The sequence below is a fragment of the Geobacillus sp. YHL genome (genome assembly GCF_022341265.1).
Lineage (GTDB): Bacteria > Bacillota > Bacilli > Bacillales > Anoxybacillaceae > Geobacillus > Geobacillus thermoleovorans.
This window is the reverse complement of the sequence record NZ_JAEIGB010000002.1, coordinates 1-374,532: the sequence shown is the minus strand read 5'-3', so window position 1 is coordinate 374,532 and position 374,532 is coordinate 1. Positions and strand designations below refer to the sequence as shown.

Annotated in this window: 362 protein-coding genes, 11 tRNA genes, 1 rRNA gene, 1 other RNA gene, 10 pseudogenes and 2 riboswitches; of the genes and pseudogenes, 228 read left to right on the top strand and 157 right to left on the bottom strand. The window is 51.6% G+C overall.

All coding sequences use genetic code 11. From position 1 onward, the window contains the following. Nucleotides 1-95: 95 nt before the first annotated feature. The 9 genes and pseudogenes from JCR24_RS04300 to JCR24_RS04260 form a co-directional block, all read left to right on the top strand. A pseudogene (locus JCR24_RS04300) lies at nt 96-800 on the top strand (ABC transporter permease subunit); the annotation flags it as partial. A gap of 302 nt (nt 801-1,102) precedes the next feature. After that, complete coding sequence (locus JCR24_RS04295) at nt 1,103-2,197, top strand: GntR family transcriptional regulator (RefSeq protein WP_238980144.1); 1,095 nt, start codon at nt 1,103-1,105, stop codon at nt 2,195-2,197. A 94-nt stretch (nt 2,198-2,291) separates the two neighbouring features. Then, a complete protein-coding gene (araD, locus tag JCR24_RS04290) occupies nt 2,292-2,978 on the top strand; it encodes an L-ribulose-5-phosphate 4-epimerase (RefSeq protein ID WP_044731465.1) in 687 nt (228 codons plus the stop codon). Nucleotides 2,979-2,994: 16 nt separating this feature from the next. Beyond that, nucleotides 2,995-4,689: a ribulokinase gene (locus JCR24_RS04285; RefSeq protein ID WP_013145166.1), complete on the top strand. Its 1,695-nt coding sequence runs from the start codon at nt 2,995-2,997 to the stop codon at nt 4,687-4,689. 16 nt (nt 4,690-4,705) lie between these two features. Next, nucleotides 4,706-6,196: an L-arabinose isomerase gene (gene araA / locus JCR24_RS04280; protein WP_238980143.1), complete on the top strand. Its 1,491-nt coding sequence runs from the start codon at nt 4,706-4,708 to the stop codon at nt 6,194-6,196. 306 nt (nt 6,197-6,502) lie between these two features. Next, nucleotides 6,503-7,825, top strand: a complete 1,323-nt coding sequence (locus JCR24_RS04275; protein ID WP_015374995.1) for an ABC transporter substrate-binding protein — start codon at nt 6,503-6,505, stop codon at nt 7,823-7,825. Nucleotides 7,826-7,947: 122 nt separating this feature from the next. Beyond that, nucleotides 7,948-8,826, top strand: a complete 879-nt coding sequence (locus JCR24_RS04270) for a carbohydrate ABC transporter permease (RefSeq protein WP_041470711.1) — start codon at nt 7,948-7,950, stop codon at nt 8,824-8,826. A gap of 78 nt (nt 8,827-8,904) precedes the next feature. Beyond that, the gene (locus JCR24_RS04265) at nt 8,905-9,666 is read left to right on the top strand and encodes a carbohydrate ABC transporter permease (RefSeq protein ID WP_236612562.1); all 762 of its coding nucleotides are present in this window, start codon (nt 8,905-8,907) and stop codon (nt 9,664-9,666) included. Between the two features lie 36 nt (nt 9,667-9,702). Next, entirely contained in the window at nt 9,703-11,634 is a 1,932-nt protein-coding gene (locus JCR24_RS04260) for a glycoside hydrolase family 127 protein (protein WP_015374992.1), read from the top strand. 300 nt (nt 11,635-11,934) lie between these two features. Here JCR24_RS04260 and JCR24_RS04255 read toward each other — a convergent pair. Next, nucleotides 11,935-12,791 (bottom strand): annotated as a pseudogene (locus JCR24_RS04255) (transposase); the annotation flags it as partial. Nucleotides 12,792-13,208: 417 nt separating this feature from the next. Here JCR24_RS04255 and arfA point away from each other — a divergent pair. The 27 genes from arfA to JCR24_RS04120 all read left to right on the top strand — a co-directional run bounded on the left by arfA (nt 13,209) and on the right by JCR24_RS04120 (nt 46,178). Next, nucleotides 13,209-14,714 (top strand): arabinosylfuranosidase ArfA, encoded by a 1,506-nt coding sequence (gene arfA / locus JCR24_RS04250; RefSeq protein ID WP_238980142.1) that lies wholly within the window; start codon nt 13,209-13,211, stop codon nt 14,712-14,714. Between the two features lie 65 nt (nt 14,715-14,779). Next, the gene (locus JCR24_RS04245) at nt 14,780-15,775 is read left to right on the top strand and encodes a Gfo/Idh/MocA family protein (protein ID WP_238980141.1); all 996 of its coding nucleotides are present in this window, start codon (nt 14,780-14,782) and stop codon (nt 15,773-15,775) included. Nucleotides 15,776-15,791: 16 nt separating this feature from the next. Beyond that, the gene (locus JCR24_RS04240; protein WP_063192711.1) at nt 15,792-16,844 is read left to right on the top strand and encodes an aldose epimerase family protein; all 1,053 of its coding nucleotides are present in this window, start codon (nt 15,792-15,794) and stop codon (nt 16,842-16,844) included. A 4-nt stretch (nt 16,845-16,848) separates the two neighbouring features. Continuing rightward, entirely contained in the window at nt 16,849-17,670 is an 822-nt protein-coding gene (locus tag JCR24_RS04235) for an HAD-IIA family hydrolase (protein ID WP_238980140.1), read from the top strand. After that, the gene (locus tag JCR24_RS04230) at nt 17,667-18,881 is read left to right on the top strand and encodes a sn-glycerol-1-phosphate dehydrogenase (protein ID WP_238980139.1); all 1,215 of its coding nucleotides are present in this window, start codon (nt 17,667-17,669) and stop codon (nt 18,879-18,881) included. Before JCR24_RS04235 ends, JCR24_RS04230 begins: the two co-directional genes overlap by 4 nt. Next, nucleotides 18,878-20,818, top strand: coding sequence for a glycoside hydrolase family 127 protein (locus JCR24_RS04225; RefSeq protein ID WP_238980138.1), 1,941 nt, complete (start codon nt 18,878-18,880; stop codon nt 20,816-20,818). The genes JCR24_RS04230 and JCR24_RS04225 overlap by 4 nt, the downstream gene beginning before the upstream one ends. 382 nt (nt 20,819-21,200) lie before the next feature. After that, entirely contained in the window at nt 21,201-22,922 is a 1,722-nt protein-coding gene (locus JCR24_RS04220; protein WP_238980156.1) for a sensor histidine kinase, read from the top strand. Next, nucleotides 22,922-23,701 (top strand): response regulator transcription factor, encoded by a 780-nt coding sequence (locus JCR24_RS04215; protein WP_238980155.1) that lies wholly within the window; start codon nt 22,922-22,924, stop codon nt 23,699-23,701. The genes JCR24_RS04220 and JCR24_RS04215 overlap by 1 nt, the downstream gene beginning before the upstream one ends. Before the next feature lie 104 nt (nt 23,702-23,805). Next, nucleotides 23,806-25,131 carry an extracellular solute-binding protein gene (locus tag JCR24_RS04210; RefSeq protein ID WP_013145179.1) on the top strand — a complete coding sequence of 442 codons (1,326 nt, stop codon included), beginning with the start codon at nt 23,806-23,808 and terminating at the stop codon, nt 25,129-25,131. Nucleotides 25,132-25,193: 62 nt separating this feature from the next. Then, nucleotides 25,194-26,063 (top strand): carbohydrate ABC transporter permease, encoded by an 870-nt coding sequence (locus JCR24_RS04205; RefSeq protein WP_013145180.1) that lies wholly within the window; start codon nt 25,194-25,196, stop codon nt 26,061-26,063. A gap of 14 nt (nt 26,064-26,077) precedes the next feature. Further along, nucleotides 26,078-26,944 (top strand): carbohydrate ABC transporter permease, encoded by an 867-nt coding sequence (locus tag JCR24_RS04200; protein ID WP_238980137.1) that lies wholly within the window; start codon nt 26,078-26,080, stop codon nt 26,942-26,944. Between the two features lie 115 nt (nt 26,945-27,059). Beyond that, the gene (locus tag JCR24_RS04195) at nt 27,060-28,106 is read left to right on the top strand and encodes an aldose epimerase family protein (protein WP_238980136.1); all 1,047 of its coding nucleotides are present in this window, start codon (nt 27,060-27,062) and stop codon (nt 28,104-28,106) included. Nucleotides 28,107-28,129: 23 nt separating this feature from the next. Then, a complete protein-coding gene (locus JCR24_RS04190; RefSeq protein ID WP_020279013.1) occupies nt 28,130-28,744 on the top strand; it encodes a polysaccharide deacetylase family protein in 615 nt (204 codons plus the stop codon). Between the two features lie 72 nt (nt 28,745-28,816). Next, complete coding sequence (locus tag JCR24_RS04185; protein ID WP_238980135.1) at nt 28,817-30,934, top strand: glycoside hydrolase family 52 protein; 2,118 nt, start codon at nt 28,817-28,819, stop codon at nt 30,932-30,934. Nucleotides 30,935-30,936: 2 nt separating this feature from the next. After that, nucleotides 30,937-31,932 (top strand): endo-1,4-beta-xylanase, encoded by a 996-nt coding sequence (locus JCR24_RS04180; protein WP_238980154.1) that lies wholly within the window; start codon nt 30,937-30,939, stop codon nt 31,930-31,932. Between the two features lie 470 nt (nt 31,933-32,402). Then, entirely contained in the window at nt 32,403-34,052 is a 1,650-nt protein-coding gene (locus JCR24_RS04175; RefSeq protein WP_238980134.1) for an extracellular solute-binding protein, read from the top strand. 109 nt (nt 34,053-34,161) lie between these two features. Further along, nucleotides 34,162-35,109, top strand: coding sequence for an ABC transporter permease (locus tag JCR24_RS04170; RefSeq protein ID WP_033025522.1), 948 nt, complete (start codon nt 34,162-34,164; stop codon nt 35,107-35,109). A gap of 14 nt (nt 35,110-35,123) precedes the next feature. Then, nucleotides 35,124-36,014 carry a carbohydrate ABC transporter permease gene (locus tag JCR24_RS04165; protein ID WP_033025521.1) on the top strand — a complete coding sequence of 297 codons (891 nt, stop codon included), beginning with the start codon at nt 35,124-35,126 and terminating at the stop codon, nt 36,012-36,014. 17 nt (nt 36,015-36,031) lie between these two features. Continuing rightward, nucleotides 36,032-38,071, top strand: a complete 2,040-nt coding sequence (locus tag JCR24_RS04160; protein WP_238980133.1) for an alpha-glucuronidase family glycosyl hydrolase — start codon at nt 36,032-36,034, stop codon at nt 38,069-38,071. 15 nt (nt 38,072-38,086) lie between these two features. Beyond that, entirely contained in the window at nt 38,087-39,598 is a 1,512-nt protein-coding gene (locus JCR24_RS04155; RefSeq protein ID WP_033008787.1) for a GH39 family glycosyl hydrolase, read from the top strand. A 31-nt stretch (nt 39,599-39,629) separates the two neighbouring features. After that, nucleotides 39,630-40,583, top strand: a complete 954-nt coding sequence (locus JCR24_RS04150) for a sugar kinase (protein ID WP_238980132.1) — start codon at nt 39,630-39,632, stop codon at nt 40,581-40,583. A gap of 15 nt (nt 40,584-40,598) precedes the next feature. Then, entirely contained in the window at nt 40,599-41,249 is a 651-nt protein-coding gene (locus tag JCR24_RS04145) for a bifunctional 4-hydroxy-2-oxoglutarate aldolase/2-dehydro-3-deoxy-phosphogluconate aldolase (RefSeq protein WP_023633598.1), read from the top strand. A 115-nt stretch (nt 41,250-41,364) separates the two neighbouring features. Continuing rightward, nucleotides 41,365-42,063 (top strand): GntR family transcriptional regulator, encoded by a 699-nt coding sequence (locus tag JCR24_RS04140; RefSeq protein ID WP_013145193.1) that lies wholly within the window; start codon nt 41,365-41,367, stop codon nt 42,061-42,063. 36 nt (nt 42,064-42,099) lie between these two features. Further along, nucleotides 42,100-43,515, top strand: a complete 1,416-nt coding sequence (gene uxaC / locus JCR24_RS04135) for a glucuronate isomerase (RefSeq protein ID WP_238980131.1) — start codon at nt 42,100-42,102, stop codon at nt 43,513-43,515. A gap of 7 nt (nt 43,516-43,522) precedes the next feature. Then, complete coding sequence (uxuA, locus tag JCR24_RS04130; RefSeq protein WP_138187180.1) at nt 43,523-44,638, top strand: mannonate dehydratase; 1,116 nt, start codon at nt 43,523-43,525, stop codon at nt 44,636-44,638. Then, the gene (locus JCR24_RS04125) at nt 44,614-45,459 is read left to right on the top strand and encodes an SDR family oxidoreductase (protein ID WP_015374970.1); all 846 of its coding nucleotides are present in this window, start codon (nt 44,614-44,616) and stop codon (nt 45,457-45,459) included. The genes uxuA and JCR24_RS04125 overlap by 25 nt, the downstream gene beginning before the upstream one ends. A 77-nt stretch (nt 45,460-45,536) precedes the next feature. Continuing rightward, nucleotides 45,537-46,178 carry a YesL family protein gene (locus JCR24_RS04120; RefSeq protein WP_020755817.1) on the top strand — a complete coding sequence of 214 codons (642 nt, stop codon included), beginning with the start codon at nt 45,537-45,539 and terminating at the stop codon, nt 46,176-46,178. 248 nt (nt 46,179-46,426) lie between these two features. On the opposite strand, the gene JCR24_RS04115 is transcribed toward JCR24_RS04120, so the two are convergent. Further along, nucleotides 46,427-47,650 (bottom strand): endo-1,4-beta-xylanase, encoded by a 1,224-nt coding sequence (locus JCR24_RS04115; protein ID WP_238980130.1) that lies wholly within the window; start codon nt 47,648-47,650, stop codon nt 46,427-46,429. 569 nt (nt 47,651-48,219) lie between these two features. Here JCR24_RS04115 and JCR24_RS04110 point away from each other — a divergent pair. The 12 genes from JCR24_RS04110 (at nt 48,220) to JCR24_RS04055 (ending at nt 63,725) form a co-directional block, all read left to right on the top strand. Further along, nucleotides 48,220-49,014, top strand: coding sequence for a Nif3-like dinuclear metal center hexameric protein (locus JCR24_RS04110; RefSeq protein WP_238980129.1), 795 nt, complete (start codon nt 48,220-48,222; stop codon nt 49,012-49,014). 21 nt (nt 49,015-49,035) lie between these two features. Then, on the top strand, nt 49,036-49,689 hold the full coding sequence (locus JCR24_RS04105; RefSeq protein WP_238980128.1) for an SGNH/GDSL hydrolase family protein: 654 nt from the start codon (nt 49,036-49,038) through the stop codon (nt 49,687-49,689). An 83-nt stretch (nt 49,690-49,772) separates the two neighbouring features. After that, nucleotides 49,773-51,317: a response regulator transcription factor gene (locus JCR24_RS04100; RefSeq protein WP_238980127.1), complete on the top strand. Its 1,545-nt coding sequence runs from the start codon at nt 49,773-49,775 to the stop codon at nt 51,315-51,317. Continuing rightward, nucleotides 51,223-53,028, top strand: coding sequence for a cache domain-containing sensor histidine kinase (locus JCR24_RS04095; protein ID WP_238980126.1), 1,806 nt, complete (start codon nt 51,223-51,225; stop codon nt 53,026-53,028). The genes JCR24_RS04100 and JCR24_RS04095 overlap by 95 nt, the downstream gene beginning before the upstream one ends. Nucleotides 53,029-53,196: 168 nt before the next feature. Then, a complete protein-coding gene (locus JCR24_RS04090; protein ID WP_128723152.1) occupies nt 53,197-54,909 on the top strand; it encodes an ABC transporter substrate-binding protein in 1,713 nt (570 codons plus the stop codon). Nucleotides 54,910-55,146: 237 nt separating this feature from the next. Beyond that, nucleotides 55,147-56,127 (top strand): ABC transporter permease, encoded by a 981-nt coding sequence (locus JCR24_RS04085; RefSeq protein WP_370643303.1) that lies wholly within the window; start codon nt 55,147-55,149, stop codon nt 56,125-56,127. 56 nt (nt 56,128-56,183) lie between these two features. Continuing rightward, nucleotides 56,184-57,086, top strand: coding sequence for a carbohydrate ABC transporter permease (locus tag JCR24_RS04080; protein ID WP_238980152.1), 903 nt, complete (start codon nt 56,184-56,186; stop codon nt 57,084-57,086). 331 nt (nt 57,087-57,417) lie between these two features. Further along, nucleotides 57,418-59,025 (top strand): glycoside hydrolase family 43 protein, encoded by a 1,608-nt coding sequence (locus JCR24_RS04075; RefSeq protein WP_370643302.1) that lies wholly within the window; start codon nt 57,418-57,420, stop codon nt 59,023-59,025. A gap of 92 nt (nt 59,026-59,117) precedes the next feature. Then, nucleotides 59,118-60,455: a xylose isomerase gene (gene xylA, locus JCR24_RS04070; RefSeq protein ID WP_238980124.1), complete on the top strand. Its 1,338-nt coding sequence runs from the start codon at nt 59,118-59,120 to the stop codon at nt 60,453-60,455. Between the two features lie 13 nt (nt 60,456-60,468). Continuing rightward, nucleotides 60,469-61,968: a xylulokinase gene (gene xylB / locus JCR24_RS04065; protein ID WP_238980123.1), complete on the top strand. Its 1,500-nt coding sequence runs from the start codon at nt 60,469-60,471 to the stop codon at nt 61,966-61,968. 115 nt (nt 61,969-62,083) lie between these two features. Then, nucleotides 62,084-62,386 carry a hypothetical protein gene (locus JCR24_RS04060; protein ID WP_069304274.1) on the top strand — a complete coding sequence of 101 codons (303 nt, stop codon included), beginning with the start codon at nt 62,084-62,086 and terminating at the stop codon, nt 62,384-62,386. Between the two features lie 304 nt (nt 62,387-62,690). After that, nucleotides 62,691-63,725: an NAD(P)H-dependent flavin oxidoreductase gene (locus JCR24_RS04055; RefSeq protein ID WP_238980122.1), complete on the top strand. Its 1,035-nt coding sequence runs from the start codon at nt 62,691-62,693 to the stop codon at nt 63,723-63,725. A gap of 22 nt (nt 63,726-63,747) precedes the next feature. Here the strand turns inward: JCR24_RS04055 and JCR24_RS04050 are convergent, their stop codons facing one another. Continuing rightward, complete coding sequence (locus tag JCR24_RS04050; protein ID WP_081823183.1) at nt 63,748-65,448, bottom strand: sigma-54 interaction domain-containing protein; 1,701 nt, start codon at nt 65,446-65,448, stop codon at nt 63,748-63,750. 394 nt (nt 65,449-65,842) lie between these two features. Between JCR24_RS04050 and ahlS the strand changes: the two genes are divergently transcribed. The 10 genes and pseudogenes from ahlS to JCR24_RS04000 all read left to right on the top strand — a co-directional run bounded on the left by ahlS (nt 65,843) and on the right by JCR24_RS04000 (nt 77,090). Then, nucleotides 65,843-66,691 carry an AhlS family quorum-quenching N-acyl homoserine lactonase gene (gene ahlS, locus JCR24_RS04045; RefSeq protein WP_033025506.1) on the top strand — a complete coding sequence of 283 codons (849 nt, stop codon included), beginning with the start codon at nt 65,843-65,845 and terminating at the stop codon, nt 66,689-66,691. Nucleotides 66,692-66,709: 18 nt separating this feature from the next. Beyond that, on the top strand, nt 66,710-67,897 hold the full coding sequence (locus JCR24_RS04040) for an iron-containing alcohol dehydrogenase (protein WP_238980121.1): 1,188 nt from the start codon (nt 66,710-66,712) through the stop codon (nt 67,895-67,897). A gap of 221 nt (nt 67,898-68,118) precedes the next feature. Further along, entirely contained in the window at nt 68,119-68,520 is a 402-nt protein-coding gene (locus tag JCR24_RS04035) for an acyl-CoA thioesterase (protein WP_011231360.1), read from the top strand. A gap of 17 nt (nt 68,521-68,537) precedes the next feature. Further along, a complete protein-coding gene (locus JCR24_RS04030; protein ID WP_013145213.1) occupies nt 68,538-68,942 on the top strand; it encodes a DnaA N-terminal domain-containing protein in 405 nt (134 codons plus the stop codon). A gap of 358 nt (nt 68,943-69,300) precedes the next feature. After that, a pseudogene (gene nirB / locus JCR24_RS04025) lies at nt 69,301-71,727 on the top strand (nitrite reductase large subunit NirB). Nucleotides 71,728-71,948: 221 nt separating this feature from the next. After that, on the top strand, nt 71,949-72,251 hold the full coding sequence (gene nirD, locus JCR24_RS04020; protein ID WP_033008815.1) for a nitrite reductase small subunit NirD: 303 nt from the start codon (nt 71,949-71,951) through the stop codon (nt 72,249-72,251). A gap of 11 nt (nt 72,252-72,262) precedes the next feature. Beyond that, entirely contained in the window at nt 72,263-74,410 is a 2,148-nt protein-coding gene (gene nasC, locus JCR24_RS04015) for an assimilatory nitrate reductase catalytic subunit NasC (protein WP_305054813.1), read from the top strand. 235 nt (nt 74,411-74,645) lie between these two features. Then, entirely contained in the window at nt 74,646-75,848 is a 1,203-nt protein-coding gene (locus JCR24_RS04010; protein WP_238980120.1) for a nitrate/nitrite transporter, read from the top strand. Nucleotides 75,849-76,123: 275 nt separating this feature from the next. Beyond that, complete coding sequence (locus tag JCR24_RS04005) at nt 76,124-76,597, top strand: MarR family winged helix-turn-helix transcriptional regulator (protein ID WP_068895131.1); 474 nt, start codon at nt 76,124-76,126, stop codon at nt 76,595-76,597. A gap of 73 nt (nt 76,598-76,670) precedes the next feature. Next, nucleotides 76,671-77,090, top strand: a complete 420-nt coding sequence (locus tag JCR24_RS04000) for an organic hydroperoxide resistance protein (RefSeq protein ID WP_238980119.1) — start codon at nt 76,671-76,673, stop codon at nt 77,088-77,090. A gap of 52 nt (nt 77,091-77,142) precedes the next feature. Here JCR24_RS04000 and JCR24_RS03995 read toward each other — a convergent pair whose 3' ends face one another. Both JCR24_RS03995 and JCR24_RS03990 read right to left on the bottom strand, forming a co-directional pair. Continuing rightward, nucleotides 77,143-77,280, bottom strand: a complete 138-nt coding sequence (locus JCR24_RS03995; RefSeq protein ID WP_011231352.1) for a hypothetical protein — start codon at nt 77,278-77,280, stop codon at nt 77,143-77,145. Then, on the bottom strand, nt 77,240-77,455 hold the full coding sequence (locus JCR24_RS03990; RefSeq protein ID WP_025950740.1) for a Fur-regulated basic protein FbpA: 216 nt from the start codon (nt 77,453-77,455) through the stop codon (nt 77,240-77,242). Before JCR24_RS03990 ends, JCR24_RS03995 begins: the two co-directional genes overlap by 41 nt. A gap of 180 nt (nt 77,456-77,635) precedes the next feature. Here JCR24_RS03990 and JCR24_RS03985 point away from each other — a divergent pair, with 180 nt between their 5' ends. From JCR24_RS03985 to JCR24_RS03940, 10 genes are all read left to right on the top strand, one after another. Next, nucleotides 77,636-77,941 (top strand): MerR family transcriptional regulator, encoded by a 306-nt coding sequence (locus JCR24_RS03985; RefSeq protein WP_031409288.1) that lies wholly within the window; start codon nt 77,636-77,638, stop codon nt 77,939-77,941. Between the two features lie 298 nt (nt 77,942-78,239). Beyond that, nucleotides 78,240-78,551, top strand: coding sequence for a PTS sugar transporter subunit IIB (locus tag JCR24_RS03980; RefSeq protein ID WP_013145220.1), 312 nt, complete (start codon nt 78,240-78,242; stop codon nt 78,549-78,551). 1 nt (nt 78,552) lies between these two features. Next, entirely contained in the window at nt 78,553-78,885 is a 333-nt protein-coding gene (locus JCR24_RS03975; protein ID WP_020279317.1) for a PTS sugar transporter subunit IIA, read from the top strand. Nucleotides 78,886-78,900: 15 nt separating this feature from the next. After that, nucleotides 78,901-80,220 carry a PTS cellobiose transporter subunit IIC gene (celB, locus tag JCR24_RS03970; protein WP_021321473.1) on the top strand — a complete coding sequence of 440 codons (1,320 nt, stop codon included), beginning with the start codon at nt 78,901-78,903 and terminating at the stop codon, nt 80,218-80,220. A 26-nt stretch (nt 80,221-80,246) separates the two neighbouring features. Further along, nucleotides 80,247-81,659 carry a glycoside hydrolase family 1 protein gene (locus JCR24_RS03965; protein ID WP_020279319.1) on the top strand — a complete coding sequence of 471 codons (1,413 nt, stop codon included), beginning with the start codon at nt 80,247-80,249 and terminating at the stop codon, nt 81,657-81,659. Nucleotides 81,660-81,817: 158 nt separating this feature from the next. Beyond that, nucleotides 81,818-82,531, top strand: a complete 714-nt coding sequence (locus JCR24_RS03960) for a GntR family transcriptional regulator (protein WP_023634484.1) — start codon at nt 81,818-81,820, stop codon at nt 82,529-82,531. 445 nt (nt 82,532-82,976) lie between these two features. Continuing rightward, nucleotides 82,977-83,552, top strand: coding sequence for a YkoP family protein (locus JCR24_RS03955; protein WP_020279320.1), 576 nt, complete (start codon nt 82,977-82,979; stop codon nt 83,550-83,552). Between the two features lie 60 nt (nt 83,553-83,612). Further along, on the top strand, nt 83,613-84,461 hold the full coding sequence (locus tag JCR24_RS03950; protein WP_238980118.1) for a metallophosphoesterase: 849 nt from the start codon (nt 83,613-83,615) through the stop codon (nt 84,459-84,461). Between the two features lie 174 nt (nt 84,462-84,635). Further along, nucleotides 84,636-86,141 (top strand): Na+/H+ antiporter NhaC family protein, encoded by a 1,506-nt coding sequence (locus JCR24_RS03945; RefSeq protein ID WP_021321477.1) that lies wholly within the window; start codon nt 84,636-84,638, stop codon nt 86,139-86,141. A 63-nt stretch (nt 86,142-86,204) separates the two neighbouring features. Further along, entirely contained in the window at nt 86,205-87,131 is a 927-nt protein-coding gene (locus JCR24_RS03940) for an endonuclease I family protein (protein WP_069304267.1), read from the top strand. A 138-nt stretch (nt 87,132-87,269) separates the two neighbouring features. Here the strand turns inward: JCR24_RS03940 and JCR24_RS03935 are convergent, their stop codons facing one another. Then, complete coding sequence (locus JCR24_RS03935) at nt 87,270-88,226, bottom strand: bile acid:sodium symporter family protein (protein ID WP_020279325.1); 957 nt, start codon at nt 88,224-88,226, stop codon at nt 87,270-87,272. A gap of 226 nt (nt 88,227-88,452) precedes the next feature. Between JCR24_RS03935 and JCR24_RS03930 the strand changes: the two genes are divergently transcribed. Genes JCR24_RS03930 through JCR24_RS03920 form a run of 3 tightly spaced genes read left to right on the top strand, consistent with a single transcriptional unit; the run spans nt 88,453 to nt 90,830 of the window. Further along, complete coding sequence (locus JCR24_RS03930; protein ID WP_069304266.1) at nt 88,453-88,674, top strand: FeoA family protein; 222 nt, start codon at nt 88,453-88,455, stop codon at nt 88,672-88,674. Further along, nucleotides 88,674-90,668 carry a ferrous iron transport protein B gene (feoB, locus tag JCR24_RS03925; protein WP_083227511.1) on the top strand — a complete coding sequence of 665 codons (1,995 nt, stop codon included), beginning with the start codon at nt 88,674-88,676 and terminating at the stop codon, nt 90,666-90,668. The genes JCR24_RS03930 and feoB overlap by 1 nt, the downstream gene beginning before the upstream one ends. A gap of 15 nt (nt 90,669-90,683) precedes the next feature. Next, the gene (locus JCR24_RS03920; protein ID WP_014195950.1) at nt 90,684-90,830 is read left to right on the top strand and encodes a FeoB-associated Cys-rich membrane protein; all 147 of its coding nucleotides are present in this window, start codon (nt 90,684-90,686) and stop codon (nt 90,828-90,830) included. 489 nt (nt 90,831-91,319) lie between these two features. Here JCR24_RS03920 and JCR24_RS03915 read toward each other — a convergent pair whose 3' ends face one another. Continuing rightward, entirely contained in the window at nt 91,320-91,742 is a 423-nt protein-coding gene (locus JCR24_RS03915; RefSeq protein WP_014195947.1) for a type II toxin-antitoxin system death-on-curing family toxin, read from the bottom strand. A 20-nt stretch (nt 91,743-91,762) separates the two neighbouring features. Then, complete coding sequence (locus JCR24_RS03910; RefSeq protein WP_014195946.1) at nt 91,763-92,044, bottom strand: AbrB/MazE/SpoVT family DNA-binding domain-containing protein; 282 nt, start codon at nt 92,042-92,044, stop codon at nt 91,763-91,765. Nucleotides 92,045-92,829: 785 nt separating this feature from the next. Between JCR24_RS03910 and JCR24_RS03905 the strand changes: the two genes are divergently transcribed. The 7 genes and pseudogenes from JCR24_RS03905 (at nt 92,830) to JCR24_RS03875 (ending at nt 101,208) form a co-directional block, all read left to right on the top strand. Then, nucleotides 92,830-93,426 carry a DUF5317 domain-containing protein gene (locus JCR24_RS03905; protein ID WP_015374932.1) on the top strand — a complete coding sequence of 199 codons (597 nt, stop codon included), beginning with the start codon at nt 92,830-92,832 and terminating at the stop codon, nt 93,424-93,426. A gap of 257 nt (nt 93,427-93,683) precedes the next feature. After that, nucleotides 93,684-95,450: a bifunctional diguanylate cyclase/phosphohydrolase gene (locus tag JCR24_RS03900; protein WP_370643306.1), complete on the top strand. Its 1,767-nt coding sequence runs from the start codon at nt 93,684-93,686 to the stop codon at nt 95,448-95,450. A 335-nt stretch (nt 95,451-95,785) separates the two neighbouring features. Beyond that, a complete protein-coding gene (locus tag JCR24_RS03895; RefSeq protein ID WP_069304263.1) occupies nt 95,786-96,538 on the top strand; it encodes a DeoR/GlpR family DNA-binding transcription regulator in 753 nt (250 codons plus the stop codon). Beyond that, on the top strand, nt 96,535-97,446 hold the full coding sequence (gene pfkB, locus JCR24_RS03890; RefSeq protein WP_014195938.1) for a 1-phosphofructokinase: 912 nt from the start codon (nt 96,535-96,537) through the stop codon (nt 97,444-97,446). The genes JCR24_RS03895 and pfkB overlap by 4 nt, the downstream gene beginning before the upstream one ends. 26 nt (nt 97,447-97,472) lie before the next feature. Beyond that, a pseudogene (locus JCR24_RS03885) lies at nt 97,473-99,345 on the top strand (PTS fructose transporter subunit IIABC). A gap of 132 nt (nt 99,346-99,477) precedes the next feature. Further along, the gene (locus JCR24_RS03880; RefSeq protein WP_238980116.1) at nt 99,478-100,344 is read left to right on the top strand and encodes a permease; all 867 of its coding nucleotides are present in this window, start codon (nt 99,478-99,480) and stop codon (nt 100,342-100,344) included. 15 nt (nt 100,345-100,359) lie between these two features. Beyond that, nucleotides 100,360-101,208, top strand: coding sequence for a TIGR03943 family putative permease subunit (locus JCR24_RS03875; protein ID WP_068895112.1), 849 nt, complete (start codon nt 100,360-100,362; stop codon nt 101,206-101,208). 43 nt (nt 101,209-101,251) lie between these two features. Here the strand turns inward: JCR24_RS03875 and JCR24_RS03870 are convergent, their stop codons facing one another. Further along, a complete protein-coding gene (locus JCR24_RS03870) occupies nt 101,252-102,259 on the bottom strand; it encodes an MBL fold metallo-hydrolase (RefSeq protein WP_238980115.1) in 1,008 nt (335 codons plus the stop codon). 90 nt (nt 102,260-102,349) lie between these two features. Here JCR24_RS03870 and JCR24_RS03865 point away from each other — a divergent pair, with 90 nt between their 5' ends. Beyond that, nucleotides 102,350-102,751, top strand: a complete 402-nt coding sequence (locus JCR24_RS03865; RefSeq protein ID WP_014195933.1) for a secondary thiamine-phosphate synthase enzyme YjbQ — start codon at nt 102,350-102,352, stop codon at nt 102,749-102,751. 126 nt (nt 102,752-102,877) lie between these two features. Here JCR24_RS03865 and map read toward each other — a convergent pair whose 3' ends face one another. Together map and JCR24_RS03855 are read right to left on the bottom strand one after the other, a co-directional pair. Beyond that, nucleotides 102,878-103,627, bottom strand: coding sequence for a type I methionyl aminopeptidase (gene map, locus JCR24_RS03860; protein WP_014195932.1), 750 nt, complete (start codon nt 103,625-103,627; stop codon nt 102,878-102,880). Nucleotides 103,628-103,890: 263 nt separating this feature from the next. Next, nucleotides 103,891-105,195, bottom strand: a complete 1,305-nt coding sequence (locus tag JCR24_RS03855) for an ATP-binding protein (RefSeq protein WP_014195931.1) — start codon at nt 105,193-105,195, stop codon at nt 103,891-103,893. Nucleotides 105,196-105,464: 269 nt separating this feature from the next. Here JCR24_RS03855 and JCR24_RS03850 point away from each other — a divergent pair, with 269 nt between their 5' ends. The 5 genes and pseudogenes from JCR24_RS03850 (at nt 105,465) to JCR24_RS03830 (ending at nt 110,150) form a co-directional block, all read left to right on the top strand. Further along, complete coding sequence (locus JCR24_RS03850) at nt 105,465-107,831, top strand: immune inhibitor A domain-containing protein (RefSeq protein WP_238980114.1); 2,367 nt, start codon at nt 105,465-105,467, stop codon at nt 107,829-107,831. A 159-nt stretch (nt 107,832-107,990) separates the two neighbouring features. Next, a complete protein-coding gene (locus tag JCR24_RS03845) occupies nt 107,991-108,236 on the top strand; it encodes a hypothetical protein (RefSeq protein WP_013145247.1) in 246 nt (81 codons plus the stop codon). Between the two features lie 208 nt (nt 108,237-108,444). Further along, on the top strand, nt 108,445-109,239 hold the full coding sequence (locus JCR24_RS03840; RefSeq protein ID WP_238980113.1) for a uroporphyrinogen-III synthase: 795 nt from the start codon (nt 108,445-108,447) through the stop codon (nt 109,237-109,239). 171 nt (nt 109,240-109,410) lie between these two features. Beyond that, nucleotides 109,411-109,512: pseudogene (locus JCR24_RS03835) on the top strand (pyruvate synthase alpha chain); the annotation flags it as partial. Between the two features lie 110 nt (nt 109,513-109,622). Next, nucleotides 109,623-110,150, top strand: coding sequence for a hemerythrin domain-containing protein (locus JCR24_RS03830; protein WP_020278823.1), 528 nt, complete (start codon nt 109,623-109,625; stop codon nt 110,148-110,150). Between the two features lie 219 nt (nt 110,151-110,369). Here JCR24_RS03830 and narI read toward each other — a convergent pair whose 3' ends face one another. From narI to JCR24_RS03810, 4 genes are read right to left on the bottom strand one after another with little or no spacing between them, the layout of a single operon-like run. Further along, nucleotides 110,370-111,074, bottom strand: coding sequence for a respiratory nitrate reductase subunit gamma (gene narI, locus JCR24_RS03825; RefSeq protein ID WP_023634577.1), 705 nt, complete (start codon nt 111,072-111,074; stop codon nt 110,370-110,372). Continuing rightward, on the bottom strand, nt 111,050-111,625 hold the full coding sequence (gene narJ / locus JCR24_RS03820; protein WP_014195921.1) for a nitrate reductase molybdenum cofactor assembly chaperone: 576 nt from the start codon (nt 111,623-111,625) through the stop codon (nt 111,050-111,052). The genes narI and narJ overlap by 25 nt, the downstream gene beginning before the upstream one ends. A gap of 54 nt (nt 111,626-111,679) precedes the next feature. Next, nucleotides 111,680-113,149, bottom strand: coding sequence for a nitrate reductase subunit beta (gene narH / locus JCR24_RS03815; protein WP_033006307.1), 1,470 nt, complete (start codon nt 113,147-113,149; stop codon nt 111,680-111,682). Next, nucleotides 113,139-116,825 (bottom strand): nitrate reductase subunit alpha, encoded by a 3,687-nt coding sequence (locus JCR24_RS03810; RefSeq protein ID WP_238980112.1) that lies wholly within the window; start codon nt 116,823-116,825, stop codon nt 113,139-113,141. The genes narH and JCR24_RS03810 overlap by 11 nt, the downstream gene beginning before the upstream one ends. 171 nt (nt 116,826-116,996) lie before the next feature. Here JCR24_RS03810 and JCR24_RS03805 point away from each other — a divergent pair, with 171 nt between their 5' ends. The 7 genes from JCR24_RS03805 (at nt 116,997) to JCR24_RS03775 (ending at nt 126,051) form a co-directional block, all read left to right on the top strand. Beyond that, nucleotides 116,997-117,500, top strand: a complete 504-nt coding sequence (locus JCR24_RS03805) for a metal-dependent hydrolase (protein WP_238980111.1) — start codon at nt 116,997-116,999, stop codon at nt 117,498-117,500. An 86-nt stretch (nt 117,501-117,586) separates the two neighbouring features. Further along, nucleotides 117,587-118,339: an alpha/beta hydrolase gene (locus tag JCR24_RS03800; protein WP_238980110.1), complete on the top strand. Its 753-nt coding sequence runs from the start codon at nt 117,587-117,589 to the stop codon at nt 118,337-118,339. A gap of 143 nt (nt 118,340-118,482) precedes the next feature. Continuing rightward, complete coding sequence (locus JCR24_RS03795) at nt 118,483-122,640, top strand: bacteriocin-processing peptidase family protein (protein WP_238980109.1); 4,158 nt, start codon at nt 118,483-118,485, stop codon at nt 122,638-122,640. An 81-nt stretch (nt 122,641-122,721) separates the two neighbouring features. Continuing rightward, the gene (locus tag JCR24_RS03790; RefSeq protein WP_015374914.1) at nt 122,722-122,991 is read left to right on the top strand and encodes a hypothetical protein; all 270 of its coding nucleotides are present in this window, start codon (nt 122,722-122,724) and stop codon (nt 122,989-122,991) included. A 42-nt stretch (nt 122,992-123,033) separates the two neighbouring features. Next, on the top strand, nt 123,034-123,783 hold the full coding sequence (gene yidC / locus JCR24_RS03785) for a membrane protein insertase YidC (protein WP_238980108.1): 750 nt from the start codon (nt 123,034-123,036) through the stop codon (nt 123,781-123,783). A 166-nt stretch (nt 123,784-123,949) separates the two neighbouring features. Further along, on the top strand, nt 123,950-124,501 hold the full coding sequence (locus tag JCR24_RS03780; protein WP_015374912.1) for a cysteine hydrolase family protein: 552 nt from the start codon (nt 123,950-123,952) through the stop codon (nt 124,499-124,501). A gap of 80 nt (nt 124,502-124,581) precedes the next feature. Further along, nucleotides 124,582-126,051 carry a nicotinate phosphoribosyltransferase gene (locus JCR24_RS03775; RefSeq protein WP_238980107.1) on the top strand — a complete coding sequence of 490 codons (1,470 nt, stop codon included), beginning with the start codon at nt 124,582-124,584 and terminating at the stop codon, nt 126,049-126,051. A 143-nt stretch (nt 126,052-126,194) separates the two neighbouring features. Here the strand turns inward: JCR24_RS03775 and pepF are convergent, their stop codons facing one another. Continuing rightward, entirely contained in the window at nt 126,195-128,051 is a 1,857-nt protein-coding gene (gene pepF, locus JCR24_RS03770; RefSeq protein ID WP_238980106.1) for an oligoendopeptidase F, read from the bottom strand. Between the two features lie 93 nt (nt 128,052-128,144). On the opposite strand from pepF, the gene JCR24_RS03765 reads away from it, so the two are divergent. Both JCR24_RS03765 and JCR24_RS03760 read left to right on the top strand, forming a co-directional pair. Further along, a complete protein-coding gene (locus tag JCR24_RS03765; RefSeq protein ID WP_021322603.1) occupies nt 128,145-129,035 on the top strand; it encodes an aldo/keto reductase in 891 nt (296 codons plus the stop codon). A gap of 12 nt (nt 129,036-129,047) precedes the next feature. Then, the gene (locus JCR24_RS03760) at nt 129,048-131,204 is read left to right on the top strand and encodes a DNA topoisomerase III (RefSeq protein ID WP_238980105.1); all 2,157 of its coding nucleotides are present in this window, start codon (nt 129,048-129,050) and stop codon (nt 131,202-131,204) included. Between the two features lie 75 nt (nt 131,205-131,279). On the opposite strand, the gene JCR24_RS03755 is transcribed toward JCR24_RS03760, so the two are convergent. Further along, the gene (locus JCR24_RS03755; RefSeq protein ID WP_014195907.1) at nt 131,280-131,723 is read right to left on the bottom strand and encodes a GNAT family N-acetyltransferase; all 444 of its coding nucleotides are present in this window, start codon (nt 131,721-131,723) and stop codon (nt 131,280-131,282) included. 122 nt (nt 131,724-131,845) lie between these two features. Continuing rightward, nucleotides 131,846-132,727 (bottom strand): glycerophosphodiester phosphodiesterase family protein, encoded by an 882-nt coding sequence (locus JCR24_RS03750; RefSeq protein WP_025039122.1) that lies wholly within the window; start codon nt 132,725-132,727, stop codon nt 131,846-131,848. A gap of 176 nt (nt 132,728-132,903) precedes the next feature. Between JCR24_RS03750 and JCR24_RS03745 the strand changes: the two genes are divergently transcribed. The 21 genes and pseudogenes from JCR24_RS03745 to cobO all read left to right on the top strand — a co-directional run bounded on the left by JCR24_RS03745 (nt 132,904) and on the right by cobO (nt 150,724). Further along, nucleotides 132,904-132,975: transfer RNA gene (locus tag JCR24_RS03745), tRNA-Gln, on the top strand. Nucleotides 132,976-133,232: 257 nt separating this feature from the next. After that, on the top strand, nt 133,233-133,718 hold the full coding sequence (gene rraA / locus JCR24_RS03740; protein WP_008880144.1) for a ribonuclease E activity regulator RraA: 486 nt from the start codon (nt 133,233-133,235) through the stop codon (nt 133,716-133,718). Between the two features lie 51 nt (nt 133,719-133,769). After that, the gene (locus JCR24_RS03735; protein ID WP_008880145.1) at nt 133,770-134,024 is read left to right on the top strand and encodes a hypothetical protein; all 255 of its coding nucleotides are present in this window, start codon (nt 133,770-133,772) and stop codon (nt 134,022-134,024) included. Further along, entirely contained in the window at nt 134,014-134,394 is a 381-nt protein-coding gene (locus tag JCR24_RS03730; RefSeq protein WP_008880146.1) for a retropepsin-like aspartic protease, read from the top strand. Before JCR24_RS03735 ends, JCR24_RS03730 begins: the two co-directional genes overlap by 11 nt. Before the next feature lie 17 nt (nt 134,395-134,411). Further along, a pseudogene (locus JCR24_RS03725) lies at nt 134,412-134,552 on the top strand (RraA family protein); the annotation flags it as partial. A gap of 60 nt (nt 134,553-134,612) precedes the next feature. Beyond that, a riboswitch (cobalamin riboswitch) is annotated at nt 134,613-134,806 on the top strand. A gap of 181 nt (nt 134,807-134,987) precedes the next feature. Then, the gene (locus JCR24_RS03720) at nt 134,988-135,362 is read left to right on the top strand and encodes a (2Fe-2S) ferredoxin domain-containing protein (RefSeq protein ID WP_025039121.1); all 375 of its coding nucleotides are present in this window, start codon (nt 134,988-134,990) and stop codon (nt 135,360-135,362) included. Between the two features lie 2 nt (nt 135,363-135,364). Beyond that, nucleotides 135,365-136,072: a HoxN/HupN/NixA family nickel/cobalt transporter gene (locus JCR24_RS03715; protein ID WP_236612559.1), complete on the top strand. Its 708-nt coding sequence runs from the start codon at nt 135,365-135,367 to the stop codon at nt 136,070-136,072. A gap of 1 nt (nt 136,073) precedes the next feature. Beyond that, a complete protein-coding gene (cobJ, locus tag JCR24_RS03710) occupies nt 136,074-137,861 on the top strand; it encodes a precorrin-3B C(17)-methyltransferase (protein ID WP_238980104.1) in 1,788 nt (595 codons plus the stop codon). A 39-nt stretch (nt 137,862-137,900) separates the two neighbouring features. Beyond that, a complete protein-coding gene (locus tag JCR24_RS03705; protein ID WP_238980103.1) occupies nt 137,901-138,728 on the top strand; it encodes a sirohydrochlorin chelatase in 828 nt (275 codons plus the stop codon). A 15-nt stretch (nt 138,729-138,743) separates the two neighbouring features. Then, nucleotides 138,744-139,520 (top strand): precorrin-6A reductase, encoded by a 777-nt coding sequence (gene cobK / locus JCR24_RS03700; RefSeq protein ID WP_008880155.1) that lies wholly within the window; start codon nt 138,744-138,746, stop codon nt 139,518-139,520. Nucleotides 139,521-139,578: 58 nt separating this feature from the next. Next, complete coding sequence (locus JCR24_RS03695) at nt 139,579-140,226, top strand: precorrin-8X methylmutase (RefSeq protein ID WP_014195898.1); 648 nt, start codon at nt 139,579-139,581, stop codon at nt 140,224-140,226. A gap of 6 nt (nt 140,227-140,232) precedes the next feature. Continuing rightward, nucleotides 140,233-141,351: a cobalt-precorrin-5B (C(1))-methyltransferase gene (locus tag JCR24_RS03690; protein WP_014195897.1), complete on the top strand. Its 1,119-nt coding sequence runs from the start codon at nt 140,233-140,235 to the stop codon at nt 141,349-141,351. Continuing rightward, nucleotides 141,317-142,522 (top strand): precorrin-6y C5,15-methyltransferase (decarboxylating) subunit CbiE, encoded by a 1,206-nt coding sequence (gene cbiE, locus JCR24_RS03685; RefSeq protein ID WP_238980102.1) that lies wholly within the window; start codon nt 141,317-141,319, stop codon nt 142,520-142,522. Before JCR24_RS03690 ends, cbiE begins: the two co-directional genes overlap by 35 nt. Further along, entirely contained in the window at nt 142,519-143,220 is a 702-nt protein-coding gene (gene cobI, locus JCR24_RS03680) for a precorrin-2 C(20)-methyltransferase (protein WP_008880159.1), read from the top strand. The genes cbiE and cobI overlap by 4 nt, the downstream gene beginning before the upstream one ends. Further along, nucleotides 143,217-143,990, top strand: a complete 774-nt coding sequence (gene cobM, locus JCR24_RS03675; RefSeq protein WP_011231288.1) for a precorrin-4 C(11)-methyltransferase — start codon at nt 143,217-143,219, stop codon at nt 143,988-143,990. The genes cobI and cobM overlap by 4 nt, the downstream gene beginning before the upstream one ends. Nucleotide 143,991: 1 nt before the next feature. Then, complete coding sequence (locus JCR24_RS03670; protein WP_238980101.1) at nt 143,992-145,191, top strand: cobalt-precorrin 5A hydrolase; 1,200 nt, start codon at nt 143,992-143,994, stop codon at nt 145,189-145,191. Then, entirely contained in the window at nt 145,137-146,501 is a 1,365-nt protein-coding gene (locus JCR24_RS03665; protein WP_238980100.1) for a cobyrinic acid a,c-diamide synthase CobB, read from the top strand. Before JCR24_RS03670 ends, JCR24_RS03665 begins: the two co-directional genes overlap by 55 nt. After that, nucleotides 146,494-148,005, top strand: a complete 1,512-nt coding sequence (locus JCR24_RS03660; protein WP_015374897.1) for a cobyric acid synthase — start codon at nt 146,494-146,496, stop codon at nt 148,003-148,005. Before JCR24_RS03665 ends, JCR24_RS03660 begins: the two co-directional genes overlap by 8 nt. A 367-nt stretch (nt 148,006-148,372) precedes the next feature. Next, on the top strand, nt 148,373-149,431 hold the full coding sequence (gene cobT / locus JCR24_RS03655; RefSeq protein WP_238980099.1) for a nicotinate-nucleotide--dimethylbenzimidazole phosphoribosyltransferase: 1,059 nt from the start codon (nt 148,373-148,375) through the stop codon (nt 149,429-149,431). Then, entirely contained in the window at nt 149,428-150,198 is a 771-nt protein-coding gene (gene cobA / locus JCR24_RS03650) for a uroporphyrinogen-III C-methyltransferase (RefSeq protein ID WP_020755871.1), read from the top strand. The genes cobT and cobA overlap by 4 nt, the downstream gene beginning before the upstream one ends. After that, nucleotides 150,179-150,724, top strand: a complete 546-nt coding sequence (cobO, locus tag JCR24_RS03645) for a cob(I)yrinic acid a,c-diamide adenosyltransferase (RefSeq protein WP_049624523.1) — start codon at nt 150,179-150,181, stop codon at nt 150,722-150,724. The genes cobA and cobO overlap by 20 nt, the downstream gene beginning before the upstream one ends. Nucleotides 150,725-150,764: 40 nt before the next feature. Here cobO and JCR24_RS03640 read toward each other — a convergent pair whose 3' ends face one another. From JCR24_RS03640 to metA, 3 genes are all read right to left on the bottom strand, one after another. Continuing rightward, the gene (locus tag JCR24_RS03640; protein ID WP_187298889.1) at nt 150,765-150,914 is read right to left on the bottom strand and encodes a hypothetical protein; all 150 of its coding nucleotides are present in this window, start codon (nt 150,912-150,914) and stop codon (nt 150,765-150,767) included. Between the two features lie 185 nt (nt 150,915-151,099). Further along, entirely contained in the window at nt 151,100-151,198 is a 99-nt protein-coding gene (locus JCR24_RS03635; protein ID WP_011231280.1) for a YjcZ family sporulation protein, read from the bottom strand. Between the two features lie 172 nt (nt 151,199-151,370). Then, nucleotides 151,371-152,279, bottom strand: coding sequence for a homoserine O-acetyltransferase MetA (metA, locus tag JCR24_RS03630; RefSeq protein WP_238980098.1), 909 nt, complete (start codon nt 152,277-152,279; stop codon nt 151,371-151,373). Between the two features lie 118 nt (nt 152,280-152,397). Here metA and JCR24_RS03625 point away from each other — a divergent pair, with 118 nt between their 5' ends. From JCR24_RS03625 to JCR24_RS03615, 3 genes are read left to right on the top strand one after another with little or no spacing between them, the layout of a single operon-like run. Further along, a complete protein-coding gene (locus tag JCR24_RS03625; RefSeq protein ID WP_014195889.1) occupies nt 152,398-152,913 on the top strand; it encodes a hypothetical protein in 516 nt (171 codons plus the stop codon). A 60-nt stretch (nt 152,914-152,973) separates the two neighbouring features. After that, the gene (locus JCR24_RS03620) at nt 152,974-153,450 is read left to right on the top strand and encodes a glutathione peroxidase (protein ID WP_014195888.1); all 477 of its coding nucleotides are present in this window, start codon (nt 152,974-152,976) and stop codon (nt 153,448-153,450) included. 18 nt (nt 153,451-153,468) lie between these two features. After that, nucleotides 153,469-154,614 carry a conserved virulence factor C family protein gene (locus tag JCR24_RS03615; RefSeq protein ID WP_238980097.1) on the top strand — a complete coding sequence of 382 codons (1,146 nt, stop codon included), beginning with the start codon at nt 153,469-153,471 and terminating at the stop codon, nt 154,612-154,614. 53 nt (nt 154,615-154,667) lie between these two features. On the opposite strand, the gene JCR24_RS03610 is transcribed toward JCR24_RS03615, so the two are convergent. Then, nucleotides 154,668-155,051, bottom strand: a complete 384-nt coding sequence (locus tag JCR24_RS03610; RefSeq protein ID WP_238980096.1) for a DUF4183 domain-containing protein — start codon at nt 155,049-155,051, stop codon at nt 154,668-154,670. Between the two features lie 441 nt (nt 155,052-155,492). On the opposite strand from JCR24_RS03610, the gene JCR24_RS03605 reads away from it, so the two are divergent. Further along, nucleotides 155,493-155,876, top strand: a complete 384-nt coding sequence (locus tag JCR24_RS03605; RefSeq protein ID WP_015374894.1) for a DUF4183 domain-containing protein — start codon at nt 155,493-155,495, stop codon at nt 155,874-155,876. A gap of 92 nt (nt 155,877-155,968) precedes the next feature. Here the strand turns inward: JCR24_RS03605 and JCR24_RS03600 are convergent, their stop codons facing one another. Further along, entirely contained in the window at nt 155,969-156,415 is a 447-nt protein-coding gene (locus JCR24_RS03600; protein WP_011231274.1) for an NUDIX hydrolase, read from the bottom strand. A 250-nt stretch (nt 156,416-156,665) separates the two neighbouring features. On the opposite strand from JCR24_RS03600, the gene JCR24_RS03595 reads away from it, so the two are divergent. From JCR24_RS03595 to JCR24_RS03525, 15 genes are all read left to right on the top strand, one after another. Further along, nucleotides 156,666-157,103: a BrxA/BrxB family bacilliredoxin gene (locus JCR24_RS03595; protein ID WP_011231273.1), complete on the top strand. Its 438-nt coding sequence runs from the start codon at nt 156,666-156,668 to the stop codon at nt 157,101-157,103. A 98-nt stretch (nt 157,104-157,201) separates the two neighbouring features. Then, nucleotides 157,202-157,333: a YuzL family protein gene (locus JCR24_RS03590; protein WP_011231272.1), complete on the top strand. Its 132-nt coding sequence runs from the start codon at nt 157,202-157,204 to the stop codon at nt 157,331-157,333. A 647-nt stretch (nt 157,334-157,980) separates the two neighbouring features. After that, the gene (locus JCR24_RS03585; protein WP_238980095.1) at nt 157,981-159,165 is read left to right on the top strand and encodes an LL-diaminopimelate aminotransferase; all 1,185 of its coding nucleotides are present in this window, start codon (nt 157,981-157,983) and stop codon (nt 159,163-159,165) included. A gap of 21 nt (nt 159,166-159,186) precedes the next feature. Then, nucleotides 159,187-159,765 (top strand): YpjP family protein, encoded by a 579-nt coding sequence (locus JCR24_RS03580; protein WP_025039120.1) that lies wholly within the window; start codon nt 159,187-159,189, stop codon nt 159,763-159,765. Between the two features lie 91 nt (nt 159,766-159,856). After that, on the top strand, nt 159,857-160,561 hold the full coding sequence (locus JCR24_RS03575) for an anthrax toxin lethal factor-related metalloendopeptidase (protein WP_011231269.1): 705 nt from the start codon (nt 159,857-159,859) through the stop codon (nt 160,559-160,561). Nucleotides 160,562-160,634: 73 nt separating this feature from the next. Then, nucleotides 160,635-161,429 carry a thymidylate synthase gene (gene thyA, locus JCR24_RS03570; RefSeq protein ID WP_060788083.1) on the top strand — a complete coding sequence of 265 codons (795 nt, stop codon included), beginning with the start codon at nt 160,635-160,637 and terminating at the stop codon, nt 161,427-161,429. 13 nt (nt 161,430-161,442) lie between these two features. Next, complete coding sequence (locus tag JCR24_RS03565; RefSeq protein WP_033006160.1) at nt 161,443-161,937, top strand: dihydrofolate reductase; 495 nt, start codon at nt 161,443-161,445, stop codon at nt 161,935-161,937. A gap of 179 nt (nt 161,938-162,116) precedes the next feature. After that, the gene (locus JCR24_RS03560; protein ID WP_020755891.1) at nt 162,117-162,560 is read left to right on the top strand and encodes a YndM family protein; all 444 of its coding nucleotides are present in this window, start codon (nt 162,117-162,119) and stop codon (nt 162,558-162,560) included. Between the two features lie 315 nt (nt 162,561-162,875). Beyond that, the gene (ilvA, locus tag JCR24_RS03555) at nt 162,876-164,147 is read left to right on the top strand and encodes a threonine ammonia-lyase IlvA (protein WP_013145299.1); all 1,272 of its coding nucleotides are present in this window, start codon (nt 162,876-162,878) and stop codon (nt 164,145-164,147) included. A 96-nt stretch (nt 164,148-164,243) separates the two neighbouring features. Then, nucleotides 164,244-164,495, top strand: coding sequence for a YpmP family protein (locus JCR24_RS03550; RefSeq protein ID WP_015374891.1), 252 nt, complete (start codon nt 164,244-164,246; stop codon nt 164,493-164,495). Between the two features lie 175 nt (nt 164,496-164,670). Continuing rightward, nucleotides 164,671-164,769 (top strand): DegV family protein, encoded by a 99-nt coding sequence (locus JCR24_RS03545; RefSeq protein ID WP_023634460.1) that lies wholly within the window; start codon nt 164,671-164,673, stop codon nt 164,767-164,769. A gap of 4 nt (nt 164,770-164,773) precedes the next feature. Further along, complete coding sequence (locus tag JCR24_RS03540) at nt 164,774-165,073, top strand: DegV family protein (protein ID WP_370643305.1); 300 nt, start codon at nt 164,774-164,776, stop codon at nt 165,071-165,073. A gap of 53 nt (nt 165,074-165,126) precedes the next feature. Beyond that, nucleotides 165,127-165,699, top strand: a complete 573-nt coding sequence (locus tag JCR24_RS03535) for an SCO family protein (protein ID WP_011231262.1) — start codon at nt 165,127-165,129, stop codon at nt 165,697-165,699. A gap of 74 nt (nt 165,700-165,773) precedes the next feature. After that, nucleotides 165,774-166,556 carry an SGNH/GDSL hydrolase family protein gene (locus JCR24_RS03530; protein WP_011231261.1) on the top strand — a complete coding sequence of 261 codons (783 nt, stop codon included), beginning with the start codon at nt 165,774-165,776 and terminating at the stop codon, nt 166,554-166,556. Further along, nucleotides 166,553-167,128, top strand: a complete 576-nt coding sequence (locus JCR24_RS03525; RefSeq protein ID WP_011231260.1) for a YpmS family protein — start codon at nt 166,553-166,555, stop codon at nt 167,126-167,128. Before JCR24_RS03530 ends, JCR24_RS03525 begins: the two co-directional genes overlap by 4 nt. Before the next feature lie 88 nt (nt 167,129-167,216). Here the strand turns inward: JCR24_RS03525 and JCR24_RS03520 are convergent, their stop codons facing one another. Both JCR24_RS03520 and plsY read right to left on the bottom strand, forming a co-directional pair. Beyond that, entirely contained in the window at nt 167,217-168,581 is a 1,365-nt protein-coding gene (locus JCR24_RS03520) for an RsmF rRNA methyltransferase first C-terminal domain-containing protein (protein ID WP_011231259.1), read from the bottom strand. A 28-nt stretch (nt 168,582-168,609) separates the two neighbouring features. Next, the gene (gene plsY, locus JCR24_RS03515; protein ID WP_094238708.1) at nt 168,610-169,203 is read right to left on the bottom strand and encodes a glycerol-3-phosphate 1-O-acyltransferase PlsY; all 594 of its coding nucleotides are present in this window, start codon (nt 169,201-169,203) and stop codon (nt 168,610-168,612) included. 175 nt (nt 169,204-169,378) lie between these two features. On the opposite strand from plsY, the gene JCR24_RS03510 reads away from it, so the two are divergent. From JCR24_RS03510 to JCR24_RS03500, 3 genes are all read left to right on the top strand, one after another. After that, nucleotides 169,379-169,804: an OsmC family protein gene (locus JCR24_RS03510; protein WP_021322616.1), complete on the top strand. Its 426-nt coding sequence runs from the start codon at nt 169,379-169,381 to the stop codon at nt 169,802-169,804. Between the two features lie 211 nt (nt 169,805-170,015). Then, nucleotides 170,016-170,342: a hypothetical protein gene (locus JCR24_RS03505; RefSeq protein ID WP_370643296.1), complete on the top strand. Its 327-nt coding sequence runs from the start codon at nt 170,016-170,018 to the stop codon at nt 170,340-170,342. Nucleotides 170,343-170,612: 270 nt separating this feature from the next. Further along, a complete protein-coding gene (locus JCR24_RS03500) occupies nt 170,613-172,235 on the top strand; it encodes a bifunctional metallophosphatase/5'-nucleotidase (RefSeq protein WP_238980094.1) in 1,623 nt (540 codons plus the stop codon). Nucleotides 172,236-172,403: 168 nt separating this feature from the next. Here the strand turns inward: JCR24_RS03500 and pepT are convergent, their stop codons facing one another. Next, a complete protein-coding gene (pepT, locus tag JCR24_RS03495) occupies nt 172,404-173,639 on the bottom strand; it encodes a peptidase T (RefSeq protein ID WP_238980093.1) in 1,236 nt (411 codons plus the stop codon). A gap of 37 nt (nt 173,640-173,676) precedes the next feature. Between pepT and JCR24_RS03490 the strand changes: the two genes are divergently transcribed. From JCR24_RS03490 to JCR24_RS03480, 3 genes are all read left to right on the top strand, one after another. After that, complete coding sequence (locus tag JCR24_RS03490; protein WP_238980092.1) at nt 173,677-173,943, top strand: hypothetical protein; 267 nt, start codon at nt 173,677-173,679, stop codon at nt 173,941-173,943. Between the two features lie 338 nt (nt 173,944-174,281). Then, nucleotides 174,282-175,496, top strand: coding sequence for a threonine synthase (locus JCR24_RS03485; protein ID WP_238980091.1), 1,215 nt, complete (start codon nt 174,282-174,284; stop codon nt 175,494-175,496). 87 nt (nt 175,497-175,583) lie between these two features. Next, nucleotides 175,584-175,715, top strand: a riboswitch (FMN riboswitch). Between the two features lie 154 nt (nt 175,716-175,869). After that, nucleotides 175,870-176,454, top strand: a complete 585-nt coding sequence (locus tag JCR24_RS03480; protein ID WP_238980090.1) for an ECF transporter S component — start codon at nt 175,870-175,872, stop codon at nt 176,452-176,454. Nucleotides 176,455-176,529: 75 nt separating this feature from the next. Here the strand turns inward: JCR24_RS03480 and JCR24_RS03475 are convergent, their stop codons facing one another. Continuing rightward, the gene (locus tag JCR24_RS03475) at nt 176,530-177,147 is read right to left on the bottom strand and encodes a sulfite oxidase-like oxidoreductase (protein WP_238980089.1); all 618 of its coding nucleotides are present in this window, start codon (nt 177,145-177,147) and stop codon (nt 176,530-176,532) included. A 344-nt stretch (nt 177,148-177,491) separates the two neighbouring features. On the opposite strand from JCR24_RS03475, the gene JCR24_RS03470 reads away from it, so the two are divergent. The 22 genes and pseudogenes from JCR24_RS03470 to JCR24_RS03365 all read left to right on the top strand — a co-directional run bounded on the left by JCR24_RS03470 (nt 177,492) and on the right by JCR24_RS03365 (nt 205,195). Further along, entirely contained in the window at nt 177,492-178,178 is a 687-nt protein-coding gene (locus JCR24_RS03470; RefSeq protein WP_238980088.1) for a DUF969 domain-containing protein, read from the top strand. Beyond that, the gene (locus JCR24_RS03465; protein WP_238980087.1) at nt 178,179-179,141 is read left to right on the top strand and encodes a DUF979 domain-containing protein; all 963 of its coding nucleotides are present in this window, start codon (nt 178,179-178,181) and stop codon (nt 179,139-179,141) included. A 29-nt stretch (nt 179,142-179,170) separates the two neighbouring features. Beyond that, entirely contained in the window at nt 179,171-179,818 is a 648-nt protein-coding gene (gene pcp / locus JCR24_RS03460; RefSeq protein WP_238980086.1) for a pyroglutamyl-peptidase I, read from the top strand. 52 nt (nt 179,819-179,870) lie between these two features. Further along, nucleotides 179,871-180,065: pseudogene (locus JCR24_RS03455) on the top strand (transporter, sodium/bile acid symporter family protein); the annotation flags it as partial. Between the two features lie 456 nt (nt 180,066-180,521). Then, nucleotides 180,522-181,313: a DeoR/GlpR family DNA-binding transcription regulator gene (locus JCR24_RS03450; protein ID WP_238980085.1), complete on the top strand. Its 792-nt coding sequence runs from the start codon at nt 180,522-180,524 to the stop codon at nt 181,311-181,313. A 149-nt stretch (nt 181,314-181,462) separates the two neighbouring features. Next, entirely contained in the window at nt 181,463-183,127 is a 1,665-nt protein-coding gene (locus tag JCR24_RS03445; RefSeq protein ID WP_025950645.1) for a ribulokinase, read from the top strand. Nucleotides 183,128-183,140: 13 nt separating this feature from the next. Beyond that, complete coding sequence (gene rpe / locus JCR24_RS03440) at nt 183,141-183,839, top strand: ribulose-phosphate 3-epimerase (protein ID WP_128577987.1); 699 nt, start codon at nt 183,141-183,143, stop codon at nt 183,837-183,839. A gap of 4 nt (nt 183,840-183,843) precedes the next feature. Further along, nucleotides 183,844-184,821 (top strand): ribokinase, encoded by a 978-nt coding sequence (gene rbsK, locus JCR24_RS03435; protein WP_063192641.1) that lies wholly within the window; start codon nt 183,844-183,846, stop codon nt 184,819-184,821. A 20-nt stretch (nt 184,822-184,841) separates the two neighbouring features. Continuing rightward, entirely contained in the window at nt 184,842-186,401 is a 1,560-nt protein-coding gene (locus tag JCR24_RS03430) for a sugar ABC transporter ATP-binding protein (protein WP_063192640.1), read from the top strand. Then, the gene (locus JCR24_RS03425; protein WP_025950641.1) at nt 186,398-187,381 is read left to right on the top strand and encodes an ABC transporter permease; all 984 of its coding nucleotides are present in this window, start codon (nt 186,398-186,400) and stop codon (nt 187,379-187,381) included. Before JCR24_RS03430 ends, JCR24_RS03425 begins: the two co-directional genes overlap by 4 nt. 15 nt (nt 187,382-187,396) lie before the next feature. After that, nucleotides 187,397-188,353, top strand: a complete 957-nt coding sequence (locus JCR24_RS03420) for an ABC transporter permease (RefSeq protein WP_238980084.1) — start codon at nt 187,397-187,399, stop codon at nt 188,351-188,353. Nucleotides 188,354-188,429: 76 nt separating this feature from the next. After that, nucleotides 188,430-189,473: an autoinducer 2 ABC transporter substrate-binding protein gene (locus JCR24_RS03415; protein ID WP_238980083.1), complete on the top strand. Its 1,044-nt coding sequence runs from the start codon at nt 188,430-188,432 to the stop codon at nt 189,471-189,473. A 214-nt stretch (nt 189,474-189,687) separates the two neighbouring features. Beyond that, nucleotides 189,688-191,757 (top strand): bifunctional aldolase/short-chain dehydrogenase, encoded by a 2,070-nt coding sequence (locus tag JCR24_RS03410; RefSeq protein ID WP_238980082.1) that lies wholly within the window; start codon nt 189,688-189,690, stop codon nt 191,755-191,757. Nucleotides 191,758-191,832: 75 nt separating this feature from the next. Next, nucleotides 191,833-193,245 carry a rhamnulokinase gene (gene rhaB / locus JCR24_RS03405; protein ID WP_063192634.1) on the top strand — a complete coding sequence of 471 codons (1,413 nt, stop codon included), beginning with the start codon at nt 191,833-191,835 and terminating at the stop codon, nt 193,243-193,245. A 4-nt stretch (nt 193,246-193,249) separates the two neighbouring features. Beyond that, complete coding sequence (gene rhaA / locus JCR24_RS03400) at nt 193,250-194,500, top strand: L-rhamnose isomerase (protein ID WP_025950636.1); 1,251 nt, start codon at nt 193,250-193,252, stop codon at nt 194,498-194,500. Nucleotides 194,501-194,606: 106 nt separating this feature from the next. Beyond that, a complete protein-coding gene (locus JCR24_RS03395) occupies nt 194,607-196,292 on the top strand; it encodes a cache domain-containing sensor histidine kinase (RefSeq protein ID WP_238980081.1) in 1,686 nt (561 codons plus the stop codon). Further along, on the top strand, nt 196,286-197,779 hold the full coding sequence (locus JCR24_RS03390; RefSeq protein WP_238980080.1) for a response regulator: 1,494 nt from the start codon (nt 196,286-196,288) through the stop codon (nt 197,777-197,779). The genes JCR24_RS03395 and JCR24_RS03390 overlap by 7 nt, the downstream gene beginning before the upstream one ends. 249 nt (nt 197,780-198,028) lie before the next feature. Continuing rightward, entirely contained in the window at nt 198,029-199,348 is a 1,320-nt protein-coding gene (locus JCR24_RS03385) for an ABC transporter substrate-binding protein (protein WP_238980079.1), read from the top strand. Nucleotides 199,349-199,437: 89 nt separating this feature from the next. After that, nucleotides 199,438-200,304 carry a carbohydrate ABC transporter permease gene (locus tag JCR24_RS03380; RefSeq protein WP_063192630.1) on the top strand — a complete coding sequence of 289 codons (867 nt, stop codon included), beginning with the start codon at nt 199,438-199,440 and terminating at the stop codon, nt 200,302-200,304. Nucleotides 200,305-200,387: 83 nt separating this feature from the next. After that, nucleotides 200,388-201,194 (top strand): carbohydrate ABC transporter permease, encoded by an 807-nt coding sequence (locus tag JCR24_RS03375; protein WP_063193819.1) that lies wholly within the window; start codon nt 200,388-200,390, stop codon nt 201,192-201,194. Between the two features lie 37 nt (nt 201,195-201,231). Further along, nucleotides 201,232-202,128 (top strand): ROK family protein, encoded by an 897-nt coding sequence (locus JCR24_RS03370; protein WP_025950630.1) that lies wholly within the window; start codon nt 201,232-201,234, stop codon nt 202,126-202,128. A 133-nt stretch (nt 202,129-202,261) separates the two neighbouring features. After that, entirely contained in the window at nt 202,262-205,195 is a 2,934-nt protein-coding gene (locus JCR24_RS03365) for an alpha-L-rhamnosidase (protein WP_063192629.1), read from the top strand. Nucleotides 205,196-205,366: 171 nt separating this feature from the next. Here the strand turns inward: JCR24_RS03365 and JCR24_RS03360 are convergent, their stop codons facing one another. Next, on the bottom strand, nt 205,367-206,158 hold the full coding sequence (locus JCR24_RS03360) for a DeoR/GlpR family DNA-binding transcription regulator (RefSeq protein ID WP_025950628.1): 792 nt from the start codon (nt 206,156-206,158) through the stop codon (nt 205,367-205,369). Nucleotides 206,159-206,378: 220 nt separating this feature from the next. Between JCR24_RS03360 and JCR24_RS03355 the strand changes: the two genes are divergently transcribed. After that, complete coding sequence (locus JCR24_RS03355) at nt 206,379-208,049, top strand: DUF6044 family protein (protein WP_238980078.1); 1,671 nt, start codon at nt 206,379-206,381, stop codon at nt 208,047-208,049. Nucleotides 208,050-208,096: 47 nt separating this feature from the next. On the opposite strand, the gene JCR24_RS03350 is transcribed toward JCR24_RS03355, so the two are convergent. Further along, the gene (locus JCR24_RS03350) at nt 208,097-208,729 is read right to left on the bottom strand and encodes a DUF2238 domain-containing protein (RefSeq protein ID WP_238980077.1); all 633 of its coding nucleotides are present in this window, start codon (nt 208,727-208,729) and stop codon (nt 208,097-208,099) included. 265 nt (nt 208,730-208,994) lie between these two features. Between JCR24_RS03350 and JCR24_RS03345 the strand changes: the two genes are divergently transcribed. The 10 genes from JCR24_RS03345 (at nt 208,995) to JCR24_RS03300 (ending at nt 210,793) form a co-directional block, all read left to right on the top strand. Continuing rightward, nucleotides 208,995-209,084 carry a putative holin-like toxin gene (locus JCR24_RS03345; protein WP_020959884.1) on the top strand — a complete coding sequence of 30 codons (90 nt, stop codon included), beginning with the start codon at nt 208,995-208,997 and terminating at the stop codon, nt 209,082-209,084. Between the two features lie 339 nt (nt 209,085-209,423). After that, a 5S ribosomal RNA gene (rrf, locus tag JCR24_RS03340) occupies nt 209,424-209,540 on the top strand. A gap of 8 nt (nt 209,541-209,548) precedes the next feature. Next, a tRNA-Val gene (locus JCR24_RS03335) sits at nt 209,549-209,623 on the top strand. A gap of 4 nt (nt 209,624-209,627) precedes the next feature. Continuing rightward, nucleotides 209,628-209,699, top strand: a tRNA-Ala gene (locus JCR24_RS03330). Nucleotides 209,700-209,706: 7 nt separating this feature from the next. Then, nucleotides 209,707-209,789: transfer RNA gene (locus JCR24_RS03325), tRNA-Leu, on the top strand. Nucleotides 209,790-209,806: 17 nt separating this feature from the next. Next, nucleotides 209,807-209,899 (top strand) — tRNA-Ser (locus JCR24_RS03320). 294 nt (nt 209,900-210,193) lie between these two features. Further along, a tRNA-Thr gene (locus JCR24_RS03315) sits at nt 210,194-210,266 on the top strand. Between the two features lie 12 nt (nt 210,267-210,278). After that, nucleotides 210,279-210,360, top strand: a tRNA-Tyr gene (locus JCR24_RS03310). A 9-nt stretch (nt 210,361-210,369) separates the two neighbouring features. Then, nucleotides 210,370-210,443: transfer RNA gene (locus JCR24_RS03305), tRNA-Ile, on the top strand. Between the two features lie 143 nt (nt 210,444-210,586). Further along, nucleotides 210,587-210,793, top strand: coding sequence for a heavy-metal-associated domain-containing protein (locus JCR24_RS03300; protein WP_020756836.1), 207 nt, complete (start codon nt 210,587-210,589; stop codon nt 210,791-210,793). A 136-nt stretch (nt 210,794-210,929) separates the two neighbouring features. On the opposite strand, the gene JCR24_RS03295 is transcribed toward JCR24_RS03300, so the two are convergent. Continuing rightward, nucleotides 210,930-211,778, bottom strand: coding sequence for an MBL fold metallo-hydrolase (locus tag JCR24_RS03295; RefSeq protein WP_238980076.1), 849 nt, complete (start codon nt 211,776-211,778; stop codon nt 210,930-210,932). Between the two features lie 148 nt (nt 211,779-211,926). Here JCR24_RS03295 and JCR24_RS03290 point away from each other — a divergent pair, with 148 nt between their 5' ends. The 7 genes from JCR24_RS03290 (at nt 211,927) to JCR24_RS03260 (ending at nt 220,442) form a co-directional block, all read left to right on the top strand. Next, on the top strand, nt 211,927-212,226 hold the full coding sequence (locus tag JCR24_RS03290; RefSeq protein ID WP_025950623.1) for a phasin family protein: 300 nt from the start codon (nt 211,927-211,929) through the stop codon (nt 212,224-212,226). A 51-nt stretch (nt 212,227-212,277) separates the two neighbouring features. Continuing rightward, nucleotides 212,278-213,954 (top strand): ABC1 kinase family protein, encoded by a 1,677-nt coding sequence (locus tag JCR24_RS03285; RefSeq protein ID WP_060788518.1) that lies wholly within the window; start codon nt 212,278-212,280, stop codon nt 213,952-213,954. 270 nt (nt 213,955-214,224) lie between these two features. Continuing rightward, nucleotides 214,225-214,812, top strand: coding sequence for a CBO0543 family protein (locus JCR24_RS03280; RefSeq protein ID WP_370643304.1), 588 nt, complete (start codon nt 214,225-214,227; stop codon nt 214,810-214,812). 252 nt (nt 214,813-215,064) lie between these two features. Next, nucleotides 215,065-215,484, top strand: coding sequence for a CoA-binding protein (locus JCR24_RS03275; RefSeq protein ID WP_238980074.1), 420 nt, complete (start codon nt 215,065-215,067; stop codon nt 215,482-215,484). Between the two features lie 175 nt (nt 215,485-215,659). After that, nucleotides 215,660-217,597 carry a DNA topoisomerase IV subunit B gene (gene parE / locus JCR24_RS03270; RefSeq protein WP_238980073.1) on the top strand — a complete coding sequence of 646 codons (1,938 nt, stop codon included), beginning with the start codon at nt 215,660-215,662 and terminating at the stop codon, nt 217,595-217,597. A 59-nt stretch (nt 217,598-217,656) separates the two neighbouring features. Continuing rightward, on the top strand, nt 217,657-220,101 hold the full coding sequence (gene parC / locus JCR24_RS03265) for a DNA topoisomerase IV subunit A (protein ID WP_015374876.1): 2,445 nt from the start codon (nt 217,657-217,659) through the stop codon (nt 220,099-220,101). Further along, the gene (locus JCR24_RS03260) at nt 220,098-220,442 is read left to right on the top strand and encodes a PilZ domain-containing protein (RefSeq protein ID WP_238980072.1); all 345 of its coding nucleotides are present in this window, start codon (nt 220,098-220,100) and stop codon (nt 220,440-220,442) included. Before parC ends, JCR24_RS03260 begins: the two co-directional genes overlap by 4 nt. Nucleotides 220,443-220,546: 104 nt before the next feature. Here the strand turns inward: JCR24_RS03260 and JCR24_RS03255 are convergent, their stop codons facing one another. Further along, nucleotides 220,547-221,278 carry a MerR family transcriptional regulator gene (locus tag JCR24_RS03255; RefSeq protein ID WP_014195851.1) on the bottom strand — a complete coding sequence of 244 codons (732 nt, stop codon included), beginning with the start codon at nt 221,276-221,278 and terminating at the stop codon, nt 220,547-220,549. A 295-nt stretch (nt 221,279-221,573) separates the two neighbouring features. Between JCR24_RS03255 and treP the strand changes: the two genes are divergently transcribed. From treP to JCR24_RS03220, 7 genes are all read left to right on the top strand, one after another. Next, entirely contained in the window at nt 221,574-222,992 is a 1,419-nt protein-coding gene (treP, locus tag JCR24_RS03250) for a PTS system trehalose-specific EIIBC component (protein ID WP_060788520.1), read from the top strand. Nucleotides 222,993-223,104: 112 nt separating this feature from the next. Further along, a complete protein-coding gene (gene treC, locus JCR24_RS03245; RefSeq protein ID WP_129447578.1) occupies nt 223,105-224,796 on the top strand; it encodes an alpha,alpha-phosphotrehalase in 1,692 nt (563 codons plus the stop codon). 22 nt (nt 224,797-224,818) lie between these two features. Continuing rightward, entirely contained in the window at nt 224,819-225,532 is a 714-nt protein-coding gene (gene treR, locus JCR24_RS03240; RefSeq protein ID WP_013523771.1) for a trehalose operon repressor, read from the top strand. Between the two features lie 214 nt (nt 225,533-225,746). After that, nucleotides 225,747-227,159 carry a Na+/H+ antiporter NhaC family protein gene (locus JCR24_RS03235; RefSeq protein ID WP_020755386.1) on the top strand — a complete coding sequence of 471 codons (1,413 nt, stop codon included), beginning with the start codon at nt 225,747-225,749 and terminating at the stop codon, nt 227,157-227,159. Between the two features lie 428 nt (nt 227,160-227,587). Beyond that, nucleotides 227,588-228,037 (top strand): acyl-CoA thioesterase, encoded by a 450-nt coding sequence (locus JCR24_RS03230; RefSeq protein ID WP_015374873.1) that lies wholly within the window; start codon nt 227,588-227,590, stop codon nt 228,035-228,037. Between the two features lie 117 nt (nt 228,038-228,154). Next, on the top strand, nt 228,155-229,654 hold the full coding sequence (locus tag JCR24_RS03225; RefSeq protein ID WP_015374872.1) for an aminotransferase class V-fold PLP-dependent enzyme: 1,500 nt from the start codon (nt 228,155-228,157) through the stop codon (nt 229,652-229,654). 104 nt (nt 229,655-229,758) lie between these two features. Then, nucleotides 229,759-230,937 carry an acyl-CoA dehydrogenase family protein gene (locus JCR24_RS03220; RefSeq protein WP_015374871.1) on the top strand — a complete coding sequence of 393 codons (1,179 nt, stop codon included), beginning with the start codon at nt 229,759-229,761 and terminating at the stop codon, nt 230,935-230,937. A gap of 73 nt (nt 230,938-231,010) precedes the next feature. On the opposite strand, the gene speE is transcribed toward JCR24_RS03220, so the two are convergent. Continuing rightward, on the bottom strand, nt 231,011-231,886 hold the full coding sequence (speE, locus tag JCR24_RS03215; RefSeq protein WP_238980071.1) for a polyamine aminopropyltransferase: 876 nt from the start codon (nt 231,884-231,886) through the stop codon (nt 231,011-231,013). Between the two features lie 296 nt (nt 231,887-232,182). Further along, nucleotides 232,183-232,626, bottom strand: a complete 444-nt coding sequence (gene nsrR, locus JCR24_RS03210; RefSeq protein ID WP_011231230.1) for a nitric oxide-sensing transcriptional repressor NsrR — start codon at nt 232,624-232,626, stop codon at nt 232,183-232,185. A gap of 171 nt (nt 232,627-232,797) precedes the next feature. On the opposite strand from nsrR, the gene hmpA reads away from it, so the two are divergent. The 8 genes from hmpA (at nt 232,798) to JCR24_RS03170 (ending at nt 241,201) form a co-directional block, all read left to right on the top strand. After that, nucleotides 232,798-234,033 carry an NO-inducible flavohemoprotein gene (gene hmpA / locus JCR24_RS03205; protein WP_011231229.1) on the top strand — a complete coding sequence of 412 codons (1,236 nt, stop codon included), beginning with the start codon at nt 232,798-232,800 and terminating at the stop codon, nt 234,031-234,033. A 223-nt stretch (nt 234,034-234,256) separates the two neighbouring features. After that, complete coding sequence (purU, locus tag JCR24_RS03200) at nt 234,257-235,159, top strand: formyltetrahydrofolate deformylase (RefSeq protein ID WP_013523764.1); 903 nt, start codon at nt 234,257-234,259, stop codon at nt 235,157-235,159. 109 nt (nt 235,160-235,268) lie between these two features. Next, a complete protein-coding gene (locus JCR24_RS03195) occupies nt 235,269-235,643 on the top strand; it encodes a replication termination protein (protein ID WP_011231227.1) in 375 nt (124 codons plus the stop codon). Between the two features lie 159 nt (nt 235,644-235,802). Further along, on the top strand, nt 235,803-236,645 hold the full coding sequence (locus JCR24_RS03190; RefSeq protein WP_369792898.1) for an ATP-binding protein: 843 nt from the start codon (nt 235,803-235,805) through the stop codon (nt 236,643-236,645). A gap of 10 nt (nt 236,646-236,655) precedes the next feature. Further along, nucleotides 236,656-238,560, top strand: a complete 1,905-nt coding sequence (locus JCR24_RS03185) for a nitric oxide reductase activation protein NorD (RefSeq protein ID WP_238980070.1) — start codon at nt 236,656-236,658, stop codon at nt 238,558-238,560. 17 nt (nt 238,561-238,577) lie between these two features. Then, complete coding sequence (locus JCR24_RS03180; protein WP_020279471.1) at nt 238,578-239,819, top strand: DHH family phosphoesterase; 1,242 nt, start codon at nt 238,578-238,580, stop codon at nt 239,817-239,819. Between the two features lie 258 nt (nt 239,820-240,077). After that, on the top strand, nt 240,078-240,272 hold the full coding sequence (locus JCR24_RS03175) for a hypothetical protein (RefSeq protein WP_011231223.1): 195 nt from the start codon (nt 240,078-240,080) through the stop codon (nt 240,270-240,272). Between the two features lie 380 nt (nt 240,273-240,652). Next, entirely contained in the window at nt 240,653-241,201 is a 549-nt protein-coding gene (locus JCR24_RS03170; protein WP_370643294.1) for a tyrosine-type recombinase/integrase, read from the top strand. Between the two features lie 233 nt (nt 241,202-241,434). Here JCR24_RS03170 and JCR24_RS03165 read toward each other — a convergent pair. From JCR24_RS03165 to katG, 8 genes and pseudogenes are all read right to left on the bottom strand, one after another. Beyond that, nucleotides 241,435-241,926, bottom strand: a pseudogene (locus JCR24_RS03165) (GNAT family N-acetyltransferase). 70 nt (nt 241,927-241,996) lie between these two features. Then, nucleotides 241,997-242,152 carry a hypothetical protein gene (locus JCR24_RS03160; RefSeq protein WP_157806981.1) on the bottom strand — a complete coding sequence of 52 codons (156 nt, stop codon included), beginning with the start codon at nt 242,150-242,152 and terminating at the stop codon, nt 241,997-241,999. A 13-nt stretch (nt 242,153-242,165) separates the two neighbouring features. Continuing rightward, nucleotides 242,166-243,032: a permease gene (locus JCR24_RS03155; RefSeq protein ID WP_061579765.1), complete on the bottom strand. Its 867-nt coding sequence runs from the start codon at nt 243,030-243,032 to the stop codon at nt 242,166-242,168. Between the two features lie 75 nt (nt 243,033-243,107). Next, nucleotides 243,108-243,554 carry a MarR family winged helix-turn-helix transcriptional regulator gene (locus JCR24_RS03150; RefSeq protein WP_238980069.1) on the bottom strand — a complete coding sequence of 149 codons (447 nt, stop codon included), beginning with the start codon at nt 243,552-243,554 and terminating at the stop codon, nt 243,108-243,110. Nucleotides 243,555-243,719: 165 nt separating this feature from the next. Continuing rightward, nucleotides 243,720-243,914 (bottom strand): annotated as a pseudogene (locus JCR24_RS03145) (low molecular weight phosphatase family protein); the annotation flags it as partial. Beyond that, the gene (locus JCR24_RS03140; RefSeq protein WP_238980148.1) at nt 243,866-244,075 is read right to left on the bottom strand and encodes a hypothetical protein; all 210 of its coding nucleotides are present in this window, start codon (nt 244,073-244,075) and stop codon (nt 243,866-243,868) included. The gene JCR24_RS03140 and the pseudogene JCR24_RS03145, both read right to left, overlap by 49 nt. 59 nt (nt 244,076-244,134) lie before the next feature. Continuing rightward, entirely contained in the window at nt 244,135-244,665 is a 531-nt protein-coding gene (locus JCR24_RS03135; RefSeq protein ID WP_015375203.1) for a helix-turn-helix domain-containing protein, read from the bottom strand. Between the two features lie 201 nt (nt 244,666-244,866). Continuing rightward, nucleotides 244,867-247,077, bottom strand: coding sequence for a catalase/peroxidase HPI (katG, locus tag JCR24_RS03130; protein WP_238980068.1), 2,211 nt, complete (start codon nt 247,075-247,077; stop codon nt 244,867-244,869). Nucleotides 247,078-247,404: 327 nt separating this feature from the next. Here katG and JCR24_RS03125 point away from each other — a divergent pair, with 327 nt between their 5' ends. After that, nucleotides 247,405-247,536, top strand: coding sequence for an iron-containing alcohol dehydrogenase (locus JCR24_RS03125; RefSeq protein WP_023634322.1), 132 nt, complete (start codon nt 247,405-247,407; stop codon nt 247,534-247,536). Between the two features lie 203 nt (nt 247,537-247,739). On the opposite strand, the gene JCR24_RS03120 is transcribed toward JCR24_RS03125, so the two are convergent. The 7 genes from JCR24_RS03120 to JCR24_RS03090 form a co-directional block, all read right to left on the bottom strand. Beyond that, entirely contained in the window at nt 247,740-248,009 is a 270-nt protein-coding gene (locus JCR24_RS03120; protein WP_014195798.1) for a hypothetical protein, read from the bottom strand. A 24-nt stretch (nt 248,010-248,033) separates the two neighbouring features. Beyond that, on the bottom strand, nt 248,034-248,534 hold the full coding sequence (locus tag JCR24_RS03115; protein ID WP_014195797.1) for a hypothetical protein: 501 nt from the start codon (nt 248,532-248,534) through the stop codon (nt 248,034-248,036). 311 nt (nt 248,535-248,845) lie between these two features. Then, complete coding sequence (locus JCR24_RS03110; protein ID WP_023634321.1) at nt 248,846-249,034, bottom strand: hypothetical protein; 189 nt, start codon at nt 249,032-249,034, stop codon at nt 248,846-248,848. After that, nucleotides 249,031-249,690, bottom strand: a complete 660-nt coding sequence (locus tag JCR24_RS03105) for a DinB/UmuC family translesion DNA polymerase (RefSeq protein WP_238980067.1) — start codon at nt 249,688-249,690, stop codon at nt 249,031-249,033. The genes JCR24_RS03110 and JCR24_RS03105 overlap by 4 nt, the downstream gene beginning before the upstream one ends. 1 nt (nt 249,691) lies before the next feature. Continuing rightward, nucleotides 249,692-250,054, bottom strand: coding sequence for a LysE/ArgO family amino acid transporter (locus JCR24_RS03100; protein WP_014195795.1), 363 nt, complete (start codon nt 250,052-250,054; stop codon nt 249,692-249,694). Beyond that, on the bottom strand, nt 250,051-251,493 hold the full coding sequence (locus JCR24_RS03095; protein WP_370643293.1) for a PH domain-containing protein: 1,443 nt from the start codon (nt 251,491-251,493) through the stop codon (nt 250,051-250,053). Before JCR24_RS03095 ends, JCR24_RS03100 begins: the two co-directional genes overlap by 4 nt. Continuing rightward, nucleotides 251,483-251,965, bottom strand: coding sequence for a PH domain-containing protein (locus tag JCR24_RS03090; protein WP_238980065.1), 483 nt, complete (start codon nt 251,963-251,965; stop codon nt 251,483-251,485). Before JCR24_RS03090 ends, JCR24_RS03095 begins: the two co-directional genes overlap by 11 nt. A gap of 197 nt (nt 251,966-252,162) precedes the next feature. On the opposite strand from JCR24_RS03090, the gene JCR24_RS03085 reads away from it, so the two are divergent. Next, nucleotides 252,163-253,527 (top strand): amino acid permease, encoded by a 1,365-nt coding sequence (locus tag JCR24_RS03085; protein ID WP_238980064.1) that lies wholly within the window; start codon nt 252,163-252,165, stop codon nt 253,525-253,527. A gap of 51 nt (nt 253,528-253,578) precedes the next feature. On the opposite strand, the gene JCR24_RS03080 is transcribed toward JCR24_RS03085, so the two are convergent. From JCR24_RS03080 to JCR24_RS03060, 5 genes are all read right to left on the bottom strand, one after another. Next, nucleotides 253,579-253,791, bottom strand: a complete 213-nt coding sequence (locus tag JCR24_RS03080) for a hypothetical protein (RefSeq protein WP_011231188.1) — start codon at nt 253,789-253,791, stop codon at nt 253,579-253,581. A 204-nt stretch (nt 253,792-253,995) separates the two neighbouring features. Further along, entirely contained in the window at nt 253,996-254,562 is a 567-nt protein-coding gene (locus JCR24_RS03075; protein ID WP_238980063.1) for a YdhK family protein, read from the bottom strand. 282 nt (nt 254,563-254,844) lie between these two features. After that, complete coding sequence (locus tag JCR24_RS03070; protein ID WP_238980062.1) at nt 254,845-255,402, bottom strand: TVP38/TMEM64 family protein; 558 nt, start codon at nt 255,400-255,402, stop codon at nt 254,845-254,847. Between the two features lie 31 nt (nt 255,403-255,433). Further along, nucleotides 255,434-256,114 carry a response regulator transcription factor gene (locus tag JCR24_RS03065; RefSeq protein ID WP_014195790.1) on the bottom strand — a complete coding sequence of 227 codons (681 nt, stop codon included), beginning with the start codon at nt 256,112-256,114 and terminating at the stop codon, nt 255,434-255,436. Nucleotides 256,115-256,116: 2 nt separating this feature from the next. Next, nucleotides 256,117-257,490, bottom strand: a complete 1,374-nt coding sequence (locus JCR24_RS03060; protein ID WP_021321388.1) for a sensor histidine kinase — start codon at nt 257,488-257,490, stop codon at nt 256,117-256,119. A gap of 216 nt (nt 257,491-257,706) precedes the next feature. Here JCR24_RS03060 and JCR24_RS03055 point away from each other — a divergent pair, with 216 nt between their 5' ends. The 3 genes from JCR24_RS03055 to JCR24_RS03045 all read left to right on the top strand — a co-directional run bounded on the left by JCR24_RS03055 (nt 257,707) and on the right by JCR24_RS03045 (nt 260,945). After that, nucleotides 257,707-259,800 carry a DNA topoisomerase III gene (locus JCR24_RS03055; protein WP_238980061.1) on the top strand — a complete coding sequence of 698 codons (2,094 nt, stop codon included), beginning with the start codon at nt 257,707-257,709 and terminating at the stop codon, nt 259,798-259,800. Nucleotides 259,801-259,920: 120 nt separating this feature from the next. Next, nucleotides 259,921-260,118, top strand: coding sequence for a hypothetical protein (locus JCR24_RS03050; RefSeq protein ID WP_011231182.1), 198 nt, complete (start codon nt 259,921-259,923; stop codon nt 260,116-260,118). Further along, a complete protein-coding gene (locus tag JCR24_RS03045) occupies nt 260,118-260,945 on the top strand; it encodes a serine/threonine protein kinase (RefSeq protein WP_238980060.1) in 828 nt (275 codons plus the stop codon). Before JCR24_RS03050 ends, JCR24_RS03045 begins: the two co-directional genes overlap by 1 nt. 149 nt (nt 260,946-261,094) lie before the next feature. On the opposite strand, the gene JCR24_RS03040 is transcribed toward JCR24_RS03045, so the two are convergent. From JCR24_RS03040 to JCR24_RS03020, 5 genes are all read right to left on the bottom strand, one after another. Then, nucleotides 261,095-261,874, bottom strand: coding sequence for an enoyl-CoA hydratase/isomerase family protein (locus tag JCR24_RS03040; protein ID WP_033025370.1), 780 nt, complete (start codon nt 261,872-261,874; stop codon nt 261,095-261,097). Between the two features lie 39 nt (nt 261,875-261,913). Next, a complete protein-coding gene (locus JCR24_RS03035; protein WP_033025368.1) occupies nt 261,914-262,684 on the bottom strand; it encodes an SDR family NAD(P)-dependent oxidoreductase in 771 nt (256 codons plus the stop codon). Between the two features lie 74 nt (nt 262,685-262,758). Then, a complete protein-coding gene (locus JCR24_RS03030; protein ID WP_033025365.1) occupies nt 262,759-263,511 on the bottom strand; it encodes an SDR family NAD(P)-dependent oxidoreductase in 753 nt (250 codons plus the stop codon). Nucleotides 263,512-263,818: 307 nt separating this feature from the next. Continuing rightward, complete coding sequence (locus JCR24_RS03025; RefSeq protein ID WP_011231177.1) at nt 263,819-264,082, bottom strand: hypothetical protein; 264 nt, start codon at nt 264,080-264,082, stop codon at nt 263,819-263,821. A 30-nt stretch (nt 264,083-264,112) separates the two neighbouring features. Next, complete coding sequence (locus tag JCR24_RS03020; RefSeq protein WP_025950582.1) at nt 264,113-264,379, bottom strand: hypothetical protein; 267 nt, start codon at nt 264,377-264,379, stop codon at nt 264,113-264,115. A gap of 153 nt (nt 264,380-264,532) precedes the next feature. Here JCR24_RS03020 and JCR24_RS03015 point away from each other — a divergent pair, with 153 nt between their 5' ends. Continuing rightward, nucleotides 264,533-264,739, top strand: coding sequence for a hypothetical protein (locus JCR24_RS03015; protein ID WP_238980059.1), 207 nt, complete (start codon nt 264,533-264,535; stop codon nt 264,737-264,739). A gap of 154 nt (nt 264,740-264,893) precedes the next feature. Further along, entirely contained in the window at nt 264,894-266,144 is a 1,251-nt protein-coding gene (locus JCR24_RS03010; protein WP_238980058.1) for an alpha,alpha-trehalase, read from the top strand. Between the two features lie 35 nt (nt 266,145-266,179). Here JCR24_RS03010 and JCR24_RS03005 read toward each other — a convergent pair whose 3' ends face one another. The 4 genes from JCR24_RS03005 to JCR24_RS02990 form a co-directional block, all read right to left on the bottom strand. After that, nucleotides 266,180-266,965, bottom strand: a complete 786-nt coding sequence (locus JCR24_RS03005) for an ABC transporter ATP-binding protein (protein WP_014195781.1) — start codon at nt 266,963-266,965, stop codon at nt 266,180-266,182. Next, entirely contained in the window at nt 266,962-268,089 is a 1,128-nt protein-coding gene (locus JCR24_RS03000) for a nitric oxide synthase oxygenase (RefSeq protein WP_277813380.1), read from the bottom strand. The genes JCR24_RS03005 and JCR24_RS03000 overlap by 4 nt, the downstream gene beginning before the upstream one ends. Nucleotides 268,090-268,791: 702 nt before the next feature. Then, entirely contained in the window at nt 268,792-270,909 is a 2,118-nt protein-coding gene (locus tag JCR24_RS02995; protein WP_033025355.1) for a YhgE/Pip domain-containing protein, read from the bottom strand. An 87-nt stretch (nt 270,910-270,996) separates the two neighbouring features. Then, a complete protein-coding gene (locus JCR24_RS02990; protein ID WP_033025354.1) occupies nt 270,997-271,431 on the bottom strand; it encodes a DMT family transporter in 435 nt (144 codons plus the stop codon). Nucleotides 271,432-271,566: 135 nt separating this feature from the next. On the opposite strand from JCR24_RS02990, the gene JCR24_RS02985 reads away from it, so the two are divergent. Beyond that, nucleotides 271,567-271,884 carry a hypothetical protein gene (locus JCR24_RS02985; RefSeq protein ID WP_164832294.1) on the top strand — a complete coding sequence of 106 codons (318 nt, stop codon included), beginning with the start codon at nt 271,567-271,569 and terminating at the stop codon, nt 271,882-271,884. A gap of 5 nt (nt 271,885-271,889) precedes the next feature. Here JCR24_RS02985 and chrA read toward each other — a convergent pair whose 3' ends face one another. Further along, nucleotides 271,890-273,098, bottom strand: a complete 1,209-nt coding sequence (gene chrA, locus JCR24_RS02980) for a chromate efflux transporter (protein ID WP_238980057.1) — start codon at nt 273,096-273,098, stop codon at nt 271,890-271,892. Between the two features lie 74 nt (nt 273,099-273,172). Here chrA and JCR24_RS02975 point away from each other — a divergent pair, with 74 nt between their 5' ends. After that, nucleotides 273,173-273,679 carry a QueT transporter family protein gene (locus JCR24_RS02975; RefSeq protein WP_013145361.1) on the top strand — a complete coding sequence of 169 codons (507 nt, stop codon included), beginning with the start codon at nt 273,173-273,175 and terminating at the stop codon, nt 273,677-273,679. A 10-nt stretch (nt 273,680-273,689) separates the two neighbouring features. Here the strand turns inward: JCR24_RS02975 and JCR24_RS02970 are convergent, their stop codons facing one another. The 21 genes from JCR24_RS02970 to JCR24_RS02870 form a co-directional block, all read right to left on the bottom strand. Next, nucleotides 273,690-273,947 carry a hypothetical protein gene (locus tag JCR24_RS02970; RefSeq protein WP_013145362.1) on the bottom strand — a complete coding sequence of 86 codons (258 nt, stop codon included), beginning with the start codon at nt 273,945-273,947 and terminating at the stop codon, nt 273,690-273,692. After that, nucleotides 273,944-274,945, bottom strand: coding sequence for a DMT family transporter (locus tag JCR24_RS02965; RefSeq protein WP_238980056.1), 1,002 nt, complete (start codon nt 274,943-274,945; stop codon nt 273,944-273,946). The genes JCR24_RS02970 and JCR24_RS02965 overlap by 4 nt, the downstream gene beginning before the upstream one ends. Before the next feature lie 397 nt (nt 274,946-275,342). Continuing rightward, nucleotides 275,343-276,557: an ABC transporter substrate-binding protein gene (locus JCR24_RS02960; protein WP_025039057.1), complete on the bottom strand. Its 1,215-nt coding sequence runs from the start codon at nt 276,555-276,557 to the stop codon at nt 275,343-275,345. 126 nt (nt 276,558-276,683) lie between these two features. Further along, a complete protein-coding gene (locus JCR24_RS02955) occupies nt 276,684-277,391 on the bottom strand; it encodes an ABC transporter ATP-binding protein (protein WP_238980055.1) in 708 nt (235 codons plus the stop codon). Continuing rightward, nucleotides 277,384-278,148 carry an ABC transporter ATP-binding protein gene (locus JCR24_RS02950; RefSeq protein ID WP_011231157.1) on the bottom strand — a complete coding sequence of 255 codons (765 nt, stop codon included), beginning with the start codon at nt 278,146-278,148 and terminating at the stop codon, nt 277,384-277,386. Before JCR24_RS02950 ends, JCR24_RS02955 begins: the two co-directional genes overlap by 8 nt. A 2-nt stretch (nt 278,149-278,150) precedes the next feature. After that, nucleotides 278,151-279,188, bottom strand: coding sequence for a branched-chain amino acid ABC transporter permease (locus tag JCR24_RS02945; RefSeq protein ID WP_011231156.1), 1,038 nt, complete (start codon nt 279,186-279,188; stop codon nt 278,151-278,153). Continuing rightward, nucleotides 279,188-280,051: a branched-chain amino acid ABC transporter permease gene (locus tag JCR24_RS02940; RefSeq protein ID WP_011231155.1), complete on the bottom strand. Its 864-nt coding sequence runs from the start codon at nt 280,049-280,051 to the stop codon at nt 279,188-279,190. Before JCR24_RS02940 ends, JCR24_RS02945 begins: the two co-directional genes overlap by 1 nt. A gap of 60 nt (nt 280,052-280,111) precedes the next feature. Then, the gene (locus JCR24_RS02935; protein ID WP_238980054.1) at nt 280,112-280,738 is read right to left on the bottom strand and encodes a TetR/AcrR family transcriptional regulator; all 627 of its coding nucleotides are present in this window, start codon (nt 280,736-280,738) and stop codon (nt 280,112-280,114) included. Nucleotides 280,739-280,758: 20 nt separating this feature from the next. Then, nucleotides 280,759-281,928: a thiolase family protein gene (locus JCR24_RS02930; RefSeq protein WP_238980053.1), complete on the bottom strand. Its 1,170-nt coding sequence runs from the start codon at nt 281,926-281,928 to the stop codon at nt 280,759-280,761. Between the two features lie 80 nt (nt 281,929-282,008). Further along, entirely contained in the window at nt 282,009-282,413 is a 405-nt protein-coding gene (locus JCR24_RS02925) for a MaoC family dehydratase (protein ID WP_079936478.1), read from the bottom strand. After that, nucleotides 282,410-282,859 (bottom strand): MaoC family dehydratase N-terminal domain-containing protein, encoded by a 450-nt coding sequence (locus tag JCR24_RS02920; protein WP_238980052.1) that lies wholly within the window; start codon nt 282,857-282,859, stop codon nt 282,410-282,412. The genes JCR24_RS02925 and JCR24_RS02920 overlap by 4 nt, the downstream gene beginning before the upstream one ends. Before the next feature lie 18 nt (nt 282,860-282,877). After that, a complete protein-coding gene (locus JCR24_RS02915; protein WP_013523726.1) occupies nt 282,878-283,642 on the bottom strand; it encodes a beta-ketoacyl-ACP reductase in 765 nt (254 codons plus the stop codon). Between the two features lie 36 nt (nt 283,643-283,678). Further along, entirely contained in the window at nt 283,679-284,857 is a 1,179-nt protein-coding gene (locus JCR24_RS02910) for an acyl-CoA dehydrogenase family protein (protein ID WP_013523725.1), read from the bottom strand. 179 nt (nt 284,858-285,036) lie between these two features. Beyond that, the gene (locus tag JCR24_RS02905) at nt 285,037-285,780 is read right to left on the bottom strand and encodes an NAD-dependent protein deacylase (protein WP_238980051.1); all 744 of its coding nucleotides are present in this window, start codon (nt 285,778-285,780) and stop codon (nt 285,037-285,039) included. Between the two features lie 189 nt (nt 285,781-285,969). Next, on the bottom strand, nt 285,970-286,719 hold the full coding sequence (gene nfsA / locus JCR24_RS02900; protein ID WP_238980050.1) for an oxygen-insensitive NADPH nitroreductase: 750 nt from the start codon (nt 286,717-286,719) through the stop codon (nt 285,970-285,972). A 94-nt stretch (nt 286,720-286,813) separates the two neighbouring features. Further along, the gene (locus JCR24_RS02895) at nt 286,814-287,647 is read right to left on the bottom strand and encodes a pirin family protein (RefSeq protein WP_011231146.1); all 834 of its coding nucleotides are present in this window, start codon (nt 287,645-287,647) and stop codon (nt 286,814-286,816) included. A gap of 452 nt (nt 287,648-288,099) precedes the next feature. Continuing rightward, entirely contained in the window at nt 288,100-288,429 is a 330-nt protein-coding gene (locus JCR24_RS02890; protein WP_011231143.1) for a type II toxin-antitoxin system PemK/MazF family toxin, read from the bottom strand. Continuing rightward, the gene (locus tag JCR24_RS02885) at nt 288,429-288,698 is read right to left on the bottom strand and encodes an AbrB/MazE/SpoVT family DNA-binding domain-containing protein (RefSeq protein WP_023634676.1); all 270 of its coding nucleotides are present in this window, start codon (nt 288,696-288,698) and stop codon (nt 288,429-288,431) included. Before JCR24_RS02885 ends, JCR24_RS02890 begins: the two co-directional genes overlap by 1 nt. Nucleotides 288,699-288,935: 237 nt before the next feature. Further along, nucleotides 288,936-289,025 (bottom strand) — tRNA-Ser (locus JCR24_RS02880). Between the two features lie 9 nt (nt 289,026-289,034). Further along, a tRNA-Ala gene (locus tag JCR24_RS02875) sits at nt 289,035-289,107 on the bottom strand. Nucleotides 289,108-289,117: 10 nt separating this feature from the next. After that, nucleotides 289,118-289,194 (bottom strand) — tRNA-Pro (locus JCR24_RS02870). 190 nt (nt 289,195-289,384) lie between these two features. On the opposite strand from JCR24_RS02870, the gene JCR24_RS02865 reads away from it, so the two are divergent. Both JCR24_RS02865 and JCR24_RS02860 read left to right on the top strand, forming a co-directional pair. Continuing rightward, nucleotides 289,385-290,149 (top strand): hypothetical protein, encoded by a 765-nt coding sequence (locus tag JCR24_RS02865; protein ID WP_011231140.1) that lies wholly within the window; start codon nt 289,385-289,387, stop codon nt 290,147-290,149. 13 nt (nt 290,150-290,162) lie between these two features. After that, nucleotides 290,163-290,630: a hypothetical protein gene (locus JCR24_RS02860; RefSeq protein ID WP_238980049.1), complete on the top strand. Its 468-nt coding sequence runs from the start codon at nt 290,163-290,165 to the stop codon at nt 290,628-290,630. Nucleotides 290,631-290,698: 68 nt separating this feature from the next. On the opposite strand, the gene JCR24_RS02855 is transcribed toward JCR24_RS02860, so the two are convergent. From JCR24_RS02855 to JCR24_RS02815, 9 genes are all read right to left on the bottom strand, one after another. Then, the gene (locus JCR24_RS02855; protein ID WP_011231139.1) at nt 290,699-291,679 is read right to left on the bottom strand and encodes an ABC transporter permease; all 981 of its coding nucleotides are present in this window, start codon (nt 291,677-291,679) and stop codon (nt 290,699-290,701) included. Further along, nucleotides 291,672-292,586, bottom strand: coding sequence for an ABC transporter ATP-binding protein (locus JCR24_RS02850; RefSeq protein ID WP_011231138.1), 915 nt, complete (start codon nt 292,584-292,586; stop codon nt 291,672-291,674). The genes JCR24_RS02855 and JCR24_RS02850 overlap by 8 nt, the downstream gene beginning before the upstream one ends. Continuing rightward, nucleotides 292,583-293,380, bottom strand: coding sequence for an SGNH/GDSL hydrolase family protein (locus tag JCR24_RS02845; protein ID WP_011231137.1), 798 nt, complete (start codon nt 293,378-293,380; stop codon nt 292,583-292,585). Before JCR24_RS02845 ends, JCR24_RS02850 begins: the two co-directional genes overlap by 4 nt. A gap of 9 nt (nt 293,381-293,389) precedes the next feature. Beyond that, nucleotides 293,390-293,710: a transporter suffix domain-containing protein gene (locus tag JCR24_RS02840; protein ID WP_238980048.1), complete on the bottom strand. Its 321-nt coding sequence runs from the start codon at nt 293,708-293,710 to the stop codon at nt 293,390-293,392. 203 nt (nt 293,711-293,913) lie between these two features. Beyond that, nucleotides 293,914-294,870, bottom strand: coding sequence for an MBL fold metallo-hydrolase (locus JCR24_RS02835; RefSeq protein ID WP_238980047.1), 957 nt, complete (start codon nt 294,868-294,870; stop codon nt 293,914-293,916). A gap of 287 nt (nt 294,871-295,157) precedes the next feature. Continuing rightward, nucleotides 295,158-296,045, bottom strand: a complete 888-nt coding sequence (locus tag JCR24_RS02830; protein WP_011231133.1) for a sulfite exporter TauE/SafE family protein — start codon at nt 296,043-296,045, stop codon at nt 295,158-295,160. 266 nt (nt 296,046-296,311) lie between these two features. After that, a complete protein-coding gene (gene glnA, locus JCR24_RS02825; RefSeq protein ID WP_013523716.1) occupies nt 296,312-297,670 on the bottom strand; it encodes a type I glutamate--ammonia ligase in 1,359 nt (452 codons plus the stop codon). Between the two features lie 214 nt (nt 297,671-297,884). Then, entirely contained in the window at nt 297,885-298,274 is a 390-nt protein-coding gene (locus JCR24_RS02820; RefSeq protein WP_238980046.1) for a gamma-glutamylcyclotransferase family protein, read from the bottom strand. A gap of 258 nt (nt 298,275-298,532) precedes the next feature. Beyond that, nucleotides 298,533-299,096, bottom strand: a complete 564-nt coding sequence (locus JCR24_RS02815) for a thioredoxin family protein (protein WP_021322406.1) — start codon at nt 299,094-299,096, stop codon at nt 298,533-298,535. Between the two features lie 137 nt (nt 299,097-299,233). On the opposite strand from JCR24_RS02815, the gene JCR24_RS02810 reads away from it, so the two are divergent. From JCR24_RS02810 to JCR24_RS02800, 3 genes are all read left to right on the top strand, one after another. Then, nucleotides 299,234-300,220, top strand: coding sequence for a coiled-coil domain-containing protein (locus JCR24_RS02810; protein WP_370643292.1), 987 nt, complete (start codon nt 299,234-299,236; stop codon nt 300,218-300,220). Between the two features lie 261 nt (nt 300,221-300,481). Next, a complete protein-coding gene (locus JCR24_RS02805; RefSeq protein WP_238980045.1) occupies nt 300,482-301,486 on the top strand; it encodes an LLM class flavin-dependent oxidoreductase in 1,005 nt (334 codons plus the stop codon). A 5-nt stretch (nt 301,487-301,491) separates the two neighbouring features. Further along, nucleotides 301,492-302,139 (top strand): MOSC domain-containing protein, encoded by a 648-nt coding sequence (locus JCR24_RS02800; protein WP_238980044.1) that lies wholly within the window; start codon nt 301,492-301,494, stop codon nt 302,137-302,139. A gap of 159 nt (nt 302,140-302,298) precedes the next feature. On the opposite strand, the gene JCR24_RS02795 is transcribed toward JCR24_RS02800, so the two are convergent. From JCR24_RS02795 to JCR24_RS02760, 8 genes are all read right to left on the bottom strand, one after another. After that, nucleotides 302,299-304,104 carry an ABC transporter ATP-binding protein gene (locus tag JCR24_RS02795; RefSeq protein WP_238980043.1) on the bottom strand — a complete coding sequence of 602 codons (1,806 nt, stop codon included), beginning with the start codon at nt 304,102-304,104 and terminating at the stop codon, nt 302,299-302,301. Then, nucleotides 304,088-305,824, bottom strand: coding sequence for an ABC transporter ATP-binding protein (locus JCR24_RS02790; protein ID WP_238980042.1), 1,737 nt, complete (start codon nt 305,822-305,824; stop codon nt 304,088-304,090). Before JCR24_RS02790 ends, JCR24_RS02795 begins: the two co-directional genes overlap by 17 nt. A 433-nt stretch (nt 305,825-306,257) precedes the next feature. Next, nucleotides 306,258-306,683 (bottom strand): STAS domain-containing protein, encoded by a 426-nt coding sequence (locus JCR24_RS02785; protein WP_013145392.1) that lies wholly within the window; start codon nt 306,681-306,683, stop codon nt 306,258-306,260. A gap of 93 nt (nt 306,684-306,776) precedes the next feature. Then, the gene (locus tag JCR24_RS02780) at nt 306,777-307,202 is read right to left on the bottom strand and encodes an ATP-binding protein (protein WP_047818327.1); all 426 of its coding nucleotides are present in this window, start codon (nt 307,200-307,202) and stop codon (nt 306,777-306,779) included. Between the two features lie 12 nt (nt 307,203-307,214). Then, the gene (locus JCR24_RS02775; RefSeq protein ID WP_238980041.1) at nt 307,215-308,660 is read right to left on the bottom strand and encodes a SpoIIE family protein phosphatase; all 1,446 of its coding nucleotides are present in this window, start codon (nt 308,658-308,660) and stop codon (nt 307,215-307,217) included. Between the two features lie 228 nt (nt 308,661-308,888). Beyond that, entirely contained in the window at nt 308,889-309,992 is a 1,104-nt protein-coding gene (locus JCR24_RS02770; protein ID WP_238980040.1) for a GerAB/ArcD/ProY family transporter, read from the bottom strand. 53 nt (nt 309,993-310,045) lie between these two features. Continuing rightward, nucleotides 310,046-311,248 carry a Ger(x)C family spore germination protein gene (locus JCR24_RS02765; protein WP_238980039.1) on the bottom strand — a complete coding sequence of 401 codons (1,203 nt, stop codon included), beginning with the start codon at nt 311,246-311,248 and terminating at the stop codon, nt 310,046-310,048. Beyond that, the gene (locus JCR24_RS02760; protein ID WP_238980038.1) at nt 311,245-312,870 is read right to left on the bottom strand and encodes a spore germination protein; all 1,626 of its coding nucleotides are present in this window, start codon (nt 312,868-312,870) and stop codon (nt 311,245-311,247) included. Before JCR24_RS02760 ends, JCR24_RS02765 begins: the two co-directional genes overlap by 4 nt. Nucleotides 312,871-312,995: 125 nt before the next feature. On the opposite strand from JCR24_RS02760, the gene JCR24_RS02755 reads away from it, so the two are divergent. After that, entirely contained in the window at nt 312,996-313,223 is a 228-nt protein-coding gene (locus tag JCR24_RS02755) for a YczF family membrane protein (RefSeq protein WP_238980037.1), read from the top strand. 69 nt (nt 313,224-313,292) lie between these two features. Here the strand turns inward: JCR24_RS02755 and JCR24_RS02750 are convergent, their stop codons facing one another. From JCR24_RS02750 to JCR24_RS02735, 4 genes are all read right to left on the bottom strand, one after another. Next, a complete protein-coding gene (locus JCR24_RS02750) occupies nt 313,293-314,999 on the bottom strand; it encodes an ABC transporter permease (protein WP_238980036.1) in 1,707 nt (568 codons plus the stop codon). Then, nucleotides 314,974-315,873, bottom strand: coding sequence for an ABC transporter ATP-binding protein (locus tag JCR24_RS02745; RefSeq protein WP_238980035.1), 900 nt, complete (start codon nt 315,871-315,873; stop codon nt 314,974-314,976). Before JCR24_RS02745 ends, JCR24_RS02750 begins: the two co-directional genes overlap by 26 nt. Next, on the bottom strand, nt 315,839-316,246 hold the full coding sequence (locus JCR24_RS02740; RefSeq protein WP_238980034.1) for a GntR family transcriptional regulator: 408 nt from the start codon (nt 316,244-316,246) through the stop codon (nt 315,839-315,841). Before JCR24_RS02740 ends, JCR24_RS02745 begins: the two co-directional genes overlap by 35 nt. A 120-nt stretch (nt 316,247-316,366) precedes the next feature. Next, on the bottom strand, nt 316,367-316,645 hold the full coding sequence (locus JCR24_RS02735; RefSeq protein ID WP_238980033.1) for a YetF domain-containing protein: 279 nt from the start codon (nt 316,643-316,645) through the stop codon (nt 316,367-316,369). Between the two features lie 169 nt (nt 316,646-316,814). Between JCR24_RS02735 and JCR24_RS02730 the strand changes: the two genes are divergently transcribed. The 5 genes and pseudogenes from JCR24_RS02730 to JCR24_RS02710 all read left to right on the top strand — a co-directional run bounded on the left by JCR24_RS02730 (nt 316,815) and on the right by JCR24_RS02710 (nt 322,414). Continuing rightward, nucleotides 316,815-317,906, top strand: coding sequence for a GerAB/ArcD/ProY family transporter (locus JCR24_RS02730; protein ID WP_238980032.1), 1,092 nt, complete (start codon nt 316,815-316,817; stop codon nt 317,904-317,906). Then, nucleotides 317,906-319,438: a spore germination protein gene (locus tag JCR24_RS02725; RefSeq protein WP_238980146.1), complete on the top strand. Its 1,533-nt coding sequence runs from the start codon at nt 317,906-317,908 to the stop codon at nt 319,436-319,438. The genes JCR24_RS02730 and JCR24_RS02725 overlap by 1 nt, the downstream gene beginning before the upstream one ends. After that, entirely contained in the window at nt 319,435-320,583 is a 1,149-nt protein-coding gene (locus tag JCR24_RS02720; protein ID WP_238980031.1) for a Ger(x)C family spore germination protein, read from the top strand. The genes JCR24_RS02725 and JCR24_RS02720 overlap by 4 nt, the downstream gene beginning before the upstream one ends. A gap of 60 nt (nt 320,584-320,643) precedes the next feature. Beyond that, nucleotides 320,644-320,853, top strand: a pseudogene (locus JCR24_RS02715) (hypothetical protein); the annotation flags it as partial. Nucleotides 320,854-321,121: 268 nt separating this feature from the next. Further along, complete coding sequence (locus JCR24_RS02710) at nt 321,122-322,414, top strand: sensor histidine kinase (protein WP_238980030.1); 1,293 nt, start codon at nt 321,122-321,124, stop codon at nt 322,412-322,414. A gap of 56 nt (nt 322,415-322,470) precedes the next feature. Here the strand turns inward: JCR24_RS02710 and JCR24_RS02705 are convergent, their stop codons facing one another. Further along, nucleotides 322,471-322,677, bottom strand: a complete 207-nt coding sequence (locus tag JCR24_RS02705) for a DUF6501 family protein (RefSeq protein WP_238980029.1) — start codon at nt 322,675-322,677, stop codon at nt 322,471-322,473. 198 nt (nt 322,678-322,875) lie between these two features. Between JCR24_RS02705 and JCR24_RS02700 the strand changes: the two genes are divergently transcribed. Together JCR24_RS02700 and JCR24_RS02695 are read left to right on the top strand one after the other, a co-directional pair. After that, nucleotides 322,876-323,649 (top strand): SDR family NAD(P)-dependent oxidoreductase, encoded by a 774-nt coding sequence (locus JCR24_RS02700; RefSeq protein ID WP_020754836.1) that lies wholly within the window; start codon nt 322,876-322,878, stop codon nt 323,647-323,649. 66 nt (nt 323,650-323,715) lie between these two features. Next, nucleotides 323,716-323,892 carry a hypothetical protein gene (locus JCR24_RS02695; RefSeq protein WP_168157883.1) on the top strand — a complete coding sequence of 59 codons (177 nt, stop codon included), beginning with the start codon at nt 323,716-323,718 and terminating at the stop codon, nt 323,890-323,892. Nucleotides 323,893-324,097: 205 nt separating this feature from the next. On the opposite strand, the gene JCR24_RS02690 is transcribed toward JCR24_RS02695, so the two are convergent. The 15 genes from JCR24_RS02690 to JCR24_RS02620 form a co-directional block, all read right to left on the bottom strand. Next, nucleotides 324,098-324,292: an NETI motif-containing protein gene (locus JCR24_RS02690; RefSeq protein ID WP_063165988.1), complete on the bottom strand. Its 195-nt coding sequence runs from the start codon at nt 324,290-324,292 to the stop codon at nt 324,098-324,100. Nucleotides 324,293-324,396: 104 nt separating this feature from the next. Next, the gene (locus tag JCR24_RS02685; RefSeq protein ID WP_071880193.1) at nt 324,397-324,546 is read right to left on the bottom strand and encodes a DUF2639 domain-containing protein; all 150 of its coding nucleotides are present in this window, start codon (nt 324,544-324,546) and stop codon (nt 324,397-324,399) included. Between the two features lie 79 nt (nt 324,547-324,625). Further along, complete coding sequence (locus JCR24_RS02680) at nt 324,626-326,683, bottom strand: transglycosylase domain-containing protein (protein WP_238980028.1); 2,058 nt, start codon at nt 326,681-326,683, stop codon at nt 324,626-324,628. A gap of 117 nt (nt 326,684-326,800) precedes the next feature. Then, a complete protein-coding gene (locus JCR24_RS02675; RefSeq protein WP_238980027.1) occupies nt 326,801-328,513 on the bottom strand; it encodes a DHA2 family efflux MFS transporter permease subunit in 1,713 nt (570 codons plus the stop codon). Between the two features lie 10 nt (nt 328,514-328,523). Further along, the gene (locus JCR24_RS02670) at nt 328,524-329,162 is read right to left on the bottom strand and encodes an HlyD family secretion protein (protein WP_238980026.1); all 639 of its coding nucleotides are present in this window, start codon (nt 329,160-329,162) and stop codon (nt 328,524-328,526) included. 3 nt (nt 329,163-329,165) lie between these two features. Further along, the gene (locus JCR24_RS02665) at nt 329,166-329,606 is read right to left on the bottom strand and encodes a MarR family winged helix-turn-helix transcriptional regulator (protein ID WP_033025304.1); all 441 of its coding nucleotides are present in this window, start codon (nt 329,604-329,606) and stop codon (nt 329,166-329,168) included. Nucleotides 329,607-329,808: 202 nt separating this feature from the next. Then, a non-coding RNA gene (ssrS, locus tag JCR24_RS02660) (6S RNA) lies at nt 329,809-329,997 on the bottom strand. Nucleotides 329,998-330,060: 63 nt separating this feature from the next. Next, a complete protein-coding gene (locus JCR24_RS02655; protein WP_238980025.1) occupies nt 330,061-331,614 on the bottom strand; it encodes an acyl-CoA carboxylase subunit beta in 1,554 nt (517 codons plus the stop codon). Between the two features lie 169 nt (nt 331,615-331,783). Next, the gene (locus tag JCR24_RS02650) at nt 331,784-332,566 is read right to left on the bottom strand and encodes an enoyl-CoA hydratase (protein WP_171698389.1); all 783 of its coding nucleotides are present in this window, start codon (nt 332,564-332,566) and stop codon (nt 331,784-331,786) included. Nucleotides 332,567-332,585: 19 nt separating this feature from the next. Further along, a complete protein-coding gene (locus JCR24_RS02645; protein ID WP_238980024.1) occupies nt 332,586-333,479 on the bottom strand; it encodes a hydroxymethylglutaryl-CoA lyase in 894 nt (297 codons plus the stop codon). Nucleotides 333,480-333,493: 14 nt separating this feature from the next. Then, a complete protein-coding gene (locus tag JCR24_RS02640; RefSeq protein ID WP_025950283.1) occupies nt 333,494-333,706 on the bottom strand; it encodes an acetyl-CoA carboxylase biotin carboxyl carrier protein subunit in 213 nt (70 codons plus the stop codon). A gap of 26 nt (nt 333,707-333,732) precedes the next feature. Continuing rightward, nucleotides 333,733-335,085 carry an acetyl-CoA carboxylase biotin carboxylase subunit gene (gene accC, locus JCR24_RS02635; protein ID WP_238980023.1) on the bottom strand — a complete coding sequence of 451 codons (1,353 nt, stop codon included), beginning with the start codon at nt 335,083-335,085 and terminating at the stop codon, nt 333,733-333,735. Nucleotides 335,086-335,156: 71 nt separating this feature from the next. After that, nucleotides 335,157-336,791 carry an AMP-binding protein gene (locus JCR24_RS02630; RefSeq protein ID WP_238980022.1) on the bottom strand — a complete coding sequence of 545 codons (1,635 nt, stop codon included), beginning with the start codon at nt 336,789-336,791 and terminating at the stop codon, nt 335,157-335,159. Between the two features lie 59 nt (nt 336,792-336,850). Continuing rightward, entirely contained in the window at nt 336,851-337,993 is a 1,143-nt protein-coding gene (locus tag JCR24_RS02625; protein WP_238980021.1) for an acyl-CoA dehydrogenase, read from the bottom strand. Between the two features lie 139 nt (nt 337,994-338,132). Then, nucleotides 338,133-338,759 carry a TetR/AcrR family transcriptional regulator gene (locus JCR24_RS02620; protein WP_013145419.1) on the bottom strand — a complete coding sequence of 209 codons (627 nt, stop codon included), beginning with the start codon at nt 338,757-338,759 and terminating at the stop codon, nt 338,133-338,135. A gap of 192 nt (nt 338,760-338,951) precedes the next feature. Between JCR24_RS02620 and JCR24_RS02615 the strand changes: the two genes are divergently transcribed. Beyond that, nucleotides 338,952-339,200 carry a hypothetical protein gene (locus JCR24_RS02615; protein ID WP_013145420.1) on the top strand — a complete coding sequence of 83 codons (249 nt, stop codon included), beginning with the start codon at nt 338,952-338,954 and terminating at the stop codon, nt 339,198-339,200. A gap of 6 nt (nt 339,201-339,206) precedes the next feature. Further along, the gene (locus tag JCR24_RS17465) at nt 339,207-339,341 is read left to right on the top strand and encodes a hypothetical protein (RefSeq protein WP_020755515.1); all 135 of its coding nucleotides are present in this window, start codon (nt 339,207-339,209) and stop codon (nt 339,339-339,341) included. Between the two features lie 49 nt (nt 339,342-339,390). Here the strand turns inward: JCR24_RS17465 and JCR24_RS02610 are convergent, their stop codons facing one another. Further along, the gene (locus JCR24_RS02610; protein WP_033005911.1) at nt 339,391-340,179 is read right to left on the bottom strand and encodes a GNAT family N-acetyltransferase; all 789 of its coding nucleotides are present in this window, start codon (nt 340,177-340,179) and stop codon (nt 339,391-339,393) included. 167 nt (nt 340,180-340,346) lie between these two features. Between JCR24_RS02610 and JCR24_RS02605 the strand changes: the two genes are divergently transcribed. Beyond that, nucleotides 340,347-340,604, top strand: coding sequence for a DUF6154 family protein (locus tag JCR24_RS02605; RefSeq protein ID WP_023634448.1), 258 nt, complete (start codon nt 340,347-340,349; stop codon nt 340,602-340,604). Between the two features lie 166 nt (nt 340,605-340,770). Here JCR24_RS02605 and ilvA (JCR24_RS02600) read toward each other — a convergent pair whose 3' ends face one another. Next, the gene (ilvA, locus tag JCR24_RS02600) at nt 340,771-341,979 is read right to left on the bottom strand and encodes a threonine ammonia-lyase (RefSeq protein ID WP_063193813.1); all 1,209 of its coding nucleotides are present in this window, start codon (nt 341,977-341,979) and stop codon (nt 340,771-340,773) included. 412 nt (nt 341,980-342,391) lie between these two features. Here ilvA (JCR24_RS02600) and JCR24_RS02595 point away from each other — a divergent pair, with 412 nt between their 5' ends. From JCR24_RS02595 to JCR24_RS02585, 3 genes are all read left to right on the top strand, one after another. Continuing rightward, nucleotides 342,392-343,561, top strand: a complete 1,170-nt coding sequence (locus tag JCR24_RS02595; protein ID WP_020756909.1) for an alanyl-tRNA editing protein — start codon at nt 342,392-342,394, stop codon at nt 343,559-343,561. A gap of 136 nt (nt 343,562-343,697) precedes the next feature. Further along, nucleotides 343,698-344,960, top strand: a complete 1,263-nt coding sequence (locus JCR24_RS02590; RefSeq protein WP_238980020.1) for a two-component system sensor histidine kinase NtrB — start codon at nt 343,698-343,700, stop codon at nt 344,958-344,960. 96 nt (nt 344,961-345,056) lie between these two features. Next, entirely contained in the window at nt 345,057-346,424 is a 1,368-nt protein-coding gene (locus JCR24_RS02585; RefSeq protein ID WP_081130593.1) for an MATE family efflux transporter, read from the top strand. A gap of 98 nt (nt 346,425-346,522) precedes the next feature. Here JCR24_RS02585 and JCR24_RS02580 read toward each other — a convergent pair whose 3' ends face one another. From JCR24_RS02580 to JCR24_RS02550, 7 genes are all read right to left on the bottom strand, one after another. Further along, nucleotides 346,523-347,416 carry a DUF1028 domain-containing protein gene (locus tag JCR24_RS02580; RefSeq protein WP_238980019.1) on the bottom strand — a complete coding sequence of 298 codons (894 nt, stop codon included), beginning with the start codon at nt 347,414-347,416 and terminating at the stop codon, nt 346,523-346,525. Nucleotides 347,417-347,555: 139 nt separating this feature from the next. Next, on the bottom strand, nt 347,556-347,696 hold the full coding sequence (locus JCR24_RS02575) for a YjcZ family sporulation protein (protein ID WP_011231082.1): 141 nt from the start codon (nt 347,694-347,696) through the stop codon (nt 347,556-347,558). A 33-nt stretch (nt 347,697-347,729) separates the two neighbouring features. Next, the gene (locus tag JCR24_RS02570) at nt 347,730-347,828 is read right to left on the bottom strand and encodes a YjcZ family sporulation protein (protein ID WP_011231081.1); all 99 of its coding nucleotides are present in this window, start codon (nt 347,826-347,828) and stop codon (nt 347,730-347,732) included. Nucleotides 347,829-347,954: 126 nt separating this feature from the next. Continuing rightward, the gene (gene rarD, locus JCR24_RS02565) at nt 347,955-348,884 is read right to left on the bottom strand and encodes an EamA family transporter RarD (protein WP_011231080.1); all 930 of its coding nucleotides are present in this window, start codon (nt 348,882-348,884) and stop codon (nt 347,955-347,957) included. A 185-nt stretch (nt 348,885-349,069) separates the two neighbouring features. Further along, nucleotides 349,070-349,174 (bottom strand): YjcZ family sporulation protein, encoded by a 105-nt coding sequence (locus JCR24_RS02560; protein ID WP_013145431.1) that lies wholly within the window; start codon nt 349,172-349,174, stop codon nt 349,070-349,072. A gap of 197 nt (nt 349,175-349,371) precedes the next feature. After that, complete coding sequence (gene corA / locus JCR24_RS02555) at nt 349,372-350,328, bottom strand: magnesium/cobalt transporter CorA (protein ID WP_023634444.1); 957 nt, start codon at nt 350,326-350,328, stop codon at nt 349,372-349,374. Nucleotides 350,329-350,565: 237 nt separating this feature from the next. Continuing rightward, the gene (locus JCR24_RS02550; protein ID WP_238980018.1) at nt 350,566-351,453 is read right to left on the bottom strand and encodes a cation diffusion facilitator family transporter; all 888 of its coding nucleotides are present in this window, start codon (nt 351,451-351,453) and stop codon (nt 350,566-350,568) included. 168 nt (nt 351,454-351,621) lie between these two features. Here JCR24_RS02550 and JCR24_RS02545 point away from each other — a divergent pair, with 168 nt between their 5' ends. Further along, nucleotides 351,622-352,320, top strand: a complete 699-nt coding sequence (locus JCR24_RS02545; RefSeq protein WP_011231077.1) for a class I SAM-dependent methyltransferase — start codon at nt 351,622-351,624, stop codon at nt 352,318-352,320. A gap of 38 nt (nt 352,321-352,358) precedes the next feature. Here the strand turns inward: JCR24_RS02545 and JCR24_RS02540 are convergent, their stop codons facing one another. The 3 genes from JCR24_RS02540 to JCR24_RS02530 all read right to left on the bottom strand — a co-directional run bounded on the left by JCR24_RS02540 (nt 352,359) and on the right by JCR24_RS02530 (nt 354,860). Next, nucleotides 352,359-353,177: a M15 family metallopeptidase gene (locus JCR24_RS02540; RefSeq protein WP_238980017.1), complete on the bottom strand. Its 819-nt coding sequence runs from the start codon at nt 353,175-353,177 to the stop codon at nt 352,359-352,361. A gap of 49 nt (nt 353,178-353,226) precedes the next feature. Further along, nucleotides 353,227-353,937, bottom strand: a complete 711-nt coding sequence (gene deoD / locus JCR24_RS02535) for a purine-nucleoside phosphorylase (protein ID WP_011231075.1) — start codon at nt 353,935-353,937, stop codon at nt 353,227-353,229. A gap of 515 nt (nt 353,938-354,452) precedes the next feature. Beyond that, entirely contained in the window at nt 354,453-354,860 is a 408-nt protein-coding gene (locus tag JCR24_RS02530) for a hypothetical protein (RefSeq protein WP_011231073.1), read from the bottom strand. 126 nt (nt 354,861-354,986) lie between these two features. Between JCR24_RS02530 and JCR24_RS02525 the strand changes: the two genes are divergently transcribed. After that, complete coding sequence (locus JCR24_RS02525) at nt 354,987-355,145, top strand: hypothetical protein (RefSeq protein WP_008879283.1); 159 nt, start codon at nt 354,987-354,989, stop codon at nt 355,143-355,145. Between the two features lie 35 nt (nt 355,146-355,180). On the opposite strand, the gene JCR24_RS02520 is transcribed toward JCR24_RS02525, so the two are convergent. Then, nucleotides 355,181-355,345, bottom strand: coding sequence for a hypothetical protein (locus tag JCR24_RS02520; protein ID WP_011231072.1), 165 nt, complete (start codon nt 355,343-355,345; stop codon nt 355,181-355,183). 105 nt (nt 355,346-355,450) lie between these two features. Then, a complete protein-coding gene (locus JCR24_RS02515; RefSeq protein WP_013145439.1) occupies nt 355,451-355,768 on the bottom strand; it encodes a hypothetical protein in 318 nt (105 codons plus the stop codon). Between the two features lie 222 nt (nt 355,769-355,990). Between JCR24_RS02515 and JCR24_RS02510 the strand changes: the two genes are divergently transcribed. Further along, on the top strand, nt 355,991-357,112 hold the full coding sequence (locus JCR24_RS02510; RefSeq protein ID WP_238980016.1) for a DUF2515 domain-containing protein: 1,122 nt from the start codon (nt 355,991-355,993) through the stop codon (nt 357,110-357,112). 11 nt (nt 357,113-357,123) lie between these two features. Here JCR24_RS02510 and JCR24_RS02505 read toward each other — a convergent pair whose 3' ends face one another. Continuing rightward, a complete protein-coding gene (locus JCR24_RS02505) occupies nt 357,124-357,303 on the bottom strand; it encodes a YozD family protein (protein ID WP_011231069.1) in 180 nt (59 codons plus the stop codon). Between the two features lie 130 nt (nt 357,304-357,433). Between JCR24_RS02505 and JCR24_RS17460 the strand changes: the two genes are divergently transcribed. Beyond that, a complete protein-coding gene (locus JCR24_RS17460) occupies nt 357,434-357,556 on the top strand; it encodes a hypothetical protein (RefSeq protein ID WP_013145441.1) in 123 nt (40 codons plus the stop codon). Here the strand turns inward: JCR24_RS17460 and JCR24_RS02500 are convergent. The 4 genes from JCR24_RS02500 to JCR24_RS02485 all read right to left on the bottom strand — a co-directional run bounded on the left by JCR24_RS02500 (nt 357,538) and on the right by JCR24_RS02485 (nt 361,477). Then, nucleotides 357,538-358,182 carry a hypothetical protein gene (locus tag JCR24_RS02500; protein WP_011231068.1) on the bottom strand — a complete coding sequence of 215 codons (645 nt, stop codon included), beginning with the start codon at nt 358,180-358,182 and terminating at the stop codon, nt 357,538-357,540. The two genes, JCR24_RS17460 and JCR24_RS02500, sit on opposite strands and share 19 nt — an antisense overlap. Nucleotides 358,183-358,313: 131 nt before the next feature. After that, nucleotides 358,314-358,532 carry a YozE family protein gene (locus tag JCR24_RS02495; protein WP_011231067.1) on the bottom strand — a complete coding sequence of 73 codons (219 nt, stop codon included), beginning with the start codon at nt 358,530-358,532 and terminating at the stop codon, nt 358,314-358,316. 346 nt (nt 358,533-358,878) lie between these two features. Then, complete coding sequence (gene bioB / locus JCR24_RS02490; protein ID WP_238980015.1) at nt 358,879-359,880, bottom strand: biotin synthase BioB; 1,002 nt, start codon at nt 359,878-359,880, stop codon at nt 358,879-358,881. Nucleotides 359,881-360,037: 157 nt separating this feature from the next. Continuing rightward, nucleotides 360,038-361,477 (bottom strand): NAD(P)/FAD-dependent oxidoreductase, encoded by a 1,440-nt coding sequence (locus tag JCR24_RS02485; protein WP_119877454.1) that lies wholly within the window; start codon nt 361,475-361,477, stop codon nt 360,038-360,040. A 179-nt stretch (nt 361,478-361,656) separates the two neighbouring features. Here JCR24_RS02485 and JCR24_RS02480 point away from each other — a divergent pair, with 179 nt between their 5' ends. Further along, nucleotides 361,657-362,250 carry a DUF502 domain-containing protein gene (locus JCR24_RS02480; RefSeq protein WP_238980014.1) on the top strand — a complete coding sequence of 198 codons (594 nt, stop codon included), beginning with the start codon at nt 361,657-361,659 and terminating at the stop codon, nt 362,248-362,250. Nucleotides 362,251-362,292: 42 nt separating this feature from the next. Here the strand turns inward: JCR24_RS02480 and JCR24_RS02475 are convergent, their stop codons facing one another. Beyond that, on the bottom strand, nt 362,293-363,231 hold the full coding sequence (locus JCR24_RS02475) for a magnesium transporter CorA family protein (RefSeq protein WP_014195699.1): 939 nt from the start codon (nt 363,229-363,231) through the stop codon (nt 362,293-362,295). A gap of 314 nt (nt 363,232-363,545) precedes the next feature. Next, nucleotides 363,546-363,692, bottom strand: a complete 147-nt coding sequence (locus tag JCR24_RS02470; protein ID WP_011231062.1) for a hypothetical protein — start codon at nt 363,690-363,692, stop codon at nt 363,546-363,548. Between the two features lie 181 nt (nt 363,693-363,873). On the opposite strand from JCR24_RS02470, the gene JCR24_RS02465 reads away from it, so the two are divergent. Beyond that, nucleotides 363,874-364,164 carry a HesB/YadR/YfhF family protein gene (locus JCR24_RS02465; RefSeq protein WP_238980013.1) on the top strand — a complete coding sequence of 97 codons (291 nt, stop codon included), beginning with the start codon at nt 363,874-363,876 and terminating at the stop codon, nt 364,162-364,164. Between the two features lie 25 nt (nt 364,165-364,189). On the opposite strand, the gene JCR24_RS02460 is transcribed toward JCR24_RS02465, so the two are convergent. From JCR24_RS02460 to JCR24_RS02390, 15 genes are all read right to left on the bottom strand, one after another. Continuing rightward, entirely contained in the window at nt 364,190-364,597 is a 408-nt protein-coding gene (locus JCR24_RS02460) for a PaaI family thioesterase (protein WP_238980145.1), read from the bottom strand. After that, nucleotides 364,597-364,911: a hypothetical protein gene (locus tag JCR24_RS02455; RefSeq protein WP_011231059.1), complete on the bottom strand. Its 315-nt coding sequence runs from the start codon at nt 364,909-364,911 to the stop codon at nt 364,597-364,599. Before JCR24_RS02455 ends, JCR24_RS02460 begins: the two co-directional genes overlap by 1 nt. Before the next feature lie 14 nt (nt 364,912-364,925). Next, entirely contained in the window at nt 364,926-365,342 is a 417-nt protein-coding gene (locus tag JCR24_RS02450) for an acyl-CoA thioesterase (RefSeq protein WP_011231058.1), read from the bottom strand. 117 nt (nt 365,343-365,459) lie between these two features. Further along, nucleotides 365,460-365,687: a small acid-soluble spore protein Tlp gene (tlp, locus tag JCR24_RS02445; protein WP_013145449.1), complete on the bottom strand. Its 228-nt coding sequence runs from the start codon at nt 365,685-365,687 to the stop codon at nt 365,460-365,462. Between the two features lie 30 nt (nt 365,688-365,717). Next, a complete protein-coding gene (locus tag JCR24_RS02440) occupies nt 365,718-365,861 on the bottom strand; it encodes an acid-soluble spore protein N (RefSeq protein ID WP_011231056.1) in 144 nt (47 codons plus the stop codon). 55 nt (nt 365,862-365,916) lie between these two features. Beyond that, a complete protein-coding gene (locus JCR24_RS02435; protein WP_011231055.1) occupies nt 365,917-366,048 on the bottom strand; it encodes an FbpB family small basic protein in 132 nt (43 codons plus the stop codon). A gap of 121 nt (nt 366,049-366,169) precedes the next feature. Continuing rightward, nucleotides 366,170-366,691, bottom strand: a complete 522-nt coding sequence (locus JCR24_RS02430; RefSeq protein ID WP_238980012.1) for a TlpA family protein disulfide reductase — start codon at nt 366,689-366,691, stop codon at nt 366,170-366,172. A gap of 112 nt (nt 366,692-366,803) precedes the next feature. Next, entirely contained in the window at nt 366,804-366,953 is a 150-nt protein-coding gene (locus tag JCR24_RS02425; RefSeq protein ID WP_167372779.1) for a hypothetical protein, read from the bottom strand. 249 nt (nt 366,954-367,202) lie between these two features. After that, nucleotides 367,203-368,051: a sulfurtransferase gene (locus JCR24_RS02420; RefSeq protein WP_238980011.1), complete on the bottom strand. Its 849-nt coding sequence runs from the start codon at nt 368,049-368,051 to the stop codon at nt 367,203-367,205. A 120-nt stretch (nt 368,052-368,171) separates the two neighbouring features. Beyond that, entirely contained in the window at nt 368,172-368,447 is a 276-nt protein-coding gene (locus JCR24_RS02415) for a YpbS family protein (RefSeq protein WP_020279120.1), read from the bottom strand. Continuing rightward, on the bottom strand, nt 368,444-368,632 hold the full coding sequence (locus JCR24_RS02410; protein WP_013145453.1) for a hypothetical protein: 189 nt from the start codon (nt 368,630-368,632) through the stop codon (nt 368,444-368,446). The genes JCR24_RS02415 and JCR24_RS02410 overlap by 4 nt, the downstream gene beginning before the upstream one ends. Next, complete coding sequence (locus JCR24_RS02405) at nt 368,632-372,381, bottom strand: dynamin family protein (protein ID WP_238980010.1); 3,750 nt, start codon at nt 372,379-372,381, stop codon at nt 368,632-368,634. Before JCR24_RS02405 ends, JCR24_RS02410 begins: the two co-directional genes overlap by 1 nt. 178 nt (nt 372,382-372,559) lie before the next feature. Beyond that, a complete protein-coding gene (locus JCR24_RS02400) occupies nt 372,560-373,183 on the bottom strand; it encodes an isoprenylcysteine carboxyl methyltransferase family protein (RefSeq protein WP_025039382.1) in 624 nt (207 codons plus the stop codon). Further along, nucleotides 373,180-374,247, bottom strand: a complete 1,068-nt coding sequence (locus JCR24_RS02395) for a type III polyketide synthase (RefSeq protein WP_238980009.1) — start codon at nt 374,245-374,247, stop codon at nt 373,180-373,182. Before JCR24_RS02395 ends, JCR24_RS02400 begins: the two co-directional genes overlap by 4 nt. A 24-nt stretch (nt 374,248-374,271) precedes the next feature. Beyond that, nucleotides 374,272-374,532, bottom strand: a 261-nt coding sequence (locus JCR24_RS02390; protein ID WP_238980008.1) for a hypothetical protein, incomplete at its 5' end; no start/stop codon positions are given.

The window sequence follows — 374,532 nt, the reverse complement described above, 5'->3', positions numbered from 1 at the left end:
CTCTCGATTGGAAATCCGGGATGGCCGCTGCTTTGTTTGAGTATGCCCAAATTTATGGAAGGCGTATGTATAATTTTGGATAATCAACACTCGTGTTCCAAAATATGAGTTCTGGGTTTCTTCCTGACGTATTTCATGGAGGAGAGATCCATCTGTTCACCATTGTGATCGGCTTCGCCGCTTCTCTCTTATTTGTTGTACTGGAATGGAGAAAACGAAACAGCCAGAAAAAGTATGGGTTTGCGGTCACCCCTGCGGCGATGTTTGCCTTGAAGCTGGCTGTGATTGCCGCTGTAATCATGATTTTCACTTATATTTTAGCGACGTACGAAGGAATTCCGACGATTCTAGTGATTTTGGCTGCGTTGATCATGGCTTATTCCTTTGTGGCGAATCGGACGATCGTCGGCCGCCATATTTATGCGATTGGTGGTAATGAGAAGGCTGCGCAATTGTCCGGGATTAAAACGAAACGTGTCACGTTTTGGGTGTTTGTCAACATGGGTGTGCTGGCTGCTTTGTCCGGATTGATTTTTGCCGCTCGCCTCAATGCGGCGACGCCAAAAGCTGGGAACTTGTTTGAACTCGATGCCATTGCGGCGTGCTTTATTGGAGGCGCATCCGCTTATGGAGGAATCGGCACGATTAGCGGAGCGATTATTGGCGGTCTAGTCATGGGTGTCATGAACAACGGGATGTCCTTGTTGGGGCTCGGGATTGATTGGCAACAGGCCATTAAAGGGCTTGTATTGCTTATTGCTGTGGCTTTTGATATTTACAACAAAAATAAAGCTGCTTAATGCGAAAGCGAAGGGCCAAGCGCATTGCTTGGCTTTTTTGTCAAATGGTCAAAAAATGGACACAGGGCTTTTATGCTCGAAAAGAGTTCGATCGGTTCATATGATCCGTATGCCGAGTCGCATTTCAAGTGGTTTTGGAGGTTGAAGCGTTTTCTCCCACTGTTCTCTTTCGCTTGAAAAAGGGCGTGTGCAGGCGCCTCATATATTTTCCGCCGTCTGCTCTTAGCGCAATGATACGGACAAATAAAAACTGCTATAATAAAATTAATTTGTATCTCATTATTTTATCGTTGAGGTGGACTATGAAGGAGAAAACGCTGCCGAAATATCTGCAATTAAAACAAGAAATTTTATCTTGGATCATTTCCGGACAAATGAAGCCGGATGAGAAAATTCCGACCGAGCATGAGATCGCCAACCAGTTTCAACTAAGCCGACATACCGTTCGGCAAGCGCTGGGAGAACTCGAGAAGGAAGGATGGCTGTACAAAATCCAAGGGAGCGGCACATTTGTGTCCCGACCGAAGCCGAAAGAACAGGTGGATACGAAAACGATCGGAATCGTAACGACCTATATTTCCGATTATATTTTTCCCCATATCGTCCGAGGAGCGGAGGAGACGCTGCGGGAAAAAGGATACCGTCTTTTGCTTGCCAGCACGAATAACGATAAACAGAGAGAGAAAGAGCAGCTTGAGGAGATGATCCGGGAGCCGTTGAGCGGACTGATCATCGAGCCGACTAAAAGCGCGCAAGGGAATCCGAACCTTGGCTATTACTTGTCGCTCAACAACCTTCACATCCCGTATGTCATGATTAACGCCCGTTATTTGGAAGTGAGCTGTCCATGCGTGAAAATGGACGATGAGCAGGGAGGATTTTTATTGACTGATCATCTCATTCGTTTAGGGCATCGCCGAATTGCCGGTTTCTTTAAAACTGACGATTTGCAAGGGGTGGATCGTTTGCGCGGCTTTATTCGCGCCCATCAGCAACACGAGGTGCCTGTGGCCACGGAGTATCTTCTTTCCTACGCAACAGAGGAGAAATGGACAAAGCCGCTTGAGGTGGCGCGGGAGTTTTTGCAGCGGCCGAAAGAGGAGCGCCCGACAGCCTTTGTGTGCTACAACGATGAGCTGGCGATTTTGCTTCTTGAAGTCATTCGCCAACAAGGGCTGTCAGTTCCCGATGATCTTTCGATTGTAGGGTTTGATGACTCGACGTTTGCGACAGCGACGGAGGTGAAATTGACGACGATTCGCCATCCGAAAACAGAAATGGGCGTTCAAGCGGCTGAGATGCTCATTCAAATGATCGAACAACGATCAGTCGATAAAATGGGCGATATCATTTATCGACCAGAGCTAATTGTCCGTAACTCAACAAAGGAAATTTAAAAAATGTACGAGGCATCAAAAAAGTTATAGAAAAATTGTACGTACAATAATATAATGGAGGTGAGGAGTTTTTTTATAGAGGGAGTGGAGGCTGATGCTTGAGGAATTGAAACGAGCCGTATTAGAGGCCAACCTGCAGCTCCCGCAATACCGCCTCGTGACGTTTACGTGGGGAAATGTGAGCGGGATTGATCGGGAGCGCGGGTTGGTTGTCATTAAGCCAAGCGGGGTGGCGTATGACAAGTTGACCATTGATGATATGGTGGTCGTGGATTTAACTGGAAATGTGGTGGAAGGGGACTTAAAACCGTCGTCGGACACCCCTACCCATCTTTGGTTGTATAAGCAATTTCCGGGGATCGGAGGAATTGTTCATACCCATTCGACTTGGGCGACTGTTTGGGCGCAGGCCGGAAAAGGAATTCCGGCATTAGGAACGACACACGCAGACTATTTCTATGGGGAAATTCCGTGCACCCGTCCAATGACCAATGAAGAAATTCAAGGAGCCTATGAACTAGAGACTGGAAAGGTCATTACGGAAACGTTCCGCTTTCTCGACCCGTTGCAAATGCCAGGTGTTTTGGTGCACGGCCATGGCCCGTTTGCTTGGGGCAAAGATCCAGCGAACGCCGTTCATAATGCCGTTGTCTTGGAAGAAGTGGCGAAAATGGCGGCAAGAACGTACATGCTCAATCCAAATGCAAAGCCGATCAGCCAAACGTTGCTTGATCGCCACTATTTGCGCAAGCATGGCGCAAACGCTTACTATGGGCAGTAAAGGGAGGGAGACCGAGATGGGGAAAAAGTATGTCATTGGCATTGACTATGGCACCGAATCGGGACGAGCCGTTCTCGTTGATCTAGAAGGAAACGAAATTGCGGACCATGTCACTCCGTACCCCCACGGAGTTATTGATGAAGTATTGCCAGAATCGAACGTACAACTCGAGCCAGACTGGGCGCTGCAACACCCGGCTGATTATATTGAAGTATTGGCGACCGCTGTCCCGACGGTATTGCAAAAGTCAGGGGTCAACCCAGCCGATGTGATCGGGGTCGGCATTGATTTTACTTCATGCACGATGCTGCCGGTCGATGCTTCTGGCGAGCCGCTTTGTCTAAAGCCAGAATTCAGGAACCGTCCGCACAGTTGGGTGAAATTGTGGAAGCACCATGCCGCTCAAGATGAGGCGAACTTGCTCAATGAAATTGCGGCCAAACGAGGCGAAGCATTTTTGCCGAGATACGGCGGAAAAATTTCATCCGAATGGATGATTGCGAAAATTTGGCAGATTCTAAACGAAGATCCGGAGATTTACGAACAAACTGATCTTTTCCTCGAGGCGACTGATTGGGTCATTTTCAAAATGACCGGCAATATCGTCCGGAATAGCTGTGCGGCGGGCTATAAGTCCATTTGGCATAAACAGGACGGCTATCCAAGCAAGGAGTTTTTTCGGTCGCTTGATCCGCGGCTGGAACACTTAACAGAAACGAAACTGCGCGGCCCGATCGTTCCGCTTGGTACGAGAGCAGGCGTGCTGACGAACGAAATGGCCGCTATGATGGGCCTCCTTCCGGGAACAGCTGTCGCCGTCGGAAATGTCGATGCCCATGCGGCCGTACCAGGCGTCGGAGTCGTCGAGCCAGGCAAACTGGTGATGGCGATGGGAACCTCGATTTGCCATATGCTGCTGGGCACAGAAGAAAAATACGTCGAAGGCATGTGCGGCGTTGTGGAAGACGGCATCATTCCCGGATATTTCGGTTACGAAGCCGGCCAGTCGGCGGTGGGGGACATTTTTGCTTGGTATGTCGAACAAGGCGTTCCGGCTTATGTGAAAGAAGCGGCAGAAAAAGAAGGAGTCAGCGTTCATGAGTGGCTGGAAAAACGAGCTGCTGCCTACCGACCGGGAGAAACTGGTTTGCTTGCGTTGGACTGGTGGAACGGCAACCGCTCCGTGTTGGTCGATACCGATTTAACAGGGCTCATCATTGGCTATACGTTGCTAACGAAACCAGAAGAGATTTACCGTGCGCTGCTTGAAGCAACGGCCTTTGGCACGCGCAAAATTATTGATGCGTTTGTTGAAAACGGTGTCAACGTTGACGAGTTGTACGCATGCGGCGGATTGCCGCAAAAAAATAAGCTGCTCATGCAAATTTATGCCGATGTGACCAACCGCGAGATCAAAATCGCGGCGTCGAAGCAAACCCCGGCAGTGGGGGCTGCCATGTTCGCGGCGGTCGCGGCCGGCAAAGAGAACGGCGGTTATGAATCAATCGTTGAGGCGGCGCGAAACATGGGAAAAGTGCGTGAAGAGACGTTCAAACCGATTCCGGAGAATGTCGCGATGTACGAGCAGTTGTACCAAGAATATACGAAGTTGCATGACTACTTCGGCCGTGGGGAAAACGATGTCATGAAACGGCTTAAACATTGGAAAGAAACCGCACGAGCGGCGAAAGAATCTATGACTTTATCGTGAACGGGGAGGAGCAATGATGCTGTCATTACGTCCTTATGAATTTTGGTTTGTAACGGGAAGCCAGCACTTGTACGGAGAAGAAGCATTAAAGCAAGTTGAAGAGCATTCAATGATGATTGTCAATGAGCTGAATCAAGATTCAGTGTTCCCGTTCCCACTTGTTTTCAAATCAGTTGTCACAACGCCAGAGGAAATTCGGCGCGTTTGCCTTGAGGCGAATGCGAGCGAACAATGCGCTGGGGTCATCACTTGGATGCATACATTCTCGCCAGCGAAGATGTGGATTGGCGGCCTTTTGGAGCTGCGAAAACCGTTATTGCATCTTCACACTCAATTTAACCGTGATATTCCGTGGGACAGCATCGATATGGACTTTATGAACTTAAACCAATCGGCTCACGGTGACCGGGAATACGGATTTATCGGCGCGAGAATGGGCGTGGCCCGGAAAGTGGTGGTCGGGCACTGGGAAGACCCAGAAGTCCGCGAGCGGCTGGCGAAATGGATGCGGACGGCTGTCGCGTTTGCGGAAAGCCGCAACCTAAAAGTGGCTCGTTTTGGCGACAACATGCGTGAAGTGGCTGTGACGGAAGGGGACAAAGTCGGAGCGCAAATTCAATTCGGCTGGTCGGTCAACGGCTATGGCATCGGGGATTTGGTGCAATACATCCGCGATGTTTCTGAACAAAAAGTGAACGAGTTGCTCGATGAATACGAGGAGCTGTACGACATTGTACCCGCCGGCCGCCAAGAAGGGCCCGTTCGCGAATCAATTCGTGAACAGGCGCGGATTGAACTCGGGCTGAAAGCCTTTTTGCAGGATGGGAACTTTACCGCTTTCACGACGACGTTCGAGGACTTGCATGGGATGAAGCAGCTCCCGGGACTTGCCGTTCAGCGACTCATGGCGGAAGGCTACGGCTTTGGCGGCGAAGGCGACTGGAAAACAGCCGCCCTCGTCCGGTTGATGAAAGTCATGGCCGACGGCAAAGGGACGTCGTTCATGGAAGATTACACGTATCACTTCGAGCCGGGCAACGAACTGATTCTCGGCGCTCATATGCTCGAAGTATGTCCGACGATCGCGGCAACGCGGCCGCGCATCGAAGTTCATCCGCTTTCGATTGGCGGAAAAGAAGATCCAGCCCGCCTGGTGTTTGATGGCGGCGAGGGCGCAGCGGTCAATGCATCGTTGATTGATTTAGGACACCGCTTCCGTCTCATTGTCAATGAAGTCGATGCGGTGAAACCGGAACACGACATGCCGAAATTGCCGGTCGCCCGTATTTTATGGAAACCACGCCCATCGTTGCGCGATTCGGCTGAAGCATGGATTTTAGCCGGCGGCGCGCATCATACGTGCTTCTCATTTGCGGTTACAACAGAACAATTGCAAGACTTTGCAGAAATGACCGGCATTGAATGCGTCGTGATCAATGAACAGACGTCTGTCTCATCGTTCAAAAATGAATTGAGATGGAATGAAGTGTTTTGGCGGGGGAGATAAGAATTTAGAAAATCGAATGATTTGGCATCCTAGGGCACGGGCTGAGAGCTCGTGTCCCTTCTTGAACCTACACATAACTATATGTTCGTACAATTGTTAAAAATAAATGAATTAAAATTCAAAAAAATATTGACATGTACGAACAAAAAGCGATAATATAAAAACTAGAATACGCTTTCAAGAATAGTTTAATTTCCAAAGCAATCATTATGGGGGTGGTTTTGTACGTACATATAAATTGTTAGTTAGAATTTTTTGTTGTTACTACTGATCTCTGTAATAACTCATGGAAAGGGAGGTTTATTCGTGAGAAAAAAACAGTCAATCATAATGATAATATTACTCACAACATTTTTAATAGTATTAGGAGGATGCAGTTCTAATAATAAAACTGCCCAGGGGGAAGGTGAATCAAAAACTGTAACTCTAAAGTTCATGGGATGGGAGGCTAGCCCATTAGAGACTGAAGCTGTTAAGAAAGGACTCCAAAAGTTTATGGAGGAAAACCCTAACATAAGAGTTCAGTACACACCAATTCCTCAATCTCAATATAGCTCAAAATTATTAACCATGTTGGCAGGCAACGCTGCTCCTGATGTATTTTTTCTAGGCTCTGAGGATTACCGGACCTTTCAGAAAAAAGGAGTTCTTCTAGACCTAACCCCTTACTTTAAAGAAGAGTATTCTATTGATGACTTTATACCTTCAGCGGCAAGTATTATGCAGATTGACGGGAAGATTTTTGGTGTAAGTAGCTGTACAGTATCACCCGTCCTTTTTTACAATAAGAAGTTATTCGACGAAGCAGGAATTCCTTATCCTTCTAGCGATCCCCAAAAGGCTTGGACATGGAAGCAATTTGTAGAGGTTGCTAAAAAACTTACTAAAAAGAACGGAGATAAGGTTGAACAGTTTGGAGTGTTTGGACTCGAAAATAACTACATGACGGTGGCTGAATATTTCTCCAATGGTGGGAGTCCATACAATAACAGTTTTACGAAATCAACCTTTAATACCCCGGAGGTAAAACAAGTTTTACAATCTGTTTTAGATTTAAGAGTTAAGTATGGAGTAGCTCCAGAAACGAGTGTATTAGAAAAAATAGGAATGAGACCAACACAAATGTTACAAACAGGTAAAATTGGTATGCTTATTGATGGTTCTTGGTCATTACAGGAACTGGCGTCCATGAAGTTTCCTGTCGGGGTGGCTCCATTACCAAAATTTAAGGAGGCAGTTACTCACGGTCAAGCTCACGTACATGCTGTTTCAGCTAAAACTAAGTATCCTAAAGAAGCCTGGAAGTTGGTTAGTTTTCTTTCCTCTGAAGAGTATCAAATCCAGCTAGTCAAGGAAGGTCTATGGATGCCTAATCGCAAAGCCCTGTATACAAATGAAGGGATCAAAAAATGGTATAATAAGGAAGTGCATCCAGAAGGCTTTGAAAAGATGGTGACATATTTTGAGAATGCTAAGCCTTATCCTAATGCCTTCCTCTCTAATAACAAGATTACCTCCATTATTACTGAGGAATTAGACAAATTCTATTACAACGGTGAGTCGCTAGACAAGGTGGTTGAGAGGATCGATAATCGTTCAAACGAAGAGCTTAGAAAACAAAGAGATTGAATACGAGCGATAGGGCCCTAGTTTTCTCCTAGGGCCTTTCTAAGAAGAGGGGGGTCAAAATGGATACGCAAAATGATATTCAATTATCTATAAAATTAAGGGCATGGAGTAAAAAAAGTATAATTCTGGGGTTATTTCGCAAAGATATTACATGGGCAATTGTTTTATTGTTTCCTAATTTACTTGGTTTTCTATTATTTACATTTTGGCCTATCATAGCTTCCTTTCTACTCAGCTTTACTGAATGGGATTTACTACAGCCGATCAAGTTTGTGGGCTTACAGAACTATATTAACCTATTTCACGATGAAACTTTTAAAAAAGTTTTTTGGAATACACTTTATTTCACCATTGTATCTGTGCCAGTAGGCATTGTTCTATCTTTATTATTAGCAGTAGCTCTCAATCAAGGACTTAGAGGGATAAAATTTTATAGAACTGCTTATTTTCTCCCTGTTATTTCGTCTATGGTGGCCGTAGCCGTAATATGGCAGTGGATCTATAATCCAGAATATGGTGTTTTAAATTATTTTTTGGGTCTATTCGGTATAGAAGGACCAAGTTGGTTAACAAGTACAAAGTGGGCAATGCCTGCAGTTATCATGACTAGTGTATGGAAAAATTTGGGGTTCAATATGTTAGTTTTTTTGGCTGGATTACAGTCTATTCCGGAGAGTTATTATGAAGCTGCGGATATCGATGGAGCAACTTGGTTTAAGAAGTTTTGGAATATAACAGTCCCCCTCCTTTCTCCAACTACTTTCTTTGTATCAGTGATGTCTGTTATAGGGTCTTTTCAGGTGTTCGATTCAGTATTCCTTATGACCCAGGGAGGGCCTGCAAGGTCAACATCCGTTATGGTTCACTATATTTATGAAAATGCATTTCAATTCTTCAAAATGGGTTATGCTAGTGCAATGTCGTATGTTTTATTCTTTATGATCTCAATTGTTACGCTAGTGCAGTTTTGGCATCAGAAGAAGAAATCTGAAATTTATTAAAAAGGTGCGAGAGTTATGAGAAAAAGTATAACTCAAAGGGTATTGGCACATGTGTGTCTTAGTTTAGGGGCAATTTTTATGATCTTCCCGTTTTTGTGGATGTTGAGTACTTCATTTAAGGATATGAGTGAGGTATTTATATTTCCCCCTAAACCATTTGGGAAAGAAATACATTGGGAAAACTATCTTAGAATTTTTGATCGCTTTCCTTTTGATCTATTTTTTCTAAACAGTCTTAAGATAACAGTTATTGTAGTTATCGGTCAACTGATTACGAGTTCAATGGCTGGGTATGTATTTGCACGTCTTAAGTTTCGTTATCGCGATATAATATTTGGGTTATATCTTGCAACTATGATGGTTCCAAGTCAAGTTACTATGATTCCCACGTTCATCTTGATGCGCTACTATGGATTGGTCGATACTCATGCCTCATTGATTTTACCGGGGCTTGTTTCGGCTTTTGGAACTTTTCTAATGCGCCAATTTTTCCTTACTATTCCATCAGCCTTGGAAGATGCTGCTAAGATAGACGGTTGCACACCATTTGGGATATATTGGAGGATATTCTTGCCGCTATCTAAACCTGCTCTTGCTACTTTAGGAGTCTTTGTCTTTATGGGAACATGGAATGATTTTCTTGGGCCTCTTGTTTTTATTAATTCTTTGGAGAAAATGACATTACCGTTAGGCTTGGCATCTATGCAAGGGATGTATTCTACTGACTGGCCTGTATTAATGGCTGGGACTGTGCTTAGTTTATTACCCGTTATAGTGATTTTTCTATTGGCCCAAGACTTCTTTATTCGCGGTATAACGTTATCAGGATTGAAAGACTAATTTGATTTTAATAATAAAAAATGGAGGATGAGGGGCATGAAACAAAAGGTGAATAATAACATTAACATTAAAATTACTGAAGGGTTTTGGAGTAGATATGTAGATGTTGTTAGAAAAGAAGTTGTACCGTATCAGTGGGAGGCATTGAATGATCTTATCCCTAGTGCTGAACCAAGCCATGCGATTGAGAACTTTCGCATTGCCGCAGGGGAATCGGATGGAGAGTTTTACGGGATGGTTTTTCAAGACAGCGATGTAGGGAAATGGCTCGAAGCGGTCGCGTATTTACTCGAGGAAAAGCGTGACCCGGAATTGGAAGCACTCGCCGATGACGTGATTGAGCTGCTCAGCCGCGCCCAGCAGCCGGACGGTTATCTCAACACGTATTATACGGTTAAGGAGCCTGGAAAGCGATGGACAAACTTGCGGGACAATCATGAACTGTATTGTGCCGGTCATTTGATTGAAGCAGCGGTCGCTTATTTCCGGGCCACAGGCAAACGGCGCTTTTTGGATATCATGTGCAAGTATGCCGATTATATCGGCACGGTATTCGGCCGGGGAGAGGGTCAAATTCCGGGATATGACGGACATCAGGAGATTGAGTTGGCGCTGTTGAAACTGTATGAAGTGACGGGAAATGAGAGCTATCTTAAACTGAGTCAATATTTTATTGACCAGCGCGGACAGCAGCCTCACTACTTTGATTGGGAGAAAAAAGCAAGAGGAGAAACCAAACCGTTTTGGTTTCATGATGATTACCGCTACCACCAAGCTCACATTCCAGTCAGGGAACAAAAACAAGCCGTTGGGCATGCGGTGCGGGCGCTCTATATGTATACCGCCATGGCGGGACTGGCGGCGAAAACGGGAGACGAATCGTTGAAGCAAGCATGCCAAACGTTGTGGGAAAACGTAACGAAACGGCAAATGTATATCACGGGCGGCGTCGGCTCGAGCGCGTTTGGTGAATCGTTCACATTTGATTTTGACTTGCCGAATGACACGGCCTATGCGGAGACGTGCGCATCGATCGCCTTAGTATTTTGGGCGCGCCGCATGCTCGAGTTGGAGACGGATGGGAAATACGCGGATGTAATGGAACGGGCATTATACAATGGAACCATTAGCGGCATGGATTTGGACGGCAAGAAGTTTTTTTACGTCAATCCACTCGAAGTGTGGCCGAAGGCATGCGAACGCCATGACAAGCGCCATGTGAAACCGGTGCGGCAAAAATGGTTCAGTTGTGCGTGCTGCCCGCCGAACTTGGCCCGTCTCATCGCGTCGATTGGCCATTATATTTATTCGCAAACATCAGACGCCTTGTTCGTCCACCTTTATGTCGGCAGCGACATTCGGACGGAACTCGGTGGACGGTCGGTCGAAATCGTGCAAGAGACGAACTATCCTTGGGATGGAACGGTTCGATTGACGGTTTTGCCGGAATCCGCTGGGGAATTTACGATTGGCTTGCGCATTCCAGGATGGTGTCGGGGAGCAACATTAACGATCAATGGAGAAAAAGTAGACATGGTTCCACTGATCCAAAAAGGGTATGCTTATATCAAACGGATATGGAAAAAAGGGGATCAAGTGGAGCTTGTTTTCCCGATGCCAGTTGAACGGATCAAGGCTCATCCTCAAGTGCGCGCCAATGCCGGGAAAGTCGCGTTGCAGCGCGGGCCGATTGTGTATTGCCTGGAAGAAGTTGATAATGGGCCAAATTTAGCGAATCTGTTCCTCCCGCGCGATGCCCATCTGGAAGCGCACTTTGAGCCGGACTTGCTAGAAGGGGTTGTAGTGATCACCGGAACCGCCGAGCGAATGGATGAATCAGCATGGAATGATGAGTTGTATCGGCCGATTGACCCCCAAACCTATCAAGTTCCGTTCCGTGCGATTCCTTATTATGCCTGGTGCAACCGAGGAGAAGGGGAGATGACGGTGTGGGTGAATGAGAAGTAAATTCCGTTGATGAAAGAGGGCTGGCTCAAAACGTGAGTGTGTTTTGACTCAGCCCTTGATCCGCTACAAATGATAGGCGTCCTAGTACATGGACGTGGGCTGTTTTTTGAGAGAAATCCAACTTTTGGGGGAGTTGACCAAAATGGCGGCAATAACATTCATGCCCAGTCCGGATGCAAAGATGATCGGTCGGTCGTTGCTTGATAGTCGCTATTTACGTAAGCGTGGGGCCAATGTTTATTGTTAGGTAATAAAGGGGACAGAGAATGTAGATGGGGAAAAGCCACGAGTGTTGATTATCTAAAACTTAGACATGGTCCTTCCATACATTTGAGCATACTCAAATAAAGCAATGGTGCCCTTGGATATTTCCAATCGAGCGGAATTTGCTTGAAGGAAAATGGAAAATGGAAGAAGTGGAGGAAAGATGGTGCTTCGTTCGTTTGCTTGTTTGACCATAAAGCCGTCTCAACAACAGATATGTGATGAAAATGTCAAACAATTGATTATATACTACGTTTTCGGTTGTACCAAATAATGTTGGGACATTGAGATATTGCTTCATACAACGAAAAAAACACCTCAACGATCCAACTCCCTTGATCCGTATCGGTAATGATTTCGGCAGATAAGTTCAAAATGTTCATCACAACACGAATGTCATGACCACTTGCATCTTGAAAGATCACGTACCCGATGACGCTTGACAGAACGGCATTGTTTCGTTCCTAGCTAACAAGTGAAATCATCTTGAATCGGTAATGATATGCATGGAAGGTGTTTCAGGCTTTTCTTTAACGGATCTCTACATTGTCCTTCACACGAATGAAAAACAGTTGGCGCCGCCCGATAAATTCGCCGATGCATTCTGAAATACGTCCGGCCTTCTACTAGTACCTGTTGGGGGTTCGTCAGTTGTTCCCCCATAGGAACATCGTGGCATAACTCAATCGTTTCCACAACGTCCGTCGGAGATGATGATTCTGGTGAATAAGCCACGTACAGCTTTGTTCCGGTGCGTTCATCGTGATACAGGGTTTATGGAAGGAGTCTTTCCCCAGCCATCATTTCGGGCGAATCCGCCACACACAGCGGCTAGGGAAACAAAGTGAACGGCGGGTTTGGCAGATATACTTGGAAACAATCAGAGCGAATAAAAGTTCGTGATGCCTTAGGGGACTTCTTTGGTTTTTTGGGTACGGCCCATACTTGATGAAAATGAAACAGTTTTGTTTTAGCCAATCTACGGTGAGGATCAAGGCAGCTAAAAACATGAAAAAACGGTGCCGGGGCTGCGAAGGGAGTACGGTTGTTACACAGAAAATGATGGCTAAACTTGTTGAACAAATTGATCCTTCAGCTTTTCGTTCCTGATGATGTTTATGAGAAAAGGGTCAGTATATGCATAAATTGTCCTTCTCTTCAGTACGGCACGACATGTGCTCATAGCGGGTATCTTGTCCACTATCAGGCAAAGTGGAAACAAGGAGTGTTGCCCGTTTCCGGCAAAGCCGAAATGGGGAAGAGAAAAATAGATTGGGAGTATAATAAAAAACAGAAAGGAAGAATCGCAGATGACCGCAAAAAAAGCAACCATGATCATCGAAAAAGACTTCAAAATTGCTGAAATCGACAAACGCATTTATGGCTCATTTATCGAGCACCTCGGCCGTGCGGTATACGGAGGGATTTATGAGCCGGGACATCCGCAGGCGGATGAAAATGGATTCCGCCAAGATGTGATTGAACTGGTGAAAGAACTGCAAGTGCCGATCATCCGCTATCCGGGCGGGAATTTTGTGTCCGGTTACAACTGGGAGGATGGCGTTGGGCCGAAAGAAAAGCGGCCACGGCGGTTGGATTTGGCATGGCGGTCGGTGGAAACGAATGAAATCGGGTTGAATGAATTTATGGACTGGGCCAAGATGGTCGGGGCCGAAGTAAATATGGCTGTCAACTTAGGGACACGAGGCATTGATGCAGCTCGCAACTTAGTCGAATACTGCAACCACCCATCGGGCTCGTATTACAGCGATTTGCGTATTTCCCACGGCTATAAAGAGCCCCATAAAATTAAAACGTGGTGCCTAGGCAATGAGATGGACGGTCCGTGGCAAATTGGCCACAAGACCGCGGTGGAGTATGGGCGGATTGCCTGCGAAGCCGCAAAAGTGATGAAGTGGGTCGACCCGACCATTGAACTTGTTGCGTGCGGAAGTTCAGGCAGAAATATGCCGACGTTTGCGGAATGGGAAGCGACGGTTCTTGATCACACGTATGAGCATGTCGATTATATTTCCCTCCATCAATACTTTGGAAATCGAGATAATGACACGGCGAATTATTTGGCGCTGTCGCTGGAAATGGATGATTTTATCCGTTCGGTTGTGGCCATTGCCGATTACGTGAAGGCGAAAAAACGAAGCAAGAAGACGATTCATCTGTCGTTTGACGAATGGAACGTATGGTACCACTCGAATGAGGCGGATAAGCAAATTGAACCGTGGACCGTCGCGCCGCCTTTGTTGGAGGATATTTATAACTTTGAAGATGCGCTACTTGTCGGCTGCATGCTCATTACGCTCATGAAACATGCCGATCGGGTGAAAATTGCCTGCTTGGCTCAGTTAGTGAATGTCATTGCACCGATCATGACGGAACCGAACGGGCCGGCATGGAAGCAAACCATTTACTATCCGTTTATGCATGCCTCGGTTTACGGCAGAGGGGTGGCGTTGCACCCAGTTATTTCAAGCCCGAAATACGACAGCAAAGACTTCACCGATGTGCCATACTTAGAATCGATTGCGGTTTACAATGAAGAAAAAGAAGAAGTGACGATTTTTGCCGTCAACCGTGATATGGACGATGCGTTGCTGCTCGAATGCGATGTTCGCAGTTTTGAAGACTATCGCGTCATTGAGCATATCGTTTTGGAGCATGAAAACGTGAAACAAACGAATTCGGCGCAGTCGTCCCCGGTTGTTCCGCATCGCAACGGCGACGCTCAGATGTCCGATGGAAAAGTATCGGCGACGTTGCCGAAGTTGTCGTGGAACGTCATCCGTTTAGGAAAATGATAAGGAAATGAAGGCTGGTCTGATGGCCAGCCTCTCCCTTTGAAAACGGGAAGGAGAGACGAAACATGGGGCGTAAAGTTCGCTTTGGTATTATGAGTACAGCGGCCATTGCCAAATACGTGATGATTCCCGCCATTCGTCGGGCGGATTACGCTGAAGTCGTGGCCATTGCGAGTGAGAGCGGGAAAGCTAAACAAGCGGCGAAGGAGCTCGGTATTCCGAAAGCGTATGACAGCTATGACCAGCTGCTTGATGACCCGGACGTCGACGCAGTGTACATCCCGCTTCCAAACAGCCTGCACGCTGAATGGACGATCAAAGCGGCGAAGAAGAAAAAGCACGTGCTTTGTGAAAAACCTGCCGCTTTATGCGCAGAAGATGTCCGGCGCATGATCGAGGTGTGCGAGGAAAATGGCGTTTTATTTATGGAAGCGTTCATGTACCAATTCCACCCGCAGCACGAGCGGGTGAAGCAACTTCTAGCTGCTGGCGAGATCGGCGATGTCAAGTACATGCGCACCCATTTCTCGTTTTACCTGGAAGACCGGGAGACGAATATTCGCATGAACGATGAGCTTGGCGGGGGAAGTCTGTTCGATGTCGGCTGTTATTGTGTGCACTCGACAAGACACATCCTTGGCGCCGAACCTATTGAACTATTTGTTCAGTCCCATTTTGATTCACACCATTCGGTCGATTTGACGACGAACGGTTGGATGAGGATGGAAAACGGTGTTCTTGCGCAGTTCACGTGCAGCTTCGATATGTTCTTCAAAAATGAGTACGAAATCATCGGCACGAAAGGAAACATTGTTGTTTCTCGGGCGTATCGACCGGATGTGGATGATGGAGAGGGACGGATTACGGTCGCAACGGCTGATGGGAACGTACGCGAGGAAACGGTGTCAGGCGATCAATACGCGCTGCAAATCGAGCACTTTTCACGCGCCGTTCTCGAAGGAACGCCGCTGTTTTATTCCCCGGAGCGCATGATCCAACAAGCACGGGCGCTTGATGCTTGCCGCACATCGATGAAAACGGGAGCGATTGTACGGTTATGAAGGAAGGAGAATCGAGATGAACATTACATACGAAAAGTGGTCCGAATGGAATGGAAACGACGTGTTCTTATTCACCTTGACAAACGACCGCGGCATGGGACTGTCGGCGACAAACTACGGCTGCATCGTGACGGACCTCCGCGTTCCCGACCGGAACGGCAACATCGAAAACGTCGTGCTCGGGTTTGGACGATTTGAACCGTATGTTGAGAACGCCCCTTATTTCGGCGCCGTGATCGGCCGGGTGGCGGGGCGCATTCGTGGAGCGAGCTTTGAGCTTGAGGGCGTCACGTACCGGTTGGCGAAAAACGAACACAACAACCACTTGCACGGCGGACCGAACGGATTCCATCGTGTGCTTTGGCAGGCCGAGCCCGTCCAACGCGACGATGCGGTTGGCGTTGTCTTTTCGTACACGAGTCCGGACGGGGAGGAAGGGTACCCGGGAACGGTTCATGTTCAAGTGGAATATTGGCTGAACAATGACAACGAATGGATCGTCACACACCGGGCTCGTTCGGACAAAACGACGCTCGTCAATTTAACGAACCATACGTATTTCAACCTAAGCGGCAACGGCAAGCGCGATATATTGGATCACACGCTGACGATCCAAAGCTCGCGTGTGCTGGAATTGAATGAGGAGCTGATTCCGACGGGCCGCGTCTTGGATGTCGCTGGCACGCCGTTTGACTTGCGGCAAGGAAAGGCGATCCGGGAGGCGGTCGAATCGGGGCATCCGCAAATTGAACTCGTCGGCGGGGGCTATGACCATCCGTTTTGGCTCGATCGGCATCATGACAAAGAGATTGTGCTTTCCGACCCGGAGAGCGGGCGGGTGCTGACGGTGGAGACGGACGAAGTCGGCGTGGTGGTGTATACATCGAACCAGTTGCCGGAAGGGTTAGATCTAGGCGGCGTGCCGTCGCGGAAACATCTCGGCATTTGCTTAGAAACGCAAGGGTTGCCGGGTGCGGTTCACCATCCGCAGTTTCCCTCGATCGTATTGCCGGCTGGCAAAGAGCGAGCATCAACGACGGTCTATCGGTTTGGCGGGCGGACATCATAGGCGGATGGGAGGGGGATGGCTCTTGATAGAGGAAATTGAAGGGGTGTTGATTGATCTTGATGGGACGATATGGAAGGGAAATGAACTCATTTCGCATGCAGATAAGGCGGTTGCCTACCTCCGTTCGCTTGGAAAACGAATCGTGTTCGTCAGCAACCGTGGCAATTGGTCGCGCCGCATGTGTCATGAACGGCTTGGACGGTTTGGAATTGCGGCGGGGGAGGAAGACATCATTTTATCCTCAACGGTAACAGCCCAATTTTTTCGGAAACATTATCCGCTATGCCAAGTTTGGACGTTAGGCGACGAAGGATTGCGTGAAGAGCTGCAGCATCACCAGGTGCCATTGGCACCGGCTCCCGAAGACGCGGATTTTCTCATCATCACGCTGCATGAAACGATGACGTACCGCGATTTGGATTTGGCATTTCGTGCGGTCCATCATGGGGCGCGAATCATTGCGACCAACATCGATAAAACATTTCCGAGTGAACATGGGAATGCCATTGATGTCGCCGGGATGGTAGGAGCGATTGAAGCGGCGGCGAGCCGAAAAGTGGAACTTGTGTTAGGGAAGCCTTCTTGTTTTATGGTCGAAGCGGCTTTGCGCCAGCTGAAGGTGCCCCCTAACCGCTGTCTCGTCATTGGTGACAGCGTGGAATCCGATATTCGCATGGGGAGAATGTACGGCATGAAAACCGCTCTTGTGCTGACAGGAAATACGAAGCGCAACGAATTGAAGGCATTGAGGGAAAAAGAACGGCCGGATTATGTGATGGATTCCATTTATGACATCGTGGGGCTTGGAAAGGAGATCGTGCAGTGAACCCAATAATAGAAGAGATCGTGCCATTGGTGAAGCAATGCGATTGTGGCCATCTTCATTATGACATTCCAATTGAACAGATGACGGTGGGATGCGACGCGTTTGAGCAGCTCGTTGCTTATTTGCGCCATAAGCGGTATGAGAAGGTGGCCGTGGTGGCCGATGAGCGGACGTTTGCGGCAGCAGGGGAGTCATTGTGTGATGAACTGGAAAACCAATCAATCCGCTATACAATATGCCTCGTGCAACCGGACGAAAATGGAGATGTCATCGCCGATGAGCGTTCGATTGTGCAAGTGCTGTTGGAAACGCCGAACGATGTTGATGTTTTCGTTGCCGTAGGGGCGGGGACGATTCACGACATTACTCGTTTTAGTAGCCATAAAATGAAGGTTCCATTCATTTCGGTTCCTACTGCTCCATCGGTGGACGGATTTACGTCAATGGGAGCTCCGCTCATCATTCGCGGGGTGAAACAAACGATCCAAGCGCAGGCGCCGATCGCCGTATTTGCCCATACGAATGTGTTGTCCCAAGCTCCAAAAGAGATGATCGCCGCCGGATTTGGCGATATGGTGGCGAAGTATACGTCATTGGTCGACTGGCAGTTTGCCCACTGGATGGCCGATGAGCCCTATTGTCCATTTGTTCACCAGCTTACCGAACAATCTCTCAAAGCATGTGTCGACCATATTGATGACATTGCCGATGGCGGTGAACAAGGGATTCGTGTATTAATGAATGCGTTGCTGCAGTCGGGCATTGCGATGTTGCTCATGGGGCAATCGTACTCGGCATCGGGAGCGGAACACCATCTGTCCCACTACTGGGAAATGGAATTTTTGCGTCGGAACAAACGGCAAGTGCTGCACGGGGCGAAGGTTGGCGTAGCGACTCCGATGATCATTGAACACTATCAACGCGTCTTTTTGCCGTTATGGAACAAACTAGAAGAACGGCCGAAATCAATAGACGAAACTGCAAGGAAACGACTCAAAGCCAATGCGGCTTCTATTCAGAAACTGCTTGAATCCTTGCCCTCTCCAGGGCGCGTTCGAACTATGTTAGAGAAAGTAGGAGGGGCCGCTCTCCCGGAACAACTCGGCATCGATCTTCCGTTGGTTGAACGGAGTCTGCGGGAGGCTCATCGATTGCGTCCGAACCGCTTTACGATTCTCTACTTTTTAAATGAATGGGTTTTAGGAACATGATAGGGGGAATCAAAGTGGAAAAAGCTACAATAAGGGCAAATGTCAAGGATCGGTTTTGGAAACGATATATCGATGTCGTCCGGAACGAAGTCGTTCCTTACCAGTGGGAAGCGCTTAATGACCGCATCCTAGGCGCTGAACCAAGCCATGCAATCGAAAATTTCCGCATCGCCGCTGGCGAATCAGATGGAGAATTTTATGGGATGGTCTTTCAAGACAGCGATGTAGCGAAATGGCTCGAAGCGGTGGCGTATTTACTCGAGGAAAAGCGCGACTCGGAATTGGAAGCACTCGCGGATGACGTGATTGAGCTGCTTGGCCGCGCTCAGCAGCCGGACGGCTATCTCAACACGTATTATACGGTCAAGGAGCCTGGAAAACGATGGACAAACTTACGGGACAATCATGAACTGTATTGCGCCGGCCATTTGATCGAAGCGGCAGTTGCTTATTTCCAGGCTACAGGCAAACGGCGCTTTTTAGACATTATGTGCAAATATGCCGACTATATCGGTACGGTATTCGGCCGCGGGGAAGGCCAAATTCCTGGATACGACGGACATCAGGAAATTGAGTTGGCGCTGTTGAAATTGTATGAGGCGACTGGAAACGAGAACTATTTAAAATTGAGCCAATATTTTATTGACCAGCGCGGGCAACAGCCGCACTATTTTGATCAGGAAAAAGAAGCAAGAGGGGAAACGGGGGCATTTTGGTATGACGGCGGGTATCGGTACCATCAGGCGCACATTCCGGTCAGGGAGCAGAAACAAGCTGTCGGGCATGCGGTGCGGGCGCTCTATATGTATACCGCCATGGCTGGGCTGGCGGCGAAAACGGGAGACGAGTCGTTGAAACAAGCATGCCAAACGTTGTGGGAAAACGTGACAAAACGTCAGATGTATATCACGGGCGGCGTCGGCTCGAGCGCTTTTGGCGAATCGTTTACGTTTGATTTTGATTTGCCGAATGATACGGTCTATGCCGAGACGTGCGCGGCAATTGCGTTAGTGTTTTGGGCCCGTCGCATGCTGGAACTGGAGATGGATGGGAAGTACGTGGATGTGATGGAACGGGCGCTATACAACGGAACGATCAGCGGCATGGACTTGGACGGCAAGAGATTCTTTTACGTCAACCCGCTCGAAGTGTGGCCGAAGGCGTGCGAACGCCATGACAAACGCCATGTGAAACCGGTGCGGCAAAAATGGTTCAGCTGCGCGTGCTGCCCGCCGAACTTGGCCCGTCTCATCGCCTCGATCGGCCATTACATTTATTCGCAAACATCAGATGCGTTGTTCGTCCACCTTTATGTCGGCAGCAACATTCAAACGGAAATAGGCGGTCGGTCAGTCGAGATCGTGCAGGAGACGAATTATCCTTGGGATGGAACGGTTCGATTGACGATTTCGCCGGAATCAGCCCAGGAATTTACACTTGGATTGCGCATTCCTGGATGGTGCCGGGGAGCGGAGGTAACGATCAATGGGGAAAACGTAGACATTGCGCCGCTGACCAAAAAAGGGTACGCTTATATCCGTCGAGTGTGGCGGCAAGGGGATGAAATGGTCCTTCACTTCTCGATGCCGGTCGAGCGGATTAAGGCGCATCCCCAAGTGCGTGCCAACGCTGGCAAGGTTGCGTTGCAGCGCGGGCCGATTGTGTATTGTTTGGAAGAAGTCGATAACGGACCGAATTTGGCAAATTTGTTCCTTCCGCGCGATGCCAAGCTTGAGGCGCACTTTGAGCCGGACTTACTGGAAGGGGTCGTGGTAATCACAGGCACCGCCGAGCGGGTCGATGAGTCGGCATGGAATGATGAGTTGTATCGGCCGATTGAACCCCGAACCTATCAAGTTCCGTTCCGAGCGATTCCTTATTACGCTTGGTGCAACCGTGGGGAAGGGGAGATGACGGTGTGGGTGAATGAGAAATAGACGTATCGATGTTGCTGGTCACCACATAGAATGCTGTGGAAATCAAGACGAATATGAAGTTGAATGAGCTGGTCGGATGGTTGATGAACCGTGCACGACCAGCTTTTTTGTTTTGACAATCTTTGTTTGTGTTCTATACAAATTATTTGGAAGCCACTATACTAGTAATTAAAGAGATTGGCTCTTCACCACAAAGTGTACTTGACAAAGAAAGACGATTATGATAAAGAAAATCAAAACAGCATTTTTCCTTTTTATACCACACATCTCTTTGAGCAACATTGCTATCATGTTTGTCTTTAAAAGTCAAGTACATCTTTTGGTGATGAACCAAGAGATTTGTCTTTCACATACTCTTTTTCCATTAGGAAGGGACATCGCCATGCTTAGCTACTTAAAAAAATGGAACACGTTGCGAAATCAGATATTGGTCGTATTCCTATTTGTCATGGTGATTGTGCTGTCTCTCGTCAGCATGATCACGCTCAAGCAAGTGTCCCTGTTGATTCGGAACAACGCTGAAAACCAAATCAAGCAGACAGCTATTGAAGCGAGCGGTCGGATTGATTCATTGTTTGAACAGTTGAATACAGCGACAAAGTTTGTGATGACCAATCAAGAAGTCCAGCGATTATTCGAACGAATCCATGCGGGAGAGAAAGTGACGTTTCCAGAATTGCAAAGGTTAAAAAGTGTGGTTAATAATATCCAAGCCAACTCTGAGGGCATTTACTCTGTCGAGCTCTATACAGAAGATTTAAAGCAAGTGTTTCCCCTAGACAGTTCTATGAAGATGTTTCAACGTCTCAACGTGAAATGGATTTATGAAGCGGATCGCGCGAAAGGCAGACTTGTATGGATCGGAGAAGATCCGCGAAACCCGCAATTTTATTTAGCGATACGGCGCATTACGTTGATGGAGCGTCATTTTGCCAACGGGGGATACTTGCTTGTGCGAATTTACAAGCCGTATTTCGCGATTACTGAGGTGAACACGGGGCAATACGTATTGGTTTCCGATCCGGAAGGAAAGGTTATTTTTTCAAATAATTCCAGCTTAACTGATGTATCTTCATTAAATCAACGGTCAGCAACGGTAATAAATCAAACCGAATACATGGTAACAAAGCAGTCTTCCAACAAAGGGTTCACCGTTTTCATATTAACGCCTGTCAGTGCCCTGACCAAGGGAGTGAACAGCATTCGGTTTGGGATCATTTTCGCTGGCATTATCGGGATGCTTGTTTACTTTTTATGTTCGCTGCTTCTCTCGACCATCATTACACGGCCGATTGTTCAATTAACGAAAACGATGCGGCTGGCGAATGAGCGGTTATTAACAGTTGATCCGAAGATGGTTACGGTCAATGAGATCAGGGAGCTGAATAGCACCTATAACCAATTGGTGAGAGAAACGAATCATTTGATCAAAATGGTGTATCAAAAAGAGATTGTTCGCAGCCAAAGTGAATTGAAAGCGCTTCAAGCGCAAATCAACCCTCATTTCTTGTACAACACGTTGGAGTCGCTGCGGTGGTCGTTAGAAGAAAAGGGAGAAGAAGAGTTGGCAGATGTCGTTGTGTCCATGTCAGAGCTGTTTCGCTACACCATCAGCCGAAATGTGAACGATGATTGGGTTACATTGAAAGAAGAATTTCGCCATATCGAAAATTATATGGACATTATCAAATTTCGGTTTGGCGATCGCATCAAGTGGCATTTGTCGCTGCCTGAGGAATGGGAAAATGTCAAAATCCCAAAACTGTTGATTCAACCGTTAGTCGAAAACGCGGTCGTGCATGGTTCGGAAAACCGGTCAGCCCCTTGTACCATTATCGTGGCTGTCAAGCCAGTTTCGGATCGTCATCTGGAGATCATGGTGGAAGATGATGGAGTTGGAATGGATGAAGAAAGGCTCGAGGCGGTGAAACAGGCTATGCATACAGGAGAAGCGAAAGGAAAAGGAATGGCATTGTATAATGTGAAAAAACGTCTCCAACTTTATTACAAGAAAGAAACGAGCGATGGCATAACGATTGACAGCCATAAAAACAAAGGCACAAAAGTCACGATTCGAATTCCCGTTAACGGAGGTGAAAAATGATGCATGAGAAGACCATTTTAGTTGTGGATGATGAGCCGAGGGCGAGGGAAGGGATGAAGCGGTTGTTGGAAAAATGGGCCTCCGGCAAACACCGAATCATAACGGCTGCCAACGGCCAAGAAGCGCTTGACATTTTGCGGCAAGAGCGGGTGCACGTGTTATTGACAGATATTCGGATGCCGGAAATTACCGGGCTTGATGTGTTAGAGGAAATGAGAGAAAAAGACGATTCTCCGGCAGTGATCCTCATTTCTGCTTACCCTGATTTCGATTATGCGCAAAAAGCCATCAGCCTTGGTGTATTAAACTATTTGTTGAAGCCGGTGAAAAAAAGCGAATTATTCGAAGCGGTAGAAAGAGCGATCCACGTTTCCGAGCAAAAGGAAAGGGAACGAGTGATGAAACAATTGATTGACGATAAACTCATCGATGCCCTTGACCGTCACCCCCAAACTCGTGAACCGATTCGCGAGGCCATCCAGTTTATTGATCGGCATCTAAAAGATGATATATCACTAAAAGAAGTGGCGGAGCACGTCCATTTGAATCCAAGCTATTTTAGCACGCTGTTTAAAGAACAAATGAAACTCACATTCAGCGAATATCTCACAAGAAGAAGAATGCAGCGAGCTAAAGAACTGTTGATGACGACTGATATGGCTGTATCAGAGATTGCGGAAGAGTGCGGTTACAAAACAGCGAAATATTTTATTCATTTGTTTAAGGAAATGGAGGGAAAGACTCCGAGCAGCTATCGAAAAAGTCAAAAAGAAAAGTAATCTAAAAATACTGGTACTTTTCCTAATGGTTGTTGCCTTTTTCCCCCTTCATGATGATGGTAGACTGTATTTGCAAGCAAAGAATAGAGAAGGGGGTAAAGTTTATGAAAAAGAAAGCGTTCACATGGTTGGTTTTGCTAATGTTGATGGCGGGGATTGTGCTGTCTGGTTGTTCTTCTTCGTCGAGCGATTCTGCGAGCGAGGGGAAATCCGGAGACGGGAAAATTCATTTGAAGTTTATGCACGACTGGCCAAAAGGCAGTTCAACCGCTTACTACAATCTTGTAGAGGAGATTATTAAAGACTATGAAGCGAAGCATCCGAATGTTCAGATTGATGTAGAGGTATTAAATCCGGATCAATATCGGGATAAATTAAAAGTGTTGGCCGCTTCGAATGAATTGCCTGACGTAGGGTTGACGTGGTCGAACGGTTTTGCCGAACCATACGCCACTGGAGGACAATTTGCGCCGCTAAATGATATTATCGAAAAAGAATTTAAAGACCAGTTTGTACCTGGAACGGTAGAAGCGTATACCTTTAACGGCAAATCGTATGCGCTTCCAATGGAGATGAACATCACGTATATTTTCTACAACAAAGAGATTTTCAAAAAATATGGTCTTCAGGAACCGAAAACCTTTGAAGATTTGAAAAACATTGGGAAAACGTTGATCAAGCATGGGGTGATTCCAGCCACAGTCGGTTCAAAAGACGGATGGCCGGCATCGATGTGGTTTATGTACCTCGCTGACCGGATTGGCGGCCCGACGATTTTGACCGATGTCATTCAAGGAAAAGTGAAAATGTCTGACCCAGCTATTGTCAAAGCGGCAAAAGAAGTTCAAAATCTTGTGGATATGGGGTTCTTTGTCAAAGGGAACACTGCCTTCTCGAATGATGATGCTAAAGGTTATTTCCTAAACGAAAAGGCAGCCATGTTCTTAACGGCCACATGGGAGTTGCCGAACTTTACAACCAGCCCGGATGTGCCGCAAGAGTTTAAAGAGAAGGTTGGTTACTTTAAATTCCCACTGTATGAAGGCGGCAAAGGAACGGACATCAACAGTTATGTTGGCGGTCCTGGGTTAGGCGCGTTTGTCGCGGAAAATTCAAAGCATAAAGAACAAGCGAAAGACTTCGCGGCGTACCTTGTCAAAGAATGGGGCAAACGGTCAGTGGAAGGTGCAGGCATTTTACCAGCTACAAAGGTGAATACAGAAGGGTTGAACGTACCGAAGATGTACCTGGATGTCTTGCATGACATCAATAACGCGACAAACATTACGACTTGGTTTGACACCCAAGCAAGCCCGAATGTTTCTGAGCTGCACCATGACTTAATGACGGCCCTGTTTGGGAAACAAATCACGCCAGAAGAATTTGCGAAACAACATGATGACGCGTTGGCGGAGGAAGCCAACAAATAAGAATTTTGGGGGCATCTGGAACAACACATGCCCCCTTATTTGTAAAGAAGGAGTTATCAGCGATGAAAAATGTTATGTCCAATAAAACAGCCATCATTCTTTATGTCCTGCCGTCGCTTCTCCTTGTCTTGTTTTTGATTTATATCCCGATTGCGCTGACGGGATATTATGGATTGATGGATTGGAGCGGGGTAGGCCAGATGAAGTTCATCGGCTTGGAAAATTATAAAAAGCTTATTCATGACAAGCTGTTTTGGGAGAGCACCTGGCACTCCGTCTTGTTGGCGTTGTTCTCCGTTCTCAGTTTGATCGGCTATTTAATCGTTTCTTTAATATTAGCGAGCAAAATTAAGGGAGGAAATTTGTTTAGAAAAATTTATATTATTCCCATGCTTATGTCGTCTGTCGCCATCGCTCAACTTTGGATTAAGATTTTTGATCCGATGAATGGGCTGATTAACAGTTTATTGTCTATGTTTGGGATAAAAGAGACTCCACTTTGGTTGGCGGATCCGGATATGGCGCTATATTCGGTTTTCATCCCGATCGTTTGGCAGTATGCGGGGTTTTACATCATTATTATGTATGCGGCTTTGATCAATGTACCCCAAGAATTGATTGAAGCTGCAAGAATCGATGGTGCCAATGCCTTTCAAATTGCCTACAAAATTAAGGTGCCCCTTATTTCTGGGGTGTTAAAAGTATTGGTGATTCTAGCCGTTGTCGGGTCTTTGAAATATTTTGATTTGATTTACGTCATGACCGGAGGCGGTCCGGGGCATGCCACGGAAGTGATTGCTTCTTATATGTATAAAGAAGCGTTTGGGAAATTCAACTTCGGGTATGGAAGTGCCATTGGTTTTGGGTTGCTCATCCTTAGCATGGGAGCGACCTGGATGATTCAAAAAATGTTGAGAGTCAATCAAGAATAAAAGGAGAATTGACCATGAAAGAAAAGAAAATCTTAGATTCCAAGCTTCGTTCTCCTTTACGACGAATCGCAATGGGAATTCTTTACTTTATCTTGGTTGTTGTAGCGCTTCTTCAATTGTATCCGTTAGTATGGTTATTCTTATTGTCGTTGAAGACGAATCAGGAAGTGTTTGGGATGTCTCCATTCGCTTTGCCGAAATCTCCGCGATGGGAAAATTATATAAATGCTTGGTTTGATGGAGGGATCAACCAATACTTTTTCAATAGTGTCTGGTATACGATCGTCGCTGTTGTATTGACTTTGATTTTAGCCAGTTTTGTCACGTTCGCCTTGACCAGAATGGAGTGGAAATTCAAAGGTGTTGTATTGGCCCTGTTTATGATCGCTTACATGATCCCGCTTCATTCGACGCTCATTCCGTTGTTTAATATTTATAATAAAATGAACTTGATTGATAACCCCGTTTCGATCATCCTTTCGTATACGACCTTTAACTTGCCGATTACGATTATGATTTTGCTAGGATTTTATCAGTCGTTGCCGCGCGAAATCGAAGAAGCGGCGGTAATGGACGGGTGCTCTGTTCATCGCATTTTTTTCCGCATCACATTGCCGATGACAGCGCCTGTTCTTGCGACTACAGCTATTATCAACATGATTTACAATTGGAATGAGTTTGTGTTTGTCAACACGTTCATTAGTTCGGAAAAATGGAAAACGATCACAGTCGGAGTCAATAATTTTGTCGGCCAATATCTCACCGACTGGGGGGCGATCGGCGCGACTTTGGTGATCAGCATTTTGCCGATTTTGATTGTGTACTTATTCTTGAGCGATCGAATTATTGAAGGATTGGTTGCCGGTTCGGTAAAAGGATGATGTCATATGTGATTGTGGTTAAGTTTGTTTGTGTTATATACAAACTAAATGAAATATAGTATGATGAAAATGATCAAATCGTTGCTTTTTCCATCGTTGGAGAGGGGGAGAGAGGTTGCGGATTAGGAAAGAAACATGGTCTTGTTTCAACGAAAAAGATGTTCTTTTATTTACGTTGACAAATGAACACGGCATGGAACTGTCCACGACAAACTACGGTTGCATCGTGACGGACCTCCGCGTTCCCGACCGGAACGGCAACATCGAAAACGTCGTGCTCGGGTTTGGACGATTTGAACCGTATGTTGAGAACGCCCCTTATTTCGGCGCCGTAATCGGCCGGGTGGCGGGGCGCATTCGAGGGGCGAGCTTCGAACTTGATGGAATCACATATCAACTGGCGAAAAACGAAAACAACAACCACTTGCACGGCGGTCCGAACGGATTCCACCGCGTGCTTTGGCAGGCCGAGCCCGTCCAGCGCGACGGTGCGGTGGGGGTCGTCTTTTCGTACACGAGCCCGGACGGGGAGGAAGGGTACCCGGGAACGGTTCATGTTCAAGTGGAATATTGGCTGAACAATGACAACGAATGGATCGTCACACACCGAGCTCGTTCGGACAAAACGACGCTCGTCAATTTGACGAACCATACGTATTTTAACCTAAGCGGCAACGGCAAGCGCGATATATTGGACCACACGTTGACAATCCAAAGCTCGCGTGTGCTCGAGTTGAATGAGGAGCTGATTCCGACGGGCCGCATCTTGGATGTCGCTGGCACGCCGTTTGACTTGCGGCAAGGAAAGGTGATCCGGGAGGCGGTCGAATCCGGGCATCCGCAAATTGAACTCGTCGGCGGGGGTTATGACCATCCGTTTTGGCTCGATCGGCATCATGACAAAGAGATTGTGCTTTCCGACCCGGAGAGCGGGCGGGTGCTGACGGTGGAGACGGATGAGGTCGGCGTGGTGGTGTATACATCGAACCAGCTGCCGGAAGGGTTGGATCTAGGCGGCGTGTCGTCGCGGAAATATTTAGGCATCTGCCTGGAAACGCAAGGGCTGCCGGATGCGATCCATCATCCGCAGTTTCCGTCGATCGTATTGCCGGCTGGCCAAGAGCGAGCATCAACGACGGTCTATCGATTTGGCATCATTTGAATCAATGGAGGAAAGATAGAGGAATGATTGAACATGTAGAGACGCCGCACAAATTGGTCGCCCTGACGTTTGATGATGGACCGAATCCGGTTTATACATTGAACGTATTGGAGATATTGGAGAAAGTATCTGGAAAAGCGACCTTTTTTATGATCGGAAGCCAGATGGAGAAGCATCCGGAAGTTGTAAAGGCGGTCAAGGCGCAAGGGCATGAAATTGGCAATCATACGTATTCTCACGCTAACCTCACTTCTCTAACGGAAGATGAGGCTTTGAGAGAAATGGAGTGGACGGATGCCATCATTACCGAGATGACTGGAGCGAAGCCCACGATTTTCCGTCCTCCTTATCTTGACTACAATGCAACTGTTGTTTCGATGTGCAACCATTTCGGCTACCAAATGATTGGTGCGCTCAATACGGATGCCCGAGACTGGGAACAACCAGGAGTTGATTATATTGTTCGGAAGAGTCGCCCCCATATAAAAAACGGGAGCATCTTGCTCTTTCATGACGGATTCGGAGATCGTTCACAAACGATCGAGGCTGTCAATATACTCGTATCCGAATTGTATTCGCAAGGTTACAAATTGGTCACGGTCAGCGAATTGTTGGAGCTGCAAGCTGGAAGCAGATGAAAAAGTAGCAGTTCTCTGATGCTCTGATGATTGATCGCATGCATAGTAAGAAAAGGGGAGAGTGAGCTATTCATGCCAACCAATGTATTTTTCAACGCCCATCACTCGCCGGTTGGGGCGTTTGCCAGCTTTACGCTAGGATTCCCAGGAAAAAGCGGAGGACTAGATTTGGAACTTGCCCGACCGCCACGGCAAAATGTCTTTATTGGCGTTGAGTCGCCGCATGAGCCGGGGCTGTATCATATCCTTCCATTCGCGGAAACAGCAGGCGAGGATGAAAGCAAACGATATGACATTGAAAATCCTGATCCGAATCCGCAAAAACCAAACATCCTGATTCCATTTGCGAAAGAGCGGATCGAACGCGAATTTCGCGTTGCCACGGATACATGGAAAGCCGGGGACTTGACGTTGACGATTTATTCACCGGTGAAGGCCGTACCAGACCCGGAAACGGCATCCGAGGAAGAGCTTAAGCTGGCGTTGGTCCCAGCTGTCATTGTCGAGATGACGATCGATAACACGAACGGAACAAGAACACGACGGGCGTTTTTCGGATTCGAAGGCACCGACCCGTATACTTCCATGCGGCGTATCGATGATACATGCCCGCAGCTGCGCGGGGTCGGTCAAGGGCGGATTTTGAGCATTGCATCCAAGGATGAGGGTGTTCGCTCAGCGCTGCATTTTAGCATGGAGGATATCTTAACGGCGACTCTCGAAGAAAACTGGACGTTTGGGCTCGGGAAAGTCGGTGCATTAATTGCGGATGTGCCGGCGGGAGAAAAGAAAACGTATCAATTTGCTGTTTGCTTCTATCGTGGGGGTTGTGTGACGGCGGGAATGGATGCCTCTTATTTTTACACCCGTTTCTTCCATAATATCGAAGAAGTCGGTCTTTATGCGTTAGAGCAGGCCGAGGTGTTAAAGCAGCAGGCGTTCCGTTCGAATGAACTCATTGAAAAAGAATGGCTCTCCGATGATCAAAAGTTTATGATGGCGCACGCGATCCGCAGCTACTATGGCAATACACAACTGCTTGAGCATGAAGGAAAGCCGATTTGGGTCGTCAATGAAGGCGAGTACCGGATGATGAATACGTTTGATCTCACCGTCGACCAGCTCTTTTTTGAATTGAAAATGAATCCGTGGACGGTGAAAAATGTGCTTGACTTCTATGTCGAGCGCTACAGCTATGAGGATCGTGTCCGTTTCCCAGGAGATGAGACGGAATATCCCGGCGGCATCAGCTTCACTCATGATATGGGAGTCGCTAACACGTTCTCGCGTCCGCATTACTCGTCATATGAGCTATACGGGATCAGCGGCTGCTTTTCGCATATGACGCACGAACAGCTCGTCAACTGGGTGCTTTGCGCGGCGGTATACATCGAACAAACGAAAGACTGGGCATGGCGCGACCGGCGGCTTACGATCTTGGAACAATGTCTCGAAAGCATGGTGCGCCGCGATCATCCGGATCCAGAAAAGCGGAACGGCGTGATGGGGCTTGACAGCACCCGCACGATGGGTGGAGCGGAAATCACAACGTATGATAGTTTGGATGTTTCCCTCGGCCAGGCGCGCAACAATTTATATTTGGCAGGAAAATGTTGGGCTGCCTATGTGGCGCTCGAAAAGTTGTTCCGCGATGTCGGCAAAGAAGAACTGGCTGCATTGGCAAGGGAGCAGGCGGAAAAATGCGCCGCGACGATTGTCAGTCACGTGACGGAGGACGGGTATATCCCAGCCGTGATGGGAGAAGGAAATGACTCGAAAATCATTCCGGCTATTGAGGGGCTTGTGTTTCCTTACTTTACGAACTGCCATGAGGCGTTAAGAGAAGACGGACGTTTTGGAGACTATATTCGTGCACTGCGACAACATTTGCAATATGTGTTGCGGGAAGGAATTTGCCTATTCCCGGACGGGGGATGGAAAATTTCCTCGACAAGCAACAACTCGTGGTTGAGCAAAATTTACTTATGCCAGTTTATTGCCCGCCGCATTTTAGGGTGGGAATGGGATGAACAAGGAAAACGAGCTGATGCGGCTCATGTTGCGTGGCTCACGCATCCGACGCTCTCCATTTGGAGTTGGAGCGACCAAATTATCGCTGGCGAAATCAGCGGCAGCAAATACTACCCGCGCGGCGTGACGAGCATTTTATGGTTGGAGGAGGGGGAATGAAGATGAACAGCTCCCTCCCCTCCCTCCGCGATGTATTCGCGAATGATTTCCGCATCGGGGCGGCGGTCAATCCTGTGACGATCGAGATGCAAAAACAGTTGTTGATCGATCATGTCAACAGTATTACGGCAGAGAACCATATGAAGTTTGAGCATCTTCAGCCGGAAGAAGGGAAATTTACCTTTCAGGAAGCGGATCGGATTGTGGATTTTGCTTGTTCGCACCGAATGGCGGTTCGAGGGCACACACTTGTATGGCACAACCAGACTCCGGATTGGGTGTTTCAAGATGGTCAAGGCCATTTCATCAGTCGGGATGTGTTGCTTGAGCGGATGAAATGTCACATTTCAACTGTTGTACGGCGATACAAGGGAAAAATATATTGTTGGGATGTCATCAACGAAGCGGTAGCCGACGAAGGAGACGAATTGTTGAGGCCGTCGAAGTGGCGACAAATCATCGGGGACGATTTTATGGAACAAGCATTTCTCTACGCTTATGAAGCTGACCCAGATGCACTGCTTTTTTACAATGACTATAATGAATGTTTTCCGGAAAAGAGAGAAAAAATTTTTGCACTTGTCAAATCGCTGCGTGATAAAGGCATTCCGATTCATGGCATCGGGATGCAAGCGCATTGGAGTTTGACTCGCCCGTCGCTTGATGAAATTCGTGCGGCCATTGAACGATATGCGTCCCTTGGTGTTGTTCTTCATATTACGGAACTCGATGTATCCATGTTTGAATTTCACGATCGTCGAACCGATTTGGCAGCTCCAACGTCAGAAATGATCGAACGGCAGGCAGAGCGGTATGGGCAAATTTTTGCTTTGTTTAAGGAGTATCGCGATGTTATTCAAAGTGTCACATTTTGGGGAATTGCTGATGACCATACATGGCTCGATAACTTTCCAGTGCAGGGGAGAAAAAACTGGCCGCTTTTGTTCGATGAACAGCATAAACCGAAACCAGCTTTTTGGCGGGCAGTGAGTGTCTGATGATATTGCTTCACGTCGCGGCGAAGAGGGGAACAGCAAATAAGGGTTCCTCTCTTTGTGAATAATTAAAAGATTTCAGAAAATCATTGAATGTAAGTGGACTTTCCATTATAATAGGAAGCAGAACTAGTATACTAGTCATACTAGTAGTAGAAAAGCAAACGGCAAATCATGAAGCTGATTGACATTTTGACTATATGAACAGGGATGTCAATCGAGAATTCATTCTTCTGTTTGTCTGGAATCATGAGGGCGGCATTACAGCCATTTTGTAGGATGCGTCGTTTCAAACTAGTATACTAGAATGTTTGTAGAGCGGTGAGGAGTTGGGGTGCAATGATCTGAAATCGCTTTCCCAATAAAACCTTGAAAGGGGGGATTGAGACGGGGAATCGTTATGTTTTCTTTATCAAAAAGAATGTGATCGCAGCCAAGGGGGATTTTGAGACAATGGGATTGGAGGGAGAAATATGCTAAAAAAAGCGTTTGCGGCTTTAACCGCAACTGCACTGGCGGTTGGAATGCTTGCGGGATGTACGGACAGTCAATCTTCTTCGTCCAGTGGGTCTGGAGATTCAAAAGAGAAAAATGGCGTTGTAACCATTACAACTGTCCGCACATTAAAGGATGATACGAAATTTCGAGAGGGAGAGGATTTGAACAACAATCCTATCACACGATGGTCGGAAAAAGAATTGGGGATTAAATGGAAAACATTGTGGACAGCTCCAAACGATGAACAGTATCACAATAAAATTCGCTTAGCTTTATCATCCGGACAGAAACTGCCTGACGTATTTAAAGTGTCAGACGGGCAGTTGATCAATGATTTAATTCGTTCCGGAAAAGTGATGCCGGTCGACGAAGCGATTGAGAAATATGCGTCACCGAGATTGAAAAAGATTTATGAGCAATTTCCGGAAGCGTTTTATCCGGCGACTGTCGATGGAAAGCGCTACGGAATTCCGCGGTTCTCTGGAGGCAATGGTTCTGACTCCTTGCTTTGGATTCGCAAAGATTGGCTTGATAAGTTAGGTCTTCAGCCGCCTAAAACAATCGAAGATCTAGAGAAAATCATGGACGCGTTTGTCAACAAAGACCCTGACGGCAATGGGAAAAAGGATACGATTGGCTTGACGCTGGCCAGCAAAAACGGATTGGCGACTTGGTTGGCCGACGGAAGCTTTATTTTCGGTGCTTATGGCAACTATGAACCTGGTTCATGGTCAAAAGGCGAAGATGGGAAACTTGTCTATGGATCGGTACAGCCGTCTATGAAAAAAGCGTTGGCTAAGCTGAATGAATGGTATCAAAAAGGATACTTGGACAAAGAAGTTGGCATTTTGGACGAACAGACGGCGATCAAAAGCTTTGTCGCTGGAAAATCGGGAATCATTTCTGCTCCTCCTTGGGCTGCTGGATGGCCAATCGCAGATGCGTTGAAAAATAATCCAGGAGCCGTTGTGGAACCATACCCACTGCCGAGTGGTCCGGATGGCAAAATCGGCCGGCGTGGCGAGGGATTGGTTACAGGCATGTTTTTGTTCAGCAAAGACTTTAAACATATGGATAAATTCTTCCAATACCTAGATGAAGCATACGCCTATGTGTATAATGACTCGAAATATTTTAAATACGGGTTGGCGGAAGGTTATGACTATGTGATGAAGAACGGCAAGCCCGTTTATGATGACAAGGAAATTCCAGGAGGAAGATTGGATCCAGGGGCTTATTTCATTACGGAAGCCATTCCGACCGTTCCGTACATGCTGTATGATCTAGTCGAGGAGTTGTATACAACGAAGCGTCAGCCGAAAAACGCCTATGAGTATACACGAATTGTATCTTTAGGTGAGTCGTTTATGAAAGCGGCTACAATCGTCAACCAACAAAATCAATACCGCATTGAAAACGAGTTTACAGGTCCGCCCACTAAAACGATGCAAAAACGCGGAGAGTTTTTGACGAAAATGGAACGTGAAACATTTGCCAACATCATTTACGGACGGGCGCCGCTCAGTGCATTTGATGACTTTGTGAAAAAATGGGAAGAATCTGGGGGCAAAGAAATTACAAAAGAAGTGAATGAATGGTATCAATCGGTAAAAGGAGCAAAGTAACGTTTCAACGATGATAGGGTGCGGACAGGGGGCGAGCTGTGAAAGAGAATTCTCATCGATGTCCGCACCTGTTTTTTTCAAGAGATGACGCCGGAAGGAGGAAACGGGTATGCAGTCGGCCGTCGATGTCAAAGGACAAACAACAGCGGTGGAAGCAAAGAGAGTTCAGAAAAGAAGAGGAACGTGGCAGTTGCATGTTATGTTGCTTCCTGCCCTCATCATTGTGTTGATTTTTCAATATGTTCCGATGCTAGGACTAGTCATGGCTTTTCAAGATTATGAGCCTTGGCTTGGCTTTTTCCATTCTCCTTGGGTTGGTCTCGAGCATTTTAGAACGATGTTTGAATATGAAGACGCTCGTCAAGTCATATGGAATACATTGGTCATTTCAACATTAAAAATCATCTTTAACCTCGGTGTGCCTTTGGCGTTTGCGTTGCTTCTCAACGAAGTATACGTGATGAAGTTTAAGCGGACGGTTCAAACGATCGTGTATTTGCCGCACTTTTTGTCATGGGTGATTCTGGGCGGGATCTTGATTGACATGCTTTCTCCTGAAGGGGGGATTGTTAACCGTTTTTTATCAATATTCGGTGTTAAGCCTATTTTCTTTCTTGGAGACAACGATTGGTTTCGTACCGTTGTTGTCGTTACAGATGTGTGGAAAGAATGCGGATTTAACACGATTGTATTTTTAGCTGCCCTTACTTCCATTAACCCATCGTTGTATGAAGCGGCTATCGTGGATGGAGCCAACAGGTGGCAACAAACTATTTACATTACGTTGCCTTCCATGTTGCCGATCATCATTGTGGTTGGAACGTTGTCGCTCGGAAACATTTTAAATGCCGGATTTGATCAAATTTTAAACTTGTACAATCCGCTTGTTTACAAAACGGGTGATATCATCGATACGTATGTTTACCGTGTCGGTCTCTTGAACGGGGATTTCAGTTATGCGACAGCCGTTGGATTGTTTAAATCCGTCATCAGTTTTATTCTCGTGGTCACAGGGTATCGTCTCGCTTATAAGTATGCCAACTATAAAATCTTCTAAGGGAGGGGAGGTCTATGCATCATCACTACCAAAAAAGCTTGTCTTATAAACTATTCACGGTGTTTAACTATACTCTTTTAACGATCATTGCCGTTCTTTGCCTTTTGCCTCTCATCCATATTTTAGCCGTCTCATTCAGCGGCAGTGCAGCGGCGACCGCTAATCTGGTCGGACTGTGGCCCGTTGACTTTACGTTGGACGCTTATGAGAAAACGATTGGGAATGAAAATTTTTTGCGTTCCCTTTGGAATTCGTTTTTGCGTGTTGTATTGGGAACAGTCATTTCCATGGGAGTCATGTTATGCGCTGCCTATCCGCTGTCCAAAAGCGATGACGCCTTTCGCGGTCGGAAGCTCTACATGTGGTTTTTCGTGTTTACGATGTTGTTCCATGGCGGTCTCGTTCCGACTTATATGGTGGTGACGAAGCTCGGGTTGACAGATACGATTTGGGCGTTGATTTTACCGCCAGCTGTCAGCGCCTTTAACTTAATTTTGCTGGTGAACTTTTTCCGCACTTCGGTGCCGAAATCGCTTGAAGAGGCCGCTTTAATGGATGGCGCAAATCATTTTACGATTTTTTGGAAAATTTATTTGCCGATTTCGGTGCCTGCCATTGCGACGATTTCGCTCTTTACGATGGTTTTTCATTGGAACTCATGGTTTGACGGGTTGATTTATATGTCCGATGTGAAACATTACCCGTTATCTACGTTCTTACAAACGATTATTGTTCAACAGGATTTTACGAAAATGAGCGTCGATGCAGAAACATTGAAAAACTTATCTGAACGGACAGTGAAGGCGGCACAAATCTTCATCGCAGCTTTGCCGATGCTGATTGTTTATCCGTTTGTGCAAAAGTTTTTTGTGAAAGGGATTGTGTTGGGGGCGGAAAAAGAGTAACAGGAGGAGAAATTGACATGACGGCGGGATACGAACCTTGTTGGCTGCGGTATGAGCGGAAGGATCAATATAGTCGATTGCGGTTTGAGGAGATTGTAGCGAAAAGAACATCCCCCATTTTTCAAGCAGCCGTGGAAGAACTCCAAAAAGGGCTTCGTTCGATGATGGAGATTGAGCCGCAAGTGGTGCAGGAAGTAAATGAAACAGCTAATTCGATTTGGCTTGGGACGCTTGAAGATGAAGAGTTCAAGCGGCCATTAGAGGGAACACTTGTTCATCCGGAAGGGTATGTGATTCGATCGGATGTCGACGATGGACCGTTCCGTATCTACATTATTGGGAAAACAGATGCTGGTGTGTTGTATGGTGTCTTTCATTTCCTCCGATTATTGCAAATGGGTGAGAACATCGCCCAACTGTCCATCATCGAGCAGCCAAAAAACCGGTTGCGCATGATCAATCATTGGGACAATATGGATGGCAGCATTGAGCGCGGATATGCTGGACGGTCGATTTTCTTTGCCGGTGGCCAGTTTGTGAAGCAAAACCAACGGATAAAAGATTATGCACGATTGCTGGCTTCTGTGGGCATTAACGCCATCTCCATCAACAATGTCAACGTACACAAAACCGAAACGAAACTCATCACCGATCACTTTTTGCCTGACGTGGCGGAAGTGGCGGATATCTTCCGAACCTACGGAATCAAAACGTTTTTGAGCATCAACTACGCAAGCCCCATTGAGGTAGGAGGGCTTCCAACAGCAGATCCGCTTGATCCCGGGGTGCGAAGGTGGTGGAAGGAAACGGCGAAACGCATTTATCAATATATTCCTGATTTTGGCGGCTTTGTAGTCAAAGCGGATTCCGAGTTTCGTCCTGGCCCCTTTACGTATGGGCGCGATCACGCGGAAGGGGCAAATATGTTGGCGGAAGCGTTAGCGCCGTTTGGGGGGCTCGTCATTTGGAGATGCTTTGTCTATAACTGCCAGCAAGATTGGCGTGATCGGACGACCGATCGGGCAAAGGCAGCATATGATCACTTTAAGCCATTGGATGGACAGTTTCGTGAGAATGTCATCTTGCAAATTAAAAACGGCCCAATGGATTTTCAAGTAAGGGAGCCGGTTTCTCCGTTATTTGGCGCTATGCCGAAAACCAATCAAATGATGGAGGTTCAAATCACTCAGGAATATACGGGACAGCAAAAACATTTATGCTTCTTGATTCCACAGTGGAAAGAGGTGCTTGATTTTGATACGTATGCCAAGGGAAAAGGGTCGGAAGTAAAAAAGGTAATTGATGGATCGCTATTTGACTATCGATACAGCGGGATCGCAGGGGTATCTAATATTGGCAGTGACCCAAACTGGACTGGGCATACGTTGGCCCAAGCAAACTTGTATGGATTTGGGCGGCTCGCTTGGAATCCGGATTTGTCTGCCGAAGAAATTGCTAACGAATGGGTTGTGCAAACGTTTGGGGACGATTCACAAGTCGTCGAGACGATCAGTTGGATGCTTCTATCTTCGTGGAGAATTTATGAAAACTACACCTCTCCGCTTGGCGTCGGCTGGATGGTGAACCCAGGGCACCATTATGGTCCTAATGTGGATGGCTATGAATATTCGCATTGGGGGACGTACCATTATGCCGACCGCGACGGGATCGGTGTTGACCGGACGGTTGCTACGGGAACAGGATATACGGCGCAATACTTTCCGGAAAATGCAGCGATGTATGAGTCGCTCGACACTTGTCCGGATGAGCTGCTCTTGTTTTTCCATCACGTTCCGTACACTCATCGGCTGCATTCAGGGGAAACGGTCATTCAACATATTTACAATACTCATTTTGAAGGGGTTGAGCAGGCGAAACAGCTGCGGAAACGATGGGAACAACTGAAAGGGAAAATCGACGAAAAACGGTATCATGATGTATTGGAACGATTGACGATCCAAGTGGAACATGCTAAAGAATGGCGAGATGTCATCAATACGTACTTTTACCGGAAGTCAGGAATAGACGACCAATACGGGCGGAAAATTTATCGGTGAATAGGGGAGAGGAGCATGAAGGTTGTAAACGTGCCAAGCAACGGGAGGGAGAAGTTTAAAAAGAATTGGAAATTTTGCGTTGGCACCGGGCGGCTCGGCCTTGCTTTGCAAAAGGAGTATTTGGATCACTTGAAACTCGTGCAAGAGAAAATAGGGTTTCGATACATCCGCGGTCATGGCTTGCTTTCCGATGATGTCGGAATTTATCGAGAAGTCGAAATCGATGGGGAAATGAAGCCGTTTTATAACTTTACGTACATCGACCGGATTGTTGATTCGTATTTAGCGTTGAATATCCGGCCGTTTATTGAATTTGGATTTATGCCAAAAGCGCTTGCTTCGGGAGACCAAACAGTTTTTTATTGGAAAGGCAACGTTACACCCCCGAAAGATTATAACAAGTGGCGTGATCTCATCGTAGCGGTCGTTTCCCATTTCATTGAGCGATACGGGATTGAGGAAGTGCGGACATGGCTGTTTGAAGTATGGAATGAACCTAATTTAGTGAACTTCTGGAAAGATGCCAACAAACAGGAGTATTTTAAGCTGTACGAGGTGACAGCCCGAGCGGTAAAAAGCGTTGATCCTCATTTGCAAGTTGGGGGACCGGCCATTTGCGGAGGAAGCGATGAATGGATTACGGATTTTCTCCACTTTTGCGCCGAACGGAGGGTGCCTGTTGATTTTGTCAGCCGCCATGCCTATACATCGAAGGCGCCGCATAAGAAAACGTTTGAATATTACTATCAAGAGCTTGAGCCGCCAGAAGATATGTTGGAGCAATTCAAAACGGTGCGCGCCTTGATTCGCCAGTCTCCGTTTCCGCATTTGCCATTGCATATTACCGAATATAATACATCGTACAGCCCCATCAACCCGGTTCATGATACGGCGCTCAATGCAGCATACATTGCCCGTATTTTAAGTGAGGGGGGAGATTACGTCGACTCGTTTTCATATTGGACGTTCAGTGATGTGTTTGAAGAAATGGACGTTCCGAAGGCGTTGTTTCACGGTGGGTTCGGTCTAGTTGCGCTTCACTCGATTCCCAAACCGACATTTCATGCGTTTACATTCTTTAATGCTCTAGGCGACGAACTGTTGTATCGTGACGGAGAGATGATTGTGACAAGGCGGAAAGATGGATCGATTGCCGCAGTGCTTTGGAATTTAGTGATGGAAAAAGGAGAAGGATTGACAAAAGAAGTGCAGCTGGTGATTCCAGTTTCATTTTCCGCTGTTTTTATCAAGCGGCAAATCGTCAATGAGCAGTACGGGAACGCGTGGAGAGTTTGGAAACAGATGGGGCGTCCCCGTTTTCCAAGCCGTCAAGCGGTGGAAACGTTGCGTCAAGTGGCGCAGCCTCATGTGATGACGGAGCAGAGACGGGCAACGGACGGTGTGATTCATTTATCTATTGTCCTATCAAAAAACGAGGTGACATTAATCGAGATTGAGCAAATTCGAGATGAGACAAGCACATATGTCGGCTTAGATGATGGTGAAATAACATCGTATTCTTCATGAAAGATTATCAAAATGGTTTTGGAGGGACGAGATGGACGTAGTCACCATTGGCGAATCGATGGCCGTATTTACACCAACAAGCGTCGGCTTGATGAGACAGGCGACCACCTTTACTATGCGGATTGGCGGAGCGGAATCCAATGTCGCTGTCGGCCTTGCTCGATTAGGCCATCGTGTAGGATGGATCAGCAAGGTCGGAAGCGATGAGTTTGGAAAGGCGATTTTGTCTTTCCTGAAAGGTGAGGGAGTGGATGTCAGCCGGGTAAAAATGGATGGGGAAGCGCCGACCGGCATTTACTTTAAGGAACAAAGACGTCCAAACGATACGCGGGTGTATTACTATCGCAAAGGATCAGCGGCGAGCAGGCTGACGCCTGCCGACTTGGATGAGAAATATATCGCAGAGGCAAAGTATTTGCATATTACGGGAATCACTCCGGCGTTAAGCGAGAATTGTCGTGAAACGATCTTTGCCGCCATGGCGATGGCTCGCCGTCATGGGGTGAAAATCGTTTTTGATCCGAATTTGCGGTTGAAACTATGGAATGAAGCGGATCGGGCCAAGGAAGTGATGCTTCGCATGGCAGCTGAATCAGATGTGGTTCTCCCTGGAGAAGCTGAGGCATCGTTTTTATTCGGAAAACATTCGGTTGAGGAATGGGGAAGCCGGCTGCTTGACATGGGCGCCTCGCTTGTTGTCATTAAACTAGGCGCAAATGGTGCCCATTATTTTACGAATGCGCATCATGAGTATGTTCCAGGGTTTCCTGTTGAAAGGGTAATCGACCCTGTCGGTGCTGGGGATGGGTTTGCAGCTGGGCTGCTATCCGGACTGCTTGAAGGACTTCGTTTAACAGAAGCGGTGCAGCGAGCGAATGCAGTTGGCGCGCTTGTGACAATGGTCGAGGGGGATGCTGATGGCATGCCGGAACGCGATGACGTCGAGCGCTTGATAAATCAGCGACGGGAAGATGTTACGCGATAAAGGAGATGAACCTACATGAAGGTAGTCCAAATGATTCGAGAGATTGGCATCATTCCAGTCGTCCGCGGTGCGACGGTTGATACTGTTCTTCCGCTGTCATTGGCTTTGCGGCAGGGAGGCATTCCAATCATGGAAATTACGATGGAAACAGCTGGGGCTTTGGCCGCGTTGGAAAAGGCTGCAAGGGAACTGAAAGATATGTTGATCGGTGCGGGAACGGTGCTGGACGCTGAAACAGCACAGAGGGCGATTTCAGCTGGGGCGCGGTTTATCGTTTCTCCCTTCCTTTCTATTGATGTGATTCAGGCGGCAAAACAAAATCGCGTTGTCAGTATCGCAGGAGGATTGACGCCGACCGAAATTGTGAATGCTTTTCAGCACGGGGCTGATATGGTGAAAGTATTTCCTGCTCATGTGTTTGGGCCAAACTATATTCGAAGCATAAAGGAGCCGCTTCCCCACATCCCCCTCATCGCAACTGGAGGAATCAATCTGAAAACGGCTGGAGAGTATATAAAAGCGGGAGTGGATGCCATCGGTGTCGGGAACTCGTTAGTGAAGGTTGAAGGGGCATTGGAAAACGATCAGTGGAAGATTATTGCCGAACGGGCAGCTCAATGGATGTCGATTGTGCACAAGGTGAGGGGAGAGAATGCGGGTGAATGAATCGCTGAGAAATTTGACAGGAAATATGTTCTTTCCTACATTGGAAGAAAACGCATGATCATGGATGTACTTTATCACTGCCATACTAGTATATAAGAAAAAGGGGAATCGCAAGGTGATCTTTACTGCCCAACAAAGCCAACAAATTAAAAGTTCTGTCAGAGGTTCGGCGCGCGACCAGTTGTACGAGATGCTAAAGGAAAAGATTTTGCGCCTTGAGTTGGAACCAGGAACAAAAATTTCCGAAAAGGAAATTGCTGAGCAATTGCATATTAGCCGCACCCCGGTGCGGGAAGCATTTCTCAAACTGGCGCAAGAAGAATTGCTTGATATTATTCCGCAAAGCGGAACCATTGTTTCGCGCATCAACTTGGAACATGTGGAGGAAGGGCGCTTTATCCGCGAGGTTGTCGAGAAAGAAGTGGCCGTTTTAGCTTGTACGAAATTGCGTCAAGATCATCTATTTGAAATGGAGAAGAATATTGCGATGCAAGAGTTGTGTGCCGAAAAAGGAAATTTTCTTGAGTTGTTTGAGCTTGATGAAAAGTTCCATCAGCTCATTTACGATGGCTGCCGAATGTCGCGCTCGTGGAAAATGGTGCAAAGTTTAAACAGTCATTTCAATCGTTTGCGTGTACTGAGACTATCATCCGATCTTGATTGGGACATTATTATTTCCCATCACAAGCAAATTTATCGGTTAATTGCGAATAAAGAAGCAGAGAAAGTGCGTCAGGTGATGGAAGAGCATTTGCGGCTTGTCGAAATTGAAAAAGACGTACTAAAAAGGCAGTATCCTCATTATTTTGTATAAGTTGTTGGAAGTTTCGCTTTGCGGGAGGGAGACAGTGTGCAGCCGTTCATTCATGAAAATTTTTTGTTGCAAAACAAGCATGCCGAAGTGTTATACCATGACTATGCGAAATCGTTGCCGATTATTGATTATCACTGCCATTTGAGCGCAAAAGAGATTGCGGAAGACAGGCGGTTTCATGATATGACGGAGCTTTGGCTCGAGGGGGATCATTACAAATGGCGGGCGATGCGGGCGCTGGGAGTCGAAGAAAAGTATATTACCGGAAACGCCTCTCCAGAGGAAAAGTTTCAAGCATGGGCGAAAACGGTGCCGTATTGCATCGGGAATCCACTCTATCATTGGACGCATTTAGAGTTAAAACGCTATTTTCAAGTGGATGCTCTTCTGAATGAGCGGACGTGGCGCGAAATTTGGGATCATTGCAACGCTTTATTGAGACAGGAAGGATTCTCAGCCCGCTCTTTCATTGTCAAATCTAATGTGGAGTGGATTGGGACAACGGACGATCCGCTCGATGATTTAGCTGATCATCAGGCAATTGCCCAAGATCCATCATTTCCAGTAAAGATTGTTCCGTCTTTTCGTCCTGATGCAGTCATTGAAATCAACCGCCCTTCGTTTTTAGACTATGTGGGAAAGCTAGGGGAAGCAGCTGGCCTGCCGATTCATGATTACAGTCAGCTGCTGCAAGCCATTGAAAGCCGAGTGCGTTATTTTCACGAGAAAGGATGCCGGATGGCTGATCACGGCTTAGAATCGATGCCGTATTCAGAATGCGGATGGAAGGAAGCAAACGATATTTTTCAAAAACGAAAAAATGGATTTGTCCTCAGCCGTGAGGAGGAGGAAAAATATAAAACTTTCACTTTATGCTTCTTAGCCCGATTGTACCACTCACTTGGTTGGGTGATGCAGCTGCACATCGGTTCGATTCGAAATACAAATGAAAAGATGTTCCGGCGTCTTGGTCCGAATACAGGATATGATTCGATTCATGACTTTTTCCTTGCCCAGCCGTTAAATGCCTTTCTTAATGAGCTAGAGCGTCGCGATCAACTGCCAAAAACGATTGTGTACACATTAAACCCCGCTTATAACTATATTGTCGCCTCAACGGTCGGCAATTTTCAATCAGAAGGGGTAAAAGGGAAAGTTCAATTTGGCGCAGCTTGGTGGTTCAATGATCATCAAGATGGCATCATCAGACACTTGACGGATCTTGCCAATGTCGGTGTGTTCAGCACGTTTGTCGGAATGTTGACCGATTCAAGGAGTTTTGTGTCTTATGTACGCCACGAGTATTTTCGCAGAATTGTATGCAATTTGATCGGTTCATGGATTGAAAAAGGAGAGGTGCCGCAAGACTATGATTTTTTAGGGAAAATCGTTCAAGATGTATGTTACTTCAACGCGAAACAATACTTTCAAGTCGGCGTGAGTGGGGGATGAGATCAGAATGAAAATGACGTTTCGCTGGTTCGGAAAGGAACATGATACTGTTTCATTAGATCATATTCGGCAAATTCCAGGAGTTGAAGGAATCGTTGGAGCTCTATATCATATTCCAGTCGGTGAAGTATGGCCGCTTGATGATATATTGGAACTCAAACGGCAGGTAAATGAAAAAGGATTTCATCTTGAAGTCATTGAGAGCGTCAACGTCCACGAAGATATTAAACTCGGTTTGCCCTCCCGAGATCGATATATTGAAAACTATAAACAGACGATTCGCAACTTGGCGAAAGCAGGAGTGAAAGTGATTTGTTACAACTTTATGCCGATTTTTGACTGGACCCGTTCTGATTTAGCCAAAAGGCGGCCTGACGGATCGACGGTGCTCGCCTATGAGAAACAAAAGATTGAACAAATCGATCCGGAGGAAATGATCCGCCGCATTGAAAGCGGAGCGAACGGGTTTTTGCTTCCGGGATGGGAACCGGAACGTTTGAAAACAATCAAGCCTCTTTTTTCGCTATATAAAGGGGTAACCGAAGAGGATCTATTTGATCATTTGCGTTACTTTTTGGAACAAATCGTTCCAGTAGCGGAAGAGTGTGGCGTTCGGATGGCTCTCCATCCTGATGATCCGCCCTGGTCGGTGTTCGGATTGCCGCGGATTGCGACCAATAAGGAGAATTTGGATCGAATCGTTCATATGGTCAACAGCCCTGCGAACGGGTTGACATTATGCTCCGGGTCGCTTGGAGCCAATCCGGCCAACGATGTTCCGGACATTTTCCGCCATTTTTTGCGAATGGGACGAGTGCCATTTGCTCATGTACGGAATGTCGAAATTCACGCGAACGGCGATTTTGAGGAAACGTCTCATCGCAGTTGCGACGGTTCGTTGAATATATGCGAGATCATGAAAGCGTTGCATGAAGCTAATTTTCAAGGGTACATTCGACCAGATCACGGCCGAATGATTTGGGGGGAACAAGCTCGTCCTGGTTACGGGTTGTACGATCGGGCGCTTGGCATTATGTACTTGCTTGGCATTTGGGATAGTTTGGAGAATGAAAAAAAGAAGCAGGAAGGTGAGAAGACATGCTCCCGATCCATCCAAGTTTAAAAGGCAAGGTAGCGGTTGTAACGGGCGGGGGTGGGGTATTATGCAGCTGCATGGCGAAAGAACTGGCCCGCCAAGGAATGAAAGTGGCGATTTTAAACCGAACGCTCGAGAAAGCTGAAAGAATCAAGAATGAAATTGAAGAGCGAGGAGGTGAGGCGCTGGCCATTTCGTGCGATGTTCTGGATGTCGAACGCGTCAAACAGGCGGCAGAAATGGTAGCGGACGTTTACGGGCCGTGCGATGTCCTGATTAATGGGGCAGGCGGAAACCATCCGCAAGGCATTACGACAAAGGAAATACTCGAGTTGCAGGATCTAGAGAATCAAGACATTACAACGTTTTTCGACTTGACGACAGAAGGGTTTTCCTATGTTTTTGATTTAAATATTCTTGGGACGATCATCCCGACGCAGCATTTTCTTAAACAGATGATAGGAAGAGGGGGAACCATCATCAATATTTCCTCGATGAGCGCTCCGCGGCCGATGACGAAAGTGCCGGCGTACAGTGCGGCTAAAGCGGGAATTGAAAACTTCACGAAATGGCTGGCTGTGCATGTCGCTGAGATCGGGGTTCGCGTCAATGCGATTGCCCCGGGATTCTTTTTGACGAAACAAAATGAACATCTTTTGAAACATCCTGACGGATCGTATACAGAGCGGACGAAAAAAATTTTGATGCATACACCGATGCGGCGGCTCGGCAAGCCGGAAGACTTGCTGGGGACTTTGCTTTGGCTTGTGGATGATCAAATGAGTGGATTTGTCACTGGAACGACTGTTCCTGTTGACGGCGGCTTTTTGGCTTATGCCGGAGTTTGAAGGGAGGGTAAACAAAGCCTCCCCTCTTTTTTTAACTTATGATATACTGGTAAAAAACAAGAAAAGGTGGATGAATTATGCGCACCGGCTTGCTGGATGGAAAGTTGTATCGGGCTTGTGAATGGATTACAAGACTTGCATATATCAATCTATTATGGTTTGTCTTTACCGTCCTTGGACTTGTCATTCTCGGCATTGCGCCGGCGACGGTGGCGCTGTTTACGATCGTAAGGAAGTGGCTTCTCTTTCACGATCACGATGTTCCAGTGCTGAAAACATTCGTTCGTACGTATAAAGGTGAATTTTGGCGGGCGAACCGGATTGGGCTTTTGTTGATGGCGGCAGCGTATATTTTCTATATCGATCTTTTATACCTCGCCCACGTGCCAATAGAATGGAGATTTCCGTTTTCTGTTGCTTTGCTGGTCATTTTCATTTTTTATACAGTGACGCTTTTATATGTATTTCCGATCTATGTGCATTACGAATTGCGCTTTTGGCAATATATCAAATATGCCTTTCTCATTGGAATGGCCAATCCACTCATGACGCTCGTGATGCTGATGAGTGTTGGGGTCTTGTTCGTCTTATTGATGTATATTCCGGGGCTGATCCCGTTTTTCAGCATCAGTTCGCTCGCCTTGGTGGTGATGAGCGGCGCATTGCGTGTATTTCGCAAAACAGAGGAAAGGCTGGAGGTCAGGAAACAAGGGGGGTGATATGAACACTTTCCCTTAAGAGTAAATATAGAAAAAGGTCCATTATGGCTTAAAAGAAGCTGAAGCGGACTAAGGAGTTGTCAACACAAGCGATCAAAAAGGGCTGGCTTAAAAGGATGTCTGTCCTCTCGATGAAACACCGGATATAGAAGTGAATTCGTTCAATACGGTATATATAGAAAGAGGATGCCTCGTTGCTGTTGAGACATCCTCTTCCTTGCTGGAGACACCGATGTGCTTTTGGCTGTCTATTTGTGGTCGATAATAGCCCAATATGCGGGTTTGACTTTGTAATCCGGTCCAAAAACGAACGGCGCATCTTTTCCTTTCCCTTTTTCCACTTTTGCGTACGGAGCGTTCGGGTCAACCACAACATTCCCGTTGGCGTCATAGTACACATCCGCACGGCTGTCGAGCCACGTATGATTGTCGGCGATGCCCCAGAAGGTGACGTTGCTGATTTTATCGCTCAACTTTTCATACAGTTTGAACAAACGATCATAGCGCGCTGCCTGATCCAAAAACTTTTGTTTTGGAATGGCGTCATACGTCGGGTAAGCGCGCGGCGGCCAACCGTACATGCTCACATCAAGCTCAGTGATTTGGTTGTCTAAACCGAGAGCGGCGAACATGTTAATCGTTTTCTCGATTTCTGCTTCAGAAGGCCAGCCGATTTGGATGTGGGATTGATGGCCGATGCCGTCGATCGGAACACCCTCTTCTTTCAGTTGTTTGACTAAATTGTAAAGAGCGGTTCGCTTCGGTTCGACTTCTGTATTGTAATCATTCATGTAAAGCTTAATGTTGTCTCCGCCATATTTTCTAGCTGCTTGGAATGCCACTTTAATATAATCGATGCCGGCGATTTGATACCATGGAGAGTTGCGCAGTTTTCCGTCGTCCCCCACAACCTCATTTACAACGTCCCAGTACTTAATGTCATCTTTGTACCGCTCGACGATCGTTTTAATATGAGTTTCAAGTCGTTTTAACAGCAGTTGTTTATTTTGTTCACGTTTCACTGGATCTGTTTCATTAACCATTGGCTTACCTTCCTTGTCAAGAAAGAACCATTGAGGTACTTGGCTGTGCCAAACGAGTGTATGGAAGCGAATATCCATATGATGTTTTTTAGCAAATCGGACGATTTGATCCGCCTCAGCAAAATTGAACTTTCCTTCCTCAGGTTGAATGCTGATCGGTTTCATTACGTTCTCGGCAACAATGCTGTTGAAGTGGCGCTTTAGCATTTGTACGTCTTTTTCATTTTGTAGTTGATAAGGTTCTACTGCCGCACCAATCGTGAACTCGTTTTTGTAGCGTTGATCCAATTGTGGGGCGTGCAATGCGCTGATTCGCGGCTTTTTAGCGTACGATGGCTCCGTTTTTGCCAATGCATTCGTCATCCCTAAAGGAAGCAGCAGCATAAACGAGAATCCAACGATCATCGCTTTCCGTGATTGTTTCCACACGATTGGGTCTCCTCCTTACTATTACTATAGTGATTATTCATCGCAAAACGACATGAACAACAGAAAGCGCTTACCACTCCCTTTCTTTGTTAGTGGTCAACTTAGCGAGACAGATGCCGGATTGCGCGAGAAGATCGATGGTTGTTGAGAGGTTGACCTGATTTTATTTTAACAACACCAACTTGGTTTATCAATTAAATATACTAAGTTTTTTTATTATTGGCAAAACGGAAGCGGTCATTTTCATGTCCGGGTAAATCCGCTCTGTTGATCCGTCGCTTCACGCCAAGGAGAAGGAGCAGGATCTACTAGGACGGTTTTTCAGAAAGAAGTGAAGACAGAGGGGGGGCGCTTATTCAGCTACCAACCTTTGAAGGAAGAGGAACATGAACAATGACGTCGATGGGCGTGGAAGGATGGATTCTGACAGGATAAGGATTGATGTCCTGCCTGTAGCAGGAAGACTCTTGAAAGTTTAAAAAGTTCTTTATAAAATTAGTTTATATAATAAACATACTTGACGAACCGAAGCGATTGAAGGAATTCAAATTTCAGAAAGGAATAAAGCGATGACTGTTACGGTTCAAACGGTGATGGAACGATTGACAGCCGGTGCAGAGCGCCTTTCCTCTACAGTAGATACGCTTAAATATGGGGATCCGGGCACGGAGGTGAGGGGGATCGCCGTCAGTTTCATGCCTACGTATCGCGTCATTGAGCAAGCTGTCCGAATGGGGGCCAATCTTCTCATTACTCATGAAGGGTTGTTTTATAGTCACGTTGACCATGATGAAACGGTAAAAAACGACCCGGTGTATCAAGAAAAAGTTCGCCTAATCCGTGAGTCAGGCATTGCCATTTATCGTTTTCACGACTACTGGCATCGCTACCAGCCTGACGGGATTGTGGATGGTTTAGTCCGTGCTTTGGGGTGGGAGTCGTATGTTTCTAAATACGAACCGACTGCTGCGATTTTGACAATCCCTAGGATGGCGGCTACGGAGATGGTCAGCAAAATAAAGGAAAGACTAGGCATTTCATTCATAAGGGTTGCGGGGGATGTCTCGTCCTTTTGTACGCGTGTGGCGCTGCTGGCCGGATATCGTGGCCACGGATCTTTGGCGATTCCGTTGTTTGAAAAAGAGAAGCTTGATGCAATCATTTATGGTGAAGGACCTGAATGGGAAACGCCGGAATACGTTCGAGACGCCGTACAGCAAGGGAGGCAAAACGTATTGGTAGTGTTAGGGCATGCAGAAAGTGAGGAGCCCGGTATGAGATACTTGGCTGAGAAGCTAAGAGCCATGTTTCCGTCCATTCCTGTGTATTTTATCTCGGAAAAACCACTTTTTCATTTCTTGTAATCGTTGAAGGAGGAAAGAAAAATGATACTTGGCAAAGGGCAGAAGCTGTTGTTTATTGGCGACTCGATAACGGACTGCGATCGCGCCAAGCCAGAGGGGGAAGGATTATTCGGCGCGTTAGGAACAGGATATGTATCTTATGTCGACGGTCTTTTGCAAGCCGTTTATCCGGAACTTGGGATTCGGGTTGTCAATAAAGGAATCAGCGGCAATACGGTTCGGGATTTGAAAGCAAGATGGCAGGAGGATGTGATTGCTCAAAAGCCAGACTGGGTATCAATCATGATTGGGATTAACGATGTTTGGCGGCAGTACGATTTGCCATTCATTAAAGAAAAGCATGTGTACGTGGATGAGTACGAAGAAACGCTCCGCAGCCTTGTGATGGAGACAAAGCCGCACGTTACAGGAATCATCCTTATGACCCCGTTTTATATCGAAGGGAATGAGCACGATCCGATGCGTCGGACTATGGACGAGTACGGTCTCGTTGTCAAACAAATTGCCGAAGAAACAAACAGTATATTCGTTGATACCCAGGCTGCGTTTCATGAGGTATTGAAGACTCTTTATCCGGCGGCATTGGCTTGGGATCGCGTTCATCCGTCTGTGGCCGGACATATGATTCTAGCGAGAGCGTTTTTGAAGGCGATTGGCTTTGATTGGGGGAAATGAAATAACACCCAGCTGCTTGAAGGAACAGACATGTTTCTAAAAAAGCAAGGACTATCGTTTGGAAGGAAAAAGGGGGGATCGGGATGCATAAAGTCATGTTGGTCGATGATGAAATGTTTGTGCGGGAAGGCATGAAAACGTTGATTGATTGGGAAGGATGCGGATATCGAATTTGTGGGGAGGCGCATAATGGAGAGCAGGCGCTCCGTGAGGCAGCGAAGTTGTGTCCCGACCTTATCGTGACGGATATTCGGATGCCAGGAATTGACGGGCTTGAATTGATTCAGAGGGTATCCCAAAGTGGACAAACAGGAACGAAGTTTATTGTGGTGAGCGGATACAATGACTTTTTCTACGCGCAGCAATCGATTAAATATGGGGTTTGCGACTTTTTATTAAAACCGATTGATAAAAGAGAGTTTGAACAGTCGTTATCAAGAATAGCGGAAGTATTGAATCAGGAGAAGGAAACGAGAAAGAAGCAGCAAGCTGAGTTTTTGTTTTATGAATGGGTGACAGGAAAGAAGGGGACAAGTCTCAGGGAAATGGGAGATTGGGGAGTCTCTTCATCTATACTTTCGGGTTACGCGATCATCGAGATCAACGGCAAGGCCGATATGGTTCATCTAGCTGCCGCTGCCGCCTACAAAACTAAAATTAAGGAGATTTATCATCGCGTTGTCAAACAGCCGATCCATTTCCCGATCTATGAGCACGGAAGGCAGCGATATGGGCTGTTATTTATTGGGGAGGGCGAAGAGGAGATACGTCATAATCTATACCGGTTCTCTGAGCAACTCGTGAACGTTCCTCTTGATGTGACGATTTATGTTAGCGCTTTTTCGTCGCCTGCTGATTGTCTTCAAGAACAGATTCGGGAAGCAGGTGAAGCGTTGCGTTACAAATACGCTAACGACGAGAGAATCATTTTTTATGAACAGGTAAAAGAAATCACGCTTTCTTATCCTAGCGTTGATGATGGACAATGCCAAACATTGGTGGAGTATATAGAAGAAGCGCGGCTGGAGCAGCTGATGACCGCCATGAAAGATCTGTTCGCCCAGTTTCGTGCCCGCCGCTTGTCCGCTGAGGCTGTGCAGACGTTTATTCTTTATTTCGTACAGAAAGCGCTTCAGCTCGTCAAAGGAGCAGGAGCGTGTGAGGAACAACTGACGACTTTGCCCCGGGTGCTAGAATGTCAAGACTATCCTTTCCGTTTGGAAGAATTGAGAAAAAGGGTGATGGATTTTGCGGTGGAATGTTGCTGGGTAGTGGAAGAACAAAGGAAGCCGCTTTCACTATGTGAAATTCATAAAATAAAGAGATATATTGAGGAGCATTATGCTGAAAATATCAGCCTAAAAAGCATTGCTAAACAATTTTATATGAACCCCGTTTATTTAGGTCAACTGTTCAAAAAAACATATGGTTTCTATTTCAAAGAGTTTTTGTTGCAGCTGCGCATTGGGCAGGCAAAGAAGCTTCTGCGGACGACGAATTTGCGCATCTATGAAGTGGCGGAGAAAGTAGGGTTTGGGAGCGTGGATTACTTTGTTACACAATTTGAAAAAATGGAAGGGCTTACACCTTCGGAATACCGAAAGAAGTCAACGCGTTCCATATTATAGAAAATGGCTTGAGTCATTCCATCATATGAGGTTAAAAAATAAACTGACTTTTCTTTATTTGTTTGCTGTGTTGATTCCCACTACCGTCACGAACGGATTGTTTTATTATGTGGTGACGAATCAAGTAAGAACACAGAAATTGCACGATGCCTCATTAGTAATAGAACAATTGGCAAAAGATTTTGAGCAAGGAATCGATCAAGTTGTTGGCATTTCCTCTCTGTTATATACGGACAGCCGAATTAACGAAATGCTCGATCGCCAGTATACTTCGGATGCGGAATACGTCCAGCATTATCATGATGTATTTCCCGAATTTAACAAGTATCGTTATATGCATCCTTTTATTCATTCCATCGTTTTTTTTACCGACAATTCGACTGTTATCTTTTCCGGTTCCGTTCAGCCCATTACTCCTCAGCTCCAACAAGCTGATTGGTACAGGGACATACGTTCATTTCCTGTCCTAGTCCGCACGGGACGTTCGCTTAGTATTGTCCGAAAGTTGGATTATTTCTCCTTTTATAATAAGACAAACAGGATGGTTCGAATTGAATTAGAACCGATGGCTATCGATCATCTGCTTCGCACTAGGGCGTTTCCTGGAGAGATTTATGTTGTTGATCGTCAAGGAAACATTCAATATTCGACTCGTGTGCAAAACAACGTTCATAATAAGGGGAAGCCACCTGCCCGGACCGAGAAGGGACGCATAGTTATATCCCACCGTTATAAGACGGCTCATTACCTCCATGGCTGGAGCATTGTTGGCGTCGTTTCCGAGGAAAAACTGGTGAACAACACTCGTTATTTCATGGCTTTTATCTTTTCGATCGCTTTTGTGAATTTCGTTGTTCCTACCATCATTCTTTTTCTTGTCTCTAAACCATTGCACGCAAGAATCGTCAATATTTTGAGTTACATGAAAAAGGTGGAGAGGGGGAAATTTGAAACGATCCATTCGGAACTTTATGATGATGAAATCGGGCAATTGGCTAAGGCGTTTAACCGTATGTCATTAACGATCAAGCGGCTCATTCAAGATGTTTATATGGCTAACATCCAAAAGAAAGAAATGGAACTGCAAAAAAAGCAGGCTCAATTAAATGCCTTGCAAAGTCAAATGAATCCTCACTTCCTTTTCAATGTGCTCGAAACGATTCGAATGAGAAGCCTCATGAAACATGAAGATGAAACTGCTGAAATGATCGAACATATGGCAAGAATTTTGCGGAAATCCATTTCATGGGGAAGTGACTGGGTCAAAGTGCGGGAGGAAATGGATATTGTTTCCCGGCTGCTTTCCATCCAGCGCTATCGATTTGGGGATAAGCTTCAGTATAGGATCGATATCGATGAGTCTGTCTTAGAACATACGATTCCGAATATGATCATCCTCCCGTTTGTTGAAAATGCATGTAAACATGGGGTGGAGTCCAAAGCAGGACAAGGAAACATTGATATACAAGTGCGTGCAGAAGGACCATGGTTAACGTTTACGATTCGCGATAACGGCCCGGGCATGAATGAGCAGCAATTGCTGCAACTCTGGCGTTCTCTCAATGAAGAGGAGGGGATTACTGAGCACGTAGGTGTTAGAAACGTCTACTATCGCCTTAAAATGTATTACGGTGAGCATTTTACGTTCCAAATGTACAATAACCGTGGATTCGTTGTGTTTCTCTCTCTCCCAATCCATGATGTGAAGTAGGTATCTCGAAAACAAAACGAGACACCTTTTTGTTCATCGGAACTTGTTGATTGCTACCGCCATCGTTCCATATCTTAACTTTTTTAAATATCGCCTTAAGTTTGTTAGGTTAAGAAAAAAGAAAAGCGATGTTACAATGGAAGCGATTACAAGAAAGGGGGCGAGATAATGGGCAATGGACAACTGATGATTAAAGGGGGGAGAGGAGTGAAAACAGCGCGAAAAAAAACGTGGGGAATCGTCTTTCTTTGCCTAATGATGATCGTAGCATTAGTGGGCTGTAAAGAAAGCGCAAGTGTGGACAATAAGGGAAATCCCTCATCAGCTGATGATAAGAAGCCATTTACTTTCACGTATTTTAACGCTGGAACATCAAAGAAGAACATCGAAGCCAATCAAACTAAAATCGGGAAAATATTTGAAGAGCAAACTGGGGTTAACGTCAAAATGGAATTTTTGGTGGGGGATATTAACACGAAAATTGGTACTATGATTGCCAGCGGGCAATATCCTGACGTATTGGTTCCGGATATTGCAATCGACAAGGTTCTCGATGCTAAGGCATTTATTCCTTTGAACGATCTGATTGATAAGTACGCTCCTAACTTAAAGAAATTATATGGTCCTTATTTGGAACAATTAAAGGCTGAAGACGGCAAGATTTATTTCCTGCCGTTTGGAGTTAATCACGGATATATTCCGAATCCTGACATTGATCAAGGAGCGTTTTGGATTCAACGCCGGGTGCTTAAAGAATTTGGCTATCCGAAGATTAAAACATTGGACGAATACTTTGACTTGATTGCCAAGTATAAGGAGAAGCATCCGGAAACAGATGGGAAACCAACGATTGGCTTTACTGCTTTAACTTATGACTGGCGGTTTTTCGTCATTTCTAACCCTCCTGCTCATTTGGCTGGATATCCGAATGACGGTGAAGTTATTGTCGACATGAAAACGCATGAGGCTAAGGTATATGGAAATGGGGAATATACGAAACGGTGGCTGAAAAAGCTCAATGAGATCAATGCGGCTGGGTTGTTCGATAAGGAAGCGTTTGTTTCAAATTATGATGAATATTTGGCAAAAATTGCCTCTGGCCGTGTGTTAGGATTTTTTGATTACGGATGGCAAGTCAACCAAGCACTGAACTCATTGCTGCAGGCAGGAAATGATGACTTGCGTTACATGCCGTTGCCAATCGTTTTTGACAAAAATATCAAGGATCAATATATTGATCCGCCGTCTTTCGCATCGAATCGCGGTATCGGGATTACAGTCAGCGCCAAAGATCCTGTTCGCATCATCAAATATTTCGATAATATGGCGAAAGAAGAAAATCAGAAGCTGATGACATGGGGAATCAAAGGGGAAACGTATGAAGTGGATGAGAAAGGGCGTTTCTATCGAACACCAGAACAAATCAAGAAGACGTCCGATGAACAGTTCCGTGAACAGTTTGGCTTCTCGTATTTTGAGTGGTATTGGCCGCGCGGCAACGGGGTGTTCTCGGATGGAAATGCGTGGGAGCCGCGCCGGCAGCCGGAAGTTGCCCAAGCTAGCTATACAGAAGGGGATAAGAAAATCTTAGCGGCCTATGGGGCAAAAGTATTTTCTGATTTATTTGCCAAACCGGATGAGCGGCCTTGGTATCCGGCGTGGAGTGCGCCCATCAAACAAGGTTCTCCGGCTCAAATTTATCAGCAAAAGAAACAAGATTTACAGAGAAAGTATTTCCCAAAATTGGTGCTTGATCCGCCAAGCAAGTTCGAGAAAAACTGGAAAGAATATGTGAAGGAATACAATAAATTAGATATTAAAGCATTTGAAGATGAAATCACAAAATATGTAAAAATGAAAGTTGAACAGAGCCAGAAATGAGAGAAAAACGGATCAGTCTGGGCCGGTCGGCTGTGAATATATAGTTGGCCGTGCCCTTCTTTTCTGAAAAAGGAGGAAAATATACCCATCCGTGACCGCGAAGCGCACCCTAGGTCTGTAAGATATCCTCAAAACTGAAAAAGAATGTAAGGGGTTTTGTCGAAAAATATTTTTTGGACACCCCTGAGAGGCCGCAAAGCCTTGATACATCAACATTTCTAGAGGGAGGAAGGAAAAGTGGAGATTGAAAAGCATATAAAAACTATCACACCGGCCCCCGCTGCAGTGGAATCCCACTTATCTAAACGGAAAAACATCTGGAAAAAAATAGTGCAGCAAAAAACATTGATTTTGATGAGCTTTCCGTTTTTGATTTGGTTATTTATTTTTAAATATTTGCCGCTGTGGGGGTGGACCATCGCTTTCCAAGATTATCGCCCCGGCTTGCCGTTCAGTGAACAGGAATGGGTCGGATGGAAGCACTTTCGTTTTCTTTTTCAAGATGAGGCTTTTTTTCGAGTATTGCGAAATACGTTAGCGATGAGCATCATCAACCTCGTTCTCGGATTTGTGACGGCTATTACGTTAGCGATTTTATTAAATGAGTTGCGCAATGGAAAATTTAAGCGAATTGTTCAGACGATTAGCTATATGCCGCACTTTTTATCATGGGTCGTTGCGGCGAGCATCATTTCCTACGTGTTGTCATTGGAAAATGGCATTGTCAACATTGTTTTGCAAAAGCTTCATTTTATTGATGAGCCGATCCTATGGTTGGGGGTTGGGGAGTATTTCTGGGGAATCATCGGCGCCTCAGAAGTGTGGAAAAATCTGGGTTGGAATACAATTATTTATTTAGCGGCGATTGCGATGATTGATCCAGAACAGTATGAGGCGGCGGAAATCGACGGAGCTTCTCGCCTGCAACGCATTTTTTATATTACACTTCCTTCTTTAAAACCTACGATTGTCATTTTGTTGATTATGAATTTAGGGAATATTTTGGAGACCGGGTTTGAACCTCAATATTTGTTAGGGAATCCGATGAACCTCGATTATTCGGAAAACCTTGACATTTTTGTGCTGAAGTATGGCATCGCCATGGGGAATTTTGCTTTAGCTACCGCTGCTGGGATTTTTAAAACCGTTGTCAGTTTTATCTTTCTGTTTAGCGCAAATTATATTGCTAAACGTTTGGGGCAGGCTAGATTGTTTTAAGAAGACGATTTCGTTAGGGGGAAAGGAGATTGAAGAAGATAGTGAAAAGATGGAGGATGCGTTATACGTCATGGGGAGATATGGTTTTTGATGTTTGCAACTATAGCTTGATGCTCGTTCTTTGTGTCGTTATGCTTTATCCGATGTTGAATACATTGGCCATTTCTTTAAACGATGCCAATGACGCGATTCGAGGGGGGATTTATCTTTGGCCTCGGGAGTTTACACTTTATAACTACAAATATGTGTTAAAGGAAAATACGCTGCTTAATGCGTTGCTCATTTCGGTTTTAAGGACCGTTTTAGGCACCGCCATCTCTGTTTTCTGTACAGCGATGGTGGCTTATGTCATCAGCCGGCCGGAATTTGTTTTTCGTAAGTTTGTCACGATTGCTTTTATCTTGACCATGTATTTTAATGGGGGGTTAATTCCTACCTATTTGCTGATGAGGGATCTCCATCTGATCGGGACGTTTTGGGTATATATTATTCCAGGCATTATTGGGGTCTTTAATTTGATTGTGATCCGTTCATTTATTGAAGGCTTGCCGAACAGCCTGATCGAATCGGCACGGATTGACGGAGCAGGGGAATTTCGGATATTTCTTCAGATTGTATTGCCCCTTTCCTTGCCTGTGCTGGCCACAGTTTCCTTGTTTGTGGCCGTGTATCAATGGAACTCTTGGTTCGATGTTTTTCTCTATAATTCTTCCAACCCCAATTTAAGCACCTTGCAATATGAATTAATGAAGATTTTGCAAAACACGAATGCAACGATGTCTGGAAAAACAGCGGCTGATGCATTTGCGAATGCTCATGCGGATGCCAACACTGTCACTCCATCATCCATTCGGGCCACAATGACCATTATCGCCAGTGTTCCGATCATCCTTGTCTATCCGTTTTTACAAAAATACTTTATTAAAGGATTGACACTGGGAGGAGTGAAGGGGGAATAAATCTAATCAGTCAATGTTTCGGCTAGAAGGGAGATGAAAAACAACAGATTCGCTCGACTTGTTGGAAATCAAAAGGAATAAATGGATGGTGTAACAAGGTTTTTCCATTTCGGAAACCATGCTGGACAGCCGTATTTTCCCTTAAATCACCGGTTTCCTAGAAGGCCGCGGAACACAGCGCTAGTTCGCTGAACAGCGGGATTCGCCAAAACGTCGATTCTTCGTTTAGGCTGAAAATGGCTGTTGCTAGACATGTGATGTTCACAAGCGGAAAGCGGTACCAGGTTCTCTCATTGAAAGCAGAAAGGCAGGAAAAGAGAGGGGAGAGAAAGTGTTGAAAATCAAAAACCCTATTTTAACCGGCTTCCATCCCGATCCATCCATTTGCCGGGTGGGAGATGACTATTACATTGCCGTTTCGACGTTCGAATGGTTCCCTGGGGTGAGAATTTACCATTCGAAAGATTTAAAAAATTGGCGTTTAGTAGCGCGCCCGTTAAACCGGTTAAGTCAATTGAATATGATAGGAAATCCGGATTCTGGAGGAATTTGGGCTCCGCACTTGTCGTATAGCGATGGGAAATTTTGGCTTATTTATACCGATGTGAAAGTCGTTGAAGGACAGTGGAAAGATGGCCATAACTATCTTGTGACGTGTGATACGATCGATGGTGAATGGTCGGATCCGATTTATTTAAATAGCTCTGGGTTTGATCCGTCTCTCTTTCACGATGAGGATGGAAGAAAATACTTGGTGAATATGTATTGGGATCACCGGGTCGGCCATCATCCGTTTTACGGGATTGTGCTTCAAGAATACAGTGTGGAACAGAAAAAATTGGTTGGCGAGCCGAAGATCATTTTCAAAGGAACGGACCTGCGAATGACAGAAGGCCCTCATTTGTATAAAATCAATGGGTATTATTATTTATTGACGGCGGAAGGGGGGACGCGGTACAACCATGCGGCAACGATTGCCCGGTCAACCTCGCTCTATGGGCCATATGAGGTGCATCCGGACAATCCGTTGCTTACGTCTTGGCCTTATCCGCGCAATCCGCTGCAAAAGGCTGGTCATGCTTCGATTGTCCATACTCATACGGATGAGTGGTTTCTCGTGCACTTAACCGGCCGGCCGCTACCAAGGGAGGGCCAGCCGCTGCTCGAACATCGCGGTTATTGTCCGCTCGGACGTGAAACGGCGATTCAGCGGCTTGAATGGAAAGATGGATGGCCTTATGTGGTCGGGGGAAACGGTCCTTCGTTAGAAATTGACGGGCCGAACGTTGAGGAAGTTCCGTGGGAAAACGATTACGATGAAAAAGATGATTTTGATGGTGATACATTAAACCATCATTTTCAAACATTACGAATTCCTTTAGGGGAAGACATCGCTACCTTAAAGGCCCGTCCGGGACATTTGCGGCTGTACGGAAGGGAATCGCTCACTTCCCGGTTTACACAGGCGTTTGTCGCCAGACGATGGCAGCACTTTCATTTTGTTGCCGAGACGAAAGTGTCCTTTCGCCCCACAACCTTTCAGCAATCGGCTGGTCTAGTAAACTATTACAATACGCAAAACTGGACGACGCTTCAAATCACATGGCATGAGGAAAAAGGACGGATTCTTGAATTGATGTCATGCGATCATCTCGTGGTTGATCAACCGTTGCGGGGACGGGAGATTGTCGTTCCTGATGACATCGAGTATGTGTATTTACGGGTAACCGTGCAAGCGACAACGTACAAATACTCTTATTCTTTCGATGGAATGAATTGGATTGATCTTCCTGTCACGTTTGAATCATATAAACTGTCGGATGACTATATCAAAAGCCGGGCTGCGTTTACCGGAGCGTTTGTGGGCATGCATTGTCGGGACGGTTCGGGGCAAAACAACTATGCGGATTTTGACTATTTTTTGTACAAAGAATTATAGAATACTTTGTTTATATGATAGACAAACAAATATGAAAGCGTTATAATAAAACTGAAACAAATCATTCTCGCTTATTTAAGGAGGACTTGGACATGGCGTATTTCCCGAATATCGGCACCATTCCATATGAAGGACCAGAGTCGCGCAATCCGTTGGCGTTTAAGTTTTATAATCCGGAAGAAAAAGTCGGCGACAAAACAATGGAGGAGCATTTGCGCTTTTCGGTCGCCTATTGGCATACGTTCACGGGGGATGGATCGGATCCGTTTGGCGTCGGCAATATGATTCGTCCGTGGGACAAATACAGCGGGATGGATTTGGCGAAGGCGCGCGTGGAGGCAGCGTTTGAGCTGTTTGAAAAGCTGAACGTTCCGTTTTTCTGCTTCCATGATGTCGACATCGCTCCAGAAGGCGAGACGCTCAGCGAGACGTACAAAAACTTGGATGAAATCGTCGATATGATTGAAGAATACATGAAAACAAGCAAAACGAAGCTGCTGTGGAATACGGCGAACTTGTTCAGCCATCCGCGCTTCGTTCATGGGGCGGCGACATCGTGCAATGCTGATGTATTCGCCTATGCGGCGGCGAAAGTGAAAAAAGGGTTGGAGATCGCCAAACGGCTCGGAGCGGAAAACTACGTGTTTTGGGGCGGTCGGGAAGGTTATGAGACGCTGCTGAACACGGACATGAAGCTGGAGCTTGACAATTTGGCTCGCTTCTTGCACATGGCGGTCGACTATGCGAAAGAAATCGGATTTGACGGTCAGTTTTTGATCGAGCCGAAGCCGAAAGAGCCGACGAAGCATCAATACGATTTTGACGTGGCCACGGCGCTGGCGTTCTTGCAGACGTATGGGTTGAAAGATCATTTCAAATTCAATATTGAAGCGAACCATGCGACATTGGCCGGGCATACGTTTGAGCATGAGCTGCGCGTCGCCCGCATCCACGGCATGCTCGGTTCGGTCGATGCGAACCAAGGCGATATGCTGCTTGGCTGGGATACGGACGAATTCCCGACGGATTTATACGCTACGACGTTGGCGATGTATGAAATTTTGCAAAACGGCGGCCTTGGGCGCGGCGGCTTGAACTTTGACGCGAAAGTGCGGAGAGGCTCATTCGAACCGGAAGATTTGTTCTACGCTCATATCGCCGGGATGGACAGCTTTGCGATCGGTTTGAAAGTCGCCCATCGCTTGCTGGAAGACCGCGTGTTTGAACAGTTCATCGAAGAGCGGTACAAAAGCTATACGGAAGGCATTGGCCGCGAGATCGTCGAAGGAACGGCGGACTTCCACAAGCTGGAGCAATACGCGTTGCAGCTTGGCGAGATTCGCAATACGTCCGGCCGTCTCGAACGCTTGAAAACGCTGCTGAACCAATATTTGTTGGAAGTCAGCGTTCCGGGCGGATCTCGTTCGTGAAAGAGGGATGAGCGTGGAATATGTCATTGGCGTCGATTTAGGAACAAGTGCGGTGAAAGTGTTGCTTGTCGACCGCAATGGGCAAGTCAGAGGGGAATGGACCGAGTCCTATCCCCTCTACCAGCCTCATTCCGGCTATAGTGAGCAGCGCCCGGACGATTGGGTGGAGAAGACGATTACGGCGTTGCGCCGCGTTTGGGAAACGGCGGGCATTTCTCCGGAGTCGGTCGTGGGCTTGAGTTTTTCTGGGCAAATGCACGGGCTTGTGCTACTTGATGGCGACGGGAACGTCGTGCGCAACGCGATTTTATGGAATGATACGCGAACGACGGAAGAGTGTCGGATCATTGAAGAAAAGGTCGGCCGCGATCAGTTGCTTTCCATTGCCAAAAATGAGGCGCTGGAAGGATTCACGTTGCCGAAGCTTCTTTGGGTGAAGCGGCATGAGCCTGAGCGGTACGAGCGGGCGCGGGTGTTTTTGTTGCCGAAAGATTATGTCCGCTTCCGCTTGACCGGGCACATGGCGATGGATGTATCGGATGCGGCGGGGACGCTGCTGTTGGATATCAAAACGAAAACGTGGAGCGAGGCGATCGCCCGTGCGGTCGGCGTCGATCTTTCGCTTTGCCCGCCGCTTGTCGAGGCGACGGCGTTCGTCGGGACGCTCCGTCCGGAGGTGGCCGAGCAGACGGGGCTGCCGGTATCGGTGAAAGTGTTTGCCGGCGGGGCGGACAACGCCTGCGGCGCGGTGGGCGCCGGCATTTTGGCGGAAGGCCGCATGATGTCAAGCATCGGCACATCCGGCGTCGTCTTGGCGTATGAACAAAGTGGGGAAAAAGATTTCGCTGGACGAGTGCATTACTTCAACCATGCCGAGCCAAATGCTTACTATATCATGGGCGTGACGCTGGCGGCGGGCTACAGCTTTGACTGGTGGAAGCGGACGTTTGCCGAGGACGTGCCGTTTGCCGAGATCGTCAAGCGCGCCGCTGAGTCGCCGATTGGCGCCAACGGCTTGTTGTTTACGCCATATTTGGTCGGCGAGCGGACGCCTTATGCCGACGCCGATATTCGCGGGTCGTTTGTCGGCATTGATTCGGCGCAGACGAAATGGGATTTCGCCCGCGCGGTCATCGAAGGCATTACGTTCTCGCTCAACGAGTCGGTGGAGATCATCAAAGCGAGCGGCAAAACGATCGATTCGGTCGTCTCGATCGGCGGCGGGGCGAAAAGCGCTGAGTGGCTGCAAATCCAAGCCGATATTTTCGATCTCCCGGTGGAAAAGCTGAAGAACGAACAAGGGCCGGGGCTCGGCGCTGCGATGATCGCCGCGTGCGGCGTCGGCTGGTTCGATTCGCTCAAGCAATGCGCGGATGCGTTCAAACAAGTCGAATCCGTCGTCGAACCGCGGCCGGATGCGGCGGCGAAATACAAAGAGCTGTTTGCGATTTATCGCGATGTATATCCGCGTACGAAAGAACTGGCGAAACGGTTAAAGGTGTTTCGGCCGTGACGATAAACTCCCTAAACCAGTGGATGGTTTGGGGAGTTTTTTGTTTGATCAAGCAATAAGGCAGGATGACCCGCCACGTTTGTCGAAAGGAGAACTTGAAAGGTGGAGATGAAACATGGACATTCGAAAAGAATTCGAACATCTTCAATATTTCTTTGACTCGTATTACAATCAGACGTTTTATAATGCTCAATTAGAAGAACAGTTTTTGCGATTTCTAGCGGATGAGCCGAAATGGGTGGTTCGTGCCTTGAAGCTGGAAGTAGAGAAACTCGAACGCATCCATCATCGCCGCGATACGGAGACATGGGCAAAAATCGAAGAACTTGTCCATGAAAACAGCATGCGCTATTTTTCGTTTGAGGATGGCAAAACGTTTATCAAAGTGGCCAGCCGTTTGTTAAAGGATATTGAGTAAAGGGACAAATCATGAACAAACAGCCTGTTTATTGGACGTCAGGTGACAGCGATTAGGCATGGATCGTATTGTTCGCTTTATGTTTCGATCGATTGATTGAACAACGGATAACACCTGTTCTTACCATATGTATGTGAGATGTTGAAAACGCGCCGCGTTGGCCGGACAGCTGTCGTTCATGGAGCGTGCAAAAGACATAGTCGGCGTAAAGATTGATTCGACAAAGGGGGAGGAAATCCGAGCACGAAGCGCGAAAAAATAGGAGAGGGGCAAAACGGTTTTAGCCGAAAGAAGGGAGATACGTATGTTCTCTACACTTCCCATCCCGATCATCCAAGCCCCGATGGCTGGCGGAGTGTCGACGCCTAAACTGGCGGCGGCGGTGTCGAACGCCGGAGGGCTTGGTTTTTTGGCCGGCGGGTACAAGACAGCGGAGGCCATGAGGAAGGAAATTCACAAGCTGCGGACGTTGACGGACCGGCCGTTTGGGGTGAATGTGTTTGTGCCGGGGGATAAAACAGTGGATGAAAAGGCGCTCGAACGCTACCGCGCCGTGCTCGAATCCGAGGCGGAGCGGCTTGGGGCGTCAGTCGGCGAGCCGAAATGGGATGACGACGACTGGGAGGCGAAGTTTGATGTGCTTCTTGAGGAGCGGGTGCCGGTCGTCAGCTTTACGTTCGGCTGTCCGGACAAGGAAGTGATCGCCGCCTTGCAAAAGGCCGGGTCGTTTGTCATGGTGACGGTGACATCAAGGGAAGAAGCCTGCATGGCTGCTGAAGCCGGGGCGAATGCGCTTTGTGTGCAAGGGGAGGAAGCGGGAGGGCATCGGGCTTCGTTTGGCAACGATCCGAAAAAGGATGGGGCGCTCGAGTTGTTTCCGCTGCTGGCCCAAGTGCGGACGGCGGTTCGGATTCCGCTTGTGGCGGCGGGCGGGATCATGGATGGGCGCGGCATCGCGGCGGCGCTCAAAGCCGGGGCGAGCGTGGTGCAGCTCGGGACGGCGTTTTTGCGCTGCCCGGAAAGCGGGGCGCATCCGCTCCATAAGCAGGCGCTTGCCGATCCGCGGTTTGCCGAAACGGCCGTGACGAGGGCGTTTACCGGCCGGCCGGCGCGCGGGCTTGTGAACCGGTTTATGGCGGAGTATCGCGCCTTGGCGCCGGCGGCGTATCCGCATGTGCACCATATGACGAAGCCGCTGCGCGCCGCATCCGCCAAGGCGGGCGACCCGGAGGGAATGTCGCTTTGGGCCGGGACGGGATACCGGCTGGCGCGGGAGCTTCCGGCCGCGGAGCTTGTCGAAGAGCTGAAGCGGGAGCTGGAGGAAGCTTGGCGGAAATGAGTGAAACGTCCGCGCTTGTCGGTTACGGCCGCGGACGTTTCGCTATTCCCCAACGCTGCAATTTTTTCACTAATGTCGAATGATCGATGCCGAGCTGTTCAGCCGCTTTGCGGAGCGATGGGGCAGCTTCGAGCGTTTCGAACACGAGCTGTTTTTCGTACTGTTCCACTTTTTCTTTCAGCGTCGATGCTGACGGTGACTCCATTTGACGGCGGATGTGGGACGGCAAGTCATCGGGTTCGATGCATCGGGACGGAACGGAGACGACTAAATTTTCCATTAGGTTTTTTAATTCGCGGACATTGCCGGGCCAATGGTATCGCTCCAGTACCGCTTTGGCTGCTGGCGACAGCTTCTTTGGAATGCGGTATTGTTCGCAGAAAAAGCTGAAATAATGGTCAAGGAGCGGCTCGATGTCCTGCGGGCGCTCGGACAGCGGTGGAACGTACAGTTCAACGACGTGAAGCCGGTAGTACAAGTCGGCGCGAAACAGGCCGGCTTCCATTTGCTTTTGAAGGTCTTGGTTGGTGGCGGCAATGACGCGGACATCGAGCGCTTTCGCTTTACGGCCGCCGATGCGCTGTATTCTTTTTTCCTGAAGAACGCGCAACAGCTTCACTTGCAAGGAAAGCGGCATTTCTCCAATTTCATCAAGCAAAATCGTGCCGCCATCGGCAAGTTCAAACAAACCGATTTTGCCGCCGGCTTGGGCGCCGGTGAACGCCCCTTTTTCATAGCCGAACAGCTCTGACTCAAGCAACGATTCAGGAATCGCCGCGCAGTTGACTTTAATGAAGGGAGCGTCTTTGCGTGGGCTGAGATAATGGATCAAATTAGCGATCACTTCTTTGCCGACGCCGGACGGGCCGGTCAATAACACCGTTGTTGGGTAGGCTGCGATTTGCATTACTTTGTCGATGAGTGTTTTCATGGCCGGGCTGCGGCAAATCATGGCCTCCTCACGGTTGTCGACGGAGAACGTATAACGATGCTGGTTGAGCTGTGAAAAACTTTTGGCTTTTTCCAACTCAAGCTTCAGCTTGTTCAGTTCCGAGATGTCGCGGACGCTCGTGACCACCATCTCGATGTCTCCTTGTTCGTTGAATACTGGATTTCCAGTGACGATGACATCTTTTTTTCCGCCAATGGTCTGCAACATGGAAATACGTTGCTTTTGCTTTAAAACGAGCAAAGATACGGATTGATCGAAATAGCCTTCACGAACGAGTTCCTCCATATGCCGGCCAATCAGCTCCTCACGCCGAAATCCAGTGATTTGTTCATAAGCGGAGTTGACCATAAGCGTTATGCCGTTGCCGTCAACGACATAGATGCCATCTGTTGAGAATTCGATAATTGTTTCCATTTGTTTGGAAAGTTGACGGTAATGTTCGATTTCATTGAAATCTTGCAAAACAGCAACTGCACCGGCTAATTCACCGTTTTCATAAAAAGGAGTGCGATTGACAAGAAAGGTGCGTCCGTGAATGATCGCTTCTGTCCCGATCATTCGTTCCCCTGTTTTGGCTACATGTGGGAGCTTTGTTTCGGGCAACAGGGCAAAGATGTCTTTGCCTTTCCACTCTTCTCCTTCGAGGTGAAGCAGTTGTTTTGCTGCGTCATTGAGAAAGACAATCTGGTTATATCGATCAATGACGATGACGCCGTTATGAAACGAGGAAAGAAGAGATTGCATCCATTCCTGATTCATCGTGGTATTCAATAAGAATCCCCCTTTTTTTCGATTGGTGAAAATAATCACCGACTGGTGAAAACGGTAACAATATGCTTATTTCAACAGAGTTGTCATCTTTTCCTTCTCTGCAATGGTGATTTTTTTCGTTGAAATATGAATGTAGGGTCATAAAACATTTGAGTCGACTGCTTTTTGGTTATGTTCTTTTTATTAGACATGCCTTAGCTCGTTTTTCGGATGAAAGACTGCCAAATGGCCGATGGTGTCCGCGTTCCACCAGTCCTGTGGAGGGAGAGAGAAGGATTGTTATAACTTGTGTATGTCGTCAGCTATGGGGGTTGGCATACTGCTTGCGTAAATGAAAAAACAGGGGAAGGTGACAAGACCCCCTAATCAAATAATGATAGAGGAGGAAAAGATGATGACAAACATAGTTAAACCTCGCCCGAAGTTGTATGTCATGGATAATGGACGAATGAGGATGGACAAGAACTGGATGATTGCGATGCACAATCCGGCGACGATTCACAATCCGAATGCACAGACGGAGTTTGTGGAGTTTCCTATTTATACGGTTCTTATTGATCATCCGGAAGGAAAAATTTTGTTCGATACAGCCTGTAACCCGAATTCTATGGGTCCTCAAGGTAGATGGGCGGAAGCGACCCAGCAAATGTTCCCATGGAATGCCAGTGAAGAATGTTATTTGCACAATCGGTTAGAACAGTTAAGAGTCCGTCCAGAGGATATTCGTTATGTTGTTGCTTCTCATTTGCATTTAGACCATGCTGGATGTTTGGAAATGTTTACGAATGCGACGATTGTTGTCCATGAAGACGAGTTTAACGGTGCATTGCAATGTTATGCGAGAAACCAAAAAGAAGGAGCTTATATTTGGGCTGATATCGATGCATGGATTAAAAACAACTTGCAGTGGCGGACAGTAAAACGGCATGAGGATCAGATTTTGCTGGCAGAAGGGGTAAGAGTGTTAAACTTTGGAAGTGGTCATGCTTGGGGAATGTTGGGCCTTCATGTTGAACTGGCGGAAACGGGGAAAATAATCCTTGCCTCCGACGCGATTTACACAGCGGAAAATTATGGTCCTCCTGTTAAGCCGCCCGGTATTATTTACGATTCGCTCGGCTATGTGAATACCGTCGAACGAATTCGCCGCATTGCTCAAGAAACTAATTCTGAAATTTGGTTTGGTCATGATGCAGAACAATTTAGCCAATTTCGCAAATCCACAGAAGGATACTACGAATGAAAGAAAGGGGCAGTATTGATGACCGCATCCCGCATCGTCTTTCCGCCGCTCAGCTATGTCGGCTGGGGGGCGCTTGGCCAGTTAGTTCCAGAAGTAAAAAGGCTTGGGGCAAAACACGTGTTGGTGATCACCGATCCAGCGCTTGAAAAACTCGGTCTCGTCGAGCAAGTGGCATCTCCGCTCCGGCAAGCAGGGTGCAGCGTGCATGTATATACGGATGTTGTGCCGGAGCCGCCGCTTGAAACGGGGGAGAAGGCGGTGGCGTTTGTCCGCGACGGAGAGTTTGACCTTGTCATCGGCGTCGGCGGCGGCAGCGCGATGGATTTGGCGAAACTGGCCGCTGTTTTGGCCGTGCATGAAGGTTCGGTCGCCGATTATTTAAACTTGACGGGAACGAGAACACTTGAGAAAAAAGGATTGCCGAAAATATTGATTCCGACGACATCAGGCACCGGGTCGGAGGTGACGAACATCTCCGTATTGTCCTTAGAAACGACGAAAGACGTCGTGACGCATGACTATTTGTTGGCGGATGTGGCGATCGTCGACCCGCAACTCACTGTTTCTGTTCCGCCGCGGGTGACAGCGGCGACGGGCATTGATGCGCTTACCCATGCGGTTGAAGCGTACGTGTCGGTCAATGCGAGCCCGACATCGGATGGGTTGGCCATCGCCGCCATGCGCCTGATTTCTCGCTCATTGCGCAAAGCGGTGGAAAACGGAACGGACAAACAGGCGCGCACCGATATGGCGAACGGCAGCTACCTGGCTGGGTTGGCGTTTTTCAACGCCGGGGTGGCCGGCGTGCATGCGCTCGCTTATCCGCTTGGCGGACAGTTTCATATCGCCCATGGCGAATCAAATGCCGTGCTCTTGCCATATGTGATGGGCTACATTCGCCAAAGCTGCACGAAACGAATGGCTGATATCTTAAACGCCCTCGGCGGCAACTCGAGCTTTTTATCAGAGGAGGAGGCGTCGCACCGCTGCGTCGAGGAGCTCGAGCGCCTCGTCGCCGATGTCGGCATTCCGAAGACGCTCGGCGGTTTTGGCATTCCGGAAAGCGCGTTAGAAAGTCTGACGAAGGACGCCGTCCAGCAAAAACGGCTGCTCGCCCGCAGCCCGATGCCGCTTTTGGAAGCCGACATCCGCGCGATTTACCAAGCCGCGTTTGCCGGGGCGATCGTGGAACCGAACAACAAGTGAGAACACAAAAACAGGGGCTGCTTCAGGCTCCTGTTTTTTCTTTGGCTGTTGGAAATAGGGTCTCGCTCCTCAGGTTGGATCCCCCTTCCGCTCAAGGGGTGACGTTTTTCACGTTTTCTTGATGGTGAAGCAGGAATTTCCACATCGTGGAGCGAACCCATATACATCAGTCGCCTAAATTCGACAAAAGAAGATTCCAGTTTGGTTGAGGGGGAGCGTTTATGTTTACGACTGTCATTACGCCGCGCGTGTCGGAGACGGACGGCGTCGGCCATATTAACAATACGACCGTGCCCGTTTGGTTTGAAGCGGGGCGGCATGAAATTTTCAAGCTGTTTACGCCTGATTTGTCATTCAAACGTTGGCGGATGGTGATCATCCGTATGGAAGTCGATTATGTCAACCAAATGTATTATGGGCAAGATGTGACCGTGTATACCGGCATTGAACGCATCGGCAACACAAGCCTCACGATTTATGAAGAAATCCACCAAAACGGTGTGGTCTGCGCGAAAGGGCGGTCGGTGTATGTCAATTTCAATTTTGACACCGGGCGGCCCGAGCCGATTCCGGATGACATTCGGGCGAAATTGCGCGAACATGTATGGCAGCCAGGCGAGTAGACGAAAGGGGTGAGTGCGTGAAGGAGCATCATCTTTGGGAGCAAGTGAAAACGAAGCTTGCGCAAAAGCTGTCCGGCCCGTCGTTTGACACTTGGTTTGCTTCGACGTCCGCGACGGTGGATGAGGATTGGCTCATCATCGAATGCCTAAACGAGATTCAATGTGAATGGCTGCAAACAAGATATGGCGAACTCATCAGTGAAACCGTCCGCGAAGTGTTCGGCCGCGAGATGCGCATCTTCGTCTCTGTCCACGGCGAGCGGCAGAAAATCGAAGAACGGCTCGAACAGCGATACGGCGCTCCGATGACCTTCCGTCAATACATCACCCGCCTTGAGCGGCAGATGGAGGAGCTGGAGCGGCGCATTGACCACTACGCGCGCATCATCGATGAACTGTTGGAATCCCGTCCGATTCACTGATCATCCCCCTAATAAAGCACCCTCCAAACAAGAAGCGGCCTCCGCTCCATCAGGCGGAAGGCCGCTTTTTTATGTGATAAAAAGTTGCATGGTTCCAACAAATACGTATATTACTCTGATTTTTCATGCGATTATTCATGTTTTTTGTTAAAAGTGTGTTATATAAACTGACATAAAAAATGCATGCTTCATTTTTGACGTGATATGATGGGCACAACCAAGGCAAAGGGGGAATGTGAGGGTGATGCGAACAAGAACAATCGGATTATGGGAGTTGCTGGTGATGACGATCCGGCTTTGGCTGCATCGATGACAATAAGAAAGTGGAACAACGTATGAAGTATGGAGGGATGGCGACGTGAAACGAAAACTCGTGTTAATCGGCAACGGCATGGCGGGGGTTCGCTGCATCGAGGAGATTTTAAAACTTGACCGTGAGGCGTTTGAGATCACGATTTTTGGCAGCGAACCGCATCCGAACTATAACCGCATTTTGTTGTCAAAGGTGCTGCAAGGAGATACGCGCCTTGATGACATTACGTTGAACAGTTGGGAATGGTACGAGCAACACGGCATTCGGCTGTTTGCCGGCGAAACGGTGACGGAAGTCGACAGCGAGCGGCGGCTTGTCCGGACCGACCGTGGACGGGTAGTCGAATACGATGAATTGATTTTCGCGACGGGGTCGAATCCGTTTATCTTGCCGGTGCCGGGAGCGGATTTGCCCGGGGTGACGGCGTTTCGCGACATCCAAGATTGCGAGCGGATGATCGAATATGCGAAGACGTACAAAAAAGCGGCGGTCATCGGCGGCGGCTTGCTTGGATTGGAGGCGGCACGCGGCCTGCTTAACTTAGGGATGGATGTCGATGTCATCCATATTTTCGACTATTTGATGGAACGCCAGCTTGACCCGACCGCTTCGAAGCTGCTGCAGCGGGAGCTGGAGAAACAAGGAATGAACTTTTTGCTTCGCAAAGAGACGGCTGAATTGTTCGGCAACGGCCGTGTGGAAGGAGTGCGATTTAAGGACGGTACGTCCATTGCCGCCGACTTGGTGGTGATGGCGGTCGGCATTCGTCCGAATGTTGATTTAGCGCGGAGAAGCGGCATTGAGGTGAATCGAGGAATCGTTGTCAATGACTACTTGGAAACGAGCGTGCCGCACATTTACGCGGTCGGTGAATGCGCGGAACATCGCGGTGTTGTGTATGGACTCGTCGCTCCGCTTTATGAGCAGGGGAAAGTGCTGGCACAAGCGATTTGCGGCCGAAAAGGAAAGCCGTACGAAGGATCCGTCGTCTCGACCCAACTGAAAGTGTCAGGCGTCGATGTGTTCTCAGCCGGCGAGTTTATGGACGTTGAGGGCACGGAATCGATCAAGTTGTACGACGAAGCGCGCTCGGTGTACAAGAAAGTCGTCGTTCGCGAAGGGAAAATCGTTGGTGCAGTGCTGTTTGGCGATACGAGCGAAGGAAGAAAACTATTTGATATGATCCAGCGCGGCGATTCGCTTGAGGCGCTTTCTCTTTCGTTATTGGCGCCAGCTTCATCGGGAGGAAAAGAAAGCCTTGTGGCGACGATGGCGGATACCGATGTCGTCTGTGGCTGCAACGGGGTGACAAAAGGCGCGATTTGTCAGGCGATTGCCGAACACGGGCTTAAGACGGTCGCCGAGGTGCGCGACTATACGAACGCGTCTCGCTCGTGCGGCGGATGCAAAGGGCTTGTCGCCGAGCTGCTTGAGCATATGCTTGGTGAAGAAGCGAACCGGTATGCGGTGAAAGAAACGATCTGCGGCTGCACGGACTTAAGCCGTGAGGAAGTGATTGCATCGATCAAAGAAAAACGGCTGATGACGGTCAAAGAAGTGATGAGTGTATTGGGATGGAAAAACGAGGAAGGGTGTTCGAAATGCCGTCCGGCGCTCAATTATTACCTGGGCATGTTGTATCCGGGCGAGTACGATGAAGAAGCGGAATCCTTGTTTGTCAATGAGCGGCTGCACGCCAACATCCAGGCCGACGGCACGTACTCCGTTGTGCCGCGCATATATGGCGGGGTGACGACAGCCGAACAGCTGCGGAACATCGCCGATGTCGCGGAAAAATACAACGTGCCGATGATTAAGATCACCGGCGGGTAGCGCATTGACTTGCTTGGGGTGAAAAAAGAAGATTTGCCGCGCATTTGGGCCGATCTCGGCATGCCGTCAGGCTACGCCTACGCCAAGGCGCTTCGGACGGTGAAAACGTGCGTCGGCAAGCAGTTTTGCCGCTTTGGGACGCAAGATTCGACCGGGCTTGGCATTCGGATGGAACAAACATTTGAGCGGCTGAAAACGCCGCATAAAGTGAAAATGGCCGTCTCCGCCTGCCCGCGCAACTGTGCGGAATCGGGCATTAAAGATGTCGGCGTCGTCGGCGTCGAGGGCGGATGGGAGATTTATGTCGGCGGCAACGGCGGCACCCATTTGCGTGCAGCTGACTTGCTTTGCACGGTCAAGACGGAAGACGAAGTGATCGAGATGACCGGTGCTTTTTTGCAATATTACCGCGAGTCCGCGCATTATTTGGAACGGACGTCCAAATGGGTCGAGCGCGTCGGGCTTGAGCATATCCGCGAAGTGTTGTTCGATGTGGAAACGCGCCGCGCGCTGCTTGAGCGGCTTCACAAAGCTCTTTCCGCGACAACAGATCCGTGGCGGGACATCGTCGAAAACGAGAGACTGCAGCAACTGTTGTTCCGCGATATCGGCGACAAAGAGCCGGTGCCGGTGGAATGAAGGGGGATGACGGCGGGCGGAAAAAGTTGATGTTCCGCCGCCTGGATTGATCATGGGTTAGGATCAATGCTGGAACGAAGAGAGGGAAATGATGGCCATCGTCCAGCCGGAAACGAGGTTTTCGTTTGCGAAACGACGATTTTACGTTGTTGTTCATGAAAGTTTGTAAAGGAATGGCCAAACAGGATCAGACATCGATGCAGGGGGAGGACGAAGAGAGGATGAAGGTGGAAGTGGGAACATTGGAACAGCTGCCGAAGCGGCTCGGAAAATGCGTGCGGGTCGGGAATCGTGAGCTGGCGTTGTTCCGGACGGGTGACGATCAAGTATTTGCCGTTGAAAACCGCTGTCCGCATCGAGGAGGCGATTTGTCACAAGGTATTGTGAGCGGCGAGTTTGTGTTTTGTCCGCTCCATGATTGGAAAATTTGCCTGAAAGACGGCCGGGTGCAGGCGCCGGATGAAGGGTGTGTCAAAACGTACCGCGCGGCGGTGAAAGACGGCTTGGTATATGTCGAGCTGTAGGAAGCGGGGGAATGGCGATGACGAACGAATTGCTGCGCTACTTTCGCGCCAAGGAAAAAGAACGGGCGTCGGAAACGGCTGCCGCGACGCAATGTCCGTTTTGCAGCGTCCAGTGCACGCTTCAGCTGGTGGAGGAGCGGATTGTAGAGCGGCGCCGCTACAAGGCGGTCCCGACCGACAACCCGACGTCCAACGGCCGCCTTTGTTTAAAGGGGATGAACGCCCACCAGCACGCTTTGCATCCCGAGCGGCTGTTGGTTCCGCTTGCGAAAGTGGACGGCCGGTTTGTGCGGGTCCGTTGGGAGGAGGCGCTTTCGCTGATCGCGGAACGAATCATCTCCATTCAGAAGGAAGATGGAGTCGATGCGTTTGCTGTTTACGGCGGCGGATCCTTGACGAACGAGGAGGCGTATTTGCTCGGGAAATTTGCCCGCGTGGCGCTCAAGACGCGGCACATCGACTACAACGGCCGTTTTTGCATGTCGGCGGCCGCGGCCGCGATGAACGACGCGTTTGGTCTTGACCGCGGGTTGACGAATCCGCTCTCCGACATTCCACTCGCCCAGACGATCATTTTGGCTGGGACCAATGTCGCCGAATGCCAGCCGACGTTGATGCCGTATTTTTATGAAGCGAAGAAGAACGGCGCTTTTATCATCGTGGTGGATCCGCGGGAAACGAAAACGGCGGCGTTGGCGGATCTGCACCTGCCGCTCAAGCCGGGAACGGATGCGGCATTGGCCGTCGGTGTAGGAAAAGTGTTGATCGAAGAAGGATATATCGATGAAGCGTTCGTGCGCGAGCGGACGGTTGGGTTTGCCGAATGGAAACGGCACGTGGAAGCGATGGATATGGACGAGATCGTCCGGATGACCGACGTGCCGGCTGAGAAGATCCGTTTGGCGGCACGGAAGTACGGGGAGGCGGCCGATGCGATCGTGCTCACCGCGCGCGGCCTGGAGCAGCAAGCGGACGGCTATGCGGCGGTCAGACAATGGATTAACGCCGTATTGGCGACAGGCAAAATCGGCCGGCCCGGTTCGGGTTTTGGATCGATCACTGGGCAAGGAAACGGACAAGGCGGCCGCGAGCATGGACAAAAAGCCGACCAGCTCCCGGGTTATCGAAGCATTGAGCATCCGGAACACCGACGGTATATTGCGAGCGTATGGGGCGTTGCGCCGGATGAACTGCCGAGAAAGGGGGTGTCAGCGTATGAAATGATGCAAAAAATCGATGCGGGTGAGATTACCGGGCTGTTGGTCATGGGATCGAATCCCGTCGTCTCCAGCCCGAACGCGGCGTTTGTGGCCAAAGCGTTGCAAAAACTGAAGTTTCTTGTCGTTGCCGATATGTTTTTGTCCGAAACAGCCGAGCTGGCCGATCTCGTGCTGCCTGTTTCGTCGTATTTGGAAGACGAAGGCACGGTGACGAACGTCGAAGGACGGGTGTGCTTTCGGCCGGCGGCGCGAAAACGGCCGGGAGAGGTGAAGCACGATTGGGAAATTTTATGTGATATCGCTCGCAAGCTCGGCAAAGGCCGCTGCTTTTCCTTCACGTCAGCCGAAGAGATTTTCAACGAACTGCGGCTGGCGAGCCGCGGCGGCAAAGCGGACTATTATGGTGTGACGTATGAGCGGCTGCGCCGCGAACGTGTCTACTGGCCTTGCCCCGATCCGCATCATCCCGGGACTCCTCGACTGTTTACGGAACGGTTTGCTCATCCGGACGGCAAGGCGCGGTTTGCGGTTTTGCCGTTTTGGATGGACAAAGAGGAGACGGATGAACGTTATCCGCTTTATTTAACGACAGGAAGGGTGCTTGCCCATTATTTAAGTGGAACGCAGACGCGGCGCAGTCCAGCACTGGCGGCGCGGCAGCCGGAGGCGACCGTCGAGATCCACCCGAGGACAGCCAAACGATACGGGATCGGCCCAGGGATGCTTGTGCGCATTGAAACGCGGCGCGGTGCGGCGGTCGTCCGCAGCCGTTACAATGATCAAATTCGCGAGGATACCATTTTTGTCCCATTCCACTGGAGCGGCCTGCAGCAAATCAACAACGTTACGTCCGATGAGCTCGATCCGCATTGCCGGATGCCGGCGTTTAAGCGGTGCGCAGCTCGGGTGCGGCCGGTGGTCGATTTAGGGAGAAATTAGCCATCAAGATTCAAACATCGTTCTGCCTCTCATCAGCAGTTGGAAACCGCACTCATCAAGGTTCGCGAGCGGGGAACGCTATGGTGATGGGTCTAGTCAATCGCCGAATTTTTCAATGAATCACGAATGCAGAAAAAAAACTTCCCAGCAATACGGCGGGAAGTAGGTGGAGAAATCGCTTTCATTTCCATTTTAACATAACAAACACTCTGTGCCAAGGGGGAGTCGGGGGAAGATGGCGAGGAAATCGTTTTGGCGCGTCGGGCATGCGCCGACGCTTTTATCGTCGTTTTTGTATTTTGATATCAGCTTTATGATTTGGAACTTGCTTGGCGCGCTTGGTGTATTTGTCGCTGAGTCGTTTGCGCTCACGCCGGCGGAAAAAGGGATGATGGTCGCCATTCCCGTGTTGGGCGGGGCGCTGCTTCGCATTCCGATGGGGATGCTCGCCGACCGCTGGGGCGGGAAGCGGGCTGGTCTGCTTGGCATGGCGGTGACAGCTGTGCCGCTTGTGTGGGGGTGGCAGTTCGCTGACCGGATGTCGGATGTGTATGCGCTCGGATTTTTATTAGGGGTGGGCGGAGCCAGCTTTGCCGTTGCGTTGCCGCTTGCGAGCCGCTGGTATCCGAAAGAGTATCAAGGGCTGGCCATGGGGATCGCCGGGGCCGGCAACAGCGGGACGGTGCTGGCAACGCTGTTTGGCCCGCGGCTGGCGGAGGCGTATGGGTGGAACGCGGTGTTCGGATTGGCGCTCGTCCCGCTAGTTGTTGTCTTTTTTCTATTCGCTTGGCTGGCGCGTGAATGTCCAACAGCGGTGAAACCCGTTTCGTTGCGTGAATACGGAGCCGTTCTCCGTCGAAAAGAAGCATGGCTGTTTTGTTTCTTCTACAGCTTGTCATTCGGCGGATTTGTCGGGCTGACGGGATACTTAGGCATTTTCTTCTTTGATGAATACGGCGTCAGTAAAGTCACGGCCGGCGATTTCGTCACCGCCGTCGTGTTTGCGGGCAGTTTCATCCGCCCGATTGGCGGCTATATCGCTGACCGGATCGGCGGAATGCGGCTTCTTTCCTTGTTGTTTGCCGCTGGGACTTTGTTGCTGGCTTGCATCGGTACATTGCCGTCTCTTTTCGTCCTGTTCGGATTGATGGTTGCTCTTTTCCTTTGTTTTGGCGCGGCGAACGGTGCGTTGTTCCAAGTTGTTCCGACGTGGTTTCCGAAAGAGGTTGGCTTGTTGACGGGCATCATCGGCGCCGCTGGCGGACTGGGAGGGTTTTTGCTGCCGAACGTGCTCGGGGTGATGAAGCAGTGGACCGGCTCTTCAGCGTATGGGTTTTGGATGCTTGCCTTCGTTTTCATGGTCGCGGTGATGGCTGCTCGTCGCCTTCAAGGGACGACGGTTGCGATCGAATCGTTCTCTCAAAAAGCAGCAGAATGAATGGTGCACCCAAAAAGATGTGGGAGACTTTCAAAGGAAATCGTTTGATTGAACGAAAAAACTGGTGGAAAACAGTCCTTTCTTTAGGTTGACAAAGAGGGGGCGGTTTTGCGACGTCCATCCTTATCACTGATTTCGGAAGGCTCTCGCCTCTGTAAGGAAACAGGCGGAGCCTTCTTCATCATCTTCCTTCAGAAAGCCTCCAACGGGTTTCAGACGAAGAGGGAGATCGATATAATAGGGAGAAGGAGGCAGGTGTCCAACCTTGAAAAGAAATGGAGGAAGAAATCGTGTCAAACGATCATGCGCTGCGTTTAGACCATCAGCTTTGTTTTGCCATTTATGCTTGTTCTCGTGAATTGACGAAGTTATATCGTCCTTTTCTTGAAGAAATAGGGATTACATATCCGCAATATCTCGTTTTGCTCGTGTTGTGGGAGCAAGGGGAGACGACAATGAAAGAGCTTGGAAAACGATTGTATTTGGATTCCGGCACACTGACGCCAATGTTGAAAAGAATGGAGGAGAATGGTCTCGTTCAACGGTTGAGATCGCCAGAAGACGAACGGGTTGTGCGCGTTGTTTTAACAGAGCAGGGCAAGAAAATCAAACAAAAGGCACAATGCATACCAGAAGAAATTGTCAAACGAGTAGGGCTTTCCAATCAAGAGTGGAGCGAATTGTTGATGTTGCTGCGGTCGTTGCTTGTGCGGCTGAATGATGAACAACATTCTTCTTGGTCAAATTAAATCTTGTGTTTTTCTATTATATTTTGTAAAATTTAATTGTACACAATTTAATTTTGAGGAGGAGAAACGAAATATGCAACCACTATATCAGACGTCAGTGAAAGCGCAAGGTGGGCGGAATGGGAAAGTGGTGTCTGACGATGGGGTGCTTTCGTTAGACGTCAAAATGCCGAAAGAGCTTGGAGGATCAGGAGGAGCCACGAATCCTGAACAGTTGTTTGCCGCTGGGTATGCCGCTTGTTTTGACAGTGCGTTGAATTTGGTCATCCGTCAAAGAAAGGCCAAGGTAGAAGGAACGGAAGTGACCGCCCAAGTGACTCTCGGAAAAGATGAGGCGGATGGCGGCTTTCAGTTAGCCGTTGTTCTTCAGGTGCGCATTTGGGGGGTCGATCGAAAGACCGCTGAAGAGCTTGTGCATGCAGCCCATCAAGTGTGCCCGTACTCCAAAGCTGTCCGCGGCAATATTGATGTAACCCTGTCGATTCAAGAATGATGATGAGAAAAGGTGCCCGTGAAGAAATTCAGGGCACTTTCTCATGATCGTTTTATAATCGATTTTGCAAAAATCGAAGCAGCTCATCTGCTCGGTTGCCGATGAGGGCGATCAACTGTTCAAACATCGCATCGCGCTCCAGATCGAGCTCAATGATGCGCTTGGCCAGTTCGAGGGCTTGTTTGTCCATGGCGGCGTCCTCCTTCGATCGTCTGGGCGGGGTGGAATCGTTCATATTCGCGTCGCAGTTCGGCCATTGTCCATTCTTCAAGCCGCTCGCGGTCGGCGGCTAAGCCGAACCGTACGAGCTGTTCGATGTAAAATTGCTTTTTCTTCCGCACGGCGCTTCTCATCCATGTCCCCATTCGATTCCCTCCCTGTTTTTACCTTTACCATATCATCTTTTTCTTCAGCATACAGCAAATGTGTTAAGCACATTTACAGGAAATTTAAAAAATATGTTAATTTTATTTACAAAAGTTAACGAGGTGCCATGATTTTTTGTATAATTGTGTTAGAAAATGTAACGTATAGAGGTGAGGAAAATGACTGCTCATCCACAAGAGGATCATTACAAATATAAAAAAGTTATTTCGATCGGTGTCGTCAGCGAACTGACCGGGCTGTCGCAGCGGCAAATTCGTTATTACGAGGAACGGAAGCTGGTGTTCCCTGACCGTTCCAAAGGAACTCGCAAATATTCATTCGCCGATGTGGAGCAGTTGATGAAAATTGCCAATCAACGCGAGGAAGGTGTATCGACTTGGGAAATCCGTCAAGAGATGACGAAAGAGCTGCGCGAGCGGATGTTAAAAGGGCAAATGAACGCGCATTTTCGGAGGCGTTCCTAGGGGTGCGGACAGATTCGAATTTTGGACGCATCCCCTGCTTGGAAGCAGAGCATGCGGAAAACCGCCTGGCCGTGTGCCAACAGGATGTAAACACAGCGGCGTTTGTCCAATAATAAGAGCATAGTTGCTTGGCGCGCACAGAGATTCGTGCGCGCTTTTTTTGTTGCAGGATCAAAAGGTTGGTTTAAAAATATTAATCTTTTTTGTTAAATGACTAGACAAATAAAATTAAATGTATATAATTTAAATTGAAAACGATATCATTTGTTTTACTCAATGCAAAGAGGAGGAATGAACCATGAAACGGATTTTATTGGCGTGCAGTTCTGGAATGTCGACAAGCTTGCTAGTGACGAAAATGCAGGAGTATGCCAAATCCGTCGGTGAGGAGGCAGAGATTTGGGCGGTCGGTCAAGATCAGGCAAAAAAAGAGATGGCCAAAGCCGATGTCGTCCTTATTGGTCCACAAATGAGCTTTTTGAAAGGGGAATTGCAAAAAGAAGCGCAAAAATACGGCATTCCAGTCGATGTCATTGACATGGTGGCTTATGGGATGGCGGATGGCAAAAAAGTGTATGAGCAGGCATTAAAATTGATGGGGGACAAGTAAGATGGAAAAAATCGATGTCAATCAACTCACCAATGAACAAGTCGCTTTCCAGTTGATTTTGCATAGCGGCAATGCCCGCAGCAAAATCGTCCAAGCCATCCGTGAATACCGGAACGGACAGGTCGGAGAAGCGGAGCGGCTGATTCAAGAAGCAGAGCAAGACTTAAGCATCGCCCATGATGTTCATTTTCAGCTCATTCAAAAAGAAGCGGGTGGAGAAGAAACAAATCTTACGTTGCTTCTTATGCATGCGGAAGACCATGTCATGTCAACGCTGGCAATGAAAGAAATTGTAAAAGAAATGCTTGCGCTGTTGAAGGAACGAAACGTGTAAAGGGAGGATGGCGACATGAACCAAGCATTATTCGAAAAACTAAGCAAAGTTCTCGTTCCGATCGCAGGAAAGTTAAACAATAGCCGTTATTTGCAAGTGTTGCGCGATGCGTTTATGTTAGCATTTCCGCTGACGATTTTCGGTTCGATCGCGGTCGTCATCGCCAACTTGCCGTTTTTGGACAAGGTGATGAGTGAAAACAGCCTCAATACATTCAAGGGGATGCTCGGCGTTGCTCCAAATGCAACGATGGGCGTGATGACGATTTTTGTTGTATTCGGCATTGGTTACTATTTATCGAAAAGTTATGAAGTCGAAGGGGTTTTTGGCGGTGCGATCGCGTTAGCTTCTTTTCTCTTGTTGACGCCATTCGTTTTGCAGGTTGAGGGGAAAGAGGCTGTGCAAGGAGTCATCCCGCTCGACCGCCTAGGAGCGAAAGGGATGTTTCTTGGCATGATTACCGCATTTACTGCTGGTGAAATTTACCGGAAGGTTGTGCAAAAAAATATTACAATCAAAATGCCGGCCGGGGTGCCGCCGGCGGTTGCGAAGTCGTTTGCGGCGTTGATTCCGGCGGTGGTCACCCTGACCTTCTTCCTCGTCGTTAATATCATTGTAACACAAATTTTTAAGACAAACATGCATGATGTCATTTACAATGCAGTGCAAGCACCGCTTGTCGGGCTGGGAAGCGGCATTATTCCAACGCTGATCGCGATTTTTGTCACGCAAATTTTGTGGTTTTTCGGATTGCATGGGCAAATCATCATTAACTCGGTGATGGATCCGATTTGGAACACACTGTCGCTCGAAAACTTAAATGCGTATACAAAAACGGGGGAAGTTCCGCATGTCGTCAGCAAACAGTTTATTGAAATTTACACGGTCGGCATGGGCGGAACGGGAATGACGCTCGCTGTCATTTTCGCCATCTTGCTCTTTATGAAGAGCAAGCAAATGAAGCAGGTGGCGAAGCTCGGGCTCGGACCCGGAATCTTTAACGTCAATGAACCGATTATTTTCGGTTTGCCGGTCGTGATGAATCCGCTCGTCATCGTCCCGTGGATTTTGGCACCGATGGTCGTCACGTTGGTGACCTATTTGGCGATGTCCTCAGGCCTTGTACCGCCGCCTAACGGCGTAGCGGTGCCGTGGACGGTGCCGATTTTCATCAACGGCATTATGGCGACGAACTCGCTGGCCGGCGGATTGCTGCAAGTGGTCAATTTCCTGATTGTGCTTGTCATTTGGTTTCCATTCTTAAAGTTCATTGACCGGATGAACTTGCAAAAAGAGCGGGAAGAGGGGCAAGACGCTGCGAAAAGTGCATCATAACGATACAGCAAATGAGGTGAATCGCGATGGAACAACGATCAAAGCAACCAATCACCTATCGCTTTCCTGCCGGATTTTGGTGGGGAAGTGCGACATCCGCGACGCAAATCGAAGGAGCGGCAAACGAAGGGGGGAAAGGGAAGAACATTTGGGATCATTGGTATGAGAAGGAGCCACATCGCTTTTTTAACGGTGTCGGTCCGTCAACCACATCAGATTTTTATCACCGCTACAAAGAGGATATTGCTTTGATGAAGGAGATCGGGCATAATTCATTCCGGTTTTCGATTTCGTGGTCACGCTTGATTCCAGATGGAGTCGGTGAGGTCAATCCGGAAGCCGTGCGGTTTTACAATGCAGTCATTGATGAACTATTGGCGAGTGGGATCGAGCCATTTGTGAATTTGTATCATTTTGATATGCCGTTAGCAATGCAAAATATCGGAGGTTGGGAAAGCCGCGAAGTCGTGGATGCATATACCCGCTACGCCAGCATTTGTTTTGATTTGTTCGGGGATCGGGTAAAAAAATGGTTTACCCACAATGAACCGATCGTTCCGGTGGAAGGCGGGTATTTATATGATTTTCATTACCCCAACATCGTAGACTTCCGCCGCGCTGTACAAGTGGCTTACCATACGATGATTGCTCATGCCAAAGCGGTTGCCGCCTTCCGCAGGGCGGCGATACCGGATGGAAAGATCGGCATTATTTTGAATTTAACGCCGTCTTATCCGCGCAGCCAGCACCCTGCTGATGTGAAAGCGGCGCATATTGCCGATTTGTTGTTTAACAGGAGCTTCCTAGATCCTGCGGTGAAAGGAGAATACCCGCAAGATTTGATTGAACTGTTGGATGAACATGGATTTTTGCCTGTAACGGAAGCCGGTGATCGCGAGCTGATCAAAGAAAACACGATTGATTTGCTCGGCATCAACTACTATCAACCGCGCCGCGTCAAGGCAAAAGAAAATATGCCAAATCCGGACGCCCCGTTTTTGCCTGAACGGTTTTTCGATTACTATGCCATGCCGGGGCGGAAAATGAATCCGTATCGCGGTTGGGAAATTTATGAAAAAGGTATTTATGATATTTTAATTAATATAAAAGAAAAATATGGAAACATTGAGTGCTTTATTTCTGAAAACGGGATGGGTGTTGAAGGAGAAGAACGGTTCCGTGATGAAAGCGGCATGATTCACGATGACTACCGGATTGAATTCATTCAAGAGCATTTAAAATGGGTGCATCGCGCGATTGAAGAAGGAGCAAATGTTAAAGGTTACCATATTTGGACGTTTATGGACAATTGGTCGTGGACCAATGCCTATAAAAATCGGTATGGGCTCGTGGCAGTCGACTTGGAGAACGGTTTGAAACGAACCATTAAAAAAAGTGGTTATTGGTTTAAATCGTTGGCAGAAAACAACGGATTTTAAACGGAAAGCAAGGCGTCCCGGGCAGCGGGGCGCTTTTTGTCGGTTGGGAGGACGGAGCGGCAACGCAAAAGCAGTGAAGGAGAAAGCCGCATTGGCTATTGTGCAAACAGATGATTGTTCGTACAATGAAAATAGGACAATGACGAGGGATGAAAACGATGCCAAAATATGAGCAAATTTCTAACGAAATACGCAGACGAATTAAAGAGGGAGTGTATTCCCTAGACGAGCCGATTCCTGATGAAATCTCGCTCGCTGAGGAGTTTGGCTGCAGCCGGATGACCGTGAAACGGGCGCTTGATCTGCTTGTGTCCGAAGGGCTGTTGTATCGAAAGCGCGGCCATGGCACGTTTATTGTAAAATCCGCCATGCTTGATGGATTGGTGAACGTCGTCAGCAACGAAACGCTCGGCTTGACGAGTTTATTGAAAGGTCGAAAGGTGACAAGCCATATTATCACGTTTGAAGTGCTGTTTCCATCTGATGAGGTGGCTGCTCATTTGTGCATCGACGCGAACACACCGGTGTACCACTTAATCCGGCTGCGCAATGTGGATGGCGAACCGTACGTCATTGAACGGACGTATATGCCCGTCCATTTGATCCCGGGGCTCAACGAAACGGTGCTTCATGGCTCGATTTATCGTTACATCACTCACGAACTCGGCTTAACGATTGCAGGGTCGCACCGAAAGATCCGCGCGGATAAGCCGAATGAGCTTGATCGCCAGTACTTGCAGTGCGCACCCGACGATCCGGTGTTGGAATTGGAACAGGTTGGTTTTTTGAACAATGGAGAGCCCTTTGAATACTCCTTTTCCCGTCATCGGTACGACAAATTCGTATTCGTCACCGTCAGCACCCGCCGCTAAACGGCGCCTGCTTTCGCGATCCGGGAAGGCAGGCGCGTTTTGTTTGCCGTTCAGGGTTGTTCTTTCCGTCTTTCTTCTAGAGAGTTGGTGGTTTATTGAACGCTCTCCCACCTACGCTAACGCTTAGAGGTGGGAGATTCTTGGGAACACCCGCCCAACGGCAGGCTATGAACCAAGCCATCCCCGTGCGTCCCACGGTTCGACTGCCCTACAACGACAGCAAACGAAGCCCTTCCTGCAAAAACCCGATCGTTTGGTTGATCAGCTCCGCTTGTGTTCGGGTGGGATACAGCCTGGGGCAGGGGGTGAAATGGAACTGGACCTCAGTACGCGCGTCTCCCGACTGGTTATGCAGCGATTTTTTCTCCTTTTTTCTCCATTTATAATGGCGCTCGATCGATTCCATAATGTAAATGGATAGAACGAGCAGGGAAGGATGCCGCCAATGAGAAGCAAAGCGACGCAGTGGCTGTTGTCTGTATGGGGACTGATGGATCCGCTCTATTATGCATGTTCCCGCCTCGAATATGTTGGTGGGAAAGAGAACGGCTGTCGTTCCATTTTCCGCGTCCGTTTGCTTCGATACAAGGGTGAAACCATTCACCTTTCGGACGGAACGACGATCGCGGCCAATGACTGGCTGTTGAAAATTCACCTTCATAATGTTCGTCTGCTTCGCGAACTGATGCAGTATCGAAGCGATATTCAAAAAGGACGTTATATTTTCGAACAAGTGAAAGCCGGTTTGCCGTATGTTGCCCATCATCTTTACCATCACAAACAGTCCTCCCGCATAAAAGGGATCATCGGCGTGACGATGTTAAACAAAGGTTGTGAGAGACTCGGATTTGATGCCATTGACATTGGCAATTCATTTTATCGTTGGTTTAAAATGGCATCCCATTGGCCGATGATGACAGTGGCCCAACACCGTCTCATGCCGCTTGTCCGCCCGCCGAAATATTTGGTGATGTCAAAGGAAAAATTGTTTTCGTTGTACGGCTGCCATCTCATCCACTAACTCCCTCTTTCTTCTCTCCTCCGTTTCACTATAATGGGTATCGAGGGAGGAGAGAAGACGATGACATTCTTTTTTGTCGTTCTTGCCATTTTGTTATTGCTTGCTTTGGCCATTCGTAAAGCCCACCGCAACACGTATGAAGCGGTTTTGCATAAAGTCCAAGTCGGCCGTTCAGAGGATGGAGACGGAGCCCTTCGGATTTTGCAGCTATCGGATTTGCATCTTGAAAAACTGTCGATCCCCCCGGACGATTTATACAACAAGCTGAAAGACGAAGCGATCGATTTGATCGCGTTGACGGGCGACTTTTTGGACCGTGAGGAAAGCATCGCCAAGCTCAGTCCGTATTTGGCCGCGCTGAATGCATTGAAACCGACGTACGGCATGTATGCGGTGTTTGGCAACCACGATTACGTGCTTCAAGGCGAACCGTTTGCGCGCTTGAAAGCGACGCTTGAGGCGCACGGCTGCGTCGTCTTGCAAAACGAGACGAAAACGATCACCGTCAACGGTCAAACCGTCAATATCATCGGCATCGATGACTTTTACACGGGGCGCAGCGACATCAAAAAGGCATACGCCGGCGTGAAAGACGGCATCAACCTCGTGTTGACGCACGATCCGGACATCGTGCCGCATATGAAAGACTATCATTTTGACTACTTGTTGTCCGGCCATTTCCACGGCGGGCAAATTCATTGGCCAAAGCCGTACCATTTGGCGAAAATGAGCAAAACGCTCACCGAGCGGAACATGATCAAAGGTTATCATGAATGGGAGGGGAAACCGTTTTATATCAACGAAGGGCTTGGGCAAACCGGGGTGAACATTCGAATCGGCTCGAAGCCGGAAGTGACGCTCCACTTGTTGGCGCTGCCGTCCCGAAGAGAAGCAGTGAAAGCTGTCTAATTGGCAGCTTTTTATTTTTTTATTAGGCAGGAAAGCGGTTTCGCTTGCGCGTGCCACCATGCGGCGCGCTTTTTGTGTGGACTCGTCTCCCTGTTGTTGGGGGAAAATCAATGACCGTTTGCATAGACAAGGGAAACAATCGCCATACTTTTTAAAGAAAGGAGTGAATGGCCAATGGAACCGTCGTGGAAAGCTCTCTTGCCATTTTTAGTTGTCATCCCGATTTCAATTTGGACGAAGCAAGTGATCCCTGGACTGTTTGTCGGGCTGTTGGTCGGCAGCTATTTCATGACGCCGTCGTTGCTTGGCGGGCTGCGGACGATGCTTCATTACGTCGTCGATAACTTGATGCAGACGAACAACATTCGCATTATCATTTTCTTGTATGTGTTCGCCGGTCTTGTCAGCATGATCAAATACACCGGCGGAATCAAAGGATTCGTCCATCTCGTCAGCAAAAAAGTGAAATCGGCCAAAACCGCCATGCTGCTGACGTGGATTTCGACGATGGTGACGTTTAGCGACCCCGATTTTCGCATCGTCACCGTCGCGCCGATCATGAAGGCGCTGCGCAAACGGCTTGGGCTGTCGTCCCAGCAAATCGGCTTTGCCATTGAGGTGACATCCAACCCGGTTGTCGCGCTCATCCCAATTGCCACCGCGTTTGTCGGCTATATGGTGTCGGTCATCGATAAGGCGCTTGATACGGCTGGCATCGGAGCGGAGCCGTACATCGTGTACGTCCGAAGCATTCCGTTTAACTTTTTCTCGTATGCCATTATTGCGGTTGGGCTCTACTACAGTTTTTTTGTCTATTCGCGCAAAAAACAAGCGGCAGTAAGCGAAAAGCGGAAAGAGGCGCCGATTCGAAGCTGGAACGAGCGGTTGGCGCTCGAAATGGCGGAAGAACAGCGGCCGGCTGACAATGAGCCCAATGAAGCGCAAGGGGAAGAAGGAGACGCGATGCAGACATGCCCGCGCGCTTACCAAAAAGAAACGCCGGTCAAGCCGTGGAATTTGATCGTTCCGCTTTCGATCGTGCTTGTCTTGACGTTGTTTTTAAGTTGGTGGGACGGCCGCCGGGGGGCAAGAACGTTTTGGCAGGCGTTTTTGCAAAGCGATGCGCTCGGTGCGATGTTGGAGGCGCTGTTGTTTACCGTGATCATTACAGTGGCCTTTTTCCTTTGGCAAAAGTTTAAGCTGAACGATTTATTGACTCATTTTGTTAAAGGCGGCAATGAGCTGATTTCCGTCATTTTAATGCTGGCGCTCATTTGGGCGCTGTCGGCTGTGGCGGAGGATTTAGGGTTTTCGCAATACATTACGGGCCATGTCAAAGAATGGATTCCGCCGTTTTTCGTCGCTCCGATTTTGTTTTTGCTTGGCGCCGTCATTTCCTATTTCATCGGCTCGTCGTGGGGGACGTGGGGGATGTTGATGCCGCTTGGCGTAACGCTCGCGAGCCAGTCAGGAGCGAATATTTTGCCGGTCATCGGCGCTGTGTTTGCAAGCGGCACATTCGGGGCGTTCGCGTCGCCGCTCAGCGACAATACAGTGACGCTTTGCACCATTTTGGATTTGCCGGTGATGGAATACGCGCGCACGAAGTTGATCCCATCGTTGATCGCCGCCGGCATCGCCGCCGTTTTGTTCGGCGCGACATCGTTTCTTTTGCATTAACGCTGTTGTCGCCCTCTTTCGCCTTCCATGATACACTAAAAGAAAAAAGAAAGGGGAGCGCCGATGGGGGAGGCGGAACGGCGGCTTGAGGAGCTTGGCCAATGGCAAACGGAAGATGTTGCCGCCCAGCTAGAGCAGTTGAACGAGCGGCTCGCGGTGGAGGACGCGTATTATCGTGCGGATGAAGACCAACGGGCGCGCGAACGGTATTACCGCCATCTGACGCTTGAAGGGGATGGATTGATGTTGTTTGTCCGCTATCACGAACTGGTGGCGCGCACCCATAAGCGGCGGCTGCCGTATTTTTTCAGCAAGGACGAATATTTGTACACATGGGTCGACTTGCAGCCGGACGGAACGGTGCGAAGCTTGTACTCCGGCGAGCGAAAAGACCCGAAGATGTTGATCGTCCAAGATGTCCAAACGATGAAACGGCGCTACGATGAATTTCGCCAGTTGTTGAAAAAAATGAAGCATGGGCTCGGCGATGTGCACGAGCGGGTGAAAACGATCGAGCAGCAATGGAAATTCAATGCCGAACATGTCGTGCCGCAGTCTTGGTTTGGCGCCCGCGAACCGATGAAAGGCGATTTGCATCATTTATTCGTTTGCCAGCCGGAGTGCAATACGATGCGGTCGAATTTTCCGTACGCGGATTTCCCGTTTTACAATCCGGAAGATCCCGACGAGCAAATCCAAAACCGTTGCGGAGTCGTTCATAATGGCTATTTCGAGCCGGAATACGGCAAAGGGACGGCGGCAAGGGCGATGTTGTACTTTCTGCTTCGCTACCCAAAGGCGATCGCAAAGTCGTTTCGGCGCAAAATCGATATTCCGCTCCTTGTCCGTTGGCACGAACAATTTCCACCGACGGTGTATGAACATCATCGCAACAGCGCGATTTTTTTCATCCAAGGCAACCGCAACCCGTTCATTGATTTTCCTGAACTGGCAGGGCGGATGGTGTTTCCGTTTGAAGGGGCGCTGTGAAATGAGGTGAAAGGCGGGTGCCTGCCTTTTGTCCCGGGTGTCAAGGAATAAGAAAGATGAGCGGAAAAGCTGTCTCCGAAAAATGATCGTTCATTTCGGAAGACAGCTTTTTTGTTGCTAGGCAAAGCGTGAGAGGGGTTAAGCGGAAATCGTTTGTTCATCCGCCTGGCGATCTGCTTGTTTGCGGAAGTATGTTGCGACCATCGGACCGGAAATATTGTGCCAGACGCTGAAAATGGCGCTCGGAACAGCGGCGAGCGGCGAAAAATGGGCGGTCGCTAAGGCCGCACCAAGCCCGGAGTTTTGCATGCCAACTTCGATGGAAATCGCCTTTTGTTTTGGCGGTGACAGGCGAAACAGTTTGGCAAACCAATACCCAAGCAGCAAGCCCAATCCGTTATGAACAACGACAATAAGAAAAATAAGCAGTCCGCTTTTGGCAATGGCCGCTTGGTTTTGTCCGACGACGGCGGCGACAATGGCCACGATGGCGATGACCGAAACGAGCGGCAGCGCCGGGATGCACGCTTTGACTTGCTTTTGGAACAGAGCCTGGGCGATGAGTCCTAAAAGGATCGGAATCAGGACGACTTTGACGATCGACCAAAACAAAGCTGCGGCCGATACGGACAGCCATTTTCCCGCTAAAAGCAAGATGAGCGAAGGCGTCAAAATCGGCGCTAAAATCGTCGAAACAGACGTGACGGCGACCGACAGAGCCGTATCTCCTTTCGCCAAATACGTCATGACGTTGGACGCCGTTCCGCCCGGACAGCAGCCGACTAAAATAATGCCGAGCGCCACTTCGCGCGAAACCGGCAGAAAGTAAGCGAGCAAAAACGCGATAAGCGGCATGATCAGAAATTGGGCAACGACGCCGATCAACACATCAAGCGGACGTTTGAATACTTCTTTGAAATCATCTGCTGAAAGCGTCAATCCCATGCCAAACATCACGATGCCTAAAAGCGGCACAATATACGGGGCGATCCACGTAAACGCGCCGGGAGCGAAAAAAGCAAGCGCTCCGAACAAAAGCACCCAGATCGCAAACGTATTGCCGACAAAGTTGCTTATTCTTCCTAGTGTATTCACTGTACTCACTCCTTGAACAAAGATGGGAAAGATATACAAGAAATTATATACATTTTTTTGAAAAGTTCAACTAATGAATCGCCAAATTTTGAAGAAATGTTGACAATATAGAATGATTGTGAAAAAAGTCACTTCCTTTTTCTTCGGTTATGCTATGATAGGAATTGAGAAAAAGAATCATTCTTGACACACATGAGAATAGACAGGGAAATAGGGGGAAAAGACGATGGTGCTGACCGATTTGCATAAAGGAGAAGCAGCGGTCGTCGTCCATTTGGCCGTCGAGCAGGAGGCACTGAAACAGCGCCTCCTTCATCTAGGGGTCAAAGAAGGAAAAATGGTGCGGCTGAAAACCGCGATGCCGTTTGGCGGACCGGTGATGATCGAAGTTGATGGGCAGGCCATCGGCTTACGGCGCAAAGAAGCGTCGGCGATTGAGGTGAAATGATGGCGTACGTAGCGCTGTTTGGCAACCCCAATACTGGCAAAACGTCATTGTTTAACTGTTTAACCGGCTCTTATGAATATGTTGGCAACTGGAGCGGGGTAACGGTCGAGAAGAAAGTAGGAGTGCTTCGCCAACACGGTGTGCCGGTCGTCGATTTGCCCGGCATTTACTCGCTCCAGCCGCTGTCCCGTGATGAAGGAGTGGCGACTGATTTCTTATTGACCGAGCCGTGTTCAGTGATCGTCAATATCGTTGACGCGTCACAACTTCAGCGCAACTTGCATTTGACGGTTCAGCTATTGGAATTTGGCCGCCCGCTCATCATCGCTTTGAATATGGTGGATGTCGCTGAAAAGCGCGGCGTCAAAATCGATGCCGCCAAGCTGTCGCGCCATCTCGGCGTCCCAGTTGTTCCGGTCATCGCCCGGACGGGAAAGGGGACAAAGGAGTTATCCCGCACCATTTTGTCGGCAAAAGACGGACACCATTCCCGCATTTTTATTGATTACGGCGTTGAGGTGGAACGCGCAGTCCGTCGCATTGCTGAGCAACTGCCCGATGACATGCCGGGAGATAAGCGCTGGATGGCGTTGCAATTTCTAGAAGGAAACGAGCGCATCGCCGCCTATTTGCGCGGGCGGTTGGATCTTTCTCCGCTTCTAGAAGCCCGCGCAGAGGCGGAACAGAAGCTCGGATCTTCGGTCGCCGAACAGATTTATGAGACGCGTGACCGCTGGATCGGTGAGGCGATCGCTGTTGCGGCGATCGCGCTTGAGAACAAACCGTTGACATGGACGGAAAAAATCGATGTGGTTGTGACAAACCGTTATGTCGGGCTGCCGATTTTTTTGGCGCTGATGTATCTCGTGTTTATGCTCACGTTTAACTGGCTTGGGACGCCGCTTGCCGATCAGCTTGACGCTTTCTTCTCAGGGCCGCTCACTGATTGGCTGTCCCGTCTTCTCGACTGGGCGGGGGCGTCGCCGTTTATCAAGGCACTCGTTTTGGACGGGATTGTCGCTGGGGTCGGCGGGGTTCTGGTGTTTGTTCCGCAAATTTTCATTTTGTTCTTTTTCATCTCGCTTCTCGAAGACTCCGGGTACATGGCGCGCGTGGCGATGGTGATGGACCGGATGATGGAAGCGATCGGGTTAAACGGCAAGGCGTTTATCCCGATGATCATCGGCTTTGGCTGCAACGTTCCCGGGGTGATGGCGGCGCGCACGATCGAGCAGCCGAAAGAACGGCTGTTGACGATCTTGGCGCTGCCGTTTATGTCGTGTTCCGCCCGCTTGCCGGTGTACGCCTTGTTTGCCGGCACGTTTTTCGTCCGCGAACAGGCGCTTGTCGTCTTTTCGCTTTACGTGCTTGGCATTGTAGTGGCTTTGGGGCTCGCCAAGTTGTTCTCATCGACGCTCTTGAAAAACGAAAGTTCGCTGTTTGTCATTGAACTGCCGCCATACCGCGTGCCGCAGGCGCTCACGTTATGGCGGAGCACATGGGAGAAAGGGAAAGGGTTCGTTCGCAAAGCCGGCACGTTTATTTTTGGCGGTTCGGTCGCCATTTGGCTGTTGACGTATATCGGGCCGCATGGGGTCGGCGTTGCCATGGATGACAGTTTTCTCGCCGCCATCGGCGGCCTCATCGCTCCGTTGCTCGCCCCGCTTGGCTTTGGCGCCTGGCAGGCGGGCGCGGCTTTGATCACCGGCTTTTTGGCGAAAGAAGTCGTCGTGTCCACGATGAATATTATTTACCACGTTCATGAGGAGAACGGGCTGAAGCAGGTGATCGCCTCCCATTTCACGCCGCTGTCGGCGTTCAGCTTTATGGTGTTCGTCCTGCTTTATACGCCGTGTCTAGCGACGGTGGCGGCGATTCGCAAAGAAACCGGGTCGCGGAAATGGACGCTGTTGTCAATCGGATGCGCGCTGACGGTTGCGTATGTCATTTCGTTTGCCGTCTATCAGTTTGGGCATATGCTTGGTTATTCATGAAAGGAGAGAGAATCGATGATCGCGAATCTTGTGATCGGCGGAGCGATTTTTGCCTACGCCGGCTGGACGCTGGTTCGCCACGTGAAAAAAAGCGCCAAAGGGGCGTGCGCGTCATGCCATGCGGCTGACCATTGCCGAGGCAGCTGCGGGACGGAGAGGTAACCCGTTCAAGACGAACGGATTCCTGACGATGATCGGAATCCGTTTTTCTTATTTTCCGACGAAAGACTTTCGCTTCCATGTTGTAGGATAGCCAAAAAATAAGCGGGGATACAATGGGTAAGCTGCTTCAACGGACCATCCGTTTCAACGGGCTCTGGAGGACAAAAGATCAGGCCGCCCTTTGTTTTGGCTGTTGGGTGTTGTTGCCTCAATGATGGCCGAAACACCGGGGGTAGAAAGCTTTTTTCGTTCAACCGTTGAAACTCAAGGGAAGACCGTGAGTGTGGAGGATAAACTTTTGACAATACCTAAAAATTGAGGATAGCGAAAAGGCGGCTTTGGATCAAGGTTCGCACAGTTGTGTAAAAACAAAGCAGCAAAAAACGATGTTGTTGTCCTGTCATCCAAGTTTACTGTGTTGGCGATGGAATTTCACGCAATAATTGAACTTGACCCGGCTTTGGCCCGCTCTTTTCCTCACTCTTTTCCTCATTCTTTTCGTTTTTGGATGGGACGGATGTAACTCTCTAATTCGTGGGCAAGATGCTGGATGCAATCATTTCCCCGGAACTTGGCATCCTCGACAAGGTACACCGTGAAATCTTCCGCTTCTTTATTGGTCATAGTGAACTCATATCCATTCAAATCAAGGAACGTGACGAATACGGTTAAAGCCGTCCGCTTATTGCCGTTGTGGAAAATATGACCTGTCGCGATGGAATGGTAATAGCAGCAAGCCTTTTCAATAATCGAAGGGAACTGTTCCTCCCCGAACAATTTCGTTTTCGGTCTTTCCAACATCCACGCGAATTTATCGGGGAATTGGATCCCCGCTTGTTCTGCGTCGTCGTACATTTCCATGACCGTGTAATGGATAAATATGATTTCTTCCGCTGTCAAATAATAAACCATGTTTTCCTCCGGTTGCTCCTTTATCTATATTTCAAGTTGCGCAGCGCTTCGTCATATTTGGAGATCGCGCGGTTCATCGCCATCACGACTTCAGGACGGACTTCTTTTGGAATTCGGTTTGCGCGTTTCATCACGATTTCCCCTCGTTCCTTGTCGTAATATATTTCGATTTCATCGCCTTTATTTAGGTTTAGCATCGTGGCTAAATCTTTCGGGATGCTAACGGACAAACTATTCCCGACTTGGCTAATCCGACGTGTATACGTTTTGTCATTCTTGCTTCCCAACATTTCCGCGTCCATTTCTTTTTCATCTCCTTTCCATATAATGGGCAAAAAGGACGTTTTTATCCATAAAATTATTACTGTATAAACAATTATAACAATAATCTTCCGAAAAGCAATACGGAATAATAAAAAAGGGCTTTTTGTCTTTCAACGAGAAAAACGCATGCCGCATTTCTAGAATCGATGTCGTTAGGAGGGAAAGAGGAGTGCCGCATAAAGTGAGCTTGTACGGATATGCCGTCTGTGTGTTATGCCATGCCGGACATAGTGAGGTCGGAAGCGTCAAGCAGTGGAACATGAAACAGCCGCGTCACGGAACGGATCAACGACGGCTATCTTTATTATTGCTTGGGGGATTTAGTTGGTTTATCAAATATCTTTGTCTTGCAGAAGGAATGAGGGATATTCATTGTTGCGACGGACCATCCGTTTATTATCTTGCGCGTGAAGCCAATCCACATAAGCTTGGAAGCGGAACGGTGAGATGAACGAGGATGGCTTGCTGGCTGTGGGCAGGCGCGCCCAAGAATCTCCTGCCGCTAAGTGTTTGCGCAGTCGGGGGATCATTCCATTGAGGGTAGGTTCTTTTTCACTATTCAATGGATATACATGACGCTGTTTTTGTCGTTTCTTGTTTCAAAGAATGACGAAAACGAAAAGAAGGAAACGATATTCATCAAAATTTGTTTGTAGTTAGGACGAACGGACTATTTACATGGAATGAAAAAAACGGTAAAAATAGAAGTGAGGACAGTAGTTTAGAAAAAAGAGAAAATTCTGTTTATCAAGGGGACAGCATTATGGTTTACGATGGAATCATTTTGTCGTTGTTGATCGGCTGGTTTCGCGGCGGAAGCCTGAAAGGGTTGGCCAACATGAAATTGCGCGGCGGTTGGTTGTTTCCGCTCTTGTTGGCGGTGCAGTTTATCGTCTTTTTCCTTCAAGAACGCATCGAGTGGATCGCCAAAATGAGCAACGTTATTTTTCTTCTCGTCTATATCACAGGACTCGCATTTCTGTGGCTCAACCGCCATCAGCCGGGGTTTCCGGTCATCTTCGCCGGCGTCTTGCTTAACTTTATCGTCATGGCCGTAAACGGCGGACGGATGCCGGTATCGATCGAAGCCGCCCAATTTCTCGGCCGCGAATATATCGAAGCGTTAAAAGCCGGTCTGTACGGCAAGCACCAGGCGATCACATCGGATACGCTTCTGCCGTTTCTTGGCGACATCATCCCGCTGTCTCCGCCGTACCCGCGCCAACAAGTCATCAGCATCGGCGACGTTGTGATGAACGTAGGGGCGTTCTTGTTCATCCAGCATCTGATGCTCAGTGCACCGCGCCATGGGGCAGACGATGCTGAGAAAGAAACAACGGCCGCTCCTGCGAATCAATAAACTAATTTTTAAGGGGGAAAAGGACATGAAATTCAAAGTAAAACAAGTATTGATCAATTTGTTCATCCTTGGTTCGGTGATTGTGGCGTTGACGTCGGGGTTTAAACTCATTGAGTAGAAAATAATAATGTTGATCTAATAAAGAGGGAGGCGATACTCCTTCTTTAAAATTTTTTAGCTGAGAGTGATTTTGTATGGTTTTTGAACGGTTAAAAAACAAAGAAAAACTATATACTGTTGTTGTCTCTCTTTTAGGGATGTGTATATTTGCTACAGAGGTTGATATCCATTCTCAATCCTTAAAAGATTGGGTTTTAGTATATATATTGACTGGTTCTGTCGTTTTGTTGAATCTTTTTCCTATTATCTTGCCCCCTAAAGCTAATTCTTTTTCAATGGATTCTGCTGTTTACTTGGCTACCCTGTTTTTATATGGATTGAACTTTACGTTACAGGTTCTTTTTATTTTTAGTTTGATAGAATTGTATCGTAATCAACGAATGTCTGCATGGAGACATTTATTTAATTTCTCAATGTATTGTTTGATGATATCAGGTGCTTATTACTCATTTTTATTCTTCGATGGGAATATTGGGAAGATAAATGTCCATCATTTACTTCCTTATTTGATTAGTTTGCTAGTTTATTTTAGTATTAATGTATTATTGATTTTTCTTTTCTTCTATTTCATTGGACAAATATTTAAAGGTGCTCTAGAGTTAGGCGTCTTAAAAGAGGCGTGTGTTGGTTATTCAGTAACATTGCTTCTTTCAATGGTTTTAGCCATTTTATTGTCGGAAGAGAAATATTTTGGCTTGTCCTTATTTATTATTTTAGTAACGATATTGTCTATTGTTTTTAGGAAATTTTTGGAATTATACCAGTTAGTATCCAACCGCGCCAACAGAGATCACCTCACCGGCCTATACAACCACGGTTTTTTCAAAGAAACGCTCAAGGAGCAGTTTTCCGACTGCAAGCTGTTGAAACAGCCGTTGACCTTGGCATTTCTGGATTTGGACGATTTTAAAAAATACAATGACCGAAACGGCCATTTGCAAGGCGATCGTTTGTTGACTTTTTTCGGGAAACTGCTGCAAAAAGCAGTCGAAGGGACGAACTTCACGGTCGCCCGCTATGGCGGAGAAGAGTTTGCCATTTTAATGCCCAACACGACGAAAGAAGACGCGTACGCGTTTTTAAACCGGTTGCGCAAAGAAGTGAACGATACATATTTTGAAGGCGTCGAGCATATTCCGTATCGTTGCCTGTCGTTTTCGTGCGGCATCGCCGAGATGGAAAAAGATATGTACGAAAGCGAGGAATTGATCCATCGCGCCGATCAAGCGCTGTATTACGCCAAGGCGCAAGGGAAAAACAACGTGCAGCTGTATGATAAGCACAATATGTGCTTGGATGAGATTAAGTTTAAGCAAGATTTGGAAGCGCTCGAGCAGCAAGTGAAATTTTTTCTTTCCAAAGATGTCTATACATACCGCCATAGCAAACGGGTGTTTAAATATGCGTTGGAGTTTGGCAGTCGTCTTGATGAGTTGACCGACCATGAACGGCAGACGCTCATTTTAGGGGCGCTCATCCATGACATTGGCAAAATTGAAGTGCCGCGCGATATTTTAAATAAGCGGGGAAAGTTGGAGAAGCATGAATGGGAGATCATTAAAAAGCACGTAACGTGGGGACGCGAGATTGTGGCGGCGGAGAAGCGGTTTGATGATTTGCTTCCGCTTGTCGAGCTGCACCACGAACGATATGATGGGAAAGGGTATCCGTACGGGCTGAAAGGGGAAGAAATCCCGAAACTGGCCCGCATTTTGTGTATTATCGATTCGTTTGACGCCATGACAACCGAGCGTCCGTACCAGCCGACGAAAACGTTTGAAGAGGCGCTTGAGGAAATCAAGCGCTGCGCAGGAACGCAGTTTGATCCGGTCTATGCGGCGAAGTTTATCGCGTTTGTGCGGAAGCATTATTTGCCGCTTGCCGAGATGGAGCAACTGAATTAAGTGAAAGAAGGCACTTGCCGATGGCAAGTGTTTTTATTTTTGGCTTTCCGTGAAAATCCTGCGCCGGCAAGCGGTGATTTTCAATCCCCGGGTGGAGGGCAAACCATTGCCCATGGACCTTTCTGTGAAAAATCAAGCGTCGGTGGGCTGTGACGTTCATGTGCTGGGAGTAGAGAGGAACATTTACTTATGGATGAGATTTTGATCGATTTTGATTGATTGAATTATTTATTTGATTTATATTGATAGAAAATGAATGTTTTTGATTGATTTTTTCACTATCTTGGGATATGATAGAGTTGTAAGCGATATCCCCGATGATCGGAGGTGGGAGTGTGCTGACAGAAGAACGTCACCGCCTCATTTTGGACCTGTTGGCGCAAAAAGGAGTCATCAAGCTGCAAGAGCTCGTGGAGGCGACTGGGGCGTCGGAGTCGACGATTCGCCGCGATTTGACGCAGCTTGAAACCGAAAAGAAACTGCGCCGTGTGCACGGCGGGGCGGCCTTGTTGCAGCAGAAGCGCGAAGAGTTAAGCGTATCGGAAAAGTCGCTGAAATATATCGAAGAAAAGCGGCGGATTGCCGCGTATGCGGCCAGTTTGGTCCAAAAAGGAAACTGCATTTATTTAGATGCGGGAACGACAACGTGGGAAATGATTCCACATTTGGCTGACAAAGAGGTCATCGTGGTCACGAACGGCGTGATGCATGTCGAGCGGTTGCTTGAGCAAAATGTGGCGACGTATTTGATCGGCGGCATGATCAAGCCGAAAACGAAGGCGTTGATCGGGCGCGGCGCCATCGAGTCGCTGCGGCAGTATCGCTTTGACCAATGCTTCATCGGCGCCAACGGCGTTCATTACGACTATGGTTATACGACGCCGGATCCGGAAGAAGCGCTGGTGAAATATACGGCGATGCAGCTGGCGCAACGCGCGTATGTGCTTGCTGACCATTCGAAGTTGAATGAAAGCGCGTTTGCGAAAATTGCGGATTTGCATGAAGCGGTGTTGATCACCGATGAATTGGATGAAGAGTGGAAAGATTTGTATCGAACAAAAACAACAGTAGAGGTTGTGGCTCCGTGATTTACACATGCACGTTGAATCCATCTGTTGATTATATCGTTCACCTCGATGAGCTGCATGTTGGTGAACTGAATCGTTCGGTGAAAACGTTCACATTTCCGGGCGGGAAAGGGATCAATGTATCGCGCGTGTTGAAGCGTTTGGATGTTGACAGCACGGCGCTTGGATTCGTCGGCGGGTTCACCGGCGGGTTCATTGAAAGCGAGCTTCGGAAAGAAGGCATTGCCTGCGATTTTGTTCATGTCCCAGGGCAAACGCGCATTAACGTCAAACTGAAAGCTGGGCGGGAGACGGAAATTAACGGTGAAGGCCCGATGATTGCCGATGACGATGCAACGCAATTGATAGCGAAAATCGGAGCGCTTTCGGCCGGTGATGTGCTTGTGCTCGCCGGAAGCGCGCCGATGTCGCTGTCGGCGGACATGTACGAGCGATTGGCGGCTCGAGCGGTGAAACGGCGTGTTCGTCTTGTTGTCGATACGAGCGGTCCGGCGCTCGAGGCGCTGCTCGCCTGCCGGCCGTTTCTTGCCAAGCCGAACCACCATGAGCTGGCCGAACTGTTTGGCGCCGCTGTGCTGACGAAAGAAGACATCATCCTCTATGGCCGCCGGTTGGTTGAAAGAGGAGTAGAGCATCTCATCGTCTCGATGGGCGGCGCGGGGGCGTTTTACTTCGGCCGGGAAGCAACGCTGTTTGCCGAAGCGCCAAAAGGAACGGTGAAAAATTCGGTCGGGGCGGGTGATTCGATGGTCGCTGGGTTTTTAGCCGCCCATACGAGCGGAAAACCGATCGAGGAAGCGTTCGCTTACAGTGTCGCCGCCGGAAGCGCGACCGCGTTTTCGGAAGATTTATGCACGAAAGAGGAAGTCGAAGCGCTCGTCGACCGCGTCCGCGTCGTGCGTTTATAGGAGGAAATCAAGGGGGGGGCGTACAGATGAACGTCACGGATTTGTTAACAAAGGAAACGATGATTCTTGAACTTCGGGCAAAGACAAAAGAGGAAGTGATTGATGAATTGGCCGCGAAACTCGCCGAGGCGGGGGCGGTCAGCGATGTGGAGGCGTTCAAACGAGCGATTTGGGCGCGCGAACAACAAAGCACGACCGGCGTTGGAGATGGCGTTGCCATTCCGCACGCCAAAACGGCGGCGGTCAAGCGCCCGGCGGTGGCGTTTGGCCGTTCGACCGCCGGGATTGATTACGAGTCGCTGGACGGCCAGCCAAGCCATTTGTTTTTCATGATTGCGGCCCCGGAAGGCGGGGAACAGACGCATTTGCAGGCGTTGGCGAAACTATCGTCGCTGTTGATGGATGTCTCGTTCCGCACCCGGTTGGAGCGTGCTTCGGATGAAGAGGAGATCCTCCGTTTGTTCAAAGAGAAAGAGAACAAAAGGGAAGAACCGTCTCTGCAAGGCGCCCCATCTGGCGGCCGACGGAAAGTGCTGGCGGTGACCGCTTGTCCGACAGGAATCGCTCATACGTATATGGCCGCTGATGCACTGAAAGCGAAAGCAACGGAAATGGGAGTATCCATCAAAGTCGAGACAAACGGTTCCGATGGGGTGAAAAACGCTCTGACGGCGAAGGAGATTGAAGAGGCAACGGCGATCATTGTCGCAGCCGATAAACAAGTCGAGATGGACCGTTTTGACGGCAAACATGTCATTCAAGTGCCGGTCGCCCAGGCGATCCGTGAGCCAGAGAAGCTGATCGAGCAGGCGTTGCGCCAAGATGCACCGATTTATCGGGCAAGCCGGTGCGGCACGGGGCAGCGTGGGAGCGGCGAAGCCGCGCACCGGTTTTTACAAGCATTTGATGAACGGTGTATCGAATATGCTTCCGTTTGTCGTCGGCGGCGGGATTTTGATTGCGCTTTCCTTCACGTTCGGCATTAAAGCGTTTGATCCGAAAGATCCGTCGTATCATCCGTTTGCCAAACTGTTAATGGACATTGGCGGCGGCAATGCGTTTGCGTTAATGGTTCCTGTACTGGCTGCATTCATCGCCATGAGCATTGCCGACCGGCCGGGGTTTGCGCCGGGGATGGTCGGCGGTTTTCTGGCGGCGAACGGCGGGGCGGGTTTCTTGGGCGGATTGATCGCTGGCTTTCTGGCCGGGTATTTGGTCGTCGGGCTGCGCAAACTGTTCAGCCGCTTGCCGCAGTCGCTTGAGGGGATTAAACCGGTGCTGCTCTATCCGGTATTCGGCATTTTCCTCACCGGCGTCATTATGATGTATGTGGTCATCGATCCTGTCAAGGCGTTGAATGAAGGACTGAAACATTGGCTTTCCGGCATGGGAACAGCCAACTTAGTGCTGCTTGGTGCGGTGTTGGGAGGTATGATGGCGGTCGATATGGGCGGACCGATCAACAAAGCGGCGTATACGTTTGGGCTGGCGATGATTGAAGCTGGCAACTTTGCGCCGCATGCGGCGATTATGGCTGGCGGGATGGTGCCACCGCTCGGATTGGCGCTGGCGACAACGTTCTTTAAAAAGAAATTCACGAAAGCCGAGCGGGAAGCCGGAAAAACGTGCTATATCATGGGCGCTTCGTTCATTACCGAAGGGGCGATTCCGTTTGCCGCGGCTGACCCGGTGCGGGTCATTCCATCGATTATCGTCGGATCGGCTGTTGCGGGAGCGTTGACGATGTGGTTCCATATCGGGCTGCCGGCGCCGCACGGAGGGATTTTCGTCATCCCGATCGTCAAAGGCAGTGCATGGCTTTATATCTTGGCTATTTTGATTGGTTCCATCGTAACCGCATTGATGGTCGGGTTGTGGAAAAAAGAAGTGGAAGAATAATAGAAGAAGAGGCGTTTCGCCAAAGGCGGAGCGCCTTTTTTGTTATGGAGTTTGCTATTTTTCTTACCAAATTTTCATGACAATGGTCATTTATCATGATAAAATGAACGGTTGTAAATGAGAGGAGAACCCATGATGAACACGTTTTTGCAGCTGAATACGATTTTTATCAGTATATTGATTGAATCGTTGCCGTTCGTCGTGCTTGGGGTGTTTGTTTCCGGAGTCATTCAAATGTTTGTCAGTGAAGAGACCGTACAACGGTGGGTGCCGAAAAATCGCTTTTTGGCCATTGTTTATGCGGCGTTGATCGGGGTGTTTTTCCCTTCATGCGAATGCAGCATCGTGCCGATCACCCGCCGTCTCGTCGCCAAGGGGGTGCCGCTTTACGCGGCCGTGCCGTTTATGTTAACGGCGCCCGTCATCAATCCGGTTGTGCTGTTTTCGACGTATATCGCCTTCGGAAGCAGCTGGACGATGGTATTGTGCCGGGCGCTGTTCGCTTGCGCCGTTGCCGTTACGATCGGTGCGGTGATCGCGATTCGGCATGCAGGAAGCGAACTGCGCCATGAGAGGCGCGAGATCTCGATGATGCCTCGTACGTGGAAAGAGAAAATGGTCGGCACCCTGCGCCATACGATCGATGAATTTTTTGCGACCGGGAAGTATTTGATCATTGGGGCGTTCATTGCTTCGGCGATGCAAACGTATGTGAAAACGTCGGCGCTTGTGTCGATCGGCAATGGGAAAGTGGCGGCCTCCTTGGTCATGATGGCGCTCGCCTTCGTGCTGTCGCTCTGTTCCGAGGCGGATGCCTTTATCGCCTCGTCATTTCAAAGCACATTTCCGTTTCACGCGCTGGCAGCGTTTCTCGTTTACGGGCCGATGCTCGATGTGAAAAATACGCTCATGTTGTTTCAGTCATTCCGCGCCCGGTTTGTGTGGAAACTGATTTCCTATATCACGTTGTTTGTGTTTGTCGGATCGCTATTGATCTAGCAAGGAGGTGGCGGCATGATTCGCATGTATATTTTGCTTGGGTTTGCGTTTTTGTTTTTTCATTTATATATTACTGGAGAGTTGAGCAAATACATTAATATGCGGTATTCGTATATTTCGTTTAGTGCGATGTTTGTGTTTGCTTTTTTAACGATCGTGCAATTTGTGCTGGCAAGCCGCAACGAGGAACCGCGTGATCATGGGGAAGAGTGCTGCGGCCATCACCATCATGAGCCGTCCGTGCGCTGGAAGAGGGTGGTAAATTACCTTATTTTTGTTTTTCCGCTGGCTTCCGCCTTCTTGTTTCCCGTTGCGACGCTGGATTCTGAAGTCGTAAAGGCGAAAGGGATTCATGTTCCTGGGATGGCGGCTGACGGCAGCGATCCGTTTGCCCAGCGGCAGTTTTTGCGTCCGGATACGAGCATGTATTATGGGCGGGACGATTATCAAAATGCCATGGAAAAAGAGCTGAAAAAATACGGTCGTCTTGCTCGCTTGGAGTTGAATGATCAAAACTATTTAAATGCCATGGAAACGATTTATCAGTTTCCCGGTGCATTCGCCGCCCGCGACATTGAATTCACCGGGTTTGTTTACCGTGAGGAAACGACGCGCGCCAATGAGGCGTTTCTCCTTCGCTTTGGAATCATTCATTGTGTTGCGGATTCAGGGGTGTACGGGCTGCTCCTTCAGTTTCCAAAGACGGTGCCGCTTCAAAATGATGAATGGATTCATGTGAAAGGTACGCTATCCACCATGTATTACCAGCCGTTTCATATGACGCTTCCGTATGTAAAAGTGACGTCATGGGAGAGGGTGGCCAAACCGAAGGAGCCGTACGTATACCGCCAATTCAATGAATAAGAGCGAGCCGCGGACTGGCTTGCTCTTTTGGATAAAGTTGCGCTCATTCCTTTTGCCGCGCTTGTTTCACCATGGTGATTGCGCTTGTTTGGCTGAACGAATTGTCGAATTGGGAAAGGGCCGTCAACGCTTGGGCGGCATCGATCACCTCGCCGAGCTTCAAGCAAAGCAAGCGCTCCTCTTCCAATCCGCGCCGCCGCCATTCAGCCCATAGGCGGTCAAGCGCTTCTTTCGGCGTATCATCGGCGAGGCGGAACGCCCCGTAATGCATCGGCACAAACAGGCGGGCGCGGCAGTCCAAAAACGCCTGCACCGCTTCTTCCGGTGTGGTGTGCTGCGGCCCCATGAACCATTCCGGTTCGTACGCGCCGATCGGCAAGAGCGCATAGTCGATGGAAAAGCGTTCGCCGATGTCGCGAAAGCCGCGGAAGTAGCCGCTGTCGCCAGCAAAATAAACCGTCGGTGCGTCGTCCGCTTCAATGACCCACCCGCCCCAGTGCGACGTATTCGTATCCCAAAGCGTTCGCCGCGTCCAATGTTGGGCGGGAACAAATGTGAGCGATACGCCGTGAAAGGAGGTCGTTTCCCACCATGACAGTTCGGTGACATGGCGGTAGCCGCGGCGGCGGAACAAGCGGCCGAGCCCCTCGGGCACGAATATGTGCGGGTCACCGTGCAAACGGCGGAGGCTGCCGAAATGCAAATGGTCATAGTGGCCGTGGGAAATGAGCACAACGTCCACGGGCGGCATCTTGTCAAGCGGAACACCAGGAGCCGTCAAGCGTTTGGCCGCGCCCATCCAATTCGCCCAGACGGGATCGGTGACGATGGTGATGCCATGAAGTTGAACGACAAAGGTCGAATGGCCGACCCAGCAGAGCTGCGGCCGTCCGTTCGGCTTCTGAAGCCGCTCGTATTGAGGCGGTGAAACATGCGGCACGACGTAGGACAAATCTTTTTGTTTTTGTTTCCGCTCCCGCTGCCAGCGGCGGAAATCGGCCCATGTTTTGTGCGTCGAGACGCCGTCTAAGTTTTCATAGCGCTTGGCCAATGATTTCTCACTCCATTTTTTGTATTATATTATTTAGAGTAGCAAACCTTTTTTGCGAAGTACAAAATGTTTGCCCAGGTGGTGGAATGTATGCTTCGTTCGTTTACAATCCGCACGGCAAAGCGGGATGACATGATCGACATTACTTCATTCGTCGAGGAGACGGTGCGCCAGGCTAACGTGACGGAAGGGATCGCTGTCGTTTATTGTCCGCATACAACGGCTGGCATCACCATTAACGAAAACGCGGATCCAGATGTCAAGCGCGACATGATGCGCCGTTTTGATGAAACGTATCCGTGGGAGCATCCGCTTGACCGCCATATGGAAGGAAACACGGCCGCTCATATGAAAGCGAGCACGGTTGGCGCGTCGCAGCACGTCATTATTCACGAAGGCCGGCTGCTGCTTGGACGCTGGCAAGGTGTGTATTTTTGTGAATACGATGGGCCGCGCCAGCGGACGTTGTATGTGAAGGTGATCGAAGGTTAGTAACCATAATTTTATTATGTAAACAAAAGAAAAAGAATAAGGCGGAGAGACGATAGATAGGTTAGCAAGAAGTTTGGGCGAATTATGGATAACCCCCGGACAAAGTGTTTTGTCCGGGGGTTACCGTTACGCCGGCGTCGTTAAAATGAGCGGCCCGTTTTTTGTAATGGCGATCGTATGTTCATATTGCGCTGAATACGAGCCGTCGATCGTTCGCGCCGTCCAGCCGTTCGGATCCATTTTGCTTTGCCATGCCCCCATGTTGACCATCGGTTCGATCGTGATGACCATCCCCTCCTTTAAACGCATCCCTTTTCCTTTTTCGCCGAAGTGGGGGACATACGGCTCTTCGTGAATCGTCGGGCCGATGCCGTGTCCGGTGAAATCGCGTACGACGGAAAAGCCGTGCGCTTCGACGTACGTTTGAATGGCGTGGCCGATGTCGCCGATCCGATTGCCGAGAACGGCTTGCTCGATTCCTTTATAGAGCGACTGCTCGGTGACGTTAAGCAGCTTTTCCACGTCTTTGCCGACGTCGCCGATGGCGTACGTCCAGGCGGAATCGGCGAGCGCTCCGCGCAAATTGACGACAAAATCGATCGTGACGATATCGCCTTCTTTCAGCGGCTCATTGCGCGGAAACCCGTGGCAAATTTCATCGTTAATGGAAGCGCATGTCGCATACGGATAGCCGCGGTATCCTTTTTGTTCCGGTTTGGCGCCGTATTTAGCCAAAAACGTTTCAACGAACCGGTCGATTTCCATCGTTGTGACGCCCGGTCCGATGCGTTTGGCGATCTCTTGATGACAGGCGGCGAGCAGCTTCCCCGCCTCGCGCATCAATTGAATTTCCCGTTCCGTTTTGACGTGAATCATGCAACTGTCTCCTTTTCCCTCGATGTGTTTCGCTTCGATAGTATTGTAGCAGAAACCGCTGTGATGTTAAACCAGGGCGATCCGTTCGCAACTGGGGATCTATTCCTGAATTTTACCCAAAAATAGTTTACTCATCCGTGCGAAGGGCGGCTAAAGGAAAAGATGCCCAGACCAAAAGAAAGGGCCCTTTGATGGCTGGGCATACAGGATATCGATATGTTGACCTTTGTTCACAAGAGCCCTTGCGGCTGGTCTTCGCTATATCATAAGGCGGCAAACAGCTGTTTTTCTTTATCAGAAATCGTTGAGGAAGAAGGAGACGGTGCGAGCGGCAAATAAATCGACACCGTCGTTCCTTTATGTATTTCGCTTTCGATGCGAATCGTTCCGTTCATCGATTCAATGATGCGGTAGACGACCATCATTCCGAGCCCCGTGCCTTTGACGCCTTTCGTCGTAAAATACGGTTCGCCAAGCCGTTCGAGCTGTTCTTTCGTCATGCCAACGCCGGTATCAGCGATGCGGATGAGCACACGTCCGTTGTCAATGGAGACGTATACTTGCAACGTCCCGCCGTTAGGCATCGCTTCGATGGCGTTTTTCATTACGTTGAGCAAACATTGACGGAATTTTTCGCGCTCACCGATGACGGAAAATGGGGCAAGCGTCGCTTGAATATCGACGCAGCTCATATTGGCGAGCGGGCGGAGGATGTCAATGACTCGCTCGATCTCGAGCTTCACGTTCAGCTTTTCCGGCGTCTCGGGCGCCGGCTTGGCAAACGTCAAGTAATCGGTGATGATCGCTTCAGCTCGGTCAAGCTCCTCAATGGCGATGCGCGCATACTGGCGTCGTTTGTCGGCAGCGAGCGGCTGCTCTTCGATCAGTTGGATAAACCCACGCGCCGCGGTGAGTGGATTGCGAATTTCATGGGAGATGGAAGCAGCTAAATGGGTGACGGCTTCCATTTTCTCGGCCCGAATCACTCGTTTGCGCAGCGCGATGTTATGGTGCACCATTTCCTGAAACGAACAAACGATGAGCATGCTGATGGGCTGTACAAACAAAAAGATAAGCGCAACGGAAGGCGGAGGAGAAACCGCAGCAGCCATCCACTCCGCTATGGCGACGGTCAATAGGCCAGAGCCGAAGCTGAGCGATGCAGCGAACAGCGTGCGCTGTTTGGTTGGCAGCTCGACAAACCGTTTTGTCAATAAACTGCTTGTTGCAGCGATGGCGATGGAAACGACGACGGTGACGAAGACGCCAGCTCCGCCGAACAGCGAGCGGTAGGCGATCGCCGTAAACGCTAAAACCGTCGCCGCCCCCGCTCCGCCGTACAAACCGCCAAGCCACAGAGGAATTTGCCGCAAGTCGAAGATGAAATCGCTCTCTGTTCCGACCGGGAGGGTGATGCATAACATGATCACGACGGCGTAACAAATGGTCGGCAAATAAAGGCGGAATCGTTTTGGCCTCTTCTCCTGCTCCGTACAGAGGGGAACGAGGAACACCGGCAGAAGGATGAAAAACAAGTTGAGCAAAAAGTCTTTGAAAATATTCAGCATCGCGGCACCTTCTTTCCCATCGTCAAGCTGCATAACCAGAATTTCTACAAAAACTGCGAATATATTACATTGTAACTGGAAAACTGTCTGGATGTTAAGGTGAAATCGATAGCCTTTTTTTGCTATAAATCTCGTTTTTTCGACAAATATAGGTAAAAAGAACTATTTTGTTCTTGATAAAAAATACCCTTTATTTTTTTATATTATTCTATAATATTTTAATTGTATATATTTTCTATCAACCTTTTATTTGATATGGAGGGATATTTTTGAAAAAACGGTCGATTCCATCACTTGTTGCGGCGCTGTCGCTCGGCATCGGGCTGTGGGCATCTCCGGCGGAAGCGCCGAAAGCGGCTAACGCCCCCGGCATTCCGGCTGTGAAGCAAGGGGGACCGGTCGATTTTGGAATTGCCAATGAGGAAAAGCTGGCGGAAATGTTGAAACGGAGCGGAAAGCTTCGCGCTGATGCGACTCCTGCTGAGGTGGAACAAGCAGTGCGCGACTATTTGCGGCAAAAGGCGATTCATATGCCGCGGGGAAAAGGAGAATTATACGATAAAGAGGCAAAGCGCGTCGAGGCGATGCAGGACGGACAGCAGACAAATGGCGTGCTGAACGGGAAAGGGAAAAAGCTCGGACAATCGAAAACGGCTTCCGTGCCATCCGTCAAGCCGGAGCCATGGAACGGCGGCAAGCGGGTCGACCGTGTACTCGTTTTGCTCATCGAGTATCCGGACTTTCCGCATAACAACATTCAGCCAACTGAAACGGATATGTATTATAAAGATTATACACGCGAACATTATGAAGATATGATTTTCGGCGGCGATGACGGCTATTACGATGGACCGAATGGCGAGAAGCTTATCTCAGTAAAAAAATATTATGAAGAGCAATCAGGCGGCAGCTATTCCATTGAAGGAAAAGTGGCAGGCTGGTATCAGGCGAAGTATCCGGCTAAATACTATGGCGGAAATGTACCGGCGCCGGATGGCAATGACGTCAATCCACGGGCGCTTGTGCGCGAAGCGCTGGCGGCAGCCGCCCAGGATCCGACCATTGATTTGCGTGAGTTTGACCAAGAGGATCGCTACGATTTAGACGGCGACGGCAATTATCGCGAACCGGACGGTTTGATTGACCATTTAATGATCATTCACTCCAGCGTCGGAGAAGAATCGGGCGGCGGTTCGCTCGGCGGCGATGCCATTTGGTCGCACCGCTGGAACTTAGGATCGGTGTACCGCATTCCGAATACGACGACGGATGTGCCGTATTGGCGCGGCCAACTGGCGGCTTACGATTATACGATTGAGCCGGCTGACGGGGCGGCAGGAGTGTTTGCTCACGAATACGGCCACGATTTAGGGCTGCCGGATGAATACGATACGATTTACTCCGGTCTGGGCGAGCCAGTTGCCTATTGGTCGATTATGTCAAGCGGAAGTTGGGCGGGACGCATTCCGGGCACCGAGCCGACCGGCTTCAGCGCCTGGGCGAAACAGTTTTTGCAGTCGACCATGCCGGGCAGCAACTGGCTGAGCGGAACGACCGTTGAGTGGAACGAAGTAACGCCAAACGGTGTTGAAGTCGTGCTCGATGAAGCGAACACGAAAGGGACGAACAACGATGCCGTGCGCATCAACTTGCCGGACAAAGAAACGGTCATCACGACCCCGCCAAGCGGTGCGTATGCCTATTTCTCCGGCAGTGGAAACAACTTAGATCATACGATGTCAACGACGATCGATTTGACGAGAGCGTCCAAGGCGACGCTGGCATTTGATACATGGTATGCGATTGAGAAAGACTGGGATTATGGGGCGGTAGAAGTAAAACCGCATGGCAGCAACGAATGGACAACAATTCAAGGAAACATTACGACGCCCGACAATCCGTACGGGCAAAACCCGGGCAACGGCATTACCGGTACGTCAAACGGCTGGGTGAAGGCGGAATTTGACTTGTCGGCCTATGCAGGACAAACGATTGACCTTCGCTTCCATTACATCACCGATGTGGCGGTGTCGGAAGCTGGCTGGTATGTTGACAACATTCAAGTGACGGCAGATGGAACAATCGCGCTCACAGACGATGCAGAGGGCGACAGCGCTTTCGCGTTGGACGGTTTTGCGAAAAGCGACGGCATCGCGCGCTCGAAGCATTATTATTTGCTTGAATGGCGCAACCACCGCGGCGTCGATGAAGGGCTCGCCCATATTTTGCGCGGCGACCGGCTTCTTTCGTACGATCCAGGGCTTGTCGTCTGGTATGTGGATGAAGGCTATGACAACAACTGGACGGGCGTCCATCCGGGCGAAGGGTTTCTTGGCGTTGTGGATGCCGACCAGCATACGTTAAAATGGTCGGGCAATACGACAGCGTCGACTCGCTATCAAGTGCACGATGCGGCGTTCAGCCTGCAAAAAGGAGCCCCATTCCGCGTGGCAATCAATGGCTCACAGCTGATCGACAACGATACATCGCCGACGCCGGTGTTTGACGACAGCCGGTCGTATGACAATAAAGGGGCCGTCGACGCCGGCCGGAACGTGCCCAACTATGGCCTAAAAATCCGCGTCATCGGTGAAAGCGCTGACCGCACGGCAGCGCGCGTGTTGATCTACCGCTGACAACCTCCAAAGGCGCACGGAACATTTCCGTGCGCCGAGCATTTGTCGACACGGTTTGTCATCCCTTCGTCGAATTTGTTGATTTTTCTTTCCCCCTTTTTTCCGCTTTTTCCGTTTATAATCATAAGTAGGATTGGATGAGAAGGGGGAACAAACAGAATGGAATGGTATGAACAGCTGTCGGCGTGGATTGCCGAGAAGCAGCCGGTGCGTGTAAAAACCTATCAAGGGGAAGTGGTCGTGCTGCCGGTTAAGCTGTATCAGGACACCCGCAAATTGTTCGTTTACAACCGTCAAATGCGGCTGATGAACATTCCGTTGGACCGGATCATTTCCGTCGAGCCGACGCGCATCATCGGTTCCTTTGACCGTCGGGGAGAAGAGGCCATGGTACATACTCGTTGAACGGAGGGCACGCGTCTTTGGGCGCGTGTTTTTTGATGGTGGTCGGCTGTTTCTGCCTGCGGTCTGTTCTGTTGCGCTGGGCGCTATACCCAATGAAGGCGGCATTCGCGTTGCGATGTGCCAGGGAGCGGAATGGTTTTTGTTGCATAGGCAAAGACCATCTTTTAGAATGGAAAGGACGAACGACTGACCATAAGGGGGAAGGGACATGCATGGCAAACGGATTGCCTTGTGCGCGTCACGCAAACTGGACGAAATGACAACGCTTATTGAAAAGCAAGGAGGAACGGCCATCATTCGTCCGGCGCAAGGGACCGTCTTTTCAAAGGGAAGCGAACTGGGAGAGGAAATGCGAACCGTCATCGCCATGCGGCCGGACTGGATCGTATTTACGACGGGAATCGGCTTTGAGGCGCTGTTGGAAGCGGCCGACCGGGAGGGAATGGCTGCCCAATGGCATCGAACGATCAAGGAAGCGAACGTGGCTGCCCGCGGCTATAAAACGGTGGCGGCGTTGAAACAAATCGGCGTCACTCCGGTGGCAGTAAGCGAGGACGGGACGACGAAAGGGTTGATTGCTGCTCTTTATGGGCACGACTTTGCGGAAAAAAACGTTGTTGTACAGCTGTATGGCGACACTGCGCCAAGGCTTCGGCAATTTTTCCTTGAGCGTGGCGCGTCCTATACGGAACTACTTCCATACCGGCATGTCGCTCCGGATGAGAAGACGCTTGAGACGCTATACAATGAAGTTGTCGGTTGTGAGGTCGATGCCGTCTGTTTTACATCGGCGATGCAAGTCCGCTTTTTCTTTTCGTTCGCCCGCGAGAAAAAAGAGATCGCACCGCTGCTTGACGCGTTTCGCACCGATGTCGTGGCCTGCGCCGTTGGCAAAGTGACAAAAGAAGCATTGGAAGAAGAGGGAGTCGATCGCGTCATCGCCCCGGAACATGAGCGGATGGGAGCGATGATTGTGACGCTTGCCCGTTATTTTCAACAATAAGCCCTGTTGAGGGTTGTTTTATATCAATTGTCCAACCTGCTATATAAGAGATCATCTTTTTGTTAAATGTTTTATATTATGTGTTTCATCAAAAATGCTAAACTGTTTATTTTTTGTCACAGTTTTTCGAACATTTTCCGCTTATAATAAAACTGGGTATGTATTTTTCATATGAAAGGGCGGGGCGAGCATGAAACGAAGCTCATTCCAGCAGATGGCGAGCACGGTTCGGCGGGGATTTGCTACGGCGCGTCGCTCATGGGGGCGCGCGTGCTGTTTTTTTGCGCTTGCCTGTCGGCGGTGTGATATGACTCACAACGATGGAGATGCTGCACACAGTATAATGGAAACAACGGACGGATCATAAAAAGGAGGAATTGATGATGCATTCATTTTGCCATATGGGCGGCCCTGAAGGGGTGAAATTATGCGCCGGTCTGGCGCAATTAAAACAAGAACACGGCCCGCTGCGCGCCCAAATGGAGCAGCTGCTTGCCGCAGCGGAGGCGATCGGCCGCGGGGAAAATGACCGCAACTGGCGTGAGCCGCTCGCTGATTTGAGAGAAAAAGTTGAATCGTTCGTCGCCGCCTTAGATCCGCATTCGGAGCGGGAAGAAGGCGTATTGTTCCCAATGATGGCTCGGTACATCGGGCGGACGACCGGCCCTATCGCCGTTATGGAATACGAACACGAACAGGCGAAAACGCGCCTTTCCATGTTTTTAGAAAAGACCGCCCAGCTGCCGGAGAACATCGACAGCAGACAGGCGTTGACGCTTGCCGGCGCGGTGATTGAGGCGTATCATATTTTGGATGAGCACTTCATGAAAGAGGAGAACGTGCTCTTCCCGATGGCCGAGCGGTTGTTGTCCGATGCGGAGAAAGAGGAGCTGTTTGCGCGCATTAACTAAGTAACAAATGGAAAACAGGATGCCCCAAACGACGGGCATCCTGTTTTTTATTATTGGTTCATTTGTTGGCCGGTTGTTATGCATGATCGTTAGGGTATGCGGAAGCGCACGTTGTTTCGTTCCCGCCGCCGTTAAAGTTGACAGGCCGGCTGTTAGGCAATCGGTTTGCCCCCTCCGCCTGTTCAGTTTAGGGTTCCTGATGTGACGCCCGCCGCTCGCTTACTTGGCGCGGTTGACCGGCTCTGCTTGTTTTGGCATTCGCTTTCGATAGACGACGTAGCTGCGCTGCAAGTAGCGGAGCGGGAAGCTGAATACGTGAACGAGACGGGTGAACGGCCAGACGGCGAACAAACCGAATGCAGCGAGAATATGAATCTGAAACCAAAGCGGCACCGCTTCCATATAAGCTGGGTTCGGACGGAACGTAAGAAGGCCGCGAAACCACGGGCCGATTGTCGTCCGGTAATCAAACCCGTGCGAATCGATGTTCAGAAACGTCGACGACAACCCGCTGGCGATCACGACAAGCAAAAATCCGAGCGCGACCCAGTCGCCGGTGCTGCTTGTCGTCCGTACGCGCTTGACCGTCAAGCGGCGGCGAAAAAGGATCACGAAACCAACGAAGGCCGCCAAGCCGGCCGGAATGCCGCCTGCCAAGGCGAGGGCGTGGTACATCTCTTCTGTCACGCCAAGCGCCTCGTAAAACGGCTCGGGAATGAGAATGCCCATCACGTGGCCGACAAACACGAACAAAATGCCCCAGTGAAAGAGAAGGCTTCCAAGGCGCAACTGCCGTTTTTCGAGCAGTTCGCTTGATTTGGATGTCCAGCCAAACTGGTCGCGCTGGTAGCGCCAAATATGGCCGGCGACAAATAGGACAAGCGCCAAATACGGAACAATCACCCAGAGAAATTGGCTGGCCATGCCGTTGCACCTCCTTTCGGGAGCGGCGTCACGCCGAGTTGAGTGAATGTGTGATTGAGCGCGTCAAACAGCTGTGCATACGGGCTGCCTGCCGCTGCCAGCCGGTCGCCGATTTCGCGGATATGGCCGGCATAATCGGCGAGCAAGGCGGTCGTATGCTCTTGATCTGCATAGGCCATCCATTCAAGCATGAGCGGCAAGTAGTCGGGCAGCTCGTGATCGGAGACGGCGAATCCGGCCGCCTCGTAGCGCGCTTTTAAGGCGACGAGTTCGATTCCGCGCTCCCGCTGCTCGCCGTTTGTCATATACGTCAAGTACAAATTCGTTTTTTTGCCGAAATCAAATGTTTCGACATATTGCTCCATCCGCTCTCGAGCCGGGGTGACCGCGAGCTGTTCGGCCACTGCCAAAAGCGGCGCGCGGACGGTTTCATCGTCAAGCGAGCGGATGGCGTCTAGGCAGTCAGGAAGCGATTCGGCCCACTGTTCGTCCGGGTAAGACAACAAATACGATACACATAGAAAGACCGTTTGTTGTTGTTCGCTGTTCATCGTAAATCCTCCATTTCATTGTTGAAGGGGGCGGGGCTCGCCTTCTTTCTCCTTTTACAGCGTGCCGCAAGCGCCCGGGCCGCCGGCAAATGCAAGCCCGCAGCTGCCTTGTTCGGCGTAGAGGTCAGCGACTTCTTCGCGGTGCGATGCTGGAATGACGAAGCGGTCTTCGTATTTGGCAATCGCGAGCAAACGGTACATCTCTTCAATGTCTTCACGGCTTAAGCCGAGCGATTCAATGAGGCGGATGTCCGGCTGTTTGTTCGTTTGTTTCGCCCGCATGTATGAGCGCATGGCCGCCATTTTTTTCAATGTCGTGCGGATGTGCGCCGTATCGCCCGCCGTCAGCAAATTCGCCAAATATTCGATCGGAATGCGCATTTCATCAATGGCCGGGAAGATGTCATCGGCGCTCGCTTGGCTTCCTTTTCCTTCGATCGTATTCATGATCGGGCTCAGCGGCGGAATGTACCATACCATTGGCAGCGTCCGGTATTCCGGATGCAGCGGCAAAGCGATTTTCCAGTCGACGATCATTTTGTAAATCGGCGAGCGCTGTGCGGCGGCGATCCATTCGTCTGGGATGCCCGCTTCTTTCGCGGCGGCGGCGACGGCTGGATTGTTTGGATCAAGGAAAATATCAAGCTGGGCGTGGTACAGCTGTTTCTCATCTGTGACGCTCGCCGCTTCTTTCACTTTGTCAGCGTCATACAGAATCACACCGATGTAACGGATGCGGCCGACGCACGTTTCCGAACAAATCGTCGGCATGCCGGCTTCGATGCGCGGGAAGCAGAGCGTGCATTTTTCCGCTTTGTTCGTTTGCCAGTTGAAATACACTTTTTTGTACGGGCAGCTTGTGACGCAATACCGCCAAGCGCGGCAGGCGTTTTGGTCGACGAGGACGATGCCGTCCTCGTCGCGTTTGTACATGGCGCCTGACGGGCAGCTCGATACGCATGACGGATTGAGGCAATGCTCGCAAATGCGCGGCAAGTACATCATAAAGACATTCTCAAATTCCGCTTGGATCGCCTGCTCCATTTTGACAACGTTCGGATCACGCAAACCGGTGATATGGACGCCGGCCAGATCGTCTTCCCAGTTCGGCCCCCATGACAGCTCCATCCATTCGCCGGTGATGCTTGATTTCGGCCGCGCCACTGGCTGGTATTGTTTTAGCGGGCTGTTCGTCAACGTTTCATAGTCGTAATTCCACGGTTCGTAGTAATCGTCGATCGTAGGCTGGTACGGATTGTAGAACAAGTTGACGAGCCGCATCGCTTTCGAGCCGGATTTGAGCCGCAGTTCGCCGTTTTTCAACTCCCAGCCGCCTCTATACTTCTCTTGGTTTTCCCATTGTTTCGGATAGCCGATTCCGGGTTTCGTTTCAACGTTGTTAAAGTACATGTATTCAGCGCCGGGGCGGTTCGTCCATGTGTTTTTGCACGTGACGCTGCACGTATGGCAGCCGATGCATTTGTCCAAATTCATCACCATGCCGACTTGCGCTTTAATCTTCAAGCCAATCAACCTCCTCGAGTTTGCGGATGACGACGTACAGGTCGCGTTGGTTGCCCGTCGGTCCGTAATAGTTGAATCCGTAGCTTAACTGTGCATATCCGCCGATCATATGCGTCGGCTTTACGTGGATGCGCGTCGGGCTGTTGTGTGTGCCGCCGCGGTTGTTTGTCAGCTTCGTGCCCGGCACGTTAATATGGCGGTCTTGCGCGTGGTGCATAAACGCCATGCCGCGCGGCAGCCGGTGGGAGACGACGGCGCGGGCGACGACGACGCCGTTTTCGTTGAAACATTCGATCCAGTCGTTGTCGTTGATGCCGGTTTCGGCCGCATCATCTTTGTTCATCCACACGGTCGGCCCGCCGCGGAAAAGCGTCAACATCGGCAAGGAGTCGAAATACATGCTGTGGATCGACCATTTGTTATGCGGCGTCAAATAGTTCAAGATGACTTCCTTTCCGTTTTCTTTCGGGCGTTTGTTTGAAAACGGACGGTGCGGCAACACCGGCTTGAACGTCGCCATCGTTTCGCCGAACTCGTGCATCAGTTCATGATCGATGTAAAACGACTGCCGGCCGGTCAACGTCCGCCACGGGATGAGCCGTTCGACGTTCGTCGTAAACGGCGAGTAGCGCCGCCCGCCTTTTTCCGAGCCGCTGAACGCCGGCGAGGTGATGACCGTTTTCGGCTGGGCGGTGATTTGTTCAAACGTAAAGCATTCTTCCTCGCGTTCTTTCGCTAAATCGGCCAATTTCAAATCCGTCTTTTTCTCAAGCGCCTCCCACGCTTTGACCGCCATTTTTCCGTTTGTAGTCGATGACAGCGTCAAAATCGCTTCCGCCGCTTTTTTCGCTTCGCTGATATCCGGGCAGCCATCGGCGACCGAGGCGCGCCGGACAGTGCCGAGCCGGCGTTTCAGCTGTTCGTACTCGTCTTTCGCCGACCAGGCAATCCCTTTTGTGCCGATCGGCTGGCGGGCGACATTTGGACCTAAGGCGGTCATTTGGTCGTAAAGAAGGGTATAGTCGCGTTCAATGACGTGAATGTTCGGCATCGTTTTGCCCGGAATCGGTTCAGTTTCGCCTTTGCTCCAGTCTTTCACTTCACCGAACGGCTGCGCCAGCTCTTGCGCCGTATCGTGCAACAGCGGAGTGGCGACGACTTCTTTCATTGGCTTCAAGCCGGCTTGTTTCGCGACATCAGATACGGCTTTCGCGAGTGATTTGAAAATATCCCAGTCCGAGCGCGCTTCCCAGAGCGGAGGCACCGCCGGGTTGAATGGGTGGACGAACGGGTGCATATCGGTGCTGCTTAAGTCATGTTTTTCATACCAGGTCGCCGCCGGCAGGACGACATCGGAGTAAAGAGCCGTTCCCGCCATGCGGAAGTCTAGGTTGACGAGCAAGTCGAGCTTGCCTTCCGGCGCTTCGTCGCGCCAGCGGATTTCTTCCGGGCGCAGGCTGTCTCGGTCATCGTTTAACAAGCCGTTCGTCGTGCCAAGCAAATGTTTTAAGAAATATTCGTGCCCTTTGCCGGAGCTTGAAATTAAGTTGGCGCGCCAGACGATCAAGTTGCGCGGGAAGTTGGCCTCATCGTCCGGGTCTTCAATGGCAAACTGCAGCTTTTTCTCTTTCAGCTGTTTCGCGACATAGGCGCCGATTTCTTCCGGTGTGCGGGCGCCGGCGTGAACGGCTTCGTTGTACAGCTCGATGCCGTTTTTGTTAAATGTCGGGTACGACGGCAGCCAGCCGAGCCGCGCGGCCAAGACGTTGTAATCGCCAGGATGCAAGTAGCGCGCTTTTTTGGCCAGCGGCGAGACGAGTTCGTCGACCGGCCGCTCTTCATAGCGCCATTGATCGGTCGCAAAGTAAAAGAACGACGTGCCGTTTTGCAATTTCGCCGGTCCGACCCAGTCGCGCGCCATGGCGATTGTCTGCCATCCTTCCGCTGGGCGCAGTTTTTCTTGCCCGACGTAATGCGCCCAGCCGCCGCCATTCACCCCTTGGGCGCCGACGAACAAGACAAGGTTCAAGACGGCGCGGTAAATCGTATCGGAGTTGAACCAATGGTTGATCCCGGCGCCGACGATGATCATGGACCGGCCGTTTGTGTCGATCGCGTTGTCGGCAAACTCGCGGGCGATTTTGACGACGAGATCCCGCTTGACACCGGTGATCGCTTCTTGCCATGCTGGCGTGAACGGCACCTCGTCGTCGTACGAGCGGGCGACTGTGCCGCCGATGCCGCGGTCAATGCCGTAGTTGGCTAAAACCAAGTCATAGACGGTCGTGACATACACGTCGCCCGCTTCGGTGTGCACTTTTTTCACCGGCACAGCACGCTCGATTGTTTTTCCACCGTCATCCGTGAAATATGGCAACTGAATCGGGAAGATTCCATCTTCGCTGCCTAAAAACGACAGGCGCGGTTCAATGGGCTGCCCCGTTTCCTCGTCGACGAGGCGCAAGTTCCATTTCCCCTTATCCTCCCAGCGGGCGCCGATCGTTCCATTCGGCACGACAAACGAGTCGGTGTTTTCATCATAGATGACCGGCTTCCATTCGGCATTGTTCGTTTGTTTGCCAAGGTCTTTCGCCAACAAGAAGCGGCCGGCCGTCCATGTGTCTCCCTCTTGTTTTAAAGTGACGACAAATGGAAAATCGGTATACGTTTTCGCATATTGTTCAAAATACGGGACGGTCCGTTTGACATAATATTCGTTTAAAATAACATGTCCCATCGCCATCGCCAAGGCGCCGTCCATTCCTTGTTTCACCGACAGCCAATCGTCGGCGAATTTTGTCGACTCGGCGTAATCCGGGCTGACGGAGACGACTTTCGTGCCGCGGTAGCGCACTTCGGCTAAAAAGTGAGCGTCCGGAGTCCGGGTGAGCGGGACGTTCGAGCCCCAGGTGATGATGTAGCCGGCGTTGTACCAGTCGCTTGACTCCGGCACGTCCGTTTGGTCGCCCCAAATTTGCGGCGAGGCTGGCGGCAAGTCGGCGTACCAGTCGTAAAAGCTTAACATCGGCCCGCCCATCAGCTGCATGAAGCGCGATCCGGCGGCATGGCTGACCATCGACATCGCCGGAATCGGCGAGAAGCCGATGTTGCGGTCCGGTCCGTATTTCACAACCGTATACAATAAGGAAGCGGCGACAAGCGTCAACGCTTCGTCCCAGCTGACGCGGACAAACCCGCCTTTTCCGCGCGCCTGTTTGTAGCGTTTTGCTTTTTCGCGGTCTTCGACGATGCTTTTCCACGCTTCAAGCGGATTGTTCGGATGAGCCGCGAGCGCCTCGCGCCACATGTCAAGCAAAACGCCGCGCACGTACGGGTATTTGACGCGCAACGGGCTGTACATGTACCATGAGAAGCTCGCGCCGCGCGGACAGCCGCGCGGTTCAAAATCCGGCATATCCGGCCCGGTTGACGGGTAGTCAAGCTGCTGCCCTTCCCACGTGACGATGCCGTTTTTGACATAAATGTTCCAGCTGCACGATCCTGTGCAGTTGACGCCGTGAGTCGAGCGGACGACTTTGTCGTGCTGCCAGCGGCGGCGGTAGGCGTCTTCCCAGGCGCGGTCGCCGTAAGTTGTTTCACTGTGGCCGTCGGCTTGGCGCTCAATCGGCCGAATATATTTGAAACGGTTGGCAAGCGGGGATCGTTTTCGTTTCATTTTGTTCAACTCCTTTACGCGTTCTGTACTTTTAACAATAACCATGATGCCAATAACACGATGTTAACTTTGTCACACTTCGCGGCATTGTCACAAATTCGTCAAAGAAACGAACAAATATTCTTTTCTGTGGTATAATGGGGAAAACGATAAAAGTTTGAGGGGATTTCGTTGCGATACTCCAGCCATGTCATTGCCACATTATGCCTCGGCGCGGCGGCGGCCGCGCATACAAAGCTGCCGTTTACCGCCGCCTATACGGCGGGGCTTGTCATCGGCAGCCTTCTTCCTGATATTGACGAGCCGTCGTCATACGTCGGCCGCCGTTCGTTCGGCGTCGCCGGCAAAGTGAAAGAAGCGTTCGGCCATCGCGGCATGACGCATTCGCTCATCGTCTGGGGGGTGCTTGCCGCCCTCGTCTGGCGAGATTCGGCGTCGCCGTTTGCCGCGGGGCTCGTGCTCGGCTACTTGTTTCACATTGTGGAAGACTTTTTTTCCGTCCAGGGAGTGCCGCTGTTTTGGCCGTTTTCGTCCAAGCGTTGGAAAGTGCCGCTCTATCGGACGGGAAAGGGGATGGAAAAAGCATTGGTTGGCATCGCTTGGATCGCATTCGTCTATTTTGGCGTCAACGGCTTGTTTCACGAATGGTGGCGGTCATGGTTGTCGATGTGGTAACGGCGCCCGATCAAAAAAGGAAAAAAGAGGTGCGGCGGCGAATATGGTGAGAGGAACGGGTTTGACTAGATAAGGGGGAGAAGAAGATGAGCGAACAATATCCGGTGCTTCCGGGCGCCGAGCCGTTTTACGCCGAAAACGGGCCGGTCGGGGTGCTGCTCGTGCACGGATTCACGGGCACGCCCCACAGCATGCGCCCGCTCGCTGAGGCGTATGCGAAAGCCGGCTACACGGTCTGCCTGCCGCGCTTAAAAGGGCACGGAACGCATTATGAAGACATGGAGCGGACGACGTTCCACGACTGGATCGCCTCGGTCGAAGAAGGATATGAATGGCTGAAAAAACGATGCCAAACCATTTTTGTCACCGGTCTGTCCATGGGTGGGACGCTGACGCTTTATATGGCGGAACGTTACCCGTCCATCCGCGGCATCGTCCTGATCAATGCGGCGATTGACATCCCGGCCATTCGCGCTGGTCTAGCGGGTGGCGGCGAGCTGCCGAGGTATCTGGATTCGATCGGTTCGGACTTGAAAAATCCAGATGTGAAAGAGCTGGCATACGAGAAAACGCCGACCGCTTCGCTTCTTCAGCTGGCTAGGCTGATGGAGCAAGTGAAAGGCGAACTGGAACGTGTGACATGCCCGATTTTAATTTTCGTCTCGAACGAAGACCATGTCGTGCCGCCTAAGAACGCGGACATCATTTTTCGCGGCGTCCACTCGTCAGACAAAGAGATCGTTCGGCTGAAAAACAGCTATCATGTTGCGACGCTTGATTACGACCAAACGACGATTATCGAACGATCGCTGGAATTTTTCGCTAAGCATGCGGATTGAGCGCGTCTGTTCTGAGCCTTGTCCTGTCAAAACAGGGCAGGGCAATTTTTGTTGTCGTTATTTTTCTAAAAAAATAGGTGGCTGTTTTCGACGACTTGTTCTAAACTAATGATAGTGAAAATGATAAAGGAGCTTTCAGTTGCATGATGATGGAACAAATTTCGTTGCTTATTCAAGAAAAGAGAATAATAGAGGCTCTAAACAAAGTAAAACCGTATTTGGAAAACGTAGGATTATTCGAGTGGCGGCCGCTCATGGCTTCGTGGGACGAGATCGAACCGTTTCGGACGCTCATCCGCCTGTTCGATTACGCGCTCATGTACCGGCATAGCGGGCTTGTCGCTCGGTACGCCCATCGGAAGTTCAACACGCTGCAGACGCTCGCTTGGGTGTGCGATGAGTGGCTCGAGAACCGCCGGCCGCTCGATGTGGAAGAGGCGCTCACCCCGCGTCTTACAGAAGCGCTCGAAGGCCGGGTGGAGGAGCCGAGGGAAGCGATCGCCCGGGCGGCGTTTGCGTTGGTGCGCGCTTTATTGGATATGCAGCGGATCGATGAGGCGCGGGAATGGATGGATGTGGTTGCCCGCTATGAGACGGTGCCGATGCATGACAAGTGGGGCTATTTTTATATCGAAACCGGCGACCGGAAGCGAGCGGAACAAGCGATCCGGGCTGGGTTGGACGACCCGGAGCGCGGCGACATGTGCTATTTGCTGCTTTCGGATTTGTACGCTCTTGACGGCCGCCACCACGAGGCGCTTGCCGTTTTGGAGGAAGGAGGGCGGCGCTTTCCGCAAGTGCTGGCGTTTTACGCTGAGCGCGTGCGCCGCTTGCGCGATGTGCGCGCCTACCGTGAGGCGCTCGCGGCGATGGATGAACTTGACCGCCTGAATCCGCTTCATATGCATCGCCGTTATTTCGCCCATTTGCGCGCCGAACTGTATTACCAGCTTGACGAATGGGAGAAGCTTGAATCGCTTGTGAAAGCGGAGCCGCAGCTTGAAAAAACGCCGTACGCCCGAGCGCTTGGGCGGCAAAGGAAACGGTCGGTGGTGCTGCCGCTTGTGCCGGTCGTGCAAAAGCATAACTATTGCGTGCCGGCAAGTTTGGAAATGATGCTTCGATTGCTTGGCTCCCCCCGTACGCAGGATGAAGTGGCCCAACATATTTTTGATGTGCGCGGATCGAAATTGTCGACGACGGTTCATTATTTGGAAGAGCTTGGCTTTGTTTGCCGCTTTTTCGTCGGCTCGCCGCTTCGTTGGAAGCGGCTGATTGATGAGGGCGTTCCGGTGCTGTTAAGCGTCGATTATGAACAGTCATCGCACGTGCAGGTGTTGTTTGGCTATGACGAGCGGCTTGGGGCGTTGTACGTGCAAGACCCGAATCTGTTTGATCCGTTTGTCGTTTCCGAGGACGAGCTTGCCAAATGGTATGCAGGGACGCATTATTTGTCGATTGTGGCGCTTCCCCGGGAAAAAGCGGCGCTCGCCGCCGAGCTCCCCGAAGAGGAAGACCGCTATTTCCGCGAATTGCATGCGTTGGCCGAAAAGATGGATGAGGACGAGCAGGCGCATTTCGACGCGTTTGTCGCCTTTTTGCGCAAGCATGAGCACATCCCGTACACATGGCTGTATGTCATGAAGCATTTTAGCAGCGATGAGGCGAAGCCGCTTGTGTTGGATTACACCAGGCGCGTCTTGAGCGAGTATCCCGAACATAACGACTTGCTGCTGATGGCGGCGAAAGCGTATGTCTACACGCAAGAAATGGAGAAGGCTGAAGACGTGCTCAAACGGGTGAAAGGAAAGGCACAAAGCCCGCTCTACCATTATTTGCGCGGCCGCATTGCCTTTTTTGCCAGCCGCTATGAAGAGGCGGCACGCTATTTTCGCACCTCGCTCCAGTTGGACCCAGATCAGCCGGAAGTGTGGAGCTATTTCGGGCTCGCCTCGGCGTACGCCGGTCATATCGAAAAAGGGCTCATCTCTTCGCGCGTGGCGGTCAGCCTGTATCCGGGGGATTTGTTTATCGAAACAAACCACGGTGTGCTGTTGTTCCACGCGAAGCGGTTCGCCGAAGCGCGCGCCTGGTTTGACCGCCTTGTGCGCCGCGAACGGCGGGATGCCCAGCTTTGGTATGAGCGGGCCCGCTGCGACATGGAGCTCGGCCGCCGGCGCAAGGCGGAACGCGGCTTTTGCGTCGCGAAAGCGCTCGACCCGCAGGAACCGCACCCGTATTTGATGTTGGCTGACTTGTATGATGACGACGGCGATCGAGAAAAAGCGAAAATGGTGCTGGAAGAGGGATTGGCGGCCGCCTGGCGGTTGGCGCCGCTTTACGTCCGCCTTGGCGATCTCTATATGGAGGAAGGAGAGGCGGAACAAGCGGTTTCGTGCTACGAAGAGGCGATCCGTCATGACAGCGATGACGTGTTCGCCCATCTCGGCTTGGCGGCCGCCCTTGCAGAACGCGGGGATATGGATGAAGCGCGTCGATATGTGATCGAGCAGCGCGCCCGTTTTGCCGCCAACAGCGAATATTGGCTGAACGCGGGAAGATGGCTTGTCGCCCATGGGTTCGCCGACGAGGAGGAAGGACGCGAGACGGCGCTGTCGTGGTTGGAAGAAGGGTTGCGTCTGGCTGAGTTTGAGGCGGAAGAAGCGTACGAGTTTTACCTTGATCAGCTGGCAACGCCGTCTTTAGAGGAACGCGGCCGGGCGTTTTTAGAACAGCTTGTCTCAGCTCGCCCGACACTCGTTTCGGCCCATTCCGCTCTCGGCGCCCTTTATGAACGGCAAGGACGGCCGTCGAAGGCTATGGATTTGTACCGCGAAGCTGCCGCCATGGGCCATGCGCTTTCCCGCTTTCGGCTCGCGGAGCTGTGCGCCTCACTTGGACGCCACGAAGAGGCGAAACAACAGTATGAGACGTGTCTCAAAGCCGATCCATCGTTTGTCCTTTGCCATTTTCGCTTAGCTGCGCTCTATGAGGCAGAAGGAAACGAAGAGCGGCAGCATACGCATTTGCTTCAGGCGGTCCGCCTTGCCCCGAAGCGTGTCGATATGGAGCAGCTTGCCGCGATTGCGGAGCCTTCAGCGCTTCTCCGCGCGTTGGCTGATGCCCGTCCGCATGCAGGGGAGGCGTGGTATTACGACAGTCTTGGATATGTCTATGGAGCGCTCGGACGCCGCGATCAAGAAAAGGCGGCGGTCGAGAAGGCGCTTGCTCTTGACCCGGACCATCCTGAAGTGCTCCGCCATTGGGCGATGGTGCTGATCGCGGAAGGAAGCCAAAAAGAGGCGGCGAAACTGCTCGAACAGTTGATGGTGCGCCATCCGGACGATGAATCGTTGTACCCGTTGTATGTGGCTCTCTTTCCGAAAACGATGCGCGGCTTAGGGAAGCTGCGCCATCGACTCGAGCGGCTGAAGGCAAGCCGCGAGGCGAAAAGCGTGATGTATCGGAACACCGCCTCGGCTCTTTTCCCGTATTTTGGCGAGGAGCAGGGGGAGCATGACGAACCGGTGCGATGGTGGACAAAAGCGAAAGAATGGGTCGGCACCGTTGTCTTGTTTTCGATTGTGACCGATTTCTACGACGAAGCGATTCGCCTCAACCGCAGCGATGCGGAAGCCTACAGGCGGCTCGCCCGCTTATATGCCGCGCTCGAATTGGACAGCGATGCCGTGAAAACGTGGCGCAAAGCGCTCGCCCGCGTTTGGGATCCGTCTTTGGCGCAAGAATTTGTGGAATATTTATTGGCCGCCGATGAGGAAAGAAAACGCGAGGAAGCGAAGCGCTGGCTGGAGCGGCTGCTGGCTGATGACCCGGATGATGTCGACCTGCGCGTGCTGCAGGCGGTCGTTTGGCTTCAAGAAGGACAGCGCGAGAAAGCCAAGCGGCAGCTCGAGGAGATTGTGGCGGAAGAACCGCTCGCCCGTGAGGCGCTCATGTTGCTTGGCGAGCATTATATGGAAACGGGCCGCTATCAAGAAGCGGCGGCGCTTTGGGAGCGCTATGCCGATTGGTATCCTGAGGATGAAGAGTTCCATATGCAGCTTGCGGCTGTTTATGAAGAAGCGGGGCGCATCGATCAAGCGCTCGCGGCCATCGAGCGGTGCGTCCATATGGCCAACGATGCCCGGCTTCGCTACGAACGAGCCCGCTATCTCGCGTTGCTTGGACGCTTCGATGAGGCGAAAGAAGAGCTTCGGGCGGCGCTGGCGGCCGATGAAAGCGGGGAGCTGGCCGTCTTGGCAGCCGACGAGCCGGCATTTCACCGCTTGGAGCGGATGTGATCAATTGTTGCTTTTCTTTCGGTTGAAAGTTTGCTATTGTATGGAAAGAGAACAATCGACAGGCGAAAGGGAGGTGGACGCATGGAAGCGCCTATTGATTTGCTTGTGTATATGTCGCTTGTCGGCGCGCTATGGATCATCATGAAAGGACATACGAGCGCGCGCCGGATGGCAGGTTCGCTGTTTTATGAACCGGCGTTGGCCGCGGTTCGCGAGCATGAAGCAGAGGGAGGCGCCGAACGGGCGGCGCTTCCATGGCGCCCGCTGTTTTTGCCGCAACGGCGGAAAATTCCCGTTCGGGAACGGACAAGCCGAACGGATGAGGATGGAAGGCCCTTTCCTTTATGTTGAAACGGCATGATTTTGCAACATGATATTGAAGGAGGGCTTTTCATGAAAAAATGGGTATTGGTGCTGCTTGGCGTCGTTTTGCTTCTTGCCGGCTGCAACCGCAACGAACCGATCGACGAACATAGCCAAGGCATTTGGAACCATTATTTTGTCTATCCAATGTCGAAGCTTCTTTTGACGCTTGGGCACTGGTTTGGCGACAATTACGGCATCGCCATTATCGTGCTGACGCTCATCGTCCGCTTTTGCTTGCTGCCGCTCATTTTGAAGCAGTTCCGCGCATCGATCGCCATGCAAAAACTGCGCCCGGAGCTTATGAAGCTGCAAGAAAAATATAAAAGCAAAGACCCGGAAACGCAGCGCAAGCTCCAGCAAGAAATGATGCAGCTGTATCAAAAGCACGGCGTCAACCCGGCGAGCGGCTGCCTGCCGGTGCTCATTCAAATGCCGATTTTTATGGCGCTGTATTACGCGATTTCGCGGACGCAAGAAATTAAAACGCATTCGTTCTTATGGGTCGAGCTCGGCCATCGCGATCCGTATTTCATTTTGCCCGTTTTAGCGGCGTTGACGACGTTCATCTCGCTCCGCCTGTCGCCGTCGATGGCTGAAGAACAAATGCCGCAAATGGCGATGATGTCGTACATCATGCCGGTCATGATTTTTATCGGCGCCAGCTCCGTTCCATCGGCGCTGTCGCTCTATTGGGTCGTCGGCGGCTGCTTCTCGATCATCCAGTCGCTCATTTTGCGTGCTCAAATGAAAGCGGCCAAAGCGGCGGAAAACAGCTAAAACGACTTCGACAATCCCCTGTCTGCTTCAAAGCAGGCAGGGGATTTGTTGTCTTGTCTGCTGTCCATATTGCTATGGTATAATGGTAGAAAAGCCCAACAAGATGTAGGCGGGATGAAAAAACAGCAACCCGACCATGCAGGAAGAGGAAAAGGAGTGAACGGGAATGAACAAAGCGCTTATTAACATCGACTACACCGTCGATTTCATCGCCGATCATGGCGCGCTTACATGCGGGAAACCGGGGCAGGCGATTGAAAAAGAGCTCGTGCGGGTGACGAAACAGTTTATTGACAACGGTGATTTTGTCGTCTTTGCCATTGACAAGCATGTGGCGGGAGACGACTATCATCCGGAAACGAAGTTGTTTCCGCCGCATAACATTGAAGGGACGGAGGGGCGAAAGCTGTACGGGGAGCTCGAGGCGGTGTATCAGGGGAACAAGCATAAAAACAATGTGTATTGGATGGACAAAACGCGCTACAGCGCGTTCGCCGGAACGGATTTGGAGCTGAAATTGCGCGAAAGAGGCATCACGGAAGTGCATTTGGTCGGCTGCTGCACCGATATTTGCGTTCTTCATACGGCGGTCGATGCGTACAACAAAGGATTTCGCATCGTCGTCCACCGGCGGGCGGTGGCGAGCTTCGACGCGGCGGGACACGAATGGGCGCTCCGCCATTTTCGCCATACGCTAGGCGCGGAAATAGTGGAATAATGGAGAAAACGTGATAGAATAGACGATGAACATTGTTTTATTCGGCGGCGCCGTCATTCGTGTGTTGGAGGTAGCAATTCATGAAGACATATGCTGATGACAGTTTGATGCTTCATACGGACTTATATCAAATCAATATGGTCGAGACGTATTGGGAAGATCGTATGCATGAGCGCCGCGCTGTGTTTGAAGTGTTTTTCCGCAAGCTGCCGTTTGGCAACGGCTATGCGGTGTTCGCTGGGTTGGAGCGCGTCATTCAGTTTTTGCAGCAGTTCCGATTTTCTGACAGCGACATCGACTATTTGCGCCAAGAGCTTGGCTACCGTGATGACTTTTTAGACTATTTGCGGACGCTTCGCTTCACCGGCACGGTCCGTTCGATGCGCGAAGGGGAAGTGGTGTTTGCCAACGAGCCGATTATGCGCATTGAGGCGCCGCTTGCGGAGGCGCAGCTCATTGAAACCGCCATTTTAAACATCATCAATTTTCAGACGCTCATCGCCACGAAAGCGTCGCGCATTAAGCATATTCTCGGGAACGAACCGGCTTTGGAGTTCGGCAGCCGGCGGGCGCAGGAGATGGATGCGGCGCTTTGGGGGGCGCGCGCAGCGTATATCGGCGGGATTGAGGCGACATCGAACGTGCGCGCCGGGAAGCTGTTTGGCATTCCGGTCGCCGGAACGCACGCCCATTCGATGATTCAAGCGTATCAGGATGAATACACCGCCTTTTTGAAGTATGCACGCCGTCATAAAGACTGCGTATTTCTCGTCGATACGTACGATACGTTGAAGTCCGGGGTGCCAAACGCCATTCGCGTCGCGAAGGAGCTGGGCGACCAAATCAACTTTATCGGCATCCGCATCGACAGCGGCGATCTCGCCTATTTGTCGAAGGAAGCGCGGAAAATGCTCGATGAAGCCGGATTTCCGAACGCGAAAATTTTCGCCTCGAACGATTTGGATGAAGATACGATTTTAAACTTGAAGTCGCAAGGGGCGAAAATCGATGTGTGGGGGATCGGCACAAAGCTCATTACGGCGTACGATCAGCCAGCGCTCGGCGCCGTGTACAAAATGGTGGCGATTGAAAACGAACGCGGTGAGATGGTCGATACAATCAAAATCAGCGGCAATCCAGAGAAAGTGACGACGCCGGGGCTGAAGCGGGTGTACCGCATCGTCAACAAAATCAACCATAAAGCGGAAGGCGACTACATCGCCTTAGAGAGCGAAAACCCGCAGCAAGAAGAGCGGCTGAAAATGTTCCATCCGGTGTACACGTTCATCAGCAAATTCGTCACCAATTTCGAAGCGCGTGATTTGCATGTGACGATCTTCGACAACGGCCGGCTGGTGTATACGTCGCCGCCGCTTCCGGACATTCAAGCGTATGCGAAAGAAAGCTTGCGCTTGTTTTGGGAGGAGTACAAACGGACGCTCAATCCCGAGCAATATCCCGTCGATTTGAGCCAAGCGTGTTGGGACAATAAGATGGAAAACATCCGCAAGGTGAAAGAAAAAATTGCCGGCGCATCTTTAAGTGAATAACCGTCTTGGCTGCGGGGCAAGCGCATGGTGTCGCTTTGTGCGCGATCGACCGCCTTAACCGGTCCCGCGCGTTGCAACGCAAAGCGATATTCTTTTTTCCGCCGCAATAACAAAGGTGTCCCGAACGGCGCGGGACACCTCTTTCATGTAGACCGCTGACGGTTTTGGCTTGGCAGCTGTCGATCGAGTTCGTCAACGAGTTCGGCGAAATGACCTAAGACCCGCTCGATCGGTTCGGGGCTTGTCATATCTACTCCGGCACGTTTGAGCAGACGGATCGGGTCATCGGATGCGCCGGAGCGCAAAAATTGTTTGTACCGCTTCACCGCTTTGCCGCTTGCATCGGTTTGAATGCCGCTCACAATGGCGTACGATGCGGCGAGCGAAGTGGCATATTTGTATACATAAAAGGCGTCATAAAAATGCGGAATGCGCAGCCAGCCGCGCGCGGCGCCGGGATCGGCGGCGTACGCCGGGCCGTAATACGTTTTGAGCAAGCCAAGCCAAAGCTGGTTCAGTTCGTCCGCTGTCAGGCTGCCGCCTTGGCGCACTTTGTCATGAATGATCCGCTCAAATTCGGAATACATCACTTGCGTGTACAACGTGCCGCGGATTTGCTCGATTTGTTCGACGAGCAGGCGGAGTTTTTCTTCTTTTGTTTTTGCCTGTTTGTATAAATAATCGAGCATGAGCCATTCGTTTGCGGTCGAGGCGACTTCGGCGGTGAAAATCGAATGGCCGGCATAATGGTACGGCTGCGCGCGGTTCGTGTAGACGGAATGCATGGCGTGCCCAAGCTCGTGGGCCATCGTCAATACGCTGTCGAGCGAACCGTTGTAATTGAGCAAGATGAACGGATGGGTGTCATACGCTCCCGTGTTGTAGCCGCCGGTATATTTTTTCGGGCGCGGGAAGACATCAAGCCATCGCTCTTGAAACGCTCGGTGCACCTGTTTGATATAGTCGGCGCCGAGCGGCTTGAGCCCTTCGACAATGAACGTTTTCGCTGTTTCAACTGGGATCGATTTCGCCGTTTCGCCGACAAGCGGCACGTACAAATCATAGCTGTGAACGCGGTCAAGCCCGAGCGCGCGCCGCCGCAATTCGATATAGCGGTGCAGCGCCGGCAAATGGCGGCGGGTGGCGGCGATTAAGTTGTCGAACACTTCCTTCGGGACATCGTCGGCGGCCAGCGCGGCGGCCAGGCCGGATGGATAGCGGCGCACGTTCGCATACAATTCATCCGCTTTGACCGAGGCGTACAGCGTCGCGGCTGCGGTTTGTTCCATGGCTTCATAACTTTTGGCTTTCGCTTCAAACGCCGCCTTTCGATAGCGGCGGTCTGGGTGCTCGAGCATGGCGGCGTATTGGTCGTCGGTCAATGTCACTGTCTTTCCGTTCGGCATCGTGACAGATGGCGGCTCGTAATCGCCGCGGGCGGCGTGGTCATAAATGTTCTCTGCTTCGCCGAGCGCCGGCGATAGTTTCGCGAGCAGCTGTTCTTCGCGTTTCGTGAGCGTATGCGGCTTTTGCTCACGCAACTCATGGAAGTAATAGCGGTACGCTTTCAGCGGTTTGCTTTTTTGGAGCTTCCTGAGCGTCCGCTCTGGGAGGGCGAGCAGTTCCGGCTCGATAAACGCTGTTTTCGCCGCATATTGGGCGGCGAGCGCTTCCACTTTTGCCCCGAGCCGGGCCGCCGTTTCATCTTCAATGTTGATATCGCGTTTTAAATGGGCGTAAAGCGACAGTTTTTCGAGCTTGCGGGCCGTTTGTTCGTTTAGGGCGAACAGTTTGGCGATCGTCTTCGCATCGTCAAGCTTCCCTTCAAACGCCGCCAGTTTCGGCAAGGCGTTTTTCACCGCCTTGTAGTCGCGCATCCATTCGTGTTCGGATGGGTAAATGTCGGCCACATTCCATTCGTATGCAGTTTCGGCGGCTGATGTCGGCCATGGGGAGGCCAAAAGAAGCACGGCGGCGAGCCCAAGAAGCCAGCGCTTCATATCATCACGTCCTTTCCGTTTTTTCCTCTTGTTGGTAGTATGCGCAAGCGGAACGATTTTAGCCAAAACCAAAAAAAGAAAGGGAGACGATCAATGGAACGAATCCGTTTAGCGGACGATTTGACTTTTTCCCGCCTCATTCACGGCTGTTGGCGGCTTGCGGACTGGGGCTATTCGCGCGAGCAGCTGCTCGGGCTCATTGAATTTTGTCTTGAGCGCGGCATTACGACGTTTGACCATGCTGATATTTACGGCGACTACACGTGTGAATCGCGCTTTGGCGAAGCGCTGGCGTTAAAGCCAAGCTTGCGCGGTCAGATCGAGATTGTGACGAAATGCGGCATCAAGCTGCCGTCAAAATACGGGATGAAATTATATGATACAAGCAAAACCCATATCATCGCCTCGGTCGAGCAGTCGCTCGCCAATTTCCGCACGGATTATATCGATGTCTTGCTCATTCATCGTCCGGATCCGTTCATGAATCCAGAAGAGGTGGCCGAGGCGTTTTGCCAGCTGAAACAGGACGGAAAAGTGCGCTATTTCGGCGTCTCGAACTTTAAACGTTCGCAGTGGGAAATGCTTCAGTCGTATTTGCCGTTTCCGCTCGTGACCAACCAAATCGAAGTATCGGCGTATCGGTTGGAAAATCTTGAAGACGGCACAGTTGACCTTTGCCTTGAGAAGCGCGTTCCGCCAATGGTATGGTCGCCGCTCGCCGGTGGAGCGATTTTTTCCGCTGACGATGACCGGGCGGTGCGGCTGCGCGGGACGCTTGAACAAGTGCGAGGCGAAGTGGGCGCTGAGACGATCGACGAAGTGCTGTACGCGTGGCTCCTCGTTCATCCAGCGCGGATGATGCCGATTGTCGGCTCGGGGAAACAAGAACGCATCGAGCGGGCGGTGCGGGCGCTGTCTTTGTCGCTTTCCCGCGAGCAATGGTTCGCCATTTTGCAAAGCTCCATGGGGCATGATGTGCCGTAAGGGGAAAGGACGATGAAAGTCATTATCGCGGAAAAGCCGGACCAAGGGGCGACGCTCGCCTCGATTTTTCGGACAAAAAAACGGCAAGGCTATATCGAAATTTTGCCGAATGACTTGTTTCCCAACGGGGCGTATATGACATGGGCGATCGGGCATTTGTTCCAGCTCGCAGCTCCTGAGCGGTACCGCCCCGAGTGGAAACGGTGGACGCTCAACACGTTGCCGATCATCCCGGAACGGTTCGAGTATGAGATCGAAAAAGCGAAGGCGAAACAGTTTCAAGTGGTCAAGGAACTGTTGCGAAAGCCGGAAGTGACGGAAATCATCCATGCCGGCGACGCGGGGCGCGAAGGGGAGCTCATTGTGCGCAACCTCATCCGCCTAAGCGGCGTGAACAAGCCGATGAAGCGGCTTTGGCTGTCGTCCTTGACCCCGAAGGCGATCGAGGAAGGGTTCCGCCGCCTGCTTGATGAACGGACGACGCGCCCGCTCTATGAGGAAGCGTACGCCCGCGCCTGCGCTGATTGGCTCGTCGGCATGAACGCCTCGCGCGTGTACAGCCTCTTGCTGAAAGAGCGCGGGATGAATGATGTGTTTTCCGTCGGACGCGTGCAGACGCCGACATTGGCGCTGATCGTCCGGCGTGAACGGGAAATTGAGCAGTTCCGCCCTGAATCGTTTTGGGAAGTCGTCGCTTCGTTTGTCATCGGCGATAAGCGCTATGAAGGAAAATGGACGGATGAAAACGGCCAAACGCGCCTCAAGGACGAGGAGATGGCGAAAAAGATCGCTGCCTTTTGCCAAGGAAAACGAGCGGAAGTCGCCGACGTCCGCACGGAGCGGAAAACGTATCAGCCGCCCCTGTTGTTCAACTTATCGACGCTGCAGGCGACAGCGAACAAGCTGTACCGCTTCTCGCCGAAAAAGACGCTTGATGTGCTGCAATCGCTCTACCAAAAAGGGATCGTTTCGTACCCGCGTTCCGATTCGATGCATGTGACGAAAGGGGAAGCGGAAACGTTCCCTGCCATTTTGCAAAAGTTGTCATCGTTTCCAGCGTACGCGCCGTATTTTCCGCTGCCGCAGCCGTCGATTTTACAGAATAAGCGTTATGTAAACGAGAAAAAAGTCACCGACCACTACGCGATCATCCCGACTGAACAAGTTGTTGCCCCGGAGAAGCTGTCGGACGACGAGCGGAAGGTGTATGATTTGGTCGTCCGCCGCTTGATTGCCGCCCACCACCAGGCGGCGGTCATCGATTATACGACCGTCACGACGCTCGTTGACGGTCGGGCTCGCTTCGTTTCGAAAGGAAGGCAGGTCGTCGAGGAAGGATGGCGCGCGGTCATCCGCCCGCATGAGGAGGAGAAAGATGCTGCGCTGCCTCCCCTTGAGCGAGGGGAGGCGGGGAAAGCGGCCGCTGTAAAGGTGAAAGAAGGGAAGACCGAGCCGCCGAAACGGTATACAGAAGGCGAACTCATCACCTTGATGAAAACGGCGGGAAAATTTTTGGACGATGAGGAACTGGAAAAAGTGCTCGCCAAAACGGAAGGGCTTGGCACGGAAGCAACAAGGGCGGCGATCATTACCATGCTGAAAGAGCGGAAGTATATTGAAGTGAAAAAGAACCTCGTGTACGCGACCGACAAGGCGAAAGTGTTGATCGAGGCGCTTGGCGGCACGATCCTCGCCTCGCCGGAAATGACGGCGAAATGGGAGCAGCGCTTAAGCGAAATCGGCGAAGGGAGCGCCTCGCCCGCCGCCTTTATGGAACAGGTGAAAAAGTTGGCGCAAAAAGTGGTCGCTGACGCCATCGCCGCCGCGCCGAATTGGAATTTCAGAGGGGTTGACACCGCCTCAATCCAGCGGACAAGGAAGAAAAAAACGATGGGCGAGAAGCTTGGGCCGTGCCCGCTTTGCGGCGGGACCGTCATCGACAAAGGAACGTTGTACGGTTGCGACCAGTACGCGAAAACAAAATGCTCGTTTACGATCTCCAAACGCATTCTCGGCAAATCGATTTCGGCGGCGAATGTGAAAAAGCTGCTGGCGCAAGGGAAAACAAATGTCATAAAAGGGTTTAAAAAAGGCGGGAAAACGTTTGACGCCATACTCGTTTGGGATGAAAACGAGAAGAAATTGTCGTTTCAGTTTCCGAAGCGGTGACGAAGGCAACAGGCGTTGGGGGACGGGAGGTTTGGCGAAAAGGCGGACCGATGGCGGCCCGCCTTTTTTTGCCCTTTACTCCGTTCGCGGCTCTTGAATCCGCTCCATCAACCGCTCCGGCTCGCTCGGCGCGGCAAAGCCGAACTGCCTGTACAGCCCGTGCGCGTCTTTGGTCGCGAGCATCACCTTGCGGACAGCGGCGACATCAGGATGGGCGAGCACGCATGATAACAGCCATTTCCCGAGACCTTGCCCACGGTATGCTTCATCGATGAACACGTCGCACAGATAGGCGAACGTCGCCCGGTCGGTGATGACGCGCGCCATGCCAATTTGCCTGTCGCCGTGAAAAAGGGAAAAGCAGAGCGAATGGTCAAGCGATTTGAGGATCGTTTCGCGGCTGCGCTCATTCGCCCAATACGAGCGGGCAAGGAAGTCAAACACGCGCTCAAGCTGGACGCGGCGGCGGTCCGTCGTCACGGTAAATGGGCCGTTTTCGTAATCGATGATCGTCCACATGATCTGGCCTCCTTTTTCTCAAATGATACACCGAATCGGGTCAAATGGGAACGATTTTCGTTTTTATTAACCATAATAACATTATGTAAACAATAAGCTCCCCCTGGCTCCCTGAAGGCCGGTCAATGGCGGGGCAGACGACGGCAGGCGGCAATGCGGCCAGGGCGGTCTGGATAATCGGTGAACAGGCCGTCAACGCCCATGGCGCATAGGCGAGCGAGATCGTGTGGTTCATTGACGGTATAGACGTGAACAATGAGCCCGCGGCCATGGGCGGCGCGCACCCACTCTTCGGTGACGGCCGAAAGCGGCAAGCCGATGCCATCGGCATAGACGGCGATTTGTTGCAGCAGCTCGTCGCGGCCGCTGTGCGCTTCCTTCTCGCCGACCAATTGAATGAGCCGAATGCCGTGCGGGATGAGCGGCCGGAGCGCTTGCAAGCTTTCCGGGTGGAACGATTGAAACATGACGCGGCGCTGTTGCAGGAAACCGTGTTTTTTCAATAGATGGACGACCGCCTCTTCGATGCCGGGCTGTTTCGTTTCGATGTACAACGGGGCTTCCACACGCTCCGCTTTCAGCATCTGAATCACCTCATCAAGCGTCGGGATGCGCTCGCCGGCAAAGCGTGGATGAAACCACGACCCGGCATCCAGCCGCCTCAGTTCAGCGAACGAAAAATCATTTACCCGCCACGGAGCACGGCGCGGGTAGACCGTTTCGGCATTTGTCGTCCGGGCGAGCGTCGCATCATGCAGAGCAACGAGCTTCCCGTCTTTGGCTGCGCGCACATCGACTTCGATATAGTCCGCCTGCATGCGGGCGGCAAGGCGGTAGGATGAGAGCGTATGCTCCGGCGCGTATCCGGACGCGCCGCGGTGGGCGATGACGGCGGTTTTCGGCTGGCTGGATGGCTGCCAGGCAGCCGCGGCCGCTAAGACGATCGGCAACGATAACAAAAACAATGTGCAAAGATAGAAGCGAAAAACCGTGATCCGGCGCATATACATCTCTCCCCTTCCAGTTATCATATCGGGAAAACAAGTGCGAGGGAAAAACGAGGTGATATAGTGGGGAAAGGATGCTTGTACCGATAGTTTCGCACATCAAGCAAAGGGATATTCAGTTTGATGCATAAAGTGCGTTATCATGCCGCATACTGTAAACGACAACAAAACGTTGGGCTATAGCCAAGCGGTAAGGCAACGGACTTTGACTCCGTGATGCGCTGGTTCGAATCCAGCTAGCCCAGCTGAACGTCTGGTCAAACCGGAGGGGCTTTGAGCCGGTGAAAACGGTCTCCGCTATATATCGGCGCGGGGCCGTTTTTTATGGTTTCAATGCGATCGGTGGAATACATCGAAGCGATTGACGGCCACACAATGGTTTGGTTCACATCGCCGCGTTCGTGTCAGTCGTTCGAATGAAAGATCGTCGACAAAAAACTGCTGAGGCAGAAGGATTTTGGCGAATGACGGCGAATGCAAAACATGAAAGGGGAGAGCGACAATGAAAACAGCCGATTTATGCGATCAATTTTTAGACGAGTTGCAAGTATGCGAGTTGCCGTTCCAATCGTACGGCGGAAAGCGGGCATTTTCCGGGCCGATTGCGACGGTCGATGTGTTTGAAGACAACGTCCTTGTCCGAGAAGCGCTGGAGACGGTGCCGCCGGGGACGGTGCTCGTGGTCGATGGAAAAGGCTCGCGCCGCGTCGCGCTATTAGGCGACCGGCTGGCGCAAATCGCTTGCGAGAGGGGGCTTGCTGGCGTCATCATCCACGGCTGCATCCGCGATTCAGCGGAAATTGGCGCCATGCCGATTGGCGTGATGGCGATCGGCACATGCCCGGTGAAAAGCAAAAAAGAGGGAAAAGGTTCACGCGACGTTGCGCTCGAGTTTGGCGGCGTCCGCTGGGAGCCAGGGGCGTACGTGTACGCTGATGCGGACGGCGTTGTCGTCGCCAACAAAGATTTGTTGGCGAAAAATGGTTGACGGCTGCGGTCGAGTCTCGTTCAATACAACGAACAGGTTGAGGCGATGGAGATGGAATGGCAGGAAGTGCGTTCATTGTATCCAAATCAATTTGTGAAATTACAAGTATTAAAGTCCCATTTAGAGGGAGATCAAGAAATCATTGAAGAGGTGGCTGTTATCGGAACGGTTTCGGACAAGGATGCAACTCGTGAGTTGCTGCAATCGAAAGGGAATCAGCTTGTTTATCATACTAGCCACAAGGAGATTGTTTTAAAAGTTCGGGGAGCGATTGGCCTGAGAGGGAAATTTCATTATGCAGATTGAATATCGTGAAGGCTTGCTGTTTGCATCGATCGAAATCGTTTATCAAGGAAGGTCTAAGTTGATTCATAATATGGTGATTGATACTGGTGCGGCGAAAACAGTGATTTCTCAAAATGCAGTAGAAGATATTCATTTGCGGGTAGAGCCGGGCGATCGTATTGTGGCTTATTACGGAATCGGTGGGAAAGAGTACGCGTTTACAAAAAAATTAGACTGTATTCAGCTAGATTCTTTCCAGCTAAGAGAGTATGAAATTGATTTTAGCGGGATGGACTATGAGGGGATTAACGGTTTGTTAGGATTGGATATATTGCTGGGCGCTGGATTTGTCTTAGACCTGGACAAGTTGGAGATGTATCGTTCTGGTTGAAATGGAACGCCCGCTCGAAATGCCAAAAAGAAGGAAAAGGCGCCCGCGACGTTGCGCTCGAGTTTGGCGGCGTCCGCTGGGAGCCAGGGGCGTACGTGTACGCTGATGCGGACGGCGTTGTCGTCGCCAACAAAGATTTGTCGGCAAAAAACGGTTGACGGCAACGCATTGGTTGTACTACGATGAAAACGGATGCTTGTTCCATGACAGCGCATATATGGCGGTAAGACAAACAAGGTGCCTAAGCCTGCTTAAGGGCTTGGGTGAAAAGGGAAGCCCGGTGAAAATCCGGCACGGTGCCCGCCACTGTGATGGAGAGCTTTGCGGCAACAAGTCACTGAAGGATGCTTCGGGAAGACGCCGCCAAGCGATGATCCTAAGTCAGGAGACCTGCCTTGTTTGGATCGGACGGATGCCTACGGGACTATAGGCAGACGTGCGGGAGAATGACGGCTTTAGGGGCCCTGTTTGGGCCGTTTACGGCTTTCGTATACATTTTTCTGCACCTCTGCTGTAGAGGTGCTTTTTCTTTTGTCGAAAAACCGTCCGTCTGCCGCATTTCATTCTACCATTCTAGCAAAAGGGGGGATTTGGTGGCGACGTGGGATTTGCGGGGAATGAAGCATCATGTGCTCATTTGCAACGGAGGGACGTGCCTCCGCCATGGCGGAGATGACGTGACAACCGCGGTGCGCGAGGAAATCGCCCGCCTTGGGCTTGACGACGCTGTCCATACAACAAGGACGCGCTGCAACGGACGCTGTCAAGATGCGTGTGTGATGATCGTCTACCCGGATGGCGTCTGGTACCGGTTGATGACACCGGAGAAGGCAAAAGAGGTCGTCCATCGCCATTTGCAAAACGGCGAGCCGCTTCGCGCGTGGGCGACGTATGAATACCGTGAAGACGGGTTGACCCGTCTTGGTGGGACGGAGTCGGTTATTGGCGTTCGAAAGAGGAGGACGTAATGATGGAATGGGCCAGTTATGTAATGTTAGCGATATTTCTCGGCATGCGTCATGGGATGGACAGCGACCATGTCGCGGCCATTGCGGATATGGTCGGAAGCGAGTCGCGGCGAAGACAGCAGTTGGCGCTCGGAATCATGTACGCTATTGGACACGGAGCAATCGTGTTTGTCATGGGGGTGGCGGCGCTCATGGTCGGCGCCCGGCTTCCCGAGTCGTCAGCCGCCGCCATTGAGCTCTTAGTTGGCGTTACGCTTGTGCTTCTTGGCGGGATGATGCTTTTTTCTCTTTTTCGGCGGGGTGAGGTGAAAAGCCGGTTTCAGCTCCTTTATGAGTTCGGCCATACGGTTACTCGATGGCTGCGGGGAAGGCGGGAAATGGACAGTTGCCGTTCTTTTTCGCATGTTGGTTGGGCTGGCGCCTTGATCATCGGCATCATTCATGGCATTGGCGTCGAAAGCCCGACCCAGCTAGCCATTATCACCCACGCGGTCGGAAAAGTGCGTGTGAGCGCCGCTGTCCTTCAGCTTGTGCTGTTTGTCGCCGGCTTGCTCATTGCGACGATTGCTACAGCGGCTGGATTATCGTGGGGATTTTGGAAAGCAAAGCAGCGGGAACGACTGTTTTATGTCCTTGGTGCGGTCACAGGGATTTACAGCATATGGTTAGGGATGTCGATGATAATCGAGATATGGAGAGGGGGGCTGTAAAGTGGGCGGCAAATTGCTCATTGTCGGCTTTGGCCCGGGAAGCGTCGACCATATGACGAAACGGGCTCGGGAAGCGATTGAAGAAAGCGACGTCATCATTGGCTACAAAACGTACATCGAACTTGTGCGCGATCTGATTGTCGGAAAGGAAATCATCAGCACGGGCATGACGGAAGAGGTGAGCCGCGCCCAAGCGGCGGTGAAATGGGCGGAGCGCGGCAAAACGGTCGCCGTCATTTCAAGCGGTGACGCCGGGTTGTACGGCATGGCCGGGCTCGTGTATGAAGTGCTGATCGAAAAAGGGTGGACGAAAGACAGCTCGATTGAAGTCGAAGTCATCCCCGGCATTTCCGCGATCCATTCGTGCGCCGCGCTGCTTGGCGCACCGATTATGCACGATGCGTGCACGATCAGCTTGAGCGACCATTTGACGCCGTGGGAGCTGATTGAAAAGCGGATTGACGCCGCCGCCGCGGCCGATTTTGTCATCGCGCTTTACAACCCGAAAAGCGGACGGCGCACTAGACAGATTGTGGAAGCACAGCGCATCCTGCTCCGCCATCGGTCTCCGGAAACCCCGGTCGGTCTGGTGAAAAGCGCGTACCGCGAGCGGCAGCATATCGTCCTCACCGACTTGGCGCATATGCTTGACCATGAGATCGGCATGTTGACGACGGTGATTATCGGCAACTCAACGACATTCGTCCATGACGGCGTGATGATCACGCCGCGCGGCTACCAGCGCAAGTATCAACTAGCAGCCGCCGTCCAGCCGCTCAAACCGCATGAACGGCTGCGCAAAGAAGCGGAGCCGTGGGCGCTTGACCAGACGAAACCGCTGGAAGATGAGGGCGAAGGAAGCACGGGGGCATCAGGACCGTCCGAAGCGGCTGTCCTCGCCGGGGACAACCAGAAGGATCGTGCTTTCACCGCCTTGGCCACCGCGGTTCGACCGCCGTCTGTTGCCGCGGCCACGAAGGAGGCCGAGCCAACGCCGCTGGCTGCCGTTTTGCCGCCGCTTGCTGCACCGCTGGCAAAAACAGCCAAACGGCAGCCGACCGCCGCGCCAAAACGGGTGAAAGAAACAGCCGAAGACGCGCTCGCCGCTTTAGAGAGACGGAAAACAAGAAAGACGGCGGCCGTGTTGTTGGAAGCGGCGGTGAGCCCGGGCGTGGCCAATAAACAGTTCACCCCGGAACAGCTCATCGTGCTTGCGGAAGTGGTAGGGATGGATGGAAAAATGACCTACACACCGGATCATTATATGAAAATCGAACGGTTGACAGAGGACCCAGATGGGCTTGTGGCCCGTCTCGTTGACGCCGGACTGATCGTGATGCCGGTCGGTGATGTGCTGACGGTGAAGGCATGTGATTTTTGCGATGGAGAGAAAAAAGACGCCATTCCATACGCGGAGGAATTGGCGCGCCGGTTTGGCGGCATGGCGCTGCCGAAAGAGTTGAAGCTTGGCATCAACGGCTGCGGGATGGCGTGCTACGGCGCGGTGCACGAAGACATCGGGCTTGTGTACCGGAAAGGGAAATTTGATTTGTTTTTGGGCGGGAAAACGGTCGGCCGCAACGCCCATCCCGGCCAGCTCGTCGCGGAAGGCATTCCGCCGGAAGAAATTGTGGCGGTTATGGCAGAAATCATCGAACAGTATCAAGAACAAGCACATCCAAATGAACGGTTTCATAAGTTTTTCCGCCGCGTGAAGCAAGTCGGACGTTTTTCACATGAAGAAGCCAAGACGGCGGCGATGATCGAAACGCCGGCATGCGGCGAGTAACCGTCAGATTGAGCGACACGAAAGAGAGGGAGAACGAACATGAGATCCATTTTGTTTGTCGGCCATGGCAGCCGCGACCCGGAAGGGAACGAGCAAGTGCGGCAGTTTGTCGACCGCCTGCGGCCGCGTTTGCGCGATTCGTTTCATATTGAAACAAGTTTTTTAGAATTTGGCCGTCCGTCGATCGGCGAAGGAATCGAACGCTGCGCCGAAGCCGGGGCAATGGAAGTGGCGGTCATTCCGCTCATTTTATTGCCGGCCGGGCATTCGAAGCTGCATATCCCGGCGGAAATCGATGAGGCCAAAGCGCGCTATCCGCATATGGTGTTCCGCTACGGCCGCCCCATCGGCGTCCATGAGCAGACATTTGCTATTTTGCGCGAACGATTGCAAGAAATCGGCGAGCGGCCGGAGCAGCCGGATGACGGAACAGCGGTCATTTTGCTTGGCCGCGGCGGGAGCGATCCGGATGCGAACAGCGACTTGTATAAAATCGCCCGCCTCTTTTGGGAACAGACCGGCTATGCGCTCATCGAGCCGGCGTTTATGGGCGTGACGACGCCGTCGCTTGATGATGCTGTCCGCCGCTGTCTCATGCTCGGAGCTAGGCGGATCGTTGTTCTTCCGTATTTTTTATTCACCGGCATCCTGATTAAGCGGCTTGAGCAGCAAATGGCGCAATACCAAGCTGAGCACTCGCATATCTCGTTTGCGCTTGCCGGCTATTTTGGATTTCATCCGAAGCTTGAGGAGATCGTGCTTGACCGCCTCAACGAGGTGCTCGGCCAAACGGTGGCGATGAATTGCGACATCTGTCAATATCGGCTGCACGCCGCCCATCATCACCATCATCATCACCATCATTGAAGGAGGAAGCGTCCGATGATTTTATTGTTAGCTGGAACAAGCGATGCCCGCGAATTGGCGGTGATGATCCAACAAGCCGGCTATAACGTAACCGCGACGGTCGTCACCGATCACGCGGCCGAACAGCTCCGATCGGCCGGCATTCGCGCCTATGTCGGCCGCTTGGATGCGTCCCAGCTTGCCGATCTGGCCAAAGCCGAGGGGGCCAAAGCGATTGTGGACGCGAGCCATCCATTTGCTGAAGAGGCGTCAAAAAACGCCATGCAAGCGGCAGCAGACGCCGGGTTGCCCTACATTCGCTACGAGCGGCAGGCGTCTTCGTTTTCATCCGAGAAGGTGACATTTGTCGACAGCTATGAAGAAGCGGCTGACTTGGCGGCGGAAAAAGGCGGCGTCGTGATGCTGACGACCGGCAGCAAAACGCTCGACATTTTCGCCGCGAGGCTCATCGGTCGCCCGGACGTCAAGGTGATTGCGCGGATGCTGCCGCGGAAAGACAATCTCGACAAATGCGAGCGGCTCGGGTTTTCCCAAGAGCAGATCGTCATGATGCAAGGGCCGTTTACGAAAGAGCTCGATCGGGCGCTATACCGCCATTTTGGCGTCACGGTCGTCGTCACGAAAGAAAGCGGCAAAGTCGGGTTTGTCGATGAGAAAATCGCTGCCGCCGAGGAGCTCGGCATTGATGTCATCGTCATCCGCCGCCCACGGTTGTCATACGGCATCGTGCATCACGATTTTGCCGGCGTGCTCGAGGCGTTGAAGCAGCATGCGCCGCTTCCGGCCGTGTAAAGAATGGGATTCTAGCGGCCGCTCATGCAAGCGATCATGAAGAAAGGAGAGAATTGTCATGGACTTCCATACAACATTTCGTCCGGCGACGGTGCAGCCGGAACAAATTGAAGCGCGCAGCTTTCAAATCATTGATGAAGAGATCGGCGAGCATTCATTTACAGAAGAACAATACCGAATCGTTCAGCGCGTCATCCATGCATCGGCTGATTTTGAGCTGGGCAAAAGCCTCATTTTCCACCCGGATGCGATCCGCTCAGGCATTGATGCCATTCGCAGCGGCAAGCTCGTCGTCGCCGATGTGCAAATGGTGCAAGCCGGCGTCAATCAAGCGCGGCTTGCGAAGTTCGGCAGCGCGGTGCGCGTCTATATTTCTGATGAAGACGTGATCGCTGAAGCGAAACGGTTGAATACGACGAGGGCGATTGTGGCTATGCGCAAAGCGGTGAAAGAAGCGGAAGGCGGCATTTTTGCCATCGGCAACGCTCCGACAGCGTTATTGGAGCTCATTCGCCTCATCAAAGAAGGAGAGGCGCGGCCGGGATTGGTGATCGGCTTGCCGGTCGGATTCGTCTCGGCGGCGGAATCGAAAGAAGAATTGGCGAAGCTCGATGTGCCGTTCATCACCAACCGCGGCCGCAAAGGAGGAAGCACCGTGACCGTCGCTGCCTTGAATGCTTTATCGCTGCTCGCCGAGCGAGCGTGACGAACGATGGAAACGAAAAAAACGCTGCGTGAAGGGTATACGACCGGATCGTGCGCGACAGCGGCAACGAAAGCCGCGCTCACGGCGCTCATCACTGGCCAAGTGCAGGCGGAGGCGACGATTCGGATTCCGATCGGGCGGGTGGTGACCTTTTCGCTCGCCTCTTGTTCGTTCGATGGCGAAACGGCGACGGCCTCGGTCGTGAAGGATGGCGGCGATGACCCAGATGCGACGCACGGCGCGCTCATCGTTTCCACTGTCTCGTGGGCCTCGTCGCCGGGCGTTCATATCGACGGCGGTGAAGGGGTCGGACGCGTCACCAAACCCGGCTTGCCGGTGCCGGTCGGGGAAGCGGCGATCAATCCAGTGCCGCGGCAAATGATCCGCGAAGCCGTCAATGAAGTGCTGGCGCAATACGGTCTACATCGCGGGGTGAAGGTCGTCATTTCTGTGCCCGGCGGCGAGGAAATCGCCAAAAAAACGTTGAACCCGAGACTAGGCATCATTGGCGGCATTTCGATTTTGGGGACGCGCGGCATCGTCGTTCCGTTCTCCACCGCCGCCTACCGGGCGAGCATCGTGCAGGCGCTTCAAGTGGCGAAAGCGAACGGCTGCCGCCATGTTGTCATCACGACCGGGGGGCGGAGCGAGAAATACGCCATGCAAGAATATCCACATTTGCCGGAAGAAGCGTTTATCGAAATGGGCGATTTTGTCGGCTTTACGCTGAAACAATGCAAACGGCTTGGCATCAAGATGGTGTCGATGGTCGGGATGATGGGGAAATTTTCGAAAGTCGCTCAAGGAGTGATGATGGTGCACTCGAAAAGCGCCCCGGTCGACTTTGGCTTTTTGGCTGCCATCGCCGAGCAGGCAGGTGCTGGCCCAGAACTGGTGGCTGCGGTGCGCGGCGCGAATACGGCGGCGCAAGTCGGCGACATGATGCAAGAGGCCGGTTGCATGAAGTTTTTCGAGCTTTTGTGCGAAGCGTGCTGCCAGGCGGCGCTTCACGAAGTGGGAGGCGGTCTGACGGTGGCGACGTCCATTTACACAATGAACGGACAACAATTAGGAAAGGCGGTGCAGACCGATGGGGACGATGAAGTTGATCGGTGTGGGTGCTGATGGGCAAGCAAGTCTTCCTGAGCTGTATCGACGCTGGATTGATGAAAGCGAGCTGCTTGTCGGCGGCGAACGGCAGCTGGCGATGTTTCCTGAATACAAAGGAGAAACGATCATCATCCGCCGCGGACTGGCGGAGCTGGTGGAGCGGCTCCGCCATGAGACGCGCAACACGGTCGTGCTTGCTTCCGGCGATCCGCTCTTTTACGGCATCGGCAGCTATTTGGCCGGCAAATTGCCGATCGACGTGTATCCGGCCGTCAGCTCAGTGCAATGGGCGTTTGCGAAAATGGGCGAGTCTTGGCAAGACGCGGCGTTTGTCAGCGTCCATGGCCGGCCGCTCACCGGTTTGGCTCAGCGGGTCGACGGGCGGCGCAAAGTCGCCATCTTAACCGATGAGACGAACTCGCCGGCCGCCATCGCCCGCTATTTGCTCGAGTACGGCATGACGGAATATGAGGCGTTTGTCGGCGAGGAGCTCGGCGGGCCGAATGAGCGATGCCGGTTTTTCAAGCTAGAAGAAATGGCAGAAACCGAGTTTCTTCCATTAAATGTAGTCATTTTGCGGCAAACCGCTCCTGGTCCGATTTGGCCGCTCGGCATTGACGATGATGAATTTTTCCAACGCAAGCCGGACAAAGGGCTGATTACAAAGAAAGAAATTCGCGTCTTAAGCGTAAGCGCCTTGCGCTTGCGCCCGGACAGCGTCGTCTGGGACATTGGGACGTGCACCGGTTCGGTCGCGATTGAAGCGGCGAAAATCGCCCGCGACGGGGCGGTGTTTGCGATTGAAAAAAATGAATACGACCTCGAGATTTGCCGGCAAAACTTGCGCAAATTCCGCGTTGACATCACGCTTGTGCACGGCAGGGCGCCCGATCGGCTCGATGAGTTTGCCGACCCGGATGCCATCTTTATCGGCGGCACGTCAGGCGCGATGTCGCCGTTGTTGGACGTCTGTGCGAAACGGCTGAAGAAAAATGGACGCATCGTGATCAACGCGGCAACGGTTGAGACGCTTGCTGAAGCGGGCCGCGAGCTGCGCAGCCGTGGATTTCATGTTGACATCACGCTCGCGCAAGTGTCGCGAAGCAAGCCCATTTTAGAGTTGACGCGCTTTGAGGCGCTCAATCCGGTGTATATCATGACAGCCAAGCGGGAGGGAGACGAATGACCGGCACGTTGTACGGCATCGGTGTTGGCCCGGGCGATCCAGAGCTCATGACGGTGAAAGCATACCGCCGCCTAAAAGAAGCGGATGTCATCGCCTATCCAAAAAAAGGGCGGCAAAGCAAAAGCTATGCGGAACAAATTATTGATGCGTATTTTGCGCCAGAGGAAAAACGGCGGCTCGGCCTGCATTTTCCGATGACAAAAGACCGAGCCTTGCTTGAGCCGAAGTGGAACGAGGCGGCGGACGCCATTTGGGCGGAGCTGTCGGCCGGGCGCGATGTCGCGTTTGTGACCGAAGGCGATCCGCTGTTGTACAGCACGTTCATCCATTTGATGCACGTAATGGAGCGCCGCTATCCGGAAGCGCCGATTGAAGTTGTCCCCGGCGTCAGTTCGGCCAACGCTGCTGCCGCTAGGCTTCGTCTGCCGCTGGCGGATGGTGATGAAACCGTGGCGATTGTGCCCGCCCGCGACGATGTTGAGGCGATGAAAGCAGTGCTTCTTGAGCACGATTGCGTTGTCTTTTTTAAAGTGGCGAAAGTGATCGATTTGCTGGTTCGTCTGTTGCGGGAACTCGATTTGCTTCATCGCGCCGCTGTTGTGACGAAAGTGACGTCCGGCGAGGAAGTCGTGTGGAAGGTCGAGGAGCTCGACGGAGCGGAACTCGAATATTTGACATTGATGGTGGTGAGAAAGTGAAGCTGTATATCGTAGGGGCGGGGCCGGGAGCGCCGGATTTGATCACGGTTCGCGGCGCCGAGCTTCTCGCTGCTGCCGACGCCATTTTTTACACCGACTCGCTAGTGAGCGCGGAATTGATCGAGCGCTACCGGAAGCCAGATGCTGACGTTTTCCATACCGCCGGCATGCATTTAGAAGAAATGGTCGCGGCAATGGCGGAGCAAGTGAAACAAGGACGGCTTGTCGTGCGCGTCCATACCGGTGATCCATCGATTTACGGGGCGACGCTTGAGCAAATCGCCTTGTTGAAAGAAGAAGGAATTGAAGTGGAAATCGTCCCCGGCGTCAGTTCGGCGTTTGCCGCCGCGGCCGCCGTGCAGGCGGAGCTCACCGTTCCGGAATTGACGCAGACGGTCATTTTCACCCGCGCCGAGGGGCGGACGCCGATGCCGCCGCGTGAGAAATTGCAGGAGCTGGCGCAGCATCATTGCACGCTCGTTCTTTTTTTAAGCGCGACGCTTGCCAAAAAAGTAAGCGCGGCGCTCCTTGAAGCGGGCTGGAGCGGTGATACTCCTGTCGCGATCGTCTATAAGGCGACATGGCCGGATGAAGTCGTGATTCGTTCCACCGTTGCCACAATGGCTGACGATATGCGGCGCCATGGTGTGACGAAACACGCGATCATGTTGGCCGGTTGGGCGCTCGATCCCCATATTCATGAGCGCGGCTACCGTTCGAAGCTGTACGACCGCACGTTTACGCACGGATATCGAAAGGGGGAGAAGTAAGGTGGGAGTTGTTGCCGCGAACAACAAAAGACACGGCGCCTATGCTGTCGTGGCCATTACGAAACACGGGGTCGAGATCGCCCGACGCCTTGGAGGCGCTCTTGCGGGAGCGGACGTTTATTATACGGATAAATTCGCCCGCGGCGATGAAGCCAAGCACGGGATTCGCTTGTTTTCCGGCAACGTCAGGGCCTTGTTGCCGGAGTTGTTCGCCCGCTATGACGGACTCATTTGCATCATTTCGCTCGGCGCTGTCGTACGGATGATCGCTCCGCTGTTAAAAGACAAAAAGACCGATCCTGCGGTCGTGGTGATCGATGATAAGGCTGAACATGTGATCAGTGTTCTTTCCGGACATTTGGGCGGAGCGAACGAACTGACGCTGCGCGTTGCTGCCATTTTAAGCGCCCGCCCGGTCATTACGACCGCTTCTGACGTGCAGCAGACAATCGCCGTCGATCTGTTCGGTCGCCAGTTCGGCTGGGAATGGGAATCAGCTGACAAGCTGACGCCGGTGAGCGCCGCGGTCGTGAATGAAGAGCCTGTCGCGATCGTGCAAGAGTCGGGGGAAACCGGCTGGTGGCCGGAAGGGCGGCCATTGCCCAAAAACATTGCCGTGTACGGCTCGATCGCGGAAGCGCTCGCTGCCCGCCCGGCGGCCGCGCTTGTGGTCACTCATCGCCTGCTTGCGCCGGAAGAAGAGGCCATTTTGCAAAACGGCGTTTTGTATCGCCCGAAAGTAATCGCGCTTGGCATCGGCTGCAACCGCGGCACATCGGCTGACGAAATCGAAGCGGTCATCCATGAGACGCTCAATGAGCTGCGCTTTTCGATGAAAAGCGTCAAAGCGGTGTGCACCATTGATTTGAAAAAGGATGAACAAGGACTTTTGGAGGTAGTCAACAAATATAGATGGGAATTGGTTGCATATACGCCAGAAGAGCTGAACACGGTGCCGATCGAAGCGCCGTCGGAAACGGTGTACCGCTACACCGGCGCGTATGGGGTGAGCGAGCCGGCGGCGAAATTGTACAGCGGGGCCGATCGGCTGGCGCTGGTGAAAAAGAAGTCCGGCAATGTGACGATTTCCGTAGCGCTCATCGATCATCAAAAGAAAGCGACCATGCAGGGAAAGGGGAAAGAGGCATGCGACGGCTTGTCATCGCCGCACCGGGAAGCGGCGCCGGCAAAACGACCGTGACGCTTGGATTGATGGCGGCCATGAGGCAGCAAGGATATACGGTGCAAGGGTTTAAATGCGGCCCGGACTACATCGACCCGACTTACCATACGGCTGTGACCGGCCGGCCGGCGCGCAACTTGGACAGTTGGATGATGGGAAGCGAAGCGGTCAAAACGGTGCTCGCCAACGGTTGTCAAGGGGCTGATATCGCCATCATCGAGGGGGTGATGGGGCTGTTTGACGGGAAACAGCCGCTTTCTGACGAGGGGGCGACGGCTGAAATCGCCGTATTGACCGAAAGCCCGGTGCTGCTTGTCGTCGATTGTTCCGGCATGGCCCGCAGCGCCGCCGCCATCGTCCATGGGTTTCAAACGTTTCGCCCCGATGTGCGCCTCGCCGGCGTATTTGCCAACCGCGTCGGCAGCGAAGGGCATTTTCGGCTCGTCAAAGCGGCAGTCGAGCAAACGTGCGGGGTGCCGGTCGTCGGGTTTCTCACGCAAGACGAAGCGTTGGCGCTGCCAGAGCGCCATTTAGGGCTCGTGCCGTCGGTGGAGCGCGGCGAACTGGATTCGTTTTTTGCCGATCTGGGGAGAAAGGTGGCGCGCACGATCGATTGGGAGACGCTCCTTTCGATTGCAGAAGCGCCAGCCCTTTGTTCTCCGGCGCCGCTCATTCGCCCTTCGCGGCCGTATCGCGTGCGCGTGGCGGTTGCCAAAGATGCTGCCTTTCATTTTTACTATCCGGAGAATCTGGAGATACTTTCTGCCTGCGGCGCGGAGCTTGTCTACTTTTCTCCGCTCGCCGGCGAGCCGCTTCCGGATGGGGTGAACGGATTGTATATCGGCGGCGGGTTTCCGGAAGAGTTTGCCGCCGAGCTCGCCAGGCAAGCCGCTGTCAAACAGTCGATCCGCGCCGCCATCGAACACGGGTTGCCGACGTTGGCCGAGTGCGGCGGGTTTATGTTTCTCACCGAACAGCTTGTTGCGACGGACGGTTCGGCCTATGAGATGGCGGGCGTCATCCCGGGGAAGGTCGTGATGAAGACGAAGCTCGCGGCGCTTGGCTACCGCGAAGTGCGCGGTCGAAATGGAAATTTTCTATTGCCGGAAGGAGAAACAGCGCGCGGCCATGAGTTTCACTACTCCGTTTATGAGCCGCGCGGTGAGACGCCGTTTGCCTACGAAACGAGCGGCCGGAAAGGAACGAAGCCTGACGGTTATTTGGCGCACCGGCTTGTCGCTGGCTATGTCCATTTTCATTTCGCGTCCGCCCCGGCGATGGTTGAGCGGTGGCTCGCCGAATGCGAGAAGGTGACCATCAATGGCTAAGGCGCTGCCGATTATGTTTCAAGGCACCCATTCTGATGCCGGCAAAAGCGTCATCGCCACCGCGTTTTGCCGCATGTTCGCCCAAGACGGCTGGAAGACGGCGCCGTTCAAGTCGCAAAACATGTCGTTAAACTCCTACGTGACGCCGGACGGAAACGAAATCGGACGGGCGCAAGGAATTCAGGCCGAAGCGGCCGGAGTGGCGGCGCGCGCTGAGATGAATCCGATTTTGATTAAGCCAAGCCGCGAGCATGAATCGCAAATCGTTGTGCTTGGCAAACCGTACGGCAATATGCAGGCGTTCGCTTACCGGAACGAGTTTTTCCACCAAGGGCTGGCCGTCATCCGTCAGTCGCTCGAAACGTTGATGAACGAGTATGACCGGATTGTCATTGAAGGAGCGGGAAGCCCGGCGGAAGTAAACTTAAACGACCGCGAGTTGGTCAACATGCGCATCGCCCGTCTCGCCAACGCCCCGGTCGTGTTGATCGGCGATATTGAGCGGGGCGGGGTGTTCGCGAGCCTCGTTGGAACGCTGTCGCTGCTTGAGCCTGAGGACCGAAAGCGGGTCATTGGGGTCATCATTAACAAGTTTCGCGGCGATGTGGCGCTGCTTAAGCCTGGGCTCGATTGGTTTGAGCAGCACACCGGCGTGCCGGTGCTTGGCGTCGTTCCATATTTGCCTGATTTGGCGATCGATGCTGAAGATTCGCTGTCGCTTGAGCGGTTTGCTTCATCTGTCGGGGGAGAGGAAGCGATTGATGTCGCTGTCATCCGCTGTCCGAAAATCGCCAATTTCACCGACATCGACCCGCTGCTGGCAGAACCGGACTGCCGCGTCCGGTTGGTGACGCACGTCGACGAGCTTGGAGCGCCGGATGTGATCGTGCTTCCCGGCAGCAAAAACACGATCGAAGACTTGATTTATATGAAGAAAAGAGGACTCGCTTCCCGCATTGTGTCGCTTGTCAATGAAGGAAAAGCGAGAGTCGTCGGCTTATGCGGCGGCTACCAAATGCTTGGCGCCGTCATCCGCGATCCGTATGGAGTCGAGACGCCGCTCCCCGAAGTAAAAGGACTTGGTTTGCTGCCGATTGAAACGACGCTTGAGCGGACGAAAATCACGATCCGTACGGAAGGGATGCTTACGTGGGCGGGCGAGCGGTTTTCGGTGCAAGGATACGAGATTCATATGGGCCGCTCGGCGCCGCTTCCTGGCTATGCGCCGCTTATTGAGGCGGACGGCCGCCATGAAGGGGCGAAGCACAGTGATGAGCGGGTGCTGGGCACGTACATGCACGATTTGTTTCATAACGATGCGTTCCGCACCGCGTTTTTCAACAACATTCGCCGCCAAAAAGGAATCGCTCCTTCTGGCGTCCGACTCTTTCGCTCGCTCAAAGAAAAGGCGTTCGACCGGCTTGCCGCTCATGTCCGCCAGCACGTGGCGGTCGAGCGGATCGAACAGATGATGCGTCAATTTGGCTGTCGCGATCACAGTTGAAGTCCAACAACGGGAAGACACCAAGGCAATGGGCGTTGATTTGGGACTTCGTTATATCGCCATTGCCAGCATTGGAACGAAATCGTTGTTTTTCAAGGACAGCCAATGCGCTTTCATTCGCCGACGATATGCGGCTTTGCGGCGAACGTTGGGCAAAGCGAAGAAGCTCCATATGATTCGCACAATCGGCCGTAAAGAGTCCTGCTGGATGAAGGATATAAACCATAAAATCAGCCGTCAAATCGTCCGTTTTGCCCTCGCCAACGGTGTTGGCATGATTCGGATGGAAAAGTTGACGCGTTCCCTCAATCATAGACGAGAAAGGAGGAAGCGCATATTCCCGCTTGATGGGGGATATTGTGCGCCCATGATGAATGTTTCCATCCCACCGATCCACCGTGAAATGGTTGAACAAGCGCGTGCCTATATCGATCAATTGACCAAACCGCCCGGCAGCCTCGGCCGTCTTGAAGAAGTGGCGGCAACGCTTGCCGGCATGACCGGGGAGCTGCTTCCACGCGTCACTCCGCCCGGAGTGCTCGTGTTTGCGGCCGATCATGGCGTCACGGAAGAAGGGGTGTCTGCCTATCCGGCCGAAGTGACGGCGCAAATGGTGTACAACTTTGCCAACGGCGGAGCGGCGATCAACGCCTTCAGCCGGCAAATCGGCGCGTTGCTTCAGGTGATTGATGTCGGTGTCGCCGTGCCGATTGCTGATGAGCGCGTCATTCAGAAAAAGGTGCGCCCGGGAACGAACAATTTCGCGGAAACGGAAGCGATGACGCCGTCCGAGGCCGAACAGGCGCTTCATGTCGGTTACGAACAGGCGGCGTCCATCATTGAACAAGGCGTCCGCACGCTCATTGTCGGCGAAATGGGCATCGGCAATACGACCGCCGCGAGCGCCTTATTGGCCACGTTGACCGATGAGCCGCTTGAGCGCATCGTTGGCAAAGGAAGCGGCATTAAGGAGGAAATGCTTGCCCATAAACAGGACGTGATCCGACGGGCGCTCTTGCTTCATCGGCCGGATCCGGCGAAGCCGCTTGAATGGCTTTCGAAAATCGGCGGGTTGGAGATCGCTGCTATGGCCGGGGCGATGCTGGCAGCCGCCGAACGGCGCATCCCGATTTTGCTTGACGGTTTTATTTGCACGGTGGCTGCCCTTGTGGCCCGCCAGTTTGCCGTGAACGTCACAGACTATATGATTGCCGGCCATCGTTCGCAAGAGCCGGGGCACAGTATAGCCCTTCGTTTGCTAGAGAAGGAGCCGCTTTTGGATCTCGGCATGCGCCTTGGCGAAGGAAGCGGCGCGGCGGTAGCGTTTCCGCTCTTGATTTCAGCAACGGCGATGGTGAACGAAATGGCGACGTTCGCCTCGGCGGGCATTTCCACAGCCAATGCAAAAGGGGAGAAGGGGCGATGACCGTCGGCAAAGTGTATTTAGTCGGCGCTGGGCCGGGGGATGAAAAGCTCATCACGGTTTACGGCCGCGAATGCCTAGAACGGGCGGATGTCATTATTTACGACCGGCTCATCAACCGTAAGCTGCTGCGCTACGCGAAGCCAGACGCTGAGCTTCTTTACTGCGGCAAAGAGCCGGGAAAACATGACACGGTTCAAGAACAAATTCATGAGCTGCTCGTTTGGCATGCGCAACAAGGAAAAACGGTCGTCCGCTTAAAAGGCGGCGATCCGTGCATTTTTGGCCGCGTTGGTGAAGAGGCGGAAGTGTTGGCGAAAGCCGGAATTCCGTTTGAAATCGTTCCAGGGGTGACATCCGGCATTGCTGTGCCGGCGTACGCCGGCATTCCGGTCACCCACCGTGATTACGCCGCCTCGGTGGCGATGGTCAGCGGGCATCGGAGTGAGCGGATCGATTGGGAGGCGCTGACTCGAGGATGCGATACGATCATTGTCTACATGGGAGCGGCCAACTTGTCGGATATTTGCGGCCGTTTGATGGCGGCCGGAAAGCCGTCGGATACGCCGGCGGCCATCATTGAATGGGGGACGACCGAGCGGCAGCGCACGGTGGCGGCGACGCTTTCGACGCTGTCAGACGAGGCGGAACAGGCGGGCATTTCCCATCCGGCCATCATCATCATCGGCGATGTCGTTCGTCTGCGTGAGACGCTCCAATGGTTTCCGGAGCGGCAAGGGGGCGTGGTCGATGCCGACGCCTCGTCGTAGCGGGCGTGTCATCGTTTATACGGGCGACGGAAAAGGAAAAACGACGGCCGCATTGGGGCTTGCCCTGCGTGCCGTCGGCCGGGGAATGAACGTCGCGGTTTTGCAGTTTTTGAAATCGCCGGAACGAACATACGGCGAGCAGTTGGCCCTAGAGCGCCTTGGCGTCGACGTCCGTCAGCTCGGCGCCGGCTTCACATGGACGAAAACGCCGGACATCCACCGGGAAGCATTGAAGCGTGCCTGGGCGGTGGCCAAAGAATATGTGTATTCCGGACGGTATGATATGATTGTGCTCGATGAACTGAACAATGTGTTGGCCATTGACCGCTTTCCCGTTGAAGATATCGTATCAGTCAGCGAGGTGCTCGAGCTGATCCGCACGCGCCCGCCGTCGCTCCATCTTGTCATCACGGGGCGCGCGGCGCGCCCGGAGCTGATGGCGGCTGCCGATATCGTTACGGAAATGAAGTTGGTCAAGCATGACTATGAACAAGGAAGGACCGCGATGAAAGGGATTGAATTTTAGAAGCAAAAAAGCGGCTAAAAAACGGCCGCTTTTTTGCAGGTTAGGCATTTTCATCGGTTTTGTCATTTTGGATTTTGTTTTGCCGACGTCCTTTGCTGTTATCGCCGGAAACCGGGCCGCGAAGCAAGGCCACCGGATCTTGCGTTGGCGCGTTTTGATTGCGGCTGCCGTTGTTTGGGCGTTTCGTCATGAGCTCCACCTCCTTTGGCTGCCGTTGTCATACGTTTAGCATGGACGATGCCTTCATTCCTATGCATGGTTGTCTACAGCCCAGCATAAAAAAAGCGGGAAGCGTTCGTGTTCCCGCTTTCCCGCTGCAAGCCGGCCGGATGCTGGCAAACACGGCGGCCGGATGAAGGCAATCAGTGATTTCGGTTAGTAGGCATATCCGCCCAAGCAGGCACATCCAACAATAATCAACAAAATAAACAGAACGACAATCAACGCAAAGCTGTTTCCATGCCAAGCGCCCATCATGTTCACCTCCTGGTGGAATCTATCGTATTGTATGTCAAAAAAAACTAAAAGAACAGGGCGATTGTCGAAACACGAAAACAATCGGCCAAAATGAGAAAAACGCCTTGCATATGTTTCAGCAAGGCGTTTTTTCGGGATGGTTCAAGTGAAATGATTGCATATATTGATTTCATTCCCATTCATAAGGCGTTTCTTGATACACGTAATAGTTCAGCCAGTTGACAAACAGTAAATTGGCATGCGAGCGCCATGTGTTCAGCGGCGGCTGGCTTGGGTCATCATTGGGAAAGTATGATTCCGGGATGCGAATCGGCAGCCCTTTCGCCAAGTCGCGTTCATATTCTTCTTTGAGCGTTGTCGCATCATATTCTGGATGGCCCGTTAAGAAAATGCGGCGCCCGTCGTTCGATGCGACGAGGCAAACGCCGGCTTTGTCAGACATGGACAAAATGGTGAGATCCGGCACTTTTTCGATGTCTTCGCGCTTGACGTCTGTATGGCGGGAGTGCGGCATGCGGAACACATCGTCAAAACCGCGCAATAGTTTTACGTTTTTCACTTCCACCGTATGGTTGAACACACCGAAGCATTTTTCCGGCAATGGGTATTTCGGAATGCCGTAGTGATAGTATAAGCCAGCTTGTGCCCCCCAACAAATGTGCAACGTTGACGTGACGTTCGTTTTCGTCCATTCCATAATTTCCGTCAATTCTCCCCAATAGTTGACCTCTTCAAACGGCATTTGCTCGACCGGCGCTCCGGTGATGATCATCCCGTCGAACTTGCGATGGCGAATGTGCGGGAAAATCGTGTAAAATTGTTCTAAATGATGTTTGCTTGTCGTTTTCGGCTCATGGGTCGCCGGGCGCAAAAAGGTGACGTTCACTTGCAGCGGCGAGTTGCCGAGCAGCCGCAGCAACTGTGTCTCTGCTTTTTCTTTTTCGGGCATCAAGTTTAAAATGATGATGTTGAGCGGACGGATGTCTTGCGAATACGCCCGTTCTTCGTCCATCACGAAAATGTTTTCTTGTTCGAGTATTTCTTTCGCCGGCAAGTCTTTTGGAATGTTGATTGGCAATGGTGTCCCCTCCGTTTCTGTCTCGTTACTAAATACCTTAATTATAAAAACTTTGTCAACATTCTTCAATTGATTTTTTGACCTTAAACAGCTGGTGAACAAAAAGGGGGAATCCCGATTGGATCCGACCGCCTTTGACAATTTAAAAACGGTGTTGGAAGGGGCGGTATATGACGCGGATTTGCAAGGGCGCATTGCCGTGGTCGAGCGCCGCGACCTTGTCGATTTGGCCCGTTTGTTTCGGGAGTACGCCATTTCATTTCGGCTGAATGATGCGCCCGATCCGCTCGTCGTCTGCACCGCGCGGCTTTCGCTTGATTTTGCTGAGCTGGTCAATGAGCGGCTCTATCACGGCCGGGCCGGCTGCCGGCTCGCTCTTCTGTTTACCCTTCCGGTTCGCCGCTCGTCCGTTTGTGCGCTCATTGAAGGAACGCTGCGGACGATTTGGGGGGAGGAGCGAATCATCCGGCAAACGCTCCGCTTTCCATTTCCACATGAACGCGGCCCGTATGAAAATGAAGCCGTGGTCGAATTTGCACGCCTCATTTATGAGGAAAACGCCGCCGATTTGCCGGAGATGGTGCCGTATATGGTTTCATCACTTGAACAATTGCAGCTGTTCGCCGGGCAGTAACGATGCAAAAAGTAGAAACAAACCATGAAATCCGCTATGATGGAGATGAGGTGAAAAATCATGAGTGTATATGAATTCAGCGCCAAAACCATTCGCGGAGAGGAACAACCGCTTTCCGTCTATCGAGGCAACGTGCTGTTGATTGTCAACACGGCGAGCCGTTGCGGCTTCACCCCGCAGTATAAAGAACTGCAGGAGCTGTATGACGAATATCGCGATCGCGGGTTTGTTGTGCTCGGCTTTCCGTGCAACCAGTTCGGCGGCCAAGAGCCGGGGACGGAAGAGGAAATTGAGCAATTTTGCCAGTTGAATTACGGTGTGACGTTCCCGCTGTTTGCGAAAGTGGATGTGAATGGCGATCACGCCCATCCGCTGTTTCAATATTTGAAAGAAGAGGCGCCGGGGGCATTGGGAACAAAGGCGATCAAATGGAATTTCACGAAGTTTTTGGTCGACCGCAACGGCAAGGTTGTAGCTCGTTTCGCACCGCAAACAAAGCCAAGCGAGCTGAGAAAGGAAATTGAAAAGCTGCTGTAAGGCAAGGAGGGGTAACGCTTGCGCATTCAAGCGATTGAGCCGACGCCAAGCCCGAACACGATGAAAATATTGCTTGATGAAGAATTGCCTTCCGGCACGCGCCATAACTACAAACCGGACAACATCAGCGAAGCGCCGCCGCTTATTCAAGCATTGATGCGCATTGACGGAGTGAAAGGCATTTACCATGTCGCTGATTTTTTGGCTATTGAACGCCATCCGAAATACGACTGGCGCGACATTTTGGCGAAAGTGCGCGAAGTGTTCGGCGAGAAAGTGGATGACGGCGCCGAGGCAAAGCCGAAAGGAAACGAACATTTCGGCGAAGTGAAAGTGTTCGTGCAAATGCTGTACGGTCTGCCGATGCAAGTGAAGCTTGTCGATGGGGAGCGCGAACACCGCGTCGGGCTGCCGAAACCGTTTATGGACGCGGTCATTGAGGCGCAAAAATACGCAGGAAATGTTGTGCTTGAGCGCAAATGGGTCGAAAAAGGAGTGCGCTACGGCACGTTTGAGGAAATCGGCCGCGAAATAGTCGATGAGCTGTCGGCAGCCTATCCGCCCGAGCGGCTGGAGCGGATCGTCAACATGTTCCGCCGCGGCGAGCAGGAAAAAACGGTGCAAAAGCGTCCAAGCCTCAAAGTGACGAGCGAGATGCTCGATGACCCGGATTGGCGCAAACGGTATGCCGCGCTCGAACAGATGGCCGAGCCGACCGAGGACGATATCCCGGTGTTGGCCAAGGCGCTCAAGGATGAAAAAATGGCGATTCGCCGCCTGGCGACGGCGTATCTCGGCATGATCGGCGGCAAAAAGGTGCTTCCGTATTTGTATGAAGCGTTAAAAGATCCTGCTGTCGCTGTCCGCCGCACCGCCGGCGACTGTTTGTCCGACATCGGCGATCCGGAGGCCATTCCGGCCATGATCGAAGCGCTAAAGGACGAAAGCAAGCTCGTCCGTTGGCGCGCGGCCATGTTTTTGTACGAAGTCGGCGACGAATCGGCGCTGCCGGCGTTGAAAGCGGCGGAAAACGATCCGGAGTTTGAAGTGAGCTTGCAAGTGAAAATGGCCATTGAACGGATCGAAGGCGGCGAAGAAGCGAAAGGGTCTGTGTGGAAGCAAATGACGGAGAGCCGGAAGAAAGAAAACGAAACAGAACAGTAAACCAGGCGCGCCCATCGGTGCGCCTGGTTTTATGATCGAAAAGAGTACGGCTGTTACGTCGTCACAGTAGTGTTGGAGCTTGGAGCGAATTGGACAATTTCGAGCACAACCGGGGTGTTAGCTGGAATCGAGCCGCTTCCGGTCGGGACGGTAATGGACAGTGACCCGACGCCGGTAGCTCCTGGGGTGTACGTCAATATCCCTTCCATTTGCAAAACGCCGTTAATGTACACGTTAAAGTAGCTATTGTTAGTTGCCAATGCTGGCAGCTGTGTCGCTTGGCTGCCGTCGTCTTGCAAAAAGCTGGCTGCGTCGATCGTTAAGGTTGCTCCTTCTGCTGTTTCAGCTGTTGTGATGTAAAAAAATCTTGCGACGTCTGGTGCAACCTCTGTCGTGGTAGTAGCGGCGACAAACAATTTAATTAATTGCAAAGCCATACAATCTCCCCTTCTCCATTTTGTGTTTAACATGCTGTGGCCCCGAAGCTGAGCCAATTATCATCCGTTCTTTTTAGTATCTGGAACTCTGTTGGCAATCAGCCGGTGCCATAGGTTCATTTTATTGTATGGATTAATTACAGAGGATGGCTCGGCGATTGCCGTAATGGGAGAAAAATGATGTTTTTGCCCTGCTATACCAGCCTGTTTTACCAGTGAATTTGAATTATGAAACAAACATTTTAAACGAATTTGGTCGTTTTATGATCCTGTTATAATAGACGGAATTAAGTGGAATATAGTGATTTTTTACTACCGTTCATTAACCTGCCATTTTGTTTGCTATTCACTTTGAAGATGGGAGGTGAATATACTAATGCAAAATATCTTGCGGAGTGAAATGATCACGAAACAATATGGTGTGTTTGGGTGAGCAAACGAATGAAACGGACATCTTCAACAGCAAAACATGTGATTGCTGCTTCCAAAGTATACGATTGGACCCATGCTGTACTGACCATTCCCCTCCGTGTGGCGCTCCACTTCCCTCCGCGTGTCTTGCAGGCGGAAACGTACCAGTATAACACCATATCAGACGGAGTGAAAACCGTCTATACAGACGGCGATGAACTGAGAGAGTACGGCGACCGCGGTATTTTAGATCCGAAACATGTATCATGGATCAACTTGTTTATTAATGGGGTGCTGCAACCGGAAAAACTGTATGAGGTGGAAAAGGGGAAACTGACGTTGAAAACAGCCGAGCCGCCGCCAAAAGGTGCGCCGATTATTCTTCAATTTATTACCATTAAAATGGGCTTCTAAATTTTTTGCCCCTCCAGCTGCGGATTTGGTTCTTAGAAAAGAGTGTTTTCAACAATGGTGAAGCCTTGGAGAGAGCTCCAAGGCTTGGCTCGTCATCCCCTGAAATATTGTTCGATAAAATCTTTAACAAGAGGAGAGAGTTCGTTTGGCAATTCATGAAAAGGGAAGAATTTCACTTCCAGCGATTCTTCCCCGTCTTCTTTCAGTTCTCCACCGCGGATATCACGGGTGAGATAAACAACAGTGACTGGGTAATATTGATCTCCATTAGGCAGCCGAACAAAATATTTTTTTCCAGAAAACACATCGACTAGTTCCAGTTTGCCGATTTCCAGCCCTGTTTCTTCCCACACTTCCCGCCGGGCTGCTTCTTCTGCGGACTCCCCCAACTCCAACAAACCGCCGGGCAGTCCCCATAAGCCGTCGCGGCGTTTCTGCAATAAAATCCGCCCGCATTCATCGGTGACAGCGACCCCGGCTCCCGCCAAGATGATCGGCCGGGTTCCAATGATTTTTCGCAGTTCTTCAATGTATCCCATGTGCACGCTCCTTTCATGGCCATCGATGGCATAGTATATGTTTGGTCGCTGACAATGGCCGCGGCGGTTGATAGAAAGCGAAACGAAATCGCTCGTTTGATGGCGGCCAAACGGGTGCGTTTAGCCCCGTTTGTTCTGAATGATGCCGTTTAGAGACATGCGGCCGTGGACGGTTCTCTTCATTGATTTTTCAAACGAAAATATAGTATGCTGATAGCGCAGCGATGATGAATGTGGAGGGATGAGGGCAATGTCAATGGCTTACGAAGACTATATGCGCCAACTCGTGCAGCCGATGCGCGATGAACTTGTCCGCGCCGGTTTCCGCGAATTGCGCACAAGCGAAGAAGTCGAGCAGTTTATGAAACAAGTGGAAGGAACGACGTTTGTTTTTGTCAACTCAGTGTGCGGCTGCGCCGCTGGATTGGCGCGCCCCGCGGCGACGCAGGCGGTGTTGCGGAGCGAGAAAAAGCCGGACCATTTGGTGACGGTGTTCGCTGGCCAGGATAAGGAAGCGACAGCGAAAATGCGCGAGTACTTTGTCGGTTATCCGCCGTCTTCGCCGTCGATGGCGCTCTTAAAGGGGAAAGAAGTCGTTCACTTCATTCCGCGCGAAGACATCGAGTTTCACTCGATGGAGGACGTGATGGAAAATATTTTGGCTGCGTTTGACAAATATTGCGGCTGATGCGGTGCGAGCGAGGAGCGAACCGCTTGCGTTGATTCGCTTTCGTTCCGCATACAACGGCGCGTTGGCGGGAACGATAAGGGCGGAGGTGATCGGGCGTGCCGAAGCGGAAAAAAGATCGTTCGAAAACGGGCGTCAGCGCCCCAGATGTTCGAGGGCAAGGCACGACGGAGACGGAGACAGGCGCGTTCGAGCTTGACTCTGCCCGCAAAAAAACAAAAATCGATTAAAAAGGAGCTCCCGATGCGGGGCTCCTTTTGTCGTTTTCATGCGCAAACTCCCTTCGCATCCAACAGAATGCCAAGGGAGCTGGATGGATCGCCAAGAGCGTTTAGGCGTTGGCGATACAACTATAAATAAAGTAAAGCAATGTAATGAGGCTGGCCGCAAAAAAGATCGTGTTCATGTTTCATTTTTCCCGCCTTTCTGTCTATATTTTCGCTGAGAATCTATGATACACTATTCATGTGAACTACCCCCACTTCGCTTTGCTTGAAGTGGGAGCTTCTCAGTTCCACGACGAAAGCATTCTTTCGTCTCCCTGAGCGTGACTTCGGGTCGTCCCAACCCTAGGCATCCGACGATTCGGAGTTCTTTCGCGCCTTGGATATTTTACGCATGGAAGGCTTTGCTTGGTTTTCGCATTGGATATTCTCCATGCAACCCCCTATATCCAGTTCACAAAGAACATGATATACCTTGATTTTATCATGTGTTTTGGCTGACGCCAACCGACATCCATTTGTCGCTGATCGCTGGGCTGCAACCTTCACGCGGTTGAAGCGGGTGTCTTCTTTCGGAACTATGATAAAAGTATATACCAACAAAAGCAAAAAGAAAATGCAGTTTTTGTCTTGTCAAGGGAGAGGAAGACGAAATGAAAAAAGCGAAACGAATGAACGCGTTTTCGGCATCGATTTTTGCCGAATTGGCGGCGTATCGCCAACAGCGGCGCCATCTTCATGACGAGTGGATCGATTTAAGCGTCGGCAGCCCGGATTTGCCCACGGCGCCGTTTGTGCGTGAGGCGATCGCCCGCTACGCCAACGAGCCGAATGCGTACGGCTACACATTAAGGGGCATTCGCGAGTTTCATGAAGCGGTCGCCGACTATTATCGCACGGCGCATGGCGTCGTGCTCGATCCGGAGACGGAAGTAACGTACGTCATCGGATCACAGGACGGGCTCGTGCATTTGCCGATGGTGTTCGCCGACCCGGGGGATGTCATTTTATTGCCGGATCCCGGGTATCCGGCGTATGCGGCGGGGGTGGCAATGGCGGAAGCGGAGCCGTATTTTCTGCCGCTGAGGGAGGAAAACCGCTTTTTGCCGGATTTGCGTGCGATCCCGGAGGACATCGCCAAACGGGCGGCGATCATGTTTCTTAACTTTCCAGGGAATCCGGTGCCCGCCGTAGCGACAGAATCGTTTTATCGCGAAGTGGTCGAGTTTGCGAAGCGGTACGATATTCTCGTTGTGTCCGATTTTGCTTACGGCGAGCTGTATTATGACGGAAACAAACCGGTGAGTTTTCTTTCTGTTCCAGGCGCAAAGGACGTTGGCGTGGAGATCAATTCGTTGTCCAAAAGCTACAACATGGCCGGCTGCCGGGTCGGCTACTTATGCGGAAATGCCGAGGTGATTCGTGCGTTTGCCGAGTTCAAGTCCAATTTGGATTACGGCATTTTTTGGCCGCTGCAAAAAGCGGCCGCGGAAGTGCTCCGCCATGGCGCCGGCTTTTGCGCCCAGAGCCGCATGATGTATCAAGCGCGCCGCGATGTGCTCGTGGATGGACTCGCTGACATCGGTTGGACGGTTGACCGTCCGCAAGCCGGCATGTTCGTGTGGGCGAAAATTCCGGACGGATGGACGTCGCTTTCGTTTGCGAAGGCGCTCATCGACCAAGCCGGCGTCGTTGTGACGCCTGGGCACGCGTTTGGGCCGAGCGGCGAAGGGTATGTGCGCATCGCCCTTGTCCAGCCGGAAGAAGTGTTGCGCCGGGCGGTCGCAAAATTAAAAGCGACCGGCTTGTTCGCGTCTCCGGCCGCTGATCGGCGGTAGCGGGAGGTGAAGGCGATGAAGCTGCCGTCTTGGCTTCGAAAAACGCTTGTTGCCGCCATTACCGTCTGCACGTTTGGACTCGTCACACCGCCCGCTTCGCTGCTCGCGGCCAAAGATCCGCCGTCAGATGATGCATCGTCTTCCGACTGGCAGCACAGTCCAACAAGTCGTGCCGAGGAAGCGGTTTCGTTGACGCGAGCTCAATTCATTGAGCGGACGATGGAAAAGGCCGTTGCCCAGTCCCATGAAAAATTCGGCCGCAAAATCGCTCCGGTCATTGAAGATGAGTTTCGCGCCGTCATTTTGCCGCGCATGGAAGAAGTGATCGCCGAGCTTGCCGATCGTTATCCGGAAGAGGAGCTCCGCTATTTGGCTGTTTCGGAAAATCCGTCTGGCGGGCAAGGAGAACGCATTTTCCATATTTACCGCGCCGATACGGGAGAAGATGTCATTCGCTTCCACGTCCGCCGCGAACATCCGCCGCAAGACGGATATTGGTTTCAGTTTCACTATCATACATGCGATGATGGGTTTCAAGCCCATCATGAACTCGGGAAAATCTACTGGTCAAAAAATACGCCGCCGAACTGGCGTACATAATCGCCTACGGTTCTTTCCTGATTTTGCGCGTTTTTTCCCGCTTCGTTCTATGATATGATTTTCATAGATTGAAAGAAGCGGGGGAACCACGATGAAACGGCTGTTCACTAGTTTGTTGGCGGCGCTGTTCGCCGTTCCGCTTCTATCGTTCTCACCGTATCCGGCTGCCCATGGCGTGCTGCTTGAAGAAAGCAGCCTTGGTCTTAGGGGTGTTCCGTCTCATGATGTGCTTGGCCGCATCATCATCGTGCCGGAGACGGAGTTTTCCGCCTCTGAAGCGAATGAAATGATCCGGACGCTCGCCCGCATTGATCGCACGATTTTAGAGCAGGCGGCGGACCACCATATTTACATCCAACTGTTGACCGGCCCGATCACCGATGAGCCGACGGCCCGCCATTTGCGCGGAAAAACGCCGCGCGGTTATATGCCGGGTTCGAAAACATGGGATGACGTGCCGGGCATCGGTGGGTCGCATTTAGTGCTTGTCCGCCTCGGCCATAGCGAAAAAGGAAAAGGGCATGGCTCGGTCAATTTGGAGCTGCATGAGTTTGCTCATTCGCTCGATTACATCGTATTTGACCGCATTCATGAAACGGACGAATTTCAAGCGATTTGGCGGGAGGAGGCGCCGCGGCTCTTTCCCGGCGAATATTATTTTTTGACTTATCCGGAAGAGTATTTTGCCGAGTCGTTTGCCTATTATTATGCAAGCGACAAGACGCGGCAAACGTTGCGGGCGGCAGCGCCGAGAACATATGCGTTGATCCGCGGATTGGCGGAACGGGCCTCGTAAAAGGCTCGTTTTTTATGGACAAGTGGTTCACCATGCGTTGCTTTATGGTATGATAGAGCGTGAGGTGAGAACATTGCGGCAATATTTGCAGCTTTTGGAGGATATTTTGGAAAACGGCGTCGAAAAAGAAGACCGCACGGGCATCGGCACGCTGTCGGTGTTCGGCCGCCAGCTCCGCTTCAACTTGCAAGATGGATTTCCGCTCGTGACAACGAAAAAATTGCATATCCGCTCCATCATTTATGAACTGCTTTGGTTTTTAAAAGGCGATACGAACGTCCGCTATTTGCAGGAGAATGGCGTGACGATTTGGGACGAGTGGGCGGACGAAAACGGTGATCTCGGCCCGATTTACGGCGCGCAATGGCGCTCATGGAAAGGGGCGGACGGGAAAACAATCGACCAGATCGCGTGGGTCGTCGAGGAGATCAAACGAAATCCGAATTCACGCCGGCTGCTTGTGAGCGCTTGGAACGTGGCGGAATTAGACGAGATGAAGCTGCCGCCGTGCCATTATGCCTTTCAGTTTTATGTCGCGAACGGTCGGTTGTCGTGCATGTGGCAGCAGCGCTCCGTTGATACGTTTTTAGGGCTGCCGTTTAACATTGCCAGCTACGCGCTGTTGACGCATATGATCGCCCAGCAATGCGATCTCGATGTCGGCGAACTCATTTTCACCGGCGGTGATGTCCATTTGTACAAAAATCATCTCGAACAGGCGAAACTGCAGCTGACGCGCGAGCCGCGCCCGCTGCCGAAGCTCGTGATCAAACGGAAGCCGCCGTCCATTTTCGATTACGAATACGACGATTTTGAAATTGTCGGCTACAACCCGCATCCGACGATTAAAGCACCGGTGGCTGTGTAAAGGAGAGGACGCGATGATTTCGCACATTGTGGCAATGGATGAAAACCGGGTGATCGGCAAAGACAACCGCTTGCCTTGGCATTTGCCGGCCGATTTGGCGTATTTTAAACGGGTGACAATGGGCCATGCCATCGTGATGGGGCGCAAGACGTTTGAAGCGATCGGTCGGCCGCTTCCCGGCCGCGATAACGTCGTTGTCACGCGCAACCGCTCGTTTCGCCCGGAAGGCTGCCTTGTGCTTCATTCGCTCGAGGCAGTCAAGCAATGGATCGCATCGCGCGCTGATGAAGTGTTTATCATCGGCGGGGCCGAACTGTTTCGGGCGACGATGCCGATTGTCGACCGGCTGTATGTGACAAAAATTTTTGCTTCCTTCCCCGGCGATACGTTTTATCCGCCCATTTCTGACGATGAATGGGAAATCGTTTCCTATACGCCAGGAGGGAAAGATGAAAAGAATCCGTATGAACACGCCTTTATCATTTATGAGCGGAAAAAGGCGAAATAGATGGGACACGGGCATGGATATGCGTTTGTCGTTGGCGTACGAAACGTTTGCGAAGACGACCCCAAAACGGGGCGTCTTTTTGTTTGAGATCCGAACATTTTGAAAACGTGTTTCTGCATAGAAGCGGGGCGAAAAAGGAACGATAATCAATAGAACCACAATGGAAATGGAGGAAGACGATGAAACATATCGTTCCGTTTGTCGTCAAGCTCGCTGCTTGGAGCGTCGTCTTGTTTTCGATGTTTACGATCTTCGATGCCCCGCTTTCCTTGATTTCACTCATGACGATCGTGACGGCGCTTGTTTCTTATATGATCGGCGATCTGTTCGTGTTGCCGCGCGTCGGCCATTTTGTCGCTGCCGCTCTTGACGTGCCGCTTTCCTTTTTGCTTATTTGGCCGGTCAGCTTTGCCCTCATTGCCCCGTCCGTCAACATGGCATACGGCGCGTTTTTCAGCTCCTTGGCGATCGGGGCGGTTGAAGCGTTTTTCCATTTGTATATGGAAAACCATGTGCACGAAGAAGCAAGAAGGGAAGAAGCGCACCGCTGGTATGATGAAGGAAGATGGGCGACGGAATTTGCCGAGGAAGAAGAGTTCAAAAAAGAGGACGACCGGGCATAGCGCCGGTCGTTTTTTCTGTCCGCTTGCGCATGAAGAAGTAGTTCGCCGTACATATGCTGCACAATTCGCCGCGTTGCCGTCTGGCAGGACGGCTAGAGAGAGGTTTCGAGCAGGAAGGACGGCGCTCATCGGATGGCGTCAGTCCAAAAGCGTGAATCCGGTCGGCGGAAGCGTCCGGTAAAGCGGGATAATCGCGATGATCGCGAGCCAGCCCATCTTCACTCAAAAACTTTTCGAAAATTCCCTTTTCTTTTTGCGGATTTGTGATATAATCTACAAATCAAAGACAACTTAGAAAAGAAAGGGAACGAGAGCATGGAACAACAGCTGAAACGAAAGCAAGGGGCGGTATACGTCGAGGACATTTTGATCGCGTATCATACGCTGAAGGATGTTGTTTTCCATACGCCGCTGCAAAAAAATCCGCTGTTATCCGAGCGCTACGAGTGCAATGTCTACTTAAAGCGCGAGGATTTGCAAGTCGTGCGTTCGTTTAAGCTGCGCGGGGCGTACAACCGGATGAAGCATTTAACCGATGAGGAGCGGAGAAACGGGGTGGTATGTGCCAGCGCCGGCAACCATGCCCAAGGGGTGGCCTATTCATGCCGGGCGCTTGGCGTGCATGGGAAAATTTATATGCCGGCGACGACGCCTCGGCAAAAAGTGTCGCAAGTGCAGCTGTTTGGCAAAGACATGGTCGAGATCGTGCTTGTCGGCGACACGTTTGACGATTCATACAACGAAGCGGTGAAGTGCGCCGAGGCGGAAGGGCGGACGTTCATCCATCCGTTTGATGATGAATACGTCATCGCCGGACAGGGGACGATTGGCGTCGAGGTGCTCAACGACTGCGATGAACCGATCGACTTTTTGTTCGCCAGCATCGGCGGCGGGGGATTGATGGCCGGACTAGGGACGTATGTGAAAAGCATTTCTCCGTCCACCAAAGTCATCGGGGTCGAGCCGGCTGGCGCCCCATCGATGAAAGCGGCGCTCGAGCACGGACATGTGGTGACGCTCGATGAAATCGACAAGTTCGTTGACGGCGCTGCCGTCAAGACGGTCGGGGAAAAGACGTTCGCCTTATGCCGCGGGGTGCTTGATGACATCGTCGTCGTTCCGGAAGGAAAAGTATGCACGACGATTTTGGAGCTGTACAACGAAAACGCCATTGTCGCTGAACCGGCAGGGGCGCTGCCGATCGCCGCGCTTGATTTTTACAAGGAACAAATCCGAGGCAAAACAGTCGTCTGCGTCATAAGCGGCGGCAACAACGACATCGACCGGATGCAGGAAATCAAAGAGCGTTCGATGATTTACGAAGGACTGCAGCACTATTTCATCGTCAACTTCCCGCAGCGGGCTGGGGCGTTGCGTGAGTTTTTGGATGAAGTGCTTGGGCCGACCGATGACATCACCCGGTTTGAATACACGAAGAAAAACAACAAAGAAAGCGGACCGGCGCTTGTGGGCATCGAGCTGAAACGGCGCGAAGACTACGCGCCGCTCATCGAGCGGATGAAGAAAAAAGGCTTCCCGTTCCAAGAGGTCAACAAAGACCCGAACTTGTTCCATCTATTGATTTGACGAAAAAAGTCGGAACAAATTCGCCGCATTCCGACATACTTTTTCACCGGATTGGTGTATAATAAAAGTAAATCGGTGAAAAAGAGGATTGATATTTTGCTATTCAAAAGCCTCGAGTTCAAAAACGCATATGGACAGAAGGTCAAGATTATCGAAATTCCTGTATTGGAGGAAGAGAACACATACCGATTCATGATCCAACTGCGCTTGGAGGCGTTTATTGCAAAGGTGTACCGATCGAGAACGAGCCGTTCTGTGTATTCGTTCCGCGAACATTTGAAGAAAGTGCTGAAATGGCCTGTATATGAACAGATCTTTAAAGAAACGGCGTTAAAGCATAATGCATGACTGTTGTTGTTTTGCCCTTGGCGGCAAAACAACTTTTTTTCTGCCGGTATCGTTCATAATGGGCGATGTTCCTGCTTGGGGATGAGCCGAGCTTGCTCATGGACGTTTTTAGGTAGGATTTTTGCCGGTTTCATTATATAATGGAAACGAGATCATCAGTATTAGGAGTGAGCGAATGAAACCAATCAAAATTGTAACCGACTCAACGGTCGATGTGCCGTTTTCGGTGCTTGCCGAGCACGGCGTTGAAGTCGTTCCGCTTCATTTGACATAAGCCGATCGCCGCTCTGGTTGACGGGCTGTATACGCCGGTTGCCCAGGTTCGCAGCTTTTCGCAAGCGGTGTCCCATTTGGCGGGCCGTCTTGTCGAGGAACAAGGGGCCAAACGGGTAGAGAAAATCGCCATCGCCCATGCCGATGCTCCTCGGTGGGCGGAGCGGCTCAAGGAAGCGGTGACAGACATCATCGGCTATTCGCCGATTGACATCGTTGAAACAACGCCGGTCATTTCCATTCACACCGGTCCCGGGGCGCTGGCGCTCATGTACTACGCCGAGGAAGCGCCGCTTGATGAATAAACGCCGTTATTGGCGGCATCAACATATTTTGGTCGAAAAGGAAGGACCTATCGATGTGGAAACGAATCGCACTTTTTCTCGTTGTTCTTTTGCTGGCGGCGTGCGGAAAAACGATTCCGGACGCCAAAAACTGGCCGGTTGAGGACTTTACGTTTGTCGATCAGTCTGGTCAGCCGTTTGGACTTCGCGACTTGAAAGGAAAAGTGTGGGTCGCCGATTTTATTTTTACAAATTGCGAAACGGTTTGTCCGCCGATGACGGCCCATATGGCCAAGCTAAAGCAAATGGCAAAGAAAGAAGGACTGGATGTCGAGTTTGTCTCCTTCAGCGTCGACCCGGAAGTCGACACGCCGGAAAAACTGGCGGCGTATGCGAAGCAATTTACAGATGATCTAGCAAACTGGCATTTGCTGACTGGATACAGCCCGGCCGAGATCAGCGAGTTGGCGCAAAAAAGCTTTAAAACGATCGTGCAAAAGCCGGCCAATGACGACCAAGTCGTGCATGGCACCAGTTTTTATTTGGTCGGGCCAGACGGAAAAGTGGTTCAGACGTACAGCGGCGTGCAAGATGTGCCATACGAAACAATTTTAGAGCATATCAAAATCGTGCAGTCGTCGCAATGAGGCAAAAACGGCTACCGCCTTTTTGCCTTCTTTTCGTCTTTCCCCTTGTTGCGGCAAAAGGCAGGTGTCAAACAATGAGACGGTGGGGATGGTTGTTGTGCTGCTGGCTGCTCGCCGGATGCGTGTCGCTTTCGGCGGGCGGAAAGCCGGAGCGCCCGCATGAAGCCGCCGTCAAGCAGACGGAAGCAAAGCCGCTTCCGAAAGATATACATTTGGTCGCTTTAGGCGATTCGTTGACGGAAGGAGTGGGGGACGGCGAAAGGAAAGGCGGGTATGTCGGCCGCCTTGTCCCGCTCCTTTCGGCAGAAGACGGGGTGCGGACAGTCACCGTAGCGAATTTCGGGAAACGCGGACGGCGCATCGCTGAATTGGAACCAGTCATTCACGCCCATCAAGCGGAGCTCGGGCGGGCTGATATGATCTTGATCACCATTGGCGGCAACGATGTGATGAATGTCGTCCGCTCGCACTTTTTAGACTTGTCGCGCCAGCGGTTTCAGCAAGCCACGGAAATATTTGCCGACCGACTGGATCATCTATTGATCTCGCTTCGCACGATCAATCCGGATGCGGTCATTGTGCTTGTGGGTCTATACAATCCGTTTTCCACGACGTTGCCGAATATTCCGGAAATCAATGATGTCATTACCGAGTGGAACAAGGCAAGCCAGGCGGTGCTTTCCCGTTATGACCGAACGATTTTCGTTGATATTCAAGACATCTTCATCGACCGCGACGAATTGCTTCATCGCGACGAATTTCATCCGAATGCCGCAGGATACGAACAGATGGCCATGCGAGTGCATGAAGCGTTAGATCAACAAAAAGAGTGGTGGGTAGGGAGCTTATTGCAATGAATTGGAAACGAGCGTTTTGGATGTTGGCGGCTGTCAACGCCGCGGTTCTTGTTTGGACTGTCGCCTGGCTGTTCGAACCCACTTCACCGGTGAAGCGGCCGGCGCGCCCAAATGTGGAGGGAGCTTCGTTTACAGTATACTCGAAGAAGGAGCATTTGAACGCCGTCATGAACGACTATTTGGCAGAAAAAACGAAAGGCCATCCGCTGCAATACCGCGTTTGGCTCGCCGATCGCGTCTATGTTTCAAGCGAAATCCCCATTTTAGGCCGCTCGGTCGAACTTGTCGTCTCGTTTGTGCCCAAAGTAATCAAAGGAGGGAATGTCGAGCTCACGGAGCCGACGATTTCGCTCGGCGACTGGAAGCTGCCAGTGACGTATGTGCTTCGCTACTTGCAAAAGCACGCCCCGCTGCCGGATGAAGTGGCGATTGACCCGGAGCACACCCGCGTCTACGTCGCGCTCACGGACATTCGCTTTGGCAACGGCTATCAAGTGGCGGCAAAAAAAATCGATTTGGCCGCCGATGAGATCGTGTTTACCTTAACAATTCCGACGAAGCAGCACCAGTAAAAAAGGGCTGACCTAAAACGCACCCGCGTTTTGGGTCAGCCCCTTTTTTGCGATTGGGAGCTCCTTTGCCATCTGCTTTTCCGACGTTTTAGACGAGGCGCAGCCCTTTTGGATAAAAGTTTTTCACCGTTCCTTTCACTTCTTTCCCCCAGGCGAACGGAAATCCATCCACGGCCACAAGCAGCCAACCGCGGTCGCCGCCGGTGGAAAGCGTCTCGCCGCGCCAATATTGGACGATTTCGCGGCTTGCGCTCGATAGGTCAAGCACATGTTTCGCTTCCTCTGTCCGCAGCGCCAAGGCAAGGGCATGGTTCGGCTCAAACCGCTCTTTTTTCACATCCCCTAAGTGCAACCCGGCGCGGACGATTTTCAAACCGGACAAATCCGGGCAACGCTCGGGCAACACAGTCAAATGGGCGCCAAATGACACGAACGTGCCGTCTCGCTCTGTCCACAATGCCTCTTGTTCAAACTGGCGATACAGGCGGATCGCGGCTTTTGGCGCGTTCGCTTTTGCCCGTCGCCCCTGCCAAGGCGGGGTGGAGCGCTGCTTTTGCAGCTTGGCGACAAAATGCCCTTCCCCTTTCAGACGGTGCGGCCAAAGGCGGGCGGCGTGGACGAGATCGGATCGATTGGTTTTCGTCCATTCCGGCCGCCCTGGCTCAAGCCCTCCCGCTTTGGCGATCGGCAACAGCCGCAAGTCATCGTACGTCTCAAGCAGCCATTCAATCGTTTGTTCGTTTTCCTCCGGAGAGAACGTGCACGTGGAATAGACGAGAATGCCGCCTTCTTTCAGCATCGCATAGGCGCTTTCCAAAATGCGCCGCTGTCTGGCCGCACATTCTTCCACATAAGCCGGGCTCCAAAACGAAGCGGCCTCTTCATCCTTGCGAAACATTCCTTCGCCGGAACAGGGGGCGTCGACTAAAATTTTGTCAAAAAAGCCCGGAAACTGCTCGGCAAGCGCCTCGGGAGTTTCATTGACGACAACGGTGTTCGTCAAGCCGAACCGTTCGACGTTCTCTGCGAGCGCTTTGACCCGTTTCGGGTGGATTTCGTTGGCGACAAGCAGCCCTTTGTTTTCCATCATCGCTCCAAGCTGGGTCGTTTTCCCGCCAGGGGCGGCGCACAAGTCAAGCACCCTCTCCCCAGGGGCGGGACGCAGCGCTTCGGCGACCGCCATCGCGCTCGGTTCTTGAATGTAATACAGGCCGGCCGCATGGTACGGATGCTTTCCCGGCTGTTCGTCCGGCTCATAATAAAACCCGGTCGGGCAAAACGGCACCGGGGAAAGGGAAAAGGGCGCCGTTTTTGCCCATGCGCCCGGGTCGGTTTTCAACGGATTGACGCGCAAGCCGTTGATTTTTTCATTTTCATAAACAGCGAAAAACTCGTCTGCTTCTTCATCAAGCAGCTTCTTCATTTTCGCGACAAATGCTTCCGGCAATCTCAACGCAGCAAACTCCTTTCTCCGTCCGTCGTCATGAGCGTTTGCCTGGCCATTTCACTTTTGGCTCCGTTTTGTTCAAGATGCGCTTGATGTTGGCGCGATGACGATAAAAGATAAACGAAGCCAGCAACAACACTGCCACCGTCAATGGAATGTCGTCCGTGAAAAAGACGGTGTACACGACCGCGTACAGCGCCGCGGCCATCGATGACAGCGAGACGTAGCGTGAAACAGCCAAGACGACAAGAAACACGGCGATGAGCGACAAAAAGAACAACGGCGAATAAAACAGCATCACCCCGCCCGATGTCGCCACCGCCTTGCCGCCGCGGAACTTGGCGAACACCGGATACATATGGCCGACGACTGCCACCGCTCCGGCCAAAAGCGGATGCACGGGGACGGAAAAAAACATCGGCAAGCTTGCCGCCAGCGTTCCTTTCAACATATCCCCGACAATGACGATCGTGCCCGCTTTCGCCCCAAGCACGCGGAACGTGTTCGTTCCTCCGAGATTGCCGCTTCCATGTTCGCGGATGTCGATCCCGTAGCCGATTTTCCCGACAAGAAGGCCAAACGGAATCGAGCCGAGAAGATAAGCAAGAAGCAAAATGAGTGCGGTCATCGAATCAAACACCCTTTACTCAACAAGTTTGTGCATGTTTCTATTTTAACATGCATGAGCGAAAACGGTAGACAGGAATTTTGCATTTCAAGGACATAGCCGCTAAACTGAAAAGAAGAAACGGGCTGTCGGAACGTCCGTCCGACCCCGGACAGATGAGAAAGGAGCGACCATGATGAAAACGACGGTTGTATGGAACGGAAACATGTCATTCAGCGGCCAAAGCGCTTCCGGTGTGGTGATTCCGATCGACGCCGCGAAAGACGTCGGCGGCAACGATTCAGGCGCTCGGCCGATGGAGCTGTTGCTTCACGCCTTAGCCGGCTGCACCGGCATTGACATCGTTTTGATCTTGCGGAAAATGCGGCTTGACGTCCGCGCGTTTTCGATGGAAGTCGAAGGAACGCGCGCCGATGACCACCCGAAGCGGTTTACCGACATTCATATTCATTATGCGCTCGAAGGCGATTTGCCGGAAGACAAAGTCGCCCGCGCCATTCGGTTGTCAAAAGAAAAATATTGTTCCGTTTCCCATTCGTTAAATGCCGCCATTACGGCGAGCTATTCGATCAACGGCGTGCGCGGGAAGGAGACGATCTAACCAAAGAAAAGAACGTGGCGTTCATGTTTGTTTCGCGTGGCATAGCACGGAATGGCAAAACGATGAAAAAGGTGTTCCGATCGTTGGCGGAACACCTTTTTTGTGTTCGAACGAATAACGGCGATCAGCCGTTTGGATAGACGCCTTGCCGTCCCGCTTTTCTTCGCGTTATGTCTGATAGGCAGCGCACAAAAAAACGTTGTCCTCATACTTGACACGCGACGGCTTGTTCGACTCGACGCAAGGATTGTTGACGACCGGTCATGCGTCGTTGTTCATCACCCAACTGCTTGGCGCGTTGACGGTCATCGTTTGGGGCTTCGTCAGCGGTGCGCTCATCGCGAATGTGTGCGACAGCACGGTCGGGCTCCGGGCGACAGAGCGTGAGGAAGAAGAAGGACTCGATATGGCGTACCACGGCATTCCGGCTTACAATGAACTCGAGCGGTTTGCCGATCTCCCGGGCGGGTTGTACGATTTTGAGGAGACGACCGGCATTCGCGTTGCTCCGTTAAACAAGAAAAACGCGGTTGGTTGAACGCTCTTGCATCTGCGTTTGTGCTTCGAGGCGGGAGATTTTTGGGAACACTCGCCCACGACAGGCTGTCCACCGAGCTAACAGGGAAAGGCTGTCCGAAGAGATGCGTTTGACTCTATCGAGCGGTCTTTTTGTTTCTGTTGTTCTCAACAGTCAGTTGTGAATTTACAAAATATTTACAGAAAAATCATCCTTTCTGCTCTATGATTGTATGGACTCGCAAGGATATAATGGGAGTGAACGAGAAGGCGAGAGAAAGGGGAACCGGGAATGAAGAATTCCAAACGATGGGGAAGACGGGTGCTATCCGCATTGGCTGCTGCAGCGGTGCTGGCCGCGGCTCCAGTTGGGGCGGCAGGGAACGGGAAAAGCAAGGGGAAGCCGCCTGCTTCTTCGCACCGTTATATTGAGGTGCAGCTGTTAGGCATTAACGACTTCCACGGCCAGTTGAATGTGACGAGAAAAGTCGGCGGGCGGGAAGTCGGACGGGCTGATTATTTGGCTGCCTATTTGAAACAGCGGGAGGCGGAAAACAAAAACACGCTGCTCGTCCATGCCGGCGATGCGGTTGGCGCCAGCCCCCCGGTATCAGCGCTGCTGCAAGATGAACCGACGATCGAAGTGCTCAATAAGCTCGGCTTTGACGTCGGCACCCTTGGCAACCATGAGTTTGATGAAGGAGTAGCGGAAATGCTCCGCTTGATCCATGGCGGATATCACCCGGCGACCGGCGATTTCGCCGGAGCAGATTTTCCGTACGTGAGCGCCAACGTCGTTGATGCGCAAACGGGAAAGCCGATTCTCCCGCCATATGTGATTAAGCGGGTCAACGGCATGCCGATCGGATTGATCGGCGTCACGCTCACGGAAACACCAACGATTGTGACGCCAAGCGGCGTCGCGGGAGTCAAGTTCATCGATGAGGCAACAGCGATTAACAAAGCGGTCCGGGAACTGAAGAAAAAAGGGGTGCAAACGATCGTCGTTCTCGCCCATAACCCAGGCGTATCCAATCCGGATGGGACAAACGCAAGCGGGGAAATTGTCGATATCGCCAAAAATGTCGATGATGAAGTCGATGTGATTTTCGCCGGTCATAACCATGCCTATTTAAATGCGGTTGTGGACGGCAAGCTGCTCGTTCAGTCGTATTCGTACGGCACGGCGTTTTCGGATGTCGATTTGAAAATCGACCCGCGTACGAAAGACGTCGTCGCCAAAAAAGCGGAGATCGTGACGACCTATCATGACGGCATCACTCCGGACCCGGAAATCCGTGCCCTCGTCGAAAAATATGAAGCGAAAGTGGCGCCGCTTGTCAATCAAGTCGTCGGCACAGCGGCCGAAACGATCACCGATGAACAAAACGAAAGCGGCGAGTCCGCCTTGGGCAATTTGATCGCCGATGCCCAGCGGGCGGCGATGAAAACCGATTTTGCCTTTATGAACCCGGGCGGCATTCGCGCCGATATTGAACAAGGCGAAGTGACGTGGGGCGAATTGTACAACGTTCAGCCGTTCAACAACCAGCTCGTGAAAATGACGCTTACCGGCGCGCAAATCCGCCAGCTTTTGAATCAACAATGGCAGCCAACCCAAACGCGCATGCTGCAAATCTCCGGCCTCCGTTATACATGGGGCGCCAGCAGACCGGCAGGGAACAAAGTCGTTGACATTCAGCTTCCTGATGGCACACCGCTGAACCCGGACGGCGAGTACACGGTGACGGTCAACAGCTTCCTCGCCGACGGCGGCGATGGGTTCACGGTGTTGACCCAAGGGACCAACCGCGAAGTAGGGCCGGTCGATTTGGATGCCCTTGTCTCCTACATTCGCGGCCTTGAGCAACCGTTCTCGGCACGAATTGAGGGGCGGATCAACCGTCTTCCGTAACAGGTGTTGACCGAGGAAAAAGGATGGAAGGGCGAACGGTCGCTTATCTAATGAAAAAGGTGTCCCCAAAAGACTCGGGACACCTTTTCTTCGCTTCGAATGGCGGGTTTGCTGCCGCATGTGCTTGAATGACCGAAAACAGATCGTTCAAGCGAGTGTTTCCGCAGCTTAAGATGCTTTTTGCTCGAACAGCTTGATGATCTCGACGATCACTTCGGCCGCTTTCACCATATTGTCGGCGGAAATGTACTCGTAGCGGCCGTGGAAGTTTTCGCCGCCGGCGAAAATGTTCGGCGTCGGCAGCCCCATATAGGACAGCTGCGACCCGTCCGTGCCGCCGCGGATCGGTTTCACCTTCGGTTCAATGCCCAAGTTCGTCATCGCTTCGTGGGCGATGTCAACAATGTGGCGCACCGGCTCGATTTTTTCGCGCATGTTGTAATATTGGTCGTTGATTTCGAGAGTGATTCGGTCGTTTCCATATTTTTGCGCAAGCGAAGCGGCGATCTCTTTCATTTTCGCTTTGCGAGCCTCGAACTGTTCGCGGTCAAAGTCACGGATGATGTAGTGAAGCTTCGTTTCCTCTACACTGCCTTGGAACGAAAGCAAATGGTAAAACCCTTCGTATCCTTCGGTATGTTCAGGCGCCTCATCGGCTGGTAGCTGTTGTTGGAATTCCATGGCGATTTTGATCGAATTGATCATTTTTCCTTTCGCCGTACCCGGGTGCACGTTTTTTCCTTTGATCGTGATTTTCGCTTCCGCCGCGTTAAAGCTTTCATATTCCAACTCGCCGAGCGGCCCGCCGTCGACCGTGTAGGCAAATTGGGCGCCGAATTTGGCGACGTCAAACTTGTGCGGCCCGCGGCCGATTTCTTCATCCGGTGTAAAGGCGACGCGCACTTTGCCGTGTTTGATTTCCGGGTGTTGAATGAGATAGTGCATCGCGGTCATAATTTCCGCGATCCCTGCTTTATCGTCGGCGCCAAGCAGCGTCGTCCCGTCCGTCGTAATGAGCGTATGCCCTTTGTAGTGGGCGAGCTCCGGGAAATCGTTCGGCGACAGGGTGATGCCCTGCTCTTTGTTTAAGACGATGTCCCCGCCGTCGTATTGGTCAATGATTTGCGGATTGACGTTGGCTCCCGTAAACTCCGGAGCGGTGTCCATATGAGCCAAAAAGCCGATCGTTGGCACATTTTTGTCCGTATTGGCCGGCAACGTCGCCATCACATAGCCGTTTTCATCGACCGTCACTTCTTCCATCCCGATCGCCTTCAGCTCCTCGACTAACATGTTCGCCAACTCCCATTGTCCTTGGGTCGAGGGGCACGTATGGCTGTTTGGATCGGATTGAGTGTTCACTTTCGCATAGCGGATGAAGCGTTCGATGAGTTCTTGTTTCATCTGTTCATCTCCTCATTTATTTATGTATGGAGGTCGTGTGACGTACGGCTCGTTCCACGTCAGCTTTCGCCCTCATTATCCTGACTGGGGTGGAAAAGCAGGCGGTGTTTTCCATATTTATTTTATCATAAGTGACGTAAACGGCAAAAAAGAAGGCTCAGCCTTTCATGACGAGCCAGCGTCGCAGGGGGAAGGGACGGGCGCATTCAACGCAAAAAGCGGTTCGCTGTCAGGAAGGAACCGCTTCTATGATTTCCGTTATCGGCCTTGCCGCTGTTACATCTTTGGGGCGCGCGCCTTATGATTTTTTTCGCTCTCCGCTTGTTTTTGAACAGCGAGATTTCCTGGCGTGGTCTTCGTCTCAAGATGATTCAAGCTTTCTTTTGTTTTTCTGTCCACTGTGATGACCTCCTTGCCATGCTTGTTAGATGAATGGCCGGCTCGATTACTGGCATGGTCCGCCATTTTCCCGACTATAGTGTTTGCCGGTGTCACGTGATTATGCACAAACAAGCAACTTGGTTTCTAAATATACCGGTAATGGCTATGGTATAATGAAAAGGCCGGTGCCTCGTCAGAAACGTGAAAGCAGGTGCTTCCTGCCTTGGGTGGATGAAACAAACGGAAAGGAGAAGCCAAACCATGCCATACAGCTACGTGTCCCATCTGTATTGTCCGAAATGTGAACGTACATATGATGTCGACCAAGTCCATCAACTTTGCGAATGCGGTTCGCCGCTTCTAGTCGCCTATGATTTGGAGGCGATGCGCCAAGAAGTGGTGAGGGAAGCGCTCAAGGAACGCGAACCGAGCTTATGGCGGTATCATGAGCTGTTGCCGGTGAAACATCCTGAACATATCGTCTCTTTAGGGGAAGGAATGACTCCGCTTGTGCCGATGCCGCGCCTTGGCCGGAACATCGGGATTGATTCGCTCTATATGAAAGACGAGGGAGTCATTCCGACGGGGACGTTTAAAGCCCGCGGGGCGGCGGTTGGGGTTTCCAAAGCGAAAGAACTGGGCGTCAAACAGCTTGCGATGCCGACCAACGGCAATGCGGGAGCGGCGTGGTCGCTGTACGCGGCTCGGGCGGGCATCCGTGCGACGGTCGTCATGCCGGTCGATGCGCCGGAACTGACGCGAAAGGAATGCGCCATCGCCGGAGCGGAATTGTATTTCGTCAACGGTCTCATCAGCGATGCTGGGCAAATCGTGGCGAAAGCGATCCGCGAATATGGCTGGTACGATGCGTCGACGTTGAAAGAACCGTACCGGATTGAAGGAAAGAAAACGATGGGGCTCGAGATCGCTGAACAATTTTCGTGGCAGCTTCCGGATGTCATTTTGTATCCAACTGGCGGCGGCGTCGGACTCATCGGCATTTGGAAGGCGATCAAAGAACTGCAGGCGCTCGGCTGGGTGAACGGCCACATGCCGCGGCTTGTCGCTGTGCAGGCCGAGCATTGTGCGCCGATCGTCAAAGCGTGGCAGGAGAAAAAACACGAATCGGAGTTTTGGCCGAATTCCCATACGGTGGCGTTTGGCATCAATGTGCCGAAAGCGCTCGGTGATTTCCTTGTGCTTGAGGCAGTGTATAAAACGGATGGATGCGCCATTGCGATCAGCGATGAGGACATTTTGGCGGAACAGCGGGCGGTGGCGAAATTGGAAGGGGCGTTCATTTGCCCGGAAGGAGCGGCGGCGTTTGCGGCGGCCCGCCAACTGCGCGAGAGCGGCTGGATTCGCGATGGGGAGACGGTCGTCGTACTCAACACGGGGACGGGATTGAAATACGCCGATTTGGTTCAAGTCGCCCTGTCGGTGCTCGAGCCGGGGGATCTGCTTCCGAACCGGTGATCATCAAGGAGAGAGCAAAAATCATAGACAAATCAAAAACGGAATTGTATACTAAAATCATCGGAATAATTTTAAAAATGAGAAGCGATTCGTCTTCGGGGCAGGGTGAAATTCCCGACCGGCGGTGATGGGGCGTACGCCCCTCAGCCCGCGAGCCGCAAGGCAGGATCCGGTGCGAGTCCGGAGCCGACAGTATAGTCTGGATGGGAGAAGATGAAGGTTTGCCGGCGTTTGGCCTCATGCGCCTGACGTTTAGTTGAGTTCGCCCTTTTTTCTCCCTTAAGCCTCCTGGGGTTTAAGGGTTTTTTATTGGCGTCCGCTCGGCAGCCTTCTTCTTGTGAGGATGGATCACGAGAAGGAGAGAAGAACAAGCATGAAATCACTCAACATCCGCACCTTTGTGGCTGTCAGTGTCTTGAGTGCTGGTGCGTACTTGCTCATGATGCTCAATTTTCCGCTTCCGCCATTTCCGAACTTTTTGCTGATGGATTTCAGCGACATCCCGGCGCTTGTCGCCGCGCTTTTGTATGGCCCGCTTGCCGGCGTGTCTGTGGAACTGTTGAAAAACGTGCTGAACTATTTTCTTGTCGGCAGCGCCACTGGCGTTCCAATTGGACAGATCGCTAACTTCACTGCCGGGGTGGCATTCATGTTGCCTGTTTCCTATATTTATCGAAAAGCTGCGTCAAAAAAAGGCATGTTCCTTGGACTGGCGGCAGGAACAGCGACAATGGCTCTGACTATGAGCGTGCTCAACTACTATGTCTTTTTGCCGGCGTACACGCTCTTCCTTGGCGCTCCGGCCATGAGTGCGCCAGAAACAAAAGCATTGGTCATTTCGGCCATTTTGCCGTTTAACGCGGCAAAAGGAGTGCTCATGGCTGTTGTGTTTATGTTTCTCTTTTTGCGCCTTCGTCCATGGCTGCAAAAACAAGCTGTCGCTCGCCGGGCGGCATAACCAAAAAACGAGGGTTTCTGCGTAAAACCCTCGTTTTTCATTTCTATTGTCAATACGCGGTTTGATCCGATTCCCTCACCAAAGCCGAAACTTTGGCACCGCTTCGGCGAACCGCTCTTCTTTAAACGGATTGGCGGTCATCGAATAGCCTCGCTCTTCCCAGTAGCCCGGCTCGTCCTTTTTCATGAAGCGGATGCCGGACGCCCATTTCGCCCCTTTCCATAAGTAAAACGTCGCCGGCGGAATAAAGCGGAGCGGATAGCCGTGCTTCGGCGAGATGTCTTGCCAATCGTGATGCTTGTCTTTCCACCGGTAGACAAACAGCGCATCGTCGCCCATCAACGCCTCAAGCGGCAAGTTCGCCGAATAACCAAACCGATCGCCGTTTAAATATCCATAAATTTTCACGTATTTGACATCGGGATGCAGCTCCACAAAGCGCAAAAATTCGCGGAAGGCGATGCCTTCAAACGTCGTGTCGAATTTCGACCACGTCGTTACGCAGTGCATATCCACGGTCGAAATCGTCTTCGGCAGCCGCATCACCTCTTGATACGACAGCGTCACCTCTTCTTTCACTTCCCCGAACAGCCGAAAATTCCACGTCGCTTCATCGAATTGGTACACGTCTCCTTCATGCAAAATCGGCCATTTTTCAGTTTCAAATTGGCCGGGAGGGAGTTGTTTTGTCATGGTCGGCACTCCTTTTTTCAGCGAAAATTCTCTTAATTACTTATGATACAAATGATACAAAATAAGGGGCAAGGGCTGCAATGAAGAGGAGGTGTAATGTATCATGACGGGTTCGGTCCGGTTGCCGTTTTATTTTGTTAAAGTAAATTTTCGGAAAGTATTTATTGATTTTTCATTTTTCTTAATTATATAATGATAATAACAAATTTGAAACTATTGTTCCGAAATACGGAACAACAGATGAAGGAGAGAGGGGTTGACTGAGAAAGAAAACAGGATGGGCTGCTATGCAACGATTTGGATGAACATTTTCCGTAAAATGCGCTGGAGAGGGGAAGAAGAACATGGTGCTCATTGGAGTTTTGATCGTTATCATCGGCTTTATTGTTCGCATTAATCCACTTCTTGTCGTGACAGCGGCTGGATTGGTGACAGGACTTCTCGCCCATCAATCGCTACGTGACATTATCGAGCAATTCGGGACGGCGTTTACGACCAACCGGTATATGGCGGTGTTCATCGCCACATTGCCTGTCATCGGCCTTTTAGAACGTTTTGGTTTGCGTGAGCAGGCAGAGAGTGTCGTGGCAAAAATCAAGGCCGCGACAACAGGACGAATTTTAACCGCCTATTTGATTATACGGGAAGCAGCTGCGGCGGCTGGGCTTACTTCCATTGGCGGACATGCCCAAATGGTTCGCCCGCTGGTCGCTCCGATGGCAGAAGGAGCGGCGGAAGCGAAATATGGAAAACTTCCGGATCGTGTCCGTGACGACATTCGCGCTCATTCCGCAGCGGTGGACAACATCGGCCTGTTTTTTGGCGAGGATGTGTTCATCGCCATCGGAGCGATTTTGTTGATGAAAGGGTTTTTTGATCAAAACGGCATTCCGTCTGATCCGCTGCATATGGCGTTATGGGCAATCCCAACCGCCGTGGCCGCGTTGATCGTTCACAGCTTCCGCCTCCATCGGCTGGACCGCTCCCTTCACAAGCTCCTTCATCGGGAGAATGGAAAGGGGAGAGAGTGAATGTGGCTGTCCATTGAAACGGTGTACATATTTTTAGGCATTGTCGTTGTGTTGGGAAGCTTATGGACCTTTGCCGATCGTCAAAACCCGAAGCGCTTCACATCGGGGTTGTTTTATTTTCTTTACGGGGTGGCATTGCTGTTCGGCAGCGTCATTCCCCCGTTTTACACCGGGGTGCTTGTGCTCATTATGGTGGCAATTGTTGGAACAGGGGGATTGAATCTCGGGAGCTACCAAGAGGCGACGCCGGAAGAGAGAAGAAAACATCGCGATCGGCTGAAAAATCGTTTGTTCATCCCTGCCCTGTTGATTCCGATTTTGACTGTCATCGGCGTGACATGGCTGAAGAATGTAAAAATCGGGAACACCTTCCTTTTCGATCCGAAAAACGTAACCCTTGTGTCATTAGGGATGGCGACGTTCATTGCATTGCTCGTCAGCATGGCGATGACCCGATCGACTCCGGTTGTGGCGGTCAAAGAATCGCGCAGACTTCTGGAAGTAATTGGATGGGCTGCTCTCTTGCCGCAGATGCTGGCGACATTGGGGACGATCTTTACGACCGCTGGGGTGGGCGCCGCTGTTTCCAATTTGGCAGGAAGCATGATTCCGACTCATTCGTTGTTTTGGATTGTGGTGGCCTATTGCATAGGGATGGCTTTGTTTACGATGATTATGGGCAATGCTTTTGCCGCGTTCCCGGTCATGACAGCAGGGATCGCCGTTCCACTGCTCATTAAACAATTTGGTGTGGATGCGAATCATGTGGCCGCTCTCGGGATGTTTTCCGGCTACTGCGGCACCTTGATGACGCCGATGGCAGCGAATTTCAACATTGTGCCCGCCGCTTTGCTCGGCTTGAAAGATAAAAACCACGTGATCCGCGTGCAAGTACCGACAGCATTGATTCTGTTGGCGTTCAACATCGCTGCAATGTATGTGGTCACTCTCATCGACTTATAATCTCATGATCGAAAAGGAATGAAGAGGCAATGAAAAAAGTGCTTGTGACAGGATTTGATCCGTTTGGAGGAGAAACGGTGAATCCATCGCTGGAGGCGGCCAAGCAATTAGCTGGATGGAAAACGAACATGCATATCGTTGAAGTTCGAGAGATTCCAACGGTGTTTGGCAAGGCGCTTGAGCAGCTGTACAGCGCGATTGAACACATCGACCCTGACATTGTCATTTGCGTCGGTCAAGCCGGCGGGCGTCCTGGCATTTCTGTTGAAAGAGTGGCGGTGAATGTGAATGATGCCCGCATCCCCGACAACGAAGGCCATCAGCCGACGGATGAGCCCGTTGTCCCCGGCGGCCCTGTCGGCTATTGGTCAACTTTGCCCGTCAAAGCGATTGTCCATGAGTTGAGACGTCATGGCATACCGGCCTCTGTCTCTTATACAGCTGGGACGTTTGTCTGCAATCATGTGTTTTACGGGTTGATGCACTACATCACCCAATCGAAGAAGCCCATTCGCGGCGGATTTATCCATATTCCGTATTTGCCGGAACAAGCCGCCCGGCATCTCGGGCAGCCCAGCATGGCATTAGAAACGATCGTGGAAGGGCTGCGTCTTGCCATTGACGTGGCGGTCGAACGTGAAGAAGATATCCAAGCGGTTGGCGGGCACATTTGTTGAGGAGGATTCCATTTATGACGATCATAGAGAAAATTAGTTCTTTTGCAGGAAAATGGAAGTCGGAATGCAAAACTCCGGATTGGGCGTGGCGATCGCCACAGCCAATTTCTCACCCTTGGCGGCTGTTCCAAGCGCCATTTTCAGCGTGTGGCACAACATATCTGGATCGATCCTCGCGGCGATTTTCAGCCGGATGAATGAGGAGGATCATCATAGGATTGGATTAAAGGAAAAATCAAGGGCGTAGAAGAAGAAAAGAAGATCGTCAACAGCGGCTTTGTAAGAGAGGGCCGCTGTTTTTTAATTGTATATCCTACAAGGATATTTCTATATTCGGACATCTATCAACCGTCATTTTGTCAATCATGTTTTTTCGAGAGACAAATTCATTCACATGACAACAATAGATGGATGTTCAACAAAAGTTGTACTTGACCGTTTCAAAACACGCCATACTTCCTTCTGCAATGAAAAACCAGTAAAACAACGATTTTATACAGGGGAAAACGAGAAAAATCCTCACTTGTCAAGTACACGTTGTGTGGTGATGAACCAATAAGGTTTCAATATAGGGGAAAGGCCCTAAAAAACGTAAAATTCCTTAAAAACGATTTGTGTGTTATATTAGAAAATAGATAATAATAAAAAAATAATAGTTGTTTTTTGTGGGATTCATCAATTTATTTAGAAAGGATGGAGTAGTATGATGATAAAACATGGCCAGTTGGATATGACGTGGGTGGGAAATGAGAGGCAGGCACATATTTTAAAACTTGTTGAGGAATTCGGGTCAGTTCGGGTGGCGGATATGAGCAAAAAATTTAACGTCACCGAAGAGACGATTCGCAGGGATCTTGAACGGTTAGAAAGGGAGGGATTGCTGAAACGTGTACATGGAGGGGCGGTATCCATAAAAAAAAATCAAACAGAAATTCCGTTTTTTAGGCGTCAATCGATTAATATAAAAGAAAAACAAGTGATAGCACAAAAAGCAGCAACTTTTATTGAAAATGGGGATATTATTGCTTTGGATGCCAGTACTACTTCATTGCAAATGGCGAAATACATCCAAGATAAAGAGATTACGGTGATTACAAATTCGATTGCTGTAACGTTGGAGTTAGCAGGGAGAGAAGAAGTCACACTAATCACTATTGGTGGGTATCTTTTAGATAAATCGATGTCATTTGTTGGGATATCTGCTCAAAAAGTTATTGATGATTACCATGTAGATAAGTTCTTTTTCTCATGCACTGGATTTGATGTGCAGAGAGGGGTTAGTGAAGCTCATGAAATGCAGGCCCAGACAAAGAAAAAATTTATTTCTATATCGGATCAACTTTTTTTGCTTGCTGATCACAGCAAATACGGAACAAAATCATTGATTCGGGTAGCTGATTTGGAGGATGTGGATTATTTAATTACGGATGACAAAATGTCTGTGAATGACATGAGAAGCATCAGAAGTTTGGGAATCAATGTTGTTTTGGCTTAACAAAGATGAAACCCCACAAAAATATAATATATTTCAACTTATTTTTTTGTTTTATAATCTCTAATTCAGAAAAAAATATACAAAATGATGTTGAAAAACAAAAATGAATTAATTATAATAATAGTCAAACAATATAGAGGTGAGAACTTTTGAAAGACAAATATGTATTTGGAATAGATTTTGGTACTGAATCCGCTAGAGGTGTACTAGTAAGTACGAAATCAGGGGAAGTCATCGCCTCAGCCGTCTCCTATTATCCTCATGGGGTAATCACAGAGAGGCTACCTGAGTCTGGAGAACTGCTTGAGCCCAATTGGGTGCTTCAACATCCGGGAGATTATTTATATGTATTAAAAGATATAGCAAAACAATGCTTAAAAGGTTCTAAGGTTAACGTCCAAGATGTGATAGGTATCGGGATCGATTTTACTGCGAGTACGATTTTGCCTATTTTTAAAAGTGGTGTTCCCCTTTGTTTTGATCAGAAATACAAAAAAAACCCACATAGCTGGGTTAAGTTATGGAAGCATCATGCAGCACATAAACAAGCCCAACTTATCAATAAAGTAGCACTCGAGAGAAACGAACCCTTTTTGCGTAGGTATGGAGGGGAAATCTCTGAGGAGTGGATGTTGCCTAAGATTTTACAAATATTGCATGAATCCCCGGAGATCTATGATGCTGCAGATAAATTTATCGAAGCCGGTGATTGGATTGTTATGCAGTTGGTTGGGGAAGAAAAACGGAGTTCATGTATGGCGGGGTATAAGGGGTTATGGAGTAAGCATGAAGGATTCCCCTCTAAGGAATATTTAAAATTTGTTCATCCGCGCTTCGAAAACTTAATTGGTGAGAAATTATCGGACAATATTTATCCAATTGGTTCAAGAGCAGGTTTTCTATCCCGAAAAATGGCTTTGGAATTAGGATTAACTGAAAGTGTTGCTGTATCTGTTGCAATTATTGATGCCCATGCTTCTCTGTTGGGTGCTGGAATAAATAAACCTAGAACAATGGTTATGGCGATGGGAACATCGATATGCCATATGTGTGTGGATAAAAGAGAAATTTTTGTGCCCGGGATCAGCGGCGTAGTTGAAGATGGTATTCTGCCTGGTTATTTTGGATACGAAGCTGGGCAGAGCGCCGGGGGAGACTTATTATCATGGTTTGTTAAAAATGGGGCACCTGCTCATTTGATGAGAGAAGCAACATCGGAAAAATCGATATACTGCGTTTTGGAAGAAGAAGCTTCCCGACTCCGGCCAGGAGAGAATGGGTTAATCGCGCTCGATTGGTGGAATGGCAATCGTTCTGTTTTGAAAGATCCAAATCTCACAGGGCTTATTGTTGGTTTTACTTTACAAACCAAACCAGAGCATATATATAGAGCACTGATGGAATCTCTCGGTTTTGGCACAAAGAAGATTTTAAACGCTTTTGTTGAAAACGGTATCAATATTGATGAAATATATGCATGTGGAGGCTTGGCGGAAAAAAACAGGCTATTGATGCAATTGCTTGCAGATATAACAGGTAAAAATGTGCACGTTGTGACATTACCACATACATGTGCTATGGGAGCAGCTGTGCTTGCTGCTGTTGCAGCAGGGAAAACAAGGGGAGGATGGGATACGATCGAGGAGGCTCAGCGCCATATGATTCACTATGAACCTATCGTTTACGAAGTAAATGAAGAAAACAGAAAGATCTATGATCAATTATTTATACAATACGAGTTTTTGTATGATTATTTTGGAAGAGCGAAGTTGATGAAAAACCTTTTATCTATTAAAAATGAGGAATTTGTCTGAGGGGAGATAGTACGTGATTTTAATCGGCCCATCCCTTATGTGCGCTGATATGGGAAATCTCCGAGATAATGTCATTCGTTTAGATAAAGCGGGAGTTGACTATTTTCATTTTGATATTATGGATGGAAAATTTGTTCCGAACTTTACAATGGGGCCGGATATAATTCGAGCGCTAAGGAATTTTACTAATAAACCATTTGATGTCCATCTGATGATTGAAAAACCGGAAGAGCACTTGGGATTATTTATTGATGCCGGAGCGGATATGATCTCAGTGCATGTCGAAGCTACCCTTCATCTCCAAAGAACATTACAAAAGATTCGAGATAGTGGCTTGAAGGCGGGGGTAGCATTAAATCCATCGACCCCTATTTCCACCATTGAATACGTTTTGGATACGGTGGACTATATTACAGTGATGACGGTCAATCCTGGGTTTGCCGGACAAAAATTTATACCTTTAATGAAGAAAAAAATTAGTAAACTGAAAGAGTTGATCACAGAGGCAGACTATGATGTGAATATTCAAGTAGATGGAAACATAGGGTATCAAACAATGCCTGCAGTTTTAGAAAATGGCGCAAATATGCTGGTCTTGGGCACGTCATGCCTATTTAAGAAAGAACTGGCTTTAGAAGATGCTGTTCTTAGGTTAAGACAGTTTATTGATAGTTTTCAAATACAATCAAGTCTAAGATCAAAGGAGAAATAAAAGAATGGCGGATATTGTCGTTGTTGGCAGTATAAACATAGATATAGTAGCTCTTACAGATCGATATCCTGGCCATGGCGATACGGTTTTCGGAAAAAAAATCGAGCTGCTGCCTGGAGGAAAAGGGGCAAACCAGGCAACGGCATGCGCTCGTCTAGGGAAAACTGTCCATATGGTTGGTGCCATCGGAAAGGATCTATATGGGGAGATTGTGTTAAATTCGCTGCAAAAAAACAAAGTTGATACGACCTATGTAAAACGTATAGAGGATAGTCCAACAGGCTGTGCAATTATTGCGATTGATCGTACAGCCGAAAACACCATGCTTGTGGTAAAAGGAGCGAATGACCAGCTACAGGTTGCAGATGTATGCGACGCTTTTTCTGGCATTTCGAACAGCCAAGTTCTGTTAGTTCAAATGGAAGTTCCAGAAGAAGTAGTCATTCAATCTATGATTGAAGCCAAAAAGAAGGATATGTTTGTGATTCTTGATCCTGCGCCAGCTGATGGAATTACGGTGCGTGCGTTGGAATACGCTGATTTAATTATTCCAAACCGTCAAGAGACAAAGGAATTAACTGGAATAGATGTAGTATCGGTGGACACAGCATATGAAGCTGCCAAATGTTTTGAGTTAATGGGAGTAAAAAAGTCGATTATTAAAATGGCTGATAAAGGTTCATTGATCTGCAATGACGGAGAGTTTGAGTATATCCAGGCTGTTCCAGTAACCCCTATAGATACTGTTGGGGCGGGTGATTCCTACGCGGGTGCGCTTGCATGTGCTATTGTTGATGGGGAGGATCTTGTAAGCGCTGCACAATTTGCAACCATCGTCGGGGCGTTGAAGGTGATGAGGCTAGGTGCACAAGTTGGTATTCCGACTATTGAGGAAGTAGATGAGTTCTGTAAGGAGAGGAATCTTATGTACTATAAGTTGAAGAAAGAGAATAATCAAGAAGAAGGCGAATTATTGACGTGAGACGGAAAGGGGGATGGACTATGTCTGAATATTTATTGAGGATGAATCGTATTAGCAAAACGTTCCCTGGGGTTAAAGCGCTTGATGAGGTCAGTCTCGAAGTAAAACATGGTGAAGTTCATGCTTTAATCGGAGAAAATGGTGCAGGAAAGTCCACACTTATTAAAATATTGGCAGGAATTTATCAGCCGGACCCTGGTGCGGAATTTTACTTTGAGGGGCAAAAGGTGCATATAAAAAGGCCATTAGATGCAACTTTGAAGGGGATATCGGTTATTTACCAAGACCTAAGCTTATTCCCTAACTTATCAGTGGCGGAAAATATATATATAGGAAGAGATAGCAACAGCAAGTCGTGGAAAAAAATAAACTGGGGAAAAGTAAGGGAGATAGCGGAGAAAGCGCTAACAGAACTTGATGTTCATCTCGATTTAGACATTCCAGTTGAACGTTTAAGCGTTGCTCAACAACAACTTGTTGAAATTGCAAGGGCTATTGCATTCGATTCTAAGCTCATTGTGATGGATGAGCCGACATCGTCGCTATCCTCGGGAGAAGTTGAAAAGCTCTATAGAGTAATAAATAATCTTAAACAAAAAGGAATTTCTATTATATTTGTCAGTCACAAATTAAAAGAACTATTTACCGTTTCCGATCGGTTTACTGTTTTGAGGGATGGTAAATATGTTGGAACATTTTTGAAAGGGGAACTTGATGAGGAAAAACTTATTACTTTAATGGTTGGACGCAAAGTCCAGTACGAAAGAAATCAAGGAGTTAGAAAGATAGGAAATACGGTTTTAGAAGTGAAGGATTTATCAAAAAAGGGGAATTTTAAGAATATTTCTTTTAGTTTAAGAGAAGGGGAAATTTTAGGAATTACAGGTCTGGTTGGCTCAGGAAGAACGGAACTTGCCCAAGCGATATTTGGGATTAACAGACCTTATACAGGTGAAATTAAAGTTAATGGAAAAACAGTAAATATAACGTCACCGGAGGATGCGGTGAAAAAAGGAATTGCCTATATTCCTGAAAGTCGGAAAACTCAAGGTCTTATTCTGCGACAATCGATTATTAATAATATATCTCTGCCCATTTTGAAAACGTTTCGAAATATGTTTGGCTTAATTAATCGCAAAAAGGAAGTTGATTTAGCCTGTCACTATATGAAAACACTTGATGTTAGGCCGCCTATACCGGAAATGGCTGTTGGCCAGTTATCAGGTGGAAACCAGCAAAAGGTTGTCATTGGAAAATGGCTTTCAACCAAACCGAAAGTTTTAATTGTTGACGAACCGACGAACGGCATTGATATTGGGGCTAAAACAGAAATTCATCAACTTCTCCGTCAGCTTGCTTCAGAAGGAATGGGGATTATTGTGATCTCCTCGGAACTCCCGGAGATTTTAGCGGTAAGTGATCGAGTTTTAGTCATGAGGCATGGAAGAATAGTGGGTGAACTGGGAATTCAAGAGGCCACCCAGGAAAATATTATGAACTATGCGTTACTCGGAGCAAAGCAACAGATAAACTACGAGTATTCAGCAACATACGCAGCAGACAAGGAGGTGCAAATGTGAAGACTGTTTTTAAATCAAAAGAAATGAGTATTGCCGTGATTGTGATTATGCTGTCTATAGTGCTGTCATTTATCAGTCCTGTATTTTTAACATTTGACAATATTGTTGATATTATGAAAGGAAATGCTGTTCTTGGTATTTTAGCTGTAGGGATGACATTGGTCATTATTACCGGGGGGATCGATGTATCAGTAGCGGCGGTAACTAGTGCTGTTTGCGTAATTATCGGAAGACTTTTGTTGCTCCTGCCGGACAGTCCAATATCACTTCTTCTTTTATTTGTAATTGCCCCTTTACTCGGGGGAGTGTTGGGGGGGATCAATGGTTTTCTTGTGTCCAAAATTCAGATCCCAGCTATTGTAGTTACGCTTGGAACAATGAGTATGATTAATGGGTTAGTTTTGTATATCACCAACGGTCAATATTTAAACAGCACAAACTTCCCCAAAATCTTTATTGATTTTGCTAATTTTCAAGTGTTTGGAGTATCTATTCTCATTTTGATATTTCTTGTTGTTGCGCTTTTAACTTGGTTTATTTTGAAGTACACCGTTATTGGCCGTGAAATTTTAGCGGTTGGTGGAAATAAGGAATCAGCCATAAGGGCCGGTATTAACTTTGATAAAGTTCAGATTTTCGTCTTTGCCTATATGGGGTTTTTAGCTGGGATTGCGGCCATTGCGCAAGTCGCTTACACAAAGGCAGTTGACCCAAACGGCCTAGTTGGATTCGAACTCTCAGTTATTGCAGCCGTTGTGTTGGGCGGTGCCAATATTATGGGAGGACGTGGAACAATTTTGGGAACATTTTTAGGGGTTCTTTTGTTGGGGATTATGCAAAATGGTCTTATTTTAGCGCGAATCGATACGTTTTGGCAGAAAATAGTGGTTGGATCCATTATTTTGATTGCTGTTTCATATGATCATATTCAATATAAACGAACCAAAGACAAACTGGCAAAAATTGAGGTAGAGTCATAGAAAGGGGGGGCATAAATGAGAGCGTTGTCAAAAGAGAGCATATTAGGATTGATTGCTGTGGGATTGTTTTGCGTTATGGCGATTATAGCCCCGGGATTTTTAAGCATGGGAAATCTAAATAATATGATGTTCCAGTTGCCTGAGTTTGGATTAATCTCCTTGGCCATGATGATTGTCATCATAACAGGTGGTATTGATCTATCCATTACTTATACCGCAGCGTTATCCGGCGTGGCGATTGCCATCATGCAAAGCCATGGTTATTCCATGATGGCAGCCATACTTGTCGGCATCTTCGTTGGTCTAATTTGCGGTTTTGTTAACGGATTTGTTGTTTCAAAAATCGGTGTATCGCCGATTCTTGTTACGCTAGGAACGATGGTTTTATTTGAGGGGGTGATATTAAGTATAACCAAAGGGAATTCAATTTCTGGGTTTAGTGAAGCTTATGAATTGATAGGAAATGGTTATTATCTCGGGCTAGTTCCGCTGTCTATGATCATCTTCGTCTTCTTTGCCATTTTCACTGCCATTCTTTTAGGAAAAACAAACTGGGGAAGATGTGTGTACATGATTGGAAGCAATCCTGTCGCCACTCTTTTTTCGGGAGTTAACAATAGCAGGATTCTTCTGAAAGTCTACCTTTATGCCTCATTCCTTGCAACGGTGGCAGGGATTATTATGACTTCAAGATACAATATGGCTAAGGTAGACCTTGGGTCTTCATATCTTCTGCAAAGCGTGGCCGCTGCCGTTTTAGGAGGCACAGAAATACAAGGGGGGTATGGGAAAGTAGCTGGAACCATATACGCGGTCATCATTTTCCAAGTGCTTTCCAACGGATTAAACTTGCTTGGTGTTCCGCGGGCGATTGTTAATGTTATTATGGGTGCAATCCTTATTTCTGTTCTTGTAATCAATTTTATTAAAGTGAAGTTAGAGCAAAAGAAAAAACTACAGGCTACTTTGTAAAACATAAAGTTAATCTGACCAGTTCAGTGAGATTAACGGCAAAACTTTGCTAAATTTTATAAAGGGGGAGCTTTACGTGAAACTAAAAAAAGTTCTAGTATCACTTATTTCATTTATTCTTTTAGTTGGTCTTTTTGCAGGCTGTGTTTCTCAAAATAGCGGAACGAACAGCAACCAAGCTGGCGAAAATAAGGAATCCAAAAACGGTAAATTGAAAATCGCTGTAGTCCCAAAACTTGTTGGTATTCCTTATTTCAATGCAGCAGAAAAAGGAGCAGTGCAAGCTGGAAAAGATTTAGGGGTTGATGTTATTTATACTGGCCCAACAGAAGCGGATGCTGCTCAACAAGTCAAAGTCATCGAAGATTTAATCAGTCAAAAAGTAGATGTGATTGCAGTCGCTCCCAATGATCCTGCTGCTTTGACACCAGTATTGAAGAAAGCGAAAGAACAGGGAATTAAAGTCATGGACTGGGATACACCAGCGGACCAATCTGTTGTGGAATTATCAGTTCACCAAATTGATGATGATGCTTACGGTCGCCATATTGCGAAGACATTAGTTGAAAAGATGGGAACTGACAAAGGAGAAATCGCTATTCTAACCGGTGGGCTTTCCGCAGCCAACTTAAATGCTTGGATTGATGCTGCCAAGAAAGAACTGCAAGAGAATTATCCAAACATCAAACTAGTTACAGATAAAATTGCTACAGATGAAAAACAACAAGTTGCTTATCAAAAAACACTGGATTTAATTAAATCATATCCGAATTTAAAAGGTATTATGGCATTTTCGACTCCAGCTCCATTAGGTGCTGCTCAAGCCATTCAAGAAAAAGGTTTGCAAGATAAAATTGCTGTTGTCGGTACAGCATTACCTAAAGATTCGAAGCCTTTCTTAGAAGATAGTTCATTGGATGTTGCCATCTTGTGGGAACCGAACAAACTAGGCTATTTAACCGTTGCTCTTGCAAAGGATTTAGCTGAAGGCAAAACACCTAAAAATGGGCAAAATGTAGAAAATGTGGGGACGATCGAAGTACGAGAGGATGGCAAAACTGTGATCATGGGACCTCCGACTGATTTCACTGCAGAGAATGCTGGGAACTACGATTTCTAAAATTCACTAAAAATATGAAAAAAGGTATCTTAAACCAGTTGGTTTGAGATACCTTTTTTGAACACTTTTTATTAAGTGAATTGGTAGATAACGATTTTATGTCCAACACGATCTATATTCATAAAAAAACAAAAACAAATAAACTTATTCAAATAAATCCAAAAACATATTATAATAATTCTTGATAAAAAATAGGAAAGGTGGCGAAACAAAAATGGTGCAAAATCGTTGGGATGACAACAAAGCAGCACAGCTTCCGAAAGGTCTCGAGGAGCTCGTCTACCGCTCCAATTTGATCGGCTCCGATCGCTCGGTGTGCAACTGGGGCGGGGGAAATACGTCCATGAAGACGATCGAAAAAGATTTCCGCGGTCGCGAGATCGAAGTGATGTGGGTGAAAGGAAGCGGCTCCGATTTAGCGACGATGAAAGCGAAGCATTTTACCGGGCTGCGACTTGAGGATATCCGTCCGCTTATGGAGCGCGAGGAAATGTCGGATGAAGAAATGGTCGAGTATTTGTCCCATTGCATGATCGACCGCAAACATCCGCGTCCGTCCATTGAAACGCTGCTCCATGCGTTTTTGCCGTTCAAACATGTCGACCATACGCATCCGGACGCGATCATTAGCATTTGTTGCGCTGATAACGGCCGACAAATTGCGGAAGAGATTTATGGGAATCGTTTTGTTTGGGTTCCTTATGTACGGCCTGGATTCACATTATCCAAAATGATCTCCGAAGGAGTCAAAAACAATCCCAATGCCGAACTTGTGCTGATGGAAAAGCACGGCCTCGTGACATGGGGAGACACGGCGAAAGAATGTTATGACAAAACGATTTCGATTATTAACGAAGCAGAACAGTACATCCAAGCGCGCATCGATGAAGCACAGGTGTTTGGCGGACAAAAATATGAACCGCTGCCAGCAGCGGAACGGAGAGCGGTGTTCGCTCAAGTATTGCCAGTCATCCGTGGGGCGGTCAGCGATCAAAAACGGATGATTGTCACCTATGACGATGCCGATGATGTGTTGCAATTTGTCAACAGCTATGATGCACCGGTTCTATCGCAAGTCGGGGCGGCTTGCCCGGATCATTTGGTGCATACGAAACGGGTTCCTCTTTACATCGATTGGGATCCACAGTCCGAAGATGTTCCGCGGTTGATCAAAAAAGTGAAAGAAGGAATTGCAAGATTTAAAGAAGAATATAAAGCGTACTTTGAACGCAACAAACAAGAAGGCGACCAAATGTTTGAACCGGCGCCGCGCGTCATTTTGATTCCTGGTCTGGGCATGGTCAACACAGGAAAAAGTCTAACTATGGCGAACGTCAGCGGTGCATTGTACCATCGGGCGATTGCGGTGATGAAAGGAGCGGCGGCTCTAGGAAACTTTGTCTCGTTAAATGAAGAAGAATCGTATCAAGTGGAATATTGGCCGCTTGAGCTGTATAAGTTAACGCTCGCCCCGCCCGAGGCAGAATTTTCGCGGAAAGTCGCATTGGTTACAGGTGGAGCGGGGGGCATCGGCAGTGAAACGTGCCGGCGGCTCGCAGCGGAAGGCGCGCACGTTGTGGTGGCGGATTTGAATATCGAAGGGGCAGAGAAAGTCGCTGCGGAGATCAATGAGGCGTATGGCGAGGGAAGAGCATTGGCCGTCCGCATGGATGTGACGAACGAAGAAGAGGTAAAACAGGCGTTTGCCGAAGCGGCGCTCGCCTACGGCGGGGTTGATATTGTCGTCAACAACGCTGGGTTGGCGACATCAAGCCCGTTTGATGAAACAACGCTGCAAGAGTGGAATTTGAACATGAACGTCCTTGGCACCGGCTACTTCCTTGTCGCCCGTGAGGCGTTCAAGCAAATGAAACAACAAGGCATCGGCGGCAGCATGGTGTTTGTCGGCTCGAAAAACTCGGTGTATGCGGGGAAAAATGCGGCTGCTTACAGCGCAGCGAAGGCGTTGGAAACGCATTTGGCCCGCTGCATCGCCGCTGAAGGAGGGCAATACGGCATTCGCGTCAACTCAGTTCTTCCTGATGCTGTTTTGCAAGGGTCCGCCATTTGGAATTCGGCGTGGCGCGAAGAGCGGGCAAAGGCGTACGGCATTGAACCCGATGAGCTTGAAGACTATTACCGGAAACGGACGACACTGCTTGTCAATGTGTACCCGAAAGACATCGCCGAGGCGATCGCCTTTTTTGCCTCGTCGAAAGCGGAAAAAACGACCGGATGCATGTTGACGGTCGATGGCGGCGTGCCAGCCGCGTTTCCACGCTAATCAACAGCTGGGAAAGGATGCCCTTTCCCGCTGTTTTCTTGAATGAATAGGAAAGCGCTTGCGGAGGGGGGCAGCATGATGGAATGTTGTTTAGCCGTCGATATCGGTGCGTCAAGCGGCCGCGTAATGGCGGGATGGATCAAAGGGGGGCAAATTCAACTCGTTGAAGTACACCGCTTTGCCAATGAAATGATCCAAAAAGGAAATCATTTTTGTTGGGATGTTGCCTATTTATTTGCGGAAATCAAAAAAGGCATTCAATTATGTCGGGAGAAAGGATTGCGCCCAACGAGCATTGGCGTCGATACGTGGGCGGTCGATTTTGTGCTCTTAGATGAACGTGGCCATCGATTGACGGATGCCGTGGCTTATCGCGATCCGCGCACCGACGGCATGATGGAAAAAGTGTTTGACATTGTCGGAAAAGAACGGCTGTATGAGCGAACGGGTATTCAATTTCAAAAGTTTAATACGATTTATCAATTGTATGCCTTAAAACAGGAAGCGCCGGATGTATTGGAACGGGCGCATACGTTTTTGATGATCCCGGATTACTTCCATTATCTGCTCACCGGCCGAACAACAAATGAATATACGAATGCGACGACGACGCAGCTTGTGAACGCGCAGACGAAAACGTGGGATGTGGAACTCGTGCGGGAGCTTGGGCTCAAGGAAACGATGTTCCAGCCGCTGCAGCTGCCCAAAACTGTGCTCGGCCCGCTGCGCAAGGACATCGCGGAAGAGCTCGGCGTTGAGATGACAGTCATTTTGCCGGCCACCCATGATACCGCCTCGGCGGTCGCTGCTGTTCCTGAGCTGGACGATACGATTTACCTAAGCTCAGGTACATGGTCGTTAATGGGAGTGGAATGTCATGAGCCGATTTGCTCGCCTAAGGCGCGCAGCTATAATTTTACGAACGAAGGTGGCATTGATTACCGATTCCGCTTTTTGAAAAATATTATGGGGTTATGGATGATTCAAGAAGTGCGCCGAAACTATGGAAATCAATATTCCTTTGCCGAGCTGGCTGACTTGGCCCGTGCTGAGCGTCATTTCCATGCCATCGTCAATGTCGATGATGAGAGGTTTTTAAAGCCGGAGAACATGATTGCTGCCATCCAAGCGTACTGCCGGGAAACGAATCAGCCGGTGCCCGAAACCCCGGCGCAAGTCGCTAAGTGCGTGTTTGATAGTTTAGTTGTTAGCTATCAAAAGACAGTAGACGAAATGGAAGAAACAACGGGACGAACATTCCAGCAAATCAATGTGATCGGCGGTGGCTGTCAAAATGAATGGCTGAATGAGATGATCGCTGATGCCACTGGGAAGACCGTCTATGCTGGACCTGTCGAGGCGACGGCGATCGGCAACCTCATTGCCCAATGGTTGGCGCTTGGAAAAGTAAGAACGTTGGAAGAAGCTCGGCTGCTTGTTCGTCAATCGTTCCCGTTAAAAAAATTTGTCCCGAAAAAAGGAGAGTGACGATATGGCCCGCGATCGGTTTGATGAAGCGAAACAAGCGTATGAGCAGTGGGGGATCAACGTTGATGAGGCGTTGCGCACATTGGAGAAAGTGTCGATTTCCATTCATTGTTGGCAAGGGGACGATATTACAGGGTTTGAAGTGCAAAAGCGTGAGCTGTCCGGTGGAATTGACGTGACGGGCCATTATCCAGGCAAAGCGCGCACGCCGGATGAATTGCGGCAAGATTTGGACAAAGCGCTGTCCTTGATCCCAGGAAAACACCGCGTCAATTTGCACGCGATTTATGCAGAAACCGACGGCAAGGCGGTCGAGCGGGACGAATTGTCCCCGGAGCATTTTGCCAATTGGGTTGAGTGGGCGAAAGATCGGGGGATTGGGTTGGACTTCAACCCGACGCTCTTCTCCCACGAAAAAGCGGCCGATGGTTTGACGCTGTCTCATCCAGACAACGAGATTCGCCAATTTTGGATTCGCCATTGCATTGCCAGCCGGAAAATCGGCGCTTATTTCGGAGAGCAGCTTGGTACGCCGTGCTTGACAAACATTTGGATTCCTGACGGCTACAAAGACATTCCGAGCGACCGGCTCACTCCAAGGGAGCGGCTCAAAGAGTCATTGGATGAAATTTTTGCCGAGCCGATCAATGAAGCATACAATCTCGATTCCGTCGAAAGCAAACTGTTCGGCATCGGTTCTGAAGCGTACGTCGTTGGGTCGCATGAATTTTATCTTGGCTATGCCTTGACTCGCAACAAAATCTACCTGCTTGATACCGGCCATTTCCATCCGACGGAGACGATTTCGAATAAAATTTCCGCTCTGTTGCTTTATTTGGACAAGCTGGCGTTGCACGTCTCACGGCCGGTGCGATGGGACAGCGACCATGTTGTCATTTTGGACGATGAACTCAAGGAAATCGCCTTAGAAGTTGTCCGCAACAAGGCGCTGGATCGCGTTATGATCGGCCTTGACTTTTTCGACGCGAGCATCAATCGGGTGGCGGCGTGGGTCATCGGCACGCGCAATATGATCAAAGCGTTGCTTTATGCACTCTTATTACCGCACGATCACTTGAAGAAGCTGCAAGAGGAAGAGCGATTCACAGAGCGGCTTGCGCTGATGGAAGAGTTTAAAACGTATCCGTTCGGAGCGGTGTGGGATGAATATTGCGTGTCGATGAACGTTCCGGTAAGGGAACATTGGTTGGCCGAAGTGCAAAAGTATGAAGAAGAGGTGCTGTTGAAACGGTAATGTTGTTGATCATAAACGGGATCGTCAAGCGTAATAGATTGACGATCCCGTTCCTCCTCGTTTCCGTGCCATCATGACAGAGCCATTAAAGAAAGTTGGATGAAAGATGAAAACTATTCGTTCCATATGGAGTAAAATTCGCCTAAAAGACAACATTCGCAGCAAATATTTCCTCCTCATGATCGGCATTTCGATCCCTCCTTTGTTGTTGCTCGGTTTTGTTTCGTTTCATATCGCGAGAAGCACATTAATTGATCATCAACTAAAAACAATGGAAAAACAGTTGCAGACATCCAGTCATGTGGCGGATTTGTTGTTCCAAAACATCATCAACATGGAACGCCTGATCTCATGGAATGGGGATGTCCGGAATGAACTCGTCAACAGTGAGAAGTATGTGCGCGGTGGACTTGACCAAGACACGACGCGAAAAATCGAACATTTAATCTCAAGCTACTTCATTGATACTCAATACATTGATTCCATCTGTTTATTTGATAATCACTACCGTGCGGTCTGTTACGGAAATCCGAACAGCAGCGGGAAATACGGAAAAGGCGGAGTTCATCAGGAAATCGCCCGCTTTCCATGGTATCAGAGGAGTCTAGAAGAACAAGGAAGACCGGTGTTTTTTGGCTACAATGTCCTTAATGAAGGACAGTCAAATAGCACGTTTTCATCGGTAAAATTGTTAAGGGACCCGCAAAATGTGTTTCATCCACGGAAAATAGGTCTATTGGTTGTCAATATTCGAAAGTCGATGTTTCAACGAGTATTTCCGCAGGAGAAAAGCTTTGAATGGGCGATCCTAGATTTCACGGGCAAAGAAGGGAAAGACGTTTTTAACAAAGTTCCGCCTCTTCTGTTAAAATTTTTAAACAGCGATGCAAAATCTTTTCCTCATCAGCTGCAGGAAAAGGGGTATCTAATTAGCAGCTATCAGAATGAAACGACAGAATGGTTTTTTATCCAAATCATCAAAGAAAAGGAGCTGCTGAAGCAAGCCCGCCAAATCGGGGTGGCAACCGCGCTTATCTCGTCAGTTCTTGGTCTTTTCGCCCTTTTTTTCGCCTTTTTTGCGTCTGGGAGAGTAGCGAAGCCGTTGATGAATCTGCGGGAAATTTTCCAAAAGGTGACGGTAGAAAATCAGGAATTGAACGAAAAGCTTGTTCGTGCTCAATTAGAAAAAAAAGAGGCGGAGTTAAGAGCTCTTCAAGCGCAGATCAAGCCGCATTTTTTATATAACACACTCGATTCTATTTATTGGATGGCTATACTGAAAAATCACCATGAAATCGCGCAAATGGCTGTCGCGTTGTCGGAAAGCTTCAAGTTGAGCTTGAACCAAGGGGAGGATATGATTCCCGTGTCCAAAGAATTAGAACATATCCGCCATTATGTGACCATTCAAAACATTCGGTATCAAAATCGTTTTCGTTATATCGAACAAGTGGATTGTGCTGTCATAGAGAAAAAAATCCCGAAACTGCTGCTTCAGCCGTTAGTTGAAAACGCCATTTACCACGGTTTAGAACCGAAAGTGGGGCCAGGGACTGTTGAAGTCATTGGAAGCATCGTAGACGGACAAGTTGTTTTTGTCATCCGTGATAACGGAGTGGGGATCGCGGATATGAAACAGATTGAACAAGGGTTTGGGTTGCGGAATGTGAGGGAAAGATTGGTTTTATGTTACGGACCGGAAAGTTCACTAACGGTATCAAGCCAAGTGAACGAAGGAACGACAGTGGAGATCAAGTTTCGTCCAGAAGCGGGAGGTGACGACAAATGTTAAAGGCCGTCATCTTTGATGATGAGTATATTGTGCTTCAAGGATTGCAAACGATGATTGATTGGAAGCAGTACGGAATTGAACTGGCGGGAACAGCTGCAAACGGAACGGATGCTTTGGCATTATTTGAAGCGACTCGTCCTGATATCGTTTTCACGGATATTCGCATGCCGGGAATGGATGGATTGGAAGTCATCGAGAACATTTTATCTATGGCTCCGGATACGATTTGCATTGTTTTCAGTGGTTTTAATGAATTTGAATACGTCAAAAAGGCGCTGAAGCTTGGAGTTGTGGATTATTTAGAAAAACCGATTACCATTCCGATGATCGAGGAAGCGATTAAACGGACGATCGAGAAAATCGAACATCGGCAAAACGTCTCTATGATTCAATCCAAATGGAATGATATGAGAGCAGAATTGTTGGAAAAAGCGACGTTTGATTTATTGATGCTAGGAAAAGAAGCCATACCAAAATGGAGAGAAAGTTTTGGGGAAGAAGCTGAACGCATAAAGGGGGTGACCGTGCTTGCTACGTTCCATGAAGGATGGTCCCTTCCGGAGGACGATTCATACAAAGCCGTTCATATTCGAAACGGGAAGGAACGTTTGTTTATTGTTTTTCATCTTACGCATTTGAACGGAGAACTGTGGGAGAAATGGATCATGGATTTTGAAGACGAAAAACTTGTCATTGGGGCGGGAACAACATATGAGTATGTGGAAGATGCCCCCAAAAGTTATCAAGAGGCATTACAAGCGCTGCGTTATGGGCAATTTATGCAGGAGAACGGTTTAATTCGATTTGAAGATGTTGGAAAGAACCCAAATATTCCGATGAACCTGCCTGAACAAGAGGAAAACATGATTTTTTGCATGCGCTCTGGGGATCAAGAGGGACTTAGGGAGCAAATGCAACGTTTTCTCAAGCAGCTTGATCAACAGCGATTAAATCCCGATATACTGGAACAGGAACTGTTGAAAATGATTTATCTTGCCTTGGAAGTGGTGAAAGAGGTTCACAAAGACATGATTGCCATCAACGACCCTCATTATTTGCCGCATATCCATATTCGAGCCATCCGTACAAAAGAAGACTTGTACCGGTGGTTTCAGGAGCAAATGGAGAAAATGATGGAACGGTTGCTTGCTGCGCGCCGGGAAATTAAGCATGAAGCTGTTGCCAAAGCATGCGATTATATTGAGAAATATTATTTTCGCGATTTGACTTTGCAAGAAGTGGCGGAGTATGTAGGCATGAATCCCGCTTATTTTAGTCTGCTGTTTAAAGAAGAAATGGGGCAATCGTACATTAAATATTTAACAAACGTGCGAATGGAACAGGCGAAGAAGCTGTTGCGGGAGGGAGAAAAAGTCAGCGAAGTGAGCCAGAAGGTTGGCTACCATAGTTATCGTCATTTTTCAGAGCTGTTTAAAAAATACACCGGCATGAAACCAGGACAATATCGAGATATTTTTGACCAATAAAAAGAGGCCTCGCTGCATTGACGAAATGGAAGCGAGGTTTTTGGCATAATGGGGCGTATTGACTTTTATTCTGTCACCAAACATGATGAATGGTGATTGATAACGGGAATAGCCAAAAAAGAAATAAGATGGGTTATTCTAAAAAAAACGTACACACCCCCAAAAAATGAAGCGCTTACAAACAAAACAAAAAACATTTACAATAAAAACATCACAAAAAACAAATAGATTGAAAAGGGGGAGTTGACTTTGACAGGAACAAAAAGGAAGTGGCTGTCCATCCTTTGTTCTACTGCTCTATTGGCAGGGATTTTATCAGGATGCGGCGGAAGCAAAGAAAACGCTTCGGGCAAGGGGGGAGAAAAGGAGACGACTTTGACATTATTGACGGACAACGAAAATCCTCCTGTGCTTGAGGCATTGAAAGCTATTTCCGCAGAATTTGAAAAGAAGTATCACATCAAAACCGAAATCGAAACCCGTCCAGGAGGGGCGGAAGGCGATAACTTGGTCAAAACGCGTCTCGCTACAGGAGATATGACAGACTTAGTTGCTTATAATTCTGGTTCGCTTCTACAAGCGCTAAATCCGGAGAAAAATTTCGTCGATCTTTCGAATGAACCGTATATTGATAAACTCGAAGATTCGTTTAAGAAGTCAGTCACTGTCAACAATAAAGTGTACGGTGTACCACTTGGGAATTTTGCAGCGGGCGGTTGGCTATACAACAAAAAAGTGTATCAAGAGCTTGGGCTTTCTGTTCCGAAAACGTGGGAAGAACTGATGGCCAACTGTGAAAAAATCAAAGCTGCGGGGAAAACGGCGGTGATTGGCACATACAGACATACGTGGACGTCTCAAGTTGTGTTTCTGGCCGACTTTTATAACGTGCTTGCGCAGGAACCGACGTTTGCGGAAGATTACACGGCCAATAAGGCAAAAATCGCCACCACACCTGTTGCATTAAGAGGCTTCGAAAAATTGGAGGAAATCTATAAGAAAGGCTACATGAATAAAGATTTTAACGCAACGACGTATGAAGACGGCTTGAAAATGCTGGCGGAAGGCAAAGGAGCTCATTACCCAATGATTTCCTTTGCGTTGCCAAACATTGAAAAGTTGTATCCAGATAAAGTGAACGATATCGGATTTTTCCCGCAGCCGAGCGACAGCCCCGATATCAATGGAATTACGGTATGGTCGCCAGGAGGCATTTATATTAATAAAGCAAGCGAACATGTCGAAGAAGCGAAGAAATGGCTTGAATTCTTCGTATCGGAAGAAGCGCAACAAATTTTATTGTCAAAAGTGAAGCCTTATGGCCCATCGGCAATTAAAGGAATCCAGCTGCCGGATGATACGTACACAGCCGTCAAAGATATGCTTCCGTACTTTGAACAAGGCAAAACAGCGCCTGCCCTTGAGTTTTTAAGCCCAGTCAAAGGCCCGAACCTCGAACAAATTACCGTTGCGGTTGGAAGCGGCCTCAAATCGGCGAAAGAAGGAGCCGAGTCTTATGATAAAGATGTTGAAAAGCAAGCGAAGCAGCTTGGCTTGAAAGGATGGTAAGCGGGTTGCGGCATCGATGCAAAATCAAGGCCCTGTCCACCGTTCGGCAGGGCTTCCTTTGACTCGAGACATAGAGAGGTGACGGTCGAATGAATCCTCTGGCAAATCGCACATATACGTATTGGTTTCTGATCCCGGCTGGCGTCATTTATTTTGTCTTTTTCTTGTTGCCGACGCTCATGTCGTTTTTCTTCAGCATGACGTGGTGGTCGCTGACCGATTGGAAATTCATTGGGTTGGATAACTTTAAAATGTTTTTAACGGAAGAATCGTTAAATATCGGTTTTCGAAATACGATTATTTATGCCGTTGTGACATGTTCTTTAAAAGTGGTTCTTGGTTTGCTTCTCGGTGTGTTTTTGAGTTCAAAGTTAAGAAGCGTAGGGTTTATTCGTTCGATGGTGTTTTTCCCCTCGCTCCTCAGCACGGTGGCCGTTGGGGTGGCTTTTATGGCGATGATGCATCCGTCGAAAGGATTAATCAACCTCGCCTTAAAAACGATCGGCATTGTGGGGCCGGACTGGCTTGGCGACACGAGAATCGCTCTTTTGTCGGTGGCGCTCGTGGATGTCTGGAAAGGAGTCGGAATGGCAACCGTGATTTTTATCGCCGGAATTATGTCGATTCCGCGCGATTATTATGAAGCGTTGATGATCGATGGAGGAAACGCGTTCCAGCGTTTTTGGCACATTACATTGCCGCTCAGCCGCCCGGCGATGAATTCCGTGATTATTCTCGCATTTATCGGCGGTCTCCGTTCTTTTGATTTGATTTGGGCGATGACGAAAGGCGGGCCTGGATTTAGCACGGACTTAATCGCTTCAATTATTTATAAACAATATCAAGCAGGTTTTTACGGTCTTTCGACAGCTGGAAACGTCATCTTATTCTTGCTCGTTTCTGCATTGGCTTTCCCGCTGTACGTCTATTTGAATCGAAAAGAGGTGAATTTGTAATGAACAAGGCAGTGAATCAGCAGCTTAAACTTCATGTTGCTTCCGAAAAACCGAAGAGCCTGACAAGCAAAAAGATTGGGAAGATGGCTGCCGAGTTTGTCGCTGTTTTATTGACCTTGGTTGTATTCGGCATTCCTTTTTATTTTGTCATGATCAATGCAGTAAAGGATGTGCAGGAATCTTCCCTGTTGAATATGGCATGGCCGAGTTCATTTCATCTGATTGAAAATATACGGACAGTGTTGGCGGCACAAGATGGCATGATCATTCGCGCTTTTTTTAACAGCCTTATGATCACCATGTTTTCGATTATTCTTCTCATTTTTCTTGGATCTATGGCGGGGTATGTGCTGCACCGAAAGAAAAGCAAAGCAACACCGTTTTTTGACTTTTTGATTCTTGTTGGGCTCATCATTCCTCCAGCAGTTGTGCCGACCATTTGGGTGCTCAATGAAATCGGCTTGTTTAAAACGATGCCAGGAATCGTTCTTGTTGAAGTGGCGCTCCAACTTCCGTTTACGGTGCTTCTTTATAAAAATTTCATGGCCACGATTCCAAAGGAAATTGATGAAGCGGCATTAATCGATGGCTGCGGACGTTTCCGTCTGTTTTTCTCCATTATCTTCCCGTTGTTAAAACCGGTTTCGGCGACAGTCGTGGTGTTGACGATGGTGGGAATTTATAACGACTTTGTCAATCCACTTTATTTTTATCCAGGCAAGGAAAACGCAACATTGCAACTGACGCTGTACAACTTTTTGAGTATGTACAATACGGAGTGGAACTTGCTGTTTACGAATATTCTCTTAATCTCGCTTCCGCCATTAATTTTGTTTATTTTCTTCAATAAGAAAATCGTTGAAGGCATGGTTGCGGGTTCCATCAAGTGATCGATACATCCATTTTGCATTTCATAGGGGGCGGATGATGAACAAGTATATTGTGTTTGATGTTGGCGGCACGACAGTAAAACATAGCGTGATGCTAGAAGATTATACGATTCTTTCAAAGGACAGCTATCCTACTCAGCGCCATCATGTAGAGCTGTTTTTAGCAGATATGCTCAACGTCATTGAGATGTATAGGGATCTGCACGAAATTAGCGGCATTGCGATCAGTTTGCCGGGCTATATAAATCCATATACTGGATATGCTGAACGAGCGGGATCGATCACTGCATTGGACCATCAAAACTTGAAGCGTCTACTGGAAGAAAAAGTTCATCTAAGGGTGGAAGTTGAAAATGATGGCAATTGTGCGGCATTAGCAGAAAAATTAAATGGGAATGCCGTTGATTGTACAGACTTTATTTGCATAACGATTGGAACCGGGATCGGGGGAGGGATTTTCATCCATAATGAGCTAGTGCGCGGCACTGCGTTCAGAGGTGGAGAATTTGGATTTATGATTACTCAAGGCGGGAGGCGAAACAAGGATATCATGCATAAAAACGCCTCTACTTCTTCATTGGTCAATGGTTATAAGCAATTGAAGGGGCTGGATCAAGGAGCAAATATATCCGGTGAGGAAGTGCTCCTTGAGGCGGAAAAGAATCCGGAGGTAAAGAAGCTGGTTGATTCATGGTTGAAATGTCTTAGTTATGGAATTTTCAACCTGGCTGTCACCTTAAATCCTCAGAAAATTTTGATTGGGGGAGGGATCAGTTCTTGGGGGAATCTAGTCAATCAGCTCAACATTCATTTGGATAACATTGAGCTTTGGAAGGAATTTAAAATTCCTATTGAAACTTGCAAGCATCAAAACGACGCTGGAATGATAGGAGCTCTTTATCACTGGAAGAGAAGAGAGGGACTTGTTCCTTGAGTGAAAAACAAACAAATATCGAAAGGACGTTGGGGAAGCCTTGATTTCTGGCAAGCGAGCAGCTGATGCGATAACAAAAAAAGTTGGTTGAATGAAATCTAACGCCATGCAAAAAGCAGAAAGGGGAAACCATATGGATGTTTTGAAAGTCTGTGATACAAAATGCGAATACAAAACGAATCCTCTCGGAATTGATGTTCTGCGCCCGCGCCTCAGTTGGGTGATCGAATCGGATCAACGAGGAACTGTGCAGCAGGCATATCAAATTCAAGTATGGACGGAAGAACGCGGGGAAAAAATGATGGTCTGGGATCCCGGACGAGTCGAATCTGATCAGTCTATCCACATTGAATATGCTGGACCGAGACTTCGGTCCCGAACGAGATATTTCTATCGGGTGAAAGTGTGGGATAACTTTGGACGAGAGTCGGATTGGAGCGACACGGCCTGGTGGGAAACAGCTTTGTTGGAGTCGGCTGAATGGAAAGCGCGATGGATTACTCCTGATCCCAATGAGATCGACCCATTGGCAGAACCTGCTTTTTTGTTGAGAAAACCGTTTGAAGTGAACAAACCGATTGCAGCGGCGCGCGTGTATGCGACAGGCGTTGGCCTGTATGAACTGTACCTTAACGGACAACGCGTTGGGGAAGATGTGCTTACGCCTGGGTGGACGAGTTATCATAAGCGCCTTCAATATCAAACGTACGATGTGACGAGCCAATTATGTGAAGGCATCAATGCCATCGGTGTGATGTTGGCGGATGGTTGGTATAAAGGGACGCTGGGCTGGGAAGGGAAGCGACATATTTACGGCGATCGGCGCGCCGCTCTTGTGCAGCTTCATGTTTGTTATGAAGATGGGACCGAGGAAATCATTGTGACCGATTCGACATGGAAAGCGGCGACAGGCCCGATTTTATACTCGGAAATTTACCATGGAGAAGTATATGACGCTCGTCTTGAACAGCCAGGGTGGTGCGAAGGAAAGTTCGATGATTCGGATTGGAAGCCGACAGTAGTGCTCACGGATATGCCGTTGAACCATTTGATCGCGCAAGAAAATTGGCCGACGCGCATCACGGAAACGATTCGCCCCATCGCTTCATTTGTGACGCCTGCGGGGGAAGCGGTGCTGGATATGGGGCAAAATATGGTGGGCCGCATCCGAATGACGGTCAGCGCACCACCGGGAACAACGATTACGCTTCAACATGCTGAGGTTCTGGATAAAGAGGGGAATTTTTACACAGGAAATTTGCGCAGGGCAAAGCAGACGGTCACTTATATTGCCAAGGGGGAAGGAACAGAGACATATGCGCCCCATTTTACGTTTCAAGGATTTCGCTATGTCAAAGTGGAAGGATATCCGGGCCAAGAAAAAGGTCTGCCGCTGGATTGTTTTGTCGGCGAAGTGATCCACTCGGATATGGAGCCGACGGGGCATTTTGAATGTTCTCATCCACTCGTCAATCAACTCCAACAAAACATCCGTTGGGGACAGCGCGGCAACTTTGTTGATGTGCCGACCGATTGCCCACAGCGCGATGAACGGCTCGGATGGACGGGCGATGCGCAAGTATTCATCCGCACCGCTCTATTTAACTATCAAGGGGCGCCATTTTTTACAAAATGGCTGCGCGATTTAAAAGCGGACCAATTTCCAGACGGCGGCGTTCCGTTTGTCATCCCGAATATATTGGGAGCGGAAGGGGCGTCATCTTCCGCTGCATGGGGCGATGCCGCAGTCATTTGCCCGTGGACGGTGTATCTCGTGTATGGAGACAAACGATTGCTGGCGGAGCAATACGACAGCATGAAAGCGTGGGTCGAATATATACGCCGCCAAGGAGAAAACGAACATCTCTGGAATACCGGCTTCCATTTCGGTGACTGGCTGGCGCTCGATGCCAAGGAAAACAGCTATGTAGGTGCTACGCCCACCGATTTGATTGCGACAGCCTTTTACGCCTACTCGACACGTCTTGTCCGTGATGCCGCCGTCGTATTAAATAAAGCGGAAGACGTACGGACGTATACGGAATTGCTCAATCGCATCAAAGCGGCGTTTCAGCAGGAATTTATTACTCCGTCAGGTCGTCTCGCTTCTCCAACACAGACGGCGCATGTATTGGCGCTCATGTTTGATTTAGTAGAAGGAGAAGCGAAAAAACGAATTGCTCGTGAATTAAATGAGATGGTCATTGAAAACGACTACCATTTAACAACCGGCTTTGTCGGCACCCCTTATTTATGTTTCGTTTTGTCTGAAAACGGCTATCATGACACTGCAGTAAGATTGCTGCTGCAAGACACGTATCCATCATGGTTGTACAGTGTGAAAAAAGGCGCGACAACGATTTGGGAGCATTGGGACAGCATCAAGCCGGACGGTTCATTTTGGAGCGATGATATGAATTCTTTCAACCATTACGCGTACGGAGCCATTGGTGATTGGCTGTACCGCGTTGTCGCTGGGCTGGATCTTGATGAATCCGTACCGGCTTATCAACGCATCCGCATTCATCCGCGCTGGAGCGGCTTGGACTTGACATATGCGAAAGCGACGTACAAATCGATGTACGGATGGATTGAATCTTCTTGGGTATTGCAAGAGAACGATATTCGCATCCGCATCCGCATTCCAGCCAATGCGACGGCGAGACTCATTTTGCCTGAAGCGAGTGCGGGTGAAGTGAGGGAAAAAGGGAGAACGTTGGACAAAACGAACGGCATCCAGTCAGTTGCCGAGACGGAATACGGGGTTGAGCTCGTTGTCGGGTCTGGGGAATATGATTTTGTTTATCCAAATAAGCGTGGGTTTGTGCTCACATTTTCTGAGCATACGAGGTTCATTGATCTTCTTTCCCATGAAGAAACTGTAAACGTTCTAAAACAATACGCTCCAGAAGTGCTCGGTCTGTCGATGTTTGGGCATTTAAAAATGTTGACATTGCGTCAAATTGCCAACGTCGTGTCTTTGCCGTCTCATCGGTTGAACATGGTGATTGAACAATTGAACCAGCTTCATTTACAACAACCGTCAAAGATAGAGTCATCACGATAAGGTTTAAATTCAAGAAAATTCATATATATCTATATGTGGATGGGCAAGCAACAAAATTTCATTTTTCATCCAAAGCAGGCGGCTCACACATGCTCCGCCTGCTTTGATGCATTTGAGTGGATCCTCCGCTGAAACAAAGCTGCCATTCTTTTTGTATCCTCCTATGCCGGCCTATTCCAACGAAAGCCGATCGGCGCTCTGCTCTGTTCTGGCGATCGTCAGGACAATTTGCCGTTCCTGCAATTTGTGCACGGATTCATGGCCGATTTGATCGTCTGTAATGAGATGATGGATACAGTCAAGATCAGCCATATGAACAAACGTACGCACCCCAAACTTGCTTGAATCGGCCATCAAGATAACTTGATCGGCGATCGACATCATCTTTTTCTTCAGCAACGCCTGCCATTCGTTCGATTCACTTAATCCGCTTTCTAAATGAATCCCTTTGCATGACAAAAACGCTTTGTCAACATGGTACGTTTCCAACGATCGCTCTGCCAACGGCCCTACATAAGAGAGCGAACGCGGCGACAACATGCCGCCTGTTGAAATGACTTGAATTTTTTCTTTTTTGCTGAGCTCAATCGCGACTTTTATCGAGTTGGTCAAGACGGTTAGTGGCATGTCCGGAAGCGTTTTGGCCAAATACCAAGCGGTTGTGCTGGCGTCTAAAATGATGCGGTCGCCGCTTTTGACAAGCTTGGCCGCTTCTTCGGCGATCGCCTTTTTTTCTGTTGCGTTCGTGATCTCTCGTTCGGAAAAGTCGATTTCCGATTCATGGCGAATGCTGATGGCGCCCCCATGGCTTCGTTTCAGTTTGTTTTCCTTTTCTAATTTTTCAAGGTCGCGCCGGATCGTTTCCTCCGTAACGGAAAACAGCTTGCTTAGTTCAGAAACACGAACGCTTAACCGTTCATTGACGATCTCGACGATTTTTTGCTGCCGTTCTGCTGCTAACATGAGGAACTCCTTTCTGGATTGTTGTTTTTTGTCTGTTTCTTTCTGTTTATATCTATATCATAACATATTTTCGATGCATGTCATGGGCTGATTTTCTGTTGCAGCTTCATAAAGAAGTGGAGGCTCTTCATCCATCCTCCCTTCGACCGTCCTTAGGAATAATTTTCTCCTAATTGCACATCGTATCCAATAGAAACTTGGAAATAGGAGCGTCATGCCGATGGACGTACAAAGCGAGCGGCGATTTTTCCTTTTGGCGCTTGGCGTCATCGCCCTTTACGTGTCCCCGCTCTTTCTCCTTGGCGAAAACGCCCATATTCGCGTCCACGATAATTTGGATTCCAATATCGCTTGGTATAAGGTGCTCTCCGAAAGCGGAAAAATCACCGGGCCGCTTGACGCGAAGATTCCGCAAATCGCCAACGGCAAGTTGTCAAGAAATGCCCTCGGTTCGGAGTTGACCGGCATCGTCTGGCTGCACGCGTTATTTCCCACGATGACTGCTTATGCGCTCAGCCAAACGATCACAAGGGTGGTGGCGTTTTTGGGCATGTATCTGTTGTTGAAAACGCATTTCCTGCCTGAGCGGCGGTGGATGGCTGTTCGCATCGGCGTGGCGCTCGCTTTTGCGCTGACGCTGTTTTGGCCGTCAGGGATGTTAAGCACGTTAGGCATGCCGCTCGCGCTTTGGGCGTTTTTGAGCATTCGAAAAGGCGAGGGGGAGTGGAAACATTATGCCGCCCTCACGCTTCTCCCGTTTTATTCGAGTTTTGTGCTCGGTTTCTTTTTCTTTCTGGCCGCCATGGGCGCTCTTTGGCTTTTGGATGTGCTGCGCGGAAAGGGGTGGAACGTCCGTTTTTTCCTTTCCATCGCGTATATGACGCTGCTCTATTTGCTGGTCGAGTACCGGCTTGTGTACTCGTTTTTATGGGAAGACGAGCCGACGAGCCGGGATGAGTACTTCCACGCGCGCCTGACGTTTTGGCATTGTGTCCGTTTAACGTGGAAAAACTTTCTTCTCGGCCATCACCACGTTATGACCGAGCATACGTTGTTTATTTTACCGGCCTGGTTCATCGCGTTGTTCCTCATTTTCGCTAACAAACGATGGAAAGAGGAACGGGTGTTTCTTTTCTTGTTTGGGCTGAATTTCGCGCTGTCGGCATGGTACGCCTTTTGGTTTTATAAAGGGTGGCTGCCATTGACCGAGCGGTTTCATTTTTTAGATACGTTTAACTTCGCCCGCTTCCATTTTTTGCGTCCGCTGATCATTTATGTGCAGTTTGCGCTGGCGTTGAAAATCATCTGGCAATCGAGCGAAAAGGGGAAAACGTGGGCGAAACGGTTGTTAGCGGCGCAAATCATCCTTGTGTTTTTAATTAACGAGGAACTCGTCTTCCGTTATGAACCGACGGTGAAACAATTTTATGCGGAAAAACAATTCCAAGAAATCAAAGAATACATCGGACTCCCGGTGTCCGAGTACCGCGTCGTCAGCATCGGCCTTCATCCGGCCATCGCCCAATACAACGGGTTTTACACGCTTGATACGTACAACAACTTTTACCCGTTGTCCTACAAATACGAGTTCCGCAAAATCATTGAACGTGAACTGGCGAAAAGCAAAACGATCCGCACGTATTTTGATGAGTGGGGCGGGCGCTGCTACATCTTTACGTCAGAACTCGGGAAACGGTATATGTTTACAAAACAGTCGAAAAAACGGCTGAAAAACTTGCAGTTAAATACGAGGCAGTTAAAAAAAATGGGCGGCCGCTATATTTTTTCGGCTGTTCCGATCGACAACGCCGCTGAGAACAGGCTGGCGCTCCAAAAAGTATTCACTTCCGATGAATCGGCATGGACAATTTATTTGTATAAAGTGCAATAAAAAACAGCGGCTTCCTCATTGGCAGTGGAAGCCGCTGCATGACGAGATTAGCTGCGGGGCTGATCCAACCGCGCAAGCTGCCGGTCGTGCCACTTTGAGAGCAGCCATAGGGCAATCAGCGTCCCGATCAATGTACATAACATATCCCATTGCGTGTCCCAAATATCGCCTTGCGTGCCCAAAAAGTCTTTTGATGCCTTGCCTCCTTTGGAGATAATGGACACTAGCCATTCGATGATCTCATACAGGGCAGCGATGGCGAGCGACATGCTTGTGACGATCGTGAAAAGCCAAGCGCCGCGCGGCAACGGTGTTTTCCTCAATAAAATTTCCCGAAGGACGATCGCAAATGTCCCTTTGAGGAAATGGCCAAACCGATCATAATGGTTGCGTTCGAAATGGAACGCCTCTTTGATCCAGTTAAAAAAGGGAACTTGGGAGTAAATATAATGGCCGCCGATCAACATGAGGATTGCCAGCATGGCGATGATGACATACGACATCGTTGTCAGCTGAAAACGTTGGTATAGAGCCATCACGATCCCCACCCCCACAAGCGCTGGGGCGACCTCAAGCGACCACACCGCATAGCTGGCCGGACGAATGGCCGACCAAACGAACACGGCGGCGACGATCAGTAGCAACAGCCCATGAACGTAGGATGGTCTTGCTTGTTCCACCTTTTTTCCTCCTTGGAACAACAAGATTCGTCTATCGTCATTATTCGGAAAAACGCGGATTTTATACAAATTAATTTTATGGGGGAAGGGGTGGAAGCAACGGGAAAAGCGGCGTTTGTCCTCCTCGGGTAGGGAAACATTCCTAATTTTCGACGAGAACACGAATGTATATTCGCATTTACTTCATTCAATGGTATAATGAAACATGCACAGCTATATGCAGGGTGGGCAGTGGCCACTCCCTGAACGAAGGGGGGTGGTGCTGATGATGACGATTGCCGATGCGCTGACGCTCATGATTGCGTTTGCGTCACTCGTTGTTGCGGTGATCGCCGTATCCAAAGACAAAAAGTAACCCACCCTGCTAGGCCGAGGCGAGGGTAGGTTACGATGCCCGAGGCTTGGGCCACTGCGCTTCTTGCAGCGGCTGTGCATGCAGGGCATTGGTGACCGCCAGTGCCCTGCTTTATTGTACGTTCCTTCTCCCTATATTATACGTGTATAAGGAAGAGGATGACAAGAACTTTAGAGAAAGAGACAGTGAAGATCGAAAAAAATGAAAAAGAGGGTTGACTCTTTTGTTTTTTTATAGTAGATTTTACATTGTCGTTCCGATTCTGAGAGAACTCAAATAAAAGATACAAAAAACTTGACAAACTTTTGGATTCCTTTATAATAAAAATCGTCGCCATTGCCTAGTGGTGATAGCGGAGGGGAAACACCCGTTCCCATCCCGAACACGGAAGTTAAGCCCTCCAGCGCCGATGGTAGTTGGGGCCAGCGCCCCTGCAAGAGTAGGTCGCTGCTAGGCGATGTCGTGGAGTATTAGCTCAGCGGGAGAGCACCACGTTGACAGCGTGGGGGTCACTGGTTCGATCCCAGTATACTCCACCATCATGGGGCGTTAGTTCAGGGGGAGAACGCTTCGCTGGCAGCGAAGAGGTCAGGGGTTCAAATCCCCTACGCTCCATTTCCATGCGGTCGTGGCGGAATGGCAGACGCGCTAGGTTGAGGGCCTAGTGGGGGCGACCCCGTGGAGGTTCAAGTCCTCTCGACCGCATCGCTCCAAACAGCTACGGAGGAGTACCCAAGTCTGGCTGAAGGGGTCGGTTTCGAAAACCGATAGGGGTGTCACAGCCCGCGGGGGTTCGAATCCCTCCTCCTCCGCCATAAATATTGACTTAGCTCAATTGGTAGAGACGAGCACCTGCTTCGTCGAGTCGGCTTCGAGTTGCCTCGACGCATCCTGCTTCCTCGAAACAGCTTGTAGAGGAAGAGGCACAGAGCACAACAATGAGCCACCTTCTTGCATTTATTTTATGCCGACTTAGCTCAATTGGTAGAGACGAGCATCTGCATCGTCGAATTTGCTTCGAGTTGTCCCGACGCATCCAGCGTCTTCGAATTGGCTGGGAGAGGAAGGGACACAACAGAAGCCAAGGAGTCACGGTCTACTTCTATCATGCCGACTTAGCTCAATTGGTAGAGCAACTGAATCGTAATCAGTAGGTTGCGGGTTCGAGTCCTGCAGTCGGCATTTTTTATTTATGGAGGGGTAGCGAAGTGGCTAAACGCGGCGGACTGTAAATCCGCTCCCTTTGGGTTCGGCGGTTCGAATCCGTCCCCCTCCATTCATAAACGGGCCTATAGCTCAGCTGGTCAGAGCGCACGCCTGATAAGCGTGAGGTCGGTGGTTCAAGTCCACTTAGGCCCATTTTTTATGACAGATGGCAAGAGCAATTCTTGCCATCTTTTTTTATGCCATCGCTAACGGAGCGATGGGCCCGTTTATGCGGGCGGGAATCGGGCAAAATAAGCGGCGGGGAACGGCATGTTTTTGCGGAAGGAGGGAAGAGGATGGCTGAAGCTACCTTTTATATCGATGGGGCGACGTCGCCGCAACCCATTGCGCGCATTGAACATCTTCTTAGTGGGCTCGACGGCGTGGAGCGCTCGCTCGTCGACACGGAAGATGGGGAAGTGAAGGTTCAATTTGATGAAAAAAAGATTTCGAAGGAACGCATCGTCTTGACGTTGCAGCAGCACGGATTCCGCTTTCAGTAGCAAATTGGCGGCTGTTGTCGACAGTGTAAGGGTGTCCGATTGGGACACCCTTTTTTCTTAGCCACGGCCTGCCGCTGATCATTTCAAACCGGGAAGCCTTTCATTTCCCATTGTAAGCGTCGGCGGGATCGCTCCGTTAATGGACGTACTTTCCGTAATCTGGGACAGCGATGCGGTCAAAATCACAAGCGAGCTTCGTCAGCCCATCACGCAACTCGTCTCCCGCTACTGGGGCGCCGTGTCCCGTGACAGCGACCGATGGGAAGAGGGCGGCCAATTTGCGCACCGATTCGCGGGCGGCCGTCCAGTCGATCGTATAGTAGCGTGGCGGGCCGGTAATTTCGGTTTGCTGGGTCAATACTTTGTACAGTGAGTCTTGGCGGACCGTGACAAACGCATCGCCAGCGATCAAGGCCGCATCGCGCGGACGGAACAAGGAGATGTGGCCCGGTGTGTGCCCGGGGGTGTGCAGCCAGCGGAACTCCGGCAAATGCGGGACAGTGCCGTCCTCAGGTAGAGGTTGGACGCGGCTGCCAAGCTGGATCGGTTCGTTTGGGAAAAACGGCGAGATTTTGGCGAGAAGTCCGCCTTCAACGGACGCGTCCGGTTCGGGATAACGCGCTTTGCCGGTTAAATACGGCAGTTCGTCTTTGTGGGCGTACACCGGCACATTCCATTCCCGGACGAGTTCAATTAAGGCTCCGACGTGGTCAAAGTGGCCATGGGTTAAAATAATGGCTTGCGGGCGGCTGCCGCTGCCAAAGCGGTCTTCAACAGCGGAAATAATATCGTCCGCTGACCCCGGCATTCCCGCATCGATCAAGACGAATGCGCCGTCGCCAGGGCGGCCGACGAGGCAAATGTTGACGATTTGGATCGTATGGCAGTACAAATCGGGCAGCACGCTGACGCCGACGCCGCTTGCTGCGGATGTCGCGGGAATAACATGATAGTCTTCTCCGTAATGCAACGGTTCATCAGCCATTAAAATCCCCTCCTTTGCATCGTTGTCCAACGATAGCATGCCGCATCGACCTGTCTCCTATACAAAAGAGCTGCCGTCTAGCTCGACATGGATCGCCAAAGAATGGTACAATAAGGAAAACACAATGGCACAAGGAGGCTACAAACGAATGAGCATTTTGAAAAAAGGATTGGCATTCGGGCTGGGATTGGCGATTGCAAGCAAAGAACAAGTGGAAAAGATCATTGACGAGCTTGTCAAAAAAGGCGAATTGTCGCTTGACGAATCGAAGGAAGTGATCGATCAATGGAAGCAGCAGACCGAAGCGCGGAAAACGGAAGTGCAGCGGCTTGTACGCGAGCAAATCAAGCAGGTGATCGACAAGCTTGAATTGGCAACAAAAGAAGACGTGCGGCAACTCGAGGAGCGAATCCGCCGTCTGGAGGAAAAAGAACAAAGCGGGCAGTAAACCGATGCGGCCTGTCCGCTCGCTTTTTGCCGCCTTAGGAGAGATGTCCCGATGATCGGAAAACGGATGCGCCATATCGGAAGGTATCACGAAATCGCCGTCTCCTTGCTTCGGCACGGATTCGGGATGATCGTCGATGAGCTCGGCTTTTCGTCTTTTCTTTCTTTGCCGCCGCGATGGAGAGCGGAGCAAGGGAAAAAGGAAGGAAAAACGGTTGGGGAGCGGCTCCGCCTTGTGCTCGAGGAGCTCGGCCCGACGTTCGTGAAGCTCGGGCAAATTGCCAGCACACGGCCGGATTTGATTCCCGCTCCGATCATCAGCGAGCTCGAAAAACTGCAAGACCAAGTTCCGCCGTTTCCGTTTGCCGACGTTCGCCGGAGGGTGGAAACAGAACTTGGGGGCTCGCTTGAAACCTTGTTTCGTTCATTTGACGAAACGCCGCTCGCTGCCGCTTCGCTCGGACAAGTGCACCGGGCGGTTCTTCCTTCCGGACAAGCCGTGGCGGTGAAAGTGCAGCGTCCGCACATCGCTGCGCGGGTGGAGACGGATCTGGAAATTTTGCAAGATTTGGCCGTGCTGGCGGAACGTCGTCTCGATTGGGCGGCAACCTACCAATTGTCTGAAATTGTCGATGAACTGGCGCGTTCATTACGGCAGGAGCTGGATTATACCGTCGAGGCGCGCCATGCGGAACGGTTTGCACAGCAGTTTGCCGACGATTCGTCGGTGTATGTCCCGAAGGTGTTTTGGGATTATACGACGAAAACCGTGCTCACGATGGAATATGTCGAAGGAATGAAACTTGGGGAGCTCGAGCGGCTGAAAGCGAACGGCCACTCCTTAAAAACGATCGCCGAGCGTTTGGCTGAAGCAACCTTTAAACAAATGTTTGAGCATGGATTTTTTCATGGCGACCCTCATCCTGGCAATGTATTTGTTCTTGACGATGGAACGCTTTCCTTCATTGACTTTGGCTTGATGGGCCGCCTTCGCCCCCATGTCAAACATCATCTTTCTTCACTCATCATCGCCTTAATGCGGCAAAACACGGATGGGGTGTTGGGTGCGATCTACGGCTTAGGGATTGTTCCTGACGGAGTCGATGAAGGAAAATTGCGCGATGATCTTGACGAGCTGCGGGAGAAATACTACGGCGTCCCGCTCGGTGAGATCAGTCTTGGGGAAGCCGTCGAGGATTTGCTTTCGGTGGCATTTCGCCATGGCATTCGCATCCCAAGCGATTTGACGCTGTTAGGAAAAGCGCTGTTGACGGTCGAAGGGGTTGTGGAGACGCTTGACCCGCAGTTTCGCATCATGGACGTTGCCGAACCGTTTGGGAGAAAGCTGATGAAAGAGCGTCTTCGGCCTGATCGCGTGGCAGAAACAGCGTGGAAGCGGATTTTTGATTATGGTGAATGGCTGCTTCGCTTGCCGGAGGGCGTAAAGGAATGGACGAAAATGATGCGGCATGGCAAGCTTCGATTGGAAATCACGGCTCCTGATTTGGAAGCGCTGCTAAAGAAGCTCGACCAGATGACGAACCGGCTGTCGTTTAGCATCGTTCTTCTTTCGCTGAGCATCGTCCTCGTCGGCCTGATGATCGCTTCATCATTGGGGCGTCCGTCGACGCTGCTGTGGAAGATTCCTGCTGTTGAAATCGGATTAGGCGCGTCCGCTTTTCTATTTGGTTGGCTGCTTTACTCGATTTTTCGTTCGGGAAAATTTTAGTGTTTGTTGCACAATGATTTCTTTTTTCGGAAATTCTTGAAAGTTTGATGCAGTCCGATCCATGGAAGGTGTCCCAAAAACACAGCGGGACACCTTTTCTTCATCAATAATTAAATTTGCACGAAGCACGTTTGTTAAGCCATGCTAGGCAGCCTGATGGAGTGGAAAGCCGGTGAGGGCGCCGGAATAAATTCTATGCTTTGGATTATACTAACAGTGCTGTCTGAGACAGCGTTTAGGGAGTGGGAAATGGGTTAGGGAGGATCGATGATGACGTTTTCTCTTCCTGTTGTTTGGACGGTGGAACTCTCAGCGGTCATGTTGAGTATAGCGGGAAGTTTTTGGATCGCCAAACGGCATATACGGAGATATGCGGTTTTGTATGCATTCAGTGCGGTGACAGGCATCGTTCTTTGCCTTGCGTTTGTCTATGCAGGCTTTTACTCCTTCCCTGTTAAGCTCGTTCCTTATACACCGATTCCGCTCGTTGAAATGGCAACCGTCATTCCGTTTTTCGTTTTGTTTGGAGTCAAGTACAGTCCGGAAAGCTGGGCATGGAAGTTGCCGTTTTACTTTGCGATGGTGCAGTTGATTATGTTGTTCGAGTTGGTTGCTCTTGTGTCGCCGCTCTCTCTGATTGATTATAAGAAGTGGGATGTATGGGATTCATACACCGCCTGGTGGCTGTATTTGCTTTTCTTTGAGTGGATGGGCGGAAAAATCGTCCCCCAAAAGGCGCGCTCTCCGCTTGCGGCTTCCTCGTTCCGCTACGGCCGGTGGGGATGGATGATCGTCCATGCGATTGCCATGACGACCGTTTTTTTAGCTGGAGTGTACGCCGGGTGGAACATAAAATAACTGGCAGCAGGTCATCCATGTTCGGACAGCCAGCAAACAGAATGTCTGGATGCGGACGAGAAAGCGGATCGATGCGTAGGCGATGAATATGATGTTCAAGTTTGCGTCTGTTGTGGCCGGCCTAGGATGCGTGGGCGCTGTGCAAAAAAGATCGATGATTTTTTCCTTTTTCTATTGGCTGGGCAGGATTTTGATCTGGCTGGAGCGAAACTAGTACAGCAAAAAGGAGAATAAAGGAAGGAGAGAACCCGGATGTCCATTGTCAACCCGAGCCGGGAGGAAATCGGCGAGATTTTGCGCAAGGCGAAACGGATTGCCGTCGTTGGGTTGTCCAACAATCCGGAGCGCGAGTCGTATATGGTGGCGAAAGCGATGAAAGACGCTGGATACGAAATCATTCCGGTTAACCCGATGATCGAGGAATGGGAAGGCATTCCAGCGGTCGACAAACTGACGGATATCGAAGGGCATGTCGATATCGTCGATGTGTTTCGCCGTTCCGAACATTTGCCGGAGCTCGCCCGCGAGTTTGTGCAAATCGACGCGGACGTATTTTGGGCGCAGCTTGGCGTCGTCAATGAAGAAGCATACGCGTTTTTAAAAGAAAAAGGCTATACGGTGATTATGGATCGCTGCATTAAAGTAGAACATGCGCTTACAAAACGCCCGTAACAGGCGAAGCGCGTCATTGACGAAACGGCCATCTTCTCTAAGATGGTCCTTTCGTTTTTCAGGCGCTGTTGTCCGATTTTGTCAAGCGGTGTCAAAAGACAATGGACAGCTGGTCATTTTATGATACAATAAAACAGAAACAGATGTTCTTGTTTTGGCAGAAAGGGGTGGCCTTGTGGCAAAGCGAGCGGCATACGAATATAACGAAGATGCCATTCAAGTGTTAGAAGGACTTGAGGCGGTGAGGAAGCGGCCGGGGATGTACATTGGCAGCACCGACAGCCGCGGTTTGCATCATCTTGTTTATGAAATCGTCGACAACTCGGTCGATGAAGCGTTGGCCGGATATGGAAATTACATTTTGGTGCAAATACATAAAGACAACAGCATCACCGTCCTTGATGAAGGGCGCGGCATGCCGGTCGGGATGCATAAGCTTGGCAAGCCGACGCCGGAAGTCATTTTGACCGTGCTTCATGCCGGCGGCAAATTCGGCCAAGGCGGCTATAAAACGAGCGGCGGCCTGCACGGAGTCGGGGCGTCGGTTGTCAACGCCTTATCAGAATGGCTGGTCGTCACGATTCATCGCGACGGCTTCATTTACCGGCAGCGGTTTGAGCATGGAGGCAAACCGGTGACGACGCTAGAGAAAATCGGCACAACGAACAAAACCGGAACCATCATTCAATTTAAGCCGGACCCAACGATTTTCAGCACGACGGTCTTCGATTATGAAACATTGAGTGAACGGCTGCGCGAATCAGCGTTTTTGCTGAAAGGGTTGAAAATCGAACTCGTTGACGAACGGACCGGCATGCGCGAGGTGTTCCACTACGAAAACGGAATTGAAGCGTTTGTCGCCTATTTGAATGAGGAGAAAGATGTGCTCCACCCGGTTGTGTATTTTGCTGGCGAGCAAAACGGCATTGAAGTCGAGTTTGCGTTCCAGTTTCATGACGGTTATTCGGAAAACGTGCTGTCGTTTGTCAACAACGTGCGCACAAAAGACGGCGGCACGCATGAGGCGGGTGCAAAAACGGCGATGACGCGCGTTTTTAACGAATACGCCCGCCGCGTTGGTCTGCTGAAGGAAAAGGACAAAAACCTCGAAGGGTCCGATATTCGCGAAGGGTTGTCCGCGGTCGTTTCGGTGCGCATCCCAGAGCACTTGCTGCAGTTTGAAGGGCAGACGAAAGGAAAGCTCGGAACGAGCGAAGCGCGTTCGGCCGTCGATGCGGTGGTGTCCGAGCAGCTCATGTACTTTCTGCAAGAAAACCCGGACGTAAGCGCGATGCTCATTAAGAAAGCGATCCGGGCCTATCAGGCGCGTGAAGCGGCCCGCAAAGCGCGCGAAGAGGCGAGAAGCGGCAAAAAGCGGAAAGGGAAAGAGGCGCTCTTAAGCGGCAAGCTGACGCCGGCGCAAGGGCGCAATCCGCAAAAAAATGAGCTCTATCTCGTTGAAGGCGATTCGGCGGGCGGTTCGGCGAAACAAGGGCGCGACCGTCGATTCCAGGCGGTGCTTCCGCTGCGCGGAAAAGTCATCAACACGGAAAAGGCGAAACTTGGCGATATTTTGAAAAACGAGGAAATCAATACGATCATCCACGCCATCGGCGGCGGCGTCGGGGCTGATTTTTCGCTCGATGATGTCAACTACGACAAAGTGATCATTATGACCGATGCCGACACGGACGGCGCCCATATTCAAGTGCTGCTTTTGACGTTTTTTTACCGCTACATGCGTCCGCTGATTGAAGCGGGAAAAGTGTACATCGCCTTGCCGCCGCTTTACAAAATCAGCAAAAAAAGCGGCAAAAACGAAATCGTCGAATATGCGTGGACGGACGAGCAGTTGAAAGAAATTACGAAAAAAATGGGCCGCGGCTATACGATTCAGCGCTATAAAGGGCTCGGCGAAATGAACGCCGATCAATTATGGGAAACGACGATGAACCCACAGACGCGTACGCTCATCCGCGTGCGCATTGAAGATGCGGCCCGCGCCGAACGGAGGGTGACGACGCTCATGGGCGACAAAGTCGAGCCGCGCCGCAAATGGATCGAAACGCACGTCGCCTTCGGGCTCGAAGAGGAACCGGGATGGATCGGCTGATGGCGGCGTGAAAAGGCGCCGCCTTTTTGGCGCTGATGTGTTAGGAAAGGAGAATGACGATGGCAGAACGATTGCTGGAAATGCCGTTAGAGGACGTGCTTGGCGACCGCTTTGGCCGCTACAGCAAATACATTATCCAAGACCGGGCGCTCCCGGATGCGCGCGACGGGCTGAAGCCCGTGCAGCGCCGCATTTTGTATGCGATGTACATGGATGGCAACACGGCTGATAAACCGTTTCGCAAGGCGGCGAAAACGGTTGGGAACGTGATCGGCAACTTTCATCCGCACGGCGACTCATCGGTGTATGAAGCGATGGTGCGGATGAGCCAAGAGTGGAAGCTGCGCAACGTGCTGGTGGAGATGCACGGCAACAACGGCAGCATCGACGGCGACCCGCCGGCGGCGATGCGCTACACGGAAGCGCGCCTGTCGGCGATTGCCGCCGAGTTGCTTCGCGATATTGACAAAGAAACGGTTCCGTTTGTGCCGAACTTTGACGATACGACCGATGAGCCGACCGTCTTGCCGGCGATGTTTCCGAATTTGTTGGTGAACGGCTCGACCGGGATTTCGGCCGGCTATGCGACCGATATTCCGCCGCATGCGCTTGGCGAGGTGATCGACGCCGTCTTGATGCGGATCGACCGGCCGGATTGCACTGTTGACGAGCTGATGACGGTTCTTCCTGGCCCCGATTTTCCGACCGGCGGCATCATCCAAGGGAAAGACGGCATCCGCAAGGCGTATGAGACCGGCCGCGGGAAAATCATCATCCGCGCCAAAGCCGCCATCGAGCAGGGAAAAGGTGGGAAAAAGCACATTGTCATCACGGAACTGCCGTATGAAGTGAACAAAGCGAATTTAGTGAAAAAAATTGACGAGCTTCGCCTCGACAAAAAGCTCGACGGCATCGCCGATGTGCGCGATGAAACGGACCGGAACGGGCTGTCGATCGTCATCGAATTGAAAAAAGACGCCGATGCGGAAGCGATTCTCAACTACTTGTACAAAAATACGGATTTGCAAGTGCCGTACAGCTTCAACATGGTGGCGATCCATGAGCGCCGGCCGAAGCTGATGAGTTTGCCGGAGCTGTTGGATGCCTACATCGCCCACCGGAAAGAGGTCGTCACCAACCGCTCGCATTTTGAGCTGAAAAAAGCGAATGAGCGGAAGCACATCGTCGACGGCTTGATTCGGGCGCTTTCCATTTTGGATGAGGTGATTGCGACGATTCGTGCTTCAAGCGACAAGCGCGACGCCAAAGAACGGCTGATGGCTCATTACGGATTCACCGAAGCGCAGGCCGAGGCGATCGTGACGCTCCAGCTGTATCGGTTGACGAACACCGACATCACGGCGCTGCGTCAAGAAGCGGAAGAACTGGATCAAGCGATTGCGGAACTTACGGGGATTCTCGCAGATGAAAAGAAGCTGCTTGGCGTCATCAAAAAAGAGCTGAAGGCGATGAAAAAGCAATATGCCGATGAGCGGCGGACGGTGATTGAAGAGGAGATTGAAGAGCTGAAAGTGAAGGTGGAGGCGCTCATTCCGGCGGAAGACGTGATCGTCACCGTGACAAAAGAAGGATATGTGAAGAGGACGAGCTATCGTTCATACAGCGCCTCAAACGGTCAAGACATGGGCATGAAGGAAACGGATCGGCTGCTCGCCCAGCTCGAGATGAATACGACCGATGTGCTCTTGCTTTTCACCCGCCGCGGTTATTATTTATACTGCCCGGTGCATACGCTCCCTGATATCCGTTGGAAAGAGGTCGGCCAGCACATTTCCCATCTCATTCCGCTTGAACGCGACGATGAACTCGTCGCCGCTGTTCCAGTCTCTTCCTTTGACACCGGGGAGCAGCTCATCTTTGTGACGAAACAAGGGCTCGTAAAGCGAACGGAGCTCGCTCAATACCAAGTGCAGCGCTACACCCGCCCGCTTGTGGCCGTCAATGTGAAAGAGGATGATGACGTCATCGCCGTCTACGCGACGGATGGATGCGGCCATCTTTGGCTTGCGACGCATGATGGACATGCGCTCTTGTTTGCCGAGGAGGAGATCAGCCTTGTTGGCGTGCGCGCGGCTGGCGTGAAAGGGATTCAATTGAAGGAAGGGGACTTTGTCGCCGCTGCGTGCCCCGTTCGCCTAGAAAAGGGGGGCTCGTTCGTCGTCGTGACGCAGCGCGGAGCGGTGAAAAAAGTGGCGATGAGCGAGTTTGAGCCGTCCTCACGAGCGAAGCGCGGCGTTGTGATCGTACGTGAAGTGAAATCCAACCCGCACCGAGTTGTCGGCGCCGTCTTTGTCAGCAACGATGAGGAAATGGTCGGATTGCGGACGGAAAAAGGGGTGGTCGAGACGATCGAAGCCGCTTCCCTTCGTCTCTCCGACCGCTACAGCACGGGTTCGTTTGTCGTTGACACTGACGAAGCCGGGATGGTGGTGGATGTCTGGAAAGAACCGACGAAGCTGCTTGGAAAAGGGGAGGAAGGATGAGGTTTAAGCGTCAAGAACCGTTCCGGTATCAGTTTGGCCGGCCGCTCCCGGCTGAACTGCGCACAGCCGATGGTGAGCGCAGCGTCTACATTCACGATCTAAGTCCGCACGGGATGAAAATCGAAACGGAAGGCCGCCTTCCCTTTTCAACAGGGGGAACGCTGGTTGACATCTCGTTTTGGCTAAACGCTGCCCCCTTTACGCTGCGGGGGCAGCTTGTCTGGGAAAGACCGTTTGTCCACGCCTACTATTATGGCGTCCGCTTCCATGTCACCAAACAAGAAGAAGCGCACTTGATCGAAGCCATCAAACGACATGCGGCCGAGAGCCGCCGAATATGACGCAAAAAGGGGCCCGAGTTTTGGCGGGGCCCTTTTTTGATTTTTGACGGAGGTATGGCGCATCCAAAACGGGTGCCCTTGTCACATGGATGCCAAAATCGTCTTCACCAAAACTTCCACCATTTATTTGCCCGTGTTCGAGCAGCGCTGGTGCTGGCAGCGGTTTGCCGAAACGACAACACGAGCTCGCGAAACGCTTTTTCCCGTTCTAAAATGCGCAGTTCGAGCTGTTTTCGCTCCTCTTCCTGCCTTGCCTTTTCCTCGTGACAGAACGCGACGACCGTTTCCAAATGTTCATGCAGCTGTTCCGTTTTTTGCTGCCATGCGTCCTCGTAATCGCGGAGTGAACGGCGCACCGTTTCGGCAGCTGCCGTCGTTTGCTCCTCGATGTAGTCAAGGCGGCCTTTCACCTCATCCATCGCTTGCCGGACCGTGGCTGTCGTTTCCTGTTTCAAGGCGTCGACGATATCGTCTTTTAAGCGGGCCGCCAACTGCTCGGCTATGTATGGCATCCCTTGATGCAGCAGGCGGGGCACATCGATGATTTCCCCTTCCATGACGGCTGTTTCCACTTGAGCGGCTGTCTCGTTGGCTCGCTCTGCCGGTTGTCCGTCCATTTGCCTGATCATTTCAGCCACTTCGCGCGGATGGCGGCCGTCCTCAAGCCAAGTGCGGATATGGCGAAACCGGTCGATCAGCTCGTCGGTGTACATGCGTGCCCCCTCGGTTGTGCGTGGGACGGCAATCGATCCGGCGAACTGCTTTTCCCATTGTTTCAAATCGCGGGCGGTGACCCCGATTTTTTTCGCTGCTTCGCGGAGTGTATAGGTTTTCATCGCATTCCCTCATCCTTTCTCGTCTTTTGGCATTGATTTGCGTTATGTTTTATTTTCCTACTTGGTCGTTGATTTTCCTGCCGCTTGACAAAACATAACAAAAGAAGTGGAAGTTAGCAAAAAAAAACAACAACTATTGTCGAAAAATGAAGGCGGTCATCGAAAGATGTTGACAAACTTGTATATACAAGATAAAATGAATTCAGGTTGTATATACAAGTTTGTTTGCAACCGGTTGCTGAAAGCGATTTAACGCTATAGCGGTCGTTAAGGAAAGAAAAGGGAGGCGTTCATCATGGGGGCATACCAACAAGCAGCCGCGCAAATCGTTGAAGCCATCGGCGGCAAAGAAAACATCGTCGCCGCCACGCATTGTGTGACCCGGCTTCGGTTTGCGCTCAAAGAGGAAGGAAAAGTCAATAAGGAAGCGCTTGAGCGCATCGATGTCGTCAAAGGGTCGTTTTCCGCAAACGGCCAGTTTCAAGTCGTCATCGGCCAAGGGCTTGTCGATAAAGTGTATGACGACCTCATCGAGCTGACGGGCATCGGCCGGGCGACAAAGCAGGAGATGAAAGACGCTGCGGAAGCGAAGCTCAATCCGCTGCAACGCGCGATTAAGACGCTGGCTGATATTTTCATTCCCATCTTGCCGGCGATCGTGACGGCCGGTTTGTTAATGGGTATTAACAACGTCTTGACAGGCCCAGGCATTTTTTACGAAGGGAAATCGTTTGTCGAGGTGCACAAAGAATGGGCCGATTTGGCGAACATGATCAACTTGATCGCCAATACGGCGTTCGTCTTCCTGCCCGGTTTGATCGGCTGGTCAGCAGTGACGAAATTCGGCGGCAGCCCGCTCTTAGGGATTGTCCTTGGTTTGATGCTCGTCCACCCAGATTTGCTCAACGCTTGGGGCTGGGGAGCGGCGAAAGAAAAAGGAGAGATTCCGGTTTGGAACTTGTTCGGCTTTGAAGTGCAAAAAGTCGGCTACCAAGGGCAAGTGCTGCCGGTGTTGGTGGCTTCCTACGTGCTGGCGAAGCTTGAGCTGTTTTTGCGCAAGCGCATTCCGGATGCGTTTCAGCTGTTGCTTGTCGCGCCGCTTGCGTTGCTCATTACGGGCTTTTTGGCGTTCATCGCTATTGGGCCGGTCACATTTGCGATCGGCAATGCCATTACCCACTTGTTTGTCACGATTTTTGACACGGTTCCGGCTCTTGGAGGATTGTTGTATGGAGCGCTGTATGCGCCGCTTGTCGTCACCGGGATGCACCATACGTTCTTGCCGGTTGACTTGCAGCTGATTGCCAATACCGGCGGCACATTCTTATGGCCGATTTTGGTCATGTCCAACATCGCCCAAGGTTCGGCAGCGTTGGCGATGATGTTTGTCGCGAAGGAGGAAAAGCTGCGCGGTTTGTCGTTTACGTCGGCTGTTTCCGCGTATTTAGGCATCACGGAACCGGCGATGTTCGGGGTCAACTTGCGCTTTCGTTTCCCGTTTATCGCAGCGATGACCGGAGCGGCGATCGCCGGCATGTTTATTACGCTCAATAAAGTCATCGCTCCGTCGATCGGTGTCGGCGGCCTGCCGGGTTTCTTGTCGATCGTGCCGCAAAAGTGGACGCCGTTCTTTATCGGCATGGCGATCGCGATTGTGGTGCCGTTTGCGCTGACGTTTGTCTTTGGGAAAGTGCGTAAAGCCGCCCGCTCATGATTGCCGTGTGTTGACGCAAGAGAACGATGTGCGAAATCATCCATTTACCACCATACCATTGGCCGCCGATGCCAATGGTATGTTTTTATCCTGACGAACGAGGTGAAGAGAGATGCGAGCAACCCCTTGGTGGAAAAAAGCGGTCGTTTATCAAATTTATCCGAAAAGCTTCTACGACACGAATGGAGACGGCATTGGCGATTTGCCGGGCGTGATCGAGAAGCTCGATTATCTACAAGAACTGGGCGTCGATGTCATTTGGCTGACGCCGATCTACGCGTCGCCGCAGCGCGACAACGGTTATGACATCAGCGATTATTTCCGCATCCATCACGAATACGGAACGATGGACGATTTTGACCGTCTGCTTCACGAAGTGCATGCGCGCGGCATGAAGCTGGTGATGGACATGGTCGTCAACCATACCTCAACCGACCATGAATGGTTTAAGCAGGCGCGCTCCTCGAAAACGAACCCATACCGCTCGTTTTACATTTGGCGCGACCCGAAGCCGGACGGCGGAGCGCCGAACAACTGGCAATCGAAATTCGGCGGCTCGGCGTGGGAATACGACGAACAAACCGGCCAATATTACTTGCATTTGTTCGATGTGACACAAGCGGACTTGAACTGGGAAAACGAAGAGCTGCGCCGCCGCATTTATGACATGATGCATTTTTGGCTCCAAAAAGGAGTGGACGGCTTTCGGCTTGACGTCATCAACTTGTTGTCAAAAGATCAGCGCTTCCCGGATGACGACGGTTCGGTGCCGCCGGGGGACGGGCGCCGCTTTTATACGGACGGACCGCGCATTCATGAGTTTTTGCAGGAAATGAATCGAGAGGTGTTTTCAAAATACGACATCATGACAGTGGGGGAAATGTCGTCGACGACGATCGATCATTGCATCCGCTACACGAACCCGGAAAACCACGAGCTCAATATGACGTTTAACTTCCATCACTTGAAGGTCGATTACCCGAATGGGGAAAAATGGGCGGTCGCCCCATTTGATTTCCTTGCCTTAAAACGCATTTTGTCCGAATGGCAAGTCCGGATGTATGAAGGCGGGGGCTGGAATGCGCTCTTTTGGTGCAACCACGATCAGCCGCGCATCGTGTCGCGCTATGGCGATGACGGGACGTATTGGAAAGAATCAGCCAAAATGTTGGCGACGACGATCCATTTAATGCAAGGGACACCATACATTTACCAAGGCGAAGAAATCGGCATGACCGACCCGAAATTCACCGATATTCGCGACTACCGCGACGTTGAGTCGCTCAACATGTACCGGATTTTGCGAGAACAAGGCAAAAGCGAGCAAGAAGTGATGGAAATTTTGCAGCGAAAATCGCGCGACAATTCCCGCACGCCGATGCAATGGGACGACAGCCCGCATGCCGGTTTCACGTCTGGGACGCCGTGGATTCGCGTCGCCGACAACTACCGGCGCATTAACGTGAAACAGGCGCTCGCCGACCGCGACTCGATTTTCTACCATTATAAGCGGCTGATTGAGCTGCGCAAACAGTATGATCTCATTACGACCGGGCGCTATGAGCTGTTGCTTGCGGACGATCCGCATATTTTCGCCTATATGCGTCATGGCGATGGAGAAAAGCTGCTTGTTGTCAACAATTTTTATCCAGTCGAAACGACGTTCACGCTGCCGAAAGAAGCGGGAGCCGATGGCTATACGGGAGAACTGCTGCTTGCCAATTATTCGGACGCGCCGGCCGATTTTCGCCGCATGCAGCTGCGCCCATACGAATCGGTTGTTTATCTTTTGCGCCGGCCGTGATACAATACAAGCGGTGATTCTTATGCATGAAAACAAATATTTAACCATTTACCATGACCTCATTTCCCGCATCCGCCGCGGAGAATGGAAGGCGTACGACAAGCTGCCATCGGAACACGAGCTGGCCGCCCGATATGAGACATCGCGCGAGACGATTCGCAAAGCGCTCCATTTGTTGTCCGAGCACGGCTATATCCAAAAAATGAAAGGAAAAGGATCTATCGTCCTTGACGTCGGCAAATATGACTTTCCCGTATCCGGATTGGTCAGCTTTAAAGAACTGGCGCAGACGATGAAGCAGCCGGTGCGGACGATCGTGCATGAACTGGCGATCATCAAGCCGGATCGCGAGCTCAGGCAGCATCTGCGCGCCTCAAGCAAAGACGAAGTCTGGAAAGTCGTGCGCGTCCGTGAAATCGGCGGAGAGCGGATTATTTTGGATAAAGACTTTTTTCTGAAAAAGCATGTGCCGCTATTGACGAAAGAGATTTGTGAAGACTCGATCTATGAATACTTGGAAACGAAGCTGCATTTGCCGATCAGCTTTGCGAAAAAAGAAATATCGGTCGACGAAGCGACGGACGAAGACCGGCGCTATTTGGATTTGCATGGCGATGACCGCGTCGTTGTCGTCAAAAACTACGTGTATTTAAGCGATGCTGCATTGTTTCAATACACGGAATCGCGTCACCGGCTCGACAAGTTCCGATTTGTCGATTTTGCGCGCCGGAAATGACAACGCCTTCTGTGCCCCAGGTTGTTTGGGAGCCAGCCCGGGGCGGATGGAAGTGTGGGCCACGCTGCAAACTGCAGCGCGGCTTTTTTTGTTTGCGCGGGCAACATAAATTTTATAAATAAAACTATGTTCTAAATCTTCAATGAAAATCATAAAAAAACTGCATTATGGCTATCCTTCTTGGTAACAACATCATCGCAAAGGAGGCGCCGACGTGGAAGGAACATGGTGGTCGCTGTTGCCTTTTCTGCTCATCATTCCGTTGGCGGTATGGCTGAAAGAAATTTTGCCCGGCCTCGTGGCCGGATTGCTCGTCGGAGCGTTTTGCCTTGAGTGGTCGGCTGTCGGCGCGATTGAGCGCGCTGTTTCCGCTGTTCTTCACGCCCTGACCGATCCGGAGCATATGAAGGTGGCCGCGTTTTTGTATTTGTTCGGTTCGCTTGTCGGCATGATGCAAATTACCGGCGGGATCAAAGGGTTTGTCGAGAGACTCTCCGGACGCATCCGCTCGAAGCGGGGGATTTTGTTGTTCGTTTGGCTGACGGTGCCGGTGACGTTTTTTATGCCGATGTTTCGCATTATGCTCCTTGGACCAGTGATGAAAGCGGTCCTTCGCCAGTTTCGCATCGACCGCCGCCGCATGGCGTACATGATCGACGTCTCGACCGAGCCGATCATCGTGCTTTTGCCAGCGGCGACAGCGTTCGTCGGCTTTATGACTTCTGTTGTCGCCGCGGCGCTTGAGCAAAACGACATTCACGAATCGCCGTATGACGTGTTTTTGCGCAGCCTGCCGTACAACTTGTTTGCGATTGTCGCTCTGGCCGTCGGGGTGTTGACGACGATGTTGAACATCCGGATCGGCAAACCGCGGGCGAAAAAAGGAGAAGGGGAAACGAATACACTGCACGGGCTCGGATTGCGCAAGGAGCTGGCGCTGATCAACGGGGAGCCGTTGCACTTGTTTGTCCCGCTGGCGCTGTTAATCGCGCTGACGTTTGCCTTTTTCGTGTACGACGGGAGGAAACGCGGGGCAGAGAATTGGTGGGAGGCGTTTTCCGCGGCCGATGCGACATGGGCGATGCTGTTGGCGTTGTTTGTGACCATCCTTTTGTCGATGGCGTTTTATTTATGGCGCCGACAATCACTTTCAGAGCTGACGTACCATTTTTTTGCTGGGGGTAACGAAATGATGGCGCCGATCGGCATGCTCGTTCTCGTATGGGCGGTCTCGGCGGTGGCGGGGGAACTCGGATTTGCGGAGTACGTGTCGTCGACGTTCGGCACATGGCTGCCGGGGGCATTCGTGCCAGCGGCCGTGTTTTTGGTCGGATCGTTTTTATCATACTTTATCGGTTCTTCATGGGGAACGTGGGGCATTTTGATGCCGCTTGGCGTCACGCTTTCCCATGCGACCGGGGCGCCGCTCGAGGTGACAGTCGGCGCTGTGTTTGCGAGCGGGACGTTTGGCGCCTTTGCTTCGCCGCTTGGCGATACGACGATTACAACCGCAGCCATTATGGATATGGACTTGATGAGCTATGCGAAATATAAACTGCGCATCTCTCTCCTTTGCGCCGGCGTGTCGCTCTTTGGATACGTTCTTTTGCCGCTTTGGGCCGGTTGACCGCAGACGCCCCGTCTGCCCTCGCCGGGCTTTTTTTATCTACCCTGAAAATGTCAAAACTATATAGGTTCCAATAAAGAATTTCCAATTTGTTCGTTACCATTTGCACTTCGATACATGCGGATGCAATCTAATGTGTTAGGCAATCGGCGAAGTGTAAACCAAAAATTCAACTTAATTGAAGGAGATTTTCATCCTTTCGCGGCGACGTACTGGATTCGTCACAACATTTTATATCACAAACAATGTTCTAAATAATCAATAATCCAAAACAAAACAATTGCATATCTAAATCAACCGGAGTATGATAAAAACAACATACTGACTAGTTGGTAGCTACAAATCGAACTCAGTCACGCCCCATGCTCACCCAAACGAATATTGTGGGCGAAAGGGGCAAAAAAAAGGCAAGAAAGGAAGAGGGAGAAATGAAGACGCACATCATTACCGTCAACCCACGCTTTTGTGAAACTGATGCGCTCGGACATTTAAGCAACATTAGCTATTTTATTTATTTAGAAGAAGCGCGCACCCGCCTGTTTGATGAATTGCGTTACGTCGGGCGAACGGAGGACTGGCATTTTATTTTAGCTTCCACCAAGTGCGATTTTATCAACCAAGGATTCTTCGGACGACGATTGCGCGTGGAAACCAATGTCTCCCGGATCGGCAATAAAAGCTTTCAATGCATTCATCGCATCATGGAAGAGGAAACAGGAAGACTGATCGCCATCGGAGAGGCAGCGGTCGTCCATTTCAATTTCCAAACCCAAACGAGCGAACCGTTGCCTGATGACTTGCGGACCATGCTTGCCGAATACCTTGTGCCGTCCGTGGGGGAAACGATTTCGCCGTTATCGTGCAAAAAAAGGGAGTGAATACCATCCGCCTGTACGGCGGATTTTTCATTTTCAACTTTCCCACGTTTTTTGGACCGAACCACCGAAGGCGACATACTTTGTAAATAGACGAAATGGCGGAAAGGGGGAATCAACATGGCCATTCACGCTGTGATCGGCAATGCGGTGTATACATGCCGCGGGGAGCTTGAGACGTATTTTCAGCCGTTTCGCGATGGAACGATCGGCCGCTTTCATCCGTTTTCTACGCCGTTTGGCAAACAGCGGCTTATTTACGCCGACTGGACGGCAAGCGGGCGGCTGTACCGGCCGATTGAAGAGAAGCTGACGCATGAGCTCGGTCCATTTGTCGGCAACACGCATACGGAATCGAATGTGACCGGAACGAAAACGACGCTTGCCTATCGCTATGCAAAAGAAATCATCAAACAGCACGTTCATGCCGGGAAAAACGATGTCTTGATCATGCAAGGCGCCGGGACCACAAGCGCCGTCAACAAGCTGCAGCGTCTGCTTGGCTTGCGCGTACCGGAACGGTGGAAGCGCCGCTTGTCCCTTCATGATGAGGAGCGGCCAGTCGTTTTTGTCACCCATATGGAGCACCATTCAAATTTATTGCCATGGGTGGAAACCATCGCGGAAGTCGTGGCGGTCCGTCCGACAGAAAACGGGGATGTCGATCTTGACCATTTGCGCGAGCTGCTGGAGCGCTACCGAGATCGACCGCAAAAAATCGGTGCCTTTACTGCTTGCTCGAACGTCACGGGGTTGGAAACCCCATATCATAAGCTGGCGAAAATCATGCACGAGCATGGCGGCCTTTGCTTTGTTGATTTTGCTGCTTCCGCTCCGTACGTCCGCATCGATATGCATCCGGACGACCCAATGGAGCAGCTTGATGCCATTTATTTCTCCCCCCATAAGTTTCTCGGGGGGCCGGGAAGCGCCGGCGTGCTCATCTTTGACAGCCGGCTTTATCATCAGCACGCTCCGGATCACCCCGGCGGCGGGACGGTGTACTGGACTGACCCGTGGGGGAACTATGAATACATCCAAGCCATTGAGGAACGCGAAGATGGCGGAACACCGCCGTTTTGGCAAACCATCAAGGCAGCGTTGGCCATCCAGCTGAAAGAACAAATGAACGTAAAACAGATGCGCGCCCGCGAAAAGGAACTTGTTTCCCTTCTTTTGCCGGCGCTAAAAAGCACTCCCGGCGTTCGCGTGCTTGAAGGACATCGGGACGACCGTCTTGGCATCATCTCATTTGTCATAGATGGATTGCATTACAACCTTGTTGTCAAACTGCTGAATGATCGCTTCGGCATTCAAGCGCGCGGCGGCTGTTCCTGCGCCGGACCATACGGCCACTATTTGCTTGGCATCGACAAGGAACAATCCGCTATGTTGCTTCAAGAAGTCAAAAACGGCAATCCTCTCGCCAAACCAGGATGGGTGCGTCTGTCGCTCCATCCTACGATGACGAACGAAGAAGTGTATGCGATCATCCGCGCCGTCCGTCAAATCGCCCGCTATGGCCGCCGCTGGCAGGAGGAATACGAGTACGATGCTGGGAAAAATGAGTTCGTCCACCGTGACGATGATCGGTACATTCGGCATTTCTTTCTCTTTTAAGCTTCCGAGAGCAAGGACGGTCATTTTCCCGTGCGTTTTTGTTTTCAGTCCTAGCCAGAACTCGGTACAATAAAGGCATCTTGACCAAAAGAAGGGGAGAACCGATGAACGAATTGTACCATTTGCTTGTGCGGACCGATCGGGAGCAACAATTGTACAACCAAGCGCGTCGCCTTGCGGAACGGTTTGCGGAAAGGGCGGCGCATGATGACGAACAGGCAACGTTTCCATTTGCCGATTTTGCCGATTTAAAAGAGGCTGGATTCCTTTCCTTGACCGTCCCGACTGAATACGGCGGCCAAGGGGCGTCGCTTTATGAGCTCGTGCTCGTGCAAGAGACGATTGCCCAAGGTTCTGGGGCAACGGCATTGTCGTTTGGTTGGCACGCCAGCATTCTCATGCGGCTGTTTTTGCTTCGCCGCTGGCCGGAGCCCGTTCTCACCCGTTTGGCGAATGAAGTCGTTTGCCGCCACGTGCTCATCAACAGCGCCCACTCTGAACGGACAACTGGCAGCCCGGCGCGCGGCGGTAAACCGGAAACGACGGCCGTCTTTCGCCATGGCCGCTTTGTGCTTCGGGGGCGAAAGACATTTGCATCGTTAGCCCCTGCGCTCGATTACGTCTTAATTTCCGCCACGATGGAAGACGGTCGGGTCGGTGAATTTCTCGTGCCGATGTCTGCTTCAGGCATTCGCATCGAACCGACGTGGAACACGCTTGGCATGCGGGCGACGCGCAGCGATGATCTTGTTCTTGAAGAAGTCGAAGTCGACCAAGAGGCGCTCGTAGAGACGCTTGGAGAAGCGAACGAAGCTGCTCCGGCGCAAGGATGGCTGTTGCACGTGCCGGCTTGTTACTTAGGCATCGCCATTGCGGCGCGCAATGAGGCGCTTCGCTTTGCCAAGACGTACCAGCCTAATACCCTGCCTCACCCAATCGCCTCGACGCCCGAAGTACAGCGGAAAATCGCTGAAATGGAATGGCGCCTCACCCATGCGCGCCATTTCCTGTACGCGGTCGCCGATTTATGGGATCGCTATCCGGAAAAACGGATGGAAATGAAAGAGGAGTTGGCAACAGCCAAATTGGTCGCCACCAATACCGCGCTTGAAGTCGTCGATTGGGCGATGCGCATTGTCGGCGGACAAAGCTTGTTTGCTGACAATCCGCTTCAGCGGCATTACCGTGACGTCCGCGCTGGGCTCTACAACCCGCCTGCTGACGACTTGACGCTTCAATGGCTTGCTAAGCGGGCATTGTCTCACAACCCACCTGCTCCATAAAACAGAACGGATTCAAGCAACACGAAAAAGCTGTCCCTGCTTTGTGGGGGACAGCTTTTTCCATGCCAAGCCGTTATTCCACCTCAAGCGCCGAGCGCAAAAACTCGGGCAAGGCGAAACATTGACGAAAGACCGCATCATTGACGTATTTCGTGTCGTTTGGAATGGTTGTCTGCGCCGGAAAATCGAGCGGCCGTTTCGAGCCGATCGTAAAGCTCCACAGTCCGCCTGGATACGTCGGCACCACCGCGGTGTACACAAGCACATGCGGGAACAGTTCGCGAATATTGCGGTACGTCCGTTTCAAAATATCCAAGTGGAAAATCGGCGACTGGCTTTGGCAGACCATCAGCCCGTCTGCTTTCAACGCGCGATGGACGTTGGCGTAAAACTCCGGTGAAAACAAGGCTTCCGCCGGGCCGACTGGGTCAGACGAGTCGATCATAATGACGTCGTAGACGTTTTCTTTCTCTTGCACAAACACGACGCCATCATCATAAACAAACCGCACGCGCTGATCCGATAAGTTGCCGGAGACGGCTGGCAAATGCTCTTTGCACGCCCGGACGACTTTTTCGTCGATTTCCACCATATCGATGGCTTCAAGATGAGCGTATTTCGCCGTCTCACGAGCTGCGCCGCAGTCGCCGCCGCCGATGATGAGCACCCGCTTCGCTTCCGGATGAAACTGCAGCGGCACGTGCGAAATCATTTCGTTATAAATATGGCCGTCAATCGAGGTCGTTTGCACGACGCCATCGAGTACGAGCATGCGGCCAAAATCGTACGAATCCAAAATCATCACATGCTGGTACTCGGACGGCTCGGCAAAAATCACCTCTTTGATTCGATAGCTGATTTTTAAGTTGTCGCGATCATCTTCGGTGAGCCAAAGCTCTCCATTGTCCATATGCAAGTAAGGTGGCAAAGCGCTTCCTTCGTGTTTCATTGTGACCTCCTTTAGTCATGCAGATGTTTTCACACCTTTCTAATCTTAATATATTCTTCGTCTTGTGGCAAACAAAGGGGATGTGATCGGCCGGTGCCGGACGTATTCATCCCGCCGCCCATGTTTGACGACTGGTTTCGTTTTTCCAACTGATGATCGTTCTTGCCGCCACATCCCGCGCAAAGGCCGCCATCGGTTTCGCATCATCCCGCGTCTTCCTTCCGTAGAGCGATGCTTAGTGATCGTGTGCCTGCCAAACGCCAAAAAACTCTCCAGCTTATAGCCAGAAAGTTTTCTCAACCGCGCCGCTCTTTCAATAAAGAACGAAGCGACGCTCGGTCTTCAAGCAAATCGGCGAGCGTATACGCATCCAGCACACGCAAAAACGCCTCTAACGCCTCGTGAAGTGCGAAGCGAAGCCGACATACCGGCGTTAAGACGCACTCATTGCCGTGGGCGGCAAAACACTCGACAAGCGACAAGTTTTCCTCCGTTTCGCGAACAACCGCGCCGATGACAATCTCCGCGGGGCGTTTCGCAAGGCGGATTCCACCGTTGCGCCCACGGATCGTTTCAATGTAGCCGAGTTTGCCAAGCTCATAGACGATTTTGCTTAAATGATGCTCTGAAATGGAAAAGGCAGCGGCAATGTCTTTGATGTTCGTTTTTTCTTCTTCATCAAGCGCGCCTAAAAACAAGAGGACGCGCAAGGCGTATTCCGTATAGTTCGTCAACTGCATCGTGATTCACAACCTTTAAGCGACATTCTTGATCCCATTGTACCACACCTGATTCGAACGGAGAATTGTGAACAATTTATTAAAGATGTATTTGAAATATTGTTTTTTCGCAGTGCTCATGGTTGAATAAAAGATGTATTAAAAATACATGTTTTACAAGGGGATGAAATCATGACAACGACAACGAAATTGCATCCAAAAACGATTGAAATTGTGAAATCAACGGTGCCTGTCTTGGAAACACATGGCGAACAAATTACGAAGCGGTTTTATGAACTCATGTTTTCCAATCATCCGGAACTGCTCCATATTTTCAACCACGCCAACCAAAAGCAAGGGCGGCAGCAACGCGCCTTGGCCGCAGCCGTGTATGCGGCAGCGCGCTATATCGACCAGCTTGATGCTATTTTGCCGGTTGTGCGGCAAATCGGCCATAAACACCGCAGCTTAGGAATCAAACCAGAACAATACCCGATCGTCGGAAAGCATTTGTTGCTGGCGATCAAAGACGTGCTCGGCGACGCCGCCACCGACGAAGTGATCACGGCTTGGGCGGAAGCATATGAAGCCATTGCGTCCGTTTTCATTCAAGTGGAAAAAGAGCTCTACGATGAGGCAGCGGCCAAACACGGAGGCTGGCGTGACTTTCGCCGATTTGTCGTCGTGAAAAAGGTGAAAGAAAGCGGCGTCATTACTTCGTTTTATTTGGAGCCGGAAGACGGCAAGGCCATCAGTGATTATTTGCCGGGTCAATACGTGAGCGTCAAACTGTCGATTCCGGGCGAGACGTATACGCATATTCGCCAATACAGCTTATCGGATGCACCTGGAAAAGGGTATTACCGCATCAGCGTCAAACGGGAAGCAGCTACAGCGGACAAGCCGGCCGGCATTGTTTCCAACTATTTGCATGATCATGTCCAAGAGGGCGACGTGCTCGAGCTTAGCGCTCCAGCCGGCGATTTTACGCTTGATTTGTCCAAAACGACGCCGGTTGTGTTCATCAGCGGTGGCGTCGGCATCACTCCGCTTTTGAGCATGGCGCATACGTTGGCCATCCGCCAACCGACCCGCCCAGCGGCGTTTTTGCATGCTGCTTTGAATGGCCGCGTGCACGCGTTTGATAAGGAGCTTCGGATGTTGGCGGAACGCCCGTCATTTTCTTACCGTATTTGTTACGAGTCGCCATCCGACGAGGACCGCCGCCATCCACATTTTGGCAAAGAAGGGCGGATCGACCTCGCATGGATGCAATCCGTGATCCCGACGAAAGACGCAGACTTTTATTTCTGCGGCCCGATGCCGTTTATGAAAACCGTCTATCGTGCCCTAAAACAATGGAGTGTGCCAGAGGAGCACATCCATTACGAATTTTTCGGCCCGGCCGGCGATTTGACGAAAGACTGAGAGAGGTTTTTCGCTTGCCAGGGGGATGACCCAAAAGGGTCATTTTTCTTAACAAAACACAACATATTGTTTCTTAATGATTGTTTTATACCTATATACGGTAATAAGAAAGGGTGTCCCGATCCTTTTGGGACACCCTCTTTTGTTATCTTCCCTGTTGGCAAGTTCATGAATTTTTTGTATGATGAATTGCAAGAAAAGCAAGAAAAGGGAGAGACAACGCATGACGACATTTCGCCAACATCGCTGGCAATCATTTTTGCAAGGTTACGAGCAGCGCGCTCGAATCCTTATCTCCTGCCCAGATCGCCCGGGCATCGTCGCGGCAGTGACGTCGTTTCTGTACGAACAAGGGGCGAATATCGTTGAATCGAGCCAATATTCGACCGATCCTGAGGGAGGGACGTTTTTTCTCCGCTTGGAGTTCGACTGTCCAAACATCGCCGAGCGAAAAGAAGAGATCGAAGCGGCGTTTGCCCCGATCGCTGCTGAATTTCAGATGCGTTGGCAGCTTCGGCTGCACAACGACATTCGGCGAATCGCGATTTTTGTCTCCAAAGCCGAGCATTGTCTGCTTGAACTTCTTTGGCAATGGCAGGCGGGAGAGCTGATCGCCGACATCGCCCTTGTCATCAGCAACCACCCCGACTTGCGCGAGACGGTCGAGTCATTTGGCATCCCTTATGTGCATATTCCGGTGACGAAAGAAACGAAAGCGGACGCCGAAGCCGAACAAATCCGTCTGCTTCGCGACTATCAGATCGACACCATCGTGCTTGCCCGCTACATGCAAATTTTGTCGCCGGCGTTTGTCGCTGAATTCCCGGGACGGATCATCAACATCCACCACTCATTTTTGCCCGCCTTTATTGGCGCGCGTCCGTATGAGCGGGCGTATGAGCGCGGCGTCAAATTGATCGGCGCCACATCGCACTACGTCACCGACGATTTGGATGAAGGGCCGATCATTGAGCAGGACGTCGCCCGCGTGGACCACCGCCACCATCCGGACGACTTAAAGCGGATCGGCCGACTGATCGAAAAAACGGTGCTCGCCCGGGCGCTTCGGTGGCATTTGGAAGACCGGGTCATCATCCACGGAAACAAAACGATCGTGTTTTATTGAACCCAAGCGGGAGAGGATTTTTCCTTTCCCGCATGGTATAATGAAGACAAGCAGGATTTGGCCGCCCAAAGAGCGAAATTTCATCCGCAGGGAAGGAGGGAAAAAGCCTATGGGAGAAAAACGGACGCCCAGCGGTTTTCTGTTAAAACAACGTGCGTTTTTAAAATTGTATTTGATTACGCTCACCGAACAGGAGCGGCTCTACGGGCTGAAGCTGCTTGATGTATTGCGCCAAGAGTTCAAGCCGTTCGGCTACCGGCCGAACCACTCCGAAGTGTATAAGGCGCTGCACGATTTGATCGAAGACGGCATTTTAAAACAAGTGAAACAGAAAAAAGAGGGAATGAAGTACCAAGAAGTCGTTTACTATCGGTTCGCCGAGGGCGGACAGGAAAAGGCGAAGCTGTACAAACGCCAGCTCAAAGCGGAGCTTGATCGGTGCGCGGCGCTCATTCGCAAGGCGATTGAGGACAACTTCGGTTGAGAGCGCCTCGTTTTTTCTTTGTTATATTTACATAATATATTTATGGTCTAGTTCTTTTGTTTTGCGTCCCGCCGGGCGATCTAGTAGAATGAGAGGGGAAGATCGCCACAGAGAGGAAGTCAGAAGATGGGAACATGGCCGTTGACGGTCACGAAAGAAATGGAAAAGCGAAAAGAACTGTTCCGCCGCGATCCGGATCGCGCGTTGATTGGAGCGGGCGGGTACAAGGCGGCAGATGAGGCGATCGTGCACGATGCCGCCATTGCGCTCGCGCTTGGGAAAAACGTGCTCTTAAAAGGCCCGACCGGATCGGGAAAAACGCGGCTTGCTGAAACGTTGTCCGCTTTGTTTGGTCAACCGATGCACAGCATCAACTGTTCCGTGGACTTAGACGCCGAAGCATTGCTCGGTTTTAAGACGATCGTGCACAAAAACAGCCAGGCGGTGATCGAGTACGTGCCCGGACCAGTCATCCAGGCGATGACAAAAGGGCATTTGCTATATATTGACGAAATTAATATGGCGAAACCAGAGACGCTGCCGATTTTAAACAGCGTCCTTGACTACCGGCGGCGGCTCACGAATCCGCTCACCGGCGATCTCGTGCAGGCGAAACCGACATTTGGCGTCATCGCCGCGATCAATGAAGGCTATATTGGCACCGTACCGCTCAATGAGGCGCTCAAAAACCGGTTTGTCGTCATCAATGTGCCGTATGTGCAAGGAGAAACATTAAAATCGGTATTGTTGGCGCAAACTACATTAACGGATGAGACGTTGATCGATCGTTTCGTCGCCCTGTCGGCTGATCTGCTTGTGCAGGTGCGAAACGGACAAATCGCCGAGGAAGCGGCTTCGGTGCGCGCTTTGTTGGATGCGTGCGATTTGGCGGCGTACATGCCGCCATTGCGGGCCATTGAACGAAGCATCGTCGATAAGCTCGACGATGAACGGGAACGGGCCGCAGTGCGCAACATCGCTGAAACGTGGTTTGACGAATAGGAGGCTCGGCATGGAGCGGTTTATGATGTTCAATGACCGAACGGTCGACTCGAGTTTGGTCATGCAGCTTTCTGACCTCGCCCAAACGCTCATGCGCCGCCGCGACGTTGCCATCCAGTTCGCCGCCCATTCCGGCGTGCATTGTGTCAAGCCGGTCGTTTACGTCAGCCATTTTTGGGATGGGTATCCACCATTGGAGCGGGAAACGGCAATGAAAAGCGACGTCGGCTTGCGCATCATCGGCACGTATCGGCACACCGACCGATTGGCGGTTCGCGCCTTCCGACATGCGGTGGAATCCCGACCGCTCTCCAAGCTTTCCAAACAGCTGTTTACGTTCGCTGAAGATCTTCGCTTGGAAGCCGTCTGCGAGCGGGAACGTCCCGGGATGAAGCGATGGTTCCGCACGCGCCGCCGCTTGTACCGCCGCTACTTCACTCATCAATGGCAAGCAAACAGGACGCGCGGCGCTTGGGCTGATCAGTTTTTGGCGGGGATGTATTTGCGGCTCACGGCCAATTCGCCGCTTGATGATGCGCCGCTGGCTCCGATGGCGGATGAAGCGGTGCAGGCGCGCCTTGAAACGTTATGGCCGCAATTTTTTGATGCTTCCTCGACAGCCGAGATGGCGGACTGGGCGTTCGCCGTTGTGGAACTGATGGAGGACGTGCTGCCTCATGATATGGTCAATGCCTATACATCGCTGCCAATCGTTGAGGATGATGCGGACGAGAACACGATGACGCTTCAAGATCTCAAACGGACCAACCCATTGGAAAACCGCGATACCCTTCAAGAGGCGGATGGAGAGGCCAAGCGGCAAGTGCTGCCAACGTGGCATCGGGAAACGAGCCGGGCGGATGGAAGCTTTCTCCGCTTTGAGCTCGAACGAGGCAGCCGCACCGAGATCATCAGCGATGAGGCGAGGCCGGGTGAAGACGGTGATCAGGCTCTGGCCGTCGTGAAAGGAACGTCTCGGCCGACGGCGCGAAACGAGTATGGCCTGGAAGCGCAAGCATCCTTCAGCGAACAGCCGCCGGCTGGAAACAGTGCGCCGTATGGCGAGGCCAACCGCCAAGCCGATCTTGTGCTTCTTCCTTCGTCGCCAAACCTCGCGCATCTTGAGCAATACCGCGCCAAACAGGCGGCGGTGGCGCCGTACCGAAAACGGCTTGTGCGCATCATGGAACAATGGCTTGAACACAAGCGTTCCGCTTGGCGCACGAACTTGCCCGTCGGTCGGCTGCGCAAACAATTGGTGTCGTTTTTCACTGATGAGCGGCCGCGCTTGTTTTACAAAAAAGGCGAGCCGACGCGGCGGTTTGATGCAGTCTTCGGCCTGCTTGTCGATTGCTCGGCTTCGATGCATGACAAAATGGAAGAGACGAAAACCGGGCTCGTTCTTTGCCATGAGGTGCTGAAAACGTTGCGCGTGCCGCACCAAATTGTCGGATTTTGGGAAGATGCGAACGAAGCAGCCGCTTCGCGTCAGCCGAACTATTTGCAGATGGCGGTCTCATTCCATCGCTCGCTTGAGCCGTCGAGCGGCCCGGCGATCCTGCAGCTCGAGCCGCATGAAGATAATCGCGATGGATTGGCGATTCGCTGGATGACCGAACAGCTCCTCAAGCGCCCGGAAGCACAAAAAGTGCTGCTCGTCTTCTCTGACGGCGAACCCGCCGCGTACGGATATGAACAAAACGGCATCATCGATACGCACGAAGCAGTCGCCGAAGCGCGCCGCCGCGGCATTGAGGTCGTCAATCTCTTTTTAGGCCACGGGGCCGACGATGAGTCAACGCGGCGGACGATTGAAAACATCTATGGTCGCTTCCGCGTCTTTGTTCCGCATGTGAGCGAGTTGCCGGATCGGCTGTTGCCGCTCTTGAAAACGTGGTTGCAAAAAAGTTTGTGACAAAAAGGTGGGACCCCATGATCAAATTATTCACTGACAGCGATCTAGACGGCATCGGCTGCGGATTGCTCGCAAAGCTGGCGTTTGCCGAGGTGAACATTTCGTTTTGTTCCTATCGCAATTTGGATGAACGGGTCGTCCAATTCTTGCAAAGCGACGAGGCCAACGGCGCCATGTTGTTTATCACCGACTTGGCCGTCGGCAAGGAAGTGGAACAGCAACTCGCCGAACGGGCGGCGCGCGGCGGCCATGTGCAAGTGATCGACCACCACGTGACGGCGCTTCATTTCAATGACTACCCGTGGGGACAGGTGGTGCCGGTGAGGGATGATGGCAAAAAGACGTGCGCCACCTCGCTCTTTTACGACTATCTCGTCCGCGAGGGAAAACTCGCACCTAATGAAACGCTAGATGGGTTCGTCGAGCTCGTCCGCCAATACGACACGTGGGAATGGGAAGAGAATGGGAATTTGCAAGCGAAGCGGCTGAATGATTTGTTGACGATTTTCGGGCTTGACGGCTTTTGGGAGACGATGAGCGAGCGGCTCGCCTCCAGAGAACCGTTCTCCTTGACCGAGACGGAAGAGCTGCTTCTCGATATGGAAGAGAAGAAAATTCAGCGTTACATTCGGCAAAAGCAAAAACAGCTTGTTCAGCGCTGGCTTGGTGACTATTGCATCGGCGTCGTCTTTGCCGAGCGCCATTTGTCGGAATTGGGCAATGCGTTATCCAAGCGTTATCCTCATCTTGACTTGATCGCTTTAGTCAACATGGGGACGAAACATATTGGCTTTCGCACCATTCATGATGACGTCAACGTCGCTGAGTTTGCCCTGCAATTCGGTGGCGGCGGCCATCCCAAGGCGTCCGGCTGTTTGATCGATGATACAACATTTCCGCTGTTTGTCGTCGAGACGTTCCCGCTTCTGCCGGTATACGGTGATGCGGAACAAAACCAATTGAACAAAAAAGACGAGGCCGAAGGAGTGTTTTGGACAAATCACCATGGCCAATGGTGGCTGAGTCGTAAAACCGCTCAAGGTTGGAACGTGTATGCCGATGGGGGAGAGACCCATACGTTCCCAGAGGAAATCGCCGGCGAACGCTGGCTGAAGCGGCAGTTTGCCGCTGGCCTTGCCCATGATGCAGCCGTGCTCGACTTTTTAAGCGTTCGGCTCGGACGAGACAAAGATGCCATTCAAGCCGACTATAAAGCGGCCGTCAAACAATATAAGCAACAAACCGGCATTGAATCATGATGCCGGTTTTCTTTTTCTAAGAAACTGAACTGTGCTAAATCGGATTGCGGCGCTAACCGGCAAGGTCATCACAACCCGCAAGGTCCAACAGCCACATATGCGCAAAAAGAAAAAGGTGTTCCGATCTCTTTTAGGAAGGATTGGGACACCTTTATTTGTTGCGGAAACGCCGAAGAGAAAATGTTAACATAATTGTAACAGTTTTTGTGTTTAGGAAAAACAGTCTTTGATTATAATAATAATAGGGAGGTGAAGACGGTGAAACAGTATGTCTTTTCCTTCTACACAGTCCAAGGGAAAACGATTGTGTGGGAAGAGGCCATTCCGGCATCTGGGATGATGGAAGCCTTTTCAAAAGCCCAACGGCTTCTGGTGAAACATAAGCAAGAAAAAGGCGTGCCAGTTCGCGTTCGGTATAAAGGCGTCCGCTATCGTCAAACGGATATTGCCTAAACGAAAGGAGAAAGGATGAGATCATGCGGTCCCTGCAGCTGCCGACGCGCAGTGGGTAACGTGCAGCTTCTTGAATGAGAATCAAGAGGCTGCGCGTTTTTATTTTATGTTAGGTGGGCGTGTCGATGGGCGTTTTTTTTTGTTTTGTCTCACTATTATGAGATTACTTGTTATCGAAACAGACTCTTTCGTAACTTCTTATAATTTATATTATGTCTACTAGCTAATTTCTGCACAAATGGAGGTTTTCTTCCCTCAAGTGCCCATAAAATCAATTATCCGGAACTTGTTAACCTAAGTTCCTCATAATTTTTTTGTGTCTACGAATTATCATTTTTTGAACGAATTATCATTGTTTTTTACCGATTTATTATCGGTCGTTGATTATCAACTGGAGGTGTTTTTTTCATGTTTTGTTTAGACAAGCCGTTGATGAATTTGTTTTGTACTTGCAAATTGAAAAAAACTATTCACTTAACACCGTTGATGGTTATGCGTATGATTTGAGATGTTTCGAGAACTTCTTAATTCAACACGGCTATTCTGTACAACTTCATGACATTACAAAAACGCATGTTCGTCGCTTCATCCAGCATCAGATTACAAAAGAAAATGTCAAGCCTAGAACGATCTATCGGAGAATTTCTTGCTTAAAATCGTTCAGTAAATACTGTGTCAAAGAAAATCTAATCAACAGCGATTTTATGATCGGAATTGATACTCCTAAAACGGATAGCAAATTACCGACTTATATGTCTTTGTCTGAACTACGAAAACTGTTTCATTTTTTGGAGCAAGACAATAGCCGAATGGCGATGCGAAACCATCTTCTATTTAAACTGTTAGCCACTACGGATATACGAAGATCTGAAATTGTTGAACTAACTTGGGAACAAATTGATTTATCTAACAACACGATACGTATATAGAAAAAAAGAGCGCTTACTCCCCCCTCATCCTATGGTTGTCCCATTAATTTGTTGTTCTCCACGATTAATTTGTTGTTCTCCACGATGAGATTCAAGCCCTAAATGTGTATGGAAAAGGAAAAAAGAGCGGCTTCTTCCGCTCCATCTTATTGTTTGACCCACTAATTTTGGACACATCCTATCTTATTTTAGGTTATTCTTAAAATTTCTCGTTGCACATCTAAAAGTCATTATCAATCTATACCTACAATTTGACTACGACGTTCAAGCAATATAACATCACGCCATACCCCATTTAACTTTCCTATACGTTGTCGGATACCAACTTTACGAAATCCAACACTTTGATGTAAACGTAAACTTGGTATGTTTTCAGGGAAAATCCCTGCTGTTAATGTCCAAAATCCTTTTGCTTCTGATTCTTTGATTATGGCTTGTAGAAGTTTTTTTCCCACTCCTTTTCCTCGGCTCACATCTCGAACATACACACTAACCTCTCCCACCCCTTCATACACGCAGCGATCCGATACTTTACTTATCTTACATCAGCCTTGAATACCTTCTTCGTCTTCAGCGACTAAACATAAATTTGCAGCAATGGTCGATTCCCATTTTTCGAACGATGGTGCTGTCGTTTCAAACGTTGCTTGTCCTGTCGCAATTCCTTGCTCGTAAATCTCCTTCACTTGCAGCCAATCCTCTTTGCGAAAGCGGCGAATGTTCATATGAAAAATCCCTCCTTATTTTCATACAGAAAAGGCACTAGGAATCGCCTAATGCCTTTTCCATGTCACATTAGCAACACTCACGATTGGATGTAGATGGGCAACATTCACGTTCCATAGTGGCTTTGTTTGCAATATCTTCGCTTTCTTTTACTTCCACAATTTGAATATCGCAGCAACCTTGCTTTTCTTTGGAATTACCAAATATAATTTTCAAGATGTTCATGTAGAATCCCTCCTTAAATGATATAGAACAAAAATCCTGATAACGTTGCCATTGTCATGACAGAACCGACAAACGCAAAGACCAGCTTCTTTTTAAAGATACTGTGTAATAATGTGATCTCCGGTAAGCTTGCACCTGCTGAGCTAATCATCAGCGCCATGACAGGTCCCAATGCCATGCCTTTTGCAATCAACATTTGCGAAATGGGAATCATCGTGGAAAGACGGATATACAAAGGAATTCCGATGATTGCTGCAAGCGGAACAAGCCACCACTTATCACCTCCCATATAGGTTGAAATCCATTCTGTCGGTACAGCACCATGAATAATGGCTCCAATGCCTGCACCCAAAAGCAAATATGGATAAACCGTTTTTATTAAGTGAAAGGTCTCCTGTAAAGCTTCTCTCATGTTTCGTTTCTTTCCGATCTCTACTTCTCCTTTCACCATTACTTGCTTCACTTGATTTTCAAATCCGAATTTTTCAAGCGTGAAACCAATCAGTATGGATAAAATGGTGGTGATAATGGTATAAGAAATCGCTACTTTTACTCCGAGTGTTGCAGCCATGAGTGTCAATATGGTTGGATCGAGCACAGGAGAAGCAAAGAGAAAAATCATCACAATACCGAAACGGACCTTCTGGTTTAAAAGCGATACGACAACCGGGATCGTAGAACATGAGCAAAACGGTGTCACAAAGGCAAACGCGACAGCAATCAGTGCTCCGAATAACGGATGGCGCTTTGTTAACAAACTTTGCATTTTATCATAAGGAATATATCCTTCTAAAAAGTGAATGACGAACGAAATAGCAAAAAACAAAAGAGTTAATTCCAACACAATAGAAAGAAAATCCTGAAGAATCGCTATGCTCATTTGTTATCTCTCCTTATTTTATTTGTAAAATGCAAATATAGGTTTAACGAATAGGCAAGCCTAGATACGCTTGCCTTAAAATAACGGTTTACAACAAATGCTCGATTTTGCCATGCACTCATTTAACAATTTAATTGAACGAATCACTGTTTCTTTCTCAAAATCCGTCATATGTGAAAATACCTCGTCTAAATACCGATTTATTTCTCGATCAATGGTTGTTGCTATAAACTTTCCCTCAGTGGTTAACGATAACGTGTATACCCTTCGATCTTCCGGAAGCGGCGTTTTTTTTACCAATCCCTTTTTCACTAAATTTTGAATCTGTCTGCTGAACGTTGTAATATCCATTCCCAATGCTTCAGCCACTTGTTGTATGGAAGGATATTCTCTTTTGTCAATTTCATAAAGAATATGGCTTTGAACGAGAGAAATGTCTACAGCATCAATAGAACAACAATTTTTATTTAGCAATCCGAAACGACGTGTCATCACTTGAAACAGCTCTCTAACATTTTCCATTTTTTTCACCTCTATATTATTATTTATATCACATTATTTGCAAATTACAACTTTTTATTTAAAAAAATAAAGAAAATTCATCGACATGTCTCACCCTTTGTTTTGTATGAAGTAATTTTATAAATAAAATCAGCCGAGAAGAATCTTCTCGGCTGATTTTCTGTCTTACTCGCCTGTTTCAGCAAATTTTTTAATGCGCGCACCGATTTCATCGCGAACACGACGGAATACCGCTAATTTTTCTTCTTCCGTTCCTTCTGCCTTTGCCGGATCATCAAATCCCCAGTGTACGCGTTTCACGTGTGGTGGTGTTACCGGGCAATGGTCTGCTGCATGACCGCATAATGTTTCTTCAAGATCTTTAAAAAATCCAAAAACGTCGTCGCATTCGCAGCGACTGCTCGATGAAGAACGGTGTCCCCATTGAGCACATTCACCGCCCCAAATACAGAAACGTGGGCATGATGGCCGTACGTGGGCACTTGTTTTTGCCGGCCTGCCTCCGACCAAGTGGCCCGCAGGATTTGATAAGACCGGACATGAGTTTCATCGGCATATAAAAGAATCGTATCGGGAGTGATCAGTTTTTTTTAATGAGATCCATTTGTTTTTCAAACGCCTGCTGTTGTTCGGCATCGCCTTTGGCCAGGGTATAGGTGGGACGAGTCCAAGACAATCTCATTCGATGTAAAAGTTTGCGAATTCCTTCCCGGGACATGTCCACCTCGTAGTGTTCGCGGATATAAGACTGAAGAATCCGCGTATTCCAAGAAGAAGCGATGTCCCAACCGAGTTCGGCCGGGGTGTGGGTCAAGATCGTCTGTTTCAGTTCCTGTTGCTGTTCCAGTGTCAAAAACGGCTCCCGACCCGGCGGATATTTCCGATCGAGCAGGAGATCGAGCCCTCCTTCGTTGAATAAGGAGACATAAAATGCGACGCTTTGGCGGCACAGGTTGAGCATGGAAGCGACGTCTTTCCCCAGATACCCTTCCATGACGAGGCGAACGGCCATGACGCGTTGACGCAGGGAAATGTTTTTGATTTTTTTCTCTTCCTTTCGAAGGGTTCGTGGCGTCCATCCATGGTCATTGGTGATTTTCAATCGTTTCATTCCGTTTCCGCTCCTTTTCTTCGTGAAGTACCTAGGAGCAGTATAACCGGGGTGGAAGCCACTTATACGGACGTTAATGTTTCAATGTGCATCTATATAGTTTCCTTTCAACGAATCTTTTCCTTTTGATCCACAACAAGTCTAAGAAATATAAAAAAAACAGCTTGCCCCTTAAACGGACAAGCTGCTTTTTTTGCCTGGTTAAACCGTGACCGACTCTTTGGCTTGTTTCAAATGAATGTCAAAGCGGTCGGCGTTCATCACTTTCACCCATGCGTTGATAAAGTCGCGGACGAATTTTTCGCGGTTGTCGTCTTGGGCGTAAAATTCGGCGTACGAACGAAGGATCGAGTTGGCTCCGAAAATAAGGTCAACCCGGGTGGCCGTCCACCGCACTTCGCCTGTTTGCCGGTCGCGGATTTCATAAATGCCGCCTTCAGTCGGCACCCATTCGTAGTTCATGTCCACCAAGTTGACAAAGAAGTCGTTCGTCAGCACCCCGATGCGGTCGGTGAAGACGCCGTGCGGCAGATCGCGGTAGTTGGCGCCCAACACCCGCAAGCCGCCGACAAGCACGGTCATTTCTGGAGCGGTCAATCCAAGAAGCTGCGCTTTGTCGATGAGCAGCTCTTCCGGACCGACGCTGTACTCTTTCTTTTGATAGTTGCGGAAGCCATCGGCGAACGGTTCGAGCACCGCAAAGCTCTGGACATCGGTTTGCTCTTGCGTCGCATCGCCCCGTCCTGGAATAAACGGCACTTTGACATCAAAACCAGCGTCGCGCGCCGCCTTTTCGACCGCTGCGCTGCCGCCAAGAACGATGAGATCGGCGATGCTGACTTTCTTCGGCAGCTCGCGCTGGATGTCTTCATAGACGGAAAGCACTTTAGCGAGCCGCTCCGGTTCGTTCACTTCCCAATCTTTTTGCGGCGCAAGGCGGATGCGGGCGCCGTTGGCTCCACCCCGTTTATCGGAGTTGCGGAACGTGCTGGCTGAAGCCCAAGCGGTTTTGACGAGTTCGCTGACGGTCAGGCCCGAGTTCAAAATTTTCGCTTTGATTTCTTCGATTTCGGCATCGCTCAATTCATAGTCGACCGTCGGAATCGGGTCTTGCCAGATGAAGTCTTCTTTCGGCACTTCTGGACCTAAGTATCTCGTTTTCGGCCCCATATCGCGATGCGTCAGTTTGAACCAGGCACGGGCGAACGCATCCGCAAACTCTTCAGGATTTTCATAGAAACGGCGGGCGATTTTTTCATATTCCGGGTCAAAACGCAACGCTAAATCTGTCGTCATCATCATCGGCGGCACTTTGACATTAGGGTCTTCTGCATCAGGCGCTAAATCTTCTTCTCTCAGATTTACCGCTTCCCATTGATAGGCCCCAGCGGGACTCTTGGTCAGCTTCCATTCATATTCGAAGAGCAATCGGAAATAACTGTTGTCCCACTGCGTCGGCGTCGGCGTCCATGCGCCTTCGATGCCGCTCGTAATCGTGTCGCGGCCTTTCCCTTTTCCGTATGAGCTGATCCATCCCAATCCTTGCGCTTCAATCGGGGCGGCTTCCGGTTCGGGCCCGACGTGCGAGGCAGAGCCTGCGCCGTGTGCCTTGCCGAATGTGTGGCCGCCGGCGATCAAGGCGACGGTTTCTTCGTCGTTCATTCCCATGCGGCGGAATGTTTCGCGAATGTCGCGCGCCGCAGCAACCGGATCCGGCTTGCCGTCAGGGCCTTCCGGGTTGACGTAAATGAGACCCATCTGCACAGCAGCAAGCGGATTCTCAAGTTCGCGATCCCCGCTGTAGCGTTCCGAAGCGAGCCACTCTTTTTCCGCGCCCCAATAAATGTCTTCTTCTGGATGCCAGACATCTTCCCGGCCGCCGCCAAAGCCGATCGTTTTGCCGCCCATCGATTCGATGGCGACATTGCCCGCCAAAATGAACAAATCGGCCCAAGAGATTTTGTTCCCGTATTTCTTTTTGATCGGCCATAACAACCGCCGCGCTTTATCCAAGTTGGCGTTATCCGGCCAGCTGTTTAACGGGGCAAAGCGCTGCGTGCCGGTCGAACCGCCGCCGCGGCCGTCGCCGATGCGGTACGTCCCTGCCGAATGCCACGCCATGCGGATGAACAGCGGACCGTAATGGCCATAATCGGCCGGCCACCAGTCTTGGCTTTCCGTCATCAGTTTGCGCAAATCTTCTTTGAGCGCCCAATAGTCTAGTTTTTGAAACTCCTCAGCATAGTTGAACTCTTCATCATGAGGATTCGTTTTTCGGTCATGTTGATGGAGAATGCTTAAGTTCAGCTGGTTCGGCCACCAGTCTTTGTTCGTCGTTCGATTCGAAGACTGATTCGTTACGCTTCCGTGAAACGGACATTGGGCTGCATTCTGACGATTTTGATTTTCCATTCTCCTGTTCTCCTTTCCCTTAATTAACAAAAAATAGAAATTCAATCATTACCATTTCTAACTGTTTTGTTTCCAGTCAAAAATGATAATGATTTGTACATTAGAATTATACTAAATTTATATTTGATAGTAAATAATAAAAGATACCTTTTATTATTTTTATTTGTGTTGCTATACCAGTCCAAGGTATGCCACTATTAATTTATGTTTCAATTGATTTAGAATTCAGTTATTTTTTAATATATAAAATAATATATAAAAGACGATGGCTTGTTTCATGAAAAACGCCGCTAGCTGAAAAAGGCAAACGCCGCACTAAGAACATCGTTGACGATTCAATTGACGCTAAAAGATGCCGCTCTCCGCCCGGCGTTAGCCGTGCTTGATCCGGAGCTGACGTTTACGATGCGGAAGCCAGTGACTGCAGCAACGGGGGTGGATGCCTTGCGTCAGAAATAGCTTGATCATACGCTATTTTCTTATGAAAGTACCGCTCAACGGACAACCACTGCCTGCCGGAAAGAATATACGATGCCCTGGTATAATCGTAATAAGTATAAAAACATTTCAACCACTTACATGATATATAGTCAAAAACCGGTCATTCATCTCCTCATGAAAATGAGGGGGATTCTGACCGGTTTCTCCTAAAGCGGACACCGTTAAGAAGGGAAATAGAGCTCTACAGCCCGATGCTGGCCATAAAACCGATAACGCCTCGGGAAATCGTGTACGATCTCATAGCTTGGGTAGTCATCCAACCGAATGGACCAGCGAATGCGCCCATCTTTGATGAAAGATAGCAGACCGTCTGATCGTTCGATGCCATCAAAGAAAAACCCGTCACGCGCCACCAGCTCGTCTTCTTCATAGAAGTTGACGACAACTTGGCGATGGCGGTATTCCGTCAGCAAAGAAAGCAAGTCACCCACGTTTTCTCTCTCCCTTACACGTGATTAGATCGGCCAAAATAGATGAAGGAGAAACAAACCGGCAAACAGCAAGGCAGAGACAAGATGAAACGTTCTTCTCCACCCTGACGCTTTTTGCCGCCGAAGGACACCTGCAAACAAGGTGATGGCCAACATCGCGAGGCTTGCATAACCGGTCACCAGTTTCCCATGGCCAAAACCGATCACCGCTCCGAGTTTCCATGCCATCACCACTCCGTGAAAGACAATCAAGCTCGTTCCGACAACCGCGAGCGGGATGTGGGCTTTCATCATGCTTCTTGCTATCCGCGCTAACGTGACTTTGACCTTCCGGATTTTTGTTTTGCGGATGACAAGGAAGATAAAATACATATTGACATTGACCAAAAACAGCAGCACCGCCACTTGTGCCAGCCATTTTCCTGCCAGCACCGCAGCTGAGTCGTTCGGGCGAAACAGCCAGATATAAACCGCCGTGCCGATCACCAACAGCGCATTAATGATCATCCAAACATAGTGGGCCATACATCCTCCATGGTTGTTCCGTTTACCATCCATTTTACCCCAAAAAACCATCCCGTCGGAGTGAGGATCATCACACCACAAACGCAGGGGCACTTCCAATACCTAGGTGCTTCCCCTCATTGACGGAAAGCCGTAAGCCGACTTTTTCACTCAACCAAAGCCAATCGGTTCATCCCATGTCGAAGAGAGCGACGCTCTGCCTGAGATGAACCGATGGCTACTTTGTCACCAGGGCTCGATTGTCCATAACCGTTTGTCTCTAAATGGTGCCGCGGCATCTAAACTCGACGGCGGGCATCGTCTTTCGCTTGTTATAACACTAGATATACCCCGATTCCCGCCGCTAGCACAAGGGCCAACCCGGCATAAATCAACACTAGGCGGGTGAGATTGCCTTTGGTTGCTGATGTGTACTGTTCGTCCCCCCGCCCCGACAGCGCGAGCGTGCCGATGAGGCCTGCAAGCATCACGACAGCCGCGGCAATCATTGAGATCGTCAACGTTCTTCCCCCTCTTTCGTTTGCCTGTCGGATGAAAGCGGCTCAACACCTATCTGCAAGGCACGGGCGCCAAACTTCGCCTGCAGCTGTTCAACCGTTTTCCAAAGCGGTTCCATTTTCACCTCCTTTTCATAATGAAACAAATCGAGCTGCTTCACGGCCCCGGTCCGGTCAAACACATGGAGCGCGGCGACGCCAAGAAGCCGCACTGGACGACCGTCCCAATGCTTTTGGAACAACCGTACAGCATAGGAAAAGATGTCTTCCGCATCCCATAACGGATCCATTCCGGTTTGGCTACGAGTGATGGTTTGAAAATCGTAGTAGCGAATGGTCAGTTGAACGGTCCGCGAGACAACCCGCTTTTCGTTCATCCTTGCACTGACAGACTCAGCCAACTGGCGCAAGACAACGAGCAAGTTCTGTTCCTCATCCATATCGTACGGCAACGTTGTTGAGTGTCCGATCGATTTTCTCTTTTCCGCCGCCACTGGATCAACCGGACGCAGGTCGATGCCGTTCGCTTTCTCTTGAAGGCGCAAACCATAGATGCCAAACGTCTGACGAAGACGCTCGCGGTCAGCTTTGGCAAGATCGCCGATCGTATGGAGGCCAAGCGCATGCAGCTTCTTCGCTGATTTGTTCGTTGGGAACAACTCAGGTCGCTTTCAAGGCGGCAAAAGCGATTTGTTTGCGGGGCGGAAACCGTTCCGCCGCTTCGCTTTCGCCTGTTGCAGGCTCGCTCTTCCATGTACTCCAGCCCATATACAGCCAAAAAAGAATGCCAGCCCCCATCACGGCTGTTCTCAGCCAAGCGGAACCAAGCCAAACGAGCGAGACGCCCAAAATGGCGAGGAAAATCAACAACGTATCACACAACGACGCCGTCAGCACCGCCGGCAAGGCATGCCGCCAACGCCGCTGGACTGCTCCTTGGGTCAAAATGAACACGTTTTGCATCCCCAATGGCAAAATGAGTCCAAACGCAAGGATAAGCCCGTGAAGAAAGGCCTTCATCATGTTTGGTCCCCCTTTTCCCCTTGCAGCCAGCGATAGATCGAAGCGGCATCTTCTTCATCCACATCCACGACACGGGAGCAGGTGCCGACCGGCATGACGGAAGCCGAGATCGTCACCAACTGTTTTTTTCTTTGCCACCATGTCGTTGCGATTTCCAACGATTGGACGTGACGCTTTAACAAATGCGCGGTCGTTCGCCGAAACCAGCCGTTGCGGAGCGACAGCTGCTTCGAGGAAAGCGCCCAGCCGGCCGCTTGATAGCGCCGCGCCCCGATCCACAGAGCAAGTGGCAACACAAACAAAAGCCCTGCTCCCCATGGACGCTCCATATACGCGGCAACTCCAACCGGAATCGTCAACCAATAAAGCGGGCGAAGCATATATCGACTTTTTGCACGCTGAGGAAGCGGACAAAATGGCACATCGAGGCGATACTCGGGCAAACAAGCCTGAACAATGGGGACGATGCGATGCTTTTTGACCAGCGGGCAAAGAACGACTTCCCCTGACGGTCCGCCATCGAGCGCTCCGCCGGCATGAATAATGGATACAGAGGCGTATCCGAAAAAACGGCGCAGCCAATTCTCATGAATAACGATGCCTTGGACGCGGTCAACAGGGACGGACACCGCTTTTCGTTCCAACCATCCGCGAGCAATCACAATCGTGTCTTCTTGTTTCCGCACGACAAACGAAGCGTACCGGATCATGTTTTGTACGATAGCTACTCCATAAGCGGCCAAGAGAAGCGACAGGATGAATAGGGCAATAAGCAATCGTCCATGTCCGTTCCATGTCGACTGAAGATCGCGGATCAGCGCCTCATATGGAATGAAGTCGCCTAATTGCGACAAAAACCCACATAAAGCGGCAACCACGCCAAGCGCTCCACCGCTTGTCAACGAAGCCACCCCTATTTCTTTCGCCGATAAGGCAAACAGAGCACGATGTGGACGGTTCGCGGATGGTTCTGGATGGGCGGCGGCTCCCACCTTGTGTTTCGCCTGTTCCACGCATCGTTGCAGGCAGCGGGCTTCTTCCTTTGATATGGCCCGAAGCGTCACTTCTGCTTCACCGAGGGCATCGCCCGCCGCCTCAATATGTACTTGAACCACCCCCGCCATCCGTTGCCATATCCCCTCTGTCACCGAAATCCCATGGATGCGCTCGAACGGAATCGAACGTCTTTTGCGGACAAACACGCCTTCTTCCACGAGCAAGCGGTCTTCATCCCAAGCGTAGGTAAAGCGGAGCCAAGACAGAACCCCCATCACCACCGTGTATACGACAGCCGCCAGCGGCACGATGAAATCCCGCCAAGAGAAGCGGTTGCGGCTGCCAGCCACCATGATCAAAAGGAGCGGAATGACCATGTTTTTCAGTTCTTTTCCGACTCCCGCCATAATCGCAACGGGATGAAGGCGGCGTCTAGGCGTCATCGTCATCCGCCACCTTCGCCCACTCGGCAATCAAGCGGCAAAGCCGTTCTGCTTCTTCCATCGGAAGAGCGGGAATTTCATGAGCGGCCGCCGCTGTGAACACCGCAATGGAAGCCAACCCGTACCGCTTGAGAAGCGGACCTTGCCGCACATCGACGTACTGAACGCGAGCCATCGGGATCAAAGTCCGTCTCGTAGACCAGACTCCTCGCTGAATGTCAATCTCTTCTTCACGAATGTCATAGCGCCAACGTCTTTGGCGCAACGGCGGGAGCCAGACGACCCATACAATGGCTTGCACCATCCAAACGCCGGCCAACACTATCAATAGCCAAGGAGGAGCATGGAACTGCGAGAGCAGCCATATGATTCCCCCGATCGCCACACCGGAAGCCAATGCCACAAGCGCCCCCGTGAGACGCCACACGGTGACCGCTTTTGATGAAATGGGTTTGCCTCTATGAGGAAGCATTCTCTTAATCTCCTTTTTGCACATCATTTCTGTTTCCAGTATAACAAAACATTTCCATGTTGGCGATGCCTTTTTTCGACAATCGTTGACAGAACAACTGAACTATTATATTCTGAAATTATCTTTTTTGCTTAACCGCATAAAAGCAAAAAAGCACATCTATGAATCAACATTAGAGCAGAAAGGTTGTTGTCAACATGGAACAATCCCGTCCTCAGCTGCAAAAAGGACTATTGCCCCGCCACGTTCAGCTGATCGCGTTAGGAGGGATGATCGGCACCGGCATTTTTAAAGGAAGCGCCGAGGCCATTCATATCGCCGGACCAAGCGTCGTGCTCACGTACTTGATCGGCGGCGTGCTGTTGTTTTGGATTATGGCTGCACTGGCCGAGATGGCGATCGCGTATCCGGGTTCGAACGTTCAACATTTGATCCGCCGGGCGTTTGGCTTTCGCCTGTCATGGATCGTCGGCTGGCTGTATTGGATCAATTGGACGTTGGTCACTGTTGTCGAACTGCTGGCTGCCGGCAGCTTTCTGAACTATTGGTTTCCGTCTGCGCCGTTATGGCTGCTTGCCCTCCTGTGCGCGTGTCTGATCATGGGGTTGAATCTTTTCCCTGTGAAGTATTACGGGGAAGCGGAATTTTGGCTGGCCGGCCTGAAAGTGGCGGCGCTAGTGGTGTTTATCGTGCTCGGGGCGGGCGTATGGGCTGGCGTGATCCCAAGCGGCATAAGCGGCTCGTTTCCGTCTGCCGGCGACGGCGGATGGTTTCCGCACGGGTTTGCCGGAACGCTCAGCGCCTTGCTTATCGTGATGTTTTCCTATGGCGGAGCGGAGCTGATGGGGGTAGCGGTGACGGAGATGAAAGACGCCGAGCAGGTGCTGCCGCGCGTCATTCGCACCACAATCTGGCGGGTTGTCGGCTTTTATCTTTTGCCAATGGCCATCATTTGCGGCATTATGCCATGGAACACCGTTTCGGAAACGAACAGCCCCTTTGTCCAAGTGTTGGAAGCGATCGGGTTGCCCGGTGCGGCCCATGTCATGAACGCGGTGTTGCTCATTGCCGTCTTATCGGCGGCCAATACAGGCGTCTATGCGACTTCTCGGCTGCTGTACACCATGGCTGAACAAGGAGAAGCAAGCCGCCGCTTGCAGCGGACGACGAAACACGGGGTTCCGCTGTACGGGATGGGCTTGGTCGCCATCTGCATCGCCGCTGGCGTGATCGGCGCCTACTTGGCGCCCGGGCGGATCATCGGGGAATTGATGACGATTCCTGGGTTTACCGTGCTCATCGTTTGGATGATGATCGGCGCCGCTCAGCTGAAGCTGCGGCCGCACTACAAAACGAAGCCGTTTTTCCGAACGAAAGGGTTTCCGTACACAACGATGGCGGCGGTCGGGGCGCTCGGGGCGATTTGGCTTGGCTTTTTGCTTCAAAGAGAGCATCGAATCGGTTCGCTTCTCTGCGTGGCCGTCTTGGTTCTCTTATTCATCTATTCCACTGTCAAAGAAAAGCAGCATCAAGCAACAAAAGCGCCCGGGCGAACGGCGTAACCAAACCGCCTCTTTTCGCTCGGGCGACGGCTAGAGACGGGCGTTCTTTCATCATAGACGGCGCCCGTCTTCCTTTTTTCGTGTCCAACCGTTCCCACGATATTCGTCCCATGCCCGCCAGGCCATGGTCGCCATGCCGAGCGCGAGAATCAGCGCCTGTCCGTCCATCCGGTGTTCCGTCCATAAGTGATGCCCTGCCGCTCCGATGCCGTAAAGCACCCAAACCACTGAAAACCACATAACTCCCAACCAAAATCTCCGCATCGTTTCTCCCTTTCTTTCTCCCGTTTTCCCGATCGCTCCGTAAGACTCAGGCGAAGCCGCCTATATTGTCTATTTTTTGAAAAAATAGGGGATTTTCGTATAATTATACCACAATTTTCACAAATGAGCCGAAAAAAACAAGCCATTCCCCTATGCTCCAAGGGAAATGGCTGCGCGTTTTGCGGAAACACCGATGATGATTCGTTAGTTGGCCGGCGACAGCTCGTCTTCGGTCACCCATTTGTGGTTGGTCACTTTTTGACCAGTTTCCGTATCGATGTAATCGACCATATACACCGTCGTTTGTTTCGCCGAATCAATGACTGCTTTGGCCCCTTTCATCCCTTCCATGTGATCGGCATTCAAGACGACTTCATCGCCCGGCTGGAACGGTTTGTCACCGGCGTTTTCGATTTCCTCGTGGATGACCCATTTATGGTTTTTCACTGGTTTCCCGCCTGTGGTTGGGGTATATGTGACCGTATAGACGATCGTGTCAAAGGCACCAGTGACAGTCGCCTTGGCTCCATCCATCCCCGGCATATGGTCGGCGTGGATGATGACTTGGCTTCCGACCGGATACTTTGGATGTTTCGCTTCCTTCAATCCGGCCGGCACCTCTTTGGAGCCCGAGTGATTCATTCCTTCATGCCCGGTGTGAGAAGCCGTATGTTCCTTTGGCGCTTTGTTGTCGTTTGCACCGGTGCAGGCAGATAACAAGAGCGCTGCCATGACCGAAGTTGTGCCCAACAGCATTTTTAATTTTTTCATCATTTTCACCCTCCTTGCCTTGTTAGCATACCCGACATTTATGCAGATTTTATGGAGATGGCCTTGATCATGAAAAAGTTGCGACCGTGCATGGAAGCATGTGATGGAAAGGCGAGGTTTGCCGATCTGTGGAGCTGCAGGCTGCGGTGCAAGAGGAACCAATGAGCCCGGAACGCAGGAAGGCGGAAGATGGCCGCGACGGATTTCCCATGCTTTTACAAAGTCTCTTCTGCCTCTTTAAACAGAAGGGTGAGCAGAGCCCGCTGTTTCCGCTCCTTTGTTTCATCCACGCGCCTTTTTCTTTATCTTTTGCCAGATCAACCAAAGCATAGATCCGGCTAAAACAGCGAGAATGAGTTTCCCTTGCCACGTGACACGGATCACCTGAGCGACGGCATACGCTTCCATCCATAACGCGGGAAGCTTCCCAATTGAACTTGCCGCTGCAAAAACCGGAAGGGACGTGCGGCCGACAGCAGCAACGAACGTCACCGCCCCGGATGGCACAAACGGCAACAGTCGAAGCGCGAAAATAAGCCCAAACGCCTCCTTGCCACTTGCATGAAGCAACGGCTTCACCTTGGGATGGGAAAGCCATGTCGTCTCGCTCCATCGGCGAAGTCCTTTTCGATACAAGACAAACGAGACGACCGCTCCGATCGCCTCGCCGGCAAACGACACCCAAAAGCCGGGCCAAAATCCGAAAACGGTCAAATTGGCGGCAGTTAAAAAGGCGCTTGGGACGACTCCGAGCACGCTGATCACCACATTGCAGGCTAGACTCAAGAAGTACGCCGCTCCGCCGTATGCTTGAAGGAACTCAATCATCCGTTCTTCCATTTGACCCAAACGCCTCTCTTTCCGAAAATGGTTATGACTTGCGCCCTTCCCATTTGTAGCCGACGCCCCAGACCGTCTGCAAATATTCGTCCACTGGGAACCCCGCTTTCCGCAATTTTTCGCGGATGTTTTTCATGTGGGAGTCAACGGTCCTCTCTTCCGTATCAGCGAGATAGCCCCATAGCGATGCGATGATTTGCCCGCGGCTGAACACCTGATTCGGGTGCTTTAACAGCAGCCCCAAAATGGCAAATTCTTTCGGCGTCAACGCAATCGGCTTATCTTCGTAGCGGACCGTATGTTCCTCTTCGTCCCATACAAGCCCGGCCGCGCGAATGGCGGAACGACCGCCAGCTGTACGGCGCAGCACCGCTTCAATGCGAGCAAGCAGTTCCGCCTCGTCAAACGGTTTCGTCACATAATCGTCCGCTCCGATTTTCAATCCTTGGACAATATCCGCCGTCTCATCGCGAGCGGTGACCATCATGATCGGCACATTCGAAAACGATCGAATGCGGCGGCACGTTTCCCATCCGTCGAGTTCTGGCATCATGACATCAAGCAGCACCAAATCGGCGTGATGGCGCCGCAAATAGTCAATGGCTTCCGCCCCTGAACGCCGTTTCACGCAACGGTAGCCGTTCGGCGCTAAATACAATTCCAATAAATCGAGCATCCGCTCTTCATCATCAACCAACAGCAAGGTATACATCATTATCCCTCCGGCAGCGTAATGAGGATGGTCGTTCCTTTTCCTTGTTCGCTTCGAGCAGCGATCGTTCCCCCGTGCGCCTCGACGATTTCTTTGGCAATCGCCAAACCGAGTCCGGTCCCGCCGCTTGTCCGCGACCGCGATTTGTCAACCCGATAAAACCGCTCGAAAATCCGGGGCACATCTTCCGGCGGAATGCCGGTTCCTTCATCGGATACGGCAATGACGATTCCTTGCTTTTGAAGGTGAACGGCGACGGCCACCGTCGTGCCAGAAAACGCGTACTTTCGTGCATTGTCAAGCACATTGATCATCACTTGCTCGAACCGCTGCCGATCAATCGCAGCCATGACCGAACCGGGGCACTGGCACACAAGCGACAACGATTTTTCCTGAAACGCGGGGCGCAGTTTTTCACACAATTTTGTCAAAAACGAACAAAGATTTGTCGGTTGCTTTTCAATCTGGAACGAGTGTTGCTCCAGTTTGGCTAATTCAAACAAATCTTTGACCATCTTTTCGATCTTTTCCGCTTCTTCGTAAATGATCGCCATATAGTTCGCCCGTTGTTCCTCAGACAGATGCGGACGTCGGGCAATGTCGGCGTATCCTTTCACATACGTCAGCGGCGTGCGCAATTCGTGAGAGATGCTCGCTAAAAATTCGCTCCGCTCTTGTTTCAAATACGCCAAATCGTTGGCCAGCGTTTGAATGGCGTTGCCTAACTGCGCCAGCTCATCGTCTCCTTTCACTTCGACGCGCACGGAAAAATCGCCTTGGCTGAGCGCTTCGGTCGCTCGCTTCATGCGAAGAAGCGGCATCGTAATGGCGCGGGAGAAAAAGGCGATCGTCATCATCGTAATCGCCACGGACAACATACCGACGACAACAAAATGATGTTTCAATTTATACACCATCGTCCGGATCGAGCGGGTGTCTTGAAACATATACACATATCCCCTTGTTCCACCCCTGATTTGAATCGGGCTGACGGCAGCAATATGTGACGCCCGCTTCCAGTCGGTTTCAACCATCATTCCCCGGCGGGGAATATGGCGGCCGTTCGTTAAAGGAATGAGGCGCTTGGCAAACGGAACAATGCCGCTAGACGCCGATACAATCCGGCGCCGGGCGTCCGTAATGGCGACATCGGTTTCCGCCTCTGATTCCATCATCACGACATGCGCCAACGTCGTTCGATCGTAATTTTTTTCCAATACATTGCGATGGCTGTTTCCCCGCGCCAGAAGCTGCGCGAATTCTTCCTCGATGCGCGCATGGACGAGCGTAGCGTAGAGGGAAACGAACAGCACCATTTCAATGGCCAAGACAAAGGCAAAAAACAGCATGCCGAGTTTCCATGACAGTTTTCGCACGGATTCCTCTCCTCATCCATCAAGTCCGAGTGTCATTTCAATTTTACTATTTTATTTGGCAAATGTGCAGAAAGTGTGGAGATGCAGCTTTGCGCCACGCCAAGGCGTCTTGTCCCGCCAAGGAGACAAACCTTGACGGATGCGTCTTTTTCCTTCTTCCTTTATACTTAAGAAGCAGACTGTGCTCATGTAGAGACGACAGAAAGGGGTTTATCGATGAAATCGCTCGTGTTAGCGGAAAAGCCGAGCGTCGCCCGCGACATCGCCCGCGTGCTCGGCTGCAAGCAAGCACATAAACATTATTTTGAAGGAAAGCAGCACATTGTCACCTGGGCGCTCGGCCATTTAGTGGAGCTGAAGATGCCGGAAGACTACGACCGAAAATACGAAACATGGCGGCTGGAGGACTTGCCGATCATCCCAAAGAAAATGGGCTTGAAAGTCATTCGGCAAACAAGCCACCAGTTTCGCGCCATTGAACGGTTGGCGAAACGACCGGATGTGAAAGATGTCATCATCGCGACCGACGCGGGCCGCGAGGGGGAACTGGTGGCGCGCTGGATTTTAGAGATGATCGGTTGGACGAAGCCGATTTGGCGGCTATGGATTTCGTCGCAAACCGACCGCGCCATCCGCGACGGCTTCCGCCAACTCAAGCCCGGGGTGCAGTTTGAACGCCTGTATCAATCGGCCGTCTGCCGCGCGGAAGCCGACTGGCTGATTGGGTTAAACGTCTCGCGCGCCTTGACGACCAAATACAACGATCCGCTCTCAGCCGGGCGGGTGCAGACGCCGACGCTTGCGATGATCATCGAGCGCGAACGCGAGATCCAATCGTTCGTTCCCGTGCCATATTGGACAATTCGGGCCAAGATCGGGTCCATCACAGCCGTATGGGAGCGGCATGGCGGACATCGTCTGTTTGACCAAGACGAGGCCAACCGGCTGATGACTCGTCTCAAAGGCCAGCCGGCGCGCGTCACATCGATCAAACGGAAACGAAAAAGCGAGCCCGCCCCGCTGCCGTATGACTTGACCGAACTGCAGCGGGACGCAAACAAGCGGTTTGGCTTTTCGGCGAAAAAGACGCTCTCGGTGTTGCAGCGACTGTACGAACAACACAAGCTTGTCACGTACCCGCGCACCGATTCGCGTTATTTGCCAAGCGATATGGAAGCGACGATGACCGAGCGGTTGTTGGCGATGAAATCCGGTTATGAGGACGTCATCGCTCCGCTTCTCGCCAAAGGCAAAGCCAAAGCAGCCAAGCGGGTATTTAACGATGACAAAGTAACCGATCATCACGCCATCGTTCCAACGGATGAGCGGCTCGACCTTAGCAGGCTGTCCACTGATGAGCGCAAGCTGTATGATCTCATCGCCCGCCGTTTTTTGGCGCTTTTCTACCCGCCGCATGAATCCGAAACGACGACAGCCGTCTTTGACATCGGCGGCGAAACGTTTGTCGCCAAGGAGACGGCGGTTGTCAACGCCGGATTTCAAGCCGTTCTCAGCAAAGAAGACAACAAGGCCCAACCAACGTTGTTGCATCTCGCGGAAGGCCAGACGCTCCCATCAGTGCAACTTGAGCTGGAACAATCGTTCACGGAACCGCCTGCCCGTTATTCGGAAGCTGACTTGCTCGCGCAAATGGAGAAATACGGGCTCGGCACGCCGGCGACAAGAGCGGACATCATCGAACGGCTGGTTGAAACCGAAGTGGTCGAGCGAAAAGACGGACGGTTTTATCCGACAAAAAAAGGGAAACAGCTGATTGAGCTCGTCAATGAAGAGCTGAAATCGCCGGAATTGACCGCCCGCTGGGAGCGGGAGCTGGAGGCGATCGCCCGCGGGAAAGGAAATCCACAACAATTTTTGGCCAACATCCGCCGGCAAACGCAGCAGCTCGTTGCCGAAATTAAGCAAAGCGAGCAGGTATACAAAGCGCCAAACCTCACGAATCTGACGTGTCCAGAATGCGGCGCGCTTTTAAAAGAGCGGAAAACGAAAGACGGACGGATGCTTGTCTGCTCGAACTTACAATGCCGCTACCGCCGCCGGCGCGACCCGAAACTGTCGAACCGCCGCTGTCCGCAATGCCACCGGCGCATGGAAATGCATGAAGGAAAGGCAGGACTTTATTTCCAATGCCGCCCGTGCAATATTGTCGAAAAAGCGGACGAGACCAAACGCATCGCCGCCAAAGGCAGCGAACGGGCGCTTCTCAAAAAATACAGCGCGTCGAACGAATCGTTTGGGGTCAGTTTAGGAGAGCTGTTCAAGCAGGCATTGAGCCAAAAAGAGGAATGAGACTACTGCACGGCGCTGGGGGCTCATGCCCCTGGCGGTTTCTTTTTCATCTTTGAATCTGAAACCTCCCTCTCATTGCCTCGTATATATAGATAAATCTATCGCAAAGGAGCGATCACGATGTTGAAAAAATGGCTAAAATCCCTTTTCGGCCATCCCCATCATCCGTCGCACTACCATAAACATTACAGCAGCAGCGACCACCATTATTACAACCCGACGTATCACTCGCATCACCACCCGTCCCAGTATGGGCACCATCACTACAAAAAGAAACATCATAGCGGCAGCTTCTTCTCAAGCTTTTTCGGCAGCTGATGAAACGGTTTTTTGAACGCCATCCGTTCGTCTCCCGCTGGGTTGATCGGCCGCATCGGGGCGGGAAGGTGCTTTTGGGCCGCTATGAAATCATCGAAGAGCTTGGGATGGGAAGCTACGGCATCGCCTATAAAGGGCGCGACCTCCATACCAAGCGGTTTGTCGTCGTCAAGCAGGCGCGGCGGACAAAAGGAGAAGACGGCCGCCGCTTGCTTCAGCGCGAAGCGGATCTGCTTGCCCGTTTGCGCCACCCGCAAATTCCGAGGCTGTATGATCGGTTTGTGGAGCGCGGACAGCCGCATCTCGTGATGGAGTACATCGAAGGAGAAACCGTGGAAGACTTGATCTTCAAACGGGGAGTCACGTATACGGAACAGGCAGCGTTCCAGCTGCTGCGCGACGTGTTGATGGTCGTGTGCCACCTGCATACTTTGGGGATTGTCCACCGCGATTTGCGCATCCCGAACATCATCTGGCGCAATGGAACGGTGTTTGTCATCGACTTCGGCTTGGCCTGCCGCATCGGGGAATCGGTGGATGTGCGCGATGACGATCCAGTGGAAAAGCGACTGCGGCGCGAACCGCATCCACGAAGCGATTTCTATGCCCTTGGACACTTCACCTTGTTTTTATTGTATTCTGCCTATGAACCGACAAGTGACGAGGAAAAAAGCTGGGAAGAAGAGCTCGATTTATCGCCAAACGCTCGTCGGATCTTGCGGAAAATGCTGCAGCTGGATGCGCCGTATGACCATGTTGACGAGTTGATCGACGACGTGGATCAGTTGCTCGCAGAACCCATCCGGAATCAAGCAGGGGCGCTTTGACGTTTGATCGCACCGTTCCCCGACCAGCCACCCCTTTTCCCCATTTGGAAAGGGGGCTGTTTCATTTGAGGCGAAGTGAAAACAAAATACGCCCCGTTTCTCGCTGATGGAGAAACAGGGCGCAACGCTCTTTTGGCACTGCCGCTCGCTTATTTTCCTTGGAACACCGGGCTCCGTTTCTCTTTAAACGCCGCCACCCCTTCGCGATGGTCTTCGGTTTCCACCATCAGCCCTTGAACGAGACGCTCTTCTTCGAGAATCTCCTCGAGTGTCGCGGTCAGCGCGTGCTCAATCAGCCGTTTTTGTTTTCCGATGGCTTTCGTGGGCCCGCACGCCAGCTTCGAGGCGAGCGATTCTGTCGCCTCGCGCAGTTTCTCAGCTGGGACGACCTCGCTTAGGACGCCCAATTCATACAGGCGACGGGCTGGAATCGGATCGGCGGTGAAGAAAAACTGTTTCGCCAAATGCGGACCGACAAGCCGCGGCAGCCAATACGACCCGCCACCGTCGGAGACAAGGCCGACTTTCGCAAAGCTCAAAATGAATTGACTGTCTTCGGCCGCGAGGATCAAATCACACGCCAGCGCGAGGTTAAATCCCGCCCCGGCAGCGAATCCGTGCACCGCGGCCATGATCGGTTTTTCGCATCGTTGCATAGTCAGAATGAGCCGATTCAGTCGGCCGATATGCTCATACGCCTGCGAGGCGCTTGATTGCCCCATCGTTTTTACATCCCCGCCGGCGCAAAACGCCCGCCCAGCGCCGGATAAGACGATGGCGCGGACGGCATCATCCGCCGCGGCGCGTTCGATTTCATCCGTCAGTCCGGCAATCATCTCCGGGCTGAAGGCATTGAGCCGCTCCGGGCGATTCAGCGTCAACCATAATACAGAACCGGATTGTTCCACAAGCAAATGCGAGGTTTCCATATTCCTTTCCTCTCCTTTTCCATTTTGGACTTTTCCGTTTCATTTGATGAGCCATCCGCCATCGACCAACACATCAGAGCCGGTCATGTACGACGCTTCCGAGGAGGCAAGAAACGCAATGACGTTCGCAATTTCCTCAGGCGTCCCGACTCGGCCCAAGGCGGTATTGCGCTCGATGGCTTTCACAAACCGCTCGTTTTGCAGTCCGCGCTCGGTAAGCGGCGTCTCGACAAAACCGGGCGAGACGGAATTGACGCGGATGCCATACGGCGCCAGCTCCAAAGCGAGCGATTTAGTCAAGTTGATGACCCCTGCTTTCGCCGCGCTGTAGTGCGGAATTTCCGCCCCGGCCTGATGGCCGGACAATGACGCTACGTTCACAATCGCCCGATTGGCGCGCTCGCGTTTTGCCCCTTCGATCATCAGCGAAGCGAACGCCTGCGACACAAGAAACACGCTTTTGATGTTGATGCGTTGGACGTCATCCCACTCTTGTTCCGTCAACTCAAGCCATCTCGCATGAGTGGAGATGCCGGCGTTATTGACAAGCACATGCAAGTCGCCGTACCGCTGTCGGACATACTCGGCCAATGCTTGCACTTGTTCGCGGTCGGTGACATCCGCCGCAAACCGGTCAACGCCCCCCGGCGTCCCGAGACGTGCGATTTCTTCTGCAGCCTCCTCCAGTTTCGCTGCTGTACGGCCGACAAGCACGACAGCGGCGCCTTCTTTCGCCAAACGGAGAGCCGCCGCCTTGCCGATGCCGCTGCCTCCTCCTGTGACCACGGCCACGGTATTCAAAAAACGCATCGTTTTCCTCTCCCCTCATTTCTGTTGCTAGCCTAGCGGTTAGGGCGTGCCCTTCTTTTTTCAAACTTCGGCCGCTAAAACGTCAGCCCGCCACCGTCAACCGATAATGTTGCGCCGGTGATAAACGACGCTTCATCGGACGCCAAAAACAACACCGCGTTTGCCACTTCCTCTGGCGTCCCGATGCGGCCGAGGGCGTTCGCCTTCGAGATGATCGGCCATTTGCGCTCATCTTGTTTCCACGGCGTGATGATGTTCGTATCAATGACCCCCGGCGCAATGGCGTTGACGCGAATGTTAAATTTCCCATATTCCAATGCGGCATTTTGAGTTAACAAAATGACACCTGCTTTTGATGCGTTGTAGGCGGCTTGATATTTTTTTCCCTTCAGTCCGAGCAGGCTGGCCGTGTTGACAATCGCCCCACCCCCGGATGCTTTCAGTGCCGGCACCGCGTATTTGATGCCAAGAAACACGCCCTTTAAGTTGACGTTAATGACCCGGTCCCACTCTTCTTCAGACAAGTCGGTGCTCCGCACTTCCGAATGGCCGATGCCGGCATTGTTGAAGAGAATATGGAGGCCGCCAAAGGCATCAACCGCCGTTTGGACAAGGCGGCTCACTTGCTTGGAATCGGCGACATCCGTCTGGACAAAAATCGCCTCCCCTCCTTTTTCCCGAATCAGGCGGACCGTCTCTTCCCCTCCCGCCTCGTCAATGTCGCTCACCGCCACTTTGGCGCCTTCTTCCACAAAGCGGATTGCCGTCGCCCGGCCGATGCCGCTCGCGCCGCCGGTGACAATCGCCGCTTTTCCTTTTAGCCTCATGATCTTCCCGCCTTTCGATCCGCTTCTGAATCCGTTTTCAACAGATGATATACCAACCGGTTAGTATGTTGTTTCTTTTATTATACATCACATTTAGAATATTTTAAACATTTTTATACCTCTAATCGGAAAAGCCTGCACTTCCAAACAAAGACAAAGCCAACGGCAATCGAGCATGCTTCCCCTCCTGACGCGTCTCCTCCCTTCAATGAACACCATGCCGTTCAGGAAAAAAGAGGAGCCTCGGTTTTGGCTCCTCGTTCATTCATCGATGAGGTCAGCGGCGCTGCCGGCGGTTCGGCCTTCATCAGCTCCCCTGTCCTGAAATTTGGAAAAAGAACGATCGACACACGGAATCCAATGACTGCAACCGCTCGATCAGCCCCTGCAAATCGCACGTATGGAGCGTATCGCTCAGTTCGCGGCCTTCCTCCGTCACCAAGTACAAGTGAATTTCCATGCATCCGTCCCAGCGAACGTTGGCGTCAAGCCAGCCATCTTCGCTCTCGAGCTCCAGCCCGACCGTCTCCCCTTGGTCATTTTCGTGTTTTGTTTTGATGACCCATACCATCCTTTGTTCCGCCCTTTCCTGTTCGCCGCCTCACTCTTGTTGTTCCGCTCCGATTCCTGACACCGGGGAGCCAGTGGACGTATGTTCATTCACCCAACGGAGTGCCGCGTCCACCACTGCATCGGCGTCAGAAAGCTGGGTGCGGTGCTCAATGATCCAATTGAGCCCGTCTTGCGGATCAAGGTTATGTTGTAAACATTCCACCAAAAATGATTGGACACATGCCGCATCGCTCCGCTCCCACGCTCCGCACTGGCGGCGCCAAATCGCTTCGATCGCATCTTTCCCAAACTGCATTGAGTTCCTTCCCTCCTGTTGCCCATATTGTCATCCATAGTATGCCTACAACAGATGACAGGGCTCCACAAAAGAAATTGGCGGGAAAGGATTTGATTTCCATTTGTACGGCATCCATCAATGGCCATACTGAGAATATGGAGGTGTTGATTCATGAGAGAGCCTTGGGAAGAACGCGGCGCCACTTCCAGCCTGCCGCGCTATACCCCGGGAATTGGCGTTCCCGATGAAATGAGCCCGATTCGCGACATCGCCCGCGGTTTTGAAAACGGTCGGCCGCCGGTGATCGAAGTGACGCCAGCTGACAGCCGCCAAACGACGGATGATATCAATTTTCCGTCGGTTGACCGCGCGTTTTGAAAAAGTGGCAACAAGGGCGTCCTTGTTCGGTGGCCCTTGTTGCTCGGCTTCCGTTTTCTTCCTCTGCCATCGCCGTGCACTCGATTGGCGGCATGACCGGGTCGTTTTGGCCATATACATAGCCATATAGACCATTCCCATGGAGGGACAGCCGTTGCCGATTGAGCTTCCGGACATCACGGTCATTTGCCCGGATCCAGCCGTAGAGCATGTGTTTTCTTCCATTCACCAACGGTGGGAACAATTGGTCAAAACAAGCCCGCCTTACTCCAAAGGAGAACTGTTTTCCCTTCCGTTTCCATACGTCGTTCCCGGCGGGGTGTACCAGCAGCTCTTTTACTGGGACAGCTATTTCATTATATTGGGACTGAACATTTCAAGGCTGCACGAACTCGCCCGCAGCATCGTCAACAACTTCTTTTACGAGTTGAAAACGTTTGGAATCATTCCAAACAGTTCCGAACTGGCCCACTTAAGCCGTTCCCAGCCTCCGTTATTGACGTCGATGATCGAGGAGGTATGGCGCGGAGACAAAGAGTGGCTCCGCTCCGCTTACGAATGGGCCAAAATCGAATACAAAGAAGTCTGGATGGACGAAACCACTCACTATCATCCCCAGATCGGCCTCAATAAATATTACGATCGGCTTGAGTCGATGCTGCGGGTAAAGGGGGAGGCGTATCTCCATTTTGACGAAATGTATATCCCGCCTGCGTTTTGGCATGAAAGGGTCGAGGCGGAGTCCGGTTGGGACTATACAGGCCGTTTTCACCGGCAATGCGGCTATTTCATTCCGGTGGATCTCAACGCTTTGCTTTATAAGTACGAAACCGATTTAGCGGCGTTTGCCCGCCTTTTAGCTTTAAACGGCGAAGCGGAACAATGGGAGCAGGCGGCTAAGCGGCGAAAAGACTTGATGAATCAATATTTATGGAACGAGCCGTTTGGCATGTATTTTGATTTTCATTTCCTCAACGGGCGGCAGCACTGCTATTATTCGTTGGCTGCTTTTTATCCGTTATGGGCTCGGGCGGCCTCTAAACAGCAAGCAGCGAAAGTCGTCCGGCATTTACCTTTGTTCCTTCAACCCGGCGGATTGGCTGCCTCCAATGTCCAAACCGGATTTCAATGGGATTTTCCGAACGGCTGGGCCCCGCTTCACTGGATTGTCATCAAAGGGTTGCAAAACTACGGCTATGACCTTGAAGCGCAAGAGATCGCCCGGCGATGGATTCGGCTTTGCACCAAAGTGTATTTGGAAACTGGCAACATGTACGAAAAATATAATGTGGTCGACATGAGCATCCGCACCGTCGGCCGCTACCCTTCGCAAAAAGGGTTCGGCTGGACCAATGCGGTCTATCAAAAAATAGCGGTTGACCTTCTTGGGTGCACGGTATGTTGAGGCAGTCGGCCTAGGAACGGCTGCCAACGGCCGCCCTACCGATGGACGGACACCCACGGCCGGCCGTCTTCCCAATGAACGCGGATCGGAAGGCGAAACGCTTCTGAAAGCCGCTCGTCGGTTAACACTTCCTCTTTTTGGCCAGCCGCAAGGATGCGCCCGTCTTGCAAAAGCAAGACATGGGTAATGGAGTCGACGATTTCTTCGATATAATGGGTGACGTATAAGAGATGGCACGGCTGAGTGACGATCTGTCCGATCAATGCTAAAATTTCTTCGCGGGCCAATAAGTCAAGGCCGACCGTCGGCTCGTCCAAAATGAGCAGCTTCGGATTCGCCATCAACGCTCGGGCGATCAATGTTTTTCGCTTTTCTCCTTGCGACAACGTTGCGTACCGCTTTTCTTGGACAGCTTCGAGGCGGAAAGACTCGATTAACGATTGCGCTTTGGACCGATCGTCCTCAGTGACGGCATCGTACAGGCCAATCGTCGCAAACTTGCCGCTGATGATGACATCTTCAACCGTTTCCGTTTGCAGCGTGTCGTGAAATTGATCAAGGAGCGCGCTGCTGACAAACCCGATGTGCCGGCGCAACTCCGGCAGACTCGCCTGTCCAAACCGATAGCCTAATACTTCCACCTCACCGCGCGTCGGGTACTGATAGCCGGTGACGATATTGAGAAGCGATGTTTTCCCGGAGCCGTTTAGTCCAAGAATCGCCCATTGCTCGCCTTCTTTCACCTCCCAGTTGATATCACGCAAAATCATGCGCCCTCCTCTTGCCCATGACACATCGCGCATGCGGATGATGACGGTCATTGTTCCTCTCCCCTTTGTCGTTCGTATGGACGGTCCTGATAGAAAAAGTTGGGCAACATGGTCGTGTTGTCATAAGTTCGGTGAAAAATGTGCGTTGTTGCCGGAGAAAGAGGCGGAATCAGCCATGTCCAATCGCCGGTGACATGGCGGCCGGCTGCTTTCTCTTGCTGTTCAAACAACTGAAATTGGCGCGCGGCGGTATGATGGTCCACGATGCTGACGCCCGCCTTTTTGTAGGAATACAAAACCGCGATATTCAATTCGACCAACGCCTTGTCTTTCCATAATGATGCGTTGGAGTTAGTGTCAAGCCCCATACAAAAGGCCACTTTCGGAAGCATGTTGTAGCGATAATCATCGGCAAAATTGCGGGCTCCAATCTCCGTACCCATGTACCACCCGTTAAACGGTGCTGCCATATAGCGAATGCCGCCAATTTCTAGACACATATCTGAAATAATCGGGACCGCGTACCATTTTAACTGCAGATCGCGAAACCACGGAAACTCCGGATGTTCAATTGGCACCTCAAGCACCAATTCTTTAGGGATCGGTGTCCAAACAGGCTTCTGGCTGCCTACCTGGATCACCAAGGGCAACACGTCAAAAGGCGTTTTTTCCCCCTTCCACCCAAGCTGTTCACAGGCGCGGGTGAACGTGAGGGAGGATGAGTCGCCGATGATCCCTTCTTCGGTTTCATAACCGGCATAACGAATCAGTTGATGATTCCAAATGCGCACTTCCCCATTTGGACGGAAGATCGTGATCGTCGGCCGGATTTTCCCGCCATTGGTCGCAACCTCAATATGATGGAATAGATACGAAAACACCTCATCCTCGGTGACCGCTTCTCGCGCATCGATGACATGGAGCGATTGCCAAAACAAGCGGCCGATGCAGCGGTTGCTGTGGCGCCAAGCCATCTTAGCCCCATAGCTTAACTCTTCGTACGTATGGCGGTATGTGCCGGTTTGTTCCATTTCCCAACGGATTTCGTTCAGCCGCCGCCTCATTTCTTGCTCACTTTTTCCAAGCTCCCGATAGCTTGCTATGATAAACTGTTCTGCTTTTGTCATCAACTGCTCATCGTGCTGTCTGAGCTTATCGCTCTCGATCGTTACCATATATGCTTCTTTTTCCTCCACTTCGCCGTCATTCCAATTCCAATCAAGAGGCAAATTCCCCCGACCCACCACATTTGCTCGATAAACATCGAAATCGCCAAAAAAATGAGCGCAAAACCAAGCAGTCGACGGATCGACATGATTCTCTCCCCTTTTCCCCGCCATCGAGCGCTCTCCCATCGCGCAAAAGCAGCAGTGAACAATGCTTGGGAGACGTCTATCCTACGGGGCAATTGAGAGTCAACTACCCCCACTTCGCTAACGCTTGAAGTGGGGGCTTGCAACTCCCCAGAAGTGCAAACGGACTTCGTCCTCCTTCCTTGACTTGGGGTTGCATCAGGGGGCAGGTTGACGACTACCCAACGACGCAGGTCATGCCTGCATCGTTACCGATTCTCTCGGTGTGTCTGTTGGCAGTACTTGGCTTCCACACACAACAGACGGACCTACGCTCGATGTTTTGCGGTTGCAACGTTTCCTGCAACCAACTCCATACATCGAGTAGCAGCTATTGGAGTGCCTTTATTGAACGGTTTTCTCCACGCCTTTATTCGATCATACACAAAAGAAAGGGGGAACGCGCATTCCTCTCCCACTTACTCCCTTTGGTCGTTGAAGTGGGAGTCTCCTGCGCGAAATAGGATGAAGCAACGCTCTCGTCCCTATTGTAACAGATGCTTCCATAAAGAGAACAGACAATTTTCAATGAAACAAACCACTTTGAACAGCTTTTTCCTTCAGCACGCGCATCCACGGGCTTAACGGGCCTTTCAACACAAGCCCAGCCAAAAGGGCGGCAACGGCAAACAAGAGAAGCCGCTTGACGTCATGCTCAACATTTTCCCATACGATCCCGCCGACTGCCTCGCGCATGATGTCAATGGCGTAGGTAAACGGCAGCCAAGGGTTTAATTGCTGAAAGAACGGAGGAATCAGCTCAATCGGATACGTGCCTCCCGCTCCGGCAATTTGCAAGACGAGCAACACAATCGCCATCGCTTTTCCCACATTGCCGAACAAGGAAACAAGCGAAAAAACCACCGCCATAAAGACAAAGCTGCACAAAAGGCCGAACGTCATGAACCATCCCGGCTCACGGACGAAAATATTCGGCAAGATGAAAGCCGCTCCAGCTGTCACGACCATCGCCTGCAAAGCATTCAGCGTCCAAAAGGTCAACAACCGTCCGGCATATCGTTCCCGCTCATTCGCTTCCGAAAACGAAGAAGGATCGGTCGACAAGATGGAAACAAGCAACAAACATCCTACCCATATGGCCAGCACCGTGTAAAATGGATTCATGCCTGAACCATAGTTCGGCAGCGGGAAAAGGCGGAACGTTTTGACGTCAACCGGATGGGCCAAAAAGGCGCCTTTCGCCTGTGGATCTTGTTTCAACAAGCGAATCAGTTCGTCGATGTTGGTTTCTCTTTTGATTTTCGATAGGAAGGCGGCCAGCTCGCGGACCTGGCGGGAGAGAAATGGATATTGAGCCTGTGCGGTCTTTAGCGCTTGTTGCGCGGCCGCTAAATCACGATCTGTGTTTGACAACCATTGCTCTGCCTCATGTAACGCTTGATCCATGCGAAGAAGCGTTTGTTTCGCTTGTCGCACCTGTTCCCCTGTTTGATTCCATTTTGCCCGCAGCATAGGCAGCAGCCGTTGGCGATATGCTTGATCAAGTTGCTGCGCCTGTGCGTCCAATAAGGCCATTTGTTCACGCAGGTGAGTGATCTTCCCTTCGACGCCTGTTGGATGTTGTTTCACTAGCGCCGCTGTTTCTTGAATAGACGCTAGCGTCTGCTCGATACGGCTGACTGTGCGCTGCACAGGTTGAAGCGAAGAGGAATCAATCGTCCCCTCCCATGTTCTCAACGTTCGGCGCAATTGCTGAACCAATGGGCTCGCGTCTGTTGCAGCTTGTTGGATGATAGTCGCCCAACGCGCTTGCTTTTCCGGTGTATCGAGAGACTCTGACGTCTGCTCTGCAAAGGAATAGAGCGCATGAACCGCCATTTCCACCGGCTTTTCCCATAAGTGCGATGAAGCATTGACTTGCATGAACAACTTCTCAACGCGGCCTGTCCATTCTAAACCGCGCCGCACCGTTGTTTTGGCAGCCGGCAGAAGCTCGCGGCCTGTACGAACTAGTGATCTTGCCTCTCCCACATCGCGATCTAGGGCTTTCAATTGTCGTTGAATCGTTGGCAATTCGTTTTCCAAACGAAACACGAACGCTTCAACGCGGCGAATGGTGGGAAGCTGCTGTTCGAGCGCCACTCCCGCTTGGTGGAACAAGGAAAACAATGCGGTATTGACCACCCTCACAAACTCATCGCTGACTCGCGCTGACAATGTACTTGCTCCGCGCTCCGTGATTTTGGGAGCGATGGCGTTCCGTTTGTCGTTTTCATAATAGTAAATAACCGCCCTTTTCGGACGTTTCTGCACTACAGTGGCTAATTTAGCCGAGAAATCAGCCGGAATGACGATCGTCGCAAAGTAGTCTCCCCTCCGAACGCCTTCCATTCCTTTTTTCCGCGTGACAAATCGCCATCCCAACTGGTGGTTGTTTTTTAAGGTCTTGACGATCTCATCGCCGGCGTGAAACCGGTGACCGGTCAACTCCGCCCCTCGGTCTTCGTTCACGACGCCGACCGGTAAATCCTCTGTATGGGCATAAGGGTCAATCGAAGCCTCTACATTGATCCAAGCGTAAAGCGATGGAAGAACGATCAGACCGAGAGCCAATATGGATGCGGCCCAGTTGGTCGTGAGATGTTTCAAATCGCTCATATAAATGCGCCATGCCTGTTTCACTTTGATCCGCTTCCTTTCAAGTCGATCATGCTGTTGTTAGTATGAGCGGATCACGGAAAACTAAACCAACTTGGCCAGTCCTGTTGTTCATTTGCGGAAAAAAAGCCAAAGCGCCAAAAACAAACAGGCTATAGCAGCGAGGCGCGTCATGTCAAACGGAATGCGCTGTCCCCCGAATAACCCGAAGTGATCAATGATCGAGCTCATGACGAGCTGGCCGGCGATCACGGCTGCCAGAGAGTTGGCGACGCCGACTTTCGGAACGATCAGCACCATGACAAACACATAAAAAGCGCCGAGAATACCGCCCGTCAGCTGCCATTTCGGTGTGGAAAACATGGCCAGCAATTCTCCTTTTCCGAAAAACAATTGCACTAAAAATAAGACGATCGTTCCGATTAAAAACGACACGAACGCCCCTTCCAACACACCAATCCGCTTGCCGAGGCCGCCGTTCACTCCTGCCTGTACGGAGACAGCCATCCCGGCCGTTAGAGCGAGCAGCATCCATACCCACTTCATCGGCTCCCCCTCCTTTTGCCTATATACGCCTGCGGATCAGGCGGCGAGCTTTCCTTTCAGCGCACAGCCCTACGCCATGCCGGCGCTCTTTTGTTTCTGCCGCCTCGGTATCGCTTCCATGCAAACGAAAACCATTTGATCAAGCTCATCACTAATACACTGGCGCCGGCCATTAAGGAAACGAGGTTGACGATCGACGCCATCGTGCTCGCCACGACGGTCGGCGGCGGCTGGATTGCTTGCGGCGCAGATCGCACTCGGCCCCTTGTTGTCTGGTTTGACCTCCCGCCTGCTATTGTGACCATCCATTTTCTCATAGCGTTTCTCTTGGCTGGCGCTGCTGTTGATCGATCTATGCATCTATTTGCATCTGCCGGCTATTGCAACGGCAAAGCCAAACACGGCGTTGTCCATTTTCGGACGATCATGAAAAGCCGCCATCATGGTGCTTAGGGCGATCAGCCGAGCCAAGCGCGCAGCCATCCGCCGACGAACGAAACAAGGACGACCGCCCATGCTGGCCACTTCCACACAACAAGAAGAAGAAAAGCCCCAAGGGAAAACGCCAAATCGGCCGGTCCCTTCACCGCTTTCGTCCAGATCGGGTCATACAGCGCCGCAAGCAAAATCCCGACCACAGCGGCGTTAATGCCGGCAAGCGCCGCTTGGAAGCGTGGATGACGGCGAAGCCAGTGCCAAAACGGAAACGCGCCAAGAACGAGCAAAAAGGATGGAAGAAAAATGGCTGTGGTAGCCACTAGCGCTCCCTTCCAGCCCAACGCCGCCATTCCAATATACGCGGCAAACGTAAACAGCGGCCCAGGGACGGCTTGGGCAGCGCTGTAGCCGGCTAAAAATTGATTGGCGGTGACCCACCCTTGCGGCACCACTTCCGCCTCCAAGAGCGGCAACACCACATGCCCGCCGCCAAACACGAGCGCCCCAGCGCGGTAAAAGCTGTCAAACAGCTCCAAAAGCGGTGAGTGGATCCAAGTACGAATGAGCGGCAGCGCAACAAGCAACACGGCAAACAAGGAAAGCAACGTCAAACCGGTGGAACGACGAATGGAAGGCGGGATGCCTGCCGCAGACGAAGAAGGTGCGACATTTTTTCGCACTCCAACAGCGCCAATGCCCCCCGCTGCGGCGATGACGGCTACTTGGCTCCACGCGCCCGGCGCAAGAAGCACAGCGGCCGCCGCTGTGATGGCGACCGTTGCCTCGAAGCGGCTAGAGGCGAATTTGCGCGCCATCTCCCATACGGCTTGCGCCACGACCGCCACGGCCGCCAACAGCAAGCCGTGCATCCAGCCGGCGTCACCCCAAGAATGGTGTTGCAGCCAAACAGCAACCAGGCTGAGGGCGACCGCTGACGGCAGCGTAAAACCAAGCCAAGCTGCCAACGCCCCCCAAACGCCGGCGCGCATAAATCCGATGCCGATGCCGACTTGGCTGCTCGCTGGACCAGGGAGGAATTGGCATAAAGCGACCAAATCGGCATACGTTTTCTCGTCAATCCATTTTTTTCGTTTGACGTACTCTTCGTAAAAATAGCCGAGATGAGCGACCGGACCACCAAATGACGTTAAACCGAGGAGAAGCGCTGTTTTTCCGACTTCCCAAACCGATCGCCGCCGGCTTGTTGCTTGTTGATCCGTCAAGGTCAACGAGATTCACTTCCTTTCGTTCATTCGTTTGTCGTGCTACAATCATATTATCATCAATGCGAGGAGAGGACGTTATGAACATTCGGATCATAGCGGCAAATGGCTTGATCGCCGCCGTGTATATCGCGGTGACGGCGCTCATTCAGCCGTTTGGCTTTACGAATATTCAGTTTCGCGTGTCAGAAATATTGAATCACTTGGTCGTGTTCCGCAAAACATACGCCATCGGCATTGTGCTTGGCGTCTTTTTCGCCAACTGGTTTTTCTCGCCGATCGTCGCGTATGACCTCGTATTTGGCGTCGGCCAGTCGGTGTTGGCGCTGCTCATCACGATCGTCTCTATGCGGTATGTCCGAAACGTTTGGGCGCGCATGACCGTCAATACGCTGTCATTTACTGTGACTATGGCCATTATCGCCTTCGAATTGAAACTGGCGCTCGGCTTTCCGTTTTGGCTCACATGGCTGACGACGGCCATCAGCGAGTTGGTCGTCATGGCCATCGGCGCGCCGATCATGTATGCCGTCGGCCGCCGGATCGCTCCAGAAGCCTTCCGGGCCGCTGACGGCCGCAACGACTGACCAAGTGTTCCTACGGCATCGAGCGCACCGCCCATTCGATGATCAATGAACAGACGGCGGCAAGCATCGACGCCGCCGTCATCGTTGTTAGCATAGACCGCAGCTTGGGATGAATACGGGGGCGAAAGTGAAGGATGGTGAGGCTGACAGCAACCCCTCCGCCCCATACGACAAGACCCACGGGCGTCATAAGCACGTCCCAGTCGCTAATCCAGAGATAAATCACAGCCGCATGGCAGGCCAGCAGCGCGTAGATGCTCGTTTTCACCGCTCTCCCTCCACCCGATACGAAGGCTGGGCCTTCGAAACAGCCGAAACCGGCCGTTTCGCCATTCTCACAGACTCAAAACTATGCCAGCAAATCCCCGCCACAATGACCGCCAAACCGACAAACGCCCATCCGTTCGGAAGTGGAGCGGATAAGAACAGCACTTCGCCGATAACAGCAAAAATCACTTCTCCGGATTGCGTCGCTTCAACAGCAGCCAGCTTCCGCTCATTTCCTTTCGCCCGGTCAGTGGCGATGAAAAAAAGCGTCGTCGCGATAACGCCCGAGCTGATAGCGACAATGAGCGACTGCGCCGTTTGCCCAGCCGAAGGAACTCCGGCTGTCGCCCATCCAATCAGCGCCACGACGAACCAAAACGGCAAGCTGGCGATCGTCATCCCGAATACGCGTTGAAACGCATCAAGACGCCCGGCGCAATGTTCGATCATTTTCCGATTGCCAAGCGGATACGCAAACGCGGCAATCAGCACAGGAAAGACCCCCAACGCGATTTCTTTCCAGGTGAGGCGGCTTGCTTGCTGGAACTGGATAAGCACGACGCCGAGCAAAATAAAAAATGAAATGAAAAGCGCCTGTTTTTCAATCGGGCGGCGCACGGACACAGTTTCGTTTTGCGTTTCAATTTGTTCTGTAAACAGCGGGCTAAGCAGGACGCCGGCGACGATCGTGCACTGCCATGTGCCGGCTACAAGCCATCCTGGGCCGTACGCAGCGGCGTACGTGAGCGGCGCGTAAAACAGACCGAAACCGACCGTCCCCCAGACGATCCATGTCCATGGATGGCTCTTCATGTCGCGCCAAACCGGACTGAGATTGCGGCGGGCAAGAAGAATGACAAACAACAGCGGAACCATAAAGAAAAAACGAAGTGACGAGCTCCACGTCCAACTCCCGCCAGCTAGTTCCATAGACCGGTTCAATATGAACGTAACGGCAAAAAAGAACGAGGCGGCAAGGCCGAGGGCCATTTCCCGCATGGTCGGTCTCTCCCCTCCTGTGATTAGATTCATCATGTGGCAGAGCAGTTTTATTTTATCGCATTATTGAAAATTTTTCTATTTGTTTTTTTTGATTATTTAGAACATAGTTTTCTATGATAAGAAATGCACAATAAGAATTGATCAACCCGAAACAGTTCTGCCAGGCGGCAATCCTATCATTAACGAATCAAAAAACGTCATAATGCGAAAACGGAAAAGGCTGTCTGAAAAAAGTCGTGCGATGACCTTTTCAGACAGCCTCTCTATTGCTCCATCCATATACCGCTCCATCTACGGATCCTTGAGAAGATGCATACTTCAGGGCTCATGCAAAGAGCATTCCCATTGAAAGCCCGATGATAAGGTGCCTCTGCTTGTCAGTCTGCATGGTGTATTATTGTTTTATTAACTCAATCGGCACAATTTTTCCATTTTCCACCGCAGCCACGACGATTTCCGATTCAAATCCGCCATCGTCGCCGATGCTTGGGACGTTATACACTTTCTTTTCGTCTGGAATGTTTTTCAAGCCGTCGTTCATATGTTCGCGGATCGCTTGCGGGTCATCGACGGTGCCTGCGGCTTTCATCGCCTCGACGAAAGCGTAAAGCGCCAAATAGTTGTAAGCGGCTTCCGATCCCGGATCTTCATTGAACTTTGCCCGATAGTTTTTCACAAACTCTGGAACCGCGGGTTGATCCGACTCGACAAGCGGCATGACGCCGATCGAACCTTCAAGCATGTCATAAGAGCCCGTCACCCGTTTCATCTCATCGAGTTTCGCTTGGTCCATAATGATAAAGCCGCCTTTAAAGCCAAGTTCGCGCGCTTGTTTCGCCACTTTTGCCGTCGGTTCCGAAGCGCCCCCGATAAACAACACATCCGGTTTTTCTTTCAATGCATTCGTCACGATCGTAAAGAAGTCGGTGTCTTTCGTAAAGTCAATCGATGATTTGTAGACGACTTTTCCGCCTTGTTTTTCCCAATACGGCAACAGTTTTTCTGTCCAGTCTTTCCCGTATTGCGTCGCCGTCGGCAAGGCGGCCAGTTTCTTGCCGAAATGCTTCATGGCATAATCGGTAAACGTCGGGATGTAGCCGTCATAGCGCGGCGGAATGCGCACGGTCAGCTTATTGCCCGTTTGTGTAATTTTCGGCTCGCTCGTATACGCCGCGATGATGAAATTGTCCGTTTGGTTGAACACTTGCAGCGCCATGACGCCACCGCTGTGCGGCGTGAAAATGATCGGCGTATGATGCTCTTGCACAAGGCGTTTGGCGTTCGCTGCCGTTTCGTTTGGCAAATATTTGTCATCTAATGGGACGAGGTTAATTTTGTATTTCTTTCCTTTCACCTCAAAGCCGCCGCTGTTGTTGATTTCCTCGGCCGCCATTTTCAAGCCGTTTAACGTCCGTTGGCCATAATAGGCGGCCGGGCCGCTCAGCGGGCCGCTGTAGCCGATGTTGACCGTGCCCGTTTCACCGCTGCCTCCTCCGCTATTGTTTCCGCCGTTGGCGTTATTGCTGCTTGGCGAATTGTTGCACGCCGCAAGCATCAACATCATGATGGCCGCGATCATAGCGGCGATTGACCATTTTCTTTTTTTCATTCTACTCCCCCCTATTGACGATTTATTATTTTGAATATTTAGATAATATTTAGCACACCCGTTATTCACCCCCTTTCAGTGCCATCTCCTCTCCTTGCTTTCGCTGATGGACAAGGATGAGGCCTATCATGCACCAATGTACGCTTTGCGGACATCGTCGTTGGCGAGCAGCTCCTCCGCCGTCCCTGAGGCAACGATCGTTCCATTTTCAAACACATAGCCGTGATGGGCGATCGACAGCGCCGCATGGGCGTTTTGTTCGGCGAGCAAAATCGTTGTTCCTCCCTCATTGATTTGCTTAATCGTCGCAAACATTTGCTCGACAATCAACGGGGCGAGTCCGATTGACGGCTCATCAAGCAAGAGCACCGCAGGACGTGACATTAAGGCGCGTCCGATGGCGAGCATTTGCTGCTGGCCGCCGCTTAACGACCCGGCTGGCGCGTTTTGCTTGTCGCGCAAAATCGGAAACAGTTCGTATACATGTTCAATCGAGCGGCGGATGCCTTCTTTGTCCTTCCGATGGACGTAAGCGCCCATCAGCAAATTTTCGTATACACTCATGCGCGGAAACAGTTTGCGCCCTTCCGCGCATTGCACGACGCCGCGCCCGACGATGCGGTCAGGAGGCAGCGAATCAATGCGCTCGCCATCGAGGCGGATTTCCCCCCGCACTGGTTTGTGCAGCCCGCTGATCGTGCGAAACAATGTGCTTTTCCCGGCCCCGTTGGCGCCAAGCAAAACGGCGATCTCCCCTCGCTTGACGGAAAACGTCACATCGCGAATGGCCGTAAAACTCCCGTAGCGGACGGATACGTTCGCAACTTCAAGCAATGGCGCTCCCTCCTAAATACGCTTGAATGACCGCCTCGTTGTTTCGCACTTCCTCGGGCGTTCCTTCAGCGATTTTTTCTCCGTAGTTTAACACCATAATGCGGTCGGCAATTTTCATGATCATCGACATTTTGTGCTCAATCAGGCAAACAGTCAGGCCGCCTTCTATCATTTTGACGATCAACTCCTCAAGCCCTTCGGTTTCATCCGGGTTGATGCCGGCTGCCGGTTCATCAAGCAGCACGAGCTCCGGATCGGTCGCCAAGGCAAGCGCGAACGCCGCCCGCTTTTTCTGCTCCTGCGACAAGTTGGCCACCATCCGATCCGCCACATGGGTTAGACCGACAAAGTCGAGCACTTCCATCGCTTTTTCTTTGCATGCCTGTTCCTCGCGGCGGTGCCGTTTCGTGCGCAAAATGGCATCAAATAAGTTGGATGACGTGCGGAGACGATGGCCGATGATGACGTTGTCGATCACCGTCGCCTGTTCAAACAAGTGAGTCGTTTGAAACGTGCGGGCGATGCCGAGCTTCGCCCGTTCGTTTGCCGGCAGGCGGGTAATATCGCGCCCTTTGAACGTAATCGTCCCTGACGTCGGCCGGTACAAGCCGCTGATTAAATTGAAAAACGTCGATTTGCCGGCTCCGTTTGGGCCGATGATGGCGTTGATCTTCCCTTGCTCGACGGAAAAGGTGACATCGTTGACCGCCAGAAGCCCGCCAAACCGCTTCGTCAACCGTTCAACGTGCAAAAGCATCGTTATCCCTCCTCTGCGTGCCGCTCGCCTCGTCCTTGGCTCGAGACGGCCAGTTCCGCAGCAACTCGGTTCGCTTCTGGATCGAGACGGCGCGCTTCTTCACGCTTTGCTTTCAAACGGATGACCCCCCCGGCAATGCCGTGTGGGTAAAAGATGATGAGCAACGTCAGCACCGGACCGAAAATCAACATCCGGTAATCTTGCAAAAACTGCAATTGTTGGGACAGAAACGTAATCAGCAACGTCCCGACGACCGGACCGGCGAGCGTGCCAATCCCACCGACAAGCAAATACGTTAAAAAGTCGAACATGACGCTGACGTACGCAATGTCCGGGCCAAGAAAGCGGATGAACGATGCGTACAGCGCTCCGGCAAGCGATGTAAAAAAGACCGAGAGAACAAACGAGGCGAGTTTGTTTTTCATCGTCGAGATGCCAAGCGTCAACGCGAGCTCCTCACTGTTGCGAATGGCGATGTACGTCCGTCCGGTCAACGAATAGACAAGGCGGTACATGGTGAAGATGACCGCAACCAAGAAGCATAACACCAAATAATATTGGGCGACGGGCGTTTGAAACGAGAGCGGACCGATGTCAGCCGGCGCCGGGATGCCGATAAACCCGCGCACTCCGCCGGTTAAACTGTCCCATTTGTCAATGATCAAATAGATAATATAGCCCACACAAAGCGTATAAATGGCGAAAAAGTGCTCTTTCGTCCGCAGCGCAACAAGCCCGATGACGGCCCCAAGCAACGTGGTGAACAAACAAGCAAGCACGAAAGCCAACCAAAACGGCACGCCGGCTTTCACCGTCAAAATGCCAAGCGCATACGCGCCAATCGCAAAAAACCCGGCGTGGGCAAGCGACAAATAACCAGTATAGCCAGCAAATAAATTCAGCCCGTAAACAGCGATCATCCAAATGAAGGAGATCGTCATCATGTGCAAGTAATAGCTGTTGGTGACAAGCAACGGAAAGGCAAGCGCCAGCGCCGCAAGAACGGCGATCCATAAGCGCCGGTTGGCGAATACAGCCATCAATGTCCCTCCTTGGCAAACAGTCCGTTCGGTTTGACCGTTAAAATGATGACGAGGATGGCAAAAGCGATAATGTCTTTGTAGTCGTTCGACACATACGTCGCTCCCAAGCTTTCGCTGAATCCCAAAATATAGCCGCCGACAATGGCGCCTGGAATGCTTCCCATGCCGCCGAGAATGATGATGACAAACGCTTTCAAGATGACAAGATGGCCCATGCCGGGAAACACGAGGTTGATCGGCGAAGCGAGCGACGCGGCGAGCGCTGCCAAACTGCCGGAAAGGAAAAACGTCAGCATGGCGACTTTATTCGTGTTAATGCCGACCAAATTCGCCCCTTCGCGGTTTTGCGCCATCGCGATGATGGAAGACCCGATGAACGTCTTTTTCAAGAAGAGGTAAAGCAAGATCATGATGATGACAGCGGATGCGATGATGAGGATGCGTTGAACCGTCAAGGTCAAGCCGAAAATGCTGACAACGTCGCCGTATGGGGTTGGCATCGTCTGGTAGTCCGCCCCCCAGACGAACTGGGCGAATGCCTCCAAAAACAACAAAATGCCAATCGCCGCAATTTTGTCATGGAGCGGCGGTGCGTCGCGAAGCGGATAAAACACAAGCCGTTCCATCAATACACCGAGCATCCCGACCGCGGCCATCGACACGACAACGGCCAACCCGTACGGCAGCCCGGCTTTCGTCATCGCAGTGAGCGTGACATAACCCCCCATCATATATAACGCGCCGTGGGCAAAGTTTGGAATGTGCAAAATGCCATAAACAAGCGTCAAACCTAACGCGACAAGGCTGTAAACGCTTCCAACTGTCAGCCCGTTTAACAGCTGCTGGATGAATAGCTCCATCCCGATCCCCCCTTTTTGTTTGCCGTTTGGCCAGACCATCAAAGCAGCGCGGCCGATCTTTCATTCGGTCTGGCCGCCCGAATTGCCTGGCTCCGCCTCATTTCGACCGCTTTCTCCAGCTCTTGGCGCCTTTATGCCGTGCAAAATGAAATCAACGAAAATGTCCGTCAGTTCTTCTTCAGAGATGCCTCCGTCAGGCCGGAACCAATAATAGCTCCAGTTGGTGATGCCAAGCAGGCCAAACGTAATCATTTCTGCATGAAGCGACGGCTTGAATTCCCCGCGGGCGATCCCTTCTCGAACCAGCTGTTCATACCGCTTGCGAAACAACCGCCGCTTGGCGCGGATTTCCGTCAAATGGTCATCCGCCAAATGCCGCATTTCACGGAAGAAAATGCGGGCGCTTTTCTTCCGTGTGCGGATATTGCAGATGACCATATGGACGATGGCCCGCAATTTCTCCGTGCAGCTTTTCTCGGGATCTTGGACAATGCAGGCTTGCTGCCGAAGCAAATCATCTAGATAGGAAACGCAAATATCACATAGCAACTCCTCTTTGCTTTTGTAATAGTAGTAAAAGGCCCCCTTCGTTGCCCCGATCGCTTCGACGATTTCCTGCACCGACGTTTCTTTGAATCCTTTGCGTTCAAACAACTCAACGGCGACTTCCCTTAATCTTTCTTTCATCCTCCACGGTCTCCAATGCGTCATTCTCTCTCAATAATCGTCGCGATGCCTTGGCCGCCTCCGATGCACGCGGTAATGAGCGCGTATTTCCCTCCGCAGCGCTTCAGTTCATACACCGCTTTTGTGATCAAAATCGCTCCCGTCGCGCCGAGCGGATGGCCATGGGCAATGGCGCCGCCGTTTATGTTCACTTTTTCGGGATCCATCTCAAGCTCACGGTCGCAGGCGATCACTTGCGCGGCAAACGCTTCATTGATTTCAATGATGTCCATCTCATCAAGCGTCAGCCCCGCTTTGGCGAGCACTTTTCTTGTCGCCGGCACCGGGCCGATGCCCATGATGTTCGGATCCACTCCGGCGACCGCATGGGCGCGGATGACGGCAAGCGGCTTTAAGCCAAGCTCCTCTGCTTTTTCCCGCGACATGATGACGAGCGCGGCAGCGGCGTCATTGAGCCCTGAACTATTCCCCGCCGTCACCGTGCCGCCTTCCAAAAACGCCGGCGGCAGTTTTGCGAGCGCTTCCATCGTCGTGTTCGGCCGCGGGTGTTCGTCCGTATCGAAGATGAACGGCTCCCCTTTTTTCACCGGCACGGCAATGGGCACGATTTGCTCGTCAAACCGCCCTTCCTGCATGGCGCGCGCCATGCGCTGCTGGCTGCGCAAGGCGAATGCGTCTTGTTCTTCACGGCTGATGCCGTACTTTTTGGCCAAGTTTTCCGCCGTGATGCCCATCGGCGGGTCACCGATTTCTTTCGGCGATAGCTGCGACTTTCGAAAGCTCGGCGGCGTCGAGCTGTACGGTTTTTCCGGGCGGTCCATCAAATACGGCGCGCGGCTCATGCTTTCCACGCCGCCGGCAATATACACATCTCCGTCGCCGGCCCAAATGGCCTGCGCCGCCAACGCCACAGCGTTAATGCCCGAACCGCATTGGCGGTCAACGGTCAAACCTGTCAACTCTAGAGATAAGCCGGTTTGCAGCGCCGTCAGTCGGGCGATATTGCCGCCGCCGCTTAAGACATTGCCCATGATGACATCATCGACGTGTTCCGGGCCGATGTTCGCCCGCCGCATCGCTTCTTTGATCACTTCCGCACCGTAAATATGCGCCGGCAACGTCGCCAAAGCGCCTCCTTGGCGGGCAATGGCCGTTCGTACAGCAGACACAATGACGGCATCCCGTCTCATCCTGACTCCTCCTCATCCCCTTTGTAGTACGAAACCCGGCAACTGGGCGTTCTCGATGTTACCGGGCTCGCTGCCTTGCTTCATTCATACAGAGAAAACACGGCTTCGCCCTTAATGACTTCTTTTCCATGCTGGTTGACGGCGGCGACGGCAAAGCGGATCGCTTTCTCGTCTTTTTCCTTCACCGTTGCTTTTAAGGTGATGACATCGTTCAAAAACACCATCGACTGGAAGCGGACGAAATAGTCTTGGACAAATCCTTCTTCGTAGTAGGGCGTAAACAGCTTTGCGAGATTGCCCATCGTCCACATGCCGTGGGCGATAATGCCCGGCAGGCCGGCTTTTTTCGCCTCTTCATCGATCGTATGAATCGGGTTGTAGTCGCCTGATGCGCCGGCGTATTTGATTAAATCGAGCCGGGACACCGGTGCGAGCGTTACTTCGGGAAGCGACTCTCCGACTTGCCATTTGCGGATGCTCGTCATACGCTCATCGCCTTTCTAACCGCCTCGTTGATAATGATCGTCGAGGTCGAAGTAAAAACGAGATTCCCATCAGGGTCTTCGCCGTTGTTGGCGATTACTAAAAAACCGAGCAGGCCCATGCTGCTTTGCTTTTCAAAGTAATCTTTTACTTCCGCATAGCAGTACAGCTCTTCGCCGACAAACAGCGGGCGCTCATAATGGAAGTGCTGTTCGCCATGGATGAGCCCTTTGGACGGCAATTTCAGCCCTTCAATGACGCCGTAGTCAAACACGCGCGGAAACGTCGGCGGCGCAATGTTGCGCCCGTAGCGCGACCGTTTCCCCGTCTCTTCGTCCCAATAAATCGGGTTTGGATCGCCGATCGCCTCCGCAAACTTTTTCACCGCTCCGCGCTCAACGACATTTTTCACTTTCGCTGACCGTTTCCCGATGTCATGTTGGTACATGCCCCGTCCTCCTCGTTTTCAGCATTTCGGACCGCCGGCGACATACAGCACTTGGCCGTTGACAAACGATGACCGTTCGTCGGCGAAAAAGGCGACCGCATGAGCAATGTCTTCCGGACGGCCGCTGCGCCCGACCGGGATGTTGGCGACGCTCGCTTGGATGAGCTGCTCAAACGAAATGCCAAGCCGCTCGGCGGTCGCTTTCGTCATATCGGTTTCAATAAACCCAGGGGCGACGGCATTCGTCGTGATGCCGAATTTGCCAAGCTCAATCGCCAGCGTTTTCGTAAATCCTTGGATGCCGGCTTTCGCCGCCGAATAGTTCGCCTGGCCGCGGTTGCCGAGCGCGGATGTCGACGAAATGTTGATGATGCGCCCGTACCCTTTTTCGACCATATATTTTTGCGCGGCGCGGGCGCAATAAAACGCGCCTTTTAAATGGACGTCCATCACCGTTTGCCAGTCGTCATCGGTCATTTTAAACAGCAAGTTGTCGCGGATGACGCCGGCGTTGTTGACGAGAATATCGAGCGAGCCGAACCGATCGACCACTTCTTGGATCGTCGCTTCTACTTGTTCGCGGTCGGTGACGCTCGCCACCTTGGCGTAAACGTCATACCCTTTTTCCCGCAGCTCGGCAGCCGTCGCTTCAAGGGCTTCTGCGTTTAAATCAATGAACGCCACTTTCGCTCCTTCTTCCGCGAAGCGGGTGACAATCGCCTTGCCAATGCCGCGGCTTCCTCCGGTCACAAACGCCACTCTTCCTGCAAACCGTTGGCTCATCGTGTTCTCCTCCCTTTCGATAACGCTTTCATTTTTTTAGATGAACTGTCCAAGCTTGACGTGCCCTTTGATCAAATTGCGGGCGATAATGAGGCGCTGAATTTCATCCGTGCCGTCGTAAATGCGCCACAATCTCGCTTCACGATACCAGCGCTCGATCGGCATTTCTTTCGTGTAGCCCATGCCGCCGTGGATTTGCATGACGCGGTCGACGACGCGGTTGCCCATGTTCGCGCCAAACAGCTTCGCCATCGAGGCTAAATGGCGGTTGTCCTCCCCTTGGTCAAGCGTAAAGGCCGCGTTTAACACAAGCCATTTCGCCGCTTCGATTTCTACCGCCGAATCGGCAATCATCCATTGGATCGCCTGCCGCTCGGCGATCGGTTTGCCGAATGTGACACGCTCCTTCGCGTAGTCAATGGCCATTTGCAAAAGCCGCTCGGCCGCTCCGACCGCACGAGCGCCTACGACCCAGCGGGCGTAGCCGATCCACTCAAGCCCAAGCTTATAGCCGTGATGCAGCTCGCCTAAAATGTTTTCTTCCGGCACGCGCACGTTTTCGAAAATTAAGCTGGCTGGAGTGGAAGGTCCCATCGTATGTATCGGTTCCGAACGCCAGCCCATCTCGCGGTCGACGATAAAACACGTCACCCCTTCACGCCCGTTCGAGGCTTGGTGACGCTCTTTGTCGGTGATGGCGATCACCATGACAAAATCAGCGTCGTTGCCGCCGGTAATGAATGTCTTCTCCCCGTTTAACACCCACTCGTCGCCGTCTTTCACCGCCGTCATTTTAATGTTGCGCGTATCTGATCCTGCTCCCGGCTCGGTCATGGCAAAGCACGATTTTTTCTCGCCGTTGATCGTCGGGATCAAATATTTTTTCTTTTGCTCTTCATTCGCGTAATACAAAATGTTGTCCGCCGATCCGCCAAACTGGAACGGAACAAGCGTTTTCGACACTTCCATCAACACAATTGCCTGCATGACATGGCCCAAATTCGCGCCGCCGTATTCCTCCGGCGTGTTGATCCCCCAAAACCCCGCTTCCTTCGCTTTGAGCTGCAGCTCTTTTAATTTTTCGGGCGGGAGCCCAGGCTTCCCTTCGCGCTCATTGCGCAATACTTCATTTTCGAGCGGCATCAATTCTTTTTCGACAAACTTGCGGATCGCTTTTTGCACCATGCGCTGCTCGTCCGTTAAGCGCAAATACATGATGGTCCCCTCCCTTTTCCGTTACGCCTTTATGCTCGACTCCACTCATCAAAATACCAACCGGTTGGTATGTTATCTTTATTATATTCGAATGTTCTGAAAAGTACAATACCTTTTTTGATTTTCGTCCAACGGGAAAACGCCATATGCGTTCTCCCGTTGGCATGGAATCTATCGATCTATTCCGCCTGTATTTGCTTGCGCACGCTAGCGAGCGTTTTCCCGATTCCGCCATAAATGACAAGGTCAAACATCCCGTCCATTCTTGTCGCTGTTTTGTTGATCAATACTTTCCTTGTTGCCGGCGATTCGGCGGCGACATAAAACGGGATTTGATTCACGGGCGCCACTTCCAAACTTGTTCCCATCGCCAGAAGCAAGTCGCTGGCGGCCGCCGCAGCAAACGCTTCTTCCATGCGCGGCACGAGCCCGCCAAACAAAACGACATCCGGTTTGACAATCGTCTGGCACTTTTCACAGCGCGGCACCTCGTGACGGTTGATAAACGACAGATCATACTTGTTGCCGCATGACGGGCATGTCGCCGTCTGCAGCGTGCCGTGCAGCTCAATGACATTCGTGCTCCCTGCTTTTGTATGCAGCCCGTCAATATTTTGCGTCAAAATCGTCACCGTCTTGCCCATCTCCTCAAGCCAACGGAGAAACCGATGCCCATCATTCGGGGCAAAGCCGCCCATCATTTTTAATGAAAACATCCGCTTGAATCGACGCCAAAAATCAATCGGATCTTTTTTGTAATAATGCTCTGACAAATAATATTCGACATTGTCCTCTTGGGCGTAAAGGCCGTTTTCGCTGCGAAAATCAGGAATGCCGGACTCCGTGCTCATCCCGGCCCCGGTCAGGACGGCGATTGTATTCGCCTCTTTGATCCATTGCGCCAGTTGCCGGATTTTGTCCACTCTCGTTCTCTCCTTTCTTACGAACCTCTTGGTTTTGCCAGTCTCGCCTTCGGTTCTTTTCGAGGCCATAACGTATAGCTGAAACTCCAGACAAAATCAATCACTAAAACCAATGTCCAACGGGCTGGCATAGTTTTCTCACAAATGGAATCGCCTGCAAGAAAAACCCCTCTTCCGAACGAAGAGAGGCTACCGTAAATTGAACCCTTTCCCTTCCACAAACTCCTTCATGTACATCCGGACTTGGCGGCTGAGCATATCGGCCATCTGCCCGGTCCATGTGTCGCGGCGGCGGCCGTTTGTCCGTTGTTCATAATAGATAGAAACGGTTTCATTGTAGCGCTGCAGCTGCGCGATGAATCGCGCCCGGTCTTGGTCGTATTCGTCCTCGTGATAAACGTGTTCAAACGGCAGCCGCGGCTTTGGATCCGGCGTTTGCGCAGGATAGCCGACGGCAAGCCCGAACAGCGGAATGACCCGTTTCGGTATGTTAAGCAGTTGGCATACTTCCGGCAGGTTGTTGCGCAGCCCGCCAATGTAGCAGATGCCAAGCCCCATCGACTCCGCGGCAATGGCGGCGTTTTGCGCCGCAAGCGCCGTGTCAATCAGCGCAACCATAAACTTTTCCGTACTCTCAAGCGATGGAAGCACGTCTTTTCCTTCTAGCTCGCCAATGAGCTCATGGCGGTGAAAATCAGCGCAAAAGACAAAGAAATGGCCGTTATGCTCGACATAGGATTGATTTCCCGCCAGCTCGGCGAGCTTCCGTTTTTTCTCCGGATCTTTCACCCCGATGATCGAGTACGCTTGAACATAGCTTGAAGTCGATGCCGCCTGGGCGCATTCGACGATCGTGCGGATTTGTTCATCCGTCAACGGCCGGTCTTCAAACCGGCGGATCGAACGGTGCTGGAGAATCGTTTCGATGACTTGGTTCATGACTATGTCCTCCTTGAACAGCCCAACGGCTCTTTTTGTGAACATGATAACAAAAAAGAAAGAGCCATACAACGAATCGGCTCTTTCCCTTCCATTATCGCCCAAACCGCCCTTCCTGGTAATCGCGAATCGCCTCGCGGATTTGTTCCGGCGTGTTCATGACGAACGGCCCGTAGGCGACGACCGGTTCGTTCACCGGCTCGCCGGCATAAAGAAGAAGGCGGAGTTTTTCGCGGGCGGTCACGTTTAGCTCCGTTTCCTCGCCGCGGTTGTGGCGGCTGAAAAACAGCGCTTGCCCGGCTTTTCCTTCGATGTTGTCGGCACCGAACACGCCACTCCCCTCAAGAATGTACAAAAACCCATTGTAATGCCCCGGCAAATCTTGCACGACCGTTGTTCCCGGTTCGACAATCATTTCCACCATCGTGACGGGAACGATGTTTTTCGTCGGCGCTTTGACGCCTTTCGATGACCCGGAAAAGACCCGGATCGTCGCTCCCTCTTCCTTGCGCACGGGCATGTCTTTGGAGCGCAAGTTTTGGTAGCGCGGCTCGGTCATTTTGTACGCGCTCGGCAAGTTGACCCATAGCTGAAGGCTGTGCACGGTTGAACCGGACGCCGGGTCTTCCTTATGGACGACGCCGCGGCCGGCCGTCATCCATTGCACATCTCCAGGCCCGAGCGTGCTGTGGCCGGCTTTGCTGTCGAAATGTTCAAGCTCGCCGCTGATCACATACGTGACCGTCTCAATGCCGCGGTGCGGATGGACGTCAAACGTTCCTCGCTCAAAAATATCTTCCATCAGCAACAAAAACGGATCATACTCTTGCCAGTTCCCGGGCTCAAGCACCGAACCGCTGCGATGAATCGGACTGTTGGTGGTCATTTGCACGGTTTTCACGCGACGAATGCGGCGTTGAATCGCCATAACCTCTCCTCCCTTATGTTGCGCAATCCCGGCCGTTGCCGAAAGGAGTGCAGCTCAATCGGCAAACCGTTTCCTCCTTCATCGTACCGGATTCAACGAAAAACAGGCAAGTCATCTGCCTGAAAAATGGCGGCCATACCGCTCGCAAAAAACAAAAAACCTGCCGGCACTCGGCAGGTGGACGTTGGAAGAGGGATTCCAATCCCACCATAAAACTATTGATACAAGGATGAATGGACATGCTCGTTCATCACGTGCAAAATTTGTGCAAAATAATCTCCAGTGTGTCAATCCATGCAAAAAGGCGGGACAATCCGCCTTCTTTTCGTTGCTCGATTCTGCCTTTTTAACAAAATATCCGAAGGAAGTCTCCCGCCTCAAGGAGCGTGAAGGGCAAAAATGTACGCAAAAAGTATGCTAAAAGTGAACAAAAGGCCAATATAAATGGCCTTTCACGAAAGAAAAGTATGAATCAGATCCAAGCAATCCGAAACAACTTCATTGGGCGCCCGTCCTACTATTTGAAGCTGTCGGGCGCGCCAATCTAAACTTTTGACCTGATCGGTTAAAATCACGCCTTCAACGGCCAAGCCTGATGGCAATTCCACTTCAAATGGATATCCTTTTTGTTGCCGGGTGATCGGGCAAAGCACCGCAAACCCTGTCAATTGATTGAACCGCTTTGGTGATAGAACGATGCCGGGCCTTTTTCCTGCCTGCTCATGCCCTGCTTGTGGATTGAAATTGACGTAAACAAGATCCCCGCGATCCGGCGCTTGCATCAGAACAATTCATTCCCTTCTGTTCCAAAATCAATTTCAGCATGGCGATTTTCCGGCGTGATTTTAGCCAAAAGTTCCTCCAATGTCGGCTTTTTCTTTTTCGGGATCAACTTGATCGCTTGGTTCTCAACGATCACCTCCACTTCTGATCCTTGATGAAGCGCTAAACGTTCAGCAATCACGCTTGGGATACGAACCGCAAGGCTGTTTCCCCATTTTTGAACTGTTATTGTCATGATTGACACTCCTTTCTGTTTGTTTAATTCCATTATACCTCTCTCCTTTCATTTCGTATATACATAGTATATACATAAATTCAAAAAAAGATGCCATCGAGACGGTGTTTTCGATTCGAAACGAACGATTACGATTGATGATAAGACGCTGAACATGTTAAAAGATTTGAAGAAAAGTCAAAAGGATTCCCAAAAAATGAAAAACGACTGCCAACGCAGTCGTATCAAGGGTTTCATGATTTACAATTTGACAGGATCGGATATTAGAAATGGAGGAAGAGGGATTCGAACCCCCGCGGGCTGTGACACCCCTAGCGGTTTTCGAAACCGCCCCCTTCAGCCAGACTTGGGTATTCCTCCGTATGAAAATGGAGCCTATCGGATTCGAACCGATGACCTCCTGCGTGCGGGGCAGGCGCTCTCCCAGCTGAGCTAAGGCCCCATGTCTATAATGGTCGGGAAGACAGGATTTGAACCTGCGACCTCACGGACCCGAACCGTGTGCTCTACCAAGCTGAGCTACTTCCCGACATAGGCTGGTTTACCTTGCGACAATTCACATTCTATATGAACCTCAAAGGAAAGTCAATAGTTTTTTTATCTTTTTTTCGCCATAACGGATGAAAATTTATCTTTTTTCTGAAACGACCTGCATAGCTGCCGCTCCTTTTTTCCTATACTAAAAACACAGCAACCGTGTAAAGGAAAGGGGGCGCTTTGTGAAACTCATTCCGCCGGCGCGGCGCAAACGGGCGCATTTGTCGCAATTGACAACCACCCATTTCCATTTGCGTCATCCGCTTGTCGTCGCCTTTTTTTCCTTTTCGTTTCCGGGTTTCGGCAATTTGATGCAGCAACGCTACGCCACGGCCTTTATGTTAATCCTCTGGGAGCTGTTTATCAACACAAAAGCCCATATCAATACAGGTATATTATACTCGCTGCTTGGCGATTTTGAAAAGGCAAAAGCCGTTCTTGACGAACGATGGCTCATGTTTTATGTGGCCATCTACATGTACAGCATTTGGGACAGCTACCGCGGCTCAGTCGACATGAACAAGCTGTATTTGCTCGCCGACCGCGAAGATGCGCCGATCTCTTCCATCCGAATGGGAATATGGGATATTAATTATTTGGACAAGCGCGAGCCTTGGCTGGCGCTGGTCTGGTCGGTGCTCGCCCCGGGCCTTGGCCATTTGTATGTCCATAAAGTGATCACCGGCCTGTTTATCTTCACCTTTACCATTTTGGTATCGTATTTCGCCCACTTGCCCGAAGCGATTACGTACACGCTGACGGGCCGATTCGATTGTGCAACGAAGATCATCGATATGCAGTGGGCGCTTTATCTGCCATCGATTTATTCGTTCATCTTTTACGATGCTTACGTATCAGCGGTCGAATACAACAAGTTGTTTGAAAAAGAACTAGCCCACTATTTGCGGCGCCGCTTTCAGCCGAAACGGTTCGCATGGCCGATTTGATGGGAGGCGTTTCATGATTGTCATTGCCACTTTCGAGAGCCACCTATTCGTTGAACTGGCGATTTCAGCGCTTCAAGAAAAAGGGATTGCTGAACATCAGATTTTTGCAGTCCCGCTCAACCGCTCTGCCGAACCGCCGCGCCTGCTTGATACGCTCCATCACGCCAACGGGTTCAGCTTCCTTGACTTGGCGGCGATTTTAGGAACGTGCTTGATGCTGCTAGGGGCGATTTACGGCTATGTGTTGGCATGGGGTCCGATCATTTGGGGGATTATCGGGGCGGTTTCAGGCATCGGAATCGGCATTTTGCTCAAATGGTGGGTAAGCCGAAAATCCACGCACCGTCAAAGCCGCACAGGCGCTGATATCGTGCTTCTCATCCGTTGCGATGAACAGCAATGGCCGGCCGTGGAGCAGTTGCTGCGGGGCCATCACGCGCTTGGACTCGCCGGCGTTCACGACAAGCAGCCGAATAGATAGGCATTTCATCCCCTTTCACTGAAAAACCCGAGGGAACACCCCCTCGGGTTTTCGCCGCTCTGCCGTTTTCAATAGACATCTCGCCGCATAAAGACAAAAAAAGCGACAAGAAGCCCTGCAAGCCCCCAGACAGCCAGCACGGCCATCGAAAAGCCAAGCGTCATCCCCTCAATCGGCGGAGCCGCTCCTTTTATGTAATCCGTCAGCCGCAAATTGACCATAAACAAATATTTTGCCGAATGCCACGACGACACCATGTTCGACAAAATCGCGCCAGAAATCAATGCTGCCAGCATGATGCCCATCACCGCCGCCGTGCTCCTAAGCAGCACGGAAAACATAAACGTCAGTGTGCCGACGACAACGCTCACAAACGCTGCCAGCCCGAGCTCGATCAAAATGTATTTCCATTGCGGAATCATGTGGACATTCGCTGTATTGAGATCCTCTCCTTGCTGGACAAATCCGGTCAATAGCGGCAGACGGAAGCCGCCATATCCAAACACGAGTCCGGAGATGGCATACGACAGCACCGCCGCCATCAGCATAATGAGCGACACCGACAGGAGCAACGCGATATATTTGCTCAACAAAATTTTCCACCGCTTCACCGGCCGAACGAGAAGCAGCTTGATCGTTCCAGCGCTTGCCTCGGACGACACTAAATCGGCCGCAACCACCATCACTAAAAGCGGCAAAAACAAGTCGATGGCGTTTTCGATAAACGTGCGCATAAACGTCGGCGCTCCAGGGGCGGACGGATTAATGTTGTGCTCTAAGTAGTACTGCTGCTGCTTGAGGCGGATTTGCAAGTATTTCCGCCACTCCTCAGACATGCTCGGCGACTGCAAGCGGTTTTGCAAATCGACGATTTGCTGCTGCAGCTGCGTCCGCCAGTCGGTCGTGCCAAGCCGTTTTCTCAACTCTTCCGTCTCGCGGTATTGGGCGTATGTAAACAAGGCGACGAGCACCGCAATGATGGCGGCGATCACCCATAGCCGCTTTTTGCGGACGATTTTCAACATTTCATTATACACGAGCTTACTCAATCGTTTCGCCCCCTGTCAGCTCGATAAACAAGTCCTCGAGCGTCGGCAGCCGCGGTTCAATTTCCGAAACCGAGACGCCGGCTTGGACAAGCTTGGCGTTCCAAGCGGCTAGTCTCGACGGCTCATATGGCGTGACGATCGTCTCTTCATCGGCGCGCAACACCTCGGTTTCCGCCGCTAACAGCGCCCGCGCCCGATCCGTTGGAGCGGCTTTCCAGACGACGCGCGCCTGTTGGTTTAACAGCCGCTCAACCGTGTCCACGGCCAAGAGCCGTCCTTTCGCCATAATGGCGACGCGGTCACACATTAATTGAATTTCACTTAACAAATGCGATGAAACAAGGACGCTCAACCCTTCCGTTTCCGCCAAAAAGCGGATGAAGGCGCGCATTTCGCGAATGCCGGCCGGGTCAAGGCCGTTGGTCGGCTCGTCCAAAATGAGCACCTTCGGCTTTCCAAGCAGCGCCTGAGCGATGCCGAGCCGCTGCCGCATGCCGAGCGAATACGTGCCCACTCGGTCATGGATGCGCTGTTCAAGGCCGACGAGCTTCGCCACTTCCATGATCCGATCTGCACCAATTCCCGGCATCATGCGGGCGAAATGTTCAAGGTTTTCCCAGCCTGTTAAATACGGATACATTTCTGGGTTTTCGACGATGCAGCCGATCTGGCGGATCGCGTCGGTAAACTGGCGGTGAAGATCATACCCGCAAATCGCCACCGTCCCCGACGTCGGCCGAATGAGCCCGACGAGCATGCGGATCGTCGTCGTTTTTCCCGCGCCGTTCGGCCCTAAAAAACCGAATACTTCCCCCTCATGCAACTCAAACGAAATGCCTTTAATAATTTCCTTGCCGCGAATCGTTTTCCGCAGCTCTTTGACCGCTAACGTCACCTGTTTGGTCATTGCTCACCCTCCTCCGTCAACGTGATGAGCGAGGCGACGCGCTCTCCAATCCGCTTGTAGCCTGCCGCGTTTGGATGAAAATGGTCGCTGTACAAATAGTCGTTGACATGGAGGGCAAACAAATCAAACGTCGGCACCGCGACGATGTTCGGATAGCGGGCCGCCACTTCCGCTGATGCAAAATTCCAATCGCGCACAACCGCCGACGTCCATTTGGCATCGTCTAAATCGCCAAACGGGTTGTACAAACCGATCGCAAAAATGACCGCTTCGCTGTTGAAGCGGCGCAGCGCGGCGAAAATGCGGTCTAGGTTGGCTACATATCGCCGTTTCGCCTCATTCAGCTGCTTTCGATCCAGTTTCAACGCTTCCCCGCCTTGAAACAAGTCGTTGCCGCCGATGGTCATCACAATAAGATCCGCCATGGCGACTTGCCGCTGAATCTCAGGCTGGCCAAGCTGGCGAAGCAGTCCGTCAGAGCGAAGGCCGCGGATGGCCAAGTTCGTCACACGGATCGGTTTGTCCGTTTGCCGGCGAAGCTCATCGACCATATAGCCGACATACCCTTTTCCGCTTTCATCGCCCGTTCCTCTCGTCAACGAATCGCCAAGAGCAACAATATCCATTTTCTCGTCATGTTGCCTTGTTTCAGCCGTCGGCGGCCGTTGTTCTTTCGTCGGCGGCTTGGCGGCCGAAAAAAACTGGTCTTGCACCGCCAATGCCAGGCCGCCAAGCCAAAGCACTCCGGACAGGGCGGCAACGGCTATGAGAAGCGCAACTGTGCTCCGTCGCATGCAACCACCTCATTTCTTCATCGTTGTCATCTCTCGCGATCCGTCTTGGCATTGTTCGCCATCATTGGTTTGATCCGACAACCGCCGTTTTATTCGCCAATGTTTCGGATTCCAATACTTCTTCAGCTTCGACGCCGCTTCCTTTCCAACCAACAGCGCCCCGATCCAAAACATGATTTCCGCCGCCACAATGGCAACCGCAACGATCGACGCTTTGGCCGCAGTCGAAAGCGGTAAAAATGGCGCGATGGGCGGAATGACCCAAACGACGAACGATGCGATGATGAGCCCGACGCCGATGTGATGCGTGACGGACCGCCTCTGTTTCACTCTTCCGTTCCCCCTTGCTCATTGACGCTCTTTCCAACAGGAATCATGATCGCTTATTTCCACTCTAACATATACACCGCGATTTCACGAAATGATCCGCCTAAAAACCGAACACACACAAAAACAGTTTTTCCCGTTTTTCCAATTTTCGCTTTCCCGTCAAAAAAAGAAACCCAGCCGAATCGGCCAGGCCAATCGAATGATCACCGTTGTTTCTGCCAATAATCGATCAACCCCATCGCGCACACTTGCAAATCAAGCTCGATCGCCGCATGCGCCGACGACGAAGATGGAGCGCCATGATCATCAAGAAACGCCATCACTTCGCCGCGCAACCGGTGCGCTGCCATTTTCGCCTGCTCGGCAGCCGGCGCTTCCGGATGACGGTCGACCGCTTCTTTTCCCGCCGCCACGAACTTCGGCAGCCAAACGCGAAGCTGGCGGAACGCCTCCTGCGGGTCATCCAGCATGCCAAAATGGCCAAAATAAATGCGTTCCGGTCTCAGCTTCTCAAGTCTTGCCGCCGACTGCTTCATGGCCTCGGGATCAAATTGGTTCGGAGATGTTGAAGGCAGGCAAAACGTAAGCCCCGCTTCTTGCAGCTGCGGATAAAAAACGCCGATCGTATCGCCGGTGAACACGCCGCGGCTGTACGAATCATAAATCGAAACGTGATGGTTCGCATGCCCCGGCGTATCATAAAACACAAGCGTCCGCTCCGCACTCAACTTCAACGTTTCCCCGTCCTCTTTCACGATCAATCGCTCTTCTGGCACCGGAAGAATCGGATCAAAGAGCGACTCAAACTGCGCGCCGTACACCGCCTTCGCTCCAGCGATGAGGCGCGATGGATCAGCCAAATGCCGCTTCCCTTTCGGATGGACGACAACCATCGCATTCGGGCAATGCTGAAGAAGCAACCCCACGCCGCCCGCATGATCCAAATGAATATGGGTGACGATGATATAGCGAATATCAGACGGATCAATATGAAGCGCTTTCAACCCAGCAAGCAAATGCGGCACCGACGGGCTTGGCCCTGTTTCCACGATCGCCAAGTTCTCTTCGTGAAGCACGTATGTACCGGTGCGCTGCGGCATGCGCAAATCATACAAATCGATGAGTGAAATGCGGCGGCCGAGATCAAGCGGCTGTGCCATGTTCCCTCTCCCCCTTTGGTTGATGATGCAGAATATTTTAACATAGAAACCGGCTTCCCGCTACAGGGGTTGATAAAAAAGCAGCCCCTGCCCAGAGGGCAAGAGCCGCCTTCTCGTTTCAACTGTCGTCAACGGGGCAACAACTGCTCCGCGCGCTATTTTTGAGGGCAGGCGCTGTCGACCGTTGCCCTCCGCAGCACGAACAAGCTCCCTGATGCTCAACCCGATCGCATCCAACGCTGCCGCCAACGGAAAGACACTGTCGTTTGCCAAGCGCCCCCTAATGCTTACGACGCCAACTCCCTGCCAGTCGCCTTTCCTTTCCGCCCGTTTCGGATCGCCAGCCATACCGCCGCGGCCCAACCGATGACGATGAGGCCATAAACGGTCGGATACACCGGCGCAGGCGCCTCCCAAGCGTGCAGGAGCGTGCGGACGTTCGTCAAAATAATCAACCCGCCGACCAACACTCCAAGCAAATGGGACGGCAGTTTGCGCACAAGCCAAGCGGCGATCGGTGCAGCGACGACCCCGCCAGCCATGAGCGTCAGCACCCAGTGCCAGTTCACTTGCTCCCAACCAAGCGAAATGACGAATCCTAGCGTCGCCGACAGCGCGACGGCAAATTCGGATGTATCGACGGTGCCGACCACCTTGCGCGCTTCCATGCTTTTATTGGCCAACAACACCGGCGTCGCAATCGGCCCCCATCCTCCACCGCCGGTCGCATCAAGGAAGCCAGCCACCAATCCGAGAGGGACGAGCTGCTTATTGGACCACTGTTTTCCGGGCGTCGACGGCGCGCGGCCGTTCAACACTAAAAATCGATAAATAATGTAAAAGCCAAGCGCCAACAAAAACAAGGATACATATGGTTTAATCAAATCTCCCGGCAAATTGCTTAAAAAGCATGCTCCGACAAACGCGCCGACCGACCCGGGAATGATGAGCCTAAAGGCCATGCGGCGGTCGACGTTGCCGAACTTCCAATGGGAAGCGCCAGATGCCGCCGTCGTCACCACTTCCGCCAAATGAACGGACGCCGAGGCGACGGCCGGAGCAATGCCGAACGTCAATAACAACGTCGACGACGTGACGCCATACGCCATTCCAAGCGAGCCGTCAATCAGCTGGGCGATAAATCCTACAAACACAAAAACGATCAGTTTTTTCATTGGTTTCCCTCCGTTTGCAATGGTTGAGCGCGTTACTTATAATTTAAATCTCATTATTCATAGATGTCAACTATGAATTTTTAAAAAATAAAAAATGCGATCATTTATTTTAGTCCCTGCTCGCAAGATGACGTTGCGAACACCGACGGCTTGGCGGCCGACGGACGGAAGGCGCCGCGCGGCCGTCCATCAAGACAAACAGCCGCCTGCAGAAAAAAGGCGCCCCGAATATGGCGACGGGACACCTTTTGAATGCTGGCTTTCGATCAGAACTTCCCTTGATACCGCTCGACTTCCCAAGCGTGGACCGCCGTGCGGTAGCTGTTCCATTCGTCTTTTTTCATCGCGACGTATTCGTTGAATACGTGCTCGCCAAGCGTCGCGCGGCCGATTTCTCCGCTTTCGAACGCAGCGATGGCCTCGCCCAAGTTTTCCGGCAAGTTGTCAATGCCAAGCTCCGCACGTCGTTCTTCCGACATATGGAAGATGTCTTCATCAATCGGCGCCGGAGCGGTTAAACCTTTTTCGACACCGTCAAGGCCAGCGGCAGCGATGATGGCATACGCCAAATACGGATTGGCCGACGGATCCGGGCAACGGAGCTCAACGCGCGTCGCGACGCCGCGTTTGGCCGGAATGCGGATGAGCGCCGAACGGTTGGAAGCGGACCAAGCGATGTAGCAAGGCGCTTCATACCCTGGCACAAGCCGTTTGTACGAGTTGACAAGCGGGTTCGTAACCGCCGCGAAGTGTTTTACGTTTTTCAGCAAGCCCGCGATGAATTGGTACGCTGTTTCTGACAACTGGTTCGCATCGTTCGGATCAAAGAACGCATTTTCCCCATCTTTGAAGAGGGAAATGTTGACATGCATGCCTGAACCGTTGATGCCAAACACCGGTTTTGGCATAAACGTCGCATGGAGACCGAACTTGCTGGCAATCGTTTTGACAACCCATTTGTACGTCGTCGCATTGTCAGCCGCACCGAGCGCATCGGCATATTTGAAGTTGATCTCATGCTGGCCTTCCGCCACTTCATGGTGCGACGCTTCAATCGTAAAGCCCATCGCTTTTAAGGCGCGGTAAATTTCAAGGCGAACGCGTTCGCCCAAGTCTTTCGGAGACGGTTCGAAATAACCGCCGCCATCATGGAGCTCGAGCGTCGGATTGCCGTTTTCATCGGCTTTGAACAGGAAAAACTCCAGCTCCGGACCGACCGAGATCGTATATCCTTTTTCCGCCGCCCGCTCGATCGTTTTTTTCAGCACGTTGCGCGGGTCGCCTTCAAACAGCGTGCCGTCCGGATTGGTCACCGAGCAGAGAAAGCGCGCTTCCGCATAGCCTTCCTCGACCGTCCACGGCAAAACAGCAAACGTATTCAAATCCGGCAGAAGATACAAGTCGGAACGGTTGATCGGCGAGAAGCCTTTGATCGACGAACCATCAAACATGATTTTCCCTTCGACAACATCATCAAGCTGTTCAGCCGTCACGGTCACGTGCTTTAAGATCCCTTCAATGTCGACAAACTGCAAATGAAGAAGCTCAACGTTTTTTTCTTTGATCTTCTCTTTGATTTGTTCCAACAACTCCGTTTGTGTAGAGGAAACGAACGGTTTTGACATGTTACATTACCTCACATTCGTGCGTTTATTTTTCTAACATGCTTTTATTATAGAAAAAGAGAAGCCGTTTGGCAACACTTTTTTATCAATTTTTCTGTATTTTTATAATGAATTTTTTTGCAAACGGTTTCAAATGAGACGAATATTTATACAAAAAAAGCCAGCCGAGGAGATAATCGTCTCCTCGGCCAACTTTTTCTATCCACTATTGATGTTACGTTTTCTCCTCACGCCGACGCCACGAGCCGGACGAAATGATCGGCAGGCCGGCGGCTTTTTCCGGCAAGTAAACGTAAACGTACCCTTCGATCGGCTGGTGGGCGTCGCGGACCCATATCCGCTCATATTCGTTATCGTCCCGTCCTTCGGCGTAGTCTTCAAGCTCATCCATCGCTTTGAGCCCTTCCTCCGTCACCGTCAACCATTCCCCTTCCACTTCCCCTTCTTCTCGGAGCACAAGCGCAGGGTACGGGCCGACGCTGTACAAACGGCCGTTCACCTTCCCTGGGCATACGGCGCGAACATAAGGAGCTACAACACAATGGTTGTCCTCGCCGGTCAGCAACGTTCCATACACAAACACTCGATATCGTCTTTCCGCCATCTCACTTTTCTCCTTTTGTTTACATAACATAGATTATGAAAACTTGAAGAAGAAAACAAAAACAATGGAAGCCCTGCCTCTCATCCATCCTTGCCGCTCCGTGGCGGCGCCAGTGTGAATTTGTCAAGCGGACAGCGGACAACGAAAAAGCCGCGCCAGCTCCATGAGCGGCAACGGCACGGCTTGCGATGATCCCGCGGCAAACGAATGACGCTTTCTTCATCATATCCGTTCGACAACGAGAAGTCAAGCAACAGTTTACGCGGATGGCTTCCATTTAATGCTGCAGCCGATGCTCGGCTTTTGCTTTTCCGGCACCGGACGGCCCTCCAACAAAGCATCCAGCGCGGCGCGGATCGATTCCCCGGTCACCGGAATGCCGTTGTTCGGCCGCGAATCATCAAGCTGGCCGCGGTAAACGCATTTCAGCTCACGGTCGAAAATATAAAAATCCGGGGTGCAGGCGGCGTCGTACGCCTTCGCCACTTCTTGCGTTTCGTCATACAAGTATGGGAACGGGTAGCCAAGCTCTTTAGCCACTTTTTTCATGTTTTCGGGCGAATCTTCCGGATATTGTTCAGCATCGTTGGAGTTGATGGCGACAAACGACACCCCTTTGGGCATATAATCGTTTGCTAGGCGAACAAGCTCGTGCTGTACATGCTTTACAAACGGGCAATGATTGCAAATGAACATAATGACAGTCGCTGCGTCCGATTTCACATCCTCAAGACGAACGACGTTGCCATCGATGACATTCGTGAGGGCAAACGGGGGCGCTTGTTTGCCAAGCGGAAACATATTCGATTCGACAGCTGGCATACCTAACACCCTTTCTTCCATTTTTCTCTTTCTATTATACCAAAAGAGAGCGGAACGCCACAAATAAACCGCCCAAACCGACCGAGCGGCAGCGGCATATGATGCCACATAGACGAACGGAAAGGAGGCTTTTCCCATTGATTTACATGAACAAACAGATGACCCCGCGCGTGTACGGTGCAACTCCGCCTCCCTCCTCGCATTCGGTGTTTTATTACCGACGCGCAAAAACGGAACAAATGATTGAAGAGCAAACCCAGCTGCTTGAACAATTGACCGAGGCGTTCCTTCGCCTCAAGCTGGCGGTGGAGGAAGGACGAAAGCAGCAAGCCGATGATCGTGAGAAAATCGCCGATGCCTTGACTCGGCTTGAGTGTTCGCTTGCCGCCGGGCAAACGGAACAAGCCGAGCATAGCGGGCGTCTCGTCAAGGCGCTGGACGGCCTCAAGGGGATGGTGGCGGCAAGCCAAACCGAGCAAACGGAACTGTATCGCGAACTAACTGAAACCGTTTCGCGCTTCATTGATGCCTCTAATGCCGGGCAAAACCTGCAGGCGGAGCAAAGCAAGCAATGGGCGGCAGCGTTCGACCGGCTCGAGCAATGGCTTGCTGCCAGACAACGAGAACAAGCGGAGCTCGCCGAAACACTGGCCCGCCTTGAACGATCGATCAACGCTCACGAGCAGATGGAGCACGAACAGCGGCGCGCATGGGAGGAGCAGTTTACAAAAGAAGAAACAGCGCGCCAAGCGGTCATCGAAGCGTTGATGGTGCAAAGTGAAGCGATGCACCGGCTTGAGCGGCAATCGACTGAGCGGGAACAAACAACCGAAAGAATGGCCGCCCGCCTGGAAGGACAAGAAAAACTGTACCAAAAATTAGTGGAACAGCTCGAGTTGCAGCACGTCTTTCACCAGACCGTCATCGAGCGGCTTGAAGCGCAAGAGGCGGCGCAATACAAAGTGACCCGCCAGCTCGATAGCTTAAAAGAAGCGCTGTATGAACGATGCTCCTTTATCGTTGACAGCGTCAAACAACTGTTTTCCTCGTTCTTTTCCGGGAGGGGGCGCAGCCAAAAAATCGACCGCCAAGCTGCTGAACCAAAAAACCCGATCCGCTTGTAGAATGTCATCCTCTTTCGGCGTCTGCCGCCATCCGCCGGCTGAAACGGCGGACTGTTTTTTTTGGCTGGCTGCCGTCGGATGGCAAAAGCAAATCAATGGACAACAAGAAACGAAACATCCCATAATAAGAACTAACCATTTTTATCATCTCGCGCCGAGAAGACCCCCACTTCTACGCGTTAGCGTAGGTGGGAGAGCGTTCAACCGCAAGGAAAAGAAAGCCTTGATACATCAACATTTCGAGAGGGAGGAGAAATGATCATGCCGCTAAAGCTCAGCGTTCTTGATCAATCGCCCATCGCCGAAGGCATGACCGCGGAAGAAGCGCTTGAAAACACGATCCGGCTCGCCCAGTTTGTCGAAGAGCTCGGCTACAAGCGTTTTTGGGTGTCCGAACATCACGACGCGAACAGCCTCGCCGGCTCGTCTCCAGAAGTGCTGCTTGGACACATCGGGGCGAAAACGTCGCGCATTCGCATCGGCTCAGGCGGAGTGATGCTGCCGCACTACAGCGCCTATAAAGTGGCAGAAAATTTCCGCGTGTTGGCGGGTCTAGCCCCCGGCCGCGTCGATCTCGGCATCGGCCGCGCGCCTGGCGGCATGCCGCGGGCGACGATGGCGCTCCAAGACGGCCGGCCGCGTTCAGCGGATCGCTATCGGGAGCAAATCGATGACTTGCTTGGGTATTTGCACGATGCGCTTCCGCCCGTCCACCCGCTTTATGGCGTCAAGGCGACGCCGATTGTGCAATCGCCTCCAGACGTTTGGCTGCTCGGATCCAGTTCGGAAACAGCGAAGCTGGCGGCGGAAAAAGGGCTGCCGTACGCCTTCGCGCAATTTATTAACGGCGAAGGCGGCCAAGAGTACATGCAACTGTATCGCGACCGGTTTACCCCATCGCCGCATTTGGACGAGCCGCGTACACTCGTGGCTGTATTTGCGATTTGCGCCGAAACGGATGAAAAAGCGGAATGGATCGCGGGAAGCCTTGACTTGACGCTGCTCATGATCGAGCAAGGGATGGCCGTCAACGGCACGCCGAGTCCGGAAAAAGCAGCCGCCTACCCATACAGCCCGTATGAACGCAAACGGGTTGCGGACAACCGGAAGCGGATGATCGTCGGCAGTCCGGCGCGCGTCAAAGACGAGCTGTATCGGCTGAGCGAAAAGTATGAAACAGAGGAAATCATGCTCGTGACGATTACATACGACTTCGAGGATAAACTCGCGAGTTTCCGGCTCATCGCCGACGCTGTATGGGGGTGAACGCGATGCAGATTCTCTCCATTAATGTCGGGAAGCCGAAAACGATTCACATCGGCGGCCAGTGGATCACAACCGGCATTGACAAAACGCCGGTCGCTCATCCCGTTGCGGTCGGCAAACAAAACTTGGCTGGAGATGGACAAGCTGACCTCGTCCATCACGGAGGAGAAGATAAAGCGATTTGCGCCTATCCGTCCGAGCATTTCGTCTATTGGGAAGAGCGATACGGCCGCCCGTTTACGGCGGGGGCGTTTGGCGAAAACTGGACGCTTCTCGGTTTGACGGAAGACGATGTATGTCTTGGCGACATTTATGCCGCCGGCACAGCGCTCGTACAAGTGTCACAGCCGCGCCAGCCGTGCTCCAAATTGGCCTTCAAACATCAGCTGCCCGATTTGCCGAAAGCCGTCTGCCAGACAGGAAAAAGCGGGTTTTACTTTCGCGTTCTCAAAGAGGGCGTCGTCGCTCCAGGCGCGCCGCTCGTTCTCGTCGAGCGGGGCGCGGGGGCGCTATCCATCGCGTATATCAATCACATTTACTATTATGAGCGGGACAATGCCGCCGCCATAAAGCAAATCGCCAGCCATCCAGCCTTATCCGCAAGCTGGCGCGAAGCGTTTCAAAAGCGCCTCTCCGAGCGAACGCGTCCTTAAGCCTATGCTGGCAAGACACGCCCGACACAAGCCGGTGTTTCACGCAACGATAGAAAGGCGCCCTGATCGTCGACCCTCGCGACACATGGCTTTGTTCAACGATCGGGGCGCTCGTTTTCGGTTCAGCGGGAGAGCGGCGTCGCCGCGCAGGCGCATTCCTCATCGGGCCGCATGCACACTGCGCTTCCAATAGCGGCAATACAACTGGAAATAAAATCCTTTTGCGGCCAACAGCTCTTCATGCGTCCCTTGCTCGATCACTTTGCCTTCGTTAAGCACAAGGATGCGGTCGGCATGTTGAATCGTGTTCAGCCGGTGCGCGATGACCAAGCACGTCCGGCCGTTCATGAGCCGCGCGAGCGCTTCTTGAATGCGCACTTCGGTCACCGTATCGATGTTGCTCGTCGCTTCGTCCAAAATCAAAATGGCCGGGTCGGCGATCATCGCCCGAGCGATGGCCAACAGCTGCCGCTGCCCTTGGCTGATTCCGCCGCCTCCGGGGGACAGCACGGTGTCATAGCCGTTCGGCAGCTTCATAATAAACGAGTGGGCGTTCGCCTGGCGCGCCGCCTCCTCGACTTCTTCATCGGTCGCCTCAAGCCGGCCGTAACGAATGTTGTCGCGGATCGTTCCGGCGAACAAAAACGTATCCTGAAGCACAAATGCCATATGCCGGCGCAAACTCGCTCGCTTGATCGTCCGGCTGTCGCGCCCGTCGATCAAAATCACGCCTTCATCCGGATCATAAAAGCGGGTCAACAGCTGCAATACGGTCGTTTTGCCGGCTCCAGTCGGACCGACAAGCGCGACCGTCTCCCCCGGGGCGATGGAAAAGGTGACGCCGTCGAGCGCCGGGCGCTGTTTGTCGTAAGAAAAGACGACTTGACGAAACTCAATGCGTCCATCAAGACGGTCCAAAGCCACCGCTTCCCGCTCGTCTTTCTCTTCTTTCGGCAAATCCAAAATTTCCAACACCCGTTCAGCGCCAGCCAACGCCGACAGCAACGTGTTCCATTGGTTGGCCAAATCGTTGAGCGGGCGGGTAAACTGGCGGGCGTATTCGACAAACACGACGATCGTCCCGACCGATATCGCTCCTTTGGCCGCCAGCCATCCGCCGACGCCAGCGATGAGAGCGAAGCTTACGTTGTTTAAAAAGTTCATCAGCTTCGGGATGAAGCCGGAATACGTTTGCGCCCAAAACCCGGCTTGTTTCAGCTCGGCGTTTTTGCGCGCCAATTCAGACTCCATCCGCTCTTCTTGGGAAAACAGCTTCACGACTTTCTGTCCGGAAATGACCTCTTCGATAAAGCCGTTCATCTCACCGAGCGCCCGTTGCTGCTCACGGAAACGCACCCGCGTCCGGTTTGTAATCCAGCGCATGCCCACATACATCAGCGGCACGACAACAAGCGTTACGATCGTCAACACAACGCTCTGTAAAAGCATGACCACGATCGCGCCCATCAACGTCAACGTGCTCGAGACGACCTGGACAACCGTACTGTTAAATGTCTGGCTCATATTGTCGATGTCGTTTGTAATCCGGCTCATCAGCTCCCCTTGCTGGCGGCGGTCAAAAAACGAAATCGGCAGCTCATGAAAATGGCGAAACAACCGCTCTCTGATCGCATGCACCGTCCGCTGGCCGACATCGATCATCCAATAGTTTTGCAAAAACGTCGCCGCGCCAAGGGCCATATAAATGGCAAGAAGCAAAACGAGCGTCGCTAAAAAACCGTCCGTCCTCCGCTCGACGATGTACACATCGACCGTCCAGCCGATGACGTACGGACCGGCGAGCGCCAGCGCTGAGCTGACGACAACCATGGCCATAGCCGCAAACAGCTTTCGCTTTTGCGGAGCGATAAATGCCCAGAGCCGCCGCAAGGTGCCGACGCTGTTTTTTGCCCGCTGCGGACTTGCTCCCAAACGCGCTACGTGAGGACTATGCCGTAGTGACATCAATCGATCCCTTCTTTCCTTCCTGCGTGGCGACGCTGCGTCGATACAGTTCGCTTGCCGCCAGCAGTTGTTCATGGCTTCCTTGCGCGATCAGGCGGCCGTCTTCCAAAAGCAAAATCGTATCCGCCGCCATCGCTGTGCTCACCTTTTGCGTCACTATCACCGTCGTGCACGCATACCGCCGCAACGCTGCGAGCAGCTTTGCTTCCGTCTCTGCATCGAGCGCGCTTGTGCTGTCATCCAAAAGCAAAATGCGCGGTTGCCCAACCAAGGCGCGGGCGATCGACAGCCGCTGCTTTTGCCCGCCTGATAAATTGACGCCCTTTTGACCGATCAGTGCGTCGTATCCATCCGGAAACCGAGTGATTGTTTCATGAATTTGCGCATCACGAGCCGCCTGCACAATCTCTTCCATCGTCGCTGTCATCTTGCCGAAGCGAAGGTTGTCGGCGACCGTTCCGGAAAATAGCAGCACTTCCTGCGGAACAAAACGAACATACATTCGCAGTTGTTCGACAGAAAACTCGCGCACGTCGATGCCGTCGATCAACACTCGCCCGGCGCCTGGTTCATACAGCCGGGGGATGAGCTGAAGAAGCGTCGATTTGCCGGAACCAGTCGCCCCTAAAATAGCCGCCGTTTCTTGCGCGTGGATGACAAACGATACGTCAGAAAGCGCGTCAAGTTCGCTGTCTGGATAGCGGAACGAAACGTGCTCAAAGCGAATTTCCCCGCGCCGGACGATCGGTTCATCGGCTCTGTGCTCCCCGCTTCGCTCTTCCGGCACCTCAAGCAGTTCAGCGAGGCGGGCGGCCGAGGCGCGCGCCCGCGAGAACGCCATGGTAATAAACGTAAACATCGACAACGCCGCCGTCGCCCGCGTCGCGTAGTTGACGACGGCGACGACTTGCCCGGCGCTCGCCGTCCCGGACTCAACATCCAGGCGGCCGAAAAACAGCAGAGCGAGAATGGCCGTGTTCATCAAAACCAACAACACCGGGGTGATCGTCTCGATGAGGCGCAGCACGCCCATCGTCCGCTCCATGAGCGCATTGTTCGCCGCCGCAAATCGCTCCTCTTCATATTCTTTTCTCATCCATGCTTTGATGAGGCGCATGCCGGCCAAATTTTCACGCATCACGCCATTCACGCGATCGAGTGCCCGTTGGACGGCGGAAAAGGACGCCGCTGCCCTTTGCACAACCCACAATAAAAAAGCGGCGGAAAGCGGAACCGCGACCGCTAAAACCAACGCCAGACGAGCATGGACGACAAACGCCATCGCGACGCCAAAGACGACCAGAAGCGGTGCACGCAAGGCGATGCGCAAACTCATAAACAACATGTTTTGCACTTGGGTCACATCGTTCGTCATCCGGGTGATGAGCGAGGCCGGCGACAACTGCTCGATGCGCGCAAGCGAAAACGATTGGATTTTGGCAAACAGCGCCGTCCGCAGCGCAAATCCGTACTCCTGACCGACGTAGGCTGCGGCAAATGAGTTGGCGATGCCTGAGGCAAACGCCAACAGCGACGCCCCGAGCATCACGGCTCCCCACGTGAAAATGGCCGCAACATCCTGTTTCATGACACCATCGTCGATGATTTTCCCCATCAACAGCGGCTGCCAAAGCTCGATGATGAGCTCCGTCAACATAAACAACCAAGCTAACGCCATCCACTTCCAGTATGGCCGCAAATAGATAAGCACCCGCCCCATGTCTGCGCCACTCTCCTCTCCATTCCGATCGCGGGGCCCAGCCGCCGTTCATCGTTGTGTATAATTTTATTCTAAACCCGAAATATTTATTTGACAATGAGAATGCATTTGCAGAAGCGGAGATGCTCCCGGCCAAGAGGAACAAAACCCCCGAACGAATGTCTCATCGCTCGGGGGCCATCGGCGGCAATAGGGGAACAACTGGTCTGTTCAGTCGTTTCGATCGAGATGCCCGACTGGCGGGTGACTGAACAACACCGCTTCCAGACCCATGCATGGGTCTGTGAAGCAGGGGGTTATTCAGTCTTCCGTCACACCTTGGCGCGACGAAGGCAAGCCACAGGCTTGCCTTCAGCAGTCGGAAAAATAGACGACACGCTTTTGGGCCAGCGAAATGTGAAATCTTCCAGTTGATTCGGCATGAGAGCCATGTCTATGACGAACGCTGACGCCATGCCGAATAAAGCGCCTCCTGGCTAATATGGTCGAAAGAGCTTGGCGGTGCAAGGGACAACAGCTGTTGTTCATCGCCAACGATCGGCAACAGCCGGTCGAGCTTGGCCATCAGCAAAATCTTTTCTATAGCGGCGTTATCCCGGACGACGATGGCCATGGCGCGGCTTTCGCTGACGATTTGCTTAAAAAAGCGGACAAGGAGCGCTAATCCAGTACTGTCCAAAAATCGAAGGCCGCTCACGTCGACAACGACAAGGCAGCGCTTGACAGCAGCCACCGCCGTCGCCAGCTTTTGTTCCGCCGCGAGCTGCGTATCATAGGCGAGCCGTCCAGTTAGCTTGATGCATTCGTATGCGCGTTCTACAACCATTTCCAATTCAAACGACAACCGATGCTGTTTCATTGTATCCCCCTATCGTTGACCAGCCATGCCCTGCCCTCGGCCACCACCCGCATTCGTTACGATCACATGGGTGCATCATTGCACCAAAGCCAGTTATGTTGCATTCCGACTCATTTTCATGACAAGCATCCGACGGCCGCCCTTTTGCTCAACCCACATAACGTCATCCATAATTTCTCGGATGAATAGCAACCCTCGTCCCGATTCGGCGAGCAATACATCAGAGAGCGTCATTTGATCGAGCTGCTCGATCACGTCCGCCGGAACGCCGCCGCCCTCATCCTCAACCGCCACGGCCACATCAGCGCTTGTGACAAAAAAGGAGAGCGAAATCGTCCCCGCCTCCATCCCCGCCCGTTGAACAGCTTTAACGGCATTGACGACCGCTTCATGCACCGCCAACACAAACAATTCCGCATCACGGACCGCAAACAATGAAGCAGCCTGCTCTGCAAGAAGATGGCAAACCAAAACCGCTTCCTCGTCCGCCCGGCAGCGCACGATCCATTCACACACCACCAAGCGTCCCGCCTATCCATGAACCGTGATGGACAATAAGCAAATGTCGTCCGAAGGGCTGACAAGCGGCGGACCTTGGCTGATTAAACGTTCGAGGAAGCGTTTATCCGGCAAATGGCGGCACATTTGCGTACATAAGCGAATTTTTTCAATGCTTTGCAAAATCGACGGGTCGATCTCCTCTAAAATGCCGTCTGTATACAAAAGGAGGCGGGCCCGCTTGTCGTAATGAATCACCTCTTTTTCAAACGGCAAGGAAAACGGGCTGCCGATCGCCAAACCGCCTTTGTCCAACTCACGGACGCTTCCGTCGTCCAAAACGAGCAGCCCAGCCGGATGGCCGGCGTTGGTATATTCAATTTTCCGCTCTTTCGTGTCAATCACTAAATAAATCATGGAAAATAGGTGGCGGATGTCGTTGGCCTCATCAGGAAACAACGTTTGCACATGCTTCTCCAGCTCGCTCGCCACCGAGACCGGGTCAATGACGCGCACGATCAACCCGCGCAAAAGCGAGCGGAGCAACATGCTCACCAAGGCCGACGAAATGCCGTGGCCCATCACGTCGATGACGATCACCCCGTAGCGGTACAGGTCGATTTGATAGCAAGCGTAAATATCGCCTGACAAATCATCGGATGGAATATAGACGGCATCCATCGTCACCGCCTCGTTTTGAATGAGCGGCGTCAGCAAGTTGTGCTGAATTTTTTTCGCCAGCTCGATTTGGCGCCGCCGCTCCGCCTCTTTCTGCTTTTGCTTCGTCTCATCTTCGACAAGGACGATATATCCGTCCCCCTGAAGCACGGGAATGACCGTATAGGCGACATTTGCGGACGTGCCGTCCCGGCGCTGCACCATCCCTTCGCCGCATCGCTGCTCTTTGGGAGGAAACGGAAGCCATGTTTGGCTGCCGCAACGAAAGAGCGACCATATCGGGCGGCCGACCGCCTCTTCTTTTCGACGCCCAAACAGCCGCTCTGCACTAAGCCCCCAATCTTGCACGGTTCCGTCCGCCGCCACCGGAACAACCGCAAACGGGGCGGAATCGTAAATGACCCCGAGCAACTCAGACGGCGTCGGTCGATCAGCCGGAGGCATAGCGGTTTGTTCAACAAAATGCCAAACGAGCCATTCTCCCTCGCTGCCTGACAACCGATAGACGTTCATCCAGCTCATGTATGCTTTCCCGCTTTTCGCCACATGGCGCGCTTCTCCTTGCCAACATCCGTCCTTTTTTACCGCCTCGGCGATGCCATCTAACAACGCAGCCGACCACTCGGCTGAAAACAGAACGCCGACCGGCTGCCCGACTAATTCATGTTTGGCAAATCCGAGCCATCTTGGCGTCAGCTCGCTGACCGCAACAATCAAAAGTTGATGGTCGGTCATCACCATGCCGCTGCCCAACTGTTCCGCGTCTAGCTGATCGATCGCCTGTACTTTCGCCTTCACCATCGTTCAACCCTTTTTCGTTATAATCAAAATCAATAGCCTTCAGCTGACACCGGCTTCCCGAAACAAAAACGCGCATCGGCGCCGGGTTGTTTCCACCCCGCCTTCGGGTTGCATGTTCAGCACCACATTTCGCCCATTGTTCCCATTGGGAACAGATTATTGTTGGTATTCGCGGTCTTTTGTTGATTTTCCTGCTCGCTGGCGCAGAAATCTTCTAGTCCGTTTTTCTTATTTTGCTGATTGTCCAAACCGCCGGCGAATCGCCGCAATCACAAGCAAGAGCACCGGAATGATGATTTGCATCGGGATGTGCAGATAGAGCGTGACAATCTTTAATCCTTCATGAATATGCTCCACATAGTTGCTTGCCATCGCCACGGACCACAATAAGACAAGCGCTCCAAACGGATAAACAAGCCGCTGGTGATTCGAAAACCCGAATACATGAGCCACCCCCACGACGCCGGCATAAAAAAAGATGGAGACTTTGAAAAACCCCCCGATCACTAGAGCGACCATAAAAAAGACATCAAGCCGCTCTAAAAAGTGAGCGACTTGAATGCGGCGGATCGTATCGAGCAACGGAAACGATGAACGTGACACCGCATCAGCTCCTAAGACGGCCGTATTAACGGCCATAATGATCGCCAGGTTGATCCCGGTCAACACCATCCCGGCAACGGCGGCCCGCCGCGCTTTTTCCGGACGATTCAAGTATGGAAACAGCATGGTAAACACGATCATTTCGCCAAACGGCACGTACAACGTTTCCGTGAACACCGTTTTCCACACCCGTTTCCACCCTTCCTCTAACACCGGTTGGAGCTGGGTGAGATCAACAAGCCCGGAAGCAATGACCAAGATGAATCCGACAACCGCCAGTATTTGCAACAACGTATAAAGCAGTTCGCCGGTGCGTGCCAATACTTCAATGCCTTTATAGGCGCTGTACATGACCGTCATGGCCATAAGGACATTCAAAACAAACAGCGGCGTTTCCGGATAGGCAAACGTGAGCAACAATTCGCCAAAGTCACGCAACACACGGGCGGCGATATAGAAAAAATAGGTAATATAGAGAACTGCCAACACCTTGCCGAGCGGCTTGCCGACGATATGTGTCACATAGGAAGTCAGCGGCTGATCGGGATAATAATGAAACAAACGCTCATAAACCAAAATCAGCAACAGCCCAAGAACCAGACCGAGCAAAATGGCGATCCACACATCTTGCTTGGCGCTGACGCCGAGCGGAATGACCATCGCACTGCCATGCTCAAACAATATGATCAGGACAAACAGCTGGCGCATATTGATTTTACTATGTTCCATCTTGCTCCATCGCTCCTCACTCCACCGTATCCAAGTTTTTGAGCCGAAAACGCTTATTTGATATATGGCGTATTCCGCAATCCTGTGCGCCGAATGTAAGCCTCTACTTTCACTGTCACCGGAAGATGAGGGAAATAGCGGTCATCCCACTCTTTTTTGATTCTTTTCCACAGGCGGGGGTGGGCGCGATGCACCGCCTCGCCAAAACCAAAAACATCCGTTTTTTCATGCTGGGCCGTTTCAATCGCCTGTCTCACTTCCCGTTCAATTTCCCGACCAATCGCCTTTTCCAATTGAAACAATAATCGGTAATCAGCCAAATTGATCGGGACGTACGTCTCACTGATATCCCCTTCTGTTTGGATATGAACCAAAATGGAAGGATGGCCGTTTTTCAATTCCACTTTTAACCCCGTTGTCACTCCCATCGTTCGATAACCAATCGCTTCTTTTTTTCCTTTCCAGGGGATCGTAATATTCGTTTGTTTGATTCGATCCAACACCCAAAGCACGCCTCGTTCCGTTGAGCCGTTTACCCAGCGAACAAGACGGTCTTTTTTAAATAACGCCAGTCCGCCCAAGCTGATGCGAGCATCTGGCACAGAGGATTGAACGTTTGTTTGCCGTTTGCCCCGCTGTGGGTTTCCTTCAATGACAACACCTGTCACGACTGTATTTCTTCCTGAAGATGTCAAACCACGAATCGCCCACCAGACATCAGTGTTGATTGTCTGCCCCCAGGACATCTCGGAAAACTCCAACGTCTTAGTAATTTGATTGGCGGAAATTTTGTCAATCGGTGTTAATACGCTTAACACCTCTTTCGCCGAGTGGCCATGAGCAATAACCAGCCGCGCTGTCGTCCGAAACTGGTGGCTCCGTTCCATCGCATCGAATACCCCATTCAACCCTTCGCGCGCCACTTCCTCGCTGATGACCACCAAGTTGGTATGAGCGTAATACAGGATGCGCGACAGCTTTTTCGAGGCTTTCCGGCTTGCCTCGATCAACGTGTCTCCGGTTGACGTATAAATGGAAACGGGCACGCCGCCCGCCCCTCCTCCTCGTTGGAGCGCCCCCGCAACGTTGCCCGGGTTGACGACTTGAAACGAGGCCAAATATCTGCCGTCTTTTGTTTTATCGAGGCCGACGGCAATGACAACGGCCAAATCGGTTAACTCTTTTTTACTCCAACAGCCAGCCAGCAACACCGCACAAACAAAAAAGGACACAAACATGGCGATAGATCGTTTCATGATCCATCCTCCTTTTCCCGGCGTGTTGGTGCCGGAGGCTTCGGTTTCTGATCCCCCGATTGGCGAATGATATTTTTCTGGTTAATCAGGCGCGGCCGCTCGCGGTACATCCATGTCGGAATCCGAAACAGGGTATCGCCTACATTGGTTGAAATAAATGGAGCAAGCGGCGACATGTATGGCATGCCAAATGAACGCAAGCTGCATAAATGGAGAATCATGATCAGCAGACCCATTATAATGCCATAAAACCCGAACATCGCCGCTAAAAACATCAACCCAAAGCGGATGAGGCGTGCTGAGATGGCGATGGCAAACGACGGCGTTGCAAAGCTGGCAATCGCGGTGAGCGAGACAACGATAACCATGGCCGATGAAACAAAACCGGCAGCGATCGCCACCTCACCGATGACAAGCGCCCCGACAATCGACACCGCTTGCCCGACCGCACGCGGCAGCCGAATCCCCGCTTCGCGCAAAATCTCAAATGTCACTTCCATGATCAATGCCTCGACAAAAGCGGGAAACGGCACAGCCTCACGCTGGGCGGCAATGGCGATGACAAGCTGAGTTGGGATCATTTCTTGATGAAACGTCATCGCAGCAATATAAATAGAGGGCGCGACGAGCGAGAGAAAAAAAATCAACACGCGTAAAAAACGAAGAGCGGTCGCAATATCAAAACGGGCATAATAATCCTCTACCGCTTGAAAAAATTGGATAAACAAAGCCGGCACAATCAGGATAAACGGCGTCCCCTGAATCAAAATCGCAATCCGCCCCTCCAGCAAATTCGCCGCCACCACGTCGGGACGCTCGGTATGGTAGATCGTCGGAAATGTCGTAAACGTTTGATCTTCGATTAACTGTTCAATATAACCGGACTCAAGCACGCTGTCCGTATCAATGCGGCGCAGGCGCGCTCTCACTTCCTCGATAACCTCGTCATTGGCAATGCCTTTGATGTACATGATCGCGACATCCGTTTGCGTCACGGTGCCGATTTGCATCGTTTCCAGCCAAAGATTGGGATTTTTAATGCGGCGGCGGATCATCGCGGTGTTTGCGCGCAACGACTCCGTAAATCCCTCGCGCGGCCCGCGGACGGCGATTTGCGTCTGTGGCTCCTCGATTGCACGATATTGGCCGCCTTTGGTGCTGGCGCTGACAGCGGACGGCACCCCATCCAACAAGATGATGGTCTCTCCGGAAAACAGCTCCAAAAACAGGTGTTCCCAATCGACGACATGCTTCACACCGCCCACCGCGGCCAACTTTTGTTCGATCCACGGAAACGATTCTTTTTCTGTTAATGACAGTGGAAATGACGCCTCCAGCAACGGCGTCAGCAAAAACTCGTACACATGTTTTTCGTCAACAAGACCATCCACAAAGACGATGGCTGCATTGATTTGCTTCTCTTGGCCAAGCGAAAACCGGCGGATGGCAACATCGCTGCTTTGTCCAGTCGTTTGGCGGATGATGTCAAGGTTGACGGCTAATTCAGCTGACATCGGCTCTTGCGGGACGTCCGTTGCCTCGCCGCTATGGTCCGGTCCTTCTTGTTTCACCCTGTCATTGATCTGCTTTTTTTGTCGGCCCATTCCCCATTGAAACAGCATGTTTTTCCTCCTCACTCCGCTTCCTTTTTATCCCTCATTATGGACACGAAATCGGGAGGGTATACGCCCGTGCATCGGTTTTGAATCAATAGCAAAAACTAAAGAAAAACAGCAGGTGGAACGCCATGAAACTAATTGTTGTTTGGCTGATGTTTGCCTTGCTCGCCATAGGAACGACAGTAAGCATGGATCAGTTGATGGGGATGACCTTGCATCAATCGTTGCATATCGTGCTGAATCCCTTTCGGGCAATGGAAATGCCGGAACTATTTATTTTATCCTTGTTCATTTTTTTGCTGTTGCTCGATCTATTGAACGTTTGGATGTGGAAACGAAAAAACAAAACGTCTTGATCAACAGCCGATGGAAAAAAGAGGAAGGTGCCCCAAAAGCAACGGGACACCTTTTCTCTTCATCGGGCGTTACCTTTTCTGTATTTGCTCCCAATGATGCTGTTGTTGCAACCACTCGCGAACATGGGTGCTGTGTGAAGACAAGGGAACGGTAAACGAATCGCCGTCGCTTTGCAGCAATTCAATATTCCCCTGCCATGTGCTCCCCCCGCCGATGATGTCCTCCACCGGCTCATTCCACAAATCTTGTTTGAGCGCCTGGACAAACGACTCGATCTCCTTCGGATCGGCCAGCACGACCACCGGACGCCCCGTTTCGACATTGCGGATCGTCACTTGGCGGATCGGAGAATAGCTCGGGCGAAGGAGCAAATAATATTGCTGCTTATATTCGTTTGAACCCATGATGCGCTGAAAATACGGCATGTACGGTTCAATCGGCACTACGTAGCGGCGGAGGAGGCGCGTGCCGTCTTTTAGCACATAGCCGATCACAACTGTCCGGATGTTGGCAAACCGAGGCGGCGACGGCTGATCGTGCACAAGCTGCTCATGGAACGCCCTTACAGCCTTGATGTTTTCTTGGCTGCGCAAAAACTGGTCAACCTCTTCAAATGAGCGTCCTATCATTTCAGGATGTGCAAAATTCATGGCCGATTGGCCGAAATATACTTGTTTGATGTCCGCCAGCGCCGGCACGCGCTGTTCATAACCGAGGGGATCGAAATGAACAAGCAGGCAGATGACCCCCATCGCTCCCGCAAACGCGATATATCCTTTCCAACGGTGAAAGACGCGCCACGTTTTCGCAATCACCATCTGGGCAATGGCATACCCGATCAAGGAAAAGCTGATATAGCCGAATATCGTCCAGTTCCACTTGCTTTCCACGTTTCCGAAATAGAAACCACCAACAAGCCAAGAACAAAATGCCACTCCATACACAAACAGCGGGCGAAGCACTGAAAAGGCGAGCGCCTGCCCGGCCGCTTCCGTCGGCCGCCGCTCGTACAGCCAGATGGACAAACTGAAAAATAGAAGCGACAACAGCAGCAACATCCCGATTTCTCCCGCACTCATCGCTTGATCCGTCAGCATCGCATAACGAATCGGCATCACCCACTGTTCCAGTTCGCTTGATAAATAGTACATATCCGGAAATCCGTATAATAATAGCGACAAGTTGCTAAACATAAGGACCATGATGCCGGCCGGAAAAACGAGAAAAATGTTTGTCAACACAATGTGAAGCACCGATTGGCCGACAAGCACCCCAATAACGATGCTAAAAGCAAAAATAACCGTTTCCATCACCAGCGTCTCACCGAACCAGCGCCCTACATCCGCCGCCCCAATCGGCCACCGAAGATCGAGCCCATACAGGCATCCAATGGCGGCCAACGCGGTCACGGCAAGCGGCACAATCAAAAGCATCCAGCCAAATAGCACTTGCCCGACAAGCAGTTCGGTGCGGCGAATGGGCAAGCTATGGATGAAATCAGCCGACCGTTTCTCGTGCATGTAGCGAAGCACACCGGCCGCCGCCAAGATCGGGACAAGCCAAGCAATCAGCGTCTCGAACCCGTTGGATATATAGTACACGTTCTTCCATTGCGGCACATTTCCGACTTTTGGATCATATTGCGAGTACGAAAGCCCAATCGGCAATACGATCGCCGCCAGCCATAACAGCAGATGAATGATGACAATCCAGCCGATTTGGCGAACATTTTGCGTCCACATGGCGCGGTTAGCCGACAACCGTTTCGCGGACATCGACAACATCCCCCATTTCGTACATAAAAATTTCTTCCAACGACAGCGGCAAGATGTCGAGAATGAGCGGAGCAAACGAACTCACCGTCTCTTCGATGGATCGTTTCTCGCCGCGGACGACAAGAAGAACGATGCTGCCGCGCTCCTCGCGATGCACGATGTCAAGGCGTTCGGCCAACTCGCTCGGAAATCCGCCGCGAAACGCGACTTGAATTTTATGCATCCCGGCGCGCAGCTCGTTTAAATCACGCTCCATCCGTACGGTCCCTTGCGCCATCAATCCGACGATGTCGCATAAATCTTCGAGCTCGCGCAAATTGTGCGACGAAATGACGACCGTCATCTCCCGTTCGGCCACTTCTTCTATGAGCAGCTGCTTCACATGACGGCGGACGAATGCATCGAGCCCATCAAGCGGCTCATCCATAATGAGCACATCCGGCTGGACGGAAAAGGCGAGCCAAAACGCCGCTTGGCGCTGCATGCCTTTGGAAAACTGCTGAATCTTTTTGTTTGGATCAAGCGCAAAGACGGACTGCAATTCCAGAAACCGTCCGCGGCTGAACGAAGGGTACAGTTGCTCGTAAAAATCCGCCATTTGCCGAATTGTCGCGTGCGGAAAAAAGTAGACAAAGTCCGGCAAAAACAAAAGGCGTTGCTTCACCCGGACATTTTCCCACACATCCTCCCCGTCCACTGTAATCGTTCCGCGATCTTGGCGGAGAATGCCGGCCATCATCTTGAGCAGCGTCGTTTTCCCGGCGCCGTTCGGGCCGAGCAGCCCGTAAATCGATCCTTTTGGCACCATCATGTTCGCGCCCTTGACAGCGGCAAATCGATCAAACATTTTCGTCACGTCCACAAGTTGAATCACGATTCTCCCCCTCTTTCTCTCCTTCTCGAACCCATTGCCATAACTGCTCATTTGTCACCCCTAAAAACCGTGCTTCCTTGACAAGGCGGACAAACTGCTCACGGACCGCAGCGATCGCCTCGATGTTTGGTTCTTTCGAGCGCGGGGCAACGAAGCTGCCTTTCCCTGGAATCGAATAAATCCAGCCGTCGCGTTCCAGTTCGCGGTACGCTTTTTGAATCGTGTTCGGATTCACCATCAGCTGTTTCGCCATCGTCCTGACCGATGGCAGCTGATCGTGCGGCTGCCATAGTTCGCGAACGATCATTTCTTTCATTTTGTCAATCAGTTGTTCGTAAATCGGCTGGCGACTGCGGATATCAAGCTCAAACATCTCCCCTCCTCCTCTCATTGTCACAACCGTACTATAACTAATAGTACACATAAAACAGAAGAAAGGCAAGAGTTTTTTCCAAAATAAAGAAAGAATCCATCCCTGGATTCTTTCTTCCTCTCATTCCGACGCCGTCGGCCGCCGAGTTGACCGTTGCCGCTCGGCGGGCTGATACGTCTGAACAAACAGCCCATCTCCTTCGAGCCACTCGGCGATCAACACGTCTTTTGGCGAGGCAATTCCTTGTTTTTGCAGTTTGGCGGCCAGCCATTGCTCTGTTTTCCCAAGCTCCGTTAATTCGTCTGCCAACAGCTGGCCATCGCGGATCAGCGTCACCGGGACATACACCGGGTGGGGCGGCAGCTGGAAATCTTCACGCCGATCGTCAAATGAAGCCATTTCATGCTGCGCCCCCCTTGCATGCCGTTGATGTTCGCCCTTTCTTCCCTGTATTGTGCCCCCTGCCGCCTGAGAAGTTTCGCTGTTGGGTTGCCGTTTGCGCGGATAAATTCCCCTAGACTGGAAACACTATCGTTCTAGAGATTGCATGGAAAGAAAGGGATCCATGATGAACGGACAGCCGCTTAGCGCCCTGCAATTGTTATTCATGGTCATGCTGTCAGTCGGGCTGATGAATCATGTCATCATCATCCCCTTTATGCTTGAGGCCGCCCACCGCGATGCGTGGATCGCCGCCTTGGGAGCGTTGGCAGGTTTGCTCGTTTGGCTCCCGCTTCTTTATTTCATCGCCAAGCAGCTGAACGGGGAGCGGCTGTTTGACTGGCTCAAGGCCCGATTTTCGAGCGCGGCTGCTTATGCGGTGGCCGGTGTCAGCAGCGCATTCTTGCTTCTTCATAGTTTTGTCACGTTAAACGATACGGTCACGTTCACCACCACCTCTTATTTGCCGGCGACGCCGAGATGGGCGCTGATTTTGGTCATCGTGGCCGTTTGTTTTTATAACTCGTACCAAGGCATCGACTCGATTGCCAACACTTCCATGATCATTTGCCCATTCGTCATCGTGTTTGGTTTTTTCGTGATGCTCTCGACCACACCGCATAAAGATTATTCACTGCTCAGACCAACGCTTGAACATGGTGTTGGACCTGTGCTCAACGGCATGATGTACGCCGGAGCGGGATATGTGGAAGTGATCGTTCTATTGTTTCTCTCCCATCGCCTGCCTCGCCCGTTTTCATGGAAGGCGCTTGCCGCGATTGCCTTCTTCACCGCCGGGCTGAGCATCGGGCCGACGATTGGCGCCATCACCGAGTTTGGCCCCGAGCAGGCGACGCGCCTTCGCTATCCGGCATTTGAGCAATGGCGGATGGTCAGTTTAGGGACGTACATTGAGCATGTGGACTTTCTGTCGGTCTATCAATGGCTGTCCGGCGCCTTTATCCGCATCTCCTTATCGACAGCGCTGATTGTGGAATTGTTTCCGATCCGCCATCCGCAAACCCGCCGTTGGGTGCTCATTGTCCTCTACTTGGCGATCACATTGGCGGCGCTGGCGCCGGTCAGCGATGAACAGTTTTTGCATTTTGTCAAACATGGGGTGCTGCCGGCATCGCTGCTGTTTAGTCTTGCGCTGTCCGTTGTGTTAAGTGGTTTCGCTTTGTTGGCATACCGAAAAAAGAAAAGAGGGATGACATGATGAAACGACCGATGCGCGCCGCCGAAGGCAAGCGGTTGAAAGACGATTACACAGGGCTCGAGACCGTCATCATCTCCGAAGAGGCGTTGCGCACGATGTACGCCAAATGCCCGGATGTCATCATGACGGAAGCCGCGATTCCAACCTCTTTTGACGGCTCGGCGGCTGTCGTGCACTTGCTGTTTATCTATTGCGAGGAACTGTGCGATGCACAAATGCTGCAAAAAGCCGTCTATCCGATGTTCCGTGAACTGTGCGAACAGCATCCGTGCTTTACGGCTGCTGACATCGAGGCCCGCAAACCGGCGGCGCTTGAGTATATGGGAAAAGAAGTGCGGATCGATGATCTCAACTTCAGGCTGTTTAGCGGCGATTTGCTCATTTATTTCCATGAAGCCGATGTCTTGTACACGATGCCGCTCGCCAGCCCGCCCAGCCGCGATCCGGAAGAGCCGAACACGGAAGTATCGATTCGTGGACCCAAAGATGGATTTATTGAAGAAATCAGCAAAAATGTCGCCCTCATTCGCAAGCGGCTGCGCTCACACCGGCTCGTCTACGAACCGTTTGTCATCGGCACACGCAGCCAGACAAAAGTCGGGCTCCTCTATGTCGATGATATTGCCAACACGGCCATCATCGATGAGGTGAGAAGCCGTCTGCTCAGTTTGTACATCGACTCGGTGACAAGCACCAACCAAATTGAAGAGTGGTTGTCCGACACCCGTTTTTCTTTGTTCCCGATGTTCGGCTACACCGGGCGGCCCGATTTTGCCGTCAATTCGCTCCTTAACGGCCGTTTTATCATCTTGGTGGACGGGGCGCCGACCGCCTTGATCGGACCGGGCAATTTAACGTTTTTGCTGAACACGTCGGAAGACAACAACACGCTTTTCTTGTTTGTCGTGTTTCAGCGCCTGCTCCGGCTCGTCGGCACTTCGGTCGCCATTTATTTGCCGGGCGCCTGGGTCGCCTTGACTTCGTTCCATCCGGACCAGCTTCCGTTCACCTTGCTGGCGACGCTCATTTTGTCGCGCCAAGGAGTGCCGCTTCCGGTGCCGCTGGAGATGTTTGTGATGATGATTTTGTTTGAGGTGTTTAAGGAAGCCGGGATGCGGCTGCCAATCGCCATCGGGCAGACGCTGTCCGTCGTCGGCGGCTTAATCATCGGCCAGGCGGCGATCAACGCCGGGCTCGCCGCCCCGGCCACACTCGTCATTGCCGCCATTTCCGTCATCTCGACATTCACGCTCGTCAATCAAAACATGGCCGGAAGTGTCACCTTGCTGCGCTTTATTGTCCTGACGGCCTCCACCGTTCTTGGCCTGTTTGGCTTCATTCTGTCGCTGTTTTTCATCTTGACTTATGCAGTCAACTTACGCACCTGCGGCATTCCGTACTTGATGCCGCTGGCGCCGCCGTCCAAAGATATCGGGAAAGTGTTTATCCCGAGCACATGGAAGCAGTTCCGCACGCGCGACCGCATTGTCCGTCCAAATGATCTCATTGCAAAAGAGAGGGAACGAAAATGAGGAAGCGAGTCATTCCCATCATCGCCTCTATCATGCTGCTTGGCGGTTGCTGGGACACACGCAACATCGATCACGTTGTCTACATTCATTCAATCGGGATCGACTACAAAGATGGCCAAGTAATCGCCTACGTGCAATTGATCGATTTCACCGCCCTTGCCAAAGTCGAAGCGGGGGGCGGCAGAGAAAAAGCGGCGATTTCCGTCGGCAAAGCCGCTGGCGAAACGTTTAATATCGCGACCGACAAAATCTACCCTTCCATTCAACAAAGGGTGTCATGGGGCCATGTAAAAAGCATTGTCTTTACGAAACGGGCCTTGCAAAAAGGCATCGTAGCCGATGTGATCGACGTGCTGAACCGTTACAACGAAATTCGCCATACAGCATGGGTGTACGCCACCGATGAGCCGCTGTCCGAGCTGTTTGAAGCGACGCCGCTGTTAAACGCTTCCTCGTATTATTCGCTGTTGTCCAATCCGGAAGAAATCTTTCAACAAAGTTCGTTTATCCGCCCGATCCGGCTCAGCCGGCTGATTGTCGATATGGATGAAAAAGCCGATACGGCAAGGCTTCCGTATTTAACGCTCGACCGCCGGCGCTGGATCGAAAATAAAAAGCCGAAACCGATGCTCGCTGTTTCCGGCGTGTGTTTTGTCCACCATTACAGCCTGCAGCAATGTGTCCGCCGTTCCGATCTAGAGGGACTTCGCTGGCTCGAACACGACATTCGCCGCACCCCGATTTATGTCAAACAAAAAGGGAAAACGGTCGCCTCTCTTGTCGTCCGGGACCCGAAAACGAAATGGTCGATCAAAGTGAAGAGTGGAGAGCCTGCGTTTACTGTCCAAGTGCAGGCGCAAGGCGCCATCATCGAACTGCGCAAACCGCTCTCGCGAAAACAACTGACCAAACTGGCGGAACAAACGGTGAAGCAGGAGATCCGCCGCTTGTATGAACTTGGCAAGAAGCAGCAGATCGATATATTGAATCTGTCGGAGCAGCTGTATCGCCAGCGGCCGGATATTTGGAAACAACATCAGTCCAATGGCCTCATCCCGCTCGGCAACAACACGCTGTCCGTGAGCGTCAAGCTCGCGATCGGGGCATCCGGAAAAGAAAAGTTGAATTACCGGGCCGGTGATTGAAAATATAATAAGATCAAGTATAATTAGGAATATTAGATATATTTTGAACGGGGGAGAACGATGAACACCCATACAGAGCGAACGAGCGCCGCAAGAATGACCGTCTACCCGATTTTGTTCGCCATCAGCCTCGGCCACTTTTTGAACGATGCGATGCAAGCGGTCATCCCGGCGCTCTTTCCGATTTTGCGCTCGACAATGGAGCTGTCGTATGCGCAAATCGGCTGGGTCGCCTTTGCCTTGAACATGACATCATCTGTCATGCAACCGGCTGCTTCCGAACCATGTCGGCCTGGCGTCCGGACTCATCGTCGGCCTGGCGTTTGGCATGGGGGCGCTTGGTGCGGTCGTGCTCGGCAAAATCGCCGACTTGTCGTCGCTCGGCACATGAATGGGGCTTTGCAGCGTGCTGCCGCTCTTTGGCGTCTTGGCGGTTTGGCTGCCGAAAGATCGGACATAGCCAATGCATATTTTTCTTTCAATCTCTTTTCGCTATAATGGAAGGTGATAAGGTCCATTCAGTTAGGAGATTTTTCGTATGGCGGGTTTATACATTAACCAGCACGTCCTGAACAACTTATTTTATATTTTAGTCACGATCTTTGCCTTTTCGTTTATTTATGACCATAGTCGAGCGATCCGGCAGCGCCCGCTCTATGGCCAGGCGCTGCTTGGCGCTTGCTTGGCGTTGGCGGCCGTTTTGTGCATGAAATTTCCGATTTACATGGATCCGCTGTGCGTCCATGATTTCCGGCAAATTCCGTTTTTGCTTGGGACATTGTATGGCGGCGGCGCGGTCGGGGCGGTGCTGTTTGTTGTCTTGATGCTGGCACGCACCGTTTTGTACGGATTTCAGCCGCTCACGTTGATCGTTTACGCCATCATGTTTGCCATAGCGGCGGCCGCCTCGCCGCTGTTTCGCAAGCTGCCGCGGCCGAGCAAGCTCGTTATGTCGCTTTGGCTGACGTTTTTGCTCGCGGTGCTGACGACATTTGTCGCCGTGATGATTGCTGATTTTCCGGTAACGAGGCCGTATATCGCGTATTTCATTATAATGCCGCCATTCGTCATGATGTTCGCTGTCTATTTGATGGAGACGCTTCATGAGGCGCAGCTCGCTCGGGCAGAGCTGATGAAGATGGAAAAAATGCAGATCGTCAGCCAAATGGCAGCCAGCATTTCCCATGAAATCCGCAACCCGCTCACCGTCGTCAAAGGATTCATCCAGCTGCTGCAAACTGGTCGGCTGCCGCGCGAAACCGAAGAGCGGTACATTCGCATCGCCTTAGAGGAACTCGAGCGGGCGGAAGCCATCATCCGCGACTATTTGACGTTTGCCAAACCGGCGCCAAAAGAGACCGAGCCGATTGATGTCGCCACCCAGCTTCAGAAAGTGCTGCAAATGATTACGCCAATGGCGCATATGCATTCGATCCATGTATCCTCTTCCCTCGAACATGGTGTCGTCATCGGAAACGTACAATATTTCCAACAGTGTTTTCTCAACTTGTTGAAAAACAGCATTGAGGCGATGCCGAACGGCGGCACGCTCCATGTTGCGGCCGAGAACCGGGGGGCATCAGTCGTCATCACCATTTCCGACAACGGCGTTGGCATGACGAAAGAACAAGTGCGCCGCTTCGGCGAGCCATACTTCAGCACAAAAGAAAAAGGCACTGGGCTTGGTGCGATGGTCGCCGTCAAAATCATCGAACAAATGGGAGGAACGTGGACGATCGAAAGCGCCGTACAAAAAGGGACGACGTTGACGATCACGCTGCCGGCAAGCCGGTTGCGGCCGCCGACGGCGGAACAAAGCGCCGTCGGCTGAACGAAAAAACGGATGCCCTGTTTTGGACATCCGTTTTTTCTTGGTGATTGGCGCGATCATTTGACTTCCTCAAAATAATCTTTGTAAAACCCGCCGACTTTTCCGCTGTTGTCAATGACAAAATAAAACTCGTCGGTTTCGTTTTTTACTTCATATAACTTGCCCGGCGTCAATACATTGCTGACCATGTACTTTTCCGCGTTCGTGTGAACGCACTTTACTTTTTTGATCGTCGGCCGGGTCGCCCATGTGTGATGAATCATGGCGTCATCTCCTTCTCTTTATATTTTTCCCCTTCTTTATTGTAGCGACCCGGACAACCGGCTGCAACGTCCCATTCGCCATTTGCCGCTATGGCCGACGCCTCAAATCGTTGGCGGCGGCGGGCAACCGTGCTATAGTGAAACTATGCGGACCCCCGCTAACAAGCCGAATGATCATGTTCGAAAGGAGAGACTCTTATGTTTTTGCCTTCATTCCGTTTGGACGGAAAAACGGCGCTTGTGACCGGAGCCGGACGCGGCATCGGCCGGGCGATCGCGATCGGGTTTGCGGAAGCCGGAGCCGATGTAGCGCTCATCGCCCGCACGGAAGCTGATTTGCAAGAAACGGCAAGCCATATCGAACAGCTCGGCCGAAATGCGTACATATACCCGCTTGATGTCACCGACCGACAAGCCGTGCACGACGCGGTCGCCGACATCAAACAACAAACCGGCTCGCTGGATATCGTGGTCAACAACGCTGGCATGAACATCCGCACGCCGGCTTTGGATGTGACGGATCATGAGTGGGAAACGATTATGAACACCAACTTAAAGTCGGCGTTTCTCGTCTCACAAGAAGCCGGTCGCGTCATGAAAGAACAAAAGCAAGGCGGAAACATCATCAACATCGCTTCCGTCGCCGGCCATGTCGCCTTGCGCACCGGGGTTGTGTACGCGGCAACGAAAGCGGCGCTCATCCAAATGACGAAAGTGCTGGCGTTTGAGTGGGGGCGCTACGGCATACGCGTCAACGCGATCGGCCCGTGGTATTTCCGAACGCCGCTCACCAAAACGCTGCTTGAGGACGAAGCGTATGTGAACGACATTTTGGCCGTCACGCCGCTCAAGCGGATTGGCGAGTTGCCTGAGCTCGTCGGCCCGGCTGTGTTCCTCGCCTCCGATGCGGCCAGCTACATTACCGGCCAAACGCTGTTTGTTGACGGCGGCATGACGATCCATGGCTTTTGATAAAGCGGGGCCAAATCGTACACCCTATAAATGCGCCCAGACTATATCGACAAGGAGGCCGCAAACATGAGCGACCAAGAAAGCAAACGGCAATTTCAAGACGACTTGGATCAATACCGGATGGACAATGTCATCCATGCCCCGAAACACTACGTGTACCAAGTCGGTTACGAAGCGTCAAGCGGCAACCCGACCGGCGACCATCGGGAAGCGAAAAAAACGCGCGAATGGCCGCACAGCTGAAGGAGCTGGCCCTAAAAGACCGTTGGCCGAGGCGCAAGACAAAAGGGTTTTTACCGGAGTGAATACGCATAATGCAGCGATAAGGAGGGGGCTGACTGCCTTTGTGAGACTCCCCTCCTTTTGCTGTCGGCATGGAAAGTCGGCAACGATGGTGCAAGCCGAAAGCGAAACGCAAGCCATGGCGGCCGGCTAAGGACGCCCCTGGCTACGGCTCGTCGCGCACCGCCTCAAATTCGATGATGCGCCCGCACGGCTCAACTGTCGTTTCGCCGTTTGTTTTCACTTCGCGGAAAATCGGCTGCTCAACGCGTCGGATAGGGCGGTATCCTTCTTGTTTCATCCGCTCTAAACAGGCGGCAATCGTTTCACCTTCGGCTACAGTAAACCGTTTTTTCTTCATTCCGTTCGGCGTTCGTTCCTTTCCCGGCCAAACGACCGGTGCGCCTCCCTCCTTTCCTTTGTTATTTTGCCCGAAAAAAAGAAGCCGGATCCTTTTTGTCCGGCCTAGCGCGTCTTTTGCACATATTTTCGGTACAGCCCGTACAGCTCCGTCGCCTTGTACGTTTCGATTTTTTTCCGCCCGACCGGATGACGGGCGATGCCTGCCTTTTTCAACTCGGCGACAAGCCATCCTTTCGATCCGAAATGCGCCATGGCGCTCCCCCCTTTTTCGCGCGGCTTGTCTTTATATATATGCGCCTAAACAGGGGATAAGAACGCCTTTGGCAACAGCTTATTCATGCTTGCCGCCATGCCTTTTTCCATGCTTTTTTTCTTTTTTCTCTTTTTTGTTTTTTCCTTTTTCATGACCGGGCGGGCGCGGTTTTTCCTTCGTTTCCTTCACCTTTGGCGGCGCGGATTCAGGCGCGCGTTGCCCGCGCTTTTTGCGCTCTCGTTCCTCTTGTTTGACGAGCGGCAGTGAAAAACGAGCAGCTGGCTGGCCGGCCAGCGCCTTCTCCATGATGTGGCGGAAAATGACCGCCGCTGTTTCCCCGCTTGTCGTCGTCAAATAATGCGTGCGATCCGGCCGGTCATAGCCGAGCCAAAGCGCACCGACCAGCTGCGGCGTATAGCCGACCATCCATTGGTCTTTCACCCCGTCGATGCCGGGGATCGTCATTTCGGTCGACCCGGTTTTGCCCGCAAGCTCCCGCCCCGGGATGGCAGCGCGCTTCCCGGTCCCTTCGCGGATGACGCCTTCGAGCAAAAACGTCATTTGCTGCGCCACTTTCTTGGACGTGACAACCGTTCGCCGCGGCTTCCACTCCGCTACCTTGCGGCCGTAAGCATCAACGATTTTTGTAATGAGATGGCCGTCCAAACGGACGCCGTCATTGGCGAATACGGCGTACGCTTCCGCCATCTCGAGCGGCGAGACGCCGCGGGACATGCCGCCGAGCGCGATGCCGAGCTGGCGGTCCTCTTTTTCCAACGGCAAACCAAACCGGTGCAGCGCCTCCATCCCTTTGTCAAGGCCGATTTCGTTTAACAGCCAGACGGCCGGCACATTGAGCGAATGGATGATCGCCTCATACATCGTCACCGTGCCGCGGTGCGTGTGGTCGTAGTTTTGCGGGCGGTAGCCGCCGAGATTAAGCGGCTCGTCTTTGAGCAGCGAAAACGGCCCGTACCCTTGTTCGAGCGCCGGCGTGTACACGGCGAGCGGCTTGAGCGTTGACCCCGGTTGACGCCTGAGCTCTGTGGCGCGATTGAAACCGCGGAACACATGGCGGCCGCGGCCGCCGACAAGCGCCTTCACCCCGCCCGTTTTCGGGTCGAGCAGCACTGCTCCGCTTTGGACAGGCACACCGTCCGGGCTTGATGGAAACAGCGAATCATTCGCATACACGGCTTCAAGCGCTTGTTGCATGTTCGGGTCAAGCTCCGTGTAAATGCGGAGCCCCCCGGAAAGGACATCGCTTTGCGTCAGGCCGTATTGTGCAATCGCTTCGTGGATTAGTTCATCGACGTAGTACGGATATTTTCCGACATACGGGTCGCGTTTTGGTTCCTGTTGAATGGCAATGTGCTCGTTTTTCGCGGCGATCCACTCTTGATCATCGATATAGCCTTGTTCTTTCATGAGCGACAAGACGACATTGCGCCGGGCGACCGCCTTATCGTAATGACGGACCGGCGATAAAGCGGACGGTGCTTTGATGAGACCAGCCAACATGGCGGATTCGCTTAGCGTCAACTCAGAAACGTCTTTGCCAAAGTACGTTTTCGCCGCGCTGGCCACCCCCCACGCCCCCGCACCGAAATAAATGCGATTGATGTACATTTCTAAAATTTCTTGTTTGCTGTACGTGCGCTCAATTTTTTGTGCGATCAACCATTCCTTCCATTTGCGTGTCAACGTTTTTTCATTCGTTAAAAAGACGTTTTTCGCCAGCTGTTGAGTGATCGTGCTGCCGCCCTCGACCCACGCCCCGGCGCGAATGTTGCGCCACATCGCGCGCAAAAGCCCATAATAATCGACGCCATCATGCTCGTAAAAGCGGCGGTCTTCCGTCGCGACGATGGCCTCAAGAAAATAGTTGGGCACCCTGTCGATCGGCACTTCTTCGATGTTTGCCGCCGCGAGCTTACTCGCGATGCGGCCGTGTTCATCATAAATGATTGTCGCTGCCGGCAACGGTGTTTCCAAGGCGGCAATGTTTTGTCGATCAATCGCCCACTCGAGCGCAGCAACAACGGCGGCCAAAGCCAAGGCGGCGACAACGAGCGCCTGCAGCCAACACCGTCTTCGTCTTGTTTGTCTCATTTGCTGCCTGCTTTGCGCCTCCACAATGTTCCCCCCTGTCTCTTCGTCACGATTATACGATTCGCAGCCGGCCGCCCGTTTTCGTCTCTTTTCCATGGCTCAAAACAAAAAAGAAGCGGCCGTGTGCGCCGCTTCCTTTGTTTACGCTGATGGCGATTTATGCTTTTTTCCCTTTAAGAAAAACGCCATCATTAACGCCAATACCGTCAAGCCGGTGGCGACGAAAAAGGCGTCGTTAATCCCTTCGACAGTCGATCTCTGCTGCACGAGCCCATACAGCAGCTGCACCACCACTTCATCGCTCGGAATCGCCTGCTTCAGCTGGCCGACAAGGCTCATGAAAAACGGATTGTTTTCCGTCATCTCATTTCGGTACATGTCCGCATGGAATTTGGCCCGGTTGGACATGATCGTCACCAAGAACGCCGTTCCGAGCGAAGCGGCCACTTGGCGGATCGTATTGGACATCGCCGTGCCGTGGCTGTACAAATGGCGCGGCAAGGCGTTCAATCCTTCCGTCATAATCGGCATTCCGAGCATCGACATGCCGAACATGCGGAAAATGTAAAGCCAAATCAACTGGCTGTATGGCGTATCCATCGTCAGCTTGCTGAATTCCCACGTCGTGACCGCGGTGATGATCAAGCCGACGATCGCCAGCGCCCGCGCGCCGATGCGGTCAAACACCCAGCCGGAAATCGGCGACATGATCGCCATGACAATCGCTCCCGGTAGCAACAGCAAACCGGCATCGAGCGGCGTAAAGCCGCGCAAGTTTTGCAAATACACCGGAAGCAAGACCATGGCGGCAAACATCGCCATGTTAATGACCGAACCGATGACGGTCGCCAACGTAAACACTGGGTAGCGGAACACACGGAAATTGAGCACCGGATGCTCCGAGCGCAGCGAACGCCATGTGAACATGATGAGGAACAAGGCGCCGATGACAAGCGAAACAACCACTTCCGTCTCGCCCCATCCTTTGCTTCCGGCCTCGCTGAAGCCATACAGAACGCCGCCAAACCCGATCGTAGAGTAGACCGCCCCTTGCACGTCCAGCACTGGATTGCCTTTACGCGGCGTATGTTTCAGCCAGACGGAGGCGAGCACAATGTCTAAAATCGCGATCGGCAACACGACGTAAAACAACAGCCGCCATGTATAATGTTCAACGATCCAGCCAGACAGCGTCGGCCCGACCGCCGGCGCAAACATCATGGCGATTCCGACCGTTCCCATGGCCACCCCGCGGCGTTCCGGCGGGAAAATCGACAACATAATGACCATCATCAGCTGCATAATAATGCCGGCCCCGACCGCTTGTGTCAACCGCCCCGTGAGCATGACGGCAAACGACGGAGCGATCGAGCAGACAAACGCGCCGATGGCGAAAAACGACATGCCCGATAAAAACAACCGTTTCGCTGGAAACTTGGCGATTAAAAACGGGCTGATCGGGATAAGCACCCCGTTGACGAGCATATAGCCGGTCACGAGCCATTGAATCGTCGACGTTTCCACGTTGAAATCTTGCATCATATGCGGCAAGGCGACGTTGATCAACGTTTGATTCAAAATGGCGACAAACGCGCCCAGCATGACCGTCGCCACAACCTTGCCGCGGCTGCCGATATCCCCAAGGCCGCCTTGACCGGCCGGAGCGGCCGGACGCCCATCCGTTCCTGTCGACGGCTCTGCTTTCGTTTCCGCTAACGGTTGAGCGTTGGCTTCCGCCGCTTCATCTGCCGCCTTCCCTGCGGCTGAAGCCGGTTTGCGGCGGCGCAGCGCGATGTTGACCGCCGCCAAGACCAAAACGGCAAACACAATATAACCAATGACAAATGCTGTCATCTTCCATCACCTACTTATGGATGCGGACGGTGACGTTCATGCCCGGCACAAGTCCGGCTCCGCTGTAGTTGTCAATGGAAATCGTCACCGGGATGACTTGGGTCACTTTCGTGTAGTTGCCGGTCGCATTGGAACTTGGCAGCAGGCTGAACGTATTCGCTGTCGCGTTGCCGATTTTTTCGACTTTGCCGCTGAATTTGCGATCCGGATACGCATCGACATAAATATCGACGTCTTGCCCGATTTTCACGTCTTCAATATCCGTTTCTTCAATATTCGCCGTCACCCACAAATCGTTCAAATCAAACCCGCGGGCAAGCGGAGTCCCCGCGGCGACAAACGAGTCTTTGACCGCGTTTTGCTGCACGATCGTCATCCGATGAGGCACTGTCACCGGAATCGTTGTTTTGCCGTCAAACACCTCACCGATTTCTTCCCCGGCTGAGAACGTTTTTCCCGTGTCGCCCCGCCAGGATGTCAGTTTTCCGGACAGCGGCGCCGCAACCGAGATGACCTGGCCGTCGATGCGGGCGTTGTCCGTTTTAATGTAATTCGTCACTTCATTCACATAGTAGTAAGCGGCAAAGCCGCCGCCGACAAGCAAAATGAGCACAATGATGTTCAGCGCAATCAAACGTTTCACGTTCACCGTCTATTCCTCCCCGAGTAAAATCGCTTTAATTTTTTCATGAAGATGCAAAAACTGTTCAATCTCCTCTGGAGAGACGAGTTCTTGAATGCGGCGAAGCCGCCGGCGCAGCACCGACTGCTCGCCAAACGCTTCCGACACCGTCTCTTTTCCTTTTTCCGTCAAACTCAAAATGACCGCGCGCCGATCTTGCTTCGACGGCTCACGGACAACAAGGCCGGCGCCGACGAGCCGGTCAACCGTGCCGCTGACGTTGCTGTTGCTTAAGTTTAATTTTTCCGCCAAGTCATTCAGGCGAATATGCTCTTTTTTCAGCAGCGTATATAAGACGATCAGCTGCACCTCTGTCACCCCGACGCGGGCGGCGTCCTCGCGGATGAGGCGGTAAAGCGCCTTTTGCGTCCGGAAGACAGCGTACATGATGTCCCGGCTGATTCCTTCCATTCATCCCCCCTCCTTGCTTCATCTTTCTTATTGGAATAGTTTCAATACGAATTATTTCTGCACGAAATATGATTATAACATGAAAACAGGGAAAATCAACTATATTGTTTCATGTCTTTTTGAGAAAACATACGCAACGAAAAAGAGTCCAACTGGATGTTTGGCATCCAATTGGACTCTTTTGCCAACTCCTCATTCGTGAATCCGCGCCGCGGTTGCCGTCGGCTGAATGCAGTTTCTCAACCACGCTCCACCAGGTGGGTGTTCGCAGAAGCGTTCCTGCCGTCCTCCATCACGAATATTGAGGCATGACATTCCCGCTTCAATGTAGAACTCCCTTTTGATTGCCATCGGTTGAAACTTCATTCTACAACGCACAACGCAGCAACGGATTGGTGATTATTATGATACATGATCGGCCGTCCCTTGGCAAGAGGGACAGCCATCCATTTTTTCAAACTGGATACACCCCATGCTTCCGCTCAGAAAAGACGATATACTTGGACATATACGCGTCAAATCGGCGGATGAGCTCGTTGCGCAAATCGTTCGGCGCGACAATTCCGTCAACGACCAATTCGGAAGCGAGCCGATAAATATCGATGTCGCGCCGGTATTCCTCGCGTTTTTGTTCGACAAATGCCGCACGCTCTTCTGGCGGCAGCTCGGCAATTTTGTTGGCGTAGACGGCGTTGACGGCCGCTTCCGGCCCCATGACGGCGATTTGCGCGTTCGGAAGCGCCAAGCAGCAATCCGGTTCAAACGCCGGTCCGGCCATCGCGTACAATCCAGCGCCGTACGCTTTGCGGACGATGACCGAGATCTTCGGTACGGTGGCTTCCGACATGGCCGCGATCATTTTCGCCCCATGGCGGATGATGCCGACCCGCTCGACTTTCGTGCCGATCATAAAGCCAGGGACGTCGGCCAAAAACAGAAGCGGGATATGGAACGCGTCGCAAAGCGTGATGAATTTCGCCGCTTTATCAGCCGAATCGTGGAACAATACGCCGCCTTTGACGCGCGGCTGGTTGGCGATGATGCCGATCGGCTGGCCGGCAAGGCGCGCCAGTCCCGTAATGATTTCTGGCGCAAACAGTTTTTTGATTTCACAAAACGATCCTTCGTCAATGATCCGCTCAATCAAATCATACATGTTGAACGGCGCATTTTGGTTTTCTGGCAAAATGTCCTCGATCGTTTTGTCAAACGATTTCGGCGGCTTCGCCTCGACCACCGGCGGCTTTTCGCTGTAATTGGACGGAAAATACGACAAATAACGGCGTGCATAGGCAATCGCTTCTTCTTCGGTTTTCACGAGCACGTCGCCGCAGCCGGAGACGGTGCAATGCATGCGGGCGCCGCCCATCTCTTCGAGCGTCACTTTTTCCCCAATCACCATTTCCGCCATGCGCGGCGAGCCTAAGTACATCGAGGCATTGCCTTCGACCATGATGACGATATCGCAAAACGCCGGAATATAAGCGCCGCCGGCTGCTGATGGACCAAACAACAGGCACACTTGCGGCACTTTGCCGGACAGCTTCACCTCATTGTAAAAAATGCGCCCCGCCCCGCGCCGGCCGGGAAACATTTCGATTTGGTCCGTAATGCGTGCGCCGGCCGAGTCCACCAAATAAATGATCGGGCAGCGCAGTTTTTCCGCCGTTTCTTGAATGCGGATGATTTTTTCGACGGTGCGCGCTCCCCACGAGCCAGCTTTGACGGTCGAATCGTTCGCCATCACGCAGACGGTGCGGCCATGGATTTTGCCGATGCCGGTCACAACTCCATCAGCCGGCAAATCGCCCGCCAAACAGTTGGCAAACAATCCGTCTTCCACTTCCAAACCGTTATCAAGCAGCAAGTTCAGCCGCTCGCGAACAAACAATTTCCCTTGGGCGGCGTTTTTTTCATGATATTTTGGCGCCCCGCCTTTCTTGATTTCCGCCGCTCTTTTCTCCAGCTCCGCTGCGAGCGTGTCTTGCTGATTGGCTGTTTCCTTCATCTCTTTGTTTCCCCTCCTTGTTTTGATAGATCTTGCTGTTCCATCCCGCGTGTTCGGCCGGGAGCACGGTTGGGGCCGTTTTTGGCTGTCGTGCCAATGTCGGTGCAGAACAAGCGCTCCGTGCGGCTTTTTCCTTATCCAAACAGCCTCATCCTGCCCAAGCGCAGGCTTACTCCCCTTTGTACACAGGCTTCCGCTTTTCTTTAAACGCCTGCAGACCTTCCAGACGGTCTTTCGTTGGGATTGTCGCCTCATAGGCGAGCTGCTCAATTGCGAGGCCCGTCTCCAAATCAACGTTGAATACGCTTTGGATCGCCCGTTTCGCCTGGCGGACGGCTATCGGCGCATTGTCAGCGATTTGTTGCGCGAGACAAAGCGCACGCTCCATCAGCTCGGAGCGCGGCACCGCGTATTCGACAAGGCCGATTCGCTCGGCCTCTTTGGCGGTGATGCGCTTTGCGGCAAAAATCAATTCTTTCGCTTTTCCGATGCCGACAAGGCGCGGCAGCCGCTGCGTCCCCCCCGCTCCCGGAATGATGCCAAGCGACGTTTCCGTCAACCCAAGCTGGATATCGTCGGCAGCAAACCGAATGTCGCAAGCCAAGGCAAGCTCCAACCCGCCGCCAAACGCCGAGCCGTTTAAAACGGCGATGACCGGCTGCGGCACTTTCTCGACCTCATTGATCGTTTTGCTGATTAAGGCGACGGCCTGCCGCACTTCGGTTTCGTTCATCCCCGCCCGCTCTTTCAAATCAGCGCCGGCGCAAAACACCTTGTCTCCTGCCCCGGTCAACATGACAACGCGCACGTCTTTGCGAAATTTGATCTCCTGAAAGAGCGCGCCAAGCTCGAAAAGAAGCGCTCTTGAAAGCGCATTGGCCGCTTCCGGACGGTTTAATGTCACAATGGCGATGCCGTTTTCTTGTGTTTCAAACGATACAAGTGTGCTCACGTTTTCTCCCCCCTTATGATCAAACCGTTTGCAAATAGCGGCTCGGAAGCGGGCGGCCGATTTTGTCGCGGATAAACAACGCCGCTTTCGTCAGCTGCTCGACATCGATGCCGGTTTCAATCCCCATTCCGTGGAGCATATACACCAAATCATCGGTGGCGACGTTTCCCGACGCTCCGGGAGCGTACGGACAGCCACCGAGGCCGCCGAGCGAGCTGTCAAACGTCGTAATCCCCATTTCCATGGACACTAAAATATTGGCCAGCGCCGTCCCCCGTGTATCGTGAAAATGCATGGCGATCCGTTCGACCGGAAAGCGACGAAGCACCTCAGCAAGCACGTCCTCCACTTGTTTAGGCGTCGCGACGCCGATCGTATCGCCAAGCGACAGTTCGTCAACCTCCATCGCCAACAACCGGTCCGCCACCATCAACACTTGATCGACGGCGACAGGCCCTTCATATGGGCAGCCAAAGACGGTGGAAACGTAGCCGCGCACCGTTTTTCCTGCTTGTTTTGCCGTTTTCACGACCGCTTCCAGCACCGGAAATGTGGCAGCGATCGTTTTGTTAATATTTTTTTGGTTGTGGGTTTCGCTCGCTGACATGAAGACGCCCACTTCATCGACCCCGGCGCCAAGCGCCCGCTCAAGCCCCTTTTCGTTGGGGACGAGCGCCGCATACGTGACGCCGGCTTTCCGGCGAATGCCCTCTGCCACTTCAACGGCGTCCGCAAGCTGTGGAATCCATTTCGGATGGACGAAAGAGGTCACCTCAATGTACGACAACCCCGTTTCTGACAATAGATTGATCCAGGCGATTTTATCGGCGGTTGCGATCGGCGTTGCTTCGTTTTGCAGGCCGTCGCGCGGGCCGACTTCTTTGACCGTCACCTTCGCCGGCCATCGGCTCATGCTCTGCTCCTCCTTTATTCAATCTCAACAAGCACGTCGCCTTCGTTTACGAAATCTCCTTCCTGCACGTGGATGTGCTTCACGACGCCAGACGTTTCCGCGGCAATCGGAATCTCCATTTTCATCGATTCCAAAATGACGACATCTTGCCCTTCTTCCACACGGTCACCGACGGCGACGACAATTTTCCATACACTTCCGGCCATCGTTGCGATTATTTGATTCATCGTTTCTTCCCCCATTCATTTCTGCTTCATTTCGTTTTTATTGGTTTCCAATGTTTCGAAAGGAAATCGGTCGTTGTATCCCCCGCTTGAAACGCTGGATGGGACAACACGGCCTCAAGCAGCGGAATGTTCGTTTTAATCCCTTCAACGCGATAGTCTCGAAGCGCTTCGAGCAAGCGTTCAATCGACGTTTGCCGATCCGGCCCTTTGGCAATCAACTTCGCGATCATCGGATCATAAAACGGCGTGACCGTGATGCCGCTTTGAACCGCCGTTTCATGACGAATCCATTCGCCTTGTGGGGCGGAAAACACCGTAATGCGGCCGGGCGACGGGTAAAACGTGTTCGGATCTTCGGCATAAATGCGCACTTCAATGGCGTGCCCGTCGCGGCGAATCTCTTCTTGTTTATAGCGGAGCGGCTCGCCGGCGGCGATGCAGAGCTGCTCTTCGACGATGTCGATGCCGGTGATTTCTTCTGTCACCGGGTGCTCGACTTGCAGGCGTGTGTTCATCTCAAGAAAATAAAAATTTTTCTGTTCATCGACGAGAAATTCAATGGTACCGGCATTTGCATAACCGATGTAACGCGCAGCCCGCACCGCCGCCTCCCCCATCTTCCGCCGCGTCTCTTCATCCAAAAACGGCGACGGCGCCTCTTCGACCACTTTTTGGTGGCGGCGTTGGATCGAACACTCGCGCTCCCATAAGTAAACACAGTTGCCATTTTGGTCGGCAAGAAGCTGAATTTCAATATGGCGCGGGCGTTCAATATATTTTTCAATGTACATCGTCCCGTCGCCGAAAAACGAAGCGGCCCGTTTTTGGCTCCCTTCAAACGCTTGGCGCAGCTCAGCTTCATCGCGAGCGATATGCATGCCGATGCCGCCGCCGCCGGCTGACGCCTTCAGCATGACTGGATACCCAATCGAAGCCGCCGCTTTGGCCGCCTCATCGGCGCCATCAAGCGCAAAGGAGACGCCCGGGACGATCGGCACGCCGGCTTTTTCCATCGTCCGCCGCGCTTCGATTTTGCTGCCCATCGCCGCAATGACGTCCGCCTTCGGACCGATGAAGACGATTCCTTCTTCCTCGCAGCGGCGGGCAAACGCTGGATTTTCCGACAACAGCCCGTAGCCGGGATGGATCGCCTCCGCTTTCGCCGTTTTGGCAACCTCAATGATTTTTTCGATATTTAAATAGCTTTCCGCGACGCGCGGCTTGCCGATCAAATACGCTTCATCCGCGAGCGAGACATGAAGCGAATCGGCGTCTGCTTCGGAATAAATGGCAACCGTTTGAATGCCGAGACGTCGGCACGTGCGGATGATGCGGACGGCGATTTCGCCGCGGTTGGCAATCAACACTTTCGAAAACATCGTCTCACCCTTTCTTAAAAGTACAGGTGCCGGCGCCGGACGGTTCGTCCGCCCGGCGCGGCGGTTTAGGCTTAGGTTGTTAAGCCGAGGCGCTGTTTCGCCATTTCCCGCAATTTGAATTTCTGAATTTTCCCAGATGCCGTCATCGGGTACGAGTCGGTAAATTCGATATAACGCGGGATTTTATGCCGGGAAATGTTGCCGCGGCAAAACTCGCGAATCTCCTCAGCGGTCGCCGTTTCGCCGTCTTTTAAGATGATCCACGCCATCACTTCTTCACCGTATACCTCATCCGGCACGCCGACGACTTGAACGTCCAAAATTTTCGGATGTTTGTACAAAAACTCTTCGATTTCGCGCGGATAAATGTTCTCCCCGCCGCGGATGATCATATCTTTCAGCCGGCCGGTGATGCGGCAGTAACCGTTTTCATCCATCGTCGCCAAATCGCCGGTATGCAGCCAGCCGTCTTGGTCGATCGCTTCATTTGTCGCTTCCGGGTTGTTGTAATACCCTTTCATGACATGATAGCCGCGCGTGCACAGTTCCCCTTGCACACCCCGCGGCACTTCCTTGTTCGTGCCCGGCTCAACGATTTTCACTTCCACGCCCGGCAAGGCGCGGCCAACCGTTTCGACACGCAGCTCAAGCGGATCGTCGGTGCGCGTTTGCGTGATGACTGGGGACGCTTCCGTCTGCCCGTAGGCGATCGTAATGTCTTTCATCCCCATTTTCTCGATGACCGCCTTCATCACTTCGACCGGGCAAGGAGAACCGGCCATAATGCCCGTGCGCAGCGACGACAAATCGTATTTGGCAAAATCCGGGTCGTTGAGCTCGGCGATGAACATCGTCGGCACGCCGTGAAGCGCCGTGCACCGCTCCGCTTCCACCGTCTCGAGAACCCGCTTCGGATGGAACTCCACAACCGGCACCATCGTCGCCCCGACCGTCACGCATGCAAGCGTGCTCATGACGCAGCCGAAGCAATGGAAAAACGGCACCGGAATGCACAATCGATCGCCTTCGCCAAGTCCCATGCATTGCGCCACTTGGTGGGCGTTGTTGACGATGTTGTAATGCGTCAACATCACCCCTTTCGGGAATCCAGTCGTCCCGGACGTGTATTGCATGTTGATCACATCGTGCGGGTCGAGGCTCTCCATCCGTTCATCGAGTTCTTCTTCCGATATGTCGTGCGCCATCGCCAAGATGTCGTTCCATGTAAACATGCCCGGGTGCCGTTTGTCGCCAAGAAAGATCACGTTTTTCAACTTCGGCAGCCGTTTCGATTGCAGCTGTCCGGGCGCTGATGTGCGCAACTCGGGAACGATTTCGTACAAAATATCGATGTATGACGAATCGCGGTATTGCTCGATCAAAAACAGTGTTGTCGAGTCGGACTGCCGAAGCAAATACTCAAGCTCCGCCGCGCGGTAGTTCGTATTGACCGTCACGAGGACAGCTCCCATTTTGCCGGTCGCAAACTGGCAGGCGATCCATTCCGGGACGTTCGTCGCCCAAATGGCGACATGCTCCCCTTTTTCGATGCCAAGCCGCATCAACCCGCGCGCAACGAGGCGGCAATAGTCGTTAAACTGCCGATACGTCAGACGCAAGCCGCGGTCGGCGTACACGACCGCCTCATGGTCCGCATATTGCCTGGCTCGCTCTTCCAACAATTTCCCCACAGTCACCGTCAACATCGGCCGTTTCCTCCCCTTTGTCCGAATTCATTGTTATGGATATGCAGGCATTTCCGCTTTTAGCATCCCAGTTGGCGGGCGATGACGAGCCGTTGGATTTCTGATGTGCCTTCGCCGATTTCCATGAGCTTGATATCCCGCAAATGGCGCTCAACGCCGTACTCTTTCATATAGCCGTATCCGCCGTGAATTTGAATCGCTTGGTTGCAGACGCGGAACCCCATTTCCGACGCAAACAGCTTGGCGAACGATGCTTCTTTTGTAAACGGTTTCCCTTTGTCTTTCAACCAAGCCGCCTTGTACACCATATTGCGGGCAAGCTCAATTTCCATCGCCATATCGGCCAGTTTAAATTGAATGGCTTGAAACTTGGAAATCGGCTGGCCGAACTGAACGCGTTCCTTCGCGTATTGAAGCGCTTTCTCAAACGCCGCTTGCGCGATGCCGACAGCCAAAGCAGCGATCGAGATTCGGCCGCCATCAAGCGTGTACAAAAACTGTTTAAACCCTTTTTGCGGGTCGCCCAAGACGTTTTCTTTCGGCACGCGGACGTTCTCGAAAACAAGCTCGCACGTATTGGACGCGCGCACGCCCATCTTGTCGTAATTCGAACGGATCGTAAATCCTGGGGAGTCGGTTGGCACGATGAGAGCGGTGATGATGTTTTTGCCGCGCGCATCTTTGCCTGTCACGGCGGTGACGATCACTTGCCGCGCGTATTGGGCGTTCGTGATCCAACATTTTTCGCCATTGATGACATATTCATCGCCGTCCAGCACCGCGGTCGTGCGCGTGCCGCCGGCATCGGACCCGGCGTTCGGCTCCGTGAGCCCAAAAGCGCCAAGCGTCTCTCCTTTGGCCATCGGCACGAGCCATTTTTGTTTCTGCTCCTCTGTTCCAAAGTAATAAATGGGACTCGCCCCAAGTGACACGGCGGCCGCATAGCTTAGCCCGGTGCCGCCGCAGGCGCGGCCGATTTCCTCAACGGCGATGGCATACGAAATCGTATCGCCTCCAGCGCCGCCGTATTCTTCCGGAAACGGCAAACCCAATAGCCCCAACTCGCCCATTTTGCGGAAGACATCCAGCGGAAAATGCGCCTCTTCATCCCATTTCGCCGCGTATGGGGCAATTTCCTTCTCAGCAAAGTCGCGAACCATTTCTTTAATCATTTGTTGCTCTTTTGTTAATGAAAAATTCATCCTGTCCCTCTCCCCCATAGAAAATGTTCTATTATTTAAACCGACTAGTCGGTTTAAACGAAGGAAACGAATGCAGATCGTTTTGATTTTTGAAGCGTTTTCAAAAAACCGACTAGTTGGTCTGTATACGATCAACAACTTATTCGGCGGCCGGCCGCAACAAAAACCGCGCCGCCGCTGGGTTTTCTGGTGTGCGGAGCACCGCATGCAAAATGAAATCGGCAAAATATGCCGCGATTTCCTCAATGGACAGCGGACCATCCGGATTGTACCATTTGTATGTCCAATTGACCATGCCGATAATGGACATGCCAGTAATCTCCACCGACAGCTCCGGACGAAATTCCCCGGCTTCAATCCCCTCACGAATGACCCGAAAAATGATTTGCTTGAACTCTTCTCGCTTTTCATTGATCGGTTCAGCGTATTCCGGTTTTAAGTACGTGCTTTCCTGGTAAAACACGGTGATGTGTGGTTTATACAAATGAAACACTTTGACAAACGACTGAACGATGGCGTACAAGCGCTCGGTCGGCGTAGGAAAGCCCTCATACGCCTCCTGCGCTTTTGTCAGCGCATACGTGATAAAGACGTCATGGATATGATACAAAAGCTCATCTTTGGATTTAAAATTATGGTAAAAACCGCCTTTGGATGTGTCGCTTTCGGCAACGATGCGGTCGACCGTCACGCCGTGGTAGCCGTATTTCTCAAATAAATGAAGCGCCGTATCGATAATGCGGTCTCTGAGCGGTTTGTCAGCCATAGAAAATCCCCTTTGCCATTTATAATACACTATTTTCTGAAAAAGTGAAATATTTTTTGTTTTGCCTTTACCATACCCGAACTGCACCATGATTGTCAACCATTGCTTCTCATGACCAACACGGTCGTACAGGGCCTGCTGATACATAATGGCCGCCATGTTTTCAAATGATAAAGATGGAGGTGGCTTCGATTGGAACCGATGCTATGCCCAAACTGCAAAACGAACCGGACGCGGTTTCATCTCATTGAGCAGCACCCGCGTGCGGTCAAGCTCGATCCGCACACCGGCGACATCGAGCACGAATACACAAACGAAGCGCTCGAACCGTTCCATCTCCCATACCGCGGCCCGAGCTACCGCGTCCAATGCGGCGTCTGCGGGCTGATCGAAGATGCGGACATGTTCATTCAGCGCGCTAAATCGTCTCCATTGAGGTGATTCGATATGGCGAACAAAAAACAAACACCTTCTTCCATCGCTGACCAAAAACAGCTCGTCAACGACAAGGCAAAAGCGATGCGGGAGCACGGCGGCGAGCACATTCGCCGCGGCACGCCCAACGGCGCAGACGGACAATAACCGCCAGCCTGCTTTTGTACACAAGCAAGCTGGCGGGACTTCCGCCCTTCTAACGGTACATCGCCCACAATCCGATATCGCGAAAACCAAGGCGATGGTAAATGCGGCCGGCGTCTGGATTGTCATAAAACAAGCACGGCATCTTCCCTTCAGCGAGCAAATCGCAAACGAGCTTCGCCACGATGGTGCTGGCATACCCTTTCCCTCGATGCTCCTGATCCGTGCAGACGCCGACGATCATCGCCGACAATGAGTTTTCCGCTGATGTCGATGCCGCGGCCACCATTCGGCCGTCTTGTTCAATGTAGTACGTTCTAGCTGAATTGGTTTCCATCCCTTTCACTAGCATATCGCGGGACGACGGCCTCGTTTCAAATTCGGCAATGCGGCGCCGCAAGTCGAGAATCCGGTCGACATCGGCCAATTCGGCTTTTTTGACGGCGAACGCCCCCATTTCTTGACGGGCGTATTCATCCGTCCGACACTCGCAAAAGTAAAGCGTTCGCTTCTCCCCAAGCGGCAGCCGCTCTTCGAACTGCCTGGCAATGTCCGCCTTGCCGGACAGCTGGATGGACGATGATGGGGCTGTCTCGCGGATGAGACGAGCAAAGCCATCGGCATCAAAATCGCCAGGCGCGTACGGAATGTAGGAATCGTAATAACGGAGCAGCACCGCCTTCAGCGAGCCGGCATCGTCAAACTGCCCCCAAACGTCTTGGAAATCGGCGTCATAGCCAAACGACTCAATATCGCCGATGATAAATAAATTGAACGACGGATCTTGCCGCAAAAACGAAAATACTTGTTGATCGTCTTCGGCCGTTAACCGGCGAATCATAGAATTCCCCCGCTTTTCGAATGATATTTTTTCCATTATACTATGAATCATCCCTGTTGCCAATGGCATTTGTGGCGTCAAACCGAGAGGACTGCCGATGCCCCTAAGTCTGCATCGGCCAACTGCAAAGAAAGGAGGAAGCCCGCTCTCAAAAAAGCGAGGCGACGATGCCGATGAAGTTTATTGACGATCTGTACGAATACTATAAAGATCGACTGACCGGAGATGAAGAAGACGCCGAAGCGGTGGCGATGTCGATTTTGGATGAACTCGACCGCCGCGATGTGCTCAAGCTGATCGGTGAGATGACTGATGAAGAGCTGCTTGGCATGTTCGGTTTGTATGTCCTGGAAAGCTTGAAAGCGAAAATGGCCCGCGAAGGCCTCGGCGCGACGCGGCCGCAAGATGCGCCGCGCGTGCATTGACAAAACAAAACGGCTGTCCTCCATGTCATAAGGAACAGCCGCTATGTTGGGCAAATGATGGTTTCGTATTCATGTGGCAGCCCTGTGAACATGATTTCGAAGACGGCTTTTCCACTGTTTGCTTAACAGACAGTGGCGAAACACAAACCGTTTTCCCATCGCGCGCTCATCGGTAAAACTGTACATCATAGCCTTCTTTCAACAACACTTGGTAGATTTGCTGAATGTGGTCTTCGTTTTTTGTCTCGAGCGAAAAGTGAATTTCCGCCTGACCTGGCAGCACTTTGGCGCCGATGCGCTGATGGTGAATCGACATCACGTTTGCCTCAAGCTCCGCAATAATGCGCAGCAGCTTGTTCAACTGGCCCGGCTTGTCGGAGATGACCGTTGTAAACGTCACAAACCGGCCCGCTTCGACAAGCCCCCGCTCAATGATGCGGGAAATGAGCGTCACATCGACGTTGCCGCCGCTTAAAATGGCGGCGACTTTTTTGCCGCGAAACGGCAGCTTTTGATACAACAATGCCGCCAACGGACAAGCTGCCGCCCCTTCGATTAACAGCTTGTTCCGCTCGAGCACATACAGCATCGTCCGCGAAATTTCCGCCTCTTCCACGCACACAACGCCATCGACGTATTGCTCAATGTATTGGTACGTAATATTGCCCGGCTTTTTCACGGCAATCCCATCGGCGATCGTATTCGATGCGGCAATGGAGACGGGCTGTTTATGGCGTATGGCCGCCGTCATGCCGGGGCAAGCCGATGACTCAACGCCGTACACTTCAACCGACGGCTTCAGCTGTTTTAACGTAAACGCCACCCCAGCAAGCAACCCGCCGCCGCCGACCGGACAAAGAACGACATCGACGTCGGGAAGCTGCTCGATCAGCTCTAAGCCGATCGTCCCTTGGCCGGCCATCACCGCCAAGTCGTCAAACGGATGAACAAATGTCATCCCCCGTTCACGTTGCAACTCTAATGCATATTCCAAAGACTCGTCAAACACATCGCCGTACAGCACGACTTCCGCCCCGTAGCTTTTCGTCGCTTCAATTTTGCTGAGCGGCGCCCCTTTCGGCATGACAATCGTGCAAGGAATGCCGAGCATGCCGCTTGCGTAGGCGACCCCTTGGGCGTGGTTGCCGGCCGAGGCGGCGATGACGCCTCGCGCCCTTTCTTCTTCCGTGAGCGACATAATTTTATTGAATGAGCCTCTTACCTTAAACGAACCTGTTTTTTGCAAATTTTCCAGTTTCATATACACGTCATTGCCGGACAGCCGGCTGAACGTCTGCGAATGCTCAAGCGGCGTTTGGTGGACGATGCCTTTCATTTTCGCTCGCGCTTGTTCAATGTCTGTTAACGTCAACATCATCAAACCACCCTTTCCGATCGGGCGACCGGTTCTTGTTCACCCCGCTTTATTATATACAAAACATTTCATCACCGACAAATGTTGCTTTTCTTTAGTTGGTTTTGGATTATTTTTAGCATATAGTTTTGTTGCATAAAATCATGTTCAACAAACATCGCTGCAACCCGCTTCCTTTGTCAAACCGTTTGAACGTTGGACTTGTCCCAAAACATCAGAGTGTTTCTAGGGGAAGAGCTGTCTACGGTCTGTTCTTTTTCTTTTGTGAATATTGTTTATTTAGAACATTGTTCTATAGATTTGGCCAATTGCCAACGGGAAAAAGCGGCCAAAAAGATCGGCGATAGGCAAACGCGAGGGAATTTGCTAATATGAAAGAAAAGCATTCGGAAGACGAAAGGATGAAACGGTTGTGACGAAAAAGTTGTACTATACGGCGCCGGATGTTGACGTGTGGACGACAACGGTGACAAGCGTCCGCCAAGACGGCGAAACATACATTGTCACCTTGGCGGAAACAGCGTTTTACCCGGAAGGCGGTGGCCAACCGTCTGACGCCGGCACGATCGCCGGCTTGCCGGTGCTCGATGTGTTTGACGAAAACGGGGAAGTGTATCACCGCCTCCCTGCCCATCCGGGAATGGGCGCCGTTTCATGCGTCCTTGATAGGAAACGGCGCCGCGATCATACACAACAGCATAGCGGCCAACATTTATTATCCGCTGTACTCGTTGAACAGCTCGGCGCCGAAACAGTCGGTTTTCACCTTGGGCGCGAGGTCGTCACAATCGACATCACGGCGGGTGCGCTGACGGAAGCAGACATGCTGGCAGTGGAAAACCGGGCCAACGAACTCATTTACGCGAATCTCCCGGTCGAGACGTATTGGGTGACGCCGGAAGAAGCAGAACGGATGCCGTTTCGCAAGCGTCCCGATGTCCAAGGTTCTGTCCGTGTTGTCGAGATGAAAGGGATCGATTTGTCGGCGTGCTGCGGCACCCATGTGAAACGCACGGGCGAAATCGGCGTGATCAAATTGCTGAAAGCAGAGCGCCATCGCGGCATGACGCGTCTTTCCTTTCTTTGCGGCGGCCGGGCGCTTGCCGACTACCAGCAAACCCACCGCGTCGTGCAGGCGGCAGCAGGTCGGTTCGGGACAAGCCGCGATCAGCTGCTCGACGTGATCGCAAAATGGGAACAAGAGAAAAAAGAATGGGAAAAACGGCTGCGCCAATACGAGGCAATCGTCTTTGCCGTCGAAGCCGAACGGGCCGCCGCCGAATCAGGACGTGCAGTGATTGGCCGTTACGACCAATATGGGGCAAAAGAACTGCAAATGATCGCCCGTCTGATCGCCGACCGTTATGGCAAAACCGCGCTTCTCGCCTCCACCTCCGATTGGCGCGCCGTGATCGCCAAAGCACCGTCTTCCTTGCTCCATGCAGGGAACTGGCTGAAAGAACAAGCCGCCCTGTTTGGCGGCAAAGGGGGCGGCAACGAGCGGCAGGGGCAAGCTGCTTTTCCGTCCCTTGAGGCGCTTAGCCAGTTCCTTTCCCGCGTGGAAACGGCAGGCATCGATTGACGGCTCCTGCCCGCACCGCCCGGTTGCTTCGATTCGTTTCGTCCTCCCGTCGGATCGATGCGATGTCCGCCATAGCCGACGGAGGGCGGTTTTTGTAAAATGAAAAACGAAATGTGCAGCTAAGGAGTTTGAAGAGATGAACGATCGACTCGTACAATCGCAAATCGAAGAGCTCGAACGAAAGCTGCGCGCTTATGAGCGGCTCATCGAAACGCTTCCGTTTCCGTTCACCTTTGCCGATTACGAAAGTGGAATCGCCATCGAAAAAAAGCGCGGCGACGTCCGGCCGCACCTTCGCACCATTCCACCGTCCCTTGAAAAGGAAGCCAAATGGCAGTGGGATATTGACTTGTATCACGACGTACCGTTTGAAAAAGTGGAAGCCTTTTTGACGCCGCTGCTCGATCTCGTGCCGCACCATATCGTTTTTGTCGACGACAAAGGGATCATCACGCTTTGCAATTTGCAGGCGGCCATTGACACGGGCGTCGAGCGCGACGCCATCATCGGCAAACATATTCGCGAGCTGCTGAAGCTGCCTGACGAGCTGATCGCAACGCTCGAATCGCTTGAAAAAGGCGAGCCGCTCTACAATCACGAGGTGCTCGACCGATTTTACGGCATCGTCAACACCCGTTTTATTTACAACGATGACGGATCGATCAAACGAGTCATCAGTATGTTTCAGTCGCTCAATATGATGAAAGAAACGGAAAAGCTCGCCGTCGCCGGCCGCATCGCCGCCGGCATCGCCCATGAAATCCGCAATCCGCTGACGACGGTGCGCGGCTATTTGCAACTATTGAAAAGCGACTTGCCGGATCGCATCGCCTCGCTCGTCGAACGCCTGCTCATTCCTGAGCTTGACCGGGCAAACGGCATCATCACCGACTTTTTAAACATCGCCAAGCCGGCGGACGTGAAGATGGAAACGTTCCGGCTGCACCGTTTTTTGCGCGACGATGTCGGCGTTCTGCTGCAGAGCGAGGCGTTGCTGCACAGTGTGAACGTCCATTTTGACCTCGACGAACAACTGGACGATTACGAAATGAGCGGCGACCGCCGCCAGCTTTTGCAAGTGTTTTTAAACTTATTCCGCAACGCTGTGGAAGCCAAAGTGGCCAAAACGATGAATGTCACGGTGAGCAGCCGGAAAGTGAACCATATCGTCCAGCTTCGCTTCTGCGACGATGGGCCCGGCATTCCGCCGTCGGTCATCGACCATGTTTTCGATCCGTTTTTTTCAACGAAGGAAACGGGAACTGGGCTCGGCCTGTCATTATCGAAAAAAATCGTCGAACTGCATCGCGGGACGATGAAAGTGCAAAGCGACGCGCACGGCACATGTTTTTTGATCGAATTCCCGCTTTGCAGCCAACCGCCGTTTCTTTCGTCATAAATCGCTTCCGAAGAGGGGGCCATCCCAGCTTCGGAAGTGGGGAGATTGATGATTTAGAACAATGTGTCACTTTATCACAGAAAAGGAGGAGCCATTATGGCAACGACCGCTCCGCCCAACGGCAAATGGCGGCGCCTGTTCGCCTTGTTTCTTCCCATTTTTGTTTCGCAAACCGGTCAATATGCCATGAACTTTGTCGATGTCGCCATGTCCGGTCATGCGAGCGCCGAAGATCTTGCCGGCGTCGCGATCGGCTCAAGCCTATGGGTGCCGGTGTTTACCGGCGCCGGCGGCATTTTGCTCGCCCTGTCCCCGATCGTCTCACACCATTTCGGCGCCGGACGGCATGACTCGATCACTCGCGCCGTCGCCCAGGCGCTCTACTTGGCTGTCGCGCTTGCTGTCGCCATTGTCCTGATCGGCGCCGCTGCCGTGCCGTTTATCTTGAAACAGATGTCTTTGGATGAAAACGTTCGGCATATCGCCTTTCATTATTTGCGCGCCTTGTCGTTTGGGATCATCCCTCTGTTTCTTTATTCTGTGCTCCGCTATTTCATCGATGCGCTTGGGCAAACGAAAGTGACGATGTGGATTACGCTCACCGCCTTGCCGGTCAATATGCTGTTCAACTGGTTGTTGATTTACGGGCATGGCGGATTTCCGCGCCTTGGCGGCATCGGCACTGGTTACGCGACGGCGATCACGTATGCGTACTGCTTCGCGGCCGCTGCCTTTGCCGCTTTGAAATTTCGGCGCTTGGCTCCCTATCGTGTACTCGTCCGTTTCTACCGTCCGTCATGGGCCGCATGGAAAGAGTTGCTGAAAACCGGGGTGCCGATCGGGTCGGCCATCTTTTTTGAAACGAGCATTTTCGCTGCTGTGACGCTGCTTGTCGGCCGGTTTGGCGCGGAAACGGTCGCCGCGCATCAAAGCGCCCTCAACTTCGCTTCACTGTTGTATATGATTCCACTCAGCTTATCGATGGCGCTGACGATCGCCGTGGGCGTTGAAGCCGGGGCCAACCGTTATGAAGCCGCCAAACAATATTGCTTGATCGGCATCACCCTCGCCTTGGCCGTCGCCGCCGCCGCTGCATTGTTTCTTTCCGTCTTCCGCGGCGATGTTGCTCGACTGTATACAAACGATCCGACAGTGGCGGCGTTGACGGAGAAGTTTTTGCTCTATGCGATCTTCTTTCAAGTTTCCGATGCCATCGCCGCTCCCATCCAAGGAGCGCTGCGGGGCTATAAAGAGGTAAGCGCCGTTTTTTGGTCCGCTCTTCTCGCCTATTGGGGCGTTGGGCTTCCGCTTGGCTGCGCGCTCGCTCTACTGACTGCCGCCGGGGCGTTCGGCTATTGGATCGGCCTGATCGCCGGATTGGCAACGGGCGCGCTGTTTCTCAGCTTTCGCCTGCGGGCCGTTTGGCGCAGACATGACAGCGGGCGTGCGCCATGCGCCTTTTAAGAGGGAGCGGTCGATAAACAAGGATGTCCCGCTCAGTTCTAGGGACATCCTTTTTGTTTCAGCATGATGGATCATGCAGTCGACAAGGCCGGTTTCCCTTAGCCGACCTCCTTAGGCGACGGCTGCTGCTTCATATACTGTAATACATCGAGGTCGATTTTTCCTTTCTCCACTTGGCGCTCCTCAAAATTTTCTGTATGTATATACACGGTCAGCGCCTCATGAAGCGCCTCGCGATCCGCCGAGCGCTCTTTCGACAAATAACCGAGACGGACCAAGTGGGCGGCCACCTCTTCCTTTACCGTTCCTTCAATCGCTGCCACTTTTTCGGGACGCGGTTTCTCAAAGTAAAGCTGGCGCAACTGATACAAGCGAATAAGCTCCTCGATCGGCCGCGGGTGATCATCGACGCGCAAGTCGATATAACGGTCATTGTAGCCGCCATATCCCCCTCCTTCTTTCACGACAAGCAAGGCGGCCGACTGTTGCCCGCGGCGGTCGCCCCCCGCTGCCTGACCAGCTTGAAGCGCCTTTAACAATCGCTCGGCGAGCGGACCTTTTGTCTGCTCAAACGCCCTTCCCATTGCCAGCACCGTTTCCTCGCCGGCTAAAATATTGCCTTGAGCCGCATAGTTCGGCCCGGTGATGCCCCCGGCCCACGGGTAACATTTTTTCCCGGTGAACGTCGCCGCCCGTCCTTTCGCATCCACGATGCCGACTTGGCGCAAATCGCGCTCACTGTCATCGGCAACGAGCAACTCAAGCGTTTCTTGCGCCGATTTCCCTTTTGCCATCCATTCGAGGCCGCGCGGTCCGTACGACGTGTTGGCGTACGATTGCGTCGCCACCGCTCCGACGCCCGCTTTCGCCCACGGAACAACCGCACCAACGCCTAAAAATTTCGATTGAACAGCGATGCCAAGCTCCCCGGTCGCCGGATCGAACGCGACGATCGAAAACGTCGCGACGATGTCTTTTGCAATATGTGTCATTTCCCCGTCCTCCATATGCTTTCCATTTTCTCATCGTTTATGATTTCTCCACTTCCTTTCGTTGTTCCTGCCTGTTCACAAAAAAAGCGGGGGAAACAGCCGTTGCCCGGCCGTCTCCCCCCGCATGCCCATCATCCGCCTAGCACCATGTTGCCCCGACGATAATGAGCAAAATAAACAAAACGACGATCAGCACAAAGCCGTAGCCGTAGCCGCCGTAACCCGGATAACCGAAGCCATAGCCGCCCCAGCCCCAGCCGCCATAAAAGCCATATGGCATATTCGTCACCTCCTTGCTAGCAAGTAAGAGGCATCAGTACACCCAACCACCGATACATGCACATCCGACAATAATCAACAAGATGAACAGAACGACGATCAACGCGAATCCGCCGCCGTAAGCTGCACCCATTTGCCAGCACCTCCTTCGTTTTTGTACTAGTAGACTATTCAGAAGCCGAGGAAATGGTTAGATGTTTCGGCAAAAATGGGTATTTGCCGCAACGTAAAAAAAAAACGGTCCATCCGCGGACCGATGTTATGCTCCGAGCGAGTTTCGCTTCCATTTTTTCCGCCCCGGCGCTTGCTTGATTTGAACAGCGGAAAACAAAATAAGCGCCGTCCAGATGCAGCTAAACGCATAAAAATGCGCTTTCGTAAACGGCTCGCCGAACAAAAAGACGCCAAGGAGAAGGCTGATCGTCGGCGAAATGTATTGCAAAAAACCAAGTGTTGTCATTGACACACGCTTCGCCCCTTTGGCGAAATACAAAAGCGGCACGGCCGTCGCTGGCCCGGCTCCAGCCAACAGCGCCCATTGCCACCATTCGGCCGTCTTGACGAGGGCTGGCGTTTCGTTGTACACACATAATAAGTAAACGGCTGAAAGCGGCATGACGGCCATTGTTTCAAGCGTCAAGCCAATGGACGAGTCAACGCTGGCCAGTTTTTTCACTAAGCCGTAAAACCCGAACGTCAACGCGAGCGATATGGCGACCCACGGAAACGCGCCATATTCCGCCGTCATCGCCGCCACGCCGGCGGCGGCAAGAAAAACAGCGGCCCACTGCCCAACGCTCAACCGCTCGCGCAATACGATCGTCCCAAGCGCCACGCTGACAAGCGGGTTGATATAATAGCCGAGGCTCGTTTCAACGACATGATGATGATTCACCGCCCATATGTAGACAAACCAGTTGGCGCTGATGAGCACGGCAGCAGCGGCGATCCCCCATGCCTTAGCCGGCTTACGGCGCATCGCCCGAAGCTCCCGGCGGAAGGCGCCAAGCTGCCCATTCGCTGCCAAAAGGATGGCCATAAACACGAACGACCACACGATGCGGTGCGCCAAAATCTCAAGCGCCGGGCGCGCCTCTAGCAGCTTCCAGTACAGCGGCAATACTCCCCACAGCAAGTACGAAGCAGCCGTATACAAGATGCCTTGCTTTTCTTCGCTCCAATGCCCCACGTCGTCTTCTCCTTTTCCATGATCATTTCTGTTCCATTATACCGCCGCCGCTTCACTTTATCCATCAAAACACTCACCCGCATCGCTCGACGCGGTTGCCCAATGGAGAAGGGGCGCAGCTGAATATGAGCACCCGCCCCCTTCGCGGCCCGTTTGACCGCCGTCCTTTCTTATTTTTTCGCTCATCAAGCGACACAGGCACAGCCAACAATAATCAGTAAAATGAACAGGACGATGACGACCGTATAACCGCTGTTGACAAAACCGCTCACGGCGGGCACCTCCTTCATCGGTTCACAGGGCCATCATATGCGCCCGCCCGCCCAAACGGCCGGGCGAATGCCCAAATTTCTAGAAGATTGGTGAAAAACCGCGTTTTCTTCAAAAAGATTGGTCCACGAACGCACGGAAGAGCCGTTGATCCATTGGCGAAAGCTCCTTGCTGGAGCGTTTTCTCCGTTAAATCACCGACCTTCTAGAAAAACGCCTATTTTTCTTTCGTCCCCGTCTCTCCCCACCAACCTTTTCGCTTAAAATAGAGAGCGATGAGCATAGCAACGGTTGCCATGAGCAACAAGGCAAACGGGTAGCCGTATCTCCATTTCAGCTCTGGCATAAACGCAAAATTCATGCCGTATACACCGGCGATAAACGTCATCGGCAAAAATATGACGCTCACCAATGTCAATGTCTTCATAATGACGTTCATATGATCTGATTTGAGCGACAGTTGCAAATCGAAAATGGCGGACAATGATTCCTTAAACGCGTCGAGCGCGGCGGGCACGCGTGAGAATCGCGACGCCACTTCCTCGATATACGGATTCGTCTCTTGATTGATATACGGCAAATCAGCGTGGCGGATCATTTTGATCGCTTCTTCCTGCGCCTCGGCGATTTGGCGCAGCTCATGAAGATGTGTTTTCATCCGATAAATCTCGCGCCCGATTTCGTTGGCAAACGGGGTCGCAAACACTTGCCGTTCAAGCGTCTGAATGCGGTCAGCGATCTGATCGATGACTTGCAAAAAACGGATGGCGGCCAAGTCTAAAAAGTGATACAGCACGTACCCAGGATACAGCGCCTGACCGCGATGGTTCAACAAACGTTCTTTCACGTGATCAACAAGCGGATCGTTTTCATCCATATAGCTGATCATATATTGGCTGCCGGCCAGCAAACGAACGTTCACTGTCCGGCCGGACGGACGAACGATAAACAGCGATAAGAAGAAACATCCTTCGTATTCGTCAAACGCGGGAATGTCTGTCCCGTTCATCAGCCGCTGTTGGGCGAGAGGGTGAATGGACAGCGAAGAAAGAAGCTGCTCCAAATCCGGCTTGGCGGCGGCGGTGAAATGAAGCCAACACGACTGGCTGCCTGCCGGCGCATGGCGTTTGTACGTTCCGTCAACCGTCAAACGAAAGTTATGCTCGATCGCCATAGACTGACGTCCTTTCCATGCAAACGATTTTAATTGTATTGTTTGCTGTTTGCCGCAAAACTACTCCCCTCCCGCCGCCAAAAACAAGTCAGCGGCAACGGTTTGGCCGCATCCGCTCGCTGTTGGCGATAAGCAGCTTCTCCCGGCTGCATCCCGCCTGCAAAGCGTCACATCCCGGCAAGTCATTCGCTGTCTAGGCGCCTCGCCGCGTCCGCCCGCCAATGCGCCCGAAGCCAGTCAGCGCACCGCTTCCGGTTCCACATGGACGTGCGTCGCCCGAATGTTATGCCGGTTTCGCATCAAACGCTCGACTTCATCAGCGATTTCATGGCTTTTTGCCACCGTCAAATGCGAGTCAACGCGGATCGTCACTTCCAGCACAATGTCGTTGCCTAACATGCGCGCTTTAATGTCAGCGACATCGCGCACGCCGCTCACCGCCGCGATTTCGTCTTTATAAACGGCGAGCTGCTGTTCATCAAAACCGTCGGTGAGCGTATGCGCCGTCTCCATAAACACCTCCCACGCCGTCTTGCAAATCATCGCCCCGATCACAAGCGCCGCCAGCGGATCAAGCCATGGCCACCCAAGCCGCGCGCCGGCGATGCCAATGGCGGCGCCAATGCTCACCAGCGCATCCGATAAATTGTCTTTCGCCACGGCCGCCAGCGCCATGCTGTTCGTCCGCCGCGCCAGCCGGCGATTGATTGCATAAACGCCAATCATAACGGCCGCCGAGGCGAGCGCAACCACAGCCGCTAAAACGTCAGGAGCCGCTGCCTTTTCCTTGCCGAACAGCGAGCGGATGCCGCTTGTGATCACGTCAATGCCAATGGACATCATCAAAAAAGCGGCCAACAGCGAGGAGATGTTCTCCGCCCGCGAATGTCCGTACGGGTGGTTGCAATCACGCGGTTTTTTAGCGATTTTCATGCCGATATAGACTGCCGAGGAAGCGATAATATCACTCAAATTATTCCAACCGTCCGCTTCCACCGCATCCGAGCCGAACACCGCCCCAGCCAACAGCTTGCCGGTCGAAAGGAGAAGATAGACGAAAATGCTCAGCAGTGCGCCCGCCTCGGCTCCTTGTTTTCGATCCACTTTCTTCACCAACCTAGCCATCTCATTCTTGCACGTATCAGTGTACCAGCTTGAAGCCGGTTGGGTCTACAGCAAGAAAATTTCCTTTTTTCATAAGAATAGGGACAAGCAAATTTTTTTGTCTAAAGGCAAAATCGAGCGCATTTGCGTATGATAAACCAAGTCGAAACAAAAAAAGGAGAGAAACAGATGTCTGCATATTTAGACTGGTTGGCGGACATGGGGATCGATGGCGCTCACCCAGGCGGTTTTGAGTTAACAAAACAAATCTTACGTAAACTTAAGATCGACCGTTCGACATCCGTGCTTGACGTCGGCTGCGGCACCGGACAGACGGCGGCTTATATCGCCGAACAGTACGGGGCCAACGTCACCGCCATCGACATCCACCCGACGATGATTGCCAAGGCGAAACAGCGTTTTGCCTCCAAGGCGGTCTCAGTCCGTTTGCATCGCGCCTCGGTCGAAGCGCTCCCGTTTCCCGCCGGGACGTTTGACCTTGCGCTTTCTGAATCGGTGCTTGCTTTCGTTTCATTGCCAAACGCGCTCGCCGAAATCCGCCGCGTGCTCAAAAACGATGGCCTATTCGTCGGCATTGAAGCGTGTCATGAGCGGCTGACCGCCGCCGAGCAAAAGCAAATCGCCGCCTTTTACGGCTTCCGTCAGCTAATGACATCAGCGGAGTGGAAAGAAGTGCTCGAACAAAGCGGCTTTGGCTGCCGCCAGTTTTCCTACGCGGCTGCGGCCGAAGCGCCAAGCCTTGGGGCACCCATCGTCATCGCCCTTCCGCCGACACCGGAGATGGCGAGCATGTGGCAGATGCACCAACAGTTGACAGCTCAATTCGGCGACCGTCTTGGCTATTGCGTCTTTTGCTGCGAACCATAGCTGGCAAGAAAAACGGCGTCCTCGACGAGACGCCGTTTTCACACTTTTTTCACTACTTTGAAATATTCTTCAAGCGTCAAGCCGCGCTTTTTGATCACCGCGGCCGCCTTCCGCCCAACATAGCGGAGATGCCACGGCTCATACTTGTAGCCGGTCACCGCTTCCTTTCCTTTCGGGTAGCGGATGATGAATCCGTACTCGTGCGCATGGGCGGCTACCCATTGCCCTTCTTTTGTCGCCCCGAACGATTGGGTCAGCTGACAGCCGGCCGAGCGGCTGCTGATATCGACCGCCAGCCCTGTCTGATGCTCGCTCTGCCCTGGGTGAGCGACCGCTTGAACCGCTTTTTCCTTCCCTTTTTGCCGCACTTCTTCAGCAAAAATCACCTGCTGCCGCTCGTATGAACGATAAGCGGACACGGCCACCAGCTCAATGCCATCGCGGCGTGCGGCGGCAAACATCTCCTCAAGCGCCGCGGCCGCTTCGGCCCGCATATGCCGTTTTTCCGCGTTCGGGTCAGCACACACAAACGGCACGCGCGGCACGACCAAGTCCGCCGGCTTATAGCCAGGCGGGAGCGACTGTTCTTTATTGACGAGCACCAAAATGTTGTCAGGGTTTTGAATCACTTTTTGTCCGTTTTGCACCTCGACGATGTTCCAATATTTCGCCTCAAGCTGCAAATCGGGATCGACGGGGCTCTGGCTCGTTTTCCCCTGTTGATGATCGCTTGAGTGCACCGCGCTTTCCGGCGGCTGGCCGGACGAGCCGGCCGCACCGTTGCTGCCGCTCTCCCCTGTTTGGCAGCCGGCGAGCAGCAGGCACACCAACATCGCCGCTTGCCATCGCTGGTTCATGTTCCTTCTCCTTTTCTGTTTTCCCAGGCCCAAGCGCCCGGCATCCCAATCACGCGCCATTGCGGATCGCCGCTTCAAGCGCCACTTCAATCATCTCGTTAAACGTCATTTGCCGCTCCTCAGCCGTCGTTTCTTCTCCGGTGAGAATATGGTCGCTGACCGTCAGCACCGACAGCGCCCGGCAGCCGAATTTCGCCGCCAGCGTATAGAGCGCCGCCGTTTCCATCTCGACGGCCAATACACCGTAGCGCGCCCACGTTTCCCAATTCGGTTCATCATTGTAAAACATGTCGGCGGTGAACACATTGCCGACTTTTAGCGCCAGCCCTTTTTCCACACCTACTTCATACGCCGTCCGCAGCAGATGGAAATCGGCGGTTGGCGCATAATCGCGGCCGCGGAAAATGAGCCGGTTCATGTTGGAATCGGTCGACGCGCTCATCGCCAAAATGACGTCGCGGACGCGCACATCCGGCTGAATCGCTCCGCACGTTCCGACGCGGATGAGCGTCTTTACGCCGTAGCTTTGGATCAGTTCGTTCACATAAATCGAAATGGACGGCACGCCCATGCCGGTCCCTTGCACGGAAATGCGCTCCCCTTTATACGTCCCGGTAAATCCGAGCATGCCGCGCACTTCGTTGTAGCATACCGCTCCTTCCAGAAACGTTTCAGCAATGTATTTGGCGCGCAGCGGATCACCCGGCAGCAAAATGCGCTCCGCGATCTCCCCTGTCTTCGCTCCGATATGTACGCTCAATGGGATTCCTCCTTTGGTTTGAACGATCGTTGTCGGGCCATGCCCTCGTCTATCATATCATATGTTTGCGGAAAATGGCAGTCTTCCTTCGAGTAGCCGAGGCGGCGAACGGGCATACTATGTGTGCCTGCCCGAGGAGAAAGGAGGAAAAGACCGATGAAAAAGAAACTCGAACAAGCGGTGGAATACGCCAACAAAACCAATCCATCGTCCAAATCAAACAATCAGCCGTCCACATCGAAAAAGGAAAAGACCAAATTCTAACATCATTCCGAAAGAAGTCTCCCACTTCGAAACGTGAAGGTGCACGAGCACCCGTCCATGTGGGAGATGAATGTTGGCCGGCAATCGCTGTCGGATCGAATCACATGTTGTTCAAACGGGCACCTTCGAAACGAAGGGAAGCGGAAAGGGTCCTTGTGCGGCTTGTCGTTTGGCACATATGCAAATCGCTGAAAGCTCCCCCTATGCACTCGCGTAGGTGGGTGAGTCGTTTGCGGGGGAGCCGCTCTCTTTTATGATGTTTTGGATCGGCGGTAATCGCTGCGATGACGGCGCGCCAAATACCGCTCATTGATATACAGCACCTTTTTGTCTTTGCTGCGCGTATATTTTTTCTCGCGCTCGCGCCGCCTGGCGACAAGCCAACAGGAAAACAAATACAGTGGAAAGACGAGCTGCATCGCGCCGGCAAAGACATACCAAAAACCGTTGATATCGGCCAAATCGCGCAAGTACACGTCGATGCCGCTGAGCCGATAGTACATGTCAGCAACGATGGCAGCGATGATGACGACGTTGACCGCATGGAGAAGGGGCACGCTTCTCCAGCGGAACAAGAGTCGCTCAACTTGCCCTTTGACCCAAAGCAATGCCGCAATCGAGACGACGCACAAGAGCAGCGACAGCGCCAGTGCGGCCATCGTTTCGCCCCCTTCCCTCTTTTCTCCTGCGCCCGCCGCATGATGCCGCCTGCAAACATTTTCCGTCGATGAACCGCCGCCAGACCGCATACACTAACGACAACGACGGTTCAAGGAGGGAAAACGATGGGCAAAAAACACCGCAACCGCATTAACGGGCAGAAAAAGAACAACCATATTCCAAAAGAAGCATTGATCGCTGAAGATGAGGCGCATGCCAAAGAATATTCCGCCGCCGGCGGCCGGAAAAACGGTCCGGGCCATCACGACAATCCAGAATCGTGACAAACCGCAGAAACCCTTGTGCGATACAAGGGTTTCTATCGCGGTTCCGACGGCTCGGATTCGTCCCAAGCAAGCGTGACGACTTTTGTATATTCCCCGCGTTCAATTTCCTCTTTTGTCGCTCTTTCATTCAGCTCCTCATCGTCGTCGATGCCCGGGGCCACCGTCGGCATGTCGCGCCGCCGTTCGTCATGTTCCATCAAGTCCGCCCCCTTTCCTTTCTTATCCGTTCCCGAAACAAGGGGGCTTTATTCATATTATATCATCTCTAGCTCTTGCTGGCGACTATATTTTTGAATATTCGGTCAACAGATGAGCTGTCGTTCCACTTGTTTCCATCCGTCTGGACAAAGGCGATAGTACGTCTGTCCTTTCCGCCCTTCATCGATCAGCACAACGTCCCCAGTCCGCATAAATCGAGCTTGACAGTTTTTCGGCATCAGATCGGCGACATTAAACATCCGATACAACACCGCCAGCACTTCATCATGTCCGGCCGCCGTCACCGTCATGCGGCACACTTGCCGGTAGCCTTTCGTTTCCCCAAAGCGCGGTGTTTGAAAAACGACCGCCTCATATGCACGTTTTGTCATCCACATCCGTTTCCCCCATAAACGAACCATTGTTTTCCTCTCCCTTCTCCCAATAAATCGGCCCTCCGAGCCCCATACTATGGTTGATGTCGAATTCGATCGCGAATCGTCTTCGGAGCCGAGACAAACGTGTATTATACTTATTTGGTGATTTGGCGTGTCGATTCCTTCAGCAAACGAGCACTCCTTTTGTCGAAACGATCGCGGTCTTCTGGCAAAAGTCCACAAATGATGCAAAGGAGAGACAGCCTGATGCCGACTCGCCCGTTCGCTTGGCTGCGCCATCCGCTTCAGTATGCCTACCGCTCCTTTTTGTACCGCCATCCGGTCCGCCTCGCCGATGACGGCCTGCTTCGCCGGATGGCCGCCCGCACAACTGTCCCGACTGACGGACCGCTCAGCGCGGAAGAAAAGGGCATTGTTGCCGCCATTCGCCGGAAAACAGCGGAATATAACCGCAACAACGTGACGCGCACCGCCGCCTACTTAGCGTTTTTTGAGCGCCATCGGGAAATTCATTGGGCGTTTTTAGCCCATCTCGTCTCGCGCAACGGCGGTTGGAACATGACTGATTTGCGCGGCGGCCTTCTTCCGTTTTTGCTGCCGGAACAAATCATTGCACCCCTTTTTTTGTTTTTGGAGCGCGCCAATGCCCTCATTTTTCATGATGCCTATCCGCAGCTTCTGCTGTACGAAGAAAGCAAACGGAGGGAGACGCCGCTGTTTCATTTGTTGCCGGCGCTAGCGGTGTCTTCGTTTATGAAGCCGATGTGGGAACATTTTTGGGAAACGGGGAATGCCGCGCTTCTTACGGTTGCTCTGATCATCAACGAGCAGCAGTACATCCAGCTTCGCGTCATCGAACATCCGTTTTTCCGCACCCGCGTGCTGTCAAGCTGGCCGTTTATTGTCGAGCAATGGCTCGGGTTCAACGATGTGCTCATCCCATATGCCAAAGGCCGCCGCGTAGCGCTTGCCGGAACGACCGTGCGCGATTTCGCCGACGTCCACCACCGCATCCATATCGGCAAAACGCTGTACAGTCTGCTGCTGTTTGACGCCCGGCTGTTTCGCGGCGCCTGCCGCTTTGCCCGCTGCGTCCCCCACAGCGGCTCACGCGCCGACTTCTGGCCGCAATCGTTCGCTGAAACGCCTGATGGGCACCGCTTTTACAGCCCCCGCCTTGAGGAAGCTTGGCCGGATCTTGCGCACCCGTTCCACGATCATCGCGATTGGTTCACCGATGAGGCGATCATGCAGGCGCTTGAAACGCTCCCGCTTCCGGCCTCGGGCGACATGACCAGCCGCTACGAGCGGCATTTGGCCATGATGAAAACAGCCGCCATCGCGGCGGCCAAATCAACTTCATCATAAAACGACGAGGACTACTCCCCATCGATGTCAATCTCTTCATCGATGATGCATTTTTCAAGCAAATAGTCAAACGTAATATCCGCGAGCTCCTCAAGCTCCTCTTGCGTTGGCACAAAGCCGCGGCGGATGAGTTCTTGGTAAAAAAACTCAGCGATTTCTTCCGTATCGATAATCACTTCAATTTCCTTCACCGCATCTCGCCCCCTTTGTAATGTTGTATGTCGCCGCCTTCCGTTTTATGTCAAAAATCATGTTGTACTATTTTTTCAGTCTCCCCCATACATATGTACCAACAAAACAAAAAACACGGAGGCGGACAAAATGGACAAATTCACTGCGATCGATAAAATGATGGAAACAGTTGTCAATGGATTGGGCGCGATCGTCATTTTCGCCGGCATTCCTTATTTTCTTTTTATTCTTTATCAATTTCTATCCTGGTGATTGGCGATTGTCCGCAAACGTTTTACAACTGTTTCCATCATCCGTTGGTACTGTTCATCGCCGAACCATTCATATAACGCTTTATAATCGTTGTACATGTCAAGGAGCTCGTCGACCGACGGCCCTTTCTCTCCGCTGTCGGCCGGCGGCAATAGAAGCGACGCTTTCACCGGCGCGGCGATGACAATATCTTGCACGAGCGTGACGGACGTCTCCTCTCCGTCGGCAAGCGGAATGATGTCTTCCAAATGGACTTCAATCTCCCAACCATCCGTCAGCCGTTTCAATTCGTAAATCGTCTCTTCCCATCCTTCCCCGTAGTAGCGGTAAATTTCTGTCCGCACCCCGACAATTTTGAACAAATGGCCGCCATAATCGCGGACGCGGACAATTTCGCCGAGGAAAAACGGCAACTCAATTTCAATCTCTTCCGCGATCCATAAATCACCCACAAACTCAGACAATAAAATGAGCGCTTGCTCGGCAAACAAGCTATGGCCATGGTTGATTTCGTATAAAAACACACCGTCAATCTGCTGAATATCGGTGATCGTTCCGACCGTTCCGTACAATGTATTGACGACGATGTCGCCGACGGAAAATTTCGGGCGTTTCGGCGCGCTCATTGGCATCTCCACCCTTTGGAACAAATAGTTAGTATAGTATATGCATGCCAAGAAGGGTGGACACCTGCAACCGCGCGGAAAAAAGCTATTTGAAAGCGCTCCCAATTTATGAAATGGGAACGCTCCCTTAGTTACGCTTCATGCAAAAATTGCTCCCATAGCTCATCAAACACAACCATACTTTCCAAATAGTCACCGTTAAGCTCCAAATAGCCGCTCAGTTCTTCATAGTCCGTCGACCCTTTTGGAAAGCTGTGGTCTTCATACGCTCCGTTCGCAAACCGGACGACCGGATCTTCCTGGTGTCCATGGCGGAAGCGCAGCAAGTAACGGTAGAATGACTTTGCCATGTCCCCCATCCTCTTCCTTTCCTTTTGTTGCTATTATAATGAGCTTTTGGCTGTTTGTGAAGCCTTTTTTCGCAGCTTGTATTCCCATCGTACGCGTCGGGTTGGCTTTTCATGCCAAAAAAGCGCGTCAAACGGCGCAATAGGGGTTCAATCCGCTTTTCTCGTCAGAGCATAGGCAGGCCAAGTCCACCGTCTTATCATGCGCTCCGCTTCTCGCCAAGGCTTGCGATGCGCCATCGTGGCGTCCCATCTGAAACCGCATGGCGCCTCCCATGCCTCCCGCTTCGCTAGGTCTTGTCCTCGGTGAGCGCACATACAAAAAGCCGCCATCTTCCGGCGGCATCGTTCATGATACGACTCCGGCTTGCGGAGCCGGGGCAAATTCGATTTCAAACCCAAGATCCCCAAGCATTTGATAATCGGCTGACTTTTCTTGCCCGGCGGTCGTCAAATAGTCGCCGACAAAAATCGAGTTGGCGGCATACAGGCCAAGCGGCTGAAGTGAGCGCAAATTCACTTCTCGCCCGCCGGCGATGCGGATTTCTTTGGTTGGATTCATATAGCGAAAAAGGGCCAGCACCTTCAAACAGTAACGCGGGTTTAATTCGTTCGTGCCAGCCAGCGGCGTGCCGTCGATCGCATGCAAAAAGTTGACTGGAATGGAATCGACGTCAAGCGCCCGCAAACTGCGCGCCATATCGACGACATCCTGCTTCGTTTCTTTCATGCCGATGATGACGCCGGAACAAGGCGAAAGACCAGCTTCTTTCACCGTTTCCACCGTCCGCACCCGGTCGTCGTATGTATGGGACGTCGTAATGTTCGGATGGTGCTGTTTTGACGTGTTAATGTTATGATTGTAGCGATCGACTCCCGCCTCTTTCAGCCGCGCCGCCTGCTCCGGCTTTAAGATCCCAAGGCAGGCGCACACTTTCAGCCCGAACCGCTCTTTAATTTCCTTGACCGCAGACACAACGGTGTCGATCTCTTTATCGCTCGGCCCGCGGCCGCTGGCGACGATGCAGTACGTCCCAATGCGCAAACGGTGTGCTTCTTCCGCGCCGCGCAACAACGTCTCTTTGTCGACCATTTTATATGTTTTCACCGGCGCCGTCGATACGGCGGACTGCGAACAGTAGCCGCAGTTTTCCGGACAGAGGCCGGATTTGGCGTTGATGATCATGTTCAGCTTCACTTTGTTTCCATAATAGGCGGAGCGAATCCGGTACGCCCCTTGCAGCAAAAGGAGCAACTCCTCGTCCGGACAATCCAATATCGCCAATGCTTCCTCATCGGTCAGCTCGTGGCCTCCCAACACTTGCTCGGCCAACACCAGCCAGTTTGCCATCTCTCCTCTCCCCTTTCCATATCATTACATTTATCGTAACGGACCAGCCGCATATTTGTCAACTATATTTTCATTTCAGTTTACTTTTTAATCCGTCCCTAGGCAGACAGCAAAAAAACAGGCCCCCGTTTGAAGGGGCCTGCCCTCGGTTCCTCACCTAATGCGTCAATTTCTCGACGATGTCGCGGGCGATCCAGACGCCGCAGGCGCTCGCCTGCGCAAGGCCGCGCGTAACGCCGGCGCCGTCGCCGCCGACATACAGCCCGGCGATTTCGGTTTCAAAGCGGTCGTTCAATTTCGGACGCGCCGAATAAAACTTCGCTTCCACCCCATAAAAGAGCGTATGCTCAGAGGCAAGCCCCGGAGTGACGTGGTTGAGCGCCTCCGTCATTTCGATCAAGCTTTTCATCGTGTTGTACGGCAAAACGAGGCCTAAATCGCCCGGCACCGCTTCTTTTAGCGTCGGTTCGATGAACCCTTCTTTGATCCGCTTTTCCGTCGATCGCCGTCCTTTTAAAATGTCGCCGTATTTTTGCACGATGATGCCGCCGTTGGACAAGGCGTTCGCCAGCCGAGAAATTTCATGGGCGTATTCGTTCGGCTTGTCAAACGGATCGGAAAACTTATGTGAAACAAGAAGGGCAAAGTTCGTGTTGTTGCTGCCGAGCTTTGGATCTTTGTACGCATGGCCGTTGGCGAGCATGATGCCGGAATGGTTTTCGACGACGACATGTCCGGACGGGTTGCTGCAAAACGTGCGCACTTGCGTCCCAACCGACGTGTTGAAAATGAATTTCCCTTCATACAGATGTTCGTTAATTTCTTGCATGACGATGTTCGATGTTTCCACGCGCACTCCGATGTCAACCTGATTGTTGATCATCCGCAAACGGCGCTTGCGCAAGATTTTGCTCAGCCAAACCGAGCCATCGCGCCCCGGAGCGATGACGACTTTTTCCGCTGTCAACGTTTCTCCGTTTTTCAGCACAACGCCTTTCACTCGATGGCCGCTCTCCGTCCGCTCGGTCACGATATCATCCACTTCCGTTGTAAAGCGCATCGCAATCCGCTCGCGCAAATATTCAAAAATGCTTTTCAAAATTTCCAAATTTTGCTCTGTACCCAAATGGCGGACGTACGCGCGCAATAGCTTCAGCCCGGCCGCATAGGCGCGCCGCTCGATCTCTTTCACTTTATCCGTCATCGGGTCGGTGATCGATGTCGTCGCTCCGTGCTTCAAGTTGATCTCATCGACATAGCGGATGAGCTCAAGTACGGTCGAAGCCGGCAAATAGTCGGTCATCCAGCCGCCGAATTCGCTCGTGATATTGAATTTGCCGTCCGAATACGCCCCCGCTCCGCCGAATCCATTCGTGATCGAACAGGCCGGCACGCAGCCGGCATAGTCTTTTTTGCCGGCCGGCGGCGGACACTTTTCAATTTTTCTTTGCAAAATCGGACAATTGCGTTTATAGATATCGTGCCCTTTATCGATTAAGAGCACGTTCGCTCCAGGGAGTTTGAGCGTCAGTTCGTAGCAAGTGAAAATGCCGGCCGGCCCGGCGCCGACCACGATCACATCGTAATGATTGTTCATGATCCATCCCCCATTTCCCATGTTCCATTCGAAAGTATACGGAACATTTGGCAGTTCGTCAAGGAAAAACACGAACTTTCTTACCGAATACAACAGAAAATGTTCGATATAATAGAGAGTTGTATAAAGCCAAAAAAATTGGTATGGTGGTAGAGAATGAATAGCGGGGAGGGAAAGGGATGCGTTTTTTCGTGAAACATTTTCTAAACGGCATGCTGACGATCGTGCCAATTTTACTCGCCGTCTATATGTGCTACAAAGTGTTCACCGTTTTGGATGGACTGCTTGGCCAATACGTCCGTCCGTATTTGGATGGCCGCTACATTCCCGGCCTAGGCCTACTGGCGACTGTCGCGCTCATTGCCGTCTGCGGTTGGCTGTCAACGCAATACGTAAGCGGCCGCCTCATTCGATTGATCGATCGGTTGTTTGAAAGCATTCCCTTGATGAAAACAGTTTATTCCGTCGCCAAAGATACAATCGCTTCCTTCGTCGGAGAAAAACGATCGTTTTCGCAAGTTGTGCTCGTTACAATGCCAGAAAGCGGCTGGAAATGCCTCGGCTTCATGACGATGGAGGATGTCGGCGCTTGGCACGATCCTCTCGCCGACTACGTGGCCGTCTATATCCCGCAGACGTTTCAAGTCGCCGGGTTCACCCTGCTCGTCCCAAAAGATCAAGTGGAAGTCGTCGACATCTCGCCGGAAGAGGCGATGAAATTCATCCTCTCCGGCGGTGTGGCCGTCCGAAAGCAAAAGCGGCTGCCCCAATGACAGGGCAGCCGTTCGCATGGCCATCCAAAACGCGCCTGGCCGTCAAAAGTATCGCTTTTTCCAAAAGATATACGCCGTCGCCGCTGACAGTGAACCGGCGAGCGCCATCGCGATCAAAAAGGCGTACGGAGAGTGTTGGTACGGAATCGGTACGTTCATGCCGTAGAAACTCGCCACCATCGTCGGCAGCGAAATGACGATCGTAATGGCCGTCAAAAACTTCATCACAATGTTTAAGTTGTTTGAGATGACCGAAGCGAACGCGTCCATCATGCCGCTTAAAATGCTGCTGTATACTTCGGCCATTTCAATCGCCTGCTTGTTTTCAATAATGACGTCCTGCAGCAAATCCTGGTCATCTTCGTACATGCGCAAATAATTGAGGCGCATGAGCCGCTCCATGACGATGTTGTTCGCCTTCAGCGACGTCATAAAATACACTAAGCTTTTTTCCATGCTGAGAAGCGAAAACAGCTCCTTGTTTTTCATCGATTGGTGCAATTCTTTTTCGATTTCGCTCGTCCGCCGATTGATTTGCTTCAAATAGCGCAAATAATACGTTGAAATCATGTACAGCATTTGCAACGCAAACCGCGTCTTCATAAACGTGTAAAAGTTTTTGATTTTGTTTTTGGAGAATTCTTCGAAAATCGGATTCTCCTGCAAACAAACCGTAATAAAACACGTGTTCGTAATGATCATGCCGATCGGAATCGTCTCGTAAATCGGGCCGTCCACTTCATCATGGGCGACAATCGGAATGTCGACGATAATGAGCACATGGTTGTCTTCCTTTTCGACGCGCGACCGCTCCTCGTCATCCAACGCGTCTTTGATCGAATCGATCGGAATGTCCAAATGGTGGGCGATGTAGCGAATTTCGTCTTCCGTCGGGGCAACGAGATTGATCCAGCAGCCATTTTCAATATGATCGATTTCGCGCATTTTGCCGTTGGCATCGGACAAATACATTTTCATCATCTGGCATCCTTCCTCCTTTTCACGCGAGGAAGGCGGCGCCTCTTCCTTTCCGTCCGGAGCCCGTTTTCGTATGATGAGCAGCCGACAAGAAAAGGAACAGGCCGCGTTCCCCGCTATATTCCGGTTCCGGTTCGTTCGGGCTTGAACTACTCATATACGAAAACGCCACTCCTTTCGAAAAAGATGTCCCTCAAGTAATGATAGCGCGGACCGGCCCGTTTGTATAGTAGGTGCCATAAAAAAAAGCAGCCTACTGGCTACTTTATTCACAAAACAGCGCGATGTTCAACCATCGCCCGCTCGATTCGGCTTTTTTATTCGCTCGATGGCGTCGTGTTGAAAAAATCAGGCGCTTGTTTGTCAATTTGCCGACGGTTGGAACGGCGCGGGCGTTGCTCTTTCTTTTCGCCCATCACCCCATCCGATTCATAGCTTGGCGCAAACGGCCGCTTCTTGCTCACCGTCTTCACCCCCCTCGCTTTTACTGTTCGCCGTCGGCCGGCATTTTACTCGAGCCAGTCAGGGCTAGTTTAATCCATTTTCCGGAAATTTTTTCGCCCTCAAATTGTCAGCCAATGTTCACACAATCGTTTTACCGGCGCCGTCCATTCACTTATAATAAACAAGTGAGGAGGGGAAGCCATGAACATCATGATTACAAAAAAAGCGTTTGATTGGTACAAGCGGGAGCTCGGGCTGAAGCCGGGCGATGCGATCCGCTTTTTTGCCCGCTACGGCGGGTGCAGCACCGTGCAAAAAGGGTTTTCGCTTGGCATGGCCAAAGACGAACTGGTCGACAAGCCGGCGGCGCAGACGACGGTTGATGGCATCACCTTTTTTATTGAAGAGAGCGACCAATGGTATTTCGATGGACGTGATTTGACTGTGGATTTGGACGAAAAAAGCGGCGAACCGGTGTTTTTGCTCCATTAACCAGCGAAAAAAGCTAGCCGTGACGCTAGCTTTTTCGAATAATGGCGATCGTGCAGCGGGAGATGCAGACGAGCTCCCCTTGTTCGTCCGTAATGCGCACATCCCACACCATCGTCGTCCGACCGCGGTGCAACACCGTCCCTGTCGCCGTCACCGTCCCGCGGCGAACGGCGCGGACGTGATTGGCGTTGATTTCCAATCCAACGACGTTTTCCGTGTTGGGGTCCACAAGCGCGTACGCGCCGATGCTGGCGACCGTCTCCGCTAAGGCGACTGAGGCGCCGCCATGCAGCAGCCCAGCCGGCTGGTGCGTGCGCCAGTCGACCGGCATCGTCGCGACGACGCGGCCTTCGCCAACCTCAACAATTTCGATGCCGAGCGTATCGATCAACGTATGTTTCGACATTTCCTTCACAACGGCCAAATCGATCATCATTCCTTCTTCCCCCGTTTCGTGAATCGTTCCAGTTCAAACAGCCGTCCTTCCTGCTGCAAAATGCGCGTTTGCGTCTCACCGAGCAAATCGAAATGCGGAAACTCACCGCGCCGATCGATCCACTCTTCCTTCAGCCCGTACTGCCGCCCCCAAGCGGCGAGTTTTTCGACATCGGCGCAGCCGACTTTCGTCACTGTCGTGCAATGCGGAAACCGTTCGTCGTACCAATAGTGGGTCAAAAAGGCGATTTCACCGCGCTTCACTTTCTCTTTCCATGCCGCGAGCTCATGTCGGCGGATGCCAAACGCCATCGCACCGCTCCCCTTTACCGCTTCGCCCGCTCATATGCTTCATGCCAGTCAGGAAAATATTTGCGGATCACGATCGGCCGAAACGTATCGCGCTTGACGCAAACGTGCTGCGACTTTCCGGTCACCGCCACCTCGCCGTCCGGGGCGAGAATCTCGTAGCCGTATGTCACGCGGATGCCGTCATAGGCGTCAATCCATGTGCGGACAGTCGCCGTTTCCCCGTAGTGAAGCGGCTTTTTGTACGACACTTGCAAATCGACAACAGGCGAAATGATGCCTTCTTTCTCCATGTCAGCATAATGAAAGCCAAGCTGTTTGATCAATTCCGTGCGCCCGACTTCCATCCAAACTAAATAGTTCGCGTGGTAGACGACGCCCATTTGGTCTGTTTCCGCATAACGCACTTCAATTTGTTTTTCTGCCACTTTCACGTTCGTTCTCCCTCCATTTTTTACCGGGCCTCCTCTTCTATGTTACCATTCGCCCGTCGGCTCGCTCAAGCGGTAGACAAAAAAACGAAGCCGCCCCCCGCATGAGGGCTGCTTCGTTTACTGGTAGCCGTGCTCCCGTGCAGCGGCTTCGTCTTTAATTTCCGCGCGCATGGCCGCGATCGCTTCTTCGCGGCGGCGGTTTTTCGCCCGGATCTTCTCCTGCTCCTCCGGCGACGCAAACTGCATCGTTTCTTCGGCTTTTTCTATGTTCTCAATGGTGTTTTGCACCATTTCTTGCAGCTTTTCCACATTGTCGCTGCGGTCATCCGGTTTCGGACGCGGCATGAATGCTTCCTCCTTTGCGCGAGTTTCCGGCTATTCGCCCTTCGTTTGGATGACTTGGGCGTGCTGGCCGGACTGGTCTTGCATTTGTTTGCCCTTGTTTCCTCCTGCGGCGCGAGGCTGTGTGCCGATATGGTTCGGCACGAAATGTTTGCGGCTTCCTTTCGGATTGCTCATTGTCTTCGCCTCCTCGCCATCTAGTCTGTCCCCCCGGAGGACCGCTATGCATGGGTCATTCTGCTTTTTTGAGCATCCGCTCTTCCAGCTTTTTCTCGATTTTTTCGAGCGCTTCCCGATCGTTCAACAATTGCCGTTTGTTCTCGCTGATCAGTTCTTGGAGAGTCATTTTGCGGGATCGTCTCATCGCTTCAACCTCCCCTCACTTTTATTGTAATCTTATTCATGCCCAAAAAAGATAAAAATTATGACAACTTTTTGAAAAATAACGAACCACGAAGAAAGCGCCTTTCGCTGCAGCCATCTGCTCAACGAAAAAGCGCTGTTTCCTGCTCGAGCCGCTTCGCCGTCACCGGGCCGACAATTTTTCGCCGAATGACGCCGTTTGGATCGATAATATACGTCGTTGGAATCGTTTGGATTCGATATTGACGAAGCGCTTCGCCGCGCACATCGAGGCCGACTGGAAACATGAGCCTGTTCGCTTTCGCAAACCGCTCAGCGTTGTCCAACGTATCTTGCGTCGTCAAATGAACGGCAAGGAGCGCAACTTCGCGGCCATGCCGCTCGTAAAACTTGGCAAGCTCCGGCATTTCCTTTTTGCACGGCGGGCACCACGACGTCCAAAAGTTGAGGACGACCGCTTTGCCACGCAGCACCGACAACTTAACCGACTGGCCCCCAAGCGCCGGCAAGGTCAAGTCGGGAGCCGTCTGACCCACTTCCGGACCGGCTCCGTTTGCTTCATTCGGTTTGTCAGCTGCCATCACATTCCAAAGGCCATAGCCGGCGACAGCCAAGAACAAAAGAATGACTAGCCATTTCCGCACGTTGTCCCCTCCCTACCGGCGCCTCCCGCCGCTCTGTCCACGATTATAGCACATACGTTTGCCATTTGCCAACCATCGTGCTTAAAACGAAAAAACGAGGGGCGCGCCCTCATCATCGGATGTTTTGATGATCGTTTTTCATTTTCTCCGCTTCGACTTCTGCGTACGAAGCGAATTCGCTCCTCCATTCGTTAAAGCCGTTTTTCTTCTTCGCGTTGTTGTTTCGTTGGGCATTGGCATTGCCAAGCTTTGTCCGGCCCATGCGTCTCCTCCTCTGCTTCCGTCGGTTCACCTATAGTATCCGCCGGCGGCCAAAAAACTATGCATACAGCGGCTTCAACCGACGGCCGAAACAATGGAAGAAAAGCGAAACAAACACTAGGTGAAAATCATTGAAAATCAACAACGCTTCGACCTCATGCGGACCGAAAAAAGAAAACGAAAAGAAAACAACGGTTCCATCCGACAACACCGAGGCGTCGAATGATGTTTCAGCCCGAATCGGAGAAAACTAAGCATCGGATGACGGGTCACCCGTTTCAATCGGGTTGTCCGGATAGGAAATCCAGTCGCTGAAGCTGCCGACGTACAGCCGAACGTTGTGATAACCAGCTTCGTGGAGCGCCAACACGTTCGGGCAGGCGGTGACGCCGGAACCACAGTAAACGATCAACGGCTGCCCACGGTCAAAATCGGCAAACCGAGCCGCCTGCTCGACAGCGCTTTTCCAGTAGCCGCCTTCCGTCATTCCGTCTTTCCAAAACCGGTGCGCCGCTCCTGGGATGCGGCCGGCTCGGCGGTCGATCGGTTCTTCCAGGCCGGCATATCGCTTCCATTCACGCGAATCAATGAGCACAGCCGAGCGATCGCGGACGGCGGCGCGCACATCCTCAACCGTCGCCAGCCATGACCGATCCGGACGCGGCCGAAACGGGCGGGACGCCACAGCAGGGACGACGTTCGTCACCGGATGCCCTTTCTTCTTCCATTCACGATAATTGCCGTCCAATACGTATGCGTGGGCATGGCCGAAATAGCGAAGCAACCACCAGCAACGCGCCGCCATCGCCCCGTCTTGGTCGTCGTAAGCGACAACGGTCACCGTTTCATCGATGCCGACCCGGCCAAACACGTCCGCCGCTTGCTCGGCCGACGGGAGCGGGTGGCGGCCGCCGTGCTCTCCGACTGGGCCCGACAAGTCGCGTTCCAAGTCCATATACACGGCACCAGGAATATGATCTTCCTGGTAAACGGCCGCTCCTTTCGCAGGATCGCCAAGCCAAAACCGACAATCAAGAATGCGCGTGTTTTCGTCGTGCAAATGGCGAAGGAGCCATTCATGGGAAACAAGCGACGCCATATGTCCTCCCCCTCTTTGTTTTTGCTGACGCCAAACGTTGTTTCTTGATCGGAACGGAAAGCAGCCAATCATCAACAGGACGCCGGCGGCGCCGACACGCTCAACCAGCGCTCGCCATCGTCACGATCGCTCTTTCCCTTCAAGCCGGCTCACGTACTCGCGCACCATCTCCGGCGTCACGCACCGGCGCGCCGGCACGAGGCCGCTTTTGGCCAGTTCGTTCATCCGCTTCGTCACTTCATTGATCCCATCAACCGTAAACGACTCGCCGCGGCGGCACCGCTCGACCGCTTCGTCGATGAGCCGCTCGCGCTCGGCGTCGAGCATAGCAAATTGCTTCAAGATGGTATGCTGTTTTTGCACATGGGCAGTGATCGCGTGATGCACTTCGCTCAATGGTCCTCGTCCTTTCCTGCTTCTTTTTCCATCAAACGCCGGACGTTCGGTTTCGGCGTCCAACAGTTGAACCGATAGTTCGGTTTCGTCGCATAGCCGAGCCGGCGGCAATACGTGTACAGCCCGTCGGCTCGCTTTTCTATACGGTAGTGGATGCATGTAGCGCAAGCGTGAAACCGGTTCATCAACGCGCCTCCCCGACGCGGCCCGAAAGAAGGCCGCGAAGCGCCGCTTCGATGCGGGCGAGCGCCTCATGATCCGCCGCTTCGGCGAGCGCGGCAAGCAAGCCCTCCATATAGCTGTCGACTTGTTCCGCGAGAGCGGCCGAAAGTGCGGCGACGGCAGCCTTGTATTGTTCTGCGTACGTCGCCACAAGCCGCTCTTTTTGCTCAGCCAAATAGGCGTCGATCGGCTCGACAAGCGCCGCCTCAATTTCCTCTTTCATCCGCCGCTTTTCGTCGCGCTCAAAAAACGATTTGGCGTTTTTATACAGCGAAAGCGCCTTGGTAAACCGCACCCGGTCTACATCCCCAAGGGCGTTGGCAAACTCCGGCGCCGAAAAGGCAAACGGCTCAGGCGGCGTGAGCGCGAGCGCATCATCGAAACGACGAAGCTCATGGAATAGGCGCGAGAACTGCTCGGCCAGCTGCTTGTGCAAAAACGACTCAACACGCAAGCTCGTCGCCCGCAACTCTTGGGCCAAATCAAAGCCAACCGATGCGAGCAACTCGTCGAGGCAACGCTCAAGCGCCCGACGCGCCGGGCCTTGGTCGTCGCGGAGCACCGCCGGGTTGAACGCCTCCTTAAACACATCGTTGAGGCGGAAAAAGACGCGCTGCTTGACGTAATAGAGCAATTCGTCGACTTCCTGGCGAAGCGCCTGCCGGCCGTAGGCATCATCAATGCCAGCAAGCACGGCGTGCATCTTCGTTTTCACCGCCTCAAGCGCCTGCCGTTTCTCCGCTTTTTCCGCTTCGCTTTGCCCAGCGGCGCGCGCGAATTCCTCTGCCGCCCGCCGCGCCCGCTCAAGCTCGGCATATGCGCTCTCGACGGCGACTTCCGCCAGTTCTTCCGTTAAGAAGCGGAAGAAGTCGGTTTCAAAGGCAGACAAGCCGGAGTCCGCCAAGACGCCGCGCGGACCGGGCTCGGCCCCCGTTTTTTCCGCCAGCGCCAAGCGGCTTGAGAGCGCATAAAGGCGCGGGAAGCGGATGCCGAAGCGGGCGAGCTCTCCGTTCATATAGGAAATGACGGCCTCAAGCTCCTCTTTCGACTGGGCCAAATCAGCCGCATTGATGACGAAAAACATTTTATCAAGCGCAAACGTGTCTTTCACGCGCCCAAGCTGAAGCAAAAACTCGCGGTCTGCTTTCGAGAACGCATGGTTGTAATACGTCACAAACAACAACGCATCAGCATGCTTCATGTAATGAAACGCCACTCCCGTATGGCGGGCGTTAAGTGAATCCACCCCCGGGGTATCGACAAGCGTCACCCCTTGGCAGGTGAGCGGACAGTCGGCGTACAACACGACCTCATCTAAGAAACATGACACCGCTTCGTCAGCGACATACGTCTCGAGTTCTTCCCAACCGATGGAGACGATCTCCCCGAATCGACCGTTCATCCGCTCATAGCCGGCCGCGGCAGCTGCCAAAAAAGCCACATGCGGCTTTTGCGCCGGATGTTCGGCTCCCGATTCGGCCAGGCGGGCGCAAAGGCGGAGCGCTTCATCCCATGTATCCGCCTCATGGCCGCACTGCCGAAGCGACGATTGCACATCCGCCCAAATTTGCAGTTCGCTTTTTACCTTGACCACCGCCGTGCCGTGCGGGTGCTTGTGATCGGGCGGGGCGATTTTGCTGATGGCGGCGGTTGTCGGGTTGGGCGACGATGGCAGAAGCGGGGCGCCGAGCAAGGCGTTCGCCAGCGACGATTTGCCGGCGCTGAAGGCGCCAAACAAGGCGACGGTAAACGATCGCTCGCGAAGCCGACGCGCCTTGTCGCGCAATGGTCCAGCGAAGCGGCCAAGCAGTTCGGACCGTTCAAGCCAAGCCGCCGCCTCCTCAAGCCGCTCGGCCGCCTCTTCGCTCCGCTGTTTTCTGCCGCTTGAAAGCGTCCGAGCTTCGTCCGCTCTTTCGCTCACTCCGAGGCCGGCCGCTTCCTGACCGAGCGCTTGCTCTTTGACGGAAAGATGGCTTGTTTCCGCTGGCTTGGATGCTGCTTGCGGTTTTGCCGTCTCGGCATGACGCGCTTTCCGGAAGACCGGCGGCGCCGTCAACGCGGCGAGACGGTTTTCATCAAGCGATGCAGACTCGCATGGAGCAGCGATCAGCTGCTCGAACGCACGCCGGCGCTCGTCCCGCTCGGCTCTGAGGCGGGCGAGGCGGGCGGCGAGCTCCACTTTTTCGCGCGCCGCCGAAAGCTGTCCGTTCAATGTTTCTGTTTGGGCGGCCGCCCGTTTGGCGATTTGTTCCTTCAGTTCGGCAAACAAGGCGAGCGCCGAGTCACGGTAGCGTTTTTTCAGCGCCGCCGCCACCTCATCCGTATAATTTAATAGCGCGGCGCCGCTTGATTCCGCCCCTTGTTTAACGAGGCCGGCAAGCATCGTCTCATCCCACTCCGCCGTCCATTGCTGGCACTCGCTGAACCAATCGTCATCAGCATGCCATTCTTTCCCAAACTGAACAAGGAGCTGGCGGACGTGCCATTCGATCTGCGCCGCCGCTTGCGCTTTGACGCTTTCATAAAACGCCTCAAGCCGCCGCTTGCGCTCTTGCTCCGTTTTTGTCTTCGCGAACAACAAGCCCACTTTGAAATTCGGCTGCATCGCCTGCAAGTACGCCTCAGCCCGCTCCCTCGTCTCAAACGGCATCACGTACGCGTTTTGCAGCACGCGCTCAAGCTCCGAACGGAACGCCTCCTCCGCCCGCGACGGCGCTGTTTGCCAATCGGCAAGCTCCGCCTCAAGGCGATCGAGCTCCGCGATGGCCGCCGCCTCGTCATCGGCGCCGCCAAGCGCCTCGAGGCGCGTCTCAATCGTTTGCTCAAGCGGCTCGTGCCGCGCGCGGAGATGCTCAAGATGGCCGTCCGCGATCCGTTTTAACGCCGACTCGGCGCCGCGGACGAGCCATTCCTCCTTGTCGGCAAACAACCGGCGCAAACAAGCGACAAGCTCATGCCATTCGTTGTGCGGATGTGACGGGTCTTTCAGCGACAAGAAAAACAAACGGGCCGCCTCAACTCCCCAACGCCGGAACGCCTCGGCGGCCGAGGCGCGAAATTCAGCGAACGGCAGCTCGTCGTCGCGATGTTTATCGATTTGGTTGATGATCAAATAAACGGTCTTTCCTTCATCTGTTAATTGTTTTGTAAATTGGAAGTTTAATTCCGCCTGCACATGGTTATAATCCATGACGTAAAAGACGACATCCGCCAAATGAAGCGCTGACTCCGTCGCCAGCCGGTGGGCGTCATCGGTCGAATCGATGCCCGGCGTATCGAGGATCGCGACCCCCGGCGGGATGGCGTCCGTCGTTCGGCTGATTTCAATCCATTCGATCGTCTCCCCGTCCCGGCATTGGGCGCGAATCAAGTCCGGGTCGTACGGCGGTTCATACTCGACCGGCTCATCGCGGTGGAAAAAGATGCGCACATAGTCCGGACCGGCTTTCACTTTGACGAGATTGGCGCTCGTCGGAATCGGGCTGGACGGCAGCATCGGCTCGCCGAGCAACGCGTTGATCAAACTCGATTTGCCGGCGGAAAAATGACCGCAAAACGCGACAATGAGCTCACCGGATGCCGCTTTTTCGATGAGCTGCTTCACTTTGTCCGCATGCTCCTGGTCATCCGCGGACTGAAGCTGATCGTGCATGTCGATCATTTTCGAAAGCCACAGCCGCAATGACGGCCGCTCAATCGCAATATGCCCCATGACCAAAACCCCTTTGTCTCCCTCAATGTCATTTACATTCATTTTACTGCATTTCGCCCCGTTTCCCAATAGAAAAAAAGAAAAATCCTGCCGTAACCCGACAGGATGACATAGAGAAAGAGGCAACGCCCTGCCGCCGCCCGCAGGCGAACGGCGAACAGATGCCATTATAGACGGCTCAAGGGCTGTTTTTTATTTGTCCGCTGCTTTCAGCTTGCCGCATCTTGCGGATGGCAGCCTCCCCCCTTAACCGGGGCAAAAAACGCGGCCGCTCCCGAAACGCCTCCCGGTAGTCGGTGAGCGCCGCCAGCGCTCTTTCCTCAACCGCGATGCGAATCGACAGCAAAAATGCGTTCAAAAGCGAAAAGACAAGCGCGGTGATCGGCGCTTGAAACAAAAGCGGCAACAGCGCAATCTCTAAGGCGACAACCACATAGTTCGGGTGGCGAAGCCATCGGTACGGCCCTTTTTTCACTACTTGGCCGTTTGGTACGATCAAAATTTTCGTATTCCAAAAACGGCCGAGCGACCCAATTGTCCATACGCGCAGCCCTTGCACGACAAGAAAAAGCGGAAACAAAAGCGGCCAGCGGCGCGACGGGCGCGCGCCTTTTCGAAGCGCCTCAACAGCCAACGACAAAAAGAAACCGACATGCATCAATACGATCAACGGGTAATGGCGAGCGCCGAACTCCCGCGCCCCGAGCGCTTTCACATACTGTTCGTTCCGTTTTGCAAGCCGAAGCTCAATGACGCGCATGCCGGCAACCGCCAAAAACACGAACCAAAACCGCACGATCATCCCCCCCATTGAAGCAGCACCATTTCCGCACTAAAGCCCGGGCCGAGAGCGATAAGCAGGCCGTGCCCAGACGAAAGCGGCTGCCGCATCATCTGTTCGAGCACAAAATACACGGTGGCCGACGACATGTTGCCGTAGCGGGCGAGTACGTCTCTAGCGGCTTTTGTCTGTTCCGGACCGAATCCGAACGCCTCCTCGTACGCTTCAATGACTTTCCTCCCGCCCGGGTGGGCGATGAAATAATGAATATCCCCAAGCCCTAACCCATGTTCCTGCAAAAACGACTCGACTTGCGGGCGCAGCCAAGAGCGAACGATCGCCGGAATGTCTTTTGAAAAGATGACAAACAAACCTTCGTCACGAACATCCCAGCCCATCACGTCTTCCGAGTCGGGCATGAGCACCGAGCGGGCGGCGATGACACGCGGCGCGCCAGCTGTCGGCGCCGCTCCGTCGCCGGCCACAAGCAAGCACGCCACGCCGTCGGAAAAAAGCGACGTACCGATCACATTGCTTTTGGACCAATCATTGAGTTGAAACGTCAAACTGCAAAACTCAACGGCGATCACAAGCGACTTGGCATTCGGAAACGCCCGGCAATAGTCGGCTGCCCGGGCGAGCCCAGCCGCCCCTCCCGCACAACCGAGCCCCCAAATCGGCACTCTTACGGCATGAGGGGAGAACGGCAATATGTTCATCAGCCGCGCCTCGATGCTCGGCGTCGACAGCCCTGTCGTTGAGATGTAAAACAGCGCATCGATCTCCTCATGCAAAACAGGGCCGGACGAAGCCTTGCGCAAACAGTCATTGACCGCCTCTCGGCTGTAGCGGACGGCACGGTCGATGTACACCCCATTTTTTTCACCGAAACCGCGCGGCGCGCTGTACCAGGCAAGCGGTTGGACAAACGTGCGCGTATGAATGCCGCTGTTGTCAAACGCCTGCAGCAGCCGCTCCGCACGCGCCATTCGACCGGCGAACAGCCCGGCGACATGCTGCTTCACCTCGTCTTGGGCGGCCGTATACGGCATCCTTGCTGTGCCGACAGATAAAAGAACCGGCATACAAACACCTCGGTCTGTTCCTCTTTATTCTATTAGGATGCGCAACAAGCCAATCGGTATGCAATGGAAAATATGTTTGTACACCCGTTTTTTCAGGAACAGCGAATGGATTTCTAGTTTTCGCAGCCAAAAAAAGTTATGAAAAGTTGCTGCAATCAAAAAACAGGCGCGGACAAAACCGGCCTGTGTGTGAGTAAAATATTTGTGGGTGACATTCCGAAATGATCCCCGACGAGGGTTGCGAACTTTTGTTCGCGACGCTCGTCGGGGCCACCAAGCGAAGCG

Excerpts from the sequence above, each read along its gene's own strand:
- JCR24_RS04295 (WP_238980144.1), top strand. The coding sequence starts at position 1,103 with ATGAAGGAGAAAACGCTGCCGAAATATCTGCAATTAAAACAAGAAATT.
- araD (WP_044731465.1), top strand. The coding sequence starts at position 2,292 with ATGCTTGAGGAATTGAAACGAGCCGTATTAGAGGCCAACCTGCAGCTC.
- JCR24_RS04285 (WP_013145166.1), top strand. The coding sequence starts at position 2,995 with ATGGGGAAAAAGTATGTCATTGGCATTGACTATGGCACCGAATCGGGA.
- araA (WP_238980143.1), top strand. The coding sequence starts at position 4,706 with ATGCTGTCATTACGTCCTTATGAATTTTGGTTTGTAACGGGAAGCCAG.
- JCR24_RS04265 (WP_236612562.1), top strand. The coding sequence starts at position 8,905 with ATGATCTTCCCGTTTTTGTGGATGTTGAGTACTTCATTTAAGGATATG.
- JCR24_RS04260 (WP_015374992.1), top strand. The coding sequence starts at position 9,703 with ATGAAACAAAAGGTGAATAATAACATTAACATTAAAATTACTGAAGGG.
- arfA (WP_238980142.1), top strand. The coding sequence starts at position 13,209 with ATGACCGCAAAAAAAGCAACCATGATCATCGAAAAAGACTTCAAAATT.
- JCR24_RS04245 (WP_238980141.1), top strand. The coding sequence starts at position 14,780 with ATGGGGCGTAAAGTTCGCTTTGGTATTATGAGTACAGCGGCCATTGCC.
- JCR24_RS04240 (WP_063192711.1), top strand. The coding sequence starts at position 15,792 with ATGAACATTACATACGAAAAGTGGTCCGAATGGAATGGAAACGACGTG.
- JCR24_RS04235 (WP_238980140.1), top strand. The coding sequence starts at position 16,849 with ATGGGAGGGGGATGGCTCTTGATAGAGGAAATTGAAGGGGTGTTGATT.
- JCR24_RS04225 (WP_238980138.1), top strand. The coding sequence starts at position 18,878 with ATGATAGGGGGAATCAAAGTGGAAAAAGCTACAATAAGGGCAAATGTC.
- JCR24_RS04220 (WP_238980156.1), top strand. The coding sequence starts at position 21,201 with ATGCTTAGCTACTTAAAAAAATGGAACACGTTGCGAAATCAGATATTG.
- JCR24_RS04215 (WP_238980155.1), top strand. The coding sequence starts at position 22,922 with ATGCATGAGAAGACCATTTTAGTTGTGGATGATGAGCCGAGGGCGAGG.
- JCR24_RS04210 (WP_013145179.1), top strand. The coding sequence starts at position 23,806 with ATGAAAAAGAAAGCGTTCACATGGTTGGTTTTGCTAATGTTGATGGCG.
- JCR24_RS04205 (WP_013145180.1), top strand. The coding sequence starts at position 25,194 with ATGAAAAATGTTATGTCCAATAAAACAGCCATCATTCTTTATGTCCTG.
- JCR24_RS04200 (WP_238980137.1), top strand. The coding sequence starts at position 26,078 with ATGAAAGAAAAGAAAATCTTAGATTCCAAGCTTCGTTCTCCTTTACGA.
- JCR24_RS04190 (WP_020279013.1), top strand. The coding sequence starts at position 28,130 with ATGATTGAACATGTAGAGACGCCGCACAAATTGGTCGCCCTGACGTTT.
- JCR24_RS04185 (WP_238980135.1), top strand. The coding sequence starts at position 28,817 with ATGCCAACCAATGTATTTTTCAACGCCCATCACTCGCCGGTTGGGGCG.
- JCR24_RS04180 (WP_238980154.1), top strand. The coding sequence starts at position 30,937 with ATGAACAGCTCCCTCCCCTCCCTCCGCGATGTATTCGCGAATGATTTC.
- JCR24_RS04175 (WP_238980134.1), top strand. The coding sequence starts at position 32,403 with ATGCTAAAAAAAGCGTTTGCGGCTTTAACCGCAACTGCACTGGCGGTT.
- JCR24_RS04170 (WP_033025522.1), top strand. The coding sequence starts at position 34,162 with ATGCAGTCGGCCGTCGATGTCAAAGGACAAACAACAGCGGTGGAAGCA.
- JCR24_RS04165 (WP_033025521.1), top strand. The coding sequence starts at position 35,124 with ATGCATCATCACTACCAAAAAAGCTTGTCTTATAAACTATTCACGGTG.
- JCR24_RS04160 (WP_238980133.1), top strand. The coding sequence starts at position 36,032 with ATGACGGCGGGATACGAACCTTGTTGGCTGCGGTATGAGCGGAAGGAT.
- JCR24_RS04155 (WP_033008787.1), top strand. The coding sequence starts at position 38,087 with ATGAAGGTTGTAAACGTGCCAAGCAACGGGAGGGAGAAGTTTAAAAAG.
- JCR24_RS04150 (WP_238980132.1), top strand. The coding sequence starts at position 39,630 with ATGGACGTAGTCACCATTGGCGAATCGATGGCCGTATTTACACCAACA.
- JCR24_RS04145 (WP_023633598.1), top strand. The coding sequence starts at position 40,599 with ATGAAGGTAGTCCAAATGATTCGAGAGATTGGCATCATTCCAGTCGTC.
- uxuA (WP_138187180.1), top strand. The coding sequence starts at position 43,523 with ATGAAAATGACGTTTCGCTGGTTCGGAAAGGAACATGATACTGTTTCA.
- JCR24_RS04125 (WP_015374970.1), top strand. The coding sequence starts at position 44,614 with ATGCTCCCGATCCATCCAAGTTTAAAAGGCAAGGTAGCGGTTGTAACG.
- JCR24_RS04120 (WP_020755817.1), top strand. The coding sequence starts at position 45,537 with ATGCGCACCGGCTTGCTGGATGGAAAGTTGTATCGGGCTTGTGAATGG.
- JCR24_RS04110 (WP_238980129.1), top strand. The coding sequence starts at position 48,220 with ATGACTGTTACGGTTCAAACGGTGATGGAACGATTGACAGCCGGTGCA.
- JCR24_RS04105 (WP_238980128.1), top strand. The coding sequence starts at position 49,036 with ATGATACTTGGCAAAGGGCAGAAGCTGTTGTTTATTGGCGACTCGATA.
- JCR24_RS04100 (WP_238980127.1), top strand. The coding sequence starts at position 49,773 with ATGCATAAAGTCATGTTGGTCGATGATGAAATGTTTGTGCGGGAAGGC.
- JCR24_RS04090 (WP_128723152.1), top strand. The coding sequence starts at position 53,197 with ATGGGCAATGGACAACTGATGATTAAAGGGGGGAGAGGAGTGAAAACA.
- JCR24_RS04080 (WP_238980152.1), top strand. The coding sequence starts at position 56,184 with ATGCGTTATACGTCATGGGGAGATATGGTTTTTGATGTTTGCAACTAT.
- xylA (WP_238980124.1), top strand. The coding sequence starts at position 59,118 with ATGGCGTATTTCCCGAATATCGGCACCATTCCATATGAAGGACCAGAG.
- JCR24_RS04060 (WP_069304274.1), top strand. The coding sequence starts at position 62,084 with ATGGACATTCGAAAAGAATTCGAACATCTTCAATATTTCTTTGACTCG.
- JCR24_RS04055 (WP_238980122.1), top strand. The coding sequence starts at position 62,691 with ATGTTCTCTACACTTCCCATCCCGATCATCCAAGCCCCGATGGCTGGC.
- ahlS (WP_033025506.1), top strand. The coding sequence starts at position 65,843 with ATGACAAACATAGTTAAACCTCGCCCGAAGTTGTATGTCATGGATAAT.
- JCR24_RS04040 (WP_238980121.1), top strand. The coding sequence starts at position 66,710 with ATGACCGCATCCCGCATCGTCTTTCCGCCGCTCAGCTATGTCGGCTGG.
- JCR24_RS04035 (WP_011231360.1), top strand. The coding sequence starts at position 68,119 with ATGTTTACGACTGTCATTACGCCGCGCGTGTCGGAGACGGACGGCGTC.
- nirD (WP_033008815.1), top strand. The coding sequence starts at position 71,949 with ATGAAGGTGGAAGTGGGAACATTGGAACAGCTGCCGAAGCGGCTCGGA.
- nasC (WP_305054813.1), top strand. The coding sequence starts at position 72,263 with ATGGCGATGACGAACGAATTGCTGCGCTACTTTCGCGCCAAGGAAAAA.
- JCR24_RS04010 (WP_238980120.1), top strand. The coding sequence starts at position 74,646 with ATGGCGAGGAAATCGTTTTGGCGCGTCGGGCATGCGCCGACGCTTTTA.
- JCR24_RS04005 (WP_068895131.1), top strand. The coding sequence starts at position 76,124 with ATGGAGGAAGAAATCGTGTCAAACGATCATGCGCTGCGTTTAGACCAT.
- JCR24_RS04000 (WP_238980119.1), top strand. The coding sequence starts at position 76,671 with ATGCAACCACTATATCAGACGTCAGTGAAAGCGCAAGGTGGGCGGAAT.
- JCR24_RS03995 (WP_011231352.1), bottom strand. The coding sequence starts at position 77,280 with ATGGACAAACAAGCCCTCGAACTGGCCAAGCGCATCATTGAGCTCGAT.
- JCR24_RS03990 (WP_025950740.1), bottom strand. The coding sequence starts at position 77,455 with ATGGGGACATGGATGAGAAGCGCCGTGCGGAAGAAAAAGCAATTTTAC.
- JCR24_RS03985 (WP_031409288.1), top strand. The coding sequence starts at position 77,636 with ATGACTGCTCATCCACAAGAGGATCATTACAAATATAAAAAAGTTATT.
- JCR24_RS03980 (WP_013145220.1), top strand. The coding sequence starts at position 78,240 with ATGAAACGGATTTTATTGGCGTGCAGTTCTGGAATGTCGACAAGCTTG.
- JCR24_RS03975 (WP_020279317.1), top strand. The coding sequence starts at position 78,553 with ATGGAAAAAATCGATGTCAATCAACTCACCAATGAACAAGTCGCTTTC.
- celB (WP_021321473.1), top strand. The coding sequence starts at position 78,901 with ATGAACCAAGCATTATTCGAAAAACTAAGCAAAGTTCTCGTTCCGATC.
- JCR24_RS03965 (WP_020279319.1), top strand. The coding sequence starts at position 80,247 with ATGGAACAACGATCAAAGCAACCAATCACCTATCGCTTTCCTGCCGGA.
- JCR24_RS03960 (WP_023634484.1), top strand. The coding sequence starts at position 81,818 with ATGCCAAAATATGAGCAAATTTCTAACGAAATACGCAGACGAATTAAA.
- JCR24_RS03955 (WP_020279320.1), top strand. The coding sequence starts at position 82,977 with ATGAGAAGCAAAGCGACGCAGTGGCTGTTGTCTGTATGGGGACTGATG.
- JCR24_RS03950 (WP_238980118.1), top strand. The coding sequence starts at position 83,613 with ATGACATTCTTTTTTGTCGTTCTTGCCATTTTGTTATTGCTTGCTTTG.
- JCR24_RS03945 (WP_021321477.1), top strand. The coding sequence starts at position 84,636 with ATGGAACCGTCGTGGAAAGCTCTCTTGCCATTTTTAGTTGTCATCCCG.
- JCR24_RS03940 (WP_069304267.1), top strand. The coding sequence starts at position 86,205 with ATGGGGGAGGCGGAACGGCGGCTTGAGGAGCTTGGCCAATGGCAAACG.
- JCR24_RS03930 (WP_069304266.1), top strand. The coding sequence starts at position 88,453 with ATGGTGCTGACCGATTTGCATAAAGGAGAAGCAGCGGTCGTCGTCCAT.
- feoB (WP_083227511.1), top strand. The coding sequence starts at position 88,674 with ATGGCGTACGTAGCGCTGTTTGGCAACCCCAATACTGGCAAAACGTCA.
- JCR24_RS03920 (WP_014195950.1), top strand. The coding sequence starts at position 90,684 with ATGATCGCGAATCTTGTGATCGGCGGAGCGATTTTTGCCTACGCCGGC.
- JCR24_RS03915 (WP_014195947.1), bottom strand. The coding sequence starts at position 91,742 with ATGGTTTATTATTTGACAGCGGAAGAAATCATATTTATCCATTACACG.
- JCR24_RS03910 (WP_014195946.1), bottom strand. The coding sequence starts at position 92,044 with ATGGACGCGGAAATGTTGGGAAGCAAGAATGACAAAACGTATACACGT.
- JCR24_RS03905 (WP_015374932.1), top strand. The coding sequence starts at position 92,830 with ATGGTTTACGATGGAATCATTTTGTCGTTGTTGATCGGCTGGTTTCGC.
- JCR24_RS03900 (WP_370643306.1), top strand. The coding sequence starts at position 93,684 with ATGTGTATATTTGCTACAGAGGTTGATATCCATTCTCAATCCTTAAAA.
- JCR24_RS03880 (WP_238980116.1), top strand. The coding sequence starts at position 99,478 with ATGATGAACACGTTTTTGCAGCTGAATACGATTTTTATCAGTATATTG.
- JCR24_RS03875 (WP_068895112.1), top strand. The coding sequence starts at position 100,360 with ATGATTCGCATGTATATTTTGCTTGGGTTTGCGTTTTTGTTTTTTCAT.
- JCR24_RS03865 (WP_014195933.1), top strand. The coding sequence starts at position 102,350 with ATGCTTCGTTCGTTTACAATCCGCACGGCAAAGCGGGATGACATGATC.
- map (WP_014195932.1), bottom strand. The coding sequence starts at position 103,627 with ATGATTCACGTCAAAACGGAACGGGAAATTCAATTGATGCGCGAGGCG.
- JCR24_RS03855 (WP_014195931.1), bottom strand. The coding sequence starts at position 105,195 with ATGCTGAATATTTTCAAAGACTTTTTGCTCAACTTGTTTTTCATCCTT.
- JCR24_RS03845 (WP_013145247.1), top strand. The coding sequence starts at position 107,991 with ATGGAATGGTATGAACAGCTGTCGGCGTGGATTGCCGAGAAGCAGCCG.
- JCR24_RS03840 (WP_238980113.1), top strand. The coding sequence starts at position 108,445 with ATGCATGGCAAACGGATTGCCTTGTGCGCGTCACGCAAACTGGACGAA.
- JCR24_RS03830 (WP_020278823.1), top strand. The coding sequence starts at position 109,623 with ATGCATTCATTTTGCCATATGGGCGGCCCTGAAGGGGTGAAATTATGC.
- narI (WP_023634577.1), bottom strand. The coding sequence starts at position 111,074 with ATGGCCAGCCAATTTCTCTGGGTGATTGTTCCGTATTTGGCGCTTGTC.
- narJ (WP_014195921.1), bottom strand. The coding sequence starts at position 111,625 with ATGAACAGCGAACAACAACAAACGGTCTTTCTATGTGTATCGTATTTG.
- JCR24_RS03810 (WP_238980112.1), bottom strand. The coding sequence starts at position 116,825 with ATGAAACGAAAACGATCCCCGCTTGCCAACCGTTTCAAATATATTCGG.
- JCR24_RS03800 (WP_238980110.1), top strand. The coding sequence starts at position 117,587 with ATGAGCGAACAATATCCGGTGCTTCCGGGCGCCGAGCCGTTTTACGCC.
- JCR24_RS03795 (WP_238980109.1), top strand. The coding sequence starts at position 118,483 with ATGATGATGGAACAAATTTCGTTGCTTATTCAAGAAAAGAGAATAATA.
- JCR24_RS03790 (WP_015374914.1), top strand. The coding sequence starts at position 122,722 with ATGGAAGCGCCTATTGATTTGCTTGTGTATATGTCGCTTGTCGGCGCG.
- yidC (WP_238980108.1), top strand. The coding sequence starts at position 123,034 with ATGAAAAAATGGGTATTGGTGCTGCTTGGCGTCGTTTTGCTTCTTGCC.
- JCR24_RS03780 (WP_015374912.1), top strand. The coding sequence starts at position 123,950 with ATGAACAAAGCGCTTATTAACATCGACTACACCGTCGATTTCATCGCC.
- JCR24_RS03775 (WP_238980107.1), top strand. The coding sequence starts at position 124,582 with ATGAAGACATATGCTGATGACAGTTTGATGCTTCATACGGACTTATAT.
- pepF (WP_238980106.1), bottom strand. The coding sequence starts at position 128,051 with ATGAAGCGCTGGCTTCTTGGGCTCGCCGCCGTGCTTCTTTTGGCCTCC.
- JCR24_RS03765 (WP_021322603.1), top strand. The coding sequence starts at position 128,145 with ATGGAACGAATCCGTTTAGCGGACGATTTGACTTTTTCCCGCCTCATT.
- JCR24_RS03760 (WP_238980105.1), top strand. The coding sequence starts at position 129,048 with ATGAAAGTCATTATCGCGGAAAAGCCGGACCAAGGGGCGACGCTCGCC.
- JCR24_RS03755 (WP_014195907.1), bottom strand. The coding sequence starts at position 131,723 with ATGTGGACGATCATCGATTACGAAAACGGCCCATTTACCGTGACGACG.
- JCR24_RS03750 (WP_025039122.1), bottom strand. The coding sequence starts at position 132,727 with ATGCGCCGGATCACGGTTTTTCGCTTCTATCTTTGCACATTGTTTTTG.
- rraA (WP_008880144.1), top strand. The coding sequence starts at position 133,233 with ATGAAAACAGCCGATTTATGCGATCAATTTTTAGACGAGTTGCAAGTA.
- JCR24_RS03735 (WP_008880145.1), top strand. The coding sequence starts at position 133,770 with ATGGAATGGCAGGAAGTGCGTTCATTGTATCCAAATCAATTTGTGAAA.
- JCR24_RS03730 (WP_008880146.1), top strand. The coding sequence starts at position 134,014 with ATGCAGATTGAATATCGTGAAGGCTTGCTGTTTGCATCGATCGAAATC.
- JCR24_RS03715 (WP_236612559.1), top strand. The coding sequence starts at position 135,365 with ATGGAATGGGCCAGTTATGTAATGTTAGCGATATTTCTCGGCATGCGT.
- JCR24_RS03705 (WP_238980103.1), top strand. The coding sequence starts at position 137,901 with ATGAGATCCATTTTGTTTGTCGGCCATGGCAGCCGCGACCCGGAAGGG.
- cobK (WP_008880155.1), top strand. The coding sequence starts at position 138,744 with ATGATTTTATTGTTAGCTGGAACAAGCGATGCCCGCGAATTGGCGGTG.
- JCR24_RS03695 (WP_014195898.1), top strand. The coding sequence starts at position 139,579 with ATGGACTTCCATACAACATTTCGTCCGGCGACGGTGCAGCCGGAACAA.
- JCR24_RS03690 (WP_014195897.1), top strand. The coding sequence starts at position 140,233 with ATGGAAACGAAAAAAACGCTGCGTGAAGGGTATACGACCGGATCGTGC.
- cbiE (WP_238980102.1), top strand. The coding sequence starts at position 141,317 with ATGGGGACGATGAAGTTGATCGGTGTGGGTGCTGATGGGCAAGCAAGT.
- cobI (WP_008880159.1), top strand. The coding sequence starts at position 142,519 with ATGACCGGCACGTTGTACGGCATCGGTGTTGGCCCGGGCGATCCAGAG.
- JCR24_RS03665 (WP_238980100.1), top strand. The coding sequence starts at position 145,137 with ATGCGACGGCTTGTCATCGCCGCACCGGGAAGCGGCGCCGGCAAAACG.
- JCR24_RS03660 (WP_015374897.1), top strand. The coding sequence starts at position 146,494 with ATGGCTAAGGCGCTGCCGATTATGTTTCAAGGCACCCATTCTGATGCC.
- cobT (WP_238980099.1), top strand. The coding sequence starts at position 148,373 with ATGATGAATGTTTCCATCCCACCGATCCACCGTGAAATGGTTGAACAA.
- cobA (WP_020755871.1), top strand. The coding sequence starts at position 149,428 with ATGACCGTCGGCAAAGTGTATTTAGTCGGCGCTGGGCCGGGGGATGAA.
- cobO (WP_049624523.1), top strand. The coding sequence starts at position 150,179 with ATGCCGACGCCTCGTCGTAGCGGGCGTGTCATCGTTTATACGGGCGAC.
- JCR24_RS03640 (WP_187298889.1), bottom strand. The coding sequence starts at position 150,914 with ATGACGAAACGCCCAAACAACGGCAGCCGCAATCAAAACGCGCCAACG.
- JCR24_RS03635 (WP_011231280.1), bottom strand. The coding sequence starts at position 151,198 with ATGGGCGCTTGGCATGGAAACAGCTTTGCGTTGATTGTCGTTCTGTTT.
- JCR24_RS03620 (WP_014195888.1), top strand. The coding sequence starts at position 152,974 with ATGAGTGTATATGAATTCAGCGCCAAAACCATTCGCGGAGAGGAACAA.
- JCR24_RS03610 (WP_238980096.1), bottom strand. The coding sequence starts at position 155,051 with ATGGCTTTGCAATTAATTAAATTGTTTGTCGCCGCTACTACCACGACA.
- JCR24_RS03605 (WP_015374894.1), top strand. The coding sequence starts at position 155,493 with ATGAAACGGACATCTTCAACAGCAAAACATGTGATTGCTGCTTCCAAA.
- JCR24_RS03600 (WP_011231274.1), bottom strand. The coding sequence starts at position 156,415 with ATGGGATACATTGAAGAACTGCGAAAAATCATTGGAACCCGGCCGATC.
- JCR24_RS03595 (WP_011231273.1), top strand. The coding sequence starts at position 156,666 with ATGTCAATGGCTTACGAAGACTATATGCGCCAACTCGTGCAGCCGATG.
- JCR24_RS03585 (WP_238980095.1), top strand. The coding sequence starts at position 157,981 with ATGAAAAAAGCGAAACGAATGAACGCGTTTTCGGCATCGATTTTTGCC.
- JCR24_RS03575 (WP_011231269.1), top strand. The coding sequence starts at position 159,857 with ATGAAACGGCTGTTCACTAGTTTGTTGGCGGCGCTGTTCGCCGTTCCG.
- JCR24_RS03565 (WP_033006160.1), top strand. The coding sequence starts at position 161,443 with ATGATTTCGCACATTGTGGCAATGGATGAAAACCGGGTGATCGGCAAA.
- JCR24_RS03560 (WP_020755891.1), top strand. The coding sequence starts at position 162,117 with ATGAAACATATCGTTCCGTTTGTCGTCAAGCTCGCTGCTTGGAGCGTC.
- ilvA (WP_013145299.1), top strand. The coding sequence starts at position 162,876 with ATGGAACAACAGCTGAAACGAAAGCAAGGGGCGGTATACGTCGAGGAC.
- JCR24_RS03545 (WP_023634460.1), top strand. The coding sequence starts at position 164,671 with ATGAAACCAATCAAAATTGTAACCGACTCAACGGTCGATGTGCCGTTT.
- JCR24_RS03535 (WP_011231262.1), top strand. The coding sequence starts at position 165,127 with ATGTGGAAACGAATCGCACTTTTTCTCGTTGTTCTTTTGCTGGCGGCG.
- JCR24_RS03530 (WP_011231261.1), top strand. The coding sequence starts at position 165,774 with ATGAGACGGTGGGGATGGTTGTTGTGCTGCTGGCTGCTCGCCGGATGC.
- JCR24_RS03525 (WP_011231260.1), top strand. The coding sequence starts at position 166,553 with ATGAATTGGAAACGAGCGTTTTGGATGTTGGCGGCTGTCAACGCCGCG.
- plsY (WP_094238708.1), bottom strand. The coding sequence starts at position 169,203 with ATGACCGCACTCATTTTGCTTCTTGCTTATCTTCTCGGCTCGATTCCG.
- JCR24_RS03510 (WP_021322616.1), top strand. The coding sequence starts at position 169,379 with ATGAAAACGACGGTTGTATGGAACGGAAACATGTCATTCAGCGGCCAA.
- JCR24_RS03500 (WP_238980094.1), top strand. The coding sequence starts at position 170,613 with ATGAAGAATTCCAAACGATGGGGAAGACGGGTGCTATCCGCATTGGCT.
- pepT (WP_238980093.1), bottom strand. The coding sequence starts at position 173,639 with ATGAAACAAGAACTCATCGAACGCTTCATCCGCTATGCGAAAGTGAAC.
- JCR24_RS03485 (WP_238980091.1), top strand. The coding sequence starts at position 174,282 with ATGCCATACAGCTACGTGTCCCATCTGTATTGTCCGAAATGTGAACGT.
- JCR24_RS03480 (WP_238980090.1), top strand. The coding sequence starts at position 175,870 with ATGAAATCACTCAACATCCGCACCTTTGTGGCTGTCAGTGTCTTGAGT.
- JCR24_RS03475 (WP_238980089.1), bottom strand. The coding sequence starts at position 177,147 with ATGACAAAACAACTCCCTCCCGGCCAATTTGAAACTGAAAAATGGCCG.
- JCR24_RS03470 (WP_238980088.1), top strand. The coding sequence starts at position 177,492 with ATGGTGCTCATTGGAGTTTTGATCGTTATCATCGGCTTTATTGTTCGC.
- JCR24_RS03465 (WP_238980087.1), top strand. The coding sequence starts at position 178,179 with ATGTGGCTGTCCATTGAAACGGTGTACATATTTTTAGGCATTGTCGTT.
- pcp (WP_238980086.1), top strand. The coding sequence starts at position 179,171 with ATGAAAAAAGTGCTTGTGACAGGATTTGATCCGTTTGGAGGAGAAACG.
- JCR24_RS03450 (WP_238980085.1), top strand. The coding sequence starts at position 180,522 with ATGATGATAAAACATGGCCAGTTGGATATGACGTGGGTGGGAAATGAG.
- rbsK (WP_063192641.1), top strand. The coding sequence starts at position 183,844 with ATGGCGGATATTGTCGTTGTTGGCAGTATAAACATAGATATAGTAGCT.
- JCR24_RS03430 (WP_063192640.1), top strand. The coding sequence starts at position 184,842 with ATGTCTGAATATTTATTGAGGATGAATCGTATTAGCAAAACGTTCCCT.
- JCR24_RS03420 (WP_238980084.1), top strand. The coding sequence starts at position 187,397 with ATGAGAGCGTTGTCAAAAGAGAGCATATTAGGATTGATTGCTGTGGGA.
- JCR24_RS03410 (WP_238980082.1), top strand. The coding sequence starts at position 189,688 with ATGGTGCAAAATCGTTGGGATGACAACAAAGCAGCACAGCTTCCGAAA.
- rhaB (WP_063192634.1), top strand. The coding sequence starts at position 191,833 with ATGATGGAATGTTGTTTAGCCGTCGATATCGGTGCGTCAAGCGGCCGC.
- rhaA (WP_025950636.1), top strand. The coding sequence starts at position 193,250 with ATGGCCCGCGATCGGTTTGATGAAGCGAAACAAGCGTATGAGCAGTGG.
- JCR24_RS03395 (WP_238980081.1), top strand. The coding sequence starts at position 194,607 with ATGAAAACTATTCGTTCCATATGGAGTAAAATTCGCCTAAAAGACAAC.
- JCR24_RS03390 (WP_238980080.1), top strand. The coding sequence starts at position 196,286 with ATGTTAAAGGCCGTCATCTTTGATGATGAGTATATTGTGCTTCAAGGA.
- JCR24_RS03380 (WP_063192630.1), top strand. The coding sequence starts at position 199,438 with ATGAATCCTCTGGCAAATCGCACATATACGTATTGGTTTCTGATCCCG.
- JCR24_RS03375 (WP_063193819.1), top strand. The coding sequence starts at position 200,388 with ATGGCTGCCGAGTTTGTCGCTGTTTTATTGACCTTGGTTGTATTCGGC.
- JCR24_RS03370 (WP_025950630.1), top strand. The coding sequence starts at position 201,232 with ATGAACAAGTATATTGTGTTTGATGTTGGCGGCACGACAGTAAAACAT.
- JCR24_RS03365 (WP_063192629.1), top strand. The coding sequence starts at position 202,262 with ATGGATGTTTTGAAAGTCTGTGATACAAAATGCGAATACAAAACGAAT.
- JCR24_RS03360 (WP_025950628.1), bottom strand. The coding sequence starts at position 206,158 with ATGTTAGCAGCAGAACGGCAGCAAAAAATCGTCGAGATCGTCAATGAA.
- JCR24_RS03355 (WP_238980078.1), top strand. The coding sequence starts at position 206,379 with ATGGACGTACAAAGCGAGCGGCGATTTTTCCTTTTGGCGCTTGGCGTC.
- JCR24_RS03345 (WP_020959884.1), top strand. The coding sequence starts at position 208,995 with ATGATGACGATTGCCGATGCGCTGACGCTCATGATTGCGTTTGCGTCA.
- JCR24_RS03300 (WP_020756836.1), top strand. The coding sequence starts at position 210,587 with ATGGCTGAAGCTACCTTTTATATCGATGGGGCGACGTCGCCGCAACCC.
- JCR24_RS03295 (WP_238980076.1), bottom strand. The coding sequence starts at position 211,778 with ATGGCTGATGAACCGTTGCATTACGGAGAAGACTATCATGTTATTCCC.
- JCR24_RS03290 (WP_025950623.1), top strand. The coding sequence starts at position 211,927 with ATGAGCATTTTGAAAAAAGGATTGGCATTCGGGCTGGGATTGGCGATT.
- JCR24_RS03285 (WP_060788518.1), top strand. The coding sequence starts at position 212,278 with ATGATCGGAAAACGGATGCGCCATATCGGAAGGTATCACGAAATCGCC.
- JCR24_RS03280 (WP_370643304.1), top strand. The coding sequence starts at position 214,225 with ATGACGTTTTCTCTTCCTGTTGTTTGGACGGTGGAACTCTCAGCGGTC.
- JCR24_RS03275 (WP_238980074.1), top strand. The coding sequence starts at position 215,065 with ATGTCCATTGTCAACCCGAGCCGGGAGGAAATCGGCGAGATTTTGCGC.
- parC (WP_015374876.1), top strand. The coding sequence starts at position 217,657 with ATGGCAGAACGATTGCTGGAAATGCCGTTAGAGGACGTGCTTGGCGAC.
- JCR24_RS03260 (WP_238980072.1), top strand. The coding sequence starts at position 220,098 with ATGAGGTTTAAGCGTCAAGAACCGTTCCGGTATCAGTTTGGCCGGCCG.
- JCR24_RS03255 (WP_014195851.1), bottom strand. The coding sequence starts at position 221,278 with ATGAAAACCTATACACTCCGCGAAGCAGCGAAAAAAATCGGGGTCACC.
- treP (WP_060788520.1), top strand. The coding sequence starts at position 221,574 with ATGGGGGCATACCAACAAGCAGCCGCGCAAATCGTTGAAGCCATCGGC.
- treC (WP_129447578.1), top strand. The coding sequence starts at position 223,105 with ATGCGAGCAACCCCTTGGTGGAAAAAAGCGGTCGTTTATCAAATTTAT.
- treR (WP_013523771.1), top strand. The coding sequence starts at position 224,819 with ATGCATGAAAACAAATATTTAACCATTTACCATGACCTCATTTCCCGC.
- JCR24_RS03230 (WP_015374873.1), top strand. The coding sequence starts at position 227,588 with ATGAAGACGCACATCATTACCGTCAACCCACGCTTTTGTGAAACTGAT.
- JCR24_RS03225 (WP_015374872.1), top strand. The coding sequence starts at position 228,155 with ATGGCCATTCACGCTGTGATCGGCAATGCGGTGTATACATGCCGCGGG.
- JCR24_RS03220 (WP_015374871.1), top strand. The coding sequence starts at position 229,759 with ATGAACGAATTGTACCATTTGCTTGTGCGGACCGATCGGGAGCAACAA.
- speE (WP_238980071.1), bottom strand. The coding sequence starts at position 231,886 with ATGAAACACGAAGGAAGCGCTTTGCCACCTTACTTGCATATGGACAAT.
- nsrR (WP_011231230.1), bottom strand. The coding sequence starts at position 232,626 with ATGCAGTTGACGAACTATACGGAATACGCCTTGCGCGTCCTCTTGTTT.
- hmpA (WP_011231229.1), top strand. The coding sequence starts at position 232,798 with ATGACAACGACAACGAAATTGCATCCAAAAACGATTGAAATTGTGAAA.
- purU (WP_013523764.1), top strand. The coding sequence starts at position 234,257 with ATGACGACATTTCGCCAACATCGCTGGCAATCATTTTTGCAAGGTTAC.
- JCR24_RS03195 (WP_011231227.1), top strand. The coding sequence starts at position 235,269 with ATGGGAGAAAAACGGACGCCCAGCGGTTTTCTGTTAAAACAACGTGCG.
- JCR24_RS03190 (WP_369792898.1), top strand. The coding sequence starts at position 235,803 with ATGGAAAAGCGAAAAGAACTGTTCCGCCGCGATCCGGATCGCGCGTTG.
- JCR24_RS03185 (WP_238980070.1), top strand. The coding sequence starts at position 236,656 with ATGGAGCGGTTTATGATGTTCAATGACCGAACGGTCGACTCGAGTTTG.
- JCR24_RS03180 (WP_020279471.1), top strand. The coding sequence starts at position 238,578 with ATGATCAAATTATTCACTGACAGCGATCTAGACGGCATCGGCTGCGGA.
- JCR24_RS03160 (WP_157806981.1), bottom strand. The coding sequence starts at position 242,152 with ATGAACATCTTGAAAATTATATTTGGTAATTCCAAAGAAAAGCAAGGT.
- JCR24_RS03155 (WP_061579765.1), bottom strand. The coding sequence starts at position 243,032 with ATGAGCATAGCGATTCTTCAGGATTTTCTTTCTATTGTGTTGGAATTA.
- JCR24_RS03150 (WP_238980069.1), bottom strand. The coding sequence starts at position 243,554 with ATGGAAAATGTTAGAGAGCTGTTTCAAGTGATGACACGTCGTTTCGGA.
- JCR24_RS03135 (WP_015375203.1), bottom strand. The coding sequence starts at position 244,665 with ATGAAACGATTGAAAATCACCAATGACCATGGATGGACGCCACGAACC.
- katG (WP_238980068.1), bottom strand. The coding sequence starts at position 247,077 with ATGGAAAATCAAAATCGTCAGAATGCAGCCCAATGTCCGTTTCACGGA.
- JCR24_RS03115 (WP_014195797.1), bottom strand. The coding sequence starts at position 248,534 with ATGGCCCACTATGTTTGGATGATCATTAATGCGCTGTTGGTGATCGGC.
- JCR24_RS03100 (WP_014195795.1), bottom strand. The coding sequence starts at position 250,054 with ATGATGAAGGCCTTTCTTCACGGGCTTATCCTTGCGTTTGGACTCATT.
- JCR24_RS03095 (WP_370643293.1), bottom strand. The coding sequence starts at position 251,493 with ATGACGCCTAGACGCCGCCTTCATCCCGTTGCGATTATGGCGGGAGTC.
- JCR24_RS03090 (WP_238980065.1), bottom strand. The coding sequence starts at position 251,965 with ATGCTTCCTCATAGAGGCAAACCCATTTCATCAAAAGCGGTCACCGTG.
- JCR24_RS03085 (WP_238980064.1), top strand. The coding sequence starts at position 252,163 with ATGGAACAATCCCGTCCTCAGCTGCAAAAAGGACTATTGCCCCGCCAC.
- JCR24_RS03080 (WP_011231188.1), bottom strand. The coding sequence starts at position 253,791 with ATGCGGAGATTTTGGTTGGGAGTTATGTGGTTTTCAGTGGTTTGGGTG.
- JCR24_RS03075 (WP_238980063.1), bottom strand. The coding sequence starts at position 254,562 with ATGAAAAAATTAAAAATGCTGTTGGGCACAACTTCGGTCATGGCAGCG.
- JCR24_RS03070 (WP_238980062.1), bottom strand. The coding sequence starts at position 255,402 with ATGGAAGAACGGATGATTGAGTTCCTTCAAGCATACGGCGGAGCGGCG.
- JCR24_RS03065 (WP_014195790.1), bottom strand. The coding sequence starts at position 256,114 with ATGTATACCTTGCTGTTGGTTGATGATGAAGAGCGGATGCTCGATTTA.
- JCR24_RS03055 (WP_238980061.1), top strand. The coding sequence starts at position 257,707 with ATGAAATCGCTCGTGTTAGCGGAAAAGCCGAGCGTCGCCCGCGACATC.
- JCR24_RS03050 (WP_011231182.1), top strand. The coding sequence starts at position 259,921 with ATGTTGAAAAAATGGCTAAAATCCCTTTTCGGCCATCCCCATCATCCG.
- JCR24_RS03045 (WP_238980060.1), top strand. The coding sequence starts at position 260,118 with ATGAAACGGTTTTTTGAACGCCATCCGTTCGTCTCCCGCTGGGTTGAT.
- JCR24_RS03040 (WP_033025370.1), bottom strand. The coding sequence starts at position 261,874 with ATGGAAACCTCGCATTTGCTTGTGGAACAATCCGGTTCTGTATTATGG.
- JCR24_RS03035 (WP_033025368.1), bottom strand. The coding sequence starts at position 262,684 with ATGCGTTTTTTGAATACCGTGGCCGTGGTCACAGGAGGAGGCAGCGGC.
- JCR24_RS03030 (WP_033025365.1), bottom strand. The coding sequence starts at position 263,511 with ATGAGGCTAAAAGGAAAAGCGGCGATTGTCACCGGCGGCGCGAGCGGC.
- JCR24_RS03025 (WP_011231177.1), bottom strand. The coding sequence starts at position 264,082 with ATGGTATGGGTCATCAAAACAAAACACGAAAATGACCAAGGGGAGACG.
- JCR24_RS03020 (WP_025950582.1), bottom strand. The coding sequence starts at position 264,379 with ATGCAGTTTGGGAAAGATGCGATCGAAGCGATTTGGCGCCGCCAGTGC.
- JCR24_RS03015 (WP_238980059.1), top strand. The coding sequence starts at position 264,533 with ATGAGAGAGCCTTGGGAAGAACGCGGCGCCACTTCCAGCCTGCCGCGC.
- JCR24_RS03005 (WP_014195781.1), bottom strand. The coding sequence starts at position 266,965 with ATGACCGTCATCATCCGCATGCGCGATGTGTCATGGGCAAGAGGAGGG.
- JCR24_RS03000 (WP_277813380.1), bottom strand. The coding sequence starts at position 268,089 with ATGGTAACGATCGAGAGCGATAAGCTCAGACAGCACGATGAGCAGTTG.
- JCR24_RS02990 (WP_033025354.1), bottom strand. The coding sequence starts at position 271,431 with ATGAAGTGGGTATGGATGCTGCTCGCTCTAACGGCCGGGATGGCTGTC.
- JCR24_RS02975 (WP_013145361.1), top strand. The coding sequence starts at position 273,173 with ATGAACATTCGGATCATAGCGGCAAATGGCTTGATCGCCGCCGTGTAT.
- JCR24_RS02965 (WP_238980056.1), bottom strand. The coding sequence starts at position 274,945 with ATGCGGGAAATGGCCCTCGGCCTTGCCGCCTCGTTCTTTTTTGCCGTT.
- JCR24_RS02960 (WP_025039057.1), bottom strand. The coding sequence starts at position 276,557 with ATGAAAAAAAGAAAATGGTCAATCGCCGCTATGATCGCGGCCATCATG.
- JCR24_RS02950 (WP_011231157.1), bottom strand. The coding sequence starts at position 278,148 with ATGCTTTTGCACGTTGAACGGTTGACGAAGCGGTTTGGCGGGCTTCTG.
- JCR24_RS02945 (WP_011231156.1), bottom strand. The coding sequence starts at position 279,188 with ATGGCTGTATTCGCCAACCGGCGCTTATGGATCGCCGTTCTTGCGGCG.
- JCR24_RS02940 (WP_011231155.1), bottom strand. The coding sequence starts at position 280,051 with ATGGAGCTATTCATCCAGCAGCTGTTAAACGGGCTGACAGTTGGAAGC.
- JCR24_RS02935 (WP_238980054.1), bottom strand. The coding sequence starts at position 280,738 with ATGAAAGAAAGATTAAGGGAAGTCGCCGTTGAGTTGTTTGAACGCAAA.
- JCR24_RS02930 (WP_238980053.1), bottom strand. The coding sequence starts at position 281,928 with ATGAGACGGGATGCCGTCATTGTGTCTGCTGTACGAACGGCCATTGCC.
- JCR24_RS02925 (WP_079936478.1), bottom strand. The coding sequence starts at position 282,413 with ATGACGAGCATCCGCAAATGGCAAGTCGGAGAGTCGCTTCCCGAAGTA.
- JCR24_RS02920 (WP_238980052.1), bottom strand. The coding sequence starts at position 282,859 with ATGTACCAACATGACATCGGGAAACGGTCAGCGAAAGTGAAAAATGTC.
- JCR24_RS02915 (WP_013523726.1), bottom strand. The coding sequence starts at position 283,642 with ATGAGCCAACGGTTTGCAGGAAGAGTGGCGTTTGTGACCGGAGGAAGC.
- JCR24_RS02910 (WP_013523725.1), bottom strand. The coding sequence starts at position 284,857 with ATGTATTTGCGCTTAACGGACGAGCAGCGCATGGTGCAAAAAGCGATC.
- nfsA (WP_238980050.1), bottom strand. The coding sequence starts at position 286,719 with ATGAACCAAGTCATCGAAACGATTCTCCAGCACCGTTCGATCCGCCGG.
- JCR24_RS02895 (WP_011231146.1), bottom strand. The coding sequence starts at position 287,647 with ATGGCGATTCAACGCCGCATTCGTCGCGTGAAAACCGTGCAAATGACC.
- JCR24_RS02890 (WP_011231143.1), bottom strand. The coding sequence starts at position 288,429 with ATGCAAGCGCCGGATCGCGGGGATCTTGTTTACGTCAATTTCAATCCA.
- JCR24_RS02885 (WP_023634676.1), bottom strand. The coding sequence starts at position 288,698 with ATGGAATTAAACAAACAGAAAGGAGTGTCAATCATGACAATAACAGTT.
- JCR24_RS02860 (WP_238980049.1), top strand. The coding sequence starts at position 290,163 with ATGATTGTCATTGCCACTTTCGAGAGCCACCTATTCGTTGAACTGGCG.
- JCR24_RS02850 (WP_011231138.1), bottom strand. The coding sequence starts at position 292,586 with ATGACCAAACAGGTGACGTTAGCGGTCAAAGAGCTGCGGAAAACGATT.
- JCR24_RS02845 (WP_011231137.1), bottom strand. The coding sequence starts at position 293,380 with ATGCGACGGAGCACAGTTGCGCTTCTCATAGCCGTTGCCGCCCTGTCC.
- JCR24_RS02835 (WP_238980047.1), bottom strand. The coding sequence starts at position 294,870 with ATGGCACAGCCGCTTGATCTCGGCCGCCGCATTTCACTCATCGATTTG.
- JCR24_RS02830 (WP_011231133.1), bottom strand. The coding sequence starts at position 296,045 with ATGAAAAAACTGATCGTTTTTGTGTTTGTAGGATTTATCGCCCAGCTG.
- glnA (WP_013523716.1), bottom strand. The coding sequence starts at position 297,670 with ATGTCAAAACCGTTCGTTTCCTCTACACAAACGGAGTTGTTGGAACAA.
- JCR24_RS02820 (WP_238980046.1), bottom strand. The coding sequence starts at position 298,274 with ATGGCGGAAAGACGATATCGAGTGTTTGTGTATGGAACGTTGCTGACC.
- JCR24_RS02815 (WP_021322406.1), bottom strand. The coding sequence starts at position 299,096 with ATGCCAGCTGTCGAATCGAATATGTTTCCGCTTGGCAAACAAGCGCCC.
- JCR24_RS02805 (WP_238980045.1), top strand. The coding sequence starts at position 300,482 with ATGCCGCTAAAGCTCAGCGTTCTTGATCAATCGCCCATCGCCGAAGGC.
- JCR24_RS02800 (WP_238980044.1), top strand. The coding sequence starts at position 301,492 with ATGCAGATTCTCTCCATTAATGTCGGGAAGCCGAAAACGATTCACATC.
- JCR24_RS02795 (WP_238980043.1), bottom strand. The coding sequence starts at position 304,104 with ATGTCACTACGGCATAGTCCTCACGTAGCGCGTTTGGGAGCAAGTCCG.
- JCR24_RS02790 (WP_238980042.1), bottom strand. The coding sequence starts at position 305,824 with ATGGGGCGGGTGCTTATCTATTTGCGGCCATACTGGAAGTGGATGGCG.
- JCR24_RS02785 (WP_013145392.1), bottom strand. The coding sequence starts at position 306,683 with ATGAAACAGCATCGGTTGTCGTTTGAATTGGAAATGGTTGTAGAACGC.
- JCR24_RS02775 (WP_238980041.1), bottom strand. The coding sequence starts at position 308,660 with ATGGTGAAGGCGAAAGTACAGGCGATCGATCAGCTAGACGCGGAACAG.
- JCR24_RS02770 (WP_238980040.1), bottom strand. The coding sequence starts at position 309,992 with ATGGAACATAGTAAAATCAATATGCGCCAGCTGTTTGTCCTGATCATA.
- JCR24_RS02765 (WP_238980039.1), bottom strand. The coding sequence starts at position 311,248 with ATGAAACGATCTATCGCCATGTTTGTGTCCTTTTTTGTTTGTGCGGTG.
- JCR24_RS02760 (WP_238980038.1), bottom strand. The coding sequence starts at position 312,870 with ATGCTGTTTCAATGGGGAATGGGCCGACAAAAAAAGCAGATCAATGAC.
- JCR24_RS02755 (WP_238980037.1), top strand. The coding sequence starts at position 312,996 with ATGAAACTAATTGTTGTTTGGCTGATGTTTGCCTTGCTCGCCATAGGA.
- JCR24_RS02750 (WP_238980036.1), bottom strand. The coding sequence starts at position 314,999 with ATGTCCGCGAAACGGTTGTCGGCTAACCGCGCCATGTGGACGCAAAAT.
- JCR24_RS02740 (WP_238980034.1), bottom strand. The coding sequence starts at position 316,246 with ATGTTTGAGCTTGATATCCGCAGTCGCCAGCCGATTTACGAACAACTG.
- JCR24_RS02735 (WP_238980033.1), bottom strand. The coding sequence starts at position 316,645 with ATGGCTTCATTTGACGATCGGCGTGAAGATTTCCAGCTGCCGCCCCAC.
- JCR24_RS02730 (WP_238980032.1), top strand. The coding sequence starts at position 316,815 with ATGAACGGACAGCCGCTTAGCGCCCTGCAATTGTTATTCATGGTCATG.
- JCR24_RS02725 (WP_238980146.1), top strand. The coding sequence starts at position 317,906 with ATGAAACGACCGATGCGCGCCGCCGAAGGCAAGCGGTTGAAAGACGAT.
- JCR24_RS02720 (WP_238980031.1), top strand. The coding sequence starts at position 319,435 with ATGAGGAAGCGAGTCATTCCCATCATCGCCTCTATCATGCTGCTTGGC.
- JCR24_RS02710 (WP_238980030.1), top strand. The coding sequence starts at position 321,122 with ATGGCGGGTTTATACATTAACCAGCACGTCCTGAACAACTTATTTTAT.
- JCR24_RS02705 (WP_238980029.1), bottom strand. The coding sequence starts at position 322,677 with ATGATTCATCACACATGGGCGACCCGGCCGACGATCAAAAAAGTAAAG.
- JCR24_RS02700 (WP_020754836.1), top strand. The coding sequence starts at position 322,876 with ATGTTTTTGCCTTCATTCCGTTTGGACGGAAAAACGGCGCTTGTGACC.
- JCR24_RS02695 (WP_168157883.1), top strand. The coding sequence starts at position 323,716 with ATGAGCGACCAAGAAAGCAAACGGCAATTTCAAGACGACTTGGATCAA.
- JCR24_RS02690 (WP_063165988.1), bottom strand. The coding sequence starts at position 324,292 with ATGAAGAAAAAACGGTTTACTGTAGCCGAAGGTGAAACGATTGCCGCC.
- JCR24_RS02685 (WP_071880193.1), bottom strand. The coding sequence starts at position 324,546 with ATGGCGCATTTCGGATCGAAAGGATGGCTTGTCGCCGAGTTGAAAAAG.
- JCR24_RS02675 (WP_238980027.1), bottom strand. The coding sequence starts at position 328,513 with ATGACAGCATTTGTCATTGGTTATATTGTGTTTGCCGTTTTGGTCTTG.
- JCR24_RS02665 (WP_033025304.1), bottom strand. The coding sequence starts at position 329,606 with ATGGAAGGAATCAGCCGGGACATCATGTACGCTGTCTTCCGGACGCAA.
- JCR24_RS02655 (WP_238980025.1), bottom strand. The coding sequence starts at position 331,614 with ATGAAGGAAACAGCCAATCAGCAAGACACGCTCGCAGCGGAGCTGGAG.
- JCR24_RS02645 (WP_238980024.1), bottom strand. The coding sequence starts at position 333,479 with ATGAGCCGATGGCCGGCGAAGGTGACGGTCAAAGAAGTCGGCCCGCGC.
- JCR24_RS02640 (WP_025950283.1), bottom strand. The coding sequence starts at position 333,706 with ATGAATCAAATAATCGCAACGATGGCCGGAAGTGTATGGAAAATTGTC.
- accC (WP_238980023.1), bottom strand. The coding sequence starts at position 335,085 with ATGTTTTCGAAAGTGTTGATTGCCAACCGCGGCGAAATCGCCGTCCGC.
- JCR24_RS02630 (WP_238980022.1), bottom strand. The coding sequence starts at position 336,791 with ATGTTGACGGTGACTGTGGGGAAATTGTTGGAAGAGCGAGCCAGGCAA.
- JCR24_RS02625 (WP_238980021.1), bottom strand. The coding sequence starts at position 337,993 with ATGAATTTTTCATTAACAAAAGAGCAACAAATGATTAAAGAAATGGTT.
- JCR24_RS02620 (WP_013145419.1), bottom strand. The coding sequence starts at position 338,759 with ATGGCTGACAAACCGCTCAGAGACCGCATTATCGATACGGCGCTTCAT.
- JCR24_RS17465 (WP_020755515.1), top strand. The coding sequence starts at position 339,207 with ATGGCGAACAAAAAACAAACACCTTCTTCCATCGCTGACCAAAAACAG.
- JCR24_RS02610 (WP_033005911.1), bottom strand. The coding sequence starts at position 340,179 with ATGATTCGCCGGTTAACGGCCGAAGACGATCAACAAGTATTTTCGTTT.
- JCR24_RS02605 (WP_023634448.1), top strand. The coding sequence starts at position 340,347 with ATGCCGATGAAGTTTATTGACGATCTGTACGAATACTATAAAGATCGA.
- ilvA (WP_063193813.1), bottom strand. The coding sequence starts at position 341,979 with ATGTTGACGTTAACAGACATTGAACAAGCGCGAGCGAAAATGAAAGGC.
- JCR24_RS02590 (WP_238980020.1), top strand. The coding sequence starts at position 343,698 with ATGAACGATCGACTCGTACAATCGCAAATCGAAGAGCTCGAACGAAAG.
- JCR24_RS02585 (WP_081130593.1), top strand. The coding sequence starts at position 345,057 with ATGGCAACGACCGCTCCGCCCAACGGCAAATGGCGGCGCCTGTTCGCC.
- JCR24_RS02580 (WP_238980019.1), bottom strand. The coding sequence starts at position 347,416 with ATGACACATATTGCAAAAGACATCGTCGCGACGTTTTCGATCGTCGCG.
- JCR24_RS02575 (WP_011231082.1), bottom strand. The coding sequence starts at position 347,696 with ATGCCATATGGCTTTTATGGCGGCTGGGGCTGGGGCGGCTATGGCTTC.
- JCR24_RS02570 (WP_011231081.1), bottom strand. The coding sequence starts at position 347,828 with ATGGGTGCAGCTTACGGCGGCGGATTCGCGTTGATCGTCGTTCTGTTC.
- JCR24_RS02560 (WP_013145431.1), bottom strand. The coding sequence starts at position 349,174 with ATGAAGGAGGTGCCCGCCGTGAGCGGTTTTGTCAACAGCGGTTATACG.
- corA (WP_023634444.1), bottom strand. The coding sequence starts at position 350,328 with ATGGCGATCGAGCATAACTTTCGTTTGACGGTTGACGGAACGTACAAA.
- JCR24_RS02550 (WP_238980018.1), bottom strand. The coding sequence starts at position 351,453 with ATGGCTAGGTTGGTGAAGAAAGTGGATCGAAAACAAGGAGCCGAGGCG.
- JCR24_RS02545 (WP_011231077.1), top strand. The coding sequence starts at position 351,622 with ATGTCTGCATATTTAGACTGGTTGGCGGACATGGGGATCGATGGCGCT.
- JCR24_RS02540 (WP_238980017.1), bottom strand. The coding sequence starts at position 353,177 with ATGAACCAGCGATGGCAAGCGGCGATGTTGGTGTGCCTGCTGCTCGCC.
- JCR24_RS02530 (WP_011231073.1), bottom strand. The coding sequence starts at position 354,860 with ATGGCCGCACTGGCGCTGTCGCTGCTCTTGTGCGTCGTCTCGATTGCG.
- JCR24_RS02525 (WP_008879283.1), top strand. The coding sequence starts at position 354,987 with ATGGGCAAAAAACACCGCAACCGCATTAACGGGCAGAAAAAGAACAAC.
- JCR24_RS02520 (WP_011231072.1), bottom strand. The coding sequence starts at position 355,345 with ATGGAACATGACGAACGGCGGCGCGACATGCCGACGGTGGCCCCGGGC.
- JCR24_RS02515 (WP_013145439.1), bottom strand. The coding sequence starts at position 355,768 with ATGGTTCGTTTATGGGGGAAACGGATGTGGATGACAAAACGTGCATAT.
- JCR24_RS02510 (WP_238980016.1), top strand. The coding sequence starts at position 355,991 with ATGCCGACTCGCCCGTTCGCTTGGCTGCGCCATCCGCTTCAGTATGCC.
- JCR24_RS17460 (WP_013145441.1), top strand. The coding sequence starts at position 357,434 with ATGGACAAATTCACTGCGATCGATAAAATGATGGAAACAGTTGTCAAT.
- JCR24_RS02500 (WP_011231068.1), bottom strand. The coding sequence starts at position 358,182 with ATGAGCGCGCCGAAACGCCCGAAATTTTCCGTCGGCGACATCGTCGTC.
- JCR24_RS02495 (WP_011231067.1), bottom strand. The coding sequence starts at position 358,532 with ATGGCAAAGTCATTCTACCGTTACTTGCTGCGCTTCCGCCATGGACAC.
- bioB (WP_238980015.1), bottom strand. The coding sequence starts at position 359,880 with ATGGCAAACTGGCTGGTGTTGGCCGAGCAAGTGTTGGGAGGCCACGAG.
- JCR24_RS02485 (WP_119877454.1), bottom strand. The coding sequence starts at position 361,477 with ATGAACAATCATTACGATGTGATCGTGGTCGGCGCCGGGCCGGCCGGC.
- JCR24_RS02480 (WP_238980014.1), top strand. The coding sequence starts at position 361,657 with ATGCGTTTTTTCGTGAAACATTTTCTAAACGGCATGCTGACGATCGTG.
- JCR24_RS02475 (WP_014195699.1), bottom strand. The coding sequence starts at position 363,231 with ATGATGAAAATGTATTTGTCCGATGCCAACGGCAAAATGCGCGAAATC.
- JCR24_RS02465 (WP_238980013.1), top strand. The coding sequence starts at position 363,874 with ATGAACATCATGATTACAAAAAAAGCGTTTGATTGGTACAAGCGGGAG.
- JCR24_RS02460 (WP_238980145.1), bottom strand. The coding sequence starts at position 364,597 with ATGATCGATTTGGCCGTTGTGAAGGAAATGTCGAAACATACGTTGATC.
- JCR24_RS02455 (WP_011231059.1), bottom strand. The coding sequence starts at position 364,911 with ATGGCGTTTGGCATCCGCCGACATGAGCTCGCGGCATGGAAAGAGAAA.
- tlp (WP_013145449.1), bottom strand. The coding sequence starts at position 365,687 with ATGCCGCGTCCGAAACCGGATGACCGCAGCGACAATGTGGAAAAGCTG.
- JCR24_RS02440 (WP_011231056.1), bottom strand. The coding sequence starts at position 365,861 with ATGAGCAATCCGAAAGGAAGCCGCAAACATTTCGTGCCGAACCATATC.
- JCR24_RS02435 (WP_011231055.1), bottom strand. The coding sequence starts at position 366,048 with ATGAGACGATCCCGCAAAATGACTCTCCAAGAACTGATCAGCGAGAAC.
- JCR24_RS02425 (WP_167372779.1), bottom strand. The coding sequence starts at position 366,953 with ATGGGCCGGACAAAGCTTGGCAATGCCAATGCCCAACGAAACAACAAC.
- JCR24_RS02420 (WP_238980011.1), bottom strand. The coding sequence starts at position 368,051 with ATGGCGTCGCTTGTTTCCCATGAATGGCTCCTTCGCCATTTGCACGAC.
- JCR24_RS02410 (WP_013145453.1), bottom strand. The coding sequence starts at position 368,632 with ATGAACCGGTTTCACGCTTGCGCTACATGCATCCACTACCGTATAGAA.
- JCR24_RS02405 (WP_238980010.1), bottom strand. The coding sequence starts at position 372,381 with ATGGGGCATATTGCGATTGAGCGGCCGTCATTGCGGCTGTGGCTTTCG.
- JCR24_RS02400 (WP_025039382.1), bottom strand. The coding sequence starts at position 373,183 with ATGATCGTGCGGTTTTGGTTCGTGTTTTTGGCGGTTGCCGGCATGCGC.
- JCR24_RS02395 (WP_238980009.1), bottom strand. The coding sequence starts at position 374,247 with ATGCCGGTTCTTTTATCTGTCGGCACAGCAAGGATGCCGTATACGGCC.